Below are 461,373 nucleotides of genomic sequence, written 5' to 3'. Positions count from 1 at the left end.
AGCGGCTGGCGGCCGATCCGGCGCTGGTGGTGAGATTGGGAGCGGCGGCGGCGGAAGCCCGGAAGAAGTGGACCTGGGCGGCGAAGGCGCAGCAGTGTGTGGCGGTGTATTCTATACTGGCGCAGACCGGACCAACGGGTAAGCGGCAAATGAATCTCGTGAGGAGTGGAGCTTGATTCTCAGAGCCATCCGAGATCTGTGCTTCCCTCGAGGAGTCTCGCCAAGAACCATTCGGTTCGGTTTGGCGCGTGGTGAGCGCCTTCTGATTGATTTCCGCTACGATACAGCATTTTACTTTGGAACATATGAGTCGGAGTTAAATCCGTACATCCTTAGCTATGTTCGTGCGGGGTCAAAGTGCTTCGACGTTGGTGGGCATCGTGGATGGGATGCAATCATCTTTGCAAAATTATCAATGTGTGAGGTTGTAAGTTTCGAGGCGAACGCAGCAAATGTAAAATTCCTGCGTGAATCAGCGGCATGTTCGGGACGGTTGATTACTGTGGTTGAGAAGTATGTTACGGCATGTGCGCAAAGCGAGAGAGAGATAACGCTGGACACCGCTGCCGTGCAGTATTTCATGCCTGACTTCATCAAGATTGACGTGGAGGGCGCAGAACTCCATGTTCTCCAGGGGGCCGAGGACATCCTCCGCAAGCGTAAGCCATCTCTTGTGATCGAAGTACACAGCGTGTTATTAGAGAGCCAGTGCATCGAGTTGCTGCGATCTTTTGGGTATATGCCGATCATTGTGAACCGGAAGTGGCGAATAGGTCGAGAGCGTCGTGGGAAAGGCCATAACCGCTGGCTTGTCTGCGGTGGTGAATCCGATGCGCAAGGAGTATCATGAGCGTTGCTTACTTAATTCCGGAGTGGCCGAGCCAGACTCACATCTGGATGTGGCGTGAGATAACACGGCTTAGGTCGGACGGATGCAACCTCATGATTGTGTCTACGCGACGCCCGAAGGAAGCGGATCGTGCTCGCCACCAGTTTGCGGAAGAAGCGGAACGTGAGACGGAATACCTCTGGCCGGCATCACTTCGTGAGATGGCTGAGAGCGTCGGATGGGCGCTGCTGACGCGACCGGTAGGATTATTGCGATGTATTTGGATGGCACTAACACTGCCAGTAACAACCCGACCAGGATGGAGACACCTGCTGCCACTAGTGGTTCCCGCCTGTATTCTAGCGCGCTTCATGAAACGCAAAGGTCTGAAACACTTACACTCACAGAGTGCCAAAGCGTGTGCGATTCTCTGTATGATGGTTCGACGCTTGGGTATTGGCAGCTACTCGGTCGTCGTTAATGCAAATCTCGACTGGTGGGGTGGGGCTATGGCCGAAAAGCTCGGCGAAGCCGCATTCGTAGTGGTGCATGCTCGCTGGATTGGAGAGGACATCCTCCGTCGGTATTCTAGGGTGTCGGCGGGTCATTTAGTCTATGCACCAGTTGGTGTGGAGACGGCGAAATGGACAATGACTACGGTCGGTGGAGTACGTCATGATAGTACCTTTCGAATAGTGAGTGTGGGGCGCTTGCATCCCTCCAAGGGACATGATGTGCTAATCCGTGCAGTTGCGGAGCTGCGCGCTGCGGGTATGTCGGTTGAGCTCCGGATCATAGGGTCAGGGCCTGCTGAGCATGAATTGTGTCGCGTGATCGGTGAGCATGATCTGCAGGAGTATGTTATGCTCTTAGGTTCACGCAGCGAAGACGACGTGATGGCGGAATTACGTAACGCAAGTGCTTTTGCACTAGCATCACATGCGGAGCCGCTTGGTGTTGTTTATATGGAAGCAATGGCGCTGGGCCTGCCTGTGGTGGGCACGGCAGCGGGGGGCGTAGGTGAGATCATCACGCCCGGCGAGACTGGTCTTCTAGTTCCACCGAATGATGTAAGTGCGATGGCGGAAGCAATCCGCATGCTCTGCTCGGACCGTGCACTGTGCGAGCGACTTGGTGCAGCGGCACGTGCATCCATCGTCACTCACTATGATGCGGCCATAGGTGCCCAGCGTCTACGGAATGTGCTTCAGAGTGTGACGACTGAATAGCGCACATGTGCCGACACGCCGATAGGGGGCTATGCTGTTATGGCTCCACAGCACCAATGCTAACACTTCCCGTTGGTCGGGGGATTCCATTAGTATCCACTCTGCACCACGGCAATACACTGGGCGTGCCTGCGCCGATGCAGGGCGAGCTCGCGGTTAATGCAAGAGATCCAGACTCGATACCGCTAAACTGCGGACTTGCCAAGGTAGAAGCGAGGTCCATGCCGATCGCCTGCCAAGCGGCAAGATTATACCCCGTTCCGTTGAGTCGAAATGGGTTTGGGATCGATGGCAGATGAATGCTGTTATAGTCACTTCGCACAGCGGTGGCGTCTGCAATCGAAAGGAAGAAGCTGCTTGCGGTATCGGTCACCGCGGTGGTGCCGAATGCGTTATTCAGAAATTCGAAGCCGTATCCATTTGCTATGATCTGCGCGCTGATCGAGGAGTAGCGTGCCCACCGATGATCATTTGAGGAAGGATCGACATACATGCTGTTATTCAACACACGCACGTTGCGGTGATAGTAATTGTTATTGAGGTAGCCGGTCAGTAGGGCAACAAGCGAAGCAGGTCTCCATGATACAGCGCGATTGTTGACGACAGTGAGTCGATCGCAACCATTGAATTGCACAAAAGCCGGTGAGTTCTGGTTGTAATTTTCGAAATAGTTGCCGGCGATCATTACATGAGCAGGCATAAGGGTACTACTGTCACCAGCACCAGTCACTTGGCCATCCGGAAAATAGTTGGCGAGGCAACTCAGCCATCTTCCCTCTCGGCCGACTTCATCGGAGCACATCAGACGAATACCGTATTTTGAGGTCGTTTCCGCGCGGAAGTCGTTGTATGAAAGCAGTAGCTTGCTGGTATAGGTCCTTAGAAGCGCTTCTTCATTGTTTTTACGGAGCACGCAGCCAAGGAAGGCAGTGCGCAAATTGTCGCCAACCCAAACATGGTACTTCTTGGTGTCGTGAACCTCGCAATCCTGCACAATGTTGTTCGTACGCCAGCTAAGGCTGAACCCACCATTCATGTTGTCCACGCGCGTGCGCAGGGCAATGGAGCCGTTCCCAAGCGACGCGAAGCCCGATCCTGGGGCGGATTCCGTAGGATAAGTGCCTGCAATCCAAAGGTCGACGAAGCGCGTATCTACCATACCTCCGCCATTGACGAATGCGCTCGATCCTATGATCGCGAACTTCGGCCGGTCGCCCGCGCCGTAGGCCCCGACCAGTGACGGCCCATCCGTATTCCGAGTCGTGCCCGTCGTCACCGGGAACGAATCCCCGCGCTTGAACAGCACGCGGACGTTCGGTGCCAACAGCGTCATCGCCTTGTCGAACGACCGGTACGGGCTCGCCTGGGTCCCGGTGCCGGTCGTGTCGTTGCCGCTGGCCGCGAAGTAGTACGTCTGCCCGTGCGGCGGGTGGAAGGCGACCTCGGGGTCCTCGACCGTCACGGTCTGCTGGTACGTGTACTCGTTATCCACATCGTCGATGATCCGCAGCGTCACGGTGTACGTGCCCGGCTGCTCGTAGACGTGGGCCGCGTTCCAGCCGAAGGCCTTGTTCTTCGCAAACCACGAGCCGTCGGACTTCTTCGCGCCGCGCTCCCAGTACCACAGCGGGTCGGTGGGGCTGGCGTCGCCCGGGGCGGGGTTCCCGAAATCCCATTCGTAGTGGAAGCTCGCCCAGTCGGCGTTCAGCCCGCCGTTCTCGATCGAGATCGTATCGGTCTTGTTCGACGCCGGCAGCGCGGCCGGGTTCACCCAGACGTGCAGGGCCGAGGAGCCGCTGCCGCTGGGGAGCGCGAAGTTGCCGCCGGCGGAGACGTCGACAGTGGGGCCGGCGGGGTGGCCGGGGGCGGCCCAGCGGAGCGTCTTGGCGGCGGCGCCGAAGGTCAGAGTGCCGGCGCCGAGCGGGGTGTTGGCCGTCACGCGGGTGATGCGCACGCCGGTGGTGTTGGTGGGGTGGTCGCCGAAGCCGCGCGGCTGCACGACGCCGCTGGTCCACGCGGGGGCGGGGGTATCGATGACATCGAAGAAGACACCGAGCGGGGCGACGCCGCCGGTTCGGCTGGCGGTCGTCATCGGCGGATCGCCGCCGCCCGCGGGGCTGATGCTAAGGACGACGGGGCGGGGGGCGTTTCCGCAGGCGTTGGTCGTGTTGGTGAAGGTGACGGTGTCGCTGTGGACGGCGCTGCCGAGGTCGTTGGCGCTGGCGTTCAGCGTGACGGTGACCGTGTCGGAGGCGCCGGCAGCGAGGGTGCCGCTGGCCTTGGACAGCGTGACCCAGGGCTTCGTCTTGGCGGCGGTCCAGTTGAGGGGCTGGCCGCCCGAGTTGGTGAGGGTGTAGGTCTTACTGCTGGGTCCGAAGGGGCCACCCTCGGAGCCGGTGGCGCTCAAGCCGTCGCCGGGGGTGACGGCGAGGCAGCCCGGGGGTGCGGTGATGCTGAGGGCGACGGCACGCGTGGCGGTGCCATTGCCGTTGGTGGTGTTGGTGAAGGTGACGGTGTCACTGTAATTACCCGCGACGAGCTGCTCGGCGTTACTGTTCAGGTTGACCGTGACGGTGGCGGAACCGCCGGGCGTCAGCGTGCCGCCGTTGGCACTGAGTGAGAGCCAGACGGCCGTCTTGGCGACGGTCCAGGTCATATTCTGGCCGCCGGAGTTGGTGACCGTGTAGCTGGCGGAGGCGGGCGTGAAGGGGCCGCCCTGCGGTCCGCCGGGGGTGTAGCTGGTGGCGGGGGAAACGCTCATAGCCGCGGGGAGCGCGGTGATGGTGAGCGTGACCCCGCGGGTCGTGCTGCCGTTGCCATTGGTGGTGTTGGTGATGTTGACGGTGTCGGTCTGGGTGCCGGCGCTGAGCGCATTGGCGTTGTTATTGATGGAGACGGTGAGCGTGGCGGTGGCACCGGCGGCGAGGGTGCCGCTGGTGGGGGAGAGGGTAAGCCATGACTTCGTCTTAGAGGCGGACCAGTTGAGCGACTGGCCGCCGGTGTTGGTGAGGGTGTAGGCCTGTGAATTGGGGGCGAAGGGGCCGCCCTGGTTGCCGGAACTGCTGAACGCGGTGGCCGGGGTGACACTGAGCGTGCCAGCCGGCGGGTTCACGGTGAGGGCGACGGCGCGCGTGGTGGTGCCGGAGCCGTCGGTGGTGTTGGTGAAGGTGAGGGTGTCGCTGTAGCTGTTGGCGGTCAGCGCGTTGGCATTGTTGTTCACACTAACGGTGACGGTGGTCTGCGCACCGGCGGCGAGCGTGCCGCTGGTGGGTGACGAGAGCGTCAGCCAGGTAGCCGTCTTGGTGGCGGACCAGTTGAGGGTCTGGCCGCCGGTGTTCTGGAGCGTGTAGGCGCGGCTGGCGGGAGTAAAGGGGCCGCCCTGGGTGCCGCTGAGGGTGTACACGCTGGTCGGGCTGACGGTGAGCGTACCCGGTGGTGGGTTGACCGTCAGGGTGACACTGCGGGTCGTCGTGCCGGCGTTGTTGCTCGTATTGGTGAAGGTAAGCGTATCCGTGTGCGTACCGGAACTGAGCACATTCGCATTGCTGTGGAGCGAGGCCGTGACGGTGGCCGTTGCGCCAGCGGCGAGCGTTCCGCCGGTGGCGGAAAGCGCGACCCAGCCCTGCGTCTTGGCGGCGGACCAGTTGAGGGGTTGACCGCCATCGTTCCTGAGGGTGTAGGATTGCGACGGGGGGTCGAACGGCCCCCCGGGGTTGCCGGCGCTGTGGAAGGCGGCGGTGGGGGTGACGGTCAGGGACGGGCCGGCTGCGAGAATGGTTACGCGCAAGTTGTCGGCGGCAGAGCCACCGTCGTTGTCGGTGACGACGAGGGTGATGTCGTGAATGCCCACGGGGAGCGTGACCTCGACGACCGGCTCGGCGGCGCTGACGAGGGTGGTCTGGTTGCCGGACGGGCCGGAGAGCCAGAGGTAAGAATCAATGGTGCCGTCGGGATCGCTGCTGGCACTGCCATCGAGGGTGACTTGGTGCGTGCCATTGTTGTCAGTATCGACATGCGTCTGATCGGGGCCGGCATGGGCGACGGGCGGCAGGTTGGTCGGGGCAACGACGCTGATCTGCACGGAGACCTGGCCGGTGGCTCCGAAGGTGTCGGTGACAATCAGGGTGATGGTATGGACCCCGATCGGGAGTACGACCGTTGCGTAGGGCGTAGCACCTTGGTAGAGCAGCGTCTGGCCGAGAAACCACTGGTAGCTGACGATACTGTCGCCTTCGTCGGGATCGTAGCTGCGTGAGCCGTTGAGGATGACGGTTTCCTGACCGTCCTTGTCGGTGTCGATGTAAGAGTCATTTGAGCCGGCGTCGGCGACCGGGGGCTGGTTGCCGGACGGGTCTTCGCGCGTGGACTTGACCGTGACCGTGACGGTGTCGTTGGCCGACTGCGCGCCGGCGGTCACGGTAAGCTGGAAGACCAGGGCCGTAGTTGCGACGACCGGTGGTGCGACGAACGCGGGTTGCGGTGCGTTAGGGGCGTCGAGCGTGACGCGCGGACCGCTGAGTTGCTGCCAGGCGTAGGCGAGCGGGAGGCCGTGGCCAGTACTGTTCGTGCCGTCCAAGTAGACGACGGTAGCGCTGTTGACAGTCTGGTCGGGGCCGGCATCGGCAATGGGTGGGGCGGCGTCGACGACGCCCGCGACGGCGGTAAGGTTGACCGCGGTGCTGGCAACCGCCACTGGCCCAAAGGGCAGGACCAGCGAGAGCGTTACGGTCCAAAGGCCGGCTTGGGCGTAAGTGTGGCTCACGTTGGGATCCGCCGTGCTGGCGTTGCTTCCATCCCCAAAATCCCACCGGAAGGCCGTGGCCGCCGGGAGGAACGCCTCGAACCCTTGGAGGGTACGGGCGCTGAAGGCGACGGTCAAGTTATTTCCGGTCGCGGCTTCGAGGGTCACGGGCGGTATAGCGAGCACCTCGGTAGTGGCGGAGAAGGCGGCCTGGGTGGCATCGATCGCGGTGAGCTGGACGGCATAGAGGCCGGGGGCGTTGAAAGTGTGATAAACCGTTTCACCTGAGCCCGTAGAGCCATCATCGAAGTCCCAATCGAAGGCCACGAAAGTGCCGTTGGGCGAACTCCCGGTGGCGCGGAGCTCGGTGGTGAGGGGGACTACTCCAGCGCGTGGGCTGGATTGGGCCGCGAGGCCGCCGACACCGTTGGGATTGTTCCAGATGTCACCACTCCACGCATCCGGATCGAGGGGGTTCGTGGGCGTGGCGCCCCCACAGCCAGCCAAGGTGCCCACCGTGATCGCACTACTGATGAGGAGGAGGGTGAGGACCAGCTTGCGGGTCGTCATGGCCTTTCGACCTCCGGTATTTTACCGGTACGAGAGCGGAATTACCCGCAACCAAGGGTCACTTGGGGCGAGTTCACCGTTTACAAAACCCCCAGATTTACAGATAGTGTGCCAATCGATGTGCGAATGGGCAAACGCTAGACAGGGGACGTGCGGCGGCGCGGGGTCCTAAAAAGTGCTCGCTTATGACCGGAAATTCTGCAACCTACTGACGTGTCCATTGTTATGGGCCTTGGGGTAAGTGCTGTGTTGTACTATTGATGGGGGAGCGCGGCGGGTAAAGCAGGTGAAATGCGGCCGGCAGCAGTGGCGGGCGCCGCTCCCGGATTCTCCTTGACCGGTCCGAGTCATTGCGGCATACTCATGAATTGAATCGCCGCATTTGTTTTGGAGTGGCGGGAAGTATCACAGTCCACCAGTCTGAGGAGCTGCGGTGTTCGCAGCCCGTTCCAGTTTTGCAGCGGTGACTTGGGTCGGTGGCACGCGGGCATTCGGTGTCCGGCACCATGGGCAGGCGTTCCTCGCCGCTACCGATGGGGGCCATCGCTGAAACAGAACGGACTTTGCAGGAGTATTGGGTGTTTGGACGCTGATCGCAGGCGGCACAGCGCGGACATGGTGGGCGCAGGTGACCGACGCGGGAGTGGAGAAAACATGATGAGAAGGGTGATTGGCTGGAGCGTGGTGTTTGTCGTGCTGGCGACCGTGCCGGCTATGGCGGCGTTTACCGCGAATCTTGGGCCGGCGCACTCGAACCTGGGCGGCTTCGGCGGTGGTTCCTTCGGTGTGCACTTGGCCGGTAATGTGCCGAGTTACCTGAAGTTTGGCCCGAGCGCCGGCGAGAACTGGGGCTCAGGCAAGAGCGACATCCCTTGGGGTCGCACGTTCTGCGTGGAGGGTGTGGTGTTCAGCACGAACACCAACTACAACGCAACGGTCGACGGTTCGATTCTGTATGGCAACAACCCGCCGAACACCGCCCAGGTCCTGACGTTGACGCCTGACACACGAAGAGTGTTTGCAAACTATGTGCTCGGTAATTTTGGTGTGATCGGGCCGGGTGACACGGACAAGAACCGCGCCATGCAGGCGTACTTCTGGGACCAGCAGCAGGTGCGGTCGGACGGTCTTTATACTGCCGGCATGTGGTACAACGCACTAACGCTGTCACAGAAGAACTACTACGACAATACGCTGGTCGCTGCGAGCATCACGGGCAAAGAGGGCCTGATTCGGGTGCTGAACCTCTGGCAGGGCACCCCGTATGTCGGAACGGACAAGCAGAGCCACCTCGTGATGATCCCCGCGCCTGCGGCAGCCCTCCTGGGTCTGATCGGCCTTGGGCTGGCGGGTCGCGTGAAGCGCTGGTTGGACTAACTGAGCAGAGGATCCTGTTGGCGAGTGGTGCGCGAGCTCCACACGCTCGACAGTGAAGATGTGAATGAGCGCACCGCGTCCGGCTCTGTGCCGCGCGGTGCGTTCATTTGTTAAGGGCAGGGCGCGGACTCCGGGTGGCGATTCCCCAAGATGTCAGCGCGGCAACGGCAACCCAATACGGTGACGATGGTTCGGACCTGTAACGATCGGGGGTAAGTGGAAGTTGGGAGCGCTTGACTGTCGTCACTCCAGAAAGCGTGCCTGGGTAGCTGCCAGAGATCCATGAAGCGATTCATACTGATGCCAGTTTTGGGCGTCGGATCCAGGCGAATTGATGGATCGATTCGTCGCTCCCCTGCTGACAACACCAGCCGTCCATCTCCGGCCTTGACGGATTCTGGTCTATGTGGCACACTAACACTCAGAATCTCCGCTTTACCACTTTTCAGCGGAGTGGCCGAAGTTTCACACTTCCTTCTGGAGGCTGCGGTGTGCGCAGCCCGTTCAGTATTCTCGGCGGTGACTCGGGTCAGGGGCCCCGGGCTTGGGGTGTCCGTCATCGCGCACAGGGGAAACCTGTTGCTGCTGACACAGTTGCGCAGGGAAACGGAACGATGGTCGCAAAGGGCGCGGAAACTCGGTTGGGATACACGCGGCGAGTGGCGCGGGAACGATGAAGCGAACAGACTCGCCACGGGAGAGGAGGCACTGTCATGAGAAGGGTGTTCGGATGGAGCGTCGCACTGGCTGTGCTGGCGGCGTTGCCGGCGCAGGCGGCGTTCAACTTCCGGTGGCAACCCGGAAATGGCAACAACTGGGCAAATCCCTATGTCAATCTTACAGCCGTGGCCCAGGTGAAGCTGCAGACTGTTCCTGGGGGCTCAAACGGTGGACCATTCCGGGTCGAACTGGCTGGGAATGTAGCGAATCAGCTTCCGTATTACGATTCTCCACCGGCCGCAATCGGGCAGACGCTGTTCCAGACATGGTGCATCGAGAGCCAGATCAACTTCTCGCCGAACACGGCGTATTGGGCGAGTGTTGATCCCGTGGCGTATTCAGGCGGAGGCGGCGGTGGCCTCAACGGCGACGCAGTTTCCAACGTTTCCGAGTGGATTTATGACCAGTGGAAGGGAGGTAACCTTAACGCCTATAACAACAATACCATTCGCGATGCGCTCTGGCGCGCCGAGGGCGAAGGTGGCGCCGCGAATGCTGTCTACAACTTGGCGGTTGCGGGCATCGGCGGTGTCGGCAACATCGGCCTGGCAAAGCACACGTGGGCGCTGAACCTGTGGGTCATGCAGTGGGATCAGGCCGCGAACGCGTGGTACGCCACGGATGTACAGTCGCACTTGATCACAATTCCGGCGCCGGCGGCGCTGTTGCTCGGCCTGGTCGGGATCACCGTGCTGGCGCGCATGCGCCGCTTGCTGATGTAGTTTGATGAGCACTCTCCGGGCGCGCGGCGTTTTGATGGCGTAGTGCGCCTGCCGAGATGGATTGGAGCATCCCGGTTCGGCTCAAGACCGAACCGGGATGCCTGCTTCGTAGGTGTATGCTTGGAGTACTCCACGCCTCGCGTGACACGGCGACGCGCTGGAATGCGCTCGACACCCGGGTGAAGTTTTCGCCGCACGGTAACGGGTTTGTCTTCGCGGCTGGCTCATCCTGGAGTATTCGCCCCGGGTCTCAGATTCGCCATCCGCTCCAGCGCCCGGATCATCGCTTGCGTTCCGCGACGTGCCCCGTCCGGCTCGGCCTCCACACTGCGAAACAACTGCTGCGCCAGTGCCGTGCCCGGTAGCGGCAACCCCAGGTGCTGGGCGGCCGCCTGCACGATCCGCAGGTCCTTCTGCATCAACCCGATCATGAAGGCCGGTTCGAACTCACCCGCCGCGATCCGCGGCCCGAGTTGACTCCATGCCCACGAACCTCCGGCGCCGGATTCCAGCGTCTCCAGCGCGACGGAGAGGTCGAGTCCGCTGCGGCGGGCCAGCAGCAGCGCCTCGCAGACGCCGATCATGTTGACCGCGCACAGGATCTGGTTGCACGCCTTGAGCGCTTGGCCGCTGCCGCTGGGTCCGACGTGCACGACGCGGCGGCCGAGGTGCGCCAGCAGCGGGGCGACCCGTTCGAACGCGACCGGCGGACCGCCGACCATGATCGTAAGTGTGGCCTCCCGTGCGCCGACATCGCCGCCCGTCACCGGCGCATCGAGCAGCGTCACCTCCTGCGTGGCGAGCCGCTCGGCGAAAGCCCGGGTCGTGTCCGGACAGATCGTTGAGCAGTCGATGACCACGCTGCCCGGACGCAGGTGCCCAGCGGCACCGTGCGGACCGAACAGTACCGCCTCCACGTCCGGGGTGTCCGGCACCATCGTGAAGAGCACTTCGCAGTGCGCGGCCAACGCGGCCGGCGAATCCGCCCATTGGGCCCCCGCCGCCAGCAGCGGTTCCGCCCGGGCGCGGGTCCGGGTGAAGACGTGTAGCGTATAACCGGCACGGCGCAGATGCGCTGCCATCGGAGCGCCCATGATGCCAAGACCGATGAAGCCGAGTGGCGGTGCAGACATCGCGATTCCTGCACGGTACGACTCGTGCGCCGGCACTGGGGATTCGGCACACGCCAGGGCGCTAGGCGCGCTCTTCTTCTTCCTCGGCGGGCTGTTCCGTTGCCGTTTCCGCCACGGGCTCGGCCGTCGCCCGCGCCGGGGCGGGCTCGTGAGTCGCCTCGTCGAGCTCGCCTTCGAGTTCGTCCGCGCGCTCACCCACGCTTTCGTCCACGCTCTCGTCCTCATCCTCGTCGTGTTCGGTCTCGTCGACCTGCACGTCGGCGAAGGCGTCCTTGAGGGCGGAGAGAATCATGATCATGTGCCGCCCGTCCATGGACGGCGGCCGCTCGACTTTCACACGCTGGCCGAAGAAAGCCAACAGGTCGCGGAAAATGTCGAAGGCGATTTCCTTGCGGAAGCGCTCGCGTCCGCGGAACTGCATCGTGAACTGGACCTTGTGACCCTTCTTGAAGAAGCGGATCGCGCGATTGAGCTTGATCTCGCGGTCGTGCGTATCCGTCTTGGGCCGGAGGCGGACCTCCTTGGTCAACTGCTCGTGATGCTTCTTCGACTTCTTCTTCTGCGTGTACTTCCACTTGCCGTAGTTCATGATGCGGCAGACGGGCGGGCGCACGTTGGGCTGCACCTCGACCAGGTCGAGACCGGCTTCGCGCGCCATGCGGAGCGCCTCGTGGGCGGGCATCACCCCCAACTGCTCGTTGGCCTCGTTGATCACGCGGATCGGTGAGATCCGGATCTGATCGTTGGTCCGAAGGTTCTGATTGATGGACTTCACCTGCCTTTCATGGATGACAGCCGGAGTGGCTCGTCATCAGGGCGCCGTCGCCTGGCCTGCGGCGGCGGGGATTTCCTGTCCCCGGGTTGCGATCTCCTGCGCGCATGCGGCCAGGAACTCGGGCAAGCTGAAACTGCCATACTGCTTGCCGTCGCGCGTGCGCACGTTGACGGTCTGGTCTGCGGCTTCCTGCTCGCCGACCACGAGGATATAGGGAATCTTCAGCAGCGCCGCGTTGCGGATCTTGGCGCTGATGCGGTCGCCGCTTTCGTCGATCTCGACGCGCACACTCGCGGCGCGCAGCGCCTCGTAGACCGCGCGGGCATAGGCCGACGACTTCTCGCTGATCGAGCACACCCGCACCTGGATCGGCGCCAGCCAGAGCGGAAACGCGCCGGCGAAATGCTCGATCAGGATGCCGACGAACCGCTCGAAGCTCCCGAAGGGGGCGCGGTGCACCATGATCGGCCGGTGCTCCGCATTGTCGTCGCCGATGTAGGTGAGCTGGAAGCGCTCCGGCAGGTTGTAATCGACCTGCACGGTACCGAGCTGCCAGTCGCGGCCGAGGCAGTCCTTCACCACGAAGTCGATTTTCGGGCCATAGAATGCGGCTTCCCCCCGCGCCTCGGTGGACTGCATGCCCGTGCGTCGCACCGCTTCCCGCACCGCGGCCTCGGCCTGGGTCCAGTTCTCACGGCTGCCGATGTACTTGTCACTGTCGTCACGGAGGCCGATGCGGACGCGGTAATCGGTCAGGCCGATGACGCGCAGAACCAGCTCGGCCATCTCCACGCAGCCGATGATTTCATCCTGCAACTGAGCGGGCGTGCAGAAGATGTGCGCATCGTCCTGGCAGAAGCCGCGCACGCGCGTCATTCCGTTGACTTCCCCCGATTGCTCGTAGCGGTACACCTGGCCGAACTCGGCCAGCCGCACCGGCAGATCGCGATAACTCCGCGGTTCCGATGCGTAGATCCGCACGTGGTGTGGGCAGTTCATCGGCCGCAGCAGGTAACCATCCTCGACCGAGAGCCAGTTGCGGATGCGCCGCAGCCGTTCCTCCATGGGCAGGTCGATCGGATAGCCGGCCTTGAGCAGGTCGGCATGCTCGGCCGCGATGGAGTCGAAGAGCTCCAGTTCCGCGGTGCTGGCGCGCGGGGCATTCGAGGCCCGGGCCAGTTCCCACAACCGGTTCAACTGGCGGGCGCGGTCCGACTCATAGAGCGGTGGGTACTGGCTGTCCTTGTAATAGGGGAAGTGTCCGCTCGTGCGATAGAGGTCGAGCTTCCCGATGTGCGGCGTGTAGACCGACTGGTAGCCGCGCCGCAGCAACTCCTCGAGGATGAATGATTCCAGCACGCGCCGCAGTACCGCCCCGCGCGGCTTCCACAGCACCAGTCCGGTGCCGACCGACGCGTCGAGCAGAAACAAACCAAGTTCCTGGCCGATCTTGCGGTGGTCGCGCTTGCGGGCCTCCTCGAGCCGGTCGAGGTGCATGCGCAGTGCCTTGCGATCGGGCCAGGTCGTGCCGTACACGCGCTGCAATTGCTGCTTGGTGGCATCACCGTGCCAGTAGGCGCCGGAGACCTGCATGACCTTGAACGCGCCCACCTTTCCACTGCTCGGCACATGCGGACCGCGGCACAGGTCTTCGAAGCAGCCCGACGCGACCGATCCGGTTACGTAGAAGCTGAGCACGTCGCCGCCGGCCCGCTCCGCATTGTCCAGCTTGTAAGGATTACCTTCCTGCGAAAGTTTCTGCAGCGCTGCCGCTCGTGGCACCTCGTACCGCGTGAAGGGCCGATCCTCCTTCACGATCTCCGCCATCTTCGCCTCGATCCGGGCGAAGTCCTCCGGCGTCAGCGGATGATCCAGCTCCATGTCGTAGTAGAACCCATTCTCAACCGGTGGCCCGTACGCCAGCTTCGTCTGTGGCCAGAGTGCGCAGATGGCCTCGGCCATCACGTGTGCGCAGCTATGGCGGGCCACTTCGAGGCCGGCGGGGTCGTCCAACGTCAGGGCCACCAACTCGACCTCGGGACCGGGAAGCGGACGGTGCAGATCGATGACCTGGTCGTTAACGCGGGCAGCGACGGCGCGCCGGGCCAGGCCCGGTGCGACGGCTGCCAGTACGTCGGCCGCGGACGAACCGTCCGGGTGCTCGACGACCTGGCCGTCGGGAAGGCGAACCTTCAGCATGCGGGAAACTTCCTCATGGGCGTGGAGTGTGCCGGGCGTCGGAGGCGCCGCGGGGGGATGGACACCCGCTCGCAGAGCAATGTCTCTGGATGGACGAGCAGGTCGGCGCGCGGCCCGGGCTCCCGCCTGTGTTACTGTCCATCACGATGTTGCCCTGAAGTCCATCATCTTCGACGCATTCCAGCCACGAGTGAGACGCGGGCGCAACAGCGCCGCTAGTCAATCACTCTACCCGTTCGTGCCGGGAAGTCAACCGAAATCGGTCTGTTGGCGCAGAAAGCCGTCCAGATCCGTTTCAACGTCGCGCCCGGGGCGTGGTTGGTGCCGCCGACACGGGTTCCGCACCCCTGAGTGTCATCCCGTCGCCGACCCCACCCAGCCGCATGTCACCCTGAAAGAGGTTCGATTGGAACGAGTACATCATGGTTGTCAGCATCAGGAAGAGTACCGGCAGTACCAGTCCCTGGCCCGAGACCCAGCTTCGAAATGTGGTCCCGATGACCGGCACAGTCGCGGAGCTCATTCCCACGAAACCAATCACCAGTCCTGCGGCCCCCACGAAGCTGGATAACAACACCACCATCGACCGCCGCGCCAGCATCGTGACGACCGTACCGGCCAGCGCCAACAACGCGCCTACGCACCACACCGGCCAGCCACGCAGCCCGACCTGTTCGGGCAGGTACAGTCCCAGATATCCCCAGATGGCGACCGCGGACAGAAACATCCCCCAACCGGTCCATGCGATCGCCGACCCCGCCACCAGCACCGCTCCCAGAACGGGTAGCAGCCATTCTGCGGGAGTCTGCACCAGCGGTGTGGCGAAGTTCCCCATGGCAGCGCCGACCAAGGCGCCGATGATGGCCAGCATGACACGACGGACCTTGAAGCCCCACACACCGAGGACCAGCCCCGCGATGAAGATCACAACGCCCGTCGCGGCCGACTGCGTTGCCACCCAGGTAATCACAATGTCCTGAAGCTGCACCATTGGCAGGGTCCTCGCAGCATGGCAGGGTCGGCGGTGGCCGCGATCCTGGCGCGCGCGAGATCCCGCGCGCGGCTGTGCGTCCTTCTCTCATCGACTGGGTGGGAGTGAGAACTGTGGCGAACAAAGTGGCTGGACAGTCAAGGCCCGATAAGGTGTGCGTTGGGTCATGATGTGGCGCCTGGGCTCAACATTGGGCGACGTTGACCAGCAGTGGCGCGAGGACGTTCAGCTTGCGCTGCCGCACGGCGGGAAAGCCCGCGTCGGTGAGTAGTTGGCGCATTTCGGCCCAGGGGACATGGTAGACATTCCGCTCGATACCGGTGACGACGAGGTCGAAGATGAGCCAGCCGATGACGTTATCGCGGAAGCCGTCAACCAGGATCAGCAGTCCCCCCGGCTTGAGCACGCGGAGAAAGCCGCGCACGACAGCCGCCTGGTGCGGATAGTGGTGGAAGGAATTACAGCAGGTCAGCACGTCGAAGGATGCGGCGGGAAGGGGAGGTGCTCCGAATCGCCTTCGATGGCCTCGACCTTCGCGCCGTGCGGCGAGGCCGCGATCTTCTCGCGCAATTGCGCAACCATCACAGGTGAGTAGTCGAGTCCCACGAGCCGCTTCGCCGCTGGAAATGCTGCCAGCAGGTTCACGAAGCGGCCGGTGCCGCAGCCCACGTCGAGCACCGAGAAATCCCCACCGCCCCGCGCCGCATGCCAGCGCAGAATCTCTTCCTGGCACGCGCGGATCGTGGGGAAGAATACCAGCTCATTGAGCAGTGATCGATCGTAGCTCAGGGCCCACTTGTCGAACTGCACACGGGCGGCATCGAGTACGAGGGCGCTTGCGGCCGCCGGCGGAGAGACGGTACCTACTGAATCAGCCATGCAGAACCTCGTACGCTCCGTAGCTGAGAGGCGTCAGGGTGAGTTCGATCAGCCCGCTGCCGGCCGGCACAGCGGTGAGTTGCCACTTCCCAACCGGAAAGGGTAGCGCGTGGGTAGATGCAGGCGGGCACATCCCGAGGACGTTGCTCAGCGGCAGTGCGATGGCCGCATGTGCCAGTTGCGAACCGGGAGGAACCGTCATCAGCACTCACGCTCCACGCATGCACACCTGGACCGGTGTGATAGGCAACACCCCGCGTAGTATACGAGATCGTAGCCGGGCTCAAAGCGGTTTTCTGTGACTAGGGCGATGGCAGGATCAGGTTGCCGAGAGTGGCGGGTGAGTACACGTTGCCCTGGGTGCCCGACCACGTCGAATATTCTCCGCGCCGCGCATCGAGACGCGTGACGTTGGCCCCCCAAAGCTGCGCGCGGCGTCCGGCGGGTCCGAAGGCCTCGAATGGCAACGCGAGCTCCACGATCCAGGCGTCGCGCTCGATCGCAACCGCCGCTCGCGCTCCGGTCGGCCAGAATTCAGCCCGGCCCATCGGTGGCTCCGTGCGGCAGCCGCGTGTCGCGAGCAGCAGGCCGCTCGGCTTCAATTGGAGACAGTACACATCGCCGCTTGTGCCGGTCGCCACCCCGCGTGGATCCAGCAGGATCTCCACCACGTCCTGGCCCCAAGGTGTGGTGCCATCGAGTTCGATCCGATTGTCCGCGCGCCAGAGCGGCGGCTCGCCCGGCCGCAAAGCGCACCGCACGGCAATGTAGAGGTGATCCGCATCAAATGCGAAGAAGGCCTGCGTGGGCAGGGTTGGACGAGCGGCGCGCGACGCGCTGTTGGGCTCACTCGGCCGTGTCAGGCGGAAGTCGCCGAGCGTGTTGCTGGTCCCCAGTGGCCAGTCGGAGAGTTGTCCATCGATGTGCGGCGGGTCCGTGACGGCCTGGGCGGTGGCGACCGCGAGCCGCGCCGGCACACGCAATTGGCCGAGTGCTGCCGATTCCAGTGTGAACTCGCAGGGGTAGACCCCGTCGACGTGGTAGGGAAACGCCGTCAGCTCGAGCGGAATGGGTACCGCTCGTCGTCCCCCCGGTTCCACTGCTGTGCGCAGCTCCTCGGTGATACGCCAGCCGGGTGGCGCTGATGACAATGTCCAGCGGGCCTCCCACGGCCGGTTTGTCAGGTTAAGCACGCTCGCGAGGGCGGTCGCCCGCAGGGCTCCCGCTTGCGTGTGTAGTCGCACTCCGTCGATGCGGACGCGTACCTGCTCGGCGCGGCTCATCAACGCGCTCCATTGCGCGAGATTCTGAATCTGCCGCTGCCGGGTCGCGGGGTCCGGCGTGAAGGTGCCCGCCAGTTCAGCCAGCATCAGCCGCCGTGCGAGACCCAGCACCCAGGTTTCCCGTGGCCACCCGCTGTCGCGCGTCGTGCTGAGGTTGTCCAGGCACGCGTCCGTGAAGGCCCAGCGCTGCACGTGTCCTGCGAGCGTTTGTGCAAGGAGCGGTTTCCCGTTTTCCTCTAACAGCCGTAATAGCTCGTAGTCCTGCAAGCCACGACGCAGCCGCTTCAAGCGGACCGATGGCACCGGGGTCTCACGCAGGCCGTAATCCGCGCCGGGGTACACGAGTGCCCCACCACGCCAGGGTTCCAGGGCCGTCGCGGGGCCGCTGCGACCCTCGAACTCCGCGGCGTGCTCCAGCCAGATGCCTTCGCAACCGTAGCGGTACGCCTGCCACGCAAGCACGCGCGGGTCGTTGGCCACCGAGCCGACCTCGGTCGTGGGGCTGTAAGGCGGCCACGCCGGTAGCAGCCAGCCCTCCCGACCGAGGTTGCGTTCGGCTTGGACGGCTTCGGGTTCATACCAGTTCGCCGGTGGCGCCCAGATGCTCACCCCCTCCACGTCGATCGCCGGTGCTTCGTGCCACCCGAGCCCGCGCAGCGACCGCGCCGGCAGGTGCGCCACGAGTGGCAGCTGCGTCTCGCTCTGCTGCTGAATGCCGCCGAAGCGCCGCACGCGCGCGACCGTCTCCAGCGATAGAACGGTCGGCGGCAGCGGGCGGAAGAGCAGTCGTGCGGGCCATCTGCGGTTCGCGAAGTGTCGCTCGCATTCGGCCAGGTACGCGGACAGCACGCGCGCGTAGCGCGGGCTGTCGAGTCCGTCGAAACGTTCTGCGGCCGGGTGCGCGCTGCTGGCCGGCACCGGCCACACGTCCAATGGCACACGGTCCTCGAATGCCCGACCGGTGAGCCAGCCCTCCACGAGCGCGTCATATTCGGCCCAGCGCACCTCGACGCGTCGCTCGTCCAACAGGCGGAAACGCGGGAATGACGCCCACAGAACCGGATTGGTGCGGTGCTCCTGGAACAGCGCCATGGTCGCATCCACGAGGCGCCGCGCCGGTTCGTGTAACGGCAACTCGGGCAGGATGCGCGTATCCTCGGCGGAGGTTCGTGGCCAGCCCAGTTGTCGCGTCAGCAGATCGCGCGGATCGATCCGGCATACTACCGGCAGACTGCGCGTGCTCGGCAACAGGACGGGCAGCACCTCGAGCCGCACTTCACACTGGAATACAACCGTGCCATCACCGGTCGCCACGACCTCCAGCCGGCCGCGGTAGTCTCCCGGCGTAGCCGTCGGCGGCACACGCAGGTCGAGCCACACCAGTTCATTCCGCGGTTCGGTGAGCACGACCGGACCGCCGCCGCGCGGGGCATTCCACGGGACGAGCACGTCCGGGACCAGTGTTGGAAGCGCCGGTTGACCCGTATGCACCGGATACCAGTTGCGGAATTGCTCGATCCGTGTGAGTTGTGCACGATAAAGTCGCCAGGTACGGTTGGCTGGCAGCCGCCCACTGATGCTGATGAGATCGCTGACGCGGACATCGAACGGGCCCGCGGGTGGCGCGTTCGTGCGCAGGGCCAGTTGCACACCGAGGATCTCATTCAGTGCCGCCGTGAGTCGCAATTCGCCCGCGCTGGCGGAGAAGATCTCGTTCTCCGGTTGCGGTGGCGTGCTAAGCGTGAGCTCCTCGCCACCATCGACAAGCCAACAGGTCACACCCCGTGGCCCCGGCCCAACGCAGCCGCCGACTCCGAAGAGGACCATTGCGACCAGCGCTCGCAGGATGCGAACCTGTGCAGAGCACGAACGGTCGCCGGCTCCAAGGGCCCGTGCAACCCGCGCGCTCATCAATGACGGGGCTCGGGCCACTTCTGTACCTCGTAGAGCTTGCGGGGCGACTCGGGATGCCCGGTGCGGGCAGAAAGATAGATCGCATCCAGCAGGGCACTCACCGCCAGGTGTCGGTCCAGGGGCGCCAGTGCCCGATCGCGGGTGTGCGCGCGCACCATTTCGGCAAACCGCAGCAGTTCGTGCGCCAGGAAATCCCCTGGCAGCGGGCGGCGATCGAAGGCGGTTCCGGCTGGATCCACCAGTTGGACCTCGTCGGGTGTCAGCGTGGCCGTCGCCCCAGGGCCATGATGCACGGTGCGCTGCTCGTTCGGCGGCAGATCCCAGGTGGCCCTCACCACGGCCATGCCACCGTGGCTGTAGCGCAAGATCGCGATTGCCGTGTCCTCGGCCTCGCGTGGCAAGCTGCCGAGTGGGCTGCGATAGTGCCCGACCGCACCGACAGCCGTCTCCGGTAGCCCGCGTACCGCGATCAAGGCCTCCAATGGGGCGTAGGCGCAATCCACCAGCGCCCCGCCCGCACTTTCGCCCAGTCCCGCCCGCCACGAGGTAATTGCCGGACCAGGCGCGCTGGCGGATACCTCCGACAGCCGCGGTTCGAAATTTTCCGGCCAGGCCACCTCGTGCCAGACGTGATCGACTACGTATTCCCACCACGATGCGACGCGATACAACGTGTCAAGCTGCCGCACGCGCGTCAGGCATTCGGTCGCTTCGGCGAACGAGCGCCCCACGGGCGGCAGTCGCCACACGTGCAGGCCCTGCTCAGCCGCCAGGTCGGCCAGGGTAAGGTCCTCGCGAGTGGAGGTTGCCAGCAGCACTGCTTCCAGGTTGCTCTCGGCCAGCAGAATGCGCGGGTCGTCGTAGCTCGGTACCGCGGGCAGCCGTTGGTCGATGGGCACGCGGGCCTGCCCCAGCGGGTGCAGCAGGACGCACTCCGTGACCGCAGCGCGCAGGCGCTCCGCGCCGTCGCCGTCGGCGATCAGACCGACGCGCACGGGCCCCTGTCCGGTGGGTGGATTGTGGGATCGCGTCATGCGTTTATAATAAGGGGTGGGGTGGCAAGTCCGGCTGGTGTCTCATGAAGGTGCTGATGCGCTCCGTGGCCGTCGTCCTGGTACTGGGTATCGCGGCGTCTCTGCATGCCGATATTCTGCACCTGCGCGACGGTTCCCGCCACTCCGGCGAGGTGGTTCGACAGACGGATACACACATTTACTTCCGTGTGCGCCTGCCGGATGGCTCTGGCGCGCTGATTCGCAGTTTTCCGCGCGCTCGCATCGTGCGCATTGAACCAGGCCAATTGCCGGAAGCCCCCCGCCCCGCCCCGGCACCCGCGCGACGCGCGGCCGACGTGTCCCTCCGTTACACGCAGATGCTGCGCGAAGCCGTCGAATTGTCCGCGGATGACGACCCACTGGCCGCCCTGCGAGCGCTGCAGAAGGCCGTGCTGAACGCGCCCCCGGACGTCCTCCTGCGCCTTGAACAGACTGCGCTCGAATTGCAGAGCCGGTCCCTGGATGAGTGGCTGGCACATACCCGCCTCACCGCGGTTGGCAGCGGGGCCGTTTTTCGCATTACTTACACGACCCCCTACGAGCGCCCCGCGCTGGGGCGGCTGGTAGCCGCCGAGCTCGAAGCGCGGTTGAACCGCCGGCACGCCGGCCGAACTGTCGCCGAATGGGCCGCGCAGCACGAGGACTATCGTACGTTGCGTCCAGAAACGCGTGCGTTGGTGGCCGACACGACTCGTGCAGTGGCCCTGATCGCCACACAACTGCGCTGGGATCCTGCCTTGGAGGTAGATCGCGCAGAGCGCGTTCGCCTGCGCGCACTGCGCACCGAACTCAGCCGCCTCGCCGCGCATCTGCTCGCGCTGCCTGGTTATACCGAAGCGCCCCACCCCGTTATGTCCCAGGACGATCCCGCCGCTGCCGTTGCCGCTGAACTGGCTGCGGCCGCAACCCAATCCGCACCGGCCGCCCCGCTGCCGGACGACACAGGCGACGCGGTCGATCCTTCTGAGCTCGAACCCTCCGACATGGACTCGGCCCCCGAGGCCGATCCGGCGCCACCCTCCGAGGAACCCCCAGCGCCCGGCCCGGGCGCACACCAGGAGCCCCCGCGATGACGTCGACATCGACCCCGTTGCACAAGACCGATCTCCCCGAGCTCGCCAACCGCGGAAAGGTTCGGGACGTTTACAACCTCGGCGGCAAACTCATGATCGTCGCGACCGATCGCGTCTCCGCTTTCGACGTTGTCATGGATCAGCCCGTCCCCGGTAAGGGCATCCTCCTGACGGAGCTTAGCCGCTTCTGGCTCGAGACTTTGTCGGCTTGCCAACCGCACCACCTCGAATACGTCGTCTCCGACGAGCGTGTCCCCGCGTCCTACGAACCGTATGTCGCACAACTTCGTGGCCGGGCCATGGTGGTCAAACGTGTCGAGATTCTTCCCATCGAGTGCATCGTCCGGGGCTACATCGCGGGCAGTGGCTGGAAGGAGTACCAGCAGCGGGGCACCATCTGCGGAATCGAGCTGCCGCCCGGTCTTCGCAAGAGCGAACAGCTCCCGGAGCCCATCTTCACGCCGACGACCAAGGCCACGGTGGGCCACGACGAAGCGGTCACCTGGGCGCAGGCGGAGGAGATCCTCGATTCCTTTCTTACTCAGAAGCGCAGCCGACCCGGTGGTGCCCGCGAGCTGCTTGCGCAGGTCCGTGACCGCTCGCTCGCGATCTACCGCCAGGCCGCCGATTACGCCGCCGCCCGCGGCCTGCTGCTGGCGGATACCAAGTTTGAATTCGGACTCTTCAATGGCGAATTGCTGCTTGCGGATGAGGTGCTCACTCCGGATTCATCACGTTTCTGGCCGACCGACCGCTACGAAGTCGGGGTCGATCAGACCAGCTTCGACAAGCAGGTGCTGCGCGATTACCTCGAAACCCTTGCCTGGAACAAGCAGCCACCCCCGCCCCCACTGCCGCCGGACGTGATCGCGAAGCTGCAGGCCGCGTACGAGGATGCTTATCGTCGCCTGACGGCCTGAGGTCCGGCCGACCACGACGGTTGGCGCTGCCAGGTGTCAAGCGCGGTTGGATGGCGAGGAGGGAACCATGGGGTGGCCGGCCCTGTATGCCGGCCCCGCTTCCCGCGCGTTGTAGTCTACACGCGGCCCAGCCGCTCCAGCACGCCGCGCAGGAGCAGCGGCCACACCAGCGTCGCGTCGGCGTAAACCTCTGCGTGCCGACCGCCCTCTTTCTCCGAGACGAACTTGCCCCACGACACGCCTTCGGAATAGGTACAGCCCGACAGCCCGCCCCAATGGACCGGCTCCGGGCAGATGCGAATCGCGTACTGGAATCGCAGAAATGCGCCAAACTTCCCCGCCGTGCGGCGATCCAGGATTTCACCGAGTGGGCCGACCTGTTGTGCCCAGTTGCGCGGCACGCCGCCGCCGATCGTCACGATCCCCAGGCGCTTCGCGGCACAGCACCGCGCGTAGTAGTCGTGGATGTCCCGCAGGAGGTCGATCTGCACGGGCGGCCGACCGTGCTCCGCCGCGATCTGATTGTGAACGTAGACGTCCAGCCCCAATTCGCTATCCGTGAAACCCGGCACGTAGACCGGGACCTGTTTGGCCGCGGCCGACTGCAGGATGCCGCGCCCCTGGTGCTGCTGACGCACATAATCGCCGATGCGCCAATTCAATTCGTGACTGCCGACCGGGGTCCCCGGGGGCAACTGTTCGAGCACATGCTGCATGATGACGGCGGCCTCTTCGAGGTTCGCCTCCAGTTCGAGCGTGTCGTATACCCGGCAATAGCCCGCGTCATAAAGCTGCTCATCCGACCAGTGCGGATCGTGGCGGAAGTGTGTGTGTCCGCTCTGCTCGATCAGCCCGTGGCACATCAGCGCGCCGGTGCTCACCACGGCATGCACGAGGCCCTGGTCGATCATCTCGGTGATCAGCAGGCCCTGCTTGGCAATGGTCATGGCGCCCGACAGCGTCAGTACGACGAAGCAGTCCGGATCCTTGGCCATTTCAACCAGGATGTCAGCCGCCTCACCGAGACTGCGGCCGCTGAAGGCGGTCCGGCTCATGGCGGCGAGCAGTTCGGAGGCGGTGGCGGTCTGGGTGACGTCGATCGGGTTGAGTGGTTTGAACTGGTGCGACCAACCATCGGAAAGGCGGTCGTTCCCGCGCGACTTATCGTGCTCCTCATGCGTGGGCATGCGTCGTACTCCTGTGGGCCTGGTGCGGTCGGGCCGGTCCGCCGCGCTGGGGCGCAGGGTAGCGCGGCCTTCAGGGGTGGTGTATCCGACCCCGCTGTTGGCGTCCAGTCATATCGCGGCACGCGCGGCGCGCAGCCACGTCAGCCACGGTGCGAGGCCCGCCCCGGATTTCGGTGCGCACTCGATGAGCGGAGCGTGTGTATTGATCCGGGCGAGGTCTGCGAGCACGATCGCCCGGTTGAACTCCACCACGCTGAGCAGATCGGTCTTGGTGAGCAGGATCACGTCGGCGGGTTGGAAGAGTGTCGGGTACTTCGCGACTTTGTCATCACCCTCGGGCACACTCAGCAGTACCGCGCGCCGCTGCTCGCCGAGGTCGTGCGCCGCGGGACAAACCATGTTCCCGACGTTCTCGATGAAGACATACTCGATGCCGGCAAGTGTCAAAGTGTCGAGTCCGGCGGCGACCTGCGCCGGAGACAGGTGACACCCGCGGCCCGTGTTGATCTGCGTGACGGCGCTGCCTGTGACACCGAGCCGCTCTGCGTCGCGCGTGGTTTGCAGGTCACCCACCAACACGGCACACCGTGCCGGTCCCAGCGCTGTAAGCGTTTGCTGCAGCAACGTCGTTTTGCCGCTGCCTGGCGCGCTCATCACGTTCACCGCCAGGACACCTGCCGCGGTAAAGCGCGCCCGGTTGTTCGCCGCTGCGGCGGCATCGGCTTTCAGCACACTCTCCACCACCTGGATCTTCACGCGCTGCTCCCGTCGCCCGCCGTGGCCTGATCCGCGACGACCGCTGCCAGCACGATATCGTCGCCGGCGACGAACGTCACATCCGCCGCGCCGCATGTGCGGCACAGGTAGTCGTCGATTTCCGGGGCGAACTCCGTGGCGCAGCCGTTGCAACGTGCTCGCAGCGGCTCTTCGTGCAGAATCAGCCGCGCCGCGGCCGCCACGGTGTTCTCGCTTACGACCTCGAACGCGGTCTGGAGCGCCGCGGGCACAATCTGCCGCCGCGCGCCGCACACCAGTTCGATTTCGGCGATATGTAGGAGCCGCTCACGCGCCGCCAGTGCCAGCACCTGCGCCAACACCTGCATGGCAATCGTGACTTCGTGCACCTGGTCCTGCTCCGCGCCGCGCGCCGTACTGCGATTTAGCAGATGCGCGGCAGTTCTTCGCCGTAGGGTCGCTGGATGATGCGCCGCCCGCCGGCCCGCGTGATGAGCTCGGCGAGTGGGGGTTGCATGTCCGTCAGGCGGCCGATGTCGGCCGCGTTTCGCCCGCGCGGCAGCGCGCGCCAGGCGTCGAGCACCGCGGCGGCGGCGTCCGGTGCGACCACGACGACGCATTTGCCTTCGTTCGCGACGGTCAGCGGATCCAACCCGAGCAACTCGGCCGCATGGCGCGCGGCCGGCGTCAGCGGAATCCGGGCCTCGTCAACCTCGACGTTCCAGCCGCTCGCCGCACACAGGTCCGCCAGCACGCCCGCGAGACCGCCGCGGGTCGCGTCGCGTGCGAAGCGCACCCCGCCGGTCGCGAAGGCCGCCGCAAGGATCGCGTGCAGCGGCGCCACGTCGCTGCGCAGCGGCGAGGTGAATTCCAGCCCGGCGCGCACCGACATGATGGCGAGGCCGTGCTCCGCGATGGGTCCGTTGATCAGAATGCGGTCGCCCGGTTGCACGCGGCTCGCCATGGGGTGGACGTCTGTCGGCCGCCAGCCGATTCCGGCGGTGTTGATCAGCAGTCCGGCCGTAGTGCCCGGGGGCTGGTCGTCGTCGGCCGCCGCGCTACTGGATTCGATATTCCGGAAGCGGCGCTCGATGACCTTGGTATCGCCGGTAACGACCTGTACGCCGGCTTCGCGCGCGGTTGCCGCGATGCTCGCCATGATCCGGTCGAGCGTGGTGAGCGGCAGCCCTTCTTCGAGGATCAGCCCGAGACTCAGCGCCTGTGGGGTCGCACCCATGACGGCAAGGTCATTCACCGTGCCGGCCACCGCGAGCCGGCCGATGTCGCCACCGGGAAATTCGATCGGCGTGACCACGTAGGAGTCCGTGGTGAACACCAGTTCCTGCCCGGCCGCCGCGGGCGGAGGTGAGATTGCCGCACTGTCCTCAAGGCGGTCGAGGAGTGCATTCGCCAGCGGCGGGAGCACATGGCGCTGGAGCAGGCGGGCCGTCAGTTCGCCCCCGCCCCCGTGGGCCACGACGATGCGGTCATACGGATCCGTGGTGCCCGCCCCGCCTTTCACGAGGTCGCCCTCACGCCGCCCACGCGATGATACTTGTACCAGGCGGCGCAGGTCCCTTCGCTGCTCACCATGCAGGGCCCGAGGGGATCGAGCGGATGGCACCGTTCGCTAAAGGCCGGGCACTCGGGTGGCTCGACCCGGCCGGTGATGACCTCGCCGCAGCGGCATAACGGGTGCTCTTCATCCGTGCCCAGCGTCAGGCCGAACCGCTCCAAGGCATCGAAACGCCGCCAGGCAGCACCGAGCCCGAGCCCGCTTTGCGGGATGGTGCCAAGGGCGCGCCACGGGGTGTCCTCGGCGGTGAACACTTCCTGGAGCAGCGCGCGCGCGACGGTATTGCCGGCCGCGGTGACCGCGACCGAGTAGGCGTTCTCGACCTCCGCGCGGTTCGCCACGAGCTGCCGCAACACCGCGGCCAGGCCAGCCAGCACCGTCGGGGGCTCAAAGCCGGTGACGACAACCGGCCGGTGGTACTGCGCACAGACCGGTGCATAGGCCGCCGCGCCGATGATGACGCTGACGTGCCCTGGTGCAAGGAAACCGGCCAGGCCACCGTTCGTCGATGCCGCTTGTCCGCCTGCACTCCGCTGTTCCTCCGCGAGCAGCGCCAGCATCGCCGGCACGATCAACTTGTGGAAGCTCAGAACAGAGAAGTTGCCGATCTCCCGTCCGGCCGCTGCCCGTACCGTGGCCGCTGTGGCCGGCGCGGTGGTCTCGAAGCCGACCGCGAGGAAGACGACTTGCCGGTCGGGCAGTGCCAGCGCGAGTTCGAGTGCCGTGCGGGCCGAGTTGACAATGCGGACATCGGCGCCCGCGGCGCGCAGGCGTTCGAGGGAGCCCTTGCGACCCGGAACGCGCAACATATCGCCATAGGTGGCCAGGGTGATGCCCGGCTGCGCGGCGAGGTCGAGGGCGGCGTCGATGTGCCGTTGCGCGGTGACACACACGGGGCAGCCCGGACCACTGATCAGGCGAACCTGTGGTGGTAGCATGGTGCGCAAGCCGGTGCGGAAGATCGAGACGGTGTGGGTTCCGCAGACTTCCATCACCCCGACACGCCGGTCCAGTTGCTCGGCGAGTGTATGGATCTCGTCCCGCAGCGACGCGCTGGAGGCGGTCACGGTGTGCCGTCCCGCCGGGGCGCAGGTGGCCGCAGACGATCGGCCAGTACGGGCGCTGCGCCATGCGTTTCGCCGAGGGTGGGATTGAACTCTTCGGCGAGTGCGCCATCTTCACCGAAGGCAGCATGCAGGTAGTCCCACGTTTCGCGGGCGGCTTCCTCGTCCAGTTCGGTGATTGAGAAGCCGGCGTGGACAAGGACCCACGAACCCACCCCGGCCGTAGGGGTCATCACGCGGCTGATGAGGAGTCGATTGCCGAGCAGGTCGACCACCGCGTCCTCACCCTCGCACGCTACGACTCGCGCGGGCACGGCCAGACACATGGCAACTCTCCTGACAGGGGGGGCGGGGTGCCGGACTCGCCGGGTTGTCCGCCCGAGGACCACTTGCCAGTATACCATGCTGCCGTGTGGTTCGCGGGTGGGAAAGCCGGGAAAGAAAGGCGTATTCTGGTTACTGGCGCTGTGAGCGTGTGCACGGGCTGTTCCTGGCTCGCTGCGCGAGCAGGGTGGGTTGCTACAATGTCCGCGTGGATGTGTTCGCCCCCATCCGCGAAGACGCCCCATTCTCCGAGCTACTCCGGTTGCTACGGGCCGGTCCGGGCCCCGTGGCGGCCGAAGGGCTGTGGGGTAGTTCTGCGCCCGTGCTGGCGGCGCTGGCAGCCGAGGCGCTGCGCCGGCCCCTGCTGCTGATTACGGCCCACGCCGACGAGGCGGATGATCTGCGTGACGATGTGGAGACCGCGATCGGCGCAACGCCGGAGCTGCTGCCGCAGTTGGAGACGCATACAGGACAAGGGGCAGCGGCCGATGAAGAACTGACGGGTGAGCGGTTGCGCTTGTGCCTGCTGATGGCGGAAGCGCGGCGGGGGCAGGGGGAGCCGGTTCGCATCGTGGCGCCGATCATGGCGCTGATGCAGCCGGTGCCGTCGCCGGAAGCGCTCGAGGCACGGTCATTCAAGCTTGCGGTGGGGGCGGAGCATGAGCCGGAGGTCGTTGCCAACTGGCTGACAGAGCACGGCTTCCGAGCGTGCGATGCGGTCGAGGTGGCGGGCGACTTCGCGCGTCGCGGCGGGATTCTCGACGTGTACTCCAGCGCGCATATGAACCCGGTGCGCATCGAGTTCTTCGGCAATGAGGTCGACTCGATCCGCCTTTTCGATCCGGGGACGCAGCGCTCCTCCCAGCCACTCGACGAAATCTGCCTGCCCGCGCTGTCGTTTACCAAGGCCGAGGCCGCCGTCGGCAAGACCACGACCAGTTTCATGGCGCTACTGCCACCCGATACCCTGATTGCACTGCAGGAACCGAGTGAGATCCAGGAATTGGGGCGCACGTACCTCCAGCGGCTGGGCGAGCGGGCCGGGATCATCCCCGCCGAGGCGGTCCTGCGCGCCGCGAACGCCTTTACAGGTCTCCACCTGCACCGCTTCCAGGGGGGAGCCGCGCCGGCCGTGCAGTTCGATGTAGCGAGTCTGCCGCAGTTTGAAGCGCGGAGTGCCGAGGCCTTTCAGACCCTGCGTGGGCTTTCGGACGAGTGTGATGTAATCGTGTTGTGTGAGAATGCTCCGGAAGCGCAGCGCTTCGAGGAACTGCTTTCACAAGAACGCGGCACGCCGGCGGTACCGGCCGAGGCGCCGGGCGTCGGCGCTGAGGCCGCAAGCCCACTCGCGACGCCGCCTGGGGCGCTGGATCGCGTGCGCGCGGCCATCGGTGTTGTGCACCGGGGCTTTCTCTGGGGTCGGACGGCCTACGTCCCGCACCACGAGCTGTTTCACCGCTTCCGGCAGCGGCGAACGCTGCGGCGCGTCGCGCCCGCCCGGCCGATCGACAGTTTCTTTGATCTTGCGGCCGGCGATCACGTTGTTCATGTGCTGCACGGGATCGGGCGCTTTCTCGGCTTGAAATCGCTGCAGAAGGAGGGGCAGACCGGCGAGTATCTCGCGATCGAGTTCGCCGACGAGGCCGTCGTGCACGTTCCCGTCAGCCAGATTTACCTGATCCAGAAATACATCGGGACGTTCCGGGGGCGCCCGCGACTGAGCAAGATCGGCGGGAGCACCTGGAAGCGGACGAAGGAGCGTGTGGCTGAAGCCGTTACGGACATGGCGGCGGAACTGTTGGCGATCCAGGCGCGGCGCGCCATGGAAGCGGGGGTGGCGTATCCGCGTGATACCGGTTGGCAGCGCGAGTTCGACGGCGCATTTCCCTACACCGAGACACCGGATCAATTGCGCGCGATCGAGGAGATCAAGCACGATCTGACGCGGCCGCGGCCGATGGACCGGCTACTGTGCGGCGACGTGGGTTACGGCAAGACGGAAGTGGCGATGCGGGCGGCGTTCAAAGTGGTGGAGTACGGACGCCAGGTGGCCGTGCTGGTGCCGACGACAGTGCTCGCGGAGCAGCACTACCAGACTTTTCGCGACCGAATGGCGGACTACCCGTTCGCGGTCGAAGTACTTTCGCGATTCCGGAGCAAGGGTGAGCAGCGGCAGATTGTCGAGCGGGCGCGGCAGGGGCAGGTGGACATCCTGATCGGAACGCACCGGCTGCTGTCGGCGGATGTACGCTTCGCCGATCTTGGTCTGGTGATCATCGACGAGGAGCAGCGCTTCGGCGTGGAAGCGAAAGAGCGGCTCAAGCAGTTGCGGGCGACGGTGGAGCTGCTGACCCTCACTGCGACACCCATTCCGCGCACGCTGCACATGTCCTTGCTGGGTATTCGTGACATCTCCTCACTGGCGACGGCGCCGGTTGATCGACGCGCGATTGTCACCCAGGTACGGATGTGGGATGACGGGCTGATTCGTGCGGCGATTCTGCGGGAACTCGACCGCGACGGGCAGGTCTACTTCGTCCACAACTTCGTCCGTGACATCCACATGGTCGCGAACCGGCTGCGGACGCTTGTACCGGAGGCGCGGTTCGTCGTGGGGCATGGCCAGATGGCCGGCGGCGAGCTCGAGGAGGTGATGCTCGCCTTCCTGCGGCGTGAAGCGGACGTGCTCGTTTCTACAAACATCATCGAAAGCGGCCTCGACATCCCCTCCGCGAACACGATCTTCGTGAACCGCGGCGAACGCTTCGGCCTGGCGGAGCTGCATCAGCTGCGCGGCCGCGTCGGACGCTCGCGGCATCGCGCCTACTGCTATTGCCTGCTTTCCCCGAAACATCCGGTCCATGACACCGCCGCGCGGCGGCTGAAGGCGCTGGAGCACTACAGCGACCTCGGTGCGGGCTTTCAGATCGCAATGCGCGACCTCGAGATTCGTGGCGCCGGCAACATTCTCGGGTCGGAGCAATCCGGCCATATTGAGGCCGTGGGATACGAGATGTACTGCCAGCTCCTCGAACAGTCCGTGCGTAAGCTGAAGAATGAGCCGCCGCGGGACTACCGCCCCGTCAATCTCGATCTGGGGATCTCCGCCACGATTCCGCGGGCGTACATCCGCTCGGATCGGCAACGCATGGAGGTCTACAAGCGCATCACGCAGTGCCGTACGCTCGCCGAGATCGAAGTGCTGCGATCGGACCTGCGCGACGCGTTCGGGCCGTTGCCGGAAGCCGTTGAAACGCTGTTACGGCTGGGTGAAATTCGCGCGCTGGCCGGGCAGTGGGGTGTGCGCTCGATCGTGCTTGATCCGCCGGACCTTATTTTCTCCATCGACGATCTGCAGAAGGTGCAGCCGCTGTTCTCCGAGGGACCCGGTTCGCCGCGCATGCCCGATCCCCAGACGATTCACTGGCGTCTGCCCAAGCGCCTGCTGGAGGGGAACGCGCTGTTGGAGACGCTACGCGCGCAGCTCCAGGAACGTCCGGTGCTGGTGCGTTGAAGCGGTTCCGCAGCCCCGTGCCATTGCCGGGGCACCAGGGACGCGCTAGATTGTGAAGCCGTGCGCCGACGTACCGGACCGGAGCGGGTCTGCGTCGACAACGGGCGAAGATCTCAAGGAGGAACGGCGATGCGAGCATGCGGGAGCGGTGGGTGGGTGGTGACCCCTGAGAGAACGTCTCGATGCGGCGGCACAGCGCGGCGGTCTGCGTGGGCGCTCATGGCACTGTGCGCCGGACTGCTCCCGGTTGCGGCCGGCTGCATCGATCTCCCACGTCTGGATGACATTTTCGTGCGCGGAGAACCGTTCATTACGAGTGGCACCACGGTCATTGTAGAGCGTGGCGGGCCGTGCGTGACATGGCTGGGGGACAACGGCGTTACCTATCACCTCTTTCAGGGGCTGAATGTGGTCAATGCCGATTTTGATCGAATCCTCGTGCCCGGGGTGCGCTCGCGACTGGTATTAGCGCCGCGCTCCGACCTTGAAGTCACCTGCCGCATCGGGCGCACGGTCGAAGTGCAGGCGGTGCTTGAGATTCTCGACTGAGGCAACCAGCCGGAGCCGGTCGTGCGGGCGTGGCTTCTCCCGATCTGTCGCGGTATGTGCGTGCTTTACACTGCGGCTGGCCTAGGCCTGCTGCTGGGGGGCTGTACCCCACAGGAACTTGCGGCGCCGGCTCCCGAACCGGTGGTCATTGTCGGGACCGAGGGATTGGTGCAACCGGCGGTGCGTGGGTTCGAAAGGGTCTTTCGGCCGATGGACTTACGGAGTGTCACCACTGCGACCGGGACGGTTCTCGTCGCCGAGTTCGAAATGACCGTGGCGAAAGGCGACAGTCCCCTGCGTGTGCGGCTGGTCGACCCGCTGGCGGGCACGGTGCGTTCGCTGTCTGCGGCCCCAGACCCGGGCGCCATTCCAGCGGCGGGCGCCGGCTTCTGGCCCGGCGGGTCCGGACGCGGAGGGCAGCGTATTGGAGTGCGCCTACCGGCTGAGTGGCTGGGAGGACGCACACGGCTCGAGCTGTATACCGCAACGGATACGGGGGGGGCTCCGCTCGGCCTGGCGACGCTCGAACTGGCACCGGAGTTCTTCTATCTCGCCGTGGTGGGGGACTCGATCCAATGGGGGAACGGTTTGCATGAGCGTGACAAGATTTCGGCGCGCGTTGCGGCAACGCTGGAAAGGGAGACCGGACGACGTGTTGTGACGCAGCGCTATGCCCATTCCGGGGCGACGATTCTGCCACGCCCGGATGAGGGGATCTGCACCGTCAACTGCAATGGCGAGGTACCGACGGCGTGGACCTCCGTATTCTCCCAGGTCGAGCTGATCCAGTCGCCCGAGATCGTGGAGCTGGTCCTGCTGGACGGCTGCATCAATGATGTGGGGCTGGATGTGATTCTCGACCCAACCATCCCGCCGGAGATCCTGAAAGAGATTACCGCGCTCGCCTGCGAAGAGGCGATGTTCCTGCTGCTGCAGCGCGTCCAGACGCGACTCCCGCAAGCCGCCATCGCCGTGACGGGTTACTACCGCATCATCACGGAGTACAGCGATCTGGCTGCACTGCGGACGTGGGAACAGGCGCTCGATGGTGAGGTGGCACCCGAGAGCGACAGTCAGTTCCTCGCCGCGCTGATCCGGAATTCACAGCTATTCGATGCGGCTGCACGCGCCCACCTCGCGGCCGCGGTCGAACGGGTGCGTGCGGACCAGCCCGCTGCTCGCATCACCTTTGCCGACCCCGCCTTCCCGGCCGATCGGGCAGTGTTTACTCCGGACCGCTGGCTGTGGAGCTTGCAGGAGGACGCCATTTTTTCGGGGCGGTTCGACCTGGGCTTCCGGCTGGTGCCGGAAGATCCGTTGCGGGATCTGCGGGGGCGGCGTTGTGTGGAACCGGGTGTGGTGAGCGGCGCTGTGTTTTGTATGTATGCTTCGGTCGGGCATCCCAACCCGGCCGGCGCTGCGCGTTACGCTGAACGCGTGGTAACCGGCCTGCGCGAGATCGGCGTACTGGCGCGCTAATCGTTGGACGGCGGTTTCGAGGTGGGTGTTCCGGTGGCCAGCCCCATGGCGATGCGCTTGCGCAACACAGCCCGAAGGGGACGACGTGTGGCGATTTCCTCGGGGGTGGGAGGCGGCTGAAACCAGCTCGCGACCCGCGCCTTCCAACGTTGCCAGCCAGTCAGGGCAGGATACGCGTCGAGCAGCCGGGCCAGGTCCATGCCGAGTTCGCCGGCTGACTGGTACGGCTGCCCGAGGGTGCTGCGCACGGCCGTCCCGAGAATCGCGGCCAGCCAGTAGCGAAACTCCGGTGTGCGGGGGTCGGGGTGCCCGGCCGCGTCGCTCAGCGCCACGGCGCTCACGTCGAAGGTCACACTGCCGGGAGCGCGCTGCGGCCGCCGATGGGTCAGGAGCTCAATCGCGATCAGTCCGAGGGTGAAGACGTCCGAAGGGGGGGCCACTGCGGCCAGGCGCCCGGCGAGTTGCTCCGGGCTGGCGTAGGCGATGGTTCCGGCGAAGCACCCCTCGCGGTCGACGGTCAGGTGAGAATCGAGGGCGGGAATGTGGGCAATGCCGAAGTCGAGCACCTTGGGTTCACCGTCGGGCTGCACGAGAATGTTGTCGGGCTTCAAATCGCGGTGGATGATCCCGCGGTGGTGCGCGTATTCGACCGCGTCGCACACCTTGGTCAGCAGGCGGAGACGGGCGCGCGTATCCAGACGATGCTCGCGAGCGAAGCGTGTCAGTGGTCGGCCCGCGATGAACTCCATGACGAAGAATGGCCGCCAGTCATCCTGCTCATCGGGTGTGCGGGTGGGGAGCATGCGGCCGAGGCCACCGTGGACGAAGCGCGCGATGTTGGGGTGCTGGAGTTGACGAAGGACTTCCTCCTCAAACTTGAAGCGGTGCCGGGTTTCGGGGTTCAGAAGGCCGCGGCGCAGGATCTTGATCGCGACCTGGCGGTGGAGGGTGGGGTGGACGGCCCGGTAGACGACGCCCATACCACCACGGCCGAGAATCTCGAGCACGGTATACCGGTCGATGGTGAAAGGTGGGGCACGTTCCTCAGCGGCCGTGAGATCGCGGGCGGCGCCGGAGTGAATTCGATCGCAGGTGGTGGTGCCGGGCACCTGCCAACCCGTGCCTTGGGGGTGTTGTGGGCGGAAATCGCGCATCAGTTCGAAATGGGGCAGGAGCGAACGGACTTCGGCAAGGATTGCCGGATCGTCCGGTTGCGTGGCGAGGAAGGGTTCGCGCTGTTCGACGGGCAGGGCGGCGACCTGTTCGAGGAGCAGCCGGGCGCGACGGTGAAACTCAGTCGGCATCGGAGGGGGCCCCGGTCAGTTGGCGGTTCAACCAAGCGAGGGCGTAACGATAGTCCTTCTCGACGGTGCTGGCGCTGACACTGAGTACGCGGGCGGTTTCGGCGTGCGTGAGGCCGCCGAACCAGTGCAGCTTGACGATATCGGCAAGCCGCTGGCTTTCGGATTGGAGCGCCTCCAGCGCTTCGGCGAGGTCAAGCAGATCGACGTTGCCGGACTCCCATTCCACCGAGACCGCTTCGAGCGGAATGCGGTGCCAGGCGTCTCCTTCGGCGGGTACCCCCGGTTCCTGCGGGGCGCTGCGCCGCGGGGTGCCACCGCGTTTGCGCGCGTTGCGGATGCGCAGATGGTCGACGAGCACCTGCCAGATCTTGCGGCTGGCGATCGCGCGGAAGTGCTCGGGACTGTCCCACTGGAGCTGCGCATGCTGAATGAGGTTCAAGCAGGCCTCATTCACCATTTCGGTGGGGCGCAGTGTGAATCCGGGGGGTTGACGCCGGAAGTATGCCGCCGCGACGGCACGCAGGTCGTCATAGACCTGCGCGAGCAGGGTTTCGGTGCTGGCGCGCTGTACGGGATCGGGCTGGGGCATGGCGCACCTCCGTATTGATCTTACGCCACCGCCGGGCTGGTCGGAAACCTCTGTTCGCCAGCCAGACTGCGTAGGACTGGCCCTACGCGCTGCCCGCTTCGTCGGCCTTTTCGACCCACGCAGCTTCGGCCTCCGCCAACTCGGCTCGGAGGGTGTCAAGCTCGCCCTGCAACTCCGCCACCTTCGCGGCGTCGGAGTAGACCTGTGGATCGTTGAAGCGTTCGTGCAGGGCCGTGATGCGGCGTTCCTGGTCGGCGATGAAGGTCTCGAGCTCGGCCAGCGGCATGCGCCGGTAGCGGGATGGAGGTGGTTTGGAGCCCGCGCCGGCGGAGCGCACGGGATTCACCCGCTTCTGTCGGCGGCGCTCCTCCTCGGCGGCGGCCTGCGCAGCGGCCTCGACCGCGGCGCGTTCGCTCTCGACGAGCGCAATGTAATCGGAGTAGTTCCCGTTGACGTAGCGGCAGCCCTCAGGCCGAATCACCAGCAGGCGCTCGACGACGCGGTCGAGAAAGTAGCGGTCGTGACTGACCGCGATGACCGTGCCGGGGAATTCGTCGAGCGCTTCTTCGAGCACTTCGCGCGAGGGGATGTCGAGGTGGTTGGTGGGCTCGTCGAGGATGAGCACGTCGGGCTGTCGGAGGATGAGCTTCATGAAACGGACGCGCGACTGCTCCCCGCCGGAAAGGTCGCCGATCCGCTTGAATGGGGCTTCGTCGGTAAAGAGGAAGCGCGCCGCGTAGTGGCGTGCGTCCCGCTCGAGAAAATCACTGCGGACGGCGCACAGTTCTTCGACGATGGTGCGGTCGAGGTGCAGGTCGCGCACATCCTGGGCGAAATAGCCCACCTGGACCGTGGTGGAGACATGCACCTCACCGGAATCCGGCGACACGAGGCGGAGCAGGATCTTGAGCAGTGTGCTTTTGCCGGTTCCGTTCGGCCCGGTAATACCCAGGCGTTGTCCGGTGCGGACGGATAGGTCGAGCCCCGCGAAGAGCTGCTTGTCGCCATAGCGCTTGGCGAGACCGACTGCGCCAACCAGCTCCTTGCCTTTCTGGGCGGACGTATCGACGCGTGCGAACTGGAAGCGCGTCCGATGCGTCTCGCCGGGCTTGTCGAGCGTGAACTCGCCCTTGCCGAGGCGGGTCTCGAGCTTCTTCAGCCGCCCCTGTGCCTGCCGCGAGCGCTGCCCGGCCATGTACTTGCGGATGTAGCCGCGCTCTTTGTCGAGGAAGGCCTTGTCCTTCTCGTATTGACGCTCCTGCGTGAGTCGTTCGAGGGCCCGGGTTTCGAGAAACTGGGTGTAGTTGCCGGTGTAGCTCCGTAATTGTCCACCAGCGGGTGCGGCGATGACTTCGACGGTGCGCTCCGCGACGCGGTCGAGGAGGTAGCGATCGTGCGAGATGATCACCGCACCGCCGTGATGACCGGCGAGGAACTTCTCCAGCCAGCGGATGGCGTCGATGTCGAGGTGGTTGGTGGGCTCATCGAGCAGCAGGAACGTCGCGTCCTGCAGGAGCAGGCGGCCGAGCGCGGCCCGGCACTTCTGCCCGCCGGAAAGGGCCGACAGCGGCAGGTCATAGTCGCTGAGCAGAAAGCCGAGTCCGCCGAGCACCTCGTTCAGGCGTTGCTCGAAGGTGTAACCGCCGGCGGCTTCAAAACGTGCGTGCACACGGTCGTACTCGGCCAGCAACTCCGCCGCGTGGGGGGCGTCGTGTTCGGCCGCGATGCGGTCCGAGAGTTCGTGGACACGCCGCTCCAGGGCGCCGAGCTCGCCAAAGGCGGCGGTGACCGCCCCACGCAGCGTCAGGGTCTCGTCGAGGTCGGGCTCCTGGGTGAGGTAGCCGACCTCGAGCCCGCGGGCGATGGTGACTGTGCCCATGTCGGGCGGGAACTGCCGGGCGATGAGGCGGAAGATGGTGGTCTTGCCGGCGCCATTGGCGCCAACCAGGGCGGCAATCTGACCAGGGTGCAACTCCAGCGACACATCGTCGAGCACGATGCGGGGACCGAACTGCTTGGTAACGTTTTGAAGACGAATAGCGGCCATAGGGGGCTGCAATGCGCTGGGGTTGAACGGACAGCGTCTGAGGCGTAGTCGGCTCGCGAACTCGGCGTGGCCGATCAGGTTGGGGATCAAATCATGGGTACGGCCTCTTGTTCCGCCGGGCAGGCCGGGGCGATCGGGTCCTCCGCGGCGGCACCAACCCGGCAGTCGCGACCGGGGTAAGCCCTGCAGCGCGCGAAAGCGGTCGGATCGGCGGACCCATCGGTGTCCTCTCCAAGTTCCGTCCGCAAACGACTTGAGCCATCATACCGTCAACCTTTGCCGATCGGTCTCAGGCCTGCGGCCGCTGCAGCGGGAACAGGATCACGTCGCGAATGCTGGCGCTGTTCGTCAGCAGCATGCAGATCCGGTCGATGCCGATTCCCAATCCGCCCGCGGGCGGCATGCCGTGCTCGAGCGCTTCCACGAAGTCCTCGTCCATCACCGCCATCGTCTCGCCCTCCTCGCCACGGAGCTGCTGACTGAACGTCTCACGCTGGACGTCGGGATCGTTCAGCTCGGTATACGCGTTGCCCAGCTCCATGCGATTCAGGTACGCCTCGAACCGCAAGGCGATCCGCGGATCGGACGGGTCGCGCCGCGTCAGCGGGCAGAGCGGTGCCGGGTAGTCGACCACGAACGTCGGCTGCACCAGGTGCGGTTCAGCGTAGTGCTCGAAGAGCGCATTCACCACGAGCGCATCATCCAGCTTGTGCTCCTCGATGCTCAGCTCCCGCGCGCGGCCGCGAGCCGCGGCCACATCCTCGATCGGCAAACCGACGTGCGTGCGGTAGAGGTCGGCGTATTTGCAGCGCGCCCAGGGCGGTGTCAGGTCGAGCGTCTGGTCCCCGTAAGGCAGGCGATACGTACCGTGCAGGGCGTGTGCCGCTCCGGCCACGATTTCCTCGGTGATGTCCATCATGTCGTGGTAGTCACCGTACGCCTGGTACAGTTCGAGCATCGTGAACTCGGGATTGTGGCGCGGACTGATGCCCTCGTTCCGGAAACAGCGCGCGAACTCGTACACCCGATCAAGGCCGCCTACCAGGCAGCGCTTCAGGTACAGCTCCGGCGAGATGCGCAGGTAGAGCTGCATTTCGAGCGTGTTGTGGTGGGTGAGAAACGGCCGCGCGGCCGCCCCCCCATACAGCGGCTGGAGCACCGGCGTATCGACCTCGATGAAGCCGCGACGCTGCAGGACCGTGCGCGCATGCGCAATGATGCGGGCCCGTTGCACGAAAACCGCGCGCGATTCCGGATTGCTGAACAAGTCGACGTAGCGCCGCCGGTAGCGGGCCTCAATGTCGGTCAGCCCGAGACGCTTTTCCGGCGGTGGTCGCAGGGCCTTGCTGAGCAGTACGCATTCGTCCGCCCAGAGCGTCAGTTCACCTGTCTTGGTGCGGCCGATGCGGCCCGCGGCGCCGACAATGTCGCCGAGGTCAAGCAGCTTGGCGACCTGCCAGCCGGTGCCTTCCGCAAGCACCTTTTTGCTTAGTGCGAACTGGAGTTCGCCGGTCTGGTCGCGAATGGTAAGGAAGATGAGACTGCCGAACTCGCGGTAGAGCGCCACGCGACCGGCGGTGTGGAAACGCGCGGCATCGCCCTCCGCAGTTTCCCCGGGGCCGAGGTCGAGCCGTTCACCCGCGGCCCGCACGGCGGCCAGGGGCTGTGTGTCCGGGAAACGGCCGCCAAAAGGGTCGATTCCGAGGGCTCGGAGCTTCTCGAGCTTGATACGGCGATCGGCAATCTGGTCACTCATGGGGGCCAGTATAGCGGATTCGGCTACGGGGACCGGGCGGGTCACTGGGCTGGTGAGCGGCGCCGCCACGGCTCCGGGGGTCGTTGACGGGCTTCGGCGGCCGGGCTACCGTGCCTTCGCGTGCGGTGGCCGCGAATGGCAGGCCCCGTCGGCACGATGGGGCACAGGTGAGGCAGGACGTGCGATGGCGGTGCAGCAGTGGTCCGAGACGATCATCCTGGGAGAGTTGGGTGACGATCCGCAATTCACCGACGATCTGGCCGCAATCATCGATCAGTGCACGCGGGACACGCGGCAGGATGTGTTGCTGAGTCTCTCCGAAGCCCACTATCTGAACTCGTCGAACATTGCCCAGTTGCTGAAGTTGCAAGCTGGTGACGATTACGAACCAGCGGCGGCTTAAGCTGGCCGGGGTCAGCACGCATGTGTGGGGCGTCTTCCTCGTCACCGGGCTGGATCGCATTTTTGACTTCGTGGACGACGTACCAAGCGGTCTCGCGACGCTGCAGATGGGTGAATAGCGGATCCGGAATCAGAGTCCGGCATGCCCTCTGTGCCCCGCGCGGCGCAGTCCGCGCGGGATGGGGAACGTCGGTGCCTTGCCGGCCCTCTTTGATTCGTACTGGGGGCTGTCGGGGGCTCGCCGTCAATGTTTGAAGCGGCCGAAGTGCTCGGTTAGCGGTCGCCGGGTGGATTTCGGGTATGATGCGGGTTGGCGGCGGGTGCGGAAGACCGTGACGCCGTGGGACGAGCAGGCGAGCGGCTGGGCGGGTACTCCGTCGCTGGATCGCCGGTTCCTCTGGTCGGGGTGGCGGATGCTGCTGGAGCTCGACATGCTGGCGGCCGAGCCGGACGAGCCGCTGCGGGCGCTGTCCTGGGGCCTGGACCTCGCGGGCCTGGGCGGGTCGCAGGGCGGCCGGGCGTCGGCCGGGCTCTTCGAGCAGGCCGGGACGATCGGCGGGCTGCTGGCCGTGCGCGTGTGCGACGTGAGCGGCTCTCCCGAGCCCGACGACCCGGTGGATTACGTCTACCTGTATGACGCGCTGGGCAACGTCGGCCAGGTGGTGGACTGGTCGCACGATGCCCAGCAGCCCGGCGCCGCGCTCACCGCCCGCTACGAGTACGACCCCTACGGCGGCGTGACGAAGGCCCAGGGCGACTACGCCGCCGACAACGCCTGGCGCTTCAGCACAAAGCAGTGGGATGATGAGACGGGGTTGGGGTGGTGGGGGAAGCGGTACTACGACGGCTTGATTGGGAGGTGGATGTCGTGGGACCCAATTGGGGAACGAGGCGGATTGAACCTCTACGCGTTCGCGCGAAACGCTCCTCTGGATTATGTAGATGCGATAGGGCTCACTGATCGCCGTGACGGCGCTCGCGTGCTCGGTACGAAGGGCTTAGGATCGCTCTACGACACAACTGGCGAGGGATACTCTCCGCCCACGGACTTGTTGGACGACGTGAGTCCCCCGGTTCGAGAAGCCGCGTGCATTGAGTACTGCCATACTCGCAATGGGACGGACGGGCTGGCGTATGAAAGCTGCCTGCATGGATGCAAGGCTGGCTGGTCGACAACTAGTTTTAAGCAATGCCAAAATGTCTGCAGACAGCACGCCCTTACGCCGGTTGGCACAGTGTTCGAGGAGTGCTACAACGGCTGCATGTCGAAGGTCGCAGACCTCGGCGATCCCTCTGCATACTCCAAGTGCAAGCGACATTTTACGATACGCGGACACGGTGTTCAAACAGTAGATGAGTCGGGTGCGCCGCTCGCCAAGCCCACATATACTACCCCCGTAAGCAAAGACTACAAGACATCGTATGACGAGGACTACTTTGCCAAAACGGTTTGTCCGCAACTCTGCTGGGGCGCCCGGATCACCTTCTGGACCTGTGGACACGGCAGCGTGCCAAACGACGTCGGCAACAGGCTATTGAGTAGGTGTCCAAAGATCTCTTATGCGCGAGCTTGCACAGGCGTACTAAATGTTGTCGATTCTGAGTACCTGGACATGACCTTCTATTATGATTGTCGCGGCACATGGGTTACAATTCCGAATCCGAATAAGAAGAGCATGTCTCACTATCATGAGGCTATCTCAAAACCTCTGAAAGCAAGAGAAGCGTACAGGTCATATGCAAGAAGCCGCTGAACAGGCAGCTCGACTTCTCCCAACGGATGCAGAGCCGGCGGTAGTTCTGGATCCAGGAGATCGTCCGCTCCACCGTCCAGCGCCGCTTGGCGCGCTGCAGCGGCAGGCGGTCCTGTGTCACATTCTCCGGCTTGCGGTTGCCGCGATGCGGCGCGATCATTTCCATGCCGCGCTGTGCGAGCTCTTCGTCGAGCTTGTCGCTGTCGTACGCCTTGTCGCCGATCACGCGGCGGCGTCTCGCGCGTCAGCACGAAGTCGAACAGCGCCTGCACGCAGCGGCTCTCGTGGGCGTCCGCCCGGCGGTATCGATCGCCACCGGCAACCCGCGAGCATCGACCAGAACCATGATTTTCACGCCTTTTCCGAGGTGGCCGCGCCCGATCCCATCACCGCCGCCCCGGGCCTTGGCGAAGGTGCCGTCGATGAAGCATTCGTACACGCGGTACGCGCGCCGTTCGACCAGGCGTCCGGCGGCCCGCATGGCCTGCTCAAAAGAGCCCTTCGCGCGTCCAGCGCTGGAACCAACGGTGCACCGTGGCCCGCGCGAACTCGCGCGGCAGGTCCTTCCACTTCGCGTTGTCCAGCATCCAGAAGATGCCGCGCGCGTCCGCCGCTTGTCCGCGACGGGCGGCCGCCCTTCGGACTCTTCGGCCGATCCGGAATCCTGTCCGCCAGCCAATCCAATTGCTCATTCGTGAGTGTCAACATGCATCATTGTACAAAGTCAACAGGTGTCCCGGTTTTGAGATAGCCTCATGAGTGGTCCACGAAGGTCGAAGGCGTGTCTCAGTCGAACTGATTTCTGAACGCGGAGAGTCCATTCCTGAGGGCGTGAGCTCCGCCGCCAATCGCTGGCTTGACCGGTTTCAGTTAGCCACTGACGCAGCTGCCGTTTGTCAGTTTAAGGTTTAGAGTGTCTTTGATTCGACTTGAAGAGCTAACCCGGGCAGATGCCCATTTGAGGACTGGGTCGTGTTGAGCACGAGGGTGATTTGCTGCGGTACATGGATGGCGTGTGGCAGCGTCGTATTGGCGGGCGCATGCACGAGGACACCACCCACTCAGGAGATCTGTGGTGCATTACACATCGAGAGCGTCAATGGCGTCGAGGGTGTGACACTAGAGGCAGTGTTCGGTGGCGAAGGCGACTCGCGGTGTGTCACTGTGCTTCGCATGTGGCGTGAGGCTATCTCAAAACCGGGACACCTGTTGACTTTGTACAATGATGCATGTTGACACTCACGAATGAGCAATTGGATTGGCTGGCGGACAGGATTCCGGATCGGCCGAAGAGTCCGAAGGGCGGACGGCCCGTCGCGGACAAGCGGCGGACGCTGCGCGGCATCTTCTGGATGCTGGACAACGGCGCGAAGTGGAAGGACCTGCCGCGCGAGTTCGGCGCGCGGGCCACGGTGCACCGTTGGTTCCGGCGGCTGGACGCGCGAAGGGCTCTTTGAGCAGGCCATGCGGGCCGCCGGACGCCTGGTCGAACGGCGGCGCGTACCGCGTGTACGAATGCTTCATCGACGGCACCTTCGCCAAGGCCCGGGGCGGCGGTGATGGGATCAGCGCGGCCACCTCGGAAAAGGCGTGAAAATCATGGTTCTGGTCGATGCTCGCGGGTTGCCGGTGGCGATCGATACCGCGCCGGGCGGACGCCCACGAGAGCCGCTGCGTGCAGGCGCTGTTCGACTTCGTGCTGACGCGCGAGACGCCGCCGCGCGTGATCGGCGACAAGGCGTACGACAGCGACAAGCTCGACGAAGAGCTCGCACAGCGCGGCATGGAAATGATCGCGCCGCATCGCGGCAACCGCAAGCCGGAGAATGTGACACAGGACCGCCGGCCGCTGCAGCGCGCCAAGCGGCGCTGGACGGTGGAGCGGACGATCTCCTGGATCCAGAACTACCGTCGGCTCTGCATCCGTTGGGAGAAGTCGAGCTGCCTGTTCAGCGGCTTCTTGCATATGACCTGTACGCTTCTCTTGCTTTCAGAGGTTTTGAGATAGCCTCGTATAACTTCGGGAGATGGGATCGCCGATGCCGGCATCATTGTGGACATGTGCGACGGGCACTTGTCTCGCTTTGGGCATTCGGAAGATTGGCGTGTTTCAGATGAGCGATTGGCAGACTGGCTGGTCGAAGTCGGGATCGTTGTTGATTCCGAGGCTATCCTGGGTGCAATAACTCGAATTATATCTGTTCTCGAAGCGAATCCGCGGATGGATTTACTGGCGGCAAGTGAAGGAGTGACAGGAGTCGCAGTTCGAGCGACAGTCTGCAGGCGTGAGTCCATTCCAAGGCCATGCAGGTGTCAAAGTGGCGCGGAGCCATAGCTGGCCGGTAACCTCGATCGTGTGACTGACACTTGAGGTGTGTGCATGGACTCCGACATCTTTAATCGATGGGTCGACTTCATTTTCTCGAGAGCTCTCCATCGGACCGATGCTGACTTCGAAGATGAGGATGTCAACAGGACTCTTCCTGAGGAGGAGGACGACGAACTTATACTGAGCTTTTTGCAGCGGCTATTTCAAAGCCCGCAACACCTCCTCGAGCGATATTCAGATCTTCAAATCGACGCGGGCCTACGTGAGATCACGGGGGTCCGTCAATACACATTCGAACTCGTACGCAAAGACCTGCCGCTCGAGCCGCGATGTCGTTGTGTCGCGGCCATGACCCAGCTCTTTGCAGGATTATTCGCTCCCATCTACGGTGACAGCCTCGGTCACCGCAACCAGCCCACGCGAGCCGGGTTCATTAATGGTGCGTGCTACGGATGGTGGGGGGCGGTATGGGTCGATGAAGAGTCCATGGAGGAAGCGTTCGCTGCCCACGTAAGGGACGTACTACAGCTTCCTTCAGAGGCGTGCTGTGAAGGTGCATTGCATGGAATGGGCCACTGGAGGGGGACACAGGGCAGAAAGTGGATCGAGGATCTGATCGACGAGTGGCTTGACGCGCGCCCGCACGCGTCGCCCGCGCTGCGACAGTATGCGGGCTGGGCACGCAGCGGGTGCGTGCAGTAGCTGGCGCCTGGCGGTGTCCCATGGATCTGGGCAGACGTGCTCGCAATTGGTGACGATGTGGTCACGATTTCCGATATCAGCGGCTTCAACGCAGCGCTCAGAGCCGACTGGACCGGCCTGTCGGTCGCCTACGACTGGGACGCCGAGAACCGCCTGGTCCGCGTGCGGCCGGTCGCGGGGACCGAGGCCGCGGGTGTCAGCAAGGTCGAGTTCGAGTATGATTCGGGTTGGCGGCGGGTGCGGAAGACCGTGACGCCGTGGGACGAGCAGGCGAGCGGCTGGGCGGGTACTCCGTCGCTGGATCGCCGGTTCCTCTGGTCGGGGTGGCGGATGCTGCTGGAGTTCGACATCCTGGCGGGCGAGCCGAACGAGCCCCTGCGGGCGCTGTCCTGGGGCCTGGACCTCGCGGGCCTGGGCGGGTCGCAGGGCGGCCGGGCGTCGGCCGGGCTGTTCGAGCAGGCCGGGACGATCGGCGGGCTGCTGGCCGTGCGGGAGTACGACCTGAGCGGAGGGCCGTCGCCAGCCGATCCGGTCGACTACGTCTACCTGTACGACGCGAACGGCAACGTGGGGCAGGTGGTGGACTGGTCGCACGATGCGCAGCAGCCCGGCGCCGCGCTCGCCGCCCGCTACGAGTACGACCCCTACGGCGGCGTGACGAAGGCCGAGGGCAGCTACGCCGCCGACAACGCCTGGCGCTTCAGCACGAAACAGTGGGATGATGAGACCGGGTTGGGGTACTGGGGCTACCGGTACTACTCGCCGAGCCTGGGAAGGTGGGTGTCGAGGGATCCTTTGGAGGAGCTCGGCGGGCTGCACCTCTACGTATACGCGAACAATGCGGCAGTGGTGTATTACGACAGCTTCGGTCTCATGCCACCGGACAGCAAGATTAATCGCTACTTGGACGCTGTGATTAATGGAAAGCAACCAAGTCCACCCCCATCGAGCCAAGACTGTGGTCCAGGTGTACTTCTGCTTGTGGGTAAGTGGTGCGCCTCACCAGAGGAGTTCGATGCGGCTGCAGCAGCCTTTTGGGCTACGGCACAGAAGCAGGTAATGTGTATTTTCGATTGTGAAGTAACGGCGCACGCGTGCCTTTGTGTCGACGGTGCACTGCTTGGCGCAGCGCAACTGATTCCGCTCGACAAGGTTAAGTGCTTCGAGGCGCTGAAGCTGAGATTAATCAAGGGTAGCGCCGATACCACGAACTTCGGACGAATAGTCGCGGAGCTGGTGCGACAGAAGCTGGGTTGCACGAGGGCTGCCGAGTTTATGCACAAGGTCATGAATGAGATCAAGCGAACGAGACTCGGTCCGGGATTGCGCACGTCGATCGTTGCGGTGGAATCGGGGATCGCCATCGTCTGCTCAGTGAAGTGCTTACTCGACGATTCTTATAGGCAGTGACAGGCAGGTACTCGTTCGAAATCACCCTCGGAGACAGGCGGCAGCCACTACGCAGTGCTTGGATAGGTGTGGGCTGATACGAGGTATCAGAGATGGACGAGGAACTTTGGGAGCCGCTGACGCGTGAGATGCACACTAAAGCAACCGTGAGCGATCGGAGTTGGGCATGGAAACTGCTGCGGAGGTTGGCTCAACACCTTCCCACGCTCGCACCCGAACCCCTTGTGCGATTTGCCTTGGACGAGACACTAGGCCGCCGAACGTCCTTTCCACATTCGCGCTGGAAAGGGCGCGGGTTTAACGGTGATGGCGTACGTCCGTACCTGCAGGCGCTTCTTGACTTGGCGAACTTGCCGAACGACCACATACTCCCGGAAGATTCAATGCCGTTCATATTCGAGTGCTGCGATTGTGGTTCGCTTTTCGGCGAGCAGCTAATGGCGAAATGGGAGAGAATTGCGGGGCAGACACTCGATTGGGCGGTAATGAGCAGCGCTCTGAGCTCTGAGTGGGATGTCGGAGAAACGATTCGTGCGCTTAAGCTCCCTGGTGTTTGATGCACGCACGATTCACCTTCGCCCATAGCGCAGGAGCTCGGCTACAACAACCGCAACGAACTGACGTCCTCGGAGCGCGGCGACGACATTTGGGGCTTCGTCTATGACCCGATCGGGAACCGAGAATCGTACGAGCGGCAGTACCGCGACGAGCAGAGCTAGCTTGTGCAGCTCGCGACCGGGTACGTGGCGAACGAGCTGAACCAGTACGAGACGGCCGCGATCAGCGGCGGCGCGCCGGGCAAGGCGAAGTACTATCACGATGCGGACGGCAACCTGATCACGATGACGCTGGCGGGCGACATGAACTGCGACGGGGTGGTGAACTTCGCCGACCTCTCGCTGTTCACGCGGGCGATCAAGGCCGCGCCAGACTGGAGGCCGGCAGGGCGGCGCCGGTGGCCGGTGGTGTGACGGGGTCCGGGGGGCTGACAGGCAACGTTGCGGTGGTCGCACGGCGCGCGCTTCGCAGCGTACGTTCGAGCATGACCATTTGGACTGATCCGAGCAGGAAGGCACAGGCCGCCACGATGAGCGGCACGGTGAACGAGCCCGTCAGCTTGTAGAGACCGACACCAAGGAACTGGAACAGCACGGCGCGCACACCGACGAGCGTGGCGTGGATGGCCATGTATTGCGGCGCCTTCTCCGGGGTGCCCGCCAGTGCAAGCGGACCGAGCATCCAGCCCATGCCGACGCCCGCCAGGCCGATGCCGAGTACCACCGACGCCAGACCGATGCCCGTCACGGACTGGGCGCTGAGCAGCAGCAGGGGGTAGACCGTCAGCACGCCGAAGGAGAGGGCGCAGATGCGCACCGCGCCGATGCGATCGTTGAGCCACCCGATCGGCAGGGTCAGCGCCAACAGCGAGATTTTGGCGGCCATCTGGGTGGAGTGGGCGAAGTCCTGGTAGGCCATGCCGAGCTTGGTCGTCGCCAGGATGGGCAGCAGGGCATCGCAGAACATGAACGCCACCGTAAGTCATGAAGGCGGCTTCGTACCGCGCGAACGTCCGATCCTGCGCCAGCACGCGGTGCATGCTGAAGATCGGCTGTACCAGGGCGCTCCACGACCGCGTGGTCCGCACGCGTGGCGGCGCGTCCGGTCCCGTCACGCGCACCAGCAGGCAGAGCATGAGTACCCCGAGGAGGTACGTGGCGGCGGACAGTGGCAAGTAGATCCGAAACGCGTTCGGATCGCGCTCCAGCCAGATGCCCACGAGGTACACGGTGGCCAGGCCCGCGGCATGCGCCGCCATGCTGAGCACGGCGTAGATGCGGCCGTGGTGCGAATCGGGATAGAAGCGTTTGAGCAGCGTGCCGGAGACCGGCGCCCAGCCGGCCAGCCCGACGGCCGAGATCAGGTTCAGGACCAGCAATTGCCAATAGTTCGTGACCAGGCCGATGCCGCCGAGCGGGACGATGGTTACCAACCAGAATAGCAACAGGTACACCCGCAGTGACATGCGGCGCAGCAGTTCCCCCCAGAAGATGGAGAGCACCAGGGCGGTGGGGATCGCCGCGGTAATCGCCATCGTCTGCCACGCGCGAAGCGCATCGTCACTCGCGCCGAAACGGAGCTGCACGAGCATCGGGAGGACCCAGACGGTATTGCCGAAGAGGGTCGCATTCAGAATCGTGAAGGCGAGATGCCCGATGAGCACGAAGCGCGTGCGCGGGCGCGCGGCGCCAGTCGCGCGGGCGACGTTGCGCTCAGATGCGACCGTGGCCATGGGCGGAACTTCCTCAGCGCGGGCCGACAGCGCAGGTGCGAATCGGCGGACCCCCCGCAGACTTCACCGCCGGGCAGCGGGACTTACGGCTGCTCTGCGGCACAGGTACAAATCCCATCGTAGTCGTGCCGGACGCGAACGCAATGTCAGCGTACAGAATCCTGTGTGGTGGTGGCGGGGAAGAGTGGGGGGTGGCGAACGTTCTGCCGCGGGGTCAGATCGCCGCGCCACCCCCGGCCTGACACTCGTGACATTGGACGCCGGGTCAAGGTGCCAGGTTCCCCGCGCCCCGCGAACAGGGTGGGGCACGGTGCCCAGGCCGGCCAGCCAGGCCGCGTGCAGCGCGGTACCCAGCGGGTTACGATTTCGGGGCGATGTGGAGCTGCCAGAATTGAACCTGCAGCGAGGTGCATCATGCAACGCACGTGGTTGTTGGCGGGGGCGATCAGCGGGGGATTGGCCGTGGCAGCGGGGGCCTTTGGCGCGCATGCGCTGGAGGGCCGCGCGGGCTTGTCCGAGCGACACCTCAATGCGTTCAAAGTGGGCGCCCAGTACCAGATGAACCATGCGCTCGCGCTGGTCGCTGTCGGGTTGCTCCCGCGCCGGCGAGCCGCGGCGGTGGCTGGGTGGAGCTTCCTGACGGGTACGATCCTCTTTGCCGGCAGTCTCTACCTGTTGGCGCTGACGCAGGTCGGGTGGTGGGGAGCTGTGACGCCCATTGGCGGAGTGCTCTTTCTGGTGGGGTGGTCAGCTTTGATCACAGTCGGTTGTCGTCCGATAAGAAATAAATCAGTACAGGGACAGTGACATCCACACGGGGTCGATTCATGGCGGCGAAGTCAGTCGGGGGACCGTCGCACTACGGACGGTTTTCGTGGACAGCCCTGGTCACGGTAACCAATGGACGGTTTTCCGTCAGATTTCGGGAATCTGGAGCGTCTCGTGTGGTGGGTGACGGTGTGTCGTCGGCGCTGATTTGACAACACGTGGAATGTGGGCTATTCCTTACTTATCGAGACGCGCGGTTCCTGGGTGGGACGGAGTGCCCGCCCGATCACCCGCTGGAGGTGCCCTGCCGCAAGAAAAAACACCCACGCACAAGTGAAGACGCTGGCCTGATCCGCCGAGTGGCGATGCATTGCCGCGATGGTCGACGCCTCCCGGAAGTCCCGGAGTCGGCCTTATCCATAGATATCCTCCCCGAAGGCCGTTGTGGTGATTCCACGGCGGCGGTCGCCGGCCGAAACGACCCGACACGGGTTGAATTCCGCGGATGCTGTCCGTGGGTTCTGATTTCGGCCTACACCGGCGACGTTTTCCGCCTGCACTCGACAACTGGTGAAACCCCGTCGTGCGCGCGGTGGCTGCGTGCGCGACGCATTCTGCTTGGCTTGATGCCTCCGGCTGGCAGCGTGCATGCACGCGCGCCCGCCGCGGCGTCGCAGGAGGCGTGTCATGGCGGCTGGAAACGGCGTGTGGGGCATAGATATCGGCCAATGCGCGCTCAAGGCATTGAAGCTGCGCGCGGCCGGCGATGGCAAGGTGGAGACACTTGCCTTCGACGTAATCGAGCATCCCAAGATCCTCTCGCAGCCCGATGCAGATCGGGATGAGCTGATCGCGTCGGCGCTCGAGAAGTTCGCCTCACGGAACGACTGGCAGGGTGACAAGTTCGTGATCGGTGTGCCCGGTCAGCAAACCTTCGCACGGTTCTGCAAGATGCCGCCGATCGACAAGAAGGACCGCGGCAAGATCCCGGAGCTCGTGAAGTACGAGGCGAGCCAGCAGATCCCGTTTGACATCGACGACGTCGTCTGGGACTACCAGGTCTTCCAGTCCGAGGGCTCGCCCGACATGGAGGTGGGCATCTTCGCGATCCGGAAGGACCTCATCCGGAAGCATTTGGCGTACTTCTCGGCCGTCGGCATCGCCCCCATGGCGGTGCAGACCATTCCCGCCAGTTTGTACAACTTCTGCAAGTTCGACGGGCAGGCGGCCGGCGAAGGCGGCGCGACGGTGCTGGTCGACATCGGGGCGCAGAACACCGACCTCATCATTGTCGAGGAGAACTCGGCCTGGACGCGTAACATACCGCTCGGCGGAAATGCGTTCACCGAAGCGCTGGTGCGGGCTTTCAAGCTCTCGTTCGCCAAGGCGGAGCAGATGAAGCGTACCGCCGTGACGAGCAAGTATGCCCGGCAGATCTTCCAGGCCATGCGGCCGGTGTTTACGGACCTCGTCGCAGAAATTCAACGTTCGATCGGCTTCTACAGTTCGACGCACCGGGACGTGGAGCTGCGCAAGGTTGTGGCGCTGGGCAACGCGTTCCGGCTCCAGGGTCTGCAGAAATATCTTGAGACGAACCTGACGATCAGCGGCGGGGTGTTTCAGCTCCAGAAGTTCCAGAATCTGTTGCCATCGGCCACGACCAACGCGCCGGAGTTCACGAGCAACGTGCTCAGCTTCGCATCGGCCTACGGGCTGGCGATCCAGGGACTGGGTCTGGCGGAGATCGAGGCGTCGCTGCTGCCCACCGAACTGGCGCGCATCGCGGTATGGCAGAAGAAGCGGCCGTACTTTGTGGCGACGGCGGCGTCGCTGGTACTGGCGGCAGGCGTGCCGCTGGCGGCGAACCAGATGGATCGTGGAGCGCTCGCGCAGGGTGCTGCCCAGCATCAGGCCGAGACGCAGCGCATCATCAGCACGGCCCGCAGTTACCAGAGTGCCTTCAGCCAGGCGCGCACGGACACGACCGCCCGCGACCAGAGCGTGCAGGGTTTGCTGAAGTTGCAGGACGAAACCCAGAAGCGCCTGCTGCCGCAATTACTGACGGTGGTGCACGAAGCGATGCCGCCGATCAACCCGCCGGCGCTCGCGCAGGTGCGCACGACGGAGGAATTGAAGCGCCTGATCGCCTCCGACCGGGTGGCGTTCGATCGCACCCGTCGGAATCAACTGGTCATCGAGGATTTGCAGATCGAGTATGTGTCGGATGTCACGACCCTGGACATCGCCACTGCCGCGCCACAGGTGGAAGGCCTGCCGGGCGGCGGTGCGGGTGGCATGGGGCCGGGTGCCGGCGGTCGGGGTGGGATGATGCCCCCCGGCGGCGGCATGATGCCTCCCGGTGGCGGGATGATGCCCCCCGGCGGTGGCATGATGCCCCCTGGTGGGATGATGCCCCCCGGTGGCATGATGGGTGGCGGGATGATGCCCCCCGGTGGCATGATGGGCGGCGGGATGGGTCCCCTGGGCGGGACAGGCGGTGATTTCACGCCGGGCCAGGTGCCGGAGACCGCCGGATTTGTCGTGCGGGTGCGGGCACGACTGCTGTACGGTCGCACGCAGGCGGACGCAGCCCAATGGTGGACAACCTACCGCGACAATCTGCGGGAACTCGCCAATGTGTCGGGTCGTGGTTTCCATATGCCGTCGGATGACCCAACGGATCCGCTGTCCAAGTGGATCTCAGAGCCCAGCCCGGTGTTCTATCACCAGGATACGCGTGGACCGGGGCTGGGAGGAATACCCGGTGCCGGTGGCTCCGGTGCGGACACGATCCTGAAGCCCGACCCGTTGACCGGCGAGGAAACCCGCTATGACTTCCTTATGAGCTTCGCCTTCAAGGTGAAGCTGGGTGCAGCCGGGGAACAGGCCGATGCAGGTGGGAACGGAGCGGGTTCGGATCCTACATTTGCACCGCCGGGCGGCGGACCACCGGATGGACGGGAGCGCTAGTACGTGGTCCAGGAGCAGTGGCTACGGACGCAGGAGATTGAGCGATGGAATTCATCAAGACTCATTGGGTGACGCTGGTCAGCGGACTGGTGGCCCTGATCGGTTTGAGCGTGGCGATCGTCTTCGCCATGGACGACTCGGTATTGCGGGAGATGCAGCGTCGTGAGGGGATGTCGAACGAGCTCGAGTCATTGCGACGCAGCGCGCAGAACGAGCGGACGATCCAGGCCGAGAAGGAACTTGCGGCGCGTTTTGATCTTGAGTACGAGGGCGTGCTGCGCAAGGCAGAAGAAATCAACCGTCGGCAGCCCGTGATGGACGGTGTCTTTCCGGGGGGTGAGCGTCAGCGACTCGATATCCCGTATCGTTTCCGGTTGGCCTACCAGCGGGCGTTTTTCGAGCTCCCGCGTGATTTGCAGGGTGGCACGCTTCCGAGCACGCGCGAGATCCAGGATGAAGCCGAGATCCTGCGGGAGATTGAACGTCGTCGCCGGCAGGAGCAGGGTGACACCGGCCAGACGCCGGGCACCGGACCGCCGGCCGGCTTCGGCCCGGGGGGGCGCGACGGCATGATGCCGCCGGGGGGTGGCATGGTCCCGCCGGGTGGGATGATGCCGCCCGGTGGGATGATGCCGCCTGGTGGAATGATGCCGCCCGGTGGGATGATGCCGCCGGGGGGAGGGATGCCGCCGGGCGGGCGGCCTGTACCGCCGGGTGTCTCACCTGGTGGAACTGATACCGTTCCGTTGCCACCTAGCGTAGCGGGCGAAGCGACGGAAGGCCCGGGAGCAACGGAGCAGGCGATCGAAGTCTCGCAGCCTGTGGTGCTTGAGAGGGCGCGCGTGAAGAAGGCGCAGAGCATTCGCATCTACGCCGACCCGCGAACTTCCTTTCACATGAGCCCGATCCTGGAGACGGACGCGGCGCCATCCGCGGAGGACATGTGGTACGCCCAGGTGACCCTGTGGATCCAGGAGGACTTCATTCGGGCGATTTCCGAAGTGAATGCCGCCGCCGCCAGCCGCCTCCGCCCGGAAGAAGCCAATGTGGCGGCGATGCCCGTGAAACGGATCGAGGACTTGCAAGTTCTCGGATACTTCACCCCCACCGGGCTGGTGCCTTTTCCGGCGGCGCAGAAAGCGGCCGGACCGGGTAGTGGTTACGCGACCGGGCAACCCGTCGAAGTGCGGCCAACCTTCACGGCACGCGCGAGCGATAACGAGTTCGACGTGGTGCGCACGCGCCTCGTCGTGATTGTGGATCAGCGCGAGCTGTTCCGGCTGATCGATGCGGTTGCGCGGGTGAACTTCTACCAGCTTGTGGATGTGGATTTCTCCCTGGTCGACCAGCAGGCCGCGATCGCCGAGGGTTACTACTACGGGCCTGACCCGGTAGTGCGGGCTACGCTCGAGTTCGAGGGTTACATGGCCCGCCGGAACTTTGAGCCGTTGATGCCTGCGGTCGTGCGACAAAAGCTCGGGATCGGCTCCGAAGGTGGTGACCAACCGCATCCGTAGTCAGCACGGGCAGTACCGCACTTGCGACCGCTGCCCGGAGGAACCATACGATGGCGAATAAGGACGGACTCAACATCATCGAAATGCACGTCGAAAAGGTCGTGCTGGGCCTGGCGGGGGCGTTCCTGCTCGGGCTCGTGATTTACTTCTTCGGGCTGGGACCGAACCGGATCGAGCACCGTGGCCAGCGTGTCGGTCCGGGACAGATCGACGAAGTCATCCGCCAGGAAGCCGGCGGTCTCCAAACAGCGATCAACAACGCGACGCACACGGCCGAGCCCGTGCCGGCTTATGCCAGCAAGCTGGAGCAGTTGTTCCGGTCCGGTGTGCTGGGCCGCCCGATCTCGGATCAACCGCTCGCACCGCTGCCGGAACGGTTGTCGATCGTGCTTCCCGGACCGACTCTCCCGCAGTTCGAGGATTTGCAGGAAGGCACGAAGATCCGACTGGTGACACCCTTGCCGCCGCGCAACGTGGTGGCGACGACGGGTATCAGTCTGGTCCACCGCCTGGGGATCGAGCTGGATCCCGTGACTGGGCCGCAAGTACTACCGGCCGCCGACGATGGAGCCACCCCGCTCTCCTGGGTCACGATCGCGGGATACTGGGCCGCTGATGTGCAACAGCGGGAGATGTCCGCGGCGGAGTATGCCGGGCACCTCTCACGGCCCTACGTCGTCTCCATCGATGTGCAGCGGCAGGAGCTGCTCGCCAGTGGCGAGTACGGCGAATGGGAGCAGGTGCAGGCCGGACGCGGACTGCCGCGTCTGAAGCTGCCGGAGCCGGCGTACGACGACGCGACGGGTGAATTGCTGAACAGCCAGGAACTGGAGCAAGCGTTTGAGATTGTGAAGCGCTTCCAGCGGTTGCTCCAGCAGACACCGTTCTTCCCGATCGAAGCCGGCGATGACTGGGGTGTGCCACCGTTGCCGGGGCATGAGGTCACGGAAGAAAGTTCGGAGGATGATCTCCCGCCGTTGCCGACCGACCCTGCGCCGCAGCCCGGTCCGCGCCCCCCCCCGGGCGGAGGTGGGTTTACACCGCCGGGTGGCGGGGCGGGTCCCATGGGACCGCCGGGCGGTGGGGCGGGTCCGATGGGACCGCCGGGCACGGGCGGCCGACCCCCGGGAGGTGGCGCGCCGGGCGGTGGTCCGCGGGACAATCCGCGGCAACAGGTGCTCGATCGCATGCGCGAAGCACGCCAGGCCCTGAGCCGGCGCAATTTCGAGGATGCGATCCGACTGGGCAACGAAGTCATCGCCAATCAGGCCGCAACCACCGCGCAGCGCCGCCAGGCGCAGCGCATCGTCCGCGATGCGCAGCGCGCTCTGGATGCCCGCATGCAGCGTCAGCAGACCAGCTCGCCGCAGTACGCCGATGTGGGCTTCATCACGAACCCGCGCAGCGAAGGTGAGATCGCGGTCTGGTTCCACGACGAGGCCGTGTTGCCAGGCAAGACCTACCGTTATCGCATGCGCGTCAACCTCTGGAACCGCTATGTCGGCCGCAAGGAGTCGCTGGCTGAACCACGGCAGGCGGATTCGGTTGTGCTGACCGGTGAATGGTCGCTGCCGACCGGGCCGATCACCGTCGCCCCGAAACAGCACTTCTTCGTGCGCGGACCGAGTTTCGGTGAGCCGGCTGCAAGCATCGACGTGTTCACGTGGCACAAGGGCACCTGGATTCGACAGGACTTCAAGGCCCGCGTCGGCGATGTCATCGGCGGGGAACTCGAGGTGCGCACCGGAGCCGTGGATGTCGATGGCCGGCCGGTACGCGAGCGCGTCGACTTTAACACGGGAGCGATTGTGCTCGACCTCCGCGTGGATGAGCCCGTACTCGTACGACGAGCCGCCGGGCGTGAGGGTGAATTCGCCTATCGCGAGGCGCGCTCCGTGGTGGTCGTGTACCTCGATCCGGCCGACGGGCAGGTCAAGCAGCGCGTCAGCGACCTCGACCGGGCCGACCCGCTCTACCGGCGGCTGCGCGAGGAATGGGACGATGTGCGCGCCGGCCTGTAGAACCAAGGCCGGAACTCGATGAAACCACGGTGGGCGGCGCGCGGCGCAGGTGCCGGGCGCCGCCCGCTGCGTTGACGGTCATCCGTCACCCATGGGAGAATCCCGCCCGGCCGGCGCGACCGAGGGACGGCGCATCCGCCGTGCAGCGATCCTGTACCCCGGCCCGAGACCGAGGAGCGTTGTTGGCGGTTCAGCTTACGATTCTGGGTTCGGGGACCTCGCACGGAATTCCGATGATCGGCTGCTCCTGCGCGGTCTGCACCTCGGAAGATCTGCGCGATCGGCGGACGCGGCCCAGTGCCGTGTTCACGGTGGGGAAGCGGCGATTGCTGATCGACACCGCCCCGGAGCTGCGACTGCAGTGCCTCGCCGTCGGGCTCGAGGACATCGACGCCCTGCTCTATACGCATGCCCACGCCGACCACATCGTGGGACTGGACGACGTGCGCATCTTCAACGCGCGTCGCGGCGGCCCGCTGCCGGTGTTCGCCAGCGCCGAGACGCTGCGCCGCCTGCAGGCCATGTTTCGCTACGCATTCGTCGATGATCCGGCGTATCCCAGCGCCAAGCCGCAGCTTACCCCGCACGAAATCACCGGACCTTTCGAGTTTGACGGGGTGCGCGTCCTGCCACTCCCCTACGCGCATGGCCCGACACAGGTGCTGGGTTTTCGCGTCGGCAATATCGCCTACTGCCCAGACTGCAATGCGCTCCCGGATGCGACGCGGACACTGCTCGCGGGGCTCGACGTGCTCGTGCTCGACGCCCTGCGTCGCCGGCCGCACCCGACGCACTTCAACCTGGCGCAGGCGGTAGCCGAGGCACATCGGATTGGCGCCCGGCGCACGTATTTCACGCACATTGCCCACGAGCTTGGCCATGCCGCTGTGAATGCCGAACTGCCGGCCGGCATGGAACTCGCGTATGACGGCCTCGTGCTGAGCAGCGCGGATTGAGAGGAGCAGAACTTGAAGCTGATGTGCATCTGTGGCGCCCGGCCGAACTTCATGAAGATCGCTCCCTTGATGCGCGCGTTCACCGCCCGCCCCGGGTGGCGGCCTTACCTGGTCCACACCGGACAGCACTACGACGCCGCCATGAGCCAGACGTTCTTCGACGAATTGCAGATTCCACGGCCGGATGTCAACCTGGAAGTCGGCAGTGGTTCACATGCGGGCCAGACCGCGGCGATCATGCAGCGGTTTGAGCCGGTGGTGCTGGCGGAGCGCCCGGACGCGGTCCTGGTGGTCGGTGATGTGAACAGCACGATCGCTTGCGGGCTGGTGGCCGCCAAGCTTCATGTGCCCCTGGTGCACGTGGAGGCCGGGTTGCGCAGTGGTGACCGCAGCATGCCGGAGGAAGTCAACCGGGTGCTGACCGATACGATCAGTGACCTGCTGTTCGTGACGGAGCCGGCCGGAGTGGAGAATCTTCACCGCGAAGGTATCTCTGACGAGCGCATCCACCTGGTGGGTAACGTCATGATCGATACGCTGCTTTCGCACCGCGCGGCGGCAGAACGCTCGGTCGTGCTCGCGACGCTTGGCGTGACCCGCGGACAGTATGGCGTCGTGACGCTGCATCGACCGGCGAACGTGGACGAGCCGGAGGTCATGCGGGGGCTGGCGGATGCCCTGGTCACCATCGCCCGCGAGCAGCCGCTGGTCTTCCCGGTGCATCCACGGACCCGTGCGAACCTCGAGCGCAGCGGGCAGTGGGGGCGCCTGCGTGCGGCGCTGGGGATGAAGCTGGTCGAACCGCTCGGCTACCTCGACTTTCTCAAGTTGATGAGCGCCGCTGCCGTCGTGCTAACGGACTCGGGCGGCATGCAGGAGGAGACGACGGTCCTCGGAGTGCCGTGCCTGACACTCCGCGAGAATACCGAGCGGCCGATCACTCTGACGCAAGGCACAAACCAGCTCGTTGGTGTGCGGCCGGAGGCGATTCTGGCTGGGTACGAGCGCATCCGCCGCGGGCAGGTCGAACATCGCGTGCCGGACCTGTGGGATGGCAATGCAGCCGAACGGATCGCGGACGTGTTGGCGCGGTGGGGGGTGGCGCGAGGTATTCCGGTCTGAGCACGTAAGTGGAAATGGGGAGCTCCGGCATTCAATCGCCGAGCATGCGTTGCAGGAACTCCAGCCGCTCGAGCAATTGAAACGATCCGCCGCCCTCATGTTCGTTGAAGGTGTAGATACGGATGTCCTTCGTGCTGGGAATTTGGTTGTAGGCCGCGAAGATGGTGCTCGGCGGACACACGGTGTCCATCAGGCCCACGGAAAACAGCGTCGGCACGCGGACGCGCGCGGCGAAGTGCACTCCGTCGAAGTAAGCGAGCGTGTTGAACACGGTTGCGACGCGGTCACGATGACATTTCAGGTAGCGGGTGATTTCGGCATAGGGCAACTGGTCGGTGAGCTCGACGGCCCGGCGGAAGTGGCAAAGAAACGGGACGTCGCAAGCCAGCGCCCGCACACCACCGGGTGCGTCGTTCGCTGTGCGGAGTGCCGCCGGGAGCAGTGTTGTGGCGTGACCGTCACCGAGCAGGCCGGCTACGGCTAGTGCGATCCCGCCACCCTGGCTGCCCCCCGTCAGGGCCAGGCGGGCAGGGTCGATGCGCGTGTGCGTGCGCAAGGCGACGACTGCTCGCAAGCCATCCACGATGACGCGGCGGTAGTAGTACGTCGCCGGACTCTCGATACCGCGCGTCAGGAAGCCGGGATGCTGCGGTCCCGCACCGGCCTCGTCGGGCGTATCGCCCGGTGCCCAACCCGAACCCTGGCCGCGCGTGTCCATCACGAAGTGGGCAAAGCCGGCCATGACGGGCGCCACGTGGTCGATGGGTAGACCACGTCCGCCTCCGTAACCCACGAAGCTGACGAGGCCGGGGAGCCGGCCATTCGCGGTGGTGGGCGTCAGAAGCCAGCCGCGAATCGGTTGGCCCGCGTAACCGGCGAAAGTGACGTCCTCGACCTGAACGTGTCGGTAGAGTGGGTGCTCAACCGGGCGGCAATCCCATCGCAGCGGGTAATCGGCAGCTTCGGTGCAGGTGGCGGACCAGAAAGCGTCGAAGTCTGCCGGTTCGGAGCTGACGGGCTGATACTCACGGAGTTTCTCGAGCGGCAGGTCAAAAAGGGGCATGCAGGCGTCCTCGCACCGCGCTCCCGGCGGTGGCCATCATGGTAGCGAGGGATCCGCGTACCGGCTGCCCACCTCCCGCTGGGGCGCGCTACCGTCACCGTGAACCGGAGGGTTCACGGTGACGGGAGCGCAGCCGGATTCATGGCGCAGTGCTCGTAGTGCCGCACTTCTACAACCCAGCCGCATCGCCGCAACGGGGTTGCCGGCGCCAGACCCGGCGGAAACGCAGGCCGCCGAGTCCCAACAGCGTACCGACCACCGCCGGCACCATGCCGAAGCCACACACGCCCGCACCGCAGAGTACCGGTCCACCGGTAAAGGTCGGGTTCGGGGTCGAGCAGCGGCTGCCAGGCGCCTGGTCCACCGGATCGGATTCGTTCGGAATCCCATCGTTGTCGCGGTCGGCATCGCAGGCATCACCCAGGCCGTCACCGTCAAAGTCGAACTGGTCCGGGTTGAACACGGTCGGACAGTTGTCCGTCGGCATCAGGAGGCCGGTGGAATCGACGAGATCGATGCGGCCATCGCCGAAAACGACGCCACCCTCGCCACGGATGACGCGGTAGGTGCCGTAGAGGGTCTGCTCGGCCGTGATGCTGCCACAGCGTGGATCGATGGGGCTCTCCCCGGCAGCGGTCAGGCCGCCGACATCGAAGCCGTCGTTGAGTGTGCCGTCGTTGCTGAAGTCGATGTTGAAGGCGAATTCCAGCGTGGCCTCGTTGAAGCGCGTAAAGTCCGGGAAGCCGTCACCGTTCGAATCGGGTGCTTCGAGGAAGCCATCACCGTCCTGATCGAAGTCCAGCAGCCGCCGCTGGAAGCTGAGCACGTTCGGCGGGAAGTCCGCCAGCAGCCGGGCCCGGTCCGTTGCGCTGATGAGCGGATCCGTCTCGATACTGGTGCGGAGCAATACAAGGTCCGACTCGTCGAACACGTCATCGCCGTTGCCGTCAAAGCCCCAGCGCGCCGGGTGAATCTGGGGGGCCGGATCATCGGGATCAAGCAGCCCGTCACCGTCCGTGTCCTGCCCGGCCAACAGGAATTGCCGGCCGTCGGCGAGTGTGACCGCCGCATTCGCCGGAGCTGTGCGAATCCCCCAGGTCGGCTTGGGCCGAACACTGGGGATCGCTCCGGTGCGACGCACGTCGGCCTCCGGTAGTGTCGCGAGGTCGACCCCCGGACCGTACACCAGTCGTCCGGCGCGGGCGGAGATCCGCAGCAGGTCGGTTCCGGGCACGCTGCCGTCGAGTGCGGCTTCACGCGCGAACGTCGCGACCTCGTCCCAGTCACTCATACCGTCGCCATCGGTATCCGGATTGTTCGGATCGGTAAAGATGCGAACCACCACGGCATTCGCGAAGCGCCCGGAGGTTGAGCCCGGTGGATAGAAACTGATCGTGAAGCCGAGACGCGTTTCCTCGAAGTCGCTCAACCCGTCACCGTCGGAATCCCAGTTGCGTGGGTCGGTCTCGCCCAGTTCCGGTTCGTAGATCCCGTTCTGGTTCAGATCCTCCTCGCCGTCGGGAATGCCGTCACCGTCGGTATCCGCATCGTTCGGGTTTGTACCCGTCAGGCGCTCGAGCCAGTCAGGAATCCCATCTCCATCCGTATCGACGAACAGGTCCGACGTGAACGTGGAGGTGTTCGGGATCGACTGGCCGAGCTGCTGCGGCGCATCGTCCGCGCGGAACACGGTCCCGGAGGGGATTTCAAAGCCGGCGGCCTCCTCGGCGGCGGACAGGCCGTCGCCATCGAGGTCGATCAGGCTCGGGTCGCCGGAGGCGTTCGAGAGGATCAGCGTGTTGTTGTCCTCGTTGTCCTCACTGAGCAAGTCGCCGTCGTCGATCCGCACGATCAGGAAGAAATCGCCCGTGGTAAAGCCGTCATCGCGGCGTACCTGCAAGTTGGCGAGGGTGATTGTCCGCGACCCGGACACGCTGTCCGGACCGGTGATGAGCACCTGCCGCAACAGCACCTCCGCTGCACCGGCCGCGTTCTGCACGGCGTAGACGCCGATGTTAAAGTCGGCCGGCGGTCCGTTGGTTTCCACGCCGTACGAAACGTCGATGGAGAAATCGGTGTCGAGCAGCGTACCGGCGTAATTCACCGATGTGAGGAACAGGTCACGGCGGAAGGTGCCCGTCGCGCTGACTTGGTCGTTGAAGATCGGCTGGTCGAAGGCGCCGGTGGGTCGAACGCGGGCCGTGACATCAAACGCCTGCCCACCGTCCACACCAAGGGCCACGAGTCCGGCGGCGATCTCGAACTCGACCGTGAAGACACCGGGGTTCGTGTTGCCGGTGACGCTGCCCAGATTGCTGCCCGGGCCGCCGAGACCCAGTTCGACCAAGAAGGGCGGGACCTGTGCCGGCGCTGCGACCGCGTAGGTCAAGGTCGTGCGATTCTGGTTGTTTGCGTTGATCTGCACGGCATCGATGCGAATGTCGACGGCGAGCGGCGTTGCGTCGGCGCGGTTGTTGTCGGTGGAGTTCTCGACGAGTGGCACATCCGGCACGAGTTCGGCGACGATACGGTCGCCATTCTGCACCCGGAACGTGTCGAGTCCGGCACGGGCGTTGAATACGATCTGATGTTGTCCAGGGGCGGTATTGCCTACGGCCGTCGCGAGCGGCGGCACCAGCGCCACGCCGCCACGCACCAGCGAAAGGCGCACAGTGAAGGCGGTCACAGCTACGGGGCTGACCACTTCGTAGCGGGCGATGACGCTCTCGACGTCGTCCGCATTCGTCGACAGCGCCACGAGGTCCACCGTGTAGGGCGCGCTGTCCGCTGCGTTGTTGAGGGCGTCGCTCTCGACCACCGTGGTGCCCGGGTTGACGAGCAGCCGGACAAGGTCACCCTGTCCGACGCCCGCGGCGGCAAGCGCCGCGGCAAGATTGACCACATCCTCATGCAGGCCGGGGCGCACATCCGCCGCGACCGTGGCGAGCAGCACCGTCGGCGCACCGCCGCGCACGAGCCAGAACTCAAGATCATACGCGGGTACATCGACGGGGCTGACCACCTCGTAGCGGTACAACGTGGCGGCCGGGTTGAGGGCGTTCACGGCCCGGGCAAGCAGGTCCACCGCCAAGGTCGCGGTGGCGGTGTTGTCGGTGCCGCCGCTGGTATCGCCGGGTTCAGCAAACGGCACGACCAGTTCGAACACGAGCTGGTCGGCGTGCTCGATGTTGCCGTCCAGCAGCGGACGAATGTCGAGGTTGGTGATGTCGTGGATGCCCGGCGTGCGGACCTGGGCATTGAGCGCAATCGAGGGATCGAGCCCGGCGGGAATCAGGCCGGCGAGATCCACGTCGCCATCGGCCAGGTTGAACAAGCCATCGCCGTTCCGATCGAGGAAGAACCGCAGCGAGAACTCCGGCACCGTAGCAACTGCATTCACGCTGTACGAGAGCGTGACGAGGGTCTGGCCGCCGGGTGTCGGCTGGCCGACCTGAATCGGCAGGGCACGCAGGTTGGTACCCTGGCTGATGTCGAAGGGGTTCGAGGCCGGCGAATCCGCCAGCCCGCCGGACGAGGCGCCCAACTGCACATCGTTCGCGTCGACGCCGATCTGCAGGTTCGCGAAGGTGGCGATGCCATTGACCGTCAGGGCATTGTTGCCGGCAATCGGCAGTGCCGCGTTCGGCGGCAGCGGGCTCAGCAGCACGTTTGCGCCGTTCGAACTCTCATCGGTGTTACCGAAGGCATCGACGACGCGCACCGTGACAGCCGGCACAATATCCGTGTTGGGCGCGGCGGGGGACGGCTGCTGTCCGAAGACGAGGCCGACGGCTGTGCCGAAACGCACTTCGAAGCCGTTCGACACCGCCGGCGTAAGCGGCCCGAGGTCGTCCGCCTGGATTTCCACCAGGAAGCCGGAGGCCTCGACCGTGTCATACACGACGTTGCTGATGACGATCGAGCTGGCGCCGATCGTCAGTGTGGCGGCCGGGTGCGTAATCGCACCGGCACCGGTGACCACACTCAGGAAAATCTGGGTCGGGGCGGTCACCGGGGCGAGGTTCCCGTCCGCATCCCGCACATTCACCGTCACCGCGAAGGGTGCGTTTGCGATCTGGTTGGCGAGGGGTGTCAGTTCCAGAGCGGCGGGATCGCCCGCCGTCACAGGGAAGCTGCTCGACACCGCCGCGCCGAGTACCGCGGCCGCGTCGGCGGCACTGAGCTGGACACCTGCTTCGGCCACATTGTAGGACACGGCCGTCGTAACACTGTTGTTGCCTGCGAGGATAACCACCGGTGGCGCGACGACCGACAGCACGCCCGTACCGGCCGAAACGCCCAGGTTGAGCGTTGTGTTCGCAGCCACCGTCGTGGCGTTTCCGTCCGCATCGCGGACCCGAATTGTCACATTGAAGGCGTTCGCGGTGCCAGCCCGCTGCGGCCCGATGGCGTCGAACACCAGTTCGGCGGCCGCACCGGCACTGACGTTGAAGGCGTTCGAGTTGCTGCCGGTCAGCACGGCCGCAGCGTCGGCGACCGAAAGCACGACGCCATTCTCGGCGCGGTTGTACGACACGGCAAAGGTGCCTTGGCTGGTACCGGCCGTAATAAGCGCCGGCGGCGCGACCACCGTGAGGGTGCCGGTGCCGGTCACAAGTGCAAGGTTCACCGTGGTGTTCGCGGCGACGGGGCTCGCGTTGCCGAAGGCGTCGCGCACCAGCACGGTCACGTTGAAATTCGTGCCGGCCACTTGGTTTCCGAGGGCCTGGAAAACGAGTGTGGCGGGATCATGCGGGTCCACCGCGAGTGCCAGTGGCGTGCCGGTGGCCAGGAAATCGCCACTGAGGCGGTTGGTGTTGATTTCGGCCGCCTCAACGCGGTCATAGATCACGTTGACAAGATCGACTTCGTTCGTGCCGGCGGCGATGGTTTCGACGAGCGCGCCGCCACCATCGAGCGCCAGCGTGCCGGTTCCACTGGTTCGCAGGAGTTGCACACCAGTATTGGCAACCACGTTCGCAAGGTTCCCGGCTGCGTCGCGGGTGCGGATGCGGACGGTGAACGGTTCGTTGGCGCGGGGCGTGGCGGGGATGAGTTCCTCGGGTTGGACAACCACCGCGACGCCCGGGGTCACGGTGACCGTGACAAGATCGCGCGGTGTCAACAGGTTAGTCGGTTCCCCGGGTCGGAGCCGTCCGCTTCGACTTGCAGCGTGTGCGGACTGTTCGCGACGTTCGCGGCGGCATCGGTGGTTGGGCGCAGACGAATATTCGAGATGCGCAATTCGGCGTTGTTGACCGTGCTTACCGCGGCCACCTCGAACTCCACCGTGTTGGCGGTCACTGTCGGCGCGGCCGTCAGTGCGAACGTTGCGTCACCGGATAACTCCGTCGCAATGGGTTCATTGCCTCCGGTGGTGTCGAACTCGAAGCCCGCGGGCGCCAGGAGGCGGATGACGCTGCCCACCGCCCATTCGCCGGGGCCGGAGGTCTCGCTGACGACGGGGAACGTGGCCGGCGCACCGGTCAACCCCCCAAAGCAGTTCACATTGAAGCGGCAATCGGCGCTGACGCTCAAGTTGCCGGTTTGAGTGACTTCGTCGGCCCAGCCAACATGCACGAGTACCGCCGCGGTCAGTACCGCGCTCAGCACGAAATTGCGACGCATCATGACGCTCTACCTCCGCACGCCCGGTCGCGCCGGCGACGGGCCCGCTGCGCGGCCGCCAGCGGCCGCGCCAGTTCCTCGCAAAACGACATTGCACTGCGCATAAGCGCAGCGCTCGTCCAATTGACGGTGACGCCTCCGTGCGTGCTTGTTTGGGCGCTCTGCCGATCGCACGCTACGCACCATCCTCTCGAGCAGGCCAGCTCGGGCTGACAGTGCTACGCGTGGACCCGAGAGACTCGGCCACGATGTTCATTCTACCCGCAGTGGAACGATCCTCGTGAGCGTTTCCACAAAATTCGGGTGCGGGTACCTCTGCATTGCGAGCTATGGGACGCTCACATCCGCCTGGGCACTCGCCGCCCATGACCGGTTTCGTCCGCTAACGCGGGCTCGAGATCTGTGTTCGCTCCGCACCAAGTCCGGCCGGAGCCGGTGTTCGCGTTCCGCCGGTGAAACCTGGTATCGTCAGTTGTCGCAAACCGCCGAAACCGAGTCCCCGGCTGCCAGTTGCGATCAGCAGGTTGGCCGCGTTGCGGTTCAGTTCGATTGCAGTCACACCTTGGCCCACGTTCCGCACGTTTTGCACCGAAGCGGCTGCGGGTGACAGAAAGGGCACCTCATTCGCAGCGGGGAACGGGACCGTCGTCGGTCGTTCGACACGGGCCGTGGTGCGTGCGGGCAGAGATACGGATTGGACCGTCTGCCGGATTTCGGGGTTGAACGGTGGTTCCTGGATGCGGGCGGTCACGTAGCGGGATTCGGCGAAGCGATCCCACAGAATGATGTTGTTGAAGAGGTTGACCTCGACCGCGCCGCGTGAATAGCGCGCGGACTCGACGCCGAGTTCCCGACCGAATGCGGCGGTGAAGCCGAGTTCGAGCGGCAGGAGCCCGAGTTCGCTGACTGTGGCGGCCTGGCCCGCCCGTAGCTCGGCACGCTGTCCATCGACAAGTGTTACCACGCGCTCACCGTATTCGATGGACAACTCGGCGGCGTCTCCGAGCACCGTGAACCCGATGCGCCCGCCGGCCTCATCTACGGCGCCAAACACCTGGCCGGGAATCACCGGCACGTAGGCGTAAGCCGCCTCGTCGTCGCCGAGCGCCAGTACCAGCACTAGGGCCGGGGTGGCGTTCGGAGGGCGGTCGGAAATGGTCATGGCGCGCCCGGCATGCAGCTCGAGCAGGATTTCACCGCGCATGGGCTCGGGACGCACCTCCAAGATCGTGTCGCCCAACAAAACCACCACGGCGCCGCTGGGCTCGAAGAGCATGAGTTGGCCCTCGCTGCGCACCGTGATGCGTCCCGCCCCGACGCGATCGCCAACGCGCAATTCCGCGGCGGCGGCGTTTTCGGCGGTGAAGGTGGCCGCACCGGGGCGGGATTGGCCGGTGACGAGAAACTCGGCTTCGGCGTGGACAGCCGTGCACAGCAGCAGCAGGGCGAGCGGTGCGGAACGGAGCAAGATGCGGACCATGGGAAAATCCTCCGCGGGGTTGCGACCGCGCGGGGTCTAGAAATCGACCTCGAGCTGGACGCCGTACACGGTGCGTCCATACTCATAGATATCCTGGCCGAGACGATTCCAGATATTGGAATCCTGGAAGGTCATCTCCACGCCGGCCCGCAGGCGGGCGTTCAGGGTCCGCAGTTCCGGCAATTCGCCCCGGGCGACCAGGGTATACACGAAGCTGAAATAATAGCGCTGCAGGAAGTCGTCGCGCTGCTTGCGTTCGAAGTCGAAGATGCTGGCGCCCGAGTAACCGGCCCAACTGAACTCACTGTCCAGCTCGAAGGCAAGCCGGTAAGGCAGCGGGACGTGCAAACCCCAGATCATGGAGTGACCGCGGAGCGAGAACTCCGTGCCGACAGTGCTCTCATCCCTGAACTCATACCCGAGGTAGAAGCTGAGGTGCTCTTCGCCGAAAAGGGCGGCCTCCTTCGGCCGACGGTTGAAGTAGTCCTGCATGTAGCCGAGATTACGGGCCCGAGTGAGGTTGAACTGGTGCCGGAAGCCGACCGCCCGGTACACACCGTCGCGGTTGAGGCGAAAGTCGGGCAGGGGGTCAAAATAGTTGCGGTCATCCTGGATGAAGTACACGTCGCTGCGACCGAGGTCGGCGCCGCGCCGTTCTGTCTCGGTCGGTGCGCCGCGCCAGACCTTGGAAACCACGGGGGTAAAGCGATGGCTCGATATGAACGGGTCATGGCCGAGCTCGGTGTAGGAGTATTCGTACTGGAAGCCGAGGTAGATGTCAGGGACCGGCTGCCAGTTGACGAAGGCCCGGGCCGGATAGCGGCTGACGTTGAATTCGGGAATGTTGGGCTGCCACAGGTTGGACGTGCCGCCGCCGATGCCGATGGTGAGACTCTCGCCAATCCACGGGACTTCGGCACTGCTGATGTAACGGCTGATGTTGAAGTCCGCGGAGAGTCCGAACTGGTAGTCGTCGCTGCGCTTGTAGCCCCGCGGCAGCGTCGTGTCGCGCCCGAGGAGAATGACGTTGGAGTCGTACCAGTTCCCAAGCCGCAGGCGGGCGTCGAACTCCAGCGGCCCGATGGGGGCGGGCACGGGGAGCTGAATCGGCAGGGGGCTGGCAATCTCGACACGGTCAAGCTCGGCGATGATGTCGCGCGCGTTGGCCCCGAGATCGACCTCGCCGGCCGCGGTGGCGACCTCCACGAGCAGGGCGCGCGCCTGGGAGTTTTCCCGGCGGAGGATTGCGAGCAAGCCCTCGTAATAGCGCACGACCGTCCGAAAACCGGCGTACTCGTCCGCGGTGAGTGTCTCGGCGGCCAACTCGGCATCGGCGAGGGCGAGCGCTTCACGCAGGTTTTCCTCGGCGGAGTGCAAGGCGCTGCCGAACTCGAGTGTACGACGGGGCGGCTTACGGTAGGCATCGGCGAGCCGGTAGCGGGCCACGGCGAGATAGAACCGCCCGAAGCGATCCCCCCGGCCGGCATCGCTGCGGGCGTAGGCATCGAGCGTACGTTCGGCCCGCTGAGCGAGCCCGATGAGTTGCTCGCGGCCTTCCGTGGTGTCGTCGCTTGCGAGCTGCGCAATGCCAAGCAGCAGGGCGGCATCAACCGTGCGGGCGGTGGGGTCGGCGAGATCCACCACCCGGCTCAGATGGTCCTGGGCCAGCCGAAAGGCCCCGATCGCGCGGGCCGAAAAGTCCGCCCGCGCGGCTTCGTCCGCTGCTCCGCGGGCGTTGTTCGCCTGCATGAGCCCTTCATCCATGCGGATGAGCCCGAGGTAGTAATGGCAGGTGACGTGGAAATCCGCTTCGGGATAACGCTCGAGCAGCCCCTCAAAGACCAGTGCTGCCGCGGCATTGTCCTGCCGCAGATAGGCCTCGATCCCACGGCTGAGCTCAACCAGGGCGAGCGGCTCGGAAGTCGGTTCGGGCGGCGACTGTGCGCTCGCGACGCCACCCCCTGTCAGCCCGGCGGAAAGAAAGGCGACGCACCACCAGCGAAGGACCGGTGCGGCGGTGTATCGAGGCATTCCCACGCTCCTTGTCGTCAGAACGGGCGCCTGTGCCGCCGGCGGCACTGCGGGAGCCGTGCTTCGGGGTGCCGCCGGGGGCGGACGCTGGCGGGTTTGCAGCCCCGCTACGTCGTGGCCTGGACAAACGTCCGGATGGCTTGCCCGAATAGATCGGAGACCACGCGGGCGACCTGGGTACGCGTGAAGTCGGTGAATTGCTGGTTGGTGACGCAACCGCCGAGCGCCAGCAGCGCCCCGCCGGCTACCCACACCAGGGTTCGTCGATAGAAACTACGCATAGCTCGGCTCCTCGCTCGGATCAGGTGGTCAGGCGGACCAGCGCATTGTCGAGGAGAAAGAACACCGTATCGGTGAGAATATTGGCGACCTGATTCAGCACGATCTCGTTGGAAAGGCAGCCGCCCGCCTGCAGTAGGCAAGCGCCGGCGCCGCAGCCCAACACCCATTGAAGCGCGCGTGTGGCCTTCATGGACGTTCTCCTCGCATGTCGATCGCCCGCTCGAATGTACTTCGGCCCCGAGAACAGGTCGGACGCTCGGCGCCGCCCGTTCATCGTCCGGTCAACCTACTGCGCAGGACCGCGGGGCGTCAAGTGCGAGCTCCCGTTCCGCCCGGGCGCTTGGGTCGTGGCTGGTTTGGGATACACTGTGGTCCGTTTGCTGCGCCGTGTGCGGCGCTGGGCCTCGTAGGGATCGCTTATCCGTGCGACGGAGTGCCATGGCCGACACCCACCGCCGCCTCCTGTTGTTGCCGCCGGACCTGACTGCCGCGCAGCGCGCCCGTCTGGAGAGTGCGCTGATCGACGTGGTCCAGACGCAGAACCGGCTGGCTGCGGCGTCTCCTTACATACTCCGCTACACCGGTCCACCGGCGGCTACGTCCAACGGGTTTGCCCTGCCGCACGAACCTGCGACCCCCTGGCGTACGGCGCAGCTCTTCGATCCGAGCCAACCCCCCGCCGAGCCGGACGTGCTGTTGCGGACCGCGGCCGGTCTGCTGGATGCGTTGGAGTCCGCCCATACGGCCGCCGGCCGCCCGGTGGTCCACGGGGGCCTCTGCCCCGGCGCGGTGCTCGACGGTGCCGACGGATTGCTGAAAGTCACCGACTTCGGTCTGGCACCGGCAATCTGCCAGGTACTTGGTGTCGATGCGTACCTTAACCTTGCCGTCAGTGCCGGCCATGATGCGAGTGGCGCGTGGGAGGTGCTCTCGGAGAGCAACTTCGAACGCGACGATCGCCTCTGCGCCTTCATTGACCCCGACAAGTACGGGCAGGACACGCTCACCACCTTCGAGGCCGGGTCCGACCTGATTGCGGCGGGATTACTGCTGCACCTGCTTGTGACCCACGTGCATCCTTACCTGCACTTTGCCCCGGATGCGCACCGCGTGGTCGATATGGCCCGCATGATGAGCTTCGGTGTGCCGATCGCCATCAGTGCCCCCGCGCTGACGGGTTCCCCCCGTCCCGAAGTGCGGGCCTGCTGCCAACTCGTCCTCGAACTCCTGGCCCGGCTGCCCCGTGAGCGACCGGCTGCGCGGGAAGCTACAGCACGTCTTGTGGCGGCGGGTTACAAGGTACAGCTCGACCTGCAGCGCGCGGAGCGCTGGGTCACGCAGCTCGAGGCCCTGCTGGCCGGCTCGGCCTGGCGCGATCTCGAACTAGTGCTCAAGGATCGCCCCGCGCTCGCAAGCTGGCCGGCGGATCTTGAGGCCCGGGCTGCGGCCGTAGCGTTGCGCGCCGAGACGGCTCTCGACAATGCGGCCGCGCACCGCGCGGTCGAGGAGGACGAGCGCCGTGCGGTGGACTGGCTGCGTCGAGTGCAGTTGGCCGCCGAGGCCGACGATTGGGAGTCGGCCGACAAGTTGTTGACGAACCGCCCCCGCCTGAAACACTGGCCGGAAGCGGTGCTGACCGAATCTGCGCAACTGGAGCAGCGGGTCGGGCAGGAGAAGCGGATCCAGGGGGCGCGCGAGTGGCAGCGTGCACTGAAGAAGGCCTACGAATCGCATGACTGGGCCTCGGTGGCGCGGCGCTTTGCGCGGCGTCCGGACGAGGACATCTGCCCGCCGGAGGTGCGTGCCTACGCCGCTGAGGTGGAGCAGGCGTATGAGGGCTGGCTGGCGCAGGAAGAAGCCCGCCGGAAACAAGTCGAGACGGACCATGAGCAGGTTCGGAGCTGGCTCAACGAAGCGGAGCGGCTGGCAGCCGCCGGGGACTGGATCGGGGCAGTCGACCTGCTCGGGGAGCCCCCGCACGTGGAGCATTGGCCCGCGCGCGGGCGCGAGCAGGCCGAAAAGCTGAAGAAGGAATGGTTGCTCCAGTGGGCCACTGTGATTGCCGGTGAGTTGCCGAAGATCACAAACCGTGTACGTGGCCTTGCCGTGGAGGCGGTGCGGGCGGCAGTACGGCCGGAGCAGACTGCCTTCCTCGATCCCGAGGCGCTGGAAGTGCTGGTCGAAGACGTGCTGCTCGGCCTGCCTGACGAGGAGGCCGGTGGTCGGGGGCCGGTACGTGTACGGTTGCGGCCGGCGCGCGGTGTGCCACCCGCGCCGTGTGCCCGCGGGGAGATCGTATTCCGGCTCCGCGGCCTGGAACCCGAGATTCTGGGAGGCGCTACGGAACTGACCGCGGCAGTGGCGGCTGCCTTGCCATTGGTGTTGCCGGAGGTTCAGCAGTCCCAGATCGGTGCATTCGCGGAGGCGCTGCGGGCGAGCGTCTACGCGGATGCGGATGTTCGTGCCGCGATAACTCCTCCGGTCGATAGTGCTGTCGCCGAGGTACGGTTGCTCGGCGCTACGCAGTCAGACCCTCCCCTTCAAGTGAAACTTGCCTGGAATCCGGCGACGCTGGGTTGGGAACCTGCGGACAAGACTGTCTTCGCTGAAAAGCTTCGGGCGGGTGCGGCTGCCGCCCTGCGGCATACCGCCGTTGCGGACCTGGTGGAGTGTGTTCCTCTGCTGAAGCCGTACGCAGGCGGCTTGCGTGTGGAACCACAGGGGGAGCCACGCCTGACGCCCGATGGTTGGCCCGCAGCGTTCGAGGGCTCGGGTGATCTTGTGCTGCGCGCGCCCGGGCTGTCAGGGCCACAGATTCTCGGCAACGGGCCGCTCAGCTACGAACGTGTCGACGTGGTTGCCTTCTCCATCCCGACCAGCGACATCGTGGGTCACCTCAACCACTTGCTTCTGTTGGCCCAGGAACGCGGCCGGGACGCACTCGCCGGCGAATTGCGCCGCGCGGCCAAGGCGAGCGGTGCGAAGATCAACGCCCCGAAGCGCGTCACGGGTCCGGTGGAAGAGCTGGTCTTTGGCCTTCAAGGTTCGTCGGCTTCGACCGAGTTGCGCGCGCTCTGGTCGCCTCAGGATTTTCGCTTTGTCTTTCCGCCGGGCTGGGAGGAACAACTCGGGCAGGTTTTGGGGGCCGCTGCCGCCGCGATTGACACCGAGGTCAAGACTCAGCTTCCCACCCATGACGTACCAACCGCCAAGCGGTCTCCTCGGAAGGTTCAGCCGCAGCACACAGTCCTGATCGGTGGTGTCGCCGCCGGCGTGGTTGGGGTTGCGATTGTCGGGTTCGTGATATTCGGGGGTGGTAACAAAGACGGCAATCCGACACCTGGTACCGGGCCGGGAGCACAGCCCCTCCAGAACGGAACAGTGCTCCCAACACCCAACCACGGGAACGGTGCGCCCGTCGAACCGCCCACAGTCGATCCGGGGCCGGACGCGGGTCCGGGTTCGGTTGAACCCCCGCCCGTCGTGTTGTCGGCCGCCGAACGGTTTCTGGCTTCCTGGCCGGTAGCTCGGGAGCTGGAGGAGGGTGCAGACCCCCGCGCAGCCGTGGTGCTGCCTGCTGTCGTTGCCGGACTGGCCGAAGCAGATGACGCACTTTCGGCGGCCATTGCGAATCTCGTGGCGGCCACGGGAACTGGTGGAAGCGCATCCGTTGCGGCTGCGGTGGAGGCGGGGCTGCCTGCGGATGCCGTGGAGGTGGTCTTGCAGTGGCCGCTCAGGAGTGGAGGGGACGTTCGGATCGTCACACGCTTCGCGCCCGTGGGTTCTGACAGTTGGGTTGCCTTGGACGAGAACGCTTCCGCAGTTCTGGCGGCGGCCGAGGCCGCACGCAATGCTGTGGAGAGTAGCTTCACCGGGGCATTGGCCGCGATGCAGGCGCACGCCATTGCGGGGGAACTCCGCCTCTTTCACGCCCAAGCGGCCGAGGCGCGCACCGCGCTTGCGATTTACCCCGATCTGCCGGGTGCCGCGCAGTACACCGCTCTTGTCGCGAGTCAGCCGCCACCCTGGAATGACGATTCGGCTGTCCGGCCGACAGGCCGTTTCGAGGCGGCGACGGCGGAACGTGATCCGAGTACGGGCTACCCGATTCTTGTGGAGTATGAAGACCGGCAGCTCGCGTTGATCGCGGTGGCTCCCCATGACCCGGTATGGTCTGACCTCGGCAGTGTCGTGCGCGATGGAGAGCCCCTCGCACGGCTTGTGCGGAATAACGAAGCTTTGCGGCCTTGGGAGCTATTCTATGTCGATGTGGACGAATTGCCGGTAGAGGATTTCAACGCGGCATTGACGGCCTTTCCACCCGGCAGTGGGCTCACACTGGTGACGCGGGACGCGTGGTTTCTCGCCGCGCTGCGCAGTCGTGGCGGCGCGCCCCTCACAGGTATGCTGCTGGGTGGCTGGGAGTGGTGTGCCGATGCCCCTGCATCGGAAGATGGTCGGCGGTGGTTGGTAGGTGGCAGTCGGCTGCTCGCGGAGATCGCCACTGGGCCGGTTGCAAGGCCGTCGCCCGCGGCAGACACCGCCACCTGGTACCGCTGGCTGACGCAGCCCTTGGTGATGCAGCGGCGATTGATGTCGTTCGGTGACGAGTTGACGGCGGCACGGGGTATGCTGCGCGTCTTCCCGTAGGGCAGTCGGCGTCTGGCTTGCTCGCCTCACAGGGCAGGGCTATAGTGCGCGGCGGCCATGAGTTGTGTTCGACATGGGCCATGGCCGGGTCGGGCCCCGGCGACGGATGGAGTGTGGTTTCGCGGGCTGTGGAGCGGCGCGCCACGCGGTCGGATTGCACGCTGGCACTCTCGCTGGCAGGTGTCCGACCCAGGCATTCCGATGTCCGGCACGCTTGGAATTTCGAGGCCGAAGGATGAGCGAGGCGGCAGGACAGCGCCGCGACGGCTCTTCGAGCGGGAGCGCTACCGCTCTATTCGCGTCGCTGGGGGACGTGCTTCTCAAACTTCCTGAACCGGAACGGTATCGGCAACTGGGCGCCTTTCTCACGGAATTGGCGGGTCAGCAGGAGACGCGCAGTCGGCCGCCATCGGCTGATGGGGATGGACTCGGCAAGAAACTTCAGCGTCTGGGTGAAGAAAAAGCGCAGCTTGAAGATGCCTTGGCGCAGGCGCGGGCCGACCTCGCCCTGCGCGAGAAGCACGCCGAGGCCGAACGGACGCGGAGCCAGGAACTCGATCGCATCGTGGCCGAGCAGCGCAACCGGCTGCAATCCGCCCAGGAACGGATCACGGAACTCGAGAGCAACCTGACGGCGAAAAGCGAGGCGCTGTACGAGGCGGAGAACCGGCTCGAGGCGGCCACAATCAAGCTCCAGCGCCTGGAAAAACAGACGGGGGACACCGCGCGACAGGACCGCTTGGAGGATCAGAATCGCGACCTCGCCCGGCAGATCGAGACCGCGCGGACCGAGTTGGAGCAATTGCGCAAGGACAAGGATGCGGCGATCGAGGAATTGCGGGGCAAGGTCGTCCAAGCTGGAGCCGCCCAGGGGGCGGAATCGGGTCAACTCCTCATGCAACTTTGGGATCGGCTGGCCCGGGCCAAGCCGCACCTCGCCACGGGCGGGGCCGAGCCGCCCGTTCAAGCCGCCGAGCGACTGTTCGATGCGTTCATCGAACTGACCCGTTTCGTCCATGAGTTCGACCTCGGGCTGCGGCCGTTCCTCGGAAACATGATCAAGCACAACGCCGCGCTGGCTCGTCCGTGGGATGTGTATGCCCGCTCGCCGGGGTTGCTGGACGTGGTGCGCGAAGTCATCGACGCCACGGCGGGCAAGCCCGCCGGCGTGCTGAAGATGCGGCTGATGGCGCTCCAGCGGTGGACGCTGGCGACGCTGATCGCTTCAGACACGTCGCTCGAATCGGTTGCGCCCGAATTGGAAACCCAGTTACGCGGCCCACTCGGAATGGAAAATGATCCAAATCGGCGGGTGCGCGACTATTTACGTGATGATGGGAATCATCTCTTCCAGCAGCACATGCGCGAGCTGCGCAGCAGCAAGCTGGCAGAGGCGTACGCACACGGGCAGGGAGGTGCCGCATGAAAACACGAGGGCGCAGGCGCAGGACGGTTTCCAATCGTGGGCTGCTGCTAGCGACGCTGGGGCTGCTGCTCCAGGTCGCACCCGGCTGTGGCCGCACGCTGAAGATCGGCCAGGACCTCTACATCAATACGGCTCCGCACGCGAATCGGCCGGAAGCTACCCGGACCGGCGAGCCGCTCGAAGTGACTGTAGTGGTTGTGTACGGTGAGGATCTGCAAAAACCCGGGAATGAGCTGTTGCGACCCGGTTCGCAGATCACTTCGCGGGACTGGTACGCCCGCCGCCCGCAGCCGGGTGGTGAGAGTGCGGGCCGGACCTTTGACCTGCCGAAGTCGCAGATCTACGTCCTGACGAACGACCCGGACTACTTTGGCAAGCACATCGGCAGTGCTCTGCGGGGTGGTAAGCTGGACGGCGAAACCCCGATTGAGAAGAAGAATGCGATCGATGTGCGGGCCGGTGCGCTGCACAGCAAGGACACGGTGATCTACGTGTTCCCGCGGTTCATCAATCGCGAAGGCGTTGTGCTGCCGGTGGCTCCCGCGACCTTCCACCCGCCGGGCGCGTATGAAGCGGAACTGCACGTGCGGATCGGCGTGCGCCCCGGGCAGCCGCTGGACCAGGCGCAGTTCATTGAAGTGCTTTCACCGCGCAAGCTCTAGCTGCCGGTGTGGCGCGTGCGAGTCGGGCTGCTCGCAGGCGCACAGGGGCCGCGCCACGGGTGTGGCGGGTTCGGAAGGAACGGGACTGCGGAGTCGCCGCGTATGACGTTCTGGACGGAGATCCACTGGTACGAGGGGATGTTCCTGCGGCCCCATCATCTCCAGGCGGCCCAGCGCCGGCTGGAGACGCTTGTGCGCGCGGCGCAGGAAGCGGTCATGCCTTTCGCGTGGGGCTTCGTCGAACTTGAGATCGCGGAAGAACCGCTGGAGAACTGTGTCCTGCGACTGGACCGGTGTGTGCTGCGGCTGAAGGACGGGACGTGGGCGCACGTTCCGGACAACACCGAGGTTGCGCCGTTGAACTTCGAAGCCGCGCTGGATGCCGGTGGGGGAGCCGTCGAGGTCTATTTTGGCGTGCCGCAGATGCAGGAGGTGCGGGCCAACGCGGTTTCCCTCCAGGAGCCGGACCGGGTGGACGGCACGCCGCGCTACGAGCCGCACGCGCTGACGCGCCGGGATGAGAACACCGGCGCTAATCCGCAAACCCTCTACGTGCGGCGGATGCGCGGGCGATTGTTTGCCGCCGGGGAAGACATGACCGGTTTCGAGGTCGTACGGGTCTGCCGCTTGAAACGCACCGATCGCCCGGGCGCTGTGCCGGACGTGGACGAACTCGGCGCGGGACCACTGCTGGCGGTGCAGGCCGACCGTGGCCTGAGCCAGTTACTGACCTCGCTCGCGGATCAGGTGGAGGCCAAGAACGAGGTACTTGCCCGCGAGGCCCGTGAGACCCAGATGGCCTTCACGGACGGGCTGGGAGCGAACACGGAACACCTCCTGAAACTGCACGCGTTGAACGGTGCGCGGGCCGCGCTGCGCGCCTTGTTGCAAAGTCCCCTGGTCCATCCCTTCGACGCATTCGGCGCGCTGGCCCGGGTTATCGGTGACGTGTCCGTCTTTGGTGAAGACCTCGTCCCCGGTGCGCTGCCGGCTTACGACCACGACCGGCCGGCCGAAGCGCTGGACCGCCTGCGGCGGCGCCTGCTGCTGCTGCTGGATGCCTTGCGGCCGCTGGCCTACCTCTCGCGGCAGTTCGTGCGGAAGAAGGATGAGCGCGGGCGCGATGGCCTCGAAGTGGAGCTCGACCGGCAATGGATCGACGAGAACCTCGACATGTACGTCGGCCTGCAGTGTGACGACCGCGATGTGGACGAGTTGTACAAGCACATCCGCAACACGTTCGACCTGAAGCTGGCGTCGCCGAAGCGCTCGCCGCGTATTGCCGGTACGGCGGTGAGCGGGCTGCGCCTGCAGATCAAGTCGGTTCCGGCCGGGGTGCTGCCGCGGCGGACCAATCTGCACTATTTCCGCGTCGACAAGACGATCGGACCGGACCGGACGGACTACTGGCAGGAGTGCGAGCAGGAACGCGGCATCCGCATGAGTCTGCGGGAGGGGCAGATGGCGGCGCTGGAGCAATTCCGCCCGACGTTGTACGTGTGCATGAAGGGAAGTGGGCGATGAGCGAGCGCGAAACCGGACCGGCCCTCCGGATGACCGAAGTGTGCTGGCCGATTATCGACTATCTCGTGAACTTCAGCCGGCAGGTGAAGTACGGGCACCAGCCGGCGTCGGAACAGACGCGTTACGAGCTGCTGTCGGCGCTGCGGGATGCCGAAGACCTGGCCCGACGCGATCCGGCCGCGGAGCGGCTGTGGGATGACCGGGTTAAGGCCATGATGGTCTACCTGATCGACTACCGCATGGTGAATACCAACTGGGACGGACGCGACTACTGGTTCGACAACCGCTTCGAGACCGACCCGGAAATCCTCGATCACGTTGAATCACTCGGTGGTGAGAAGTTCTTCGAGGACTGCGACGAAATCCAGAAGGAGTACGAACTCGCCGAGCGCCGGCAGCGTCGCGACGTGGCCGAACTGGCCGAGCTGCTGGGACTGTACTTCGTCTGTCTGCGCCTTGGATTCAAGGGGCAGTACCACGATCGGCCGCAGGAATTGGCGGACTATACGCGGCGGTTGTTCACCCGGTTGCCGGCGTATGCGACCACCCGTTCGAAGGAGATGTTCCCCGACGCGTACCGCCACAACCAGGAAATCAAGGTGGACTACAAGCTGGGGCTCAGTCTGACGCTCGTCGTGGTGATCCTGGCGCTGGTGATCGGCACGTCACTGATCACGTTCCGGGTCGCCTGGCACCGGGCGGTTGTCGACATCCAGAAGGCCGAAGCGGCTTGGGACGCCACCACGGCGGCCGCAGCCCAGGACTCCTGAGGAAATCAGCACCCGGGCGCCCGCCGCGAGCGGGTGAACCGTGAGGTTGTGCGATGAAGAAACTGGCGGAATGGTTCAAGGCGCTGCCTAAGGAAGTGAAGGCGCTCCTGGCGGTCGTGGGGCTGGCCTCGCCCGTGGGCGCGATCTTCTTCCTGCACCGGTACGTGTTTCCCGGCGTCAGCATCGTCACGGTGGTCATCGGCGTGGTGCTGGTGGTCATCGTGGTGGCCCTGCTCGCCATGGGCATCACGTGGCTCTTCGGGCGCAAGAGCAAGGCCCGTGCTCGGAAGATGGAGCAGGAGCTCGCGGGCTCGGCCGCGGGCCCGGTATCCATGGACCTGCGTGCCGCGATCAAGTCGAACAACGAACGCTTCTTCGGCGCAATCCGCGAGATGCGCAAGCTCGGCATCAGCGTCTATGACCTCCCCTGGTACGTCGTGATCGGCGATTCCGGCTGCGGCAAGACCAAGCTGATCAACGAAGGCGGCCTGACCTTTTCGACCGGCAAACCGGAGGGTTACCAGCTCGGCACGCTGAACTACAACTGGTGGTTCACCGAGGATGCGATCTTCGTCGACATGGCCGGGCGGCTCTGCAATCCCCAGGAAGACTCCGACCGCCGCGAATGGGAAGCCTTCCTCAATACCGTCTCCAAGGGCCGCAAGGGCTACCCTATCAACGGTGTTCTGCTGTGCGTCTCGGCGGAACACCTGCTGCAGGAACCGCCTGAGCAGCACGAGGCCGACGCGAACACCATGCTGGAGCGCCTGCGCGACCTGCAGGGCAAGCTGGGGGTGACCTTCGCGACGTACCTGGTCATCACCAAGTGTGACAAGATCGTCGGCTTCATGCAGTTCTTCGACCGGGCCGAGCGCGACATCACCATCAAGAACCAGATCTTCGGCTGGTCGCGCCCCGGCGACTTCAGCGAGCTCTACGAGCCGGAGGGCTTCGCCAGCGATTTCAATGAGCTGTATGGGCGACTGCACGAGCTTCGCCTGCGCCGGCTCAACGACGATGCCGACGAATTCGAGCTCGGCATGGCCTACAGCTTCCCGGAAGAATTCCGCGAGCTGCGCGAACCGCTGCACACCTACATGCGGACGCTGTTCCCCGCCATCAAGAGTCCGCGGGCGGTGAAGAACCTGATCTTCCGCGGTGTGTACTTCACCAGCGCCACACAGCAGGGCGGCCTCATCCTCCGGCACCTGGCCGAGCGCCTCGGCGCCGATGCGGCCAGCCAGTTGCCACCGCTGGAAAGCATGTATCCGCGTCCGCGTCCGCACTTCGTGAAGGACCTGCTCTTCCGCAAAGTCTTCCCGGAAGAGGGGCTGGTCTTCCGCAACGAGCAGGAAGTGGTCCGCAATCGCCGCCTGGCCCGCCTGCTGGCGATCGGGACGGGCGCGGTGGCCGTGGTCATGCTCGTGCTGCTGATCGTGAGTTCACTCCAGTTCGGACGGCTGATCACCGAGCCGCGCGGGCGCGCCCAGTCCGCGGCGGAGCTGCGCGGCAAAACGGCGGAGTCGCTGCCACTGCTCACGCAGCTCGGGCAGGACGTCTCAACCCTGCGCAGCAGTGTTTGGCCGGTATTGCTGTCGCTCGGCCTGGGTGCGGATGCGCCCGCGCGCGGTCTGACCGACATCCAGTTACGGCTGTTCGAAGACAGCATTCTCGGGCCGACGCTCGAACAGACGGAGCGCGTGCTCCGCGAAGGGCGGGTGGCGCGTCCCGGCGAGACCGCGGCGCCGGGGGCCTGGCCCTATACGGTGTTCGAGCCGGCGCTGCGGACCTATCTCACGTGGTACGGCTGTGCCCGGGGCCCGGGCCGGCCCGAGGGCTACGACTTCGCGGCGTACGAGGCGCTCGCCGCCCTGATCCCCACCTCCGCGGATCCGCTGGGCACGAAGCGCAGCGAGGTGGCCGATGTGGCCCGAAATTACTTCACCACGGTACAGGGCCGCGAGGGCTGGCATAATCCCGTTCGGGGCTTGGCGGATGAGGTACGTTCGGCCGCAGCGCTGCGCACCGGCCTGAAGGCGTTGCACGACCACCTGGAGTTCTACGCCACCCTCGGTGCGCAGCATCCGAATCCTACGATCGCGGAGTGGATGCGCATCCGGGATGCCGCCGCGCAGATCGAGCGCTCGTATGCGGCCATCCTGGTAGCGGCGAACCAGCCGATCCGCACGCAACAGGAGCTGGAGACCTTCCGCACGACCTTCAACACGGAGTACGCGTTGCTCACGCAAGCCGTCGACGGTTGCACCTGGCGCGGCCCGTCCGAAGGTGCGATCCGGCGCATCCCGCAGTTGCGCGACACGGTGTTGGCGCAGCGCGGCAGTGATGGCGCGGAGGGCGCCGCGGCGCCGACGGCTGCGCGTCCTGGGCAGTGGCTGGAAGTGCGGCGCAGTCTGCGGACGGCCTACACCCGCTGTCGGGCGACACCCGCGAGCGATGATGCCGTCATCGGATTGTTGAATGCCCTCGTGGTGGGTGACGGGCGCGATTTCCGCGGCCTGGATCGGGTGCTGGCGGAGAGTCTGCGGCAGGCGGGCCTGGCCAGTCGCGAGTACTTCCCCGAGTTTTTCGGGCCCGAGTTCACGAGTTGGGTGCAGGAGGTTGATGCTGAATACGCCCACATTCTGACGCTGGTGCGCGGTGCCGACGCGGGGCGCGACGACGCCATCGTAGTGAACCCCGCCCTGCGCGAAGTGATTCGTCCCGTGCTGGACCAGATACACGGGCAACTCGCCGCGCTCGGGTCGGGTGGTACCGATCTGGCGACGGCCGCCGCCTGGGCGGAGCAGATGCAGACGGTACTCTTTCCGCCGCCGGCCGCAGGAGGCGGTGAAATCCCCGGCCTGGCGCAACTCGACCCGCGCTGGAAGCCGCAGGAACTGCAAGCGCTCAATCGCACCTACCGGGACCTGATCCGCAAGGGGGCCGGCACGGCACTGCTGCGCACCATGGAGGCCATGCTGAGCGCGGCCGGTGCCTGGGGTGCGGGTGAAGTGGCATCCAACTGGCGCAGTACCCAGCCATCGGCATACTTCATCCCCGTGCCGGCGGCCGTCGAACGACCGCGCGCGCCGGAGACGCCCCCGACGGCCCCCCCTCCCCCAACGCCCGGCGGTCCACCGCCGGTGTTGCCGACGGGCGGAGCACCGCCCAGCCCGGTGCAGCCGAGATCCGAGGCCCCCACACCCGCCGACCGCCCGGCGGGCCAAGGGCAGATCCCGGCCTGCGCATCCCCGGACTTCCTGAACGCACGGGCGCTCGAAGTGGTGCAGCTTACGCGTTTTCTTGCGGACTTCGGCGGGCATGTCTACTTCATGGAGGACGAGGCCACGACGCCACTCCACCAGCGCTGCGCCACGCTGGTGAACGCGGCCTGGAAGAAGTACTGCGATAGTTACGTGGCGGCGTGGAGTACGGCATACGGCGGTATCCGGCTGCCTGCACTCGATCGCCTCAGCCAGGTGGAGCCGCGCTGGGAAACCTTCGCGGGGCAGTTCCGCCCCCCCGCAGGGGGTGGGTTGACGGCCCGCCAGGCCGTACAGGACGAGTTCCAACCCGCATTCGCGGAAATCATCCGCGCGATTCGCTGGGCCACGTACCTGCCGGAAAGTGGCTGGTGGTTGCAGGCGCCCGATGACTATTACGGCGCCCAGAAGCGCGCAGTGGCCCAGGCGTATGATGATGCGCTGGCCGTGCATTGGGCCCACGGCCAGTTTGCGCGGCGGGCCGAAGCGCCGGCGGCGGCCGGCAGCAATATTCCGCGCCCCTGGGAAGCCACAGCGGCGGAGTTCACCGCCCGGTGGGGAGCATGGTGCGAAGCGGTTGCGGCCGTTGCGACGCTTCCGCGGCGATTTGATGAGGCGCCCGGGCGTGGTGTGCCCACGCTCTCCGGGGTTCCGTGGGAGGGATTGGCGAATCTGCGCAGCGAAACACAACTCGGTGACGAACTCCTGACGCAGCGGCTGGTCGAATTTCAGCAGCGGGCCCAGGCCGTGCTCGATGTGGAGTTGACCTCTATTTATGTCGGCTTGCAGGACGAGGCGCTTGGCCGGGTCGCCCCGTATCGGGGCTGGCCGTATTTGAACGAGGCGGGTACCGGTCTCACCGCCATGGACACGGTGGCGTTCGAGGCCTTTCGTGATCTGCTGATGCGCATTCAGCGAGCGGAGGAGTTGCTCGGCGCGCTGGAACAGGCCCTGCCCGAATCGGATGTCCGCCGGCGGCGTCTCGCATTCCTCTCGGGTAGCACGCAGTGGCGACGCTTCATGGGTCTCGATGCGCAGGGCGCACCCGCCCCGCTGGATGTCATTGTGCGCACTTCAGACCCGCTTGGTGAGCCGGCATCACAGGAGCGCGTCAACGACAGTGCGCAGCACTACTACCGGCGGGTGGAACTGAACATCGGTCTGCGGCTCCAGGAAGCGGGCGACCGAGGTGCCGTACGACCGGTCGAGTTCGAGACCACGGCGGCGGCGCGGGCTGAGCGGCGGCAAACAGTCTGGGAGTGGTCCCGGGCGATCGATCTGCCGGAATTGACGTTCCAATTGATGGACGGTCTCCAACCGGAAAGGCAGGACTTCCGCTATCCGCCGATCAAGCCACGGGTCCTGGGGCGTCCGTCCGCACTGGCCTTGTGTGCCTTCCTGCAGCGCTACGGGACACGGCACGAGGGCACCTGGCTGGTGACCTTGGGCGTCAATCTTGCGGAGAAGTTCCGCGAAGCGGGCAACCCCGAGCTGGTGGCCCGACTGCCGCGGCAGGACATGGTTGTGGGCGAACGGTTTCTGTTTCAGCTCCCGCAGGGTCGGGATCTGCCCGAACCGATCACCCCGCTGGAGCCGGCGGTCCTTCCGCCACGGTAGGCGCTCGGAGCGCCTGAAAGCTGGGCAGACCGTCGCAGTTGGGTCGCACGAACGCGTGCTCGGGCCGAGCGCGTGAGGGCGTCATGGGCTGGAGCGATCTGTTTCGATCGAAATCGTCACGATTGGAGCCCGATCCGCGCTTGCGCTGGTTTGGCAAGCTCCCGACGTACGCCGACTATTACAGCTCGGCAACGGACGTGGATTGGGCCGTCGAGTTCCACGACTGGCTGCTCAAGGGCGTAGAACTGCACCTCAGTCGTGCGATTGGCAGCCGGCGGGTTCCTTCGGCCCTGCTGATGGTGCGACTGCCGAAGGGCAAGATGACCGTGTTCGCCACCTTGCAGGACTACGGTGGTGACATGCGCGGGCGGCCGTTTCCGCTCGTGTTCTATACCGCGGTTCCGACGGCACTCTGGCCGGGGCCGACGAGCGATGCCATCCCTGCGGCGGTGCGTGTTTTTGAGATCCTCGGCAAGCAGTGGGATCGCGTGTCGCGGTTTTTCAACGCGCCGGGCCGGTTCGAGGCGGTCTTTGGGGGGCAGGAACTGAATCTGGACGAGTTGGCTTCGGCGGCGCAGGACGGCGCGTGGGCCGCGGCCGCCCGCCGGTTGTCACTGGAGCAGTGGTTCGAAGCCGCCCGGCCGGGGCGGGAGGATACCAAACTCGCAGATTGGGTATCGCTGGTCGCGCGCTGGGGCCAGAGCATCGCGCAGTTAGAGAGTGAGGAATTCGAGCCGACGCTGCGGTTCCCGTTGGCGCCGACCCTGCCGCTCGAAGTGCAGATTGCCGGATGGATGCGCTGGCTCGAGCGGCGCATGGCCGTCGAGAAGCGCGCGCTCTCGCTCCTGGTGACGCCCGATGAGGGCGGCTCTCAGGCGCGGCTTAATGTCGTGGCGCGTGAGCTGGTGGCCGACGATTTTCTGTTATTGACTGCGGCGGGCGCGTCCCTTTCGTACGTGGACGACCTCTGCCGGGTGGCAGAGCGTCCCACGGGCTCAGGTGAATCTGAACCGGCCACCGCCGCGGAGGCGGTGCCCACGGTGGCGCCGACCCCTGTGGGAACCTGGGCCGACCTCATCGAAGCGGAGAATTGACAAGGGCTTGCATGCAATGGGTGACAGGGTATGATAATGATTCGGGTCCAAATCACGTGATCAGCGCGATGCTTCCCAGTGCTTTGCACCGGGAGTGGTATTCACTACCTGTCGCGCCTGATTCGGCCGCGTCCGGCGGTGAGCGGCAGCGCAGTACGCGCGGTTACGGCGGCAATGGCCCGTTTTTTTGTTCTGGGCGGTATCTGTCGGTCCCGGCTTGGCCATGTAGTCGGCAAGGACAGCGCGTCTGATGCCACAGTACGACGAACAGCCCATTCTCGCGCTCGGAAAGACGCCGATCCCCGGCAGTGCTCCGGCCGGCTCCGACGTTGCCGACGACGAGGACTACCTCCTCGTCCAGGCCGAGATGGCCAAGCTGGACCGCATCGACCTCGGTGACCCGGACTGGTTCCAGATCGAGTCTGCCACCCTCAACTTGCTCCAGAACAAGTCGAAAGATGTCGAGATGGCGTGTGCCCTGGGGTACGCGCTGTTTCGCAAGCATCGCTACGCGGGGTTGGCCGCTACGCTGGGCATGTTTACCGACCTGGTCAAAACCTTCTGGGAAGACCTTTTCCCAACCCGGCCGCGCCGCCGGAAGGCCCGGATCGAGTCCCTTTGCGAGCAGCTCGTCGAGGCGAACTGGCTGCGCGATGCGCCGCCCAAGCCCGATGAGTTTGATGCGCTCGATCTCACACTGGAGCGTCTCACCACCCTGGAGGAAGCGCTCAAGGAGCGCATGCCCGACGAAGAACCAGACTTCAACAAGTTCCGCCGCAAGTTGAAGGACATGCAGAAGGAGCGGCCCAAGCCGGCCGCGCCGGCGCCGGCGCCGGCTGCCGCTGCGCCCGAAGGCAGCGCACCGCAGCCCGCGGCGGTTGCGGGCGGTGGTGCCGGATTCGCCACGGGCGAGGTGCAGGATGCGAGTGGGGCAATCCACGCGGTGCTCGCGGCCGCCACTTTCCTGCGCAAAAAAGATGCCGGCGAACCCCTCGCCTATACGTTGCCGCGCGCGGTGAAATGGGCCCGCGTGGGGTTACCACCGTCGGCGGAGGCCCGGCGGGATATTCCCGCTCCCGACAAGAACCTGGTGGAGGGGCTCGAATTTCAATTTGCCAACGGGGTGTGGGAACACCTGCTCACCAATGCGGAGGGTGCCTTCCGGGTCGAGGACCCGCTTTGGCTCGATCTGCAGCGCTATGTTTGTGCCGCGTTGCTCGGCCTTGGGCCGCAGTTCAACGACGCCCGACTTGCTGTGATGGCGATGACTGGAGCGCTCGTGCAGCGCCTCGGCAGCGGGGTGTACGACCTGACCTACAAGGGGGGGCGGGCGCTGTGTAGCGGCGAAACGCGAATGTGGCTCGAGGCAGAGGTGCTGCCCACGAAAGGCGGCGGCGGTGGGGGCGGGGGTGGCGCAGCAAACGGTAAATTGACGGAAGCCACCGACGCGGCCCGCAAGCTGGCCGCCGGCGGCAAGCTGGCCGAGGCCGTTGGCAAGCTCCAGGCCGGGCTGGCCGAATGTGCCCAGCGGCGCGATCGCTTTCTCTGGAAGCTGCACATCGCCGAACTGTGCTACGAGACGCAGCGGCTGCAACTCGCCGCACCGCTCCTCGAAGAATGTGCCGACGAAATTAAGCGCTACCGGATCGACGAGTGGGAGCCGGGGCTCGCGGCCCAGGTGGCGCACACGCTGTACCGTTGTCGCAAGGCCCTTGCGGCCGCGGAGAAAGAGCCCCACTCGGAGGCGCTCGCGCGGGTGCGCGAGTCGTATGCCTGGTTGTGTCAATTGGACCCCGTGGCGGCCCTGGCCGCCGAGCCGGCCGGCCGGTGACGGCCGGCGGAACGCTTTGAAAGGCGCCCCCCACCTGCGTGGGGGGTTCAGCAAGCTGTAGAGGAGTCGAGTCATGGCCAAGGGACCGTCGAAGGCGCGGGAATCGCGCGTCAACATCGTCATTTCCGACAAGTTGAAAGGCGGCGCGGAGCCCGAACTGCCGTTCCGTATGCTCGTCATGGGGGATTACACGCTCAAGGGTGACAAGCGGCCGATTGAAGACCGCGTGCCGGTGGACATCAGCAAGTCGAATTTTGACTCGGTGATGCAGAGCTTCAACCTGTCGCTCGACCTGAGCGTCCCGGACCAGCTCACGGGCACGGGTGAAATGCCGGTCTCGTTGAAGTTCGGCACCCTGAAGGACTTCCGGCCGGAGGCGATTGCCCGGCAGGTGCCGCAACTCAAGAACCTGCTCGAGTTGCGTGATGCGCTCAAGGCCCTGCGGCCGACCATGGGCGACAAGGCGGCCCAGCAGAAGCTGGCGGAAGCCATCAAGGATCCGGCCGTGCGGGAGAAGATCCTCGGGATGCTTGCGCAGCCGGAAGGTTCGGGGGAAGGCGCCACGCCGAACGCGTAGCGGTGATATGCCGGGAAGCAGTCGCGCGGCCACGGGCCGTGTGTAGAAGGAGAAAGGCGACATGGCAGAACAGCCACAAGCAGCCCCGCAGGCAGCCGCGGGCGCGCTCGATACCACAGCGGTCGATGCGTTGATCGATCAGCTCGATCTCGATCATGAATACATTGACCTGTATCGCAAGGGCATCGCCGGCCTGGTGCAGAAGGCGGCGGGCCTCGATCTCGAAAAGGTTGCGCTGAACAAGCAGGTGGTCGACGACTTCATCGCCGAGATCGACCAGCAGCTCAGCGCGCAGATCAACGTGATCCTCCACAACGAGCAGTTTCAGAAGCTCGAATCTTCGTGGCGCAGTCTGTGGTACCTGGTGAGCAACACCGAGTTCCGCGCCAACATGAAGATCGAGGTGCTGAACACGACCAAGGAGGACCTGCTCGAAGACTTCCAGGACTGCAAGGACTGGCAGAAGTCGGGCCTCTTCAAGACGGTCTACCGCGACCAGTACAACACTTTCGGCGGCAACCCGTACGGGTTGATGGTGAGCAACTTCGACTTCGACTACCGCAATCCCGACGTGGAGCTGATGAGCGAGATCGCCCGAGTCGCGGCGGTGGCGAAGTGCCCGTTCCTGGGTGGCGCCAGCCCCAAGATGTTCAATAAGAACATGAGCGACTTCAGCAGTCTGCCGAAGCTCGCCGAAATGTACGAAATCTTCGAGCAGCCGATGTACACGAAGTGGAACTCGTTCCGTGATTCGGACGATTCCCGGTACATCGGCCTGGCGATGCCGCGTTTCCTGCTGCGGGCGCCCTACACGGTCGAGAACCAGGATGTGAAGGAGTTCGTCTTCGAGGAAGACGTGCGAATGCAGAACCACGAGCGGTATCTGTGGGGGAATGCCTCGTTCGCCCTCGCCAGCCGCATGACCGAGAGCTTCGCCAAGTACGGCTGGTACAACGCGATCGTCGGGCCGAACAGCGGCGGCACCGTGCCGAACCTGCCGCTGCACCAGTACGAGGCCACCGGCCAGTACCATACCAAGATCCCGACCGAGACGCTGATCTCGGAAGACATGGACGTGGACCTGTGCAACTTCGGCTTCATCCCGCTGGTCATGCGCAAGGGCAGTGACAATGCGGCCTTCTTCGACGCCCCGTCGTCGAAGCGCGTCGGGAAGTTCCCGGACACGGCCGAAGGCAAGGAAGACGAGACGCGCGCCCGCCTGGGCATGTCGCTGCCGTACCTGATGATCCAATGCCGGCTGGCACACTACCTCAAGGTCATTTGGCGCGAGAACATGGGCCGCGTGATGGACGCCCAGAAGATGGTGGGCGAGATCAACACCTGGCTGAAGCAGTACGTGCGGCAGGGCACTCTCGACGACGAATTGGCGGCGAAGTACCCCCTGAAGGAAGTGCAGGTCACCGCGGAACCGGTCCCCGGCAAGCCGGGCCTGTTCAAGTCGGAAATCCAGATGATTCCGCACTTCAAGCTCAAGGGTGTCGAGGTTCAGCTTTCGATGGTGGGCCAGTTCGACCCGCCGCCCCAATAGCAGCAGTCCGCCGCCGCGCTCGCCACCGGGCGGGCGCGGTGTCCGGGCGGACCGGCCGCGGCATTTTTATGGAAGAAATGGCTGCCGGCCCACCTAGTAGTAAGTGTTTCGGGTCTGTCCAGTGAAGAGGCCGACTAACCCATAGCCGAAGGAGATGTTCCGATGCCTACCCCGTGTAATCTGAAGGTTGCCGAGTACCCCGGCTCGTCGCAGAAGGAAGGTCGCGATGGGACGAGCGATGTGTTCGAGATCGAGCACCACCTGCACAGCCCCACCGATCCCACCACCGGGATGCCGGCCGGCGTCCGCGTGCACAGCCCGATGCGGGTCGTGAAGGAAATTGACAAGGCCTCGCCGGGCTTCCACAAGGCGCTGTGCACCGCGCAGAACCTGGCCGAAGTGATCCTCGACTTTTACCGGATCGACCCGGCGACGCGTTCGGAAAAGAAGTACTACACGATCACGATGAAGAACGCGCGGATCGTGGACCTGCGGCCCTACATGCCGATGAGCTTCGTACCGCAGAACGAGTCCTACCGGCACATGGAGCAGGTCAGCTTCGTGTACGAGTCGATCGAGTGGAACTGGGTTCCGGACTCGGTTGTCGAAATGGATTCGTGGCGCATGCCGGGCTAATTCCCCGGGAACTGGCGGCGGGCGGCGGAGGGCCGCCCGTCACCGTGTGTCGGTGCTCGACCGTGAGGGGCGAGCGGCACGGGCGATGCGTACGGGCAGGCGTGGAAGATCAGGCGGCGAGCGATGGCGCGAGAGCAAGCTCTGCTCGATCGGCTCGCGGCGGCGCAGTCCTCCGACCGCGGAGACCGCTACCGCGGGTCGACCGTTGGCGAAGATCTCGAAGCGCTGATGGAGTCGATTCGCCGCAATCTGCGGCGCCTGCTCAACGCGCGCCAAGGCATGTGCGAGGCGGCGCCCGAGTACGGCCTGCCCACCTTGTCCGAACTGATCGTCGGGAACCAGCAGTACGTGCTGCGCGTGCAGGATGCCATTCGCACCGCCATTGAGCGCTATGAGCCGCGCCTGCGCCGGGTCCGTGTGACGCAGCAGGCGGTCTCCGAAAGCCGGCATACTCTGCTGTTCCGGGTCGATGCGGTCATGGTCGGACGGGCCGGCGAGCACCGCGTTTGGTACGAAACGGAGTTCACCCCCATGGGCGAGTTCCACGTCGCCGGTTGACGGCGTCGCGGAGCGCCTTGCCGTGCGCCGCTCGAACGGCGCGGCAGCCGTGGGTGTGGCGCGATTGGGTGTCCGCGTGAGCCGAACCTACTTTCAGGATGAGTTGCGCTACCTGCGCGACGTCGGGCCCGAGTTCGCCCGTGCCAACCCGGAGATTGCGCGCCACCTGAGCGACGTCGGTACCGATCCCGACGTGGATCGGTTGCTCGAGGGTGTTGCGTTCCTCTGCGCCCGGATTCGCCAGAAACTCGATGATGAACTCCCGGAACTCACCGGCGGCCTCATGGGCCTGCTGTGGCCGCATTATCTGCGGCCAGTACCTTCGCTCACGATCATGGAGTTGCTGCCGGACGTCGATGCGCTGCAAGGTGCAATCGTCGCGGCGCCTGGTGCGGAGTACGCCAGTCGTCCGGTGGACGGCACGCGTTGCCGGTACCGCAGTTCCTGGCCGGTCAAGCTCCGCCCGCTGGTCATGCGGGAGGCGCGGCTGGAGACCCCGGCGGCGCAACCGCCGCGGCTGGTGCTAACCCTGCGGGCGGCCGGCAAGGCGACCTTGTCGGGAATTGATCTGGACGTGGTGCGACTGCATTTTGCCGGGGACCCCGGCACCGCGTTCGCGCTGTACCAGCTTATGGCTGCTCACGTGGCGTCGGTGACGGTGAACGGCGGCAGCGGTCGGAGCCGCACGCTGCCCGCTCACAGCGTGCGAGTGGCCGGTCTGGCACAGTCCGAAGGCGTCGTTCCATATCCGGAGTACATCTTCGCCGGGTACGCGCTGCTGCAGGACTACTTCGCATTCAAGGAACGATTCCTGTTTGTCGATGTGTGCGGGCTCGACGCCGCTGTCGCGGCGCTCGAGTTGGAGGAGGAGGCCGAAGTGGTCTTCACCTTCAGCCGCCGGCTCGAATCGTACCCGCTGGTTTCGCGGGATAATGTGCGGCTGCACTGCGTGCCGGCGGCGAACCTGTTTGCGCACCATGCGGAACCGATCCGCGTACAGCATGACCGGGTGCGATACCTCGTTCAGCCCGCGGCGGCCGGGCTGGCGGACCGTCGGCATGCGGAGGTATTCTCGATCGATCGCGTGGTCGGACTCGTGCGTTCACAGGGGCTGGAGGCGCGCGAGTTTCCTTCCTTCCACTCGTTCGAGCACGCAATCGGCCGGGACACCGACGCGGCTACGTACTACCAGCCCCATGTGACGCCGAGTCTGATTGGTTCGAGTGCGCGGTGGGGGACCGACACCTTTGTTTCCTTCGTTGTGGGCAGCGGGCTGGCGGGCACGCCGACCGAGGAGACGATCTCCGTCGAGCTGACCTGTACGAATCGCGACCTTCCGGCGGAGTTGCGGGCCGGGGACATCTGCGAGTCGACCGACCGGTCGCCGGCCGGCGTGCGGTTCCGCAACCTGACGAAGCCGACACCGACCATCAGTCCACCGCTGGGCAAGGGATTGCACTGGCGGCTGCTGTCGCACCTGTCGCTGAACTACGTGTCACTGGCCCGGCTCGACCATTTCAAAGAATTGCTGCGCGTCTACGACTTTCAGGCCGCGTATGATGCGCAGCGGGCGCGGACGCTCGAACGACTGCTGGAGGGGGTGTTGGCGATTCACGCCCAGCCGCGCGGTCGGATGGTCCGCGGTGCCCCGGTGCGGGGTGTCCAGGTCGAACTGGAACTGAACGAGGAGCACTTCGCGGGTGAAGGCGATGCGTGGCTCTTCGCGGCCATCCTCGACCACTTCCTCGCGGCCTACGTGACGCTGAACACCTTCAGCCAGTTGCGTGTGCGTTTCGCGCGGTCAGGAGTGGAGTACGAGTTCGCCCCGCGTTGGGGTGCGCAGGCCACACCGGCGGGAGGCGATGATGGCTTCTGAGAGCCCCCGGACCCCGCCGGACGCCGTACCCGTGACGCTGCTTGAGCGGCTCGAGGCGGAGGCGCCGCGTTTCGACTTTTTCCAGGCGGTCTGGTTGCTCGAGCGGCTCGTCGGGGGGTTGCCGGTCGGCGAGCGTGGTCCGGTTGCGGATGAGCGCATTCGATTCCGCCCGGACCTTTCGCTGGGTTTCCCCGCGAGCGATGTACGCCGTATTTTGGCGCAGCGTGACAGCACGCGCGGTACGACCTCGTACACGCTCGAAGAGACCTTCCTCGGACTGTACGGGGTGTCGACGCCGTTACCGCTGCACTACGCCGTGGATATCCTGCGCGGGGCGGATGCGGGTTCGATCGAAGAGGGGGCGAACGCCGCGGACGAGAACAGTCCGGTCCGGGCGTTTCTCGACGTCCTGCACCATCGCGTGATTGCGCTCTTTTACCGGGCGGGGCTCAAGTACCGTTTCGAGCGGACGTTTCCGCTCGCGGGCCGGGACGTCCTGAGCAGCTACCTGCGCCTGCTGATCGGACTGCCGCCGGGCAGTGGTGCGGGACAACTCGGTGTGCCGCCGATTCGGCTACTCCGGTATTGCGGCACGTTGACGCAGCATCCCCGCTCCGCGGCGACGCTGGCCGGCTTGCTTTCGGACTACTGGGGCGGCCTGCCATTCCGGGTCACGCAGTTCGTAGGCGAATGGGTTGCGCTCGACAGCGCGGACCAGAACCGTTGCGGCGGCATGAACTGCACCCTGGGTGAGGATCTCACCATCGGGGAGCAGGTCTATGACCTCGGCAGCGCGTTCGCCATCACGGTCGGACCGGTCGACTGGGAAACCTACCTGACCTTCGTACCTGGCGGACCGCGTTTTCGGCAGACCCGCGCCCTGATCAAGCTGTACTGCATGGACCCGCTGGCTTTCACGCTGGAAGTGGAATTGGCGGAGGGCGTGGTGCCGGAGACGCGCCTGACTTCGGAAGACGACGCCGGGGCGCTGGGTCTGACCACTTGGGTCAGCAGCGTGCCGCTGGGGGCCACTGCGGCGACGTTCGCCGCGACCGAGGAAACGGAAGTTCGGATCGGATTGATGTTGTCGTAGCCCTGCGGGATTTGCGCCGCGGGCGCCGTTCGAAAGCGAGAGAGATCGATGAGCGAATCCACCACCGCGACCGCCACCGCCGAACAGTTGCGCGCCCTGCTACGGCGTTGCGACGCCCCTCTGATTCAGGCGTTCCAGGGGGCGGCCAGCGTCTGTCAGTCCCGGGCGCACTACGAAGTCACGCCCGAACACCTGCTGATGCGCCTGATCGACGAGACGGTTACGGATGTCAACGCGATTTTCGCGACTTTCAACGTGGATCGTGGTCGTGTGCGGGCGGGTGTGCAGCGGGCGCTCGAGCAGTTCCCCGGCGGGCATCGCGGAAAACCGGCCCTCTCGCCGAAGCTGGTCGAGCTGTTCCAGTCGGCCGCGGTGTTGGCGGATGAGTTCGGCCTTGAGCAGTTGCGGCCGGGGCTTGTGCTGCTGGCGATCGCATTGAATCCGCAGCATACGGCGGTGGCGCAGTTCACCTCGGAGCTCGAACGCATCAACATCGACCAGTTGCGCGATCACTTCCATGAGATCGTGCTGGGAGCGCCGGCCGGCGGTGGTACGGCCGGTGACGGCACGCCGCAGGCCCGGCCGCGGCCGGGCTCGGCGGAGGGGGCCAGTGCGCTCGAGATGTACTGTGTCGACGTGACGAAAAAGGCGGAAGAGGGCAAGATCGATCCGGTCTTTGGGCGGGATGCGGAGATCCGGCAGGCCATCGACATTCTGGGGCGAAGGCGCAAGAACAATCCGATCATCGTGGGCGAGCCGGGCACCGGCAAGACCGCGATCGTCGAGGGCCTGGCTTTGCGCATTGTGAACAACGACGTGCCGCCGTTCTTGCGGGGGGTGCGGCTGGTGTCGCTCGATCTCGGCCTGCTGCAGGCCGGGGCGGGGGTCAAGGGCGAGTTCGAGAACCGGCTCAAGAACGTCATCAAGGAGATTCGCGAGAGTGCGCAACCGATGATCACGTTCATCGACGAAGCGCACACGCTGATCGGAGCGGGCGGCGCTGCCGGCGGGGGTGATGCCGCGAACCTGCTGAAGCCGGCGCTGGCCCGCGGGGAGCTCCGCACGATCGCGGCGACCACCTGGGCGGAATACAAGAAATACTTCGAGAAAGACGCCGCACTCGAGCGGCGCTTCCAGCTCGTGCGGTGCAATGAGCCGTCGATCGAGGATGCCGTTGTGATGCTGCGCGGGCTGAAGGACAAGTACGAGAACCACCACAAGGTGATTGTGCTGGACGAGGCCATCACCGCGGCAGCGGAGTTGTCGACACGCTACATCAGCGGGCGATTTCTGCCGGACAAGGCGGTGGACCTGCTCGACACGGCCGCGGCCCGCGTCGCGGTGGCACTGACGACCCGCCCGGCAGGCCTCGAAGACCTCGACCGCGACCTTACCAACCTGGATACGGCGATTACGGCGCTGGAGCGGGATGCCGCGGCCGGCGTCGCGATCGAACCGGCGGTATTGCAGGAGATGCAGGCGACCCGCGCCCGACTCGTCACGGAGCGCGAGGAGGTCGAGCGGCGCTGGCAGGAGGAACTGGCGCTGGTTGAAAAGGTGCGCGGCTTGCGTAACACGCTCCTGACGCGCTCCCGTGGTGGATCGCCCGATACGGCGGCCGCGGCCGACCTCGGCGCCGAGCTCGACGAAGCCGGTCTGCGCACCGCGATCGACGAGGCGCTGCGTGCATTGCACGCAATGCAGGGCGACGACCCGCTTCTGCATCCACAGGTCGATGCGGGGGCGGTCGCGGCGGTGGTCTCGGACTGGACCGGTGTGCCGGTCGGCAAGGTGGTGAAGGATGAAATCGCGGCCACGCTGAACATGGAGGAGCGGCTGCGCAGCCGCGTCGTGGGGCAGGATCACGCGCTGGGCATCGTGGCGGAAAAGCTGCGGGCGGCGAAGGCCGGTATCGGCAATCCGACCCAGCCGATGGGTGTGTTTCTGTGTGTCGGTCCGAGCGGCACCGGCAAGACTGAGCTGGCCATGAGCGTGGCCGAGCTGCTGTTCGGCGGCGATCGTTTCCTGACGGCAATCAACATGTCGGAGTTCATGGAGAAGCACACCGTCTCGCAACTCAAGGGGTCGCCACCCGGGTACGTGGGCTACGGCGAGGGCGGCGTCCTGACGGAGGCCGTGCGGCAGAATCCGTACTCGGTCGTGTTGCTCGACGAGGTCGAGAAGGCCCACCCGGACGTGATGAACCTGTTCTACCAGGTCTTCGACAAAGGCAACCTGGCCGATGGCGAAGGGCGCGTGATCGATTTCAAGAACACGGTGCTATTCCTGACGAGCAATCTCGGCACGGACGTGATCCAGCAGCTCTGTGAATCCGGCGAGGAAGTGACGGTGGACGACTTGAAGCAGGGCATCTACCCGCACCTGCGGGAGCACTTCAAGCCGGCCCTGGTGGCACGCATGACGGTGATCCCATTTCTGACATTGAGCCAGGAAGTTCTGCAGAACATCGCCCGGATGAAGCTAAGTAAAGTAGGGAAGCGACTCGCCACCGCCCACAAGGTGCGATTCGAGATCGACGAAGCGGTGTACGCCGCGGTTGCGAACCGCTGCCAGCAGGTGGACCTCGGCGCACGGCAGATTGATCACGTGATCGACCAGGCCGTGCTGCCCGTGTTGTCGCGGCGTGTGCTGGAGCAACTTGCGACGGACACGCTCCCGCCGGTGATCCGGATGGGTGTCGATGCGCAGGGCGAGTTCACCTACGCCTTTGGTGAGGCGTAGGACGGCCGGGTCCGCCGGCGGCCCCGACGATTCGAGTTGAGGAGGCACAGGCATGCCCCTGGTAACGGACCTCAGCGAAGCGCAGATGACCTTTCAGGTCGGCTCGCTGGAAGCGGACCTGTTTGAAGTGATCCGCTACGACGGGTCGGAAGGGCTGTGCCAGCTCTACCGGTTCGATATCGACGTGGTTGTGACCGGCGCCGAGGTCACCTTCGCTTCCGTGGTGGGGCAGGCCGGCGTGCTGAGCATCAATACACCCGCGGGACCGCGCTATTTTCACGGGATCGTGAGTCGCTTTGAGTTCCTGGGGCAGGTTGCCGACAAGCAGTATTTCCATGCCGAGTTGGTGCCGAGTGTGTGGCTGCTCGCCAACCGGTACAACTGCCGCATCTTCCAGGACCGTACGGTCGAGCAGATCATCAGCGACGTGCTGGAAAAAGCCGGGATTCCCAGTGACCGCTTCCGCTTCGCGCTGTCGGGGCAGTATGACCCGCGCGAGTATTGCGTGCAGTACCGCGAGAGCGACTACAACTTCATCTGCCGCCTGATGGAAGAGGAGGGCATGTGGTGGTGCTTCGAGCAGACCCGTGAGGAGCACGTGCTGCTGATCGCCGATGCGAAGGCCGCTTACGCCCCGCTTGGAGATGAGGCGAACGTCCCGTTTCGTGAGGCCATGGGTCTGCGAAACGACGAAGAGGCCGTCACCCGTTTTCAAATCGGTCAGGCGGTGCGCCCGGGGACCGTGATCCTCAACGACTTCACGTTTCTCGATCCGGCCCTGCCGCTGGAGGTGAAGGCGGAATCCGAGCGCGACGCCGGTCTGGAGTTCTACGACTATCCCGGCGAGTACCAGGCGCAGGCCCGCGGTCAGACCCTGGTGGAGCGCCGGGCGCAGGAGTTCGAGAGCGCCCGGACCGTCGGGGCCGGGGCCACCAACTCGGTCCGATTCGCCCCGGGGCGAACCTTCACCCTGACCGAGCACCCGGCCGCGAGTCTCAACGCGAGCTATCTCATCGCGCGGGCCTCCTACCGTGGTCAGCAGGCCACGCTGAATGCGAGCAGTACCGACGCGCTGGCGACATCGCTGCTCGATCCCCGCTCGCTACAGGCCGTGTTGACCGCGACACGCGCGTCGGATGAGGTGGTGCGCGGGTTGGCACAGGCACTGCTGCAGTTGTCGGGCCGGCTGCGGTCGGGGGATCTGGAGAGCCGGGGCGCGGTGATGCAGTGGGCCTACCATGCGGGGCAGGTTTCGCGGGAGCTGGCGGCGAACGCGGCGGTCCTCGGAGAAGCGCCGACCGCCGCACTCGCGGTACGGCGCATGATCGCGGAAGTGCTGGCGGCGAACTGGGCACCTGAGGGCGCGCCCTACAGCTGCACCTTCGAATGCATCCCTGCGGCGCTGGAGTATCGCCCGCCGCGCGTGACTCCCTGGCCGGTGATCCGCGGCACGCAGACCGCGCGGATCGTGGGGCCGCAGGGCGAAGAAATCTGGTGTGACGAACTGGGCCGTGTGAAGGCGCAGTTTCACTGGCATCGGGAGGGCCAGTTTGACGACACCTCGAGTTGCTGGATACGCGTCTCGCAGGGTTTCGCGGGCGGCGCATACGGGATGTTGTTCCTGCCGCGCGTGGGGCAGGAGGTGATTGTCGACTTCATCGAGGGCGATCCGGATCAGCCCATCATCGTGGGTCGGGTGTACAACCAGGACCACATGCCCCCCTATCCGTTGCCCGACGAAAAAACCAAGAGCTGTATCAAGACCCATAGCAGTCTGGGTGGCGACGGCACGAACGAGATCCTGTTTGAGGACCTGAAGGACAGCGAGCAGATCCTGATCTATGCCCAGAAGGACCTGCACATCCGGGTGAACAACGACCGGGTGGAGAATGTCGACAACAACAGCCACCTGACCGTGAAGAAGGACCGCTTCGAGCTGATCAAGGAGAACGTCCATCGCGAAATCAAGCTCGATGAGAAGAATCTGGTCGGCGGCAACTTCTCCCTGGAAGTGAAGGGCAACGTCGGTCAGAAATTCGGCGGCAACCACCAGGAAGACGCCGACAACATCTACCTCAAGGGGGCTACGAACGTCGTCATCGAAGCGGGCAGTGCGCTCACGCTGAAAGTCGGCGGAAACTTCGTGAAGATCGACAGCAGCGGCGTCACGATTCTCGGGACGGCTGTGAAAATCAACAGCGGCGGTTCGGCCGGCAGCGGCACGGCCGTGGCCCCGGAAGCGCCGGAGGCACCCATCGACGCCGGTACCGCGACGCCGGGCAGCGATACCGTGTACAGCGGCGGGCAGGAGCTGGCCGCCGCCACGGCGCCGGCCGCGCTCCTCGGCACCGAGTGGCAGCCGCCCGAAGACGAAGAGCGCGAGACAAGCTGGCTCGAGCTCGAGCTGGTCGACGAGGCGGGTGAGCCGGTCCCGAACGAAAGCTACGAAGTGCTCGACGCGGACGGTGAGGTACTGCGGAAGGGGGCGCTGGATGAGCAGGGGCGCGGCCGGGTGGTCGTGCCGGAAGCGGGTTCGTACAACGTGCGGTTCCCGAAGCTGGACGCGGATGCGTGGGAGCGGGCGTGATGGCAATGCAACCAGGTGGCGGCGGAACGCGGCAGCAGCGGGCAGCCCAACTCCGGGCGGAGGAGGAGGCCCGGCGCGCCGCACAGCAGGGTGGCCTGGTCGACCCGAACGAAGGGCTCGACAACGAGGCGCTGGGTGGCACGGGGCCGGTGGGTCAGGGTGACTACATCGTGCGCGAGGGCGACTGTATGTCGTCGATCGCGAAGGATTCCGGGCACTTTTGGGGCACGCTTTGGAACGCGCCGGAGAACGAGGAGCTGCGCGAGGTACGCAAGAATCCGAACACGCTGCTACCCGGTGACAAGGTCTTTATCCCGGAGTTGCGTCCGAAAGAGGAGGCGTGCGAGACCGAGGCCCGCCACCGCTTCATCCGGCGGGGCGAGCCGGCCAAGCTCCGGCTGCGGCTGGTGCGCGGGCCCTCGCAGTTCCTGCCGGACAATGACGATGGCGTACCCCCGGGCAAGCTGGCGCAGGATCAGCCCTGGGCCAACGTGCCCTACAAACTGGTGGTCGACGGGCGCACCTTCGAAGGCACCAGCGATGGTGACGGCTGGATCGAAGTGAACATCCCCGGTAACGCCACCCAGGGGAAGCTGCTGCTCAACCCCGGCGAGCCGGAAGAAATCGAGATGCCGGTAGAACTCGGACAATTGGCGCCTATTTCTGAACTGAAGGGTGTGATGCAGCGGCTGGAGAATCTGGGCCTGCGGTGTGGTAACCCGGGCACCTACCGGATGACTCCGGAGGTGCGTGAGGCCGTCCGGAAGTTTCAGCAGCAGCACGGCCTGCCGGCCACGGGCGAACTCAGCGACGAAACGCGGCAGAAACTGGTCGAGGTGCATGGCAGCTAGGGCGCAGCGTCCGACAGGGTGCCCGTCCGGCAGCCGGAGGTTCATGGCGGCATGAGTCGCAGGTTCTATATTCGCGTCGACCAGATCGAGTTCTCCGACCGCTGGCAGAAGGCGCTGCCGGAGGAACCGAAGCTGTTGGTGTACCAGGTGGACGGGGTCATTGAAGTAGGAGGTGACCGACACTCCGCCGGTGACATGTTCGAAGAGCGCGAACGCAAACCGAAGGTGCTCGCGCTTTACATGACCAGCACGCTTTGGGGGCCGCGCGTCAAGCTGGACGACACAGCCAAGAAGTTCAAGGTGTCGCTCGACGTGCAGGAGTTCAGCAACGGTGTGACCGACAAGTGCGTGGGTGAATTCGATCTGCCGTTCGAGACGCTCAAGCCGGTAAAATTCACGCTCAACGCCGACGGCGGTGGCTTCACTGCAACGATCCAGGTCATACCGGATTTCATCGGGCGGCGGGTCTACACCGGGATCAAGGCCGCCCGCACCGTACCGGACGCCACGGCCTACAACGCCGTCGGGACACCTTCGAAAGTCTATCTGCGAGCGGCCATCTGGGCGCCGAAGACAAGCATGGACTCCTCCCGTGCCACCAACGCGCTGATCGAATCCAAGTACGGCAGCGTGCCGCCCGAGTGGCAGGAGCGTTTTTCGCAGGAACCGAAGGATGTCACAGCGGAGCATCCCTACCTTCGTGCGAAGTTCCTGCTCGATACGATCATGGCGGCTGAGGATGTCTGTGCCCGGCGTTTCAAGGCGGAATATGACGAGGTACAGCGCAAGGGCGAGCAGGTGCTGCACCTGTTTCTCGGGCCGGAGTGGTACTTTCGGCGTGGCAACCGGCCTTATCCCCAGCATGACATGATCAACGTGCTCAACCTCCTGAACGAGCTGCTCACCGAGGACGATACATACAAACCCTGCCGCAAGTGGCTGATCATGCCCGGCACGATCTACTGGGGCATGCAGATGGAGCAGACGGGCCGGTCGCGCTGGTTCGTGTTCAACACCCTGCCGATCTACTGGCAGGGGACGTTCTTCACCTACCTGAAGCGCAACGAGGCCGACATCGACAGCAACTTGAAAAAATCGGGCGCTGAGATCTGGGGCCAGTACGCCGAGCTACAGGTCGGCCGCGCCCGCCTCGCCGCCGCCAGCAAGGACACCGTGTACTCGGTCGGCGGTTTTCGCTTTGGAGTGGAAGTTTGCCGGGACCACGCCATGGGGCGCCTGGTGCGCGACTGGGGCAACGATCCCGACAGCGGCATCGACGTCCATGTCGTTACCGCCAACGACGTCCAACCGGACTCCTGGAAAAAGGTGCCCAAGGACGGTGGGCTGTTCGTGTACTGCGATGGTAACAAGGGCATGCGGGCGCTGTGGCGGGTCGGCCGTAACACGACGCATCCGAAAGCGACTGAGTACGAGGCCCGCCGCCGGGCCCTGGCCACCAAGTTCCACGCTTTCGCGACGCTCGAGGACGAGAAGCGCGAGAACGAGTCAGCCAAGACCTACAAGCAGGAGCGCGTTGACAAGGACAAGGCGCTGTCCAGCAGTGAGAAATCGAAACTCAAAGCCGAGATCAAGGCACACGAAAAACGCATCGGTGAGATCACCGCGGCCACCGTACCCATGCAGGAGTTCATGACTGCCCTCAACGACTTCAAACCCCTGATCCGGGATGAAGCCGTGCAACCCGTGTTCGTTGATCCGAACTTCCTCTTGAGTATTTTTGGGCTGGAAGAAATCTAGGGTCGCGCTGCCAGCGCGCCGTACCGAGGTAGCCATGCCGCCGGCCGCACGCACAACTGATCCGACCGGACACGGCAATCCCCTGGGGCCCGGCCCGGGCAGCCCTGACGTCATGGTCGGCAACATGCCGGCCTGGCGCGCGGTGCCTACTTCTGTCGGCGGTGCGATCGACGCCATCTCCAGTGAGATGGAGTCGTTCATGTCCAAGCCGCTGCTTGATCCGCCCGGTTCGGCCAGCGATCTCGTCAAGATCGCACAGAAGCTGATCGAAGGGGCCGCCAAAGCGGCCGCCGCCGGTGAGCCCGGTGCCGTGGGCACGGCGGCGAGCCAGGTCGTGACACTCGTCACCACCAACGTCTCGCTCACGGCGGCGTGGACGGCCGCTTGCGCCGTGCCCGGCGGCAAGCCGGCCGGGGACACGGCTTACACCGAGGGCATCAAGGCGGCCGCCGCCGCCGCCGCCAGCGCCACCATGTCGGCGATGGCTGGGTTGGCGGACATGCACGTCTGCCCGATTCCGACGCCGATTCCGCCGCATGGCCCGGGGTTCGTCACCAAGGCCAGCGCCTCGGTCATGATCAACAATCTGCCCGCCGCACGACAGGGGGACAAGGTGATGGAGGCCTGCGGCGGGGCCGATCCGATCTCGATGGGCGAGGCCACGGTCGAGATCGGCGACTCCGGCGGTGGCGGCGGGGGCGGTGCCCCGGCATCGACGGATGACAGCGCCACCGACGATGCCGTCGAAGACTCGCAGGCGACCTCGGCCGAGAATGCGCTGATCGAGGCGGCGCGCGCGGGTACACCGCTGATCGAACTGTCCCAGGCCTGCCAGATCATCATTCCGGGCACCGAGGAGGAGGCCAGCACCTTCGCGCTGCGTGTCGTGCTGGACGAGGACGGTACGCCGGTCCGCAATATCGAGTTGCAGATCAAGCTCCCGGACGGGACGGAAGAGTCGTGGCTCACCGATGCGCGGGGTGAGGTTTTCATTGACGACCTCGAAGAGCCCGGGGTGTGCGACGTGAGTTCCCACACGCTGCACCCGCGCCTGTCGCAGGTGTACGACTTCGTCGGTACCGGCGAGACCCCGCTCCAGCCGGAACCGCTGCGAGCCCGGCCGCAGGAAGGCGAGCTCGGCGCAGCGCACTTCGTACGAACCATCGCCGAAATCGAGGAGCGCAAAGTCCGCACGGGTGACACGCTCGAAAGTCTTGCCCGTGAGGTGGAGCTGACGTGGCAGGATCTGGCCCAGTTCAACTGGGGCACGGCCGTACCCGACGAGGTCAATCGCCACCTCCGCGATGAGGTCGGCTGCACCCAGCGCGACGCCCGCGGCAATTACCGTTTTTCTGATACGGATGAGCCCGGAGTCGTGCTGCTGCCGAAGAAATTCGAGCTCACCGGCCTGGCGACCGATGTGCTGCATACCCTGCGCATCCGCCCGGTAACGCCCGAGCCGCAACTGCTCGAGTGTGTCTCCATTCCAGGCATCACCTTTGCGTTCGACAAGTCGTTCATTCGCCCCTGGATCGTCGATTTCATCCAGCCGGTGGAGGCGGCGCTCCAGCGCTACCCGAATGCGCAGGTGCTGATCTACGGCCACACGGACCGCGTCGGCAGCCCGACGTACAACAAGTCGCTCAGTGATCGGCGCGCGAAAAGCGTGTACGCCTTCATCACCGATGATACGACGATCTGGGAGGAGCTCTACGGCCAGGAAAACTGGGGACTGGCCGTGATCCAGGAGATTCTGCACGACCTCGGGCACGATCCGGGACCGTTCGACGGTCTCATGGGCACGCGCACCCAGGCGGCGATGGATGCCTTCAGCGGCTCGCCCAACACGCAGAACAACCGCGCCTTCCGCGAGCGGCTCTTTCGGGCGTACATGACAGGCAATCACGATGTCCGCGTTCCGCCGGAGCGCTTCTGCGAGCCCAAGTATGTTGGCTGCGGCGAGTACAACCCGGCGGTACCGCCGAACGAGCATGAGCTGGCCAACCGTGCGCCCGGCAACGAGCCCAATCGTCGCGTCGTGTTCTTCCTGTTTGACCGACCGCCGCGCTCTGCGCCCTGCCAGGTGGGCAGCACGGGGCCGTGCCAGTCGGAATGCAAGAAGCATCCCACCGAGCGGCGCAACGTCCTCAACCAGTGTGCGTACTATGACCGACTCGCGCAGGAGTGCACGTCGGAGCGCGGTCTGTGGATCGACCTGCAAACGGTCGATGAACTGGGTTTCGTGGTGCCGAACGCGGGTCTGATCCTGTTCCCCGAGGACGAACCGCCGCGCGCGATTCAGACCAACGCGCAGGGTTATCATCGCGAGTGGTACGTGCCGGCCGGCAACGTGCGCATTACGCTCAGCGACCGGACGCCTGTTTACTACGGGCGTTTCGGTGAGCTGGTCGAGGCGGAACTGCACACCGATCTCGCGGCCGCCACGGTCACGCGCATTGTGATTCGCGGCCTGGTGGATGCCGCGGCGCTGCGGGCCCAGCGCGAGCAGGAGGCGCTCTACCGCCCGGGTGAAAATCCCCCGCCGCTTTCGCGCCGTGCCCGCACGCGACCGGAGATGACCCCCGCACAGCTTCCGGTCGACCCCGGACCGCGCCCCGGCAGTCGTCCCGCGGATGGGCCCGAGTCCGAACCCGATCAGCAGCAGCAACGGAGGGCCGCGCGCAACGTCGTGGCCGTGGATAACCTCGCGCTGGCCGCTGGGTACAACGGGTCGGAGTTCAACGCCCGGGACTTCATGGAACTGTTGCGCGAGTGGTTGCAGGACTACTACGCGAGCGGCATCGCTCGCGGTTATTACGTTGTAGGGCTGAGCAACAGCGAGATGGTGGTTCGTGATCCGGGCAGCGGCGGTGGTGGGACCCGTTTTGCGGTGGATCGCAGCTTCGCGGGCGCGCTTGGTGCGTACGCGCTGTTTGAGGATCGCGAGAACGCCGCCTTCTACGACATGACCTTCCGCCGCTACGTGATCCAGGTCGACCCGGTCGCGGAACAGAATGAAACCGGCGAAGAGAATGGTCCGGATGCGCCGTCGGCGCGCGGGCGTGGTGTTCCGATCCATGAGCTGGCCGTCGACGAGGAGGGATTCCTCGAACAGCAGCGCTCGCGCCGGCCGAAGGTCGAAATCGCCTACCGCATGTTCGAAAACGCCGCCCTGCATACCCTGGTGGCGCGCTGGGGCGGGGCGGGTGTGCTGGAGCCCTATCCCGGTTCCGCTGCGCTGCGCGACCGTGTCCACCGCCGCAACCTGGCGACCGTGCGGACCTGTGGCCGGGCCTACCGCGCGTACCTCGACGCCTACATCGACCAGAGTGCGCCGAACCGGTGCCGCTGAAGCGCAGCGTGGTGACGTCGGCGCGGCCGAGGATGCCCTGCGTGCCCTGGGGCCGCCGCCGGAGCCGTACGCGTTTCCACAGCCGCCCGGCATCGATTCACACCGGGCGATCGAGCTCTACTCGACGTACAGCCAATCGGGGGCCTCGAGCTTCCCGGCATGGCGCGCCATCACGGAACGTATCGACGAGTTGAACAACCGGCACTCGGAAGGTGCAGCGTGGTTGCGGCTGCAATTCAAGGCCGCCCCGCGTGTGAATGCCGTCGATACACCCGCCGGGCAGGTCTCTCCAATCCAGGCGTACTCGGAAGTACAGCTCACCTATAACTTCGACATCGGTTCGGACGGCTTCCGGCGGATCCAGGAACAGAGTGTCGTCTTCGGCATCCAGGGCGGCGTGCCGAATCGGACGCGACAGCGCTATGCCGTGGGCGGCGGCGTGGAGCACGAGACCGATCTCAGTTCGGGCGCCGAGAAGGTGACCCTCAAGCTGAATGCCGGCGTCATCGGTGTCGAGGCCTCCGACGATGGTACCATGAAGGTTTCCCGCTCGTTGCCGTCCGGCCAGGAAGTCAGTGTTCAGAGTAACCTCAGCACCGGCTACAACAGTATCAACGTGCAATTGCTTGATATTCCGAATTGGGGTTCGATTTCGGTCAGTCTCTGCTGGCGGACGAACAGCCAGGAGACGCTCGAACGCGTGCTGTCCAATGGCCCCGGATTCTTCGAAACCCGCAGCATGCAGCAGTTGCTGCTGCAGACCCAGTGGAGCGACCTGAACTGGGATGAACGCCAGCGCCTCACCGTCCTGGGCTGGGACGGGGCGACATGGGATCGCCGCTTCTACCTGCGAACCACCGATGCCGATTTCCCGGCCGCCTGCCGCAAATCCCTGAACGAGTTGACCTGGGAGGAGCGCCGCGCCGTCAACCATCTGCGCATCGGGTACGACAACTGGCCGCAGGTTTGGCGACAGGTTGCTACCGGCCGCGCGTTGCCGAGTGCGGGCGGCTAGCGCGCCGCAGCGGAGTATGTGAGAATGCCGCGTACGTTTCAGCTTTCATCCGAACATATGAGCGCCTTCTCGGCGGCGCAGACAGCGCGCTTCGAGAATGAGATGGTCGCGTATTTCCAGAAGCACTATCCGGACGATGCTCGCCGACTCGGCGAAGAGGGCCTCCGCGAGCTGATTCGTTCCGGCGTCGAGCGTGCCCGCAGCTACGAAATGGCGCGCGAGTGCGACGTGGCGCGTTTCGTGCAGTTCCTCATTGCCCTGCGGCCGGACTTCGACACCGCCAAGGACTGCGACTGGGTGCGGGCGATTCTGACGGATCGCCGGTTCCTCGCCCCGGACAAGCTCGACCGGATCGCCGGCGTGTGGCCGGCCGGTCCCCAGAAGGAGCCGTGCTGATGTCCGGAACGCAGCCAGCCCCGCAGACCAGCGGCGGCGACAATCCGCACGGCAGCCCCGCGCGGCGCTGCAAGCCGTCATTGCCAGCGCCGAAGCTGACGATCAGCGTGGTCGACCGAATCGGGCTCCAGCCGCTCGGCAAGCCCGCGGCAACGGTTGCCGTGACAGGGGTTGGAACTCAGCAGACCGGCCGCAGTGGCGAGGTGACCTTCAAGGACGTCACCGCGAACACTGAGTACAGCGTCACCGTCACCTGCGACGGCTATCGCACCCGTACAGCCAAGGCCCACGTCGGCCTCGGTGAGACCCGCAAAGTGATCGGCCTCTCACAGATGGGTCTGCTTGCGCTGCTCTTCCGCGACAAAGATGCCGACAAGCCGCTCAGCGGTGTGCAGGTCAAGGTGCGACCGCGCGGCACCGAGCTGGCTCCGGCCCCCGCCGAGCAAACGACCGGCAGTGAAGGCCGACTGGACTGGTCCGAGGTCGATTTCGGCAGTTACACGGTTGATGCGCAGAAGGGCGGTTACCTGCCCATCAACCGCACGGTTGTGCATGACCGCGACGGTTTGCCGCCGCACACTTTTGAGCTGCTGCGGGTGAAGCCCGAAATACGCTGGCGAAAAAACGCCGGAGCACCGCCGCGGTACATTCTGGTCGGCCAGGTCATCGAGCTTCTCGGTAACGCCGCATCCGCGTTTGTGAAAGGTTCCTTCGACTGGTCGGTCGAGGGTGCCGCGGCCAGTGTGCAGCCGGCCGCGCGGCAGGACAACGTCAGCAACGTCGGCAACAAGTACATCGACCTGGCCGCCGGAAACAAGCCGAGCAACGCCGTCGGTGGCGACGCGGTGAAGATGAAGTTCACGCCGGAGGGGGGCACGGAGGGGATCCCGGCCAACGACTACCGCTTCACGGTGATCGAGCAGAAAATCTGCGCCGAGGACGGCGAATCCGAGCCCCCGCTGGACATCCTGCCGGGACAGAAAATTCGCCTGACGGCAGTGGTGAAGCCCGGTGTGCCGGGCAGCTACAAGTGGACGAGCAAGAGTGAGCGGCTGAAGCTTTCCGCCGCGGCACTGCCGTGGGTCGAGGTGGAGCGCGGCAAGGGTTACAGTGACACGGAAGGTGCGGAAGAGCTCGAGTGCGTCTTTACACCCAACGATGGACCGGCCTTTCCAGCGATGCAGGTGAAGCTGACGGTGCGAGGTATCCGCATCCGGGCCGCCGATGGAACGAGTCGTGCGCTGCGAATCGTGGAACGCAACCGCAGCATCCAGCTCAAGGCCATCGTGACGCCGCCGAAGGAGGGCACCTTTGCCTGGACCACCGACAGCACCCTGGCCACGCTTGAGCAGGCCAATACCGACATGGTGACGGTCAAGGGCGGGAAGACGCTCAGCAAGAAGCAGGGGGATGTCGTCCTGAAGGTGACCTTCACACCGAATGGCGCGGATGCATGGGTTCCCGGCAGCGTCAAGGTGACGGTCGGGGCCATCGACATCCGCCGTGAGGACGGCCGCCTGCCCCTGCCGGCGAACTGCGTCTTCAAGGAAACCCGCAAGCTGAAGGGCATGACCTGGCCGGCGATGACCGGCACTTTCAAGTGGAGCACCAAGAGCGCGCTGCTAACGCTCGCCGATGCGAGCAAGCAGATCGTCCAGGTGACGGCGGGGACGACCACGAGCAGCACCGCGGACGGCGAGGAAATCGAGCTGATCTTCGAACCCAAAGGTCAGGGGCCGATGGCACCCAAAACCGCGAAGATCCCGGTCGTGCCTTATGCGATCCGGGCGGAGGACGGGATTGCCGATCCGCCCAAGACCGTCGCGGTGGACCGTACCTTGCGCCTCAAGGCCGTGCATTCTGCCGACTTGGTGGGGGTGTACGCCTGGTCATCGGCTTCCGCGAAGCTGACGCTGCGTGATACCGCCAAACAGCTCGTGGCGGTGGTTGCGAGCAAAAAATCCAGTGCGGCGCCGGAGGCGGAGACGATCCAGCTCACGTTTACCCCGACCGGGCAGGCCGCGCTACCCGCGGTGCAGCACAAGATCGGTGTCGGAGCCGTGCTTTTCTCCGCGGAGCCCAGTCACAGTTGGGGCTTCGACAAGTACGAGCGCTTGTCCTATGTGGACAAGAACGGCAACGCGACCAACGACTTCCACGATCCGAAGTACGACATTCTCTCGATCAAGAAGAGTGCGCTCGGCAAGGTCAAGATCGACGTGCAGGGTTGCACACCCAAGGAAGTCTTCTTCGTCTCGACGAAGCAGAACCGCTGCCAACCCAAGGTGGCGCAGCCCACGGCGGCCAGCGAGGTGTTGGAGATTCAGGCGGGCGCGTTTGACAAGGACGATACGGCGCTGATTGAAGCCCGCCTGGGCAGCGCCACCGGTGCCCTGCTCGGACAACTTGGCATCTGCGTGCTCAAGGAAATCACTTACCAGATCGAGTACTTCCGCGTCCACGATTCGACCAATGCGGCCACGCTGCCGCAGGAGAACATCACCGCGGCCCAGATGCGCACGCGGTTCAACGAGATCTACAAGCCAGGCGTCGCCCGCTGGACGATTGCCGGCGGCGATCTCAAGGATGTTGCGTACGACCTGATCCCAAATGGCAAGCTGGATCTTGAGCCCGGGACGGATTCGGAGGAATGGGCCAAGATCAAGGCGGCCTGCACCACCGCCAAACCGTCCGTGGTGTACGTGCGTGACTTGCGCTGGTCGTTCTACCTTGCGGCGAACTGCGCGGCCACCGACACCAAGATCAAGATCAAGGATTATGGCGGCTCGCTTGCGTACATCGGAGCGAAGAGCTACGACATCGAGGATTCGGACGGCAACAAACGCACCATTACGGTCAAGCCGAACGGGATGAACACAAGCACGGGCGAGGCCGAACTCACCGGTGCGGTCGGCTTTGCCTTCCAAACTGCGAAGAAGGCGGCGCTGATCTGGCCCCTGGCGGGCCTCAGCGGCCACGTCGCCGTCATCAAGGACCTCGGCTCGGCCGACCTTGTCAAGCAGGTGGCGATGCACGAGATGGGTCATACCTGCTGTGAGTTCAAGGATATCTGCGCGCAGGACTGCCTGATGTTCGCGATCTCAGGGATGCGGTTCAATATCCGCAACCGCCCGATCACGCAGTACTACCACGCGCCGACGACCGAGCAGCAGTGGCTGCTCATGAAGGGACGGACATGAACCGGGTGACCGGCTTTGCCATCCGCCGTCGCACACGCCGGGCGCTGCGCGCCGCGTGGCCGCGGTGGTCGGCGGCGCTGGTCCTGTTGATGGGATGCACCACCGCGATGCCCAATGATGAACGCACCGACAAACTCGTCCGCGATGTGCTGCGGGATCTCGCGAGCGACTCCACCTACGCCACGGCCGAAGTGCTGCGCATGCAGCGCGAGCCGGGTTTTGTGGCAGCGCTGCTTGCGGCCGTGCCCGATGCGCCGGCTGCGGCGCGCCGGCCGCTCGTCGAGCTGGCTGTCGAACTCGGGCGGCCGCGCATTCCCCCCGCGGGCGACCTGCCCGAGTACCTGGCACCCTATGTGGCCGACCCGCGGATCGTCGGGTTCCTCGTGGGTGAGCTTTCAGCCGAGGATCCGGAGGTGCGCAGCCGGGCCGGAGAACTGCTGGCGGTGGAGGTGCCGGACCCGCTGATTCGCGATTACCTGCCGGATGTTCTCGCTCACCTGCAGCGCTACCCGGAGATTGACGGCGCTGCCTGGCTGCTGGGGCGGACCGGGGCCCAGCGCGCCCGCGAATTGCTCGAGTCGAATGCGGCATTGCGGGACGCAAACCCGGCGGCGACGCAGGCCGCCCTCGCGAAGCTGGGCGACGTACAGGCGGAGGATGCGCTGCTCGCCGCCTACCGGAACGCGAAAGAGCCGCGCGACAAGGCCGAGGCCGCGCTGCGGCTGGGCTACGCCGGCACGGTTCGTTGTGTGCTCGCGCTGGCGCGCGACATCCGCACGCCCGAAACCTACGTCTGGATGCGGCTCTCGCGCCGCTCGCTGCGTGTGCATATCATCGAAGGACTGCACGCCGCTTTCCCGACCGAGCCGCTCTTCTGGCGACCCCTGCTGCGGCCCCGCGGGGATGAGTTCTACGAGCGCATTGAACAGTGGATTACCGCTCGGCTGGGTGTCACGTGGGAGCAGCCCCGGCCACCCTTTTTGTATGAAGAAGATGCGCCGCATCCGGTCGAGCCGGATTGAGGACGTGGTGATTGCCCATGCCTGCTGCGACGTCACCGGTAGCTGAGATTCTGCAACGGGCCGTGCCGCCCGGAGCGCGGCTGTACGCGCTGCTCGACTCGGCCTGCGCGCCGGATGGCCCCTTCGAGGCCGCCGATGCAGGTGCGGCCTGCGAGTCGCTCTTCGCGGGGCGCGCCGGCGACCACCTCCGCGACGTGGCGCCGTACCTCGCCGAGTTTCCGCGCCGCTCGGCCTTCGCCCAGTGGTGGTTCGCGGAATGGGGTAAGAGCGTCGGCATCCTGCTCGATGCTCCGGCCGAACTCGCCGAGGTGCGGCGGCATTTCCGAACGCTGACGATCGTGCGCGATGCCCGCCGGACGAAATACTTCTTCCGCTTCTATGATCCCCGTGTGCTGCGGACGTTTCTCCCGACGTGTACGCCGGCAGAAGCCGAACGTTTCTTCGGGCCGGTGCGCACCCTCTATTGCGAAGATGAGGATCGGGGGCTGCTCTGTTATTCGCTGGTCGATGGGAAACTTGTGAGCAGAAAGATCCCGTTGACCACCTAGTCTCTTTGTTGGGCCGAAAGGAGAACCCATGAACTCGTTGCTCGAAGCGAAACTCAGCGACCTGCTGCTGCATAAGTATCGCCTCAATCCGAATGATACGGGTACCGTCCTCGAGTGCATCCGACGGCACGCCCGTGTGGCCGGCCATGAACTCGACACCGAGTACCGCTTCGCCGGGCTTGGGGCGGGTCCGGAGGGGCGCGTGGCGGCCAGTCTGGTGGATCAGGCCCTGCTTGGCGGTGGCTGCGAGAGTTCCGAATACGCCGTCAAGACCCAGATCAAGGAATGGCTGCGGGTCACTCCGCGCAAGGGTAAGCGGTAAGTCTCCCCGCGGACGTCGGCCTGGTGCGCCTCCCGGCGTGCGCACTGGCGAACGGCGTGCCGTGCGCCCGCGCAGCGTGTGGTTGCGCGGGTGACCGATTGTGCAGGAGCGGCGCGTTTCCCGGTACCGCGCGCGGCTCGTCTACTGCTGGCATTGAGCCACAATTCAGAGCGGAGGCGCTCCATGTCTGACTCCTCGCTCCCGCCCGATGTGGGCGTTGACTTTCCATTTCCGGAAGGGCTGCGCGTCACGCGCGAGCGCCCGTTCCACATGTTGCTGCTGGCGGACTTTGCCGGCAGCGAACAGGGGCGTCTCGACGGCCCACTCGTGGATACAGGGGTCGGAGTCAGTGCGGACTCCTTCGACGAGGTGTTGGCTGCCGCCCAGCCCGCGGTCGCTTTTACCGTCGCGGATCCGCTGATTCCGGGTGGTCCTATGGCGGAAGTAGCGCTGACCTTCAGGACCATGCAGGACTTCCGTCCGGAGCGCATTGCCGAGCAATTGGCTGCCACTCGTCCTTTGCATGCCGCGCGGGAATTGCTTGTTCAACGCCTGCTGGGCAAGCTCACTGCGGATGTGCTCACTGCAAAAGCAGGTGAGCTTGCGAGTGCTCATGCGGTCCTGAGTTGGCTGCCCGATGCGCTGCGCACCGGTAGCGCTGCAGAAGCCGCCCAAAACGTCGACGCCCTGCTGGATCAGTTCGACCTCGGCGGTGAGGAACCATCGGCTGCGGAGTCGGCTGCGGCGCCCCCGAAGTCGGGCGTCGGGGCACTCGTTGCCGCCGCGGCCGGTGCCGGCGGGATGAAGATTCCCGCCACGGAAGCCTCCAGTCTACGGCGGGCGCTGGCGAAGCTCGACCAGCAATGTGGCACTTGGCTGAATCTCGTGCTGCATACCCCCGCGGTGCAGCGCCTGGAGTCGACTTGGCGCTCCGTAGCATTGCTGGTCTCGAAGCTCGATTTTCGGGCCGGGATCCGGCTGCAACTGTTGCACGCGCCGCGCGCTCACCTTGCCGAGCGGCTCGTGGCGAAAGTCATTGACCCGGTCTTTGACGAAGGTGCGCAGGCGCCCGATGTGCTCCTCGTGGATGAGCAGTTCGGCAACACACCCGCCGACCTGGAGGCACTCGACGAACTCGCCCAGCACGCCGCGAGTCTGCCGCTGGTGGTGCTCACCGGCGTAGGTGCGGCGTTCTTCGGCAGCAAGCATGCCTGGCAGGTGCCGGCGCTCCCGGCCTTCCACAACCACATGGATCAGTGGCAGTTCGCGAAATACAAAACGCTCCGAGATCAGCCCTATGCCCGTTTTCTCGGCCTGATCTTTGGCCGCGCCCTCCTCCGGGCACCATATGTTCCCGCGCGCGACGGAGACCTGTCGTTCGCTTTTCGCGAGGATTGCGTCGGCGAGCGCGATCTGCTGTGGGCCGGCGGCCCGATCATCGCGGCCTGCACTCTGTCCGCCAGTTTCGCAGAGAGTGGCTGGCCCACCGGGCTCGTTGGACGAGTCGACGGCTTCGCGACCGGCCGCGGCGGTCCCAAGGGCGACAAGCCCCTCGGACCGGCTGACACCGCACTGAGCATGGAACGTGCCCAGGAACTGGCCGCGGTCGGGCTCAACGCGATCATCGGCTATGAAGAAGAAACGCGCGTCGTGCTCTGCAACGGCTTCAGCGCGGCGCGCCCGGCGCGTCCCGAAGGTGGCGCGATTCTCGAAATCAGTCTGCCTTACCAACTTTTCGCGAGCCGTCTCTCGACACTGTTGCTCGACCTGCGACCCCACCTTACCCGCCTGGATACCGAAAAACTCGTGGCCGTGGTGCTTACGCATGTACGCGACTGGCTGACCGTGGCCGACATCACTCCCGACGAGCAGCAGATCTCGGTGCAGGCGCGCCCGGTCGAAGGTGCGGCCGACGGGGTCGAATTGGCGGTGACTGTCACGGCCCCGCCGCGCGTGCTGCCGGGCGGAGTACCAGTGGTGGTGGGCTATCGTGTGCGGTGACGAAGTTCGGGCACTGGGCGGTGTGGTGCCCCGTTAGGGCCCCGGACAGACAATGATGGTGTCGGGCAGGAATTCGAGTGCCTTCTTCACATCCTCCCAACTCAGTTCACCTGGACCGCATCCCGGCCGCGGGAGGATCGTGACTTTTTCGCCGACCAGCGCGAGTAGTTCCCGCGCGCTCCGCTCAATGATTGGCAGCGTCGGACCGGACCATTGGTACTGCTTGATGGGGAAGGAGCACAGCCCCGGCCGAATCTCGTGCACATGATTGCCGCGCGAGGTCAGCAGCCGTGCCAAGTCGGTGGAGATGCCCGCAAAGCGCCCCGCCGCCTGGCGTGCGGAATTCGAATCCAGCGCCGCTTCGCCATTGGTGACGGCCGCGCTCGTGAGAATGCAGCGGTAATCCGCTTTTTCCAGCCAGAGGTCGCAATACTTCTCGATCATGCGTTTACCGCTCGTAGCCGGACTTGCTCAGCCCCGGCTCCGGTCGCCGGAATTTACCGGACCGTAGCGGGAGCGCTGCGTTACGCCGCATCCCCAACATTATCGGCGATACTGTCGACATTCTTCCGCGTCCATTGCACGGTTTCTGACTATGGCATGAGCCACACGGGACCGGGCACGTACGAAGTGTGGCCGCCCTGCACGTGGATTGCAAGGCCGGAACGCCGATCAACGCCCGCGGCGCAATAGTTCCCGGCGAGCTTCCTCCAGGCGGTTCCGCTCGTCCGGAGTGAGTGCCTGCATGCCCTCGCGGCTGATTTTCGTGAGGATCTGATCGATTTCCGGCTGGGTTGCCGTCGGCTGGCTAGCCCGCCGCTCCGCAGGTTCGGGGGATGTTCCGGACCGGGTACCACGCCGGGACCGCCGCTTGGGGGGCTCTGAAAGAGGTACCGTCAATACGGGACGATCGGCGACCCGCACCATGACTTTCAGAATGCTCCAGGTGGCGCCCGCACCGGCCAAAGCCGCGCCCAGCCAGGCCAACGCGCCCGCGCCATGGGTCATGAACGCGAACAGTACGGCTAAACCAGCACACGCCGCATAGAGCGTACGGCCACCGAGGGAGTGCCCAGCCAGCGTGATCTGCTGATCGCCCAACGAATACCAGGTTAACCACAACAGCCCCGCCAAGGCGCCGAGCGGGTAGTCGAGCACGCGCGTCGCGAATGTCGGCGAGAGTAGTGCGACTGTCAGGTAGACGGACCCGGCAGCCAGATTAGCCCCTCCCACGCACAACAGGAGCTGCGCATTGGTCATGGTCTCGCCGAGCTGCCGACCAAGGGCCCACAAGAAAAAGAGTACGAGTGCGATGGCGAGTGGGTTCGTCATCGCAAATGGATGCAGCAGCACGGCGAGTGGGTGCAGGGCGCCGTCCCCCAGTTGCACATGGGCTCGCACGACGTCCGCGTCACGGCCATAGTGGAGTATCAGCATCATGGCCGCCGCGACCGCGTGCAGCAGTAGCAGGAAAGTGATTGCCCATGTGACCCGCATGCGGCCGGAGAGCCGTCCGATCAGGCCGCTGTGCGTCTGAGAGTATTCGCGATCCTGCCAACCCAAGGTCACACCTGTGTGACTGTCATGCACGCCTACGCGATGCATCCGAACTCATCATCATAGCCGCGCGACCGGCTCCGAAGGAGTGCGCTACACAAGGAACGAGTGCTGCATGGCCACACGAAAGCGCTGCCGGGCCCTTGTGCTTTGTCCGGGTCAGGGCGGGGCGGAGTCGGCCACGGCACGTTCGGCCCGCGTGAGCGGCGCGCCATCTACGAGGCGCGCTGGTCGCGGACGGTAGATCAGCATGAGATTTCGAATGTAGATGCCGACCGCCAACCCTTGGCTCGTCATGAAAACCAGATCATGCTTGAGCAGGGCATAGACGAATGTCATAGCCCCCCCGACAAGACTGAGATACCAGAACGAAACCGGGATATGACTCCGACCCAGCCGCTCCGACACGACCCATTGCACGAGGAAGCGGGCGAAAAAGATGAACTGGGCCGCGAAACCGAAGATCACGAGGGGGTGCTGCAGCTCGCTGAGAACCCACGTGAGCAGTCCGGGAGGCGCATTTGCAAACAGCAGCATGGTCACGAACTCTCACTCGCCGGGGCGGCCGGCGGGTGCGGCGGCCACCGGGCTCATTTGTTGCAATAGTCGATGATCTTGGCGATTTCGCTGCGCAGGTCGCGCCGATGCACAATGCGATCAACGAAACCGTGCTCAAGCATGAACTCGGCCCGCTGAAAGCCCTCCGGCAGCGTGGCGCGGATGGTGTTCGCAATGACGCGCGGCCCCGCGAACCCGATCAGCGCGCCCGGTTCCGCCAGCGTGAAGTCGCCCAGGAATGCGAAGCTGGCGGCCACGCCGGCCGTGGTCGGGTCTGTCATCACCACGATGTAGAGCCCGCCGACGTCATCAAGCTTGGCAATCGCGGCGGACGTTCGCGCCATCTGCGCCAGTGACACCATCCCCTCCATCATGCGGGCGCCGCCACTGCACGTGACCATCAGCAGGGGCAGGCCCTCCGCCGCTGCCCGTTCGGCCGCAGCGCAGACTTTCTCGCCGACCACCGAGCCCATCGAACCCATGATGAAGTTCGGGTTCATCACTCCCATGATCAGCGGTCGGCCCTTGATGAAGCCCTTGCCGACGATGATGGCCTCCGATTCGCCCGTCGCCGCTTTCACCTTGTCGAGTCGCTCGCGGTAACTGATGCGATCGGTAAAGTTCAGCGGGTTACTGGATTCGAGGTGCGGCAGGAATTCCTCGAAAGTCTCCGGGTCGTTGAGCTGCGCGATGCGCGCCCGGGCGTCGACGCGGTAGTGGTAGTCACATTCCGGGCAGACGTGAAGTTCCTCTTCCAGAATTCGACGGTAGACCATGGCCCCGCAGCTCACGCAGCGAATCCACAGCCCCTCCGGGACCTCCACGTTGCGGCGGGCGGGTGTTGTGCCCTCAACCATCCAATCTCCTCCGGGCAGCCGGGGCCCCGAACCCAGCCGTCCACCTGCCAAGCATTCTACCGTGTTACGGGGTTTCGACGAGCACGGGTTCCTGTCGGCCCTGGGCAGAGGTCCACATGGACGAGAAGTCATCCTGCTCCAGCACACACCGTGCCAGTGCCCAGGTCAACGGTCGCAACACAACACCGATCGTCCGGGCACCATTCCGACGGGTCTGTTTGTGAAAAAATCCCTTGAGGCGCTCGGCGGCAGCGCTCACGGTCTCGCCACCCGGCGGTGTGACATTGAGCGGCGATTCGCACAACTCGCGATGGGCCGAAGCAAACCGCGACCGTAACTGCCCATCCGTGAGCCCCGCCCACAGGCCGACATCCAGTTCAGCGAGGTCCTGTGCCGATCGAACTGTGATGCGCAGGTGCCGTGCCAATAGCCGCGCGGTGAATTGGGACAACTCATCCGGTCCGTGGTAGATCGTGATGAGCCCGGCTGCTCGCAACGGGGCTAACCACGTTGCGCAACCGGCCTGCCCCTCCGTCGTCGGGCTAAGCGCCGTTCGCCCCAGCAGCCGACCCTCGGCTTGCCAGTCGGTGGCTGCGCAGGGGATCAGCACTACTCTCATGCCTTCTGCTCCGGCGCCCGGGCGCCGTCCTCGGCCGCCGCGCGCAGCGCTCGCAAGGCGGCCCCTGCATCCGGCGCGCCGAAAATGGCGGACCCAGCGACCAAGGTATTCGCGCCGGCGGCCGCCACGGATCCGATGTTGGCGGCGTGGATGCCGCCGTCCACCTCGAGTGTTTGGTCAGGCCGCAGCCGCTGTGCGAGGCGCGCGATGCGGTCCGTGCTTTCGGTGAGGTAATGCTGTCCGCCGAAGCCGGGCCAAACGGACATCACGAGTACGAGATCGACGATTTCAATGACCGGGTCGAGCGCTGCAAGGGGTGTCCCCGGGTTAAGCGCTACCCCAACCTGCACTCCGAGGCCGCGCAGCGTTTCCACTGTGGCGACTGGATCCGGGATGGTTTCAATGTGAAAGGTAATGTTGTTGGCACCGGCTTCGACGAATGCCGGGGCGTAATGCAGCGGATCGGTGATCATCAGGTGGGCATCCAGGAAGAGCGACGTGTGCCGCCGAATGCTCGCGACCACCGGCACCCCGAAGGACAGGTTGGGCACGAAGTGCCCGTCCATGATGTCGAGATGCAGCAGGTCCGCCCCGGCGGCCGCGACCGCACCAATTTCCTCCGCCAGCCGACCAAAATCGGCACTCAGCACGGAGGGTGCGATGCGCACAGGCCGCCGGGTTGGGCCGGGCATGTTCACGCTTCGTCCAATACCGCGATGGGGCCGAAGGCCTTCCCCTCGAGGAACTCCAGCGAGGCGCCACCGCCCGTGCTGATGTGCGACACCTGCTCAGCGAGGCCAGCCTGCTCCACGGCCGCCGCGCTGTCGCCGCCGCCGATGATGCTGACGGCACCGGCCTTTGTTGCCGCGGCGATCACCCGGGCAAGGGTGTAGGTGCCGGCCTCGAACGGCTTCGTCTCGAATGCGCCGAGCGGTCCGTTCCAAATGATCGTACCGGCCTTGCGCAGCACGGCCGAGAAGCGCTCCAGGGTCTGCGGACCGACATCCAGCCCCATCAGGTCGGCCGGTACGGCACCTGCCACCGTCTGCGTAGCGACGCCGGATTTCAGCTCCGCGGCCGCCACTGTATCGACCGGCAGGTTGATCTTCCCGCCGGCCTCAGCGAGCAGTTTCCGCGCCAGATCGAGCTGGTCACGTTCGCAGAGACTCTTGCCAACTTCCTTGCCCTGGGCCGCCCAGAAGGTGAACATCATGGCGCCGCCGATCAGGATTTCGTCCACCTTGGTCAGCAGGTTCTGAATGACGCCGATCTTGTCACTTACCTTCGCACCACCGAGCACGGCCACGAACGGCCGCTGGGGTGCCTGCACCGCGTCGCCCAGGTATTTCAACTCCTTCTCGACGAGGAAGCCGAGGACGCGCTGGCCCTTGGGGAGCAGGCCGGGTACGTCGTACATGCTGACGTGCTTCCGGTGGCAGGTGCCGAAGGCGTCATTCACGTAGATTTCACCGAGCTTTGCCAGAGCCGCGGCGAAGGCGCTGCGTTTCCCGTCCTGTTCCGGCGTAAGCTTCTTGTCAGGGTTCTTCTTGGCCTTGTCGATGATTGTCTCGGCCTTGTGAAAGCGTACGTTCTCGAGCAGCAGCACCTCGCCGTCGTGGAGTTCCCGGGCGGCCTGCTCGGCCTCCGGCCCGGTGCAGGCGGGCACGAACTTGACAGCTTTCTCCAGCAGGGCACTCATCCGCTGCGCTACCGGTGCGAGCGAGTACTTCGCATCTTCAGCCCCGCCGTCCCCGGTCGGCCGCCCGAGGTGGCTCAGCACGATCGCCCGCCCGCCGCGTTTCAGCACATCCTGCAGCGTCGGCAGGAACATGCGGATACGGCGGTCGTCGGTCACCTGCTGTTGATCATTGAGCGGTACGTTGAGGTCGGCGCGGATCAGCACCCGCTTGCCGCGCACGTCGATGTCGCGAACGGATTTCTTGGGCATGTTCTTGCTACCCCATCAGCGTTGAAAGGCGCGGCCCATCCGCTGGGACGGGCCGCGCACGGAACACTTGAAACGGCACGCCGGCGGCCGCACGAACCGCAGCGTACAGGTTTAGGCCAGCCCGTCCTTCTTCGCCATCAGCTTCATCAGGTCGACGACGCGGCAGGAGTAGCCGTACTCATTGTCGTACCAGGAGACGAGCTTGAAGAAACGGCTGTTGAGCTCGATGCAGGCCTTGGCGTCATAGATGCTCGAGTAGGTCGAACCGATGAAGTCACTGCTTACGACCTCGTCCTCGGTGTATCCCATGATGCCCTTCATAGTGCCATTCGCCACGCCCTTCACCGCCGCGGATATCGCCGCCAGCGTCGTTTCCTTGACGGTGCGAACGGTCAGGTCGACCGCCGAGACGTTGGCCGTCGGCACGCGGAACGCCATGCCCGTCAGCTTGCCCTTCAACTCCGGGATCACGAGTGTGACGGCCTTGGCCGCACCCGTGCTCGCCGGAATGATGTTGTAGCTGGCTGCGCGTCCGCCGCGGAAGTCCTTCTTCGACGGACCATCAACCGAGGGCTGGCTCGCGGTCAGACTGTGAATCGTCGTCATGAGCGCATCTTCGATGCCGAAGTGGTCATGCACGATCTTGGCGAGCGGGGCCAGGCAGTTCGTCGTGCAGCTCGCGTTCGACACGATGGTGTCGGCGGCCGGGTTGTACTTCTCGTCGTTCACGCCGAGCACGAATGTCGGGATGTCCTTGTCCTTTGCGGGGGCCGAGATCACCACGCGCTTGGCGCCGGCCGCCAGGTGCTTGGCGGCGCCTTCCCGCGTGGTGAACAGGCCGGTCGACTCGATCACGTAGTCAACCTTCAACTCCTTCCACGGCAGGTTCGCGGGGTCCTTTTCCGATGTGCAGCGGATTGGCTTGCCGTTGACCACGATGGCCGATTCCGTGCTGCTCACCTCGCCGGCATAGCGCCCGTGGACGGTGTCGTACTTGAACAGATAGGCGAGGTTGTCTGGCGGTACGAGGTCGTTCACGCCGACAAACTCGATATTCGGGTCCTTCATGCCGGCGCGCACCACCAGTCGCCCGATGCGTCCGAACCCATTAATGCCCACGCGAATCGCCATCGGAAACTCCTTCCGTCAGAGGTCTTCTGCTTCTGACCTGCCGCTACGGCCGGCGGGCTGAACCAGAATCGGATAGTGTCGAGCGGGTTACAGGGGGTGTCAAGATTGAGGCGCGCCGGCCGCCGTTGCCCGGCCTTGTTCGGGAGCGGTTGCGCAGGGTTGCGATGGCCCATTCTCGGACCCGCGCGGTCGCGGCACGCAGGGCTACACCGGTGTGGATTCCAACAGCACTTCCGGCCAGGCGAAGTTTGACAGCAGTCCCCCGGTGTGGATGAAGACGGCCGGTCGATCGAAACCGAATCGTCCGGAGTGGATGCCGGCGCGCAGGGCGCCGAAGGCCTTGGCGGTATAAACCGGATCGAGCAGGATGGCCTCGGTACGCGCCAATTCGCGCAGAGCTGCGAGTGCCGCGGGGGTCGGCACCGCGTACCCGGGGCCGATGTGGCCGTCTAGCAGGGGGAGTGGTTCCGTGGGCAATTTCACCCGCAGTCCGTACTGCGCAATCGCCTCTTCGCACAAGCGGCGCACTTCCCGTTGGTGATACGCCGTGTCATCACTTACCGGCACGGCCCAGAGCCGCCAGTGGTCGAGGCGATGCTGCAGCATGCCCAGCAGCAAACCGGCGTACGTCCCGCCCGACGACAACGCCACCACCACGTCGCACTCGTGCACGCCGACCTTGTGCAACTGGTCCGCCAGCTCTGCGGCCGCCCGGATGTAACCCCAGCATCCCAGTGGCTCGGACGCCCCGGCGGGGGTCCAGCGCGGCTTACGGCCGGCAGCGCGCAGTTCGCCAAGCACGCCGGTCACGATGGCGTCGCTCCGCGCACGGAACTCCTCGCGTGTAAACCCGCGGCACTCGGCGCCGAAGAGCACATCCAGCAGGTGATTGCCTTGCGGAGCCATGGTTGGGGCCGGCCGCAGCAACAGCACACAATGCAGCCCCAGCCGTGCGCAGGTCGCGGCGGTCGCACGGCAATGATTGGATTGGGGCGTGCCCTCGGTGACAAGCGTATCGCAGCCCGCAGCAAGGGCAGCGGCGGCGATGTACTCGAGTTTGCGAATCTTGTTGCCGGAAATCTCCAACCCCGTGAGGTCATCCCGCTTCAACCAGAGGCGCGCGCCCCCGAGCGCCTGGCCCAGCCGCTCGAGCGGCACCAGCGGCGTCGGCAGGTTTGCCAGTCGAATGCGATTGGGAATCTGCATCGTCATCCACTCCGCGGCGCCACTTGTGTTACTCTACCATGCTCGGCGGTGCTGCCAAGCTGGGAACCGCGAAGCTCACCCTGTATCTGCGTGCCCACACGACCGGCCCCGGCGGCGCGCTTCGCCCGCTGTTCACCGGTTGACACAGTCACAGGCCGCTCCGACGATGCCCGGCATGCAGATGCTTGCGGTGGATGTGGTGGTATTCGGCGGTGGCGTGGCCGGGCTCTGGCTGCTGGATGAGCTTGTTCGGCGGGGCTATCGCAGCGTACTGCTGGAATCACAGGCACTGGGTTCCGGCCAGTCGATCGCGTCGCAGGGGATCATCCACGGTGGCGTGAAATACACACTCACGGGCCTTCTGACGGCCTCGGCCGAGGCGATCCGGGAAATGCCGCGGATCTGGCGGGCCTGTCACGCCGGTGAAATCGAGCCGCGTCTCACGGGTACGCGTTTGCGGGGCGCGTACTGTTACCTTTGGCGAACGGACGACTTGCGCTCCCGCTTCGGGATGCTTGGTGCGCGGGCCGGGTTGCGCGTAGCGCCGGTGCGGCTCGAGCGCGCGGCGTGGCCCAACGTTCTGCAGGATTGTCCCGGTTCCGTCTACCGTCTCGACGAGCAGGTCTTCGACATCGGGTCGCTGGTCGCCGATTTTGCCCAACGCAACGCGGCGTGCCTGCTTTCCTATGATGCGACCGACGGCCCCGAAGTTCAGGCCGATGCGGCCGGAGGTGTGCGCTTGTGTGTCCGCGCGCCGGGTGTTGCGGAGCCGCTCGAACTGCGTTGTCGCACCGTCGTGCTCGCAGCAGGGGCCGGCAATGCCGCCCTTCGTGCGCGCTGCGGGCTCACGGCCGACACGATGCAACTCCGTCCGTTGCACATGGTGTTGCTGCGCGGCAAGCTGCCTCCGCTCCATGGTCACTGCACCGATGGGGCCCGCACGCGGGTCACAATCACCTGGACACAGGATCGCACCGGCCGTGATGTTTGGCAGGTGGGTGGCCAGGTTTCGGAGGATGGTGTCGCCCTCGAACCACGGACACTGGTGGCACATGCTCAAGCCGAACTGCGCGCCGCGATTCCCGGGTTGCACCTGCGCGGTGTGGAGTGGTCCACGTATCGGGTGGATCGCGCCGAGCCGCGCACGCGCAGCGGCCTGCGCCCGGACGATGCGTGGTGTGCGCGGGACGGTGATGTTCTGACCGTTTGGCCCACGAAACTGGCGCTCGCGCCGCGCCTGGCGGAACTCGTGCTCCAACAATTGCCGCCGCCGGCCGCCGCCGGGCACGGCTCCGACCAGCCACTGCCGGCGGACTGGCCGCGGCCGCTGCTGGCGCTACCCCCCTGGGAAGAGCCCCGCACATGGTACGCCGACGTTTAGGCAAATCCGGGCTGTTCGTTTCCCCGATCGGTTACGGGGCTTTCAAGCTCGGCCGTAATGAGAAGATCAAGTACGCGCAACCGTACCCGCTCCCCAATGATGGTGCGGTGGCTCGGCTGCTCGATGAGCTTTGCGCGCTGGGCATCAATTACTTCGACACCGCACCGGCTTATGGATCGAGCGAAGAGCGGCTTGGTCGCGTGCTGGGGGGGCGTGCTGACGTCATCATCTCCACCAAGGTCGGTGAGGACTTTGCGGATGGCGTCTCCAGCTTCGACTTTTCCGCGCCGGGCATTCGCGCCAGCATCGAACGCAGTTTGCGCCGCCTGCAGCGGGACGTACTTGATCTTGTTTTCATCCATGCCCCGGCCGAAGACCTGCACGTCTTGTATGCGACCGATGCCGTCGCCACGCTGCTCGAGTTGCGCGCCGCGGGCCATATTCGCGCGCTGGGCTTCTCCGGCAAGACCGTAACTGCGGCCGAAGCCGCCCTGGGATGGGCAGATGTGCTCATGGTCGAGTATCATCTGGAAGACAGGTCGCATGCTGCGGTGTTGGCGGCGGCGCGGACGGCCGATGTCGGAATCGTCGTGAAGAAGGGCCTCGCATCGGGGCGACTCGACCCGCGGGTTGCGATTCCGGCCGTGTTGCGGCACCCCGCCATAGGCAGTCTGGTGGTCGGCGGTCTGAGCATCGCACACATGCGTGCGAACGTGGAGTATGCAGCGACACCGAGCGGCGCTGCAGACGCCACAGAACCTGGTGAGAGGCGCTGATGAGCACTCCCGATCCCCATCGCGAACCGCTTGCGAGCGGCGGTCTGCCGTCGGGTGAGCCCCCCGCACCGACGCCGGAGACACGGCCGGAACGGGTCCCGGTGCCCGAAGAGCTTGCCACCGGCCTGCAGCGAATCGAGCGACTGCTTGTACAGATCCACGGCTTGCTGGATACGACGCAGCGCGTCCGCAACTACCGCGAATTCTCGATCGCGGGCTTTGCTGCGGCGCTCCTGCAAGTGCTCGTCATCCTGCTGACGATCGCGGCATTCATGGATTGGATGTACCGGGTGACCGAGTTCGGCCTGACGCTGGTGAAGCTGGGCCTCGCCACGGTGCTGCAACTCGCCGCGCTGACAGCGTTCTTTGTAGCGGCGCAGCGCAACACGGAGCGCTGAATGGCGGGGGGGGTGACGGTGCTACGCGCCGGCCGCCGCGACGCGCGGGGTTGCCGCCGCCTCGGTTTCAGGTTCGGCGCGAGCGGCGGTCTTGCCCAGCGTCAGGGCTTCCATCGGCGGCAAGTCGTTCAGATCCGCTAATCCAAAAACGTCGAGGAAGCGCTTCGTCGTCCCATAGAGCAGGGGGCGACCGACGATCTCGGCGCGCCCGACAATCTTGATGAGCCCCATTTCGCGCAGGCGATTCAGCACCTCGCCGCACGCCACTCCCCGGATGGCTTCGATGTCGGCCCGGATGATCGGCTGCTTGTATGCCACGATCGACAAGGCCTCGAGTGCCGCTGCACCCAGGCGCGTCTGCGCCTGCTGCTTCGTCAGCTTCGCCACCCACGGCCGATACTCTGCCAGCGTCAGCATCTGGAAACCCTTGGCGATTTCCTCGATGCGAAACGAGAGAGCGGCGGCCGCATACTTCTCATTGAGCTCCGCAATCAGCCGCCGTACTTCTTTCGGTGAACCGGTGCCGAGCAGCTCCGCCAGACGTCCCGCCGTCACCGGAGCATCCGAGGAGAACAACAGGGCTTCGAGCACCTGTGCGGGTTCAATTTCCGGGGCGGCGTTGGCCGGTGACACGGCGAGCATGGTCTCAGTGACCGGCGCGCTCTCTGCTTGTGCGGAGTTTGCCGGTGAGATTCCGACCTCGTGGGCCGGCCCTTCAAACGACATGGGCGTGGTCACCTCGGTGGCGGGTTCCCCCGTCGGGCACTTGGCCGGGTATTCGTCGCGGTCCATCGCGGTACCCTCACCTTCCGTGGTTGACGATCCGTTCGCGCGCTGCGAAACCTGTTGGGATGATAGCTCGGTGCCCGTTTGAAGTCTACGCCCCGGTGTGCCATTCTCGGGTTTACGCTACCACCTATTGCGGTTCGAAACCGCACCGATTCCGTATATAGCGGCAGTTGCCTGTGTCGGATAAGGGGCCGCCGCGTGGCGCACTGGAACGTCCGGTGGGGTACGATGTGCTCGCGGGTGCGGTTCAGGAAGTGCACCTTACCCACGCCGGTTGGCGCTGTGTGAAGGTGCTTCTAACTACGGTTGGTTTTCGCCATGCACGAACACCGGATTGATCGTCAACACGCCCAACTCCTCGTCGTGGATGTACAGGAGCGGCTGCTGCCCTCCATTGCCCATCACCAGGCCGTGATCAGCAATGCTCTCAAGATGATCCGGGCCGCGGTGGCCCTCGAAGTCCCCGTGACCCTGTCGGAGCAGTACCCGAAGGGCCTTGGTTCGACCGCCGCGGTCCTTGTGGCAGCCGCGCGCGGCGCGGCCCGCGCCGAGAAGTCGACGTTCAGCTTTTGCGCAGATGCCGAGTGTCGGGAACGGCTGGTGGCCGTCATGCGGCCACACGTCCTCATCCTGGGGATCGAAGCGCATGTGTGCGTCTATCAGACGGCGCTCGACATACTTGCCATGCAGATGCGGCCGGTCGTCCTCGCAGACGCGGTGGGCTCACGCCGGATGCGCGACTGCGAAGTGGCTCTCGCCGGCCTGCGTGCTGCCGGTGTGGTCGTGACCACGGTGGAGAGTGCAATCTTCCAGCTTGTGCATGACTCGGCGACGGATGCTTTCAAGCGGATCCTGCCGATCGTCAAGTAACCTGTTCCCGTTTTGCAGAATTCCAGGGAGTCGCACGGCATGTCGCCGCGCTACGACGAGGATGGCTGGGAAGACGAGGGTCTCGACGACGAGGGCCCCTCCGAGGACGACCTGCGCGCCGCAGCGACCGCCGACGCGGTGGAGGGGCATGATGAGGAGGAGCCCTGCCCACATTGTGGTCGGCCCTTCCTCGCCGAGGTGGACCTCTGCCCGGCTTGTGGTACCTGGCGGACGGCCACCATCCGGCGCAAGACCCCGCTGTGGTTGTGGTGGGTAGGCATCCTGCTGGCCTCCTGGTGGATCGCATGGGTCGTCTTTCGAGGGCCGCGCTCGTGCGGTTGAAAGTGTCGCGCACCTAGCAGCCAAGCACATCCCTGAACTGAGTTGCGGTATCCACCCACGCCCGGTGCGGAGCGCACATCCAGCACCGCTCCGCACCGTCCCCTCACGACGACTCCCCCGGTGTCCCCCTGCGGGCCTCCCTTCCCCTTCCTGTTAGCTGAACAGGCGCGGCAGGACCGCCTCCTGTTGATCAAGTACGACGCCGATGTCGAGGTAGTCCTCGCCGTCATCCAGTGTGAGTTGCGTCCGTACCACGGTAGCCCAGCGGCTGCCGATCAGGCCCAGCATGGCCGGGCCCGGCATGCCGGGGAGGTGGGAACGTAATTCGTAACGCTGCCCCTCCGCCACCCCGTACCCGAGCGGCACCCGCAGTCGCATGCCGTGATTCGAAGACTCGATACAACGACACCGCAGCACGGTGGAACCATGGTGGTCAATCATCCAGAGGTCGCACTCTACGGAGCGGCGCTCCTCGTAACGCCGTTCGATGGCATGGATCCCCGTATTTGTCGGCTCGTTGGCCGTTACGATGGTGGTGCCCCGCTCCAGCATGGCGACGACTCCTTGTCGCTGGGGCCGTCCGTTCTACGGGACGTGCCGGACTCACTCACCGCCCGGTTCCTCCGGGGCCGGGCGTTCAAACCCGAACTCGGCCAGCCACTCGGCGACCGAACCCGGATCCAGTCCCGCTTCTTTCTCCGCAGGCTCGAGCCGCTGCCGCAGGGGGCGCGCTAATTCACGCTCCAGCGTACGCCAGAACACATCCGCGGCCATCGGCCGAGCCCCGCGCCTTTTCGCGGCCTGCGCGACCGCCCGGTCCGACGACACCACCACCACGCGGCGTGCCGCCGAGTCATTCTGTAGCAGTTTTTCAAGAACAGCGTCCGCCGAAACTCCGGGGCCGCTGAATGTTACCTGAATGGCCGGGTGCCCGATCTGCCGGGCCAGCGCCGCTTTCGGCTGGGGCCCATCGAAAACGACATGGACCCGCTCATCCCTCCGCTCCGCCCACATTCCCAGCCGGTCGCATAGCATCGACCGCCCGATCTGCAGCGAGGATGAGCTGACCGCATTCGCGGCGTAGAGGAGGTTGTTCCCGTCCACGACGAGTGGCACCTCCGTTCTCCCAAGTCTAAGCTTACCGCACGTTGCCCGGCGATGCAAAAGTTACCGGGTTTTGCGCGTCGATTTCCGCTCCATCGCCTTGACAATAGGCGCGCAGTTGCGAGGCCGCCAGATGACTCTGTGCCCGCAGGCCGCTCCTGATATTGTCGTCATCGGTTCCGCGAACATGGACCTGGTCGTGCGCGCTGCGCACATTCCACGCCCGGGCGAAACGGTGCTGGGCGGTGATTTCCGGACGGTCACTGGTGGTAAGGGCGCCAACCAGGCGGTTGCGGCGGCCCGGCTCGGTGCTCGGGTTGCGTTTCTGGGCCGCACCGGCGACGACGACTTCGGTCACGCCCTGCGGCTTGGGCTGGCTGCGGCTGGCATCGACCTCACGTACTGCCAAATTGCCTCCGGCACACCATCCGGCGTTGCACTGATCGTGGTCGGAAAGGGTGGGCAGAATGCCATCTGTGTAGCGCCTGGCGCCAATGCGGCGCTGACTCCGGCGGACATCGAAGTCGCGCGAGAGCTGTTGGTGGCAGCTCGGGTCATTGTCGTACAGCTTGAAATTCCACTGGTCACGGCGGCATATGCCGTAGAATTCGCCCGCAGACTGGGGAAAGCAGTGGTGTTGGACCCGGCCCCGGCCCCGGAAGTTGTGCCGCCGATGCTGTTCGACGTGGATGTGCTGACGCCCAATGAGATTGAGGCACGGACGTTGCTCGCCCACGGCGAAAATGAAAATAGCACCCGGGTACAGATCGCGGAGGCGCTGCGCGGGCGGGGAGCGCGGGCGGTCGTCCTGAAGTGCGGCGCGTCGGGTTCCTGGTACGCGGATAACGCACGGCAGGGGGAATGCCCCGCATTCGCCGTACCTGTGGTCGATACCACTGCTGCGGGAGATGCCTTCACGGCAGCATTGGCGGTGGGGATGGCAGAGGGATTCGGGCTGGCGGACGCCACACGTTTCGCGAATGCCGCCGGTGCGCTCGCCTGCACGCAGCCCGGTGCCCAGCCGTCGCTTCCTGCCCGGGCGGCGGTCGAGCGGCTCCTGGAAACCGGGCGGGTTTGAGCGACCGGATCGACCGGCACCCTCACCAGGGCCGCTCGCTGATCTCCACGGGGCAGCGTGGCAGACTGTTCAAGAAGCGCCGGCCGTAGGGCTTGCGCACCACGCGCGGATCCAGCACCACGATGATGCCGCGGTCAGACTTGCTGCGGATCAACCGGCCAAAGCCCTGGCGGAACTTGAGTACGGCTTCGGGCAACTGGTAGTCGTTGAAAGGATTCCCACCGCGCTGCCGTACGAGGTCCATGCGTGCTTCGATGGTGGGGCGGTCGGGGACCGCGAAGGGCAGCTTGACGATGATCACGTTCGAAAGGGCTGCCCCGACAACGTCGACGCCCTGCCAGAAGCTGTCGGTGCCAAAGAGCACGGCCCGGTCCGCGCTGCGGAACTGCTCAAGCATCCGCGTCCTCGGCAGGTCGCCCCCCTGGAGGAGGAACGTGTACCCCTCACTGCCGAGTTCAGCACGTACGAGCTGCGCGACCTCGTTGAGCATGCGGTAACTGGTGAACAGCACAAAGGCCCGGCCTTCCGTGGCGCGCGTGTAGTAAACGACGGCCCGACTCGCCGCGGCAACAAAAGTGTTGTCGCCGGGGTCCGGCAATCCTGCTTCGACATGCACCCGGATCTGCTGTTCGAAATCAAACGGCGAACCCAGCCGCAAGGTCGGCGCGCCCGACAAACCCACCCGGCCGAGCAGGTAACTGAAATCGGCGTCGTCAGGGCCGGCCGCCAGGGTTGCGCTGGTCAGTACCGCACTCTCGACCCGCGCGAACAGCCATTCATGCAGGACGGGTGACACATCCAGCGGTGCCGCGCAGAGCGTGACCCGGCCGCCGTGCCCGGACTCCGTATCCATCCAGTAAACGTGCTCGGCATAGTCCTGCCGCAGCAACGCGCCGGTAGACCGGCCGGCGGCATCGAGGCGCTCTAGCACACCTCCAAGCTCGGCTTGATCCTCGTCGCGTGGGAGTTCGTCACGCAGGCGCGTCAGCCGCTCGACCACCTGGGCCAGTGCCGGTCCGAGCACGTCCGCGACCGGTGGTGGGGCGACGAGACGTCCGTTCGAGCGGCCGCGCGTCGTCTGCCATACCCCGAGGGCCTGGAAGAAGCGCGTACATGCGGACTGGGCGGCAAGCACGGGGCGGCGGTAATCCTCCTCGGGAATGTTCGCCAGAAAGCCCTTTCCGGTGCGCTCGTTGAAGAGACCCGCGAGGAGGTGCTGAACGTGGCTGTTAGAAACGCTCAGGCCGATCTGTCCGCCCGCCACCTGCTCGAGCGTGTGGGCTTCGTCTACGACGATCAACTCGTATTCAGGCAACACGCTCACGCCCTCACGCCGCAGCAGCAAGTCCGCGACCAGCAGCGCGTGGTTCACCACCAGCAGGTCGGCCCCGTCCGCTCGTCGGCGGGCCTTTTGGTAGAAGCAGTCGAGGTAGGTGGGGCAGCGGCGACCGAGGCAGTTGTTGTGCTCACTGCGGATGCGTTCCCATATTTCGGGCGGCGGGGCGAGGGGCAGGTCCGCCAGTGAGCCGTCCTCCGTCTCGTAGGCCCAGTCCTCGATGCCATGCAGCGCCTCGAGCAAGGCCCGCGAAGGGAAAAGACTCTTGGCGCGTTCGCTCGCCATCTTCAGTCGCCGAATGCTGAAGTAATTCTGCCGACCTTTGACGAGTTCTGCGCGAAAGTCGATGCCGAGCGCTGCCCGTAGAAACGGCAGATCCTTCTCAAAGATCTGCTCCTGCAGTGCAATGGTGTGTGTGCTTAAGACCACCCGCCGCTTGTGCGTAACGACCTGCTCCAGCGCCGGCAGCAGGTAGGCGAACGTCTTGCCGACGCCCGTACCCGCCTCCACGGCAAGGTGCTGCGAGTTCGCGAACGCCGCCGCGACTGCGGCGGCCATCTCGACTTGCTCGGAGCGTACCTCGAAGCCCGGCAGGTGCTCGGAGATGCGTCCGCCCGGTGCCAACCACTCCGCCACGAGAGAGGTCATCGCAACCTCCCCGCCGGAGCCACTCTCCCCGGGCATCCCGGCGCGCCGGCGCTAGCCATGGTCCAGCAGCACCTCGGCAAAGTGCCAGCTCAGCAGCCCGGTCAGCAGCAGACTTCCGATCAACACGATTGTCGCCAGCCCCACCACGAATGTCTCGCCGCTGATCCAGCCCCCGCGCATGGTCGCCAGGATGTGCGGCCGTGCCAGCACCAGCATGCTGAAAATCATCGCTCCACTGGTCAGTGGCACCGAGATCGAATGGATGTAGCTGTACAGCCACACCCCCCGGCTGACGGTGCGTTCACGGCCATCGAGTGAGTGGATGAAGTGTCCGCGCACGTAGTATTCGGCGACGCGCTCCCCGCTAGCGGACTGCGCGACGCGCCGGTGACCGTTGTGGGCATCGCCGCCGATCGCTGCGTAACTGAGGGTGTACACGAGGAAATTGGCCATCCCCACGGCGATCACGCTGATGCAGATCTGGTTCCGACGTCGCCGCGGCCAGCGGTCCACGGGACAGGGCGGCCGACCGCCGGTCGCCACCGGTTCGAGCGTTGCCGCCAGAACCGCGTCGGTCGGTTCGGGGGTGTTGCGTTCAGCGGGCGGCGGATGCAATGCGGCCCTCCATGGGCGACGAAGCCGTGGCATAAAGCTTGCGGGGAATCCGTCCCGCGCGGGCGGCGAGGTAGCCGGCCTCCAGCGCGTGTCGCATGGCATGGGCCATCTGCACGGGGTTCGCCGCGCTCGCGATGCCGGTGTTGAGCAGGACGCCGTCGGCGCCCAGTTCCATCGCAATGGTCACATCGGAGGCCGTGCCCACGCCTGCATCGACGATCACGGGATACTCCGGATCATCGGCCTTGAGTTGCTCGAGGATGATGCGGATGTTGTTCGGGTTGAGCACGCCCTGGCCGCTGCCGATCGGAGAGCCCAGCGGCATGACGCTCGCACAGCCGAGCGCCTTCAGCTTGGTGCAGAGTACCGGGTCATCGTTGGCATAGGCGAGCACGATGAAACCCTCGCTCAGCAGCGTCTCGGCGGCACGATAGGTTTCGAGGGGGTCCGGCAGCAGAGTCTTGCGGTCGGCCAGCACCTCCAGCTTCACCCAGCGTGAACCGGGATTGCCGAGCCCCTCCAGCAGTTCGCGTCCCAGTCGAGCCGAGCGCACCGCATCCTCCGCGCTGAAGCACCCGGCGGTGTTGGGCAAAATCCAGTAACGCTTCAGGTCGAGGAAATCGAGCAGGGACCGATTGGATTGGTCGTAAAGCCGTTCGCGTCGCACCGCGACCGTGACGACATCGGCACCGGAGGCGTCCAGCGCCGCGCGCATCAACTCGTAATCCGGCTGCCCGGCGTGCAGATATTTGCCCGTTCCGACGAGCAGCCGCGAGCGCAACTTGAAGCCCCCAATCTCCAGTGGTGGAATCTCCACTAACCACCTCCTACGAGGGTCACAATTTCCACCCGGTCGCCGGTCCGCAGGGGGGTCGTCGCAAAGGTCGCCCGCCGGATGAGTTGCTCGTTCAGTTCGACGGCGACGCGCTCCGGTGTCAACTCAAAGCGTTGCAACAGGTCTGACAGCGTCCAGCCGTCCATCACCGTTTCCGCATTGCCGTTGACCGTGATCTGCATGCCACGCTTCCGCCGCCCCCCGCAGTAAGCCCCGATTATAGCGAGTTTTCGCGCCGCGCGCTGGTGGCGGCATGCCCTGCTGCACCCGCGACGATCTCTGCGGTCCACGTTCCCCCGCGGGGCGGCCGGGCTGGTATCATGGGTCCGCTCTGCCGGTGTGCCCGCTGCGCACCACCGGCCCGCCCCACGGCCTTGGAGATCGCGATGACTGTCTCACCCCTCCGCTGGTACCCGCTTACGCTGACGCTGTTCGCGCTGTGCGGATTGCTGGTCAGCCCGGAGCCATGTGCTGTCGCCGCTGGGACGAGCCCGCCCCTCACAACGGCCGACCTGCTGGTCCATTTGGCGCGCGACCACCAGGTACTGCAGGGGGGCCATCTCACCGCGGAGGATGTGTTGTACATCAGCGCGCTGCTCGAGGCCGCCCTGCGCCTGGAGCCGCGGCAACTCGAAGCCGCGCTGGCGCTCTATGAACTCGCCCTGGTGCAGGGCGATGAGCCCGCGGCGGCCCGCTACCTCACCGCTGCCCTCGCGGCCGATCCCAATCACCAGACCATTTTCGCGGCCTGGCTGTCGGCCGGCCTGCGCGCCGAGCAGACCGTGGAATCTCAGCGCGCCTGGCTCGAACGCGTGCTGACCACACGTCGGCCACCGGCGCACGCCGCTCTTGTGCAAGCCGAGCTGGCCCGCCTGGCCCTCGAGCAACGCGATCTACCCGCAGCCCGCGCAGCCATCGCGGAAGCCCTGCGGCTCGACCCCGCTTGCAGTGGTGCGGCGCGCCTCGGCCCTGCCACCCTCGAAGCCGAAGCCCCCTTGTCCGAGCGCTTGGCCCCCGGCCTGCGCATCCTGACCCTCGATCCACTGGCCCTGGATGCTGCCTGGGCCGTTGCGCTTGTTCTGGAACGTGCTCGGCTCCACACGGAGGCAGTCCGCTACTTCGACCACGCACAGTACATTCAGACACTTACCAGCCCCGGGCGCGCACTCCCCGCTGCGCTCGTGCTGCTCTGGGCGGGCAACCAGCGCGCCCTCGGCAATCTTGACAACGCCGTTCAACTCGCGGCGCAGGCCGCAGATGATCCCCTCCACGCCGCCGAGGCGGGCCTGCTCCTGCATGACCTGCTCGTGCAGATGGAGCGGCCACGCGATGCCCGCGTGGTTGCCGAGCGCCTCCGCGTCCGTTTTGCCGCCATCGCCGATCCCCGCAGCGTGCCCGGTAGCGAGCTTGTCTGCGGGGCGTGGTTCTATTGCCTCATCGAGCCCGATGTCCACCGCGCCAACCTGCTGGCGGACGCCGCCGCGCGCGTCTTGCCTCCTTCTCCCACTGTGCGACGCACACTCGGCTGGAGCCGGATGCTCGCGGACCGCCGCGAAGAAGCCCTGGAACTGCTGCAACCGCTGGCATCGCAGGACCCCTATGCCGCGTATGCCATAGCGCGCCTGCTGCACGAGGCCGGAGACGACGCGGCGGCCCGCACTACGCTTGCCGGGCTCACGGAGCCGGCTCGGGGTCAGGCCGCGCAGTTGATCGCGCAACTGGAATGGGCAGGCGGCGGCGATCAGCCGGCGACAGCCGCCGCGCCAGCCCCGCAGCCGGATGCTGCGGTCGCGGCGCTGCTGGCTGAAGATCCTCTGCGCAGCGCGGCCTTTTTCGATCTGCCCGCCCGCGCGCTGGAGGCGCGCCTCACGCTCGACGATCTCAGCCCCGAACCCGGCGAGCCGTGGTGGGCGACTTTTACGCTGCGCAATCGTGCCGACTACGCCATCACGTTCGGGTCCGATGCCATGCTCGATCCACTCTTCGCGTTGTCCTTCCGGGTCGAGGGCGATCGACAGCGCGAATTCCCCGCGCTCCTGCATGTCCGTCTCACGCGTGTGCTGGCCCTGGCGCCGGGGCAGACCGTTACCCATCGGCAGCCACTCGATGTGGGCCCGTTGCGGCGCCTGTCGCGAGCCACTCCACAGCACCTGCAACGCATCGTTATCGATGGCGTGCTGCACCCCGATCTCGGCGTTGCGGGCCCCCCGACCCCGGCCCCCGGGGGACAGCGACTGCCGACTGTGTACTTCAATCGCCTGCCCGCCCCGGTCGGTCCCGAGGCGTTGTCCGCGTTGTATGCCGACCTGCGCAGCACGGAACGGCCGCGACGTTTCGGCGCACTCGAACGATTGGCCCAACTGCTGGGAGAACAGCAACGGGCTGAGCTGCGCCGGTTGACCTACCAGCCGCGGTCGCTGCCGAGCAATGAGCTGCGCGCGATTCTACGAGCGGCTCTCAGCGACGGGGACTGGGAGACGCGTGCCCGCGCGCTCGACGGCCTGCAGACGACCGGCCTTACGGCTGACCTCGCGACGGCGGTTGAGGCCTGCCTCGAACACCCGCACTGGCTGGTGCGCCTGATGGCCGTCCGCGTCGCGGCGCGCCAGGGAAGCGCTTTTGCCGAGCGCGCTGCGACGCTGGCGCGAAATGACGCCGACGAACTCGTGCGCCGCGTCGCGGACAGCTTTGCGCGGCGGCTGTCGTTGGACGACGGTGCCGGGACGACTTCTGACGACTGAGGGCCGTGCGTATGTGCCAGGGCGGTGCTCGCTGCTGGCCCCCTTCCTTGGTAACGTAAGGCCGTCAGACGTTTCCTTCGATTCCGCCGCGGAGCGCCACTGAGCAGCGATGTACAAGCTCTTTCTCACCCTCCGCTATCTCCGCAAACGACGGATCGCCTATTTCGCAGTCGCGGCCGTCACGCTCTGCACCGCCATGGTGCTCATCGTGATGTCCATCATGGGTGGCTTTCTCGACCAGCTTACGAACAAGGCCCGTGGCCTGCTCGGCGACATCGTCGTCGACAACAACTACTACAGCGGCTTTCCCCTCTACGAGGAATTCATCGGCGACGTCCGCGCGTGGACCGACACCGACGGCCGGCCGCTTATCACCATGGCTACGCCGGTGATTTACTCGTATGGCCTGCTGCGGGTCGAAGGCACACCCCAGACCAACCTGGTGCGCGTGCTCGGCATCCGCCTCGACGAGGTTGTGCAGGTCAACGAGTTCGGCCAGGGTCTGTATTACGAACGATATTATCCCGGCACGACGACGCTGGCCCCCCAGCAGCAGCCACTGCTCGGCTTCGACCCCGATCCGCAGCGCTATACCGTCTGGTACGGCAGCGACGATCAGCCGCTTACCGCACTCGACGAGCCGATGCGGGGTCCGTTGCCCATGCTGCCGGAGCCCTTCGCCAGTGCCCGCGCGCGGAGCTGGGCCGCGGGGCTGCGGGCGGATGAGGCCGTCTCGAGCTACTGGACATACACGACCGCTGCGGCGGGTGTTCCGACGATCGTCGGGCGTTTCGATGCCGTTCCCGCGACCGGGCCGCCGCGACTCGAGGGTGAACTGCTTCCGGGATTGATCCTCGGACGCGACCTCGCGGCCCGCCGCGGCAAGGATGGACGCTACGAACGTTACGGGCACATGCCGCGCGGTGCGGTCCTCTCGGTGACGCTCATCCCGGCCACGACGACCGGGACTTTCGACACGCCCCGCAAAGTTCCGTTCCGGCTGGCGGACGATTCCCGAACCGGGATCTACGAGATCGACTCGCAGCACGTCTACTGCGATTTCGATCTGCTGCAACAGCAACTCTTCATGCACGCCGGTGTACGCCGGGACCCGGAGACCGATGAGATCTTCGCCCGGATTCCGGCGCGCTGTTCCCAGATTCAGATGAAGATTCGCGCCGGGGTGAATGCGGACGAGCTGGCCCGCCGTCTCGAAGCGCACTACCGGAGCTTCCTCGAAGATCCGCGCTACGCCCCCGCGCTTTCGTCGACCGATCGCCAGTTGGTGGAATTCGTCCGCGTCAAGACCTGGCGCCAGACGCAGGAACACCTGATTGCACCGGTCGAGAATGAACGCCAGCTTGTTACGATCCTCTTCGGCATCATCTCGTTGGTGGCGGCCGTGCTGGTGCTTTGCATCCTCTACATGATCGTTTTGCAGAAGACGCGCGACATCGGCATTCTGAAAGCCATCGGCGGGTCGTCGGCCGGGGTCGCCGCGATTTTTGTCGGTTACGGGGCCGCGGTCGGGCTGGTGGGCGGCGCACTGGGGGTGGTGCTGGGCTACTACTTCGTCATCCACACGAACCAGATTCAAACCTTCCTGGTGTGGGCGTTCGACTGGCAGGTCTGGGATCGCTCGGTCTACTCGTTCGATGAGATCCCCAGCACCGTGCGCAGCAGCGAGGTTGCGCTGATCTTCTGCTGCGCGATCGTCGCCAGTGCCGGTGGTTCGCTTTTTGCCGCCTGGCGGGCCGGTGCCATGCAGCCCGTGGAGGCGATGCGGCATGAATAAGCCCCTGCTGGCAGCCGAGGGCCTCCACAAGCTCTACCGCATGGGGCGTGCGCGGGTGCATGTGCTGCGCGGCTGCGATCTGGCCATTGCGCCCGGTGAGTTCGTCGCGATCATGGGCAAGTCGGGCAGCGGCAAGAGCACGCTGCTGCACATCCTTGGCGCTCTCGATGTGCCCGAGCAGGGCAACGTGCTGTTCCGCGGCTGGCCGGTCTTCGCGCCGCCGGGGCGGCGCTCCTTCCAGACCAGCCCCTTCGACATTTTCTCCAGTTACGAGCGCCGTCGCATCGAGTATCGTCGCCGCCACTTCGGCTTCGTCTTCCAGTTCTACCACCTGCTTCCAGAACTGAACGTGCTCGAGAACGTCGTCCTCGCCCGCATGATCGGCAGCTCCTCGTTCGTATGGCCGGCCGCGCGCCGGGCCGCGCGCACCGACGCTCTCGGGATCCTCGCCCGCGTCGGCCTCGGTCACCGGCTCACGCACCATCCGAACGAGTTGTCCGGCGGCGAGCGCCAGCGCGTCGCCATCGCCCGGGCGCTCGTGCACCGCCCACGCATCCTCTTTGCCGACGAGCCGACCGGTAACCTCGATCAGGAAGCCGGCGCCGCGCTGCTGCAACTGCTCAAGGGCCTGCATACGGAAGGACAGGCGATCGTGATGGTGACGCATGACGCCAGCGTGGCCGCCCAGGCCGATCGGGTGCTGTTGCTCGAGCAGGGCCGGCTGCACGTCCGCGCGTGAAGGTTGTGCCGGGACGACGAGCGGCCCGGAACCGTTACCTCGCGCACGGCGCCAGTGGCAGTTCGCGCACGTGAGCGGCAGTGCTTCTTATGCCACCGAACCAGCGAGAACCGAGGCGCACCTACTCGGTCGGTTTCGGTTTCACGGATTCCGGCGCTCCGTTGAATACCTCGTCAAGAAAAGCCCGCATGTGCGCCCACGCCCGCCGCGCCGCGGTCGCATCGTACCCGACGCCTTCCATCTTGAGATCGTCTGCCGCCCTGTTCATGAAGCCGTGCTTCGCGCCCGCGTAGTACACGAGCTGCCAGTCGATCTGCCCGGCCCGCAAACTATCCACGAACGAGTTCACCTGCGCATCGGGAATCAGCGTGTCAGCCGCCCCGTGGAGGATCAGCAGCCGTGCTTTCGTCCGGCGCGCATCCGCGGCGGAGAACGGCGGTAGACTGCCGTGGAAACTGACCACCGCGGCGACATCCTCGCCCGCGGCCGCCAATTGCAGCACGGTAGTGCCGCCGAAGCAAAAACCGATTGCTGCCACCCGGGCCGGGTCCACGCGTGCATCCTGCTTCACGACTGCGACGGCAGCTTGGATGCGGCCGCGCCACAAGGCCTGGTCGGATGTGATTGCGGTCGCGAGGGCGCGGGCCTTGTCCGGCGTCTCCGCCAGGACCCCCTTGCCATACATATCGACCGCCAGCGCCACGTAGCCCAGTGCTGCCAGCCGCCGTGCCTGTTCCCGGGCAAAGTCGTTGAGGCCCCACCACTCGTGTACGACCAGCACGGCCGGCCGGCGGCCTTCACGGGCATTGTCGTAGGCGAGGAAGCCCTCGAGCTCGACGTCACCGTGTCGGTAGGCGACGGTGGCGGTGACGACCTCCGCCGGGGTCATCGCAGTGCCCATGCCGAGCAGTAGAGTAAAAAGGGTAAACGTGGCGACCAAGGTGGTGGGCATCGTGAGCTCCTCCTGAATGGCGGTGCGTGTCCATCGGCCAGTGGCCTGACACAGGAATGGTAGCAGCGATTGTCCCCGCCACGTGTGCTGGCCTGCGCTGGCACTGGCAAGTAGTGGGTCAGACCGGGTACGATGACGGGTATGAGCAACCATGCGTGTTCAACCGTGACGGGGACCGCGGGGGCAGGAGTCCTGCGGCAGGTTGCGGGGGGCAGGTGTGCGCGGGGGCTGAAAGCTTTCACCCTGATTGAATTGCTGGTCGTCGTGGCGATCATCGCCTTGCTGATTTCGCTGCTGCTGCCGTCGATGCAGAACGCCCGCCGCCAGGCCCAAGCGGTTGCGTGTGGTGCGAATACCAGTCAACTGGCACTCGCGCTTCGCATGTACGTCAACGAGCACAAGGGTTGGCTGCCGCAATCCCATTCACCGGAGAGCGTCTACGGAGACAGTGTCGGCTCCACCTGGAGCGAGGCCGCCTGGGGCGTCCCGAAGCGCAATCTGTGGTTCTACCTGCTGACGCCGGCCTACTTCGGTGACCCGCGCGCTCTGATCTGCCCCGGTGACCCTTTCCGGGCAACGTTCGACTTTGAAGAACGCAACGAAGCGGGCATGCACGCCTGTGGCTACGGCATGTCCTATTTCTTCCGCCATGCGGGCTCGCACCTCATGAACACGGAGCGCTACAGTCCCCAGCGGCCTGCCAACACCATCCTGCTTGCAGAGGTCGGCCCGGACGATGTGCAGGAGATCACCCTCCTCATGGGGGCCGTGACCGGGCAGGAGGCCGCAAGAGCGTGGCGTGACGGCGGGCGCTTACTTTGGGATGACGGGAACCGTCCATGGTACGCGGGGCCCACCTGGCTCACGGCGCGTCATAACGGTGCGATCAACATGCTCTCGCTGGACGGGGCCGTTCGCCGAGTGTCGACCGTCCGAGCACTTCAAAGCCCAATCCTCCAAAGGCACAACGATTGCTTTGGCCGCGCTGTCGTCGGCGGACAATCCACCTTTGTCTGCCCGTTGTGCTGGGGGAGTCTGCCTGGCTTTGGACAGGCGTCCCATTACAACTTCGCTCCGGCCGGGTTGTGGTGGTGGACGGGCCCGGTACCGCGCAAGTAGGTCCCCGGCTGGCACGAGTTCCGTAGCGCCGCCACACGGCGTTTACAGGCCGACCAGGCGCCGGAAGAGTGGCCAGCCGAGCGTGTCCGCGTCGAGGATGATCGTCACCCCGACACAGAACCACAGGAAAGTGAGCACGCGAGCCACGAGGCGCCCCAGGCCCGTCCGCGGCTCGGCGTCCACCGCCCGCAGGTCCGCCCAGTACGCGTAGATCGCCACCGTCGACCCCGCCCATAAGCCCCAGGCGAGGCACCGCAACTGCGGCCCGTGCAGCAGCCCGCAGTACACAAACGTCAGCACGATGTTCAGGTACTTCCGTCGCCGGTTCCCGCCGAGCGGGACGTAGATACAGTCGCGCAGCCAGGTCGACAGCGTGATGTTCCACCGGTGCCAGACCACGCGCGGATCCGTTGCGAGGAACGGAAAGCGGAAGTTCTCCCGCCCCTGCACACCGAACGCCCGCGACACGCCGAGTTGCATGCTGGCGTACGCGCTTTCGGCGAAGTACAGCGCCACGGCCGGCGTGACTAACACGACCCACGCCTGCCAGGGCGCCAGGTCCGCCGCAAACTGGAACAGACGCTCCGGGGCGGCCAGGATTTCTTCCGGCAAAGCCTTCCGGAACAGTCGCAGCACGGCGAGGAACACTGCGAAGGTCGCGAGGCCGGCGACGACGCGCGCCAAGCCCGCGAGCAGGTCCACCCCACGCGGCTGGGCGACGGCCATCTGGGCCGCGAACTCGTGTGGCGTCTCCACCGGTCCGTGGCGGAACTGCGGGAAAAACAGGAGCGTTGCGAAGAAATCCTGCGGTGCAAGCGGTGGAGCGTCGTGCCGCAACCGGTCGTGCAGGTAGCGGACGAGCCGCAGAAAGCTGAGTGCGATCCCGCTGAAGAAGACGAACACGCCCGGGGCGTTGGCGCCGCCCGCGTGGGCGTACGCGGAGGGCACCGGCAGAGCGAAGCATGCGAAGTAAGCCGCATGGAGCAGCACGAACGTCGCCGCGAACACCACGCGCCGGGCGTACTGGAGGCGCGCGGCGGCCTCAATGATCCCATACCCGAGCACATGAGCTCCGCACAACGCGGCGGCGAACTCCCAGCCGGCGATGCAGGTGAGTGTCGTCAGACTGGCGAGGATCCAGAAGGCGGATCGGTACCGGTGCGGCCACGCCACCGCGACGGGCCACCACACGAGGAATAGCAGGACGGGCAGTGCGGTAGGAAGGAATGGGTCCAGCGCGGGGATCATGTTGGGCAGTCAGGATACCGCGGCGCGGCCCCCACGTATCCGTACACCCGTATCTCTTGCCGGACGCGATCACGAGCGTGCGCGTTGGCCACCATCATCTCCGTTATAAGGGGCATCCCATGAATCGGCTTTCTCGCTTTTTTCGCTTCCCCCGGGCGCCCCGGGCGCGCATCATGTTGGACCGGCCGCGGTCTGCCGGACCAGCCCGGAGTCCCCCGGGGCGAGCGCCCGACCGCTATGAGGTAATGCTGACCATGCGTACTCCAAACCGTACTTGGTTGCTGACGGGGTTGCTGGGTGTTCTGGCACTGGGAGGCACGGGCCTGCTCCTAGCCGCAACCCGCACCCAGCCGACCCCCGCTGCCAGTGATACTCACGACGAGTCCCTGTGGTTCCGCAATGTGCGGCAACTGACGAGCAAGGAAATGGGCTTTGAGCGCGCCGGCGAGGCCTATTTCTCCGCCGACGGCCGGAAGATCTGTTTCCAGGCCTATCCGCTCGGCAAGGAAGACTACCAGATTTACATCATGAACCTGGACGGCTCCGACCTGAAGATGATCAGCACGGGCGCGGGCGCCACCACCTGTGCCTACTTCCACCCCAGCGGCGAGAAAGTCTTGTTTGCTTCAAACCATGAGGACCTGCGCCCGCCGGCCGACTTTGAGCCAATGAGGCCGCGCGGGGAAGAGCGCGGTGCGGGCCACGACAGCGCCGGCGAGCGGCCCGCCGGACACCCCGGTGGCGGCGCATCGGATGACGCCGCCCCCGCCCAGGAACGCCCCCGCCACGGTGGTGGCGGGGCGGCCAGCCGCGGCTACGCCTGGCGCTACTACCCCGGCATGCAGATCTATGAGTACACCCTTGCGACCGGTGAATTGAAGCGGCTCACGAACACGGATGCGTATGACGCCGAGGGCTCTTACTCGCCCTGTGGCAAGTACATCGTGTTCAGTTCCTTCCGTGACGGCGATCAGGAAATCTACATCATGGATGCCGACGGGAACAATCCGCGACGGGTTACGAATACGCCCGGTGGCGATGGCGGCCCTTTCTTCAGCCCGGACGGCAAGCGCATCGTCTACCGTTCGGACCGGACGGGTTCCGGCAACCTGCAGATCTTCGTCAATCGCTTCGCCGGCGACGACGAGCGCGCTGTCACCGACAACCGGACGTTCCATTGGTGCCCGTTCTGGCACCCGTCCAACAAGTGGCTGATCTACACGCACGCCGATCACCGCGGTCGGCCGAACTTCGACCTGTACCTCGTCCGCGATGATGGTTCCGAGCGTTACCGGGTGACGTCACAGCCCGATTTCGACGGGCTGCCGGTGTTCTCCCCGGACGGTCGCTATTTGATGTGGACGTCGAAACGCGAGGGGGTCGAGACGCCACAACTCTTTATCGCGGAGTTCCTCGGCCTGACCCCGGACGGCGAGCTGCGGGTCCGCCAACAGTCCGAACCGGCGCGGCCGTAACAGCGCCCCCGGGAGGTGCCATGACACGTGCACGCTCGTCGCGGCGCCGCCGTCCAGCGTTCTCGCCCGGCGCCCGGCTGCCTGTGCCATCCACCACGAACTTCGGGTGAGGGCGTCGTGTTCACCCGCCCCGCGGCCTGCCCGTGGCGCGGCTATCATCAGGGTTTTCCGTCACTGCCCCGACACTTTTTACGCAGGAACTGTAGCACGCGATGTCGAACCTAGAGACGCCGCCCGCGCCGGGTACCCATGACACCATGGACACGGATCCCACGAACGCCACACTCATTGAGCGCGTCGACCTGACCGACACACTCAGCATTGTGAAAGTCCGCCCGGACTCCGGCCGCATGCCGCCCTTCAAGCCCGGTCAGTTTTTCCGCCTGGGACTACCCAAGCCGCTCGCGGAGCAGACGAGCATCCCGCGGGGGGGGCGCCCGCCCCGGATTCGGATGACCCGTCGTGCCTACTCGATCGCCTCGTCCCCGAAACAAAGCGATTATGCCGAGTTCTTCGTGGTACGGATCGACGAGGGCTCCCTCACGCCCCGGCTGTGGGAGATCGAGGTTGGCGGCCGGCTCTGGATGGAGGAGCAGGCCAAGGGTGAGTTCACGATGGATGTCGCGCCGCCGGACAAGGACCTGGTCATGGTCTCGACCGGTACGGGCATCGCTCCCTTCATCTCGATGCTGCGGACGTTCCACGGTGAAAATCGCTGGCGGCGCTTCGTGCTCATCCACGGTGCCCGGTACGTCGGCGACCTCGGTTATCGGGAGGAAATCGCCCGGTACGTGCGCGGCGATGAGCGCGTCCGTTACATCCCGCTCATCACGCGCGAGCCGGCCGACGTCCCGTTCGAGGGACTCCGCGGGCGCGTGCAGGCGGCGCTCGAGCCCGCGACCTACGAGCGCCTAGTCGGTGCCCCGCTAACCCCGGCCGAGTGTCACGTCTTCCTCTGCGGCAACCCGGAGATGATCGACGGTGTGCAGGTGCTGCTCGAAACGCGGGGCTTCATCACCGACAGCCGTGAAGGCCCAGGCAATCTGCACTTTGAACGGTACTGGTGAGAAACCGGAAGCACGAGCGTGCTTCATGTGGTCGCTGCACCGGATTAGAACACGAAGTCCGTACTGAGGAACTTGGAGTACCGCCCGCGCACGATCTCCGAGATCAGTTCCTCGTTCGCTTCGTCATCCTTCGCCGCCACGAGACTGCGGATCGAGAACACCCGCAGTGCATCTGAGACCGACAGCGTACCCTCCGCCGAATCTTTCCGCCCGGTAAACGGGAACACGTCCGGACCGCGCTGGCACTGGCTGTTGAGATTGACCCGGCACACCTGGTTCACAAGTCCGTCCACCCATTGCCCGATTTGTCGCGCATTCCGCCCGAACAGGGCCGCCTGCTGTCCCACCGGGCTGTCAATCACCCAACGCAACACTTCGGCCTCGTCATCGAATGGCACGATCGGAACCACCGGCCCGAACTGCTCCACCTGGCAGATGCGCAGATCCGGCCGTGTGGGTGCCAGCACGGCGGGGTAGTACAGCGTGCCGTCGATTGTGCCGCCACCGCGATTCAGCACGTGCGCCCCGGCGTTCCGGGCCTCGGCCACCAGTTCGCCCAGCCACGCGCCCTTCCCCTCTTCGGGCAGGGGCGTGATGGTCACGCCGTCCTCCCAGGGCATGCCGACGCGAAGCTGCTCGACCGCGGCCGCAAAGCGCTCACAGAAGGCCGCTTCGATCGCACGGTGCACGAAGAGGATCTTGAGTGCGGTACAGCGCTGGCCGTTGTAGGAGAGTGCGCCGGTCGCACACTCGCGCGCGGCCAACTCGAGGTCGGCGTCGGCCAGGAGAATCGCCGGGTTCTTCGCTTCGAGCCCGAGCACGCAGCGCAAGCGATTCGGCCGCGGATGCTGATGCTTGAGCAACGACGCGACCCGCGCCGAGCCGATAAAGGCGAGCACGTCGAGCGCACCTGAGGTCAGCAGGGGACCGACCACGGTCGCCCCGTCGCCGTACACCGTGTTTACGACGCCGGGTGGGAACGAATCCGCGAAGGCCCGCAGCAGCGGCGCATGGAGCAGGACACCGTACTTGGGCGGCTTGAAAATGACGGTATTGCCCATGATCAGTGCCGGGATCAGCGTCGTAAAGGTCTCGTTCAGGGGGTAGTTGTAGGGCCCCATGCACAGCACGACGCCGAGCGGGCTGCGGCGGATCTGCGCGACAAACCCCTGTTCGACGGCAAATCGCGAACTGGTCCGGTCGAGCTCTTTCAGCGCCTGGATCGTGGCGCGGATGTACTCCACCGTGCGGTCAAATTCCTTGCGCGCATCCGGGAGGGTCTTGCCGATTTCCCACATCAGCAGCCGTACGACTTCGTCGCGGACCGCCGTCATCCGCGGGATAAACGCCTCGACATGCCGTATCCGCTCGGCGACCGACATTGCCGGCCACGCCCCTTGCCCGTGGTCGTAGGCACGGCGCGCGGCCGCGAGCGCCGCCTCGGCCTCGACGCCGGTCATCAGCGGGTAGTGCCCGAGCGGTTGTGGTCGGGGTGTCCCATCTCCGGTGAAGCACACAGGTGATGTAATCTCTTGCAGCGGGCCGTCCCAGTGGCGCACCTCGCCGGCAATGAGATACTGCGCACCGGCATCGTAGAAGCCGACCCGCACCGCGGCGGGCACGTCATCCATGCAGGTGGGAAACACCGGGGTAGGAGCGGCAACGGTTGTCGACATGGGCACCTCCTGTGGCACGGAGATTCTATCTGGAAACCATTGTGCCCGCGCTTGCGGTACGGACATGTTGCCGGAGCGGCATAGGACCCCTTTCATGATTCCCGTGCGCCTCGCTTGGCGCCCGCCGTCCGTCCGGGCACTCTATGCGTAAGTCCTTGTGGAGACGTATGGTGCTTTCCCCCCCGCGACGTCCCGCCCACCCTGTCGGCCGCTTGTTCCGCTCCCGGCTCGCAATCGTCGTTGCCGTGTGCTTCGCCCTGCCCGCCGCTGCGGAGCACCCGCGTCTGTTGCTCACACGCAGTGAGTTGCCGCGCCTGCGGCACCTCGCCGGCCTGTCGATCGACGGCACCCCGGATCCAGCATGGGGTCGCGCCGGAGCCCTGGCTCCCGACTACCTGGCTCTGCGCACCGCATTCGCTGGCCGTGTCTCGGGTGAGACCCTGCCGGGCGAAGTGCTGGCGGCCGCATTCCTGCACCTGTTGACCCCCAACGATCCGGATGACAGTGCGCGCGTCACACTGGTCGTCGAGGCGCTGCGCGTGCCGCCGACCACCACCTCGCTGCTGGAGTTGGTGCTGGCCCTGGACTGGTGCTGGAGTGCGATTCCCCGCGAGGTCCGTGAGACTTTTGTCGTCGAGGCCCGTGCCTGGGCGCAAACCCTTGCCATGGGTGACAGTCCACTCGATTCGCGGGTCTTCGAAACACGTCTCGCAGCGCTTGCCCTGGCCCTCGCGGTGGACGACGCTGACGACCCCAGTGTGGCCTGGCAGCAGCGCCGCGAGGACATCCTCACCGCCGCCCGCGCATATATCCCCCGCACACTACCGGCGTTCCTCGCGCTGCGCACTCCACATCCCACCGGTCCCGATGCCGCCCCGCGCGAGGAACTCGGCGCTGCGCTGGCGATCGAACTCGGGGGCTTGCTGCTTGAACGCGATCTCTGGAACGACTACGGCCCGCGCATGGCCCGCTGGCTCGAGCACTACCTCCTCGCGACCCACGAGCACCCTGGTTTGCAGCAGGGCTTCCTTCGTGACGATGGTGGCAATGCCCCTACCAGTCCCGTTGACCGCTGGTCCGATGGCCAGCCGCTGATTGCGCACCTGCTTGCGGTCCGGACCCGTGATCCTTCCGCCGTGTGGGCGGCCCGCCGGGTCGAAGCCCAGGCGCGCGCCGCCACGGCACCCGATCCGGCTGCATTCTGGCGCTGGGTACCGTTGCTCTACGACGCCCGCGGCTTGCCCGCGGCCGATCCGCAGCGCCTGCCGATCGCTCGTCATCTCGGTGGTGCGGTCATTTTTCGCGGTGGCCGTGGCCCCGAAGAAACCCAGGTCTGGATCAACGCGGCCGCCCCGTTCCTGCGCCGCCGCCAGCACTTCGATGCCGGCCACTTCCTCGTGCGCCGCGGCGGCCTGCTGGTGGGTGATGCCGGCGACGACATTGTTTTCGAGGCCACTACCGCCAAAGGCGGTGGACAGTTTCTCGGCCCCGACCGCGCCGCCTTCGATTTCGAGCAATTTGCAACGGCGAGCATCGCTCACAATACCATTGTGCTGTGGGATACCGCGCGCGTCGCGCGCTGGTACAACCAGCTCTACCTCCCCGTCGGCGGACAGCGTGCGCTCGAAAACACCTGCGTCGACTTCGCTACGCCGCTCGACCGGCAAGACCGCAGCCGCGGCACGACGCTCGCCTACGACCAACTGCCCGACACCGTGGCATATCTTGCTCTGGACCTGAGCGCGGCGTATGACCGCCGCGACTTTTCCGCCTACACGCGCGAGTTCGTTTTCGTCGTCGAGGGCGTGCTGCTGGTCATCGACCGCGTCACGCTCACCCGGGTTACGCCCGGCCGCAGCAGCCCAGTGCCGACCTGGTTACTGCAATTACCCACCCGTCCCACGATCGATGGGCGCGATCTGCGTGACGAGCAGCGTATCGCCGGAACAGCGAACGACGCCGGCGTCTGGCGCGTGGACGAAGCCAACTGGCTGCGCTGGACAGAACGCGACGGTGCCCTCTGGTTCAACAGTCTGTCTCCCGTGCCGCGCGCTGTGCGCGTAGTCGGCGGTCCAGGGGAGCAGCTTCGCATCCCCGATGGGCGACATGCGGACCGCCCTTATTACGGAGGTGCGCCCCTGGGCTTCGAGCGCCTCATCGTTCCCGCCGAGCGCGGCGACCTGCGGAATGCCTGGTACCGCTTGGCGCGGCCGACCGTGTTCGGTGCCGCGCTCGGGCGGTCCCCGCATTGGGGTCGCATCGAGGTGGAGCCGCTGGAACGTGGTAAAGAGATCATCTTCGTGCATGCGCTCGTCACGGACGCCGCAGAGTCACGCCGGCCGGCGCCCCAGGCCGAGATTGCGCAAGCGGGCGATGTCCTCACTATCACCCTGAAAGCCGCCGACACCACACTCACGCTGCAGGCACCCCTGGTTGGCCGCGGTATAACGCTTGTGTTGCACGGGGCCCGGTCGGTCAACGAGTGGCGGGCCGGCGCGACGGTGGCCGAGGATGGCCCGCTGCCGCTCGTACCGGAGACCGCCGGGGAGGATCTGCAACGTCTCCTGCCTGGTGCCGCCGGACCGCCCTGGACGGATTGACCGCACCCGCAGGCGCGCCGACAATGCCCGCCGCCATGGGCCGCGGCAGTCGTGCCACCACGCCCCCGGACCACTCGGAGAGCCGATGCCCTACCTGCGCCTGATGCGACCGGAGCAGTGGAGCAAGAACGTCTTCCTGTTCGCCGGCCTCGTCTTCGGCCAACGGCTGACCGACAGCGCCGCCGTGGTGACTGCGCTGCTCGGGTTCGGCTGTTTCTGCCTCGTCAGCAGTGCGGTCTACATCTTCAACGATATCCGCGACCGCCAGGAGGACCGCCTGCACCCGCGCAAGCGGACGCGGCCGGTCGCCGCCGGACAGGTGACTCCCGCGAGTGCGGGTCTCCTTGCGGCCCTGCTGCTGGGCGTTGGCCTGCTGGGGGCGTGGCAGCTCGACTGGCCATTTTTCCTCACGACCAGCGCGTATCTCGTGGTCCAGGCGTTCTATACATACGGCTTGAAGCAGGTGGCGCTGCTGGATGTAATTTTGATCGGGATCGGCTTCGTACTGCGGGCCATTGCCGGGGCCGTGGTGGTGAACGTCGAGATCTCACCGTGGTTGGTAATTTGCACGTTCACGCTGTGCCTCTTCATGGGATTCAGCAAGCGGCGCTGTGAGTTGGCAGCGCTCGCCGAGCAGGCCGATGATGCCGTCCGGCACCGCCGCACGCTCGGGGTTTACACGCCTGAATTGCTCAACCACATGACGACGGTGACGGCCGGCATCGCCGTGGTGAGCTTCCTGCTCTACGCCACCGACGACAAAACAGTGGTCAAGTTCCAGACGGAATACCTCGCCTACACGCTGCCGCTGGTGGTGTATGCGGTGTTTCGCTTCGCATTGCTGGTGGAGCATGGCCGGGTGGACGGGCCGACGGCGGTGCTGGTGCGGGATCGCCCGTTCCAGGCGGCCATCGCACTCTGGTCACTCGCGGTGGTGCTGATCATTTATCGCGGAGCGTGGCTGGAGGGAGTGCTGAAGGGCAACGCGTCCGGTGCGGGCTGATGGCGGGCCGCCAGGTTTCGCGACCCCAGCACGGGATTCGTGCATGCGCAGATCCCCGGGCAGTGCCCGGGCGCGCCCCCCCATTCCGCAGGATCGTGCAGCTCACCTCAGTTCCCGGTGCGCCGCCGCCCGATCCGCAGGATCAAACCACACGCACGCCAATTCCGGACCGTCGTGGGCCGCACTGTAACAGTGTGTTTGCAACAGCGTTACCCGCCAATGGCCCGTGAGTCGCGCTGACTCGTGGATGTGTCCGTGCAGCGTGATCCACGGCTGTCGCTGCTCGATGAACCGCCGTAGCGCGATGCTCCCCACATGGACATCCACCGGCACGTGATCGATTATGCGACCGTCCAGCGCTGCTCGATCCAGCACCGTCGCGTGTGGTGGCGCGTGGCACAACAGGATTGAACGCGTCAGGTCGGCAGAGCCACACAGATGCTCCAGATCGTTCGCGATGGTCCCGAACCGCACCTCCTCCAGGGCGCACGGGACGCTCCGCACGCCGTCTTCAGGAGATACACAGCCGGGATCGACGTACCGCGATACGTCGTACCGTTCCCAGTCCTTCAGCGCAAATGGCGTCGGCGGCACACACGCGTATCCGTAGACCGTCCACGCTTCCAGCGTTGCGCAGCGCCCGTGCACGTATGTCCACAGGCCTTCCGCCGCGAGTGCCACCACCGCCGGTTCGCACAGGGCCGGATCATCGTTCCCCAGGATCGTGAAGATGCGCGGGTACATCGGACCCAGTTCCACCCGCAGCGCTCGCAACGCCGGACCGATTTCCCGCGCCACGAACTCATCGGGCGGTGCCCCGGCGGCGACACGCGCCGCGCTGCCCAGTAAATCGCCGCCCAGGAATACGCCCACGGGCCGCTCGGCCCGGATCGCCGCCCACAACTTCCCATAGCGTGCGGCGCAACCGTGCAGGTCGGAAACGAACAGGCACTTTGTCAACGCAGACTCCGCTGCCACCAGACACGCACTCCACCAGGGATCGTCCAGTGTACCGAGCCCTGCTCCCCGGTGCCGACTCGGCACGCTATGATGCCCGCCCATGCAGGCACTGCGATTCGTGCTGGCCGGCGGTGGCACGGGTGGACATCTCTACCCGGGCATCGCGGTGGCCCATGCTCTCCGGCAGCGCTTTCCCAGCGCGGCCGTTACGTTTCTTACAACCACGCGCCCGCTCGATCACCAACTGCTGGCCCCCACGACCTTCGCACAAGTCACGCAGACCGTGCGCCCGCTGTCGCTGCATCCCCTGCGGCTACCTGGATTCCTATGGCATTGGCGCCGCAGCGTTGCCCGTGCTACCCGGCTGTTCCGGGCCGAGCGCCCCAACGCTGTGCTCGGACTCGGTGGCTACGCCGCTGGTCCGCCCGTAGTCGCCGCCCGTCGCCTCGGTATCCCGACCGCCATCCTCAACCCCGACGCCATCCCCGGACGCGCCAACCGCCACCTCGCCCGCTACGCCGATCTCGTGATCGTCCAGTGGGATCACTCGCGGGAGCATTTTCCACCGGGTACCAAGGTCGCGGTCCTCGGGTGCCCGATTCGCGCGGCGTTCGCGGGCGCCAGCGGCGGGCATGCGCTCTTTGGGTTGGAGACCGGCCGTCCGGTGCTGCTCGTGACAGGTGCTTCACAGGGAGCCCGAACGGTCAATGAAGCGCTGGTACGGGTCTGGCCGGCCTTCCACAAGGCCCACCCGGAGTGGCAGCTACTCCACTTGACCGGCCCTTCGGACGAGGTTGCTGTGCGGAAGGCCTACGCGGTGGCGGGGGTGCCGGCGACCGTACTCGGATTCACCGCGGAAATGGCGGCAGCACTCGCAGCGGCCGATCTGGTGGTCGCCCGGGCCGGTGCTTCGACGCTGGCGGAGTTGACCGCGCTGGGAAAACCAGCGATTCTGCTGCCCTATCCATACCATCGTGACCGCCACCAGCACGCCAATGGCCAAGTGCTGGTCGACCAGGGGGCGGCGGTGATGCTGGAGGACCGACTGCGGCCGGAACTGAATGCGGCCCCGCTGCGGACAGCGTTGGATCGCCTCGCGGATGAAACCGTGCGGCGAGCGATGGCAGCAGCAGCGGCGGCACTGGGGCGACCGGCAGCGGCGCTGGAAGTTGCTGAGCGGTTGGCGGCCCTCGGGGGGAATTGATTTTCAGATGTTTCATCAAATTATGTAAGCGTTCCCGGCAAGGGGATTGCTGAAAAGTTTGCCGGATATGCCTATTCTTTTGTCATATCCGCTTGACCCGGGCCGAAAAGAATCTATCGTGGGTATACAGGCATGAATATCCACAGGGAGAATGTGCGGTGATCAGTCAGACAACTGAGTACGCGCTGCGGGCTGTCGTGTGGTTGGCCGCGAACCCCGAAAAGCCGTTGACGGCCCAGCAGATAGCGGATGCAACCCGTGTTCCAGCCGGCTACCTGGCGAAGGTGCTCCAGGGCCTCAGCCGTGCCGGGTTGCTGCATTCACAGCGCGGACTGGGAGGCGGGTTTACGCTGGCGAAGTCGCCGACCGCCCTCACGATGTGGGAGGTGGTGCAGGCCGTGGACCCACTCCGTCGGATCGACGGTTGCCCCCTGGGCTTCGAAGCCCACGGCGAAGAACTATGCCCGCTGCACAAGCAGCTTGACGAAACCATCGCAATGATTGAGAGGTCATTCACGGCCTGCAAGATCAGCAAATTGATCGATCCGACCAGCGCTTCGTCTCCGCTTTGTGCCTATGTGCCGCCGAAAGCGGTCGGCGCTACCGCGAAGGCCGGGCGTCGCGCCAAGCGCCCCTGAACCTCGGCCTGTCCGCGAGTGCCCGCATCCTGCGCGGCCTTGCGCTACAATCCCCGGTGACGATCCGGAGCTTGAGCGCATGAGCCAAACACAGACCACTTCGTTCGTATTCGATCACTGCGCCCATCAGGTGCCAGACATCGCCGCCGCCGTGGCTTGGTACCAGCGGCACCTGCCGGGTGTGCGCGTGCTGTACCAGGACGATTCATGGGCTTTTCTCGAAACCGGGGGTGCCAAGCTGGCCTTGATTCTGGCAGGCAAGCACCCCGATCACATCGGTTTCCGCGTGAGTGACGTCGAGCTCGAACGCCTCGCCACGGAACACGGCCGGTCCATCCGCACTCACCGCGACAAAACGCGCAGCTTCTACCTCGAAGCGCCCGGCGGGCGCTGGGTCGAGTTTATCAGTTATCCGCCGGATTCCATCTACGGCTGAACAGCCGGCCCCGCTGCTCAGTGTGGCTCGGGCGACAACTGCATGAGCCGCAGGTCAGGCCAATAGCGGCTGCTACGCAGGGTGCGGTCGAAGTCGGCCCGGAACTCATGCTTTCCGGGTATCTCGGGCGGCCAGCCCAGACGAAACAACTCCTCGGCCAAATCCGCATGTCCGCCATAAATCAGGTCGAGCATGCGGCCCCAGAACAGGGGTGCGGGTCGGGAGCCAGAGAAACTCTGGGAGGTGCGGGCCTCGTTCACCCATGCGTCGAAGTCCGCACTCGATGGTGGTGCGGTCCGCATGTACTCCGGTGCGAGCCGATACCGCCCCGCGCGAAAGGCCAGGACCACGCGCGGAAAAGGCGACTCCGCGTGACTCGCGTTCCAGTAATCGAAGGTCGGGTCAGCCGTGATGAACTCGTACACCCCGTCGTCATCGAGGTCGTCAAAGTAGCCGGCTGTCGTCGTGTCGAGTACCGCCACGATGCGCGGGGGTGCCAGATCGAGCACGTAGTAGGTCCAGCAGCAATGCGCCCCACCGGAGTAGTCGACCACGATCAGACTTGGACTGCCGGTGCCAGTGACATCCTGCCCGACGCCCACTTCGGTCGGTGCTTGATAGCCCTGTCCGCCCAGCGCCAGGCGCCAACCGGGAAGTAACAGCCGATCGCGACCTCCCACGCGAATCCGTAACCGCTGCTCCCCCGTGCGCCGATGCCCGTCGATCCGTACCTCTGCTCCGGCGAGTGTGCGGCTCAGCAGCGTCTGCCACGGAGGCAACCACGCTTGCGGGTCGACGAGTCCGGCTTGCCACGTACTGAGCGCTGCGCTCAGGACCAGCAGCATGCCGCCGGTCACGACCCAGCCCCACCGTCGTCGCCGCGCCAGCAACTCGCGGGCGTGCCAGACAACATGTCCGCATTCCGGACACCGCAGCCCGCCACCGCGCATGTCGTACCAGCAGCGCGGGCAACGTGGGCCCATCGCACCACGATCGCGGAACAGGCCGGTGGCCACGAGGGCGAGCCCCCCCGCGCTGCCGGCCGCCACGAGCCACCACGTCACCATTCCCCGGCCCTCCTGGCCGCCCGGCCCGGCGCCGCGCTCAGTCCTCGCCCTGTGCCTTGGTAAACCCCACCTCGCCGTCGAAGATCGACAATTTCTCCAGGTGCATCCAGTGGTGCTTCGCACCCACCGCCTCGACCAGCACAGCCAGGTCATGATCGCTCAGATCGCGAACCTCTTCGCGCATCATGAATCGGCATCGCCAGTGATCCACGCAGTCCGTGATCTGTCGCGGCCCCGGATACACCTTGGTCCCGCGGTTCGAGATCATCTTCAGCCGCAGCGGCATCTGCGCCACGATCGCGTCCAGACTCGCACCCAGCGCGTGCGAGTCCAGACTCGATTCGACAAACAGGTCCGCTCCCACCACGCGCCGAATCTGCGCCCGCACCAGGTCCGGGCGCGGATCGATGCGCGGCAACTGAATCGGCCGGTAGTGGTGCACGTGCCAGTGTTCCGAGCGGCGCCCGAGGTTCGCAATCACCGTGTTGGTGAACTGCGTGCAGGTCGCGGCGGCATGGTCGCCCACCAGGTCGACGGTGAGGTTGCGGCCTACTGCGAGCGTGATCATGATCGCATGCTCGACTGTCTCCGCGATCAGGAATTCACCCAGGTGTCGCAACATTGCCAGCGCCGAAAGCATGATCGCAATCGGGTTCGCCAGATCCTTACCCGCCAATGTCGGTGCCGAGCCGTGCACCGCTTCGAATATCGCCACTTCGTTGCCGATGTTCGCAGAAGGCGCCAAGCCGAGACCGCCCGTCAAGCCCGATGTCAGGTCGCTGATGATGTCGCCGTTCATGTTCGTCGTGACGATGACATCGAACTGTTCCGGCCAGCGCACCAACTGATGCGCCAAATTGTCGATGATGATATGGTCGGTCCGGATGTCGGCGTACTCCGGCGCCAGCTCCTCGAAGGTGCGCTTGAGCAGCCCCTCTGTCTTCTTCATGATGTTTGACTTCGTTGCGCAATGAACCTGCTTCCGTCCCTCAGCCCGGGCCAATTCGAACGCCAGGCGCACAATCTTTTCACAGCCCTTTCGCGAGATCAGCTTCAGGCACTGCGCCACCCCCGGCGTCTGCATGTGCTCGATCCCGGCGTATAGATCCTCCACGTTCTCGCGCACAACTACCAGGTCGATCTGCCGCCCCGCAAATACCGCCTGCACGCCCGGCAGTTCCCGACACGGTCGTACGTTGCCATAAAGCTCGAACAATTTCCGCAGGGTGACGTTGGCACTCTTCTCACCGAATCCCACCGGCGTTTCGAGTGGTCCCTTCAGCGCCACCCGGTTCCGTGCGATCGAGTCGAGGGTTTCCTGCGGTACCCCGCTCGAAAGCCCGCGCTTGAAGACTTCCGCCCCGGCCGCACAGGTCTCCCAGATCAGCGGGGCCCCGGCCGCTTCCAGCAGCCGGACAGTTGCACCGCAGACCTCGGGACCGATCCCATCGCCGGGAATGAGCGTGACGGTGAACTTCTTCGACTGCGCCATGGCCGGTCAACCTCTCAGAAGTCGTGCAGCGAACCTGCCCCCCATCAGCGTAGCCCGCTCCGCCCGGTGGGTCGAGCACGGCCCTGCGTCGTATCGGAGCTCAAGGTTGGTTTTGACTTCTGCCGAATCTCCACGTATGTTCATAGTGGTACGGAACTTGCTTGGGCCGCATGGCCGGACGTTCGGGCCGGCACCGGGACAGACGCGCGGGTTGGGGCTGACGAGATTACTGACATGGCCCTCACCTGTCTCCCGTGTGTCCGATCCGCACCCTGAGTACGACTAGGAAAGGACCTCTCGGTCGTGTCGCAAGTCCTCTCTCAAATCCCGCGCCAGCTTCTGCAGCAGCAGCAGCGCCTCACGCCGCAACTCATCCAGGCGATGGATATCCTGCAGCTCAACGCGCTGGCACTGGAGTCGCGCCTCGAGCACGAAGTGGATTCCAATCCTGCCCTTGAGCTGCTGTCCGACGAGGCCGAATACGACCGGACCGAGTCGGCCGAGAGCGCCCCGGAGGCACTGGCCGACCGCGATGGTTCGCTCGAGGTCGGGGACGCGGCGGAAGACTTCGAGCGACTCGATTCGCTTGTCACCGAATATGACTGGCTTGACGACGATTATGTCGGTCGGCGCAGCGGCGATGCGCTGGCCGAAGCCGGCGATCAGAAGCTCGAGGCCATGTCCAACACCGCCGCCCGTCCGGCGGGTTTGCACGATTACCTGCTCTCCCAGTGGGGCCTCGCCGAGCACGACGAACGTACGCACGCGCTGGGCAACGCCCTGATCGAGCACATCGACGATCACGGGCGCCTTGGTCTGCCGCTCGACGAACTGGCATCCACGCTCGTCCTCGAGCCGCCCGTCACGCCGGCGGAGCTGGAGCAGGCGTTGCGCCTCGTCCAGAAACTCGATCCGCCGGGGATCGCTGCCCGCTCGGTGCAGGAATGCCTGCTGTTGCAGTTGGCCGCGCTGCCGGGACGGAACGACCTCGAGGAGCGCATCCTGCGCGAGCACTTCGAGGATCTCCAGAAGAACCGTGTGCCGCAGATCGCGCGGGCCCTCGGCGTTGAGGTCGAAGAAATCAAGGCGGCGATCGGTGTCATCGCGCAATTGCATCTGCACCCTGGCAGCGAAATGGTCGAGCGGCTGGTGCCCTCGATCGTGCCGGATCTGATTGTCGAGTACGACGAGGAGTACGAGCGCTACGAAGTCCGCCTCGCCCGCAGCAACCAGCGCGAACTGCGCATTTCACCCGAGTTTCGTGAACTGCTGCAGCGCGCCGGCCGCGACAAGGCCACGCGTGAATTCATCAAGCAGAAAATCGAGGCCGCCAACGCGATCATCGATGCGGTGCGTTTTCGCCGCGAACGCTTGCTCGATGTGGCGCGGGCTGTCGTCGCCGCCCAGCGCGAGTTTCTCGACCAGGGCGAACAGCACTTGCGCGTGCTCCGCATGAGCGACCTCGCCGAGCGTTTCGAGTGCGATCCTTCCACCATCAGCCGAACAGTCGACGAAAAATACATGCAGACGCCGCGCGGGGTGTATCCGCTGCGGATGTTCTTCACCGGGGGCGCCACGACCGACGAGGGCGACGCCCTCGGCTGGGCCAGTATTCGCGCCAAAGTCGAGGAGATCATCCGCCAGGAGGACAAGCGCAACCCGCTCAACGACGATGAAATTGTCGAGCGGCTCGCTGCCGAGGGTGTCGAGATCAAGCGCCGCACCGTCGCCAAGTACCGCAGCCAGCTCGACATCCCCCCCGCCCGCCAGCGCCGCCAGTTCTGATCCCCCCGAGTCCCGCGCTTCCATTCTCCGTGGATTCGTGGCAGACTGCGCCCACATTCGGGCCCACCGGTTGCGGTTGCGGCCGGGCGCCCCTGTGCTGCCCGCGTGTGGCGGACGCCATTTCTTCACATGTCGGAGGAAACCTCATGCGAAACCGGTATGGTCTGATCCTGATCCCCGTGGCGTTGTTCCTCGGCGGCTGCGGCGCCCCGGACCTCGACGAGATGATGCGCAAGCCGGAGCGCCCGGTCGAGTATGCCCAACTCGATCGCTTCGTCGGCAACTGGGAGTCGTTTGGTGAGATGAAGTTCGCCGGTGTCGAGGAATCGGCCATGATGGCCGCCCAATCGACGACCCGTGCCACCGCGAACGGCTGGGCGTTGGTTGAGGAGTTCGAAGGGCAGATGAACGACAAGCCCGTCAAGGGAATTTCGCTGTGGTGGTATGACAAGGCCGCGAACCGCTACCACATGCTCGCCATTGACGACTACGGCTTCCACATGACGATGAAGTGTCGCTACAACGAGAAGGACAACACCTGGGCTTGTACCAGCGAGATGCGCGATACGAATACCGGCCAGACCCTCAACGGCCGTGGCACGATGCGCTGGACGGACGAGAACACGGCCGAATGGGAATCGCGCGGCTATGCCTTCCTCGGCCTGATGAAGGTCATGGAGATGAAAGGCACGATGCGCAAGCGCTAATCCCCCTTTTGAAAACCAAAGAGCAGCGTGCCGGGCGCCGCGCCTCCTCATGGGGGAGCGGCGCCGGCCTGCTCGGTATGACTCAGGCCGGGAGTGTATTGGACAGGGCGCGTTTGAGGATCTTCCCGGTCGGCCCGCGTGGCAGGTCCGCAACGATCCGCACCTGCCGCGGCACCTTGTAGCTGGCGAGGTGCTCTTTGCAGAACGCCCGCAGCGCGGCCTCGTCGCAGCGGCCGTCGCGCGCCGCGGGTGCCTCCGTGGCCTCCGGCCGCAGAATTACGAACGCCACCGGCGCCTCTCCCCGCAGTCCGTCCGGCACACCGATCACGGCGGCTTCCTGCACGGCCGGATGCCGCAAGAGCACGCTTTCAATCTCCGGTGGGAACACGTTCTCGCCACCGACGATCAGCATCTCTTTCTTTCGGCCAGTGATGTAGATAAATCCGTCAGCGTCGACGCGCCCGATGTCGCCGGTGTACAGGGCGCCGTCACGCAGCACGGCCGCCGTCTGCTCCGGCTTGCCGCGATAACCTTGAAGAATGCCGTGCCCGCGGATGACGAGTTCGCCATCGCTGCCCGCGGGCACCGGCTGCCCCTCGAGATCCACCGCGGTGACGGAGACGCCGGGAAGCGGTCGTCCCACGCTGCGCGGGCGATAGGCGGCAGGTGTGTTGAGAGAGATCACCGGGGAGGCCTCGGTCATGCCATATCCCTCGTAGATGCGGCGGCCGTAGTGCTGTTCCCAGACTTCTGCGACGGGTTGTGGGAGGGGTTCGCCACCGCTGACGGGGAGGCGGAGGGACGCGAGGGTTTCCGGTGCGACGTTCTTCATGGCAGCGAGAGCACCGAACATGCTGGCGATGGTGATGAAGACGGTGACGTGCCGTTCGGCGATGAGATTGAGCACGGTGACGCCGCTGAAGCGTGGGAGATAGTGGACGGTCGCGCCGAGGTAGAGAGGGACGAAGGTAGTCGTGGTGAGACCGAAGGCGTGGAACTGGGGCAGCAGGCCGAGGAAAACCTCGTCGGGCTGAAGGTCGATGGCTTCGACGCAGGCCGCTGCGTTGCGGATGATGTTGCCGCAGCTCAGCATGACGCCCTTGGGCTCACCGGAGGTGCCGGAGGTGTAGAGCAGGACGGCGGTGTCGCGCTCGTCGGCACGGGGTGGAGTGAGCCGGCCGGGAACGAGTGTGCGGGCATCGAGTGGCAGTACACGGAGCCCGGCGGCCCGGGCTTGTTCGGAGAAGAGGTCGACGGCGAGTACGAGGTCGAGTTCCGCATCGGCGATCACGCGGGTGAGTTCGGTGGGCGCAAGCATGAAATTGAGTGGGACGGGGATTCGGCCGGCATACCAGCAGGCGAAAATGGCAGCGGCGCCGGCGGTCGAGGTGGGGGCGAGAATTCCGACGTGGGGACGGTCAGTTTGCTCGACGACCTGCTTGGCGAGACCCTGGGCGACGGCGTGGAACTGGGCGTAGTCCAGCATGAGATTCTGGTCCCACGCAGCGGGGTGGTGCGGGCGGTGGGTTGCGTGGTACTCGAGTGGTGCGAGCAGGGGATGCATGCCGAACCTCCATCCATCAGGGCTGTGCACGTGGGGATGATAGTGGCTGGAGTGGGCGGGCGGTGGTCCAGCCGACTCCTTGCCGGGGAGGTGCGATTGCTGGCAGGTGTTGTGCGAATTGCGTGCCGCGACCGCAGTCCGGAAGTGCGGGGCAGGCGCGGCGTTACAGGTCAGCGAAAAGGGCTTCAGCGAAGGCGTGTGGATCAAAGGGCTGGAGCGCCTCGATGGTTTCGCCCAAACCGACGAACTTCACGGGGATGTCGAGCTGGTCACGGATGCCGACGACGATCCCGCCCTTGGCGGAGCCGTCGAGCTTGGCGAGAATGAGGCCGGAGACGTCGACGACCTCGGCGAAGACCTTGGCCTGGTTGATGGCGTTCTGGCCGATGGTGGCGTCGAGGACGAGCAGGACCTCGTGGGGGGCTTCGGGGAGGCGGCGCTGGACGACGCGCCGTATTTTTCCGAGCTCTTTCATGAGGTGGTCCTGGGTGTGCAGGCGTCCGGCGGTGTCGAGCAGGAGAACGTCGGTCTTGCGGGCGATGGCCGCGTCAACCGCATCGAAGGCGACGGCGCCGGGGTCGCTGTTTTGCTGATGCTTGACAATGTCACACCCGACGCGCCCGGCCCAGACGGTGAGTTGTTCAACCGCAGCAGCACGGAAGGTGTCGCATGCGCCGAGGAGTACGGACTTGCCCTGCTGTCGGAGGTGATAGGCGAGCTTGGCGACGCTGGTTGTTTTTCCGGAGCCGTTAATCCCCACGACGAAGACGACTGTCGGTGGCTGCGGTGCGAAGTGCAGCGCGCGGTCTGAGGCATCCCAGGTGGAAGCGATGCGCTGCTTGAGGAAGGGGATGATTTCCTGGGCTTCGCTGACCTGTCCGGCGCGCCAGGCACTCCGAACCTCGTCGATCAGACCCGTGACTGCCCGGGGGCCCATGTCGCCGGAAAGAAGCGCATCCTGCAACTCTTCGAGCAGGGTTTCGTCGATCTTGCGTCCAAAAGGGAGCAGGGCGCGGAGCCCGCTGGCGAGCTTGTCGCGGGTCTTCGAAAGGCCGCGCTTGATCAGGTCGAACAGACCCATGTCAGGACGGTCCTCCAGGGGTTGCGGGCGGTGTTGCCGATGCGTCCTCCGGCGGGGCGGTTGGGGGGGGCGGGTCGCGTAGAGCGCGGCGAATCGCGTCGAGCACGCCGTTGATGAAGGCGGGCGACTCGTTGCCTCCCAGCAGGTGGGCCATCTTCACCGCTTCGTCGAGGACGACGTTGGGCGGCGTGCCATGGTATTCGAGCAGTTCGTGGAGGCCGAGGCGGAGGATGTTGCGCTCCACGGGTACGAGGCGGTTGATCGCCCACTGCGGCGCATGCGTGCGGATCAGGGTATCGGCGCGGTTGCGGGTTTGCCATGCGCCTTGGGCGAGGGTCCGGGCGAGCGCCAGGCAGTTCAGATCCACGGGGGGCGTGAGGCCGAGATCGGCGTGGTTCTCCTCGTCGTGGAGGAAGCTCTCGAGCTGCGTGCCGAAAGCGTCGCCCAGCATCTCGAAAGAGCACAGGGCCTGCACCGCGAGCAACCGAGCATCGGAGCGCGGGTCGTGACCGGGACGCGGACGCTGGCGGGGTTCCACGCGCTGCACCTACGCCTCGTCGACCAGCCGCAGCAAGTTCGCCATCTCGATGGCGGCACGGGCGGCGTCGGAGCCCTTGTTGCCGGCTTTGGCGCCGGCGCGGTCGATGGCCTGTTCGAGGGAGTCGGCGGTGACGATTCCGAAGCTGATCGGCACGCCCGTTGCGAGCGAGACCTGGGCGATCCCCTTGGAAACTTCGGCCGCAACGTAGTCAAAGTGCGGTGTCTGGCCACGAATCACGCAACCGAGGCAGATAATGGCTGCGTAGCGGCCGGACTGGGCAAGGCGCTGGGCGGCGAGGGGAATTTCCCAGGAGCCGGGGACCCAGGCCTGCACGAGCTGCTCGACGTCGGCGCCGTGGCGAGTGAGTTCATCGAGCGCGCCCGAAAGAAGGCGCGACGTGATGAACTCATTGAACCGCCCAACGACCAGCGCAAAGCGATGGGGGGCGGCATCCAGATGGGCGGACAGGATTTTTGCCATCGGTCTCTTCCGTCGGTACGCTACCAGTTCGTTGAGTCTAGCCGCCCGGCGGCGGTGGGGCAAACGGTGGCACGTTGCGAGTTGAGGTGCGCGTTTGGGTTGGCAGAATTCGACGGATTCACGACCGCAACGCCAGTCAAGTGTGCCGTGGGGACGGTACCTGGCGGTGACCGTGGGGGCGGTCATGCTATTAGGGTTGACAGGGGGTTCTTTGGCTTGGTTACTGGCGGGACGCCACGATCGCGAGGCGCTCGAACTGCTGGCATCGACTGATCCGGAGGCGCGCCGCGTGGGGGCGTGGCGCACCACGCAGCACGATTCCATGTTGCATTCGCGACGAGCCATAATTGAGGCCCTTGAGAGTCGGTCAGAAGCGGTTCCGGCTGTCCGTGAATCTTATGTACATGCCCTGGGTCGGACGCGGGACGCGGATTGCTTTCCGCTGATCGCTTCGGTGTTACAGAACGATCCCGATGCGTACGTTCGGCACACGGCATGGATTGCGGCCGCTCGGGTAGACCCGGAGGGGTTTCGGCGGCTGGCGGCCGAGGTGCCCGAGCGGGACGAGGCATGGGACGAATTGGGACGGGCCTGTGCATGGTTGGAGCTGGGTGAATTACGGGGGATTGACGACCTGCTCGAATGGGCCGCGGCCGGCGAGGTTGCCCAGCAGCGCGTCGCGTCGCTGGCGCTCATGCGCGGCGTGGCGCCACTTCTGGATGCGGCTGGTCGTTGGCCGCGTGCTTACGTTGTGCGTGAAGGAGAGCGCTGGTCACGCGAACTGGTGGATCTGGTTGCCGCCCGGTTGGTGGGACTCGATGTGCAGGCGGTCGCGGACCAGATCGCGCCGTCGGTGGAGCGCGCGGCGGAGGTTCGGCGGGTCGTACGGCGTCTGACGAGCACACGAGATCGGATTGCACGGTTGCTGGTCGCGATCCGTGGATAACCACCTAAATCGAGTGGTGGGATACCCAAGCAATTGTTGTATGGTGCGACACGGGTTGATCGTGGTCGGTACCCGCGCTGCCACTTATAATTCCGCACCCGTGCGCGGCCGCAGATCATGAACTGGGGTCCGGGCGGGCGGGCGTACGGGTACACAGACGCCTGGGCCGACACGATCACCGGAACACACGTACACGAAAGGTGGCGACGCATGGCGATTTCCGCCCAGTTAAACGCAAAGCTCAACGAGCAGATCACGAACGAATTCTTTGCATCGCAGACTTACCTGTCGATGTCGTGCATGTTTGAGGAGCTGGGCCTGCGGAACTTGTCGAAGATGTTCCGTACGCAAAGCGATGAGGAACGCGGGCACGCGCTCAAGATCCTCGACTACATCCCGACGGTCGAGGGCAAGGTGAAGCTCGCCCCGATCCCGGCGCCCCAGGAGACTTGGGAATCGGTGTTGGCCGCGATCGAGGCGTCACTCGAGCATGAGCGCAAGGTCACAAGCCAGGTGCATGAGCTGATGGCGCTTGCAATCAAGGAGAGTGACTACGCGACGCAGTCGTTCCTGAAGTGGTACGTGGACGAGCAGGTGGAAGAGGTGGATTCGCAGCAGCAGCTTGTGCAGGTTGCGAAGATGGCGGGTCACCACATGATCATGCTGGAGGCCTACATCATTCATCTGAACAAATAGCAGGCGGATTGAGCTGTGAAGTCCTGTGCCACGGGGTCGGAGTGCCGCCGGGGCTACGGCTCGTGCGAGTCCGGGATATGCGGCGGACGGCTGGGGCAGTACAATCGCAGCGGTCGACCGCGTCCATCCTGGGCGTGGTATGGGCAGCCGCATGTTTGGACGGAGATGGAGCCGCATGAAGCGAGCAAAGGTCACGATCATTGGTGCTGGGAACGTGGGCGCGACGTGTGCGCACTGGGCCGCGGCGATGGAACTGGGCGACATCGTACTGGTCGACATTGTCGAGGGCATGCCGCAAGGCAAGGCCCTCGACCTGTATCAGGCCTCACCGATCGAGGGCTACGACGCGGCGATTACGGGCACGAACGACTATGCCGCGACGGCCGGCAGTGAAGTCGTCATCATCACGTCAGGGATTCCGCGCAAGCCGGGGATGAGCCGCGATCAACTGCTCGAGACGAACGTCAAGATCGTGGCGGATGTCACCGCCAAGGCGATCGCACAGAGCCCGGACGCGGTGTTGATCATCGTCTCGAATCCGCTCGATGCGATGGTCTACACGGCGCACCAGGTTTCGGGTTTCCCAACGCAGCGGGTGGTGGGGCAAGCGGGTGTGTTGGACACAGCGCGGTACCGGGCGTTCATCGCATCGGAACTGGGGTGCAGCGTCGAGGATGTGCAGGCGATGCTGCTGGGTGGCCATGGTGATGACATGGTCCCGCTGCCGCGCTACACGACGGTGGGCGGCATTCCCGTAACCCAGCTCATGGGTTCCGGCAAGCTGGATGAGATCGTGACACGGACGCGCAACGGCGGCGCGGAGATTGTGAATCTACTGAAGACGGGGAGTGCGTACTATGCGCCGGCGGCGGCGACCATCGCGATGGCGGAATCGATCATCCGCGATAAGAAGCGCGTACTGCCCTGCGCTGCGTACTGCGAGAAAGAGTACGGCATTGGCGGGTACTTCGTCGGTGTGCCGTGCGTGCTGGGGGCCGGCGGGGTGGAGAAAGTGCTGGAGATCGAGCTCGATACCCGCGAGAAGGAAATGTTTGCTGCGAGTGTCGAACACGTGAAGGAACTTTGCGAAGCGACCAGGAAGTACCTGCCGAAAGCGTAGTACGGCGTTCGGTAACGGAGTAACAAGCCATGCGTCTGGCGATCTGGTGCAGCGTCGGCCTGTGGCTGGGGGGCGTGGTGGTGTCTGCCCAGGAGACACGCCCAGCAGCGACCGAAGCGTCAGCCGTGGTGCCCAAGTTGACCTGTCCGGTGAGCGGGAAACCCGCCGACCGTAAGGTTGCAATGCGTTTCCGGGATCGCTGGGTCTACTGCGCGACAGCGGCCGATCTGGAGAAACTCAAAGCCGATCCGCTCGAATACGCGGATGGCATCACGGCGCAATGGGAGGCGGACCCGCTCCTGCGGTTACAGGTGAAGTGCCCCGTGACGGGGGAGCAGCCCGCGACCGATATCTTCGAAGGTGCGGGGGAGGAAGCGATCTTCTTCGCTACCGTCGAGGCCCGCGCACGTTGGGTCAAGGATCGCAAGCCGTTCGAGGCGAAGCTGGAGGAGTGTTTCACTTTTCAGACGCGATGCCCGGTTTCCGACTTGCCGGTGGACCCTGCGGCCCGCCGCGTAGTCGACGGGCAGGTGATCCTGTTCCGCTGCCCGCACTGCGCCGGTGAATTTGACAAGGCCGGGGCTGACGAGCGTGACAAGATCTTGCGGAAGGCGGTGGCCATCGGATCCCTGAACGAGAAGCAGTGGCGGCAGCGGCAGTCCCAAAGTGCGAAGGAACCCTCTCCGGAACCGGTTGCGAAAGAGGGCCAGGCCCCCGCTGGCCGTTGATTTGAGGGTCGCAACCGCTTAAAGTCCCGCATGGTAACGTGCGTTTTGGGGATTGGTGTAACGGTAGCACGACTGACTCTGGATCAGTTAGTCCAGGTTCGAATCCTGGATCCCCAGTTGACATTGCTTGCGGCAGTTTGTACGGTCTGATTAGCATCAGTACGCGTCATCGGGGCGGGCGCACCGACCCTCCCCGATGGGTTCGATCCCCGGGCCGGATTGCGTTGGCGTACGTGTCCCCCCCCGCACGTCCCGACCGCCGGCCCACTTTATGCGCTGATGTCTTTGGGGTGGCCGGGTACGGTCTACGTTTATGCGACCGGTGTCGTCAGCCGTGGCGGTAACGCTGTGTGGCGCGCTCGCAGCAGGGCGAAAAGCGCGAGGTAAGGGGCGAAGGCGGACGAGCGGTCGAGCGTGCGCTGCGATTCGTCCGTGGGTCGGAGGATGGGACGTTCCGCGGCCTGTAGCAGTGCAGAGGCGAGCGCCGCCTCGTAGTCCGGCAGCGGCCGGTGTGCGAGTCGGACGAACCCGGCTGCGGACAATGCGCACGTGTGCAGAAATGGGGGCGGCACGAGGTGCCCGCCAAAACGTTCGCAGAGGGGCCGCGCGCCACCGACGTCGCTCGCGACGAGTGGGAGGCCTGCGCAGGCCGCTTCGGTGAGAGCCAGACTCCATCCTTCGCAGAGCGATGGCAACGCGAACACGTCCGCAGCGGCGAAGTAGCGCGTCGGGTCGTGAGCATAGCCGGTGAGCATGACCACGGGGGCGACTCCCTGGCGCGCGGCTTCGTTGGCGACGAACGCGGCATAGTCGGGCTCGGCCGCGCCACCGACGAGGATCAGTCGCAGGTCATCGCGTTCGCGACGTGCGCGTGCGAAGGCGCGGACGAGGAATAGCTGGCCCTTCGACCCGGCGAGCGCGGCAACGTTGAGAATCAGGAGGTGTGCCGGACGGAGACCGAGGGCCTGGCGCACCGCGGTGCGGTCGTGTGCCGCGCGGCGGGTATGGAAGGCGGTGGTGTCGATCCCGTTGGGGATCGTAGCGAGCTTGTCGGGTTGTATGCCGCAGCGCGCGGCGAAGTCGGCGGCGACTGCGTCCGAGACACAGACGTAGGCACTCGTATGGCTGTCCGCGGCGCGGTACGCGTACACCTCACGCGGTTCAAACCAAACCAGCGTGTTATGCACGGTCTGCACGAATGGGATGGCGGCCGCGGCAGCGTGCGGAGCGCCGTAGAGCGAGGCATGCGCGTTCACGATGTCGATGCGCTCACTTCGCAGCAGTTCGCGGTAAGCATGCGGCCAAGCCGTGGGCGGATGCAGGGTGTGGATTCGCAAGCCCGCCTGGGCAGCGTTTTCCGCGGCAGCACCGCGTTGGCCCGTGATGAGCAGCAGTGGTTCGTGGCCTGCGGCGCGCAGCACATGCGCAAGATCGAGCACGACGCGTTCGAGACCTCCGGCACAGAAGTCCGCCACTTCAAGGAGGACGCGGAGGGGGGGCCCGGAAGACGGAACGGGCCAGGCGCGGTTGAAGGTACCGGTGAAGTGCCGGGGATCTCCACGGTGGGCGCAGGCGGGGTCGCGCCAGCGGGCGGCCAGGTTGTCGCAGAGGCGGTGCCAGCGCCGCGTGATGCGCTTCGTGATCGCGGCCGCGGCCATGCGGACCCTCAGCGCTGCAGAGAAAGAGCCAGCGTCGTGCCGAGGGCGGCGAGTGCCGCGACGACGACGATGCCGACAATGAGGATGATGACGAGGAAGCGGCGGCTCTGCTCGCGGATGAGGGCGCGCAGGGCATCGTGGTGTCTTTCGTGGGCGGAGTGCAGTTGCTGCAGGGCCTCGGCCCGCGAGCCATCGCTGGCGCTGAGCTTCTCGACGGAACGCTGGAACTGCTGCAAGGCGTGATGGAGCTGGGTGTCAGATTCCTGTGCGAGCTCAATGCGCTGGCTAAGCTTGCGGACGGCATCGGCCTGCGAGAGCATCGAATCGGGTATGCGCGAGACGGCATCACTGATCACGGCGGAGTGTTTGCCGGTGAGGGCGGCGCTGTCCGCTACGCTACGCAAGGTGTCGGCCGTATTCTTCTGCTGGGTGGTAACGGTTTCGAGCAGGGTGCCGAGGCGCTGGAGCGCGACCCCCACCTCGCCATGGCGCTCTTCCTGGCGTTTGAGGTGTTCATGCATCACGTTGGCGAGTTCGACGATGCGGCGCGAAACCTCGCGCGCCTGGGCATGGCGCAGCGCCCGGCGCTTCCACCAGGGAATGCGGCGATCCGCACGTTCGAGCGGGGCGGGTGCGGCGGTCTCGAGGCGTTCGACTTCGGCGCGCGTGGGTTCGTCGCGCGGCGCACCGCGAATCATGCTCCCCAATCGCTGCCAGACGGATCCCTGGTCGGCCACGCGGCACTCCTTCACGAAGGGCGGGTGCTCATGAGCGGAATTATACGGCGGCGGCGGCGATGGGGCAGCGCGGCGGTTCGGTTCACCGGGGGGCCTGACGGCCTGTGGGCGATCACCCCGGCCAGTCACTTTTCGCCCAGAGCGCGCCGGTGTCGAAAAAAGGCGCGCAGCAGTTCCGCGGCCGGTTCTGCCAGCACTCCGCCGTTGGTTTCGAGGCGGTGGTTGAGCCGTGGATCGGTGGTAAGCTGGTAAAGCGAGCCGCAGGCGCCGCCTTTCGGATCGGCTGCACCGAACACGAGCCGGGCCACCCGGGCGAGAACGAGGGCCCCGGCGCACATCGGGCAGGGCTCGAGGGTCACGTACATCGTGGCGTTTTCGATCCGCCACTGCCCGAGGTGCTCGGCGGCCGCCGTCAGGGCGAGCATCTCCGCATGCGCGGTGGGATCATGGAGCTTCTCGCGCTGGTTGTAGCCGCGGCCGATGATGCGGTTGTCGAGGACGACGACGGCGCCGACCGGGACATCCTCGGATTCGAGGGCACGCTCGGCGAGGTGCAGGGCCTCTTGCATGTGGCGGCGATCGATTTCATCCTGGGTCAGATCGAACATGGCGCCGGGGAGTGTAGCAGGGAAAGATGAACAGAGTGCATGGGACTCTGGGAATCCGGCAGTGTGATACCGTACTGCCGGGGCGACGCGTGGATCGATAGTGTTGCATGGTGCTCCACCTGTCAGGTGCGGGTCGCAATGTTCATAATAGAGCGGCTGGAAACGGGGCTCCGCGAAGTTAGACGCTACGTGGTTTGAAGGAGGTTGCAATGCCCAGGTTGGCCGAACTCAGCATCGAGCAGTTTCTCGCGGAACTGGCGGCAACTCGGCCGACGCCTGGTGGTGGGGCGGTGGCGGCGCTGACGGGGGCGCTGGCGGCGGGTCTCGGCCGCATGGCGGCGGGTTACACGTTGGGGCGGCCGCGGTTTGCCGAGGTGGCGGGTGAGGTGGAAGCACTGGTGGCACAACTCGCGCGGGCGGGAGAGCACTTACAGACGCTGATGGACGAGGATGCGACGGCCTACGCTGCACTGAGTTCGGCGCTGAAACGGCCGAAGGACGAGGCGGACCGGGCCGAGGTGGTGGCGCGGGCGGCGGCGGTGGCGGCGTTTGTGCCGCTGGAGACGGCGGGGTTGTGCCGGCGAGTGGAGCAGGTGCTGGAGCGGCTGCGCACAATCGGGAATCCGCAATTACGGTCGGACGTGGTTGCAGGGCGGGCGCTGGCCCAGGCGGCGGTGGCGGCGGCGCTGGAGAACGTACGGGCGAACGAGCCGTTATTGAGCGCGGCGGATGCGGCGACGATCACGCGTGAAGTGGCTGCGTTGACGGCGGCAGGGTGAAAGGTCCTGTTTCAGGGTTGTGGAGTGAATGCGACAGTGCCTGATTTCTGAAAGCAATCCCAACCATTTGCCCGTCTATTGGGGAGAGGTCGGGAAAGAAGTGTTTTTTTGCGGATTCGAGCCGCTCGCCCCACCCCTCCCAGCAAGTGAAGGGTGCCCTGGATCGTTTGAACTCTTGGCCGCCGAAGGAGCGCGTTAGTTTCCGGGTAAAGGGCGGAGGTCGCGGAAACGGTAATCGGGGTCGAGGGGGTTGTTCCACCATGCGAGCGGGTCGCTGAAGGCGTTGCCTGAGGCAGTCTTCCACCCGGTGCCACGTGTGCCGACGGCCGTGTTGGTGCGAAGGTAGGCCGCGTGGGCATCCAGGAAAAGGAAGGTGTGGCGGTTCCATTGGCGATGCCAGCCGCGGCGCGGGATGCGCAGCCACTGGGCCGAGTCGAAGGGATCTTCGAACAGGATGATCATACGGGCGCTGTCGGTGCGAAGCTGCTGGCGGACGAAGGCGTTGGAGAGCTGAAGCCAGCGGGAGGGCATGCGTGGACGTGCCCAGTTCCACGCGAAGTGGTAGTTCATGGTGTAGCTGCTGCCGACAGACCAGTAGAGTGAACGGAAGTTGGGGTCTTCGCTGGTGGTGTTGTGCCAGAATCCGCCGGTGTCGGAGGGGCACTGGAAAACCGGCATTTCGCGCGCGGCCTCGAACTCCGCGGTGTTCGGCGGTACGTCATAATCCGGCAGATCAGGATACAGGTACGGGTTGAAGGGTCGGCCGCGCGGCGTGTCGCGGTAGAAGGGCATGGTGTAGCCCCACCATTGGGAGGGATCGTCCGGCAAACGTCGCCCGGGGTGTCCGCCGTAGTAGAAGCCGTGCAGATTGGCGTGAGCGTTGCTTTTCTCGAAGGGGAACCAGTCGCCCACATCGCGAAAGTACATCGTCATCGCGGTGCCGATCTGCCGCAGGTTGGAGAGGCACTTGACCTGGCGCACCTGTTCGCGCGCCTGGGAGAGATTCGGGAGCAGGATGGCCATCAATAAGGCGATGATGGCGATAACGACGAGCAGTTCGATGAGAGTGAAGCCATATCGCGACGGGGTCGCGCTAGCGCGGTGGAACTTGCGGCATGGTCTGAGCATGGTCGTTAGATCCTGCGGTGACATGCACAGTCAAGGGCAGCGTACGCAAAGAGGCCCAGTCTCCTCGGCCCCGGCGTGACCTTTTCATTATACCCTGCCACCAGGCGACATTTCGGCAGACGGCGTTTTCAACCTGGGGGGCAATTGCACCCGGCTGCACCTTGTCCTAGGGCGATGGGACCGGTTGCGGTTCGATCCGGCGGGCAGTGTATCGTTCGCATTGCGGACATTGCAGGCGAAATTCCCGTCCGGACTCGATGCGAAATGCGCGCCGCTCCATGAGACGGTCGAAGTCGCGGTGGCTGAGGCGGTACGCATACTGACACTCGGCACAAGCGAAGTCGAGGAATTCGTCGGCCGGGGCATCGGTGGGTCTTTGATTGCGCCAGAGGGTCCATCCGAGGAGCAGGATGAGTAAGGCGAGAAGGATGTAGGGCGCCAGTCGTCGCAAGCGGTACATCGGGTCACTCCGTACGGCCAGCATAGGGGGGGTGCGGTCTGGCTGGCAATTCCGACCGTGTTGGGGGACACTGCGGCAGCGTCCGCCGGGGCACCGGCCAACTGGCGGAGAGGATCCGGGCAACTGATGGTAACCACAGCCATGCGAGGTACTCCGATCGTGCAGAACTGGGTCTGGTTGAATGGAACGGTCATGCCCGCCGAGGAGGCGCGCATCGGTATCTTTGATGCGGGGTTCATGCAGGGGATCGGCCTGTTCGAGACGATGAGATCATACGATGGCTTCGTATTTCGGCAGCAGCGCCATGTGGATCGGCTCCGGGCGTCGACCATGGCGTTCGGATGGACGGTGCAACCGGAGGCGGAGGAGTTGTGCGAGGCGGTCCAGCAAGTAGCAAGAGCCGCCGGCGGCGATGCGCGCCTGCGGTTGACCGTGACACCGGGCTCGCTCCATGCGGGCGGAGAGGAGGCGCCGCCGCTGACTATCGTGGCGACGGCGAGCCCGGGGCAGCGCTATCCGGATGAGCATTATCAGCGTGGGGTGGGCGTGATCGTCTCGCCGTGTCGGCAGAACCCGAGCGATCCCACGTGCGGACATAAGACGACGAGCTACTTCGCGCGCCTGGCAGCCCTGCGGCAGGCGCACACGCAGGGAGCGCTCGAGGCGTTGTGGTTCACGCCGGACGGCCACCTGGCGGAGGGATCGATCAGTAACGTGTTCATTGTGCGAAACGGTGGGCTGCAGACGGCGCCACTGGATACCCCGGTGCTGCCGGGCATCGCGCGGGCGGCGGTACTCGAGCTGGCCGAGGCGGAGCGGCTGCCGACGCGGGAGGAGGCGCTGACGCTCGACGATGTCCTGGCGGCGGAGGAGGTTTTCCTTACGAACACAATGATGGAAGTGTTGCCGGTGGTACGGGTGGGGCGGCGCGCCATCGGGAATGAGAAGCCGGGCGACCTCACGCGGCGGCTGGCGATCGCCTATGGGCACCTGATTGATCGGGAGCGGGAAGCGGAGACGGCCTGAGGAAGCCGCCTGGGATGGAGTGGCCATGCCGACGAAGCGGGTGCGCTGCAAGGTAAATACCGGTGGGGATGTGGCAAGGGTCCGGGTCGCGGATTTGCTCGCGGCGGTGGAGGTGCTTTGCCCGCTGCGCTTTGCGGCGGATTGGGACAATGTGGGCTTGCTCGCCGGGCGGCCGGGCTGGCCAGTGACACGAGTACTGATCGCGCTCGATCTCACGGATGCGGTCGCGCGCGAGGCGTTAACACAGCGGGCCGACGCGCTGGTGCTATATCACCCGCCCATCTTCAAGGGGATTCGAAGCATCACGCCCAGCGCGGAAGGTCCGACCACGCTGCTGCCTGAATTGTGCGCGGCGCGCGTGGCATTGGTGGCGCTGCACACAGCCCTGGATGCGGCACCGCAGGGGACGAATGATGCGCTGTTGGATCCGCTGGAGCCGGTGCGAAGATACCCGTTGGAGCCGGTTGTGGAGGCGGGTACGGAGCTGAAACTGGCGGTCTTCGTGCCGGGGGAACAGGCGGCTCGAGTGCGGACTGCGCTGGCCGCGGCAGGCGCGGGGGTGATCGGGAACTACACCGAATGCAGCTTCGAGTTGGCCGGGCGTGGGACGTTTCGTGGTGATGAGACGACGCGGCCGGCAGTGGGGCAGAAGCTGACGCTGGAGACGGTGGACGAGCTGCGGATCGAGATGGTGGTGCCGCGGAAGCTGCTGCCCGGCGTGGTGCGGGCGCTGTACGCGACCCATCCCTACGAGGAGCCGGCGTTTGATCTCTATACCGTCGAGCAGGTGGCGGGGCGGGCGACAGTAGGAATGGGGCGCGTGGGTGAACTGGTGCGCCCGCAGCGCGGCTTAGACCTCCTGCGGCGGCTGAAAGAGCACGTGGACCTCCGCGGGGCAACCGTCGTGGGGGATCTGCGCCGTAGGTTTAGGCGGGTAGTGGCGGCCGCGGGTGCGTTCGGCGTGCGTTTGTTCCGTGATCCGGAGACGCTGGTGCTGACCGGGGAGTTCAAGCACCACGATGCGCTGGAGCTGCTTCGGCGGGGAGTCACCGCGGTGCATCTGGGACATGCGGCCAGCGAACGGCCGGTGCTGCCGCGGGTGCGGGATCATCTACGGCGAGCGCTGCACGGGGCTTCCGTGGGCCTGGCGCGACAAGATCGCTCGCCCTATCGAGCACTTTGGTAGGGGACTGGCGCCGTGAGCATGGCAGGGGGTGCACAGCGCCACGAAGTTGGGCAGAGAGCGCACGGTGGGGCGGGCGCATGGCCCGCCCCAGTTTTGTGCGTTTCTACGGGATGGTGAGGCAGGGGGCCGGGTTGGCTTTGATCAGAGCAATGAAGCCCGAGATGTCGGCGAAGTTCACCAGGCCGTCAGCATTCGTATCGGCGTTCAGGTAGGCACATACGCCCTGGGTCGGATCGTAGGTCCAACTGGCAGGGCTGCCCACCTTGATCGCCGCGATGAAGAGCGAGATGTCACCGAAGTTGACCACCTGATCGCAATTCATGTCGCCGGGGCACAGATTCTGAAGCGCGCCGCCCACCTCGACCGTAACGGCCGCGCCGTAGGTGACGCTTTCGGGGTTCCCGAAGTCGGCTGTGCGCCCGAGCTTGAGGCCATGGGGCGTACCGGTGGCGAAGTTGGGCGCGACGGATGGCGCCACCGTAATTGCGGCGGTGCCTTCGGCGAGCGCGGTGAGGGTGACGGCGTATAGGCGATCCGGTTGCGCGAGCCCCGCAGTGAATTCGGTCGTATAGCCGTTCACCCGGATGACGCCGGCATCCCCGTTTTCGCCGAGTAGGATCTGAATGCCGGTGCGAGTGGTTTCAAATGGCAGGGACGGCGTGACCGCTGTGACGCGCAGGATGCCGGCCGGCTCGATGTGGAGGTCATGCACGAACTGCATGATGCCGTTCTGCTCGTCGCCGATGGTGTTGGGCGCGAGGACCTGGCCGCGGACGATGACGAAGGCCTCTGCCCCGACCGGTACGGTCGCCGTCGTTGTTTCGATGGCATAGGACACGGCCGCGGTGAGGCCGGCACTGGGGTTGAGGACAACGCCGACCGCGGACGGCGCGGTGCTGTCGTAACGAACCCCGCGGATGCGGCCGGTGGTGTCCCCCTGGAAGTTGAGGGCCCACTGGAGGTCACTGCACTCGATGCCGTTGTCGCCGGTGAGATTGACGTCCCAGGGGCGGGTCTGCGTGGCGGGGTCGCCGCCCTTACCTTCGGGGGCGTCGGCGAAGCTGTTGCTGAATACCCAGTCGTCGTCGCCGAAGACGGCGGCGATCTTGGCAATATCCTCCGCGTCGCAAACGCCGTCGCGGTTGCTGTCGCCGGGGATAAAAGGGATGGCGAGGGGATTCAGCCGACCGGGCAGCACCTGGTAGGTTTGCGGAGCGCTGAAGTCGTAGTCCGGGGCGTTACCGTTGTTGAGCCAGCGGGGTACGTGGGTGTCAAAGGGTTGCACAGCATCGGGATTCGTGTTGGGGGCGTTGCTGTACCAGATGCGCGGTGGGTTACCGGCGCCGCCGATAGCATTGTTGACGATGGTCTCACCGCGAATCCACTGTTCGGTGGCGGTGTCCTGCCAGTTATTGCCGTTGGGCAACTCGCCGACGGCGCCGGGGACCGGTACCCAGCCGGGGCCCTTGGTGCGGTAGTCCACGCGGGTGAGCAGGTCGGGGTTAAAGCCCTGGGGGTCGTCGAGGGTGTGGACCTTGCGTTCGGGCAAGGCGCTGGAGGAACTCCCGAGGTCGACACTGCGCATGTCGAAATCATGTTCCCAGCCGCGATCTTGCTCGTAACTGACTTCATCGACAATCTCGAGATCGTCAGAAAGATCGAACAAGGTGAGCGCCCCACGAAAGTCCTTGGTGAAGCCGCCGAGTCCGTCCGGCGCACCTTTGTCGATCGCGCCGTTGCCGTATTCGATCACGGCACGGCAGGTTCCGCCGGGACAATCGCCGGCGACGTTGCAGGGCAGGCCGTTGAAGGGGCCGCCGACGCAGATGGTGCCGAGGAAGCTGACCTCCGTATCGGGATCCACGTCCTTGCCCCAGACGAGCGGCGGTTTGGGGTCGATCGCCGGATCAAGGGCGATGGCCTGTGTGAGGCCCGGCCGGTTGCGGATGAGCAGGATCGTGTTGGAGCCGTCATTCTGGAGCTTGCCAGGGGTGTCCAAACCGCCGTTCCAGAGACCGCCGGGTTGGGACCAGCGCTGATAGTTCGTGTCGGAAAGGATGGTGGAGAAGAAGCTCGGTGAGCTGATGCCGAGGACGAGCAGGCCGTTGGCACCGAGTTGGAGTCCGTCGAGACTGAAGAACTCGTCGATTTCGGGCCTGCAGGTATCACGGACGATATCCGGGTACAGCAGGGTGTAGAAAGCCCCCTCGCCACAGGTGGGCGGGTAGTTGCCGTTGGCGGGGTGGATCTTGAACTGCCCGCCATTCACGAAGGCAATGGCGAAGCCGTCCAATTTCATGAAGGGCGTGCCCTGCAGTTCGATGAACTCGATCGTGTCGTCGAGACTACCGGGCGGGTTGATGAAGATCTGATTGAGAAACACGGTGGCGTGCGCAGTGACAGCCAGCAGGCCGGCCGCTAGAAGCGCAGTGCAGCTGAAACGTGGCATGATGTTCTTCCTCCTTCCAGAGATCAGAGCAAGCGAGTGGCGGCGCGCCCCCGAACTAGCGCAGTTCCCATGTACTTTCCGAGCGGCGGCCGATACTGAGCACGCCGTCGAACACGATCGACTCGTTGAGGTCCTTCTGGCGCGGTGGGAACACACTGTCATCAATCGCGAACTCCCCGTCGCGATCGCGATCCTCGAAGATGCGGACATGGCCGTCGGCAAAAAGGACATTGGCCCGGATGCGGTTGTGGTCCTTGGTGCCGAAGTGGCTACCGAAGCCGTGAGCAGGGCCGAAGTCGGCGTAGTTCTGGATGCCATAGGGGCCGCCGAACGGGCCGTCGATCATCGTCTTCACGGAACGCTGGCCCAGGACGACGTTGTCGAGGTCGGTGCGGCCATCCCCCAGCAGGGGGATACGGGCGTCCCCGGCACGGACCCACCGGCCGAATTGGAGCGGGCCGCGGGTGGCCCGGACACGCCGGAGGTTGTAGTCGTTGGAAGCAGGATTCCATTCGGTGCGGCCCATGTACCACGACTGGCAATAATTCGTGTTGTAGCCGCGCTGGACCAGGTCGCGGGCCTCCTCCTCGCCATACGAATTGGCACCGGCGGCCATCACGCCGAGCTTCTGGTTGTATAGTGCGGGATTGGACGGGCAGAGCTGCTGGCCGGGAAAGGCGTACTCCCCATTGACCAGGTCGGCGACCCAGCCGACGCGGTCAACCGGCCCGTCGCGACCGTTCGAGATCTCGGGATCGAACGAGCCACTGCACGAGAAATCGCGGTTGCTATTGCCGTAAGCATGGAAGCCCAGGCCGAAGCTGCGCAGATTCGCGGCACACTTGACCTGCTTGGCCTGCTCACGCGCGTTGCGCAACGCGGGCAGCAGCATGGAAATCAGGAGCGCGATGATCGCGACGACCACGAGCAGTTCGATGAGAGTGAAGCCGCCATGTCGGCGGGACGTTGGCACGATCACACGTCGCCTCCGTAGTCTATGGCCGTTAATGACGGATCCGGGGAAACCAGCTTGCGCGCTCGACGTTGCCGTTTGCGCACCAAGAGCAGGCGCATCTCAGGGTAAGGATGGCATGCGCCACGGCAGGGCCTTGCACAACACCCACGAACAGAATCTATCTTGAATGTGTGAGCGCTTAGTTAACCCTTTGCGGAGATGTCGTTAATTCATAGTGAGTAAGCATCCCCGGCAAGTCTGCGCGGCCATGGCCGCAAGCGTCAGGAGGAGGTACCCTGCTCCCCGTTGTGCTCACGCGGCCGGAGGATGCCGCGCTCTGTTACCTCAGGAGTCCAGTCGCCATGCCGAACCGGCAATACCACCGTCAACTGCCGCCCCTGCTGGTTGCAGTGGTGATCGCCCCGTTACTCTTGACGGGCTGCACACAAACCCACCCGCCCGCGCCGGAACGCGGCGATCAGCGTGTGGGGACGGTAGCAGAAGTATGGGCGTCGGAGCCCATTGCGTATGACGCTACCGATTCCCTGGCGGCGGCGCGCCTGGTCGATGGAACTGTGCGCATCTTTGCTACTGCGAAGCGTGGTGACCGTGTGGATGCCTACGATGCGGCGACTGGGCGGCATCTGGCGGCGTTCGGTAGCACGGGTACCGGGCCGGGCGCATTCCGTTATCCGAATGGCATCGTGACCGTTACATTTCCTGGCCCGTCGGGGGCGTCCGCGGAATCCTCGTTCGTGCTCGTGGTCGAGCGGGACAATGCGCGCGTACAGGCGTTTCGGCCGGACTCCCTGGCCCCCGCCGGAATCTTCGGGCTTGGCGAACTGCGGCGGCCGTATGGGGCGGCGGTGTCGATCCGGGACGGCGGGGTGTACCTGTACGTGACGGATACCGAGGTGCCGGCGGCGGAGAGCGTGAAGGTCTATGTCCTTGGGCACGTCGGGGGTTGGGTGACGGGCGAGTTGGTGGCGTGGTTCGGAGACGAGCAGGGGCCGGGACGCTTGGACGAGATCGAGTCCATCGTCGTGGACGACAAGTACAACCGCGTTTATGTGTGTGACGAGCCGCCGAAGAATGTGAAAGTCTACGACCGGGCGGGGCGATTCCTGGGGGAGATCCTGGGCGCAGGCCTGGTGCAGGGCGATCCGGAGGGGGTCGTGCTGCTCGACGGTCCAGAGGGTGGGTACCTGCTGTTGACTGACCAGCGGAAGGACTTGACCGTCTGGCACGCCTTCACACGGGTTGGCGGTCGCCATGTGACATCGTTCACGGGTGCGCCGACGGTCGCGAACACAGACGGTATCGCCGTCTGGGCGGAGAGTTTCGGGCCATTCGAGGGTGGGGCGCTGTTTGCGGTGCACGATGATCGGGATGTGCGTGCGTACCAGCTCAACGAGGTGCGGCAGCGGATTGTCGAGGCGGTGGCAGCGGGTGACAGTGAGTGACCAGGCGCATGGTGGGCGCTACGGGGTGCTAACCCGTTCCACATGCGCCGCTTGCGTGGAATCGAGGCCACAGTTTCGGACAGGACCCGACAGACCCTGAGCTTGTGCGGGGCAGTGGGGCATTCTAGGATGCGAATACGCGCGGGATTGAACAGCGTGCGGCGGGCACTGGGCCGAAAGGGGCTTGCCGCGGGAGAAAGGAAATTCTGGATATGCGTGCACAGGTTGAGGCGGGAGCGGACTGGCGAAGATTGCGCCGGCTGCGATTCGCAGCGGTAGCACTGGTGGGACTGGCCGGGGTGCCGCTGGCAGAAGCGGCGATCGTAGTTTTGCGCGATGGCCAGACGATCCGGGCGGAGGTGCTGCGGGAGACGGCGGACCGGGTGGTGATTGACCTCGGTTTTGACGTGCTGTCGATTCCGCGGAGCAACGTGCGCGAGATCCGGGCTGACGAAGAGGGCGCGCAGGCCGCCCAGGTGCGGCAGACCGAGGATATCTACAGCACGGCCGACCTGCCGCCGCGCAGCGTGAAGGAGCTGACGGAGCGGTTTGGAGAGGGGGTGGTGCTGGTGTCGTCGCCGACGGGACTGGGGAGCGGGTTCTTCATCAGCATGGAGGGACACCTGATCACGAACTTCCACGTGGTGGAAGGGGAAAGTAAGCTGGCGGTGACGGTCTTTCGGCAGGTGGGGGCGGAATTCCGGCGGGAGAAGTTCGAGGAAGTGGAGATCGTCGCGACGAATTCGTTTCTCGATCTCGCGCTGTTGCGGGTGAAGTTCCCGGAGAATTACGAACCGGTCATCACCTACTTGGCGGAGGAGAGCGATCTGCGCGATGGCGACCTGGTATTCGCGATCGGCAATCCGCTGGGGCTGGAGCGGACGGTCTCGCAGGGGATTGTCAGCAAGCGCAACCGGGCGTTCGAAGGGTTGACCTACATCCAGATGACGGCGCAGATCAACCCGGGCAACTCGGGGGGACCGCTGTTCAACACGCGTGGCGAAGTGGTGGGCGTGACGAACATGGGAATCCCGTCGGCCGAAGGGCTGGGCTTCGCGATACCCGTGCGGTATGTGATCGACTTTCTACGGAATCGCGACGCGTTCGCCTTCAACAGCGAGAGTTCGGAGGCCGGCTATCGCTATCTGCAGCCGGCGTCGCGACAGAATCAGGAAGCCCCGACGTTTCTTCGTGCCCCGGCAACGGGCGCAGGAGACTAGGGGTCTGCAACAGACGTACTCAAGCCAACCTCAGGCAGGAAGGATGGTTCGATGAAAACGAAGCTTGGTCGGTGTACCCGGACCCTATCATTCATCGCGTTGCTGGCGGTGGCCGGCGCAGCGTGGGCCCAGGCGCCGCGCGGTGAAGCGCGCGATCCGGCGGAGTGGGTGCCGCGGGACGCTGTCTTTTACGTCGGGATCACGGACGTTCAGGAAGTACTCGCGGACTGGGAGAAGACCGCCGCCGCACAAATGATGAACGACAAGGCGGTTACCGCGCTGCCGAACATGCAGTTCGCCACTGGCCTGATCGACGACTTGAAGAAGCGGCTGGCGGGCATGCTGGACACCTCGGTGGACCAACTGAAGAACCCGTTCGCGGGCCCGCTGGCGGTGTACCTGCACGTACCACCGGGAGCGAAGCCGGAGGACATGTCGGGCGCGCTGGTTGCGGGTGTCGGCGATGCCGAATTGATGCGGAAGTACTACGACGGGGCCGTTACCCGGCTGAAGACGTATGCCAAGTCACACGAGACGCAGACGATCGAGGGGCAACCGGTCGATGTGATCGTGACGGATCCGGACAAGAAAGGGGCGGACACCGAGAGTCCCGATCTGGAGGAGGAGGATTTCGGGGGTTTCGGCGCAAGTCCGTTTGGCGGTGATCCGACGGCCATCGTGCGTGAAGCCATGAACGAGATCTTCTCGGCGGACAACTTGCCGGAGAAGTTGGCGCTGTGTCTGACGCCGGATCGGCTGATTATCGCCGACACGCCGGAGCGGGTGCGGGCGATCCTGCGGCAGGAGCGCGCGAGCGATTCGCTGGCGAATCATGATGATCACAAGGCGTTGCTGCGGCACCTGAAGCCGAACGGCAACATCCGCATGCTGATCAACATTCCGCAGATCGTCGAGCTGGTGAAGGCGGCGACCGACTCCAGCGAGCTGGAGGACCTGCGAACCGGGCTGAAGATGATGGGGACCGACGGGCTGGGCAGCATCGTGGCGCAGGCCCGCATCGGGAAGTCATCTTTCGACTACAAGATTGACCTGCTCATGCTGATGAAGGGCAACCGCACTGGTCTGGCCAGAATTCTGAGCATGGAGAATCGCCCCACTGCGCCGCCCGCGACCGTGGCGGCGGACACGATCTTCTACGGCTTGTGCAATCTCAACATCTCGAAGCTGCTCGATGAGATCGAAGCCATCATCCGGCAGGGCGACCCGGCGGATGCGGACGAGTTCGTCAAGGCGCAGGAAGTGGAATTGCCGAGCGGTGTGAAGTTCAACTGGCGGAAGGAGTTCGTCGACCACCTCGGCGGGCCGCTGACTTTCTCGATGAACTACGCGCGGCCGTTCACGCCGAACGGAATGCGGATGCTGTTGGCGCTGGGACACCGCGACCAGGGCGCGTTGCTCAGGGTGATCAGCAACCCGGATATCACGATGATGCCGCTGCAGGGTCGGGATGTGCGCGGCACGCAGGTCTTTGACGTACCGATTCCCTTCATGGGAACGATCTCACTGGCGGTCGGTTCGGATCGCCTGATGATCGGCAACGGGTCCGGGATCGAACGCGGGATCGACGCGGGCACGGGCGACCCGCTGGCCGAAACGAACCAGTGGAAGCGGCTGGCGCGCCTGGTGCCTGAGCAGTCGTGGTTCCAGTTCTACATCGACAACAACCGCTTCATGGATGCGGTCACGGACTATGTGAAGAACTCCGACCAGTTGATGAGCGGCGGCATGCCGGACATCGGCGGTATGATGATGATGATGATCGGCCAGCAGATGGCCGAGCAGATGGGTGGAGACATGGAGAAGGCGGCCGTGCTGCAGAAGTACAGTGCGCCGGGGATGATGACGATCTCGACGGAGGAAGCCGGCGTCCTGCTGACGTTCGTGCAACTCAGTCCGCGCGAGTAGCGGCGGGTTCGGCCAGAGCATGCTGGAACATGTCCGCGGGTGTGCACTGCAGAGTGCGCACCCGCGGCTCTATTCTCAGCGGTCTTAGCGGTCGTAGTGGGTGGGGACGGGGCTGCCGAGCTTCTTCCAGTGGGCGACGACGGCCTCGGCCTTGCCGGCGCAGTTCAGCACGTGGAGTTTGCGCTGCACCATGGCCTGGATCGCATCGCGGGCCGGTCCCAGGTACTTGCGCGGATCGAATTCGTCCGGCTTGGTGGCGAAGACCTCGCGGATCTTGGCGGTCAGGGCGAGACGCAGATCCGTGTCGATGTTGACCTTGCAGACGCCGTACTTGGTAACGGCCATGCGGATCTGCTCTTCGGGGACGCCCATCGCGTTGGGCATGCGCCCGCCGTAGTTGTTGATCAGCGTGATGAACTCGGCTGGCACGCTGGAGGAGCCGTGCATGACGAGCGGCAGACCAGGGCACGTCTTCATGATCTGCTCCACGCGGTCGAAGGCGAGCTTGGCCTCGTGGCGGAACTTGTAAGCCCCATGGCTCGTCCCGATGGCGACGGCAAGACTGTCGACGCCGGTCTGCTTCCAGAAGTCGGCGGCCTGCTGGGGGTCGGTGAGAAACTCCTGGATGCGAGCTTCGTACTCGGCCGCATCCAGCCCGACCACGTCTTCCTCGATGCCGCCGAGCATGCCGAGTTCGGCCTCGACGACGACGCCGGCAGCGTGCGCGACCTCGACGACGGCCTGGGTGAGGCGCACGTTCTCCTCGAAGGGCTCGTGCGAGCCGTCGATCATCACGGAAGTGTAACCGTCGGCGATGCAGGTCTGGATGAGACCGAGAGTGTCGCCGTGGTCGCAGTGGACGGCGATGGGCAACTCAGGGTGGGACTCAACGGCGGCTTCAATAATCTTGCGGAGGTAGCGGATATCGGCGTACTGGCGCGCCCCCTTGGAGAGCTGGAGAATCAGCGGGGCGGACTCGGCGGCACAGGCGTTGATGATGGCCTGGGTGATCTCCATGTTGTTGACGTTGAAGGCGCCGACGGCGAAGCCGCCGTCGTAGGCAAGGTCGAACATGGGCCGCGTGGTCATCAGTGGCATCAAGATACTCCTGGCGAATTCCTGGGCCGGGAGCGGCCGGCCCGCGGGGGCCGGACTGGCGGGCGCCCGCCGGTTGCGGTGAATATCCTACAATGAAACGGTTTTATCCGGAAGAGGGAGGGGGTGTGGCGCCAACCGCCCGGGAATTCGGGGACGTTGGAAGCTTCCAGGGTTCAGTCGACCAGAAACACACGGTCGCAGCGCATCTTATGGACGCGCTGCGACCGCTTGCGACGGGATGTATCGCGCGGCGTTGCCACGACGACTTGCCGGGATTACTCCTCCGCGAGTGGTTCCATCAGACGGGAGTACAGTTCGGGTTGGGCCGCCTGGAACGCGGCCTTACTCTCAAACTGGTAGATCACGGCCTCACCGTCGCGCTCGGTGCGCACTTCGATGGAGCCGTCGTCGCGCAGGGTAAGCTGGTGCCTACTCCTATTGATCCCACCGTCGCGGTTCCGGGTGTAAGTGTGAACGTGCTGACGCAATTCTCGCGCTAGCTGGGCGGCCTGGTCACGTGCCTGGAGGGCGCTCTCGCGCGCGGCCGATTCGAGCTCCAGCGCTTCACGCAACCGCTTCTCCACGTCGAGTTGAAAGTGGTCGCGCAACCGCAGAAGGTCGCGGCCGAACGGGCGGAACTGACGCATGTCGGGCAGTCCCTTCTGCAGGTGCGTGTCGTATAGTTCGTATGCCCCTGGATCGGCCTCCTTGAACGCCTCCGGTGAATCGTAAAGAGCAGTAGTCTCATTCCCATCGGCATCCACACGGGTAACATGGATGCGCCCGTCGGCGTCATTTTCAATACGCGTCGTCGTGCCGTCGCGATTCACAAACAGGTGCAAGCGCACATCGACGGTACCATCGGGCAATGCCAGGGTGTGCAGGCCATCGCGCAGGGAACGGAAAATCCACGGGCCCTTGGGCGAGAAGGCGGAGCCGTCCGGTAGATCAAGGTCAAGCTTCAGGTCGAAATTCAACGCATCGAGATCCTGGAGTACGTCCGGCAACTGCTGCATCTGACCGAGGTCCTGCATGAGCCACTTGCCATCGGGCCCCAGTTGCAGTACCCGTCCGCGCAGGCGCACGTCGCGGTTGATCAGCACGTCTTCGGGCTCGTCAAACTTGAGTTCCTGTGATGCCTCGGCCGGCCGGGCCACGGCGGGGAGTGTCACGGTGGACTCGCGTCCCTGCCGGATGATTCGCAGTGTGAGGGTGTCGCCGGCTGCATAGGACGCGAGGGTGTGCAGCAGTTCCCCCGGGGCGTTTACGGAGGCGTCGCCGACCTGGGTTATGACATCGTACTGCTGGAGTCCGGCGGTGTCCGCGGGACTGCCGACCACGACATTCCCCACCATCACGCCCCGCGCTCCGAGATGGGCGGCGAGCGGTGCGGGAACCGGAGTGATGCGCACGCCGAGCCAAACGGCCGGAAGCGTCTCTCCGGGTTCGGTGGTCGACAGGAACAGGACTTGGCGCCGCTTGGCGGGATTGCCGCTGTCTTCGTCGTCGGTTTCGACTTTGGCTTGCCAGGTGATGACGGCCGGGTTCGCATCGTCGACCGTGAAGGTTGCGCCGGTTGCACGCACCAGGACCGCGCCGCCGGCGACATCCGGCGGGGCATCCGGCGGGTTCGTCGAAGTGAACAGGGTGCTCGCCAGCGCGATCCACAACAGGTTCAGCAACATCGCCACACTCCTTATGCAGTTCTCAGACTGTTCATCGTGCGGGGTCAGAAGTCCGCGTGCACCCGCAGCTTGTGCAGGCCCACGTGCTCCACTTCAATGAGAAAGTACTGATCCGGCGCCTCGCCGGGTATGACCACCCAGTCGCTGCGCAGTCCGCGCACTCGCACCTCGGGGCGCTCGTAGGACGGGTCCGTCGGAGCGATCCAGTCCCGCACCGGATCATTGCCATTGACAAACCAGGAAGCCGTCGCGGCCGCGGTTCCGGGGCGGACACCTGGCGTGGTGGCCAGAGGTTCCGTTGCCGGTGGGAGCAAGAGGACAAACGCGAGGCAGGCGGCGGCGGCCATCCCGATCTGACGCCAAGGGCGCCAGCGATCGTTGTGCAGGCGGAGCGCCGGCCGCAGTGCCGTCCGCAGTGCCGTACCGACCGCCAGGTCGAGCGCGTGCATCTCGTCAAAGAGCGCCCGGGCCGTGGCGTCGGTCCGTATAAGGCGACGGACCAGTGCGCGCTCCTCGGATGTACATTCGTCGTCGAGGAAGCGCGAAAACAGGTGCTCCAATCGATCCTGTTCGGGAGTCATCGCATCACACCTTTCCGGCCAGGGCCTCGCGCAGCAAGCGCCGCGCGCGGGTGAGCCGGGTTTCCACGGTATCGACGGAGAGATCGAGGGCCTCCGCGATTTCCGCATAACTCCAATCTTCCAGGTGCCGCAGGACAAACGGTTCGCGGTAGTGGGCCGGCAGGGCCTGTACGGCGCGAAGTAGCGTTTCCTGCAACTCGCTTTTTGCCAGGACAGCCGCCGGGGTGGTATCCCGCGCGGGCAGTGCGTTGCCGTCTTCGAGTGCGACGCTGCGCCGCATGTGACGACGCTGTACGAGCCCGTCATCAATTGCCGCGTGGCGAGCGATGGCATAGAGCCACGGACGCAACCGGCTTGGATTGTCGAGCGTGTGGAGTCGCTCCCACGCGCGTGTCCAGACCTGCTGCGCGATGTCATCGACGCGGTCGCTGCGCCCGGTAACGGCGTAGATGGCACTGCGGACGCACGACTCATGCTCCCGCACCAGGCGTTCGGCAGCCGCACGGTCGCCTTCGCGTGCGCTGGCGACCATTTGGCGGAAGATTTCGCCGTCGAGCGGCACGCTGGTCATCTCGCGTCGCACCTCGTTCCTATTCACTTCTACAGACGGCGTCCGGCCGGAGTCCCGGTCACGATTCTCACCCCCGCGATAGGATTCCGTCGCGGGGCACGAGAATTCTGTCGGGAGCGTTTTCGGAAAGGTATTGGGATCGGGGCGTGCGTGACCGTCAACGAGAGGCGTCCAAATGATTGGCGCCTGGGTCTGCGGAGGCGTGCTTGAGAGTGATCCATGCTGGGTGCGCCGCTTGGCCGGTCCGGGGGAGCGCCGTAGGATGCGTCGCACCTGCACGGAGATCTACCCATGCCGTTACCGCGAGTGCTTGGTGAGTTGCTGGCCCTGCCGACCGCAGCGTTTGTCGAGGACGCCGTATTGGCGTATTTGAAGCAGGCGCTCAAGGGCCTGCCGGGGGTGCGGGTGCGGCAGGATGAGGCCGGGAATTTGCACGCGCATTATCGGTCGCGGCCTGGGCGGCGGCGTCCGCTGGCTTTTGTGGCGCATACGGATCACCCGGGTTTCGTAGCGCTTGAAATGATCGGTCACGGGCGGGTGCGGGCGGTGTTTCGGGGTGGTGTGCGGCCGGAATATTTCCCTGGAGCGCGGGTGCGTTTCTGGGATGGCCAAGAGTGGCGGCGTGGCCGCATCGAGAAGTTGAAGTTGAAGCAGGCAAACCGGCGGGGCTGGCCGGCGGTGGTGGAAGAGGCGGAGATTCGGGTGTCCGGGGAGGTCCCGCCGAACGCGCCGGGGATGTGGGACCTGCCGGAGCCGGTGCTGCGAGGTGACCGGGTGGTAGCGCGGGGCTGTGATGATGTCGCGGGTGTCGCGGCACTGGTGCTGCTGCTGAAGCAGCTCAGTCGGCGCCGCGCGGCGGGGGAGGTGCATGTGCTCTTCACGCGGGCCGAAGAAGTGGGGTTTATCGGCGCCATCGCGGCGGCTAAGGCAGGGACAATTCCGCGCGCTGTGCCGGTGATCTCGGTGGAGACGAGCAGCGCACTGGCCGGGGCGGAACTGGGGGGCGGGCCGATCCTGCGGGTGGGTGACCGTTCGAGCATCTTCACGCCGCGGTTGACGGCCTTCTGCGAGCGCGTCGCGGCGGGGCTGGCAAAGCAGAAGAAGGACTTCCGCGTACAGCGCAAGCTGATGGATGGTGGCACGTGCGAGGCGTACCCCTTCATCGCGTTGGGGTATGAGGCGACGGGCATCTGCGTCGCCTTGGGCAATTACCACAACATGGATGTGTCGCGCAAGAAGATCGGGAGTGAGTACATCAGTTTGCGCGACTGGCAGCGCATGGTGGTGCTGTTTGAAGCGCTGGTGTGTGATCCGGACGGTCCGGATGCCGAGGACGGCCGAGCGCGCGAACGCCTCGAGCAACTCTATGCGTCGCAGCGGCACCTGTTGTAACACTGCTACGCGCCCGAGGGGTTGGGCTGAGTGGCAGGTGCTGTCTGTGTTGCCGGGGTTGTCGTGGCGGCATCTCGGGACAGGAATTGAAGAGCGGTGACGCGCCAGGCGCCTTGTGCATCGCGCTGCAGCCAGATGCCGATGAGAGCGTCGTCGTTGGGGCCGTGGGCAGGGATGGCGATTTCCGCTTTCGAACTATCATTGGCGCGGGGCACGGTGCGGGCCTCGTCATAGCGTACATCGGCCGCGTAGTAAGCGATGGCTGCCGCCCAGTTGTCCACCAGGCGCGCGAGAAATAGAGGCATTTCCACGGCACCCACGCCGGCACGGGCGCGGTAGCGGGCGTACGTTTCTTCACGGGCCATGAGGGTGGCGATCAGGCGGTCGCGTGTAGCGTGGGCGGCGGCGCGGTTTCCCTGGGTGCTCGCCGCGAGCTGGGCGGTCAGGCCGCGCAGCGTACTCTGTGCAGCGGCGACCGGGGTGGTTGTGTCCACATCGAACGCCAGCGGGGCAGCGGTTTCCGGCGGCCGGCGGCACCCGGTGATGATGACCGCAAAGCCGAGTATCAGCAGCGCCGGAACACAGACTGTCCGTCGTACAGTGGGGCGGACGCCGAGTCGGATCATGTGGATGCTCCGGAAGATTGGGTCGAGCCCAGTTTGGCGAAGAGGATGCGCGGTTCGCCCAGCGGTGCGCCGGTCTGCGGTGGTGGCGGTGCGACCCAGCGGATCGGCTCCGCGGGCTGATTGAGCATCGCCAGCAGACGCGCGGCAGCGCCGGGCATGAACGGATGCGCCATCACCGCGAGGTAATGCATGGCGTGGATGCAAGTGGCGAGCGTGGCGGCACACTCGGCCGGGGCGGTCGTGCGGCTTACCCAGGGAGCCCGTTCGGCGACGTACTGGTTGCAGCGGCGGGCGTAGGCCATGACCTCCTCGAGTGCGGCGCGGAAACGGAACTCCGCGAGGCAGGTGCCGCAACGTTGCAGGGCTTCGTCGCCGGCTGCGATGAGTGCCCGCTCGGGCGCAGCGGCGGCCGTGGCATCCGGCACGCGCTTGTCAAAGTTCTTTGCGACGAAGGTGAGCATGCGGTTCACGAAGTTCCCGAAGGCGCCGACCAGTTCCGCATCGTTGTGCTGGACGAATTCCTGCGGATCGAACGTTGTGCGGGCGGATTCCGGCGCGATCGAGGTGAGGTAGTAGCGCAGGGCATCGGGATCGAGACCCTGCTTGAGATATTCCTCGACCCAGACGGGTGCCGTAGCTTCCGTGGAGCTCTTACTGATCTTCTGTACCCCGCCTCCCGCTCGCAGGTTCATGAAGTTATTTGCGACCACGGCAGCCGGGAGCTGGGCCCGCCCGTCCGCCATCAGCATGGCCGGCCAGGTGAGGGCGTGGAAGACCGTATTGTCCTCACCGATGAAGTGGACGATGGCCGTGTCCGGGTCGTGCCACCACTGCGTGTAGTCCGCGACTTGGCCGCCGTGCTGGACGCACCAGGCCGCCGTGAATGACATGTACCCGATCGGGGCGTCGAACCAGACGTACAACACCTTGCCGGCCGCGTCGGGATCGTCGAGCGGAACGGGTACACCCCACGTCAGATCACGTGTCATGGAGCGTTCCGGCAGACCCTGCTCGATCTGGCCGAGGGCGAAGTTCAACACGCTCGACCGCCACTGCCCCTGCTTGCTGTTGAGCCACTCTCTGAGCCGGTCCTCGAACTGGTTCAGGCGCAGATACCAGTGGGTGGTCTCGCGGACTTCGGCCGGCTGGCCGGTAATCACGCTGCGGGGGTTCTTGAGCAGCAGGGGTTCGATCATCTTCGTGCAGTTGTCGCACTGGTCGCCGGTGGCGTTCTCAAATCCGCAGTGATGGCAGGTGCCGCGGACGAAGCGGTCGGGCAGAAAGCGTCCGGCCTGTGGATCGTAGAGCTGCTTGGCATGGAGTTTGCGGAAAAAGCCCTGCGCGTGGATCCGGGTGAAGAACTCCTGGCTGAGGCGCTCGTGGAGGGTGACGAACTCGGGATGGTGGGTACCGCCATAGACGTCAAAGGCGATGCCGAGTCCGGCGAAGTCAAGGCGTTGTCGATCGTGGTAGTGCTGCGCGATGGCGGCCGGTGTGGTTTGCTCTTGCAAAGCCGAAATTTCGATGGCGACGCCGTTGTCATCGCTGCCGCAAATGAATCTTACTTCGTGTCCGACCGCCCGTAGGTAACGAACGTAGGTGTCGGCCGGCAGGTAGGCGCCGGCGATATGTCCGACGTGCAGACGGTTGTTGGAATAGGGGAGGGCGGCTGTGACTAGGAAGCGGCGTGGCATTGGGGCGACTCCGGGAACGCTGCTCGGGCGAAAAGTGGATTATGTGGGGCGAGCAACCCCCGGGCAACGCGCGCGAAATCCGACGTCGGTTCCTGACCCCGATGAGCGCATACATGCGACGGGCCGATTCCACTCGAAGTACAACTCGGAATCGACCCGTCGCATGGAGCGGGCCGCGCAATGCAGCCCGCGTGCTGATGCCTGCGTCGTGAGCTAGCCCGTGAGGCCGGCGAGCAGGTTCTGGCCGCTGATCAGCGCCCAGGCGATGACCGCGATGCCGCCCCAGATTAGCCACGACCACCAGCTACCACCAAATCCGAACATGTCCACACTCCAGTAAATGGAACCACTCGCTCCGGCCCCGCCGCGCCGACGGGTGCATGCCGTCACGATTTCCGAGGAAAGATTCTGCGCGCTCGGGCTACGCTCGTCAACGGACCCGGGCACCCTTTTTAGGCCGGACCGCAGGCGATTACTTCTGCGGCTGGCAGAGGTTATCATCGGAACGCATGACCGCTGCCGAGCTCCAGTTGTCGATCGTGATCCCGGTGTTCAACGAGCGGGAGAACCTGGGCCTGCTGCGCACACGGCTTGCAGGGGTGTTGACGCCACGTGCCGAAACGTGGGAAATCGTACTGGTAGACGATGGCAGCAGCGATGGAACTGCGGACGAAATCGCCCGCTGGTCAACGGAGGATCCCCGGATCAAACTTGTGGCGTTGTCGCGGAACTTCGGACATCAGGCGGCCCTCGTGGCCGGCTTGTCCCACGCTCGGGGGCGGGCAGTTGTCAGTATGGATGGGGACCTGCAGCATCCTCCGGAACTACTCCCGGAATTGCTGGAACGCTGGTATGCCGGCTACGAGGTTGTGCAGACCATTCGGAGCGAACCGGCCGACGATCGGCCTTTGAAACGGGCTGGTTCACTGTGGTTCTACCGGGTGCTCTCCGCACTCACGCAACTGCACGTCACGCCGGGGGCGGCTGACTTTCGCCTCTTGAGCCGTCCGGCATTGGACGCATTTCTCGCGTGTGCCGAGCGCCGCCGCTGCAACCGCGCGCTGGTGCAATGGATCGGTTTTCGCTACACCGAAGTACCTTATACGGCCGCGGCGCGGCACGCGGGGCGCTCGAAGTATTCGTTTCGAGCGATGTTCCGGCTGGCCGGTGACGCCATCTTCTCGTTCTCGACTTGGCCGTTGCGGGCGGCGGGATTCGCGGGTGGTTTGGTTTCGCTGGCAGCGGGAGCGTACCTGGTGTTTGTACTTGTGGCGCGACTGTTCTTCCCCCAGCACGTCGTGCCGGGCTGGAGTTCGATCCTGGCGGCCGTGCTTGTGCTGGGCGGGGTGAATCTGTTGGTGTTGTGGATCCTTGGGGAGTACGTCGGCCGGATGTACGAGGAGGTGAAACAGCGGCCCCTGTACATCGTACGCCCTCCGGCGGCCGCACCGTCAGTCGATGTGAAACAGGAGTAGCTTGGCGTAGTCCGGGTCGCCGGGGAAATCGGGTGGCAGGGGCGGAGCGGTGTGAACACGGGCGCGGCGTCCGAGCGCCGTGGCGCTGGTGCGGACGAGGCGCTCGAGCGCCATCCGCGACGTGCCACGGTGATTCACCGAGAGCTGCAGGAGACCACCGGGGCGCAAAACCGGCAGGGTGAGAGCGACGAGTCGGCCCAGGCCGCTGGGGATCGCCAGTACCTCGCCGCGTTTCCCGGCGCGCGCAAAGGTGGGCGGATCGAGGATGATGTGGTCGAACAGGTCTCCGCGGCGCGTGGCGCGTGGGAGATAGGTCAGCAGATCGTCGCAGAGGTAACGCTGGAGGGTCGCGGAGGGGCGATTTGCGGCCATGTTGGCGCGTCCCCACTGCAGACTCTTTCGGGAGACGTCCACGTGGACGATCTCCGCAGCGCCGCCAGCCGCCGCCGCGACACCATGCCCACAGGTATAGGCGAAGCCGTTCAGGATGCGGCGGCCGGTGGCGTGTGCGCGGAGCGCGGCACGGCCGCTACGATGATCGAGGAACAGGCCGGTCAGGTAGCCATCGTACGGTCGTACGAGATAGGTGAGACCGGCTTCCTGTACGGGCAGCTCGGCGGGGGCCGGTTGTCCGAGCCAGGGCTCGGCGAGGCGGTGCTGCGCGTCGAGGTCCGGGCGTGGTCCGGAACGGTCGCGCGGATAGGTCTTGCGATAGACCGCGGTGGCGCCGCAATGTTCGGCGAGCCAAGTGCAGGCCGCGGGTCTCGGGCTCTGATAGCGTCAAATGGCCTTCGTGGAGCTGTGCGACCAGGACCGGGCCGAAACGTTCGACCACCAGGCCGGGCAAGCCATCACCGGCCCCATGGAGCAGGCGGCAGGTGGTGTCAGTTGTCGCGCGCAGCAACGTGGCGCGCCTGGCGAGCGCGGCGGCGAGCAACGGTGCAAAAGCATCGGGGCGGGCGCGCCGTGGTGTGGAAGGGCGCGTCGTATGATCCGGATTCGTGCGCTTTCGGGGGCTCATGCGTCCGCGATGCGCAGCACGTGGAAGTGCTTTCGGCCTTTGCGCAGGATGATGAAGCCGCCGGGCAGCAGATCTTCGGTTGTCAGTACACGGCCGGAGTCGCGGACCGGGATGTTATTGATCGAGATCGACCCGTTGGGCAGGTCCTTGCGGGCCTGTCCGCGCGAGGGGTAGAGCGCGATCTCCGGTTGGGCGACCACGACGACAACAGCGGCCTCCGGTGTGCCGAGCAGGTGGCGCGGCAGGGGTGCTGGTCGGAGCGCCATGAAATGCCTCGGCGAGTTCCTGTGCAGAGAGCTGGCCGTAGTCGGCATCCTTGTCGAACAGCACGCTGGTCGCCCGCTGGGCGCGCTGCAGGGCAGCCGGTCCGTGCAGCAGCCGCGTGACTTCCACGGCGAGGAGGCGCTGGGCGGCGCGGGACTCGGGAGACTGCCGGACCGCGGCTGCGGCTGCGGCGATCTCGTCGACCGGAAGGAACGTGAAGTAGTTGAGGTACCGCACGACATCACGATCGTCGGTGTTAAGCCAGAACTGGTAGAACTGGTATGGGCTCGTGCGCGCGGGGTCGAGCCAGACATTACCCTCCTCGGACTTGCCGAACTTTTTGCCATCGGCGCGGGTCACGAGTGGCATCGTGACACCATAGGCCTCGACACCGCGCATGCGACGGATGAGATCGGTTCCGGAGACGATGTTGCCCCACTGGTCACTGCCACCAAGCTGGAGCCGGCAGCCGAAGCGGTCGTGCAGGGCCAGGTAGTCGTAGGCCTGGAGCAGGACATAGCTGAATTCGGTGTAGGAGATGCCGTGGTCGCGGGTTTCGAGCCGCATACGGATCGAATCGCGGACGATCATCTGGTTGACGGAAAAGTGCTTGCCGATATCGCGAAGAAAGTCGAGCAGCCGGACCTCTCCCAGCCAGTCTCCGTTATCGACGACAATCGCGCCGTTCGCGCCGGTGTCCAGCACGTGCTCGACCTGCCGACGGATGCCGGCCAGGTTACGGGCGAGCTGCGCGCCAGAGAGCAGAGCGCGTTCGTCCTCTTTCCCGCTGGGATCGCCGATCAGACCGGTGCCGCCACCGACGAGGGCGATGGGGCGGTGCCCGGCGAGCTGAAATCGGCGGAGGGTGAGCAGCGGAACGAGACTGCCGACGTGCAGACTGTCAGCCGTGGGATCGAACCCCGCATAGGCCGTTGTCGGCGGGGTGCGGAGCAACTCGGCCACCGTAGGTGCGGAGACTTGGTGAACCAGCCCGCGCTGCTCGAGATCTTGGAGAAAGTCAGTGGTGCTCATGCTGGGGATTCTACCCGGGAACGGGGCGTCGGAAATGGAACCTGGTAACGGACCGGCTACCCCGGTACGACGCGCCGGTGTGCCGCGCCACCGGGCAACGCACCGCGCGCAACGGCTTTGGAGGATGCCAAGCCAGGCAGCGCGCGGTGCGTGCAGCGGGAGAGCGGGTCAGGCCTAGCGGAGGCGGAACTTGCCTCGGGAGACCTTGATGACATTCTTCATCTCGGTGAGGGCAATGCCGACGCTCTTGGCGAGTGTCTTGTTCTTGGTGGCGTAGCCGCTGGCCATGACGCCATCGGCGATGTCCTTCACGGATTGCACACCGCCGGTTGACAGCACATCCGCGATGTGGGCCTTCAGCGAGCCGGAACGGTAGGCTTTAGAAGCAGCGGAGCCGGTTTGAACGGAGCGCGGCGCGCGACCTACAGCCGCCGCTGTTACCGCCGGCCGGTTGCCGAAGCTCCGCAACATGCTCTCGATCTGGAGAATCTGCGCGTCGAGACTGCCGCGCTGGCCGAGCAATTCGCGGTGGGCCGCTTGGAGGTATGTCGCGGCGACGCTCGCCGCGGGGGCTGCAGGTGCAGCGGCGGTGACCACGCGTAACTTGGGCCCCCTGGGCTTGACTGTTCGGGTGGCACGCTTCTTTGCCATATGGTCTGCTCCAATCTGTAGTGTGGGAATCCTGTCTTGTCGACGACCGCATGACCCAGTCGACAACACTGCTGGTATCTTGACGCGCCGGCGGGTCATGCGTCAAGCGCAGTAAAGAAGTTTTCTAGAGACAATCCCCATACCCCGTTCCATCGGGGTAGAAGTCGTCGGAGAAGGGTTAGTCAGAGGATGCTCGTCTCACTCCCCAACCCTCGCGGCTGGGGAGGGGAGGTTGGGGAGCGCGATTGACTGCAAGAGGAGCGTGGCAGTCTGGACAGACGGGTGGAATGTCTACCCCTCGGTTTCGCGTGTGGCGGTGGTCGCAGTGTGCATCCTGCGTCAGAAGGCGTCGTCACTCTGCTCCGGGGTGGTGGCGGGGGTGGTTTGTGCGGCCGGCAGCAGTGGCGCGAGAACGTCGCGCAGTTGTTCCGGCTTGAAGGGCTTGCGCACAAATCCGCGGGCACCGGCAGCCAGCAGGTCCGCAATGCGGGCGCTGCTGCCTTCGGTGGAAGCGATAATCACGGGGATCGAACAGAGGCGCGGATCGTCATGGATGCGCTGCAGGAGGCGGATGCCGTTCATCACGGGCATGTTGATATCGAGCAGGAGCACGTCGATGGTGTGCTCGTGCATGCGGGCGAGCGCCTCGATGCCGTTGCCGGCTTCGTAGACGGCACCGATGTCCAGACCACACATGCCCAACGTGCGCTTGATCATCCCGCGCATCGTTCCGGAGTCATCTACGATTAAAACGTTGGCTGCCATGTTTCAGCCCTGCTTTCTGCCAAAGAGCGCCTGCACCGAACGAAGCTCGGCAATGGCTTCGGCGCCTACGGATTCGAGGTCCGCCTGGGTCAGCGCGCAGCGTGCCAGGACCTGCGGATCAGTTCGGTACGCCAGACCATCGTCCCCGGTGCCCACGCCCAGCAACAGGCAAACCGTGTCGGCCAGGTGAATCATGTCGACCAGCTCCCGGGCCGCGGGGGCCCCCGCCGGTTCGTGGTGGTAGCGAATGCAGTGTTGCAGGGCTGCGGGCAGGCACCAGCGTTCGGCCAGGCGCGCGCCAACCTCGGCATGCGTGAAGCCCAGCACCTGCTGCTCGGCTTCCGAGAAGGAGGCCTCGTAGGCCGCGACTCGCTCGGCGATGCGGGCGTACTCGACGCTGACGAACTCGTTGAGGATGACCTTGCCGATGTCGTGCAGCAGTCCAGCCGTGAAGAGCAGCCCGGCCTGCGGGACGGTGCAGCGCCGCGCCAGGAGCTGGGCGGCCACCGCGACGGCGACCGAGTGGTCCCACAGGGCGCCCGCGGGCAGTCCATAGCCGCTTTGCGGTTGTTGCAAGAGGGTGCGGGCGTGTGCCGCCATGACAAGCTGGAACACCCGCACGGTGCCGAGCAGGCAGACGGCATCGTCGAGGGACTCAACGCTTCGCGCCAACCCATAGTAGGCCGAATTGCACAGGCGCAGCACTTCCGTAGTGAGGGACTGGTCGTAACGGATCGCGTCGACGATCTCCCGGAGGGAGCTGTCCGGATCACTGACGACGGCGATCAGCCGCTGCACCGTATCCGGCAGGCGTGGCAGTGCGTCCACGCGCGCGACGACCTGATCCAGCAGAGCCACGTTCACAGGGGCACCTCCTGGTTGCGTGACTTGAGCGTGAGGACGCCCGTGGCCAGCTGAAGTTTAAGCGTGCGGCTCAGATTGCCGCCGACGTCTTCCGCGTTGATCATGACCCCGTTCTTCCAGAAGATCTTGCGGAGGGCAAGATAGTTACGTTTCCCGATATTGAAGGTGCCGTTGTCGTCCAGAAGCTGCGAGCCGCCGGCGACTTTGACTACCAGCCGGCTCTTGACGGCACCCAGCTCGTAGGCGGCGCGGAACAGTCGCGGCACGCCGGTATCGCAGAACATGGCCGGGCTGCTGCGGGCTTTTTCGGGTGAGAGCTGCGAATCCGGCAGCATGTAATGGAGCATGCCGCCGACGTGTGCGACCGGATCCCAGATCGCGAGCCCGATACAACTGCCCAGCGAGTAGGTGATGATCGTCGCGTTCGGATCGGCCGAGACGGCGTAGTCCGCGATGTCGACGACGATGTTGCTCATGTCGCTGTGCGACTCCTGGCCCGATCCGGACAGATCGGACCTGCTCCCAACTTCGTATCGACGCCAATGACTCGTGTCACGAATTGGCGCCCTGCCCCGACCAGTCTGCGGGCCTTGCCGACATGTTCCGTGCGCGCCCCTGCATGACCGATCCCCGTGTCCGGCGTTGTTCGTGTGGTGCTGCGCGGACCGGTGCTCGTCATCCCGAGGCGCACGCCGTGCTGCGCGGCTCGCCTTGTGAGGGACATGCCCGTCGGTGGCACGCGCGGAGGCGTGCCGCCGGTTCCGCGGAAGACCGAGTACACAAGTGGGCTGCGCTGCGGGCCTACAACGTGACCTCTTCTGCGCTGTCGATCTGTTCGAGCGCCGCGGTCAGGTCGTCGGAACCCAGCACGCGGTCGATGTCCAGCAGGATCTTCACATCGTCCTTCACCTTGCCCATACCGAGGATGAAGGTGGTGTCGACGGTCGCGCCGAGCGGGGGCGGCGGATCGATCTGGCTGGACTGGATGTCGAGCACTTCCTGCACGGTATCGACGATCACGCCCACGAGGGTGCCACAGTCGACCACCACGATGCAGGTCTGCTCGGTGTACTCGGCCGGCTCAAGCCCGAACTTCAGCCGCAGGTCGATGACCGGAATCACCTTGCCGCGCAGATTGATGACACCCTTCACGAAGCAGGGCATCTGCGGCATGGACGTGATGTCCATGATGCCAATGATCTCGCGTACCTTGAGAATCTCAAGGCCATACTCTTCCGAAGCCAGGCAGAAAGTCAGGTATTTTCCGCCGCGTGCTGTAGTGCGCGTGCCCGCTACGGGTGCGGTCTGAATCGCGGTCATCCGGATGCTCTCCACTTACGCGGGAACCAGCTCGGCCGGGCGTTCTGCCCGACTGTTCGGCGACGGCGTCCCGGCGGCGTCGCCCGAGTTCGTATCATGCGATGAGAATGGTGCGGCGGCCGGCGGTTCCGCTGGCGCCCACAGGCCCGAACGGGCTCCCTCGTTGTGCAGCGCCAGGATGCCGGTGGGCTCGAGGATGATGCCCACGCGACCGTCCCCCAGAATGGCTGCGCCGGAGACGCCGCGCACGCGCTTGAAGCGCTCACCCAGAGTCTTGATCACAACCTGCTGCTGGCCGATCAGCTCATCGACCACGAGAGCGACCTTGTATCCCTCGCACCACACGATCACGGCGAGGTGCTCGGACGGGTCGATGGGAGGGGTCTGGTGGAACAGCGCGCCGAGCTGCACAATCGGGATCAGTTCACCGCGCACTTGCAGGAGGGCGCCGCGCCGTTGCACGGTCGAGACTTGCTGTGGCGCGGGTTTGAGCGACTGCTCAATCAGGATGGTTGGTATGATCATCCGTTCCGAACCCACACGTACAAGCATGCCGTCGATGATGGCGAGGGTCAGCGGCAACCGGATGCGGAATGTGCTACCGGTGCCGAGTTGCGAATGGATTTCGATCTTGCCGCGCAGCTTGTCAATGTTGCGCTTCACGACGTCCATGCCGACGCCGCGGCCGGAGATGTCGGTCACTTTCTCCGCGGTGGAGAAGCCGGGCTGCAGGATCAGGGCGAAGGCCTGCTGGTCGGAGAGCTGGTCGTCGGAGGAAACGAGACCGCGCTCGATACCCTTGGCGATGAGCTTCTGTGGATCGAGGCCACGTCCGTCGTCACGCACCTCGATCACGATGCTATCACCCTGGTGGTATGCGTTCAGGGTGACCTGGCCGGTGGTGGATTTTCCGGCCGCGACACGACCTTCGGTGTTTTCGAGGCCGTGGTCGACCGCGTTGCGCACCATGTGGACGAGCGGGTCGGAGATCTGCTGGATGACGGTCTTGTCGAGCTCGGTTTCTTCGCCGTTGATGATGAGTTCGACGGACTTGCCGGCCTTGCGGGCCACATCGCGCACCAGCCGCCGCATTTTCTGGAAAGTGTGACCGATGGGCACCATGCGCATGGCCATGGCGGTTTCCTGCACGTCGCGCACGATCTTCGTGACCTGGGCGACATTTCGGTGCAGGCGTTCGCTGCCGAGTTGGGCCTCGACCAGGCCGACCATCGACTGTGCAATGACCAGCTCGCCGACGGCATCCACGAGCAGGTCGAGCTTGCGGGTGTCAACGCGGATGGAGTTGTCGATCAGGGCCTGATCGGCGCCTTGCTTCGCAGCGGTCTGTTGGGCGGTATCGGTGCTGCCCGCTGAGCGTTCGGACGGGGTGGACACCACGGGAGTGATCGGGGCGGTCTGTGGAGGTGCACTCGTGGATACGGTGGCCGTGGGTGGGCCGCCCGGACGCGTGGCGAGCCGCAGCCGCTGGATCAGCGCGGCGATCTCCGGTTGTGGGCACGTGGTACCGGTGGGGGCCGCCATGTAGGCGCGAATCTCGCGGAGTTGCACCTTGAGGGCATCCACGCCGGCGAATATCAAGTCCACAATGGGCTGTGTGATCTGCAGCTCGCTGCGGCGACCCAAATCGAGCAGGGTCTCGAGCTCGTGAGTGAGTCGGTTGATATCACGCAGGTTCAGGAAGCCGGCAATGCCCTTGATCGTGTGAAACGGGCGAAAGAGTTCGTTGATGCGTGTCGTATTGCCGGGGTCGCTTTCAAGATCGAGCAGCCCCGCCTCGATTGCTTCCATGTGCTCCACGGACTCTTCGAGGAAGCCGTCCACGTGCTCGCGTTCCTGCAAGTCGATCAGGAGTGGCTCGGCGACGTAGGGTTCGGGGTCCTGTTGGTTCGTTGGCGCGGGCACTTCGGCGACCGGGGTCTGTGCCTCGGCTAAAGTGGCTGGGGGAGGGCTGTGTACTACCACATCGGTGGGTAACGGAGGTACGGGAGGTTCTGCAAGGTCTGCAGTCGGCACGGGCAAGTCGAGAGCCGGTGTTCCGTCTCCGATCGCGGCTGTGATGCGTACGTGCAGGGCGCCGCAGTCCACGGGATCGTTCGCGAACAGGCGCGTCAACGCGGCGCAGACCTCCGGGACAACCATGAGACCAAGAGCCGGATCCGCGGCCTCATCGAGGATGATGCGCTCGAGCAGGTTGACGAGTTGCTCGGTGAGTCCGGTAACGGAAGGCGGACGCGCGTCGGGCGCCTCTTCACGGAGCGTCTCGAGAATCGTCTGGCCGAGGGTGTGCATCCGGGCGAGACGACCCAGGTCATTGCGATCGAGCGGCGTGGTGAGAGCCACTCCCAGTTCGTTCAATGCGTGATCGATCGAGCTGTTCATGCGGTGTTTGCCGTCCGGCCGGACGTTCCAGTCGCCTGCGGACCCAAACTTGACCCGCTGGTCGATTCGGAGTGGCGTCCTGGCCCGTCACGGTGCCAGATTCCTGAGATCCGATGCCGCCGGCGCAACACGCGGGGTGCGCCGAAGGAGCCGGGCCGATCGCAGGTCGGCGCGGTCCTCTTTGGCGGATATCGAACCGTTCACGCAGCAGGTTGAGGAGTGGGCTGAAGCGTGTGGGCGGTGCGAAAGCTGCGTGTTCAATCGGTCCGATAAGCGGTGTGGGCAAGCGGCAGGTCCGGTGAACCCTTGTTGTGCAGCGGAGAATCAGAGTCCGCTGTACAGAACTTGAAACTCGGCGACGTCATGCAGATCGACATCGAGGTCGATGTCGAAGTCGAATGCATTGGCACAGTACACCTCGCACGAGGTCACTGCGGGGTCGTGTGGGGCAGGAAACGCATCCGGGTGGCCAAGGCAGACACACAGCGCGTGAAAGTCTGCGGCCAGGACAGCCCCGTCGCCGGTGAAATCGCCGGTCGGCAGAATCGGTCCGGCCGGTGGGTGCAGGCCCGGTCCCCAGGGGACGTTAGTGAAGTTGAAGGTGAAGTCGCGTGTCGGTGCGTAGCCGGTGCTGCCCTTGTCGAGCAGGCGGAAGGTGATGCGCCAGACGCACTGCTGCGGGTTGAATGCCGGATCAAGACTGTTGATGTGGAAGGTGTTGTGAACGTGCAGGTTGGGGCCACCGAGGCGGGTTTCCTGGCCGGGCTGGCTGATGATCTGGAAGTTGCCGTCAATCATGCGGAAGGCCGGATCCCCTTGAATCCAGCGCAGCCAGATGTTGGCGCCGGGCTGCAACGGCCAGATGTCGTTTCCCGGTACCGGGCTGACCACGGCATCAAAACCGGGGTCGTTGTTGCTCCAGCCGAAGAGCAGCGGACCGCCAGCGGGCAGCAGGTTCTGGTAAGTTCTTTCCGGCAACAGCCCGAAAGGGCTGAGGGTCAGCGTGCCATCGGCCGTGCGCCCGATCCACATGTCGCCCGCATGCTGCGCGAAGGCGAGTGTAGTGGAGCCAAGCAGGATCGCGGCGACGACGAGTCGCACCTCATGCGGAGCGGGCCTTGCGTAGCAGGTCATTTCGAAACCTCCTTCATTCGGGCTCCCCTGCCGATGGCAGATCGTAGTGCATTCGCGGATCCATCGGCGTGTGCGTCTGCTCAGACCGTGGTCCGGTGCGGGGGTCGGGTCTGGAGCAAGTCCCCCACGGTGTGCGTGTCGACGTCCGACTTCTAGCGACGGCGAATCAACCCGGCGGCCAGGGCCAGCAACAACAGTGAAGTGGGCTCAGGAACGAAGGCCAGGGCATACTCGGGTGATGCGAGCAGTCCCGTCGTGCCAAGGTCCAGCAGCCGGAACGAAAAACCGTAGGCATTCAGCTCCGGATTCACACCGGGCACTGAGCTGTCGATATGCCAGTCGAGGTGCGCGTGCAGGTTGTTGCCACCGAGTGTGAAGGTGTCACCGGCGAGAAGCAGACCGGCCAGTCCCGGTTTCCAGATCTTGAAGCCGGTGTCGACCGAGAGGATCTCGATCGCGATAAGCGCACCATCCGGGAGGGTGTAGAAGTCCTCGTCCGGTTCGTCGGCGTCGAGCGACTCAAAGCCCGGCTCGTCGCCTGCCCAGCCCTGGAGCAAGCCATTGATCGCCGGGAGCGGCATGTTGGTACCGAAGTCGTCGTACTCGACCGCGAGATGGCGTGGGCCACCGGCGATGCCGAAGTCCGTCCAGCCGATGAAGACGTCGCCCTCGTGTGGGTCAGCGAAGGACGGAACGGCGAGTGCAAGCATCGCTGCGGTGCTCATGATGAGCGCGTACTTACCAAGGGTCATACTAACTTCTCCTTCCGGTGCTGGTTCTTCCGAACCGCTAAGCGCTGTTACGGGGTGAGCCAGTGTTCGCCCGGACAGCCCGGGCGACGTCCTTTAGTTTGTGTCAATCGACGCGCTACCGCGCGAGCTCCGGGTCGTACTTGTTCTGCAGGAACTGCGGCGGAAAGCCACCGTACGGATCAATCTGGTACGTCTGCGCGAACGTATGCGGCGCGACGTGTCCATCCATGAAGCTGTAGTTGGCGCGCCGCTGGTGCCGCTCCGTGAACACCTCCTGCCGTGCGAGCACCTCGGGGTTCGACCACCAGGTCTCAGGATGAACGTGATCCGAGGCGGCGTACGGGCCTTCCTCCACCAGTTCCACCATCAGAATCGTCGTCGCCGGTGCGCGAAACTGCGACAAGCGGTTGTAGGGGCCGCGATTGCCGATTGCGGAAACCGTGTAGTAGTTCGTACCGAAGCTTGCCCGGCGCAACTGCTCCGTGCCGGCCAGCGGCTGATTCCAATGGGGGCTGCGATCACTTGGGCAACGCGCTACAAGCTCATTGCCGTACTCGGTTCGCAACTGGTTGATCCACGCGGCTTGCTCGTCTACGGAACCGCCGTGGGCGAGCCCGGCCGAGACCAGGTAGCCCTTGTGGCCGTCAGAATACATCTGCACTGCGGCCGCCAAGCTTCGCAGGTTGCTCATGCACACGGCTGCCTGGGTGACTCGCCGGGCGCGGCCGAGCGCGGGCAACAGGATCGACATCAACAAGGCCAGAATCGCCACCACGACCAGAAGCTCGATGAGCGTAAAGCCCCAGCGACGGTGACTATGTCTGGTCGAACACGACATTCCCGGGTCCATCTTAGGGGTGCAGTCGAGACGGTATTACCTAGTAACACCGTAATTGTATCACTAAGTAATACAGTGTCAACGCCTTTCGGGCTTCGTTACAGGAATGAAATATGGATGGGTTGGGTGGAAGTGGCGGAGGGGGGCAGCGCACCGTAGAGATACTACGGCCCTTATTCGAGCACCGGCGCTGGCACAGTTACAGCGCCGGTGCTCGTAGCGGGGATCAGCACGCTGCTCAGGGTTGCGTCACGCAGGGCGCCGGGCTCGCCTTGATGGCCGCGATAAAGCCGGAGATGTCCTCGAAACTGACGACGCCGTTACCGGTGAAGTCCCCATTCTCATAAGCGCAGACGCCATTGACGGGGTCGAATACCCAGGCGTCTGGATTGGCGGTTTTGATTGCTGCGATGAAGAGCGAGATGTCGCCGAAGTCGACGAGCGTGTCGCAGTTCATGTCGCCGGGGCAGAAATGGCTCGGCGGGAGCGGGTCGGGACCGGCAGAGAAGTTCTGCGCGACTTCGGCAGCCGAGAGGGCGCGGTCGTAGACAGCCAACAGGCGGTACTCGCCGCGCCACGGGTAAAGGCCGTTCGGCTCACGGCCGAGCGTGAGGCGGTAGCTTGTCGCCCAGGAGGAGAAGGTCCCGGCGAGCATGCTATCGTCGGCCGTCACGCGCGTGCCATTCACATAGAGATGAGCGGCGCCGGCGGCATCACGAGTGAAGACGACATGCTGAAGGCCGAGGGCCACCGTTTCCGGCTGCGAGGCAATTACGGCCCCCGCGCTGCCGGTTTGTGATGTTCGAACGCGGGCAGCAAACTGGCTGATTCCGTCCGCGTTGAGCGTTCCCTGTCCTAGGGTGAGATTGCGGAACGCGCTGGTGGGAGAGGTCATGGTTGCGATGACCGCCGGGCCGAAGAGATCGGTGGCCTCGACGACGACCCAGGATTCCATGGTCACGGCGTTTGTGACGCGGCAGGCGTCGATGATCTTGGTTGCGTTCACACTCGATTGTACGGTCGTCGGCGCGAGCAGCCGGAGTCCGCTGAGGGTCCACTGCGCGGAGGCCGGATCGAGAACCGTGAGCGGGAGGGCGACGCCGACGCCGGAAGAATCCTCGGCGAAGGTGCCGCTGCCTTCGTCAAAATCGTAGCGTACGAGCAGCCCGGTCTCGACGCGCGGCGTGTTGGAGAAGCCCAGGTTCACCTGCGTGTTGGGTACGATCTCCTTGCCGTCGCAGTCGAGGATGGCGTTGAGCGTCAGCGTGTAAGCCGTCTGGGGGAGCAGCGGCGCGGTCGTCAGTGTCACGATTTGGGGGCTGGTCTGTTCCGCAGCGTGAATGGCCGTCGGCGGGTCGAGTGCGTAGTGTGCGAGCTGCGTCGCGGACGCGGTGTCAACACAGGAAGTAAAGAGGATGCGCACCGTGGTGCGCGCAGCCACATGGACCTGCTGGACGCGCGGGTCGGCGCAGGCGTCACCCAGGCCGTCGTTGTTCCAGTCGGCTTGGTCGGGGTTGTAGACCAGGGGGCAGTTATCCACGCTGTCGATGAAGCCGTCACCATCGGTGTCGGGATTCAGCGGGTCGGTCCCGTAGATCAGCACTTCTTCGCCGTCGGTCCAGCCGTCCCCATCGGTGTCCGGATTGAGGGGATCGGTGCCAAAGGTCAGGACTTCCTGGCCGTCCAGCAGTCCGTCGTCGTCGGTGTCCTGTAACAGCGGGTGTGTGCGGTTCCGCAGTTCCTGCAGGTTGTTGAGGCCGTCCACGTCGGGGTCATCCAGGGGATCCTGTCCGGTCGCCTGGAAGTAAAACATTTCCCAGTCGTCGGGCAGGCCGTTGCCGTCGCCGTCGTTGCTGAGTCCGGGCAGTACGAAGGTGTAGTAAGCATCCTGAGTATGGCCCTTGAAGTATTCGATATTGAAATCACTCGCCTCGACGAAGCGGTACCAGACCTGCTTGCCATGTGCGGTGGTGTTCTGCTCGATGCGCAGGATCATCACGCTGTTCGCGAGGCCGTAGGTGTGGCTGATGTTAGGGCCGCCGGTGAATGGATTGCGGCCGAGATTGACCCAGCCGTTCTCGTCAGCGAAGTAGGGGCCAGCATCGGGGATATCGTCAAAGATTTTGCCGTACCAGACGGGTTGGCCGGTGGCACGATAGATGGTGACCTGGATATTCACCCGTGGCCAGTTGTTCGAGTCGGTAAATTGAAAGCGATTGTTCTGCGGGAGTTCCTGCAGGTACTCGCCGATGTTGCAGGGCGAGTTCATGTTGCCACAGCGGGCGCGATCCTGGCCGATGCGCTCGAGCATGGCGGCTTCGTAGGGTGACCACACGAAACCCCAGGGGCCGGTCATCACGCCGCCGCTCTGGTTGTAGTAGAGGGCGTTCCACGCGAGGTACGGCATGTAAGCGGTACCGGCGATGAGTTGCCCGTTCTCGCGAATCTGCACCGCGCCGTCATGGACGTCGAAACCGTAGGAATCGATGAGGTAGCGCGCGTGGCCGAGCTCATGTATCAGACTCGTCTCGATGAAGAACGGGTTGCCGACGACCAGCGACGTGTGATCCGAATAGAAAGTGCTGGTGGCGGGGTCATACTTCACGAAGCCCCACATGAGGTCGATCGTCTTGTCGAGGCGCTCCGGGTTGTTGGTCGCCAGGCCGCCGTTCAGGGGTAACATGCCATCCGGTACGACGATGATGCGGTCAGTACGCACGCGGGTGGAGATGCCGTTGGGTGTGATGTCGGGATAAATGGCGGTCTGGTAGAGCTCATTCTGCTTGGCCATGTGGGCTTGGATCCAGTCTTCCCAGGAATTGCGGCCCTGGCCGGGGAGCTTGTGCTGGTTCAGGTGGAAGTAGCGCCAAGTGGTTTCTTCGACATAGAAACCGCCGAGAATGGCATCGGTGTAATCACGGATGCGGTTGTTCTTCTCGCTCTTCTCAGGGATCAGGTTCTGCGGGTCGACGACCAGTTCGACGGTTTGGCGGCCCGCCTGCCAGGTCCAGGGCAGGCGCACGAGGCGCAGGCCAGTGGATGGGGCGAGCACCGTCAAAGGGTTGTTGGGGTTCGGGTCGAGGGCCAGCGGGTTCTTGGGCCAGTTGGCGGCGTTGGCGATGGCCGGTTTGCTGGCAGGGTTGGGATAGCCGCTGTAGTCAAAGTTGAAGGGTGGGCGGAGCGGCTCGAAGTCGGTGATGACGCCGGTGGCGACGACCTGTCCATTCACGCGCCACTCGTAGGCGACCTCCGGGAGAACCGGTGAGGTCTCGTCGCCCCAGTGGCGGATGTAGCCATGCCAGACCACCGCGTCGCCGGGGGCGGGGCGATTCTTGGCGGCGTCGTAATTGTACTTGGGAGTGAGCTCGATCTGGGTGACGTTGAGGTCCACTTCCGTTGCGTGGACGCCCGTCGCGGCTGCAAGCATGAGGAGCAAGGGAAGATTACGGGTAATGCAGCAGAGGCGGGCGAGGGACGGCATGTACAACTCCTCCCACAGGCAGGGGCATGAAGCGTTTCACGGCACGCTTCGATCCGAACATTGTATCGCCCGGATGATGCAGCCCATACTGAAATCCGGATTTTTCGATCCGATGAACGATCAAGCGAAGGGAAGTCTGCGGTCAGTGTGAAGGGCGCATAAAAAAAGCCCGAGTGGGGGGCCGACAGGCCGGGGGGGAAACCTGTGCGTGCCGCGCGCCACTCGGACAAGAGAAAGTGTACCCAACAATGTTCCCATTGCAAGCGCTTCAATGAAGATTATTACAATCTTCCGTCGTGGTAATCATGGGTGTCAGTGCTATGGGTGCCTTCCAATAAAGTCCTATAATATAAATCATATAGTCGTTCATTGCAGGCATGACACGCTTCATCTTATCGCCGCACCGCAGCGGACACAGGAGCGCGTTCGGGCTGTGCAGGAGTCTCTCGCCCCGTCCTACGGCTGAGGCCGTCTGGCCAGTGTATGGCCTGCAGATTCGCGCCGTCTTTCGGGCTATTTGCGGCTCGGTTGGGCCACCCCGCAAGCCCGTGACCATCACCACGACCACGCCGAGGTCCAGCATGCAGTTGGGCGAGTGTCGATGCGGTGGTGGAACCCGATCACGGCCTCAACCGCAGATGTGCTACACTTGAGCTCCACCAAGCGTACTGCGCGGACCCTGAAGCGAGAGGCACGGGGTATTGAAGCGGCCGATTGAAGACTGTTTCCGTTTACTGGGGCTGACACCGGCAGCGAATCCGGTGCAGGTGCGGTCTGCGTTTCGCGGGCTCATTCACGCACTGCACCCGGATCGCAGCAACGGTGCGTTTGACCGTCGGCGATTCGTGGAGGTGATCGAAGCGTACCGAACGCTGCGGACCGTGCTGGCGCTGGATTGGGGGGCAGAATTGCGTGAGTGTCCCCGCTGCGGCCGTTTGGCCGACCTGCTCGACGGGCTGGATGGAATGCCCGGGTGTGAGGAGTGTCTTTTGGGCGAGACACGCCGGCGTCGACTGCTGCCACTACCGCAGTGCGTAACCGTGCGACACGCTGGAGCAATCGGGCTGTATGTCGGTAGCGCCGCCTTGGCCGGCCACTTTCTCTTTACGGGACAATTGCAGAGTGCGGTCAGCAGTCTGCTGCTGGCGGTGGGTGGGCTGGGCATGCTGGCTGCCACGTGTGTGGCCGTGCGGCGCCTGCACTGAAGCAGATGGGTGTAGGCAGAGCGGCCTGGTGCACTAAGGCTCGGAAGCGGGTATCCGTTATGGGTACCCGCGGGGTCGCAGCGCCGTTGCGGAAGTACATAACGACCGGATTGCGTTGGGGCAGGTCCGCTACATCATGCCAGGGGCGGTCGGGCGCTGCTGCGTACGGTCTGTCCGATGAGGGCGGGGCCATCGCGCGGGTCATGGGTTAGCGCCGTGGTGCCGCGCGGTGCTGGGGTGGGTCGCGTACAATCCGCGGGACTCCACGAACACAGGTGCCGAGTGCAATTGCAGATAGATGACGAGTACGATCGGTTGGAAGCCGTTCTCGTGCATCGCCCGGGTGCGGAGATCCAGCGCCTGCACCACGAGAACATGCGGCGTTTCCTCTTTGAGGACGTGCCATACTTGCGGCGGATGCAGGACGAGCACGATGCGTTCGTCGACCGCATGCGCGCAGAGGGGATCGAGGTGCTGTACCTCGGAGACCTGTTGCGCGCGGTGCTGGAGGATGAAAAAGTACGCGCTGCCGTCGTCGCGCAGGTCACCGCCCAAGCCGGGGTGCCGGCGATTGCGGAGGACCTCATCACGCTGCGAACCTGGGATCTCGATGCCCTGGTCGAGATGCTGTTCGCGGGGCTGACGGCCGAGGAGTACCACGCCGCGACCGGACGGCGCATTGCGCGCGGCGGTGGAGATGCGCACTTTCTACTGGAGCCGATTCCGAATGCGTACTTCGCGCGGGATCCGGCGGTGGTGGTGCGCAATGCGGCGATCTCCAGCAAGATGCACTACCCGCAAAGGATTCGCGAAACACTGCTGGCGCGGGCCGTGCTCGAGCAGCACCCCGTCTTTTCCGGCAATGAGATTCTGTTCGGTCGGAGCGATGCCCCGCACGAGGATCGGCCGTACACGCTTGAGGGTGGGGATGTGATCATGTTGTCGTCGGAAGCCCTGCTGGTCGGGGCGAGCGAGCGGACGCGCAGCGAGACGATCGAACTGCTGGCGGGCAAGTACTTTCGTGCGGGCAAGCTCAAGCGGGTGTACGAGATTCCGATCCCGACGGAACGCGCGTTCATGCACCTCGATACGGTCTTCACAATCGTGGATCGCGGGGTGGTGCTGTGGTTCGGCCCGGTGATCGCACATCTCAGCTACATCCACCGGTATGAAGCAGCGCCGGAACGGCCGTCCGGCGCGCGGCGCTTGCCCGAGGAACGACCGTTTGCGGAACTGCTGCGCGACGAATTCGGGATGGAATTGACGATTATCGAGACGGCGGGGGGCAGTCGGCACTTTGCCGCGCGGGAGCAGCGGGCGGATGGTGCGAATGCCTTCGCAATCGCACCGCGGACGACGATCGTGTACGAGCGGAACGAGTTCACGATTGCCGCACTCGAAGCCCACGGGGTGCGGTGCATCGGGATCGATGACTCAGAGTTGGTGCGGGGCCTGGGTGGCCCGCGCTGCATGACGATGCCGCTGCGGCGCGTCAGCGCCCACTGAGCGGCGCAAGCAGCCGTCCCCGGACGGGGCGCCGCGCCGTCAGACGCTGCCGCTTTCCGAACGACGCCACGGTCAGCGGGGGACCAGCGGCGCGCAGGGCCAGCGTGAAACCCGTCGGTGCAAGGTCGAGCAGCAACTGGCGGCCGCGGTACTGAAAGGGGATGCGCAGACGCTGCCAGCCGGTGGGGAGGAACGGTTCGACGACGAGGTAACCGTCCTCCAACCGCACACCACCGAAGCCGCAGAGCACGGCGCACAGGGTTCCGCCAAGTGCGGCGCCGTGCAGCCCGCGACCGCTGTCGCCGCGGCGGTTCTCCAGATCGACCCGGGCGGCCTCGCGGAAGTAACGCAGTGCCGTGTCGGGCAAGCCGAGCTGTGCGGCAAGGGCGGCGTGTGTGCCGGCGGAAAGCGACGAGTTGTGCTGCGTGCGCGGGACGTAGTAATCCCAGTTCGTTAACAGGTCCCGGCGGCTGTATCGGCCGCGGAGCAGGTACAGCAGCATCAGCACGTCGGCCTGTTTGACCACCTGCACCCGGGCGCTCTGAGCGAGGCGCGGGAAACGTTCGAGGGCGGTCTGCGGATCAACACAGCGCAGCTCCTCGAAGCCGTCGAACTGTCGAATCCAGCCGGTACGGGAGGCGCGCGGCGTATACATCCGCCGCGCCACGCGCCGCATCAGGGCCAGCTCTTTCGGTGTAACGGCGAGACGCTTGCAGGCGTCGAGGTGCTCCCGTGGGTGGTCGCGCCGCAGCGTGCTGAGCACGCTGAGCGCGCGCGCGAGTGTCCAGGACGCCAGCGTATTGATGTAGGCCGAGTTGTTCACGCGCTCGTGGCATTCGTCGGGGCCACAGACGTCGTGAATCTCAAAACGGTTATGGGTGGGGACCCAGGTGCTGCGGCTGATCCAGAAGCGTGCCGTTTCGAACAGCACATCAAGTCCCTTGGTGGCGAGCCAGGCCATGTCACCCGTGGCGAGGTAGTCCTCCCAGACGGCGTAGGCCGCAGCGCAGGTGGCGTGAATCTCGTACTTCCAGCAGGTAATCGGCATGCGCCGGCCATCGGCGCGCAACCAGAACCGGGGGGTCACCTCACGGCCGTCGTCGGCGCTCTCCCACGGATACCAGGCCCCACGGTAGCCGTGCGCGGCGGCGTTGGCCTGTGCCCCGGCGAGCGTCTCCCAGCGGTAATTCGTGAGCCGACGACCCAGCTCGGGGCGCAGCAGGAGCAGGGCCGGCGTCATGAAGAGGTCCGTATCCCAGAAGACATGGCCGCGATAACCCTCGGGACAGAGTGGCTTTGCACCGAGCGAGACGCGGTCGTCGTCACGCGGGGCATGGGCGAGGAGCTGCGCGGTGACGAAGTGCAGGGCGCGGGCATCGTCGGCCGGACCGTCCAGCTCGATGGCCGCATCCTGCCAGAGACCCGCCCAGGCCGCCACGTGGGCGCGACGCAGTGCCGTGTAGCCGCGCCGGTTGGTCCGTGCGGCGACCTCGGCGGCCGTGCAGTCTCGTGAGGTCGCGGCGGTGATCAGCTTCTCGATGCGCAGGGACTGGCCCGGCTTGAGTCGGGCGAGAGCGGCCCAGGAGACTTGTGCGGCTTCGCAGCGTGGCGGCCCCAGGTTGCATCCGGTGGCCTGCAGTGTTGCGTGTAGAGCGAGCTGGTACTCGCTGGTACGTGTGCGGGAGGTCAACAGGACGCCGTGGTCGGCGCGCCGCGCGCCCATCGCATCGACGAGGATCGCGCCGCGTGTCAGGACCGCGGATGCGACGGTCGCGCGGAGCCGCAAGTCGGTGGTGCCGGCCAGGCAGGTGACGCAGTACTGTTGGGCTGCGCAACGGCGGTCGGCGAGACTACAGAAGTGCTCGGTTTCCACGCGGAGCACGAGCCCCGGTTGTGGTGTCCAGAGCAGGCAGCGCCGGACCAGGCCGCGTTGCAGATCGAAGGTGCGGGAGTAATCCATCACATCGCGGCCGCGCGGCGAGAGCAGTCGCCGGCCGGCCCGCAGGTCGAGGGCGAGCCAGTGGCCGGCGGTCACAAGCGTACGGAAGCCATGCGCGTCGTCGGTAAACAGGCCGGCGATAGTCAGGCCGGGCAGACCCGCAGTTTCTTCGGGGTGCGTGCCGCGCGTGGCGAGGTAGCCATTTGAAGTGGTAAACAGGGTGGCTTCGTGGGCGGCATCGTCCGCAGGTGCGTGGTGAACGAGTTCCCAGGTAGTGGGGGGCACGGTGGAACCCTCGGAATGCGTTGCGGTGGTCCGGTGAAGCGTCGCGTTACGGCACGGGGACGTGGTCGAGGACGAACCGTACGACGTCGTCGCTGGTCTTTTCCTCGGCTTCGGCCTCGTAGCTGATGATCACGCGGTGGCGCAGTACGTCGGAGGCAATGTCCTTGACATCCTGGGGCGTGACGTAGCCGCGGCCGGCGAGGAAGGCCATGGCCCGCGCGCCACGCGCGAGGTAGATCGTCGCGCGCGGTGAGGCCCCGTACGCGATCCAGGCCGCGATCGGCAGGCGGAATTCCTCCGGGCGGCGGGTGGCATGCACCAGGGCAACGATGTAATCCTTGACCTTGTCGTCGGTGTAGATGTCGTCGAGTACCCGGCGGGCATCGAGCAACTGCTCCGGACTCAGAATTGGCGCGACTTGTGGGCGGCCGCGCTGCGGACCCATGCGGTCGAGAATCGCGCGTTCTTCGGTTTGCGTCGGGTAATCAACGCGCAGTTTGAGCATGAAGCGGTCAACCTGGGCTTCGGGCAGGGGGTAGGTGCCTTCCTGTTCGATCGGATTCTGCGTGGCGAGCACGAGGAAAGGTACGGGCAGGGTGAACGTCTCGTCACCGATGGTGACTTGCCGTTCCTGCATGGCTTCCAGGAGAGCGCTCTGCACTTTTGCGGGCGCGCGGTTAATTTCGTCTGCCAGGACCAGGTTGGCGAAGATCGGCCCCTGTTTCACAGTGAAGCGGCCGTCGGCCGGCTGGAAGACCTGGGTACCGATGATGTCGGCCGGGAGCAGGTCGGGGGTGAACTGGAGCCGGCGGAAGGTGGTGCGGATGGCCTGGGCGAGCGTGGCGACCGCCGTTGTCTTGGCCAGGCCGGGCACCCCTTCGAGCAGGATGTGCCCATCGGCCAGCAGGCCGACCAGCAGTTTCCGCAGTAGATCCTCCTGCCCCACGATCACGCGACGCAGTTCGACCAGCAGGCGGTCGAAGGGTTCGAAGTGCTGCCGCACCAGTTCCCCCACCTGTTGGACCGTGCTGTGTGGTTCGGCCATTGCGACGATCTCCTCGCAGCCGCGGCTACCCATGTTCCGGCGCGCCTCCGGGAGGCGGCACCGTGCGGCATGAGTGGGCGAACGTACCCGCTGCGACGGCAAAATCAACCTGGTGGAAGGGTAAAAGCAGAGCGACCCGCCCCGGGGGTGGGACGGGTCGCCCTGCTGCCATTCGAACCGGCGGGCGCTGGCGAGTGCGTGGCTCAGGTGCCGGGTGTGGTCAGGGGCGACTCGGGCTGTGAGTGCGCGAGGGGCTCATGGAACGGATTGAGCCCGGCTGGCAGCGTAGCGGCGTCGGACAGACTGCGCGGTGCGAGCGCTTCTGGAATCGGCTGTTCGGCGTAGCGCAGCACGAGGTCCTGGTAGCCCTTGAAACCGGTGCCGGCGGGCACAAGCCGCCCGAGGATGACGTTCTCCTTGAGACCGACGAGCCGGTCTTCCTGGCCGGCCAGCGAGGCCTGCGTCAACACCTTGGTGGTTTCCTGGAACGAGGCGGCCGAGATGAACGACTCGCTTTGCAGACTGGCCTTGGTGATGCCGAGCAGCAACGTCTTGGCGCTGGCGGGCTTGGGCTTGCGACCCTTCGCGGGCATGCCGCCTTCGGCTTCGACCTGCTCGTTTTTAAGCGTGAACTCCTCCTTGCTGACAACCTGGTTCACCTGGAAGTCGGTGTCACCGGGTTCGACAACCTTGACGCTCTTCGCAAGCCGCAGGTTCTCGTCGCGGAAACGGAACTTGTCGATCACCTCGTTGGGGAGAAAGCGCGAGTCGCCCTCACCCTCGATCTTCACCTTGCGGATCATCTGACCGAGGATGATCTCGACGTGCTTGTCGTTGATCGTCACGTTCTGCTGGCGGTAGACGCTCTGCACTTCCTTCAGCAGGTAGCGCTGCAGATCTTCTTCGCCGTTGATCCGCAGGATGTCGTGCGGAATGAGCGGTCCCTCGATCAGGGGCTGTCCGGCTTCGACCTTGTCGCCCGCGTGTACCAGGAGCTGCTTGTCCTGGGGCACGTGGTGCTCGCGTTCGAGACCGCCTTCGGACTTGACGATGATGGTCATCTTGCCGCGGCGGCGGTCGGCCTGTAGCGAGACCTCGCCGGAGATTTCGGCCATGACGGCCGGTTCCTTCGGTTTGCGGGCTTCGAAGATCTCGGTGACGCGGGGCAGACCGCCGGTGATGTCCTGGGTACCGGAGATTTCCCGCGGCTGGCGGGCGAGCATGGTGCCCGGCTGAACGCCGTCGCCTTCCTTCACCTCGATGTAGGCCTTGGCCGGCAGGTGGTGGAAGTCGAGGATTTCGCCGTTGGAGTCCTCGATGATGATGCGGGGGTGCTTGTCACCCTTGTGCTCGATGACGATCCACTTCGAGCCCTCGCGACCCTCCTTCTCGAGTCGGACGGTTTCACCCTCGATGATGTCCTGGAAGCGGACGAAGCCGGCCTTCTCGGCGAGCATGGGGGTCAGGTGCGCATCCCACTCGACGACGACGCTGCGGGCGGGGACGTGGGCCCCATCCGGCACGAGCAGGGCGGCGCCGTAGGGCACCTTGTAGCGCTCGAGCTCGCGGCCCTTGTCGTCGTGCAGCACGATTTCGCCGTTGCGCTTCAGCACCCGGAAGATCGTGCGGTCGGCCTCGGCATCGCGCATCTCGACCGCATTGAGCCCGACGTAGTGCACCGTACCGGGTTGGATGGTGGCGATCTTGTTTTCGACCACGGCGCGGCTGGCGACGCCACCGGTATGGAACGTCCGCATGGTGAGCTGCGTACCGGGCTCACCGATCGACTGAGCTCCGATGATGCCGACCGCCAGGCCCTCCTCGACGAGGTGGCCGGTGGAGAGGTCCGCCCCGTAGCAGCGGGCGCAGATGCCGAGCCGGCTCTCGCAGGTCAGCGGGCTGCGGACACGCACGGTTTCAAGTCCGAGGCCGCCATCCTCCGGCTTGGCCTCCAGCTTGCGGGCGATGTCCGGGGTAACGAGCTCGTTCTCGCGGACGATGATCTCGTCGGTGCGTGGATCGCGAATGGTATCGCGCGCGACGCGGCCGGCGATGAGCTCGGACAGCTTCACGTCGACTTCCTCGCCGCGATAGATCGTGCTCTTGGTGATGCCTTCGATCGTGTGGCAGTCGAGCTCGTTGATGATCACGTTCTGGGCGACGTCGGCGAGCTTGCGGGTGAGGTAGCCGGAGTCGGCTGTTTTGAGAGCGGTGTCGGCCAGACCCTTGCGGGCCCCGTGGGTGGAGCTGAAGTACTCGAGTACGGTGAGGCCTTCGCGGAAGTTGGCCTTGATGGGGGCCTCAATGATTTCGCCGGACGGCTTGGCCATCAGGGCCCGCATCCCGGCGAGCTGCCGGATCTGGTCGACCGAGCCACGGGCGCCCGAGTCGGTCATCAGGTAGATCGGATTGAGGTAAGGCGTCCCCTTGCTGTAGTCGCGGGGCGCTTCGGCGGGCTTGATCTCATTGCCGTCGTAATCGCGCCAGTCGCGCTTGAGGGTTTCCATCATCTCCTGGGTGATCAGCTCGCGGGCGTGGACCCAGATGTCGATGAGCTGATTGTGACGCTCCATGGGGGTAATGACGCCGTTCTGGAAGTTCTTTTCGACGCGGGCGACGACCTTCTGGGCCCGGTCGAGGATCTTCTGCTTGCCGTCGGGGATGCGCAGGTCGGTCAGGCCGAACGACAGCCCGGCCAGCGTGCTCTGCTTGAAACCCAGATCCTTGATGCGGTCGAGCAGATCAATGGTGGCGGCTCGGCCGAGCTGGGCGTGGCAGTCGGCGATGACGCGCGAGATGCCCTTGCCGAGGGCGTAATTGTAGAAGGGCATCGCCGGGCCGAGGATATCGTTGAAAATGCAGCGCCCGGCAGTTGTGCGGATCACGCCGCCGGTGGGGACGGGTTCGGGCTGCATGTCGCGGCCTGCGACCATGTGCGTGCGCGTGATCCGGACGCGGATCGGCGTGTGCGGCCCGATCTGGCGCAGGGTGAGCGCCAGCATGGCCTCCTCCGGATTGGCGAAGGCCCGTTCCTGCCCCTTGTCACGCTCGCCAGGTTCGCCGGCGTGCTCGACCGTCAGGTAGTAAATACCCATGACCATGTCCTGCGAGGCCGACATGATCGGTGAGCCGTTGGCGGGGCTGAAGATGTTGTTGGTGCTCATCATCAGCACGTGCGCCTCGGCCTGGGCTTCGATCGAGAGCGGCAGATGCACCGCCATCTGATCGCCGTCGAAGTCGGCGTTGAAGCCGCGACAGACGAGCGGGTGGATGCGGATGGCGTTGCCCTCGACCAACACCGGCTCGAACGCCTGGATGCCCATGCGGTGCAGGGTCGGCGCACGATTGAGCAGCACGGGATGCTGGTAGATCACCTCTTCGAGGATGTCCCAGATCTGCTGCTCGCGGCGCTCGAGCATTTTCTTGGCGCTCTTGATGGTGTCCGCCAGGCCGCGCTCCCGCAGCTTGCGGATGATGAAGGGCTGGTAGAGCTCCAGGGCAATCTTCTTCGGCAGGCCGCACTGGTGCAGCTTCAACTCGGGGCCGACTACGACCACGCTGCGGGCGGAGTAGTCGACGCGCTTGCCGAGCAGGTTCTCGCGGAAGCGGCCCTGCTTGCCCTTGATCATGTCGGTGAGCGACTTGAGCGGACGGCTGCTCGACCCCAGCACGGGGCGGCGGCAGCGGCCGTTGTCGAAGAGCGCATCGACGGCCTGTTGCAGCATCCGCTTCTCGTTGCGGACGATGACTTCGGGGGCGTTCAGGTCGATCAGTTTCTTGAGCCGGTTGTTGCGGTTGATGATGCGGCGGTAGAGGTCGTTCAGGTCGCTGCTGGCGAAGTTCCCGCTGTCGAGCAGGACCAGTGGCCGCAGGTCCGGCGGAATCACGGGGATGACCTCGAGCACCATCCAGGCGGCGTCGTTGTTGCTCTGCCGAATGGCCTCGACCAGCTTCAGCCGCTGGGAAAGCTCCTTGATCTTCTGCTTGCTGTTGGTCTTGCGCAGGGCGTCCAGGAGGTCCGTGGAGGTTTGGGAGAGGTTGAGCTGACCCAGCAACTCGCGTACGGCCTCGGCGCCCATCAGCGCGCGGAAGCCCGTGTCGCCGTACTCCTCGATCGCCCGGCGGTACTCCTCCTCGGTGAGGAGCTGCTTGGCCTCCAGCTTGGAAGCGCCGGGATCGACCACCACGTAGTCCTGGAAGTAGATGATCTTTTCCAGGTCGCTGGTCTTCATGTCGAGCAGCGTGCCCAGCCGGCTGGGCATGGCCTTGAAGAACCAGATGTGCAGGACCGGCGCGGCCAGGTTGATGTGGCCCATGCGCTTGCGGCGTACGCGACTGTGGGTGACTTTCACGCCGCAGCGGTCGCAGATGATGCCCTTGTGCTTGACGCCCTTGTACTTGCCGCAGAAGCATTCCCAGTCGCGCTCGGGGCCGAAGATCCGCTCGCAAAACAGGCCGTCTTTCTCGGCCCGATAGGTGCGGTAGTTAATCGTCTCCGGCTTCTTGACTTCGCCGAAGGACCACGCCCGAATGTCGTTCGGCGACGCCAGCGAAATGCGCACTGCGGTGAAGTCGTTGATCCGATCGTAGACGGTACCGGACATAGGCGCTGCTTACCTCTAGGGGTTCGGGCCGCCGCGGCGGCCGGAAAATCTCGTGACCTCGCCCGGACCGCGCGGTCGGGCGAATCGGTCTGCGCGGGTCAGGCCCGCGCTGGTCCCGCGGCCGCCGGAGCGACCGCGCCGGTCGTGGCTTGCGCCGCAGGGTGCTGGGCGCGCCAGTCCTCGGCCTTCATGGTCATGCCGACGAGGCCATGACCGCGTTTGAAGCCGAGTTCCACGCAGAAATCCACCTCGGTGCCGTAGGCCACGGCGTCAATGCGCTGCACGCCGGCGGCGTACATCGCCGCCAGCACGCGCCGCGCCATTTCTGTGGCGATGCCGTGAGTGTCGTGTTCGATGCGACCGTCGGTCCGCGTTACCGCGGCCGGACCTTGCAGGGAAGGATCGAGCTTGCACTCGGTCAGGTACCCGCGCAGGCCGTCGCATACGCCGCGGGCCAGGCCCACGAGCCGCCCGTCGACGCGCGCGGTCACGAAGGCCGCACTGTTGGCGGCCATACCGCGGATCTGCTCCGGCCGGGCGGCAATGTCGTGGTGCAGGCGCTGGTAGAACTCGACGAGTTCGTCCGGCGTGGCATCCTGGCCGGTTCCGTAGACCACCGGTGACATGGCAACACTCCTGAGGGTGCCGCCGGATCAGAGAATCCGGCGTTTCTCCAACTGAATGTTGAGACCCAGGCCGCGAATCTCGTTGCACAGCACGTCGAACGAGACGGGTGTGCCGGCATCCAGCGTATGGGTACCCTTGACCATGCTCTCGTAGATCTTGGTGCGCCCTTCGACGTCGTCGCTCTTGACGGTCAGCAGTTCCTGCAGCACATAGGCCGCACCGTAGGCCTCGAGGCCCCAGACCTCCATTTCGCCGAAGCGCTGGCCGCCGGTACGCGCCTTGCCGCCCAGCGGCTGCTGGGTGATGAGACTGTAGGGGCCCGTCGAGCGGGCGTGAATCTTGTCGTCGACCAGGTGGTGCAGCTTCAGCATGTAGAGGTAGCCCACCGTGACGGGCTGATCCAGCGGCTCGCCGGTGCGGCCGTCGTACAGCATTGTTTTGTGAGTGAGCGGCATCTCCGCGAGCAGTTCGCCGGTGTCGCCGGCCTGCTGGACCGCGTTGAGGTCTTCACGGCGCTTGCGCACATGGGCATTGGCCTCGCCCACGGCGGCCCGGATCTGGGCTTCCGTAGCGCCGTCAAAGACGGGCGTGATGGCCTGGAAGCCGAGCACGGCCGCGGCCCAGCCGAGGTGCGTCTCGAGAATCTGGCCGACGTTCATGCGGCTGGGAACGCCCAGCGGGTTGAGCGCGATGTCGACGGGCGTGCCGTCTTCGAGGAAGGGCATGTCCTCCTCGGGCATGATCTTGGCGATGACACCCTTGTTGCCATGGCGGCCGGCCATCTTGTCGCCGACCGAGAGTGTGCGCTTGGTGGCGACGTAGACCTTGACCATTTCGAGCACGCCGCTGGGCAACTCGTCGCCTCGCTTCATGTGGCCGAGCTTGCGTTCGCACTCCCGGGCGATATCCACGATGCGGGGGGCGTACCGGTTGTAGACGTCTTCCGCCTCGGTCCGCTTATTGGCGGGCTTGATCCACTTCAGCGAGAAGGTCTCGATCTGCTCGAGAATGACGTCGGGATTCTCGCTCTTGCCGACCTTCTGGCGGGTGTTCGGGTCGATGATGACCTGCTCGGTGGCGGTCTCAATGGCCTCGATCATCTGCTTGAACAGCTTGATGCGGCGCTCGTTGCACTCGACCTGGAAGGCCTTCATCTGCTGATCGACCTGCTTCTTCTGCTCCTCGTTCAGGTGGGTCCGGCGGCTGAAATGGCGGGCGCCGATGACGATGCCTTCCTGGCCGGCGGGCAGTTCGAGCGAGTCATTCTTCACGTCTTCGCCGGCCCGACCGAAAATCGCATGCAGCAGCTTCTCCTCGGGACTGAGCTCGGTCTTGCTCTTGGGCGAAACCTTGCCCACGAGGATGTCGCCGGGGCCGACGCGCGTGCCGAGCCGGACGATGCCGCGCTCATCGAGGTTCTGCAGGGCGCGCTCCGACACGTTCGGAATGTCGCGCGTGAATTCCTCGCGGCCCAGCTTGGTCTCGCGGATCTCGATGTCGTGCGATTCGATATGCACGCTGGTGAACGCGTCGCTCTTGACCAGGCGTTCCGAGATCAGGATGGCGTCTTCGAAGTTGTAGCCGTCAAAGGTCATGAAGGCGACGAGCACGTTGCGCCCGAGGGCGAGTTCGCCGTGGTGCGTCGAGGCGCCGTCCGCGATGACTTCGCCGGCCGCGACCTTCTGCCCCGGCCGCACGATCGGGCGCTGGTTCTGGCAGGTGCGCTCGTTGAGGCCGACGAACTTGCGGAGCACGTACTCCTCGGTTTCGTCGATCACGATGCGCTGCGCGTCCACATAGGTGATCTTGCCGGGTTTGCGGGCGCGCACCAGCATGCCGCTGTTCTCGGCGACGGGTCGTTCCATGCCCGTGGCGATGACCGGCGGGTCGGTCAGTACGAGCGGTACGGCCTGCCGCTGCATGTTCGAACCCATCAAGGCGCGGTTGGCGTCGTCATGCTCGAGGAAGGGGATCAGCGATGCGGACACGCCCACCGTCTGCTTGGGTGAGATGTCCACGTAGTCGATGCCGTCGGCACTGACCTGCTGGAGCTCGCCTTGCACGCGGCCGAGCAGCGTGCCGTCCTTGAGCGGGGCGGCGTCGCGGCGCACGGACTTGTGCGTCAGACGCCGGTTGAGATAGCCGCCCACGGGCTCCGGGTTGGGCAGCTTCGCCAGGTTCATGCCCGTCTCGATGACGTCGGGCGGTGCCAGTGTCGAGCGCATTTCCTCATCGGCACGCAGCCAGACAACCTGGCCGTTGACCTTGCCCTTCTCCACCTTGCGGTACGGCGTGATGAGGAATCCGTACTCGTCCACCGAGCTGTAAATGCCCAATGAAGCGATCAGGCCGATGTTGACGCCTTCGGGCGTCTCGATCGGACAGATCCGACCGTAGTGCGAGATATGCACGTCGCGCACTTCGAAGCCGGCCCGCTTGCGGTTCAGGCCGCCCGGGCCGAGCGCCGACAGGCGCCGCTCGTGCGTGAGCTGGCTGAGCGGGTTGGTCTGGTCGACGACCTGCGACAGCTCGCTCCGGCCGAAGAAGAAATCGATGCTGCTGGAAATGCTCTTCGTGTTGACCAGTTCGGCGACCTTGCCGATGGTCTCCGGGTCCTTCAGACTCATGCGCTCCTGCACGGTGCGGCGGAGCTTGAGGAAGCCCTTGCGAAGTTCATCGGCCGCCAGTTCGTCGATCGTGCGCAGACGCCGGTTGCCGAGGTGGTCGATGTCATCGACCTGTCCCTGGCCGGAGCGCAACCGCAGGATGTAGCGGAGTGCTTCGACGAAATCCTCGGGGCGGAGCACCATCTCGGTCTCGGGGATGCCCTGCTCGAACTTGCGGTTCAGGCGGAAGCGGCCGACCTTGCCGAGGCGGTAGCGGTTCTCGTCGTAGAACTTCTCGCGGAAGAGGTTGCGGGCCTTGTCAGTCTGGACGGGGTTGCCGGGGCGCAGGCGGGCATAAATCTTCTGGAGCGCCTCTTCGTGGCTCTGGGCGGAGTCTTCCGCCAGCGTGTTCAGGATGATCGCGTCGCTCATCTTGACGATGACGTCGACCTGCTTGAGCGCGGACTCGCGGATCTTGTTGAGCGCTTCGCCGATCTGCCGGCCGGCACCGACGAGCTCTTCTCCGGTATCGGGATCGACGACCGGGGCGGCCGTCCACATTTCGGGCTTGAGACTCGCGACGCGGGTGCTCTTGACCTCGTAGAACGCGCGGATGATGGCTTCAGTGGTGCCGAACTTACCCCCCTTCATCTCGATCTTGCCTTCGGGAGAGACCGTGCGCTCACCCATGGCCCGCAGGAAGGTGGTGGCGGGGATCTTGCTGCTCTGGTCGATCCGGATTGCGAGGATGTCCTTGCGTGTGACGTTGATTTCGATCCAGGAGCCACGCTCGGGGATGATGCGGCAGGCGTGCAGCGCCCGGTCGCCCTCGGCGGATTCCTTGACAAAGTCAACGCCCGGCGAGCGGTGCAGCTGCGAGACGATGACGCGCTCCGAGCCGTTCACGATGAATTCGCCGCCGCCGATCATGATGGGAATTTCACCCAGGTAGATCGACTCTTCCTGCACCTCTTCCACGTCCTTGCGGTGCAGGCGCACGCGCACGCGGAAAGGCATGCCGTAGGACAGGCCCAGCTCGCGGCATTCATCCGGCGTATAGCGGGGTTCGTCGAGCGCATAGTCGACGTATTCCAGCCGCATGTTCCCGTCGTAGCTCTCGATCGGGAACACTTCGCGGAGCAACCCCTCCAGCCCATGTGGAGCGCGCTGGTCGGTGGACACTTCCTGTTGCAGGAAGCGCAGGTACGATTCCGTCTGGATCTGAATCAGATCCGGAATCTCGACAGCGTCGCCACAACGGCTGAAATCACGGACATACTGTACATGCATGCAGGAGCCCTCGAGGTTCTATGGTCAGCGGCCACCGGTGGGCCGCTCCCCCGGATCCCGGCAGGGTGAGGCCGCGACGGCGCAAAACGCGAGCCGGATCCGACCAGCCGGAGGGCTTTCGGATCGGCACCAGTGAGGCGGGTTGCTTGGCCACGTGCTCACCCAGGACCGTACCGTCGCATTCGCGTCGCCGAATCTGCGAAATCTCATACTACTACCACAAACGACTCGAAATGCAAGCCGAACACGTTTTTTTTCGGGCAGGGCCACTCCGGGAGGTGCCCAAGGCCCACCAGCGTGGTAACGTATGGGCATCCTGAGAAGGCCACCCCCTCTTGGGTTGTCATATGGAATGTATTATGGGACGATGGCTTGGGGTTGATTATGGAACCCGCCGCATCGGACTCGCCATTGGCGATGACCGCTCCGGTATCGCTTCACCGTTGACGACGCTGGCCGCCTCCGGGCATGCGCCCACCGACGCACGGGCGGTCCTCCAGGCCGTCCGTGAGCATGAGGCGGACGGCGTGGTCGTGGGCCTGCCCCTCAGCATGGATGGTACCGACAGTGAGCAGACCCGTATCACGCGCGCGTTCGCCGCGGCATTGCAGGTTTGTGTCCCGGGCCCGGTTGAACTTTTCGACGAACGCCTGAGCAGCTTTCAGGCCGATGCCATGCTCGCCGAAACGGGTGTCCGGCGTGGCCGACACAAGAGTCTGCGCGATGCGCTTGCCGCCCAGGTGATTCTGCGGACGTTTCTCGAGGGGCGGGCTTCCCGCAATCAAGAACCCACAACGGACGAGGCCCAGGAGTCGTAGAGCGGTGTGTCCGCGCACTCGCGGCCTGCGGCGGTGACCGTATAATCGCGCCGTGGGTCAGCCCAAGCGATGGAGTGGCGCTTGTGAGTACAGATTGGAAGGTTCCGCGGCGGTCGGACGTGACGACGGCGTGCGAGCACGTGGTCCAAATCGGTGAGAGCTTTGAGGCCTGCCTGATGGCCACGGAAACCGGGTACGAGCGCCGTGACTTCTGTGTGAACTGCACGTGCCGTCCGGCGGGGGGGGCGGAGCCATTGGCACGCTGGCGGGCCCGCCGGCCGGAGCCGGGTCACCGCCGCGTGCAACCGTTCGACTGGGAGGCGACCTACGGTTTCTTTGAACGGCTGGCGAGTGCGACCGATCCGCAGCAGTTGCAGTTTCGATTTGTGCTCGCGCTGTTGTTGTGGCGGAAGCGTATTCTGAAGTTCGAGTGTTCGCGCGCCACGCCGGACGGGGAGCTCTGGGAATTCATCACCGTGCGCAGTGGGGTGGTGCATCAGGTGGTGCACCCGGCCCTGGATGAGGCGCAGCTCGACCGGCTCAGCGAGCAACTCGAGGACCTCTTGAGTGGTCAACCCGCGGCGCTGGGGGAGCCCGGCGAATCCGGCGATCGCGTGATTGCGCCGGCCACGGAGGGTCACGATGACGAGCGCGCCTGAGGCCGCTGTGCGACTGGGCTCCGTGCTGCTGTGTGCTGCGCTGCTCACTGGACTGACGGGCTGCCCGCCGAGTTCGGCGCGTGGAGTAGCGCCCGAGAGTCGCCGCGAAGCCCTGCAGCGCGTCAACGAGAACCTTGTACGGCTCACCGAGCCGATCAGTGCGCCCGCTTTTGCTTCGTTCGAGTTCGTCGACGCGGCAGGCCGTCAGCGTACGCTTATCGGCTATGAGGCCCGCATTTTCTTCCGTCCGCCGAATCTCCTGCTGGTGGAGGTGCGCTCGCTGACAGGCACCGTCGCCCAGTTCGGGGCAAACACAGAGAAATACTGGGCGCTCGTGGACCTGCCCGACCTGAAGCGGCTGTGGTACGGCACCTGGCGCGCACCGCGCGGGCTGCCGCAGGTGGACTTGCCGATACCGCCCGCGGACCTGCTGGACGCCTTGATGCTGAGGCCGTTGCCCGAGACCGTCGACGGCGGCTTGCTGCCGGTGCTGCGGCTCGAGGGTGACGATCATCGTTTATTGTTCATGCGCGTGGCACTGGGGGGGCAACCGAGCGGCTGGCGCGAATTCCGACTCGATCCGGCGCCGCCGTACCAGCCCCTTGAGATCGTCGATCGCGATGCGGAGGGGCGGGTCCTGATGAACGCCCGGCTGGCGAACTACGAGCGGATCGGCCCCGACGGCCCCTATACGCCGCGCAGCTACCACGTGATCTGGCCGGACCGCGCGGAAATGCGTCTGACTGTGACCGGTGTGCGCTGGCGTCCGGATCTGCCGCTCGCGGCGTTCGATTTTCCGGGGGGTTGGCAACACGAGCGCATCGCGATCGACGCGCGTGAGGGGCAGAAGTGAGGTTTTGGCAAGCGGTGTGCCACACAAGAAGTCTGTGGCCGTGGGGTCGCGTGCTGTTGGTGGCCGCACTGTGGCTGGCCACCGGCGGCAACGTCGGCGCCCAGGTACGCGCGGTGCAGGAATCTGCGGAGTCCCCGACGCGCCCGACCACGAGTCCGGAAGTCTCCACACAGGTACTGGTCTGCGGAGACGAGGAGGGTTTGTGGGTCGTCGTGGCGAACCTGACGAGCACGCGGGTATTCCTGCGGGCGGTGGGCAGCGGCAGCTTTGTCGAGCAGCCGGGGCTGAGTGCGCAGGTGACGCGCAGCGCGGCGGTCAACGGCGCGCTGTTCGCCAAACTCGAGGGACGCCAGAACTGGGTACTGTTGGGTGGCCGCTGGTTGCGGCAGCGGGATTTGCCGGCTGGGGTCTTTCTGCTTGACTGGCATGGTGGCACCGGCACGCTTTTTGCCATGGTCCGTTCGGTTGAGCCCGGTGCGTTCTCACGAAGCGAGAACGATGTGGCCGGCAGCGCGAAGGATTCTGCTGAGCCGGGTTCGCCACCCTTGGCGCTCATGCGTTACATGCCGACGGGGTGGATCCTGGTAGCGACGGCGCCGTCCGCGATCGATTCCGATGCGGACCAGCCGGTGCGGCTCGGCGCACTGCACGACCAGCTTGCGGTGTTCTGGTATGACGCCCGTCGCAGCACGATCCGGCATGCGCAGTACGTGTTCGCGGACGACCGGTGGGATGAGGGTCCGGAGACGCCTCCCGTAGAGGGCCTGGTGGACTTCTGGGTTGCGGAGCTGGAGGGTGTGCCGGCCTTGTTGATTTCCAAGCCGCGCGCCACCGGCAGTGCAGCGCTCAGCGGCTTTCGTCTGCTCGCAGAGGGGGACGCGTGGCAGTGGCGCGCGGTGGAGCCGCGGCACACGCCGCTTCCGGCCGGGGGTGAAGTGGTTCGCTTCCTCGACGTGCAGCCCTATCGCGATGAAGCGGTGGCACTGGTGCAGGAAGCCGAGGGTGAGGTGTACTTGTGTCATGTGCGGCGCGAGACGGCGCCCACCGAGCCGGCCCTGCGAATCGCGGACGTGGTGCGCGGTCAGGATCGCGCGGATCGACGCCTGTACCTCTTTCAGTACCTCATGCTGGGGTTGATGACTGCGATTGTGATTTCGCTCTTCGCGCTACGGCGCAGCGCGATGGTGACTCCGGCGGCGCTCCCCGCGGGGACCATGTTGGCCCCCGTGTTTCAGCGGCTGACGGCTTTCCTGATCGACATCGTGCCATTGGCACTCTTGATGGGGGCGCTGCTGCGCGTCGGACCGCAGGAGGGCTTCCGTCGGCTCTTGGAGTGGACGCTTGCGGGCGACGCCTCGGAGGGGCGCCTGCCGGATCTTGCTACGCTGCTCTGGTGGGAATTGACCTGTTTCGTGTACATGCTCTACGCGATGTTGATGGAACTGTTTGTCGGGCGCACGTTTGGCAAGATGCTGTTTGGTATCCGGCTATGGGGTGAAGCGGGCCAGGCGGCGAAACCTGGGCAGATCGTGGTGCGCAATGCGTTCCGGCTGATCGAGCTGATTCCTCCACTGTGGCTGCTGGCCTTCGTGGTGGTAGTTTCACGAAATCGCCAGCGCGTCGGCGATATGTTTGCGCGGACGGTGGTGATCCGGTCCGATCCCAACGTGCGGTCGCCCGAGCCGCAGAAGTCGCAGGAGCCCGACGACCCGGTGTAGCCACGCGGCTGCCAGCCGACTACTCCTGCGTCAGAACGACGGTGCGCAACACGCGTCGCAACCCGTCCACATCACTCCCGTCGAAGCTGTTTGCCGTGTGGCTGTCCAGATCGAGCACCCCGGTGCAGCTTCCATCCGTGGCGATCAGCGGGAGCACGACCTCGGAAAGATCGCGCGGATCACACGCAATGTAGTTTGCGCCGAGGGTACGCACGTCGCCGACGATGAGCGGGGTACGGTTGAGAAGCGCGTGGCCGCAGGCCCCGTGGAGCCCGATTGGCGAACAAGCGGGCTTGTTGCGCATGGGGCCGAGGACGAGCTCCGTGCCTTCGAGCAGATAAAAGCCCACCCATGACACACCGGTGGAGTGCAGTGTTTCCCAAAGGGCGTCGACCACCCAGCGCATGCGGATTTCGGTGTTCGGCGGCTGGTCGGCCGAGCGCAGGCGGTCGGCGAGTTGGGCAGCGATGAGTGTGTAGGGGCGCGGCATGAGATCACTCCAAGTAGATCCGCTCGGGTGCGCAACCAAGCTTCACATTGACGCGCGGGCGAGACGCGGTATAGTAGATCTCGGTCGCTGGTGTCCGCCGCTTGGTGCGGTGGAAGAATAGGGAATCCGGTGAGAAACCGGAACGGCCCCGCCGCTGTGACCGGGAACGAACGCCGCCAACCCGTCATTGACCGCAGTTGCGGTTGAGAAGACGCGGCGCTTAGGTGCAGCCCCTTTGGGGGCCTGCGAGCCCGGGAGTCAGAAGACCTGCCAGTGTGACCGATCGTCGGAGCGGCTGCGTGGGAGAGGCCGTCGGCATGGTTCACCCCCTCGGGATATTCCCATCCTGAATCTCTGATCGGCGTCCATTCCCCGGGCGGACTGCGCTTCGTGCAGGCCGGCTCGTCGGGGGATGCCGCGGTGGCGAATCCGGGTCTTGCCCCTACCCCTGGCGGTACTGCTGCTCCGGTGGCGCGCAACACGTGGAGGTGTTACCGTGCGCACAGCGATGAGCGTGGGAGTGATGGGAGTGCTCGGCGCGGGCCTGTTGGCCGGCAATGCACGCGGTGCCTTGGTGGTCGATTTTGAGGATCTGGAATTGCCGCCGCAGGCGGTGTATTACGGCGCGGATGGCGCCGGTGGATTCACGAGCCGGGGAGCGGCCTTTCACAACGAGTACACCGATTTCGGCGGGGGCTTCTTCGCGTGGCAGGGCTGGGCCTACTCGAACATCACGGACAACACGACCGCGGGTTTCGGGAATCAGTGGAGCGCGTGGCCTGGTGGCGGGGCGGACGGCTCGGGCACGTATGGGGTTGCGTTCGTTGGTGCGCCGCGCGTCGATCTCCCGGTTGGCACCCACCCGGTCAGTGTCCAGCTTACGAATACGACCTATGCCGGGTTGGCGATGCGGCATGGAGATGCCTTCTCCAAGAAGTTCGGCGGACCGACCGGCGCGGACCCGGATTTCTTCCTGCTGACGATTACCGGCCTGGACGCGGCGGGTGCCGCGACGGGCGTGGTTGAGTTTTATCTCGCGGACTTCCGCTTCGACGATCACGCGAGCGACTACATCGTGGCTGCATGGACCGACGTGGATCTGACCGCGCTCGGCGCTGCGGTGGCGCTTACGTTTGAACTGTCCTCGACGGACCTCGGTCCGTTCGGCATGAACACACCGGCGTACTTCGCGCTCGACAACCTTGTCCTGACTCCGGAGCCGGCCGGTCTGGTTCTGTTCGCCTGCGGGGCACTCGTACTGGGGCGCCGCCGGTGAAACGTCACATGCTCAACCCGGTCCAGCGCCGATTCTCCGTTTGCGGTGCCGGTCGATGGCTGCTCTTGCAGGGTGCGGTGTGGGCTGGCCCGGCGGTGGCGCAATCCCCGTTCGCGGTGGAAGTCGTTTCATACGCACCCGCACCAGGGCAGTTCGTAAACCAACCGCTGTTCGCCGATCCGGCGGCGGCCCTCGGGCCGCCGTCCAGTGGTGGCGCGCTCAATCCGGGGGCAGCCCAGGTCGTTTCCCTCGGCGGGTTCGGCGGTGCGCTCACGCTGCGGTTTGCCGAACCCGTCCGGGATGATGCGGCGAACCCCTTCGGGTTGGATTGCATCGTCTACAGCAATGCATTCTTCGTTGGCGGCGATCCGACGCGCCGCTGGGCCGAGGCGGCTGTCATCGAGATTGCCCGTGACTTCGATGGTGACGGTCTGCCGGACACGCCGTGGTACGTCATTCCCGGGTCGCACATGCTCTTGCCGGCCGCGCACCTGTACACCCAGACCTGGGATGACGACCCGGCCGATCCGACCTGGCCCCCGGCGGACGCGGCCTGGTTGCCACCTGGTGTCACCGGTCTTTGGACAACCACGTCGTACCGCCTGCCGGGCGAGTTGGAAGTGCCGGTCCTAGTCCATCCGGCGGGCGCCAGCGCAATCGCGGAAGTGGTCTATGGTTATGCTGACATATCGCCCACGGCGCGGTTGGGTGACCTGAACGGGGATGGCATCGTGGATGATCCGACGATCCCGCCGGAACTCTTCTACACGCGGCCGAGCGACCCCTTCACCGTGGGTGTGACGCCGGGCAGCGGCGGCGGAGATGCTTTCGACATCGCGTGGGCAATCGACCCATACACCGGAGAACCCGCGAATCTGCCGGAATTTGACCTCATCCGCATCACGACCGCGGTTCACGCGGTTTATGGCATCCTCGGGGAACTGTCTGCTGAGATCGACGCGGTCGCGAATGTACGTGCCGGCCGGCTGGGCGACCTTCAGAACGACGGTGTGATTGACTGGGAGGATTTTGCGATGCAGGCGGCGTGTGGCGCGGGACCCCAGCGACCCTACCCGCCGAGTCCCTGCCGCGTGCTCGACATGGACGAGGATGGCGACATCGACCTGCACGACTTCGGCCTGCTGCAGCGGGAAATCACGGGACCCGGAGGAGCGCCATGAAGCATCGTGGTCCGCGCAGCTCGCACCCCGGTTTCACGCTGCTGGAACTGCTCGTGTCGGTCAGCGTAATCGCACTCCTGCTGGCGATGCTACTGCCGACACTTGGCGCTGCCAGGGAGCAGGCCCGCGCCGTGGTGTGCGCCTCGAATCTGCGGCAGATCGTGCTGGCGAATTTCGGCTATAGCGGGGATGAGCGCGGCCACCTCTGCCCAGGAGCTCGGGATATTCAAACCAACCTGCACCGGTGGCATGGTGTACGTGGTACGGTTGCGGCGCCATTCGATGCTGCGCATGGGCCCCTCGCCCGCTATCTGGGCGAGGATGCCAGGATCCGTGCGTGTCCCAGCCAGCGTGACTTCATACGGCAGTTCGGCGCGTTTGAGCAAGGCAACGGCGGCTATGGCTACAACCAGGCCTATGTCGGACGCGTGTTGCAGCGGGTCCGCGGAAGCACCTCGTATGGGGTCCGGACAGATGCGGCCGGGGTCCGAATCGAGATGATCCGCCGCCCGGCGGCTACGCTGTTGTTTGCCGACACGGCCTTCGCAGGGGTCGTCCAGGGTGTCATCGAATATAGTTTTGCCGAGCCGCGGTTTCATCCCGAGTACCTTGCCTGGGCGGCTCGGGCGGACCCTTCACTGCACTTCCGACACCGCGGCCGGGTGCAGGTCGCCTGGGGCGATGGTCATGTCGACGGTCGCCCGCGGACATACACGTATCAAAGTGGCTGGTACGCGGGAGATGCGGTGGCGGCCGGTCTCGGGTGGTTCGGTGAAGCCGACGACAACGGCTACTTTGATCTGGAATAGGGCTTCGCTGTCGGATCTTGTCTGGTCGGATGCGGTGATTCAAACGCGGCCGGCGCTGTGGGGTATTCAGGGTGGAACCGGGAGTTGCAACGTGCGCGGCTGCGTGGTGCAGCGGTGTGCAGAATCCGCGCGGTCGGGCCGATTGATTCGCCGTCCGCGGTCATCTATGCTACGTGCGACCGTGGGGAAGCCGCCGCGCGGGGACGAGGCGCCTGCACGGCTCCCGTCGAGTGTTTGTGCGCAACGTGCGGCGGCCGGATGCTCCGGCCGTACCGGCGCCGGCTCGGTGTCGGGCTGCGTTGCCAAAGGGTCACGCGATGCCAGCGGCCAGGGACAATCGATTCGCGATCATCAGCGATATCCACTCCAACTTTGAAGCGTTGGAGGCGGTTTTTCGTGACATTGACGAGCGCGGCATCCAGGAGGTTGTTTGCCTCGGAGACGTCGTGGGATACGGGGCGAATCCGAAAGAGTGCCTTGACCTGGTGCGGAAACGCTGCCGCCTGACGATCATGGGGAACCACGACCATGCAGTGCTGTTCGAACCGACCAATTTCAACCCGCCGGCCGAGAAGGCGTGCTATTGGACGCGAAGCGTACTGGAAGACGAGTCCGATCTGAAACTGCGCCGGAAGCGATGGGCGTTTCTCGGTGGGTTGCCGATCCGCGTGAAGGAGCGTGACCTGCTCTTCGTGCATGCGTCGCCGCGCCGCCCCATGAACGAGTACATCTTTCCGGAGGATGTCTTCACGAACCCGCAGAAGGTCATTGCGAACTTCGAGCGGCTGGATGCCCGCGTGTGCTTCGTAGGACATACGCACCAGCCAGGGGTGTTCGTGGACGATCCGTACTTTGATCCCCCACACGAGCTGCCGGACTCACCATTCTACGAGGTGGACGATGAGCGCGCGATTGTCAACGTGGGCAGTGTGGGGCAGCCACGTGATCGTGAGCCGCGGGCGTGCTACGTCGTCGTGTATCGCCGCCCGGATGAAGGTGGGGATGAGACCGAGAGTCTTGTTGCGCAGGCGCTGAGTTGCAGCATCGAGCAGATCGAGTTCATCCGAGTCGAGTACGATGTCGAGCGGGCGGTACAGAAAATTCTGGCCCAACCGCAACTCGAGGACCTGCTCGGCACGCGCCTGTATGACGGGCGCTAGGGCCGGGTAGGTGCGTGGTCGCTGCGGACCGCACGGCGGGGGAGGCGGCCGGTTCTGGCCGCCGTATCAGCGAAGTCAGGAGATATGCCCGCGATGGCAGGACCCCGGCAGGAATGTGAAGTTGAAATCCGCGTGCGCTATGCGGAGACGGATGCGATGGGGTACCTCCACCACGCGCAGTATTTCGTGTATTTCGAAATCGGGCGCACGGAACTGCTGCGGTCGAACGGAATCGCCTATCGGGACATGGAAGAAATGGGGATCTTCTATGTGGTGGCCCGGCTCTCGTGCAAGTACAAGCTGCCGGCCCGCTATGATGACCGGTTGATGCTGATCACGCGCACGGAACGGATGACGCCGGTCATGGTTGAGCACTCCTACCGCATCCTGCGGGATGGTGCGACGCTTACGGAAGGGGCTTCAACGCTGGTGTCCGTCGGGCGTAACGGTCGGCCGTTAGCTCTCCCGGAAGATGTGTACAACCGTCTGGTCGGGGTGGCGGCGCCGCCGGGTGGACACTAAGCTGCTAGGTAGTGGGGGGCGTGGTTTCATGTGTGGGAGTGGCGCGGGAACTTTGAGAAGGCGCTCGTCATGTTCAAGCGATACGGCTGGATCGCGCTGTGCACGGTAGGGGGGCTGCTGGCCGGGTTGGCAGAAGCCCAGGAAACTCCGCGCCCACCTGCCCAGGCAGAGCCGGCGGCTACGCCGGGTAATGCCCCGACCGCCACCGAGCGGCCGCGGGTGCGAACTCGGACGGACCACGCGGTGCGCCCAGGCGGACCACCCGTAGCACAGGCCAACACGAACGCCGCAGAGGTGAAGCCGCAGGTGTTGCTGCAGATCGCACAGGGGGCGCAGATCTGGGGCAACATCGTCGTGGAACTGGAGCCGGAGCACGCCCCGCGAACGGTCGAGAACTTCCTGCAGTACGTCGATGCGAGCTTCTACGATGGGACGATCTTCCATCGCGTGGTGCCGCAGTACCTCGCACAGGGCGGCGGATATCGTGGTATCGGCGACAAGGTCCGCGATGGCATCCGCCGCGCTATTCAGAACGAGGCCCGGCACTCGCCGCTCCGGAATGTCCGTGGCACAATCGCCGCGGCTCGCGCGCGTAACCCCAATTCCGCCACATGCGAGTTCTTCTTCAATCTGGCCGACAATCCCAAGCTCGATCACCCCAGCGTGGACGGCTACGGCTATACCGTCTTCGGCCGCGTGATCTCCGGACTCGATGTGCTGGATCGCATCGCGGCCGTGGAGCGCCAGCCCAATCCGCAGTACCCGCAGGAGCTGTCGCAGCCCGTGAATCCGCCCATGATCCGAACGGCACGGCTGCTGACTCCCCGGCCAAATTCTCTGCCGCCACGACCCGGCGAGGCGGCCCGTCCGGCGGTGCGCCGCCCTGATCCGGCGACCCCGGCACCGCGTCCCGGCGTGCGACCGACGGTTCCGCCCCCGCCCGTGCCGGAGCCGCTGCCGGATCTGCCGCCCGATGAACCGCTGCCCGATCCAAGCCATGATCCCGGCATCGAGCCAATCGATGATCCCATACACGATCCCATTCCCGAGCCGGACCCGGAACCGGCGCCCGAGCCCGAGCCGGAACCGGAGCCGGAGTGGGAGCCGATCCCGGAGCCGGAGCCCGAGCCGTTTCCCGAGTTCGAGACCGGCGGCCGTGCGCAGCTCGACGGACTGCTCGATCCAAGGACAGCCGGCTCAATTGGGTTGCGGTGATTCGTACGCAGCCACTCCGTAGAAGCTGAGCGCGACCACGCGGCCGCGGCTCCCCATTCCAACGATGTCAGATTCCAACGGCGCGTGGTGCGCCGTCGCCCGGGAGGTACGACCAATGACCCAGTCCCACTCCGACTCCTTCAACGCCCGCGCCCTGCTCTCCACCAGCGGCGGCGAGTTTGAGTTCTTTCGCTTGGCGGCGCTCGAGCAGGCCGGTCTCGCGGAGTTGGCGCGGCTGCCCTATTCCGTGCGTATTCTGTTGGAGAGTGTGCTGCGCAACGTGAACGGGTTCACGGTGCTGGACGAACACGTCCGGACTCTGGCCGCCTGGTCCGCCACGGGCAATGGCGATCAGGAAATTCCGTTCCTGCCGGCGCGCATCATCCTCCAGGACTTTACGGGTGTGCCCGCGCTGGTCGATCTGGCGGCGATGCGTTCGGCGATGGCGCGCCTGGGAGGGGATCCCCAGAAGATCAACCCGCAGATCCCGGTCGACCTGGTCATCGATCACTCGGTGCAGGTGGATCACTTCGGTAAGGCGGACGCACTGGCCTTGAACGCCCGGCTGGAGTTTCAGCGCAACCGCGAGCGCTACGAGTTTCTGCGGCTGGGGTCAACAGGCCTTCCAGGGCTTCCGCGTCGTACCGCCGGCGACCGGGATCGTCCACCAGGTCAACCTCGAGTTTCTCGCGCGCGGCGTGCTGCGGCGCGCGGTCGACGGTCGCATGCAGGCGTTTCCGGATACGCTGGTCGGCACGGACAGCCACACGACGATGATCAACGGGCTCGGTGTGCTGGGTTGGGGCGTGGGTGGCATCGAGGCCGAGGCGTGCATGCTCGGCCAGCCGATGTACATGCGCATGCCGGAGGTGGTCGGCGTGCGCCTGTCGGGAGCGCTGCGCGAAGGTGCAACAGCGACTGACCTCGTGCTGCGCGTGACGGAACTACTCCGCGCGCTCGGCGTGGTTGACAAGTTCGTCGAGTTCTTTGGAGAGGGCTTGGCGAGCATGAGTCTCCCCGACCGGGCGACTATCGCGAACATGGCGCCCGAGTATGGTGCCACCTGTGGCTTCTTCCCGATCGACGAGCGTACGCTCGAGTACCTGCGGCTGACCGGCCGGCCGGCCGAGGACGTCGAGCTTACCGAGCGATATAGCCGTGAGCAGGGGCTATTCCGCACGGCGGAAAGCCCCGATCCGAGCTATACGCAAACGGTCGAGCTTGACCTTGCCAGCGTGGAGCCGTGCCTGGCGGGCCCCAAGCGACCACAGGATCGCGTGGCATTGTCCGCCATGCAGACTTCTTTTCGCCAGGCGTTGCGTGCCCCGCTGAAGGAGCGCGGCTTTGCACTGGCCGAGGCGCAACTCGCCCGGACGGCCAGCGTGCCGACGAATGGGACGAAGGCGCAGCTTGGGCACGGGGCGGTGGTGATCGCAGCCATTACGAGCTGTACGAACACGAGCAATCCGTCGGTGATGATCGCCGCGGGGCTGGTTGCGAAGAAGGCGGCGGAGCGCGGCCTGCGTGTCCGGCCGTGGGTGAAAACTTCGCTGGCGCCCGGCTCGCGGGTGGTGACGCACTATCTGGATGCAGCCGGCCTGACGCCGTACCTGGAACAACTCGGGTTCCACACGGTGGGGTACGGCTGCACGACGTGCATCGGCAACAGCGGTCCGCTGCCGGAGGCGATCCGTGGTGCAGTGCGTGAAAGCGAGTTGATTGCCGCGTCCGTGCTGAGCGGCAACCGCAATTTCGAGGGTCGTATCAACCCGGATGTCAAAGCGAATTACCTTGCCTCACCACCGCTGGTGGTGGCCTACGCGCTGGCGGGAACCGTCGATCTCGATCCGCTGCACGAACCGCTCGGCACGGATTCACAGGGACAGCCGGTTTACCTCCGGGACGTGTGGCCGACACGCGCGGAGATCGACGAGCTCATTCAGCGCTGTGTGACGCCGGAAGGGTTCCGGGAGCGCTATGCTGACGTCTTTGCGGGTCCGCCGGAGTGGCAGAAGCTGGGCGTCGGCGACGGTTCGGTGTACGACTGGGACGAGGGCAGCACCTATATCCAGGAGCCGCCCTTCTTCCAGGAGTTGGCGCCGGAGCCCGGACCGATCGGGCCGCTGCTGCAAGCCCGTTGCCTGGCGCTGCTGGGGGACAGTGTCACGACGGATCACATCAGCCCGGCCGGATCGATCGATCCGACTTCTCCGGCGGGTCGTTATCTCCAGGAGGAGGGGGTCGAGGTTGCGGAGTTCAACAGCTACGGTGCGCGGCGCGGAAATGACCGTGTGATGACGCGCGGCACGCTGGCGAACCCGAGGATTCGGAACCTGCTTGCCCCCGGTACCGAGGGTGGCCTGACGATCCACCTCTCCACCGGTAACCAGATGAGCATCTACGACGCCGCGATGAAGTACCGCGCGTCGAACACGCCGCTCATCATCTTGGCCGGCCGGGACTACGGGATGGGCAGTTCGCGTGATTGGGCCGCAAAGGGCACACTGCTGCTCGGAGTCCGGGCTGTGATCGCGATCAGCTTCGAGCGCATCCACCGCAGCAATTTGGTCGGTATGGGGGTGCTGCCCCTGCAATTCCTGCCGGGGGAATCTTACGAAACACTCGGCCTGACCGGTCACGGCTTCTATGACATCCCGGACTTGAGCGATGAGCTCAAGGCGGGGCAGTTGCTGACTGTCGTTGCGACGAATCCGGATACGCAAAAGCACATCGAGTTCCAGGTTCGCTGTCGGATCGATACGCCGGTCGAAGTGACGTATTACCGCCACGGAGGTGTGCTACCGCTGGTCCTCCGTTCCCTGCTGCGGGCGGTGTAGCAGCCGGCGAGTCGCTGTGACACCGCGTGCCTGGTGGAGGAGCTTGCGTAAGATGGCGATCGTTGCGCTCGTCAGTGACCTGTTCTTTGAATCAAAATTGGCCGCCACGGCGGCGGCAGTTGGCAAGACGCTGTGTACGGTTCGCGACTGTGCTGCGGCTGAGGCCAGGCTTGCGAATGCGGATGGCCTGCTCGTGGATTTGCATGCCGCTGGTGATCCCGAGGCGCTGATCCGGCGGGCACGAGCCCTCCGTGCGGACTTGCCGATCGTCGCATTCCTCTCGCATGTCGAGGTCGAATTGGCCGCGGCGGCGCGGGCTGCCGGCGCCGGGCAGGTGCTCCCGCGCTCGACCTTTACCCAGCGCCTGCCGCAGATTCTCGCGGGTTTCGCGGCTCCGAGCTCGCACTCCGGATCGTTGCCACCGGCTTCCAGCGAAGCACTCTAGACCATCCCGCAGCGCGCCACAGAGCATCCCGAGGGCGTTCTTCGCCCCGCCCGGATCTACGGCCGTGCGGCGACCGCGGCCTCCTGTTCTTCACTTTCGCCCGGCGCGGATTCTTCGCGGGTGGTTGTCGGCGCCGGGGCTCGTGGCAGACCGCGCAGCGCATTCTGGCCCTGGCGGCAGTAGTCCATCGCGATCGTGGCGACGCGCATGGCTTCCTGCGGGGCGTGGAAGCCGGCCGAATTCTCCGCTTCGATGAAATCGATCAGGAAGCTGGCCTTGCGCTGGAAGTCACGGGCCTCGACGAGCTGCTCATCCGTAGCACCGGCGGTGCGGGCGGCCACGATATCGTCGATCAGCTCCACGAGGGCATCGAGAGCGAGGTTGCGCGCAAAGAGAAAGCGGTCCTGAATGGTTTCGGCCCGAGCGAGCAGCTCGCTTTCCGGGGCGCGGTGGCAGGTCTGGCAGGCATTCGCGATGTTGAGCAGCGGGCTGCGGACGTGGTGGTCACTGACCTTCATGGCGCCGACGCGCTGGTAGGGCATGTGGCAGTCGGCGCACGCGACACCCGCCCGGCTGTGAATGCCCTGGCTCCACATTTCAAACTCCGGATGCTGCGCCTTCAGCATGCGGGCGCCGGTTTCGGCGTGGGTCCAGTCGGCGAAGCCGATTTCGTCGAAATAGGCGAGGATCTCATCGGCTTTGCGTCCCTTGTGCCAGGGGTACGTGAGCCGCTTCTCCTGGCCCGCAAAATAGTACTCTACGTGGCACTGTGCGCAGACAAAGGAGCGCATTTCCTGGCGCGTGGCCATGGTGTTGACGTCGTAGTTCGCGATGCCTTCGGCCGCCTTGGCGACGCGAATGCCCTCCATGAAGGCGGGGCGTGTGATCCGGAGTTGCAGCGTCTGGGAGTCGTGGCAATCGATGCATGCGACCGGGTGGGAGACGTGTGCGCGGGCTTCCTCATAGGGCAGGGCGTTCATCTGCTCGAAGCCCTTCACGATGTCGCCGTTGCCCAGCTTCTTGTAGGCCTCGTAGGTCGAGGCGTGGCAGTTCAGACAGGTACCGGGTTGATTGAACTGCAACACGCGCTGAGTGTAGGTCTGATCCTCGAGCATGTAGGCATGGCCGCGCTCTTCACGGAAGTCGACCGCGAAGGCGTAACCCGCCCACATCCGCTTGAGCCGTGGATCGAGCTCGATCTTGGACTGCGCGACCTCGGACCGCGGATCGTCGGTCGTGGGCTCGCGCACGATTGCCTCGCTGCCGCCGTGCCGGGTGCGTTCCATGTCGACCGTGCGCATGTAGCTGTCGTACTGCAGCGGGAAGTTCTTGCCCCACACGGCGGGGTCGTAGGTGTCATCATCCAACTCGACCACGCGGAAGAAGGGATTGCGCGCTTCCTGCTTGTGCTCGAAGATCGTGACCAGCAGCCAGGTGATACCGAATGCGGTGCCCAGTGCGGCGACTCCGAGGACGACCAGCACCCAGGTGCGGCCGAGACCCTTGCTCGCAGTCTCGGGGGGCTTGGGCTTACTCTCTGTCATCGACCGTGATCTCCTTTCGATAGCATTTCGTCGGCCGGGAGGTTTCCCCTCCGGGGGCTCAATGCAGGTGACCGACCGAACGGTGGCAACGAATGCACGACATCGGCTCGCCACCCGGCACCAGATCGATCTGGTGCACGACCTGGGAGTGGCAGTATCGGCAGGCCTGCTCGGTGATGGCTGCGTTGCGCGGCGTAATCTCGATCGGCTCGTGAAAGCGGCCGGTCGTGAAAGCCAGGGAGTGGTTGTAGCCGTTGATGGCCTTCGTCAGGTACTTGCCGAAGAAGTCATGCGGAGTATGGCAGTCGTTGCAGGTCGCCACCGCGCTGTGGCTCCCATGAATCCAGCCGTCGTACTGTTCCTGCATGATGTGGCAGTTCACACAGGCCCGTGGATCATTCGTCATGTACGAGGCGCCATGGGCGTATACGAAGGTGTAGAGTCCGACCCCGACCGCAGCACCGCAGGCCACCACCGCGAAGGGGACGGCCACGCCCAGCAACTGCGCCAGCCACTTTCTACGCATCTTGCAGGTCTCCATGGTCGGTGGCCGGTCAGTGCTCGGCCACGACGATCAAATCCACGCTGCGCTCGCGGGCATAGGGTTCTTGCTCATAGCTCCCGTAGCAGCGCACCGCTCGTACGCCCGCCTCTTCGAGGTACGTCCGCAGCACAGCCGCCTCCAGTCCGAGGAAGGGGACCGACTCGAACACGTGCGGCTCGGTGGAATCGCACACTGGTACGGCCGCGAAATCCACGTAACCGCTCGCCCCGGCCCGGTGTACGCCCTTGACGAGGGTGTGGGGCGTTCCATCTACGGTGACGGTTCGGCCGATTTGCCACTGCAACGGGCCGTCGGGCAGGCGGAACAGGTTCAGTACATGGAGCACGATGATGCCGCCGGGGCCGGTCGCCGACACCAGTGCCCGCACGGCTCGCTGGACGTCCTCGGAACTCGGGGCGAGGGCCAGCGAATTCCCGGTGCAGACGACCGCGTCGAACTGCCTCGCCGGCAAGACCGGATCGGTAAAGGAGCGCGTCACCCAATGCAGGCCGCTTGCGGTACCGGTGCGCTCCGCGGCGAGGCGGAGCATCTCAGGATTGACATCGGCGCCTTCCACCGTACAGCCCCACTCGGCGAACAGTGCCGCGTGGCGACCCGTACCGCAGGCGGCGTCGAGCACGCGCGCCACGGCGTGTCGTTCGAACAGCGCCCGGTAGAAGGGGGCTTCGCGCGCCAGGCGTCGCGGCCAGTCGACGAGCGCATCATAAAGCGCGGCCCGGGGTGTGAAGCGTGGTGCCGACATGGTGGGCAGTGTACTTGGTGATAGGACGATTGCCACTCTTTTCCGTGCTTCCTTTCGCCTCAAAATAGCAGGTGCAGCAGGTAGTGCAGCCGCCCGCTGCGCAGCAGTCGCCAGCCCGCGATGCGCATGACGGTCCGGATCTGAGCGCGGTAGTACGGCGGGTAACAGTGCGTCGGACAATCCTTGCACATCGGCTTCGGGTTGTACGGGCATCGACTGCGCATCACGGCAGCGTGACCGAGCAGGCGGGCGCACTCCGGGCAGAGAACCGGCGGTCGACGCAGCAACGCTGCGAGCGCGTCCGGCCGCAGCTTTACCGGAATGCGCGCCGCCACCGGGGCATGGTGGGTACACTCGCAGTAGGTTTCGATGAAGAGGGCGAGTGTACGCAGGTCGCGGCGAAGCTTGCGGTCGCCGCCGGCCGCGCGGGAGCACGCTGGCCCGTCCCGTGCCGCGGTTTCCGCCCGGTGGGGCGGAGAGTGCGGAGGCGGCGCGACCGGCAGCGACGGCATGAACTTACTCCGGCGAGGGGACGCCGTGCGGACGGCGCCCCCGGATTCGAAGTCTCGACTCAGAGCGCCTGCCCGAGGGCTCCGCGCAAATCGACCTCGGCGCTCTGGCCCGTCAGCCGCAGGTCGTACTTCTCCTGCAGAATCTTGAACACGTTCGGCGAAACGAACGCCGGCGGATTCGGGCCGATGCGGATGCCGCGCACTCCGAGATGCAGCAACGTCAACAGGACCGCGACGGCTTTCTGTTCGAACCACGACAGCACGATCGTGAGCGGCAGGTCGTTTACCGAGCAGCCCAGTGCCTGTGCGAGTGCCACCGCGACCTGGATTGCGCCATAGGAGTCATTGCACTGGCCCATGTCGAGCAGCCGCGGCAGCTCGCCGACACCATCCAGGTGCAGCGTACCGAGCTCCTCGTTGCGAATCCGGAACTTGCCGCAGCCCATGGTCAGGATCAGCGAATCCTTCGGGGTGCGCGCGGCGAAGTCGGCGAAGTAATTGCGGCCGGGCTCGGCGCCGTCGCAGCCGCCGATGACGAAGAAGTGGCTCAGCTTACCGGCCTTGACGGCATCGAGGATCGCACCGGCAGCGCCGATCAGCGTACTGTAATGGAAGCCGATGGTCGTCTCGCGCACCTTGTGCTCCCGCAGCGGTGCGCTGCGCTGCGCGCACTCGATCACGGCGCTGAAGTCGTTCGTCTTGAGCCGCTTGCCGCCTGGGACGGCGGTGACGCGGGTGGTAAAGAGCCGGTCCTTATAACTGCTGGGCGGGATCAGCACGCAGTTGGTGGTGGCGAGAATGGCGCCGGTGAACTCCGCGAACTCGCGCCGCTGCTTCTGCCAGGCGTCGCCGAAGTGCCCGACGAGGTGCGGGTACTTGCGCAACTCGGGGTACATGTGTGCCGGCAGCATCTCACCATGCGTGTAGACGTTGACGCCGGTGCCCTGGGTCTGCTCGAGCAGGTCGCGCAGGTCCACCATGTCGTGCCCCGTGACAAGGATTCCGGGACCGGCCTTCGTACCCTCGTAGACCGCGGTTGGAGTCGGCCGGCCGAACTGCCGGGTGTGACCTTCGTCCAGCAACTGCATTGTGCGCAGGTTCATCCGGCCGCACTCGAGAACAAGCTCAAAGAGCGAGTCCAGGTCGAAGTTGACGTTTGTCACGGTCGCAAAGAGGGCCTCTTCGACGAAGGCGTCGACTTCCTCATCGATCATGCCGAGCCGGCGGGCATGGTGGGCATAAGCCGCCATTCCCTTCAAGCCGTACAGCAGTGTCTCCTGGAGCGACTGCACATCGGGGTCTTTGCCACACACGCCGACATCGGTGCAGGCCGTACCATGCTGAACCTGTTCACACTGATTGCAGAACATCCGGAACTCCTTCCTCGCCACAATGGACAAGGTGCTATCGGGGTAACCGGCCACCGCCGGTGGGCGGCCGTCTCAGGGCTACAGCTACCGGTGCAATTCGCCGCAGGATTGCGGCAGTTCGTGGAGGTGCTCCGACTGCCAACTGCCGTCCACGCCGATGACCACCTCGGTCACGGGTGTGGTGACAGCGGCCTGGCGGCGTGCGGCCAGTACCGCGGAGACGAGACCGATGCAGCAAGGCACCTCCATCCGTGCCACGACCACCTCCTGCAGATCGTTGAGGGCGAGAATGGCCGTCAGCTTCTCGACATAGGCGTTCAGATCATCGAACTTCGGGCAGCCGATCAGGACGGCCCGCCCGCGCAGCAGGCGACTGTGAAAAGCGGCCGATGCAACCGGCACACAGTCCGCCGCAATCAGCAGCCGCGCGCGCCGCAGCACCGGTGCCTGGGGCGGCAGCAGACCGAGCTGCACCGGCCAGTGGGTCAGCTCGGAGCGGGCGGCGTCACTCTGGCGGACTGCTTCGTCGGCTGAGTTCGATTGCGTTGGGGGCACCGATCCGAAAGTCCGTAGTCGACTGCCGGGGCAACCCTGTGTACCCACCGAGGATCGTGGCGAAGCCGGCATGTCGGTGCCAGCGACAGGCAGCCGAGTTCGGGCGGCGGCCACCGCCATTTCATCAAACTCGGCGGCCGTCCGTTCCTCGATGGTGATGGCCCCGCGCGGGCAGTGTCCCAGGCATGCGCCAAGTCCGTCACACAGCTTGTCCGAGACGAGGCGGGCTTTGCCGTCGATGATGCGCAGCGCGCCCTCGTGGCAACTCGGGATGCACAAGCCGCAGCCATCGCACTTTTCTTCGTCGATATGCACGATCGCACGGACCATTCGTCGACTCCTTCGGCCGGGGCCGTGGGCGGAAACCGCCCTGCCAGCCGTTGCTGTTCAAGGAGAAGTGTCGGACAATCCGGAGCGGCGTGCCTTGACCTGCATCAAGCGGTTCCGAAAATCGCAGCAGAGGTTGGTTCGTGATGCTGCTGACAGCTAATGAAATCCTGCGCAAGTGTGGTCTGTTCCGTGAGTTAGATGACGAGTCGCGGGCCTTGCTGGTGGCCGAGGCCGTGCTGAAAAAATTCGTGCGCGGTCAGCGGATTTTTCGGCAGGGCGAGGAATGTCCCGGCCTCTACATCGTGGGACAGGGCCGGGTGCGGGTCTTCAAATTCGCGCCCAATGGGAAAGAGCACGTACTGCACTTCGCCGACCCGGGGAAGACGTTCGCGGAGGTGGCGGTGTTCGGCGGGTTCAACTGCCCCGCCGATGCGGAAGCAGCCGAAGACAGTGTCTGCGTGCTGCTACCCGCGCGGCGGTTGCGGTACCTGTTGGAGCACGAGCATAAGCTCTGCCTGCAACTGCTCACCGGCATGGCCCTTTGGGTGCGGCACCTGGTGGGCTTGCTGGAGGATCTAGTACTGCGTGACGCCAGTGGCCGGGTGGCGCAACACCTGCTGACGGCGGATCCGACGGGGGGCCGGGGTACGTTTGCGCTGCCGATGCTGAAAAAGGATCTCGCGAGCCACCTCAACCTGACGAGCGAAACGCTGTCGCGCACATTGCGGCGACTTGCGGATACGGGTTTGATCGAGTTGGCAGACGGTCAGCAGATCCGGATTTTGGAGCCGGGCGCGCTGCGCGAGGTTGCGGACGGGATACTGCCGGCGGAGTTTGAGTAGATCCGCGGAACAGGTCGGTGCTCTGCCGGTTGCTCACTTTCGGCGAGGTTGATTTCGTGCGGCAGCGCGCTCAGCCCTCGACGATGCCCAACGGCTCCCGTACCCGCCACTTGCCCCGCGTGAAGTCCGGGAACTCCACCGGCCGACTGCGCTTCGCCACGGATTCCGCCGTGAGCGGGAACACCACGCTCCATGCGGCCGCATCGTATACGTCCATGTCCAGCGGTAAGCCATGCCGCAAGCAGTGAATGAGTCGGTAGTTTTCGAGAAAATCCATCCCACCATGCCCGCCCGCGGCCTGCTGAACGGTCTCCGACTTCCAGAGCGGATGCTCAAATTCGGCGTACGCGTCGAGTGTCTCCCAGCCGTGTCCTTGGCTGCGGCCCTCGATATGCACGCGCGGCGGGTATTTCTCGAAGATGCCCCGCGTGCCCTGGACGGTGTGCTTGCGACTATACGGCCGGGGCAGGTTCGTATCGTGGACGAGGTAGATGGTGCGTCCGAGCTCGGTACGGATCAGCGTCGTATTGACGTCGCCGAGAACGAAGCGTTCCGCGCGACGCGGGTCGTCGGGGGCGAGCACTTCCTGCTGGTAGAGTTGCAGCCCGCGTGACGGGCCGCTCATCGACACGAGATACTCGAAGCGATCGCCGCGGTTGATGTTCATGTTCTGCGCAACGGGGCCGAGCCCGTGCGTGGGGTAGAGATTCGCATCGTACTTTCGGGAGTAGGGGCGGCGCCACCAGCCCTCGCCATCCTCATCGAATTTCACCGGGCGCAGGTCGTGCAGGTAACCGCACTCGCCGTGCAGAACCTCGCCGAGCAGCCCTTGGCGCACCAGGTTCAGGCACAGCAACTCCGCCCGATCGTAGCAGCAGTTCTCCATCATGATGCAGTGCCGGCCGGTGCGCTCAGCGGTCTCGACAAGTTCCCAGCAACCGTCGACCGTCGTCGCGGCGGGGACCTCGGTGGCCGCGTGCTTGCCGTGCCGCATGGCCGCCAGGCAGACGGGTACGTGCCACTCCCAGGGGGTCGCGGTGAAGACCAGATCGAGCTCCTCCTGTCCGCAGAGCCGTTCGAAATCGCGCTCACCGCGGGTGTAGAGCGTGGGCGGAGCTTGTCCGGCGGCGGTGACGAGTTGGGCTGCGTAGTCCGCGCGCTCCGGGCGGATGTCGCAGACGGCACGGATTTCGGCGCCGCGGATCTTCAGCAGCGTGGCCACGTGGTGCGTGCCCATGTTGCCGACGCCGACGAAGCCGATCCGGACACGGTCGAGCGGTGGGGTGACGAAGAGGGGGGCGCTCGCGGCGCGCTCCGCGCGGCGGCGGCGGCTCGCACAGCCCGGCAGGGTGGTGCCGACGGCGGCGCCGAGGCCGACCAGGGCGCCGAGCTTGAGGACCGCCCGGCGGTCGAGGAAGGGATCGGGTGGTTCGTGTGGATCGGGGGCGTTCGTCTCCATGAGCAGCTCCGAAATGTGCCGTGTGGTCGGCCTGCGGATGAGAGCACGATAACGGATCGCCCTCAGTGGGGGGAGGGGCGGGCGGCGGGCAGTCGCGGAGAGTGTGCTGCCCGCAGCGCACGGCGGACATGCAGAGGTCGCACCGGGCTGAGCATCGGAGCCGGGGGATTCCTGATGCGTGAATACCACAAGCTCTGCAGAGTCATGGCCCGCACGCGTCTCGCTGCGGTCATATGACCGCGTAGTTTCGAACGGTGTAGACGCGTGGCCGGCGTGGTCGGTTCAGCGCACACTCACCAGGTCGCTCGGTTCCGCCACGCCCTGCGCGAAACGGCTCACCACGGGGTCCGTCGATCGCAGCACATCCGCCGGTGTGCCGTCGGCCACGAATTTTCCGTTCCATAACATGAGCACCCGGTCACCTACCTCGGACGCCGTCTTCATATCGTGCGTTACCACGATGCCCGTGACGTGAAACTGCTCCTGCATCCGCCGAATCAGCTTGTTGATCACGTCCGCCCGCTGCGGATCAAGACCCGCCGTCGGCTCATCGTAAAGGATCAGCTTCGGAGGCGGGTCCATTGCGATCGCCCGGGCGAGTGCCACACGCTTCTTCTCACCGCCGGACAATTCGGCCGGACGCTTCTGCTCGAACCCCTGTAGTCCCACCACCTCCAGGCATTGTCGCGCCAATTCGAAGACCGGGCCGCGATCACGTCGCCGCGCTGTGTTCTCCAGCATCGGAAACGCCACGTTCTCCACGACGCTCATGGAGTCAAACAGCGCGTTGAGTTGAAAAACGAAGCTGATCTGTCGACGGATCGGCACCAGCGCGCGTTCACTCAGCCCGTCGATTCGCTGCCCTTCGAAGTACACCGCCCCCTCGTCGGGTCGCAACAGCCCCACAATGTGCTTCAGGAGCACACTTTTCCCCGTGCCCGACCGCCCGATGATCACGGTTGTCTGGCCACCCGCCACGGCCAGGTTCACCCGGTCCAACACGCACTGCGAGCCGAATGACTTCGAAACACTGCGCAGCTCGATCACGGGCACGTTCTGAGCGGTCGTTGCGGGGGAAGTATTCACCGGTTCTGCTCCGGACAGATCGGCGGTCATCATGGGCACGCATGGCCCCGCAGATCGCGATCGCGTGATGATAGCCGAATGGTCGCACCCGGCGAATCCCGCGCACAAGACACGGCACATTCCTTACTTTGCGGGAAGGCGTGGCGTAGCACTGCACTCCGGCGCCGCGGAAGCAGGGGCTGCGCCGGGTCCCGGCGGCTGAAGTTTCTGCGCTGCGCCGGATGCGTGGCCACTGCTCAGTGTGACCGCCGTGCGAGGTGGGAGTGTGTAGCAGCGGATCGGAGCGGGGGTAAACGAGCGTCCGTCATTTGTAAGTCGTGAAGTATCAGTTAGTTGCGTCAGGGGTGGTGCTCGCGCCAGGATTTGCAGTTTCACCTGGATTCATGCTGTTGCACATCCCCTCCGCGTCGTCAATCTGTATCGGGGACCCGGTTTCTGAACACTGTTCAAACCACTTTGCGCTGGTGCGATTCGCGGTCGTGTCTCCTTCCTGCTGCGGCGGGATTCCTGGGGTGCCGCCACCGGAATTCTTCAGCGCGCGTGATTGGGGGGCCGGTTCGTCGTCTTGTACCGGGCGGTCGCTCGCAGCGGCCGCGATTGGTACGTTCGAGGCCGAACCGATGCCCCTCCTGCAGGACGATGTGAGCGTGCGCTATGTGCGTCGTATGCCGCTGGACTTTCAGGTCGCCGGCGGTGACGGCTACCGCTTCTCCGTGGTGCGCTTCAGTGGCACCGAGGGCCTCTGCCGGCTCTACCGCTTCGAGATCGACTTGGCGTACGGTGATGCGGAGCCGGTCATCCTTGACGAGCTGGTGGGCAGGCCGGCTGTGCTGAACGTGCGCGGCGCTGACGGTGACCGCCATTTTCACGGCATCATCGGGCGCTTCGAGATGACCGGTGAGGCGGCCGGCCAGACGCACTTTCGCGTGGAGCTGGTGCCGACGGCGTGGCTGCTGACGCACCGCTACGACTCGCGCATCTACCAGAACAAGTCGGTGCCGGAGATCGTCGCGGATGTGCTCGAGCGGGCGGGGATTCCGGCGGACCACTATCGCTTTGCGCTCGAGAAGACGTATCCGCCGCGCGAGTACTGTGTGCAATATCGCGAAACGGATTACAACTTCATCGCCCGACTGCTGGAGGAGGAGGGTATCTGGTGGTGCTTCGAGCAGCACGAGGAGTTGCACATCCTGCTCATAGCGGATGTGGCGGCCGCGTATGCACCGATTGAGAGTGAGGGGGCGCTGCGCTACGTGCTGCCGACGGGGCTCAACTCGGAGGAGGACCACGTCTTCCGCTTCCGGCTGGGGCAGTCGGTGCGGCCGGGGGCTGTGCTGCTGAACGAGTTCAACTTCGAGAATCCGGCGCTGGACCTGCGCTGCGAGCACGAGACCGGCCGCGATGAGCAGCTCCGGTTCAGCGATTACCCCGGGGACTACGGGGCGCAGTCGGACGGAGTGGCGCGGGCGCGGGTGCGTGCGGAAGAGTTCGAGGCGACCCGCATCACCGGTATCGGCCAGAGCGGGTGCCGGCGCCTCGCACCCGGTCGCACGTTCGAGCTGAGCGGTCACCCATCGGCCGCGTGCAACGGGTCTTACCTGCTGACGGCCGTCCGGCATGAAGGCAAGCAGCCCACGTCGCGCTCGGTGGGGGATGCGGACGGCCGGGCCCGTGTGCTCGGAGCGCGTCTGCACCAGGCGGTCCTCGCGGCGCGCCAGAGCGACGAGCCGGCCGTGCGGGAACTTGCGGAAGCGCTGCTCGAGATCACGGCGCGGCTGTCGGCCGGCGACCCGACCGCGCAGCGTGCGCGGACGGAGTGGGTGTATCACGCGGGGCAGGTGGCGCGCGACCTGGCGAGCGTGGCCGGTGCGCGTGGGGAGAGTGCCGCGGATGCGCTCACGTTGCCGCATCTGATCGACGACGTGGCGCGGTCGGGTGCAGTCGACTTCGATGCGCCCGTGTACCAGTGCCGCTTCGAGTGCGTTCCAGCGGCGGTGACGTATCGCCCGCCGCGCATCACGCCGTGGCCAGAAATGCGCGGTACGCAGACGGCGCGGGTTGTGGGGCCCGCGGGAGAGGAGATCTACTGCGACGAGTACGGGCGTGTGAAGGTGCAGTTCAACTGGGACCGTGTCGCGGCGTTCGGCGCGAACGCGTCGTGCTGGATTCGGGTGAGCCAGGGCCTCGCCGGCGGCAACTACGGGATGCTGATGCTGCCGCGTGTGGGGCAGGAAGTGATCGTGGATTTCCTGGAGGGGAATCCGAACCGGCCGATCATCATTGGCAGCGTGTACAACCGCGACCACATGCCGCCGTACAAGTTGCCGGAAGACAAGACGATCTCCGCGATCCGCACGTGCAGCAGCCCGGGTGCGGGCGGGGCGAATGAGATTCGCTTCGACGATGCCAAGGACAAGGAGGAGCTACTGCTGTACGCGCACAACGCGCTGCACCTGCGGGCGCGCGGCAGTCACTTCGAGAGCACCGGCGGGGACCGGCACGCAACGGTGGGCAAGAATGCCTACGAGCTGGTGAAGGAGCAGAAGCATTCGCTGGTGAAGCTCGACCTGATCGAGCAGATCGATGGCTCGAAGCACCTCAAGGTCGAGGGCGACGTGAAGGAGTTTCTGCACGGCAAGCAGACCAAGTTTGTGAACCGGCAGTACAACCTGCTCAACGGCGACGGCATCTGGCTGGGGTCGGACACCAGCGTCACGCTCTGGTGCAACGGCAACTTCATCAAGTTGGATAAGAGCGGCATCACCATCATGGGGAAGATGGTGAACATCAACAGCGGCGGATCCGCAGAGGTTCCGGAACCCGACGGGCCGACCCCCGTCGAGGAAGCGAAGCCGGCCGCGACGACGCGCTTCGGGCAGAACGTTCGTTATACGGAGACTCCGGAGGAAGTGCCGCCGGCCGAGACCGTGAGCGCGAAGCAGACGTCGTGGATCGAGATCGAGCTGGTGGACGAGCTCGGGCAGCCGCGGCCAGCGGAGGAGTTCGTGGTCGTCGAGCCCGACGGCACGGAGCACACGGGTGCGACCAACGTGAAGGGGCTGGCGCGCGTGGCCCTGAGGGAGCCCGGGGCCTGCCAGATCAGCTTCCCGAAGCTGGATGCAGCGGCGTGGGAGCGGTTGTAACGGGGCCGCGCGACGGAGACTCGGATGATGGCAGATACGAGCACGGCATTCCTGCGAATTCCCGGCGTTCGGGGCACCTCGAGTACCCCGAGTCGGCGTGACTGGATCGACGTCCTCGGCACCAGTTTCAAAGCTCCCCGGCCGCGACGCGCGCCGAAGGACGGCGAGGCATTTGTAGAAGAAACGTCGGAGGTCATCGTCGTCAAAAGCGTCGACGCGGCGTCGCCCGTGCTGGCTGCCGCGCACACCGAAGGTCGCACGTTCACCGCGGTCGAGTTTGAGCTTGTCTCGGGCACGAAGACGCGCAAGGTGACACTGGAGCACGTGCTGATCGGGAGCTATGCGGTCTCGAATACGGACCCTCCCACGGAAACAATCACGCTCGCGTACGTGAAGCACGTAATCAAGGATCGTGCCGCGACAGCCGACGACGCGACCGTGGAGCCGGATCGCGGAGATGGCGATGCGCAGCCGGATGTCGGCCCGGCGCAAGCGCAAACGTCTGAACCCGACGCCGAGGACGCGGCAGCGCCTGCGGAGGTGCCGCATGAGGGAGGCGGTCCGGTAGGCACGGGCGAGCGCATCGTGCGCAGCGGCGAATGCACTGCCAGCATTGCGAAAGAAACCGGCCACTTCTGGCGGACGATCTGGGACGATGCCGGCAATGCCGACCTGCGCGCCGCACGTGAGAATCCGTTCGTGCTGCTGCCCGGGGATCGGGTGCATGTGCCAGCGCTGCGGCAGAAGTGGGAGCCAGGTGACGCCGAGAAGCGGCACCGTTTCCGCCGCAAGGGGGAGCCCGAGGTTCTGCGGCTCCGTATCCTGAGTGACGCGGTGCCGCGCGGCAACGAGCCGTTCGTGCTGGTCGTCGATGGAGTCGAGCACCGCGGCAGCACCGATGCGGATGGCAACCTCGTGTGTCCGATTTCTCCCGCCGCGCGCCGGGCGCACCTGCGCGTCGGCGAGAGTGAGGATGCGCTGGAGTACGAATTCGACCTCGGTCACGTCGATCCGGTCACCGAAATCTCGGGTGTGCAGGGGCGGCTCAAGAACCTGGGCTTCGACTGCGGACGTATCGACGGCAAGCTGGGCAAGTTGACGCGGCAAGCGCTGCGGAAATACCAGAAGTCGCACCAGCTTCGGGTGACCGGCGAGCCGGACGAGGCAACACGGCGCAAGCTTCAGGAAAACTACGGCTGCTGATATTCCGACCGGACGGTCGGGCATGATGAATTGGAGTGCACGATGTCGGCCAATGACAAGAACGGCCATGGCAAGACCGAAGCGCACAAGGGTGCACCCGCGACCAAGCACACGGTGAACACCGTCGACCGGTCGACGTACATTCAGGCGCGCATCCTGTTTCCGGCGCTCGGTTGTCCGGCGGTGATCAATCCCCAGGGCACGGGCTCGTTTGCCACGCGCGGCATCTGCATGCTGCTCGTTTCCGAGCGTGAAAAGCTGACGGCCGCGGACGTCGCCCGCCATGTGCGCATCGTTTCGTGGGAGCGCCGGCGCACGCGCTACACGGCGCCGCGGTCGGAGGGTGGGTCGGAGGCCTTCGACGTGCAGTCGATCACGGTGCGGCCGCTGAAGCGGGAGTCGGCGAAGGGGTTGACGCAGCTTCACCAGCTCGGCGGCATCAGCGGCCACTACCTCGGGCTGTCCAATGACGTACTCAACTGGTACACCAGGCACGGCCTGCGGTACCTGCACGAAATCCGTGTCGATCCTTCCGCCCTGTCACAACTTGTACAGGGCGAATTGTACAACCTGTTGTGGGTCAATGAGAACAAGCAGGACGGCCCGCAGCAGCGCTCGGCCGAAATGAACCTTCTGATCAGGAACTACGCGTGGCGCTCGCGGCTGGGAAACGACAACGTGCCATCGTGGGACCGCTTCAAGAAGTACTTCGCGACCGAGGAAGAGGCGCGGAAGCACTGGATCGGGATGCGCGACGAGTATGAATACGACTACCAGCGCGACGAAAGGCCTTCGAACACAGCGATCGAAGTGACGTCGGCTTCGTCGCATTCCTGGCGCTCCTCGCCCGCGAGACTCAAGGTGACTCCGAAGACGCCGGACAACCGTACGGAGTGCCTGCACCCGGTCTTTGTGCGTTCGGCTCAACCGCGACTGCGTATCGGGCACCTGACAGACACGCACGTGGATATCCGCTGCGATACGTACGCGGCGAACTTGCGCGCGGCCGGCAATACGAGCGCTCTCCAGCAGTACGTGAACTGGAACGACTCCTTCGAGAAGTTCTATCGCAGCGCGCAGCAGAACTGCGGCGTGTTGCTGTTGACCGGTGACCTGATCGACTACGGCCGCGGCTTCAGCGAGCGCGCCGGGGCGCAACTCGGACATGGCAGTGACTATTGGCGCGACCGAAACTGGTTTCTGTTCTATTCCCTCTTTGCGAGCGGCGGCAACTACAGACAGCCGGCCTACACCATCCTCGGCAACCACGATTGGCGTATCAATCCCTACCCTCCGTTTGGCCGAGGTGCTCCAGACCCCGAAGACATGGGCTTCCGCAGCAAGGACGATCTGCGCGCCGCGCACGGGTCTGGGTACGAGCCCGGCCTGGCCTATCATGTCGACCTGAGGAATGTCGCCTCCCACTTTCGTCAGAAAGTCATTACCCACAGCGGCAGTCTGGAGAACAGGGGTACGCCACTGGAAACCCGCATAGAGTCCGTGGCCTGGTATCTACTGCTGATCAACCCGTTTCTGGACTACGCTTGCCCGCTCCCGGGCGGATACAACGTGGTGATGCTCGACTGGGCCGAGAATGAGAAGGTCGACTTTCCGCTCATTCTGGGGGGTAAGGACTACGGCAAGGCCCGCATCAAGTTCTGGGACGTCAGGAACCAGGGCGGTCCAATGGCCATGGACAGTCTGTCTACGGACCAGCGCATCCTGCTCGACTATGCCTCACTCCATTTTGACGGCCCGAAGATTTTGGGCGTCCATGCGCCACCGATCTCCCCCTGGCCGCACTGGACAGACGATCACCTGGCGCGCGGCGTGGTGCAGTACACCGCTGCTGATATCGACGTCTTGCGGCCGAAACGTCGGCCGGTGGGGGATACGGGCCACACCATGCCCGTGGGTGAATTCCGCGACCGCGAGTCGCACGAGACGGAGGCCGAGTACAAGGAGAAGCTGCTCTATTCCCGCGGGGCGACCGAGCGACCCGGCGATTCTCCGAAGCGCCTCACCTTCGAGCACGAAGCCTACGCGTTCCGCCCCTCCGCGCAGGATCCTCTGGGCCAGGAAGCGGACTACGAGTCCGTTGCGATCGGTCGCGAACGCATGATCCGCCTGCTGCGTGCCGGACCGTTCGACCCGCTCTCGCCCGACCGTGTGCAGGATCTCGGTCAAACGCGGGCCGAGCCCCAGAGTCGTCGCTTCAACCTGGTGCTTTCCGGCCACGTGCACCGCCAGAACATCATGGCGCTCGAGGTCACCGGTCCGCTGCCCGGGCGCTGGATAGTCAAGGAGGTTGGCGAGAAGGGCGCCCCTGCTGCGGCCCAACCGGTGTTCATCAACACGACCTCGGCGGGTCCGCTGGGCAAGCTCCTCGAGCATCGCAAGCGGAAGCTCTACGGCAGGCCCGGCGGTTACATGGAAGTGACCATCGCCGCCACCGGTAAAATCGAGGCCGTGGAACCGAAGCGCGCGTCGTTGGTGCGCATGAACCAGCACCAGACAGTGACCCGGTAGTAGGAGGAGATCCGAACCGTGCCGGCGGCCGCAAGAGTTCGTGACCAGACTTCACACGGCGCCCCGCTTGGGAGCGGGCCGGGCAGCCCGAACGTCCGCATCGGCGGCGCCAACGCCTGGCGGGCGCTGCCGGAGGGACAGACAGGCGCGGCTCTGGAATCGGCTGCGCAGAAGGTACAATCCTTCATGTCCACCGCGGTACTCACGCCCGCCAGTGCTGCGGTGCAGCTCGTCCAGATCCAGGCAGGACTTCTGGATGCGTCCGGACGTGCCGCGGGGGAGGGCAATCCCGCCGCGGCACCGGCGGCCGGCACAGCGATGGCTGCGCTCAACGCGTCGAACGCGACCTTGAGTGCGACGTGGGCGACCGCGTCGGTACCGCCCGGCGCCATGCCGGCCGCGAACGCGGCGTTTACCGAGGGAATCAAGGCCGCGGTGGCGTCGGCCGCCGGCGCCGTATTCGCGGCGATCGCCCGCGCGGCCGACATGCACCACTGCCCGCGCCCCTGCCCGAACCCGCCCCACGGTCCGGGGGTCGTCACTCGTGGCAGCCAGACCGTGCGGATCAACGGACTGCCCGCCGTGCGCAAGGGCGACAAGGTGGTCGAGGCGTGCGGCGGCTCGGACGCGATTGGCGTCGGGTGCTCGACGGTCAGTATCGGCGATCTGTCGGCGTCCGGGTCGGCTGTGGCCGCTGCCGAAGCGACGGGTGCACCAGGTGGGGGAGCAGACGATGCGATGGATGCGGTGGTCCAGGCAATGGAGCAGAAATCCGAGCCAGCCGCACCCACGGCAGCTCCAGCCCCGGAATCCGTGGGTCCATTGCGGCCGCGTGCGTCTCCCCATGTCGAGCCGACGTGGATCGGCATTGTGCTCCGCGATTTCGACGATCGGCCGATGCCGAACCAGGACTTCACGGTGACGCTGCACAGCGGGCAGATACTCAGCGGCCGCACGGATGCGCGTGGATACATGCGCTTCGAGGGCGTGCGCCCCGGGGCGGGCGATGTCACGTTCGTGCGCATCCCCGACGCGCTCGCTGTGAATGGCGAGGAGAGTGCTGGTGTCAAGCGGTAGTGTTCAATCGGCGGGCGGCGTGCCACCGGCAGCGGCGGAAACGCCGCTGCGCCGGCCGGTGCGCACCGGGCAGGAAAACGTGGTCCGCGTGCACCCGTTCGATCTGTTCAATGTGAAGTGTCCGCCCAAGTGGGATCCGCAATCGGAGCGGCTCGCGGTGTCTTACGACGTCAACGATCCCAATACGCGGGCGACCGCGGGGCGGATCGTGTATCGGAGCGCAGCGGTGGCTTCCGGCGAGAGTGAAGATAGCGGCGAGGGTGCCGTGCTGCATGTCCTGTCGTTGCCGGATGGGCTCCGCAAGCATGGGCATCATGAGTTGCCGCCCGCACTCCGCTGGGATGGCAAGCTCACGCGCGGTCCGGCGGACCGCATCGGCGAGAAGGTCACCGCGGACCTCGCGCCGGTCGAGGTGGTCGTAGAGTTGTGGAGCGGGAACGAACAGCCGGTGCTCGACGGAGAGGAGGAGCTTGCGCAGCGTGAGGGGCGCATCAGCCGCAGCCGTGCGACGGTGTCGGTGGACGCGCTCGTCGAGGCGCGCTGGGAACGAAACTGGGTGATTCCGTGGGGTGACCCGGAGGAGCCCAAGGAGGGTGCGGTCCGGATGCTGATCCGCGTGCGCAACGTGCGCGAAGGAACGCCGGTGCGACTGGAGGTGCTGCGCATTTGGCCGGAGGGACCGGAGGAGAACGACCAGCGCTACGCGATCACCGGTGAAGCGCCTGACGAGCAGCCCGGGCTGATCGGGGCGACGGTGCGGGGTGGGCGCGTACTGCTGCCCGACGGGACCGCGCCGGAGGTCCGCTTCAACAACTACGCACAGCATTGGATCGAGTCTGGCAACAACTTCTACCGTTTCCGCGTAGCACTGGGCGACCGCGGCGGCTACGTGGGTTCCTCGCAGCGCGACTGGCAGAAGCACGAGCGGGACTGCCTGCACCTGCGATTTACCGTGTTCATCCACCGGCCGCCTGGCGACCTGGGCTATGCGCGCAGCAGTGCGCGCGAGCTGCACCGCTTTCTGCGCAAGCAAACGAAGTACTTCCGATCATACCTGATGGAAGGTCCGGCGAAGAACGCGGAAGACTGGATACAACACTGGCGCAACCGCTACATCGTCGTTTTCGCGGGGCACTCGGCCTGCTTCTGCGACCACGCGGAGCATCCGCGCAAGAAGTCGAACTCGGATGAGTTCGTGGAAATGATGCACCGCGGTTTCCCGCCGGACGGCAACACCTGCCCAAACGATATCACTTTGGCGGGATTCTTTACGTTCGAAGAAGACCTCAAGAAGTACAAGCAGGAGTGGTTTGACGGCTGCGGGCACAAGTCCAATGTCACGCAATGGTCGGGCCTCGGCCGCCTCGGCAAGGATGAGAAGATCATTATCTACCGGGGAACCGGCGCCAGCGCCGCGCGCATGGTCTATTCCATCCAGCGGCGACCACCGTACGATCCGAAGAATCCGAAAGCTCCGCGTCCATGGTCCGAGGCCGAGGCGACCGAACTCGATCCCGAGGATGCGCCGCGGCTGATGTTCTACAACGGCGGCTGCCGCACGATGCTGACGACGAACTTCGGGGAGTGGCTGATGGATGCGGGCACGCGGTTTCACTGTGGGTGGGTCTACAGCGTGCTCGACGCCGTGGACGGCCGCTTTCTGCCCGAGTTCTTCCGGCGCTGGATCAAGGGCACACGCGCCGACCCGGCCGCGGTGGAGTACGACGTAGAGCGGATCCCCGAGGTCTATCGGCAGCTTGCGCGGCGCGGCGCGGCCACCGAGTGGCATGCACGCATCATGGACGCGAGCGGCGTGTTGAACACCGTTCCCGACCGGTATGAATCGGTGCTGAAATGAGTGCGCCGAGCTTCGACGAGCGGAGCGTCGTGGAGATCGAACGGACGCTGGGGCGTGAGCCGCGCGACCGTCGTATCGTGCCTTGCGAGGCGGAGGAGGCGTGGTCGCCGGAGTGGCTGCGAAATCTCTCCGAGCACGCGCTGAGCATCCTGACCCGCGCGGCCGACATCGTGGTCTACTTCGATGAACAGGGGCGAGCGATCGGGTGGCGCGATGAGGGCCGCCGGGGTGCGGCGCAGCCCAAGTGGATCCACCGCGACCTGCTGCTCGAGATCATCATCGCCGAACTCGAACTGCCGGCCGGTACGCGCCTGGGCGAGTTGCGGCCGCGGGAGCTCCCGCCGCTGGGCTGGACGCTCGAAGCGGTGCTGATTCTCGGTGGGGATGCCGTTCCGAGCGGCACGTTGCGGGCATGGGTGGACCCAGAGGACATGTGCGTAGTGCAGTGCCTGTCTGGCAATCCGATGGAGGCGATACAGTGACCGCGGTCGAGGCAAAAGCAGCGGTACAGGCAGCACGTCACCAGCTTGAGCTTGATGACGAATTCGCGCCCGTAGCGGCCGAGCGGGCGCTGGTACCATGTGCCGGCGATGGTGCGCGTGCCAAGCCGGTGGAGCACCGCGTAGCGTGGATTGTGACGCTGTCGAGCGCTTGGGGCTTCGCTGAGGTACGGGTGGACGATGTGACGGGTAAAATTCTCGACGTGGTGCGCAGCGCATGAGGTGCGGACCGATGGATGCGCCTTCCCAGGATGATGCCCAACGGCTTTGCGACGTGGCCACGGAGACCGTGCAGCGCCTGCTGCGTGGTCGACTCGTACGCGGCGGTGTGTCGACGAGCCGGCCGGATTGGTTCTTTCAATGCGAGGTCGGAGCTGTGGAGCGTTACGCGGGCGGCACGCAGGTCCGCATGCGCACCTGGCGGCACTGGTCGGCCGCGCATGTCCAGTTCGATGGCGATACAGGGGACGTATTGCATCGCCGCATTGATCGGCTGGCTGACCCGCCCACGACGGTGATGTTGACGCAGGCCGATGCGTTGGCGGCCGCGCACGCCGCGGTCGTGGTGCCGCGGGAGGCACGGCTGACGGTATTCCGCCACGAGCTGTTTGCACCCGGCCGCATGGTCACCCGCCTGGAGTGGGAGCACGTGCACGAGGGGCTGCGTGTCGAGGGGGACTGCCTGTGTGTGCTGCTTCACCCGGAGACGCGACGGGTCGTTGCGGTCACCAAGCGCTGGCGAACTGTCGCGGCCGGCGTCACGGTTCGGGAGGGTGGGTAGCGCGGTGTGTGTGAAATCCCGCCCGGCCTGTGCGTGACACCGCTTCACAAGTACACCACTCACGGCGAAATCATGGGGGCCATCACCGCCCATGCTACCCATCGGTGGCATTGTGCATGGGGTGCGAAGAGCGGGGAGGGGGCGGCCTCCAAACAGTTCGGAGGGAAGGCCTTGCGGTGCGGGCTTGACCACGGCGCGAGCAAGGTGTAGCTTGCCACTCGCCGGGGGTGACGGGGACTGGGCCGACCGGGAATTTGTGGCCATGGCCGAGACCGATGCGCACGATCTTGAGCGGGCGGTGGCGGGCGATACGGAAGCGCTGCGCCGCCTGCTGAAGCGGTACGGCCCGCAGGTGCGTGAGGCGCTGCAGGGCCGCATCGACCGCCGCTTGCGAAGTCTGCTCGACGAAGACGATGTGATGCAGGTGACGTACCTGGAGGCGTTCCTGCACATCGAGCAGCTCACGGCGCGCGACCCGCCGGCGTTCGTGGCCTGGCTGTCACAAATCGCGCGCAACGCGCTGCGCGACGCAGTCCGCGGCCTGACACGGCAGAAGCGCCCGCACCCCGCGCGGCGGATCGCGGTGCCGGGCGGGGGCGATTCGGCGGTGGGTTTGCTCGAGTTGCTCGGGGCGGCGGAATCCACGCCCAGCCGGCACGCGGCACGGGCGGAGGCGGGCCAGGTGCTGGAAGGGGTGCTGGCGGCGCTGCCGCCGGACTACGCGGCGGTCGTGCGGCACATCGACCTGGAGGGGCTGCCGGCGGGCACGGTGGCCGAGCGGCTGGGCCGCTCGCCGGGGGCGGTGTACATGCTGCGGGCGCGGGCGCACGACCGGATGCGTGAGTTACTGGGGTCGCCGTCGCGATTCTTCAGCTCCGGCGCGTGAGACGGGGGGGACGTTTGGCGTCAAGGGATGTAGAGGGCCGGAGGAGCGCGTGGCGCCGTACTTGCGCAGATCAGAGCGGCTCCGGCGGACGTTGACTCACGTCTCGGGATGATGACATGACATGGCAGCATGATCCGACCCGCGAAGACCGCAGTGACGTCGACAGCCGTCTGGTCGACGCGGCCTGGGGACAGTTCGAGCGTGTGCGCGCCGTTGCTGCGCACAGCAGCTCGGACGTGACGCGCGCATCGGGAGCGGGCGGCAGCGCCGCGCTGCTGCCGTCGGAGTCGTTCCCCGGCTACGTGATCCTGGGGGAGATTCATCGGGGTGGCCAGGGTGTTGTTTACCAGGCGATCCAGGAATCGACTCGGCGCAAGGTGGCGATCAAGGTTCTGCGCGACGGTCCGCTCGCCGAGGCGACGGAGCTGGCCCGGTTCGACCGCGAGGTCGCGGTTCTCGCGCTCCTGCGGCATCCGCACATCGTGACGATCCACGACCGGGGCCAGTTCGCCGGCCGGCGCTATTACGTGATGGACTACATCGCCGGCCGGCCGCTGGATGCGCACATCGCCGTCTCGGAGCTTTCAGTCGGCGAGACGCTCGAGCTGTTCTTGAAGATCTGTGACGCGGTGAGCGAGGCGCACCTGCGGGGGGTCATCCACCGCGACCTGAAGCCGGGGAACATCCGCATCGACGAGCAGGGCCAGCCGCGCATTCTCGACTTCGGCCTGGCGAAGCTTACTACCGTGGACGAATCCGGGCCGACCATGACGCAGACCGGGCAATTCGTCGGGTCGCTGCCGTGGGCCAGCCCGGAGCAGGCGGACGGCCGCGGCGACCTGCTCGACATCCGCACGGATGTGTATTCGCTGGGCGTGATCCTTTTCCAGATGCTCACCGGCGCGTATCCCTACCCGGTCTTCGGGAGTATGCGCGAAGTGGTTGGCAACATCACGAGTGCGGTGCCATTGAGGCCGAGCACGCTGCGGCGCGGCATTGACGCCGATGTCGAAACGATCGTGCTGAAGTGCCTGTCGAAGGAGCCGGCGCGACGATACCAGAGTGCGGGTGAGCTCGCCCGCGACGTGGGGCACTACCTGGCCGGCGAGCCCATCGCGGCGCGGCGCGACTCGTTTGGCTACGTGGCGTCGAAGCTACTGCGGCGACATCGCCTGCCCGTGAGTTTCGCCGCGGCGCTCCTCGTGGTGCTCGTGGGCGGTCTGGCCACGTCCCTTACGTTCTGGCGCCAGGCCGAAGGGCAGCGCATCCTCGCCGAAGCGAACGAGGCCCGGGCGCTCGCGGCCGCGCAGGAAGCGCAGGAGGTCACTGAGTTCCAGGCCTTCATGTTGGCGGATATCAACCCGGAGCAGATGGGTGCCGGCTTGCGAGCCGAACTACTCGACGCGGCACACCGTTCGCTTGCGCCTGCTGATGGTGCGGAAGGGACCGACGAGGAGATTCAACGATTCGTACGCTTGCTCGACGAGGTGAACTTCACCAACCTCGCGCTGCACAGCGTCGAGGCGAACATTTTCGATCGGGCGCTTGTGGCGATCGACGAACGATTTGCCGACCGGCCGCTCGTGCGGGCCCGCATGCTCCAGACACTCGCGACCACGCTGGGCAAGCTGGGGTTGCTCCAGCGCGCGACCGGCCCGCAGGAAGAGGCCCTGGCGCTGCGTCGCGCCGCTCTCGGGGACGACCATCCCGACACGCTCAATTCGATCAGCCGGCTGGGGGCCCTGCTGATGGCGCAAGGCAAGCTGGCGCCGGCCGAGGTGCTCTTCCGCGAGGCGGTGGAGGGCGACCGGCGCGTGCGCGGGGACGACCATCCGGAGACACTCGTGGACATCGGCAGTCTCGCCGCAGCGTTGCAGAGTCTCGGCCGGTGGTCCGAGGCGGAGCCGCTGTACCGCGAGTCCCTGGAACGCAGCCGCCGCGTGCTCGGCGAGAACGACCCGATCACTCTCAATGCGGTGAATAACATGGGGTTTCTGCTGCGGGCCCAGAGCCGGCTCGCGGAAGCGGAGCCCTACTACCGTGCAGCGGCCGAAGCCCGCCGGCGGCTGCTGGGTGACCTGCACCCCGATACGCTGGTCTCGATCAACAACATGGCCTACCTGCTTCAGGCGCAGGGGAAGTATGCGGAAGCGGAGGAAGGTTTCCGGGAAGTCCTCGCAGCCCGGCGATCGCTGTTCGGCGACGATCACCCGCGTACGATCACGTCGATCAACAACCTCGGCATGTTGTATTGGGAGCAGCGCCGGCTGACCGAGGCCGAACCGCTGCTGCGCGCAGCGCTGGAGGGGTCGCGGCGCGTGCTGGGCGATGCTCACCCCGACACGCACGGTTCCACCGGCAACATGGGGCTCGTGCTTTACGCCCAGGGGCGCTATCACGAAGCTGAGCCGTATTACCGCGAGTCGTACGAGCTCTCGCGCCGCCTCGTCGGGGAGATGCATCGCGACACGCTGCAATCGGCGCGCAACCTCGGCGCGCTGCTATACCAGATGGGCCGACTCGGCGAGGCGGCAGAGTTCGCCGTCCGCACCCTGGAGGACTCGCGCCAGTTGCTCGGCGATGCGCACGATGGCACGCTGCGGTCGATGATCCTGTATGCGAACGTGCTCCTCGCCCAGGATCGGGTTGCGGATGCCGAGCCGTATTTACGTGAGGCGCACGCGGGGCTGGTGCGGCTCTTTGGCAAAGAGCACCCCGAGACCTTGAGGGCTGTGCAGAGCATCGGCTTCATGCTGGCGTGCCAAGAGCGCCACGCCGAGAGCGAGCAGTACTTTCGCGAGGCGTTCGAGGGTCGCAGCCGCGCGAATGGCGCGGACCATCCGGATGCGCTGGCCTCGATGAACAGTCTGGGCGTAGCGCTTGCGCAGCAGGGCCGTCTCGACGAGGGTGAGGAATTGCTGCTGGGCGTGCTGGAACGCCGCCGCGCGATCCTGGGCGACGAGCACCCCGACACGCTGGTCTCCGTCAACAATGTCGGCTACCTGCACGCGTTGCGCGGGCGGCTGAAAGAGGCCGAGGCATACTACCGCGAGGCGCTGGAGACGCGCCGACGTGTGCTCGGTGCGCAGCATTACGAGGTGGGCGTGACTTGCCTTAACCTGGGCGCCCTGCTGCTCCAGGAGGGCCGCTGCGGCGATGCCGAGGAATTGCTCCTGGAAGCACACGCGATCTTCGTCGAAACGTGGAGCCCCGCGCACCAGCGCTGCCGCTCGGCAACCGCACGCCTGGCCGAGCTCTACGAAACCTGGGAGCAGGCCGAGCCCGGCGGCGGCCACGATGTGGCGGCGGCCGCGTGGCGCGCAGCGCTGGTGGTGGATGGTCCCAGCGGTCCGTGAGTGCTCCAGCGCGTGTGGGTCCCGAAAGCGGCGCGGGAGCTGCTTGCGGCGGAGCGCCGGACGGGGCGCCCAAACCCGCCACGGTGTCTTAAGGCGCGGCCGCCTGCGCGCGCCACTCATTCGCCTTCACGTCGTAGCCGCCCTGTGGTTCCACCGCGTGCCACGCGTCGTATAACTCCACGAGGGCGCCGGCGCACCGAGTGGCCCGCACATGGCTGGCACCCACGGACTCTACCAGGACTGCGTAGGCCTGGAGATACTCCGCTTCGGCCGCCTGGTGACGTTCCATCGTCGCAAGTGTACGAGCGTGTTGGTACCGGTAGACGCCTACCGTCCAGCTTCCCGTGGGCAGAACCCGAAGCGCCCGCTGCACGGCTTCGGCCCCCAGTGTATCGCTCTCATCCAGACGTCCGAGCTCGCGCAGGAGCACACCCATGTTGTTGAACTGGCTCAGGGTGTCCGGGTGGTCTTCGCCGAGAGCGCGACGGCTGCCGTCCAGTGCTTCGCGGAAGTACGGCTCCGCTTCGGCCAGCTTACTTTGACGCAAGAGGAGTACGGCCAGGTTGTTGAGCGCCTTCAGCGTCTCGGGGTGATTGTCGCCCAGCGCGCGGCGGAAACCCGCCAGTGCTTCGCGAAGCACCGTTTCGGCCTCTGCCGGTTGCCCGTGGGCAGCGAGCATGTTGCCCAAATCGCTGACCGTGATGAGGGTATCGGGGTGCTCATGGCCGAGCACGCGGCGCCGGATGGCCAACGTGCGCTCGTACAGCGGGATGGCGTCATCGTAGCGCTGCTGGGCGGAGTAGTGTCGGGCGAGGTTGTTCAGCGTCACCAAGGTCTCCGGACCCTCTTCGCCATAAATGCGCAGTTTGTGCTCCAGCGCTTCGAGGTAAAGCGCCTCAGCTTCGTCGTGCCGTTCGAGATCGCTCAGCAGCATGGCGAGATTGTCCATGGACATCACCGTGTGCGGATGTTCATCGGTCAGGACGCGCCGCCGGATCGATAGCGTGCGAGCGTGCAGGTCGGCCGAATCCTGGTGGCGTCCGAGGGCGCGGTACAGGTGCGCGAGGTTATTCATGGAAACCAGCGTGTCGGCGTGCTCCTCGCCCAGAGTGCGACGGCGGGTCGCAAGCGTCGTCTCGTAGATCGCGAGGGCGTCGTCCAAGCGACCGAGCCGCCGGTAGAGCAGGCCCAGGTTGTTCGCGGCGGTCAGAGTGACAGGGTGATCGTCTCCCCGCAGTCGGCGGGACAGCCCCAGTGACTCCTCTTGGAGAGACAAGGACTCTGCGTAGCGGCCCAGCTTGGAGTAGAGCGACCCGAGCTCGTGCAGCACGGCTTGAGTCCTGTCGTTTTCGTTGCCGTGCACCTCCCTGAACAGATCGAGGGCGCGCAGCTGGAGCGCTTCGGAGTCGGCATAACGCCCCCAGGCGCCGTAAAGGACGCCGAGCTCGTGCAGGGAGTCGATGGTGTCGGGATGCTGCGCGCCCAGATGGCTTGTGCGTGCTTCGAGCGCGTAGCGCAGGTGTGGCTCGGCCTGGCTATATGCACCGAGCCGCTGATACGTAGTTCCGATCACGTGCCGAAGCCGCGCTTGGATCAGCGGCTGCTCCGAGAAGTCCGCGCCGGCGGAAGCTGCGGCCGCATCCAGCAGGTCGATCACCCGGGCGTCCTGACCTTCGCGCCGTGGATCGGCGGCTGCAAGCATCTTTTCGAGGAAGGCCGCAATCGCCTGGGCTTCGCCGCGCGCCAGGGTCTCGGCACGGAGCACGGCCGCCTTGGCGTCGCGTTCGGCCGATGCCGTAACCAGGCCGTAGGTTGCTACGGACAAGCCGATCACGAGCGAGGCGAGCATCGCCGTGAGACCCCCGGTGAGTGCCTTGTTCCGCTGTGCCAGCTTGCGCACAAGATACAACGTGCTGGGTGGGCGGGCCGCAACGGGTTCATGACTCAGGAACCGCCGAAGGTCCTCGGAGAAGGCATGCGCCGACGCGTAGCGGCGAGCGGCATCCTTCTCGAGCGCCTTCGCCACGATCGTGTCGAGATCCCCACGGAATGCACGGTCCCATGTGCTGAGCGGCGCCGCGGGGCACTCGGTGATCGTGCGTACGGCGGCCGCAAGCGGCTTGCCCGCGACGTCGTAGGGGAGTCGGCCGGTAAGCAGTTCGAACGTGACGACCCCCAGGGAGTACACGTCGCAACGGGTGTCGAGTGCTTCCGGATCCCCTGCGAGTTGCTCGGGGCTCATGTACGCCAAGGTGCCGATCAGTTGCCCCGCCTCAGTGTGGCGGGTCATCGCATCGAGGTCGGCCGAGGCGACGCGGGCGATGCCGAAGTCGAGGATCTTGGGGCGGCCGGCCGCGTCCACGAGGATGTTGGCGGGCTTGAGGTCCCTGTGAATGATGCCGCGCTGGTGGGCGTGCTGGACAGCGTCGCACACCGCCGTAAGGAGGCCGAGCCGCTCGCGGATGCCCAGTGTTTTCCGGCCGGCGTAGGCCATGAGGGTATCACCTTTGATCAGCTCCATCGCGAAATAGGGCTGCTCGAAGTGCCCACCGGCGATTTCGATCTCGGCGGTTCCCGCTTCGTAGATGTGCGCGATCCCGGCGTGCTGCAACGCAGCCAGTGCCTCGACCTCGTGTCGAAAACGGCGCAGCAACGATGGCGAAACCAAGCCCGGACGAAGCAGCTTCAGCGCCACCAGGCGGTCGGGATTCTCCTGACGGGCCGCATACACCAGCCCCATGCCACCCGCACCGATCTGGCTCTCGATGCGATACCGCCCGACGCGCTCCGGAATCGGGAGGTCGTCGAGTGGCATGGTGGGGGGGACGCACAGGAAGTCGCCCATCAGGTCGTCAGACGCGCGCAGGAGCCGCACGACCGCGCTGCGCAGGAGATGTCGCGAACCGCAGCGCGCCTCGAGCACATCGGCCTGCCGGTCCGACGGCAAGTCGACAACCTCGTGGAAGATGGTCTCAGCTTCGCGCCTCAGGTCTCGAGTCATCATGCGGCTCCGCATCGTGCTGCCCGAGCTGCGTGAAGAGCCAGCGTCGGCAATAGCGCCATTCGCGCTCGACCGTGGAGACTGAGATGCCCAGCAGCTCGGCGACCTCCCGCTCGGTGAGGCCAGCGAAATACCGCAGGTTGACGATCTGCCCCTTGCGCGGATCGTCAGCTTCCAATCGCGCCAGCGCCTCGTCGATCACCAGCAGATCGTCGCTTCGCGGCTCCTCGACGACCTCCGCGGCGTCGAGGTCGACCCGGCGCTTCTCGCCGCCGTGACGCAGGCGGCCTTTTCGCCGAGCGCGATCTACGAGAATCCGGCGCATCGCGAGCGCCGCCGCGGCGAAGAAATGCCCGCGACCGTTCCAGCCCGGATCACGCTCACCGACGAGTCGCAGGTACGCCTCGTGTACCAGGGCCGTGGGCTGCAATGTCAGGCCTGCCGGCTGATGAGACAGGCGGGCCCGGGCGAGGCGACGCAGCTCCTCGTAGACCAGTGGCAGCAACTCTTCGGCTGCCTGCCGATCGCCGCCGTCCACTCGCGTAAGCAAGTGCGAGATTTGCGGGTCAGACCCTTCAGCCATTTTTCGATTCCATCAGCCGCCGTGCGCCGGCGCCGTGTCCGTCCTGTTCAGAAATGTCCGGTATGCGTGAAGGGGTTGCTGCGTAAGCAGCGTACTGAGTTCCGGTGGCCCGCTGGGGAATTATACCACCCCGGCCAAGCGCAACCTAATGAAGTCCGAGGAGGCGATGATGGTTACGACGCGACGATACATTCTGGTACTGGGGGGCTGGCTGGTTGCGCTGGCACCGGCCGCGGCCCAGGCCACATTCACCTACCAGGGTCACCTGCGCCAGGGTGGAGTACCGCTCGCTGGGTACGTGGACCTGCAATTCCGGCTTTACACGGCCGCCAGCGGCGGCTCCCAGATCGGTTCCACGCTGACTATGGCGGGTACGCTCGTGGTCGAGGGACTGTTGTCGGCGGACCTGGACTTCGGCAACGGAGCGTTCGATGGCTCCCCACGCTGGCTGGAAGTCTCGGTGCGCTCGCCTTCGGGCTCCGGCTCGTATACGACGCTGTCACCACGGCAGGCGATCCTGGCCGCGCCCTACGCGTTGTATGCATTCGGCGGGCCGGGTGGGGCAGGCGGATTCTGGGCGTCTAGCAGCACGCACGTCTTCAACACCAACAGCGGCAACGTCGGAATCGGGACGAACAGCCCGCAGACACTGCTGGAAGTCCGTCGGCCGACGGGGGGAGAGGGCGTGGTTCGCGTCTGGGGCAGCAACGCGAGTGGCGGGGAGCTGCAACTCAAGAGTCTGTTCAACGGGACGGGTGCTGGCAATTGGGGCAGAGTTCGGTTCGTGGATAACAACAACGACAGTCTGGCCTGGCTGACCTACGGCAAACCGACCATCGGTAACGCCGGCTTGCAGCTCGGCGTCCCGGCCGGATACATGCAGATCGACGGACCGTCCGGGCGCATTGGCATCGGTACGACCACACCCCAAGCGCCGCTGCATGTATATTCGGGAGCGGCGGGCAGCGTGACGGCACACGCCAACTCGGTCGCAGTCCTCGAGCGTTCAGGCAACGCATACCTGAGCATCCTGACGCCCAATGCCAACGAGCGCGGCATCCTCTTCGGCGATCCGTCGAGCTTCGTCAGCGGCGGGATCATCTACAACTCCGGCAGTGTCTCGAACGGGCTCCAGTTCCGTACAGCCGTCAATGCGACGCGGATGGTAATCACGGAGTCCGGCAATGTCGGCATCGGGACCTCCAGTCCCACCGCCCGACTGTACGTCCTTAACGCCTCCGGGTCGCAGTCGGCCCTGCACGCCGCGACGACCGGGACGGGCGCGGCGGCGGCACTGGCCATCACCAGCGCTTCCAATAGCGCATCCGCGGTGAACGCCTCGACGCTCGGTACGGGGCGCGCGGGCACCTTTCAAATTACCAACAACTCAAACAGCGCCGCGGCGCTGTACTGCTCGACGACGGGCACGGGACTTGCGTTCGACGCCCTGGGCAAGGCCCGAATCGCCACATCGACGACGGGTACGGTCCTCTTCGTGTCCACGCCGCATCGCTGCTTTGGTAATCCGAATGACTTCTACGGCTGCGACGGTCTTGCCATCGATGCGAACGGTGCCATCCGCTCCAACCACTGGATCATCGGCGGCGTGAAGGCGTTCCGCATCGACCACCCGCTCGATCCGGAGAACCGCTTTCTCATGCACGCCTCGATCGAAAGCGATGAACTGAAGAACCTCTACGACGGCGTCGTCGTGCTGGGGCCGGACGGCGAGGCCACCATTGCGCTGCCGGATTGGTTCGAGGCGCTCAATGGCGATTTCCGCTACCAGCTCACGTGCATCGGCGGCCACGCCCCGGTGTACATCGCGGAAGAAGTTCGGGGCGGCGAATTCCGGATCGCCGGCGGCCGGCCGGGGTTGAAGGTCTCATGGCAGGTCACGGGGGTGCGGCACGACCCGTTTGCCCAGGAGTACGCCCTGCCAGTGGCACCATTCAAGGCCGACCACGAACGCGGCCGGTTTGTCCATCCGGAGCTGTACGGTCTGCCACCCGAAATGGGAATCCATGCCCAGCGCGAGGCCGAATTCGATGGGCTCGTTCCATCCCGACCGGATGCGGCCGCCTCACACCCATGAGTAACACCAGGCACTGGTGCGCAAGGCGCGCCACCGAAGGGAGATTGGTTATGCAAAAGAAGAGTTTGAACTGGGCTGCCCTCATCGTGCTGTTCGCCGCAGCGGCGAGCGCCACAGCACAGAGCACCTTTTCCTACCAGGGAGTGTTGCGCCAGGGCGGAGAGCCGCTCAGCGGCACAGCCGACCTGCAATTCCGGCTGTATTCGGCGGAGTCCGGGGGCTCTCAGATCGGTTCGACGCTCACGATCACGGACGTGACCATCGTCGACGGCCTCGTCACAGCCGGCCTCGACTTCGGCGCCGGCGCATTCGATGGTTCACCGCGGTGGCTTCAGGTCTCCGTGCGCTCACCGTCAGGCCCGGGGGCTTTCACCACGCTTACTCCGCGGCAGCCGATCTTGCCCGCACCGTACGCACTGTTCGCGTTCAGTGCCCCCAGCGGTGGTGGCGGCAGTCTCTGGTCGGCCAACGGAAGCAACGTCTACTACAGCAGCGGACGGGTCGGTGTAGGCACCAGCACGCCAACAGCGCCGCTCGAGGTGCGTGCTTCGGTCGACGGTCGCATTCGCATCGCCAAGATTCACACCGGCGGATTCGGAGTGGTTGGCCCGTCGGTGCTCGAGCTGCAAAGTAACTTCGTCGGATCCGACCAGCCCTACGGCTCGATCCGCTTTCTCGATGGCGAAGCGGCTGTGCATGCGCGGATCGAGTATGGCCTTGCTCCCGGCCTGCTCACGCCTCCGAGCATGCGGTTCGTTACCGAAAGCCAGGATCGTCTGGCCATCACCAACTCGGGCAACGTCGGCATTGGCACGACGAGTCCGCAGAGCGCGCTGCACGTCGTCGGCGCAGAGAACAGCGGGACGAATGCCGCACTGCGGATCGTGTCCGGGAGCCAGCAGTTGCTCTTGGACGGAAACGAGGTCGACACGAACACAGCGGTCGGACTCTATCTCAACAACAATGTTCCGTACAACGTGATACTCTGTAATGGAGGAGGAGACGTCGGCATCGGTACGACGAATCCCAGCGCACGCCTGCACGCCTACTCACCTGCTGGTACGGGAGTGCGCGGTGTCTCCAACAGCGCTAGTGCATATGGTGGCGTCTTTGGAGACCTCAGCACCGCCGGCCGGGGCGTGCTCGTCGTGGGGACCTCCCACCTGCTCAGCCCGGTCGGTATCGGCACGACCTCGATTCCGGCCAATACCATGCTTGCCGTGGAGGGCACCGCGCGCGTCAATGTGCTTCAGATCGCCGGCGCCGACTTGGCCGAGAAGTTCCCCACCAGCGAACCCGGCACGATCGAACCCGGCACCGTCCTCGAGATCGACCCGGACAACGCCGGCCAACTGCGGATCGCGCGCGGCCCGTACAACCGCCGCGTCGCCGGAGTCGTCAGTGGGGCCAACGATTTTCAGTCCGGCGCTATCCTCGGCAACCTGCCCGGCCACGAGGACGCACCGGCCGTCGCACTCTCCGGCCGCGTCTTTGTCCGCTGCGACGCGACCGCGGGCGCCATCCAGCCCGGCGACCTGCTGACGACGTCGAGTACGCCTGGCCATGCGATGGTTGTGCGTGACCACGCCCGCGCGAGCGGCGCCGTGATCGGCAAAGCCATGACCGCGCTGGAGCAAGGCGAACGGGGACTGGTGCTGGTCCTGGTGAGTCTGCAGTAAGCACACCGCGGAAGGAGAGTCCCATGTTGATCAATCTTGCAGATCGCGCGCCGGTGGTGCTCGCGCTGGTCACGCTGGGAGCTTGCGTCGTCATCGCGGTCGCCCAGGACGCAACGGCCGACATCGACGCGGCGCCAGTGATCGTCGAGCACCCGTCGGAGCTCGTGCCGCCGCTGCCCCCGGAGGACCGGTCGCAGCGCCCGCAGCCGATCAGTCTGCATGTGCGCGACGCCTTCGTGCCCTACGAAAACCTGGTCCTCCTCGAGCCACCGACGGTGGACGACTTCGCGCTGGCCGATGCGCTCCACGCACAGCGCTACATCGACGTCCGCCCCGGCCCCGCGCGGATCGGCGTCGTCCGGCTCGCGGACCCGCCCGCGATCGCCGAAATGTCGCGCGAGGCCGAGCTGGAAGACGGCCGGCGGCTCTGGACGCTTGCCATCGCCTCGCCCGGTGCGGAGGCCATCCGCGTTCACTTGCGCGACTTTGACGTACAGGACTCCGAGCTGTGGGTGTACGGCCTGTGGCTGGGTTCGCCCGCGGTGCGCGGACCGTTCACAGGGTTGGGACCGCTTCGTAATGGCGAGTTCTGGACTCCCACCGTGCCAGGCGACACACTGTATCTGGAGGTCGCCGGCTACGTGCCGCCGCGCTTCGACGTGATCGAGGTCGTCCACTTCGACCGTTCGCCGTACGGCCTGCTCGAGAGCGCCGACCCGGGCGGCGGTCCACGCGGCGACCGCGAGTTGCCCTGCCACCTCGATGTCATGTGCGAATCGGTGGCCAGTGTGGCACGCCGCGCTACCGGACTGCTCACGTTCATCTCAGGTGGCGAGGCGGGCGCGTGCAGCGGCACGCAACTCAACGATCAGGATCCCGATACACTGGTTCCCTATCTCCTCACCGCGGCGCACTGTGTCAATACGCAATCCGCAGTCAACACCCTCGAAGTTCTGTGGCTCTGGGAACGCCACGGCTGTGGCGGCCCGCTGCCTGATCCTGCCGATCTCGACAGCAGCTTCGGCGGCACGCTCGTCGTCACCCAGGCAAGCAACGACATGTCCTTCATCCGGCTCAACGGTGAGGTCAAATCGGGTACTGCGCTCGCCGGCTGGACGACTTCGACTTCGATCGAGAACGCCTTCGGGGTTCATCACCCGCGCGCCACCTGGAAGCGCGCCGTGTTTCTCGATCCCGTCGGTTTCTGCCCGGGCTGTCTCTGCTGGTCGGGTTCCACGCATGACTACTACAACATGGTGAGCGGCCTGACCGAGCCCGGATCGAGTGGTTCGGGCGTCTTCACTCCGTCCGGCCTCCTGTCCGGGCAGTTGCACGGGGTCTGCTCCGTCTGCTGCGACCCGGAGGACTTGGCCTGCGACAACATCGACGACTACTGGTCGGTTTACGGTGAGTTCGAAGAGACGTACCCGGTGATCCGGCGGTGGCTCGAAATCGGCGGCACAATCCATGTGAGTGCTGCCAACACAACCGCGCCGTGGACGGGGACCCCGTCGGACCCATTTCTGATGGTGGCACAGGCACACTCGTTGGCTTGGAACGGCGCACGAATCAAAATCCAGGCAGGGATTTACCACGAGACGATCACGCTCAACAAGCAGGTTACTGTTCTCGGCAGTGGGGGGCTCGTACAGATCGGGCCGTAGCGGCCGCGAACCTGGTGACGCTGACGACGCAGCCGATCCTCGCTCGCGCCTCCTGGCCCCGTGCAACTCGGTGAGCGACCACCCTGGAGCCCACGGACGGCGTGGGGACGGGAGGACAGTGCGCCCACCACGCCGACGCCCCCCATCGACCGTCTGGAGACCCGCGCTACCCGCAAGCGCCCCGCGCGGACCGGTGTGGTGAATATGACAGGATCAGAGGATCGGAGAGGGGGGGATTCGAACCCCCGGTACCCTTGCGGGCACACCGGTTTTCGAAACCGGCCCATTCAGCCGCTCTGGCACCTCTCCAAATTGCAGTCGGGCACTGCCGAGTTGGGGCAGTGTCCGGCACGGGGTCGCGTATGGTAACAAGCGCGGTGGTCCTGGTCCAGCGGTGCGGCGCGCGCACGATCATGGAATCAGTCCCGTGAATGAATGGGAATCAGCGAGGGATAAAAAGAGGAAAGAGTGGACGATAGCCGTCGACCGGATTACTCCGGTTGCCGGATGCCCGAGGGCATCCCGAAGTGTGCTGACCTTGTTCAGCGTCGCCGAAGCGGCGCCGTCCAGGTATCCCCTAGAAAGGAGGTGATCCAGCCGCAGGTTCCCCTACGGCTACCTTGTTACGACTTAGTCCCAGTCACCGGTCTTACCGTCGGCCGCCGCCTCCTTGCGGTTAGCTAAGCGGACTTCGGGTACTACCAGCTCCCATGACTTGACGGGCGGTGTGTACAAGGCTCAGGAACACATTCACCGCGCCATAGCTGATGCGCGATTACTAGCGATTCCAACTTCATGGAGTCGGGTTGCAGACTCCAATCCGAACTGGGGCGTGTTTTGTGCGATTTGCTCCACCTCGCGGTCTTGCATCGCTCTGTTCACGCCATTGTAGCACGTGTGCATCCCTAGGCATAAAGGCCATGATGACTTGACGTCGTCCCCACCTTCCTCCGGCTTAACGCCGGCAGTCTCGCTAGAGTCCCCGGCATGACCCGCTGGCAACTAGCGACAGGGGTTTCGCTCGTTAGAGGACTTAACCCGACACTTCACAGCACGAGCTGACGACAGCCATGCAACACCTGTGCACATTTCACCCCGAAGGGCAGCGCCCGGCATTACCCGTTTGCATCTGTGCATGTCAAACCTAGGTAAGGTTCTTCGCGTTGCTTCGAATTAAGCCACATGCTCCACCGCTTGTGTGAGCCCCCGTCAATTCCTTTGAGTTTTAGCCTTGCGGCCGTACTCCCCAGGCGGCACACTAAGTACTTTAGCTTCGACGCCGAACCCGTCAGAGGGACCGACGTCTAGTGTGCATCGTTTACGGCGTGGACTACCAGGGTATCTAATCCTGTTTGCTCCCCACGCTTTCGCGTCTCAGCGTCAGAATCGGCCCAGTGCCCCGCTTTCGCTTCCGGCGTTCCTCTTGATATCTACGCATTTCACCGCTCCACCAAGAGTTCCAGGCACCTCTACCGACCTCAAGCCAAGGAGTTTGCCATGCAGTTCAACGGTTGAGCCGCTGGATTTCACACGACACTATCTTGGCCGCCTACACGCGCTTTAAGCCCAGTGATTCCGAACAACGCTTGCCTCCTCTGTCTTACCGCGACTGCTGGCACAGAGTTAGTCGAGGCTTCCTCTGGGGCGACTCAACGCCGGGCATTATTCACACCCTTTGCTTGTTAACCCCTGACAGCAGTTTACATCCCGAAGGACTTCCTCCTGCACGCGGCATTGCTGGGTCAGGCTTTCGCCCATTGCCCAAGATTCGTTACTGCAGCCACCCGTAGGTGTCCGGGCAGTGTCTCAGTCCCGATGTGGCGGGCCGACCTCTCAGTCCCGCTACCCGTCGCTGCCTTGGTAGGCCGTTACCCCACCAACTAGCTGATAGGACATGGGCCGCTCTCAGACCAGTAGGCCTTGCGGTCCCCACCTTTGGTCCCCACGCCATGCGACGCGGGGATGTCATCGGGCATTAGCAGCACTTTCGCTAAAGGGATTGCTCCCGCTGTTATTCCCGAGTCCGAGGTACGTTACCCATGCATTACTCACCCTTTCGCCACTAACCGGAATATTGCTACTCCAGTCCGTACGACTTGCATGTCTTAGCCATGCCGCCAGCGTTCGTTCTGAGCCAGGATCAAACTCTTCGAATTGATTCGGAGAATGACACGACCCCGAAAGGCCGTGATTCAGAACCGAACGTTTCCTGGCGATTCCCTGCGAAGGAGTCGCCAGGTGGTTCGACGTCCTATTTCCCACACCGTGGGGAACGCCGAACCCGCGTGTTGTGGATCCGGCCGTGCTTCCCATGCTTCGCAGCAGGTCGCACCGCCGTCACACTTCTGCGGTATCGTCCACTCTTCACTTGTCAAAGAGCTTGGCCTGCTGTTCCCAGCAGGGCTCGGTAATGTACCACGTCAGCGCCGTTTTGCAAGGACCTCGGCCTGGTTTTCCGGATTCCTTGGAAAATTCCCTCGCCGTGACCGCTTACGGAAAGAGCCCCGAAGAAAGGTCCAATAAAAAGCAATCCTGAAGCCGACGTGGTGGGGCTTATCCCAGGCGCAGTCCCTGCCGACTGCTGGAAAAGACACCTCGCAGACGATTGAATGAATGTGAGAGGCGGCTCGACGGCCCCAGCTGGCGCGGCCGGGTCGACCATGGGCGGCCGCCTCCACCCGGATGTTGGGCGGTACAGCGTTCCGGGGAACCCGTCGCGTTGCCGAGGCGCATGCGGTTCCCGGTTCCAAAGACCATCGGCGCTCAGGAGAAGATCTCGTGTTGCGCACCCGTATGAGACTCGCCGGCGCGGCGATTTCGGCCTTGCTGGGCACCCTCCTCCTTGGAGGTTGCCCCCCCGTCACTTCCAATCCAACTGACCCCAACGGCAATCCGATCACCACGGGAGGCAAACCCGCTTTGCGCCCCTTCGCTTCGGGCGACGAGTTGCTGCGCTATTTCCGTAACCAGGTTACCACCCGTACCAGCCAACGCTCCGGTTGGGACTTGGGCTTTCTTGCCGCCGCGGGCGGTGCCGCCAATGATGCGGCCACCACAGGGGCTCCGGCTGCAGAAGGGGGTGGCGGCTCCTTTTCGACGACCAACCTGCAGGAGCAGGAAGTCGACGAAAGCGATGTTTTCAAATCAGATGGCACGTACTTCTACATCGGCAAGGGGCGCTCGCTGCGGATCGTGAAAGCCGCGCCGGTCGATGAACTTGCACAGGTCGGGCGCATTGATCTCGACCATGAGATTGATTCGCTTTACCTGTTCGAGGGCCGCATCCTCGTGCTGAGTCACAAGTACGGGACCGGTGATGTGACCCCAGCCGGACCGCAGGCAGACATCATGATCTGGCCACCGTATTACCGGAATGCGTCGGTGGTGGTCCAGGAGATCGATGTGACCGATCCCACGGTGCCCGTGATCGTGGCGACGAATGAAATCGACGGTTCGCTTGTGACATCGCGGCTCACAGGTGGGCGGCTCGTCCTGGTGCTGACGGTCACGCCCACGTTGCCCGAGAATCCGACTCCCGTCGCGCTCGCGCGGCTCGGACTGGTCGATGTACTGCCCCAGCGGCGTACTGCGGGGGCGGCGGCGCCGGTGGTAGCGGTCGAGAACTGGTACCGCCCGGAGACTCCGTGGGGCTACAACTCGACGGTGATTGTTACGCTTGATGCTGCGAACGTCGAGACGGTGCTTGGTTCACTCGGCGTGCTGGCGAATGTAGAAACGGTTTACGCGTCGACCGAGGCCGTGTACATCGCGTCCGGCGAGTATGTCTCGAACGCCGGCAAGTCGTACTACCGCACGCTCGTACACAAGTTCTCGTTCGACGAGTCAGGCGTGGCGCGCTACACCGCCAGCGGCGCACTGCCGGGTAGTCTGCTGAACCAGTTCTCGTTAAGCGAGTCCGCGGGTTACCTGCGGGCCGCGACGCACATCCAGATGTTCAACTTCATCTGGGAGGAGGACTTCAACGCGGCCGACAGTGTCGTGAGCGTGACTCAAGTGACGCCGGGGGGGGCATCAGCAAGCGCACCACCGCAGCCGTTCAATGCGGTTTACGTGCTCGCCGAAGTGGATGGCGTGCTGACCATCGTCGGTAGCATCGAGGACATTGCGCCGGGTGAGCGGTTGTTTGCGGCCCGCTTCGTCGGGGAGCGCGCGTACCTCGTAACGTTCGAGCAAATTGACCCTCTGTTCACGGTGGACCTGTCGAACCCCACCGCGCCCGCGATTCTGGGGGAGTTGAAAATCCCCGGCTACAGCGACTACCTGCACCCTTATGGCGAGAACCTGTTGATCGGTGTGGGCCGCTCGACGGCGGAATTGCCGTGGGGTGGTGTGGTGGCGAATGCGCTGCAACTTTCCCTCTTCAATGTGAGCGACCCGCTCAACCCGACGGTGGTGCAGCAGATCGAGGTGGGAGGTTACGGCAGCAGCTCGGACGTGAGCTATACGCACAAGGCGTTTACATTCCTGGCCGACCGTGGTTTGCTGGCGCTGCCGGCGACGTTGATGACGCGAACCTCCTCGGCTCGCAGTGGGGCGATCAACCTCGGCTTCGACGGCGTGCTCTGCTATCAAGTTACGCCGACCGGATTCACGGAACTTGGGCGACTCGAGTCGGTGAGCGCGACGGGTTACTGGGGCTGGGGTGGGTCTTGGCGCCGGGCTGCGTTTATTGGTGACATGGTGTACGCGCTGACGGACGCCGGTGTCCGAGCCGCAGCATTGACGGATTTCACGACCCCCACCACGCTTGATTTGCCCCCCAACGAGGGAGACCTGGGCTGGGCCGGACCACCGTGGTCAGAAGGTCCCGCGTGGATGGGGCGCCCCTGGTGGTGATCCCAATCCGTACGGCGCTACGGAACCGTCTGTAGTGGACAACATTGTGCAGCCCCCTGCGTGAGCCAAGTGGCTCGCACAGGGGGCTGTTTATTCCGCAGAGGTAATGTGGGACCAGCGATTCGAAGTTGCTCAACCCCGACGGCGCAGGGCCAGCAAGGTCACAACACCGAAAAGGATCGCCGTCGTGGGCTCCGGCACGGCGGAGAACTGCGCTACCGTGAAGTTGCCCTGTGAGCCGGAGGTTCCCGTCGCGCTGCCCGTCCATGCCGCACTGAACAGCGAACCATAGCCCGCGGTTGAGGTCGACAGGGCATCCAGAGAGCGCGAGCCAAAGTTATTCCCGGAGTGCCGAATCTCGACCAGCAGGTGGCCGCCGGTATACAGCCACTCGTTGAAGCTGATGGTGGGCGCGAAGTCATTCGGGGAGCTGCCGAACGGGTGGGCACCCGCGGACATGGAGAGCGGACCGGATCGCACCAGCGTTTGGGTTCCGACGACGTTATTCGCGAATACCAAGCTGCGGTCCGCTGGAGCGACGCTGGCACTCAGAAAGATGTGGTAGAACGTGTAGTTGATGTCGGCGCCGGGCCAGACACCGGTGGCCGAAGTAGGCAGGCGCCACGAGATGCCATTGAGTGGCAGTCCGACGAAATCGGTCAACTGCGATTCGTGGATCAGCATCTGGTAGGTGCGTTCACCGATGGCATGCGGACCGATGAAAGTGCTGGTGCCGGGGGTGTTCTCATACGCGTTCGGTACAACGGCGGTGATACCCGCACCCAGTGCCGAAGCCGTGATTGCCAGGACCACGGCGAAACCCAGAAAACGCTGCATTGCTGTCCTCCTCCTGCGGCCTTGACCGGGACACACCGGATCATGCCGCGCCATGAAATGTTCACGAACCCAAACAAGGGGGTGACCGCGACGATAGGATCGACCTGGCCCGTTGCGACCACCCAGCGACCGAGTATATCGCACTCGTACGGCGGGACCAACGGAATTCCGCCAGATTTCAGGGCGAAAGCGTAATAAGCGCCCTTCGCAGAGTACGTGCCGCTGTGGCCGGGCTGTGCCCAGTGGTCGATGCTCTGGTCTGACTGTCGTGCGTACTGTTATTCAACGAAGCAGCCCCGAACTTCGGCCAAACCGAGGTCCGGGGCTCATACGCTTCAGGGAGAGGGACAAGGGAAAGCTGGTGCGTCAGGCCGGCTTGACCGTCACATACCGCGCCACACTGGCCAGGTCGCGTAGCACGTCGACACTGGCGAACAGGCGGTACTCGGCGCCGGCATGTAGTGGGAAGGCCGGCTGCGAATGCATCTGGTGGTGCCACAAGCGGCCGCCTCGACGTTTGGTCTGCCACGAGGGCCGCGTACGGGCCTTCTGGCGCTCGCGTCGGGCGATCTCGGGGTCCTTGCGGAAGAGCCGGATGAGCGTTTTGCGGGCGGCCTCGCTCTGCGGTGCGGCCGTCATCTGCACGGTCACCAGGTTTCCGGGAGCAATATCCATGGGGGACTCCACCAATACAGTCCATGCAATTCAGTCGAGCCGCATAATTTAGCATACCGTGTCTGGTGCGACAAGGGGAATGCGATGCTGCAGCGGCCGGAAGTTCGTTTGTTCTAGCCGATATCTATCTTTGTCGGGTGGGGGGGTGAGCGCTGTTTCCATGGGGTTGCATGCGTTGACGGCCGCGGTTGCCTGGCCGACAATCGCCCACCCGCTGTGGGACGGACCCGATGTCGCTTGTGATCATAAACTCTTCGGATACGAATGCTTATGTCGCTTCGCTTCGGGCGGCGGCGGAGGCGTTGCGCTCCGGGGCGCTGGTCCTGTTCCCCACGGAAACCGTGTACGGGGTCGCCGCGGCGGCGGGGAACCCGACGGCAGTGCAGCGGCTGCGGGCCCTGAAGGGCTTACCACCCAACCGGCCTTTCGCTGTTCACCTGGGGCAGAGGGCGGCTGCGGGCCGCTTCCTGAGTCGCCCGACCGGGCTGGTTCGGCGGCTGGCACGCCGCGGGTGGCCCGGGCCACTTACTTTGCTCTGTGAAGAACGTACGCCAGGAGAAACCGCCGCCGGGCGAACACTGGAACCTGATGCCCGCGCGACCGTCTACTATCAGGATGGCATCGGACTGCGGTGCCCGGACCACCCGGCCGCGACCCGCCTGTTACAGGAAGTAGAATTACCCGTCATCGCCACCAGTGCGAATCGTCCGGGTGTGCCGCCCCCGGCAACGTTGGGCGAGGCGCTCGCGGGATTCGGAGCGGAAGTTGCGTTCGCGATCGACGGCGGCCGGACGAGGTACCAGGGCGCCTCGACACTGGTCGAGGTGCGTGGCAATCGTTGGCGCGTGGTTCGCCCCGGGGTGATTGATGAGCGGACGGTGGCGCGGATGGCGGTAAGCCGAATTCTCATCGTATGTACCGGGAACTCCTGCCGTTCCCCGATGGCGGAAGCGCTCTTCCGAGAGGCCCTCGCGCGGCAGTTGGAGTGTCCGGCGGACGAACTCGCGGCGCGTGGCTATGAGGTGGCCTCCGCGGGTACGATGGCGTATGCGGATGTGACGGCCTCTACGGGGGCTGTCGAAGAAATGTGGCGCCGCGGTCTCGACCTGTCCGGGCATCGATCACAGCCGGTGACCGTCGAACTCGTACATCGTGCGGAGCGTGTTTACGTCATGACCCCGGAGCACCGGCGCGCGGTTCTCGAGCTGGTTCCGGGTGCAGCCGGACGTGTGGAGTTGCTCGACGCGGCCGGTCCGATTCCGGATCCCTACGGAGGACCGCCGGAAGCGTATCGGGCCTGTGCGGAGCATCTGGCACGGGCTGTCGGCGTCCGGGTGGAGGAGTTTGTGCATGAAGATCGCAGTTGGTAGCGACCACCGCGGCTTCGAGGCCAAGGAGCGTATCAAGGCCCTGCTGCAAAGCATGGGCCTGCAGGTCGCAGACTTCGGTACGCACGATGAGCAGCCCTGCGACTATCCCGATGCGGGGCTAGCGGTGGCGCAGGCCGTCTCTGAACTGCGAGCCGACCGCGGAGTGCTCTTCTGCGGCAGCGGCATCGGCATGTCGATCTCGGCCAACAAGGTGCATGGTGTGCGGGCGGCGCTGTGCCACGATGAACTGACTGCGCAGATGTCACGGCGCCACAATGACGCCAATGTGCTCTGCCTGCCGGCGGATCTTGTGGGGGATGCACTGATGCAGGGGATTGTGCGCGTCTGGATTGAGACGGAGTTCGAGGGTGGGCGGCATGCCAGGCGCGTGGAGAAGATTCGCCGTTTCGAGGAGAATCACCATCCGACGAACCAAGCCGCACGCCCGTGTGATCCGGCGGAGTCAGCGCCGACGTAGTCCGGTGTGTAGGCGCGGCCGAGCAGGGGGTCTCCTGACCCCGACACAGGATCAATCGAAGATCAGTCGAAGTCACCTGTTTCGATCGGGCGGCGACCCGTTACGCCCTCGTGCAACTCGTGCCAGTGGGTGATGGTGTCTTCGCCCAGGCGCCAGCAAAGCCAGACCCGGCGGCCCTGGTACTGCGCGGGAAAATCAACGAGCCCGGAGCGCCAGTCCTTGAGGACGGCGCCGATCGACAGCAACTCGCGGTTGCGTGCATCAAGCCGTGCCACGAGCTGGTCGATTTGGCTGTCGAGCTCTTCGAGACGTTCGCGGTTGCTTGGATTGTCGCCACAGTCGTCGCGTTCGCGTCGCAACTCTCCCAGGGTGCCATAGTCGGTGATGATGTCGGTGACGACACGGCGCACCAACACCAGGGCGCGATTCGCGCGGCTCAGGGTGAAGTTGCCGGCCGACAGCGCCCGGCCTTCATCCGACGCGGCGATGGTTTCAAACGGTCCCATCCCGATGTACCTCGCATCCCGCTCCTCACCGATCTCGGATCGCCAATGACCGGTGCGAGACACAGAAGCGTAGGCGCCGCGCTGGGGGGGGTCAACGTGGTTGCGCGTAAACTGCTGCGCGGCAGTGCATTGCGCGCTATACATCCGGTAACCACGCAACGTAGTGCGCGACGGTACTACGGGGTGCATGCTTCAACCGGTGCCCAGGCCCGCGAGCGTGACGAGCACGGCTAGCACGAGGCAGGTCCCCAGCCCGAGGCACAACAGCAGTGCGGTAAGCGCGGTCCAATTGCCGCGGCGGCTCTGTGCGAGACTCACAATGCTCAGGACGAAGCCGGCCAGAAGCAGTAGAGCCATCGCGAACTGTGCGACCACGATCACCGGATCAAACGTTTCCGCCAGGGCTTTCTGTGCCTCGGCGGGTTCCCCTTCGAGCAGGCCCAGGCGCGCCAACAGCATCAACGAGCGCACCATCGCGACCCCCAGGCACAGCAAGCCGAGTAGCGTCGTGACGAGGGCATAGGTTCCCAGCGTGCGAGCGCGACGCTGCGTCGCCGGGGGCACCGAAGGGGTACGCTGAAACGTTTCGGAGGTTACTTCTTCCCGCTCTTCCCAACGCGCCGGCCGCGCTACGACCGCCGCGCCGGGCGCATACGTCGAGTGCGCTGGGATCGTCCCGGCGGAACCGCAATAGGGGCAGCGGGCCGTTTGCCCAGCCAGTTCATCATCGACTTCGATCGGCTCCGCGCAACTCTCGCAACGATACTGAATGGCCATGGCCGCGTCGTCCTCGCTCTGTGCTGGCGCCGTGCTCCGGCGCTCCGCGTCCGGCTGCTCTGCCCAGCGAATGGATGATACTCAGAGCCACGGCGCTGCGCCACTCGCACCGCTGCGAACTTGTCGCCAACGGCCTGCTGTCCCTACGATGTCTTTGGGACTGGAATCGGCGTAGCCGGGATGATCTGCCGCTACGACGGCCAAGCGCCACTCTGCGAGTTACGTATGACGACGGCCACCATGCAGCGCCCCCCGCTCTGGACCCGGGGTGATCTCGATGGATTCTTCGGCCTGATGGTGGATAACCTCGCGCAGGTGCTGCTGATCGTCGCCCTGGCCGGGTCCACCGCCTTCGCCGGTCTCCCACCGGAGATCATCTTTGGGCGGATTCTGCCCGGCGTCGCGCTCAGTCTGTTGCTGGGGAACCTGTTCTATGCGTGGCAGGCCCGGCGCAGCGCCCGGCGCTGGGGCAATCCGGCCTGCACCGCACTGCCCTACGGCATCAACACCCCGTCGGTCATCGCCTACATCTACTTCGTCATGCGTCCGGTCTACCAGGAAACCCAGGACCCGGAGTTGACGTGGGCCGTAGGCCTGTTGGCCTGCCTTGTCAGTGGGTTGATCGAGTTCGCCGGGGCTTTCTGTGCCGAACGGTTGCGCCGCGTGACGCCGCGGGCAGCGCTGCTCGGCGTGCTGGCGGCCGTGGGCATCACGTTCATTGCGGCCGACTTTGCGTTTCGCATCTACGCCTATCCGCTTATCGGTGTGACTCCGCTGGCGATCCTGCTGCTGGCCTACTTCGGACGTTTTCATTTTCCCGGCCGGCTGCCCGGCGGGCTGATCGCGGTGGTGTTCGGTACGGGAGTCGCGTGGCTGCTGGTGGCGCTGGAACATAGCGCGGTGCCGGGGACCGGCAACGGCGGTTGGCTCGCTGCGCCCGCGGCGCTGCGCCCGGAAGCCATCGTGACAGCGCTGCACGAGGTACGCTGGACACCGCCCGTGTTCAGCGGCCAGGCCGTGTGGACGCTCTTGCTCGAACGGCCCGACCTGCTGCTGCGGTTCCTGGCGGTTTCGGTGCCGATGGGATTGTTGAACCTCCTGGGTTCGCTGCAGAACATCGAGTCGGCCGAAGCCGCCGGTGACCGTTTCGCGACGGCCCCGGCCCTGGCCATGAACGGAATCGGCAGTATCGCGGCCGGCCTGTTCGGGTCGTGTTTTCCGACAACGATCTACATCGGTCATCCGGGCTGGAAGGCGCTTGGGGCGCGCAGCAGTTATTCCGTGTTGAACGGCCTGTTCTTCACCATGGCGTTCCTGTTCGGGCTCGGCGGGCTGCTGGTGAGTGTCGTACCGGTTGAGGCGGGTGCGGCCATCGTGATGTATATCGGCATCATCATCACGGCGCAGGCCTTTCAGACGACGCCGCGAGAGCATGCCCCCGCGGTGGCGCTCGCCTTTTTCCCGGCCATGGCGGCGCTGTTACTCATTACCCTGGACAACTTCACCTTCGCGCTCGGAGCCACGACGACATTCGCCGAATTGCTGCGTGCGGACCCGGCGCCGTACCAGGCCGGTCTGCTGCGGGGGTTGCTCGCGATCCGCGGTGCCAACGAGGCCTGGATCATCGTCACCCTGATTCTCGCAGCCCTGGCGACGGAATTGATCCGGCAACGCTTTCGTGCCGCGGCGGCGTGGTGTTTTGTGGCGGCGGGGCTGACGGGTCTGGGGCTGCTGCACGCGTATCGGCTCGTGGGGAACGAGTTGCATGCGCTTTTCGTGTGGGATCAGGTCGAAGCGGGGGCGGCGCAGGTTGTGCTCGAGCGGGGGTATGCGTTCGCATTGTCGTACGCCCTTGCCGGGGCGCTGTTCCTCTGGATCGGGCTCTACGCGCGGCGGGCGTCGGCGTCGGCCGTCGAAACTTCGTAGCGACTCAGGGCGCGGTCAGGGCGGCGCGCAATTGCGTAACGCGGGGATCGTCCTCGGCCAGGACCACGCTGATTTCACGGCCGGTGTCGGTACCAAAGCGTTCGAGGGCGGGGATCAGCAGGAAGTCGACGACAGCGCGGACGTCGGGGTCGGGCCCGGCGTAATGCACGGTGGCGCGCCAGAGCACATCGTCCGACGTCACTCGCTCGGGCAGTCCCGTGTTGGTGTGGCCGTTGTCGGAGATTTCCGGGTCGGTGGGTGTGCGGAAAAGCGTCAAGGTCAGAACGCGCGGGTACACGGCGTAGGTATAAGGGACGTAGAAGGTGCGGCTGGGGTAGTACGTGGTGATGGTGCGAACTCGGCCGCGACCGTCGTAGTAGCGCGCCGAGCCATAGCCGCCCGGTTCCGTGACAGAACGTGTGGTCGAGACCCAGCGTTCTGCGCCCATGCCGAGAAAGGCGGCCAGAACGAGTGCCCCGGGGCGACCTTGAACGACCTCATGGCCTTGCTGGGTGAGAAGGATCGTGATCTTGCGGCGGACTTCCGGTTCGAGCAGGGGTTCGCTCGGGGCGGTGGCGACGGTGACCTGTATCGGGCCGGTGGCGGGGGTCCGTTTGGCGTCGTGGGCGGCGTATGTGGTGAGACGCAGCTCATAGCGCGGCGCGCAGGCCGTCGTGCAGAGGAGGAGCGGGATGAGGGCGATCGAACGGCCGACGGAGTGCATGCGTAGGTTCCCTTTCGTAGATCGTGCAGGGGCCGTCCGGCGGAGGGTTCTGTTGGACAGGGCACCCAAGCGCTGCCAGATGGCGTAGTTTCGTGTGGTTGGATCGATTCCCAACACAGGGATAGATGAACTTGCCGGGATCGGTCGCACGCCTTGAGTGTAGGCAGGGGATAGTGAGAAGGGCTGCGGTCTACACGCGGTGGGCTGTCCTTCCAGGCCAACACGTCCGTACGCCAGGTGTTGTGCAACAGTCGCGGGTCGGTGATCCGGGGATCACCGACCCGCGTGTGAGCGAAAACGCTCGTCTCTCCGATGTCAGAACGACGCGCTTACGGGCACACGCTCACGCAGGGCGGGGGCGGGGCCTTCAGCAGGCCGATGAACGGCGAGATGTCGGCGAAGTTGACCACGCCGTCACCGTTGGCATCGCTGTTCAGGTACGGGCCGAAACCGGCACCGAGGTTGCACGTCCAGTTGCCCGCATTGCCGGCCTTGATCGCGGCAATAAACGGCGAGATGTCGGCGAAGTTGACCACGCCGTCACCGTTCGAGTCACCCGGGCAGGAAGACGGCAGGCAAACCGGACCACTGAGCGCACCCATCGGCCGGATCATCAGGTTGTACGGGAACCCGATATTGGCCATGGTGTTCAGGGCAATGCTGTACGCAGCGCCAAGATCGTTCGGATCAATGGGCGGCGTAAACCCGGTCTGCGAAGCAATCAGCCAGCTCCGCTGGTTGTTAGGACCGAAGTCGAACGACAGCGGGTTGCCCGGCGCCACGACCGTCTGAATGATGAAGCCGACGAAGTACTTCTGCCCGACGTTCAACGTGATCGGCGGCAGCACGTGGTTCTGGAACACGGCCTGAACGGTTGAGCTGTTCGGGTTCGTGATCGTGATGTTACCCGTGCCCGCGCGCAGAACCTGAGCATCGGCCGGGTTACCATCCTGGTTCGGATCGCTCCAGATGTACACGCTGTATGGCAGGCCGAGGATGGTGGCCTGAACCGGCCACGCGACGCGCACACCGTAGATGGTCTCGTGGCCTGCCTCGACGTCGAAGCTCACAATGCCGGCAAAGTAAGCCGTCGCGCCGGCAAAGCCGAGGTTGCCCTGCTTGAAGCCGGTATCCCACTGCTGCTGCCAGAGCGGATCACCCTCGCAGGCATCAAGAATACCGTTGTTGTTGCAATCTTCGCCCGTGCCGGCGAGCGCCGGGTAGACGGTCGCGCAATTGCCGAGGCCGGCATTGAGTTCGCACGCATCCGGAACGCCGTTGTTGTTGCAGTCCGGATCACAGGCGTCGAGCACACCGTTCCCGTCAGCATCGGTCGTCGAGTTGATCTCGCAGTCGTCGGGGATGTCGTTGCCGTTGCAGTCGTCGGAGTTGCCCGTGAGGATGTCGCAGATATCGGGCGTTCCGTTGCCGTTGCAGTCCGTCGCGAAGTCGCAGGTCGAACCGTCACCGAGGTACACGCCGCCCTGCAGGAAGCAGTTCACGTCGGCGATGTTGTCGGTGCAGCCGCCGGCGCCACCGCAGCAGGCGCCCGTCGCACACGGGGCCGCTGCCGGGATGATGATGACCTGGATGTCACTCATGCACCCGGTCTGCGAGTCAATCACGAGGTAGAGGTTCTCAGGACTGGCCGGGAGCAGGACGCTTTCGAGCAGGACCTGGCCGGAGGTGTGCGCCAGCCCGTAGAGGCACGGCGTGCCCACGCACTGGTCATCGATGACGACCGCGAAGTTGGAATCGGGTCCGAGGTTCTGAACGAGGATATCTACGCAGATGTCCTGCGCGACGTCGAGCCGATAAACCAGGTCCTCGCCGCCGGCGAATGAGCCCAGGCAGTTCGTCGAACTGACCGGGATGCTGTTGAAGCGGCCGCAGGTCCGGTTGGTGTCGGAGTAGCCGGCGAAATCCGTGCCGATCGTGACGACGACCGGTGTGTCGCAGGTGTCGCCGGTCTTCGGGCAGGCATCACAAGTCGTGCCGCCGCCCTGGTAGTCTCCGGCGAGCGTGGCGCAACCGGCCTGGGTAGTCACCTGGCAGTTGTCGAGGCCGCCGAGGCAGCAGCCACCCTGGCAGGGGTTCGGATCGGTGCACTGCGAGCCGTCACCGAGGTACGTTCCACCCTGAGAGTTGCAGGTCGACGCGGGCATGGGACCGCTGCAATTGCCGCCGACGCAGCAGGCGCCTTCGGGTGCGGCTGCAATCACGTTGACGGTGTAGTCTTCGACTTCGCCGTACTGGATCGTGCCACACGGTCCGGTGCCGGGGTCCGTCGCCCACTCCAGCCGAATGCGCATACGCGTCTGACCGAGTGTCGCACCTACCGGTACATGGATATTGCCAGTGAACTGGCCGTTGGAGGTGTTCGCTGCCAGGTTGTACCGCTCGCCGGCCGGATAAACGGCGTCATCGAAGGTCTCATCCTGGTTCCAGTCGATCCAGACGCGAACCTTGTCTCCGGGAGGGTCAAAGTCGAACGGGTTGACCACCACGAGAATCGGGTAGACCCCGTTACGCGCCACCGTCGTCGAAATCGCGGTGAAGTCTGAGTACTTGGGTACGTTGGGGTCGTTGGCCGGAGCCGGGCACTCAGACGGATTGTTGATATCGACGAACTGTACGAGTGCGATCTTTTCGAAGTCGCAGCGCTGCGACGAGGCCTCGCAATAGGCGCGGGTGCCGCCGTCATAATCGGGTACCGGCTCGGCCTCAATCGCGATTCGAATGCTGTTGGGTGATTCGAGTTGCGTAAAGCCAGGCCGGAACAAGTCCGACTGGGCCATCGCAAACGTTGCTGCGGCCGATGCGCAACACGCCGCCGCCAGCAACTGCCAGCTTCTCCGGATCCTCATGTGTAGGTCTCCCTTTGTTCGCACACGACCGGCCGTACAGGCCGCATCCAAATGCGGTCATGTTCGGACGGCCCGAAGCCCTCGTGACCAAGCGCTGTCCCAGCTTCCGCAGGCCTACGTAGCCCACGGCTGCCAGCGCAGCACAACCATTGAACACGCCGTGCGGACGATTCCGCGTACGGTGATCTACCGAGTCCGCAGACTCGGAACGCGCGAAGCCACAGAGATTTGCATGCGGGCTTCTCGCTCCCACTGCCCAAGCGCCCGACGGCCGGCACGAACGGGGGGATCGCCGCTCATGGCCGCGTGGTCCACGGTCGGACCCCATGCGCCGCACGCCAGCAAATTCGAATCCGACCCAGGCGTCGCGCACCCTGTTGCACGCGTGGCGACGACCGAATCGCACGGAGGGTCGAACTCGAACCGTCTCCGATGGCACCGGCAGGCGCCACCGCAGCTACTCTCTTTCTAACGCCGCATGTATGAAAGTGTCAACCAAAGATTGCATTTCTCACACATTTCGAGCCCTTACACACGGCTATCGGACGGAGGGGCGGTGGAATTGGACCGTGCGCGCCCGTGGGGACAGGCAGGTTGCAGTTCTGATCGGCACCTGGGGCGGAATCTGCTCGACGTGGCGCCTTACGCCCGAGGTACAGAGGCAGGTTCGACAAGAGCCGCGGGTCGGCGATCCGGGGATCGCCGACCCGCGTATGAGCGAAACGCTCTACTCTCCGAGGTCAGAACGACGCGCTTACGGGCACACGCTCACGCAGGGCGGGGGCGGGGCCTTCAGCAGGCCGATGAACGGCGAGATGTCGGCGAAGTTCACGACATTGTCACCATTGGCATCACTGTTCAGGTACGGGCCGAAACCGGCACCGAGGTTGCACGTCCAGTTGCCCGCATTGCCGGCCTTGATCGCGGCAATGAACGGCGAGATGTCGGCGAAGTTGACCACGCCGTCACCGTTCGAATCGCCCGGGCAGAAAGGCGGCGGCAGGCACTCGGGACCCGTCAACGCGCCCATGGAGCGCACCAGGAAGTCGCCGCTGAAGCCAATCCCTGTGAGCGTGTTGAGCGGGATGTTGTAGCCCGTACTGCCCAGGTCGTTCGGGTTGATCGGGTTCGTGGCGAAGTTCGCGGCGCCGACGATCCAGCTCTTGCCGACATCGGGCGTCGTGCGATCGATGGCCATCGGGAACTCGTTGGGCTGCGTCCGGATGATGTAGCCCACGAAGTACTTCGTTCCCACCGGCAGTGTCAGTGGCGGCAGGACGATGTCCATGAACGTCGCCGTGGCCGCGGGGCCACCCTGGACGACGACGTCAGCGCCTTCGCGCAGCACCTGGGCGTCGTTCGGGTTGCCGTCCTGGTTGGGGTCGCTCCAGATGAAGGCCCGGAACGGCCGGCCGTTGGCCACCGAAGTCGTCCACGAGATGCGGAGGCCGTGAATGGTCTCATGGCCGGGCAGTACGTCAAAGCTGACGATTGCGGCGAGGTCCGCACCGGCAGCAATGCCGAGGTTGGTCTCGCGAATGCCATCATCCCACTGCTGCTGCCAAGTCGGAGTGCCTTCGCACTCGTCGGGCACGCCGTTGAAGTTGCAGTCTGCCGAGCCACCTGCGGCCGGGAAGACGGTGGCACACTGGCCGGCGGCGGCGTTGACGTCGCAGCCGTCGGGGATGCCGTTGTTGTTGCAGTCCGGATCGCAGGCATCGAGCACGCCGTTCGCATCGACGTCGAGCAGCGGATTGAGCGCAATGTCGCACTCATCCGGAATGCCGTTGCCGTTGCAGTCCTCCGAGTTGCCCGTGAGGATGTCGCAGATGTCGGGCGTGCCGTTGCCATTGCAGTCGGCGGCGAAGTCGGCGCACTGGGTGCCGTCACCGAGGTACACGCCGCCACCGGCAACGCAGGCATTCTCACCCAGAGCGTCGCCGCAGCCACCCGGGCCGAAGCAGCAGGCGCCGGCGCAGGCCGCGCCGAGGGGGGCGCCCATCGGGCGGATCATCAGGTTGCCGGGGAAGTTGATACCCGCGAGCGTATTCAGCGGAATGCTGTACGCGGCCCCGAGGTTGTTCGGGTCGATTGGGGGCGTGAAGCCGGTCTGCGAGGCGATCACCCAGCTACGGTTGGCGTTGGTCGTGCTGTCGATCGGGAGCGGGAAGGCGGGGCCGACCAGTGTTCGCACAATGAAGCCGACGAAGTACTTCTGCCCGACGGGCAGGGTGACCGGAGGCATCACGACGTTCTGGAAGACCGAGGGCACCCCGGTGCCGTTCTGGATGGAGATCACGCCGCTGCCCTGGCTCAGCACCTGGGCGTCGTTCGGGTTGCCGTCCTGATTCGGGTCGCTCCAGATATAGGCCTGGTAGGTCAGACCGGTGAGCGGGGCGCCGGTCGGCCACGCAATGCGCACTCCGCGGATCGTCTGCTTGCCGGCTTCGACGTCGAAGCTCACGATGCCCGCCCAGTAAGCGGTCGCGGTGGAGTTGAAGCCGATGGCCTGCTCACGGATGCCGTCGTCCCAGGCCTGTTGCCAGGATGGGTCACCTTCGCACCAGTCGGGGATCCCGTTGAAGTTGCAGTCGATTGCCGTACCCGCGACCGCCGGGTAAATCGTAGCGCAATTCCCGAGGTTGGCGTCGAGTTCGCAGGCGTCCGGGATTCCGTCGTTGTTGCAGTCGGGATCGCAGACGTCAAGGACACCGTTGCTGTCGGCATCGGTCGCCGGGGTGATCTCGCAATCATCAGGAATGTTGTTGTTGTTGCAATCATCGGAGCTGCCGTTGAGCAGGTCGCACAGGTCCGGCGTGCCATTACCATTGCAGTCGGTCGCAAAGTCGCACGTCGTCGCGTCGCCGAGGTAGATACCTCCTTGCAGGAAGCAGTTCACGTCCGCAACATTGTCGGTGCAACCGCTCGTGCCGCCGCAGCAAGCGCCAACGGGACAGGGGGCGGCCGCCGGAATGATGATGATCTGAAGGTCAGTCACACATCCGGACTGCGAATCGATCACGAGGTAAAGACTGTCGGGCCCGGCGGGCAACAGGACACTCTCCAGCAGCACTTGACCGCTGGTCTGGGCGAGGGCGTAAAGACAGGGAGTGCCGACGCACTGGTCGTCGATTACGACGGCGAAGTTGATTTCGGGCGCGCCCAGGTTCGCGACGAGGATGTCGACACAGGTGTCCTGTGCGACGTCGAGACGATAGACCAGGTCCTCGCCGCCGGCAAACGCGCCGAGGCAATTGGCGGCATTCACGGGGATGGTGTTGCCACGACCGCAGGTGGTGGTCTGGTCCTGGAAACCGCTGAAGGTCCCGTCGATCGTGACGACAATGGGGTCGTTGCAGGAATCGCCGGGAGCGCGAGCCCCGCCCAGCCCAGGTGCAGGGACGTTGCCAGACTCGTCCGTGACGACTTCGAATGCCCGCTCGATGGCATTACGTGCATGGAGCTGAGCGAAACCGGGCCGGAACACTTCCGACTCAGCCAACGCGAAAGTAGCGACGGCCGACGCACAACACGCCGCCGCCAGCAAATGCCAGCTTGTTCGGATTCTCATGGGGCTTTGTCTCCCTTGGCACACTGGATCTGACCCGTGCGGCCATACCGCTGTGGTTTGCGGGCAGTATCCTTTCTCCTGATCCACGCTGCCCAGGCCGTCGCCGTGCGACGCACCTGAAATTACCTGTGCAGCGCCTGCATTCATCATCCAGGCACACTGCTGAGGTTGCACATGACCTCAGTACATGTGTGCGAGTGAAGAATGCCAGTTGCCGGGCGACCGGCATTCTCGGTTACGGCCACCCAGTGATGAGCCCTGGGGGCCACAGACATCATTCTGGAAAAACGAAACCTTCGGCCATCGTGCTGTGAACATGGGGCCGCAGACTCACTCCCAACCGTAAAAGAGCGTGCCCGCGAAGCATGTGTGATCCGCCCGGAAGGCATTCTCTCCTTGGATCTCCCGAGCTGCGACCGCAGCATGATAGTACTTCTAACACGTGTCGGGCCCGGGTGTCAATGGAAAGTGCATACCGTGCAAGGATGAAGCGATTCCGTTGAAACTATCGGACGATAGATGCCCCTTCAGGTGCGCGGTGCAGCACGCCACCTGGCAGTCCCGCCGTCGGTGCGGACCGGCAACGGATTACTGTGCGGCGGCCGGCGCGATGCGGTAGTGACCGATGCACTGGGCGAGGTTTTCGACCTGCGTGTTGAGTTGCTCGCGATCGCGCGCCAGGGCTTCGAGTTCGGAAACGACCTTGCGCTCGGCGGTGGCGAGTTCGGCCGCCCGGCGCTCGAGGGTTCGTTCGCGCTGCTGCACCTCGATGCTGCGCCGGTCCAGTTGCTCACTGTGAGCAACGCATTCGGCGGTGCGGTTCTCGACTTCGAGAGTCCGCTGTGCAACTTCGGCCGCACTGGTTTGCAGAGCCCGCAGGGCTTGTTCAAGGGATAGGGTGCGCTCGTCGAGGTCGCGGGTTCGCTGCTCGAGCTCGAACTCGCGACCGGCGAGAGCGGCCGACTCCGCCTCGAGTGTGCTCGTGCGCCGGGCGGTTTCCTCGTCGAGGGCACTGGTGCGACGCGTGCATTCCGCGTCCAGCTCGGCGATTCGGCGGGCCATGTCCTGCTCGAACGCGGCCGTGCGGCGCGCCAGCTCCTGCTCGATGGACTCGATCTGGGCGCGGCGCGCGGCGAGGGTGCGGGCTTCGTCGGCCTGGGTGCTGGCCTGCGTGGCGAGTTCGTGCTCGCGCTGCGTGAGGGTGGCGTTGCGGTGTGCCAGGTGGGCGCTGAGTTCGGCGCACTCATCGGCGCGGGTGTCCACATCTCGAGCGCGCTGTTCAACCTCACCGGCGCGGGCTTCCAGGGCGTGGCCGGTCTGTTCCATGACGGTGGCACGCTGGTCAAGATGGTGGGCGCGCTGTTCGAGGTCCGCCGTGCGTTTGGTAAGCTCGGCGGCGACGTCCTCGAGTGCGCGGTTGCGCCGTACCTGCTCCTGTTCAGTCTCGTCGAGTTTCGCCCGGCGGGCGGCCAGGGCGCCGGCCTCGCCGGCCTGGGTGGCGGCCTGGGCGATCAGTTCGCGCTCACGCTGTGCAATTTCGGCAGCGCGGCGGTCGAGTTGCACGCCCTGGGCGGTGCAATCGGCCTCGAGAGCGGCGAGCGCCTCGGCTTGTTGTGCGAGTTCTGCGGCGCGGACCTGCAGCGCGGCCGTGGTCTGTGCGAGTTCTGCGGCGCGGGCTTCCAGTTCGCGGTCGCGCTGTGTGATTTCGGCTGCGCGGGACGCGAGTTCGGTGGCCTGCGCGTCGAGTTGCGTGGTACGCGCGGCAACCTGTTGTTCGGCCTGTGCGAGCTGGGAGCGGTGCTGGGCCAGGGTGTGGGCCTCGGCGACCTGGGCGGCGCCCTGGGCCGCGAGCTCGCGTTCCCGCTGGGCGAGTTCGAGGCCGCGCTGCATGAGGGCCTCAGACTGGGTGACGATGCGGGCTTGTTCGGCGTTGATGCTCTCGGTGCGCTCGGCAAGGATGGCCTCGCGTCCGGCCACGGCGGCGCTGCGTTCGGTGAGATCCTGTGTCTGCTCCTCGAGGCGCCGTTCGCGCGTCGTGAGATCCTCACGGCGGGTTTTGAGGACGGCCTCGTCCCGGTCGAGTTCGTGCCGACGGGTCGAGAGGGATCGGGCGGTGTTGCGGAGGAAGGCCTGCCGGGCGGTGAGCTGGCTGTCGCGTGCGGTCAGTTCCGCGGAGCGGAGATCCGCGTCGCGGATGCGGGCCTGGAGCAGCGTGGCCTGTTCGCCGATTTCCTTGGCGCGCGCGACGGAATCAGCGTCGCGTGCACCGATGGCTTGTTCGCGGCGGTCGAGGCGGGCGGTGCGCTCGGCGGCCTCGGTGCGACGTTTCTCCAGTTCAGCGGCGAAGCGCTGCAGTTCCTGGCTGCCCTGCTCCAGTTCCGCAGCGACTGACTGGGTGCGGGCGATCTGAGCGTCGAGTTCGGCTGCGCGGGCGTCCAGTTCACGGGCGCGGGCGTCGAGTAGGGCGGACTGCGGTTCCAGGTCGGAGCGGAGTTGTCGCAAGGTATTGGCACGGGCCGACAGATCCTGTGACAGGCGCCGCCAATCCTCGGTCCGGCCGCTGGGGGGAGACGAAGGGGCTCCGGTCCGAAGGGTTGTCCCCGGTGCGTCGGCCGTGAGTACGAAGCCGCTCGGAAGCGGTGTGCGGCGCTCCGTCTGCGTGGGTACGGGCGGGGTTTGGGGCGGCGCGTCGCTCGTGGTGGAGGCCGTCTTTCTGCCCATGAGTTCTTCCTCGGGTCCTCGCCCGGTGATCGTTTTGCCAATCGCACCGCGCGCTGCCCCCGCCCTGGCTCTCGCGCACCGCTTTCATCGTCCGAAACAGCAGACTCGTTAAGATCTCCGGTGACAGGGCTGATGGGCGCGCGTCAGACGCTATGCTGGTGTGGCCGCAGGTCTCATAAAGTCAGGTGTGTATTCGGCCCGCGGTGTGGTCGGTGCTAGCCCGACTCCAATGACCCTGGATTCAGGAACGGCTCATGCTGCCCGAGCGAAAGCGCCTGCGGTTTACCGGCTCGACGGGACACGAAATTGCAGCCCGGCTGGACCTGCCCACGGGCACGCCGCGGGCGTTCGTGCTGTTTGCGCACTGCTTCACCTGCACGAAGGACCTGAAGGCGGTGAACTGGATTGCGCGGGAACTGGTCGACCGCCGTATGGCGCTATTTCGCTTTGATTTCACCGGGCTCGGTGAAAGTGCGGGTGATTTTGCCGAAACCGGTTTTACCTCGAACCTGGCGGACCTGCTGGCCGCGACGAACTACCTGCGCACACAGTATCGGGCGCCGGCGCTGCTGGTGGGCCACAGCTTGGGGGGTACGGCGGTGCTGGCAGTCGCAGGCCAGGTACCCGAATGTGTGGGCGTGGCGACGATTGCGGCACCGAGTGAAACCGCCCACTTGATTGAATTTCTGTCACGGCAAACTCCGCCCGGTTTCGGGCCGGAAGATATTGCCCAAGTGGACGTGATGGGGCGGCCGGTACGGATCAAGGGGCAGTTGCTCGACGATCTGCGGCAGCATGATGTTGCCGCAGCCGTGCGGGGATTGGACCGTCCTCTGCTGATCATGCACTCTCCGGACGATGAGGTCGTGGATATCGCGCACGCGCAGCGTTTGTTCGAGTTGGCGCGGCATCCGAAGAGTTTCATCGCCCTGGAGGGTGCCGATCACTTGTTGATTGCACGGGAAACAGACGCTCGATACGTGGCCGCGGTGCTTGCGACGTGGGCGGAACATTACCTCTCCCGTGCGACGGGTCACGGCGGGTCAACTGGAAATCGTGGGCTGTAGACCGCGTATAATGCTGGAATCATGAGTCAGACCCGATGCGAATGTCGGCAGCTTAGTTTCGTGGGACTGCGCAGCTATGCGCGGCGGCACGGGATTACCGACCTCGACGAACTGATCCGTCGCACGGGCTGTTGCACGGGCTGTGGTACGTGTCGCCCGCACCTGGTCGCGTTCCTCGCGACGGGCGAGTTGCAGTACGGCGAAGTGCGTTTCCGAATACCGGACGTCGATGTGCCACTGCCGGGGGAGTGAAGGGTGGACGATTCGATCCGGATCAATGCGGGTGTCCGGGCCGTGTCCTGAAGCCGCTTCATACCCCTATATTTCCCCGTAATTACCGCCAGGCAGCCGGTCGAGGTTGTCGGTGATCGGCTGCTGGCCGGGGTGCGGGATACAAAGATCTTGTTCGTGGAACGCAACTACGAGCACTTGTCAATTCTTTTTTTACCGCACGGGCGAGATTTGGAGAGATTCACCGCCAGGTCGGCCTAAGCTTTGGTACGAGCAGCTTGTACGGTACTCCGGCCAGGCAAGCGCTGACACGACGGCGGTTGTACGCTCCACACCCGCGACGGACTCTCTCCCCAGGAGGTACGTGTGATGTTCGAAGCGCGACGTAGCGTACTCGTGACCGTGCTGTTGGCCAGTACGCTTTCACTCGGCGGGTGTCCGGTGATCAACCCCGGAGCGGCGCTCTTTTTGCAGGATTGGGGGCGCGACCTGCTCACGATTCCGGCGGCCGTCATTATTAGCGAGCTGATTGATGAGGCGCAGGGCACCAATCGCCCCGTCGATACGGATGCCATTGCGGCGCAAGTGCTCGACCAGATTCAGGCGGAATTCGATGCCGGGCGTCTGGGTGCCACCGTGGGAGTTCAAGGGCCAGCCGGTCCGCAGGGTGAACCCGGTCCGGTGGGACCGCAGGGTGAGCCGGGCCTGACCGGCGCTACAGGTGCAACAGGAGCCACCGGTGCGACCGGCGCCACGGGCGCCACGGGAGCAACCGGAGCAACCGGTGCCACGGGTGCGACGGGTGCGACGGGTGCCACGGGTGCGACGGGTGCGACCGGTGCGACGGGCGCCACCGGTCCGGCGGGTCCACAGGGCGTGGCTGGAGATTCTCGGATTGTGGCGGTTGGATGCGTGGACGCGGTGAGCGGTGGGCCATTGAATGGCTTTGGCTTCAACAGTACCTGGGCGGCCCCGGGGCGTTACGTCGTCGCGTTGCTAGGTTACGACTTCCCGGTCGGGTTTGATCCGAACGACCTGGTCATCATCCTGTCACAGGATGCCCTGGCGCAGAAGCAGATCACCGCGCACTTCGATCCAGTGCTCCAGCAGTATGGTTTCGAGGTGAATTTCCAGGACTTTTTCCTGAACCCGATCAACACGGGCTTCTGCTTCTACATTCTGGATACGAGCGTAGACCCGTTTGATGGGGGTATTCCTCCGGCCTGAGAGTGCCTGCTGTGTGATAGCTGCGGCCTGCAAGTGCAGAAGTAAGGAGGCCACCATGAAAGCATCGCTGATATTGACAACCCTTGCGCTGGGTGCCCTGGTCACTCACGGGGCGACGCTTACGACAACGCATTACGGTTCCTTTGCCCAGGTAGAGCCCGTGCTGCAGTTCGCGCCGCCTTTTGATTTCGAAGCGCGCGGTGCCTCGGAGACGTTGCGGATCGCCACTCTTGCTAATGGCACTGCCGAGGTCGAACTCCCGAAAACCCCCAATCCTTGGCAGAACGGTTTGCCGCACGCCTTCCGTGTGACATATGACGCGAATACGCAGCGGGCCGGTTTGATTTTCGACACCGTCTTCTCGTCGAGCACCGAGGTGACGTTGCGGCCCGAAACCAACGCGTTGCTCATCACGGCGTTCACGAGTGTGCCCGGCGGCAGCGTGCAGCTCAACAATCTGCAGTTGCTCAGTGGCCTGAGTGTCTATGGGATCAGCACGTCCGCGGTGGCGGACGACAATCAAGGATTCGACCTCGTGCTGCTGTTCACGGATCTGCCGCTCACGCAGAGCTGGGCGCTCGGTGGCCAGGTGACCTTCGCCTGGCCGGGTGATCTCCCGCTTGACAACCAGCAGTGGTTCTCCGTGTCACCAGCCGTCGTGCCTGAGCCCGCCACCGGTGTACTTTTGCTGGGTGGCTTGCTGCTTGGGTTGCGGCGCGCCAGGTAGCACAGGGGGAGGTGATGGCTTCCTGAGTTGTCCGGCTGGCCGGTGGTCAGACGGTTTACGGGGGGGAGGGGGCGTCGAGGCGGCAAGTTTAAGGCATTTTTCTTTGACTGGCCCGGTATCGACGGTAGACTGAATAGTGTTATGGGCCGACGGCGCGTTCGGGCAACGCTCCGCTTACATGTCTAGCACGTGACTAGCCGATGTCCCTGCGCTCATTCGGCCGGAAAGGGGTTGAGCATGCTCACCCGTACCGCCGCATCGGTTCTCTCGATTGGGATTCTGGGTGGGGTGCTGGTCTCTTCCGTTGCACGAGCGGATGACCCCGTGTGCCTGGTACCGGGGGTGGAGTGCCTCGCCGTCCCAGTGCCTGGGCAGTGGACCTTCGGGACCGAGCTGGTGCCCCCGCTGCCGCCGAATTTTTTTGGTCCTGGCACCGTGGCCCCGAATGGTCCGGTGCCGGTCATGGGTATCGAGGGCGGACCGGCGCTGCTGATTCAGCGGCCGCTGCAAGTCTGCCGTGACTCCGACCAGCAGGACCACTTGCTCGAAATCCCGATCGAGCTGGTGCAACTACAGCTTCAAAGCGTTGCGCCGATCTTTGTCCCTGGCAGCGGGTCGTGGCGCATGGAGATCCTCTGTCCCACTCCGGCCCCTGGGCACATTACGCTCGAGAACTGGGAGCCGTATGCCGGCGGCTGGCTGCATGTCGAGCTCTTCGTGCAGCCACTCTACCTGTTCCACAAACTTGAGCCCCCCTTCGAGACGCGCGCCTATGACACAGCGCTGGCAGGACTGCCACCGATTCCGTTGTCTACTCCCGCGGGAGTGGCGATTCCATGGGTGGAGTTCGGGGTGTGGGGCACGTGCAACCAGGCGGCAATCCTTGGATTGTACAGTGATCTGGTGGTGCCCGGGCCGTGCAGTGCGCCGTTCCCGCTGGTGACCCCCGACGGGCTGAGCATTGTGCTGCCCACGCAGCAGCCGGGCGCGCCACCTTGCGGGCCGCCGCCGAACGACTCCTGTGATACGCCGTTGTTGCTCTCCGGAGATGTGCTGGTACCCCTCAATACGCTGTTTGCGACACCGAGTGGCCCGGGGGGCTTCGTGATCGGCCCCAACCTGTGGTTCGCGTACATCGCGGAGACGACCGGTGTGCTGCGGATCGACACGTGCGGAAGCGAGTTCGAGACGCGCATCGCGGTGTACGACACCCCGGCTTGCGGTCCGGAGGCGGTGCCGATCGCCACCAGCAGTGACTATCCGGGCTGCTACCTCGGCACGCGTCTGCATACCCGTGAACTAATCGCGGGAGAAATCGTGTACATCGAGGTGGGCGGCCTGCACGGCACTCGCGGAGTCGGGTGGCTGCAACTGTCTCAGAACGATGACGTGTGCGTGCGCAGCATCACACCGTACCGCCCGCCGCACTTTGATGTGAACGATGACGGTGCGCTCGATCTCCTCGACCTGGCCCCGCTGCAAGAGTGCTTCACGGGGAGCGACGGCACCGCCACGATGTACTGCGAGTGGCTCTTCAACACGAATGTGGGTACGGCCGTGGATTTCGCGGACGTGACGCTCTTTCTGGAGTCCCTAACAGGGCCGGTGGGGCCACCCATGCCGACTGCGGAACCGCTGGCGGCGCTGTGTCCGCGGGACGGGTTGGTGACCACCGATGGCCGCCCGGGCTTCGCGTGGAACCCCTGTGATATCCCGGACCCGGCGCTGCGCTACCGGCTGTCGCTGCACCGCGTGCCGGCCGACCTGACACCGGCCGATGCGCTGCTGCTGACCGCACCGCAATTCGTGCTAGAAGATCTCGTGCAACCATGGGTGAATTATCCCTCGCAAGCCGCGCCGCTGCTGCCGGGCAAGACGTACGTGTGGCAGGTCGAGGCCTACAGTCTGCTGATTCCCGGCAACGTGTTGTGCAGTGGACCGGCGAATCGTGTGGTTGCGCAACCGGTGACACCGGAAGAGAAGCTCGCTGATCTGTTGCGCGAACTGGAGCGCATCGGTCGCGAACTCGAGAAGGCCGGCAACGATCTAGAGGAAAATCCCCTCGTCAAGGAAGTGCGACTGATCGAGTTGATTGGAAGCATTCTGCGGGGTGAGACCGACCTGGGAGCGGAGGCGGTTGCAGCGCTGCAGGCCTTCATCAACTGTGACAATAACGCCTTGAATGCGCTCGATGCCGACAAGCTCGACAAGGCCTTGGCGACGTTGCAGGCGGTCATCAAGTTGATCCTGGTCGCGGAGGATCTGAAGCCGGCCGCTCGCACGGCGCTGAACGGGCTGATTGACCGCATCCAGCAGGTGCGTGACGGATTGGCCGACCTCCAGACGATCAAGGAGTTTACCAGCCCGGACTTTGACATCTGGGAATATCTGAAGAAGCAGTTGCACGAGGGCTTCAACAAGGCGGTCAAGGAGCTGGCTGAAAAAGCACTGGCCAAGGTGCTCGGCAAAAAAGCGGCGGGTGCCATCCTCTCCATCGTCCTGGACCTGTATGCCTTCGGTGATGCCCTGTTCAAGCTGGCGACGATTGAGGACCTGCGGCGGGCCTGGAACCTGCTGCTGTTGCAAGCGATCACTGCGGCCGGCCAGACCGGTCTTGCGATCCCGTGTGACTACGAGTGGATAAACCGGTACGTCTGGACGAACTGCAACGAATACACGGGTGCCAAGTTCCGAGTGGAGCCCTGGGTCAAGTGCTGGCGGCCGAAGCCGGGGGGGACCGCTGGTGAGGGTTCGTGGGTGGATTGCGCGGCCTCGTTCACCAATCAGGGAACGACCACCTATGGCGACAAGGAGGATGCTACCCGCATCGAATTCGGCAGCGGCGACATGACAGTGGTCAAGCCGCAGCCATCGCCGCAGCGGCAATATCACTTCAGTCTGAAGTTCGATACCGAGTGCGTGGGGTCCGGCCCGTGCGTGATCGGTGTCATGGTCGAGATCACGAAGAGCAACGGTGAGAAGGAGAAGATGATCTTCCTCTCCGGTGCCAAGTCTCCGCCGGCCGGGGACTAAGTGCCGTCGCGGACCGCGGGGGGGAGCCGCGGTTGACGAATGAATCGCGAGCGGGTGCCATGCGCGCATGCAGCGCGACGGGCACCCGCCGGCGTGCGCGGGCCGAGCAGCGCTGCGAATGATTTGCGTGGCGGATGCACGAGTGACCCACGATGAGTTGACTGCGGCCGGATTCGTAGTCGCACCGGCGGCCTATGCGCGTTTGGCGGCTTTCGTTCGAGCGCTGCAAGCCGCGAACGAGCGCACCAACCTGGTGGCGACCTCGGACCGGAGTGAGCTCTGGCGGCGGCACGTCTGCGACAGTCTCGCGTTGCTGCCGCTCATGGCAGAACGTCGGCCCAACCTGCTGCTCGACTTGGGAACCGGGGGCGGATTGCCGGGAGTACCGCTGGCTTGCGCGGCCCCGGGTCTGGAGGTCGTGCTCGTCGACAGTGTCGGCCGGAAGCTGGCGCGCGTGCGGGAACTCGTTGCGGCCCTGGGGCTGGTGCAGGTCCGGGTAGTACCGGGGCGGGCGGAGGTCCTGGCGCATGCGCCGGAGTGGCGTGAGGTCTTCGATGCGGTGACTGCGCGGGCCGTCGCGCCCTTGCCCGTTCTGCTGGAATACGTGGCCGGTTTCGTCCGCGTCGGCGGGGTGTGCTGGCTATTCAAGTCGGCGGGCGGGGCTTCAGAGGAGACCACGTCAGCCGTGGCCGCGGCCGCGCGTTGTGGACTGGTGCTGCGGCCGGCCTACGAGTACCGCTTGCCGGGGGAGCAGCCGGCGCGCGTCATGGTGACCTATGAGAAAGTGGCGCGCTTGGCGGCGGACCTGCCGCGGGCGCCGGGGCGGGCGCGGAAGAAACCGCTTTGAGTCGAGTGGGCACGGTGCGCAGCTGGCACCGGGCCGCTACAATCCGGCCGTATGCTTGCCCGCATCCGGATCGTGCTAGTTTCGCCCAGTGGCTCTGCGAATGTGGGGGCGGTCTGCCGCGCGATGGCGAACATGGGGCTCTCAGACCTGGTGCTGACCGCGCCGCGCTGCGACCCGCGCGATGCGACGGCAGTGGCGTACGCGAAGCACGGGGTAGGTCTGCTTCACACCGCCCGGGTGGTCCCGGATCTTTCTGCGGCGCTGGCGGATTGCGTGCGGACATTCGCGACTTCGTCGAAGCTCGGGCTTTATCGCCGACAGGCCGCCGTAACCCCGGCGGAAGCGGCGGTCGAGGCGCTGACACAGGCGGTGCAGGGTCCGGTTGCCCTGGTGTTCGGGCGTGAGGACTATGGGCTGCGGAACGAGGAATTGCTGCAGTTCGATCGGGTTGTAACCATCCCAGCGGACGCATCGTACCCGGTGCTGAACCTGGCGGCGGCGGTCATGCTGCTTTGCTATGAGGTGCGGCTGGCCTGGCTGCGGGCCGAGGGGCAGGCACTACTGCCGATGGCGATCGACCCGGGCGTGGCGACGCACGCGCGCAAGGAGATCATGTTCGCGAAGCTGTTCGATGCGCTCGACGGGATCGGGTTCTTCTTCGGGCAGAATCCGGATCATCTCAAGTTTGCGCTGCGACACCTGCTGGGGCGCGTGGATCTGGGCGTGAACGAGGCGGACATTCTGCTGGGGATGGCGCGGCAGATACGGTGGTACAAGGATCATCACCCCGACCGGCGTGATCCTGCCCCGCAGGAAGCGTGAGCCGCGATCTGAAAATGCTGGGCAGTGTCGGCGTGGCCGAGTACCATGCGGCATACGCAATGGGATGTTGGCATTCTGGGAGGTGCATAATGCGTAAGCACACACGTTGGTGGAGCCGCGCGCTGATCGTGTTCGTGGGGTGGTTCGCGGGCGGAGCGTACGCCGCGCCGCCGACGGCCGAGCAGCTCGAACAACTCGGCAAGCTCTTTGAGCGGATCGGCTCCGGGCGCGGGACGGTGTCCCTCGAGGACGGGCGGGCGGCGTTGGAGCAGGTGCAGCGGCTGGACCTGTCTGTCGATGAGCTCTCGGTCGCGGAGCGTTCCCGGCTGCTGCGGGTACACATTTACGCCGCGCTCGCGGTGGGCGATGTCGCCACGGCGCGGGAGGCGCTCCAGCGACTGGAACGGGACGGCGTGGAAGACCCCGATACGCTGCGAGCAAGCTGGACGGTGGCGGCGGTGGCGGGTGATAGCCCGAAAGCGATGAAGACACTCGAGACGCTGCATGCGAAGGGCTTTGCACCCGGGCAGGCCATCGGTCCGCGCATGCGGCAACTGGAGCTGGTGGGGGAACCGGCTTCCAACCAGGTGGTGACCACGGAGCAAGGGCTCGGGGTGCCGCTGTTCGAGCGGCGCGGCCGCGTACTGGTGATCGACTTCTGGTCACACGGACGCATGCCGGAACCCGCAGAGGTGCAGGCACTGCGGGAACTCTATGCATCCTACGGCAAGCAGGCGTTGGTCCAGTTTCTCGGGATCAATTCCGATGGCCCCGCGCAGCTTGAGGTTGCGCAGAACTTCGCACGGGAGAATGGGTACGAGTGGCCGCAACACTACGAGCGGACCACGAGCGAGGCGCCGCTGACGACGCGTCTGTTCCGGGTGGCGGATCCACCGTGGGTGGTTCTGATCGATCAGTTCGGTAACATCCGGGCGGTGCGGGCAGCGCGCGATCCGGTGTTCGAGTACGCACTGCGGGCGGCGCTCGCGGAAGCGCGCGGCGACTATCGTCCGGTACTGCCGATCACACGTGCGGGACGGCAGGCGGGGATGGCGCAACCAGCCACTCCACCCGCAATGCGCGGGAATCCACGGCCGGACCCTCCGCCGGGACAGGACAAAGGTAGTCTGCCGCGTAGCGACGAGGCGAAGAAGATGATGGACGAGGCGCGGCTGTTCGCGAAGACCGGCAAGAAGTCTGAGGCGCGCCGGATCTTGCGGGAGCTGATCGAGAAGTACCCTGGAACGTACGAAGCGGTCGAAGCGGCCGAGTGGTTGGAATATCTTTGAGGCGCATGGGGGGATGCGCAGTCGTCCAAAGTCGTTGCAGCCCTCCGCACCCAGCTCGTTACCTTACCGTCGCGGGACGGTAAAGGGATCGTCTTCATCGCGTTCCTGTGAGAGCCCGGCCCACACAGTGAAGATACCCCGGGCCGGTTCCGGCACCTCCGCCAGCGCATCGCGCAGACCGCGTCCACCGGCCGTCGCACGCACCCGTTGTACCGCATCGCGCGCCGCCACGTCCCGTTGCCGCTGGAATGCCGCGAACGCCTCCCGTAACTCGTCTCGTGACCAGATCGTCAGCGGATCGGCGACGCCCGTCTGGCTACGGGCCCACCGCAGCAGGGCCGTGGCCGATCCGTCGCACTCGTACAGCGGTGCCAGCACGACCAACCGTTGTGCCGATGTTCCCAGGAACTCCCGCACTCGCTCCGGCAAGGCCCGAAGCTGGTGGTCGAGTGTCGATTTTCCCAGTTGATCCAGCCAGCCCGCAGCCCGCGTCGGCTCTGCGGTTGGCAACATCAATCGCCCCGGGGGCACCATCATCGTCCGATGCCCCGTGGCGAACTGCACCGAGACGCGGTGTGCCGGTTGCCCTCCCAGGTCAACGGCCTGTACGCGCAACACCGTGCCGGCGCCCCACTCCGGCCGCACCGGGTTCACCACGCGTGTCCCCACGAGATCATCCGAAATCGGCAGTTCCGCCATGTCTCCATTCTCGGCCGCTGGCGGAATTTCACAACCCCGCCGCCCGCCTTCTCGGTAGCGTTCCCGGTCCGCGCGCTGCCTTGACGCAGCGCCCACCGCCCGGCTACATTACCTGGTCTGCGGAAGGGCGTCCGCGGCCAGTATCGGTCCAATGGGGGATCGGCTGGAAGGTCTTGTTCCACGGAAGCTCCTGGGGGTCGCCCAAGGGGCTGTACGCACGGTCCGCCCTGCGGACCCCGCTCGCCGCTGGCGAGCAGAGGTGAAGATTGTCTGCTGCGCCCCTCGTCCGAGAGCTGCTCGACGCCGGCATCCACTTCGGCCATCGCTGCAGTCGCTGGAACCCTCGCATGCTGCCGTACATCTACGGCAAGCGCAACGGCATCCACATCATCGACATCCGTGAGACGCTGCGCGGCCTGCTGCGGGCCAAGCGTTTCATTGGACAGGTTGTGTCACGCGGCGGTGACGTGCTCTTCGTGGGCACCAAGCGCCAGGCCCGCGAACTGGTGCAGCGCCACACGGAACGCTGTGGCATGCATTACGTCACCGAGCGCTGGCTCGGTGGAACGCTCACCAACTTCCGGACCATTCGCTCGCGGCTGGAGCGGCTCGAGTTCCTCGAGCAGCTTGTTGTCAGCCCCGATTGGGAAACCGGCTATTCGAAGAAGATGAAAGCAACCCTGTCGCGCGAGCTCGTCAAGATTCGCCGTAACCTCGATGGCATCCGCCGCATGAGCCGCCTGCCCGGCGTCCTTGTGCTGGTCGATGTCAAAAAGGAAATCAACGCTGTCCGCGAAGCCCGCGCGATGAAGATTCCGACGGTCTGCCTGGTCGATACCGACAGCAACCCGACCGATGCGGACATCCTCATCCCCGGCAACGACGACGCCATGCGCGCCATCGAACTCATCGTGCGCGAGCTGGCCGACGCCGTTGAAGAAGGCAAGCGCGCCCGGCCCGAGCCCGCGGAGATCGCCCCGGTGGAGGGGCGTGGTGGGGAGTTCGCCCGCCGGCCGCGCCGCGGTCGCGAGCACACCCCCAGCGAGGGGCCGGCGCCCGTGCCGGCGCCCGTGCCGGCGGCCGTCGCCGTCGCACCGGCTGCGCTGCCAGAAACTGCTGCCCCCGAATCGCCCTCGGCCTGACCTGGCTCGGGCGCAGGTGAGGACGCGGTCAACGCCGCCGCGTTCGGTGCCTTGGGTGCCGCGATCCAGGCGTAATTTGATCAACCGAATCCCCGGGGCCGGGTTGAGCCGGCCCCAGGCCTCGAGCCTAGGCCGCACTCTGGAGGAATTTCGCAATGTCAATCTCCGCCGCGCAGGTGAAGGCCCTCCGTGAGAAGACCGACCTGCCGATGATGGACTGCAAGCAGGCGTTGGAGGAGGCGCATGGCGACGAAGCCAAGGCCATCGAGATCCTCCGCAAGAAGGGCCATGGCCAGGCCGCCAAGCGCGCCGACAAGGCCACGGCGGAAGGTCGCATCACGTTCGCGCTCGACCCGGCGGGGGGGCGCGTGGCGGCGGTGGAGTTGCTCTGCGAGACGGAGCCGGTCTCCGGGACCGAGGACTTTGTGAAACTCGGCAAGGCCGCCGCGGAGGCCGCCTTGAAGCTCGACCAGCCGACCGCCGACGACCTGCTCAAGCAGGCGTCGCCGATCCTTGGAGGTGCGACCATCGGTGACGCTCTGACCGATGCGGTCAACCGTATTCGCGAAAACCTGAAGTTCGGGCGGATCGTGGTCCTGAGCGGCCACATCGGTCATTACCTGCACTTCAACTCGAAGACGGCCGCGCTCGTGCAGTTCAGCGGTCCGTGTCCGGCCAGCGTCGGTGCGGACGTGTGCATGCACATCGTGGCGATGTCACCGCCGTACCTGAAGCGTGAAGACGTGCCAGCCCACATGGTGGAGCAGGAACAGAGCATCGCGCGCGAGCAGGTGAAAGACAAGCCGCCGCAGATCATCGAGAAGATCGTCGCCGGCAAACTGGACCGCTGGTACTCCGAGATGACGCTGCTGGAGCAGCCGTTTGTGAAGGACGACAAAAAGACCGTCGGGCAATACGTGCGTGAGCACGGGGCGGGCCTGACGGTGACGAGCTTCGTGCGCCTGGCGGTCGGCACGGCGTAACCGCGCACGCGGCGCAGCAGAGCCGCCAATCGCAGCACGTATCCCCCTCCCTTCGCAGGGAGGGGGCAGGGGGAGGGTGGAAGTGCGTACTGCCGCTCAAGAGCCCCGATCGCCGGGTGCCGCGATCGCCTCTTCGACCACTGCAATCTCCTCGTCCGTCAGTCCGTACAGTTCGTACACCAGCCGGTCGATCTCGCGGTCGGTCTGGTCGATCTCGCGCTGAATGACGGTGTGTTCGTGCGTCGCTGTCGCAGCAGCCGATCGTCGCTGCAGCGCGAGCATCCGGCGCACGGATGTCACCATGCGTTTTTCGTCCGCTGAGGGAATCGCCCCAGGCCACGGGAGAGAGCAAAGGTCCTTGATGGTAACCTGTGCAAAATCGTCCTTTGTGGCTTGCGTCACGAGCTTCACGTACAGGTGCGACAGGAGCCGGCTATTGAGCACGCCTAGCACCAGCTCGTGCGGAACCGACATGGGCAGCAAGGAGTAGAGGTTCTTGTTGGTGATGAAGGTCTCCGACGCAGACGTGGCCATCAGACGAAACTGCCGGTTCACCAGTCTTCGAAGCAACAACCGCGATCCTGAAAACCATTTGAAATCGCGGGGGCGCTCTTTCATGGACTCATCCAGCGCGGCGTACCGCTTGATGCACTCGTTCAACCGGTAGCGATAGACATCGCCTTCGAAATATGGGTACGCGTGCCGACGCGTCTTGCGCGGGCTGAGCGCCTCCGGCGTCGGCAGTACGCCCCTGCGAACCTCGATGATGTCGCCGAGTGTCAGTGAGCAGCGGATTCTCAGAGTCGCGATCAGCTCCACGGCGCTCGGATCCATCACAATGCGTTTTTCCGGATCAGCAAGCCACGTATGCTGCGGCACGCGCGTGTAGGTGATGTCGTCCATCGACGTGATGCGCTCCCGCTTCGGATATTCGTACGTGAGCGCCACATGGTCGGTCGAAGCTTCTGCCACCCGCCGCAGACAGACGATCGCGGTGTCGATGTATGCCGCGGCGAAGACGTCATACGGCAGCAGGATCGCCCGCTCCCACTGGGTCCACTGTAGTAGGAGCTCCCTCACCGGGAAGTAAGCGGGACCCCCAAAGATTGCAGACGGGATAATCATCCCCAATGTGCCGCCATCTCTCAATCGCTTTATGCCAGCTTCCAGGAAGGCAACGTAGGAATCACCACGAGCGTGATACGATTGCAGGCGTGCCCGCAGATACTGCTGCTCCGACGCGCTGAACGATGCACCGTACGGCGGATTCCCGATCAACGCGTCGAAGCCCCCCTCCTTGAACGCCTCCGCGAACTCCGCCTTCCAGTCGAACGCGTTGATCCGGTAACGCTCCTCCTCGTCGAACATCTCGAACTGCTGCCCGTTGTAGAAGTCCGGCCCGATCAGCGCGTTTCCACACTTGATGTTGTTCGTCAGGTCCGGTAGGGCGCGCTCGTGAAACAGCCGCAGCGACGACCCCACCGTCTCATCCGTCTCCCCCTCCAGCACCTTCAGCAGCAGCGACAGCTTTGTCACCTCGACCGCCTGCGGGTCGATGTCTACCCCGTAGATGTTGTTCAGCAGGATGCGCTTCTTCTCCCGTATCGTCAGTCGCCTGACGCCGCCGGCCCCTTGGTAGATGCGCTCTCCCAGCCCCGCCGGCAACGGCTTTCCCGCGACGATCTGCCCGACGTACTGCTCCCGGTGCCAGTCCAACAGGTACTGGTACGCCCCCAGCAGGAAGGAGCCGCTCCCGCAGGCCGGATCGAGCACGCGCAGCATCTTCGCCCCCTTCGGCAGCTTCCGCGCCCGCCCCGCCTTCGTCTCCCGGTCCGGCCCGATCTCGCGCGGCGTCCGCCCCTCCAGCAGTTTCCCCACCGTGTGCTTCACGATGTAGTCCACGATGTACGTCGGCGTGTAGTACACGCCACCCGCCTTCCGGACTTCCGGCTTCTCCTCGATTACCGCCCGGTGCCCGGCCGTCAGCCGGATCACTTTCCCGAGAAACTGCTCGTACACCTGCCCCAGGATGTCCGCCGATAGAACCGAGAACTCGTACGGGCTCTCAGGATAATACAGCCGCCCGACGATGTCCTTCAGCACCTTGTCGTCTAGCTTCAGCCCCAGTGTTAAGGCGTCTGGCGGCCCCCGGTCCGGCTCCTGGCTGAAGTAGAACAGGCCCGCGTTGTACTTGTCGTCCGCCTCCCGGAAAAGCGCGCCCAGCCGCGCATACAGCCCGGTCCCCTGGACGAGCTCCTGGAGCCGTCCGTAACGCTCGATGCCCCGGTCCTCGCACATGCGCAGGAAGATGACTCGGTCGATCGTCCGCTGCACCGCATAATTCAGATCCCGCACCGAAAGGGCAGCATTCCGCAGCGCGAAGTTACGCGCCAATGTCTCGCGCCACTCCTCGATTTCCGCGAGAAACGCATTATCCACTTCCGCCGTTCCACGCTTTCCGCGCACGGTCTGGGCGTACTTGTCGAACGATCCCTTCAGGATCGCCTCTTTCGAGAAAATCGCCGCGATCTCCCCCCACTTCTCCGGATACTGGTCGTACGTCAGGTACAGGATGCGAGCCACCGACGGTTTGTCTGTATGGCTCGGCTTGACCCGGCAGTCGTAGACGGCGAACTCCTCGAAGTCCGTCAGGATCGAGAGCGGTAACTTCGCCGACCACGCATAACGTCGCAGCTGGAACGCGGGCTCCGGTGCCGTCTTCAGGTTCACACCCGGCTTCTTTGCTTCCAGGAAGAATTTCCGTGCACCTCCGATTCGGAAGGAGTAATCCGGTGCACTCGTGGCTGCACCGATCTTGAGTGAGTCCTCGTGAATCACGTCCCGGTACGCATCTGCGTAGCCGGCCACGTTCGCCAAGTCCCACCCCAACTCCGCAAACATCGGACTGATGAAGTCCACCCGACAGAGCGCTTCGTTGTACGACGGACCTCGATAAAAATCTTCATTCTGCGCGAAGCGCTGCACCAGCGCTACGACAGCTGGCGGCGTGGCACTATTGCTTGACGCGTCCATAAACCTCCCCCGCACGGGGGTGATTACGACATTGCGGCGGCCTGGTAAAAAGTGCCGCGTACCCCGAACGGTACCCGTCCCACGTCGCAACGTCCAGAAATCACACTACCACTCGCGCTGCGTGACGCCCCCCGACAAATGAACGTGGGTGTTTGGTCACCGGCGCGCTACAGTCCTGTAAGTACGGCTTTCCATCCCCCACTCAACATCCAGGAGGATCACATGCGATCGACACTCCTTTTCACCACGCCCCTGCTCGCCACCGCCTTGCTCGCCGCCGGCTGCCAGAGCTCTCAGCCCGCGGTCCGCGCTGACGGCACCGACGCCCATCTGCTGACAGGGCGACACGTTGCGATCATGATCGCGCCGGGCTTCCATGACGGCGAAACCCTTGAGCCGATGGCATACCTCAAGGACCGCGGGGCGCGCGTGACCATCATCGGTTTGGAGCGCGGCGAAATCCAGGCATACAACAGTGAGCAGAAGATCAGCGTTGAGAAGCGTATCCGGGATGTCCAGGTGGCCGACTTCGACGCCCTGATCATCCCTGGCGGGCGGTCCCCGGCGGGGCTGCGTGAGAACGAGCAGGCCGTCGCGTTTGCCCGTGATTTCGTGACGAGCGGTAAGCCGGTGGCGGCCATCTGTCACGGCCCGCAAGTGCTCGTGACCGCCGGCGTCATGGCGGGCCGTACCAGCACCTGCATCGAAAACGTCGGCCCGGAGATCACGGCGGCCGGCGGCAAGTACATCGACGAACCGGTGGTACGTGACGGGAATCTGATCACGTCGCGGCTGCCGCAGGACCTGCCGGTTTTTTCAGAGGCCATTGCCCAGGCGCTGGCAGGTTGATCGCCCCCACCGCAATACACGGCGACCCCGGCGGTCCCGCACGGACCACCGGGGTCGCCTCCTATATCTGAATCACTGCGGGTTAACGGCGGCGGCCGATCAGAAGCCCACCCAACGCCAGCAGGACGAGGCCGGCCGGCTCGGGGACGAACGTGAACTGGATGCGGTTTGCGAGGTTGAAGGAGCCGGGGCCGAAATTGCCAACCGCATCATCGACATTACCCGTGCTGACGACGCTGCCGTTGGTCCAGGCATAGCCGTCGAAGTTCCAGCGGGTCTCAACCCCGTGTACGTCACCGTGACCGTCGTGTCGGACCAGCATGACGAGGTCCTGACCGGGGGTGAAGTTGTAGGGGGTGTCGAAGGTAATGATGAAGCTGAAATCGGCATCTGCACCCACGGCGTTGCTCTCAAAACTGAATTGCGGCACCGTGAGGGGGCCGGAGCGGACGAGCACCGGGTTCGACATGTTGTCGGCAAACGTGGCGGAGGTCAGGCCATTGGCAGCGACGGCTGCGGCGGAGGGCTCGGCCAGCGTGATGTCATAGCGCCCGAAGTTGAGGTCGCCCAGGGCCGGGTAGTCCACGCCGGCGACGGCCGGGAGGCGGAAGGACATCGCGGTGATCTGGAGGGGCTGGTCAACGGTGGCGAAGAAGGAGTCGTCGTAAAACTGCTGGAGGACGCGATCGGCCTCACGGCTGAGCGATGAGAAACCGACGTAAGGGAGGCCCTCACCAGTGACGATGTTCTGGGCCCACAGGGCGGGGGTGCTCATCAACGCGATGAGAGTGCCCACAGCGAATCGTCGGTTACGCATGGAAAATAACTTCGTGTTCATCTTTCCTCTCCTCTTGGGGTCAACCAAGCTTCTGTTCCGAAGGCGTCGAGCCGGGTCATGGTTCCCCTGAGCGCCCATCACCCAACCGCCAGTATACTCGCAGAGTAATTCAGACGGGGTTCGGATTCCAGAAAAATCAGGTGAACTTGGAGGCGGACGAGCCCACGGAGTGTGTGTTGGAGGCCGATCCGCCCCCGGTGCCAAGGAATGACTCCGTTGCAGGGGTCGCGGTGCGGGTAGGCGACCGTGCGGTATACTGCCCGCCATGCGTTCGATTGCGATTCTTAATCAGAAGGGCGGCGTCGGGAAGACGACCACGGCGGTCAACCTGGCGGCCGCATTGGCGCGTGCGGGTCAGCAGGTCTTGCTGGTGGATTTGGACCCGCAGTCGCATGCGACACTGCACCTGGGCGTGGAAGTCGGCGCCGACGAGCCGACGATCTACGAGGTTCTGCTCCGGCAGGCGCCGATTGGCGATACGGCGCGGAGCGTCGCGGACCGGCTGGTGCTCATCCCCGCGACAGTGGATCTGGCGGGGGCGGATGTGGAACTGGCGGAGTTTGATGAGCGTGGCGTGGTGCTGGCGCGGGCGGTCGGGCCGTACCAGGAGGGCTTCGACTTCTGCATTATGGATTGTGCGCCGTCGTTGGGACTGTTGACGGTGAATGCGCTGGCGGCGGTGGATGAGGTGATTATTCCGTTACAGCCACACTTTCTGGCGCTGCAGGGACTGGGGCGTCTGCTGGAGACGGTGACACTGGTGCGGTCGCAGCTCAATCCGCGCCTGCGGGTGACGGGTGTGGTGCTGTGCATGTTCGAGAAGGGAACGCGGCTGGCGCAGGAGGTGCTGGAGGATGTGCGGGCGTTCCTGGCCGGAACGGAACCGGAGACGCCGTGGTCGGGCGCGCGGATTTTTGAAACCGTGATACGTCGAAACATCAAGCTGGCGGAATGCCCAAGCTTCGGCCAGACGATCTTCGACTACGCCCCGGGCAGCCATGGGGCGGAAGATTACCTGGCGCTGGCACGGGAGGTGTACCGCGACGGGAAGCGGGGGCGGGCGGCGGACCCGGAGGCGGTAACGGTACGCGCGGCTCCGGGGGGGGCGACCGCGGCATTGTGAGTGGCGGCACGACCCAACTCGATGCGCGGTGGCGGCACTGGTACCGGCGGGCGCTGCCCGCGTACTGGATCTTCCTGTTCATGGCGACGCATCTGCCGAAGCTGCGGTTGGGGATGCCGGGTTTGCCCTGGGTGGACAAGGTGGCACACTTCGGGGCGTTCGCACTGCTGGCGTTCCTGTTCTGGCGTTGTGCGGAAGCGGGAAAAGCGCCGCTATCGGGCCGCTTAGTGTGGTTTGCTGGGGCCGTGCTGCTGCCGTACGCCGCACTGGACGAGTACCTCCAGGGACCGGTGGGGCGGGGCGTGGAACTGCTGGACTTCTTGGCGAACGCGGCAGGCGTAGTAAGCGTACTGACGGTCATGGAATGGCGACGGCGGAAGTGGGGCCTGCGAGGGTGCGATTGACCGGAGCAGCGGGTATGCAGGGAGGCACCGCTATACTTCGTATGGGGCCGGCACACGAGGATGGCATGGTTCGGCAAGCACCTTTGACAAGCGCGTATACCGAGGCGAGCGACGCGGAGCTGCGGAGGCGGATCAGCGCGGCGAAGGCGGAGCTTGGGTCGCGGCTGATGATCCTGGGGCACCATTACCAGCAGGACGAGGTCATCGCGTTCGCCGACTTTACGGGGGACAGTCTGAAGCTGTCGCAGATCGCCGCGGAGCAGCGCACGGCGGAGTTCATCGTCTTCTGCGGCGTGCACTTCATGGCCGAGTCGGCTGACATCCTCACGGGCGGGGAGAAGGCGGTAATCCTGCCCGATCTGACGGCCGGGTGCAGCATGGCGGACATGGCGCACATCGACCAGGTGGAGGCCGTTTGGGCGCAGCTTGAGCGTGATGCGGATCAAACCATCACACCTATCACTTATGTCAATTCCAGCGCAGCCGTGAAGGGCTTCGTCGGACAGCATGATGGGGCGTGTTGCACCAGTTCGAACGCCAAGCTGGTGCTGGAGTGGGCGCTGCATGGCGCGACTGCGGACGGGGACCCGGCCGCGGGTCACAAGGTGCTGTTTCTGCCGGATCAGCACCTGGGGCGTAACACGGCGTTCGCGCTGGGGTGGCCACTGGAGAGTATGGTAGTGGTGGATCCGGACCGGCCCTTCGGTGGTGTGACACCGGAGAAGCTGGCGACCGCGCGATTCCTGCTGTGGAAGGGACATTGTTCGGTGCATGCGCTCTTCAAGGAAGAGCAGGCGCTTGCGTTGCGCGCAGCACCGGAGCCGTGGCAAATCATCGTACACCCGGAATGTCGGTGGGAAGTTTGCCAACTCGCCGACGAGGTAGGAAGCACGGAGTACATCATCCGGACGGTCACGGCAGCGCCGGAGGGATCGTTCTGGGCGATTGGAACAGAGCTGCACCTGGTGAACCGGCTGGCGGCGGCCCTGCCTGAGAAGCGGATCCGGTCGCTGGCGGGGGTGCAGTGCCTTTGCAGCACGATGTACCGGATCGACCTGAAGCACCTGTGCTGGGTACTGGAAGAACTGGTGCGCGGGAAGTCGGTGAATCGGATTCGCGTTGCTGAGGAGACGGCCCACTGGGCTCGTGTGGCACTGAACCGGATGCTGGACCTGTGTCCGGCACAGCCGCTGTCGGCGCGGTAGGACGAACGCCCGGCGTTCAGCCGCGAATCAGAAACAGCAGGCCGGCGACGGCCATAGCGAGTTCGATGAGCAGGATGAAGACGCGCTCGGGGAGGCGATCGACAATACGCTTGCCGATCCACGAACCGAGAATCATGACGGGGCCGAGCATCAGTCCGATTGTGAGGGTCTCGAACGACAGTACGGACATCTGGCGGTAGACAACAAGTTTGGTGATATGCATGACGACGGTGGCGAGAGCTTCGGTGCCGATGTAAGCGGACTTGGCGAGTCCGAAGGCAAGGAAAAATGGCGCCATGACCGGCCCGACGCTACCCACGATGGCGGAGAGGAAGCTGAAGCCGGCGCCGATCCAGGCGAAACGCTGGATGGGGAAAGGGCGCGGCCGTGGGCGAGTCAGGCGCCGCCAGGCGACGATTGCGAGGAGGAATAGGCCAAGCACGCGTGTCAGGATGGGCAGAGGGGCCGAGGCGAAAACAACGCCCCCGGCGATGGCGAAGGGTACGGCACCGAGTGTGTACCAGCCGACGATCGGCAAGTGCACAGCGCGGTAATTGAAGACGACGCGACTGGCATTGCCGATCAGTTGGGCGACGGTGAGGATGGGAACGGCCACGCGCAAATCGAAGATGGCGGTGAGGATGGGCAGGAGTATGGCCGCGCCGCCGAAGCCGCTGACGGCTGCGAGGGTGGCGGCGACGAGTCCGGCGGCAAGGAGCAAGGCGGTCTCAGGAAGCGTGAGATTGTAAAGAAGCAACGTTGGGTACCGGTGCTGGTGCGGGGGTAAGGATCCAGTCGGAAGTGTAGCAGCCAGGACCCACGAGAAGCAGGAAGAAGGGGGTGGATTCAGTCATTGGAATGGGGTGCCCACCAAGGTAAGGCCGGAGAAGTGTTGGGTGATGGTTGCCCGGATCGGGCATGGCTCGGCGTGGAAGTCCGATATGATTCGCGTCCGAGGCAATTGTGATCTTGATGCTATTTTTACCAAAAGGTCCTTGACAAAAGGGGTTTCCTGGTCGATACTGTGAATGAGTTCACAGTGTGAATCGATCGGCGCAGCGATGAAGCCGATACGGCGGGTGGGTGAGGATATGCGGCTTGGCCGCCTGTGAGACCCGGTGCAGCGATGCAGATACCCGACCGCGTGATCGAACGGCTGAGTGCGTACCGGCGTCACCTGCAGCGTTGGATTCAGGAGGGGCGCGATCGGATCTTCTCGCACGATCTGGCACTACTCGAAGGCGTCACAGCGGCCCAGGTCCGTCGCGATCTGATGACGGTCGGTTACACGGGCAGCCCGGCCAAGGGCTACGATGTCGCCGGGCTCATCGACCACATCACCGGATTGTTGGCCCCGGGGGCGGCGGGCGGGATTGCGCTCGTCGGTGTGGGACATATCGGGGGAGCGATCCTGGATTATTTCAGTGGTCGGCAGCCCGGCTACCGCATTGTGGCGGCGTTTGATGCGCATCCGGACAAGGTGGGACGGGTCGTGCATGGTCATCGCTGTTACGACGTGCGAGAAATGGCGGCGGTCCTGGAGAGTCAGCCGGCGCTGGTGGGGATCGTCGCGGTCCCGGTCGAGGCGGCCCAGGACGTTGCCGAGCGGTTGGTACGGGCGGGCGTGCGGGGGTTGCTGAACTTCGCCCCGCGGCGCCTCCGGGTGCCGCCAGAGGTCTTCGTGGAAGATGTCGACATCGCATTGTCGCTGGAGAAGGTGGCCTTCTTCGCGGCGATCCGAGCAGATCGGCGGGAGGCGCAGTAGTGCTCGCGGAACAGACGACGGAACTCGATGTGTTGCTCGAGGAGTACGAGAACGCTGAACGGGACCAGTTGATACCGATCCTGCAGGCGGTGCAGGAGCGCTTCGGCTACCTGTCTCGCGAGGCGATGGTGGCCGTGGGGCGGCGGCTCGACCTGCCGGTCAGCAAGGTGTACGGCGTCGCCACATTCTACAACCAATTTCGCTTCCAGCCGCTGGGCAAGGTGCATTGCCAGGTGTGCCGTGGAACGGCGTGCCACGTGAAGGGTTCGCAGGGGGTGCTGGATGCGTTGCGGACGACTCTGAAGGTTGAACCCGGGCAGACGACGCGGGACGGACTTTTCAGCATCGAGGTTGTGGCCTGCATTGGGGCCTGCGGACTCGCGCCCGTGGTGGCCGTTAACGGTGAGTTCCATGCGAGCATGACCCCTGACAAGACGCGAAAAGTTCTGAAGCAGTACGGCAAGGCCGAAAGCAAGTGAGGCGCGGAGCGCTATGGCAATCATGAGTACGGAGAGCGGTGGTGGTAGGGTGCAGGAACGGCGCGGCCTGTCGCCCGCGGACGTGCGCGCACTGCTGGACGGCCATGGTGCGGCCGAGGTGCCGGAACGCGCCGCGCGGCTGGCGTTGCTGCGGCGCGACCAGGTCGAGCGGCCGACGATCTTCGTGGGAGCGGGCACGTGCGGGCTCGGCGCCGGGGCGGGGAAGACGCTTACCGCGGTGCGCGCGTACCTCGAACAACACACGCTTGCGGCCGATGTAGTCGAGGTGGGCTGTATCGGCATTTGCTCGGCGGAGCCGCTGGTCGATGTGCAGTTGCCGGGGCGGACGCGGGTGGCATTCTCGCAGGTGACGGCCGACCTGGTGGACACGCTGCTCGACGAGCTGCTGGCCAGGCGTGCACCGAGCGGGAACATCCTCGGGCAGTTCCGCCCGGTGACCGATGGCGCTGCAGTCTGGGAGGATGTGCCGTTTCTGGACGAGCACCCCTTCTTCGCCCCGCAGACGCGCTGGGTGTTGGCCAACTGTGGGAACATAGATCCACAGAGCATCGACGAGTATCTGGCACGCGACGGCTACCAGTCGCTGGCCCGGGTGCTGCGTGAACATACCCCGGCTGAACTATGTGACGAAGTGGAGCGCAGCGGGCTGCGGGGTCGTGGCGGCGGGGGCTTTCCGACTGGTCGGAAGTGGAAGTTTGCGCTGCAAACGCCTGCGGAGCAGAAGTACCTCGTGTGCAATGCCGACGAGGGCGATCCGGGGGCGTTCATGGATCGAGCGGTGATCGAGGGCGATCCGCACCGGCTGGTGGAGGGCATGGCAATCGCGGCGTATGCCATCGGCGCGAGCAAGGCGTACGTCTACATTCGCGCGGAGTATCCGCTGGCGATCCGCAACCTGAAAGTGGCGCTGGCGCAGGCGCAAAGCTATGGGCTGCTGGGGCAGAACATCCTCGGCAGCGGTTTCTCGCTGGAGATCAAGATCAAGCAGGGTGCGGGGGCCTTCGTCTGTGGCGAAGAGACCGCCCTGATTCACAGCATCGAGGGGAAGCGCGGGATGCCACGCCCCCGACCGCCCTTTCCGGCGGTGAGCGGGCTGTTCGGCAAGCCCACGGTGATCAACAACGTCGAGACACTGGCAAACCTGCCGGTGGTGGTGCAGCGTGGCCCCGAGGCCTTCGCGGCAGTGGGTTCGGGCTCGAGCAAGGGGACGAAGGTATTCGCGCTGTCCGGCAAGGTGTTGCGGACCGGTCTGATCGAAGTCGCGATGGGGATGCCGCTGCGGCAGGTGATCTTTGAGATCGGCGGTGGGATTCCGGGCGGCAAGGCGTTCAAGGCGGTGCAGATGGGGGGGCCTTCGGGCGGCTGCGTGCCGGGACAGCACCTGGACATCGAGATCGACTACGAGTCGCTGAAGAGCGTGGGGGCGATGATGGGCTCGGGCGGCATGGTGGTGATGGATGAAGACAACTGCATGGTGGACGTGGCGAAGTTCTTCATGGACTTCATCCAGCGTGAGAGTTGCGGCAAGTGCATCCCGTGTCGAGAGGGGACCAAGCAGATGCTCGACATCCTCCAGCGCATCACGCGGGCGCACCGGCACGAATCGGGCAACGAGGCCCTAGCGCGGTTCCGGGGCGTGATGACGATGGAGCGGCTCGCACAGGTGATCCAGGACACGAGCTTGTGCGGGCTGGGACAGACGGCGCCGAGCCCGGTGCTCAGCACGTTGCGGTGGTTCCGCGAGGAGTACGAAGCGCACGTGTTCGAGCGGCGCTGTCCGGCGGGAGTCTGCAAGGAGCTACTCACCTACCGGATCGAAGAGACCAAGTGCAAGGGCTGCACGATCTGTGGGAAGGTCTGCCCGACGGGCGCGATCAAGGGCGCGTTGCGCAGTCCTCACTACATCGTGCAGGAAGAGTGCATCGCGTGCGGCGCCTGCAGCGAGGCCTGCCGGCTGGATGCGGTCATCGTGGAGTAACCCGCGCCGCAGGGCGCGTCAGCGGAGCAGGACGTGATCACGATTGAAGTCAACGATCGGCCGGTGGAGGCGAAGTCGGGCGAGACGGTACTGGACGCATGCCGGCGGGCCGGGATTCGGATTCCGACCCTCTGCCATCTCCAGGGGCTGACGCCGACCGGGGCTTGCCGGATCTGCGTGGTCGAGATCGCAGGGCAGCGCAACCTCGTGCCGTCATGCGCTTACCCGGTGGCCGATGGCATGAAGGTGCAGACGCATTCACCCCGCGCGATTCAGGCGCGGCAAACGGTGACGGAGCTGCTGCTGTCGAGTCACCCCGATGATTGTCTCTACTGCATTCGCAACGGGCAGTGTGAGCTCCAGGGACTGGCCCACGAACTCGGGGTTCGGGAGCGCAAGTACTGCGCGGCCCGGGCTACGCACAAGCTGGACGTGTCTTCACCGTCGATCGTGCGGGATCCGGCGAAGTGCATCCTCTGCGGCAAGTGTGTCCGTGTGTGCGAGGAGGTGCAGGACGTCGCGGCGATCGACTTCCTGAAGCGCGGGAGCCAGGCGCTGGTGGGGACGGCCTTTGACCAGGGGCTGAATGTGTCGAGCTGTGTGAACTGCGGCCAGTGCGTGATGGTCTGTCCGACCGGCGCATTGCGCGAGCAGGTGCACCTGCGCGAGGTGACGGATGCGCTCGCCGACCCGCAGAAGTTCCTAGTCGTGCAGCACGCCCCGGCGGTGTCGGTGACACTGGCCGAGGAATTCGGCATGAAGCCGGGCCGGGACATCGCCGGAGTGCTGAACGCGGCGCTGCGGAAGCTGGGCTTCGACCGTGTCTTCGATACGAGTCTGGCGGCCGATCTGACGATCATGGAAGAGGCCTCGGAACTGGTGCACCGTCTCCAGACTGGTGGGCCGCTGCCCATGTTGACGAGCTGCTCGCCGGGCTGGATCAAGTACGTGGAGCAGAGCTATCCCGATTTTCTGCACCATCTCTCGAGTTGCAAGAGTCCGCAGCAGATGATGGGTGCCGTCATCAAGACTTTTTTTGCCCAGCAGGCCCAGGTCGCGCCGGAAAGCATCTATAGCGTCGCGATCATGCCGTGCACGGCGAAGAAATTCGAAGCCACGCGGCCGGAAATGGCCCGCAACGGTCTGCCGGACATCGACGCGGTGCTGACGACGCGTGAGTTGGCGCGGCTGATCCGAATGCGGGGTCTCAATCTGGACCTCCTCGCGCCCGAGAGTCCCGACTCCCCATTGGGGGAGCGCAGCAGCGCGGGCAAGCTCTTTGGGGCGACCGGCGGCGTGATGGAAGCGGCGGTTCGTACGGCGTACCACCTCGTGACCGGAACGGAGCTGACCGAGCTGAAGATCCAGCCGCTGCGCGGGCTGAAGGGGGTCAAGGAAGCGCGCGTTCAGGTGGGTGCACTGGAATTGGGCGTGGCGGTTGTGAGTGGCCTTGCGAACGCGGCTGAGCTGCTGGATCAGATCCGCGACGGACGCACGGACCTGCATTTCATCGAGGTGATGACGTGTGCCGGCGGATGCATCGGTGGCGGCGGCCAGCCGCTGACAACCGATCAGGAAGCGGTGCGGGCCCGGATGCGGGCGTTGTATCAGATCGACCGCGAGGACGTAGTTCGGCAGTCGCACCGCAATCCAAGTGTACAGCGGCTCTATGCGGAGTTCCTGGGTCAGCCGCTGGGCGACAGGAGTCACGAGCTGCTGCACACGCACTACCACGTGCGCGACGTCGTTGGATAGCACGAGTGCAGTGAGAATCAGCCGAATTGACGGGCTGGTGACGCAGTGGTCACCCAGGTGCGTGGCAGGCGGAAGCTGAGTGATGGATTCGCAGAAGCACGAACAGAGACCGCTGATCACGACCGTGCCGGAACGCTGCCGGCTGTGCTATACGTGCGTCCGCGAGTGCCCGGCGAAGGCGATCCGCATCGAGGGCGGGCAGGCGGAGGTTCTCGGCGACCGCTGTATCGGATGCGGCAATTGTGTCCAGGTGTGCAGCCAGTCCGCCAAGGACGTGCGTTCCGACGTGGCGCGCGTCGAAGCCCTGCTAGCCGACACGCGGCCGGTCGCGGCCCTGCTGGCGCCAAGTTTCCCCGCCGAGTTCACGGAGTATCCGTACGAGACACTGGTGGGCATGGTGCGGGCCCTGGGATTCGCACGGGTCCACGAGGTTGCTTTCGGGGCCGATCTCGTGGCGGCCGAGTACAAGCGCCTGGTACGGCAGCCGGACGGGGCACGCTGGATCGCGACCACGTGCCCGGCGGTGACGGCCTACGTCGAGCGGTACTTCCCGGTGCTGGTGCCGCGGCTGGCGCCGATCGTGTCGCCGATGATCGCGGCGGCGCGCGCCCTGCGGATGCTGTACGGCCAGGAACTGCGCACGGTGTTCATCGGCCCTTGCATCGCGAAGAAGGATGAGGCGGCCGCGCTTGACGTGGCCGGCGACATCGATGCGGTGCTGACGTTTCTCGAACTGCGCGAATTATTCGGCCGGCATCCGCTGCGACCGGATGCGGTGGAGCAGAGTGATTTCGATCCGCCACATGGTGGGGTCGGCGCCCTGTTTCCGTTAAGCCGGGGCATGTTGCAGACAGCGCAGATTGAGGAAGACCTGCTGGCGGGGGACGTGGTGGCGGCGGACGGGCGGCAGGCGTTCATCGAGGCCATCCGCGAGTTTGAAAGCGGCAACCTGGATGCGCGGTTACTGGAGATTCTGTGCTGTAACGGGTGCATCATGGGGCCGGGGATCGGCCGGCCCACACCACGGTTCGGCCGGCGCCGGGCCGTGAGTCGCTATGCCCGGCGGCGCATGGACGATTCCGACCGGGCGCGGTGGTATGACTATTGGCCGCGGCTCCAGGCGGTGAACCTGCAGCGGAAGTTCCGGGCCCGTGACTGCCGGCTTGACAGCCCGGCGGACGGTGACGTGTGCCGTGTGCTGCGGGCGATGGGCAAGCGTACTCCGGTGGACGAGCTGAATTGCGGGGCGTGTGGCTACGAGACGTGTCGGGAGCATGCGATTGCGGTCGTCAAGGGGCTCGCCGAAAGTGAGATGTGCCTGCCGTACACGATCGAGCAATTGCGGCGCACCTGCGAGGACCTGACGAGCTCGAACCGGGAGCTGGCGTCAGCCCAGGAAGCGCTGATGCAGTCAGAGAAACTCGCCCATATGGGGCAGCTTGCGGCAGGCATCGCGCACGAGGTCAACAACCCGCTCGGCACGGTGCTGATGTTGTCGCACGTGCTGCTGGATGAGTTGCCGGCGGAGGCGGGGCAGCGCGAAGATCTTGCGATGATCGTGGCGGAGGCCGACCGGTGCAAGAAGATCGTGGCCGGCCTGCTGCACTTTGCGCGCAAGAACAAGGTCGAGGCGCAGCGAGTGAGTCTGCGCGAGTTAATCGACGGGGTGGCGGAAGGGGTGCGGCGTCAGCGCGGCCTGGAAATCGCGGTCGAACATTTGAATGGCAACCTTGAGGTGGAAATTGACCGCGATCAGATCCTGCAAGTGGTGATGAATTTCGTGACGAACGCGCAGGCCGCGATGCCGGAGGGAGGCGTGTTGCGGTTCCGCACTGGCGGTGATGACGAGACGGTGTGGTTCGCGGTACAGGACACTGGCGTGGGTATTGCGCCAGAACACCGGAAGAAGATCTGGGAACCGTTCTTCACGACCAAAAAGGCCGGGGAAGGCACCGGGCTGGGGTTGGCGGTGGCGTATGGCATCATCAAGATGCACCACGGTGATGCGCGCGTGGAGACTAACGCCGACCCGGCGGCGGGTCCGACCGGGACGACGTTCACGGTGCGTTTGCCGCGGCGACGCGGCACGTCCGGTGTGGGTGCGGAGGAGCGTGTCACCGGTGCCGGAGCGGTGGAGTGTCCCTAAACTGTTATAGCGACAGGCCGGCGCGCCGGTGTGTTGCTCCAGGTACGCTGGACGGCGGCACCCCGCAGGGCGGCCGGCGTGAGAAAGGATTGCAGTGATGGCGAAGCGCATTCTGCTCGTCGATGACGATTCGGATTACCTGCTCTCGATGCAGGTCCAACTGGAGCGGGCCGGGTACGCCGTGACGACGGCGGAAGGTGTCGCGTCCGCGAAGGCGCAAATGGCCGCCCTGCGGCCGGATGCGGCCATCATCGATCTGATGATGGAGGAGACCGACGGGGGCTTCGCGCTGTGTTATCACATCAAGAAGCTGGATCCGGCGATCCCGGTCATCATGGTAAGCGCAGTCGAGAGCGAAACCGGGCTCGAGTTCGATGCCACGGCACCGGGGGAGCGCTCCTGGTTGAAAGCCGACGCCTTCCTGGCGAAGCCGGTGCGATTCGAGCAGTTGCAGCGTGAGTTGGAGCGCCTGGTACCGAAACAGGTCGCCCCCTGAGCTGATTTGATGCCGCCCGGATGGCCGCCGGCCGCCGGACCGGGGCGGCCCCGTGGTACGCGGTGCCCTTTGGTGGACGGAGACGATGGATATTCTGCGGGTACTGGTAGTGGATGACGAGCCGGGCATGCGGCACAGCGTCACCCGTGCGCTGCGCAACATGACGGTGCGCCTGCCACAGATCGAGGGCGAGACGCGCCTGGAAACCGCGACCGCGGAGAGCGGGGAGGAAGCGCTGGAGATCCTGGCGCGTGAAACCTTCGACCTTGTCCTGCTCGATCACAAGCTCGGCGGCATCACCGGCATTGAGGTGCTCGAGCGGCTGGGTCCGCGTGCGCAAGACATGCGCATCATCATGATTACGGCGTTCGCGACGATCGAGACGGCCGTGCGCGCCACGCGCAGTGGCGCTTACGACTTTCTGGCCAAGCCCTTCACGCCGGACGAACTGAAAGCCACGTTGCGAAAGGCGATGTCGCACCTGATGGTGGAGCGACAGGCCCGGCGGCTGGCCGACGAGAAGCGGCGCATCCGTTTTGACTTCATCCGCGTGCTCGGGCATGAGCTGAAAGCGCCGCTGGCGGCGATTGAGAGCTTTCTCGGGCTGATGCGTGACCGGGCGGCAGGTCCGGATCTGGCAGCGTACGACCATATCATCGCGCGTTCGCTGCTGCGGGCGAGCGGCATGCGCAAGCTCATCAGTGACCTGCTCGACATGACCCGGATCGAATCGGGTGAGCGCAAACGCGAACTGACCAGCGTGGACCTGAGCGAACTGCTGGCCGGTGTGCTTGACCTGGTGCGCCCGCCGGCGGACGAGCGTGGCATCGCGCTCACTCTGGCGGTGGAAGGCGAGGCGTGCCTGCAAGCGGACCGCGGAGAGCTCGAAATGGTCTGCAACAACCTGCTCTCCAACGCGGTGAAGTACAATCGTGACGGGGGGCGGGTCGATGTGCGGGTGCGGGGCGCGGCCGATCGCATCGTACTGCGAGTGACCGATACGGGTATCGGTATGACGAGTGCGGAGGCGGAGCGTCTGTTCAAGGACTTTGCACGCATCCGCAATGAGAAGACGCGCGACATTCCAGGCAGCGGATTAGGTCTGTCGCTGGTGAAGAAGATCGTGGAGGCCTACGGTGGGGGCGTGCGGATCGAGTCGATCCCGGATGTCGGCAGCACGTTTGAAGTGGTCTTGCGCCGGGAACCTGGCACGGTGGAGCACGGCGATGGAGCGCGGGACGCTGCGGCAGTGGCTACGCGAAACTGACGATACCCGGCTCGCCGAGTTGTGGGCCGCGGCGGATGCGACGCGCCACGCGCACGTCGGGGACGCGGTGCACCTGCGCGGGCTCGTGGAGTTCTCGAACTACTGCGCCCGCGAGTGCCACTACTGTGGACTGCGTGCCAGTCATGCCGACATCGAGCGCTACCGGATGAGCGCCGATGAGATTCTCGCATGTGCCCAGGCGGCCGTGCGCTTCGGCTATGGCACCGTGGTGCTGCAATCGGGAGAAGATTACGGCACCAGCGCGCGCTGGCTGGAAGACGTCGTCCGGCGGATCAAGGCGGAGTCACCCCTGGCGGTCACGCTGAGCGTGGGCGAGCGCCGGCCGGAGGAACTCGCGGCGTGGCGCGCGGCGGGTGCGGATCGGTACCTGCTGCGCTTCGAGACTTCCAATCCGCAGCTCTTCGCGGCCATCCACCCCGGGCACGGGGGGCGGCTGAGTGACCGAATCGCGCTGCTGCGGACGCTGCGCGCGCTCGGGTATGAGGTTGGGAGTGGCGTGATGGTCGGAATCCCCGGGCAATCGTGGGACGACCTCGTGCACGACCTGGAGACGTTTCAGGGTCTGGATCTGGACATGATCGGGATCGGCCCCTACCTGCCGCACCCGCAGACGCCGCTGGGGCGCGAGGGCCCGCAGCGTATCGCGGCGCCGGAGGAGCAGGTGCCCAACAGCGAGCTGATGACGTACAAGATGGTGGCGCTGACGCGGCTGATGTGTCCGGAGGCAAACATCCCGAGCACGACCGCGCTGGCTACGGTCAACCGCGAGCGGGGTCGGGAATTGGGTCTGCAGCGCGGTGCCAACATCGTCATGCCGAACCTGACGCCACCACTGTACCGCTGCAAGTACGAGATCTACCCGGAAAAGGCCTGCCTGCACGAGAGCGCCGAGCAGTGTCATGGTTGCCTGCTCGGCCGGATTCGCGCGCTCGGCCGGCCGGTGGGGACCGGGCGCGGCGATTCTCCCAACCGGCGACGCCGGGTGGAGCCGCCTGCGGCCGTTTCAGCGCTGCCGTGCGCGCACCCCTCCCGGTCGGAGAGCGACGCGAAATGAGTACGCTGGCGAAGATGACACTGAGTGCCGGGGCCGAGGACTTCATCGACGAGGTGCGGTTGGGTGACCTGCTGCGCGCCGGGCCGCCCGAACCGGCCGAGATGCGGGCAGTAGTAGCCAAGGCGCTGTCCAAGCAGGCACTCACGACCGAAGAAACGGCGGTGCTGCTGCGCGTGACGGAGCGGGACCTGGTCGAGGAGCAGTTCGAAGCCGCCCGCCAGCTCAAGCGCGACGTGTACGGAAACCGCATTGTGCTGTTTGCGCCGCTGTATGTCGGCAACCTGTGCATGAATGACTGCCAGTATTGCGCCTTTCGACGCACGAATCCGGGCGTCGTGCGGCGGACGCTGGGGCTGGACGAATTGCGGCAACAGGTCGTGGCGCTGGAGAGCCAGGGGCACAAGCGGCTGATCCTGGTTTTTGGTGAACATCCGAACTACGACCCGGAGTTCATCGCCGAGAGTGTGCGCACCGTGTATGCGACGCGGACCGTCCGCGGTGCGATCCGGCGCGTGAACATCAACGCCGCTCCGCTCGACGTGGAGGGCTACAAGATCGTGCTGGCAGCAGGCATCGGCACGTACCAGGTCTTCCAGGAGACGTATCACCACGCGACGTACGAGCGGGTACATCCGGCGAACTCGCGGAAGGGTGACTACCTCTACCGGCTCGACGCCCTCTATCGTGCCCAGGAGGCCGGCATCGACGACGTGGGCATCGGGGCGCTCTTCGGCCTGTATGACTGGCGATTCGAGGTGCTCGGACTGGTAACACACGGGCAGCACATGCAGGCGCGTTTTGGCGTGGGACCGCACACCATCAGTTTTCCGAGGACGCAGCCGGCGCACGGTGTGCTGCTCGATGGGCGCTGGGCGGTCAGCGACTACGACTTCAAGCGTGTCATCGCGACGCTGCGGCTCGCGGTACCGTACACGGGGCTGATCCTGACGGCGCGCGAGAGCGCGGCCCTGCGGCGCGAGGTGCTGGCCTTCGGAGTATCACAGATCGATGCCGGCAGTCGGATCGAGCTGGGCGGCTACACCGAAGCGGGGGATACACAGTGCATGGAACGCGAGCAGTTCCGGCTGGCGGACGTGCGTTCTCTCGATGAAACCCTGTACGAGTTGATGACGGACGGCTACCTGCCGAGCTTCTGTACGGCCTGCTATCGGCTGGGGCGCACCGGCGAGCACTTCATGGAGTACGCGATTCCGGGATTTATCCAGCGGCTGTGCACGCCCAACGGGCTGACGACGCTGATGGAATATCTTGTCGATTACGCCTCGCCTGCGACGCGCGCCGCGGGCGAGCGCTTGATCGAGGTGGAATTGGCGAAGATGGAGAATGCAGCGCTGGTGAAGACGGTGCGCGAACGGCTGGAACAGATCCGGACGACGGATGCACGCGATCTGATTTTCTGAGCCGGGTGACGCAGCGCGGGAGTGTGCGATATGCACGCGCGAACAAGTGAGAGCGGGGACGGCTGGTGCGCGCTCCGTGGAGGGCGCTCCCGCCTCCGTCGGAGGTTTCACGTGCGCTTATGGAGCGGGGGAACAGGTCCAACCGCACTGCGGTTACCCGATTGCATATCCCTCCACCCCTGAGGCGGCATGTCCACGTGGCGTCGCGAGACTGACTTGCTCGGTGCGTGCGAGGTGCCCGCGGAGGCCCTCTACGGCATTCACACGGTACGTGCACTGCGGAACTTCCCGCTGTCCGGACGAGCGGTCCATCCCGCGCTCGCACAGGCGTATGGAGAAGTCAAGCGGGCGTGCGTACGGACGAACCGGCGCCTGGGGTACCTTGAAGGCCCCCCTGGACATTTGTCGGCACCGGCGGCGGCTGCGCTGGAATCCGCGTGTGCGGAACTGGCGCGCGGTGATCTCTGGCCACACATCGTCGTCGATGCGTTGCAAGGCGGGGCTGGCACATCGCTGAACATGAATGTGAATGAGGTTCTCGCGAACCGGGCGCTGCAATTGCTGGGGCGCCCGCTTGGCGAGTACGCGACGATCGATCCCCACGCCCACGCGAACCTGCACCAGTCGACCAACGATACGTTTCCCACCGCGCTACGCGTGGCGGCGATTGCGCGGTTGCGGGCGCTGGAGGGGGCGTTGGCGGAGTTGGTCGCGGCGTGGCAGGAACAGGAGCAGCGGCTCGCGGACGTGGTGAAGGTGGGCCGGACGGAATTGCAGGATGCGGTGCTCACGACGCTGGGGCGGAGTTGTGGTGCCTTCGCCGAGGCGTTCGGGCGGGACCGTTGGCGGATTTACAAGTGCGAGGAGCGACTTCGCACGGTGAATCTGGGCGGCACGGCGATCGGCACAGGGCTAGGTGCCCCGCGTGACTACCTGTTTGCGGTGGTGGACGAGTTGCGTGCATTGACCGGTTTCGGGTTGGCGCGGGCGGAGAATCTGGTCGAGGCGACCCAGAATGCCGACGCGTTCGTCGAAGTCAGCGGATTGCTGAAGGCGTGCGCAACGAACCTGCTGAAGGTCAGCGGAGATTTACGCTGGCTCGGCTCAGGGCCACAAGCGGGCTTGGGGGAGTTGCGGTTGCCCGCCCTGCAGGCCGGTTCGTCGATCATGCCGGGCAAGGTGAACCCGGTGGTCCCCGAGGCGGTTACGCAGGCGGCCCTGCGGGTGTGCGCACACGACCAGGAAGTGACACAGGCCGTTGCGCTGGGGAATCTGGAGTTGAATGCCTTTCTGCCGCTGGTCGCGGATGCACTGCTTGAAAGCGTGGACCTTCTGGAACGCAGCGCCACGCTCCTCCGTACGCATGTGGTTGCGGGGCTGGCGGCTGATCGGGCACGCTGTGCACTGTACGTGGAGAGCTCCACGGCCACGCTGACCGCATTGGTGGGGCGATTGGGGTATGAAGTAGTGGAGGACCTGGCACAGGCCGTGGTCCGTACGGGGCAGGGTGTACGGGCACTGGTCGTCGAGCGTGGGTTGCTCACGGAGGAGGAGTTTGCCGCGCTCACCGCGCCGGAGGCCGTGCTGCGGCTGGGCGCGCCGCCGGGGAGGGTGCCATGACCCGTTATGCCCCCGCGCCCAAGGGGTTGCGGCTGCACATCGGCATTTTTGGCCGGCGCAACGTGGGTAAGTCCTCGCTGCTCAATGCATTAACGCGGCAGGCGGTGTCCATTGTCTCGGAGACGGCCGGCACCACGACCGACCCGGTTGAGAAACCCATGGAGCTGCTGCCGATCGGCCCAGTGTTGTTCATTGATACGGCGGGGATTGACGACGAGGGAGCCCTCGGTGCGCAACGCGTAGCGCGGACGCGCTCCGTACTGGACCGGACGGAGGTTGCGTTGCTCGTGGCCGAGGCGGGGGCCTGGGGCGATTTCGAGGAGGCGCTGCTGGAGGAGTTGCGGGGACGGCACGTGCCGACGGTGGTGGTCTTCAACAAGTGCGATCGCGCGGCGGTGGACAGCGCAACGCGGAGCGCGCTGCAATTGCAGCAGTACCCCGTGGTACAGACGGTCGCGGCGACGGGTGTGGGGCTGGCGGAGCTGCGGCAGGCGCTCATCGGGGCGGTGCCGGAGGAGCATTTGCGCGCCCCAACGATCCTTGGCGACCTGGTGCCACCCGGGGGGCTGGTCATACTGGTCGTGCCGATCGACAAGGAAGCGCCCAAGGGACGACTCATCCTGCCACAGGTGCAGGCGATTCGTGACCTGCTCGATCACGATGCGCTCTGCATGGTGGTCAAGGAGCGCGAGTTGCGGGCGGCACTGGCGCGGCTGAAGCGGCCGCCGGACCTGGTGGTGACGGATTCGCAGGCGTTTCTGAAGGTGGCCGCGGACACGCCGCCGGAAGTACCGTTGACTTCCTTCTCGATCCTGTTTGCGCGTTTCAAAGGGGATTTGCATGAGTTTGTGCGCGGGGCGCGTACCATCGACACGCTGCGCCCGGGAGATCGTGTGCTGATCGCCGAGGCGTGCTCGCACCATCCGATTACGGAGGACATCGGGCGGGTGAAGCTGCCGCGCTGGCTGACGCAGTACGTCGGAGGAAAGCTCGAGTTCACGCACGTGCAGGGACACGACTTTCCACCCGATCTCGAGTCATACAAGCTGATCGTGCATTGCGGAGCATGCGTACAGAACCGACGCGAGGTCCTCACGCGGCTGGAACGGGCGCGTGCGCACGGTGTACCAATGACCAATTACGGCGTCGCTATTGCACATTCGCTGGGGATTCTGTCGCGGGCGCTGGGGCCGTTCGGAATCGGGACGGAAAAGTAGCGGCAGTGGGGCTCCACGGCGGGTTGTGAGGTGGTGGCCCCATCGTCTGGAGTCGCATCTACCAAGCTTCAGAGCTTAGCGTGGCAGGCCGCCTGGACCCGTGTGTGCATGCCGACAGTTTGAACCGGCTCCCGGCGAGACGGATTCTTGTAAACCGGGCCTGCGCCGCTACACTGCTGCGGCATGCACAAGTATTACATCCTGGACGCCAACATCCTGATTCACGACCCCTACTCGGTCCTGCAATTTGCCGACAATACGGTCGTGATTCCGGTCGGCGTCCTGGGGGAGCTGGATCGCTTCAAGAAGGAGCCATCCGACCGCGGCTACAGCGCCCGCGCAGTCGTTCGCTTGCTTGATGGCTTGCGCAATGGCCAGAGTCTGGCGACCGGCGTACCGCTGTCGAACGGCGGTCGCCTGCGCGTCTATTGCCAGCCCGAGAAGGTGCTGAGTGGGGTGACCGAGCCGGCCGACCTGGAGATTCTGCATGTCGCACAGCGGGTGCAGGGTGAGGACGCTTTATCGCCGGTCGTAATCGTGACCAAGGACATCAACCTGCGAATTCGGGCGGATGCGGCCGGGCTGCGGGCCGAAGACTACGAGTCTGACCACGTGCAACTCGCGGAGGTGACTGCGACCGATCGTGAGGTGGAAGTTTCGCCCGAGCTGTTTGAGATTTTTCGGCAGACCGGGCGGCTCGAACTGACGACGCCAGAGCTGCGTGCGAATGACTTCGTGTTGTTACGGGCCGCGGGGGTGGAGCGTGCGACGGCGCTCGGCCGTCGGGATCCCGAAGATCCGGCCATCGTTGCACTGCGCGAGGTGTCGGGGGGGCTGTGGGGCATCCGTCCGCGGAACAAGGAACAGTATTACGCGATCGATGCGCTGCTGGACGACCGCATCAGTTTGCTGACGTTGATGGGTAAAGCGGGCACGGGGAAGACTCTGCTGGCGCTCGCGGCGGCCATGCACCTGACGTTCAAGCGGAAACTGTACCGTGGCATCCTGGTATGTCGGCCGGTGGTACCGGTGGGGCGGGATATCGGATATCTGCCCGGTGACCTGACGCGCAAGCTGGAACCCTGGATGAAGCCGGTGACGGACACGATCGAGTTCCTGTTGGACGTGGGGGGAGGTGTGAAGGGCCAGGAAGATGCGGCGGCGCTGTTGAAAGGCGGGATGATCGAGATCCAACCGCTGACGTACATTCGGGGGCGGAGCATTGCCAAACGGTTCGTGATCATCGACGAGGCCCAGAACTTGACACCGCTGGAGATGAAGACGGTGATCACGCGGATTGGTCAGTCGGCAAAGGTCGTGCTGACAGGTGATCCCTGGCAGATCGACAATCCCTACGTGGATCGCAACAGCAATGGGTTTACGTACGTGATCAATCGACTGAACGGTGAAGGTTTGGCGGCGCATGTGCAGTTGCGGAAGGGGGAGCGGAGCGCGCTGGCGGAATTGGCGGCGAACCGGTTGTAGTGGACTCGCGCGGGTGCATTCGTGAGCGTGTACGGGGGTGTTTAGTTCCTGTGGATAAGCTGTCGCGAGCGGATTTTTCGCAGGAATTTTTGCAGTTTTTTCGGGAGGTGAAACATTCGGTACGGTGGCAGGTTGCTGGGGTGTTCCATAGTTGTTGACAGGGTGTGCAAGACGAAATTGTGTTGCCTCCGTTTGGGGAATGTTCTATATTTGTAGATGCGACGAAGAGGTCGCAAAGAACGCTCGGCACCTCAAGCGGTCCTGGGTGGCTGCGGCAGAGTGTGAGAGCCGCTCAAAGCGGGGCGGCGGTCGGCGGTAACGTCCGACGCGTCCCAAGGTGAACCCATAGCCCGGGCGGCGGGCACGCTCGAACAGTCAGGATCGGATCGGTGCAAGAACCCTACGAGGGTGGTCTGGGGCGTGCGTGGGCTTCGGCCTGCGGCGTGGCCGGACACGGCAGAAGCTGAGCGAGACTCCGTGGTGCCGGTGAGCGCGTTGCCGTGAGGCGGGCGTTTCTCCAAGCGCGAGGGAGGAGTCCCGGGCGAAATCCTGGGCCAGGTTTCTGTTGCAACCCCTGGAAGGGAGAAAACCCAAGGGAGCAGCCAGCGGCGCGCGAGTTAAACCCCGTGTCGTCGCCAGGGACTCCGGCGAGGGTGAAAGCCCAGAAGCCGCGACCTGTTGGGCCGGCCTACCGCTTCGGCGGCGGGATAACCGACAGGGGAAACGGCAAGTGGGTTCGGCGGTGGCGGAAACGCTGCGGCTACCTCGCGGGAGGAGGAAGCTCCGAAGGGTGCAATCCCAAGAGCGCCGCCGATACGAAACAAGGTCGGCAGGGCCTTGGAGGGAGTAAACCGTCAAGAGGGTAACCAAACCCTGGAGGCGGAACGTAGCGGGTGGCGGCACCCCCGCGACGAGTGGACCTCCGAGACCTCATGTGCTGAAGGGAACGAAAGCCCACGAGAGGTGTCCGACTGGCTTCGGCCGGCAGGACCAAGTTGCGATGCGAGTGTCTCTGTAGGAGCGTGAAACCCGGTGTGAGTTGGCATCGTCTGCTTCGTGTAGGCGTAGCGTTCGAAGGCGTGAAGTCCGCATGGCCGAGGAAAGGTCCAACGGCGGAGCGGGATTGCAGAACCCATAACTGCGATAGCGTCCTCGAATCAACTTTGAGCGGGTAGCGAACTCCGAGAGGCGGCGGCCGGGCGTTTCGTCCGGTTGGCAGCGTGGTAACTGGCTTCCTCTGAAGGGCGTTCGAGCGTTGGTGGCCTCCCGTCGCTTTTTCATGCGCCCGTATCACGCGGCACGGCGGGGTTTCCATACGCCACGGAACCGGCCGGGATGTTCCGTGAGACGACCGAGCCAGCGCCGATCACGGCACCGCTACCGATCGTGACTCCGGGGAGTATGATCGCGCCACCACCAATCCACACGTCGTCTCCGATCGTAACGGGCCGCCCGCATTCGAGGCCTTGGCGACGTTTGGCAACGTCCAAAGGATGGGTTGCGGCGTAGATCTGCACCGCTGGCCCGCAAAGCACACGGTTGCCGATCGTCACACGGCAGATGTCGAGCACAACACAATTGAAGTTGAAGAAGACCTTTTCGCCCAGCACGATGTTGTCGCCGTAATCGCAGAAAAACGGCGGCTCGACTTCCGGTAAACCGGCGGCCCGCGGTAACAGTTCACGCAGGGTCCGGGCGCGGAGATCCCCTTCGTCCGCCCGGGATTGGTTGAAGGCATTGAGAAGCAGGCGGGCCCGACGGCGCGCCGCGGACAGTTCCGGATCGTTGGCGTCGTAGAGTTCTCCGGTCAGCATCTTCTCGCGTTCAGTCCGCATGATGGGGCCTCTCCTGGGGAGCCGTGCTTGGACACCACGGCGGAATGATAGGCGATTGAGACCCCGGTCGGCTTAAGTTGCCTGGGCGCCCCCGCCCAACGGTTCCGTCTCGCGCTGGGGCGCGGTGGGTCCCGTACGGTCCGGTGTTTTGGATGGAGCCGTCTGCACCAGAGTGGTATACTCGCGTTGCCAAGCTTGCAGCGACCGCTGGTTGTCGCTGCGGCGACTCGGAGCCGGACTGGCCGTGGACGCAAGGCGCCCTGCGGATGGGCGTTTTGCGTCCACGGCTACCCGGTCGGGATCTTCGCCCATGCCCGCGCAGGACATTCTGGACGCTTGCCAGCATCGGATCGGCTACCAGTTCAACAATCTGAATCTCTTGCGACTGGCGCTGCATCATGCCTCGTCGGCGAACCACCGGCGCGACAGCAATGAGCGCATGGAGTTCCTGGGCGATGCCGTGCTGGGGCTGGTAGTCTGCACGACACTGTACGAGCGGCTGCCCGAAGCTCTCGAAGGCGACATGACGAAGATCAAGTCGGCGGTGGTCTCACGGAGAACCTGCGCGCAGGTGGCGCGCGAAGTGGGCCTGACGGACGGCTTAGTCGTGGGGCAGGGGATGGACCACGGGGAGCACCTCCCCAGTTCGCTCGCGGCGGGCACGCTCGAAGCCATCATAGCGGCCATTTACCTCGATGGCGGGCTGGAAGCGGCGCGTCAGTTCGTGCTTACGCACATGGACGGTGCCATCCGCCAGGCGACCGCTTCGCAGCACCAGTTCAACTTCAAATCACAATTGCAGCAGTGGGCGCAGCGCGAGCACAGCGCCACGCCGTCTTACGAGTTGCTGGATGAAAAGGGGCCGGACCATTCGAAGTGCTTCGAGGTGGCGGTGACGATTGCGGGAAGGCAGTTTCCGAGCGCCTGGGGGCCCAACAAAAAGGATGCCGAGCAGAAAGCGGCACGGCTGGCGCTGGTCGAGGTGGGTGAGTTGCCGGAGGAGAACTGGGACTAGCAGTCCGCCGCAACAGCAGCGTCAACCCTCCGCGGCCTCAAGTAGCAGCCCGAATCCGCCTTGGAGTTCCATGTCCACAACAGGGGGGCGGATGTAAAGTACCTCTTGTGGCGGTTTGCTATGCTTTCGTCACGCGCAGGACCTCGCGCGGCGTAGTGATACCTTCGCGGCAAAGCCGCCAGCCCTCGCTGCGCATCTGCACCAGGCCGGCTCGCAGCGCAACTTCCAGCAACTGAGACGCCGAAGCCCGCTGCAACACCAGCTCCCGCAGCGCATCGTTCATGACGAACAACTCGTACAGCGCGCGGCGCCCTGCGAAACCCGTGTTGCGACACGACTTGCAGCCCCGACCGCGCCACAGCGGCTCACTCGGCTGATGCTGGAAATCGGCGGGCAGCACGGTCGCCTTGTCCGGCTCGTACTGCTCCTTGCAGTGCTTGCAGATGGTGCGTACGAGGCGCTGCGCCAGCACGGCCTCGACGGAGCTGGAAACGAGGAAGGGCTCTACGCCCATGTCGAGCAGGCGCGTCGTCGCGGTGATGGCATCGTTCGTGTGCAGCGTGCTGAAGACCAGGTGGCCGGTGAGCGAAGCGTTGATGGCGACTTCGGCCGTCTCCTTGTCACGAATTTCACCGACCAGGATGACATCGGGGTCGTGGCGCAGAAAGCTGCGCAGTGCGCGGGCGAAGGTCAACCCGATCTTGGGGAGGATCTGTGTCTGGTTAATGCCATCGAGGTAGTACTCGATCGGGTCTTCGATGGTGAGAATCTTGAGCTCGGGGGACACGATCTCGCGGAGGGCGGCATACAGCGTCGTGGTTTTACCCGAGCCCGTCGGCCCGGTGACGAGCAGGATCCCGTGCGGGCGCGTGATCAGTTCGCGGAAAGTCGCGGCGGTGTCGCCCTCCATGCCGAGCGACGTGAGGTCGAGCTTGACGGATGAGCGGTCGAGGATACGCAGCACAATGCCTTCGCCGAAAGCCATGTTCACGATCGACACCCGCAGGTCGATCTCGCGCCCATGGGCCTTGATCTTGAAGCCGCCATCCTGTGGCAGACGACGCTCGGCGATATTGAGGTTGGAGAGAATCTTGATGCGGCTGACGATGGCGTTGCGGAAGCGGTGAATCTCCGGGGGCACGTTAGCGATCTGCAGGACGCCGTCGATACGGTAGCGCACCTGGAAGTCGTTCTCAAACGGCTCGAAGTGGATGTCACTGGCCCGCTGGACGATGGCCTCGACGAGAATCTCGTTCACCAGCTTGATGACCGAGGCCTCCTGGGCCATCTGGATGTCGATGTCCTCGGAATCGAGGCGGTTCTCGTCGACGATCTCGAGCTCGCCTTGCTCCTTCACCATCTCGTTCAGCACGTCGCCGCCGACACCGTAGAAGGCGCGGATCATCTTGAGAATTTCGGTGCGCGCGGCCAGTACCGGCTCCACCGGCATGTTGATGCAGGTGCGCACTTCGTCGAGAGCGTACATGTTGTACGGGTCTGAAGTGGCGACCCGGACGCCGTTGCCGTTGCGCCCGATCGGCATCAGGCCGTATTTGTGCACAAGTCGGCTGGGAATGAGCTTGAGCAGTTCCCGATCGATGTCCTCCTCGCGCAGGTCGACGACCGGGAGCATGAGCTGGTCGGCGTAGACTTGCAGCAGATCGTCCTCGCTGACGAGGGATTCACGCAGCAGGAGCTGGTCGATCCGCTCGGCCGGCGAATGGCGTCGGGTGGCGAGTTGATCAAGTTGCTCGCGCGTGATGAGGCCGCGTGCGATAAGGGCTTCGCCAATGGGCATGTGTATGGCCTAAGTCATTGTTGCCAAGCGGTTTGCGAATCAGTGGGCGGAAGCGGACAGACCGCTCCCCCTGCTTTGTACCCGCCACGGCGGTCCGGGTTGCAGGAAGCGCAGGGGAAGGCGGAAGTCACCGACCCTTTGGCGAATTCATGCGGGAGATTCGGGTGCAACGCAGCGGGCCCGCACACCCTCGGAAGGGGGCGGGCCCGTGCGGAGAATTCGCGGTTGGCCACGACCGGAGCACCGGCCGGGGGACCTGGCGCTTAGCGGCGGCGGATGAAGGCCGCAACTCCGAGTGCGAGCAGCGCGAAGGCGGTCGGCTCAGGCGTCACGACCAGGTTGACGAAGTCAGACTGATCCTGACCCTGGCCGGCCCAGTTGGTGCCGTAGAAGCGGATACGGTTGACCTTGGTCGGGTCAAAGCCGGCGCCGCTGCTGTTGGTCGTCGTGCCACCATCGAGGTCGACAACGACCTGGTTCCAGTTGTTCCAGTCGCCGAAGGGGAAGCTGCTGGCGTTCGGACCGTAGACGATGCCATAATCACGGAAACCGGTCAGCACGGTGTAGTTGCCGTTCACATCGAGATCGTAGCTGTAAACCCGCAGGAAGATGTTGACGTCGCCGTACGGGTCACCCGTGTTGTACTCCCAGGCCCGGGAGTCGACCTTCAACTGGGCACCGGTGATGTCGATGTTGCCGGCGCCAGCCAGTTGCGTGTCGACATACATGTACCACCAGCCGCCACCGTTCTTGGTAAAGCGGGCGAAGCCGTCCGACTTGTCCGGGGGGGCGCCGCCTTCGAAGGTCAGCGTGCCACTGGCAAAAGCGGCATAGATGGCATCGCCGTTGGGCGACTGGTCGGTGTACAGGGTCGGGTGCGTGATCTGCTGATCGAGGGTGATTTCGAGGCGATTGTCAGCCATCACGAGCGTTGCGGCTGACAGTACTGCGAGCACTGCAAGCTTCTTCATGATCTCTCCTCCGAGGTGCCCGGCTCAATAACCGGGTTGGGAAAGGGGCGCGGCTCCATCAGCCGCAAGACGAAACAATGGTTACCACAACAAGGCCACGCGTGTGAGCGACATGGATGAAACGTTACACGCGGTGCTTTCTTTCTTATACCCTATTCAGGGTACATCGCCGACCCCCGGCGTGTCAATTCGATCGTTCAGGTTTCGGATGTCGGGGGATGATTTTCTCGCTGTTCCTATATTACTGCTATTACAACAGTTGCAAAGAAGTCGCCATCGGACTGATACGGGGACCTTGACCCACGGAAGACCGGCGATCGGAGCCGATGAGGGCACGTCTGATATCGAAACCCGTAAGCTGTTCGTCGCTACGTTTCGACTTTGAACCGCCCGCGTTGATTGGACCCTTCGTAATCGCGCCCGGAATAGGGGGTGACCCCACATCAACCTTTGACTGCTCCGAGGTTCAACCCGCGGACGAATTGCCGCTGGGCCGCGAAGAACAGCAGGATGCAGGGAATCATCGTAACCAGGGCGGCGGCCATGAGCAGGTTGACGTCGCGGACGGTTCCGTACTGGTCTCGGAAGCTGTTGAGCGCGACGGCCAGCGTGTGGCTCTCCTCATCATGCAGGTAGAGCAGGGGGTGGAGGAAGTCGTTCCACGTTCCGATGAATGTAAACACCGCCGTGATCGCGATCACGGGGCGGCACATGGGGAGCATGATCCGGGCCCAGATGGTGAGGTGCCCCGCGCCGTCGATGCGCGCGGCGTCGAGCAGGTCTTCGGGTATCTGTGCGAAGAACTGGCGGAACATGAAGATGAAGAAGGGCGTGCCGAAGAACGCCGGTACGACCAGCGGGAGGATCGTGTTAATCCAGCCGAGGTGCCGGAAAAGGATGAAAAGCGGGATCATGGTGACCTGAGCCGGCAGCATCATCGTTGCGAGCATCAGAATGAAGAGCGGTTGGCGGCCGCGGAAGCGCAGCCGGGCGAAGCCATAGCCGACCAGACTGCAGGAGAGGATCTGACCGACGACGCAAAGGGTGGTGACGACGATTGTGTTGGCCAGCGCATCCCGGAAACCGTGCCACGGACGACTGCCCATCTGACGCAGCGCCTCGGGATAGTTCGTCACCTGCGGTTGCGAGAAGGCGGCCAGGAAGCCCTGTGGCGAAGTCGCGGCCCGCTCGGCCAGTTCGGTGGGCAACAGACTAACGCCCAGCATCCACACCAGCGGGAACAGCAGCACACCCGCACCGAGCGAGAGCAGGAAGTAGGTCAGGGCTGATTGGAAGGTACGCATCTTCGGGCTCGCGTGGGTACGTCCTCAGGTCCGCAGCGCCTCGTAATAGACAAATCGACGGCTGCCGCGCATCACGAGCAGGGTGAGTGCGAGAATGATGAGCAGCAACAGCCACGCCAGGGCGGAGGCGTAGCCCATTTCGTGGTACTGAAACGCCTGGTTGTAGAGGTACAGCACGTAGAACATCGTGTGATTCTGTGGACCCCCGCGCGTCATCACATAGGCCTGGGTGAAGACCTGGAACGAGCCGATGATCGCCATGATGCCGTTGAAGAAAATCACCGGGCTGAGCATCGGCAGGGTGACGTTCCAGAAGCGTCGGGCGGGTGAAGCCCCGTCGATCTCGGCCGCCTCGTACAGGGTCCGCGGGATGCCTGTCAGCCCGGCAAGGTAGATCATCATGCTGCCGCCCACGACCCACAGATGCATCAGGGCGAACGCCGGTGGGCCAAACCACGCCGCATCGCGGTTGAGCCAGTCCGGGGGGCGCAGCTCGACGGTCCCAAGGAGGGGTTGCAGCAGCCAACCGACGACAGCGAACAGGGGTTCCAACAAGGCGTTCAACAGGCCGTGCTGGCCGTCAAACACCCAGCGCCAGAGCACCGCCACCCCGACGCCGGCAAGGACACTCGGCAGGTACCAGGCGCTGCGGTAGAAGCCGATGCCACGCACCTCGCTGTTCATCAGCAGTGCAGCACCGAGCGCGACGAGCTGTCCGCCCGGAACCGCGAGCAGGACGTAGAAGCCGGTGACGCGGAGCGATTTTCGGAAAACCTCATCGTGAAACAGCAACTCGCGGAAGTTCTGCAGCCCGACCCATTCGGCTGATCCCAGCGGCAGTACACCGGTCCAGCGGCTGAACGCCAGCAGCAGCGAAAGACCGATCGGGAACGCCGTGAGGAGTGCGAAGCCAAGCAGCCAGGGACTGATGAAGCCCAGCCGGCGCGCTCTTCGAGCCGGGCGCGCGGTCCAGGGCGACCGCGCTGCCAGCACCACACCCCGTAGGTCAGCAGGGCGGTACCTGACAGCGCCAGGGCAGTGAGGATCGCGCGCCAAGGCACCGGCGCGTGTGCCCCGCTCCGCAGGGGCGAACCATCGAGCCGTTGCCAGATGCGTTCGACGGCGGCCATCATTGCAGGGACCGGCTCCCCCGACCGGTAGGCCCCTTCGAGGTACGTCATCAACTCGGCCTGGTAGCGGCTATCGAGCGGCCAGTTGGGCAGTTGTGCCGCGGGAATCATGTTGAGGTAGGCGGCGTTGTTGCGCGGCGGCCGCGGATCGTCAAGAAAAACCGGGGCTGTGGCGACAGGGCGCAGCGCGGGGACGCCGAGACCGGTACGGGCCTGGTGCGTGGCGCCGACCGGACCGGTAAGGTGCTGGAGCAGCAGCCAGGCGGCTTCCGGGTGCCGGCAGGAACGCGCCATGGACCAGGAAGTAGTCAGAATGACGTTCGCTTCCTGCGTCCCGCGCGGGAGAGGGGCGAAATCCCAGTCGAATCCGAGGGTTTGCCGGTAGCGTGCGACGACCCAGCGGCCGAGGGGCCCGATCATGCCGACACGACCGGCCTGAAACAGGTCGCTGCCAAGCTGGACCTGACTGCGGGCGTCGGTGAGGGCGCGCTGCTCGGCAAAGCGCCAGCGATGGATACGCTCGAGCGCTGCGAGTACGGGGGGTTCGGTCAAATGATAGCTGCGGAAATCGGGAGTGGCGAAGTCCAGTCCAAAGGAGCGGAGGTAGACCTGCATCATGGCGGGCCAGGTCACGAACTCGGCGCCGTAGCAGGGCTGGCCGGCGTCATCGGTGAGTTGCCCGAGGGCCCGTGCTGCCGTAGCGAATTGTTCCCACGTCCACCCGGGGGCCGGCTCCGGCAATCCGGCGCGGCGGAACAGGTCGCGGTTGTAGTAAATGCCGATCGTCGTGAAGGAAATCGGCAGACCGTAAAGTGGTCCGGTGCCTACCTGCGTCCCGTCATATCGAAAGCAGTCCAGGACCTGCGGGTAGAAATCATCGAGGTTGAGCGCGGCACGGCCGGCGATGTGGTCCGCGTTCGCAAGGTCGTCGAGCGTCCGCAGGAGGGCGCGCCCCGCATAGAATGCGAGGTTCTCACTACCCAGGTAGAACAGGTCGGGTGGTGTGCCCGCGGCCATCATGGTCTTGAGTTTCTGGTCGTGGTAAATCCCGGCCGGTATGCGGCGGACGCGGATGTGGGGGTGCTGTTGCTCAAACTCGGCGACCAGCGCAGCGATGATGGCGCCCTCGTCCTTGTCGCCCCAGTGCATGATGGTGAGTTCCACCTGTATGGCGCCGTGCGCCAAACGCTGCACGAGGCGCCCCCCGACGTGGGTGAAAGCCCAGAGAATGGCGAGGCCGGCGGAGCACACGAGGGCCGCACGGAGTACCTGCGGCAGGAACCGCGTGATGAGGCGCACTGCTGCGTGCATGGGCCGCGTATGCATGGCACTCCAACCCCAGCCGGATACCTGGGCAAGCTACGACGGGCCCTGCCCAGCGCCGAGTCCGGCCGGCACCGCCACCGCTCAACGCTGCGGCGGTAAGGGGAACGTCCGGGTCTCGCCGGGACGCAGTTCGGCGGTGGTGCCGCCGAGCCAGGCATCCAGCGGTTGGGTGCCGCCGTGCGCGATCGTGACGGAGTCGTGGGTGACCGTCAGTCGCAGCGGCTGGCCGGCCCACACCAGTGGGAACCGCAGCGCCCGCCACGCCGCGGGTAGACGGGGGTCCACGTGCAGTACCTCGGACTGCAGCGTCGTCCGGACGCCCGCGAACCCGAAGACCGCCACCTGCCAATTGGCACCGGCGCAGGCCGCGTGGATGCCCTCGGCGGCTTCACCGGGTTCGAGGTCGAGGCCGACGGACTCGCGCCAGAAGCGCCAGGCCTCGTCCGCCTTACCGAGCCAGGCGGCGACGATTGCATGCATCGACTTGCTGAGACTCGAGTCGTGCGATGTCAGCGGCTCGTAGGTTTCGAACGCGGTGCGCATCTGGGCCGGGGTGTACTCATGCGGAAAGAGGGCCAGCAACTGCACGACGTCGGCCTGCTTGAGCACCTGGCTGCGGTAGAGGCGCTCCTGGCTGACAACTGCACCGATGCGCTGCCGTCGGTCCGGCCAGACGCGCGCGAAGTCGAGGGGCTCATAGTCGAAGAAGTCTTCGGATTGCAGGATCAATTGGCGTTGTGCATCGTACGGCACGGGTAGTCCGGCGGCGATGCGCAACCACTCCGCGGGTTCGGTGGGGTTCAGCCGGAGCGCTGCCGCGAGCGCCTCTGCCGCCGGCGTATCCTGCTGCCGCAGCTCGTCCCAACTGGTGCGCGCCAAGCTGAGTGCAAGCTGCACGAGGCAGTTCGTATAGGCGTTGTTGCGGCTGAAGGGCGTGTATTCGTCCGGTCCCATCACCATCAACAGTTCATAGGCGTGGTCCCCGCGTGGCGCGACGCGCTGGGTCCAGTAGCGCGCCGTCTCGGTCAAGACCTCGACCGTATCACGCAGGAACCGCAGGTCATGGGGGTTTACCAGGTGCGCGTGCCATAGCCCGTAGGCCACGTCGGCCGTCACGTGAATCTCGTGATCCGCATACTGCCAGTTCGGGCAGTGGTCGTCACCGCTGGGGGCGCTCTCCCAGGCATAACGAGCGCCGGGGTAGCCGTACCGCGCTGCGTTCCGCCGGGCGCCCGGCAGCGAGGCAATGCGGAACGCCGCGAGCGTTTTGCCGACGGCCGGTCGGGTGTACAGGAACAGCGGAAGCATGAAGAGTTCCGTGTCCCAGAAGAAACGTCCGCAGTAGGCCTCCCCGGCCGCGGCCTTGGCGTCGATGGCGACGCGCGGATCATCTTCGGACACGGCCCGCAACATGTGGTAGAGCGAGACGCGCAGCGCGAGCTGGCTATTGTCGTCGCCGTCGATCTCGACATCCGTCGCGAGCCAGCGCTGTGCCCAGACCGCGTCGGATTCCGCAGCGAGCCGCTCGTAGCCGGTGGACGCCGCGTCCCACACGTGACGCCGCGCACTGTCGAGAGGCGAGCCGGTCACATGGTGCGACGAGGTCATTGCGGCGTACTTGTGCAGTGTCAGCGTCTGGCCGGCTTCCAGCGTCGTGGCTCCGCACGAAGCCACCCAGCGCGGCTGGGTCCGAATGTCGATGGGGACGCCGTGGTCACAAGTCAACACGGCGGCCGCCGCGACGTCGATGCCCGAGTTGGTGTGCACGCACAGCGTCACCGGGTCATGTTCGCCCGTCACGTCGACGGAGGTGAAGTGGTCGAAGCCGTTGGTCCGTACCTCCGCGTCGAGTGGGGCGAGGAACCGCAGTTCCGCCGCCGGTCCGCCGAGGTGCTCCACGCGGCAGTGCAGGGCCATGACGTGCCGCCGCGCCGCGCTGACAAAGCGCTCGAATCGCACGCGCAGCAGTGCGCCGGTATGCGTTTTCCACGTAAAGGTGCGCTCCAGTCGCCCGGTGCGCAGGTCCAGTCGGCGCCGATAGTCGTGGATATTCGGGCTCTCCATGTCGAGTCGCTCGCCCGACGTGTACAGCAGCAGGCCGTGGATCGCAGGCAGGTTGATGAGTTGGTCGCGACACGTGGGATGCAACCCGGTGACGCCCGGCAGGTAGGTGCCGACGCGGCTCTTGAAATCGGGAAATTCCTCCACCGTCACATTGCCCATGATGCGCAGGTACTCGACGTCCTGCGGATCATCGGTCAGCCCCTCCTCCAGCGCCGCCCGCTGCTGCAGCGGACCGCTGCCCAGGGCCAGCAGACCTTCGAAGTGCCGATTGAAGGCCACGTGGAAAGGGGATTCGACAATCGACCAGGTATCCGCTGCTGTCACACGCTGCTCCTGTAGTGGCCCCGGCGGCCACACCGCGATGGGGGGGTGGCGGGGCTTACGCGGGTAGAGCCAGGCCGATCAGGCGCCGGCCCAACTCACCGAGAACGCGCGTGCCCGCGTACTGAAAATCCGCGAACACGACGATCGTCGCCGCCTGATAGTGCATGGTGAGCAGCCAGCAGGCGACTGTCCAGACCCGTCCGCGTGGTGCCCGCGGACCCAGTCGTGCGCGCAGGTGGTCCCAGCCGCGCTGTACGCTCAGCGCCGCACCCTGCGACAATCCCCACCACACGAACGACCAGGCGGCGCCATGCCAAAGGCCGCAGTAGCCGAATACGAGTACGTAGTTCAAAGTTACATGCTGGCGGTTTCCGCCGAGCGGGATGTACAGGTAAGTGCGCAGCCAGTTGCCGACCGTCAGGTTCCAGCGTCGCCAGAAATCCCGGACGGACGTCGCCAGCGGCAGCCGGTTGAAGTTGTCGGGCACCGGAATTCCGATGATGTTTGCCACAATCTGGGCGAGTTGGTTATAGGTCCACAAGAGCAGGTAGACTTGCAGCGGAATGAGGTAAAACACCAGCAGCAGCCGGTCCGTGGGCAAGGGAGTGGCGTCTGCCAGGAAGTCGCCATAGCTGCGCACGATGCGATCGAGCTGATTGCCCGTGAAACCCAGCCCGGCACCGCCCAGCAGCAGCCAGCCCAGCCGTGGCCAGACAGAACGCCACGCGACCGGTACCGACGGTTGCCACCGTGCGAGCGCCGGTGCGAATTCGTGCCGTAGTACGAACGGTGCTAGCCGCAAGCCGGGCGGGTACAGCAGCCAGCAGGACGTCGCCGACCAATCCCCGCCAGCGCGCGGATCCTCGGCCAATTCATGCCCCCAAGCGATCAGCCGCAGCAGCAGGTAGCCGAAACCAGCACTGTGCAGGGCGGCCATCGGAGACGGATACCAGAACTGTCGACCGTGCCACCACAGCGGCAGTGCCAACAGATGGAGTCCGATCCAGACGCTCGCCAGCATACCTCGACGGCTGATTCGTCCGGCGTGGCGCGTGGCGGCCAGTGCTTGCAGCCACGCGACTCCCACCGCGAGCCACGCCATCAGCACAAGGGTAGCCAGCGGTCCCTGGGTGGCGAGCAGCCAGAGCACAGCGGCCGACAATAAGGCCGCGTGTGGCGCACGGCGTGCGGCCAAGCGCACCAGCGGCGCGAGCGGCAGAAAAAGCAACAACCCACCCGGACCAGCCAGTGCCTGCCAAGGTGTGAGCGGGCCGCCGGTCAATGGATTGAACAGCGGCCCCGGCAGCCAATCCGTGCTCACGGAACGATGGTCACCTTCGACTTGCCGGGCACAAGCAGGTCGTAGACGAATTCGACCTCCTCGTTATGCATGCGAACGCAGCCCAGCGAAACTGCTTTCCCGATCGAGTCCGGCTCAATCGTGCCGTGAATGCCGTAGCCCTCCTGCCCGACGGCCGCGCCTTCGACGCCCTGCAACCCAATCCAACGCGTGCCCAGCGGATTTTCGGGATCGTTGGGACCGCGAACACGCTTGTCGGTCGCGGAGGCCGGGGGATAGTAAGTGGGACGCGGCAGGCGATCGCGAACTACCCAGACGCCGGTGGGTGTGCCGGTGGAGCCCAGGCCGACGCGGTAACTCCGCACATAGACATCACCGAGGTACAGGTCCATGCGAAACTGTGAAACTGAAATGCGGGCATGAAACGGCCCCTTGGGGACCTTGATGCGCTGGCCCGCCCGGATGCGCGTCGCATCGCGGATGCCGTTGATTCGCATGATGATTTCATAAGGGACATCGAAGCGCCGGCCGATATGCACCAGGGCATCGCCCGACTGAATCGTATAGCTTTCAACCAGCGGGTCACCCTGAAACGGACGCGGACCGAAGATGGTTTCGTCGGCGATGCGTTTGAGCAGGGCCCGCGACTCCTCGGCTTCGGCCTGGGGAAGCTGGCCGGCGAACACGCGCATCAACTCCGTGCGGGCCTCGATCAGTTTTCCATTTTCAATCCATCCACGGGCGGTCTCGATCACTCGATTGCCCGAGCGGATTTCCGTAGGGGTACGGTCGCTGGGTGGAGTCTGAGGTTCCGGCGGCTGTGATTTCCGGGGTAGGTTGCGAATCTGCGGCCGTGCTCACGCTTCCGGGTTCGTCGCCTTCCTCGTCATCGCGCTCGTAGCGGAAGGAGTCCGCGAGCGGTCGCGGTCCGGCCGGGACGTCGGCGCTGGCGCCGGCGGGAATGAGGATTTCGTCCGGTGGTGGGGGGGTGGGAATCGGGTGCGGCGTGCGGTTGGTGCTTGCTCCGGCGACTGCGGGGGCGGAGCGCTGCGGCTCGGCGGCAGTGCCGTCAGCCAGTGCCGAAGATTCCTCCTCGGGCACCACGGATTCCCCCGTTTCGCGTGGCCAGAAGTACCAGGCGCCGGCGCAGACGAGCAACGCGGCCAGTGTGGCGCCTCCGGCATACCAATGCCTGGGCCGCTTGTGGCGTTTGGGTGTCTTGCGGGTGTTGATCACGTGCCACCTCCTGGGCTTCGACCGAGGTCATGGCCATCCTGACCCTTCGGACGCTCGGCACTATACGCGGATTCCCGGGCGGATGCCATGCAACCGGGCATGGCGGTGGCGCCTCGCGGCCGTCGGCAGGCGTGCGACGCGTGCTGCCCGAATCCGTTACAATCGCCCGTGTTCTTCCGTCGCCGGAACGGCCGGCACGGCACCTCTCCTTTCCGCCAGGGCCCGGCATGTTTCGCAAGGTACTCATCGCCAATCGTGGCGAAATCGCGGTCCGCATTGCGCAGACGCTGCAGGAGATGGGCATCCAGGCGCTCGCGGTGCACTCCGATGTCGACCGTGATGCCCTGCACGTGGCGTGCGCGGACGAATGCTGTGCTATCCCCGGGGACAGCCCAGCCGATACCTACCTCAACATCCCGGCACTGATTGCGGCTGCACGGGACCACGGTGCCGACGCCGTCCACCCGGGTTACGGCTTTCTGTCCGAGAACGCCGAGTTTGCCCGTGCCTGCGAGACGGCGGGCCTGGTCTTCATCGGCCCATCGGCCGAGGTGATTGAACGGATGGGGGATAAGGTGGTGGCGCGTGAGACGGTGGCCGCGGCGGGTGTGCCGATTGTGCCGGGTTGGAGTGGGACCGCGGATGCCGGGCCGGAAGTGCTCGCGGGGGCTGCGGCCGAGATCGGCTACCCGGTGCTGCTGAAAGCCGCGGCGGGCGGCGGGGGCAAGGGCATGCGCATCGTGCCGACGCCGGCAGCTTTGGCCGAGGCCGTGGCTGCGGCGCAGCGCGAGGCGGCGAAGGCCTTCGGCGATGCCCGCGTGTTCCTGGAGAAGTACATCGCAAGGCCACGCCACGTCGAAGTGCAGATCTTCGGGGATTCCCGGGGGAATCTGGTGCATCTCTTCGAGCGCGAGTGTTCGATCCAGCGCCGCCATCAGAAGGTCATCGAGGAGTCGCCCTCGCCGGCGCTCGACCCGGCGTTGCGCGCCGCGCTCACCGACGCCGCATTGTGTGCCGGGCGCGCGATCGGATATGTGAATGCCGGCACAGTGGAGTTTATTCTGGACCCGGCCGGTAGCTTCTACTTTCTCGAAGTCAACACGCGCCTGCAGGTAGAGCATCCGGTTACGGAGCTTGTCACGCGGCATGACCTGGTCCGGGCACAGGTACAGGTCGCCGCCGGAGAACCATTGCCGTTCTGCCAGGCGGAGCTGCGTTCGGAGGGGCATGCATTCGAGTGCCGGATTTACGCCGAGGATTCCGCCCGGCAGTTCCTGCCCGCCACGGGTACACTAGCGCATTACCAGGCCCCCGCCGGGGTTCACATTCGGGTCGACAGCGGCGTGCAGGCGGGCAGCACGATTTCTGTTCATTACGACCCGCTGCTCGCGAAGCTGATCGTGTGGGGGCGCGACCGGGCCGAAGCGCTCGCGCGGCTGCGGTGGGCTCTGGCGCGTTACCTCGTGCTGGGCGTGACCACGAACATCGAGTTCCTGCAACAGGTCTGCGCGGAACCGGCGTTCGCAGCGGGTGATCTGCACACGCACTTCCTGGAGGAGCACGACCTGCTCGGACGCGCCGCACCGGCACTGCCCGATGCGGCGCTGCTGATCGCGGCCCTGGCCGCAGAAGGGGAGCGTGGTTTCCTCCGCAATGTGGACAGTCGCTCGGCCGAGGTGATGGAGCTCGGCGCTTCACCCTGGTCAGCCGGGCGCGGCTGGAGGAACACCTAGTGCGTCGTGTACTGTTGGAACTCCCGGATGGGTCGAGACACGAGGTCGAACTCAGCGGCGCGCCGGAGGGCGCGCGCCATGTCTACACCGCGCATCTCCCGGGGGGAGCCCTGACCGCCGAGGTGACCTGGCAGGGACACGGCGCCGGCCGGTTGCGGTTCCGCGATCGGGTGCTGCCGTTCCATGTGCACCGCGATGGCGCGCAGATTGCAGTCTGGCTCGCGGGGCGCACGTATCGACTCTCGCGTGTGGCGCGCACAGCACAGCGGACCGCGGACCGCGCCACCGGGCCGCGAGTCGCGGAGCTGCGCGCGCCGATGCCGGGATCGGTGCTCAAGATTCATTTCGCTGTCGGGGAATCGTTTGCCGCCCATACACCGCTGGTGATCATGGAGTCGATGAAGATGGAATTGCCCTTGTCGCTGCCGCACGGGGGTCGGGTGGAAGCGGTTCTTTGCCGCGAAGGGCAGATGGTGGAGCTGGGCGCGGTCCTGTTGCGCCTGGAGGATGAGGATGACGCCGACGCAAACGCTTCCTGAGGCCGTCCGCATCGTCGAGGTCGGCCCACGCGACGGGCTACAGAACGAGGCGCGCCCTGTGTCCACCACGGACAAGGTGCGTTATATCACGGCGCTCGCCGCCGCCGGGTTGAACGAGATCGAGGTGACGGCCTTTGTCCACCCGCAACGCATACCGCAACTCGCGGATGCGGCCGAAGTCTGCGCGGCCTTGCCGGTGCAGTCCAAAGTCCGCTGGTCAGCGCTGGTGCCGAACGAGCGTGGCCTGGAGCGGGCGATTGCGGCCGGCCTGCCGCGGATTGCCCTCTTCACCGCCGTGTCGGAAACTTTCACCCAGCGCAACATCGGGATGTCGATCGGGGAGTCGCTGAGTGTCTACGGGAAGGTGGCCCGGCAGGCAGCCGCGGCGGGGCTCAGTGTGCGGGGTTACCTGTCATGTTGTTTCGTATGCCCCTACGAGGGCCGCATCGCGCCGGAACGCGTGGCGGAACTCGCCGCGGAGATTCAAGCCCTCGGGGCGGATGAGGTCGTGATCAGCGACACGCTCGGAGCGGCCACGCCGCGGGATGTCTTCAGGGTCCTGTCCCTGGTACTGGCGCAGGTGCCCGTCGAGCGCGTTGCATTGCACTTGCACGACACGTACGGAACGGCCCTGGCGAACGTGTTGGCCGGCCTCCAGGTGGGCATCACGACCTTCGATGCCTCAACCGGCGGGCTGGGCGGCTGCCCGTTCGCACCGGGGGCGGCGGGCAATCTCGCGACTGAGGATCTCGTCTACATGCTCCATGGCATGGGCATCCGGACGGGGATCGATCCGGCCAGTCTGCACACGGCCGCTGAGACCGTGGCCGTGGCCCTTGGTCGCGAGATGACAAGCCGGCAATGGCGCCTGCGCAGCAGTGGGAGCACAACCTTCTGACCCCGGTAGGGGGTGGGGGGGGCACGATGCCCGCGCCACGTTTTACCCGGTACAATGTGCGAACGGCGACCGGCCGCAACGAACAGGAATCCGCCAGCAAGCAGAGGATCAAGCATGTCACAGACGCGCATCGAACGTGACTCGATGGGGGAGATGGAAGTTCCGGCCGATGCCCTGTACGGCGCGTCGACCCAACGCGCCGTGCTGAATTTTCCGATCAGCGGCTACCGCTTCTCGCGCCGGTTCATTCGCGCGCTGGGTCTGATCAAGTTTGCGGCGGCCGAGGCGAACAAGAAGCTTGAGAAGCTCGACGTGAAGGTGGCCAGTGCCATCCAGCAAGCCGCCCGCGAAGTGATTGACGGTCTGCACGACGGCCAGTTCGTCCTGGATGTTTTCCAGACGGGTTCGGGTACGTCGACGAACATGAACGCCAACGAAGTCATCGCCAACCGTGCGGCACAGCTCATGGGGCAGGCGATCGGCTCGAAGCGCGTGCATCCCAATGATCACGTGAACATGGGGCAGTCTTCGAACGACGTGATTCCGGCGGCGATGCACGTCGCCATTGTGGAGTCGTTCAAGGGCGACCTGATGCCCACGCTGCACAACCTGCACAAGGCCCTGAAGGCGAAGGCGGACGAGTTTCACGACATCATCAAGATCGGCCGCACGCACCTCATGGATGCGACGCCGATCCGGCTCGGGCAGGAATTCAGCGGGTTCGCGAGCCAGGTTGCGCACGCGGACCGGCGCATTCAGGCGAAGGTGCGCATCCTGCGCGAGCTGCCGATCGGCGGCACCGCGGTTGGCACCGGCATCAACACGCACCCCGACTTCGCCCGGCTCGTCTGCGAAATCATCAACCACGAGACGCAGGAATCCTTCCGCGAGGCCGATAACCACTTTGAGGCGCAGGCCTGCAAGGACACCGTCGTCGGGGCCTCTTCCGCGCTGCGCACCATTGCGATTACCCTGCTCAAGATCGCGAACGACATCCGCTGGATGGGAAGCGGTCCACGGTGCGGTATCGGCGAGTTGTTCCTGCCCGCGACCCAGCCCGGCAGCTCGATCATGCCCGGCAAGGTCAACCCCGTGATACCCGAGGCCCTCATGCAGGTCTGCGCGCAGGTCATCGGCAACGACACGGCCGTCACCACGGCCAGCGCCACGCTTGGCAACTTCGACCTGCACGTCGGCATGCCGGTGATGATTCACAATGTGCTCGAATCGAGCCGCCTGCTCGGCAGTGCCGTGCAGGTATTCGAGGAGAAGTGCGTGGCCGGGCTCCAGGCCAACCGCGAACGCTGCGAAGCACTCGTCGAGCAATCGCTGGCCATGTGTACGAGTCTGGCCCCGTTGATCGGTTACGACAAGGCCGCCGCGATCGCGAAGGAGGCGTGGGAGACCGGTCGCACGGTGCGTGAAGTCGCCCTGGCGAACAAGGTGCTGCCGGAGGACAAACTCGCCGCTGCACTCGATCCACGCACAATGCTTGAGCCGCACGTCTAGGCAGTGCGCGGCCGGCGCGGGGATCAAGTCAGGAAACGCGCGGGCAGAGGCCGCTCTGCAGCTCTGCCCGCCGCCGCACTCAGCTCGTCGTGGCTTCCTGCGCGACTTCGATTGCAGCGCGCAGGAATGACGCGAGGAAACTGGTCGAGAGCGTGATGAGGCCGTTTTCGGTCGTGGCCCGCAGTGTGGGGTCGCAACCTTGCAAGAAGAGGGCCGTGCCGCTGCCCAACAAGGCGAGCCGGACCAGGCCACGATTCAGATAAGCCAATCGCATAAGATCATCCTCTTCCTTGCCGCAGCGCATCCTACGCGGCCCCCAGCCGTCCGGCCAGATGGCGAACGCTGCGAGCATGTGTACAGCGCGCCGGGCTTCCGGGTCGCGGGCTCAAAGCCCTTTCTTGTACGATTCCGCCCCGCGCGGGTGGCAGCGGGCATGAATTTCCTGCAGCCGCTGTGTCTGAACGTGGGTGTAGATTTCCGTGGTCCCGATGTCGGCATGCCCGAGCAGTTCCTGCACGACCCGCAGGTCGGCCCCGCCTTCGAGCAAGTGAGTCGCGAAGCTGTGCCGCAGCGTGTGGGGGCTCACCTTGCCCGCGATGCCCTGCTTGCGGGCCTCCCGCCGCACGAGCTTCCACACCGCCACCCGTTCGAGCGGACCCCCGGTCCGGGACAGAAAGAGTGGGAGCGCGCTCGTCTCCAGTTTGGACAACGGCATCTTCCAGCGCCCCCGGGACTGTCCGGCACGCACCAGGGCCGGCCGCAGATGCTCCAGGTAGGCCTCGAGTGCGTCGAGGGCTTTCTGCCCGACGGGCGTGATGCGCTCCTTGCGGCCCTTGCCCATGCAGCGGACGTAACCGGTTGCGAGATTCAGATCGCCGGCCCGCAGGTTGCACAGCTCGGTCACCCGCAGCCCGCTCGCGTAGAAAAGCTCGAGGATGGCGCGGTCGCGCAACCCCAGCGGATGGTCTGTTTCCGGTGAGGTGACCAAGTCGACCGTCCGGCCCAGGTTGAGTGTTTCGGGCAACCGTTGCCAGCGTTTCGGCAGTTCGATCAGGGCGGTACGGTCTTCGTCGATCTGGTGCGTGAGGTGCAACCAGCGTAACCACATGCGCAAGGCGACGACGCGCCGTGCGAGCGTGGTCTCCTTGTGTCCGAGGTCGGCTTGCTGGACGAGGTAATCCTGCACCACCTGCGGGGTGATGGTTCGCCAATCGTCGATTGCACGCGTGTGCAGAAACGCCCCGAACCGCAGCAGGTCACTCCGGTACGCTGCGACCGTCTTGGCGGCGGCGCCCAGTTCGACATGCTGGTACACGCGGAATGCGTCGAGGGCCGCGCGGAAGCGCGGTGAGCAGGCGTGTTCGTCGGGAGCGGTGCGGGGACGTGCCATGCCGACGTTCCTTCGTCTGGGCCTGCGCCGGTCGCGGCGGCTCCATCCGCCGCAGTGCATCGAACGCGCACAGTGTACGCGGGCGCCGCCTGCGCCTCCACCCAGAGCCGTCCGGTGGCTCGACCGTCGCCCGGTGCGGCGGTGTTACCGCCCGCCCGGTGGGCGCACCCACGCGGGGTCGCGCTTCTCGAGAAAGGCGCGGAGACCCTCCTGGGCTTCAGGGGTGACGCGCACTTCCGCGATCGTCCGCGTCGTCTGTTCGCACAGTTCGTCCCAGGGGGTGCGCGCCACGCTCATCAACTCGCGTTTGCAAGCGGCGACCGCGGCCGGTCCGCTGCGACGGATCTGGGTTGTGACGCCGGCGATCCAGACATCGAGGTCGGCCGCGGTGTCGAAGCACTCTGCAGCCAGGCCGATGCGGTGCGCCTCCGCGCCATCAAAAAGCTCGGCGGTCAACGCGTAGCGGCGTGCCGCCGTCATCCCGATGCGCTCGAGCACGAAGGGCGAGATCACCGCCGGCAGGATGCCCAAGCGCACTTCCGACAGCGAGAACTTCGCGCCTGCGACCGCGCCTGCGATATCCGCCGCTGCGACCAGCCCGAGGCCGCCGCCAATCGCCGCGCCGTGGACCCGTGCGATCACCGGCTGCGGCAGCAGGCGGAGCGTGTGCAGCAGCTCCGAGAGCACGTGCGCATCCGCGAGATTCTCCTCGAAGGTGTAAGCCACCATGCGCTGCATCCAGCGGATATCGGCGCCCGCACAGAAGGACTTGCCGGCGCCTGTCAGCACGATGGCCCGCACCTTCGGGTCGGCGCCGGCCGTCCGCAGCGCTTGCGTCAACCGGCGCATCAACTCATCATCAAGCGCGTTGTGTACCTCGGGACGGTTCAAGGTGAGGGTTGCCACCTCGTCGGCTACTTGCAGTGTGACAAGCTCGGACATCGGGCCTCCTCCGGCGCGCGCCGTGGCCTTTACATGCGAAAGACGCTGTGGCACCAGGGCGGAAACGGTGCATGCCGGGCCGCGGCAAGGCCCAGCGCCAGGACCATGCGCGTGTCCACCGGGTCGATCACCCCGTCATCCCACAGCCGTGCGGTGCTGTAGTAGCAACTGCTCTCACGGTCGTACTTCTCCAGTGTCGGACGTTTGAACTCGGCCTCCTCCGCTGGCGACAACGCGGGCTGGCCGCGCGCCGCCAACTGATCCTTTTTGACCGTCAGCAGCACGTTCGCCGCCTGGTCGCCGCCCATGACTGAAATCCGTGCGTTGGGCCACATCCAGAGTTGCCGCGGACCGTAGGCCCGCCCGCACATGCCGTAGTTTCCTGCCCCGTAAGACCCGCCGATGATGACTGTGAACTTCGGCACACCGGCGTTGCTGACGGCCGCCACCATCTTCGCACCGTCCTTGGCGATGCCGCCGGTCTCGAAGCGTTTGCCGACCATGAAGCCCGTGATGTTCTGGAGGAACACCAGCGGCACACCGCGCTGACTGCAGAGCTCGATGAAATGCGTCGCCTTGAGCGCGCTCTCCGAGAACAGGGCTCCGTGGTTCGCCACGATTCCGATGGGATAACCCCACAAGTGGGCGAAGCCGGTGACGATGGTCGGCCCGTAAAGCGCCTTGAACTCGTGAAAACGGCTGCCGTCGACCAGCCGCGCGATGATCTCGCGGACATTGAAGGGCTTCCGCGGATCGGCCGGGATCACGCCATACAATTCGCCCGGTTCGTAGCGCGGTTCTTCGACCGGCCGCGTTTCGAGGTGGGTGGGTGGAGGGGCATGCAGGTGCGCGACGATGTCGCGCGCGATGGCGAGGGCGTCTTCGTCACTGGTGGCGTAGTGGTCGGCCACGCCGGACTCGCGGCAATGCACATCGGCCCCGCCGAGTTCCTCGGCCGTGACCTCTTCGCCCGTGGCGGCCTTCACCAGCGGAGGACCGCCGAGGAAAATCGTACCTTGGCCACGCACAATGATGGTTTCATCGCTCATGGCCGGCACGTAGGCACCGCCGGCGGTGCACGACCCGAGGACAACGGCGATCTGCGCGATGCCCTGGGCCGACATGCGCGCCTGGTTGTAGAAGATCCGTCCGAAGTGTTCGCGATCGGGGAAAACCTCGGCCTGCAGCGGCAGGAATGCCCCGCCCGAGTCCACCAGGTAAACGCACGGCAGGTGATTTTCCTGGGCGATCTCCTGGGCACGCAGATGCTTCTTCACGGTAAGTGGGTAGTACGTACCGCCCTTCACCGTGGCATCGTTCGCGATCAGCATGCAGGTACGGCCGGAGATGCGCCCGATTCCCGTCACCAGGCCAGCCGCAGGGACCGGTTCGTCATACACACCGTCCCCGGCGAGCGCGCTGAACTCCAGAAAGGGGCTGTCGGGGTCCAGAAGCCGGTCGAGGCGGTCGCGCACAAAGAGCTTGCCCCGCTCCCGGTGGCGCGTCACGGCCGCGCTGCCGCCGCCTTCCCTGGTCCGCGCGAGCCGTGCCCGGAGGTCCGCCAGCAGCGCCTGGTGATGGGCGACGGCCTCACGGTAGGACGCACTGTGCGTATCGAGGGCCGTGGTCAGCACATCCATATTGTGCTCCGCGGAGAGGGCCGGAACCGCCCGCGCCACGTGGCCTCAGGTACGCTCCGCCGTCAGTCGAGCCAGCAGCTTCTGCAGCGTATCACGATGCGCCTTCAGCTCGTCGCGCATCTCGGCGGAGCCGGTGTGATGGATCTCCGGGTTGATGCCCTTGATCTCATTCTCGATCAGCACGCGCAGTACGCGGATCTCTTCCGGATTCAGTTCGATCTGCACGGTACACACTCCTTGCGGGCGCCTCGCACAGCCACCGGATCAGCTCAGGCCCAGCCAGCCGCCAATCACCGGGGCGTATTTTACGATCAGGCCGGCAAAGACAATGCTCACAATGTTCATCAGCTTGATCAGGATGTTCAACGACGGTCCGGCGGTGTCCTTGAAGGGATCCCCGACCGTGTCGCCGACGACCGCCGCCTTATGGGCTTCGGCCTTCTTGCCGCCGTGGTGGCCGGCTTCAATGTGCTTTTTCGCATTGTCCCAGGCGCCGCCGCTGTTTGCCATGAACACTGCCGTTGCGAAACCCGCGCCCAGTCCGCCGAGGAGCAGGCCCATGACGCCGGAAACGTTGAACACGAGTCCGATCGCGATTGGAATCACAATGGCGAGCAGGGTCGGCAGGATCATCTCCTGCTGGGCCTGTCTCGTGGAGATGGCCACGCAGCGGGCGTAATCGGGGGTCTGTGTTCCCAGCATGATGCCGGGCAGCTCGCGGAACTGCCGCCGCACCTCCTGCACCATGGACGCGGCTGCCCGTCCCACGGCCTTCATGGTCAGGGCGCTGAAGACGAAAACGAGCATCACGCCGAAGAACATCCCCGCCAACACGGTCGGATTCATCAGTGTCACATCGTAGAAATACATGTACTCGCGCAGCGACGCCCGTTGCCCGGCCAGTGGAAGCGGTGTCGCGGATTCGTCCTTGAAGAGTCCACCCTGGGCAAGTCTGCGCGCCTGCGGACCGATCTGATTGAGCGTCAGGTGGGTGCGCTGGAACGCGCTACCGCCGTCCTTGCTAACCGGAACGTCCAGCCAAATTCCCCCGTCGGTCGTGCCTTTGAACGCGCTGATCGTGTAATCAGCCCGCTCCTGGGTGCTCATCTGTTCGGCCGGTTTGTCGCCCCGCAAGTAGATGCCATACTTGTTGGCACCTAGAGCTTGAACGGTGTAATTCTCACCCGCGGCCGGGACCCGATACTCCTGGGCCGCTTCCCGGTGGATCGATACCCGCACCTGTTCCACGTAGCTCCCGAGAAGCGCGAGCGCCGTCAGTGCGGCCGAGCCGATGGCGAAGCCCTTCCCGATCGCGGCGGTCGTGTTGCCCAGTGAATCGAGGGCATCCGTCCGCTGGCGCACCTCCGGAGGCAGGCCCGACATTTCCGCGTTGCCGCCGGCGTTGTCCGCAATCGGTCCGTACGCGTCCGTCGCCAGCGTGATGCCGAGCGTCGACAGCATGCCGACCGCGGCGATGCCGACTCCGTACAGCCCCATCATCAGGCCGCCTTCGGCAAAGCCCCCGGCAAGTCCGTACGCCAGCACGGTGCCGATTGCCACGCTCACCGTCGGAATCCAGACGGACAACATGCCCTCGGCCACACCGCCGATGATGGCCGGCCCCGTGCCGCTGACGGCCTGCTCGGCGATGCCTTGCGTCGGGCGATACTCCGCGGCCGTGTAGTACTCCGTGCCCAGGCCGATCAAGCCACCCACCGCGAGGCCCACCATGACCGAGCCCAGCAGCCCCCAGGGCAACCCCAGGAACCACCACAGACCGACGGCTACCAGTACGACCAGAATGTTCGTGCCCCAGATGGCACGGTGCAGTGTAGGCAGGAGGTCTTTCTCTTTGGCGTTGGGGTTGGTCAGTCGCACGAAGAATACACCCAGGACCGACAGCGCAATGCCTACGGCGGCAAGCAGCATCGGTGCGACCACCAGCCGCATGGCGGCTTCGGCTTCGGCGATATTCATGGTGACCGCGGCCACGCCGGCGGCCGCCACACCCAGGACCGCCGAGGCCAGGATGGAGCCGAGGTAGCTCTCGAAGAGGTCGGCGCCCATGCCGGCGACGTCACCGACGTTGTCTCCGACGTTATCCGCGATGGCGGCGGGATTACGGGCGTCGTCCTCGGGTATGCCAACCTCCACCTTGCCGACGAGATCGGCGCCGACATCCGCGGCCTTGGTGTAGATCCCGCCGCCCACGCGCGCGAAGAGGGCCATGCTTGAAGCCCCGAGCGCGGTTGAAAGCATGATGACGGTGATGGACTCGAGTGTCAGGGGGGCGCCACCGAAGAGCCGGTGGTGTGCGAGGGAGAGATACAGGAACCAGCCGCTGATGCCCAGCAGGGCCAAGCCGACCACCACCAGCCCCATCACGGCGCCGCTACGGAACGCGACGGTCAGGCCGCGATTGAGGGATTCGCGGCAGGCGTGCGCGGTGCGGTTAGACGCGAGTGTGGCCGTATTCATGCCGAAGAAGCCGGCAAGCGCGGAGAGAATGCCGCCGGTCAGGAAGGCGAGCGGCACGAGGGGATGCTGGATCTCGAGGTACGCCATGCCCCAGAGCAAGAGGGCGGTGATGACGAAGAAGATCGCAACCACGCGGTACTGCTGCTTGAGGTAGGCGAAGGCCCCATCCCGCACGTACCCAGCGATCTCGCGCATCCGGTCCGTGCCGGTCTCCGCTGCAACCATCTGGCGGTAGAACAAAAAGGCCGCCACGAGGCCAATCAGACTGCAGAGTGGGACGAGGTACCAGACCAGGGGAATTGTGACCGAAACATCAGCGCCAAGTGCGGCCGTGGGGGTAAGTAATCCCAGGGCCAGAGCCGCCGCGCGCGGGCGGTTCGAGAGTGCTAGCATGTTGGTTCGCGTCCTCCGTACCGCTGAGCCGTTGAAACTTCCTGGGGGCGCCTTCGGCAGATGCGCGCCGCTTGAACCCGAATCGGTTGGGTGAATTCGGCAAGCTACCGGCATTTTGCATGGGCGACAAGGCGTCGAAACCGGATGCGCCTGCGCTGAACGAGCGATGATAGCGCGTCAGACTTAGGGCGTCAGTCGGGGGTGGATTGCGCACGTAAGGTGGGTCATTACTTGGTGAAACGGTTCATAATGCGCGTTTGGGGCTGGACACCCTACACTGCGCCCTCGTGCCTATGAGAGTGCCGGGTGGCGGGGATCGTGTGATTCCCGCCACCCGGCACAGCGCGGCCGGCATTGGTTTGTCTGCGATTACGTTACGACGTGCCGCTCGCGGAAGTTCCGGTAGGCCTCGCACTTCTCGGGATCGCTGCAGCAGACCGTGCGAATGTGCTCATAGAACACTTCGGAGCTCTGGCCGATGTCGCGCCGCAGGTGACACTTCAAGGCAATCCGTGGACGAGTCGTGCCGCCGCCGGTGATGAGGGATCGAATGTATACCTGGTTTTTCCCGGCGACACATTTCATCTCACGGTGAAGTTCTTCCTGCAGACGCGACAGGTTGCCCGTCAGTTCGATGGGCGTCAGCGGGGGGCCCGCCAACTCCTGCGCTCGGCTACTGCTGCTTTTTCTCATAGGGCCGAGTCTCATCAGTCTCCTCGTTTCATGCCGGCGTAACCCAGCCGGCCTGTTCCTCACCCGTACACGGTGCCCGTTGCACCGAATGAGTCCTTCCACAAGCTTTCCGAGGCCGGCTCCCGGGCGGTGGCGCTGGGCACGGAGGAGAGTGGAAAATGCGCCGCCCGCCCGGGCCGGCAAGCTCTCGCGGCGCGGAGGGTGATCAGCGCCGGCGCGTACCGTCTCGGTTCAAGTTGATCTAGTTCGTAGTTTGTCGGGGGTCGAGGGCAGCCGGGTGGGATCGAAGCAGGATAATCGATGATTAATAGAAGATAGCGAATGAAATCCTGACCACGGGCTAACCTCTACGTCCACTCATAGTATAGCACACCCAAGTGTCACTCTGTGCGAAAATTCTCTGCTCCAGAATATTCTTCGGCAGGTTGGCCGGGAGTGAATTAGTCATCGTAGCCCTCGGGGTGGGCCTGCTGCCAACGCCAGGCCGAGGCGATGGTTTGCTCAATGTCACGATAGCGAGCCGACCAGCCCCAGAGGTGCCGGAGGCGGCTCGGATCCGCGTACAGCATCGGTGGGTCCCCGGGGCGCCGGGGTGCTTCCACGAGCGGAATGGCATGCCCGGTGACCGCCCGGGCGGCCGACACGACTTCCAGTACGCTCACACCCTGCCCGGTACCGACGTTGAAAGCATCCGCGACCCCCGGCCGACAGCGCTCGACCGCCAGCAGATGCACCTCCGCGAGGTCTTCGACATGGATGTAGTCGCGGATGCACGAGCCGTCCGGGGTGGGGTAGTCGGTGCCGAAGACGTGGATGTTCGGACGGCGCCCCAGCGCCACCTGGAGCACGAGCGGAACGAGGTGGCATTCGGGATCGTGGTCCTCGCCGAGGGTGCCATCTTCGGCAGCGCCCGAAGCATTGAAGTAACGCAGCGCGATCGAGCCGAGGCCCCAGGCGGTCGCACAGTGTCCGAGCATCCACTCGACGGCGAGCTTGGTGTGACCGTAGGGGTTGATCGGGTTCTTCGGCGCTTCTTCGGTGATCGGGAGGTCCTCGGGCTCGCCGTAGACGGCGCAGGTGCTGCTGAAGACAAAGCGCTGGACGTTGTACTGCTGCATGCAGCGGAGCAGGTGCAACGTGTTAGTCACATTGTTCTGCCAGTAAGTCAGCGGTTGCTGAACCGACTCTCCGACGTTGAGGAAGGCCGCGAAGTGCATCCCGGCGTCGTAATGTCCAAGCGCGAACACCTCGCCCAGCAGCTTCTCATCGGCCAGGTCACCCTCGATGAACGTCGCCCGCGGATCGACTGCGGCCCGGTGCCCTTGTGAAAGGTTGTCAAACACCGTGACGGTGTGTCCGGCAGCGCACAAGCGACGGACGCAATGACTGCCGACGTATCCTGCGCCGCCCACCACGAAGATGTTCATCCGCTGTTTCCTTTCGGTGCTGGTCTGCTGACGGGCTCCGTGCATATCCTGGGAAGGTCGCTGTGGGCCTCAACCGGTCACAGACGCGCGCCGGTGAGCCACCACACGGACCTCCCTGCGAATCCTATCGGCGGACCGCCACTTTCGCCCCCGCAGGTCGCGGGCTAGTGTATGACAAAGGCGCCCGCGCGCCCTCCTTGGACACGCGGAACTCCGAATCTATGAGGCACCTCCAGCGATGCCGCCTGTGGATCACCGGCAGAAAGCTCCCCGTGTCAGCCCGCCCGACGAGGCCCGGCTGACGCCTGCGATGCGCCAATACTGGGAGCAGAAGCAGCAGGTCCCGGACGCTATTCTGCTCTTTCGCATGGGCGATTTCTACGAGATGTTCTACGACGATGCCGAACTGGGCGCCCGGGTGCTCGGGATCACCCTCACCAGCCGGGACAATGGCCGTACCGCCCTCGCCGGCATCCCCCACCACGCCCTCGACAACTACCTCGCGAAGCTCGTGGCGGCCGGCTACAAGGTTGCCATCAGCGAGCAGATCGAGGAGGCCCGTGTCGCCCGCGGGGTTGTTGATCGCGCCGTGGTCCGCATTGTCACGCCGGGTACGCTGACAGATGAGGGCCTGCTCGAGCGGACCCGCAGCAACATCCTGGCCGCCGTGGTCGAAGGCGAGGCTGGCTGTGGCCTGGCCGTGCTCGAACTGGCGAGCGGCCGCTTTGTAGTCCAGGTCTGCCCCACGGAACGGCTGCTCGACGAACTGAACCGCGCCGACGCGGCCGAGGTATTGCTGCCGGAACCTGCGAGCGGGCGGGACCCCCGCGAAGCGGATGTGCGGAACCAGGTGGGTGCGGTCGTGACGTACCGCAGCGCGGCAGATTTTGCGCCTGCCCGGGCGGGTGAACTGCTGCGTGAGCACTTCGAAACGGTGGTACTGGAGGGCTTCGGCTTCCACGCCATCGACGCGTCGTTGCAGGCGGCCGGCGGCCTTGTTGCGTATGTACGGGAGACGCAGCGCGCCGCCGCCCGCCATCTCCAGCCACCGCGCCGCGCCGATACGGCGGACTTCATGACGCTCGACGCGGTTACGCTGCGTTCGCTCGAGATCGAACGCACGCTGCGGACCGGCCGGCGGGAGGGCTCACTGCTCGCGGCGGTGGACCGCACCACGAACCCGATGGGGGCGCGGTTGCTGCGGCAATGGTTGTGCTATCCGCTGCGCGACCTCGGTGCGATCGAGGAGCGCCAGCGGGCGGTCGCGGCGCTGCGTGCGGACAGCCGGGCGCGGGACGCGCTGCGCGCTGCACTGGGCAAGATCGGTGACATCGAACGGATCATCGGGCGACTGGGCGTGCTGCGGGCGACACCGCGCGATCTGCGCGCCCTGGGCAATGGGCTCGTGGCGCTGCGGGATCTGCGAACCACGCTGGCTACCCTGCGCAGCGCGGCGTGCGAACGCTGGCTCGCGGTGCTGGAGGGGCTCGACGAGCGCGGCACGGAGCTGGTGACAACCCTTGCGGCAGAGCCGCCGGCCACGCTGCGCGAAGGCGGGATTTTCGCAGCCGGCTATCACGCGGAACTTGATCGACTGCGGGGCATCCAGCAGGACGGGCAGCACTGGCTCGCCCAGTATCAGGCCCGCGAGGTGAAACGAACCGGCATCGCTTCGCTCAAGGTGGCATTCAACAAGGTCTTTGGCTTTTACATCGAGATCACCAACACCCACCGCAACCGCGTCCCGGCCGACTATGTACGCAAGCAGACAATGAAGAACGCCGAGCGCTACATCACCGAGGAGTTGAAGCGCTACGAAGCCGAGGCGCTCTCGGCCGAAGCGCGCGCTCACGACATCGAGTACGAGCTGTTCGTAGCGCTACGGGAGGCGCTCGTCCCGGAGATTCCTGCGCTGCAATCCGCAGCGCGGGCCCTGGCCGAGCTCGATGTGCTGGCGGGCTGGGCCGAACTCGCCAGCCAGCGGCACCATTGCCGCCCGGTTTTCGTGGCTGAGCCGGTCCTCGAGCTCCGCGGCGGCCGGCACCCGGTACTCGATCTCACGCTCGATACGCACTTCGTCGCGAACGACACGGCACTGCGGGCCGGGCAACACCAGGCGCTTGCGCTGATCACCGGGCCGAACATGGCGGGCAAGAGCACCTACATCCGCCAGGTGGCGCTGCTCACACTGCTCGCGCACTGCGGTGCGTGGGTGCCGGCCGAGGCGATGCAACTCGGCCTGGTCGACCGGATCTTCACGCGGGTAGGTGCCGCTGATGAGTTGGCCCGCGGGCAGTCCACCTTCATGGTGGAGATGGTCGAAACCGCGAACATCCTGCACCATGCAACGTCGCACAGTCTCGTGATTCTCGACGAGATCGGGCGCGGCACCAGCACCTTTGACGGTGTGGCGCTCGCCTGGGCCATTACCGAGCACCTCGCGACACGCTGCGGCAGCCGGACGCTCTTCGCCACCCACTACCACGAACTCACCGAGTTGAGTGAGTTGCTCGAGCCCGTCTTCAACCTCAACGTGGCAGTACGCAAGTATGAAGATCAGGTGGTCTTCCTGCATCGCATCGTGCCAGGCGCCGCGGGGCGCAGCTACGGCTTGCACGTCGCGAAGCTGGCCGGTGTTCCGCGGAACGTCCTTGAGCGGGCCAATGCCGTGTTGAACGAGCTTGAGCGGACGTTCGCCCGCGAATCACAACGGCCCGCGCTTGCCGCTGTGCAGCGCCGCCGGCTGCGGCAACTGCGGCTGTTTGAGGAACCGGAGGAGACGATCGTGCGGGAGCTGCGTGAGCTCGACGCCGAGGCCGCTGAGACCGGGCAGCTTGTGGAGAAGATTCAGGCATGGCGGCGGCTGCTGGGCAGCGCCGCGTCCGCGGCGAACCAAGCCGCGGGAGGGTGACATGCTGGCGTGGACCCGCCGGGCCGAGTTCTGGTTGCCAGTCGCACTGGTCGTTGTTGCGCTCGGCGGAGCGCAGACTTTGCGCGAGCGGGCTTTCGTCGAGTTGTCGCAACGTGAACGCACGGCCTATGGGGCGCGGCCGGTCTGGCAGGCCCATTTCGACGCCCTCAGCGCCACTTGTGGTGTCGGGCTCCTCACCTTTGAACTGCACCGCTACACGGAGGTGGGCCGGTGGACCCTCACCGGCCTCGGGCTCGTCGGAGCCATCCTGTACCTCCTTGCGACGCGCCAGGTGCTGGCCAGGTTGCTGCCGCGGCAAGCGGTGCATTGGCCGGGGCCGGCCCTGATCCTCAGTGCCTTCGTGGTCGCCCTGATCCTGTCCATTGCCGCCGCGGCGACGGTCGAGCGAGTGGTTCGCAGCGAAGTGACGGGTTATCAGGCGGCCTGGAATGCGGTTTCCGCGTTCGCCTCGCTGGGCTTGTTTGACCGGCCGGCGGACGAAGGTGGGCTCTGGGTCTACGCCGGCATCTCGGTCTGCGGGGCCCTCGGCTGGCCCCTCTGGTTGCTATTCTGGTGGCGAGCTTTGCCACTCCGGATCCTGCTGGTATGGGTCGGCGGCTGGGTGGTGTGGCTGGGTGCTGCGGCCATGCTGGTGACGGTGTTGGAGTTGCCGCGTGAGATTGGTCGGGGTTGGGCGGGGGCACCGGTGGCGACGGAGGAAATCCACTTCGGCAATGAGTTCGTCCGCCGCTTTGAGCAGGTGGCACTGGCCGGCGGTGCGGGGATCGCGAGTGAACCGGTGGCTGACCGGGTTGTGACCGAGGGCACGAAAGCGGTGCTCGCCTTCGTCGTCCTGGTGGGCGGGCAGGGAGGTGCAGCCGGAGGCGGGCTGCGTTGGCCTGTCGTGGTTGGGGCCCTTGCGATCCTGTTGCTGGTCTTCGGCCGGGGCCGCTTTCGCCACGATCTGCCCGAGTACCGGCGGGCGGCGTTGGCGGCCGTCGTGCTCGTTGGAGCAGTGCTCGCGTGGACCGGGCTGGTGGCGGTGGGCCTGCTACTGATCGAAGGCCGCACGGCGAGTGGCTTCCACACGCCGCCGACGGTCGCTGATGCCTGGCTGGAGTCTTGCGCCGCAGTCGGGGGCGCGAGTCTTACTTCCGGGCTCACCGCAAAGCTCTCCGACGCGAGTCTCTCCAGCGGCTTTCGCCGGGAGGTCGATCTGTATCCGTATGGCATGGGTTGGCTGATGGCGGCCATGCTGGTCGGACGGCTGCTGCCGGTGCTCGTGATCGCCCGCCTGGCGGCGTTGCGATTTACCGAGGGGCGATCGGCGCCCCGCATCCTGGTTTGAGGTCGCGTGTGAAGGTAGTTGCGTTCATCCCGGCGCGGGCCGGCTCGAAACGGCTGGCCAACAAGAATCTTCGGCTGCTCGGCGGTCGGCCGCTGATCGAGTACACCTGCCGGGCTGCACTGGACAGCGGCGTTCCAGATGCGGTGTACATCAACACCGACAGCCGCGCCATCGAGGCAGCGGCAGCGGAATGCGGTGTGCCCAGTCTCGGGTTGCGTCCGGCCGAGTTGGCTACGGATGATGCTCCGACGAAAGCAGCCGTGCTGTACTTCCTGCGGCGGCTGGCTGAGCGGGGGGAGCGCTATGAGGCGGTCATGATCCTCCAGCCGACGTCTCCGCTGCGCACCGCGGACGACATCCGCGCCGGGTGGGAGCTGTTCGAGCAGCATGCCCCCTGTGCAGTGGTTGGAGTTGCGGCTCTGTCTCCGCAGGGCTGGCTGGGGACCGTATCCACGGCCGGCGATTTTGACCGCTGGAACGGCGACGAACTGGTGCACCGTGTGAACGGGGCGCTGTACATTCACCGTACGGATGACTATGTCACCGACAGCCCGGTGGTGCGCACCGTGGCGTACGTGATGCCGACCGGGCGGAGCATCGACATCGATACGGCGGATGACCTGGCGCAGGCGGAGTGGTGGCTGGCGCGGGGCACGGCTCCGAGCGATGCCGTTTCGCTGACCTGACTTGGAACAAGGATCACGATGGACCCCTTGCAGGTAAGGATCGGTTCGCGGGTCGTCGGCGATGGCGCCCCGGTGCTCGTGATTGCCGAAGCCGGTGTCAACCACGACGGCAACGTGCAGAAGGCGCTGGCGCTCGTGGATGCCGCCGCCAGCGCCGGCGCCGATGTCGTGAAGTTCCAGATGTTCCGGGCCGACGAGCTTGTGACGGCCGATGCTGTGACCGCGGCTTACCAGCACTCGAGCGGTGCCCATTCGCAGCGCGAACTGCTGGCGCGGCTGGAGCTGAATCAGGCCGCCTTCGAGCGCATCGTGGCGCGCTGTCGTACACGTGGAATCGGTTTCCTGGCCACCCCCTTCGGACCGCACGACGTGGAGCGGCTGGTAGCGCTCGGAGTCGGGGCAATCAAGATCGCATCGACCGACCTCGACAATCCGGTGCTTGTGCGGAGTGCGGCCGCGACCGGGCTGCCGCTGCTCGTATCGACCGGTGCGGCCACCGCGGAGGAGATCGATGCCGCCGTCGCGCGGCTCCGTCCGCTGGCGGCGGGGCGCCTCGTCCTCCTGCACTGCATCAGCGGCTATCCTGCGCCGCTCGATTCCGCGAACCTGCGCGCGGTCGGTACGCTGCGCGCGCGGGCGGGGGTCCCCACGGGTTTCAGCGACCACACGCGCTCCACCGAAATCGCGGGATGGGCGGTGGCGGCCGGTGCGTGCGTGCTGGAGAAACACATGACGCTCGACCGCACGGCGCCGGGTCCGGACCATGCCATGTCGCTGACTCCCGAAGAGCTGGCGGCTTATGTACGCGTCGCGCGCTCGGCCGAACGAGCCCTCGGCAGCGGCGCCCTCGGCTTCACCGAAGTCGAGGCCGATGTACGCCGCGTTGCACGGAAAAGCATCGTGGCGGCGGGCGATATTCCGGCGGGGACCGTGCTGGCACCGGAACACCTCACCGTGAAGCGTCCGGGGGGTGGCCTCCCACCGACAGCCCTGGAATCCGTGTACGGGCGGCGTACGCGGTGTGCCATCGCCGCCGATACGCGCATCACGCCGGAGCTGCTGGAATGACGGCCCCGAGTCCGCGGCGCGTAGCCATTGTGACGGGTACGCGGGCGGAGTACGGGTTGCTCCGCTCGACGCTGGCGGCCGTTGCCGCGCACCCGCGACTCGAGTTGCAGCTCGTTGTGACTGGGATGCACCTGGTGCGGACCTGCGGCTACACGGTCCGCACAATCGCGCGGGATCCGTGGCCGATTGCGGCGCGGGTGCCGATGCAGCGTGGCAATGACCGTCCGCTGGACCAGGCCGAGGGGCTCGCGCGCGGCATCGCCGGCATCGCCCGCGCGCTCGTTCGTTTACGCAGTGACATTGTGGTGGTGCTTGGAGATCGGATCGAAGCCCTCGCCGGTGGTCTGGCGGGGCTGACGACCGGTTGCGTGGTGGCCCATGTGCATGGGGGGGATGTGGCGCCGGGCGATTTCGATGACTCGGTGCGACATGCTCTCACCAAGCTCGCGCACTTGCATCTGGTTGCCACCCAGGACGCTGCCCGACGCGTCGAACGACTGGGGGAGGAGCCGCGGCGGATTCACGTGGTGGGGGCCCCGGCCCTCGATGAGCTGCGACTCCTGCGTGGCGCGGCACGGAGTTCGCGCGCGCCGCGTGATCTGGCACTCGTGGTCTATCACGCCCATGGCCGCAGCGCCGCACGCGAATACACCGTGACCCGCAACGTCCTTCAGGCCGTGACGACCGCTGGGTTACGGTGTCTCGTCATTCATCCGAACACCGATCGCGGCCACGCTGGTGTGGTGCGGGCGATCGAGGAGCATGCCGCAGCGCGCCCCCAGTGGGTCAAGGTTGTACGTTCGTTGCCACGGTCGGAGTACCTCCGGCACTTGCAGGCGGCGGCGGTACTCGTCGGCAACTCTTCCTCGGGCATCATTGAAGCACCTTTGCTGGGTACGCCGGCGGTGGATGTCGGCGTGCGGCAGGCGGGGCGGCTTGCGGCGGGGCCGCTGGTGGTCCGGGCGGGGGAAAGTCCGCGCGCGATCCGGACCGCGCTGCGTCATGCGTTGCAGCTCCACCGCGTACCCGCCCGCAAAACGCCTTACGGGGATGGTTGCACTGGGGTACGTATCGCCACACTGCTTGCGCGTGTGTCACTCGGCCCGCGGGTGACTCGCAAAGTCATCACCTACTGACCGGCGCGGTGCCGCCCGGCAGCACAGTGAACAACGGAGCGCCGTCCGGCAGCAGGTACGGTGCGACGAACGCCCGATTCCAGGCCGGATTTAACAGGGACAGGTGGTTTCCGAAGTGGCCATGGGCGAGCCACGCGTCTTCCCAGTGATGCTGCCGTACGCGGTGGCGTAACTGGGTGTCCGGCACGGCTGCGGCCAGATCAAATCCGTCCTTGCCTGCGGAGGGGGTAAATGCACGGTCGATCGTCCCGAATGTCTGCGTGCCGAGGCCGAGGATGGCCCAGTCGTGGGGTGCATAGAAGTTCACAAGAAGGCCGTTGGTGCGCGCCAGTACCGGTGACAGGTCATAGGTGCCGCTGACTGCCGCCTGGACGAGAACTATGTTGCGTACCTGTACCTGGGGTGGTAGAGCCGCTGCAACGAGCAGGGCTTTGCCGCCGCCGCCGGAGTAACCGAGCAGGTCAATGGGCTCAGTCGGATGTGCTGTGTGGTAGGCCGTGATCTCGGCGGCGATTTCCGCCGCCGCAGCCACGTTGCGCTCCAGGTCCTGTAAATGTCCGAGCGCGTTGTACCAAGGGGTATCCCACTCGGTGATGTGCACGTCGGCGACGACGCCGGCGCTGTACAGAGCGTCGCGGATGAAGCCGAAATGCAGTTTACCGGCGCCAACTCCGGGAAAGAGATAGACGCGACCGTGTGTCGGGGGACGGGTGTCAGCAGGGGCCGCTTGGCGCAGGGGACCACCCTGGTCGTGCCGTGCTGCGCAACCGCCTGCGTGGGGCAGCAGCGCGCTAAGCAACGCCACCGACACGAGTTGACCGAGTAGACTAGTCTTGCACCGGCAGCCGATCCGCATACGGGAATTCTACGCGCCGGTCCGCGGCAGGGATGATGAAAGGTGCCGCAATGCGCATGTTCCAGTCGTAAGACAGGATTGTCATGTGGTCGCCGCCGTGACCGGCCGCGCGCCAGTGCTCATCCCAACCGATCTGGACCAGCCGTGGGCGCAACGCCGCATCCGGCACAGCCCGTGGCAGCCAGAAGCCCCACAACCCGGCGGTCGGTAGCCGCTCGCGGTCCATGGTGCCGTAGATTGTCGTGAAGATTCCGGAGAGCCAGAGATCGGTGGGGCAATAGAAGTTGACCACGTAACCGTCGATGCGCGTGAGACACGGGGTGAGATCGTAGAAGGGGCTGAGTGCACTCTGGGCCAGCAGCACGTGCCGCACGCGCACATCGGCCGGGAGGGCTTCGACCACCATGACCGCGAGTGCGCCGCCGCCGGAGTAGCCGATGAGATCGACCGGCACCTCCGGATGGAGTGCGTGAAACTCCGCGATTTCAGCGGCTACGGCGGCGGCTTGCTGGCGATTGCGATCCGTATCCTGGAGGTTGCGGAAGATGTCGAAGCTCGGCACGGGCCATTGGAAGAAGCGCGGCTCACCCGTGAAGCCGGCGTCGCGGAAGCCGCGGTAAGCGGGGCCCAGCTCCCACTCGGGGCCGACGATTCCCGGAAACAGCCAAAGCAGACTGGAAGGTGGCGTGGCCGCGCGTTCCTTCAGGCGTTCGACCTCAAAGACGGTGGTTTCGAACGGTACGCCGCAACCCAGCAGAAGCAGTACGGTGGTGAGCCACGCGGTCGTCACGCGTGTCAGGCGATTCATGCGATTCACTCCCCGGCATGCGGTCCCATCTCAAGCAGTCATTTGACAAGTTCTAGGCACATGATTGCAGTGGGTGCCACTGTGACATCGAAGCCGTCGTATTCCATGGGTGTCGACAGGCGCCGCACTACCGCGGTTAGCTTCGACGCTCGGGCGGCGTGACTTGAACGGCGGAAAGGGGGGGATCGGGTCCGGAAAAGTGCTCGTTCGGAGGTCCGACCGGGGTGCCGGCGCTCTTGTTGGCGGCCCATGTGCGCAGTTCCGCTACGGACAGTCCGAGATCGGTAAGCGCAACCTGGAAACCGCGCAAGACCCCACACTCGGGACAACGCGAAATGTCCAGCCCCGTCAGGTTATAACCGCAGCAAAGGCAGTGGGGGGTGCGGTCATGCCCCGCAGGTTTTTTCCGGGCCCGCCCCCACCCAAGCCCAGTTCGCACCACGCCGGCACCCAGCACGAACAGCAGGAGTACCACGAGCGCCCAGAGCCACCAGCATTGGGCGGGTTGTGTAAACAATAGCCGCAGCAGCAGCCCAACCGTTTCCGTAGCGTTGTACTCGGTTGCAGGCATGACTCATATCGACCCGGTGGCTGGGACATGTAGAGCCCCGCAAGGGCTGTTCCGCGACTTCGTTTGGGTCACACGCCCGTGTGGCCGAAGCCACCGCCGCCACGTTCACTCGCCCCCAGTTCCTCGACCTCCAGCACCTCGGCATGCGCGACAGCCGCAATCACGAGCTGCGCGAATCGCATCCCTCGCTCAATGGTATACGGCGCGCGGCCACAGTTCCCAAGAATCACCTGGAGTTCGCCGCGGTAGTCGGCATCGATCGTCCCTGGTGCATTCGGCAGCATCAACCCGTGTCGCAGCGCGAGGCCGCTGCGCGCCCGCACCTGCCCCTCGTAGCCCGGTGGGATTTCGAGAAACAGCCCGGTGGGCACGAGCTTGATCTCACCGGGGGCGATCGTAATCGGCGCGTCGTTGGCGGCCACGAGATCCAGTCCGGCGGCGTGGGCGCTCATGTAGCGGGGCATGGGCAGGTCTGCAAGCCCCGGCTTGCGGCGCACTTTGAGCACGGGCGGCATGGGGGGCACTCCTTGGAGCGGGTGTGTCGTGAAACCCGGGCACCAGGCCGTGGCACCGCCGGGGGCGGGAGTATACCCCGGTCGTCCCGCGGCGTGAATCGGCGCGGGCGCTGACGCGGTTGCCGCCGCAGGTTACAATCCGAGGATGTATCCGCAGCGCTCCTGCGGAACGCCGTACGGAGTCCAGATTGCCTTGGGGAGCCGCAGGTTGGCCGTGTTACCCGAGATCTTGCCGCTGCATGTCCAGCGCGAAGGAAATCATCTGCGTTTCGGGCTCCTGGCACGCGATGAGATCCTGCCGGAGTTACCCGCAGATTACGAGCGTTTTCTCGAGGAACGGCTCGCCCCACTGCTGGCGGAGCGCGGGGCGCTCACGATCGAAATCCACCTGGAGCACCACGCCGGCGTGAGCAGTCGGGAACTGGGCGCTCTGATCACGCTGCAGCGCGTCCTGCGGCGGTACTTCGATCGGATACCCGTCACCGGCCTGAGCGACAATGTACGTCACGTGCTTAACGTGATGGGCGTCGGACCGCTTTTCGATCTGTCCTGAAACTTACGTAGGTGCCCCGCACTCAGGCCGCCACGACTCGCCCGTCGGCATCGCGCTCCACTCGCCGATACACCGTGTCGCGTTCGACCGGCTCGCAGCCCGCCTCGCGCAGCAGCCGGTGAATCTGCTCCACGCTCAGTTCCTGCCGATTCGTCCCCTGGCCCTCGCGCTTCGTGATGTCGTACCACACCACCGTGCCATCGAAGTCGTCCACGCCCCAGTTCAGAGCCACCTGCGCCAGCTTGGGTGACTGCATGATCCAGAATGCCTTGATGTGCGGGATGTTGTCGAGCATCAACCGGCTGACCGCGAGTGTCCGGAGGTCGTCCAATCCCGTCGGTCCGGCGAGGTGCCCGAATTCGCTGCCGTCGGGGATGAACGACAGAGGCACGAAGCAGTTGAACGCTGCGCGCCGCTGTGCCAGTGACTGTTCCTGGTGTTCGCGCAGCTTCAGCATGTGCTGCACCCGTTCCTCGAGCGCCTCGATGTGACCGTACAGCATCGTGGCATTTGACGGGATGCCCAGTTCGTGCGCCGTGCGATGCACATCAAACCAGTGCTGCTCGCCGACTTTCTGCTTGAACGCTTCCGCATGCACGCGATCGTCGAAGATTTCCGCCCCCCCGCCGGGCAGACTGTCGAGCCCGGCCTCCCGCAAAGCGGTCAACACCTCGGCGATGGACCGCCGTGGCTTGGTGATGCGCGTGAAGTGGACGATCTCGATTGCGGTGAAGGCCTTGATATGCAGCGCCGGGCAGGCCGCCTTGATGGCTTGGCACAGGTCCGTGTAGTAGCTGAAGGGCAGCTTCGGGTGCAGGCCGCCGACGATATGCACTTCCGTGGCGCCGCGGTCAGCCGCCTCCCTGGCGCGGGCGACCACCTCGTCCACGCTCAATTCGTAACCGTCGGCCACCTGCGGCCCCTGCGGATTGTAGGCCCGGTAGAACGAGCAGAACTTGCACCGCAGAACGCAGTAATTCGAGTAGTTGATGTGCCGATTGATGTTGTAGAAGGCCCGCCGGCCGTGCAGCCGCTCGCGTACATGGTTTGCCAACTCGCCCAGCGTGAAGATGTCACGGGTGCGATACAGGGTCAGGCCGTCTTCGGCGCTCAGGCGGCGGCCGGCATGCACCTTGGCCACGATCGGCTCGAGGGCCGGGTCGAGCAGGGTCGGACACCATGTCACTGTCGGCATGTTCACTCCGCGGAGGGTCGCCGGGGGTTGGGCTCACCCGGTCGGGACAAGGGGCCGACCACTTACGGCAGCCCGCTGGCTTCCGCTCGGCCGTGTAGAATTGTAGCGGGCCGCGGGCTGGCGGCCGTGCTGCAGGAATGAGTGCGTGCTTTCAGCGGTTTCGAATGGTGTGTGGGCCGGCAGTCGGGCTTCCGCGCCGGGAATGACGGTCTGCCTCGCAAGGAGAGTTGATGATGAAGGACTCCGCGCTACCGATTATTGTGCTGATCGGGATCGGGTTGTTCGTGGGGCTGCAATTCTTTGCCGGCGGCAGTGGTTCGCGGTGAGGGGTAGCGCTGACGCCGCCCGGTGCGGGCGGCCAGGTGACAGTGGGTCAGGTGGCGCCCGCCTTCGAAGCGACGACGCTCGCAGGGGAGCAGGTGCGTTTTCCAAGTGACTATGCGGGGAAAGTCGTGCTGGTCGACTTCTGGGCCACGTGGTGCGCACCATGCATGCAAGAGTTTCCGCATCTCAAACAGGTTGCAGAGCAGCTCGGTGGGCAGAATTTTGTGATTCTGGGCGTTTCGATCGACGCGGAGTCGCGCATCCCCGCGGACCGCGTGGAAAGCGTCGTGCAGTCGCAGGGGCTCGCCTGGCCGCAAATCTATGAGGGTGGACCGGACATTGCCCGGCGTTTCGGGGTCGAAGCGTTGCCGGCGCTGTTCCTGGTGGATGGCGACACGGGCAAGATCCTTGCGATCGGGGATGCCCTGCGGGGCGACCGCCTGGAGCGAAGCGTTCGTCGATACCTCAAACCGGCTGGCCCCTGAAAGCGAGTTCCGAATTCTCCTCCTTGGCAGGGAGGGGGTGGGGCAGGAGCGAGAATCCACGGAGGTAATGCTAATCTCCCAACCTCTCCTCACATGGGGAGAGGTTGACGGGTAAAACTTCTAGTCCGCGGCGAGCGACTCCGCCGGAGCGGGGCGAGCGAGCATGGCAGCGCGGACCCGACGCCGGGACCAACTGTGCAGGACCATGCCCGTCAGGATGATTGCGACTCCGGCCTGCACGAGTAATCCGATGTCGGCGGCGACCATCAGCCCCGCCCGCGGAGCTTGGGCTTCGGAGTAGTAGAGGGCTGCCAGGGTTCCGAGCGGTGAGAGGGTTGCGACTTCCCACACAAACTTCACCGGTTGAGTGGTCAGCGTGGCGATCGCCAGCACGGCCACCTGTGCCAGGACTGGCATAAGTTTCAGCCCGAGCCACGTCAGCCCGAACGCCCACAACGGATGCAGTCGCAACAGCGCGAACCACAGCAGCCCCATGTAGTCCGTCCACAATGCGATGCCCACGCAGGCCGTTATGCGGACCAGGCGCGCACCATGCGTGCGGAACAAGCTGCCGTCGATCCGCAAATCCGCCTCGATCAGGAGCGCCGCGATAAGGACCACTGCCCCGAGAACGGCCAGCAGCCACGGGATCAGGTCCAGCAGTGCCGGCCGCAGTGGTGGTACCTGTGCCCGGAAGAGTCCCGCGCGAATCGCTTCCGCCCGCTCGTGTGCGGCGGTCAGAAGGGCCAGTTGCAGGATCAGCAGGAAGGTGATGGCTGTGCCGAGCCAGCGCCACGCGGCGATATCCTCGTCACCCGGTCCGAACACGCTCATCACCCCGCTCATGGAGTGGTGCCCCAGCACCAGCGTGAGCGCCGCCAGCCCCGCCAGCGTCAAGCCCAGCAGCAGGGGAAAGGTTGGCCGATGGGGATAGCGCAGCTTGTGGCCCGCTGCGAGCAGAAACACGGCCGCGAACGCGATTTGCAGGCCGCCTGGAACCGTCAGGGCCCCCACGTCGCCGCTGCCGGCGCGGCCAGCCATCAAGTCCAGAACCCAGGCACCGCTGAGCACACCCGAGATCAGTGCGAGGCCCGGGACCACCCGGATCAGCATCCACCCGCCCAGCAGACCGGCGATGACGATCACGGTCAGGATGGGTACCCGGCCGGAAGCCGCGCAAATGAGCAGGACGAATGCGTTGATGAAGAGGGCCAGAACCAACAGCGCGGCCTGGGCGAGAAGCCAACCGGCGATGACGACCTGCGGAAAGCCGAGCGCTTCGCCGTACCACAAGGCGAAATAGCAGCCCGCGCCGGTGCCGACAAGGAAAAGGACGGCTGGTACAAGCGGGGGGCCGGTGAGGTAGCCGAGCGCGAGTTGGAGACCGCTCAGGGGTGTGAGCCGATGCGACTCGAGCATGCCGTTGGTCCGGTCGCGCTGCAGCGCCCGCCGAATCGCATCGGTAAAGCCGAAGAGAACAAAGACAACCTGCACGATTCCGATAATAAAGAGACAAGTACGGTGGACTTCGGCGTACTCCCCAGGTTCGGCGATCCGGTATGCGAATGAGGCAAAGACAATCACGAGTGCGAGGTAGGCACCGCCTGCGAGGAGCAGTTGGCGTACCCCGCCTGCCATGTCGAGATGAGCTCGCGTGATTGCCGTGAAGGGCATCGTCAATCCACCTGTCGAATCCCGCTGCGGAGATACGCCTCTTCCAGGTTCGGCGCGAGCGGACGGAACTCCGCTACCGGCAGTCCGGCTGCGATGATGTCCGCGAGCAGTCCGGCTGCGGCTGCGGGCTCACGCTCAAATTCAAAGGTCACGACGCGCCCTTCAACCGCAATGCGCGTGAGTCCGGCGAGGGCGTGGAGCCGGACGTTCGCATCACCAACGGCGTGAGCTAGCTCGGCGCGATAGAGACAACGTTCCTGGCTTTCCGCCCCGGCCACCTGGCCGACAGTGCCGTAGCGCAGCAGCCGGCCATGCTCCATGATGCCGATGTGGGTGCAATACTCCGCCAGGTCGGCCAGGATGTGCGAGGAGACGATGATCGCCTTGCCTTGGTCGCGCAGACTCGCAAGCATGCGCCGGAACTGAATGCGCCCTGCCGGATCGAGGCCGGAGGCGGGTTCATCAAGCAGCACGACGTGCGGATCGGGCAGGAGTGTGCGCGCCACGGCGAGCCGTTGGCGCATGCCGCGTGAGAGTGTGCGGATCTTGGCGGTGCGTTTGTCTTGTAGCCAGAGCATTTCCAGCCAGTGATCGATACGTTCCTCACGCAGCGCCCGCGGCAGTCCGTGACAGCGACCGATGAATCGCAGGAAATCGTCGACTCGCAGGGTGTCGTAGACCGGGGGCGTATCCGGGGTGAAGCCCAACACTTCGCCGACGCGGGTGGGTTGACCGGTGGCGTCGGCACCCATGACGGTAACCTGACCGGTGGCCACGGACTGGAGTCCGGCAGCCGCCCGCAGAGTGGTGGTCTTGCCGGCACCGTTGGGGCCGATGAGGCCGAGCAGATCCCCGCCGTGCAGCGTAAACGAGACATCATTCACCGCGACGAAGTCGCCGTACGTGACCCGTACGCTTTCAAGTTGCAGTAACGGATCCTTGGTCACCCGCCGTCTCCCGCCATGTGAACGGACTCGTACCCGATAGCGCGCCGACCCGGAAGATTCGGTATGATGCCGTGCGAACGCCCCGCCGGCAAGCGTGCCGCATCATTGAGGATGCTGCGCACGCGGGGCCCGGAGATGCGCCGTGGTATTTCGCTGGTATTCGCCGCCGCCAGTGACAAATTGGTGGCTCGGCCCCGGATTGCTGGGTGGCTTGCTGGTTGGGCTCGGCTGCGCGATCCTGATCTGGCCGGAGTTACTGAGCGTCATGGTCGCGACGCTGTTCCTGCTCGCGGGCCTGAGTCTGCTGGGGTTTGCGTGGAACGCCCACCGCAGTGTGCGGTACCGGCGCATGGACGAAGTCCTGCGCGGTGATGATCCGCCCTTCTCGCTCTGATTCGTACGACTCTTCCCCGATTCTGGAAACGAACAAAGCCGCCTATTCACCACGGCGTGGTGAACCGGCGGCTTGTCGTTCGTTCTGCTCTACTCCAGGGCACCGAAACCCTTACGGGCAGGTGCTGACGCACGGTGCCGGCGGGGCCTTCAGCAGCGCGATGAAGGGCGAGATGTCGGCGAAGTTGACCACGCCGTCGCCATTCGCGTCGCTGTTGAGGTACGGACCGAAACCGGCCGCCAGGTTGCACGTCCAGTTACCTGCGTTCCCTGCCTTGATCGCCGCGATGAAGGGCGAAATGTCGGCGAAGTTCACGAGGGTGTCACCGTTCGAGTCACCCGGGCAGACCTGCGGCTGAGCAGTGCCGACCGTAATGGTGATTGCTGCGCCGGTCGTATTGACCATTGCTGCCTCCACCGGGCGGTAGCCATTCACCAGGCCCGCGGTCGCCAGGACATTCGCGATGCCATTCGACAGGCGGAAAGTGTAAGTGCCTTCGGTTGCGGGGGCCGCGAAGGAACCCGTCGCGATGACCTGTGCACCACTCTGGCCGACGCCATTGATCACCGCGGTGCTCGTGCCGATACCCACACCGGCCTGACCGAAGGTGTTCTGCGCGCCACCAATCTGCAACAGGTTCGGGCTGTTGGCGCCACCGTGCGATCCGACAAAGCCGGAGGGCAGGCCCGCCTCGCCCGGATTGCTGATGCCAGCCGGGCGGCTGAAATTCAGCATCGGGTTCGCCGCGTAGCTCGACGCATCGGCATAAGGCAAGACGAAAATCGCCGGGTTGCCCGCGTCCTGCGTCAGGTCGACTGCGACCAGCGCCAAACCGAAGTTGTCACCGGCCGAAACCGTGCCGGAGATCGTCCATGCGACTGTCGCACCGGCTGCGACGGTCTGGCCATTCTGCGGTGACGATAGGCCTAAGGTCACCGACGGTTGCGCGAGCGCTGCCGCGCTGAGAACCAGACTCACACTCAAAGACGCTACGATGTGCTTCATGAGATATGCCTCCAGCAATGCTTCTTGTGCCGACCGCCAAACCTCTCCCGACGCGTCACGCTCGTGGACGGTGTGGTCGACACCAATCCCCAGCCGCGAGCGTTTTCGCGGACCGTTTCCATCTGAAAATGCTACCACAAAGCCGACCCGGTTGGAACAGGAAATATAACAATTTCAACGGCCATCCTATCCAAGGAAGATCGGACGTTTTCCTGGCGTCCATTAACCTTTGCAGTTACAGGGTGTTACGTTGAAATGAGTCTGCCGCGACCCGCGGCGCACTACCCGAACCCCCAGTGAAGGGCGAATGCTGCTATTGGCTGAGTTCAGGGACCCGGAACCGTAACTCCAGTACTCCCACTGGGTTCCGTGAGCCGTTCCGGGCGGCGAGTGCCACATAAGTGTCCTCTTCTGCAGGTAAATCCGCCAGCCCGAGTGTCCCCCGTACCCGCGCCACCGCATCTTTCGAGGGGGCCTCGATCTCACTCCACCAACCCAGCAGTGGCAACTCATCCAGCGTCACCGTCGCGTCCGCAAGCCGCCAACTCTCCCGTCGTTTCTCAAAACACACTTGTGCTTGCAGCCCCAGCAGCCCAAGTAGCTCGGTGAGCGCTGCCGGTGAGTCCACGTTTGTTTCCCACTCCGGCCGCAGCTTGATTCCGTCGTCACCAGCCGTGCGTGGTCCCTTGAAGGTGAGCACTGTGACCGCGGTGTCGTGGGCTTGGGGCGCCGGAGCGGCAGCAGGGCTCGGCCACACGGTGATGCGGCGCAAGCGCAGCCCGCAATCAGCGCGTTGCAGGTGCCCGTCTTGTGTGTCCAAGAGCGTGTTGTCCTCGAGCACCACCCCCAGCGCTTGTGCACCGCACCGCTGCAAGGCGGCACGGACGGCGCCCACGTCGTGCAGTCGCAGCTTCACCTCGCACTCGTTGCCCACGTATATGCGCTCCGGTCTGTTTGGTGTTGCCGCGCTCCGGCCGCCCACCGCCGGGCGCATTGCCCGCGGGCTTGGGCCGGCGGTCGGCGTTGACACGCGCGGCGAACGTCGCCATGCTACCCCGCGCGTTCGGGTTTGCACATCAGTAACGCCCGGTCCCGTGTGCCCAAGGTGTGATCAGGTGACCCGGTGGTCGCCGGAAGCGGGACCCCCGAAGGCCAAGGTGGAGCCACGCATGCGGCCGAACCGGACCATCGCGCTTGGGGTGACGTTGGCGCTCGCGGGTTGGGGTGCCGCGGCCTTCGCGCAGGAAGGTGAGAGCGAGCGGCGTTTTCTTCAGCAACAGCGGGTTGTCGATGAGCAACTGCGCTCGGAGAAGGAAGCGGGTGCGCCACTCGAGTCGCTGGTCGATCTCCAGTGGGGCGGCTGGCTCGAGTTCTATTACTTCAACTACAACGACGGCGTGCAGAAATCGCGGCAGGTGTCCCGCCCGAGTCTCGGGCTGTGGACGCGCCTCCGACTTGACGACGGTGCGCACGAGTTGTTCGCGCGCATGCGGCTAACCTACACCTATTTCAAGCCCGGCGACGAAATCGATCGGCAGCAGGACTGGCTGGGCCCCCAGTTCGATCAGGTCTGGTACCAGATTGATGTCGGCCGCGCTTTCCGTTTGACCGACCCCGGCGACCCGCTCCAGTTGCGCGCGCGCCTCGGTCGGCAGCAGGTCGTTTTCGGGACGGGTTACGTACTCGACCTGCCCATGGATGCCGTCCTGCTCGATGGCCGGCTCGGCGACTTACGGGCCGTCGGGCTTTTCGGCCGGGCCGTGCCGAGTTATCCGAACATCGACCGCAGCGCTGCCGTGGCAAGCCATAGTGATCGACTCTTCTATGGTGTGCAGCTCAGCTACGAGGGTTGGCAGGACCACGTCCCGTTCGTCTACGGACTGTTCAACAACGACCGCAGCGAAACCGTGGGATTTCTGCAGCGCTACAGCTACGACAGTGCGTATCTCGGCGGCGGCCTGCGTGGCGCCCTGGCCCACAATTTCAACTACTGGGCGGAGGCGGCGCTCGAGTTCGGCCGCAGCTTCGGCGACCGCGGCTTCCTGCGCCAGGACCCGATCGAGGCGTTCGCGTGGAACGTCGGCGTCGAGAAGATCTTTGACCTGCCGCTGCAACCGCGGCTTTCGGCCGAATACATGTTTGCCAGCGGTGACGGCGACCGGCGGTTCAGTCCGACGAATGCCCGCGGCGGGAATCGTCCGGGCACGGTGGACACCGGGTTTTCCGGCTTCGGGTTCCGCGATACCGGGTTGGCCTTCGCGCCGACGCTCAGCAATCTGCACGTGTGGCGGGCCGGTGGTGCGTTGCGCCCGTTCGAGGACGTGGAAGTGCTGCGTGATTTCGAGGTCGGCACCAACTGGTTCCTCTACTGGAAGAACCGGCAGCGTGCCGCGATCAGCGATCCGCTCGCCGACAACTTCGATGGCTACGTGGGCTGGGAGATGGATTACTTCCTCAACTGGCGCCTGTCCTCGGATCTGTCGTGGACGCTGCGCTGGGGCTCGTTCTTCCCGGGTGACGCATTCAGTGATCGTGGCACGCGGCATTTCCTCTTCACCGGCGTGGTCTGGAGCTTCTGACATGATGACGATGCAGCCGTTGCGGCGGGCGCGGCCGTTCCCGAGGGAGTTCGTCTGCCGGATGGGACTTGTAGTGGGCGGACTGGTGGTCGCGGCGGCGGGCGGCTGCGCCGCCGGACAGCGCGCGATGAACCAGGCCCCCGTTCCCGCGACGGGCTCGGCGGAGTTGGTGTTGTACATAACCGACCAGGCACTGATCACCGCCGAACCGGCCTACCGCGCTGTGTATGCCCTCGCAAACGGGGCCAGTTTTGACGGCGACTACGCGGCCCTGCGTGTCCAGATGGCCGACGAGCGGCTGATTGAGGCGCACTGGCACCATGCGCCGGACGAGTATCTCGACCGCGCTACGATCGCCTACCTGGTGGCCCGGGCCTGTCGCTTGCAGACCGGGGTGAACTGGCAGCTTACCGGGCTGGGCCGCTATGCGTGGCGTGAATTGCAGTACCAGGGAATTGCCGGCGGCGGCAGTGAATACGGTGTGATGACCGGTGGCGAGTTTGCGGGTCTCCTGCTGAAGGCCGAAGAATATCTCGCGCAGCACATGCCCACAGGCGCCCCACAGCTCGACCGGCCCACCCCCTGATAACGTCCGCGTCGGCGGAATAGACAAGCCGGTTGGCGGCCGCAACTACAGTATTCTGACGGCCTGCCCGCTAGTCCGGTGAACTCACCGACTGCACGCCTTTTCCTCGTCCTGCTGGCAGGGAGCGCACGTGTCCACCGACAGTCTCGACATCATTTTCGCGATGCCGCATCCCGACGACATCGAGATTACCTGCGGTGGTACCGTTGCGAAGCTCGCGAAGCTCGGCTATCGCGTGGGTCTCGTACATCTCACTGATGGCGAGCCCACGCCGCGTGGGACCCCGGCGGAAAGGGCTCGCGAGTTGCACGCCGCGGCCGAGGTGCTGGGTGCCGCCCATGTGGAGGTGCTCGACCTGCCCAACCGCGAGTTGATGGATGGTCCGGCGGCGCGCTATGCCGTGGCCACCGTCTTTCGCCGCTACAGGCCGCGCGTCGTGGTGGGGATGGCGGGTCGGACGCCCGGGGCTTCTCCGGACCATTACCAGGCCGAGTTGATCGTGGAAGCGGCACGTTTCTATGCGCAGCTTACGAAGTGGGACGAGCGTTTCGCGGGTACGGCGCCGCACCGGGTGGATTGGGCCTGGTACCGCCCGGTCGCATTCGCGGCTGAGCCCGCCCGCTGGCCGGGCACATTCGTTGTCGACGTGACCGATGTATATGAGCAGAAAATGGCGGCCATCGCCTGCTACGCGTCGCAGTTTGATGCCGGCCGGCTGGAGCGCCTGCTGCTGCGGGTGCGGGCGCTCGACGCGACGGACGGAGCGCGCTGCGGGTTCGCGTATGGGGAGCTGTTCGGTTTACCGCACAGCGTGCCGCTGCCGGATCCGCTGGCACTTTTTCAGTCCGTGCAACCGACCTCCGGAGCCGCGTTCTACCCGCCCAGGTCGGGGTGATGGGGCACCGTGGTGGGGGGTGGTAGTCCCCGGATTTCAATAATTTCGAAGCAGTTGCTGGGCGAGTCACGCAGCGCGCGACGTGGCTACCATTGCGGAGCAAAGTGCTCTTCCCGGGTTGGCGCGGCGGGAAGAGCCAGCATGGAGTTCCGCGCCGAATACCATCTGGGTAGTGACTGGAGAACGAAGATGAAGATGCGTGTTCTGCGTTGGGCGACGCTTGCGGCCTCGACCGGTGTCATGCTGCAGCTCGCGGGCTGCGGTGGTGACTTCCTCATCCGCTTCGCGGGTGCAGGCGCAGTCGTGTCGGGTCTGCGGACCCTGCTCGCGGGCTAATTGCGAGCGCCTGCAAGCGTGTGCCCCGCATGCGGGGGCCCGCCGGCAGCCGTCGCCCTGCGATCCGTTCATGTTTCGGCCCCACGGTGCCGGGCGTGATCCGGTTGCAGGTAGACGGCTGCTCTTCATTCTTCCGCTGCGAATCCGCGTCGGGTCGGAGGCCACGCCGCCGTCTCAGGGCAATCCCGCATCAGACACGCTCCACGCTGGTCACATGTGCGAGCATGGCACGTACCGCCTCGCCAGAAGCCGGCGCATAGATTGCCACCAACGCTTCATCTCCGTGGTCTTCCGCCGAGTCCGCACTACCGGTCAGATGGCATTCCACACCCGCCCGGCTGACATCTGCGTAGTATTGCAATGCTCCCACCCGCACGAACCCCTTCACCCGGTACACCAGCGGCCGCAGGGCTGTAAGGGTCGCGAACAACGACGCCTCGTCGGTGGCCCGCGCGCCCGTGCAGATGGACCGGGCGAAGTGGGGATCAGTACAGGGTGCATAATCCCCGGCCGAGTTGGGGTTCGGGGCGTGCAGCGCTGCCGGCGAAAACACGTCGAGGTCGACGTCGGCCCGCGTACAGCACAGCACCCGCGCCACGGGTTGGATGGTGCGCACCGCGGCCTCCACCTCCGCACACTCCGCCGCGGTATGGAGATCTGCCTTGTTCACCAGTACCACGTCGGAGGCCGCCACTTGCGCCGTCAGTGCTGGCAGCGTCTCCAGCAGGTCCGCGAAGCTGTCCGGTGAGACCACCGCCACTACGCTCCGCAGCGCAAACTTCCGGTCGAGCTGAGTTTCGGTGAGCATGCGCCGGATCACGCGCGGATCTGACATGCCACTGGCCTCGATGACCACACCGGCAGGAGCTCCCCCCGGGAGGGACGCGAGTGTGTGAAGGTGCCGGATGAACTCACCCACGAGGCAGCGGCAGAAGATACTTCCGCCCACCACGCTCACAAGCCGCTCCGGGGGTAGATCCAGCAGCCGGCCGTCGACGTCCGACGGCGCGAATTCATTCACGAGGTACGCCACGCGGCGTTGGGCGTAACGGGTCACCAGTCGCCGCAGCAGGGTCGTCTTACCCGTTCCGAGGAAACCGGTCACGAGGGCGAGCGGGATCATCCGCGACCCTTGGCCGCATCGGCGGAGCGCAGGGCCTCAATGAGCGTCTGCCCATCGGGGATCAGCGAGGCGAACACCGGCCGACCGTCGATGCAGATGCTCGGAATGGCCTCGACCCCGAGCTTCTGCATGTAGCCGAGACCGGCATGTGTCGTGATCTTCCGCTCGTGGACCGCCACCGGGAAGGGGCACTGCTGCGCGGCCTCCTGCGCCGCGCTGACCATGTATTGGCACGGCGCGCAGGAGGCCGAGTCAAGCGTGACGACATCGACCACCACCGCCGGCTCGCCGGCGTAATCCGGAAGTACGATGTCGCTGAAGTCGACGGCGGCCTTGGCGCGCAGCGTTGTGGCGGCCACGTGTCGCTGGTACGCGTTGTGCACCATTTCGGCGACGGCGGCAAGGTTTTCGGGCGGCGTGCCGTAGGGCAGGTCGCAGCCCGGCGCCAGGACGAAGCCGTTGGTCCCGCCGATCTCCAGGCAGCGCAGCGCTTCCAGTTTCGCGTCCTCGGCGTCACCCAGCAGCAGCACGGTGGTGAGCTTCAGGTTGCCGCCGAACGATTTCCCATTCGCCGCGGCCAGTTCCTGGCAGAGTTCCAACGGGACATTCTCGTCGATGGACACGTTGTCGCAGCGCGTCCGGCAGAGAGCTTCGAGATTCCGCCGCGCATCGCCGCAGACGAACAGGGATGACACCGCGCCGCCCGCCCGGATGGCGTCGAACACTGCGTTTACCCGCGGTGCTACGAACTCTTCAAAGTGTTTCGGGGAGATCTGGCTGGTCATCGGGTCCACGACGGCCACCACGTCGGCGCCGTGCTCAAGGTACCCGCGTGCGGTCTGGGTCGCGATACCCGCACAGTAGTCCAGCAACCGCTGCACACCGGCCGGGTCGCGGCGCATCTGAAGAAAGATCGCGTTGCCCAGCAGGTGCAGCGCCAGTGTGAACGGCCCCGTGATGAGCCCGTAGAGCGCCACCTCGCCACCGAAGTCCGCCCGCAGCCGGTGCAGCGCATCAAAGACCACCGGGAAGCGGCCATGACCAAGGTCGTACCGCGGCAGTGCCGCGAGGTCCGCATTCACGAGCGGGTGCGAGGCCACGGCCGGCGGTGTCTCGTCCGCCCAGCGTAATTCGCACCCGAGCACCTCCGCTTCGAGTTGCAAATCGAACACAACCGGCAGCCCATCGGGGCGATAGCGCTCGCGGGCCAGGTGCAGGCCGCGCAGCAGGAGGTCGGCCGAGCGCAGGTAGTCGGCCGCGGTGACACCGACCAGCCGGCCGCCGTGAACGCCCACGAAGGGTACCCACGCCGCGCGTGGCGTCGCCTGGTTTTGCAGTGCATGCAGCAACAAATCACGACCCAGCATGCGATTACTCCCTGGGGCAGCGTGAGGGGCGAACCACGGCCGCAAACCGACCGCGGGTGCTGGCCGCCAGCCCATAGTGTAACCGTCCAATCGATGGATATCCAGATCGACAAGTAGCTCGTGTGGGTGGGGGCCGCCGGGGCCGTGGTCGGCCGCTCGGGGGGCGCGTGGCAGGGCTTGCGGGGTGCGGGAGGTCTCCGGCGCACCCAACCCCGGGGGGTACCGCCGCCGGCCCCTCGAGCGCACTCCTATTGACGAATTGTAATACACGAAATATATTTCCTCTATTCGGTCGAGCGGGCGATCCGGTCACGAGGGCCCCGCCGGCCGCGGGAGCTACGCCTTGGAAATTGCCATGCTCGGCGCCAACTTCCTCTCGCCCCCGGTCCTCTTCTTCCTGCTCGGCATGCTCGCGACCATGGTTCGCTCGGACCTGCACGTGCCGTCGTCGCTGGCCCGCTTCCTCGGACTGTACCTGCTGCTCGCGATCGGCCTGCACGGCGGACACGAGTTGGCGCGCAGCCCGCTCGACCTGCGCGTGGTCGTGACGCTCGGGCTTGCGGCCCTTGCCAGCGCGATGATTCCGTTGTGGAGCTTTGCCGTCCTGCGTCGCTGGCTCGACACGCCCACGGCAGCGGCGGCCGCGGCCTGCTACGGTTCGGTCAGTGCGGTGACGTTTGCGGCGGCGGCCACGTTCCTGGAGTCGCAGGGGCGGCCTTACAGCGGGTTTCTGGTGGCGGCGATGGCGCTCATGGAGACGCCCGCGATTCTTGTGGGGGTTTGGCTGGTGCGGCGTTTCGGCGTGGCGGAGGGGCCGGCGGGGGAGAGCACGGCCCGGGCGCCGTGGCGGGTGTTGCTGCACGAGTCGCTCGCGAATGGGGCGGTCGTAATCCTGCTCGGGAGTCTGGTGATCGGACTGTTGACCGGTCCCGGTGGCTGGGAAATGATGCAGCCGCTGGTGAAGACCCCGTTTCATGGCGTGTTGTGCCTGTTTCTGCTGGACATGGGCATGGTGGCGGCGCGGCGGTTGGGCGAGCTGCGCCGCGCCGGGGCGTTCGTGCTGCTGTTCGCGCTCCTGGCACCGCCGCTGCACGCGTTGCTAGGGATCGCGACCGCTGCTCTGATCGGCCTGAGTGCCGGAGATGCACTGTTACTGGCAGTACTGTTCGGCAGCGCCAGCTACATTGCGGTTCCGGCCGCGATGCGGCTCGCCGTTCCGCAGGCGAATGCAGGGGTGTACCTGCCCATGGCCCTTGGCCTGACGTTCCCGTTTAATATCACCATCGGATTGCCGCTGTACCTGACCTGCATCGAATGGCTGTGGGTGGGCGTAGCATGAGCGCGCCTCGGACACACCAAAGTGCAGCGAAAGCCCAGTCGGGTCGCGGGCTAGCGTCCGGCGCTGCCGCGCCGCCGCAAGCCCAGTGGACTTTTCTTTCCAACCATGCGCACGTGCTCGTCGTCCTTGCCCGGGCGCCCGACACGCGCTTGCGTGACGTTGCCGCCCGGGTCGGCATCACGGAACGAGCCGTGCAACGCATCGTGGCCGAACTCGTGGCGGGCGGCGTGTTACGCCGGATGCGCATCGGGCGCTGCAATCATTACGAGGTGCGGCGCGCGGCGCCGCTGCGACACCCACTTGAACACCATTGCCGCGTAGGGGATCTGCTGGACATGGTGCTGGCGCGCTGATTCCGGCAGAGCGGGGCAGGCCTCATGCTGTGTCGGGCGGCGGCGCTGAACTTACGATTGCAGCGTGGCCTCAAGCGTGATACGCGTACCGGCGAGCGCTTTCGAGACGGGACACGATTCCTTGGCCTGTTGCGCGATCTTCAGGAACGTGTCCGCGTCGATCCTTGGAACGCTGGCACGCATGGTGAGTTGCACCTGGTCGATCGCGAAGCCGCCATCGACCTGTGCCAGGCGCACGCCAGCCGTTGTGTCGACCTGCAGCGGGGGGAAACCTGCCTCGGCGAGGGCATGCGAGCAGGCCATGGAGAAGCAGCCGGCGAGCGCTGCGCCGATCAGTTCCTCGGGGTTGGTGCCCGGCTCGGCCTCGAAGCGCGTGCGGAAGGAGAAGGGGCCGGACCACGCACCACTGCCGAGCGTCATGCTCCCCTTTCCGCTCTTCAGATCTCCACTCCAGTGGGCCGTGGCTTTCCGTGTGACCATTCCGGTGGCTCCTCGCGCCCCGTGGGGCTCGTGTGTGTAAACATCGGACAGCGTGGTAGAAACCGCGTATGGGTCACACTGCCCGGACCTGATTGTAGGACCAGATGCACACCCGGCGAGTTTCGTGCGCGTGGACGGGACCGGTCGCCGTGGCGGCTTGGGGGGCTGGCTGCGAATTCTTTGACGTGTTTGATGCAGGTCAAGGCCCGGCTCAGCGTTTGGGGACAAACTTCCCTCTGAACGGTAAGTCATGGTGGCCGTACCGGTGCGGTGCGATCGCCACCGTAGAGCCAAGGAGCCCCGATGAGTGAACTGATCAACAACCGGGCTCAGCGTATTGAGACGCTGAAGCGCATTATCCAGAAGCTGCACCGCGGCACACCGCCGGAGGAGGTTCGGGCAGAACTCGTCGCCATCGTCCAGTCGGCGGACGCAGGCGAGATTGCGGCCATGGAGCAGGAGATCATCGCTTCGGGGGTCGCTGTGGACGAGGTGAAGTCGATGTGCGACCTGCACGTGCAGGTTGTACAGGACATCCTGAAAAAGCCAGTGGTCCTGCTGCCGCCGGGACACCCGGCGGACACGCTCAAGCGGGAGAACGAAGCGCTTCGCGCGACTTGCCAGCGCATGCGGGAAGCGATGGCGGAGGTGCGGAACCTGCCGCCCGAGACGGCGCCGGAGGCCCCGTTGATTCGATGGCGGCAGGCCCTCAACGATCTGATGGACGTGGACAAGCACTACCGTCGCAAGGAGGACCTCTTCTTCTCGGTGCTCGAGCGCCACGGTATCACGGGGCCTTCCAAGGTGATGTGGGCCGTGCAGGACGAAGCCCGCCGGCGCCTGCGCGACCTCGAAGCGGCACTGCGCGTGACGGGTGCGACGGCCGGGGAGCTGGTCGTCGTCGCGGACCGTGTGGCCGAGACTGCCCTCACCATCGTGGAAAGCATGACGAGCAAGGAGGAAAACATCCTGCTGCCGATGATGCTCCAGACGCTCACCGAGGAGGAGTGGGGGGAAATCTGGACCCAGTCGCCGCGGTATGGCTGGTGTCTGGTAGAGCCGCGCGTGGGCTATCGGCCGCCCGAAGCGCGGCACCGCGCCGACACAATCGAAGTGCCCGGTGACCGCGCTGTCGTGTTTCCGACCGGTCAACTCGACTTCGAGCAACTCAAGGCCATCTTCTCAGCACTGCCCGTGGATCTCACCTTTGTCGACGCGGACGATCGTGTCCGCTTCTTCTCCGAGGGGGATCGCATCTTCGACCGCAGCAAGGCGATCATTGGTCGCAAGGTGCAGCACTGTCACCCGCCCAAGAGCGTGCATATCGTCGATCAGATCGTGAGCGATTTCCGCGCCGGGCGGCAGAACGTCGCGGAGTTCTGGATCGAGCTGCATGGCAAGTTCGTGCATATCCGGTATTTCGCGGTACGGGACGGACACGGGGCGTACCTCGGAACGCTCGAAGTCACACAGGATCTGACCCGGTTGCGTGCCCTGCAGGGGGAGCGCCGGCTGTTGCAGTACGACACCCCAGCGGAGAACCCCGCATGACTGCTGCTCAGAACATCACACCGGAAACGCGTCTTTCCGAAATTCTCGCAGCATTTCCCGGCCTGTCAGCCGAACTTGAGCGTCTCGTTCCCATGCTCGGCCGGCTCCGCACTCCCGCTTTGCGTGAGGCCGTGGCTGCTGCTCTGACCGTGGCAGATGCCGCCCGACAGGTCGCCCGTCCGGTCGGAGAGCTTGTGGAGTCTTTGCGGGTCGCAGTCGGCGGTTCGGACCCGGTCATGGACCGCCCGGCCGACGCTCTGGCCGGACCAGCGTGGGCACAGGGGCGCACGCCCGTGCTCAGACTCGACGCAGACGAGTTGTTGGCGGCCGGTGCGCATCCGCTGCCGCTCGTGCAGCAGCGCCTCGCAACGCTCGGCCCGCAGGAAGTCATACTGATCACGGCGTCATTTGTGCCGGAGCCGCTGGTCCAGTTCTGCCGGGTGCGCGGCTTTGCCGCAGAAGTTACCCCGCAGCACGGTCGCTACCAGCTCGCAATCGGCGTGGCGCCCTGAGTCACGAGGTGGTGGATCCATGAAAGAGGCCGTCCCTCGGGGGGACGGCCTCACACACACGTTGAGATGTTTTCGCCGGTTCGTGTTTCCTATCGACGGCGCCGGGCGAGCAGGCCGCCGAGTGCGAGCAGCGCGAAACTGGCCGGCTCCGGCACCACGCGGATGTTGTCGATCAGGGTGAAGAGCAGGTCAGGCGCGTTCGGGTCGGTGGAAGACCCGGCGTTGATGTCGCTGTGGCCGAAGAAGATGTTGCTGCCGAGCAGTGTGACGGTGTTGACGTCGATTGTCGCCATCAGCAGGCCGTTGATGTGCCAGGTGATGAAGTCACCCTGCTTGGTAATCTCAACCTGGTGCCACTGCATGCCGCCGCTGCCAACCTGCGTGACGCCGGTCTGCTGCGGGTACAGCGCGAGCTGCGCGGCCGGAGCAGCCACCCCGCCGAGCCCGGCGTAGTAGGGGTTCGTGTTATTGAGCGAGCTGGCTGCATACACGGGGTTGCCGGAGGGATAGCTTGTGCCCGCCGCACTCGAATAGGCCCGCCAGTCGGAGGCCGAGCCGCCGTCGCCGGTGCCTGCGAACCAGACGCTGTGCTGCACGCCGCCCGGCCACTGGACCGCTGCGCCGGTGGTGCCGATCCCGTAGGTCGACAGGTTGGTGGAGCCGCTTCCACCGCCGGGGAACGGGCCGTTGAAATTCGCCCACCAGTCGAACTTGACGACGTAATCACCGACGAAGCTCTGCCCGATCGGCGAAACGCTCATCCCGCTGAATAAACCACCGGTGAGGTTGGCCTGCAACTTCATGCCGCGAGTACCGGCACCGCTCGGGGCGGCCGGGATGCCGACCGTCGAGTAGTCGAAGAAGAAATTGGCGGCCGCATCTGACGGGCCGGTATGCACGACCCAGTTCGCGGTTGAATCGACCTCGAAGTCCTGGCTGTAAAGGTCAGCCAAGACCGGCGCTGCTGCGCACAGCAGCCCCAACGAACACCCGAACACGTATTTTCGCATGGCTCTTCTCTCCCTCATCTTGGGACTTTGGACCGCCGACCAGCGGTTGATTCCTCGGACATGCTACGCTACGCCGCACCGTGCAGCGCACGGTTGCAGGATCTGACACCCTGATTCTAACGCTCCGCTGAGCGGCTCCCAAGCGCAATTCGCCGAATTGTCCGGCTTGGAAGCAGGTTACAGCCCACAAGGGCCTATAACGAACTCCGGATTCACGCACTACGGCACCGCCCAGGTGGCCATGGCCGCACTGAATAACTCGATCCATTCTGCCACGATGGCTCCACGGAGTGAACCGTTGCGGCGCGCCTCTGCGGGTGTTTGCCCCCAATAGAACGACACCCAGCCCGCTACGTCATGCCGCGACGCAGCGAGGAATGCGAGCATCTCCTGGAAGTTGCAGTGCAGTGGGAAGGTCTCCTCAAGCACCACCGGCTTACCAACATGAAAGCCGGACAACGTATCCAGGGCCGCTTCAAGCTGGCCGGAACGTGGGTACAGGTGTACGCTCAGGAAGTCGAGTTCAGGCCCGATCACCTGTGGGACGAATCCAGAAGTCAGTCCGGGCCGGTCGAGACTCCAATCCACCAAACCCACCGTGATCAAAGTGTCCGGATCGTGCTGCCGGATCGCCGTGGTGAGCGTGCGAATCCAGTCCGCTGCGACCTGTGGCCGCGGCCGGCCCGCCCGATCAAGGGTGATGAACTGCACGAAGTGGAAGCGTTCCGCGAAGGGTGGCCCCAGCCAATCACCGTCCGCGCGCTTTCCTCCGGGTACGACGGGTTCGTTCATCAGGTTGTAGCAGAACACCCCCGGGCGACCGGTGCAGCGCGCCGCGATCGCCGCCCAGAAGGCGGCTTGAGCGGCCCAACGCTCTTCTTCATTAAGGGTGTCGTACCACGCCGGTACTTCGTCCTTGAGGTAGCAGCCGAGCCCGGTCAGGTTGAGGCGCAGGCCAAGTTCCTCGGCGAGGGAGACAAGCTGTGACAGTCGCGCCAGTTCGCGCGCGTCCGGCGCGCTGGGGGTGGGCATGAACCGGCCGAACTGGAGGTGAATACGGATGACGGTGGCGCCGAGGTCCCGCATGGCGCGGAAGTCGGTGACTACCTTGTCCCATTCATCGTGCCAGTAGGCCTCGATGAGACGATGGTCGGGTTCATCATGGTCGTAGTTGAAACCCCACGGGACGAAAGGGGTACCGGAAGGTCGGCCGACGAAGCCACGGCCGTCGGCCGCAACCACGATACGTTCGAGCGCGACAGCGGGCCGGGGCGTGCTCGTGGCACAGCCCGCCCAAGGTAGCAGGGCCAGGATGCAGAACAGCAGCGTGGTGCGCTGCAATTCTGGCCACAAGGTGACAATGCGGGTTGGCATGTCAAACCAGCCGTCCTGCTGCGAGGTCGTGCACTCGCAGCAGGACGCCCGAGTTGTTCGCCGGTGTCTCCTACCCACCGCGCTTGAGCTGCGCGATGAACGGGCTGATGTCAGCGAAGTTCACCACGCCATCGCGGTTGAGGTCGCGGTTGGCGAACGGACAGTTCGGATAAGCGGCCTCATACGCAGCCGTGTCCTTCAGCGCGAGGATGAAGGGGCTGATGTCGGAGAAGTTCACCGCACCGTCGCAATTCAGATCGCCGGGCCGGTGTGGTGTACAAACCTGATCGACGTTGTGTGTGCCAGGCGTTGTCAGCGTCAGCAGCAGCGCGGTGGGATTCTCCCCCACCAGACTGTCCACGCCACCGAGTTCCCACTCATTCAGGTAGAAATCGCCGCCGGCTCCCGAGTTCCACGCGGGGCGCCGTGTGACGTAGCCGCGGGTGAATTCCGTCGGCTGTCCGAGGTTGTCGACACCCGGCAGACCGAACATGTCGATGATCCGGCCGCCGTCGGCGCGATCGGTAAGCAGGAGGCGCTCGTGCCCATGGCCGAACTGGGCCGGGGTCTGGACATCGGGAACAGAGCCGTAGATGCCCTGGAACGCACCGCTGCAAGCGCCGTCGAAGGTCGAGTTGATGACCACGGCTTGCCCGGCCGGGATCAGCAGGCCACCCAGCGGGACGTTGACCTCGGTGTGTGTGCTCAGACCGGTTTGCACGATGATTCCGCCCTGAATGAAGGCGAAATCCGTCGTTCCCGTGTTGGTGATTTCGAGCCAGCGCGGACAGTCTCCGCTTTCGGCACCCTGCACGACCTCGCTGATGATCAGGCACGAGGCATCGTAGGAGATGCAGGGATTGGGTGCGCAGTCCACGGCAGCGCCGAGATACGTTCCGCCCTGGGCGGCACAGACGGATTCATCGAGCAGCGTGCAGAAACTGCCCTGGCAGCAGGCCCCCGGGGGTGGGCAGGCACTGCTGTTCGCATGCTGCGAAGGCACGAAATCCGTCGGTATGCCCGTGCCTGCCGACAGCCCGACGATGGCGTCGCGACAGGCGATGCCGGTCCATGTCAGGTGAATGGCGCCGTGGTGGAACAGTTCGACCTGGAACGTGTTCGGCGCGCTGCTGGAGAATTCCGGTACGTTCTGCCAGGTGACGGCGATCCGATCCGCGGTCTGCTTCCAACTGATCGTGCCGCCGGAGGCGGGGTTCAGATCGTCGAACAGCGGGGCGATCCGTGGCAGGGAGAAATGCACCGCGAGCGTCTCCTGCCAGGTGCCGTCGGCCTGCCCGAAGGTCAGGTGGCCGTTCGCGTTGACGAATAGACTGGTGTAGGGCACGCCATAGAGCCACACGGCAGGGGTGAATTGGATCTGGCGCGAGCCGTCGTCGCTCAGCACCAGGGCGGTGCCGCCCGCGGGGTCGGTCGGCAGCGTGGACGCCGTGACGAGGCAGGCCGCGTAGAAGTTTGCGCCGCCATCGGGCGTGAACCGCAGGGTACGGTTAGCAAGGTTGAAGTCGTTTCCATTGCCGGTGAACTGCTGCGTGAAGTAGTCGGCCTGCGAAAGCGTCGTAAAGCTGTGGGTAGCGGAGTAGGCACTGCTGCTGCACCCGTTCGTCGCGCGCACGCGCCAGTAATACGTCGTGGCGGGGTCGAGCATGGTGGTGACGAAGGCGCTGGTTTCGCTGGTCGTGGCGTTGAAGACCGGTTGTGAGAAAGTGGCCGTGCGCGACACCACCACGTCATACGTGACGGCCTGGCTGCTGGCGATCCACGCCAGCGTCGGCTGCCGCCCCACGTTCGTGGCCTGCGGTGCCGGACTCTGTGGCACCGGCACGCCGGGTACCGCGCTCGCCACGTGCAGCGTGAGGAGTTGCGAGCGCACGAGCAGGTCGGCCTCGGCCGTAATCGTCAATGTATAGGAACCCGGCGCGACGGCCGCGAGCCCCGTCAAGGTGAGGACGGAAGTGTAGGGTGCCGGCAGGTCATTCACGCTGATCTCAGCCGCGGCGCCGGCTGGCAGTCCATCGAGCGAGAGACTGACGATCTCTTCAAAGCTGCCGAATCGATCGACGTGGAGCGTGTAAAACGCCGTGCCGCCTTGTGTCGTGCAGACGGTCTGTGATGCGGGTGCTGCAGTCAGGCGGAAGCTGCTGTCCGGCGGCAAGTACAGCGCCGGATCTCCCAGCAGAACAAACTCCTCGAAAAAGTTGCGTACGATGTCGGCATTCTGCGTCGGCAGACCGCCCGGGGTGGCCGGCTCACCATAGACCTCGAGGAAGTGGTAGAGCGCGCTGTTCCAGGCGGGTCCGAGTTCCCAGATTCCCTCTTCGAACAACGCCCGGAAGAAGGCCTTCTCCAGGACGGCGGACGGCAGCCAGGCGGCCGGACTGCCCCAGTAGATGTAATCCGAAGCGGAGATGTAGGCCGCGGCGCCCTTGTCGGCGACGCGCAGCCAGGTTTCGCCAAAGCACTCGTCGTAGTCAAAGTGGCTCGTGTTGCACGACCACCCCAGAACCACGCCGTACAGCCCGGTGTTCTGGAGGTTGCGCACATCGTTCTGCCCGAACGACGGGTCCCACCAGCCGGAGGAACCGCTGTGTCCCATGTACGTTGTCAGCAGACTGCCGCTGTTCAGTGCGGCGGCCACCTGCGCAGTCGTACCGCCCTGCGCGGCGTAAATGCGGGTTGGCGCGTAGTCGTTGGGTTCGAGGTAATTCGTGATGATCCACTCCGCCGTGGGCTCCGCCGTTCCGTTGGTGTCGGGGTTCGCGAGGAACGTAACCCGGCGCAGGTAGTCCGGATCGGGGTAATCGCCGGATTCGAGCTTCAGCGTCTTTTCGACCATCGCCTCGAGTTGTGATAACGTGGCGGCCGGAAACCGTCCGACCGGGAATTCCGGGTACCAGTCATCGCCGTCATCCATGCAGGCATACGGCAGATCCGTCGTGGCCTGCTTGCTGCCGACGCCTTTCCAATGGGGAATCGTGGTGGCCGTGGCCGACACCTGGCCGGCCGTGTCACCGATGATCAGCAGGTAATCGGGCGCCGTGCTGGTTCCCCAGCGGGCTTTCACCATCTCCTTGATCGCGGCGCGCGTGGTACCGGCCGGCACGACCTGCTTCACCACATTCAGGCCGCGCGCGGCGCGGGCGGCCTGCAACTGGAGCACCGGGGCGCTGTTGGACCAGGCCTCCGGCACGAGCATCAGGTAGTTCGACGCCGGGGGTTCGGGCAGGCGCAGACTCGGATCACCGAGCATGTACCAGCTCTCGACGAAGTCCTGCGACGCCGGGTTGTCCGGTCCGTAATGGCCGGCGAACTTGGTACCGGCGGCAATGGAACCCACCCCCAGCTCACGAATGCCGTCGGCGTAGAACGACGTGTAGAAGAAGCGATACAGGTTCGCCCATTGCGACCAGGTATAGGGCGTTTGATTCGTGGCACAGCCGTATCCGGCGGCCGCTCCCTTGCCGGGTTCGAGCATCAACTTCTCAATGAAGCCCGGCGACTGCGTCGGATCGGTGTAGTCGACGTTGATCGTGCTGCAGGCGAAGCTGGCTATGAACGGATAGAGGTTCTCGTTCTGCAGTGCCTCGATGTCCCCAAAGCGATACAGCGGCGTCGCCCAGGCCTGAAACCCCGCGGCATGACCGTAGTAACTCACCAGAAAATACCCGCGGTTGATGGCGTTGTTGATGTCGGTCGCGGTGGCTCCGGTAGACTCGTAGATCTGGTCAACGGCGATCCCGGCCGGCTGCAGAAATGTGCTGATGATCTGGGCGTTGAGCGCTTCGCCCGCTGTCCAGATGTCGCTGCCTCCCATGAACAGTGCGCGTCGCGCATAGGCCGGGTCATAATCGCCGGCTTCAACGACCAGTGTCTTGCCGATCATCACCTGCAACTCGGCCACGGTGCGCGCGGGGAAGCGCCCGTATGGAATGTCGGGCAACCAGTCGCCGGGCCCGTCCATGCACACATAGGGATTGTCCGTGCGGGCGCGTTTCGTGCCGTCGCCGGCGTAGATCGGGATGAACTCGGCGGCCACCGAGGTCGCATTGCGGATGGCGTCACCGACGATCAGGACGAAATCGGGAGCATCCGGTGTATTCCACAGACCCTCGATGTACGCTTTGATCGTGGGCCGCGTCGTGCCGAGGGGTGGCGCATAGACCATGACATCAAAGCCGCGTGCTTCCTTCGCCGCAATGAACTGATTCAGCGGTGCGCTGTTGTGGAAAGCCGGTGCGGTGATGATGAGGTAATTTCCGGCCGTGCGTTCCGCCGGTTCCACGGGCGAATTCAGCAGGGTGCGGTGCAGGCCGGGTACCGGACGCAGATCTGTCCGCGCGGCATCGCCGCCTGCAAAGGTTAGCTGAATTTCAAAGTGCGGCACGATGCGCAGGGCACCTTGCACCGGGTTGTAGGTCACCGGGTGCACTTCCAGCATGTACAGTTCTACCCCGCGTGAGATCCCCAGTGCGCGCACGCTTACCACGGGGGACGGTGCATACGTGTCGCGCCGGTACGCTTCCAGTGCCAGGGTGAATTCTTCCGCGTCCGTCTCCTCGACGAGCGGCTGCACGGGGACGACCAGACTGGCGTGCCCCAGGTCTGCGAGCCGCATCCAGTGCGTCCCGCTTTCCGCGGCTGCCACCGTCACCCGCGCACCAGGTCGCACTCCAAAGAGCTTTCGGATGACCGGCAGGGCCGGTTCGCCCGGAGCCCCGGAATCAGTCGCCTCAGGAATTTGAATCTGCGTAAAGGGGCCCGCCGGGGTGCCGATCGCAGCCAGCTCAAAACCGAAGCAATGCACGGCCACCGACAGCCCGGAGTCGTCGATCTGCCGCACGAAGGTGGCGGGTGCCCGACCAGCCCGCTCACCGGGGTCGGCTCCACCCGTCGCGGCGTCGATCCACGTACCGGCGGCATGAACTGCGGGTAGCTGGAAGATTGTGATGGGGAGCAGGAAAAAAAAGGCAAGGCGGGACGGGCGCACAGAAGTCATTCCCGATTCCTCCGCTGTGGTGCAACAAGCGGCCATGGACACACACAGCAGGACTGATTTCCGCAAACGAGCAGCATGTTGACCGCTGATCCCTTCATCGTAACACTTTGGGCACTCTGCTGAAACCGAAAGTTGGGGGGTGAAATCGCTGCCAAGGCGCAGTGGGTGGGCTTGTCGCAGTCGGGCCGGACTGGCCGTTGGTTGCGTTGCTCGTCAATCCGGGCATGATAAGCCGCATGAACCGTATTCGTGTCCTGTCGCCAACCCTGATAAGCCGCATTGCCGCCGGTGAATGCATCGAGCGCCCGGCGAGTGTCGTGAAGGAACTCGTCGAAAATGCGCTCGATGCCGGCGCCGGACGGGTTGACATCACGTTGCAAGACGGGGGGCGGCAGTTGATCCAGGTGGCTGATGACGGCAGTGGGATGGGTCCGGAAGATCTTGTTCTCGCCGTGCAGCAACATGCGACGAGTAAAATTGCGACAGACGACGATCTGTTCAATATCCACACGATGGGTTTCAGGGGTGAAGCACTTGCGAGTATTGGCTCTGTTGCTCGTCTGCGGCTCGTTTCACGCTTACGGGAAACCGAGGTAGCGCACGAGTTGACAGTGGTCGGTGGGCAGGTGAGTCCGCCGCGGCCTTGCAATGCTCCCCCGGGAACCACGGTCGAGGTACGTGATCTATTCTACGCGGTGCCGGCCCGCAGGAAATTTCTCCGCACCAACCAGACGGAAGTCGGTCACATCACGGAACAGCTCGCGCGGATCGCACTGCCGCAGCCCGGTGTTGCCTTTTCGCTGCGGCACCAGGACCGGATGACCCACCGCCTTGCGGCGACGGGGGACTACCGGCAGCGCATACGCGACTTCTACGGCCCCGAGTTGGCGGATGTGCTGATGCCCATTCGATCGGAGGGATCGAGCGTCCTCGTGGAAGGCCTGGTCGCTCCCCCGGCCGAGAGTCGCGGTTCGGGCAAGTGGGAATATGTCTTTGTGAACGGGCGCTTCGTCCGCGATCGTTTTGTCTCGCATGCCGTCAAAGAGGGCTATCGAAGTCTGATCGATCCCCACCGCTACCCGGTTGTCTTCCTGTTCATCACGATCGATCCGGCACGGGTCGATGTGAACGTCCACCCGACGAAGAGCGAGGTGCGCTGGCAGGATTCGACCTATATTCACGGCCAGGTCCTCGCAGCGCTGAGAGATCGCTTTCTAACCAGTCGCCTCGACCACACGCTACAGCCACCGAAGGCACAGGATCCATACCGCGAGCGCGTACGCGGCGCGATGGTGGAGTTCTTCACGCGTGTGCGGCCGAGCGGGGGCGGCGCTCCCCCGCGCGGCGCGGTTGGAACCACAACGGGCGTTGCAGCGGGTGCCGGCGTCGGTACATCCGACGCCGTCGAGATGACGGCGAACCGTGCCGAGGCGCCGCCGCGGCAACCGTCCGTGCCAGCACCCATGCCGCCCATTCCACCGGCCTCAGCAGATGAGGAAGTTGCGGTCACCGGCGCTACTGCGGCGTCGGGGGAAGCCGGTGAACATGATGCTTGGGTTCCGATTGCGGTCGAACCGCCCCTGCCGCGTGCGTTGCAGGTCCACAACAGCTACCTCGTGGTCGAAACGGATGAGGGCGTCATGATCGTGGACCAGCACGCCCTGCATGAGCGCATCCTGTATGAGGAGTTGCGCCGGCGTATGACTGAGCACAAGCTCGAGGCCCAGCGTCTGTTGTTGCCGCCTGTCGTGCGCGTTCCGGCGGATCGTCTGGAAGTGCTCGACGCCCATGCCGCCACCCTGATCCAGCTCGGGTTGGAACTTACGCCGGCCGGGCCTGCCAGTGTCGCGTTGCAGTCTTTCCCTACCCTGCTGCTCGAGCGCGTCGACCACGAGCGCTTTGTGCGCGACCTGCTGGACCTGCTGGCGGAGCAGGGCAATCGACCGAACGTTGAGCATGTCATCCACAGCATCCTCGACATGATGGCCTGCAAAGCGGCCGTGAAGGCCGGCGACCCGCTCACGGCCGATGAGATCAATGTGCTGCTCCAGCGGCGCGATACTGCTGAGCGCAGCAGCCACTGCCCGCATGGCCGGCCGACAACGCTCAAGCTTTCGTTGCGTGACCTCGAACGACAATTTCACCGGCGTTGACGATCCCGGCGGCTGGCTGACGGGGCACGCCCCGCTCCGGTTGACGCTGCGCCCGGCTGGCCGGAGAATCCTCCCTGATCTTCGGGCGGCCCGCTGACGGCCGAAAGCCACGAAACCCTCGAGCGCGAATGAAGAACAGCCCGTCGCCCCCAAAAAGCGTTCCGGCGACACCCAGCGTGTCCACGGCGCCGGCGAACACCGCTGGCTGGCAGACCCACCCAGCCGCACCGGGGGCGTGGACCGAGGCGGGTCAATGCCTGCTCTGGTTCGCTGTCACCGCGGTCGCGCTGGCGTGGATCTTTCCGCCTTACGGGATCTGGCCACTGGGATTCGTCGCACTGGCGCCATGGGCGATGGCGGTGTGTCGCACCCGCCGCGGGTGGCTCGTCCACTGGCTTGGATTCGGTGTGGGGTGGGTGTTTTTCCTCGTCTGCCTGCGTTGGTTGATGCCGGTAACAGGGTTGGGATTCGTCGCATTGGCGTTCTATCTCGGTATTTATTGGACATTGGCGGGGTGGGCGTTGCGAACGGGCCGGCGTCATGGTGTGGCGGTTGTATGGACGTTGCCCATGGTGTGGGTTGCGTGTGAATACCTGCGTGCGACGGTGATGAGCGGATTCCCCTGGCTGTTCGTGTCGCACGCTTTCTACGAGCAGTTGCCGCTCATCCAGATCAGCGACATCGCCGGGGCCTACGGCGTGACGTTCGTGGCGACTTTCTTCAGCGGTGTGCTCGCGGAGTGGTGGCTGCACCTGCAACGCTCGGGTGAGGTGCGACCCTTGTGGCGACAGGTGCGTATCGGCACCAGCGCCGCGGTGGTGTTGCTCGGGCTGACCATCGCGTACGGCTACTACCGGTTGGCGGAAGTCGATTTCGCGAACGACCCGCAGGCCCTGGGGCCGCGGATCGCAGTGGTGCAGCACGACTTCCCACTCACGTCGACACCGCCCTATGGCGCCCCGTCGCAGGAGGTGCTGGCTTCCTACCTGGCCTTGGCGGCGCAGGCGCTTGCCGCGGATCCCGACCTGGTCGCGTTTCCGGAAACGACCTGGGCAGGGTACCAGAACATCGCTTTCATCGAGCAGCGCGAGCGGGTCTCCGAGGTGACTCCGGGCATGTGGGACTGGAGTGTTCGTTGCCATGCGGCGGTATCCGCCTTCGCGCGCGGCGACTATGCGGCCGTGAACGCCGTCATTGCCGAACTCGAGGCGATGCAGCAGCAGCAGTTCACCCGCCGGTTGCAGCGCGATCCCACCGCGGCATTATCTCCGCCCGCACCGCTGCCACGGCTGCCCGAGCTGGGCCGTGGCGTGACCACCCTCGTCGGTTCGGTGTCGCTCGAGCAGTATCCGGAGGCGACCTATCCGAAGATGCGGACTTACAATTCGGCGCTGGTGTACGATGCCGACGGCCAGCAGCGCCGCGAGCGGTACGACAAGACGCACCTCGTCCCTTTCGGTGAGTTTGTACCGTTTCGGCAGGCGCATCTTTTCGGCCTCGATCTGCACTGGCTCTACCGCTGGCTCAACAGTCTCAGTCCCTTCAGCTTCGGCGGCACGAAGGAGTACTCGCTCACCCACGGCACGGTGTACACGGCGTTCGAGCTCACCACGGAGCGTGGGACCTTTCGCTTTGGTACGCCGATCTGCTACGAGGGTGTGACCCCGTATGTCATCCGACGCTTCGTGTGGGATGGCCCGCGTCGGCGCGTCGATTTCCTTGTGAACATGAGCAACGACGGCTGGTTCCAGCATAGTGTCGAGCTGCCGCAGCACCTGGCTGCCTATGTGTTCCGCGCCATCGAGAATCGCATCGGTATTGCCCGCGCGGTCAATACCGGCATCAGCGGGTTCGTGGATCCCAACGGCCGGATCTATGCCCGGGTGACCGATGCCGAGGGGCGCAGTCTGCGTTTGGGCCGCGGCGGCATCATCGGGGTGGCAACGCAGCCGGTCTATCTGGACCAGCGTGCCACGATTTACGGACGCTTCGGCGATTGGTTTGCACACTTGTGCTTGCTGGCGGCGGCCATCCTGTGGCTCAGTGGAATCTTCGAGCGGTGGGTGCTGGCTTTGCAGCATCGGCTGCAGGCGCTGCTGCGCCGGCGTTCCCCCGCCGGCGGGAGGAAGCCATGAGACGTGGTGCGCGGCCCGGCAGATGCGTGGCCGGATGGGTGTTGGGATTGCTGCTGGCTGGGGTCGGGTTGGGTTGCGCGACGCCGACCCCCATCCTATCTCCGGCGGAGCGGCTGACGCTCAGCAACCGGGCGCTGACCCTGCTGATTACCGCGGCCGAAAGTGACCTCGCGGACGCCTCGGCCAATGCCATCGAGGCCCTGGTGCGGGTCGCACCGCGCGAAGGTGCTCCGGCCTACCGCCGCGCCCTGCGCTCCGAATCGCCGATGGTGCGGTATGCGGGGTACTTGGCGCTCGGCGAAACCGGTCTATGCGAGCCGCTGCCCCAACTCGTCGCGGGAACTCAGGATCCTCACCCCAACGTGCGCCTCGCGGCCGCGTTTGCGCTGGTGCGTTGCGGCCGCGAAGGGTATGTGCGCATCCTCATGCGAGCGCTCAACACGGATGCGAACGATGCCGTGCGCGCTGATGCGGCCGCGCTGCTGGGACGTTTGGACAACCGCCGCGCGGTGACCTGGCTCGAAGCGGCCCGCGATCAGCCGGCGAACGCCAACTCGGCCCGGGTGACAGTGGCGATTCGCGGCGCGCTGGCACGGCTGGGAGAGGGCCAGGCGATTCACGACCTGGTGCGGCATTCACAGGGTGAACCGGCGACACGTACGGACGCCATGCTGCTGTTGGCCGAGATCGGACCGAACGCGGCCCGTGACGCGCTGCGCGTGCGTGTGGCGCCGCGCCGCGAGAATCGCATCGAGGATCGGCTGCTGGCGGCCCGTGGCCTGGGTCGACTCGGCGACAAGATCGGCTTCGATCTCGCCCTGCGGCATCTGACGTACCGCTCGCGGTCGCGCGACGGTCGCGTCAGTCCGGAGCATGAGACGTTTGTGGTGCGGTCGCTAGCCGTCCATGCGCTGGCGGAGATCCGCGATGAACGGGCCCTCGCAGCACTACAGCGCGTGGCCGAAACGGAAACAGATATAAGGTTGCAGGTCGCGGCGGCCTACGCGATCCTCCGCATCACGGGGCCGTGAACCATCCAAGCGTGATTGTCGTGAGTGCGGCGGTTGTAAGGTTTCGTCCGATCCCGGGGGGGGCTGGACAAGCAACTCTCCAGGGGCTTTCCCCACACGCCCCTCCCTTCCAGGGAGGCGTTGGGGGAGGGTCGGATTCCTTTGCAAGAATGCCGTTCTCGATTCTCTGGCTCTCGCCGAGACGGGTTTCAGAATAGCTTGATCAAAAAACACCCTCCCCTGGCAGGGAAGGGTGGCGCGAGGATCGTGAGTTCGCTGAACTTCGCCCTCTCCCCAAACAGGAAAGGGGGGTGGGGTGAGCTTTTACTTCGGTACTTCCAGCCGAAACTCGCTGGTCAGAATCGGCCGCGGGTCGCGCCCCGCATAGAGTTTGGCGACGAACTGCTCCCCGCCAGTGGCCGTCAGGGTCTGGAGTGGAATGCGATAGGACTGCCCTTCGGGTCCGAGCCCGCCCACCCACATGAACTCCGCCTCGAAAAGGTTGGTGCGCCCCTCCAACTCGGAGATCGCCACGCGGAAGTCGTTGCGCTGGCACTCTTCCGGCAGGTCACGGATCACCAGATAGAAATCGTCGATGTCGAGCGGCAGACGCCGTGACTCGCGATAGCGCCCGTCGAAGTAATCGGTAGCGACGAAAAGCATGTCGCGATCGAGCTTGACCTCAATCGTGATCGGCGCGATGCGCTTGAAGAACTCCACGGACAACTCGCGGGCGGCCTCGGCCGCGATCTGTTGCGGAGTCTCGCGCGGGGGAGCGCCGCGGGCGGTCTTCGGACGGGGGGCCACGCGGGCCGTATGGCTCAGGAGAATCCGCCCCGTGGCGGCGTCAACGACGCGCACGGTGCCTTCGACCTGGGCCCCGTGCCGGAAAACCAGTACCTCATCGTAACCGGCGATGTAGGGGCGGTTGCGGGCGTCCAGCGCGAATCGTGGTTCTCGGCGCACCTCAGAGTCCGCGATGAGCACGTAGTCGGTCAGGGTCGTCGAGACGATCGCCTGGGCATTGCGGATGCGTCCGGTGGGCAGCGCGGTGCCCTCGTCGATCGCGTCGGCGATCTTGGCCAGGTCCTGCTCCTCAAACACCTGATCCAGTTCAGTACGGCTCAACACCTCGAACTTCCGGCTCCCTTGCAGCAAGGTGGTCAGCCGGTCTGCCAGCAGACCCGCGTCGCGCACCGCGGCCGGGACCACGGCCCGCCCCGGCATCACGGCGATCCGCTCATACCCCTCGAACTCCCACTGCGGGTAGACCGTGATGACGGCCTCACGGCGTGAGCCGCCACCGCCACACCCGCTCAGCAGTCCACTCAAAACCAAGGTCGCGATGAGGCCCACCGCCGTGGATACATTTCTCACGTGCCGATCTCCGTCAGAAACCCGAGGCCAGGGGATGGTTTGCATAGCATGCTTCATGGGAGCGCTGCAGGCGCACGCAACCCGCAGGGCCGAGGCGCACAGTCCAACCCTGCGGGAATACCGTGGCTCCGCTGTACGCGACGGTCGCCTAGGCCCCGGCGCCCGCCAGGCCGGAAAGCGTTGTGTTCACGACCGTCGACAGGCCGGAAGTAATGACCGCTTGCCACACGGTGGCCCACTGCTGGTCGCTGAGACCACAGCCACGGAAGGCGAAAAGGGTACTGCCGGCTGCCGTCAAGGCATACAGTTTGATCAGAAGTGTCCGTGTCTTCATACCCACATCGTCCTCTCGTCACGTCTTGGTTCTGCCGCCCGGACTTTGGGGGCGGAGTGTAGAGTATTCTATCGGCCTTGGCGAGTGGGCGCCGGCTGGGTCACCGGCACCGCGGTGTCCGACAAATCCACCAGGGCCGTGACCCGCACCACGGCGGTGCCCAGCGTCGCATCGGTCCGCCGTTCGCCCGACACCGCCACGTACCGGCCAACCCACTGGGTGGCCAGGGCACGGTCGGTGGGATTCAGTTCCAGGTAGGCCTCGAGCCGGCGGGTCAGCGGGTCGTGCAGTTTAAAGGCGACGGTATCGGCCCCACCACCCGTGCCGGCCACCAGACTCCGCATCAACAGGCCGCTGGCGGTGTAGGCCGGGCGTGTAGCGGCCGCGCGGACGGCGCGCAAGCGGGCCATTTCGCGCTCATGTCGTGCCTGGTCGCGGTCGGACCGTCGCAGAATCTCCTCTGCCCGGCGCGCCGTTTCCTGCTGTTGTACGCGCCGCTCCAGTTGTTCCAGCCATCCCGCCGCCAGGGCGGCGACCAGCGGTTCCTCCCGTTGTGCGGCGATGGGGCGCAGACGGACGATGAGCTCGTCCCACTGCTGTTCCGCGAAGGGCTTGTTGGCCTCCGTCGTGACAGCTTTCTCGATGGGAACGAGCCGCTGCCCCCAAGCGCCGCCCAAGTCGGGTCCGGTTGGAGTCGGTGCGGTGGCGGGTGGGGGTGTGGGCAGGTCGTCGGACTCTGGCGCGGCCGTCACGGCTGCCCCCTGCGACAGCAGACGCTGGGCTTCATCGGCATCGATGACGGTGATATGCGTCCCAGCTACGTAGTAGCGCACCACGTCAGGGAGTGTGATTCGGAACCAGTCGCCATCTTCGGCGAGGATACGCACGCGCTCGCCGCGTTCCAGTCGGGCCACCACGTCCAGCGTCACGGGGTCACCCCGCTGGACGAGACTCCCCGCCCGGACCCGCAGCGTACCCGTCTGTATGCTGACCAGGCCGGTGCTATCGACGTCCGGCTGGATGTACTCCCGAGCCACGTAGCCGAAGAGTTCCGTTGGTGGCAGAACGCGGTACCAGCCGTGCGTGTCAACGTCGATCGCCCGGAGCAGGGTGCCGAAGGGCACACGAGCAACGACCAAACTGTCCGGATCGGGCAGCACACGGATGTTGAGTTCACTGGCAGTTACGCGGAGCCAGAGCGCGTCCGTGGGGGTGGCGGGCTGCGTTTGGGGGGGCGTGGTGGGTTGGGTTGCGGTGGGAGAAAGCTGCGCCCAAGTACCGTACGGCCCCGCGAACAGGCCGAGAATGAGGCCGGTGGTGGGGATAAGCCGCACTCCTACGCGGGTCATGGCTGCCTCCTGCGCAAACCGCAATGGAAGACCGGGCTCGGCGAGCGTTCTAGCTGCCATGGGGGGATACTGTCAAACCGGCCGGGAAATCACAGATGAAGCCGGTTGAGGGTCACGGGGACACCGGCCGCGCTGCTACACTGCCGATAAGTATGAGGTGTACTTGGCGCCCGTGGCTTCGGACGGGACATTGTGTCGATGGTGCAAGGTAAGCGTAAAGCCAGTCCGATAACGATCCTGTTCACCTGCGTCGGGCGGCGTGTCGAACTTCTGCAAGCATTCCGAGCCGCTGCTCGTGATTTGGGGCAGGTGGTCCGACTGGTCGGTTTGGACAGCGACCCGACGGCGCCGGCGCTGTCGTGTGTCGATGTTCCCGTGCTCGTGCCGCGAGCGAGCGAGGCCGGTTACCTGCCGGCGGTGCTCGCAGCGGCGCGGCAGCATGGGGCCGGTCTGTTGATTCCGACCACGGATACCGACTTGCTCATCCTGGCGGAGCAACGGTCCGAATTCGAGGCGGCGGGCACGCAGGCGTTGATTGCCGAAGTCGATGTGATCCGCACGTGCCGCGACAAGCTGCAGACGTTCGAGCATCTGCGTGCTAACCAGATTGACACGCCCGAGACGTTTACGCCCGCTACGCTGCCGGCCGAGGCGCTGCGGCGCTATCCGCTTTTCATCAAGCCACGCAGTGGCAGCGCGAGTCAGCGCGTGCACAAGATCGAGAACGAAGCTGAATTGGCGTATCGCCTCGCCCATATCTGCGACCCGATCATCCAGGAGTTCGTGAGCGGAGTTGAGCACACGCTGGATGTTTACGTCGGACTGACCGGCGAACCACGCTGCGTGGTGCCACGGGCCCGCTGGCAAGTCCGTACGGGCGAAGTCAGCAAGGGGGTCGTGGTCAAGGACCGTGAGGTGATGGCGGCCGGTCAGCGGGTGGTGGAAACGCTCGGCCGAACGCTGCGCGGGCTCGTGACGCTGCAATGCATCGTGACGCCTGAACGCCGTATCCGCTTCATCGAGATCAACCCGCGCTTTGGGGGCGGTGTGCCACTGGCGATCGCGGCCGGAGCGGCGATCCCGCGATGGTTGCTCGAGGAGTTTCTCGGCAGGAAGCCGCAGATCGCGTTCGACGGCTTCCGGCACGGGTTGTGCATGTTGCGGTACGATTGGTCGGTTTTCGTCCCCTTGGACGACGACCTGAAACCTCAGCTTGCCCCACCGCTGCGGCCGTTTCCGGATTTCGCCTGACCCCGAACACCGCTCCCGAAACAGGTCTGGACCGGGGGAGGGCGGCGTCACACCACCGTCGCAACGGATTGACCGCTATTCATAATCATCCGCGAAGCGCTCCGTCCGCAGCGCGACCAGTTCCTTGATCCGCTCCACCTGGTCGCGGTGGCACACCAGTGTCGCGTCGCCACTGTGCACGACCACGATGTCCTCCACGCCCAGTGTGACGAGCAGGTGATCATCCTCTGACACGAGGATGTTTCCGCAACCATCAAGGTCGAGTGTTCGTGGCGCCAGCGACACATTCCCGCGCGCGTCCGGCTTGCGTGTTTCGGCCATCGCCAGGAACGAGCCCAGGTCGCGCCAGTCGCAGTTCATCTCGACGGTTAGCACCTTGGCCGCCCGCTCCATCACGCCGAAGTCGATCGAGATCTTCCGCAGCGCGCCGAAGCGCTCTGCGCAGTCCGGACTGCCCACAATCCGCTCCCAGTCGGACGCCAGCGCCGCCAGCGCTGCTGCGTTCGCCGGCAGGTTCTTCCGGAGCTCGTCCTGAATCGCTCCGACGCGCCACGCGAACATGCCGCTGTTCCACAGGTACTCACCAGACGCGACGTACTGCTCGGCCACCTCCGGCGACGGCTTCTCCTTGAACTCCGCCACGCGGTACACGTCGCCGCTGACTGCCGGACCGCGGCGCAGGTAGCCGTAACCCGTGTGCGGCGACGCCGGCGTGATCCCAAACGTGACCAACGCTTCCTTGTGGGTTTCCGCCGCATCGAGACCGGTGCGGATCGCGGCCGCAAAACGCTCCTGCGGCTCGATCAGGTGATCGGCGGTGAAGACGGCCATGGTGGCGTCGGAATCACGACGGGCGATCAGCTCGGCCGCCAGGCCGATCGCGTTGGCCGTGTCGCGGCCCATCGGTTCACCGACGAGGTTCGAGCGCGGCAGGTCCGGCAGCTCCTCGGCGACCTGGTCGAGGTAGTGGGCGGAGGTGATGACCCAGGTGTGCTGCGGTTCGAAGATTTCGCCCAGCCGGCGCCGCGCGAGTTGCAGCAGCGACGCGCCGTCGAACAGTCGCAGGAGCTGCTTCGGGCGGAGTTTTCGACTGAGCGGCCAAAGTCGCGTGCCGGCGCCGCCGGCCATGATGACGGCATGTCGCATGGTCTGACCTCCTCGATGATCCGGCGGTACAAAGCCGCGATCGCCGCAACAAGTGCGCCTGGCCACCCCGCCGCTACGGCGCTCGACGTCGGCCTCGTGAGGGCGACGACACCTCTGCGGCGTGCCGCTACACCACGAACTTGCCCCCGCCGAGTGTCGCCCGCTTCAACTCGCGGGCCTGCTGCGCGTAGCCGCTCTTGCCCATCAGGGCGTAGGTGTAGTCCTTGCCGAGCTGCACCGCGGGCTGATCATAGGGGTCGATGTTCAGCAGTCCGCCCATGATCGTCGTGGCCGCCTCCCAGAGCAGGATGAACTGCCCGACGGTCTCCTCGTTGATCGTCGGGAAGCGCAGCGTCAGGCACGGCCGCGCGCTGGCCACGAGGGCGTGCTCGGTGGCGGCCTTCTCGGCGTTCAGCAGCCGGCCGAGAGTCTTGCCCTGGAGGTAGAGCAGCGGCTCGGGGGTGCCGGCGATCTTCGGGATCTTCACGTCGCGGGCGAAGCGCTCGACCTCGAGGAAGATAAAGACCTTGTCATTCGGCCCTTCGCGGTAGAGCTGAACCTGCGAGTGTTGGTCGGTGGCGCCGAGGGCCTTTATGGGCGTGGGGCCCACGACCACCGGTTGGCCGTCGCGGTCCTGCTGCTTGCCCAGACTCTCGGCCCACAGTTGCCGGTACCAGTCGGCGAGGTCCTTGAGCGCGTAGCTGTAGGGCATCATCACGTGCAGCCGCTTGCCGCGTACGTAGTAGGCGTGCAGCAGCAGTGCGAGCATGGCCGCGGGGTTCTTGCGCACTTGCGGCTGGGCGACACGGGCGCCCATCTTCGCGGCGCCGGCCAGCAGCCGCTCGATCCGGATGCCGCACAGGCCGGCGGAGAACAGGCCGACGGCCGACAGCACGGAGAAGCGTCCGCCGACGCCCGGCGGCACCTCGAGTGTATCGAAGCCGGTCTCGGTGGCGAGTCCGCGGAGTGTGCCGCCTTCCGGGTCGGTTGTCACCAGGGTGTTGGACACGAGACCCTTGCGGCCCAGCTTGCGCAGCAGCAGCTCGCGCACGATCTGGAACTGGGCGGCGGTCTCGGCGGTTTCACCGGATTTGCTGATGACATTGAAGAGCGTCTTGCGGAGCGCGGGTCCGAGCAGGTCGACAAGTTCGCTGATCTGCACCGGGTCCACGTTGTCCAGCACAAAGAGGCGCGGGCCGCGGCGCTGCCGGGCCGGCAACAGGTTGTGATAGGGAGAATTCAGCGCGGTTTGCAGCGCGATGTTGCCCAAGGCGGAGCCGCCGATGCCGAGGACCACGAGGTTCTCGAAACGCCCGGCGTAGCGCTGCACCGCGCGCCGCACCGCCTTGAGCATGGTCGCGTCCTGCGGCAGATCGCGGTAGCGGTGTGCCCCCGTCTTGCGCTCCGTCTCGATACGCTTCACGAGATCGCGAACCGGGCCCTCCGCCCGCTTGATTTCCGCAGCGCTGAGGCCGTGGGTGGCGCCGACGGCCGCCGTCAACACGTTGCCATAATCCAGTTGCAGGTGCGTGCTCGCCATGCTTCGGGGTCTCCAAAGAGGTTCGCGCTGCCCGGATGTCAGGGGCGTGCGCAGTCAGCGTGCACAGCGTAGCGAACCTGTTTGGAGATGGGAAATCGCTGTCGCGCGCCGCGCTGCTACTTCTCGGTCAGTTCCAAGGCGCCCGACCAGTCCGCCGGCGGGGGCGCGGCCCGCAACGCCCGCGTGGCAGCGCAGTATTCATGGGCAGCACGGTCGTCTGGCCGCGCTGCGCAGCAGGCCTCAAACCCGGCCAGGGCGGTGTCCCAGTCGCGCGCGGTGAATGCGGTGACGGCCGCGGCAAAACGGTCCGCGTACTCAAGGATGTCCGTGGGCACCTGGTCACGCCGGCCGAGCAGCTCGTAGATCGGCACACCCTGCTGTTTGCCCTTCACACGCACGCCGCCCAACGGGCGCACGGCCAGCAGGTCGGCCGTCTGGGCGAAGGTCGCGCCGCTGATGAGGATCCGGGTGCCGTAGAACTTGTTGGCGGATTCGAGGCGGGCGGCGACGTTGACCGAGTCGCCGATGCAGGTGTAGTCGTACTTGTGCTCGGAACCGCAGGGGCCGACCACCGCATTGCCGGTCGCGACGCCGATCCGCAGGTAAAGCTGTGCAAATGACTCGTCGCCGCCGGCGGCGCGCTGTTCCGTAATCAGCGCGGTGAGCGCGACTTGCAGGTCGAGGGCCGCTTCGCACGCCCGGCGGGCATGATCCGGCTGGGGGTAGATGACGGGGTTCCAGAAGGCGAAGATGCCGTCCCCCATGAACTTGTTGATCATCCCCTCGTGCTGCATGATCGCGTCGCTCAGCCGGCCGAGGGTGAGGTTCAACACGCGCTGGGTGCGCTCTGCGCCGATCCGCTCGGACAATGCGGTGAAGCCCGCGAGGTCGGTGAACATCGCGGAGACGGCGCGGGTCTCCGCCCGTTTGCAGAGTTCCGCATCCTCGGCCATCTTCCGCGCCAGCGTCGCCGAAGTGTACTGGCCTAGGGCCCGTGCAATCTGCCGCGACTCGCGCTCCAGGAAGACGTAGCGGAACAGCAGAATCGCCACGAATGTCACGCCCAGGGTGGCCAGCAGCGGTGTGATGGCGATCCACAGGTAGCCAAAGTAGAACGCCGCCCAGCCGGCCCCGCCCAGAGTGGCCAACGCCCCGGCGGCGACCGCCGCGACCCCGAGCACCGGGCGGCGCGTACTGCTCGCGAGTGTCACGAACAGGCCGGCGCCGAGGGTCAGCAGGATGTTCAACCCGGGCGGTGCGATGCGTGGTAGCCGGTTGACCAGCAGGCCATTCAGCAGGTTCGCGTGTGCGAGCACCCCCGGGGCGCGCGGGTGCGTCGGGATCGGGGCCATATCCGCCAGCGCCGTTGCGGTGTAGCCCAGCAGGCAGATGCGCCCTGCAACCCGGTCGCGCAGTCGCTCCAGCAGCGCACGCGTCTCCGCTGCGAGGGCGGCATTCGCGTCACACGCCCGCACAATCGTGTCGAGGGCGCGGTGCAGTTCCTCGTCGGCGCGTTCCGCGGGCGTGTCAGCGAGCGCCGCGACGGCCGCGGCCCGGACGAGGGGCGCGTCCTCCGACAGGAACCGCTCGTACTCCCGTACGGCATCTGCGAGTTGCTGTGCCGCGGCGGCCTCACCCGCGTACCGCGCGTACCGCAGACGCCCAGGTAGATTCAACGCATCCGCCAGATCCTGCGCAAAGTCCGCCTGCGCCAGGAGCTGCCCGGCGGCCTGCACCGTCCGGAGCGCCGCCAGGAGTTCGCGCCGGTTGTGGTCCATGCGCTGACGCAGCAGGTGCACGCTGAGCGGCAAGTCGGCGGGTACGTGCTCTCCGAACTGCCGCGTCCAATCCTGTTGCGGTACCCACGGCATGAGGACGTGACCGTGGCGTCCAAGTGTCAAGCGCCGCGACGCCTGGCCGGGAACATCCAGCCACAGGGTCCGTCCGGTCTGTCGGAGATGCTCAGGCCCCGCGCCGAGCACGTCCATGGCCAGGACGAAAGCAAGCTGCGGCATCAGGCGCCCTTCATGCTGTACCAACAGCCGCATGCGTCGAACAACGTTATCCCGGTCATGTTGAAAAACCACGAAGCCGCAGCGCCGTGCGACGGCGGCATGGCGGAAGTACACCGGGTGCAGCGTGTCAACCTCGGGGGCGCGAGCTGCGAGGTCCGGTGCTGCCAACGCCGAGCGTGTGGTCGTGAAATGGTCGTTCAAAACGTGTCGCAGAGCGGCGGCCATGCGCTCCGGCTGCGTCGCGGGGTCGTCGCCCAGTGTAGCAAGATCCGCCTCGGCCGCGGGCAACAGGCGGTGCGGCGGTTCAACCCAGCGTTCTGGTTCCGCCGCGAACCAGGCGCGCAGCCAGTGTTGCAGTGCCAAGGCACGACAGGCCTCCAGGCCGGCGCGGCGCGCACGGCGCAACCTCTCGTCCACGCCCGGACCTCCCAGCAGTGCGGCCAGCGGGGCGCCACCACTGAGCGTTTCGAGCGGTGCGAGTGGCCGGGCGCGCAACACGTCGTAAACCTGTGCCAGTCGGAACTCGAAGGGTACTTCGAACTGGTCCACCTCTGCCGGTTGCGACCAGTGCTGCTGGGCGGTCTTTCGCGCCGACTCGGAATCACCGGCGTCGATTTGTGCGACGAGGTGACGGAAGGCCGCGCTTTGGATTCGCTCGACGGGGCGCTCGGACTGCACGAGGTCCTGGCTGTAATTGAAGGCGAGGTACACGTTGTCGGCCGTCGCAATGGCGGTCTGGAGTTCCAGGTCGGGCAGTGCCCGGATCGAGGCATCCTCGGCGAGTGTCAGGAGGTCAGACGTGATGTCGAGCCCGCCGGGCACGACCGTGCGCAAGGGCTCGGGCTCGCGATACTCGATATCTACCAGCACTGCCCGGGCTCCTGCCTCAGTGAGGACCGCGAGGATCTGGGCTTGGAGATCGCGCGGCCAAGGCCAGCGCCCGATGCGGTCGATGGAGCCGTCGTCGATGTCGATACAGACAAGTTCGGGGGATTCGGGTGTACTGTTGGCGTACCGAAAGCGCAGGTCGAGCAGGCGGTACTCGAGCCAGTCGAAACCACCGAGCAAGTAGATTGCGAGCGTGGCGGCTGTCGCCACCAGGCCCACAAGTGCGGTCCAACGCTGGGCACGAGGATGTGTCACGGGGGTGCATTGTCACGGGACGCGATCCGACCGCAAGCGTTTCTCGGGTTCGACAACGAGCGGATCTGGTGGAGTCGGGGCATGCGAGGTACGGCCGTACTGAGCCGCGGGTTGAGGGGAGTGTCCTCTGGTTATCTCATGGGATTCGATGCGGCAAATGTTGTTATAGGACTTATTTCAGGCCAGAACTTACAGCGAGTGGGGATTAGGTGGGCAGGGGTGCGGGTTTTCGACCGTCCCGGAGCTGCCGGGTAGGATTGGAAATTCGTGGGAGTAATGCTTTACGCTGGTACCGGTAAGGTGGTATACTCGCGCCAGTGACCGGGAATATCGGTTCGGATTCCTGATCGCCCGAGTTAGTTCGAAGTCCGTTCACCAAGGAGCAGGAAATGAGAAGCGCAGCTTGGAAGCATGGTTTGGCTATCGCGCTGGTAGCCGGACTGGTGGGTTGGGCGCAGGCCGATACCGTCGCAACGTTTGCCGACCCGGCTGCGAATGGGAGCACGCCGCTCTTCACGTGGGACTCCACCGCCAACACATTCACGGGCGGTTGGGATGCGAACGTTCAGACGCGCGTCCTGACGCTGGAAGTGCCGATCACCGGTTCGGTGTATGTCGACGCGTCCTTCACGATGACGCCGCTCACCGTCTCGGGTTCGTCGCTCAGTGGCGGCGTAATCGAGTTTTTTGATGCCGGCGGCAACTCCGTTTTGACCGTGACGTTTGATGGAGCGCAGGTCTTCCCGCCGTTTGGTTTCGGTGCGTCGCAGTTTGCTTCGCAGAACGTCGTGTTTGCTGGTCCGGGCATCCCGGTCGGGCTGACCGAGAACGTCTTCGCGTTCAGTTTTGCAAATGCGATCACCACGGCGACGGGTCAGACCTACACAGCGTCGTTCACATCGTCCGCGGTTCCTGAGCCGGCCTCGCTGCTGCTGCTTGGGCTGGGTCTCTGTGGTCTGATGCGTCGGCGGTAGAACGAACGGCTGAGATTCAAGGTCGTTGATCGAACATCTGAGAGAGGCACACCCAGAAAGTGTGCCTCTCTTTTTATATATGCGAACCCGGTTGTCATCATTGAGTTGCGGGGTTTCGCCTGATGGGGTCCGAAGCGCAAAGGGGCCCGTTGGAAGGTGGACCCTGCTGATGCGCGCCGTATGAAACGTTCCATTCGGATTATGGGAGGTGGAATCTGATCGAATCGGGATGAAAATACCGCGAAACCCGTATAGGCGCTCCACCGTAATTCGGGCGATACTTGCCTACACAACCGATTGGAGGGCCCGGCGGCAAACGCTCACGGCTCGTCAAGTCGGGGGGGCTTGGCGGGCCGTTCTTTCTCCGCCCACCCCTGATTCAATCCGACCACACCGAATCCACTTCTCCCCTAATACTCCAGGCGACGGAAATGTTGCCAGCCGAAGGCCATCGCACCGGCCGCCACCACAAAGCTCAGGGTGAGCAGCAGCGTGGCCACCAGCCAGGGATTCGTGGCAGTCTCGGGCGTAACCGCTTCCTGGGCGCGTAAGAGACCGGTTACGGCGAGGCCACCAATCTCAATGGTGACGAACAGCATGCTTGCGATCAGGTTGAGTGTGCCGCCGAAACCGGAGGAAATCCGCGCCGGGTTGCGTTGTCCGAGGACAGGGAAGCGCGCGCCGAGCCCTACGGCCAGACCGGATAAGCCGACGCAGATACCGAGGCAGACGGCGAGTTGCAGCGCAGCCCAGGCGCGATCCAGCTCCAGCGCTTGCAGCGCGAGCCCCATGACGACGAGCGTAGCAACCCCCGTGACCGTGACCGAAAGCACGAACTTCACGAGCAGGATGTGGAAGCGCGGGACGGGTACCAGTCCGAGCAACCAAAGCTGCTGGCTCTCGAGGGACAGCAGGGGGTAAACAAAGCGGCTGGTTATGGTCGCCATGATGAGACTCACGGCGGCGAGATTGAGAAAGACGGCGACAGCGCGCATGTTGGGCTGCTCGCTGAGGATGGGGAAGCGGCGCAGGTTCGCGGCGTAGACGACGAGCAGCCCGAGCATGATCACCATCTGGGTCCACTGCGTCGGATCACGGGCAAAGCCGCGCAAATCCTTAAGCATCAGGGTGCGCATCTTGGCCGGCAGGTAAAAAAAGAACACGTGGCATAGGGTTGCGGTGGTCCAGCCCGTGCGAACCTGTCCACTGCCCCGACCTTGACGGGCGTGGCTGTACGCTTCTGGCCAGGAGTGTGCGATGAGGTTGACAGTGACCCAACCGAAGAAAAGGCCATTCGCGAGGACGGCACCGAGGTAGAACAAGCTCAGGTCGGCGCGCTGTTCGATCGCGGCGATGACGCCCTTGGCGCTCCACGTGCTGGGGAGCAGCGGCTGCCGCGCGACGTTGAGTTGCAGAAAGAAGTGGCGGAGCCACTTCTCAGAGCCATCGGCGTTGCGGAGCAGGGTCCAGGCCCAGAACACGACCAGGGCGAGAATGAGACTGCCACAGATGATGGCGAGCGTCATGGGGCGCCGCGGCGCCCAGCGAGCGACGGCCCAGGCGGCGAGCAGGCCGAAGGTCGAAGGAACCAGCACGAAGCCGAGGAAATGGCCGATGAAGAGCGGGTAGTAATACCACTCCACGTCGCCGGTGCGGGCCACGGCGAGCATGAGGGGAACGCCGAGGAGCAGAAAGGACCAACTCGAAAGGAGCATGCCTTCCAGCCACTTGAGGCACACGACCTGACGCGCGGAAGCGGGCATGGTCAGGAGGTGGCCAGCTTCGTCACGCCCGAAGAGACTGCTGAAGGCGAGGATGGCGTTGGAGAAGGCCAGCATGACGGCGAGGACGAGGAAAAAGTGGATGAAGATCTGCTGCTGGGCGACGAGTGCTCCCATTTCCCAGCGTCCAATCTGACGAAGCACCTGCTCCAGCACCAGGTAGAGCGAGGCCCAGATCATCCCGAGCAGCAGCAGGACCATGAAGGTGCGGATCGGCGCCTCGCGGAGTTGCTGATCGACGGTGTTACGGGCCTGGAGGGCGCGGAAGCGGGTCAGCACAAGGAAGTGCCGCAACGGGGACCGGGCTGGCAGCGGATCGCTCGCCATGCTGGGGAGTGTAGCAACCGGTGAAACGGCCTCCCAGCGAGGGGATCATTCGAGATGATCAGCGTGCGCGGTTGCGGGGGCTTGGCGTCCGAGAAACAAGGGCTCTGAGGCGCTGGAGTTTCAATTTTGGAGCGCTACATCGGAGTGGCCATTGAAATCGTACCGGAGAACTACTATATTCTCAGTGCAACGGTTGGAGGTGCGCCCGATGTTGACGCTCACGAGAAAAACGGAGTACGCGCTGATTGCGATTTCACACCTGGCCCGGGTGGGCCGGCAGATCGTGAGCGCGCGGGACATCGCGGAAGAGCACACCGTGCCGCTGCCGTTGCTGATGAATGTTTTGAAGAAACTCAACCGGGCGGGTTACATCAACTCCGTGCGGGGCGCACGCGGCGGGTATCTGCTGGCGACGAACCCGGAGGAGCTGACGCTCGCCGACCTGATCGAGGCGGTTGAAGGGCCCGTGCACCTGACGCGGTGTACGAATACGGCTGACGACGCCCGGGTGTGCGGGATTTCCTCGACCTGTCCGATTCGTCGTTCGCTGGTGCGAGTGCATCAGCGGTTGCATGCGTTTCTGCGCGGTGTGACGGTGGCGGAGATTGCACACGACCACCCCGCTTCCGCCGAGCTCAACGTGACGAAGGTGCTGGCCAAATGAGAGTTTACCTGGACAACAACGCGACAACGCCGGTCGATCCGCAGGTGCTGGAGGCGATGCTGCCGTTCTTCACCGAGAAGTACGGCAATGCGGCCTCGCGGAGTCACGGCTTCGGGTGGGAAGCAGAAGAGGCGGTGGAGCACGCCCGCGCCCAGGTGGCGGCGGTGATCAACGCTGACCCGCGCGAGATCATCTTCACGAGTGGTGCGACGGAGAGCAACAACATCGCCATCAAGGGCGTGGCGGCGATGTATGCCGACAAGGGCAAACACATCATTACGCAGGAGACCGAGCACAAGGCGGTCATCGACCCCAGCAAGTACCTCGAGCAGCGCGGGTACGAGGTGACCGTGTTGAAGGTCGATGCGCGGGGCCGAGTCGATCCGGCCCAGGTGGCCGCAGCTCTCCGGCCGGACACGATCCTCGTGTCAATCATGCATGGCAACAATGAGATTGGCACGCTGCAACCGATCGCCGAGATCGGGCGGATCTGCCGGGCACAGGGGGTGCTGCTGCACACGGACTGTTGCCAGACGTTTGGCAAGGTGCCGCTGGACGTGCATGCGATGAACATCGACCTGTTGAGTTGCAGCGCGCACAAGATTTACGGTCCGAAGGGGGTGGGGGCGCTGTATGTCCGGCGGAAGAACCCGCGTGTGCGGTGCGAGGCGGTGATTCACGGCGGCGGGCACGAGCGCGGCATGCGCTCCGGTACGCTGAACGTGCCGGGGATCGTGGGGCTCGGCAAGGCGGCGGAGCTGGCCCGGAACAACATGAGCGCGGACGCGGCCCATGTGGCCGGGCTAAGGGATCGCCTGCAGCAGGGGATCATGGCGCAGCTCGACGAGGTGTACCTGAACGGGCATCCGACTGAGCGTACACCCACGAACTTGAATCTCTCCTTCGCCTATGTGGAGGGCGAGAGTCTGATGATGGGCTTCAAGGACATCGCCGTCTCGAGCGGCTCGGCCTGCACGAGCGCCTCGCTGGAGCCGAGCTATGTGCTGAAAGCCCTCGGCGTCGGCGACGAGTTGGCGCACAGCAGCATTCGGTTTTCACTGGGTCGGTTCAACACCGCGGCGGAGATCGATTTCACGATCGACCTCGTGGTCAAGACGGTGCGCAAGCTGCGGGAAATGAGCCCGCTCTACGAACTGGCACAGGAAGGCGTGGATCTGAAGACGGTCGCATGGGCGGCGCACTAGCGCCGCGGATCTGCCGTTCCCGGTAGTGCCCCGCCCGGGCACGCCGCTGGCACAGGAGTAAGCAGTCATGGCCTATAGCGAGAAGGTACTCGATCACTATTCCAATCCGAGAAATGTCGGGTCGCTGGACAAAGCCAGCCCGAATGTCGGGACGGGGATCGTGGGCGCGCCCGAGTGCGGCGACGTGATGAAATTGCAGATCCAGGTCGACGAGCACGACCAGATCGTGGATGCAAAGTTCAAGACCTTTGGCTGTGGTTCGGCCATTGCTTCGAGTTCGCTCGCGACAGAGTGGATGAAGGGGCGGACCTTGGACGAAGCCCTGGCGATCAAGAACACCGACATCGTGAATGAGCTGGCGTTGCCGCCTGTCAAGATCCACTGTAGCGTGCTGGCCGAAGACGCGATCAAGGCGGCCGTGGCCGATTTGAAGGCGAAACGTGGCCAGGTGGCGGTGGAACCGGCGGCGGCCGGACAGACGGCGTAGAATGGGGAAAGAGGAGCGCGGAGCGCAGGCGCGACGCAGCGGGCGGTGCCGATGCGGCCCCCCGGAGATCCGGCCGGGACTCCCCGTTCCGCGGTTAGCGTTGTTTCGCGAGAGTGTGGAAAGAAACGTTGGAGAGAGAGCCGATGAGTGATGCAACCGCCACGAACGCCGTGACCCACCCGGCGCCGGTTTACATTCCCGCACGTGACCGCGCGGTGACGCCGCCCGAAGGGCAGGGTGTCCAGTTGACGCCCCTGGCGGCGAAGTACGTCCGTCAGTACATGGAGAAAACCGAGAATCCCAGCCAGCAGTACCTCTTTTTCGGGGTCAAGGGGGGCGGGTGCAGCGGGCTGAGCTACGTGCTCGATCTGCGTGATGAAAGTGTCTCGCAAGTGGCGGAAACAGACGAGGTCTTTCTCTCGCACGACGTGGTGGTGGTGTGTGACCTGAAGAGCTTCATGGTCGGGCACCTCGACGGCACGACGATCGACTACGAGGAAGGCATGATGGGCGCCGGGTTCACCTTCAAGAATCCGAATGCCAAGCACTCGTGCGGTTGCGGTTCCAGCTACACGGCGTAGCTCGGGTAGCAGGTTCCGCTCGCTGGGACTGAATATCGCGTGGGCCCGTGTGAGCGCTGCGACTCCGGTCGCCCGGCGTTCACACGGGCCGCGCTCTCGACGGCGAAGCATGGTCGTTAACCCTAAGAATGCGAGCGGTGACACGGCAGCGCTGCTGAAGTGCCGGGCGTGTGATGGACCGATGGAGACGCCGGTATTCTGTGCGGACTGCCGGCGTCTGTATCCCGCGGATGGGGTGAGCTATTTCGAGCTGATGGGTCTGGCGCCGGTCGCGGAAATCGCCGAGGAGGAACTGCGGGAGCGCTATCTGAAGCTGTCGCGTGGGATCCACCCGGATCGGCAGGGGGCGGTGGGGGAGTCCGTGCTCGGGTTGCGTGTCAGCGCCAGGTTGAACGAGGCGTACCGCGTATTGTCCGATCCCTTCCTGCGGATCGAGTACCTGTTGGAATTGGCAGGCGGGAAATCGTCGGCTGAAGATCGCTCGGTGCCAACGGACGTGCTGACGGAGTCTTTGGGCATGCGTGAGGAGCTGGGCGAGGCACGCGCCGCGGGGGATGCGGCGCGGCTGGAGGCCTGTCGGGCGCAGGCGCAGGCGCAACGGCGGGGATTGCTGGTACGGCTGCTGGATCTGGCCCGACGGTTGCCGGGTGATGCAGCGCTGCGGGATGAGCTGCGCAAGACCCTGAACGCGAGTAAGTACTACCAGAAGATCCTGGCGGAGACCTGATGGGGCCGTCGAGCGCAGGGCGAGAACACTGTTTCTGACGCACTGCGCAGGACCGAGCCCGCGACACAGCCGAGTGTTGTTGTGGATGATGTGATCGTCGGTATTGATTTAGGGACGACGTTCTCGCTCGTGGCGTATGCCGACGAAGCGGGCCCGCGGATCCTGCGCGATGCCAATGGGGACGGGCGGTTGCCATCGGTGATTGGTGTGTTGCCGCGCGTGGACGGGGGACCGCCGGAAGTCATGATTGGGTGGCCGGCGCGGGCGCAGGCGGTGGCGAATGCGCGGGCGACGGTGTACTCCGTGAAGCGCCTGATCGGGAAGGGGCTCGAGGAGTTGCGGGCGGAGTTGCCGTTCCTGACGTATGACGTGGGCTCGGGTCCGCGCGACACGGTGCAGATCGAACTCGACGGGCGGCGCTACAGCCCGGAGGAGCTCTCGTCGCTGATTCTCCGGGCGCTCCGGGAGCGGGCGGAGCAGCAACTCGGGCGACCGGTGCAGAAGGCCGTGATCACGGTGCCGGCTTACTTCGATGATGCCCAGCGCCAGGCAACGCGAGATGCGGCCCGGGCGGCCGGGCTGGAGGTGGTGCGGATCATTAACGAGCCCACCGCGGCGGCACTGGCCTATGGACTGGGACTGCGCAGTGCCGCAGCGCCGCGGGGACCTACACCGCTGCCTTTGCCCCAATGCCATCCGGCGGGTGTTGCTGACGCGGCGGCGGCGACGCAGCTTGTCGCGGTGTACGACCTTGGTGGCGGGACGTTTGACGTTTCGATCCTGCGACTCGACGGGGACGTGTTCCAGGTCCTGAGCACGGCGGGAGATACGCATCTCGGCGGGGACGATTTCGATCGTACGCTGATTGAGCTGGTGACGCAGGAAGTCGAGGCGCAGTTCGGCGTGACCATCACGGCGGCGGCGACGCGCCAGGCGCTGCGGGGCCTGGCCGAGGCCGTGAAGATCCGGCTCGGAGAACAACCACAGGCGGACATCGAGCTAGACCTCGATCGCGCGCGGACCTATCGGCGCACGATCACGCGCGCGGAGTTCGAAACGCTCACGCGTCCGTTGGTGGAGCGGACGATCGAGGCGTGCGGCCGGGCGCTGCGGGATGCGGGGTTGCGCGCGGCGGATGTGCAGCAGGCGATCCTCGTGGGGGGCTCGACCCGGATTCCGCAGGTGCGGCAGCGCGTGGCTGAATACTTCGGGCGCGCGCCGTACACAGCGCTGAACCCGGATGAGGTGGTCGCCCTGGGGGCGGCCATCCAGGGGGCTGTGATGGCGGGGCAGCGCTCAGACCTGCTGTTGCTGGACGTGATTCCGTTGTCGCTCGGAATCGAGACAATGGGCGGGGCGATGGGCAAGCTGATCCTGCGAAACACCACGATTCCATGTCGTGCGACGGAAATGTTTACGACCTTTGTCGATGGGCAGACAGCCATCAAGTTGACGGTGCTGCAAGGGGAGCGGGAGTTGGCACGGGACTGCCGCGCATTGGCTACATTTACGCTGGATGGCCTGCCGCCGATGCCGGCCGGCATTCCGAAGGTGGAAGTGGAATTTCTGGTGGATGCGAACGGGATCCTGAACGTGAGTGCGCGGGAGGGGCGCAGTGGTCAGGAGGCGAGCATCCAGGTGGTGCCGACGCATGGGCTCACACGGGCCGAAGTCGACCGCATAGCACGGGAGAGTGTGCAGTTTGCACAGGTTGACGTCGATGCCCACCGGCGGATCGATCTCGTGAACCAGGTCGCGTTCGATACACATAAAACCGAACAGATGCTGGCGCAGGTCGGATCGGAGTTGTCGACGGAGGAGCGGGCGCGGATCGAGCAGGACCTCGCAGCTCTGCGCAAGCTGGCGGAGCAGGGCGTGGATTTAGATGCGCTGCATGCGGCGTTGGTCGCCTTCGGCCGGAGCACGCTGCGGCTGGCGGAGCTGGGCATCCGCGCGGCGTTGATCGAGCATGACCGAAGGCCGTAAGTGAAGGAGGCCGGCGATGGGTGGCCGCAATCCATACATCGAGCAGTCGAAGATCGAACTGCCGCAGAAGAAGTACACGCTGACGATCATCGACGAGCAGAAGCAGAAGCACGTGATCGAGGTGGATCCGGCCAGGATTCCCTACGAGGATCACGGGTTACCGGGGTCGATTCTCGACATCGCGATGGCGCATGGGATCAACCTGGACCACGCCTGCGGCGGCGTGTGCGCCTGTGCGACGTGCCACGTGATTGTGCGCCAGGGGCTGGAGACCTGTAATGCGTCCACGGACGATGAAGAAGACCAGCTCGACGATGCCTACGGCTTGACCGGGCAGAGCCGGTTGGGGTGCCAGTGTGTGCCGAACGGGCAGGCGGACGTGCGGGTTGAGATTCCCAACTGGAACCGCAACCTGGCGCGTGAGGCGCCGCACTAACACGCGGCCAAGTCGCGGGCGCAGGGCCTACGCGGCATCGATGAGAGCGAGCTTGTCGCGGAAGAGTGCCCGCAACGCGGCCCGCAGGAGTTCGTGCTCCGGTGCCCGCAGTTCAGGGTCGCGTTTCACCAGTGCGAAGGCATCGGTGCGCGCCGCTTCCAGCAGGGCAAAATCCTCCACGATGTTGGCGACGCGCAGCTCGGGGAGACCATGCTGCCGGGTGCCGAAGAACTCGCCGGGGCCGCGCTGCTTCAGGTCGGCCTCGGCGATGGCGAACCCGTCGGTCGAAGCGACCATGGCCGCGAGCCGTTCTCCTGATTGGCCGCGCTCATCCGCGGCAATCAGTACGCAGAGACTGTCGCGGGCGCCGCGCCCGATGCGGCCGCGTAGCTGGTGCAATTGGGAGAGGCCGTAGCGATCGGCATTCTCGATCAACATGATCGATGCGTTGGGAATGTCCACGCCCACTTCGACTACGGTCGTGGAGACGACGGCATGCAAAGCGCCGGCGGTGAAATCCCGAATGACCCGCTGTTTGTCCGCCGGCCGCAGGGCCCCGTGCAACAGCCCGATGCGCAGGTCACGCCAGGGTCCCTCGGAAAGGCGCGTGTACATGTCCGTGACTGTGACGATCTCCGGCGCACGCGCCGCGCCACGGGTTGATTGTCCGGCGGCTGGTGGGGTGGAGGTCTCGGGTTCGTCGCTGCGCCCGATCTGCGGACAGACGACATAGGCCTGCTCGCCAGCCAAGAGCCGGCCGTGCACGTAGCCCAGCACCGTCTCCCACTTATCACGCGGTACGACCTTGGTGAGAATGTTGCCGCGGCCGGGGGGCGACTGCTTGAGGACGGAGATTTCGAGATCGCCGAAAATGGTCATGGCGAGGGTGCGCGGAATGGGGGTTGCAGTCATGACAAGGTAGTGCGGCCGCAGCCCCTTGGTGCGGAATTCGTGCCGCTGTAGCACGCCGAACTTGTGTTGCTCGTCCACGACGACGAGGGCGAGTTCGTTGAAGGCGACATCCTTCTGGATCAGGGCCTGTGTGCCGACGACGAGATCGAGTTGGCCGTTCTCGATGGCGGAGAGCGCCGCATCACGCTCGCCCTTCGGCAACTTCCCGCGCAGCAGGACCGAGCGCACGCGACTGCCGGCGAGGTAGCGCTGGATGTTTGCGTAGTGCTGTTGGGCGAGGATCTCGGTGGGAGCCATGATGGCGGCCTGCCGACCGTTGGCGATGGCGACAAGGCAGGCATAGAGCGCCACGACGGTCTTCCCGCTTCCGACGTCCCCCTGGAGGAGTCGCGTCATCGGCCGCCCGAGCTGCAGATCAGCGGCAATCTCGCGGACGACTTCGTCCTGTGCGCTGGTGAGAGTGAAGGGGAAGCGAGCCCGGATGCGGGCATCGATCTCCGGCGTGACATGCAACACCGCCGCCTGCTGGAGACTCATACGGCGTTGCCGCCGCAGGGCCATGGCGAGCTCCATCAGGAATAGCTCTTCAAAAGCCAACCGGCGCCGGGCCTCGGCCAGTTGCGGCTCATCCGGCGGGCAATGGAGCATGCGGACGGCCTGGGCACGGGGCAGCAGGCCGCGGTCTTGCACCAGAGTTTCGGGCAGGATCTCCGCCAGGGGGAGCTGGGCCTGGTTCAGGACGGCGAGGACGGACCGGCGGATCAGCGGTGACTTGCACTGCTGGTTCCCGCGGTAGACCCCGACGCGCCGTGGGCCGGCGCCTTGCGTCATCAGCACGGCATCCGGGGCGAAGACCTGCACGCGCGGTTGCACGAGCTCGGCCAGGTCGCCATAGATCTGGACGCGTCCGCTGGCAATGACGGTGGCGCCCCGGAAAAGACTGCGTCCTCCGTAATCCTGGTTGAACCAGCGCAGGATGCACTGGCCGGTACCGTCGTCAATTTCGCAGCGCAGCATGGGGCGGCGGCCGCCGACGCGCAGCACCTCGCCGCGCACCGTCGCGTGGGTACCGGGGACGAGGTCCGCAATGGCGACTTCGCCGCTCTCGTGTTCGTAGCGGAAGGGGTAGTAGTGGAGCAGGTCGCCGACCGTCTGGATGCCCAGTGTGGCAAAGGCGGCGGCGCGCTGCGGCCCGACGCCTTTGACATACTGGACGGGACTGTCGACGCGGAGCGTGGACATACTGCGCCCCCGCGCGTTCGGCGCGCGGTGCGAAGGTCTAGCCGAAGCTGTCGGTCGGCGGTGCACTCGGAAGCGGGGCACCCGCCACGCGGTGAGCCGTGTACGACCTCAGGGGATCACGATGCGGGTGCCGATCGGGAGTTGATCGCGGTTGCGCAGCGTGCCCTGATTCGCTTCCCAGATCGATTTCCAGCGCGTCTGATCGTTGTAGTACCGGCGCGCCAGACTATACAGCGTATCACCCTTTTGGATGACGTGGGTGCGCTGGTCGCCGGCGGCGGGTGCAGCGGTAGTGCGGCCGCCGCGGTCGCCGGCATGGGTCGTGCCGCCGGAGGTGCCGTAATCCTGTGCGGGCGCCGGTGTCGAGGCGACGATCGGGTCGTTTGCGTAGGGATCATCCTCGGTCGGAACCGAGTTCATGCGGGTGAGGGGTTCGGGCTGCTCGTCCGCGCGCGCGGTCGGCGCGGTATCCTGCTGTGCGCAAGCTGTGAGAAATACCGCCAAGGCGGCCATGAGCCCCAGGAAACCCAGCTTCATGATGTACCTCCGTGTAACCAGAGAGCTTGTGGGGTAAGGTCCTTGTGCGGAATCTCAACCGATTGTCGGCCGCTTGTAAAGATCGGGGTCAGGGCGGAGTTCAACGACCGACCTTGAACCCGAGCGCACGCCAGAACTCCCGGTTGAGGCGGGCCGACTCCCGGGGGGAGCTCTTGCGCGTGCCGTCGATCTCGGTCGTGATCCAGCCGGTGTAGCCCCGTTCCCGTAACCGTGCGACAATGGCCCGCAGATCGATCTGCCCCTCGTCGAGTTCGCAGAAGATCGGGACAACCTGCGTAGCCGCGTCTACGGCGGCGGCAGTGCGCTGGCGGGCGAGTTCCGCTCGCCAGTTGGCACTGGTGTAGCGGTGTGGGACGTTCTTGTAGTGCATGTACACGATACGGTCGAAATAGCGCTCGTAGAACGTGTGGGGGGCATAGCCCCCGAGGAACAGGTGGGCGGGATCGGGGCCGGCAAAGACCAGGGCAGGATCAGTGCCTTCAAAGATCGCATCCACGTGCGCGCGCTCCTCGCCGAGCGTGTCGATGTGTGGGTGGTAACAGGCTTTTACTCCGACTGCGAGGCAGGCCTCCCCAATGCGATTCATGGTCTCGCACAGGTCCTTGAGATCATCCGCGGTGAAGTGGTCGTGCCCCTCGGAATCACGACGGCGGTCCCCCCCGCCCAGGTTGAGCCGCTCTCCTCCGACCGCCGCAACGAACTCGGCCAGACGCCGGTTGTACTCCAGGTCCGCGGCCCGGGTCTCCCGCAGCATTTTTCCCCCGCCGTACAGGCACACCAGTTCCAGGCCGTGATCGTCGAGTATCCGGCGAAACAAGGCGGGGTTGTCCCCGTACTGGTCGGCGACCTGCGTGAAGCACTCGATGCCTTCGTACCCGAGATCAGAAATGTCCTTCATCGCGCCGAGCGTGTCCGGACCCCAGGTGATAGCGTGGTAACTCAACCGGATGCTCATCGTGTCTTTGCTCCCGCCTCCGGCAGTGCCGGTTCTTCGAAAAGCGACATGCCCGCGACCACCGGCCGCGTGCGTGATACCTCCACCACGAGCCCGACCCCTTGGCCACCGCGCTCGGCCAGTAACACGACGACCGCAATCGTCTCGCCGCCGCTCCGCACCGCGAGGGGTACGCCCACTCGCAACGGACCTTCGAGATCGGCCCGGATGAGCAAGGCATCCTCGATGGCTGCGACTCGGCCAATGGCCCGTGGCAGCGGCGGGGGCGGTCCGAAGCGGAGCCGGTCGCCCTGCGCCAGGTCCACGGGCGCAGTGGGCACTGCCCGCACGATCGCATAACTCGGCTGTGCCCGTACGACCGTTGCACGGCCGAGGACCGCGGCGCCGCGCAGTACGTCGGCAACATCTCCGACGGCGATGCCATCGTTCTCTCCCGCCGTAAGCAGAGCGCCCTCGCTGGTCACTTCGAAGATCCGCGGTTCGAACCGGCCCGCGGGGACGTCACCCCGTTGCCGCACGATCACGTCATCACCGACGCGCAACACGCTGCCGTCATCCGGCAGCGGTTCCACTACGATGAGCGGCGCTGCCGGGGAATCAGGTGCCACCAGCTCAACCACGTCCGTAGGCGGGTCGGGTGTGCCGTCGGGAGTGGGCTGAGTCGTCGGCCTCCAGCGCGGCCCGAGCGGCGGCGGTACGGGCAGCCAGGGTGCCAGCCAAGGGGGGGGTGCTGCTGTGGCGCGTTGGGCTGTATCCGTGTGACGACGAATCCAGGCCTGAATCTCATTCGGATTGTGGTGTGGTGGTGCCAAGGTCGCAAAAGCACCGGACATCACTGGGCGCAGGGAGGTGCGCAGTTCACTGAGATCTTCGGATGCGGCCGCATCCGTCGCCTCGAAGGGCACGAAGCGTGCATACCAGAAGGGCTCTTCCTGACGTTCGACCCAGCCGTGTCCGAGGAACCGCCCGCGACGGAAGAAGTCGAGGTTGGGGCCGCCGTCCGCGAATTCGCCCGCTACAGCCGGGATCCAGGCCCGCAGGCGGCCATCCTCGTCCTGTACGAAAGAAACGGCCGACCGCCCGGCCGAGCGGCCACGATCGGCCGGTGCCGGCCAGAGCCGCAGTGGGATGTCGGGTGCGAGGGTGACTTCGGTCGCAAGGGGGTAGACCGCACAGAAGCTCAGGTGATTTGTGGCGTAGCGGACATCGAGACGCAGGGCGGGCTGACCCGCCACGCGCAACCACCAGCGGTCCCCGATACGGACGCCCTGGTCGGTGCCGCCACGGACCCATGCGGTTTGGCCACCGGGGCCGATACTGTCGATGACACCGATGAGCACCGCACGCTGCGGCCAGCGCGGCAGGAGACGGGCGATCCAATCCGGCGCGAGGAGCCAGCCGGTCCAGCGTGTCGAGGTGTCGGGGGGCCAGCGCCCGGCGATCAAGACGAATTCCGCGTCGGCTGTGGGTTGTGCGGCGTCACATTGCGCCAGGGCAAGCGCGCCGTCTTCGCTGGCAAGAAACAGCCACTGGTTCGGTGGTGGTGGTAGTCCCGGCGAAAGCACACGCACATGGTGGGGCGAACGGCCCGACGCAACGGTGACTTCATGGGCCCACTCGTCGGAAGCATGCGCGTGGCCGGCGGTGCCGAGGCACAGCAGTGCGAGCAAGTGGGCTGGCACGGTGGCGAGAGGCAAAGCACTCACGCTGGGGCTGACCCTTACAAGCGGCGGCTTCGAGTGCGCCATGGTACCGAATTAGCGACACGCTTCGCGACGTGCGAAATACTACCAAGCGGCTCGGCTCGCTGCACGGCGGTCACCCTTGCCGCGGTGCGCGCAGCGCGCCAAAAAAACACCCGAGGCGACCATCTTTCGACGGCCACCTCGGGGGTCAGAGGAGGAGGAGAAGCGGTTCAAGAAGGTTCAGGGCTCTCACCTTCTAATACGCTGATCGGGCAAAGAGGTTCGCAGGCCGAAACGAATTCGCGCCGCATTTTCACGGTACCGCGTTGAGGGCTCCAGGAACGCGCTCCCGGAAGGGATTACCGGGCCCAGATCAAGGGGAAGTGACGATCGGGCACGATCTTCGACAGAACCACACAGGTGTGCCGGGGGCTTGGGGCCTCTGGACATGCCCGGTGTGGCCGAGTATCATCACGATGTGCGTGTGGAACAGACCTTCGGTGGCCGAAAGAGGAGTGGCCGCCCGCGGGGATGCGGACTGAAGGAACTGTTGTGCCCCGGTCGCCGGGAGCGCATGGGGTTCACCGCCACGTTTTGACCGGGTATCGCTCAACGGAGAGTTCGAGGCCGGCGCAGGGGTTTCCTACCCCCGTTCTGTGCGCGCATGATCTATATGGGTCGTGGACCGCCCGGCGGGGCGGCACAAGGCGATTGCTTATCGGACGAGTGGTTCGAAGCAGGGAGGAAACATGACGACCGGTGTTTACAACCTTCACAATCACACCCCTTTTTCCGATGGGGCCTACACGATCGACGAAATCTGTGAGGCCCATCTCAAGCACGCCGCCGCCCGCGGTTACCAGGTCGCAGGGGTTGGCATCTCCGATCACCTCTTCTGCACACCTTCCTCGCGCGAAGTGCATAACGACCGTGAGTTCGAGCGTTTGTTCGCCCGCGAGACGCGTTCTTATGTCGAGCACGTGCGCGACGCGCGCCAACGCTGGGCCGGCCGAATGCAGATCTTCTGCGGCGCCGAGATCAACTGGCCGCTCAACAAGGGCATGCTCGATACGATCCGGACCCATCTGGATGGGATCGATTATGTGCTTTTCGAGTTCGTCGATTGGGCCGGGCTGACCCAACTCGCGAACCAATCCCGGCGCTGGCCTTGTCCAATCGTGCTGGCACACACCGACATCGCCCTGCAGTTCCCCAACACGTCGATGGACCAAGTAGTTCGCACGCTGGCGAACTCGCGCATCGTCTACGAACTGAGCGCCAAGTTCTTCCCGCTCTGCAACCACGACCGCTGGTTCAGGGTGCTGCCCAATCACCGGGTGCAGGTGGCCCTCGGCACGGACACGCATGATGACCTCGGTGTGATCGCCACATTGCCGCAATTGCACGAGTATGCCGTGCAGCATGGCCTGATGCAGAAGTTGTTTGTGCCGACGCTGCGATCGGCCGAGGCCATGTCGGCCGCGAGCTAGGCGCGCCGGGGCCTGTTTCGTACGCGCTTGCTGCGCCACTCACACGGTTCATTCTGTGCCAGGCCGTTGGCCGGATGGCCCGCGCCGCGGAAGCGGCGACGGCCCTGCGGACGCATACACACGGACTCACTGTGTTCCACCTGTGCCCATCGGGGTGGCTGCAAGCAACTATAATCGGCATGGTTTCGTGGCGGTTCGCAATCTCTGAGGGTGACGCATGCCGATGCCTTTGATCACGATCGGGTTCGCGGGGGTGCTGGTGTTGCTGGGTGTGGTGGCGTGGGGTTTGACGGGCTTCGCCGCAGAGACGAAGACGGCGCTGATTCCGGCGGCCGTCGGGGCGGTGTTCCTGCTGCTGGGGTTGGTGGCGCTGCATGCGTTGTTTCGCAAACACGTCATGCACGTCGCCATGCTGCTCGCGCTGCTGCTGGTGATCGGGATGGGGGCGATGGCGGGTCCCAAGGTGCCCGCTTTGCTGACAGGCGGCGAGGTGGCGCGCCCGACGGCGGTGGCGACTCAGGCGCTGCTGGGCCTCTTTGCTCTGGTTTACCTCGTACTGGGGATCAAGACGTTCATCGACGCGCGGCGCAAACCGGCCGCGGCGGCCGGGGGGTAGCCGGCGGAGGATTCGAGCGATGAGCCGCGCAGCACGGCGGACGCTTTCGTGGCTCGTGTGTGCGGCGGTGCTGGGCGCGGCGGGGCTGGCGGTGTGGGCGCTGCCGGGCGGGCCGCCGCCGGAGGCGGAGCTGCGCTGGCTGCTGGGGCGCGGGCAGCTTCGTTTACGTGAATTCCGGCGCGCGGACGGGTTGCTGAGAAAAATGGAGGGTACGGGCGACAAGGGGGCGAATGCGATGCTACGGAAACTACTAGACGATCCGCGGGACAATGTGGTTGAAGTCTCGCTCCGGCTGCTTGGAGATCGGCTATCGGTCTCGGAGACGCGCGACGGGGCGGCGGAGACGTTCGCGGCATGGTGGAGTTCGGCGGCGCTCGATGTGCGCATTCGGCACCGGTCGAGTGTGATGCGCTGCTGGCTGATGGCCCGCGACTTGCGGCCGCTGGAGCCGGAGGACCGCTGGTTGGTGGTGCTGGCAGCGGAATCGTCACAATATTCGCGCGACGAATGGGTGTGGATTATGGAGCCGGAGCGCCGGCATGCCGCGCCGTGGGTGCGGCGGCTGAACGCGCTGATTTCCCTCGACGAGCGCGGCACTACGGCAGGTTTGCCGAAGACGGATGAGATCGCGGCTGGTCCGAGCAGCGCCCGGCTCGTAGAGATGCTCGACGACCCGAACCCGACGGTGGCGCGGGCGGCCGCGCGACTGCTCGTGGTGTGTGGCGATGCGCGGGGCATTCCGGGTACGCTGGCGAGCATCCGGCCGCGGTCGCTGGATGCGTTGCTCGCGAATGAGGTTTTGGGGGAGTTGTTCGGGCCGGACTGGAGGTCGCTCGATGCGGGCGGTGGTGCAGCGCGTGAGCCGGGCGCGGGTGACGGTAGCGGATGAGGAGGTCGGGGCGATCGGACCGGGGCTGCTGGTGTACGCAGCCGCGGCACCGGACGACGGGGCGAACGATGTGCGTTACATCGCGGACAAGGTGGGACAGCTCCGCATTTTCCCGGATGCGGCGTACAAGCTGAACCGGTCGGTGCTGGATGCGGGCGGGGCGGTGCTGCTGGTGAGTGCGTTCACGGTGCAGGCGGATGCGCGGCGCGGGCGGCGGCCGTCGTTCGATTCGTCGGCGCCGGGGGAGGTGGCGGAGCCGCTGATCGAGCGTCTGGTGGCGGCGCTGCGGGGGATGGGGCTGGAGGTGGCGACGGGGCGGTTCGGGGCGCAGATGCGGGTGGAGTCGGCGAACGAGGGGCCGATCTGCGTGCTGCTCGACTCGAAGCGGGGGTTTTGAGGGGGCTGTTCGAGTAAGCGTCGGCACGGGGGGCCGGTGCGACGATCACCACGGACTGCTCACAGAGCAGTGGCACGCGTTACGGATTTGTGGCGCAGGTAACGAGGAACGCGGCGGCGAGCGCTATGGCGCTGAGGACGACACCGGCGACGGTGCGCTGGCGACGGGTGCGGCGGTGTTCGGCGGACCAGGCGGCGGCGGTGCGGGCGGCGAGCAACGCGGTGGGCGGGAGGTCGGCGCAGTGGACTTCGATTTCGCCGCTGGTCCAGCGCGGACTCGCGAGCGCGCCGCGGTGCAAGGCCGCAATGTACGTGTCCCACGATTCGAGCATGACGCGGGCAATCTCGCCGCGCTCGACGGCCGCGTCGAGGTCATGGGCATCGCGAAGCGTGAACCACTTGACATCGCCGGCGCCTTGCAATGGCAGCACCGCAGCGACGGCGGTCGCGTGCGGGCCGTCACGGTCGCCGAGCACGGCCGTCGTCGTGGTGCGGTGGTGCGTCGCGGCGGTTGAGGGCGACGAGCTTGTCATGCGTTCCTGCCGAAGTGCCAGAGGACGTTGAGGGTCAGCAGCACAAGGCCGGCGATTCCGGCCGCGCCTGCATAGGGGAAGATGCTGGCGCCGACGAGCCATGGCGGGCCGATATACCGCACGAACGGCCGGGTGCCCATGAGCACGAGGATGCCGCCGGCGTGCAGGGCGGTACAGAGCCACAGCGAGCCCGTGCACCAGAACGCGATACACAGCAAAGCACCGAGCGCGAGGTGCCCGCCGAAGGTCCAGTAGCGCTTGACGCTGCGGATGTAGTGCGCAGCGGCGAAAAGCAGCGCGCCGAGCGGCAACGCGACGGCAGCAGGGAAGTCCGCCAGCAGGCCGTGGAGGAGCAGGGCGCGGAACAGCAACTCTTCGAGCAGGGCGCCGCAGACGGCGGTGAATGGCACGGCTGCGAGGCGCTGTGCGAGGCGGGCGGCGCGGTGGCGGCGCTCGAACCTGACATTGCCACTCAGGAGCCAGGCGAGATAGAGGAGCGTGAGGTAGAGCGTGGCGCTGCCGAGGCCGAACACAGCGTGAGCAGCATCTGCAAGTGGAAAGAACGCGGCGTAGTAATCCCACGGAGCCACGCCCCGGAGCACGGGATAGGCGAGCAGCACGCTTGCCAGGACGACATTGGCGGCGACGCGGTTGAGCGTCTTGAAGCGGCCGGGCAGATCGGCCGCATGCAGGCGGGTTTGCACGGGGCGCCGCGCGGCACACAGCAGCGCAGTCTGCACACCCCACAGCAGAAACGGGATCGCGAGAACCAGTGCGAGTGCGGCCACGGTTCAGGCACTCCCCGCCGAGGCCGGTGATTCGAAGCTCCCGGGGTGCGCCGCGGGTTGCTCCGCGTAGCGCGCATCGCCACGCAGGACGCGCGTCCAGCGTTTGTCGCCCCAGAGGTACCACAACGCGGGCTCGGCGCGCAGGAAGTTCGCAAACCTGTCCGCAAACCACTGCATGGCGGCGGTGACAGCGGCGCGGCGGGCAGCGCGGTCGCGGCCGTCCACGGGTGCGGAGAAGGGCCCGTCGATACACAGCAGTTGCCGGCCGTCGTCACCGCGACGGGCGGTGAGCATGAGCAGTGGGGCTCCGCTACGCACCGCGAGAAGCGCGGCACCACCCGGCAGGTAGATGCGGCGGTCAAAGAAGGAAACCGGCTCGCCATCGGCAGGTTTCTGGGGGAGGTCCGGCGTGATGAAGAGAGTGCGCCCCGCGGCCAGCGCGGCGCTCATGCGCCCCAGGCGGCCGAGGGCGCCGCCGGCGTCGGCGGGCTCGGAGATCCACTGTACGCCGCTGGTGGCGTACCAGCGCGCCTTGGCCGCGAGTCGCTGGGAGTCGCGGGAGTGCCGCAGGTAGATCGTGAGCGGGTGCCAGGCGTTAAGGTGCGTCAGGTTGAGCAGGTAGTTGGCGATGTGCGGGCCGACGAGGATCACACCGCGCCCGCGGGCTGCCGCGGCGGGCAACCGCTCGACCGAGGCGTCGAGCGCCACGCGTTCGGCGGCGAAGGCCGCGAGCGCCGTCGTGCCGCGCGTGGGCAGCGCGGCGCAGTGCAGGGCTTGCAGGGCGCCGGCGAAGTGGCCGGCGAGTTGTCGGAAATACTCCCTATGCACTGGGGGGGTGTACAGGTCGAGCGCGCGCATGTTGCGGGCAATGTGCGCGCCGAGCACAGGCAGGTGCGGGCCGAGCTGCGCGATCAGGGCCGTCAGCCGGTGAGTGGATCGGGGACCGAGGTACGGCGCAAACCGCAGGGCTGCGGCGGTGCTTTGGCGGGTGATCCAGCGCCGGAGCGCGCGTGTCATCGGTAGGCGTCCTCGGGGTCGCAATCGCGAGGCGGTTGCGGTGTAGAAACAGGGACGATACTCCGTCACACCGCGCTCGACAATCGGCGGTGCGGCATGCACAAGCGTTGCGGGCGCGCTAACGGTGGATAGCGTACCCACGGAATCCGACTTATCATGTGGAGAATGGGCCGGTCTTTCTTGGCAATTGGGCGTGCGGCACAGTGGGTGCCGCCCAGGCGGCAGGCACCGGCCGAAAGCTGAACAGCATTGAAGGGAGCCCTGGAATGAGGAACTCGGTGAAATGGATCGTCGTGGGAACGCTGCTGGGAATGGCGGCGAGCCCGGCGTGGGCCAAGGACCTGGAAGCGGCCGAGCGTACGTTGACGCAGGCGTGGGACAAGATCCGCAGTCTGTCGTTGAAGTACACGTACAAGAGCCACGTGAAGGCCCCGAACGTCGAGATGAAGATGGATGAAACGGGCACGTTCGAGTGGCGCAAGGAAGGGGACAAGCTGATGGGCCGGCGCGAAGGCGCGCGTAAGATGGTCCAGAAGATGGGCGACAACGAAGTCAAGACGGATCAGTCGACGCTCTGGATCGCGGATGGCGAATTCGAGTACGACTTCAGTGACCTGCTGGGCCAGAAGCTGGTGCTGAAGCGCAATGCGGACCCGGGCAACCAGAGCTTCGGCAACCCTCGACATTTCTTCGAGGCATTGAAGAAGACGCATGACCTGTCGCGCGGCGAGGATGCGGAAGTCAACGGTCGCAAGGTGATCGTCATTGTCGCAGCGGCGAAGAAGGATGAGGGTGGACAGATTCCCGCGGGCATGCCCGTGCGTGATGAGTTCTCCTTCGATGCGGAGATTGGCGTGCTGCTGAAGTCGGTCAGCTACGGCGCGGACAAGGAGGAGATCAGCGTCGTTACCCATACCGACGTCAAGATCGACGCCGACATCGATCCGAAGCGCTTCAAGTTCGAAGCCCCGGAAGGTGCCGAGATCATCGACCAGACGACGAAGCGGCAGTAACACACCGGTCGACGGAAACAAGCCCCCGCGGAGCGGTTCGCAACCGGTCCACGGGGGTTCTTATTGCGCGCGAGTCGCGGCGCAAGCCAGCGGCCCACCTGTTGGAGCAGATGGGCCGCTGTTCTGCGTGAATCAGTTCGCTATTAGGGTGCGGGCGCTCGGCCACGGGGGCGGGCCGTAGTCCGGCACCACCTGGGAATGGCATCCCAGGCGCGTTGCTTAGTTCATCGCCGCCATCGGCTTGTCAGTCGGCTGGTCGGCCTGGGCGATCTTCGTCGCGGCATCCCACGCGGCGACGAGGCGGGCCTGCGCGAGTTGCACGCGGGCGCTCATTTCGCACGGCGTACGGTTGCCGGCGACAAGATACTCGACCTTGCTGGCCTTGCTGCCATCGCAGGTCTTGGCACAGTCACCCTTGTCGGCGACCTTCTCGGCCTTCGCGCCGTCGCAGGTCTTGGCACAGTCACCCTTGTCGGCGACCTTTTCGGCCTTCGCGCCGTCACAGGTCTTGGCACAGTCACCCTTGTCGGCGACCTTCTCGGCCTTCGCGCCGTCGCAGGTCTTGGCACAGTCACCCTTGTCGGCGACCTTTTCGGCCTTCGCGCCGTCACAGGTCTTGGCGCAGTCACCCTCGGTGGAGGCCTTCTTGACGGTTGCGCAGCTCGCCCGGAAGGCGTCTTCGCAGTCGTTTTCCTGGCCATCGACCACGCGCTTCATCACGACGCCGGCGGCCGCGGCACGAGCGGCCTCGGCGGCCTTCTTCGCGTTGGCCTCATCGGCGAAATCGACAAACGCGACGCGGTACATGATCTTGCCACCGTTCTCGACAGCGGCTGTCTTGGCGGCGGTCGGGCAGCAGACCGTCTTGTCACCGATCGCGTAGCGGACGGTGACGGCCTGGTTGAGGCGATCATTCAGCATGGTGTCGTAGGCCTTCATGGCCTCCATCTGGTTGCTGAATTCCTGGTCGGCGAGGACGTAGGTGACCTTCGCCTCGGGGTTCTTCGCGATCAAGTCCGCGGCGTGCTTCGGGCACTGCGTGGATTCGTCACCCACGCGCGTGGTCAGCATCGGGATGCCGGCGGCCTTCAGCTTGCTGCCGGTACACGGCTTCTCACAAGCACTGGCGCACTTCGACTTGTCACAGTCGCCCTTGTCAGCGACCAGGGCTGCTTTGGTGCCGTCACAGGACTTGGCACAGTCACCCTTGTCGGCGACCTTGGTACCCTCACAGGACTTCGCACATTCGCCCTTGTCGGCAACCTTCTCGGCCTTTGCGCCGTCACAGGTCTTCGTGCAACCGCTCTTGTCGGAAACTTTCTGCGCATCGCCCGCACCACCGCCACATTGAGCGAGGGCGGGGGCAGCCATGCCCATAGCTACGACGGTCAACAGGGAGGTCAACCAGATCTTCATGAATCGTGCTCCTTTGATTCGCACCGGAAAATTGGGATTCTCGCCACGCGCGGGCGCGCGGGTTCGGCCGTCCGAACGAGAGTGCAAACCTGCAACTCCCCAAGGATATTTCGGCAACTCAATTGGTATATGGTACGATTTCGCACCGAAATAGCAATGATCAAGCGGGTCTCATAATGCGGACCTAGTGCGAATTAGCCGCACACAAGGCCAAGGAAGGGAGCGAACATGCAGCTTTCGACGCATCGGAGTGCGATGTGCCTGGGCATACTAATTTTAACGGGAGCGGTCCCGGTGTCATGGGGATGGGGGGCCGAAGTGCATCGCAATGTCGTAGTCGTTGCTCTGGAGCGACTGCCGGAGAATCTGCCGGCGTGGCTACGATCGTCCGAAACGAGTACGCGCGTGGCCTTTCACTCGAATCAGCCGGACCGCTGGCGCGGCTGGCGGAGCGATGTTCTTCGGCATGTCAACGATCCCGAGCACTACATCAACGTCGAGCGGCTGGTGCCCTATGGGCTCACGCTGGAGACCTTGCCACCCTTGCGACGGGAGTATGTGCGTGCTTTGGTGATCGCGAAGCATGAGCATACGGACGCGCGCGAACCTTATGACCCCGCCACCGACCCGGCGCGCGCTCGAGAGTGGCCGGGATTCTTGCCGCACGCTCTGGCCGAGCACTATGCGAAGCTGCAGGCCGCGCTGCACCAGGTGCAGATTCTGGAGCGTATCGGGAATGCGACGCGTGTGGAGCAACTGGCAGAGGCACGAGCGATCGCGGTGTACCACCTCGGGATGCTGGCGCACTTTGTCGCGGATGCGGCGCAGCCCCTGCACACCACACACCACTTCAACGGCTGGGTAGGTGCGAATCCGGCCGGTTACACCTGGCGCGAGAATCTGCATCAATACATCGACGTGGGTGTAGTTCGCCGACACCAGATCGACGGGGTGAAATTGCGTGCGGCTGTACGGGAGCTGCGCCGCATCGACGCCACCGATATCTGGGGTGAATTGCTGGCGCTGATCCACCGCGCTCACGCCGAGGTGGAACCGTTATATGTGCTCGAGCGTGACGGCGAACTGGACGGGCCCACGGGAGCCGAACTCATCACCGCGCGGCTGGTCGATGCGGCCGCCACGCTGGGGGGCCTGATCCAGGCGGCCTACGAGAGCAGCACGCCGACGGAGCAGGAGATCGAACGGTGGGTGTTTTACGACGATTTCGACGGGCACGGGGAGTCGGCACGCGCCACGACACAGCCGACACGCTCCGGGTCTTAAGCAGCGCACGCGTCAGACACGTGCCAAACTGTCGGCCGGGAGCCAGCCGGTGCGCCCGTCATTTAACTCGACCTGGATCCAGTCGCCACGTTCGTCGAGAATCCGCACTTCGACACCGGGTCCGAGCGGACGGTCCAGGGCAAGGTCGGCCCCCGCGCCGCGCCCATGTCGCAGCGGGGCGTCAGTCAGCACGACTGCTGCAGGGGTGGTGGTTTCGACCCGCTGCTCATACAGCAAGGAGGCGGCAAAGGTCAGCCCTAGCAGGACACACACACCGCCGCCGAATAGCAGGCCACGCACCGGCCAGCGCAACCACAGGAACAGCAGTAGCCAGCCAGGCAAGATGAAGCTGAGGCAGGCGGTGAAGCGCCAGGCGGCGGGGGTTTCATAGTGCAGAAACGCGAGTTGGCGCCAGACCTGCGACTCGACCGAGGATGGGATCTGCGGTTCGACCCGCGCCCGCACGAAGTGCAGGTTTTCGGTCATCCGTGCCTCACCGGGGGCCAACTGTGTCGCGCGCCGCAGGTGCAGCACGGCCCGGCCGGTGTCCCCGATCCGGTAGTACGTGTTGCCGAGGTTGAACTCGAGTGCAGCATTATCCACACCGGCCGCGCGGAGCGCGAGGAAACCGCCGAGGGCCTCCTGAAAGGCGGCCTGGGCAGCTACGGGTTGGCTGGCACGCAGGTCGCTGCCGCGTTCATAGGCGGCGACGGCCGCGCGCAGCACTTCCCGTTGACGGGCGGGGGACAGGGCGTCCGCGGCGTACGCGCCGGGCAGTGTGCCGACCAACAGCGCGCTGGCGAGCAGGAAGGTGCCGCGCCAGGGGCAGGTGCTTACCACCGCTGGCCCTCCGTCGCGACGAGTACGGCGAGTGCTTCGCGGCGCAGGGCCTCGGCGTCGAATGCGCTGCCGGCGAAGGCCGCCTGTTCGCAGGTGGCGAGCAGCACCTGCCAGCGTGTGAGCAATTCGGGGTGGGCGCCGCGCTGCTGCAGCACCTCGAGGGCTGACATCCCCGTGACTCGGCCGGGGGGCGCGCCGAGACGCTCCGCAAGGTAGTGGGCAAGCACCAGCGTGATGGTGTGGGCGACCGCGGTGGGCGGATCAGTTGGCAGCGTGACCAATCGGAGCCGCGCGGCGCGGTAGGCGCGCCGGCCGCGAAGCTTCTGCGACTCGCCGGTGGTGCGACGTTGCAGCCGAACGCCGACCCACGCCAGCGTGAAAAGAGCGGGTGGGGCAAGGGTTGCCAGGACAATGAGGGTCGGCGCCGGCCGAAACGCCCTGGCGAGCAGGCGGTGCTCGGCGGTTTCAATGTCGCGCAGGCCGTCGCGGCCGGCCAGCTCTGGTGTCGTAGCGCGGGTGAGCGGTGCGAGGTCAGGGAGCGCGACGGTCTCGACCGGTTCAACCGCGAGAGGAATCGGCTTGCTGCGCGCGACCACGAAGCGCCCCGCGAGCGGGTCGAAGTAGGGGTACTCGAGCGCGGGGATTTCGCGCGCGTCGGCCGCGAGGGGGCGCAGCGTGATCTGGTAGCGGCGGCGTCCGTTGACCACCTCTCCGGCCAGAGGTTCGGATGGCAGGCGAAAGAGGCGTGTGAGGGCGGAGTCGGCTTCGAGCAGCGGCGGGGGCAGCGTATCAAGTTCGCCGTCGCCGAAGATCTCGACAGTGAGGCGAATGGGGTCTCCGACCCGGACACTGGTCGGGTGGGCCCGGGTCTCAATGGAGTAGATGCCCACGGCCCCGCTGAAGTGTGGCGGGCGTTCGTCCATGGGAATGGGCAACACATCGATCGCGGGGGCCTCGGGCCGGGTGAGCAGGTTCCAGGTTCCGCGGTTGGTCGGATAGTCGACCCCGACGACAATGTTGTCGAAGAGCAGCGGGCCGGGTCGATCGGGCCGCAGGTCGGTGGCGAGCTCAAAGGCGTACCAGAGCTGATCGCCGGGGACGCCGGGGGGTGTGCCGGTTCGGCGTTCCTGGACCCGCGCCGGAAACGGGTCGAGCGCTCCGGCGCGGAGGCGCTCGCGGACAGCATCAATGCTGAGCACCTGGTTGCCCCAGCGCGGGGCCTTGATCCAGATGGTGAGCGTGGCGCGGACGCGCTGTCCGACGTAGATGCGTTGTTCCGCGAGCGTGATGGTCGCGCGCAGAACTTCGCCAAGGTCGTGCGGCAATACGATCAGGTGCAGGGGTGTCGTGGTGCGCAGTTCACCATCGACCTGCACGGTGAAGGGCGGGATTTCGAGCGTGCCGACGCGCTCGGGAACGAGCGTGTATTGGTAGGTACGCGCGACGCGGCGGGTGGTACGCCCGGTGATGCCATCGTACACCGTGCTGCTCTGCTCGGCGGGGCCGGCCGGCGGCAACAGAATGGCGCCGGAGAGGGTGGGGGCCGTGGGCTCCTCGGCGGTGCGGAAATTGCTGAGGGTAAGCACGAGCCGGACGGGCTGACCGAGGTAGGCACGCTCGGGTTCGAGGTAGATCTCGACCTCGGCGGCGGCAGCGGTTGCTGCGCCTGCCAGCAGCAGGCCGATGAGCAGGGACCGGCGGACCCCAGGGTGCGCACGACGAAGCCCGCACGGCCGCCGGGAACTGGCGCGGTGTGCCGGATCATGGATCAGGGTGTTGCAGAGACCACGCTGCGTCATCGACACGGGTCATTGCTCTCCACGAAACCTGGGGAACTGGCGGTCCGCCCACCGTTCTGCGTGGATTGTACGCGCTGTGGCCGGGTTGTGTTGTGGGGCGGTGCGTGTCAGCGTGCGGTTGGGCGTATGATAAAGGGTCGCATGGGAGACCGGCATGACCACGCACCCGACTTCCTCCGTCCCTTCGCTCGTCTCGCTACTGATCTGTGACCAGGTCATCGACGACAAGCTGAGTCACAAGAAAAGCGCTATCGGAATTTTCAATACGATCCTCGTGCCGAAGTTCCCGACGGCGATTCACCAGATGGCGATACTCGCGTCCCTGACGGAAATCAACGGACGGGCCGAACTGGAGCTGCGCCTGGTGCGCGATGCGGACAACGCGGTGCTTTTCAGCGGCAAGGGCGCGGTCGAGGCGCCGAATCCGCTCGCGGTGGTGGATCTGCTGTTCGCGATGCAGGGAATCAAGATCCCCGACGCGGGGCAATTTGCATTCGAGTTGCTGAGCCGCGAGGAGATCCTCGGGCGACGCCGATTCCATGTGCGTCTGCGGCCGGGGATACCGCCGGGGCCACCGGAGCAGGGTGAGGGTGCGGCGGGGGAATAGTGACGGGGTCAGCGCAGATCGACGACGCGACCCGCCAGTGCCCCACCTACACGGGGGCGGCCATCGAAGGGGTCGCGTGGGCGATTCTTCGTTGTCCTACTTGCGATACTGACGAGCCGTACGGAAGCGACTGCCGAGCGTGCGGCGAACCGGGCGCAGGCCGAGTTCGTCAAGCACTTCGCTGCGAACCCGGGCCTCGCGCAGTCGGGCCGGGGCGCCGGAAGGATCTTCCTGGGCCTTGGCCGCCGCGGCGGTCACCTGGGCCGCGGCAATCTCTTCGGCGGTGGGTTCGCGGGCAATGAGCCACGGCGGGTGGTACTGGGGCAGCTCCTTGTTGATCAGCTTTTCGACCTCGGTGAGCAGGCGACCCTCTTCGCGCGTCACGAAAGAAATCGCAATCCCGGTGCGACCCATGCGCCCGGTCCGGCCGACGCGGTGGACGTAGATGGAGGGGTCTTCGGGCAGGTCATAATTGACGATGTGGGAGATGTTCGTGACGTCGATGCCGCGCGAAGCGAGATCGGTGGCGACGAGCACCTGGGTCTGCTGCTTGCGGAAGGCACGCATGACGCGCTCGCGACGTTCCTGAACGAGATCCCCGTGGATTTCGCGGCAATCGATGCCCTCGCGTTTGAGGTTCTGGGCAACCCGGCGGGCCTTGTGCTTCGTATTGGTGAAGACGATTGCGAGCGTGGGGGCCTCGTGCTTGATGAGCCCCACCAGCGTGGCGAACTTGTCCTCGGGGTGGACCGAGACGAAGCTCTGCGCGATTCCCTCGACGGTGATCATGTCACGCGAGACGTTGACCGTCTCGGGATCCGTCATGAACGTGCGGGCGAGCTTCTGGATCTCATCATCGATCGTGGCGGAGACGAAAATGGTTTGATGCGGGTGCTCGATGACGCGCAAGATCCGGCGAATATCGTCGCGGAACCCGATATCCAGCATCCGGTCGACCTCGTCGAGCACGGCAACCCGGATGACGTTGAGTTTCAGCTCGTTGCGGCGCATCAGGTCGAGGACCCGGCCGGGCGTGCCGATCGCGATCTCGGGGCGCTGGTGGAGGGCCTGAATCTGCTCGCGCAGGCCGCGGCCACCGAGGATGACCACCGTCTTCACCTCGCGCCCGGCAAGGGCGCGCACGTGCTCATCGACCTGTACGCACAGTTCGCGTGTGGGGACCAGGATGAGGGCCTGGAGTCCGGCACCGGGTTCAATGCGCTGCAGGATCGGCAGCGTGAACGCGGCGGTCTTGCCGGTGCCGGTACGGGCTTGCCCCATGCAATCGCGTCCGGTGACCGCAACGGGGATCAAGGCGCGCTGAATGTCACTGGGGAAGGCGAAGCCGACCTTGCGGATGTTGGCGAGGATGTCCTCCCGCAGGCCGAGTTCTTCCCACCGAGTCTGCTCGGCGGCAGGCACCGCGGCAACCGGCAGCGGCGGTGTCGCTGAAGGTGATTCGGATGGTGGCGGCGCGGCTGGGCGGGGCGACTTGGCCGGGCGCTGTGGGGCGGAGGCTCCCGAGGTTGCCGCGGACTTGGCTGGTGGGGCCGGCTTTGGCGCGGGCCGGGTCACGCGGGATTTGTCGGGTGTCTGCGGCGTGGCTACGGGCTTGGTGGGCGCCTGCGATGTGCGCCGGGGTTGCGCAGGTGCCGCTGCGGGTTTCCGCGCTGTGGGATTGGGCTGGACGGGTCGCTTCGCCGGGGGTGCCACCTCGGGCGCCTCGGTGGCATCACTCTCGGCGCGAATTTCAGCGAGTTCGGCCGCTTCAAGGAGGTCCGCCGAGACGTCATCGTCGCGATCGTGGCGGTTGGCGCGGGGCGGCGGAGGGCGCCGACCATCGAGTGCGCCGGCGGCACGCTGCTGGCCATCGGCACGCGAACCACTCCGTTTACGACCACGCCGGGCCGGAGGACTGGCCGTCCCAGACGCGGGGCGCGGTGTCACGGGAGCGTCGGCAGGTGTAACCGGTGCGGTGCGCGGTTTGCGGCGGCGTCGCGAGGTTTTCTTGGCGGTTGCGTCAGAGTCGGAACTGGCTGGAGTCCGCGGCATAATGCCCCTTAGAGCAAACGTGGTGTCCGGCACCGGCAGGTTCGACCAGTTGCCCGAAGCCGCGCCGTCATCGCGATCTGCGGATGAACGGGGGCGGGGCAAGTACGGGAACCTGGTGTCCTAGCGACCGCTGAAGGCCCGGCCTCGGGCGTCCGATAATGTAAGCAGCGGTCGGACGGTGCAAATCAACTTTCACAAGGAGTGTAGGCCGACCGCGGCTTCGCCACAAGCCGGTGACAAAATCGTCTGCTGGGTAAGCCGGACCGTCGAGTGTAAAACCGTGGCAGCGGAGCGCGTTGACTGCACCCCAGAGTTGGCGGTTGCGGCCCATGCATCCGGACGAGCCCGATCCGGGTATAACCATCGGCAGCCGGAGCGGTTGCGAGCGGTTTGACTGCCGCGCGCCAAGGCAGTTTGAGGTCATGGTCTGCCAAGTGCAGGCCGCAGCGGTGAGACGTGGAATGCCGACGTTCGCCTACAAAGCGCGCAATCTGACCGGCGAGTCTGTTCGCGGCACGCTGATGGCGGAGAGTTCCGCCGCGGCGGCGCGGGTGCTCGGTGAGAAGAACCTGCTGCCGATTGAGGTTCAGGAACAGAAGTCGGGCTCGCGCTCGCTGTTCACCGGGCGCACGGCGCGGGTGCCGATCTCGAAAATCGGCCCGATGTATGAGCAACTCGCGGACCTGCTGCGGGCGGGCGTGCCGATCCTGAGATCGCTCGAGGTGCTGACGCAGCAAGCGTCGTCGCCGGGTCTGGCGCAGGTGATGCGGGAAGTGCGCGATGACGTGTCATCGGGCGACAGCATGGCGGACTCGATGTTGAAGCACCCGCACGTCTTCCCGGAATTGCACGCATCGATGGTGCGGGCGGGCGAGCGGGGCGGATTTCTTGAGGATGTGTTGCAGCGGCTCTCGGATTTCGTGGCGCGGCAGGACACGCTGCGGAACAAGTTCATCGGGGCGCTGATTTACCCCTGCGTGCTGCTGGCGGGCACGCTGGGGGCCGTGATCTTCATCATGAGCTACGTGGTACCCAAGATCCGGTCGGTGCTGGAGGGGCAACCGGATCTGCCGATGCTGACCGTGGCGGTGTTTACGGCCAGCGACGTGGTGCAGCATCACTGGGGATGGCTGCTGGGCAGTATCACGATCGTGGTGATCGCGGTCGTGATGTTCATGCAGAGCGTCGCGGGGAAAGCGCTCTGGTCGCGGCTGCAGTTGAAGCTGCCCGGGCTGGGCAAGATCTACACGATGATCGCGATCTGCCGCTTCTGCCGTGTCTTCGGCACGATGCTGGCGAACGGCATTCCGATCCTGCAGTCGCTCAAGATTTCAAAGGACTCGACGGGCAACGAGGTGCTCACGGCGGCGATCGATGAAGCCGCGGAGAGCGTGCGGAATGGCGAGCCCCTGGCTCGGCCGCTGGCGACGAGCCGGGTGTTTCCACCGGTCATCGTCGATATGATCGCGGTCGCAGAGGAGAGCAATTCGCTCGACAAGGTCTTGGTGGAGATTGCGAATACGCAGGAGGAGCGGACCGGGCGCCAGATCGACTTCACGATGCGAATGCTCGAACCGCTGCTGCTGATGGTCATGGGTGTAATGATCGCGGTACTGGCGATCGCGTTACTGGTGCCGATCCTGCGGATGGCGACAACGGGGATCGGCTAGACAAGGCAGCGGACCGGACCCCGCGGGGCCCGGCCGACAGGCGGAGACTTGAGTGATGGTGGCAAAGGACATGCGGAAGAATCGGCGAGTACGGGCGTTCACACTGCTCGAGGTGCTGATCGTCATCGTGATCATCGGGCTGCTGGCGGCGTTCGTGGCGCCGAACTTCTTCAACACGGGTGACCGTGCGAAGGAAGACCTGGCCCGCGCGGCGGTGAACTCCGGGCTGGGGGGCTCGCTGAACATGTTCCGCGCGCATGTCGGTGTGTTTCCCCCGTCGGACCAGGGCGGCCTGCAGTTGCTGCTGCAGAAGCCGGATGACGAGGACATGGCGGCCAAGTGGAGCGGACCGTACCTGCAGCGGGCGTCGGACCTCAAGGATGCTTGGGGCCGGGACTACATCTACGAGTCACCGGGCCAGTACAACACCGAGGGCTTCGATCTCTCGAGTGCGGGCAAGGATGGCCAGCCGGGCACCCAGGACGACATCACGAACTGGGAGCGCACCTAGCGCGCCCCAGCCGTGGGCGTAGCCGGAATCGTGGGCGTCGTCCGCGTGCGGTGGCGGCCACGGGAGTCCGACACTGCTGCGGCAGGCCCTGGAACGACCGGAGTGTCACGATGCGCAGTGCGCAGCGACACGGCTTCACGCTCTTCGAGATCCTGCTGGTCATCGGACTGCTGGGCGTAATCATCCTGCTGGCCTGGCCGGACTTTACCGGTTCCGCGCGCGCCGAGCGGCTGATGGAAAGCGCGCGGCGCATGCAGGGCATGGTCACGATGTGCCGGGCCGAAGCGATGAACGCAGCCGTGCGGTACCGGCTGGAGTTCCGGCCGGACGGCACGGTGCGTGTGCTGCGGCAGGCGGACGCGATCCTGGCGCCGCATCTGTACCTGCGACCCCAGGTGGATTGGGCGAATTCGCCTCTGCTTCAGGACGTGTGGGTCGAGGCGGTGCAGCGTCTGTCCGAAGGGCCGCCGCCGCTGCGGATCATCGACGACAAGCTCGTGTTTCCGGACTCGGAAGTCGCGCCCGTGCCGGTGATGGAACTCGAAGAGGCGGTGTGGCTCGACTTCCGCCCGGATGGGACCAGCCGTTCGCTCCGGTGGGTGCTACGCGACGCCGCCGGGCGCGGTTTGCTGCTGACGCTGGACGGGCGCATCGGTCGGGTACAGATCGAGCCGTGGTCGGCGGTTACGCCGGAAGAAATCGTGCGGCCGGTGCCGCTGGCCGAGGAAGAAGAAGAGATTGAGTTTCGTCCGGAGGATTACCGATGAGGGCAAGCGCACGCGTGACGCGCGGCACGGTCAAACCGGGGCGGGGCACCGCGTTGAGGGTTGGCGCGAAAGCATCTGCTCGCGTCCCCATACCAGCGGGTGCGCCGCACGGGCGGCGAGGGGCGTTGCTGCTGGAGATCGTGATTGCGCTGGCGGTGCTGGTGGGGGCGCTGGGGTTGCTGGGGAGCCAGTTGGCGCGTGGGTTGGACGTGGCGTTCGAGAGCGAGGAGCGCCTGCGCTCCGAGCTGTTGATGGACCAAATGTTGGCGCTGGTGCAACTCGATCCTGAGATTCAGCAGCGGGTGCGGGAAGCCGAGCGCGTCGAGGACGAGTTTGGCGATGCCTACCCCGGGTACTTCTGGCGGGTGCAACGCACGCCGGTGGATGAACAGGACGCGGAGGGCATGCAGCTTGTGACGGTGGAGGTGCTGTGGGAGCGCGGCGCGACGCGCGCGGACTCCGCCTCGATCGGATCCGCGGAGGTGGTGCGGTGCGTGGGCTACCTCGTTGCGCCACCGGCCAGGATCGACCTCGTTTCAGAGGCGGGTCTCAGCGAGGAAATGGCGGACCAGTTGCGGCAGTTGATCCCGCTGCCGGACTTCGATCCGCGGGCCATCGACCTGCAGCAACTGATGGCGATGCTCGATCCGGAGATGTTGCAGCTCATCATGTCGCAGTTGCAACCGCTGCTGGCACAACTCGGGGCCGGGGGGCTGCCATCCGGGATGGGGGGACTGCCCGGAGGTCTCCCCGGCGGCGGAATGCCGGGGAACTTCGACGGCATGTCGGAGGATGAACTGGCGGACTTCATCCGGCGCGCGGTGGAAGAGGCCGAGGGTCAGGCGCCGGGGATGCTGCCCGAGGCACCCGGTGGGGGCATGGCACCGCCGGCCGTCCAGGGACAACCGGGCCAGCGCGGCAATCGCGGAGCCCCCGCGCCGGGCGGCGGTGCTGCGGCTGCGGGTGGGCAGCGCGGGCCGCAGCGACCGGGCCAGCAGCTCCCGCCTCAGCCCTCGCCACGTCCCCAGCGCGGCGGCAATCAGCCGATCGAGATCGGTGAGGGTTCGGGTCCGAACGGTGAGTACACGATCGAGGACCTGATGCGGCTGCGCGATGAGTACGAGCGGCAGCAGCGGGGTGGGTAGTGGTCGAGCGTGCCGCAGATCCGCGAGAGGTGGCGCGCGCCGCGCCGCCGTGTCCGGCCGTGCGGAGGCGCGCGGCCAGGCCGGCAACTGGTCGGCAGCGCATGGGGCGGGGACTGACGCTGCTCGAAGTGATCATCGCCATTGCGCTGATCGCGATGCTGGTAAGCGCGCTGCTGACGTTCTACTGGCAGACGCTGCAACTGCGGGATGCGAGTGAGAAGCTGCACGACCGAACCGCGATCGTACGGCAGGTGCTCGGGCAAATCTCAGGCGAGTTGCGGGCGGCGCTGCCGGCCGAGCGGGTGAATTTCCCGGTGACGCGGTTCATCGGTGAACGGAGGAAAATCACGTTCGTCACGGCCTGGCAGCGGGATGAAAGCGACGAAGCATTTCGCACTTTCCGGGAATCAGAGCGGTACGACCAGCCGCTGCCGCGCCAGGATCTGCGCGAAGTCACGTACGAACTGTGGATCGAAATCAACGAGCAGACGGAGGAAGGCGACCCGGTGGTAGGGGGGTTGTTGCGGACCGAGCGGCGGCTGCTGGACCCGACAGAGACGGAGGCGGATGTGCCGGAGGGCGAGGTGCTGCCGTACATCCAGCGGAACCTCTGGGCGCACGAGCTGGGATACCTCGAGTTCCGCTACTTCGATGGAGTGCAGTGGCATACGCAGTGGGAAGTCCAGGAAGGAAATCCGCTGCCGCACCTGATCCAGGTGACGGTGGGATTTGATGCGCTGAAGCGCTTTGAGCATGAAAATGAGGATTTGAACCAGTACACCCTGGAGGATTATCCGCTCGGACCGGATGTGCCGAACATCAACCGCTTCAGCCAGATTGTGCGGGTGGCCGGCGCGGACCCCATGTTCAGCGGGCGGTTGCAGAACCTGCGGAACTCGCTGGGGGAGGAGACGTTCACATTCGGCGGCACCGTGCCGGAGGGTGAGGAAGGGGGCGCGCCATGAAGAGCGCCGGTGCAGGCCGGTCCGGGGCTGGGCGGTGCGTACGTTCCGGTTCCATGACCGCCCCGTTTCGTCCGCAGCGTGCACTCGTGCTGCCGGTGGTGCTGGTCCTGATCGCCTTGCTCGCCCTGATCGTGGCGACGTACATGTTCATGGTGCGGGCGACGCTGTCCGGCGAGCAGGCGCAACAGAACGTGTACCAGGCGCGGCTGGCCGCCGAATCCGGCTTGCAGGAAGTGCTATTCCTGGTGCGGCGCGCACCGAACGACATGGCGGTCTGGTGGGACAACCCGACGCTGTTCCATCATCGGCTCGTGTGGGCGCCGACGTTCGACCGGGAGAATGACCCGGTACCGAAGCTCGGGTCGCGGCGGGAATTACTCGAGGCCGGGCGTCCACCCGAGGCCTGGCGGTACAGCGTGGTGGGTACGTATCCCGACGGGGTGCTGGAGGCGATCCGCTTCGGCATCACGCCGGAAGCGGGCAAGCTGAATCTGAACGCGGCCAGCGAGGCGGAGATCGAGCGACTACTGACGGACGTGCTGCAGGACCTCGCGCTCGACAATGTGTCCGACCTCATCGCGGCGCTGCTCGACTGGTTGGACGAGGACGATGAAACCCGGCCGGGCGGGGCGGAGGCGGACTACTATGCGAGTCTCGACCCCGGCTACCGGCCGAAAAACGGGAAACTCGATTCGCTGGAGGAATTGCTGCTGATCAAGGGGTGGAGTGCGGTTCCGCTGTACGGGGAGGACCTGAACCGCAATGGGTTGCTCGATCCGAATGAAGACGACGGAGCCGCATCCTTCCCGCGGTACGACAACGCCGACGGGGTGCTGCAGCGCGGGTTGTACCCGTACATCACGCTCTGGTCGCGGGAGCCGCGGCCGCCCGGGCAGGGTGGCGCGGGTGGCGGCGGACAAGGCGATCCGTACCTCTGGGGCAAGGTGAATGTGAATACGGCTCCGCTGCGCGTGCTGCAAGCGCTCGAGGGGATGCCGCCGGAGGCGGCGCAGCAGATTGTCGCGCGGCGCGCGGAACTGACTCCGGAGGAACTGTCCTCGCCGCAGTGGCTGCTCGGTTCGGGGATTCTCGATCCGGCGGCACTCGCGGTGCTGCAGGAGCGCCTGACGACGCGGGCGCTCCAGTTCCGAATCGAAATTCTCGGCTACGGGGACCATACTAAGCTGATGCGGCGCTATGAATGGATCGTGGAAATGCGGGGCTCGACGGCGCAGGTACTGTACCATCGGGACCTGACCAACCTCGGCCAGGCGTGGCCCATTGACGAAGAGAAGTACATCCCGCGGCGCGAGCAGTAGCGCCGGCCGCGGGCAGGAATGCTCGGCATGATGACGAAGATGCGCAAAGTACTCTGCCTCGACTGGGACAAGCGCTCGCTGCGCCTGGTCGTGGCGCGGGTCGGCCGCGGGCGGGTGACGCTCGAGGACGCCCATTCCAAGTGGTTCCCCAACCAGGTGGACGCCGACGATCCGCAGGTGCTCGGCGAGTTCATCCGGGCAGTGATGCGGCAGTTCAACCTGCACCACCGCACGGTCGTCGTGGATATTCCGCGCGAACGGTCGGTCATCAACCGGCTGACACTGCCGCCGACCCCGTCGCACGAGGTCGCGGCGGCCGTGCAGTTCCAGGCGCTGAAGGAACTGCCCTTCCCGCCGGAGACCGCCGCGATCGACTTCCTCGTACTGAAGCGGGACGAGCGCGGGTGGGTGACGGAAGTGCTGCTGGCCGCGGTGACGCACGAAACGCTGGACCGTGTGCGGGCGACGTGCGCGGCGGCCGGATTGACACCGGTTCGGATCGGGTTGCGGCCGTACGCGAATATGTTGAGCGTGCTGCGCGCCCGGAATGCGGCCGATCGCAACGTTCTGCTGGTGGATGTCGGCCCGGGGGCGACGGAGATCGACATCATCCGCGGTGAGGTGCTGGCGTTCGCGCGGTCGGCGAACGTGAATGTGCCGCCGCCGCCGGGTGACTGGGGTGCGCACGAGGACTCGCGCATCATCTCGATCGCGGACATTCGCGATTATGGTGCGACCGACGATGCGCTCAGCAACGCGGTCGACGAGTTGCTGAAGGAGGTCCTGCGGACACTCGCCGCGTACCGGGCGACGGAGCCGGAAGTTGCGCTCGACGAAGTGATCGTCGCCGGCGGCACCGGGGTGGAGCCGGAACTGGCCAGCCGGCTGGAAGAACGGCTGCATGTCCCGGTCCTGCTGTTCGACCCGACGCCGACGCTGGGCGGCGTGAAGGATGATACGGCCGGGAAGGCGAAGAAGCTGCGTTCGTTCTCCGCAACACTGGGGCTGGCGTGGGGGCTGAGCGAAGAGGGCCTGCTGGCGCTGGACTTTCTGAACCCGAAGAAACCGATCCCGGCCGGCGAGGCGCTGCGGAAACGCATGCGACTGATCGGGCTCGCGGCGGCCGCGTTGTTGATTGCGGTGGGCGGTCTGTACGCACGGAGTTACCTGGAGTTGCGGCAGCAGTTCAAGCAGGTGGATGCCCAACGGGAAGCGCTGGCGGCGGATGTGCGGGCGAAACTCGAGTTGAAGCACGCGGCGGATATCGCGGAGGACTGGGGGCGCGAAGCGGTCTGGGCAGACGAGTTGCTCAACGTCGTGCAGGTCATGCTGGAGCCGGGGGCACAGCCCGGCGAGCGCATGGTGGTGCAGACGATCGTGCTGGACAGCACGGCGCGGCGGCCCGGCATCAAACTGACGAATGTGCATGCGGTGGACTGGCAGGTGCCGCGGGAGTTCGAGAAGCGGCTGAACGAAGCGCGCAGCGAAGACAACGTCCGCTTGTACGAAGCGGCGCAGGGGGTCTGGTCGAGTCTGGGCGACGCGCGGAAGTTCTTTGGGCGCACAGACCTCAACGTGACGCTGCGGGCGCTGGAGGAATTCCGCGCCAAGGAGCCGCAACGGAACCAGTTGCGACGGCAGGAACTGCAACAGTTGCGGGTCCTTGGTCCGAACGGAGGACAGCGATGACCCAGCGCGAGCGCATTCTGGCGTTGTGCCTCGTGGGGGTGCTCGGCTTCCTGGGCGTGGCTGTCGTGGTGGACCGCGCGCTTATCAAGCCGATGCGCAACCTGCAATCGAATATCCAGGTGGCGGAAGAGCGCCGCGACGAATTGGACCGCGAACTGGCCCGGCTCGCAGCGCAGGAAAGGCGCTGGCGCGAGCTCACGCGGCGCACGTTCAGCGCGGACGAGCGCGAGGCGCAGCAGCGCTTCCGGGAAGAGCTGCAGGCGCTGCTCGAGAAACACGGCATGACCGACGTGCGTGTGACACCTCTGATGCGCAACGCGCGGCAGCGCGGTCTTGTCGAGATGCCCGTCATGGTGACGGCGCGTGGGCCGTTGAATTCGGTCGTGGGTTTCCTGTGCGACTTCTACCAGCGCGGTTATTTGGCGCGGATCGACCGGCTGACGCTCGGGGCCGATCCGGCCGTCATTTCCGAGTACAACGCGGCGGCCACGCGGGCGCGGACGACGAATACGCCGCGCGGCCGCGGGCGCACGGGCAGTGGCGCGAACGCCGCCGGTCCGGAACTGAGCATCAACATGACGGCGGTCACGGTCGTGCTGGAGCGGCAGAAGGGGCTCGACCACCCCGTGCTGCCGGCGGAGTTGGGCGAGACGAACGGCACGCGGCTGCTACGTCCGGTCGACGCGTACGACCTGATCGTCGATCGCAATCCATTCCGCCCGTACGAGCCGCCGCCGCCCACGCCGCTGGTGCGGGACCCCGAGCCGGGCCCGGTCGTGGTGGCGCCACCGCCGGAGCGCCATCCCGAGCCCGTTGTGGTGCCACCGCCGCCGCCGCCCGACGCGATTGTCTCGGGGATCGAGTCCTGGGAAGGGCAGCGCGTGGCGTATGTGCTCTTTGATCCGCGCACCGGAACGGCCCAACTGCGGCCGGTGTACGAGGGTGCGTCCCTGTTCGATGGGGGTGGCACGGTTATCCTGATTCACCGGGATGGGCTCGTGGCGCGGGTGGAGAAGGATGGGGAGGTACGGGACTACTTCTACGCCCGTGGCAGCAATTTCCGCGACCGGGAAGAATTGAGCGCGATCCAGCATCCTTCCGTCTGGGCGGCGTTACAGCGCCGTTCGTTGTAGTGGGGCCGGTGTCGTGGGGCAGGGTACACGCCCGGGCTCCTGCGGGTGGTGGGGTGCGAGGCGGCCCGCGCGCCGGCGGAGAACTCCAAGTTACGGACGTAACCTCTCGCCGGTGGCCGGTTTGCTGCTGAAGTCCGAGGGGTGAACTGGGCGAAATGGCTGTCACCCGGAGGGGGTTCGCGGGTATAAATAGCGGACGCTCCGGCGGCCCGGGGGCCGCTTTGTTCTGCGCGGAGCGCAATGCCGGCGGAGCGACCCGGCAGCACGGCCCCACGGGGCGGTGGTGCGGGGCGCCCAAGGGTCAGATCGAGGTCCCGGGTCGGGCCGGTACGGGTCGACCAGCGTTTCGAGAGGTATTTCGTGATGATGACGCGAAGCACGCAGCGCCGGTGGTGGGGACGTGGTGCCGCGATGGTGGTGGCGACTGCGGTCGTCCTGGCGGGCACTGTGGCGACGGCCCAGCAGCCGGGTGGTAATGGCAACCCGCCGCCGGCGGAGCCGACGCCACCGACGACGCAGGAGGCGGAGGCCTGGCGTCAGCTTCTCGAAATGGAAGCGCAATTCAAGCGCGAGCAGGAAGCGAAGGAACAGGCCGCGCGTGTGGCGGCGGCGGCGGCAGCGCGCGAGGCGCAGCCCCCTCCGACGACCCAGCCAGCACCGGGCAGCGACCCGGAAGCGGCCGCCGAGCAGGAGGCCGAGGGCACCCCAGCGCAGACCGAAGCGCAGAATCTGGCGGAACTGGAGGAGCGGGCCCGGGTGGCCGCCGCGCGGTTGCAGGAACAGCAGACGGCGGTGAGCGATGTGCCGGCGGACTTCGTCGGGCCGCCGCTGGGGCTGGCCAATGATCCGAGTATCGGGGCGAGCGGGCTGGCGCCTGGTACGGTGATCGCGACGCCGGTGGAGCCGGTCGCGGCGACGGCGCCCGGTGGCACAGATGCGATGGGTACCGTGGGTGGCGCCGGTGCGGTCGAAGAGGCGCCGGCGGACGGGCGCGATACGTGGTTCGTGTTCGATCGCATGCCGTGGGAAGAGGTGGTGCGGCTGTTCGCGGAGAAGATCGGCAAGCCGCTGCTGGATGCGGGCAACCTGATTATCGGGGGCGAGCTGACCTACGTCAGCCCCCGGAGTTTCACCAAGGACGAAGCGGTCGACGAGCTCAACCTGCTGATGCAGATGCAGGGGTATCGCTTCGTCGAGGAGCAGTATCACATCCGCGTACTGCCCGTGAACGAGATGCACATGCACGTGCCGCTCGACATGGTGTTCCCCTCGGTCGCGGCCTTCCACCGGGCCAATCCGCGCGACATGGACTACGTGACGGTGTTTTACCAGGTTGAGGATCGTTCGGCGGGACAGTACGTCGACATGTTCCAGTCCGCACTGTCAGACAATGCGCGCATCGACGCGTTGGCAGAGAGCAACCAGATTCGCATCACGTCCATTGCGCGCGACGTGCGGAAGTTCCTCTACCTGAAGGATCTGATTGACCTGTCGGAACGGGATCCCCGGCAACTGCGCTTCTTTGACATCAAGACCAATGCCGTCGACATCGAGCAGCGCGTGCGGGCGTTCCTGCAACTGCGACCGCGGGCGACGGTGCGCATGGCGATTGATCCGCGCACGCGGCGCCCGATGCCGCAGGCGGCGACGGATGAGACCGAAGATGTGCTGATGGTTTCGGATGAACGCACGAATTCGATCATTGTGAAGGCGACGCCGGCGAAGCTGCTCGAGATCGAGAACCTGATCCGCGAACTGGACAAACCGGCGGACATCGGCGAGTTCCGGACGCAAGTGCATGAAGTCAAGTACGCTGACGCGACCGAGATCGCGACGCTGCTGAACCAGATCTTCCAGCAGGAACAGGGCCAGGGCGCGCAACCGAACTGGCAGGCCCAGCGGCAGTTGGAGGCGATGCGGCGCATTCAGGCGCAGCAGGCGGCGCAGGCCCGTGCGCGGGCGGCGCAGCAGGGGCAGCCGGTGCAGCCCGGCCAGCCCGTGGTGGTGCAGCCGAACCTGGGGCCGTCGCCGGAGGACATCCTGGCCGAGGGCATCTACGAACGAGCCCGGAAGACGATCCGCATGGTGGCGGATGCGCGCCGCAATCTGCTGATCGTGTACGCCAATGATGAAGGACAGGAACGCGTCGCAAAGCTGGTCGGCGACCTGGACAAGGCGAAGACCGACAATTTCCGCACGTTCGTGGTCGAACAGGCCAACGTCACCGAGCTGGCGCCGCTGCTGACGGAAATCGTGGCCGGCATGACGCAGTCGGTGTCGCGCGGGCGCCCCTCGATCGTCCCCGACTGGTCCCGGAGCGTGCTGCACGTGGTGGCTGAGCCGGACCAGATGGAGCAGATCGAGGCGCTGATCGTGCAGTTGGACGTGGCGTCACCCGAGCTGGAGCGCTATGTCGTCACGCTCGAGCGGCTGCGGCCGAGCCAGGTAGCCCAGATGGTGCAGGCGCTGCTGGCGAGCGGGGCGCGGGGGAGCGTGGCGGCCCCGCGCGGTCCGCGGTTCCCGGGGCGGCCGATGCCGATGCAGGCCTCCGGCGGGGGCAGCGAAAACTTCCAGGTCATCCCGCTGGACGAGGCGGGCGTCTTGATCGTGCTGTGCACGCCGGTCGACTGGGAGAAGATCGAGCAGACCATCACGATGTGGGATGAGCGGGCGATGAGCAGCGCGCCGCGGTTGGAGACCTACGAGGTGCTGCGGGGCAACGCGAGCACGATCGCCCAGACGCTGACCAACTTCTACCGCTTCTTTGACCACCCGGTGTTGGGGCGCTCGGCGGTGGCGATCCAGGCGGAGGGCACCCGGATCATGGTGCAGGCGGTCGAGCCGGCGCAGCAGGAAATCGCGGCGCTGCTCGAGGTGCTGGACGTGGACGATGCGGCCGACCGGATCGAGATTCTGCCGCTCGCACACGCGGATGCGCAACAGGTGGCGCAGCAGGTGGCGCAGCACTTTGCCCAGCGCGGGGCGCGGGGCGCGCCCGGTCGCGGCCCGATCATCCAGGCGGAGCCGGTGACCAACGCGCTGATCGTGCAGGCCGAGGCCGCTGACCTCGAGAAGATCATGGACCTGGCGCAGCGGATCGACGAGGAGGTTGGTCGGTCGTCGCCGGAGCAGCGGTTCTTTGATCTGAAGTTTGCGGATGCCCGTGAAGTGGCGAACGCGGTGCAGGCGCTGTTCGGCGCCGGCGGCGGGCGCTCGGGCCGGCCCGGCATGGGCGGTCAGGTGCGGGCGGTGGCAGCCAATGCGCGCGTGATTGTCGAGGCGCCGCGGGAGAAGCTCGCGCAGATCGAAGCATTCATCGCGGAATTGGATGATCCCCAGGGGAACGAAATCGTCATCAAGACGATCAAGCTGCCGGGCGCGGACGTGACGGCGATCGCGCGGCGCCTGCAGACGGCGTTCCGCGAGAAGCGGAACATGAGCGCAATCTTCGACGCCGACCCGAGCAGCGAGACCATCCTGCTGACCTGCACGCGTGATGCGCTGTCGGAGGCGGAGCGGTTGATCGAGGAATCCGCCGAGGCGTCCCGCGGGGTCGCTCCGTTGGTCGAGTTCCGGCAAATGCAGTATGCCCAGGCGACCGATGCCTCGGAGTGGCTGCGCGAACAGCTCATCAACTACATGCAGACGCAGCTCGGGCGGGGTGCGGCCCAGCTCATCAAGGTGACGGCCGACGCCCGCACCAACCGGGTCGTGATTAACGGTCCGGAGGTCGCGGTGCGCTACGGCATGACGCTGCTCGACAACTTCGACGTCGAACCGGGCGGGCCGCCGATCTCGATCATGCAGACCGAAGCACGGAAGCTGTCGGGGCTCGACCTGCGGGCGCTCGCCAACAGTCTGACGCAGACCTTCCGCGCGGATCCGCCGCGGCCGGACCGGCTCGTGCCTTCGTTTCAGCACGATGAATCCACGGAAATCCTCATCATCAATGCGCCCAAGGACATGTATGAACGGATCAATGAGCTGGTGACGAAGTTCGAAATCGAGACGCAGGACCAGCGGCTCGAGCAGAAGTTCATCGCCGTGAAGAACGCCGAGGTGACCTATGTCGCCGACCAGGTGCGGGCCATCCTGAGCGTGCGCGTGGCGGGCATGCGCGGCCGCCAGGTCGTGGAGCGCATCCAGATCCAGCCCGACACCCGGCAGAACCAGATGGTGGTCACGGCGCCGGCTTTCGTGATCCCGATGGCGGAGGAACTGGTCGCGCAACTCGACCAGGTCGGGACGACCCCCGACCGTATGAAGCTGATTGCGCTGGAGAACGCCGACGCGACCGCGGTGGCGGGTATTCTTCAGAACCTGCTGCGCGAGCGCATCCGGCAGAAGCGCGACCTGAGCATCGCGGCCGAGCCGATGACCAATTCCCTGATCGTGAATGGTGACCGCAGCGACTTCGAGGAAATTGAGCGCTGGTCGCGCGAGCTCGACTCGCAGGCCGTGGTGCGCGTGAGCGAGCCGGTCATCTACGAGTTGCGCAATGCCAACCCGTGGGAAGTCCTGCCGATTCTGAACGCGACGTTTGCGCCCAAGCGTGGCCAGGCGAACCGCCTCGCCGACATGTCGTTCAACGTCATCGGCGGGCAGGCGCTCGTCGTACAGGCCCCGGAGGAGGAACTGCCGAAGATCGCGGAAATGATCGCACAGTTGGACGCGATCGGCCTGGCACAAGGCAGTGAGCCGCGCGTCGTGGACCTGCGACACGCCGCCCCCGACGAAATCGCTGCCACCATCAACCAGATGTACGGCCGCAGTGGACCGCGGCGCCCCGGGCAGGGCGAGCAGTCCATGGCGCAGGCGTCGGTCTCGAACGGCGCGCTGGTGATTTCGGCGCCGAAGAAGCAGTTCGACCAGATCATGGAGCTGATCGACGAGCTCGACCGGCCGAGCCCCGAGGGTGTGCAGGTGCGCACCTTCACGCTCAAGACGCTCAGCGCCGTGCAGGTGCAAATCGCGGTGGCGGGCTTCCTGCGGGATGCCGGCGCGAACATGCGCAAAGGCGACCTCAAGCCGGGCGCGTTCGCCGAGCCGATGACGAACACGCTGGTGGTGCTGGCGCCGGCCGCGACGATGCCCTTTGTCGAGTCGCTGATCAACGAGCTGGAGGGCAAGGGGCCGCGGCGGTCCGACGTGCGGGCGTACGACCTCGTGAACATGCGCGCCGAGCAGATCGCGCAGAACGTCGACCAGATGTTGAAGGCCAAGGTGGTCGAGCGCGAGGGGGCCCGGCAATCGACGGTGCAGACCGGTGTCTTCTTCCACCCCGGGGGCGTAAACCGGCTGTTCGTGTATGCACCGGAAGATTACCAGGAAATGGCGGCGCAGCTGATCGCAATGGTGGATGTTGAAGGTAGCGGTGGTGAAGTGACGCACATTGTCTCGCTCGTCACGAGCGACGCCAACGCCCTGGCGCAGGCCCTGACCCAGGGGCTGGGCCAAACCGGGCAGGCGGCCACGCTGCGAGTCGCGCCAGTGCAGGCCAGCGGTGCGCTGATCATCCGCGGCTTGCCGAAGGATGTGGCCGAGGCGGAGCAGCTCGTCGCCCAGCTCGAGGGCACCATGTCGAACGCGCCGGAGCTGCGCGCGTTCGCGCCGAAGTACGTCTCTCCGGATCGAATCCGAACGGTGATCGAAGAGGTGTACCCGCTGACGGGGCGTGGCACCGTCGATCGCGTGACCGTGAGCGTCAGCGACTACGACAACCGCGTGTTTGTGAACGCGACGCGCCGACTCATGCGCGAGGTGCAGGCCCTCATCGAGCTGGTCGACGTCAGCCCCTACGGCGAGGGCGAAGACCCGCTCGCGCTGCCCGGTGGCCGCATCGTGCAGTTTGTCGACATCAAGCGCGGCCGGGCGAGCGACATCGCCTGGGACGCACGGCAGATGTTCCCGCCGGAGTCGGCGGGCGGCCCGAGCATCGAGTCCGACTGGTACGGCGAGTACATCATCGTGAAATGCCGGCCGGAGGAGTTCGAGCGGATCGAGGCGGTCATCCGGGAGTTCGAGAGTCGCACGCGGCAGGAGCGGAAGATCGTCACGCTGCGGCCGAACCGCGAGGCGGCCGAACTGATCGAGTACCTGCGGCTGCGGGGTGAAACCGTGGAGTTCCAGCGGTTGGATGTCCCGCGGCAGATCGACACGATCGTCGAGGACATCTGGCCGGAAGGCGAGTATCCACCGGGGTATCGCGAGCGCGAGGGACAGGGCCAGAACCGCGAAGCGCCGCCGGCGCCGCCGGCGCGCCGCGAGTCGGCGCCGCCTGCACGAACGGCACCCGCGCCCTCCCCGGCTCCGCAGGAACGCGAGCGGGAACGGCCGGCGGCCGATCGCGGCGGCAGTGCCGCGCGCACGGCGCCGCGGGTGGCCCTGGCCCTTTCCGGGAGTTTGGCGACCGAACTGGTTAGGGAGCTTGAAGCACCCGCGGCGCGGGTGGAAAGCCGCCTGGTTGGGGCGCGCGCAACGGACGTGCCTGTGCTGCGGCGCACGGTGTCGGAGGGGGTGGTGCGGCTCGCGGCGTACGCCGAGGAGGACGACGGGGTCCCGGTAGCGCCCCGGACGGCGCGCCCCGCCGCCGCGGAGCCGCCGGCCACAGGAAGTACAACGACGAAGGCGGTGGAGCGCGAGCCGGTGCGGGTGGTGGAGCAGCCGGATGGCTCGTTGATCATTACGGGGCCGCGCGAGAACGTCGAGGACGTGGTCGATGCGATCAACACGATCACCGAGGACCTGGCGACGGGCGAAGTCATCCGCATCTTCCGCTTCCGCTTTGGTGATGTGAACGCCGCGGCGGAAATCCTCACCATGATGTTTGACGTGCGGCAGACGCGCATGGCCGTTCCGCAGCAGCCCCAGCAGCAGCGGCCACAACAGCAGCCGGGTCGTGAAGGGCAGCGTGACGATCAGCAGAACCTGATGGAGCAGATGCAGCGCATGTTCGGCGGCCCCCAGGCGCCGCAGCAGGGTGGGCGCGCGACGGCCACGCCGATGCGGATCGCCACCGATCCGAGCCACAACTACCTGATCATCAAGTGCGAAGCGTCGCTGTTGCCGGAGATCCGGCAGTTGCTGCGTGAACTCGACATCCCGCCGGGCGAGGTGCAGATCCGCGTCTTCCAGTTGCGCAACCTGGTGGCCGACGAAGCGGCCGCGGGCATCAGCGACGTGCTGGGCATCTCGAAGGTGCGGCAGCGGCGCACGGCCGCACCGGGCGCGGCGGCCCGCAATCCGCAGCAGCAGCTGGTGGAGATGTTGCAGCAGCAGATGGTGTCGGTGGCCGGAGTGGAGGGCGGTGCGAAGGTGGAGCGGGTGGAGATTGTTCCGAATTCGACGACGAACTCGCTGCTTGTGTCTGCGCCGCCGGAGGTGATGTCCCTGATTGAACGCGTCATTACGGAACTGGAGGCGCTCGAAGGTCGCGAAGTGATGGGCATCTACCACCACCCGCTGGCCAACGCGAAGGTGTTGGACATCCTGCCGCTGTTGCAGGAGGTCTTCAGCGGGGCCGCTTCGGCGGCCGGTCGTGGTCGCGGCATGTCGCCGGCGGCTCTCGGCCCGGTCACGATCTCCGGTGATCCGCGGAACAACACGGTGATCTTCTCCGCCCAGGCGAAGGACGAGGAGGCGGTGCGGCGGCAGATCGACGTGCTGGACATTGCGGGCAATGTGGCCGATGCGCAGTTGTACGTATGCCAATGGGGGGATGCGGCGGCGATCGCGGCGGTGCTGGAACCGCTGTACGCGGCGCGGGCGGGCCGGGGGGCGCCGGGCGTAGGCGAAGTACGCATCCTGGCAGAGCCGGCCACCAATACGCTGCTGGTCTATGCCCCGCTGGACAAGCTCGACGAGATCTTCACGAAGGTGGAGGCGCTCGACAAGCTGCAGCAGCAGGCCATTCGCGAGCTGGACATCGTGCATGCTAATCCCGAGGAAGTTGCGGCAAAGCTGAGCACGTTCTTCGGCGATGCGGCCGGGGCGGGCGCGGCGCGGCCGCGCGGGCGGGGTGCGGCGACGGCCGGCGGGCGCATCCTGATCTACGGGGACAAGGCGGCGAAGAAACTGCTGGTGCGGGCGCCGGACGAGATCTACGCGCAGATCGTGGAGCTGCTGCCGACACTCGATTCCCCTTCGCAGGATTTGAAGCTGGAACGCTACCAGTTGCGCTACGCGGACGCGACTTCGGTGGTCGAGTCGGTGAAGTCGGCCATGCAGGAATACTTGCAGCTTGCCCGGCTCACCGGTCAGGAAACCGACTTTGATGCGTTCACGGTGATGCCTGACCCGCGCACGAACAGCGTCTCGGTGGTCGGATCGGACCGCACGTTCGCCTTCGTGGGCACGGTGATCCAGGCGATCGATGTCCCCACCCCGGCTGACCAGAAGCCGCGCTTCGAGACCTTCGTGCTCGACGAAGCCGATGCGCAGGTTGTGGCCGAGGCCATCAATGCGCTCGCGGCCGGTGGCAGCACGGGGTCCGGCGGGCGTGGCGTGGCGCGCGGTGCGGGCGGACGTGATCTCCAGGTGACCGCGGTAGCGGATCCGGTGACGAACGCCGTGCTGGTGTTTGGGCGGCAGGAGGATGTGGACTTCGTGGCGCAGACGGTCATCGAGCGTTACGAGGGCAGCATCGGCGGCCGCATCCAGATCGCATCGATTCCGGTCACGAACGTGCCGCCGACGCAGATCGTGGGCTTCATCTGGCAGTTCGTCGAAGTGCGGGCCGCCGCGACCGGCACCGGGCGGACGGGGCGGCCGGCCGGCGCAAACATGGACGCGGCCGGTCCGAAGATCGTGCCGAACGATGCGGAGGGTGTGCTGATTGTGCAGGGCACGCGTCGTCAGATCGAGGATGTGCGTAAGCTGGTGGCCGAGTTCGACAGCACGCAGTTCCAGCTCGAACCGGTCCGTGTCATCCAGGTGCCGCGGAGCCAGGACGCGCTGGTGCTCGGCCCGGAGGTGGAGCGCATCATCACCCAGGCCGAACAGGCCCAGTTCGCGAGCACGGGGCGCCCGCCGCGGGCGATCACGATCGGGACGGATGCCTTTACCAACAGTCTGATCGTGTCGTGCGATCCGTCGCTCTATCCGGTGGTCGAGGGGATCGTGCGGCAGCTTGGCGACATCGGCACCTATACCCAGACGACGACGATTCTGGAGTTGGATCGCCTTTCGGCGGATGAAGCGCAGCGGATCATCAACGAGTTGCAGGCGCAGCGACGCGGCAGTACGACCCCGGCGCGGCCGGGCGGAATCCGCACGGGCACGGGAACGACCCCGCGGCCGGGAGCGATTCGACCGACGGGTAACTTCCAGCGCGGCACGGGTGGCGGTGGAGGTGGTCGGGGCGATGGGCGGCCGGTGCGGGGTTCGCGCCTGCCAACGATCGTGCCGGGCGTCGAGACGCCGGGCTGGATGGAGACCTACATCGCGGCGCTGCCGATCACACCGCTGTTCACTGGCGTGCTGTTCACCGAGGAAGTGGCCGCGGGAGACGACCAGGTCGCGACGCAGCCGACCGGGCGGGTGCGGCTGCCGGCGGGGGGCGGCCAGGATCCGGCCGTGCTCGACCAGGTCATCACCGGCCTGTCGGGTGTGAGCGGCGCGTTGAAGAGTGACGTCAGCGCGACGGCGATCGACAGCAAGCGGCTGGTGATCACGGGGGATGCCGAGGACATCGAGTTCATCAAGCAGATTCTCGCGATGATGGAGGCGACGCGCTCCCCGGCGATTATCGAAGTATTTGTACTGCGCGAGGCGAAGGCGGTTGCGCTCGGACCGGTGATCGAGCAGGCCGTGCAGGCGATGACGAGCATCCGGACGGAGTCGCCGGGCCCGCAGGACCGTTTCAGCATCAACATCGAGGCCCGCAGCAACTCGCTGATCGTGGCGGCCTCGGAAGAGCTGATGGACATGATTGCGGAGCTGATTGAGCGGCTGGATGTGCCGCGCGATGAGGGGCTCGGGACCGACTTCCGGGCCGTCACGTTGCAGCACACGCGGGCTTCGCAGGCGGTTGCACTGCTGCGGCCGCGGATCGAGGAGTTGAACCGGCTGCGGCAGGTGCCGGCGGATGCACAGGCCTCGATCTCGGCCTTCGACATCAGCAACAGCGTGTTCATCATCGGTACGCCGAAGGACGTGCACGACATCGAGCGGATGATCCAGATGATCGACATCGAGGTGGACGCCGCGGATGATGCCCCGAGCTTCGTGCAGGCCGACGTGATTCTGGTGCCGGTCGAGAATGCCCAGGCGACGCGGATTGCGACCGTGCTCACCGACATGATCAACGAGCAACAGGAAGCGGCGCGTGCCGCCCTGACAGCGGCGCAGCCGGGTCGCGACTTCGTCCGCACGCTGCGGTTGCGGCTGCCGGACGGCCGGGAATTGCCCGCGCTCGACCTGCAGCGACCGATCCGCATCATCGCGGAGGAGGGCACGAACTCGCTGCTGATCTTCTCGACGCCGAAAAACAACGAGGCGCTGATCGAGATCGTGCGCGTGTTCGACACGCTGCCGGTGGGTGCGGATACGGACGTGAAGGTGTTCGTGCTGAAACATGCTGGTGCGGAGCGGGTGGCGCAGCTCGTGCGGGACATTTTCGCCGACAAGGCACCGCTGCGACGGCCGAGCGAGGGAACCGGAACGGGGCTCGAAGCCGGGAAGCTGCCGCCGCTGCCCGAGGGCGTGGCCGGCGGACTGCCCTATCCGCTCTCGGTCCAGCACGACGCCCGCAGCAATGCGGTGGTGATTGTCGGCCGGTCGGATGCGGTGCTGCTGGCGGGTGGCCTGATCGCGGAACTGGATCGGCCGGCGGGCGACCTGGGAGTGCAGGCGCACCTGGTAGGGTTGCGCCACACCCAGGCGGCCCAGCTCAAGGAGAAGCTCGACACGCTGCTGGCGGACCGGTTGCGGGCGTTTGGCGCGGACGCGAATACGGCCCGGGACAGCGCCATCATCCAGGCCGACGAGCGCTCCAACCAGCTCATCGTCATCGCGGCGGACGACACTTTCGCGATGGTGGAGAAGCTGGTGCTGGAGCTCGATCAGGCGGCGCCGTACTCGGTTGTCGATCTGCGTTACCGGCGGCTGACTTATGCCGATGCCGGCAAGTTGCAGGCCATGATCGAGGAAGTCTTCAACGCCAAGCGTGAGGCCGAACGGAGCACGAACAACCGCAGCACGGATACGCTCACGATCATCGCGGACGCGCGCAGCAACGCGCTGCTGCTGACCGGTACGCGCGACTATCTCGAAGAAGCCGGTAAGCTGATCGACGACCTCGACCAGGAGTTCGACGGCGGCCTCGTCTTCCAGGCCATCCGGCTGCGTTTTGCGGCTGCGGGCCATATCTCCGCGCTCCTGCGGGACATGGTGAGCAACGTGCTGACGCAGCAGGAGTCGCGGCTGAAGGGCACGCCGATTCACATCACGGCCGACCCGGTGACCGACACGCTGCTGATTGCGGCGGCGCGCGAGGACATGGCCCTGATCACGCGCTGGGTTGAAATCATGGACGAGCCCAGCCGCATCGGGCAGCAACTCGCGGTGATTCCGCTCGGGCGGGCCCGGGCGGAGCGGGTCAGCCAGATGGCGACGGAGTTGTTCGCAGCCCGCAGCGGCGACGCGACCACGGGACAGATCGACCTGAACGTACGGCATGACGAAGCCACCAACTCGGTCATTGCCTTCGGTCCGCCCGCGTTGCTCGGGGAGATCGAGAAATTCGTCCGTGAAATCGACAGCGTCGAAGCCGTGGACGGCAACCAGGTGCGCTTCTTCAAGCTCCTGCAGGCGAACGCGGAGGATGCGGGCGAACTGTTGAACCGCATCCTTGAACTGCGTGGCGGCACGGTTGGCGGCGGCACCGGAGCAGGAGGCACGACGCAGACCGAGGCCGACAAGCGCGTCATGCTGGTCTTCCAGCAGCAGTCGGACGCCCGCTCGATCGAGACACTCCGCGCCATGCGGCGGGATATCCAGGTCATCGCGGACGTGCGGACGAACTCGCTGATCGTGACCGCCCCGGTCGAGAGCATGGGCCTGATGGAAGCGCTCGTACGGCAGGTGGACGTACCGCCCGAGGATGCCAAGCTGCGCGTCATGCGGTTGATCAATTCCGACGCGGAGCAGATGGTCACGATGCTGCAGGAGTTGTTCCAGCGGCGGACGACCGGTACGACAGCCGGGGCCACCGACACGGAGCGCGTGCTGGTGCTGGGTGAAGCGACCGGTGGGCGACAGGAGGTTGCGTTCACCGTCGACAAGCGGACGAACTCGCTGATCGCGGCCGGCACACCCGGCTACCTCGACCTGGTCGAGGAACTGGTCGAGGAGCTCGACCGGCGCGAGATCGACGAGCGCGAGGCGGAGATCTATTCGCCGCGCAACCTCCAGGCGACCGTATTGGCCGAGTCGATTTCGCAGTGGAGCCAGGAAGAGCGGCAGCGGCTGGAAGCTCGCGGGCAGGATATCTCGGCCGGCGTGCTGGATGCGATCGAGGTGGGTGCGATTGCGAACGAGGACGCCAACCGCGTGATCCTGACGTTCAACCCGCGCATGCGCAGCAAGATCATGAAGGTCGTGGATGCCCTCGACCAGGTGCAGCCGCAGGTCATGATCCAGGTGCTCATCCTCGAAGTGAGCATGGACAACACGCTCGAACTCGGCGTCGAATTCGCCTTCCAGGATCTGCAGTGGGCCAAGGCCGGTCCCCAGGACACGACCACGTTCGACTACGTGCTGGGGACGGACCTCGGTGCGGCCGGCAGCGGTTTGGGTGGGTTCAGCTTCACAATCACCGGTGCGGATTTCAACTTCCTGTTCCGGACCCTGCAATCAGAAGGCAACCTGCAAGTACTCAGCCGGCCGCAGATCGTGGCGTTGAACAACCAGCAGGCGCTGATCGCAGTCGAGGATGACGTGCCCTACCCGACAGGGTCATCGACGACCTCCACGGGGCAGCTCGTGACGACCGTCGGCCGTGAGCGCGTCGGTATTCGGCTCGAAGTCACGCCACAGATCAATCCGGACGGTTTTGTGCAGATGGAGATCCGGCAGGAGGTTTCCGACTTCACGGATTCAACCGTGGCGGTCGGACCGGGACTTACTGCGCCGGTGTTCCTGCGGCGCGAAGCCGAGTCGCGGGTCGTGGTGCGCGACGGCGAGACGGTGGTGCTCGGTGGTCTGATTACCCAGCGGCAGCAGAACAACGAGCAGAAAATCCCGCTGGTGGGAGATTTCCCGCTGCTCGGCATGCTGTTCCGCACTCAAACCGACCAGCAGAAGCGAACGGAACTGCTTGTGGTGCTCACGCCGCGCGTCATCCGTACACCAGAGGATTACCGCCGCGTGTCAGCGCAGGAGCGCGATCGCCTCGCGGTCATACCGGGCGAAGTGCTGACGAGCGATCTGATGGAAGGACTCCGCGTCGATCCGGAGAAGCTCGACGAAATCATGGCCCGGCAGCGCAACGGCGAGGCCGGGACCTTCGCTCCGATGGCCACGCCACCGCCACTCGAGGCCGACCGGGAGGAGTACGGCCCGTTGCGTCCGGCGCTGCGTCCGGCGACGCCAACGCGGGAGCCGGAGCCGGGCTCGTACGACGTACCGGTGAGTCTGCTGAACGGAGCGCGGCCGGTGGTCGTGCCACCCGCGGCGTCAGCGTCGAAATGAGGCCCGGTCGGGCCTGGTGTGCGCCGGTGTGCTCGCACCCCCAAGAAGCGAGGTGGATCACGACAGGCCGGAATGACAGGCGGGCTTCACGAGCGGTTCGGTGTTGCGCGGGTACGGCGGCGCTGCTGCTGGGGGTGCTCTGCGGGTGCCAAACGGGCGATCCGGCCACTCCGGGGGGCGGGTCGGAGTTACACGGGACTGCTTGGCCGGCGGGCCTGCGCGACGACGTGACCGAAATCGTGCAGATCCCGCAGAGTCCGCCGTGGATCATGGGCGACGATGGGCGCGTACGGGGACTGAAGGTCCTGCTGTACTTCGTGAGTGCGGCCAGCGGAAAGGGTGAATTCGTCGGCGGACCAATTGCGGTGCAACTCCGCGTATTTCGCCCGCAGCCCGATGGAACAATCGCACCTGAGATCGCACATGAGTGGCGTTTCGACTGGCGCGCTGCAGCCGGATTTCGAGTGCGGACACGCGCCGTGATGGGTGACTCGTACGGTTTCCTGTTTGCCTGGCCGAACGAGATGATCCTGGATGGCGAGGAGCTCCAGCTCGTTTACAGTTACGAGCGACGTGATGGCCAACGTGTCCTGCGTTCGGGCAGTCGCCTGCGCGTTCCTCTGCCCGCAATCGGTTCGCCGGCGGAGCGTGCGGATCGCGCCCGGCGCGCGCGGCCGGCCCCCGGAGACCCGGCACCTGGTTCGACGTCACGGTCGGAGGCCCCCCCCCGATGATGCCGTGGTGGCCGTTCGGATTCGCCCTGCTCGCGGCCTATATTCTGCAAGCCACCCTGGTCGGCTGGCTGCGATGCGGCTCGTGGGTCGACCTGTTGCTGATGCTGGCGCTGGTTGTCGGTCTGGCAGCGCCGACGGTGGAAGCACGCCTCGCCGGGTGGTTAACCGGACTCGCAGCCGACTTCCAGAGCGTCGGACCCCTGGGGCTGCATGCGTTCGCTTTCGGGCTTGCGCTGTATGTCCTGACGCTGTTGCGCGAGCAGGTCAATCGTGAAGTGTGGTGGGTGCGTTGGCTCGCCGCGTTCGTGGTTGCGTTTCCAGCGCTGCTGCTGGTACGCATCCATGAGCGCGTCTACCAGGGGCTTGCGGGGTTGACGGCCTGGCGCATGCTGGAGCAATCGGTGTTGAGCGCGGCGACGGCGGCGCTGGTGGCGGCCCTGGTGCTGGCGTTGCCCGCCATGGCCCGCTGGCGCAGCCGGCGAGGATCGTACGCGCGTTGGCACTGAGCAGCACTGCGGATGGCGGGGGATGAACGCTGCAGCCAGCGGAGGCCGGAAGCGAGCCCCAACCATACCGAACTGCGCAACTCCACCGGCCGGCCCCCCCCGTTTGCGGGCGTCGATCCGGGGTCCGCGCATTCTCACGCAGTCGTCTTTCCCCGCTGGCGCATCTGCTAGAGGTTCGCCTTGTACCAGTCGATCGAGCGCTCTAGACCCTCCGCGAAGAAGATCTTCGGTTCATAACCGATGACCTGCTTCGTATACGCTACGTCTGCCAGACTGTGGCGCACGTCACCCGGCCGCGGATCCTTGTAGATCGGCTCCAGATTCGTGCCCAGCAGTCGGTTGATGTCCCTGGCGATCTCGTTGAGGGTCGTTCGGTCGCCGCACGCCACGTTCACGACTTCCCCGTGTGTCGCCTGAGCATCCGCCGCCAGCAGGTTCGCGTTCACCACGTTCTCGACGTAGCAGAAGTCCCGGGACTGCTCGCCGTCGCCGTAGATCTCCGGACGCTCGCCCTTCAGCATGCGGCTGACGAATGCCGGGATCACGGCGGCGTAAGCGCCGAACGGGTCCTGTCTGGGCCCGAACACGTTGAAGTAGCGCAGGGAGATGGTTTGCAGGCCGTACACATGCGACCAGCATGAGCAGTACAATTCGGCGGCGAGCTTGCTCACGGCGTAAGGGCTGAGGGGCATGGGCCGCATGTCCACGGTCTTCGGCATCACGGGTGTGTCGCCGTAGGCGCTGCTGCTGGCCGAATAGACCAGCCGCCGCACACCGGCCTCCTTCGCGGAGATCAGCAGGTTGAGCGTGCCGGTGACGTTGATGTCGTTGGCGGGGCGCGGTTCAGCGACGCTGCGCGGCACGCTCGCGCGGGCCGCGAGGTGGAAGACAACGTCGACGCCGCGCATGGCCTGCTGCACGGTGCGCTCGTCGCAGATATCGCCGTCGACCAGCTCGATGCGGTTGGCGACTTCGGCGAGGTTCTCTCGCTTGCCCGTGCTGAAATTGTCGAGCACCCGCACGGGCCGGCCAAACTCGAGCAGGCGCCGAACGATGTGGCTGCCGATGAAGCCGGCGCCGCCGGTCACGAGACTGAGGCTCATGCTGCATCCTTTGTCAGGTTGAAGAAACGGATCGCGTTGGCGGTGGTTGCCGCTGCGAAGTCCTCATAACGTTCGCCGCGCAGTTTCGCAAGGAACTGCGCAGTATGCACCAGTAATGCAGGTACGTTCGGCCGGATGCTGCGGTGCGGCTCAGGGGACATGTAGGGGGCGTCCGTCTCGATCATCAGGCGATCGGCGGGCACATACCGGGCGGCGGCCTGGATCTCGGCCGCCTTCTTGAACGTGACGACACCCGTAAACGAGCAGACGCAGCCGAGGTCGAGTACGCGCCGTGCCAATTCCGGCCCACCACTGAAACAGTGAAACACGACGCGGCCGTGCAGTGCGGGGTGCCCTGCCAGAATCTCGCAGACGCGTTCTTCCGATTTGCGCGCGTGGATGATGACCGGAAGGCGAAGTTCCTCTGCGAGTGCCAGGTGCAGTTCAAACACCTGCTCCTGGGTGGCGCGCGGTGCAAAGTCGTAATGAAAATCGAGCCCCGTTTCACCCAGGGCGACGAGGCGCGGCCGTATTTCCTCGGCCAGACCATGACCGCGCAGCACGGAAGCCAGCGCCGCGAGCCGCTCGGAATCGGCGGTTGCGGCCTCGTGCGGATGGATTCCGGCGGCCATGTACAGCCCGCTCCGTCCGACCAGCAAGGTGGCGGCCGTGTGCGCATCGGTGGGGTTGGTAGCCACGAGAATCAAGCGCGTGACGCCAGCCACCCGTGCGGCCGCCAGCACGTCGTCGACCTGCGTGAGCAGTTCTGGTGAGGTGAGATGGCAGTGTGTGTCGATCAACATCCGAGCATCCGTCCAACGGCCCGCGGATCAGGGTAGGGGGGGCTTCAGAGCGCGTAAAGCACACAGGGCCGCGTTGCGCCGGGTGCGAGCGGAGCGGGTGGATATTGGGTTGGTGGCCGCGGCCCCATGCCCCCTGGTCCACAACCCGCATCGCCGCGCCCTGATCCCGTACCCTGATTCCTACTCCGCGTTCGCGACCTGCTCCTTGATTCGATCGACCGCGCTCTTGATCTCGATGATCTCGCGGCTGATGGCGGCGTCACCGGTCTTGGAGCCCATCGTGTTCGCTTCGCGCAACATCTCCTGGGCAATGAACTCCAGCTTGCGACCGGCCGGTTCGCGGCTGATCAGTAAGCCGTCGAACTGGTCAAGGTGGGCAGCGAGGCGGCTGATTTCTTCACTGATATCGCTGCGTTCCGCATAGATCGAGACTTCTTTCAACAGATCTTCCGCCCCGAGCTGCACGCCACTGCCTGCCAGCAACTGCTGCACACGGGTCCGTAGCCGATCGCGGTATTCCTCGATCACATGTGGCGAACGTGTGCGGACGCGCTCCAGCGCGCCGCGGATGATGCCGCAGTGCACCCGTAGGTCCGCGCCCAGTGCCTGCCCCTCGGCGGCACGCATGGCGATCAGTCGCTCCAAGGCCGCCCCTACCACAGTGCGCAACTGTTGCCATCGCAATTCGCGATCTTCTTGCGCCAGTTCGCTGGGCTGGCACACGCCCGGCAGCGTCAACAGGGTCGCGAGGTCAATCGTGCAGCGGGGGTCGTCGCCGGCCAGCGCGCGGAGTTGTCGCACGTAGGCCGTCACCGCGGCGGAGTTCAACGGCGCTGCGGCGAGTTCGCCCGTACTGCGGACAAACAGCCGCAGGGTCACGCTGCCACGTGTCAGGTGCTCTCGCAGAAGGCGATCGACATCGTTTTCGAGAAACCCGAACTCGTCGGGGAGGTGAATGGACGTTTTTAGATAGCGCTGGTTGAAGGTGCGAATCTCGACATGCAGAACCTGGCCCCCGACCTCGACTTCGGCATCACCGAAGCCGGTCATCGAGTGGATCATGGTTGGCTCCGTGCGGCCCGGCTGATCCGGGGCGCTTCATTCCGCAGGCGGTGGTTCGGTGGCCGGGGGCGCATCTGTCGTGGGCGCCACGGCGGGGGTGGCTTCCGGAGCCGGAGTTGGCGCCGGGGTCTCCACCGGCAGTTCGACATTGTCGGCACTCTCGGCCGCCGGTTCTTCGACTACCGGTTCGGCAGCGGGCGGCGCCGGCGGGCGCGTCAGCGGAGTGACTTCGATCGGGGCGGCTTCTTCCCCGTTGGTCGGCAAGACCAGTGGGGCGGCGGGATCGGTGGGTCCGGTTGTCCCTAGTCCCGGACCGAGTGGACCGAATACAAACGTGAGGATGATGGTGTAGAGCAGGAGTATGCCCGCGCCCACGACTGTGATCCAGGTGAGCACGTCACCGGTTTTCGAGCCGAAGGCGGCCGTAGTGGCAGCCCCGCCGAACGCGCCGGCCAGGCCGACGCCCTTGCCCCGCTGAAGCAGGATCACCAGCATCAGCAGGACGGCCATGATGACGAAGAGAAACGCCAGCAGGGTGTGATACCACTGAACCGCGAGGATCATGCTCGGCCTCGTGTGGGGTCGCTTCGTGAATATCTTTGAGCGCGGTGCCCTCGGCACCCGGATTCCGAACGTCGCAGTATACGGCTACTTGCGAGCTGCTGCCAGCGCGGACGCTGCGATCGCCAGGAAGGAGTCTGCTTTCAAGCTCGCACCGCCGATCAGCCCACCGTCCACATCCGGCTGTCCGAAGATTTCGGTCGCGTTATCGGGTTTCACGCTGCCGCCGTAGAGAATCCGCACCTGGTCAGCGACGTTCCCCACCAGCCGGCGCAGCTCCGCCCGGAGGTGGGCGTGGGCCTCCTGGGCCTGCTGCGGCGTGGCGGTCTCGCCCGTTCCAATCGCCCAGACTGGTTCATAGGCGATCACAAGGTCCATCCCGCTAGCCGGTTGAACGCCCACCAACCCGGCCGTGAGTTGGAACGTGAGCACGTCCAGCGTCTCGCCGGCTTTACGCTCGCCAAGTGTTTCACCAACGCACAGAATCGGTACCAGGCCGGCCTTTCGGGCGGCACGCGTCTTGAGGTTCAGCATGCGGTCATCCTCGTGGTGACCGATTGTGTGCCTTCGTTCGCTGTGTCCGACGAGGACGTACCGGCACCCCGTGTCTGCGATCATGGCCGCCGAGATCTCACCGGTGAACGCACCCTCGTGCTCTTGGTATAGGTTCTGAGCGCCGACGGCAATCTGCGGGCCAACCGTCTCAACCACGGGTAGGAGGTACACCGCTGGGGGGCACACCGCTACTTCCACCTGTGTGAGCAATGATGGCTGGTTGGATTCCGCGCCTTGGCGCACCGTCGCGGCAAGTGCGACGGCCTGGGCGCGGTTGAGATTCATCTTCCAATTTCCTGCCACCAGGGGCTTACGCATGGCTATCGCTCCACGATTTCCGGATACGGTGATCTTTTTTCGGTCGTACTGAGTCGCCAGCCGTTCCGACGACAAAAACGACCCTACATGGCAGCAAAATACCAAAGAAAATATGACTCGTCGCCCCTTACCGGGCGTATCCGTGCGCGATTTCGAAAACTCAGACCCGGGCAAAATAACCCCTCCAGACCCCCTAATCAGCGAATTCACGTGGGCTGTACCGCGCACGGTGGTCCAGTTCGGGACGTTCGACCGGTAGGCGCAGGAGGTGCGCTGAGGGCAGGAATTGTTTGCCGTTGCCGGGTTTGGGGTGCTAGACTGCTCCATTCAATCGAGTCGGGACCGGCAGGGCGGCTGGTTCCCGGCACGTGCATCCCCCCAGGAGGCAATGGTGGGGCCCGCACGGCAGAGAGTTGGGCGGGAACGGAGGAGTGACGGTGTCGACCGTCTTTCAGGGCATCCTTGCATTGGCTGGCGTGGCCAGCAGCGCATTGTTCACACTGACGTTAGTGACCGGCCCGATCGTGTGGGCCTCTGAGGCACCGGAAGAGTACGGGCCGCGGATAGGAATGGACTGGGTGGAGTTCGACGAAGACGACGCCGCAAGCGAAGAGAGCGTCCTCGTTGAGGCCGAGCCCGTGGAGCAGACTACCACCTGGATTGAACCGGGTCCGCGCATGGCCCGGGATTTCGGCCCCATTCATGGAGATCGTAAGCTATACCGGATCTGCCGGGTCACGGCCTATCACGACATCGGGACGACGGCTGCGGGTGTGCCGTCCGGTGTGGGGCAGTGTGCCGGTCCGGGCGATCTGCCCTTCGGAACGAAAATCTTTATCCCCGCACTGAACAAGACGCTGATTGTGACGGACCGAACACATAAGCGTTTCCGGAACAGCACGGTGGACATCTTCATCCCGAGCCGTGCAGAGTGCATCCAGTTCGGCCGGCACTACCTCGAAGTCGAGATCACCTTGCCGGAAGGCGATGGGCGACGGTTCGTACGCGAGCTGTTCGGGCGCTAAGCTTTGACGGGGGGGGCAGGGGGCCGGCTTCAATACCGGATGATTGCCTGTGGCGGTTGACGGTCCCCCCTGTGGTGGGACACGTCCATGGTATACTGCGCCCGTCATTGCGACCCTCGCGACGGGCGAGAGCGAGCGCCCCTCACTACCACCGGCGGTGCACGGATGCCGATCCGGCCGGACCCACCCCAACTCGACGTACCACTGCTCACAGCGCTGGCGCGCGCCGAGCTGGAGGGCCCGGAGCGCGATCGCGCCGAGCAGCTCGTCGCGATGAGCGGGGCAGCCCGGGCGTACTTCCGCAGTCAGACGGCCGCGCGCTGGCCACGCATCCGCAACTACACTCTGCTCGGTGAAGTTGGAAGGGGTGGTTTTGGTGTCGTCTATCGGGCGGTGCATCACAGCAAGCTACGGATCGAGGCGGTCAAGGTCCTCTTTGGGACAACGGCACAGCGGGAGGCGTATTTCGAGAACGAGGTGCGGCTCGTCGCCGGCCTGCGGCATCCCAACATCGCGACGCTCTACGAAGCCCGGCTCGTGGCTCCCCCGCTGTACTACAGCATGGAGTACGTGGCGGGCGAGCAACTCGACAAGTACGTCCAGCGTCACCGTCCGACGCTCGAGCGGCGGATTGAACTGGTGCGGATTGTCGTTGAGGCCATGGCCTACGCCCACCGCGCGGGGGTCGTACACCGCGATCTGAAGCCGCAGAACATTCTCATCGACCGCGACGGTCAGCCGCGCATCGTCGATTTCGGCATTGCCCGCCGGATCCTGGGCGCGGCCGATGCGGAAAAAGCCGCTGCCCGTGAAGCCGCCCTTGGCACATTCGGTTACATGGCACCGGAGCAAATGGCGGGGCAGGCGGTCGACGGCCGAGCAGATATCTACTCCCTGGGCGCCCTGCTTTTCCACGTCATCTCCGGACAACCGGCACGTTTGGCACCGGAAGCAGACTACTTGACGACAATGCTGCGTGCTCGCGACGTCAACCGGGCGGAGGATCTCGCCGCGATCATCGCGCGCTGTGTCGCGTCCGATCCGGCCGCCCGGTACCGCTCATGCGCCGCATTGGCCGAGGACTTGCTAGACTACCTTGAAGGGCGGCCTGTGCATGCTCGGCCGTCACGGTGGTCGTACCGTGCCGGTCGACTTTCGTCCCTCATCGTGCGTCGCCACCTGTTGCCGGTGCAATTGGCTGCAACCACGCTGGTGATTGTTTTCCTCAGCGGACTCTTCTGGTTTGGGCGCGCACATTGGGTGGCGGACGCGCCGGCGGGTGACCCCGTGCAATTGATCGCGCTGCGTCCGTCCACCATCGAGGCATTTCGCGCGGGCCGATTGGTCCCCGCAGCCCCGATCGCGAACCGGGCCGACCCGAAGAGTCTGCGGGTTCTGGCGGGGGCGCTGATGGAACGTCTGGCCGTAGCCCGTCCGAAGGTACTCGTCTGGGACTTCACACTGCCCGATTGCCATCCGCAGTACGACGCCGCTTTCATCGCCGGGGTGCGCGCGCTCGGGGCGCCCGTGGTCATCGGTTTCCGCGAACTGCATGTCAATGCCGAGCCGGTCGTGTGCGGGGAGATCCGTACTGAAGTGGCGGCGGCCGGCTCGCTCATTTCGACGGCGCCAGTCACGTTCGCCGACTCGGTGCTATTGCCGCTGGCGGTACAGCGGGGACAGGATCGGCCCTGGCCCTCTTTGGCGGTGGCGGGGCTTGCTGCGGCCAGGCACCCGCAGGCCGCTGCGGAGCTGCGCGTCGTCGGACAAGAAGTACAGATGCTGTACAGGCGGCGTGATCCGGCTCCCCATGAAGCGCGCTGGCTCGACGATCAGGACCGCTTGCCCTTTTATTCGGTTTCCAGCCCGCGTCCCGGTCATCCCGGCTTCATGCCGGATGACCGCCTGCTGTTAGCCCGTTTTCCCCTCACAGGTGTACTGGAGTGGGCGAACCGAGCGATTGCGATGGAGGAGGTCTTTACAGCGGAGGATGCCACTCTGAGGCAATGGTTCGGCGGGCGCGTGGTGCTTGTGGGTCCGATGCTGCCATACGAGGATACGCACCCGCTCGCCGGGGGAGAGTACGTGTTCGGCTGCCAGGTGCAGGCCGCTGTGCTGACAGGGCTGCTGGCCGGGCAGGGGATCCATCGCCTGCCGCGCGCGGCGATCGTGCTGCGTGTGCTGTTGTGGGCGGTCCTCGGAACGCTCGTGGTCTATGGGATGCCGCTGGGGCGACCGCACGGATTACGTCGGATCGCCGTAGCGTTGGGCGCGACGATCGCTATGGTGGCCGTCATGGGACTGGGCACTACCCATCACCTGTCTACGGCATGGCGAATGGAACTGACGATCGGACTTTGTGCGTTCTTCACGGCAGGCGCGGTGGCGGGACTGCTGCGACTGCTTCACGCGCGGGAGCGGAGTCTGGCACCGAGTCCGACCTGGTCACCGGATGAACACGCGACTGCTTCGACGACGGTCCTGGCGGCGACACGGGCGTCGTAATCCCGCGCCCGTCCTGAAGTACTCCGGGAGCGCTAGTTGGTGACGTGGCTGCTCATGGACCACACGAGCAGCCCGACTACAAGCAGTAGCGTTAGTCCCCACAGCCCGACGGCGACGGCGTCACCCCAGGCGAGTTCCTGCTCGGAGTAGTCGACCGGGAGGGGCTCGAGTGCCATCTCAGAGCTCCCCACCCAGTGTGACATAGTCGTACCAGTCCGCAATTACTCGAATTAATTCAATCATCCAGCGGACCACGGCACACCACCTTTCCGCTTCCCGCATCCTCCACACATGGTTGGGCTTCTCGCCACCACCCGGGAGGTTTCCGCCCAGCCAAGGATGTGAAGGGCTGAGCGATTCACCTGAATGTATCGGTGGATTCCCGCCCCATCTTGTGTAGATTCACATTTTTCCGGCGTGATGTTGGAAAATGCGTTGCATCTCTGTGGCATGAAGTAGCCACTGGTGGCTCGCAGTGCAATTCCCGGGAGTGGTTTCCGCATGAGGGTCGCGTTCCGCAAAAGCCCGGTCCCGCGGTGTTACTACGAATACTGACTGATCCACCCCGAATACCTTGTCGTGCGAGTCGTCTGAAGACTACCAGATCCCCCGCATTTGGGGGGTGAGTGGTTAGAATCGCGACATTGCCCCGGCCGCTGGAGAGTACCCCGACCATGTTTGCCCGTTGGCCCAATGCTCGAATGAACGCAGCGGAGAAGGCACTCCGCGCGGGGCGGCTCGACGATGCCTGTACCGCGGCACTCGATCCGTCGCTGGGCGATCATCCGCGCCGCGAGCGGCTCCTCGATGAGTTGGTGCGTCCGCTGGTGGCGCGCGCCCGACTCCATCGGCAAGCCGGGCGCCTGCGGGAGGCCGAAGCCGATCTTGCACTGCTTGCGCAGTGGGGGCGTGCCACGCCTGAAGCGCAGGATCTCAGGCGGCAGGTGGAAGCCGAAAGACGCGTCGCGGAGCAGCTCGGTACGGAACGGGCCGCGGCCGCGCAGCGCGTGGCGGAGCAACTGGCCGCCGGGCGGCTCGAAAGCGGCCGAGTAGATCTGGAACAAGTGCCTGATGCGGCGGAGCGCGAACGGCTGGAGCGTGAACTTGGAAGGCGCGTGGAGCGGGGCGAAGAGCGCCTGGCACAGGCCGGAACGGCTCTCGAACAAGCGGATCCGCTGGCGGCCGTGACCTACTGGCGCGAGGCCTGTGAGCGGCACGGCCGATCACGCGAAACGGATACGTTTGCAACGGCCCGCCTGGCGCCTGCATTACGGCGGCAAGTGGAGATCTGGCTGGTAGCGGGGCGACTCGACAAGGTGGTTGCAGCGCGTGGCGCGCTCGTTGCGGTGCAGGCGGTTGTACCGAGCGTGGAGGATGAGCTGCGGGCGGTCGCCTGGTGTGAGCGGGCGGCGGGTGAACTTGCGGCGCACGCGCTGGTCGAGCTGCGTCAGTCGCTACTCCGTATCAAGGCGGTGGTTCCGGGTGCTGCGTGGGTCGATGGTGTGCTTGCCGCCCTGACGCAGCTTGGGGCAGCCCAGGATGCGCTGCTCGCCTCTCCCCTCGGACTGCTGGGCGTGCCCATCGGGGAGGGAGGCCAGGTCGCAGCACGCGCGGCGCACTCCATGACGGTCCGGGCCCCCAAAATTGCGGGCGTGGAGATGGCGGCTGCGGTACGGTTGGATGAGCCCCTGCTGGTGATGGTGGACGGCGGTGCAAGTGGCCTGCTGGTGGCGGGGGAACGCGTGCGGCTCGGGCGTGGGGGAAGTTCGACGCACGTCGAAGTGGCTCTGCCTGGCGATCTGCTGCCACACCATGCGGATGTAACCCGCCACGGCGAGGATTATTTTCTTACGGCCTATGGACCGGTGGAGGTCAACCGTCAGCCCGTACAGCGTGCACTGCTGCGCGACGGCGATCGGGTTGTACTCGGCGGGCGAGCGAAGTTCGTCTTCGCAAAGCCGAGCGCGCGCAGCGATTCGGCGGTACTGAAGCTTTCGCAGCGTGTGCGGCTGCCTCTGGACGTGAGCGAGGTCGTGCTGTTTGACGAAACCTGTTTGCTCGGCGGCGGTCCGAGCTGCCACCTGCGGACGCGTGAGGGCGAGGGCGCAGTGGTGCTGTTCACGAATGCAGGCCGGCTGCTCGCCCGGAAGAGCGGTGGCGGCGCGGCCGTTCCTGTGCCGGCGGATGTGGCGCTCGAACTCGGTGGTGTGCGGATGGTGATCAAGCCGTACCCGGCGGCCGTGCGGGCTGCCGGCCTGGGTTTACCGGCTTGAACGGCGCGCCCCCGGGCGGGACCGATGCGACATGAAACTCATGGGTGTCTGGGGACGA

At 65.4% G+C, this 461,373-nt stretch carries 353 protein-coding genes, 2 tRNA genes, 1 rRNA gene, 5 pseudogenes and 1 riboswitch (1 of these 362 cut by a window edge); of the genes and pseudogenes, 193 read left to right on the top strand and 168 right to left on the bottom strand.

Annotated elements, in window-relative coordinates; translation table 11 throughout:
• The 3 genes from IPM18_04750 to IPM18_04740 all read left to right on the top strand — a co-directional run.
• A protein-coding gene (locus tag IPM18_04750; protein ID MBK9118900.1) for a glycosyltransferase family 4 protein crosses the window boundary here: on the top strand, nt 1-176 show its 3' end. It extends 1,120 nt beyond the left edge of the window; only the last 176 of its 1,296 coding nucleotides appear in the window; its start codon lies beyond the left edge, outside the window; its stop codon occupies nt 174-176.
• Nucleotides 173-850, top strand: coding sequence for an FkbM family methyltransferase (locus tag IPM18_04745; GenBank protein MBK9118899.1), 678 nt, complete (start codon nt 173-175; stop codon nt 848-850). The genes IPM18_04750 and IPM18_04745 overlap by 4 nt, the downstream gene beginning before the upstream one ends.
• 413 nt (nt 851-1,263) lie before the next feature.
• Nucleotides 1,264-2,058: a glycosyltransferase family 4 protein gene (locus IPM18_04740; GenBank protein ID MBK9118898.1), complete on the top strand. Its 795-nt coding sequence runs from the start codon at nt 1,264-1,266 to the stop codon at nt 2,056-2,058.
• Between the two features lie 37 nt (nt 2,059-2,095).
• Here IPM18_04740 and IPM18_04735 read toward each other — a convergent pair whose 3' ends face one another.
• Nucleotides 2,096-7,369 carry a PKD domain-containing protein gene (locus IPM18_04735; GenBank protein MBK9118897.1) on the bottom strand — a complete coding sequence of 1,758 codons (5,274 nt, stop codon included), beginning with the start codon at nt 7,367-7,369 and terminating at the stop codon, nt 2,096-2,098.
• 654 nt (nt 7,370-8,023) lie between these two features.
• Here IPM18_04735 and IPM18_04730 point away from each other — a divergent pair.
• Both IPM18_04730 and IPM18_04725 read left to right on the top strand, forming a co-directional pair.
• A complete protein-coding gene (locus tag IPM18_04730) occupies nt 8,024-8,746 on the top strand; it encodes a hypothetical protein (GenBank protein ID MBK9118896.1) in 723 nt (240 codons plus the stop codon).
• Between the two features lie 713 nt (nt 8,747-9,459).
• Complete coding sequence (locus tag IPM18_04725; protein MBK9118895.1) at nt 9,460-10,188, top strand: hypothetical protein; 729 nt, start codon at nt 9,460-9,462, stop codon at nt 10,186-10,188.
• A 224-nt stretch (nt 10,189-10,412) separates the two neighbouring features.
• Here the strand turns inward: IPM18_04725 and IPM18_04720 are convergent, their stop codons facing one another.
• The 9 genes from IPM18_04720 to IPM18_04680 form a co-directional block, all read right to left on the bottom strand.
• Nucleotides 10,413-11,321 carry an NAD(P)-dependent oxidoreductase gene (locus IPM18_04720; protein ID MBK9118894.1) on the bottom strand — a complete coding sequence of 303 codons (909 nt, stop codon included), beginning with the start codon at nt 11,319-11,321 and terminating at the stop codon, nt 10,413-10,415.
• A gap of 61 nt (nt 11,322-11,382) precedes the next feature.
• Complete coding sequence (locus tag IPM18_04715; protein ID MBK9118893.1) at nt 11,383-12,096, bottom strand: translation initiation factor IF-3; 714 nt, start codon at nt 12,094-12,096, stop codon at nt 11,383-11,385.
• 36 nt (nt 12,097-12,132) lie between these two features.
• On the bottom strand, nt 12,133-14,295 hold the full coding sequence (locus IPM18_04710) for a threonine--tRNA ligase (protein MBK9118892.1): 2,163 nt from the start codon (nt 14,293-14,295) through the stop codon (nt 12,133-12,135).
• A gap of 295 nt (nt 14,296-14,590) precedes the next feature.
• Complete coding sequence (locus IPM18_04705; protein ID MBK9118891.1) at nt 14,591-15,286, bottom strand: hypothetical protein; 696 nt, start codon at nt 15,284-15,286, stop codon at nt 14,591-14,593.
• Nucleotides 15,287-15,470: 184 nt separating this feature from the next.
• Nucleotides 15,471-15,710: a hypothetical protein gene (locus IPM18_04700; GenBank protein MBK9118890.1), complete on the bottom strand. Its 240-nt coding sequence runs from the start codon at nt 15,708-15,710 to the stop codon at nt 15,471-15,473.
• A gap of 44 nt (nt 15,711-15,754) precedes the next feature.
• Nucleotides 15,755-16,165, bottom strand: coding sequence for a methyltransferase domain-containing protein (locus tag IPM18_04695; protein ID MBK9118889.1), 411 nt, complete (start codon nt 16,163-16,165; stop codon nt 15,755-15,757).
• Nucleotides 16,158-16,367 (bottom strand): hypothetical protein, encoded by a 210-nt coding sequence (locus IPM18_04690; GenBank protein MBK9118888.1) that lies wholly within the window; start codon nt 16,365-16,367, stop codon nt 16,158-16,160. Before IPM18_04690 ends, IPM18_04695 begins: the two co-directional genes overlap by 8 nt.
• A 100-nt stretch (nt 16,368-16,467) precedes the next feature.
• Nucleotides 16,468-19,359, bottom strand: a complete 2,892-nt coding sequence (locus IPM18_04685) for a DUF4091 domain-containing protein (GenBank protein MBK9118887.1) — start codon at nt 19,357-19,359, stop codon at nt 16,468-16,470.
• The gene (locus IPM18_04680; GenBank protein ID MBK9118886.1) at nt 19,359-20,396 is read right to left on the bottom strand and encodes a hypothetical protein; all 1,038 of its coding nucleotides are present in this window, start codon (nt 20,394-20,396) and stop codon (nt 19,359-19,361) included. The genes IPM18_04685 and IPM18_04680 overlap by 1 nt, the downstream gene beginning before the upstream one ends.
• A 44-nt stretch (nt 20,397-20,440) precedes the next feature.
• Between IPM18_04680 and IPM18_04675 the strand changes: the two genes are divergently transcribed.
• Nucleotides 20,441-21,490, top strand: coding sequence for a hypothetical protein (locus tag IPM18_04675; protein ID MBK9118885.1), 1,050 nt, complete (start codon nt 20,441-20,443; stop codon nt 21,488-21,490).
• A complete protein-coding gene (locus IPM18_04670; GenBank protein ID MBK9118884.1) occupies nt 21,487-22,410 on the top strand; it encodes a phosphoribosylaminoimidazolesuccinocarboxamide synthase in 924 nt (307 codons plus the stop codon). The genes IPM18_04675 and IPM18_04670 overlap by 4 nt, the downstream gene beginning before the upstream one ends.
• Nucleotides 22,411-22,526: 116 nt before the next feature.
• On the opposite strand, the gene IPM18_04665 is transcribed toward IPM18_04670, so the two are convergent.
• The 6 genes from IPM18_04665 to IPM18_04640 all read right to left on the bottom strand — a co-directional run bounded on the left by IPM18_04665 (nt 22,527) and on the right by IPM18_04640 (nt 27,298).
• Nucleotides 22,527-23,597, bottom strand: coding sequence for a deoxyhypusine synthase family protein (locus IPM18_04665; protein ID MBK9118883.1), 1,071 nt, complete (start codon nt 23,595-23,597; stop codon nt 22,527-22,529).
• A gap of 108 nt (nt 23,598-23,705) precedes the next feature.
• Nucleotides 23,706-24,353 (bottom strand): hydrogenase nickel incorporation protein HypB, encoded by a 648-nt coding sequence (gene hypB / locus IPM18_04660; protein ID MBK9118882.1) that lies wholly within the window; start codon nt 24,351-24,353, stop codon nt 23,706-23,708.
• Nucleotides 24,350-24,721 carry a hydrogenase maturation nickel metallochaperone HypA gene (locus IPM18_04655; GenBank protein MBK9118881.1) on the bottom strand — a complete coding sequence of 124 codons (372 nt, stop codon included), beginning with the start codon at nt 24,719-24,721 and terminating at the stop codon, nt 24,350-24,352. Before IPM18_04655 ends, hypB begins: the two co-directional genes overlap by 4 nt.
• A 35-nt stretch (nt 24,722-24,756) precedes the next feature.
• Entirely contained in the window at nt 24,757-25,854 is a 1,098-nt protein-coding gene (hypE, locus tag IPM18_04650) for a hydrogenase expression/formation protein HypE (protein ID MBK9118880.1), read from the bottom strand.
• Complete coding sequence (hypD, locus tag IPM18_04645; protein ID MBK9118879.1) at nt 25,851-26,975, bottom strand: hydrogenase formation protein HypD; 1,125 nt, start codon at nt 26,973-26,975, stop codon at nt 25,851-25,853. Before hypD ends, hypE begins: the two co-directional genes overlap by 4 nt.
• Nucleotides 26,972-27,298 carry a HypC/HybG/HupF family hydrogenase formation chaperone gene (locus IPM18_04640; protein ID MBK9118878.1) on the bottom strand — a complete coding sequence of 109 codons (327 nt, stop codon included), beginning with the start codon at nt 27,296-27,298 and terminating at the stop codon, nt 26,972-26,974. Before IPM18_04640 ends, hypD begins: the two co-directional genes overlap by 4 nt.
• A gap of 206 nt (nt 27,299-27,504) precedes the next feature.
• On the opposite strand from IPM18_04640, the gene mfd reads away from it, so the two are divergent.
• The 3 genes from mfd to IPM18_04625 all read left to right on the top strand — a co-directional run bounded on the left by mfd (nt 27,505) and on the right by IPM18_04625 (nt 32,838).
• Nucleotides 27,505-30,810 carry a transcription-repair coupling factor gene (mfd, locus tag IPM18_04635; GenBank protein ID MBK9118877.1) on the top strand — a complete coding sequence of 1,102 codons (3,306 nt, stop codon included), beginning with the start codon at nt 27,505-27,507 and terminating at the stop codon, nt 30,808-30,810.
• A 219-nt stretch (nt 30,811-31,029) separates the two neighbouring features.
• Complete coding sequence (locus IPM18_04630) at nt 31,030-31,359, top strand: hypothetical protein (GenBank protein ID MBK9118876.1); 330 nt, start codon at nt 31,030-31,032, stop codon at nt 31,357-31,359.
• 21 nt (nt 31,360-31,380) lie between these two features.
• The gene (locus IPM18_04625) at nt 31,381-32,838 is read left to right on the top strand and encodes an SGNH/GDSL hydrolase family protein (protein ID MBK9118875.1); all 1,458 of its coding nucleotides are present in this window, start codon (nt 31,381-31,383) and stop codon (nt 32,836-32,838) included.
• On the opposite strand, the gene IPM18_04620 is transcribed toward IPM18_04625, so the two are convergent.
• The 4 genes from IPM18_04620 to lysS form a co-directional block, all read right to left on the bottom strand.
• Nucleotides 32,835-34,142 (bottom strand): serine/threonine protein kinase, encoded by a 1,308-nt coding sequence (locus IPM18_04620; GenBank protein MBK9118874.1) that lies wholly within the window; start codon nt 34,140-34,142, stop codon nt 32,835-32,837. The genes IPM18_04625 and IPM18_04620 overlap by 4 nt on opposite strands.
• Entirely contained in the window at nt 34,132-34,731 is a 600-nt protein-coding gene (locus IPM18_04615) for a sigma-70 family RNA polymerase sigma factor (GenBank protein MBK9118873.1), read from the bottom strand. Before IPM18_04615 ends, IPM18_04620 begins: the two co-directional genes overlap by 11 nt.
• Nucleotides 34,732-34,813: 82 nt before the next feature.
• A complete protein-coding gene (locus IPM18_04610; protein MBK9118872.1) occupies nt 34,814-36,778 on the bottom strand; it encodes an ABC-F family ATP-binding cassette domain-containing protein in 1,965 nt (654 codons plus the stop codon).
• 289 nt (nt 36,779-37,067) lie between these two features.
• A complete protein-coding gene (lysS, locus tag IPM18_04605) occupies nt 37,068-38,534 on the bottom strand; it encodes a lysine--tRNA ligase (protein MBK9118871.1) in 1,467 nt (488 codons plus the stop codon).
• A 184-nt stretch (nt 38,535-38,718) separates the two neighbouring features.
• On the opposite strand from lysS, the gene IPM18_04600 reads away from it, so the two are divergent.
• Genes IPM18_04600 through IPM18_04590 form a run of 3 tightly spaced genes read left to right on the top strand, consistent with a single transcriptional unit; the run spans nt 38,719 to nt 40,690 of the window.
• Nucleotides 38,719-38,937, top strand: coding sequence for a hypothetical protein (locus IPM18_04600; protein MBK9118870.1), 219 nt, complete (start codon nt 38,719-38,721; stop codon nt 38,935-38,937).
• On the top strand, nt 38,909-39,055 hold the full coding sequence (locus tag IPM18_04595) for a hypothetical protein (GenBank protein ID MBK9118869.1): 147 nt from the start codon (nt 38,909-38,911) through the stop codon (nt 39,053-39,055). Before IPM18_04600 ends, IPM18_04595 begins: the two co-directional genes overlap by 29 nt.
• Before the next feature lie 60 nt (nt 39,056-39,115).
• Nucleotides 39,116-40,690, top strand: a complete 1,575-nt coding sequence (locus tag IPM18_04590; GenBank protein MBK9118868.1) for an RHS repeat-associated core domain-containing protein — start codon at nt 39,116-39,118, stop codon at nt 40,688-40,690.
• On the opposite strand, the gene IPM18_04585 is transcribed toward IPM18_04590, so the two are convergent.
• The 3 genes from IPM18_04585 to IPM18_04575 are packed head-to-tail and all read right to left on the bottom strand — an operon-like array spanning nt 40,632 to nt 41,382.
• Nucleotides 40,632-40,916 carry a transposase gene (locus IPM18_04585; protein MBK9118867.1) on the bottom strand — a complete coding sequence of 95 codons (285 nt, stop codon included), beginning with the start codon at nt 40,914-40,916 and terminating at the stop codon, nt 40,632-40,634. The genes IPM18_04590 and IPM18_04585 overlap by 59 nt on opposite strands.
• Nucleotides 40,917-40,934: 18 nt before the next feature.
• On the bottom strand, nt 40,935-41,171 hold the full coding sequence (locus IPM18_04580; protein ID MBK9118866.1) for a hypothetical protein: 237 nt from the start codon (nt 41,169-41,171) through the stop codon (nt 40,935-40,937).
• Nucleotides 41,172-41,178: 7 nt separating this feature from the next.
• Entirely contained in the window at nt 41,179-41,382 is a 204-nt protein-coding gene (locus tag IPM18_04575) for a hypothetical protein (protein ID MBK9118865.1), read from the bottom strand.
• A 537-nt stretch (nt 41,383-41,919) separates the two neighbouring features.
• Between IPM18_04575 and IPM18_04570 the strand changes: the two genes are divergently transcribed.
• The 5 genes from IPM18_04570 (at nt 41,920) to IPM18_04550 (ending at nt 45,131) form a co-directional block, all read left to right on the top strand.
• Nucleotides 41,920-42,147: a transposase gene (locus IPM18_04570; GenBank protein ID MBK9118864.1), complete on the top strand. Its 228-nt coding sequence runs from the start codon at nt 41,920-41,922 to the stop codon at nt 42,145-42,147.
• Nucleotides 42,144-42,284, top strand: coding sequence for a hypothetical protein (locus tag IPM18_04565; GenBank protein MBK9118863.1), 141 nt, complete (start codon nt 42,144-42,146; stop codon nt 42,282-42,284). Before IPM18_04570 ends, IPM18_04565 begins: the two co-directional genes overlap by 4 nt.
• Nucleotides 42,285-42,365: 81 nt before the next feature.
• Nucleotides 42,366-42,698 carry a transposase gene (locus IPM18_04560; protein ID MBK9118862.1) on the top strand — a complete coding sequence of 111 codons (333 nt, stop codon included), beginning with the start codon at nt 42,366-42,368 and terminating at the stop codon, nt 42,696-42,698.
• A 372-nt stretch (nt 42,699-43,070) separates the two neighbouring features.
• Complete coding sequence (locus IPM18_04555; GenBank protein MBK9118861.1) at nt 43,071-43,721, top strand: hypothetical protein; 651 nt, start codon at nt 43,071-43,073, stop codon at nt 43,719-43,721.
• 36 nt (nt 43,722-43,757) lie between these two features.
• Complete coding sequence (locus tag IPM18_04550) at nt 43,758-45,131, top strand: RHS repeat-associated core domain-containing protein (protein ID MBK9118860.1); 1,374 nt, start codon at nt 43,758-43,760, stop codon at nt 45,129-45,131.
• Nucleotides 45,132-45,945: 814 nt separating this feature from the next.
• Here IPM18_04550 and IPM18_04545 read toward each other — a convergent pair.
• On the bottom strand, nt 45,946-47,421 hold the full coding sequence (locus tag IPM18_04545) for an MFS transporter (GenBank protein MBK9118859.1): 1,476 nt from the start codon (nt 47,419-47,421) through the stop codon (nt 45,946-45,948).
• A gap of 414 nt (nt 47,422-47,835) precedes the next feature.
• Here IPM18_04545 and IPM18_04540 point away from each other — a divergent pair, with 414 nt between their 5' ends.
• The 6 genes from IPM18_04540 to wecB all read left to right on the top strand — a co-directional run bounded on the left by IPM18_04540 (nt 47,836) and on the right by wecB (nt 56,775).
• Nucleotides 47,836-48,228 (top strand): DUF423 domain-containing protein, encoded by a 393-nt coding sequence (locus IPM18_04540; GenBank protein MBK9118858.1) that lies wholly within the window; start codon nt 47,836-47,838, stop codon nt 48,226-48,228.
• Nucleotides 48,229-48,876: 648 nt separating this feature from the next.
• Nucleotides 48,877-51,159: a type IV pilus assembly protein PilM gene (gene pilM, locus IPM18_04535; GenBank protein ID MBK9118857.1), complete on the top strand. Its 2,283-nt coding sequence runs from the start codon at nt 48,877-48,879 to the stop codon at nt 51,157-51,159.
• Between the two features lie 44 nt (nt 51,160-51,203).
• Nucleotides 51,204-52,676, top strand: coding sequence for a hypothetical protein (locus IPM18_04530; protein MBK9118856.1), 1,473 nt, complete (start codon nt 51,204-51,206; stop codon nt 52,674-52,676).
• A gap of 50 nt (nt 52,677-52,726) precedes the next feature.
• On the top strand, nt 52,727-54,697 hold the full coding sequence (locus tag IPM18_04525; GenBank protein ID MBK9118855.1) for a hypothetical protein: 1,971 nt from the start codon (nt 52,727-52,729) through the stop codon (nt 54,695-54,697).
• 233 nt (nt 54,698-54,930) lie between these two features.
• Nucleotides 54,931-55,653, top strand: a complete 723-nt coding sequence (locus IPM18_04520) for an MBL fold metallo-hydrolase (protein MBK9118854.1) — start codon at nt 54,931-54,933, stop codon at nt 55,651-55,653.
• 21 nt (nt 55,654-55,674) lie between these two features.
• Nucleotides 55,675-56,775, top strand: coding sequence for a UDP-N-acetylglucosamine 2-epimerase (non-hydrolyzing) (wecB, locus tag IPM18_04515; GenBank protein MBK9118853.1), 1,101 nt, complete (start codon nt 55,675-55,677; stop codon nt 56,773-56,775).
• 31 nt (nt 56,776-56,806) lie between these two features.
• Here the strand turns inward: wecB and IPM18_04510 are convergent, their stop codons facing one another.
• From IPM18_04510 to IPM18_04480, 7 genes are all read right to left on the bottom strand, one after another.
• Complete coding sequence (locus tag IPM18_04510; protein MBK9118852.1) at nt 56,807-57,838, bottom strand: acetylxylan esterase; 1,032 nt, start codon at nt 57,836-57,838, stop codon at nt 56,807-56,809.
• Between the two features lie 169 nt (nt 57,839-58,007).
• On the bottom strand, nt 58,008-62,963 hold the full coding sequence (locus IPM18_04505; protein MBK9118851.1) for a thrombospondin type 3 repeat-containing protein: 4,956 nt from the start codon (nt 62,961-62,963) through the stop codon (nt 58,008-58,010).
• Nucleotides 62,960-63,469: a hypothetical protein gene (locus IPM18_04500; protein MBK9118850.1), complete on the bottom strand. Its 510-nt coding sequence runs from the start codon at nt 63,467-63,469 to the stop codon at nt 62,960-62,962. The genes IPM18_04505 and IPM18_04500 overlap by 4 nt, the downstream gene beginning before the upstream one ends.
• Nucleotides 63,470-63,848: 379 nt before the next feature.
• Nucleotides 63,849-64,946, bottom strand: a complete 1,098-nt coding sequence (locus IPM18_04495) for a hypothetical protein (GenBank protein MBK9118849.1) — start codon at nt 64,944-64,946, stop codon at nt 63,849-63,851.
• 36 nt (nt 64,947-64,982) lie between these two features.
• Nucleotides 64,983-66,977 (bottom strand): hypothetical protein, encoded by a 1,995-nt coding sequence (locus IPM18_04490; protein ID MBK9118848.1) that lies wholly within the window; start codon nt 66,975-66,977, stop codon nt 64,983-64,985.
• 107 nt (nt 66,978-67,084) lie between these two features.
• Nucleotides 67,085-67,258, bottom strand: a complete 174-nt coding sequence (locus IPM18_04485) for a hypothetical protein (protein ID MBK9118847.1) — start codon at nt 67,256-67,258, stop codon at nt 67,085-67,087.
• Between the two features lie 20 nt (nt 67,259-67,278).
• Nucleotides 67,279-67,449 (bottom strand): hypothetical protein, encoded by a 171-nt coding sequence (locus IPM18_04480; protein ID MBK9118846.1) that lies wholly within the window; start codon nt 67,447-67,449, stop codon nt 67,279-67,281.
• A gap of 248 nt (nt 67,450-67,697) precedes the next feature.
• Between IPM18_04480 and IPM18_04475 the strand changes: the two genes are divergently transcribed.
• The 26 genes from IPM18_04475 to IPM18_04350 all read left to right on the top strand — a co-directional run bounded on the left by IPM18_04475 (nt 67,698) and on the right by IPM18_04350 (nt 110,179).
• A complete protein-coding gene (locus IPM18_04475; GenBank protein MBK9118845.1) occupies nt 67,698-71,909 on the top strand; it encodes a hypothetical protein in 4,212 nt (1,403 codons plus the stop codon).
• Nucleotides 71,910-72,144: 235 nt separating this feature from the next.
• On the top strand, nt 72,145-73,335 hold the full coding sequence (locus tag IPM18_04470; GenBank protein MBK9118844.1) for a hypothetical protein: 1,191 nt from the start codon (nt 72,145-72,147) through the stop codon (nt 73,333-73,335).
• Nucleotides 73,332-73,997 (top strand): hypothetical protein, encoded by a 666-nt coding sequence (locus tag IPM18_04465; protein MBK9118843.1) that lies wholly within the window; start codon nt 73,332-73,334, stop codon nt 73,995-73,997. The genes IPM18_04470 and IPM18_04465 overlap by 4 nt, the downstream gene beginning before the upstream one ends.
• Before the next feature lie 102 nt (nt 73,998-74,099).
• Entirely contained in the window at nt 74,100-75,521 is a 1,422-nt protein-coding gene (gene tssK, locus IPM18_04460; GenBank protein ID MBK9118842.1) for a type VI secretion system baseplate subunit TssK, read from the top strand.
• On the top strand, nt 75,518-76,291 hold the full coding sequence (locus tag IPM18_04455; protein MBK9118841.1) for a DotU family type IV/VI secretion system protein: 774 nt from the start codon (nt 75,518-75,520) through the stop codon (nt 76,289-76,291). Before tssK ends, IPM18_04455 begins: the two co-directional genes overlap by 4 nt.
• 53 nt (nt 76,292-76,344) lie before the next feature.
• Entirely contained in the window at nt 76,345-81,171 is a 4,827-nt protein-coding gene (locus tag IPM18_04450) for a hypothetical protein (protein MBK9118840.1), read from the top strand.
• Between the two features lie 83 nt (nt 81,172-81,254).
• Nucleotides 81,255-82,265: a hypothetical protein gene (locus IPM18_04445; protein MBK9118839.1), complete on the top strand. Its 1,011-nt coding sequence runs from the start codon at nt 81,255-81,257 to the stop codon at nt 82,263-82,265.
• A gap of 250 nt (nt 82,266-82,515) precedes the next feature.
• Nucleotides 82,516-84,096 (top strand): type VI secretion system protein TssA, encoded by a 1,581-nt coding sequence (gene tssA / locus IPM18_04440; GenBank protein ID MBK9118838.1) that lies wholly within the window; start codon nt 82,516-82,518, stop codon nt 84,094-84,096.
• A 73-nt stretch (nt 84,097-84,169) separates the two neighbouring features.
• On the top strand, nt 84,170-84,673 hold the full coding sequence (gene tssB / locus IPM18_04435; GenBank protein ID MBK9118837.1) for a type VI secretion system contractile sheath small subunit: 504 nt from the start codon (nt 84,170-84,172) through the stop codon (nt 84,671-84,673).
• Nucleotides 84,674-84,734: 61 nt separating this feature from the next.
• The gene (gene tssC, locus IPM18_04430; protein ID MBK9118836.1) at nt 84,735-86,222 is read left to right on the top strand and encodes a type VI secretion system contractile sheath large subunit; all 1,488 of its coding nucleotides are present in this window, start codon (nt 84,735-84,737) and stop codon (nt 86,220-86,222) included.
• Between the two features lie 162 nt (nt 86,223-86,384).
• Nucleotides 86,385-86,858 (top strand): type VI secretion system tube protein Hcp, encoded by a 474-nt coding sequence (hcp, locus tag IPM18_04425; protein MBK9118835.1) that lies wholly within the window; start codon nt 86,385-86,387, stop codon nt 86,856-86,858.
• Nucleotides 86,859-86,981: 123 nt separating this feature from the next.
• The gene (gene tssE / locus IPM18_04420) at nt 86,982-87,416 is read left to right on the top strand and encodes a type VI secretion system baseplate subunit TssE (GenBank protein MBK9118834.1); all 435 of its coding nucleotides are present in this window, start codon (nt 86,982-86,984) and stop codon (nt 87,414-87,416) included.
• 22 nt (nt 87,417-87,438) lie between these two features.
• Nucleotides 87,439-89,292, top strand: coding sequence for a type VI secretion system baseplate subunit TssF (tssF, locus tag IPM18_04415; GenBank protein MBK9118833.1), 1,854 nt, complete (start codon nt 87,439-87,441; stop codon nt 89,290-89,292).
• A complete protein-coding gene (gene tssG / locus IPM18_04410; protein ID MBK9118832.1) occupies nt 89,282-90,385 on the top strand; it encodes a type VI secretion system baseplate subunit TssG in 1,104 nt (367 codons plus the stop codon). The genes tssF and tssG overlap by 11 nt, the downstream gene beginning before the upstream one ends.
• Before the next feature lie 48 nt (nt 90,386-90,433).
• Nucleotides 90,434-93,127, top strand: a complete 2,694-nt coding sequence (tssH, locus tag IPM18_04405) for a type VI secretion system ATPase TssH (GenBank protein MBK9118831.1) — start codon at nt 90,434-90,436, stop codon at nt 93,125-93,127.
• Nucleotides 93,128-93,179: 52 nt separating this feature from the next.
• Entirely contained in the window at nt 93,180-95,714 is a 2,535-nt protein-coding gene (gene tssI, locus IPM18_04400; protein ID MBK9118830.1) for a type VI secretion system tip protein VgrG, read from the top strand.
• Nucleotides 95,714-96,565 carry a peptidoglycan-binding protein gene (locus IPM18_04395; protein ID MBK9118829.1) on the top strand — a complete coding sequence of 284 codons (852 nt, stop codon included), beginning with the start codon at nt 95,714-95,716 and terminating at the stop codon, nt 96,563-96,565. Before tssI (IPM18_04400) ends, IPM18_04395 begins: the two co-directional genes overlap by 1 nt.
• A gap of 51 nt (nt 96,566-96,616) precedes the next feature.
• Complete coding sequence (locus IPM18_04390) at nt 96,617-98,323, top strand: hypothetical protein (protein ID MBK9118828.1); 1,707 nt, start codon at nt 96,617-96,619, stop codon at nt 98,321-98,323.
• Nucleotides 98,324-98,357: 34 nt separating this feature from the next.
• Nucleotides 98,358-101,675, top strand: a complete 3,318-nt coding sequence (locus IPM18_04385; GenBank protein MBK9118827.1) for a PAAR domain-containing protein — start codon at nt 98,358-98,360, stop codon at nt 101,673-101,675.
• On the top strand, nt 101,653-102,690 hold the full coding sequence (locus IPM18_04380) for a hypothetical protein (GenBank protein ID MBK9118826.1): 1,038 nt from the start codon (nt 101,653-101,655) through the stop codon (nt 102,688-102,690). The genes IPM18_04385 and IPM18_04380 overlap by 23 nt, the downstream gene beginning before the upstream one ends.
• A 24-nt stretch (nt 102,691-102,714) precedes the next feature.
• Entirely contained in the window at nt 102,715-103,086 is a 372-nt protein-coding gene (locus tag IPM18_04375; protein MBK9118825.1) for a hypothetical protein, read from the top strand.
• Complete coding sequence (locus IPM18_04370) at nt 103,086-106,286, top strand: carboxypeptidase regulatory-like domain-containing protein (GenBank protein MBK9118824.1); 3,201 nt, start codon at nt 103,086-103,088, stop codon at nt 106,284-106,286. Before IPM18_04375 ends, IPM18_04370 begins: the two co-directional genes overlap by 1 nt.
• Complete coding sequence (locus IPM18_04365; protein ID MBK9118823.1) at nt 106,283-107,308, top strand: hypothetical protein; 1,026 nt, start codon at nt 106,283-106,285, stop codon at nt 107,306-107,308. The genes IPM18_04370 and IPM18_04365 overlap by 4 nt, the downstream gene beginning before the upstream one ends.
• Nucleotides 107,309-107,325: 17 nt before the next feature.
• Complete coding sequence (locus tag IPM18_04360) at nt 107,326-107,856, top strand: DUF4123 domain-containing protein (GenBank protein MBK9118822.1); 531 nt, start codon at nt 107,326-107,328, stop codon at nt 107,854-107,856.
• 28 nt (nt 107,857-107,884) lie between these two features.
• A complete protein-coding gene (locus tag IPM18_04355; GenBank protein ID MBK9118821.1) occupies nt 107,885-108,178 on the top strand; it encodes a hypothetical protein in 294 nt (97 codons plus the stop codon).
• Nucleotides 108,179-108,361: 183 nt separating this feature from the next.
• Entirely contained in the window at nt 108,362-110,179 is a 1,818-nt protein-coding gene (locus IPM18_04350) for a type VI secretion system contractile sheath large subunit (protein MBK9118820.1), read from the top strand.
• A gap of 33 nt (nt 110,180-110,212) precedes the next feature.
• Here IPM18_04350 and IPM18_04345 read toward each other — a convergent pair whose 3' ends face one another.
• The 9 genes from IPM18_04345 to IPM18_04305 form a co-directional block, all read right to left on the bottom strand.
• Nucleotides 110,213-110,623 (bottom strand): ADP-ribose-binding protein, encoded by a 411-nt coding sequence (locus IPM18_04345; protein ID MBK9118819.1) that lies wholly within the window; start codon nt 110,621-110,623, stop codon nt 110,213-110,215.
• A gap of 228 nt (nt 110,624-110,851) precedes the next feature.
• On the bottom strand, nt 110,852-111,784 hold the full coding sequence (locus IPM18_04340; GenBank protein MBK9118818.1) for a hypothetical protein: 933 nt from the start codon (nt 111,782-111,784) through the stop codon (nt 110,852-110,854).
• A 111-nt stretch (nt 111,785-111,895) separates the two neighbouring features.
• Nucleotides 111,896-112,273, bottom strand: a complete 378-nt coding sequence (locus tag IPM18_04335; protein ID MBK9118817.1) for a lipid-A-disaccharide synthase N-terminal domain-containing protein — start codon at nt 112,271-112,273, stop codon at nt 111,896-111,898.
• A gap of 53 nt (nt 112,274-112,326) precedes the next feature.
• The gene (locus IPM18_04330) at nt 112,327-113,151 is read right to left on the bottom strand and encodes an acetyl-CoA carboxylase carboxyltransferase subunit beta (GenBank protein MBK9118816.1); all 825 of its coding nucleotides are present in this window, start codon (nt 113,149-113,151) and stop codon (nt 112,327-112,329) included.
• Between the two features lie 64 nt (nt 113,152-113,215).
• Nucleotides 113,216-113,770, bottom strand: a complete 555-nt coding sequence (locus IPM18_04325; GenBank protein ID MBK9118815.1) for a histidine phosphatase family protein — start codon at nt 113,768-113,770, stop codon at nt 113,216-113,218.
• Nucleotides 113,767-114,462 carry a ribulose-phosphate 3-epimerase gene (gene rpe, locus IPM18_04320; GenBank protein ID MBK9118814.1) on the bottom strand — a complete coding sequence of 232 codons (696 nt, stop codon included), beginning with the start codon at nt 114,460-114,462 and terminating at the stop codon, nt 113,767-113,769. Before rpe ends, IPM18_04325 begins: the two co-directional genes overlap by 4 nt.
• Nucleotides 114,463-114,464: 2 nt before the next feature.
• Nucleotides 114,465-115,718 (bottom strand): phosphoglycerate kinase, encoded by a 1,254-nt coding sequence (locus IPM18_04315; GenBank protein ID MBK9118813.1) that lies wholly within the window; start codon nt 115,716-115,718, stop codon nt 114,465-114,467.
• Between the two features lie 111 nt (nt 115,719-115,829).
• On the bottom strand, nt 115,830-116,849 hold the full coding sequence (gene gap, locus IPM18_04310) for a type I glyceraldehyde-3-phosphate dehydrogenase (protein MBK9118812.1): 1,020 nt from the start codon (nt 116,847-116,849) through the stop codon (nt 115,830-115,832).
• A gap of 204 nt (nt 116,850-117,053) precedes the next feature.
• On the bottom strand, nt 117,054-118,055 hold the full coding sequence (locus IPM18_04305; protein MBK9118811.1) for a D-cysteine desulfhydrase family protein: 1,002 nt from the start codon (nt 118,053-118,055) through the stop codon (nt 117,054-117,056).
• Between the two features lie 181 nt (nt 118,056-118,236).
• Between IPM18_04305 and IPM18_04300 the strand changes: the two genes are divergently transcribed.
• The 3 genes from IPM18_04300 to IPM18_04290 are packed head-to-tail and all read left to right on the top strand — an operon-like array spanning nt 118,237 to nt 120,610.
• Nucleotides 118,237-119,436: an FAD-dependent oxidoreductase gene (locus IPM18_04300; GenBank protein MBK9118810.1), complete on the top strand. Its 1,200-nt coding sequence runs from the start codon at nt 118,237-118,239 to the stop codon at nt 119,434-119,436.
• A complete protein-coding gene (locus tag IPM18_04295) occupies nt 119,418-120,212 on the top strand; it encodes an aldo/keto reductase (protein ID MBK9118809.1) in 795 nt (264 codons plus the stop codon). The genes IPM18_04300 and IPM18_04295 overlap by 19 nt, the downstream gene beginning before the upstream one ends.
• Nucleotides 120,212-120,610, top strand: coding sequence for a hypothetical protein (locus IPM18_04290; GenBank protein MBK9118808.1), 399 nt, complete (start codon nt 120,212-120,214; stop codon nt 120,608-120,610). The genes IPM18_04295 and IPM18_04290 overlap by 1 nt, the downstream gene beginning before the upstream one ends.
• Before the next feature lie 21 nt (nt 120,611-120,631).
• On the opposite strand, the gene scpB is transcribed toward IPM18_04290, so the two are convergent.
• Nucleotides 120,632-121,402 (bottom strand): SMC-Scp complex subunit ScpB, encoded by a 771-nt coding sequence (gene scpB / locus IPM18_04285; protein MBK9118807.1) that lies wholly within the window; start codon nt 121,400-121,402, stop codon nt 120,632-120,634.
• 315 nt (nt 121,403-121,717) lie between these two features.
• Here scpB and IPM18_04280 point away from each other — a divergent pair, with 315 nt between their 5' ends.
• Together IPM18_04280 and IPM18_04275 are read left to right on the top strand one after the other, a co-directional pair.
• Nucleotides 121,718-122,269, top strand: a complete 552-nt coding sequence (locus IPM18_04280; GenBank protein MBK9118806.1) for an isochorismatase family protein — start codon at nt 121,718-121,720, stop codon at nt 122,267-122,269.
• Between the two features lie 39 nt (nt 122,270-122,308).
• Nucleotides 122,309-122,611, top strand: a complete 303-nt coding sequence (locus IPM18_04275) for a hypothetical protein (protein MBK9118805.1) — start codon at nt 122,309-122,311, stop codon at nt 122,609-122,611.
• A gap of 153 nt (nt 122,612-122,764) precedes the next feature.
• On the opposite strand, the gene IPM18_04270 is transcribed toward IPM18_04275, so the two are convergent.
• Together IPM18_04270 and IPM18_04265 are read right to left on the bottom strand one after the other, a co-directional pair.
• Complete coding sequence (locus IPM18_04270; protein MBK9118804.1) at nt 122,765-123,163, bottom strand: hypothetical protein; 399 nt, start codon at nt 123,161-123,163, stop codon at nt 122,765-122,767.
• Between the two features lie 51 nt (nt 123,164-123,214).
• Nucleotides 123,215-123,727: an NYN domain-containing protein gene (locus IPM18_04265; GenBank protein ID MBK9118803.1), complete on the bottom strand. Its 513-nt coding sequence runs from the start codon at nt 123,725-123,727 to the stop codon at nt 123,215-123,217.
• 121 nt (nt 123,728-123,848) lie between these two features.
• Here IPM18_04265 and rbsK point away from each other — a divergent pair, with 121 nt between their 5' ends.
• The gene (gene rbsK, locus IPM18_04260) at nt 123,849-124,793 is read left to right on the top strand and encodes a ribokinase (protein ID MBK9118802.1); all 945 of its coding nucleotides are present in this window, start codon (nt 123,849-123,851) and stop codon (nt 124,791-124,793) included.
• Between the two features lie 22 nt (nt 124,794-124,815).
• On the opposite strand, the gene IPM18_04255 is transcribed toward rbsK, so the two are convergent.
• Genes IPM18_04255 through thiS form a run of 4 tightly spaced genes read right to left on the bottom strand, consistent with a single transcriptional unit; the run spans nt 124,816 to nt 128,409 of the window.
• Nucleotides 124,816-126,777: a DEAD/DEAH box helicase gene (locus IPM18_04255; protein MBK9118801.1), complete on the bottom strand. Its 1,962-nt coding sequence runs from the start codon at nt 126,775-126,777 to the stop codon at nt 124,816-124,818.
• Between the two features lie 51 nt (nt 126,778-126,828).
• Nucleotides 126,829-127,392 (bottom strand): hypothetical protein, encoded by a 564-nt coding sequence (locus tag IPM18_04250; GenBank protein ID MBK9118800.1) that lies wholly within the window; start codon nt 127,390-127,392, stop codon nt 126,829-126,831.
• Nucleotides 127,373-128,203 carry a thiazole synthase gene (locus tag IPM18_04245; GenBank protein ID MBK9118799.1) on the bottom strand — a complete coding sequence of 277 codons (831 nt, stop codon included), beginning with the start codon at nt 128,201-128,203 and terminating at the stop codon, nt 127,373-127,375. Before IPM18_04245 ends, IPM18_04250 begins: the two co-directional genes overlap by 20 nt.
• 5 nt (nt 128,204-128,208) lie before the next feature.
• Nucleotides 128,209-128,409, bottom strand: a complete 201-nt coding sequence (gene thiS, locus IPM18_04240) for a sulfur carrier protein ThiS (protein ID MBK9118798.1) — start codon at nt 128,407-128,409, stop codon at nt 128,209-128,211.
• Between the two features lie 204 nt (nt 128,410-128,613).
• On the opposite strand from thiS, the gene IPM18_04235 reads away from it, so the two are divergent.
• The 3 genes from IPM18_04235 (at nt 128,614) to IPM18_04225 (ending at nt 133,502) form a co-directional block, all read left to right on the top strand.
• Nucleotides 128,614-130,968: a HEAT repeat domain-containing protein gene (locus tag IPM18_04235; GenBank protein MBK9118797.1), complete on the top strand. Its 2,355-nt coding sequence runs from the start codon at nt 128,614-128,616 to the stop codon at nt 130,966-130,968.
• A gap of 109 nt (nt 130,969-131,077) precedes the next feature.
• Nucleotides 131,078-132,763: an ABC transporter permease gene (locus IPM18_04230; GenBank protein MBK9118796.1), complete on the top strand. Its 1,686-nt coding sequence runs from the start codon at nt 131,078-131,080 to the stop codon at nt 132,761-132,763.
• On the top strand, nt 132,756-133,502 hold the full coding sequence (locus IPM18_04225) for an ABC transporter ATP-binding protein (GenBank protein ID MBK9118795.1): 747 nt from the start codon (nt 132,756-132,758) through the stop codon (nt 133,500-133,502). Before IPM18_04230 ends, IPM18_04225 begins: the two co-directional genes overlap by 8 nt.
• A gap of 121 nt (nt 133,503-133,623) precedes the next feature.
• Here the strand turns inward: IPM18_04225 and IPM18_04220 are convergent, their stop codons facing one another.
• Nucleotides 133,624-134,454, bottom strand: a complete 831-nt coding sequence (locus tag IPM18_04220) for a dienelactone hydrolase family protein (GenBank protein MBK9118794.1) — start codon at nt 134,452-134,454, stop codon at nt 133,624-133,626.
• Between the two features lie 141 nt (nt 134,455-134,595).
• Here IPM18_04220 and IPM18_04215 point away from each other — a divergent pair, with 141 nt between their 5' ends.
• Nucleotides 134,596-135,573 (top strand): prepilin-type N-terminal cleavage/methylation domain-containing protein, encoded by a 978-nt coding sequence (locus IPM18_04215; protein ID MBK9118793.1) that lies wholly within the window; start codon nt 134,596-134,598, stop codon nt 135,571-135,573.
• A 42-nt stretch (nt 135,574-135,615) separates the two neighbouring features.
• On the opposite strand, the gene IPM18_04210 is transcribed toward IPM18_04215, so the two are convergent.
• Nucleotides 135,616-136,821 carry a hypothetical protein gene (locus tag IPM18_04210; GenBank protein ID MBK9118792.1) on the bottom strand — a complete coding sequence of 402 codons (1,206 nt, stop codon included), beginning with the start codon at nt 136,819-136,821 and terminating at the stop codon, nt 135,616-135,618.
• A gap of 254 nt (nt 136,822-137,075) precedes the next feature.
• On the opposite strand from IPM18_04210, the gene IPM18_04205 reads away from it, so the two are divergent.
• Nucleotides 137,076-138,296 (top strand): PD40 domain-containing protein, encoded by a 1,221-nt coding sequence (locus IPM18_04205; protein MBK9118791.1) that lies wholly within the window; start codon nt 137,076-137,078, stop codon nt 138,294-138,296.
• 212 nt (nt 138,297-138,508) lie between these two features.
• Nucleotides 138,509-139,363, top strand: coding sequence for a ferredoxin--NADP reductase (locus IPM18_04200; protein MBK9118790.1), 855 nt, complete (start codon nt 138,509-138,511; stop codon nt 139,361-139,363).
• 44 nt (nt 139,364-139,407) lie between these two features.
• On the opposite strand, the gene IPM18_04195 is transcribed toward IPM18_04200, so the two are convergent.
• The gene (locus IPM18_04195; protein MBK9118789.1) at nt 139,408-140,994 is read right to left on the bottom strand and encodes an NADP-dependent glyceraldehyde-3-phosphate dehydrogenase; all 1,587 of its coding nucleotides are present in this window, start codon (nt 140,992-140,994) and stop codon (nt 139,408-139,410) included.
• A gap of 212 nt (nt 140,995-141,206) precedes the next feature.
• Between IPM18_04195 and IPM18_04190 the strand changes: the two genes are divergently transcribed.
• Together IPM18_04190 and IPM18_04185 are read left to right on the top strand one after the other, a co-directional pair.
• Nucleotides 141,207-143,639, top strand: a complete 2,433-nt coding sequence (locus IPM18_04190; protein ID MBK9118788.1) for a hypothetical protein — start codon at nt 141,207-141,209, stop codon at nt 143,637-143,639.
• A gap of 85 nt (nt 143,640-143,724) precedes the next feature.
• Nucleotides 143,725-144,642: a decaprenyl-phosphate phosphoribosyltransferase gene (locus tag IPM18_04185; GenBank protein MBK9118787.1), complete on the top strand. Its 918-nt coding sequence runs from the start codon at nt 143,725-143,727 to the stop codon at nt 144,640-144,642.
• Nucleotides 144,643-144,744: 102 nt separating this feature from the next.
• Here IPM18_04185 and IPM18_04180 read toward each other — a convergent pair whose 3' ends face one another.
• On the bottom strand, nt 144,745-145,602 hold the full coding sequence (locus IPM18_04180) for a metallophosphoesterase (protein MBK9118786.1): 858 nt from the start codon (nt 145,600-145,602) through the stop codon (nt 144,745-144,747).
• A gap of 100 nt (nt 145,603-145,702) precedes the next feature.
• Here IPM18_04180 and IPM18_04175 point away from each other — a divergent pair, with 100 nt between their 5' ends.
• From IPM18_04175 to IPM18_04165, 3 genes are all read left to right on the top strand, one after another.
• Nucleotides 145,703-146,806 (top strand): UDP-N-acetylglucosamine--N-acetylmuramyl-(pentapeptide) pyrophosphoryl-undecaprenol N-acetylglucosamine transferase, encoded by a 1,104-nt coding sequence (locus tag IPM18_04175; protein ID MBK9118785.1) that lies wholly within the window; start codon nt 145,703-145,705, stop codon nt 146,804-146,806.
• A 158-nt stretch (nt 146,807-146,964) separates the two neighbouring features.
• Nucleotides 146,965-147,444, top strand: coding sequence for an Rrf2 family transcriptional regulator (locus IPM18_04170; GenBank protein MBK9118784.1), 480 nt, complete (start codon nt 146,965-146,967; stop codon nt 147,442-147,444).
• Nucleotides 147,445-147,523: 79 nt separating this feature from the next.
• A complete protein-coding gene (locus tag IPM18_04165) occupies nt 147,524-147,880 on the top strand; it encodes a VOC family protein (protein ID MBK9118783.1) in 357 nt (118 codons plus the stop codon).
• A 17-nt stretch (nt 147,881-147,897) separates the two neighbouring features.
• Here the strand turns inward: IPM18_04165 and IPM18_04160 are convergent, their stop codons facing one another.
• Both IPM18_04160 and IPM18_04155 read right to left on the bottom strand, forming a co-directional pair.
• Nucleotides 147,898-148,947 carry a hypothetical protein gene (locus IPM18_04160; protein ID MBK9118782.1) on the bottom strand — a complete coding sequence of 350 codons (1,050 nt, stop codon included), beginning with the start codon at nt 148,945-148,947 and terminating at the stop codon, nt 147,898-147,900.
• A gap of 37 nt (nt 148,948-148,984) precedes the next feature.
• Nucleotides 148,985-150,439, bottom strand: coding sequence for an NADP-dependent isocitrate dehydrogenase (locus tag IPM18_04155; protein MBK9118781.1), 1,455 nt, complete (start codon nt 150,437-150,439; stop codon nt 148,985-148,987).
• Between the two features lie 303 nt (nt 150,440-150,742).
• On the opposite strand from IPM18_04155, the gene rpoN reads away from it, so the two are divergent.
• Together rpoN and IPM18_04145 are read left to right on the top strand one after the other, a co-directional pair.
• Nucleotides 150,743-152,224 (top strand): RNA polymerase factor sigma-54, encoded by a 1,482-nt coding sequence (gene rpoN / locus IPM18_04150; protein ID MBK9118780.1) that lies wholly within the window; start codon nt 150,743-150,745, stop codon nt 152,222-152,224.
• A 146-nt stretch (nt 152,225-152,370) separates the two neighbouring features.
• A complete protein-coding gene (locus tag IPM18_04145) occupies nt 152,371-152,931 on the top strand; it encodes a DUF1579 family protein (protein MBK9118779.1) in 561 nt (186 codons plus the stop codon).
• 82 nt (nt 152,932-153,013) lie between these two features.
• Here IPM18_04145 and IPM18_04140 read toward each other — a convergent pair whose 3' ends face one another.
• The 4 genes from IPM18_04140 to IPM18_04125 form a co-directional block, all read right to left on the bottom strand.
• Entirely contained in the window at nt 153,014-154,495 is a 1,482-nt protein-coding gene (locus IPM18_04140; protein MBK9118778.1) for an AMP-binding protein, read from the bottom strand.
• A 163-nt stretch (nt 154,496-154,658) separates the two neighbouring features.
• Entirely contained in the window at nt 154,659-155,576 is a 918-nt protein-coding gene (ftsY, locus tag IPM18_04135) for a signal recognition particle-docking protein FtsY (protein ID MBK9118777.1), read from the bottom strand.
• Between the two features lies 1 nt (nt 155,577).
• The gene (nusB, locus tag IPM18_04130; protein ID MBK9118776.1) at nt 155,578-156,114 is read right to left on the bottom strand and encodes a transcription antitermination factor NusB; all 537 of its coding nucleotides are present in this window, start codon (nt 156,112-156,114) and stop codon (nt 155,578-155,580) included.
• A 9-nt stretch (nt 156,115-156,123) separates the two neighbouring features.
• On the bottom strand, nt 156,124-156,597 hold the full coding sequence (locus tag IPM18_04125) for a 6,7-dimethyl-8-ribityllumazine synthase (GenBank protein ID MBK9118775.1): 474 nt from the start codon (nt 156,595-156,597) through the stop codon (nt 156,124-156,126).
• A 211-nt stretch (nt 156,598-156,808) separates the two neighbouring features.
• Here IPM18_04125 and IPM18_04120 point away from each other — a divergent pair, with 211 nt between their 5' ends.
• The 5 genes from IPM18_04120 to IPM18_04100 all read left to right on the top strand — a co-directional run bounded on the left by IPM18_04120 (nt 156,809) and on the right by IPM18_04100 (nt 160,204).
• Entirely contained in the window at nt 156,809-157,543 is a 735-nt protein-coding gene (locus IPM18_04120; protein MBK9118774.1) for a HEAT repeat domain-containing protein, read from the top strand.
• Nucleotides 157,544-157,753: 210 nt separating this feature from the next.
• Nucleotides 157,754-158,239 carry a ferritin gene (locus tag IPM18_04115; protein ID MBK9118773.1) on the top strand — a complete coding sequence of 162 codons (486 nt, stop codon included), beginning with the start codon at nt 157,754-157,756 and terminating at the stop codon, nt 158,237-158,239.
• Nucleotides 158,240-158,414: 175 nt separating this feature from the next.
• Entirely contained in the window at nt 158,415-159,359 is a 945-nt protein-coding gene (mdh, locus tag IPM18_04110) for a malate dehydrogenase (GenBank protein MBK9118772.1), read from the top strand.
• Between the two features lie 29 nt (nt 159,360-159,388).
• Nucleotides 159,389-160,087 carry a hypothetical protein gene (locus IPM18_04105; GenBank protein MBK9118771.1) on the top strand — a complete coding sequence of 233 codons (699 nt, stop codon included), beginning with the start codon at nt 159,389-159,391 and terminating at the stop codon, nt 160,085-160,087.
• A gap of 46 nt (nt 160,088-160,133) precedes the next feature.
• Nucleotides 160,134-160,204: transfer RNA gene (locus tag IPM18_04100), tRNA-Gln, on the top strand.
• 194 nt (nt 160,205-160,398) lie between these two features.
• On the opposite strand, the gene IPM18_04095 is transcribed toward IPM18_04100, so the two are convergent.
• From IPM18_04095 to tadA (IPM18_04085), 3 genes are all read right to left on the bottom strand, one after another.
• Entirely contained in the window at nt 160,399-161,745 is a 1,347-nt protein-coding gene (locus tag IPM18_04095; protein ID MBK9118770.1) for a glycosyltransferase family 4 protein, read from the bottom strand.
• Between the two features lie 8 nt (nt 161,746-161,753).
• Nucleotides 161,754-162,482: a hypothetical protein gene (locus IPM18_04090; protein ID MBK9118769.1), complete on the bottom strand. Its 729-nt coding sequence runs from the start codon at nt 162,480-162,482 to the stop codon at nt 161,754-161,756.
• A 125-nt stretch (nt 162,483-162,607) separates the two neighbouring features.
• Nucleotides 162,608-163,090: a tRNA adenosine(34) deaminase TadA gene (gene tadA, locus IPM18_04085; GenBank protein ID MBK9118768.1), complete on the bottom strand. Its 483-nt coding sequence runs from the start codon at nt 163,088-163,090 to the stop codon at nt 162,608-162,610.
• A gap of 209 nt (nt 163,091-163,299) precedes the next feature.
• Here tadA (IPM18_04085) and IPM18_04080 point away from each other — a divergent pair, with 209 nt between their 5' ends.
• On the top strand, nt 163,300-163,869 hold the full coding sequence (locus IPM18_04080; protein ID MBK9118767.1) for a cyclodeaminase/cyclohydrolase family protein: 570 nt from the start codon (nt 163,300-163,302) through the stop codon (nt 163,867-163,869).
• A gap of 195 nt (nt 163,870-164,064) precedes the next feature.
• Here the strand turns inward: IPM18_04080 and IPM18_04075 are convergent, their stop codons facing one another.
• The gene (locus IPM18_04075) at nt 164,065-164,997 is read right to left on the bottom strand and encodes a DUF1559 domain-containing protein (GenBank protein MBK9118766.1); all 933 of its coding nucleotides are present in this window, start codon (nt 164,995-164,997) and stop codon (nt 164,065-164,067) included.
• Nucleotides 164,998-165,163: 166 nt separating this feature from the next.
• Entirely contained in the window at nt 165,164-165,457 is a 294-nt protein-coding gene (locus IPM18_04070) for a hypothetical protein (GenBank protein MBK9118765.1), read from the bottom strand.
• A 141-nt stretch (nt 165,458-165,598) separates the two neighbouring features.
• On the opposite strand from IPM18_04070, the gene IPM18_04065 reads away from it, so the two are divergent.
• Nucleotides 165,599-166,483, top strand: coding sequence for an aminotransferase class IV family protein (locus IPM18_04065; protein ID MBK9118764.1), 885 nt, complete (start codon nt 165,599-165,601; stop codon nt 166,481-166,483).
• Between the two features lie 25 nt (nt 166,484-166,508).
• Nucleotides 166,509-167,669: a Nif3-like dinuclear metal center hexameric protein gene (locus IPM18_04060; GenBank protein MBK9118763.1), complete on the top strand. Its 1,161-nt coding sequence runs from the start codon at nt 166,509-166,511 to the stop codon at nt 167,667-167,669.
• 103 nt (nt 167,670-167,772) lie between these two features.
• On the opposite strand, the gene IPM18_04055 is transcribed toward IPM18_04060, so the two are convergent.
• Nucleotides 167,773-170,118: a hypothetical protein gene (locus IPM18_04055; GenBank protein MBK9118762.1), complete on the bottom strand. Its 2,346-nt coding sequence runs from the start codon at nt 170,116-170,118 to the stop codon at nt 167,773-167,775.
• A gap of 55 nt (nt 170,119-170,173) precedes the next feature.
• Entirely contained in the window at nt 170,174-171,097 is a 924-nt protein-coding gene (locus IPM18_04050; protein MBK9118761.1) for a type II secretion system protein, read from the bottom strand.
• A 338-nt stretch (nt 171,098-171,435) separates the two neighbouring features.
• Here IPM18_04050 and IPM18_04045 point away from each other — a divergent pair, with 338 nt between their 5' ends.
• From IPM18_04045 to IPM18_04035, 3 genes are all read left to right on the top strand, one after another.
• Nucleotides 171,436-172,536, top strand: coding sequence for a hypothetical protein (locus tag IPM18_04045; protein MBK9118760.1), 1,101 nt, complete (start codon nt 171,436-171,438; stop codon nt 172,534-172,536).
• A gap of 212 nt (nt 172,537-172,748) precedes the next feature.
• Complete coding sequence (locus tag IPM18_04040; protein ID MBK9118759.1) at nt 172,749-173,756, top strand: trypsin-like peptidase domain-containing protein; 1,008 nt, start codon at nt 172,749-172,751, stop codon at nt 173,754-173,756.
• A 51-nt stretch (nt 173,757-173,807) separates the two neighbouring features.
• Nucleotides 173,808-175,682 carry a hypothetical protein gene (locus IPM18_04035; GenBank protein MBK9118758.1) on the top strand — a complete coding sequence of 625 codons (1,875 nt, stop codon included), beginning with the start codon at nt 173,808-173,810 and terminating at the stop codon, nt 175,680-175,682.
• A gap of 84 nt (nt 175,683-175,766) precedes the next feature.
• Here the strand turns inward: IPM18_04035 and IPM18_04030 are convergent, their stop codons facing one another.
• The 4 genes from IPM18_04030 to IPM18_04015 all read right to left on the bottom strand — a co-directional run bounded on the left by IPM18_04030 (nt 175,767) and on the right by IPM18_04015 (nt 179,617).
• On the bottom strand, nt 175,767-176,780 hold the full coding sequence (locus tag IPM18_04030) for a ketose-bisphosphate aldolase (GenBank protein MBK9118757.1): 1,014 nt from the start codon (nt 176,778-176,780) through the stop codon (nt 175,767-175,769).
• A gap of 275 nt (nt 176,781-177,055) precedes the next feature.
• On the bottom strand, nt 177,056-178,465 hold the full coding sequence (locus IPM18_04025) for a PDZ domain-containing protein (GenBank protein MBK9118756.1): 1,410 nt from the start codon (nt 178,463-178,465) through the stop codon (nt 177,056-177,058).
• A gap of 44 nt (nt 178,466-178,509) precedes the next feature.
• Nucleotides 178,510-179,046, bottom strand: a complete 537-nt coding sequence (locus tag IPM18_04020) for a hypothetical protein (GenBank protein MBK9118755.1) — start codon at nt 179,044-179,046, stop codon at nt 178,510-178,512.
• 4 nt (nt 179,047-179,050) lie between these two features.
• The gene (locus IPM18_04015) at nt 179,051-179,617 is read right to left on the bottom strand and encodes an RNA polymerase sigma factor (GenBank protein ID MBK9118754.1); all 567 of its coding nucleotides are present in this window, start codon (nt 179,615-179,617) and stop codon (nt 179,051-179,053) included.
• A 291-nt stretch (nt 179,618-179,908) separates the two neighbouring features.
• Between IPM18_04015 and IPM18_04010 the strand changes: the two genes are divergently transcribed.
• Nucleotides 179,909-181,009, top strand: coding sequence for a hypothetical protein (locus IPM18_04010; GenBank protein ID MBK9118753.1), 1,101 nt, complete (start codon nt 179,909-179,911; stop codon nt 181,007-181,009).
• Between the two features lie 5 nt (nt 181,010-181,014).
• Here IPM18_04010 and IPM18_04005 read toward each other — a convergent pair whose 3' ends face one another.
• Nucleotides 181,015-181,635 (bottom strand): hypothetical protein, encoded by a 621-nt coding sequence (locus tag IPM18_04005; protein ID MBK9118752.1) that lies wholly within the window; start codon nt 181,633-181,635, stop codon nt 181,015-181,017.
• Nucleotides 181,632-183,329: a methionine--tRNA ligase gene (gene metG, locus IPM18_04000; protein MBK9118751.1), complete on the bottom strand. Its 1,698-nt coding sequence runs from the start codon at nt 183,327-183,329 to the stop codon at nt 181,632-181,634. The genes IPM18_04005 and metG overlap by 4 nt, the downstream gene beginning before the upstream one ends.
• Nucleotides 183,330-183,838: 509 nt before the next feature.
• Between metG and IPM18_03995 the strand changes: the two genes are divergently transcribed.
• Nucleotides 183,839-184,804, top strand: a complete 966-nt coding sequence (locus tag IPM18_03995; protein ID MBK9118750.1) for a glycosyltransferase family 2 protein — start codon at nt 183,839-183,841, stop codon at nt 184,802-184,804.
• Here IPM18_03995 and IPM18_03990 read toward each other — a convergent pair.
• The 12 genes and pseudogenes from IPM18_03990 to IPM18_03935 form a co-directional block, all read right to left on the bottom strand.
• Nucleotides 184,781-185,416 carry a class I SAM-dependent methyltransferase gene (locus tag IPM18_03990; GenBank protein ID MBK9118749.1) on the bottom strand — a complete coding sequence of 212 codons (636 nt, stop codon included), beginning with the start codon at nt 185,414-185,416 and terminating at the stop codon, nt 184,781-184,783. The two genes, IPM18_03995 and IPM18_03990, sit on opposite strands and share 24 nt — an antisense overlap.
• 405 nt (nt 185,417-185,821) lie before the next feature.
• A pseudogene (locus tag IPM18_03985) lies at nt 185,822-187,121 on the bottom strand (tyrosine--tRNA ligase).
• A 174-nt stretch (nt 187,122-187,295) separates the two neighbouring features.
• Nucleotides 187,296-187,772 carry a hypothetical protein gene (locus IPM18_03980; protein MBK9118748.1) on the bottom strand — a complete coding sequence of 159 codons (477 nt, stop codon included), beginning with the start codon at nt 187,770-187,772 and terminating at the stop codon, nt 187,296-187,298.
• Between the two features lie 339 nt (nt 187,773-188,111).
• Nucleotides 188,112-188,537 carry a response regulator gene (locus tag IPM18_03975; protein MBK9118747.1) on the bottom strand — a complete coding sequence of 142 codons (426 nt, stop codon included), beginning with the start codon at nt 188,535-188,537 and terminating at the stop codon, nt 188,112-188,114.
• A gap of 3 nt (nt 188,538-188,540) precedes the next feature.
• Nucleotides 188,541-189,401 (bottom strand): HDOD domain-containing protein, encoded by an 861-nt coding sequence (locus IPM18_03970; GenBank protein MBK9118746.1) that lies wholly within the window; start codon nt 189,399-189,401, stop codon nt 188,541-188,543.
• A complete protein-coding gene (locus IPM18_03965; GenBank protein MBK9118745.1) occupies nt 189,398-189,877 on the bottom strand; it encodes a chemotaxis protein CheD in 480 nt (159 codons plus the stop codon). Before IPM18_03965 ends, IPM18_03970 begins: the two co-directional genes overlap by 4 nt.
• 325 nt (nt 189,878-190,202) lie before the next feature.
• Nucleotides 190,203-190,721: a purine-binding chemotaxis protein CheW gene (locus IPM18_03960; GenBank protein ID MBK9118744.1), complete on the bottom strand. Its 519-nt coding sequence runs from the start codon at nt 190,719-190,721 to the stop codon at nt 190,203-190,205.
• Nucleotides 190,722-190,736: 15 nt separating this feature from the next.
• Nucleotides 190,737-193,121 carry a chemotaxis protein CheW gene (locus IPM18_03955; protein ID MBK9118743.1) on the bottom strand — a complete coding sequence of 795 codons (2,385 nt, stop codon included), beginning with the start codon at nt 193,119-193,121 and terminating at the stop codon, nt 190,737-190,739.
• 324 nt (nt 193,122-193,445) lie between these two features.
• Complete coding sequence (locus IPM18_03950; protein MBK9118742.1) at nt 193,446-194,255, bottom strand: hypothetical protein; 810 nt, start codon at nt 194,253-194,255, stop codon at nt 193,446-193,448.
• A 152-nt stretch (nt 194,256-194,407) separates the two neighbouring features.
• Nucleotides 194,408-195,007, bottom strand: coding sequence for a PEP-CTERM sorting domain-containing protein (locus IPM18_03945; protein ID MBK9118741.1), 600 nt, complete (start codon nt 195,005-195,007; stop codon nt 194,408-194,410).
• A gap of 115 nt (nt 195,008-195,122) precedes the next feature.
• Nucleotides 195,123-195,845, bottom strand: a complete 723-nt coding sequence (locus IPM18_03940) for a prepilin-type N-terminal cleavage/methylation domain-containing protein (protein ID MBK9118740.1) — start codon at nt 195,843-195,845, stop codon at nt 195,123-195,125.
• A gap of 238 nt (nt 195,846-196,083) precedes the next feature.
• The gene (locus IPM18_03935) at nt 196,084-199,326 is read right to left on the bottom strand and encodes a hypothetical protein (protein ID MBK9118739.1); all 3,243 of its coding nucleotides are present in this window, start codon (nt 199,324-199,326) and stop codon (nt 196,084-196,086) included.
• Between the two features lie 701 nt (nt 199,327-200,027).
• Between IPM18_03935 and IPM18_03930 the strand changes: the two genes are divergently transcribed.
• Nucleotides 200,028-200,531 carry a J domain-containing protein gene (locus tag IPM18_03930; GenBank protein MBK9118738.1) on the top strand — a complete coding sequence of 168 codons (504 nt, stop codon included), beginning with the start codon at nt 200,028-200,030 and terminating at the stop codon, nt 200,529-200,531.
• Nucleotides 200,532-200,813: 282 nt separating this feature from the next.
• Nucleotides 200,814-202,037 carry a hypothetical protein gene (locus IPM18_03925; protein MBK9118737.1) on the top strand — a complete coding sequence of 408 codons (1,224 nt, stop codon included), beginning with the start codon at nt 200,814-200,816 and terminating at the stop codon, nt 202,035-202,037.
• Here IPM18_03925 and IPM18_03920 read toward each other — a convergent pair.
• The 5 genes from IPM18_03920 to rpoB all read right to left on the bottom strand — a co-directional run bounded on the left by IPM18_03920 (nt 202,024) and on the right by rpoB (nt 214,433).
• Nucleotides 202,024-204,261: a glycoside hydrolase family 65 protein gene (locus IPM18_03920; GenBank protein ID MBK9118736.1), complete on the bottom strand. Its 2,238-nt coding sequence runs from the start codon at nt 204,259-204,261 to the stop codon at nt 202,024-202,026. The genes IPM18_03925 and IPM18_03920 overlap by 14 nt on opposite strands.
• 46 nt (nt 204,262-204,307) lie before the next feature.
• A complete protein-coding gene (locus IPM18_03915) occupies nt 204,308-205,306 on the bottom strand; it encodes an AAA family ATPase (GenBank protein MBK9118735.1) in 999 nt (332 codons plus the stop codon).
• Nucleotides 205,307-205,509: 203 nt separating this feature from the next.
• Nucleotides 205,510-209,910: a DNA-directed RNA polymerase subunit beta' gene (gene rpoC / locus IPM18_03910; protein MBK9118734.1), complete on the bottom strand. Its 4,401-nt coding sequence runs from the start codon at nt 209,908-209,910 to the stop codon at nt 205,510-205,512.
• Between the two features lie 98 nt (nt 209,911-210,008).
• Nucleotides 210,009-210,536 (bottom strand): hypothetical protein, encoded by a 528-nt coding sequence (locus IPM18_03905; protein ID MBK9118733.1) that lies wholly within the window; start codon nt 210,534-210,536, stop codon nt 210,009-210,011.
• 27 nt (nt 210,537-210,563) lie between these two features.
• Complete coding sequence (gene rpoB / locus IPM18_03900; GenBank protein ID MBK9118732.1) at nt 210,564-214,433, bottom strand: DNA-directed RNA polymerase subunit beta; 3,870 nt, start codon at nt 214,431-214,433, stop codon at nt 210,564-210,566.
• 359 nt (nt 214,434-214,792) lie between these two features.
• Here rpoB and ruvX point away from each other — a divergent pair, with 359 nt between their 5' ends.
• The 4 genes from ruvX (at nt 214,793) to IPM18_03880 (ending at nt 218,481) form a co-directional block, all read left to right on the top strand.
• Complete coding sequence (ruvX, locus tag IPM18_03895) at nt 214,793-215,251, top strand: Holliday junction resolvase RuvX (protein MBK9118731.1); 459 nt, start codon at nt 214,793-214,795, stop codon at nt 215,249-215,251.
• An 83-nt stretch (nt 215,252-215,334) separates the two neighbouring features.
• Nucleotides 215,335-215,910, top strand: a complete 576-nt coding sequence (locus tag IPM18_03890; GenBank protein ID MBK9118730.1) for a hypothetical protein — start codon at nt 215,335-215,337, stop codon at nt 215,908-215,910.
• A complete protein-coding gene (locus IPM18_03885) occupies nt 215,894-216,763 on the top strand; it encodes a hypothetical protein (protein ID MBK9118729.1) in 870 nt (289 codons plus the stop codon). The genes IPM18_03890 and IPM18_03885 overlap by 17 nt, the downstream gene beginning before the upstream one ends.
• 14 nt (nt 216,764-216,777) lie before the next feature.
• Nucleotides 216,778-218,481, top strand: a complete 1,704-nt coding sequence (locus IPM18_03880; GenBank protein MBK9118728.1) for an RDD family protein — start codon at nt 216,778-216,780, stop codon at nt 218,479-218,481.
• A gap of 19 nt (nt 218,482-218,500) precedes the next feature.
• Here IPM18_03880 and IPM18_03875 read toward each other — a convergent pair whose 3' ends face one another.
• Nucleotides 218,501-218,971 carry a GAF domain-containing protein gene (locus tag IPM18_03875; protein ID MBK9118727.1) on the bottom strand — a complete coding sequence of 157 codons (471 nt, stop codon included), beginning with the start codon at nt 218,969-218,971 and terminating at the stop codon, nt 218,501-218,503.
• A gap of 71 nt (nt 218,972-219,042) precedes the next feature.
• Nucleotides 219,043-219,261, top strand: a riboswitch (cobalamin riboswitch).
• Nucleotides 219,262-219,467: 206 nt separating this feature from the next.
• On the opposite strand from IPM18_03875, the gene IPM18_03870 reads away from it, so the two are divergent.
• From IPM18_03870 to IPM18_03835, 8 genes and pseudogenes are all read left to right on the top strand, one after another.
• On the top strand, nt 219,468-220,247 hold the full coding sequence (locus IPM18_03870) for a DUF4465 domain-containing protein (protein MBK9118726.1): 780 nt from the start codon (nt 219,468-219,470) through the stop codon (nt 220,245-220,247).
• 8 nt (nt 220,248-220,255) lie between these two features.
• On the top strand, nt 220,256-221,428 hold the full coding sequence (locus IPM18_03865; protein MBK9118725.1) for a hypothetical protein: 1,173 nt from the start codon (nt 220,256-220,258) through the stop codon (nt 221,426-221,428).
• Nucleotides 221,425-222,237 (top strand): DUF1559 domain-containing protein, encoded by an 813-nt coding sequence (locus IPM18_03860; GenBank protein MBK9118724.1) that lies wholly within the window; start codon nt 221,425-221,427, stop codon nt 222,235-222,237. The genes IPM18_03865 and IPM18_03860 overlap by 4 nt, the downstream gene beginning before the upstream one ends.
• Nucleotides 222,238-222,554: 317 nt before the next feature.
• Nucleotides 222,555-223,397, top strand: a complete 843-nt coding sequence (locus IPM18_03855) for a metallophosphoesterase (GenBank protein ID MBK9118723.1) — start codon at nt 222,555-222,557, stop codon at nt 223,395-223,397.
• A 93-nt stretch (nt 223,398-223,490) separates the two neighbouring features.
• Nucleotides 223,491-223,919: an acyl-CoA thioesterase gene (locus IPM18_03850; protein ID MBK9118722.1), complete on the top strand. Its 429-nt coding sequence runs from the start codon at nt 223,491-223,493 to the stop codon at nt 223,917-223,919.
• 69 nt (nt 223,920-223,988) lie between these two features.
• The gene (locus tag IPM18_03845; protein ID MBK9118721.1) at nt 223,989-225,134 is read left to right on the top strand and encodes a peptidylprolyl isomerase; all 1,146 of its coding nucleotides are present in this window, start codon (nt 223,989-223,991) and stop codon (nt 225,132-225,134) included.
• A 115-nt stretch (nt 225,135-225,249) separates the two neighbouring features.
• Nucleotides 225,250-227,971 (top strand): annotated as a pseudogene (acnA, locus tag IPM18_03840) (aconitate hydratase AcnA).
• Nucleotides 227,972-228,023: 52 nt separating this feature from the next.
• Nucleotides 228,024-228,416, top strand: a complete 393-nt coding sequence (locus tag IPM18_03835) for a hypothetical protein (protein MBK9118720.1) — start codon at nt 228,024-228,026, stop codon at nt 228,414-228,416.
• Between the two features lie 56 nt (nt 228,417-228,472).
• Here the strand turns inward: IPM18_03835 and IPM18_03830 are convergent, their stop codons facing one another.
• From IPM18_03830 to IPM18_03805, 6 genes are all read right to left on the bottom strand, one after another.
• Nucleotides 228,473-229,960, bottom strand: a complete 1,488-nt coding sequence (locus IPM18_03830) for an ammonia-forming cytochrome c nitrite reductase subunit c552 (GenBank protein ID MBK9118719.1) — start codon at nt 229,958-229,960, stop codon at nt 228,473-228,475.
• 58 nt (nt 229,961-230,018) lie between these two features.
• Nucleotides 230,019-230,486, bottom strand: coding sequence for a cytochrome c nitrite reductase small subunit (gene nrfH, locus IPM18_03825; protein ID MBK9118718.1), 468 nt, complete (start codon nt 230,484-230,486; stop codon nt 230,019-230,021).
• A gap of 28 nt (nt 230,487-230,514) precedes the next feature.
• On the bottom strand, nt 230,515-231,303 hold the full coding sequence (locus IPM18_03820) for a class I SAM-dependent methyltransferase (GenBank protein MBK9118717.1): 789 nt from the start codon (nt 231,301-231,303) through the stop codon (nt 230,515-230,517).
• 23 nt (nt 231,304-231,326) lie between these two features.
• On the bottom strand, nt 231,327-231,779 hold the full coding sequence (locus IPM18_03815) for a nitrous oxide-stimulated promoter family protein (GenBank protein ID MBK9118716.1): 453 nt from the start codon (nt 231,777-231,779) through the stop codon (nt 231,327-231,329).
• A 59-nt stretch (nt 231,780-231,838) separates the two neighbouring features.
• Nucleotides 231,839-233,149 (bottom strand): hydroxylamine reductase, encoded by a 1,311-nt coding sequence (gene hcp, locus IPM18_03810; protein ID MBK9118715.1) that lies wholly within the window; start codon nt 233,147-233,149, stop codon nt 231,839-231,841.
• An 84-nt stretch (nt 233,150-233,233) separates the two neighbouring features.
• On the bottom strand, nt 233,234-234,034 hold the full coding sequence (locus tag IPM18_03805; GenBank protein ID MBK9118714.1) for a 4Fe-4S binding protein: 801 nt from the start codon (nt 234,032-234,034) through the stop codon (nt 233,234-233,236).
• Between the two features lie 143 nt (nt 234,035-234,177).
• Between IPM18_03805 and IPM18_03800 the strand changes: the two genes are divergently transcribed.
• Nucleotides 234,178-234,876: a Crp/Fnr family transcriptional regulator gene (locus tag IPM18_03800; GenBank protein ID MBK9118713.1), complete on the top strand. Its 699-nt coding sequence runs from the start codon at nt 234,178-234,180 to the stop codon at nt 234,874-234,876.
• Nucleotides 234,877-234,946: 70 nt separating this feature from the next.
• Here IPM18_03800 and IPM18_03795 read toward each other — a convergent pair whose 3' ends face one another.
• Together IPM18_03795 and IPM18_03790 are read right to left on the bottom strand one after the other, a co-directional pair.
• Nucleotides 234,947-236,335, bottom strand: a complete 1,389-nt coding sequence (locus tag IPM18_03795) for a Gfo/Idh/MocA family oxidoreductase (GenBank protein MBK9118712.1) — start codon at nt 236,333-236,335, stop codon at nt 234,947-234,949.
• Nucleotides 236,336-236,617: 282 nt separating this feature from the next.
• Entirely contained in the window at nt 236,618-237,382 is a 765-nt protein-coding gene (locus IPM18_03790; GenBank protein MBK9118711.1) for an ABC transporter ATP-binding protein, read from the bottom strand.
• Between the two features lie 659 nt (nt 237,383-238,041).
• On the opposite strand from IPM18_03790, the gene tssI (IPM18_03785) reads away from it, so the two are divergent.
• From tssI (IPM18_03785) to IPM18_03740, 10 genes are all read left to right on the top strand, one after another.
• On the top strand, nt 238,042-240,564 hold the full coding sequence (tssI, locus tag IPM18_03785; protein ID MBK9118710.1) for a type VI secretion system tip protein VgrG: 2,523 nt from the start codon (nt 238,042-238,044) through the stop codon (nt 240,562-240,564).
• A 27-nt stretch (nt 240,565-240,591) separates the two neighbouring features.
• Nucleotides 240,592-241,767: a type VI secretion system tube protein Hcp gene (locus tag IPM18_03780; protein MBK9118709.1), complete on the top strand. Its 1,176-nt coding sequence runs from the start codon at nt 240,592-240,594 to the stop codon at nt 241,765-241,767.
• A 42-nt stretch (nt 241,768-241,809) separates the two neighbouring features.
• Complete coding sequence (locus tag IPM18_03775; protein MBK9118708.1) at nt 241,810-244,296, top strand: metallophosphoesterase; 2,487 nt, start codon at nt 241,810-241,812, stop codon at nt 244,294-244,296.
• A 390-nt stretch (nt 244,297-244,686) separates the two neighbouring features.
• Nucleotides 244,687-245,373, top strand: coding sequence for a PAAR domain-containing protein (locus IPM18_03770; protein MBK9118707.1), 687 nt, complete (start codon nt 244,687-244,689; stop codon nt 245,371-245,373).
• Nucleotides 245,360-247,231 carry a hypothetical protein gene (locus IPM18_03765; protein MBK9118706.1) on the top strand — a complete coding sequence of 624 codons (1,872 nt, stop codon included), beginning with the start codon at nt 245,360-245,362 and terminating at the stop codon, nt 247,229-247,231. The genes IPM18_03770 and IPM18_03765 overlap by 14 nt, the downstream gene beginning before the upstream one ends.
• The gene (locus tag IPM18_03760; protein ID MBK9118705.1) at nt 247,228-247,713 is read left to right on the top strand and encodes a hypothetical protein; all 486 of its coding nucleotides are present in this window, start codon (nt 247,228-247,230) and stop codon (nt 247,711-247,713) included. The genes IPM18_03765 and IPM18_03760 overlap by 4 nt, the downstream gene beginning before the upstream one ends.
• Entirely contained in the window at nt 247,710-247,952 is a 243-nt protein-coding gene (locus IPM18_03755) for a hypothetical protein (GenBank protein MBK9118704.1), read from the top strand. Before IPM18_03760 ends, IPM18_03755 begins: the two co-directional genes overlap by 4 nt.
• Nucleotides 247,953-247,963: 11 nt before the next feature.
• On the top strand, nt 247,964-248,512 hold the full coding sequence (locus IPM18_03750) for a hypothetical protein (protein ID MBK9118703.1): 549 nt from the start codon (nt 247,964-247,966) through the stop codon (nt 248,510-248,512).
• 262 nt (nt 248,513-248,774) lie between these two features.
• Nucleotides 248,775-249,398 (top strand): sigma-70 family RNA polymerase sigma factor, encoded by a 624-nt coding sequence (locus IPM18_03745; GenBank protein MBK9118702.1) that lies wholly within the window; start codon nt 248,775-248,777, stop codon nt 249,396-249,398.
• 116 nt (nt 249,399-249,514) lie between these two features.
• Nucleotides 249,515-252,754, top strand: coding sequence for a tetratricopeptide repeat protein (locus IPM18_03740; GenBank protein MBK9118701.1), 3,240 nt, complete (start codon nt 249,515-249,517; stop codon nt 252,752-252,754).
• An 88-nt stretch (nt 252,755-252,842) separates the two neighbouring features.
• Here the strand turns inward: IPM18_03740 and IPM18_03735 are convergent, their stop codons facing one another.
• Nucleotides 252,843-255,758, bottom strand: a complete 2,916-nt coding sequence (locus IPM18_03735; GenBank protein ID MBK9118700.1) for a serine/threonine protein kinase — start codon at nt 255,756-255,758, stop codon at nt 252,843-252,845.
• A complete protein-coding gene (locus IPM18_03730) occupies nt 255,727-256,338 on the bottom strand; it encodes a sigma-70 family RNA polymerase sigma factor (GenBank protein MBK9118699.1) in 612 nt (203 codons plus the stop codon). Before IPM18_03730 ends, IPM18_03735 begins: the two co-directional genes overlap by 32 nt.
• A 169-nt stretch (nt 256,339-256,507) precedes the next feature.
• Here IPM18_03730 and IPM18_03725 point away from each other — a divergent pair, with 169 nt between their 5' ends.
• Genes IPM18_03725 through IPM18_03715 form a run of 3 tightly spaced genes read left to right on the top strand, consistent with a single transcriptional unit; the run spans nt 256,508 to nt 261,776 of the window.
• Nucleotides 256,508-258,433 (top strand): hypothetical protein, encoded by a 1,926-nt coding sequence (locus tag IPM18_03725; protein ID MBK9118698.1) that lies wholly within the window; start codon nt 256,508-256,510, stop codon nt 258,431-258,433.
• A 50-nt stretch (nt 258,434-258,483) separates the two neighbouring features.
• On the top strand, nt 258,484-260,112 hold the full coding sequence (locus IPM18_03720) for a hypothetical protein (protein ID MBK9118697.1): 1,629 nt from the start codon (nt 258,484-258,486) through the stop codon (nt 260,110-260,112).
• A 23-nt stretch (nt 260,113-260,135) separates the two neighbouring features.
• Complete coding sequence (locus IPM18_03715) at nt 260,136-261,776, top strand: hypothetical protein (GenBank protein MBK9118696.1); 1,641 nt, start codon at nt 260,136-260,138, stop codon at nt 261,774-261,776.
• Nucleotides 261,777-261,998: 222 nt separating this feature from the next.
• On the opposite strand, the gene IPM18_03710 is transcribed toward IPM18_03715, so the two are convergent.
• Together IPM18_03710 and IPM18_03705 are read right to left on the bottom strand one after the other, a co-directional pair.
• Nucleotides 261,999-262,085, bottom strand: a tRNA-Ser gene (locus IPM18_03710).
• Between the two features lie 272 nt (nt 262,086-262,357).
• Nucleotides 262,358-263,932, bottom strand: a 16S ribosomal RNA gene (locus IPM18_03705).
• A 622-nt stretch (nt 263,933-264,554) separates the two neighbouring features.
• Between IPM18_03705 and IPM18_03700 the strand changes: the two genes are divergently transcribed.
• Nucleotides 264,555-266,633, top strand: coding sequence for a beta-propeller domain-containing protein (locus IPM18_03700; protein ID MBK9118695.1), 2,079 nt, complete (start codon nt 264,555-264,557; stop codon nt 266,631-266,633).
• Nucleotides 266,634-266,765: 132 nt separating this feature from the next.
• Here the strand turns inward: IPM18_03700 and IPM18_03695 are convergent, their stop codons facing one another.
• Together IPM18_03695 and IPM18_03690 are read right to left on the bottom strand one after the other, a co-directional pair.
• The gene (locus tag IPM18_03695; GenBank protein MBK9118694.1) at nt 266,766-267,470 is read right to left on the bottom strand and encodes a PEP-CTERM sorting domain-containing protein; all 705 of its coding nucleotides are present in this window, start codon (nt 267,468-267,470) and stop codon (nt 266,766-266,768) included.
• A 366-nt stretch (nt 267,471-267,836) separates the two neighbouring features.
• The gene (locus IPM18_03690) at nt 267,837-268,145 is read right to left on the bottom strand and encodes a hypothetical protein (GenBank protein MBK9118693.1); all 309 of its coding nucleotides are present in this window, start codon (nt 268,143-268,145) and stop codon (nt 267,837-267,839) included.
• A gap of 230 nt (nt 268,146-268,375) precedes the next feature.
• On the opposite strand from IPM18_03690, the gene IPM18_03685 reads away from it, so the two are divergent.
• The gene (locus tag IPM18_03685; protein ID MBK9118692.1) at nt 268,376-269,515 is read left to right on the top strand and encodes a threonylcarbamoyl-AMP synthase; all 1,140 of its coding nucleotides are present in this window, start codon (nt 268,376-268,378) and stop codon (nt 269,513-269,515) included.
• On the top strand, nt 269,496-269,993 hold the full coding sequence (gene rpiB / locus IPM18_03680) for a ribose 5-phosphate isomerase B (protein MBK9118691.1): 498 nt from the start codon (nt 269,496-269,498) through the stop codon (nt 269,991-269,993). The genes IPM18_03685 and rpiB overlap by 20 nt, the downstream gene beginning before the upstream one ends.
• A 62-nt stretch (nt 269,994-270,055) precedes the next feature.
• Here the strand turns inward: rpiB and IPM18_03675 are convergent, their stop codons facing one another.
• Both IPM18_03675 and IPM18_03670 read right to left on the bottom strand, forming a co-directional pair.
• Nucleotides 270,056-270,499: a DUF2203 domain-containing protein gene (locus tag IPM18_03675; protein MBK9118690.1), complete on the bottom strand. Its 444-nt coding sequence runs from the start codon at nt 270,497-270,499 to the stop codon at nt 270,056-270,058.
• Between the two features lie 192 nt (nt 270,500-270,691).
• Nucleotides 270,692-271,276, bottom strand: a complete 585-nt coding sequence (locus IPM18_03670) for a hypothetical protein (protein MBK9118689.1) — start codon at nt 271,274-271,276, stop codon at nt 270,692-270,694.
• A 225-nt stretch (nt 271,277-271,501) separates the two neighbouring features.
• On the opposite strand from IPM18_03670, the gene IPM18_03665 reads away from it, so the two are divergent.
• Nucleotides 271,502-273,202, top strand: coding sequence for an NCS2 family permease (locus IPM18_03665; protein MBK9118688.1), 1,701 nt, complete (start codon nt 271,502-271,504; stop codon nt 273,200-273,202).
• Between the two features lie 4 nt (nt 273,203-273,206).
• Here IPM18_03665 and IPM18_03660 read toward each other — a convergent pair whose 3' ends face one another.
• The 4 genes from IPM18_03660 to IPM18_03645 form a co-directional block, all read right to left on the bottom strand.
• Nucleotides 273,207-273,926 (bottom strand): hypothetical protein, encoded by a 720-nt coding sequence (locus IPM18_03660; protein MBK9118687.1) that lies wholly within the window; start codon nt 273,924-273,926, stop codon nt 273,207-273,209.
• 329 nt (nt 273,927-274,255) lie between these two features.
• Nucleotides 274,256-276,793: a hypothetical protein gene (locus tag IPM18_03655; GenBank protein MBK9118686.1), complete on the bottom strand. Its 2,538-nt coding sequence runs from the start codon at nt 276,791-276,793 to the stop codon at nt 274,256-274,258.
• Between the two features lie 754 nt (nt 276,794-277,547).
• Nucleotides 277,548-280,364: a hypothetical protein gene (locus IPM18_03650; protein MBK9118685.1), complete on the bottom strand. Its 2,817-nt coding sequence runs from the start codon at nt 280,362-280,364 to the stop codon at nt 277,548-277,550.
• A gap of 588 nt (nt 280,365-280,952) precedes the next feature.
• A complete protein-coding gene (locus tag IPM18_03645) occupies nt 280,953-283,085 on the bottom strand; it encodes a hypothetical protein (protein MBK9118684.1) in 2,133 nt (710 codons plus the stop codon).
• A 254-nt stretch (nt 283,086-283,339) separates the two neighbouring features.
• Between IPM18_03645 and IPM18_03640 the strand changes: the two genes are divergently transcribed.
• From IPM18_03640 to IPM18_03605, 8 genes and pseudogenes are all read left to right on the top strand, one after another.
• Nucleotides 283,340-284,152: an alpha/beta hydrolase gene (locus IPM18_03640; protein ID MBK9118683.1), complete on the top strand. Its 813-nt coding sequence runs from the start codon at nt 283,340-283,342 to the stop codon at nt 284,150-284,152.
• A gap of 21 nt (nt 284,153-284,173) precedes the next feature.
• Nucleotides 284,174-284,404: a (2Fe-2S)-binding protein gene (locus IPM18_03635; GenBank protein ID MBK9118682.1), complete on the top strand. Its 231-nt coding sequence runs from the start codon at nt 284,174-284,176 to the stop codon at nt 284,402-284,404.
• Between the two features lie 603 nt (nt 284,405-285,007).
• Nucleotides 285,008-285,259: pseudogene (locus IPM18_03630) on the top strand (collagen-like protein).
• 406 nt (nt 285,260-285,665) lie between these two features.
• Nucleotides 285,666-286,337 carry a PEP-CTERM sorting domain-containing protein gene (locus IPM18_03625; GenBank protein ID MBK9118681.1) on the top strand — a complete coding sequence of 224 codons (672 nt, stop codon included), beginning with the start codon at nt 285,666-285,668 and terminating at the stop codon, nt 286,335-286,337.
• A 237-nt stretch (nt 286,338-286,574) separates the two neighbouring features.
• A complete protein-coding gene (locus tag IPM18_03620; GenBank protein MBK9118680.1) occupies nt 286,575-289,370 on the top strand; it encodes a hypothetical protein in 2,796 nt (931 codons plus the stop codon).
• 127 nt (nt 289,371-289,497) lie between these two features.
• A complete protein-coding gene (gene rsmG, locus IPM18_03615) occupies nt 289,498-290,217 on the top strand; it encodes a 16S rRNA (guanine(527)-N(7))-methyltransferase RsmG (protein ID MBK9118679.1) in 720 nt (239 codons plus the stop codon).
• A 51-nt stretch (nt 290,218-290,268) separates the two neighbouring features.
• A complete protein-coding gene (locus IPM18_03610) occupies nt 290,269-291,039 on the top strand; it encodes an RNA methyltransferase (protein MBK9118678.1) in 771 nt (256 codons plus the stop codon).
• 89 nt (nt 291,040-291,128) lie between these two features.
• A complete protein-coding gene (locus IPM18_03605; GenBank protein MBK9118677.1) occupies nt 291,129-292,328 on the top strand; it encodes a tetratricopeptide repeat protein in 1,200 nt (399 codons plus the stop codon).
• A 63-nt stretch (nt 292,329-292,391) separates the two neighbouring features.
• Here IPM18_03605 and IPM18_03600 read toward each other — a convergent pair whose 3' ends face one another.
• Complete coding sequence (locus IPM18_03600) at nt 292,392-293,027, bottom strand: DUF3553 domain-containing protein (protein MBK9118676.1); 636 nt, start codon at nt 293,025-293,027, stop codon at nt 292,392-292,394.
• A 266-nt stretch (nt 293,028-293,293) separates the two neighbouring features.
• Here IPM18_03600 and rpsB point away from each other — a divergent pair, with 266 nt between their 5' ends.
• Nucleotides 293,294-294,169, top strand: coding sequence for a 30S ribosomal protein S2 (gene rpsB / locus IPM18_03595; protein MBK9118675.1), 876 nt, complete (start codon nt 293,294-293,296; stop codon nt 294,167-294,169).
• Nucleotides 294,170-294,324: 155 nt separating this feature from the next.
• Entirely contained in the window at nt 294,325-295,152 is an 828-nt protein-coding gene (gene tsf / locus IPM18_03590) for a translation elongation factor Ts (GenBank protein MBK9118674.1), read from the top strand.
• 96 nt (nt 295,153-295,248) lie between these two features.
• Here the strand turns inward: tsf and IPM18_03585 are convergent, their stop codons facing one another.
• Nucleotides 295,249-298,185, bottom strand: a complete 2,937-nt coding sequence (locus tag IPM18_03585) for an N-6 DNA methylase (GenBank protein MBK9118673.1) — start codon at nt 298,183-298,185, stop codon at nt 295,249-295,251.
• A 222-nt stretch (nt 298,186-298,407) separates the two neighbouring features.
• Between IPM18_03585 and IPM18_03580 the strand changes: the two genes are divergently transcribed.
• The gene (locus tag IPM18_03580) at nt 298,408-299,034 is read left to right on the top strand and encodes a type 1 glutamine amidotransferase (GenBank protein ID MBK9118672.1); all 627 of its coding nucleotides are present in this window, start codon (nt 298,408-298,410) and stop codon (nt 299,032-299,034) included.
• An 82-nt stretch (nt 299,035-299,116) separates the two neighbouring features.
• Here the strand turns inward: IPM18_03580 and IPM18_03575 are convergent, their stop codons facing one another.
• The gene (locus IPM18_03575) at nt 299,117-299,872 is read right to left on the bottom strand and encodes a PEP-CTERM sorting domain-containing protein (protein MBK9118671.1); all 756 of its coding nucleotides are present in this window, start codon (nt 299,870-299,872) and stop codon (nt 299,117-299,119) included.
• A gap of 265 nt (nt 299,873-300,137) precedes the next feature.
• On the opposite strand from IPM18_03575, the gene IPM18_03570 reads away from it, so the two are divergent.
• From IPM18_03570 to nadA, 3 genes are all read left to right on the top strand, one after another.
• Nucleotides 300,138-300,995, top strand: a complete 858-nt coding sequence (locus tag IPM18_03570; GenBank protein MBK9118670.1) for a ParA family protein — start codon at nt 300,138-300,140, stop codon at nt 300,993-300,995.
• Nucleotides 300,992-301,399 carry a VanZ family protein gene (vanZ, locus tag IPM18_03565; GenBank protein ID MBK9118669.1) on the top strand — a complete coding sequence of 136 codons (408 nt, stop codon included), beginning with the start codon at nt 300,992-300,994 and terminating at the stop codon, nt 301,397-301,399. The genes IPM18_03570 and vanZ overlap by 4 nt, the downstream gene beginning before the upstream one ends.
• Before the next feature lie 65 nt (nt 301,400-301,464).
• Nucleotides 301,465-302,604, top strand: coding sequence for a quinolinate synthase NadA (gene nadA, locus IPM18_03560; protein ID MBK9118668.1), 1,140 nt, complete (start codon nt 301,465-301,467; stop codon nt 302,602-302,604).
• 16 nt (nt 302,605-302,620) lie between these two features.
• Here nadA and IPM18_03555 read toward each other — a convergent pair whose 3' ends face one another.
• Nucleotides 302,621-303,325 (bottom strand): sulfite exporter TauE/SafE family protein, encoded by a 705-nt coding sequence (locus IPM18_03555; protein ID MBK9118667.1) that lies wholly within the window; start codon nt 303,323-303,325, stop codon nt 302,621-302,623.
• Nucleotides 303,326-303,730: 405 nt separating this feature from the next.
• On the opposite strand from IPM18_03555, the gene IPM18_03550 reads away from it, so the two are divergent.
• The 12 genes from IPM18_03550 (at nt 303,731) to IPM18_03495 (ending at nt 319,329) form a co-directional block, all read left to right on the top strand.
• A complete protein-coding gene (locus tag IPM18_03550) occupies nt 303,731-304,369 on the top strand; it encodes a redox-sensing transcriptional repressor Rex (GenBank protein MBK9118666.1) in 639 nt (212 codons plus the stop codon).
• A complete protein-coding gene (gene nuoE, locus IPM18_03545; GenBank protein ID MBK9118665.1) occupies nt 304,369-304,848 on the top strand; it encodes an NADH-quinone oxidoreductase subunit NuoE in 480 nt (159 codons plus the stop codon). Before IPM18_03550 ends, nuoE begins: the two co-directional genes overlap by 1 nt.
• 22 nt (nt 304,849-304,870) lie before the next feature.
• A complete protein-coding gene (locus IPM18_03540) occupies nt 304,871-306,847 on the top strand; it encodes an NADH-quinone oxidoreductase subunit NuoF (GenBank protein MBK9118664.1) in 1,977 nt (658 codons plus the stop codon).
• 33 nt (nt 306,848-306,880) lie between these two features.
• Nucleotides 306,881-308,602, top strand: coding sequence for an iron hydrogenase small subunit (locus tag IPM18_03535; protein ID MBK9118663.1), 1,722 nt, complete (start codon nt 306,881-306,883; stop codon nt 308,600-308,602).
• Between the two features lie 82 nt (nt 308,603-308,684).
• A complete protein-coding gene (locus IPM18_03530; protein MBK9118662.1) occupies nt 308,685-310,748 on the top strand; it encodes a 4Fe-4S dicluster domain-containing protein in 2,064 nt (687 codons plus the stop codon).
• A 97-nt stretch (nt 310,749-310,845) separates the two neighbouring features.
• The gene (locus IPM18_03525) at nt 310,846-311,244 is read left to right on the top strand and encodes a response regulator (protein MBK9118661.1); all 399 of its coding nucleotides are present in this window, start codon (nt 310,846-310,848) and stop codon (nt 311,242-311,244) included.
• An 85-nt stretch (nt 311,245-311,329) separates the two neighbouring features.
• Entirely contained in the window at nt 311,330-312,511 is a 1,182-nt protein-coding gene (locus IPM18_03520) for a response regulator (GenBank protein MBK9118660.1), read from the top strand.
• Nucleotides 312,471-313,586 carry a [FeFe] hydrogenase H-cluster radical SAM maturase HydE gene (gene hydE, locus IPM18_03515; GenBank protein MBK9118659.1) on the top strand — a complete coding sequence of 372 codons (1,116 nt, stop codon included), beginning with the start codon at nt 312,471-312,473 and terminating at the stop codon, nt 313,584-313,586. Before IPM18_03520 ends, hydE begins: the two co-directional genes overlap by 41 nt.
• On the top strand, nt 313,583-315,007 hold the full coding sequence (gene hydG, locus IPM18_03510) for a [FeFe] hydrogenase H-cluster radical SAM maturase HydG (protein MBK9118658.1): 1,425 nt from the start codon (nt 313,583-313,585) through the stop codon (nt 315,005-315,007). Before hydE ends, hydG begins: the two co-directional genes overlap by 4 nt.
• Before the next feature lie 189 nt (nt 315,008-315,196).
• Nucleotides 315,197-316,627, top strand: a complete 1,431-nt coding sequence (locus IPM18_03505; protein MBK9118657.1) for an aspartate ammonia-lyase — start codon at nt 315,197-315,199, stop codon at nt 316,625-316,627.
• Nucleotides 316,624-317,844: a [FeFe] hydrogenase H-cluster maturation GTPase HydF gene (gene hydF / locus IPM18_03500; GenBank protein ID MBK9118656.1), complete on the top strand. Its 1,221-nt coding sequence runs from the start codon at nt 316,624-316,626 to the stop codon at nt 317,842-317,844. Before IPM18_03505 ends, hydF begins: the two co-directional genes overlap by 4 nt.
• A 183-nt stretch (nt 317,845-318,027) precedes the next feature.
• A complete protein-coding gene (locus IPM18_03495; protein MBK9118655.1) occupies nt 318,028-319,329 on the top strand; it encodes a PhoH family protein in 1,302 nt (433 codons plus the stop codon).
• A gap of 1,277 nt (nt 319,330-320,606) precedes the next feature.
• Here IPM18_03495 and IPM18_03490 read toward each other — a convergent pair.
• A complete protein-coding gene (locus IPM18_03490) occupies nt 320,607-321,164 on the bottom strand; it encodes a sugar O-acetyltransferase (GenBank protein MBK9118654.1) in 558 nt (185 codons plus the stop codon).
• Nucleotides 321,165-321,474: 310 nt separating this feature from the next.
• Between IPM18_03490 and rnc the strand changes: the two genes are divergently transcribed.
• Complete coding sequence (rnc, locus tag IPM18_03485; protein MBK9118653.1) at nt 321,475-322,179, top strand: ribonuclease III; 705 nt, start codon at nt 321,475-321,477, stop codon at nt 322,177-322,179.
• A gap of 118 nt (nt 322,180-322,297) precedes the next feature.
• On the opposite strand, the gene tadA (IPM18_03480) is transcribed toward rnc, so the two are convergent.
• The 8 genes from tadA (IPM18_03480) to IPM18_03445 form a co-directional block, all read right to left on the bottom strand.
• Nucleotides 322,298-323,977, bottom strand: coding sequence for a Flp pilus assembly complex ATPase component TadA (tadA, locus tag IPM18_03480; protein ID MBK9118652.1), 1,680 nt, complete (start codon nt 323,975-323,977; stop codon nt 322,298-322,300).
• Nucleotides 323,978-324,240: 263 nt separating this feature from the next.
• Nucleotides 324,241-324,948, bottom strand: a complete 708-nt coding sequence (locus tag IPM18_03475; GenBank protein ID MBK9118651.1) for a PEP-CTERM sorting domain-containing protein — start codon at nt 324,946-324,948, stop codon at nt 324,241-324,243.
• 443 nt (nt 324,949-325,391) lie between these two features.
• A complete protein-coding gene (locus tag IPM18_03470) occupies nt 325,392-326,252 on the bottom strand; it encodes a carbohydrate ABC transporter permease (protein MBK9118650.1) in 861 nt (286 codons plus the stop codon).
• 24 nt (nt 326,253-326,276) lie between these two features.
• Nucleotides 326,277-327,242 (bottom strand): sugar ABC transporter permease, encoded by a 966-nt coding sequence (locus tag IPM18_03465; GenBank protein MBK9118649.1) that lies wholly within the window; start codon nt 327,240-327,242, stop codon nt 326,277-326,279.
• Nucleotides 327,243-328,789: 1,547 nt separating this feature from the next.
• Complete coding sequence (locus tag IPM18_03460) at nt 328,790-331,096, bottom strand: glycoside hydrolase family 65 protein (GenBank protein MBK9118648.1); 2,307 nt, start codon at nt 331,094-331,096, stop codon at nt 328,790-328,792.
• A gap of 55 nt (nt 331,097-331,151) precedes the next feature.
• On the bottom strand, nt 331,152-332,417 hold the full coding sequence (locus IPM18_03455) for a hypothetical protein (protein ID MBK9118647.1): 1,266 nt from the start codon (nt 332,415-332,417) through the stop codon (nt 331,152-331,154).
• A complete protein-coding gene (locus IPM18_03450; GenBank protein MBK9118646.1) occupies nt 332,414-333,151 on the bottom strand; it encodes a L,D-transpeptidase family protein in 738 nt (245 codons plus the stop codon). The genes IPM18_03455 and IPM18_03450 overlap by 4 nt, the downstream gene beginning before the upstream one ends.
• Nucleotides 333,123-333,632, bottom strand: coding sequence for a hypothetical protein (locus IPM18_03445; GenBank protein MBK9118645.1), 510 nt, complete (start codon nt 333,630-333,632; stop codon nt 333,123-333,125). The genes IPM18_03450 and IPM18_03445 overlap by 29 nt, the downstream gene beginning before the upstream one ends.
• A 227-nt stretch (nt 333,633-333,859) precedes the next feature.
• Between IPM18_03445 and IPM18_03440 the strand changes: the two are divergent.
• The 3 genes and pseudogenes from IPM18_03440 to IPM18_03430 all read left to right on the top strand — a co-directional run bounded on the left by IPM18_03440 (nt 333,860) and on the right by IPM18_03430 (nt 338,311).
• Nucleotides 333,860-335,904 (top strand): annotated as a pseudogene (locus tag IPM18_03440) (acetyl-CoA carboxylase biotin carboxylase subunit).
• Nucleotides 335,879-336,802 (top strand): hydroxymethylglutaryl-CoA lyase, encoded by a 924-nt coding sequence (locus IPM18_03435; protein MBK9118644.1) that lies wholly within the window; start codon nt 335,879-335,881, stop codon nt 336,800-336,802. The pseudogene IPM18_03440 and the gene IPM18_03435 overlap by 26 nt, the downstream one beginning before the upstream one ends.
• 114 nt (nt 336,803-336,916) lie before the next feature.
• Entirely contained in the window at nt 336,917-338,311 is a 1,395-nt protein-coding gene (locus IPM18_03430) for a class II fumarate hydratase (GenBank protein ID MBK9118643.1), read from the top strand.
• Between the two features lie 79 nt (nt 338,312-338,390).
• Here IPM18_03430 and IPM18_03425 read toward each other — a convergent pair whose 3' ends face one another.
• From IPM18_03425 to galE, 8 genes are all read right to left on the bottom strand, one after another.
• On the bottom strand, nt 338,391-338,585 hold the full coding sequence (locus IPM18_03425) for a hypothetical protein (GenBank protein ID MBK9118642.1): 195 nt from the start codon (nt 338,583-338,585) through the stop codon (nt 338,391-338,393).
• 111 nt (nt 338,586-338,696) lie between these two features.
• Nucleotides 338,697-339,701 carry a tyrosine recombinase XerD gene (locus IPM18_03420; GenBank protein MBK9118641.1) on the bottom strand — a complete coding sequence of 335 codons (1,005 nt, stop codon included), beginning with the start codon at nt 339,699-339,701 and terminating at the stop codon, nt 338,697-338,699.
• Nucleotides 339,702-339,845: 144 nt separating this feature from the next.
• Nucleotides 339,846-340,643, bottom strand: coding sequence for an enoyl-CoA hydratase/isomerase family protein (locus IPM18_03415; protein MBK9118640.1), 798 nt, complete (start codon nt 340,641-340,643; stop codon nt 339,846-339,848).
• A 29-nt stretch (nt 340,644-340,672) separates the two neighbouring features.
• Complete coding sequence (locus IPM18_03410; protein MBK9118639.1) at nt 340,673-342,283, bottom strand: methylcrotonoyl-CoA carboxylase; 1,611 nt, start codon at nt 342,281-342,283, stop codon at nt 340,673-340,675.
• Between the two features lie 45 nt (nt 342,284-342,328).
• The gene (locus tag IPM18_03405) at nt 342,329-342,508 is read right to left on the bottom strand and encodes a hypothetical protein (GenBank protein MBK9118638.1); all 180 of its coding nucleotides are present in this window, start codon (nt 342,506-342,508) and stop codon (nt 342,329-342,331) included.
• Nucleotides 342,509-342,547: 39 nt separating this feature from the next.
• Nucleotides 342,548-345,154 carry a sodium-translocating pyrophosphatase gene (locus IPM18_03400; protein MBK9118637.1) on the bottom strand — a complete coding sequence of 869 codons (2,607 nt, stop codon included), beginning with the start codon at nt 345,152-345,154 and terminating at the stop codon, nt 342,548-342,550.
• Between the two features lie 369 nt (nt 345,155-345,523).
• Complete coding sequence (locus tag IPM18_03395; protein MBK9118636.1) at nt 345,524-345,862, bottom strand: hypothetical protein; 339 nt, start codon at nt 345,860-345,862, stop codon at nt 345,524-345,526.
• Between the two features lie 425 nt (nt 345,863-346,287).
• On the bottom strand, nt 346,288-347,274 hold the full coding sequence (gene galE, locus IPM18_03390; protein MBK9118635.1) for a UDP-glucose 4-epimerase GalE: 987 nt from the start codon (nt 347,272-347,274) through the stop codon (nt 346,288-346,290).
• Nucleotides 347,275-347,512: 238 nt separating this feature from the next.
• Between galE and mutS the strand changes: the two genes are divergently transcribed.
• The 5 genes from mutS to neuC are packed head-to-tail and all read left to right on the top strand — an operon-like array spanning nt 347,513 to nt 354,423.
• Nucleotides 347,513-350,185 carry a DNA mismatch repair protein MutS gene (gene mutS / locus IPM18_03385; GenBank protein MBK9118634.1) on the top strand — a complete coding sequence of 891 codons (2,673 nt, stop codon included), beginning with the start codon at nt 347,513-347,515 and terminating at the stop codon, nt 350,183-350,185.
• Between the two features lies 1 nt (nt 350,186).
• Nucleotides 350,187-351,533 (top strand): hypothetical protein, encoded by a 1,347-nt coding sequence (locus tag IPM18_03380; GenBank protein ID MBK9118633.1) that lies wholly within the window; start codon nt 350,187-350,189, stop codon nt 351,531-351,533.
• An 8-nt stretch (nt 351,534-351,541) separates the two neighbouring features.
• Complete coding sequence (locus IPM18_03375; GenBank protein MBK9118632.1) at nt 351,542-352,219, top strand: acylneuraminate cytidylyltransferase family protein; 678 nt, start codon at nt 351,542-351,544, stop codon at nt 352,217-352,219.
• Between the two features lie 18 nt (nt 352,220-352,237).
• Nucleotides 352,238-353,287, top strand: a complete 1,050-nt coding sequence (locus IPM18_03370; GenBank protein ID MBK9118631.1) for an N-acetylneuraminate synthase family protein — start codon at nt 352,238-352,240, stop codon at nt 353,285-353,287.
• On the top strand, nt 353,284-354,423 hold the full coding sequence (gene neuC / locus IPM18_03365; protein ID MBK9118630.1) for a UDP-N-acetylglucosamine 2-epimerase (hydrolyzing): 1,140 nt from the start codon (nt 353,284-353,286) through the stop codon (nt 354,421-354,423). The genes IPM18_03370 and neuC overlap by 4 nt, the downstream gene beginning before the upstream one ends.
• On the opposite strand, the gene IPM18_03360 is transcribed toward neuC, so the two are convergent.
• The 4 genes from IPM18_03360 to dut form a co-directional block, all read right to left on the bottom strand.
• Nucleotides 354,413-355,279 (bottom strand): hypothetical protein, encoded by an 867-nt coding sequence (locus IPM18_03360; protein MBK9118629.1) that lies wholly within the window; start codon nt 355,277-355,279, stop codon nt 354,413-354,415. The genes neuC and IPM18_03360 overlap by 11 nt on opposite strands.
• Nucleotides 355,251-356,087: a hypothetical protein gene (locus IPM18_03355; GenBank protein MBK9118628.1), complete on the bottom strand. Its 837-nt coding sequence runs from the start codon at nt 356,085-356,087 to the stop codon at nt 355,251-355,253. Before IPM18_03355 ends, IPM18_03360 begins: the two co-directional genes overlap by 29 nt.
• A 136-nt stretch (nt 356,088-356,223) precedes the next feature.
• Nucleotides 356,224-356,658 (bottom strand): hypothetical protein, encoded by a 435-nt coding sequence (locus tag IPM18_03350; GenBank protein ID MBK9118627.1) that lies wholly within the window; start codon nt 356,656-356,658, stop codon nt 356,224-356,226.
• Nucleotides 356,659-356,726: 68 nt separating this feature from the next.
• Entirely contained in the window at nt 356,727-357,173 is a 447-nt protein-coding gene (dut, locus tag IPM18_03345; protein ID MBK9118626.1) for a dUTP diphosphatase, read from the bottom strand.
• 214 nt (nt 357,174-357,387) lie between these two features.
• Here dut and IPM18_03340 point away from each other — a divergent pair, with 214 nt between their 5' ends.
• Nucleotides 357,388-357,726, top strand: a complete 339-nt coding sequence (locus IPM18_03340) for a hypothetical protein (GenBank protein MBK9118625.1) — start codon at nt 357,388-357,390, stop codon at nt 357,724-357,726.
• Between the two features lie 22 nt (nt 357,727-357,748).
• Here the strand turns inward: IPM18_03340 and mqnE are convergent, their stop codons facing one another.
• Entirely contained in the window at nt 357,749-358,921 is a 1,173-nt protein-coding gene (gene mqnE / locus IPM18_03335) for an aminofutalosine synthase MqnE (protein ID MBK9118624.1), read from the bottom strand.
• Between the two features lie 362 nt (nt 358,922-359,283).
• Between mqnE and IPM18_03330 the strand changes: the two genes are divergently transcribed.
• Nucleotides 359,284-359,730: a TlpA family protein disulfide reductase gene (locus IPM18_03330; protein MBK9118623.1), complete on the top strand. Its 447-nt coding sequence runs from the start codon at nt 359,284-359,286 to the stop codon at nt 359,728-359,730.
• Nucleotides 359,731-359,850: 120 nt separating this feature from the next.
• Here IPM18_03330 and IPM18_03325 read toward each other — a convergent pair whose 3' ends face one another.
• Together IPM18_03325 and IPM18_03320 are read right to left on the bottom strand one after the other, a co-directional pair.
• Nucleotides 359,851-361,404 carry a hypothetical protein gene (locus IPM18_03325; GenBank protein ID MBK9118622.1) on the bottom strand — a complete coding sequence of 518 codons (1,554 nt, stop codon included), beginning with the start codon at nt 361,402-361,404 and terminating at the stop codon, nt 359,851-359,853.
• A 2-nt stretch (nt 361,405-361,406) separates the two neighbouring features.
• The gene (locus tag IPM18_03320; protein ID MBK9118621.1) at nt 361,407-362,351 is read right to left on the bottom strand and encodes an ABC transporter ATP-binding protein; all 945 of its coding nucleotides are present in this window, start codon (nt 362,349-362,351) and stop codon (nt 361,407-361,409) included.
• Between the two features lie 142 nt (nt 362,352-362,493).
• Between IPM18_03320 and IPM18_03315 the strand changes: the two genes are divergently transcribed.
• Nucleotides 362,494-362,745, top strand: a complete 252-nt coding sequence (locus IPM18_03315; GenBank protein ID MBK9118620.1) for a hypothetical protein — start codon at nt 362,494-362,496, stop codon at nt 362,743-362,745.
• A 111-nt stretch (nt 362,746-362,856) separates the two neighbouring features.
• Here the strand turns inward: IPM18_03315 and IPM18_03310 are convergent, their stop codons facing one another.
• Both IPM18_03310 and IPM18_03305 read right to left on the bottom strand, forming a co-directional pair.
• Complete coding sequence (locus tag IPM18_03310; GenBank protein ID MBK9118619.1) at nt 362,857-363,750, bottom strand: hypothetical protein; 894 nt, start codon at nt 363,748-363,750, stop codon at nt 362,857-362,859.
• 313 nt (nt 363,751-364,063) lie between these two features.
• Nucleotides 364,064-364,684 (bottom strand): class IV adenylate cyclase, encoded by a 621-nt coding sequence (locus IPM18_03305; GenBank protein ID MBK9118618.1) that lies wholly within the window; start codon nt 364,682-364,684, stop codon nt 364,064-364,066.
• Nucleotides 364,685-364,919: 235 nt separating this feature from the next.
• Between IPM18_03305 and IPM18_03300 the strand changes: the two genes are divergently transcribed.
• From IPM18_03300 to IPM18_03285, 4 genes are all read left to right on the top strand, one after another.
• Complete coding sequence (locus IPM18_03300) at nt 364,920-366,329, top strand: alginate export family protein (GenBank protein ID MBK9118617.1); 1,410 nt, start codon at nt 364,920-364,922, stop codon at nt 366,327-366,329.
• A gap of 1 nt (nt 366,330) precedes the next feature.
• Entirely contained in the window at nt 366,331-366,915 is a 585-nt protein-coding gene (locus tag IPM18_03295; protein MBK9118616.1) for a hypothetical protein, read from the top strand.
• Between the two features lie 130 nt (nt 366,916-367,045).
• The gene (locus IPM18_03290; GenBank protein MBK9118615.1) at nt 367,046-367,810 is read left to right on the top strand and encodes a PIG-L family deacetylase; all 765 of its coding nucleotides are present in this window, start codon (nt 367,046-367,048) and stop codon (nt 367,808-367,810) included.
• Nucleotides 367,811-367,999: 189 nt separating this feature from the next.
• The gene (locus IPM18_03285; GenBank protein ID MBK9118614.1) at nt 368,000-368,146 is read left to right on the top strand and encodes a hypothetical protein; all 147 of its coding nucleotides are present in this window, start codon (nt 368,000-368,002) and stop codon (nt 368,144-368,146) included.
• Nucleotides 368,147-368,336: 190 nt separating this feature from the next.
• Here IPM18_03285 and IPM18_03280 read toward each other — a convergent pair whose 3' ends face one another.
• Nucleotides 368,337-369,269 (bottom strand): GTP-binding protein, encoded by a 933-nt coding sequence (locus IPM18_03280; GenBank protein ID MBK9118613.1) that lies wholly within the window; start codon nt 369,267-369,269, stop codon nt 368,337-368,339.
• Nucleotides 369,266-370,636, bottom strand: coding sequence for a uroporphyrinogen decarboxylase (locus IPM18_03275; GenBank protein MBK9118612.1), 1,371 nt, complete (start codon nt 370,634-370,636; stop codon nt 369,266-369,268). Before IPM18_03275 ends, IPM18_03280 begins: the two co-directional genes overlap by 4 nt.
• 343 nt (nt 370,637-370,979) lie before the next feature.
• Between IPM18_03275 and IPM18_03270 the strand changes: the two genes are divergently transcribed.
• Both IPM18_03270 and IPM18_03265 read left to right on the top strand, forming a co-directional pair.
• Nucleotides 370,980-371,975 (top strand): sodium-dependent bicarbonate transport family permease, encoded by a 996-nt coding sequence (locus IPM18_03270; GenBank protein ID MBK9118611.1) that lies wholly within the window; start codon nt 370,980-370,982, stop codon nt 371,973-371,975.
• The gene (locus IPM18_03265) at nt 371,972-372,328 is read left to right on the top strand and encodes a MarR family transcriptional regulator (GenBank protein ID MBK9118610.1); all 357 of its coding nucleotides are present in this window, start codon (nt 371,972-371,974) and stop codon (nt 372,326-372,328) included. The genes IPM18_03270 and IPM18_03265 overlap by 4 nt, the downstream gene beginning before the upstream one ends.
• Before the next feature lie 51 nt (nt 372,329-372,379).
• On the opposite strand, the gene IPM18_03260 is transcribed toward IPM18_03265, so the two are convergent.
• The gene (locus IPM18_03260; protein MBK9118609.1) at nt 372,380-372,808 is read right to left on the bottom strand and encodes an OsmC family protein; all 429 of its coding nucleotides are present in this window, start codon (nt 372,806-372,808) and stop codon (nt 372,380-372,382) included.
• 303 nt (nt 372,809-373,111) lie between these two features.
• On the opposite strand from IPM18_03260, the gene IPM18_03255 reads away from it, so the two are divergent.
• Both IPM18_03255 and IPM18_03250 read left to right on the top strand, forming a co-directional pair.
• Nucleotides 373,112-374,359 carry a DUF438 domain-containing protein gene (locus IPM18_03255; protein ID MBK9118608.1) on the top strand — a complete coding sequence of 416 codons (1,248 nt, stop codon included), beginning with the start codon at nt 373,112-373,114 and terminating at the stop codon, nt 374,357-374,359.
• Nucleotides 374,356-374,871, top strand: coding sequence for a DUF2249 domain-containing protein (locus IPM18_03250; GenBank protein MBK9118607.1), 516 nt, complete (start codon nt 374,356-374,358; stop codon nt 374,869-374,871). Before IPM18_03255 ends, IPM18_03250 begins: the two co-directional genes overlap by 4 nt.
• An 89-nt stretch (nt 374,872-374,960) precedes the next feature.
• Here IPM18_03250 and IPM18_03245 read toward each other — a convergent pair whose 3' ends face one another.
• The 3 genes from IPM18_03245 to IPM18_03235 all read right to left on the bottom strand — a co-directional run bounded on the left by IPM18_03245 (nt 374,961) and on the right by IPM18_03235 (nt 382,269).
• On the bottom strand, nt 374,961-375,881 hold the full coding sequence (locus IPM18_03245) for a PEP-CTERM sorting domain-containing protein (GenBank protein ID MBK9118606.1): 921 nt from the start codon (nt 375,879-375,881) through the stop codon (nt 374,961-374,963).
• A gap of 219 nt (nt 375,882-376,100) precedes the next feature.
• Nucleotides 376,101-377,255: a cellulase family glycosylhydrolase gene (locus IPM18_03240; GenBank protein MBK9118605.1), complete on the bottom strand. Its 1,155-nt coding sequence runs from the start codon at nt 377,253-377,255 to the stop codon at nt 376,101-376,103.
• Between the two features lie 70 nt (nt 377,256-377,325).
• Nucleotides 377,326-382,269 (bottom strand): hypothetical protein, encoded by a 4,944-nt coding sequence (locus IPM18_03235; GenBank protein ID MBK9118604.1) that lies wholly within the window; start codon nt 382,267-382,269, stop codon nt 377,326-377,328.
• 236 nt (nt 382,270-382,505) lie between these two features.
• Between IPM18_03235 and mutL the strand changes: the two genes are divergently transcribed.
• The 3 genes from mutL (at nt 382,506) to IPM18_03220 (ending at nt 387,588) form a co-directional block, all read left to right on the top strand.
• Nucleotides 382,506-384,422, top strand: a complete 1,917-nt coding sequence (gene mutL / locus IPM18_03230) for a DNA mismatch repair endonuclease MutL (GenBank protein MBK9118603.1) — start codon at nt 382,506-382,508, stop codon at nt 384,420-384,422.
• A 176-nt stretch (nt 384,423-384,598) separates the two neighbouring features.
• Nucleotides 384,599-386,557: an apolipoprotein N-acyltransferase gene (gene lnt, locus IPM18_03225; protein ID MBK9118602.1), complete on the top strand. Its 1,959-nt coding sequence runs from the start codon at nt 384,599-384,601 to the stop codon at nt 386,555-386,557.
• Nucleotides 386,554-387,588, top strand: coding sequence for a HEAT repeat domain-containing protein (locus IPM18_03220; protein ID MBK9118601.1), 1,035 nt, complete (start codon nt 386,554-386,556; stop codon nt 387,586-387,588). Before lnt ends, IPM18_03220 begins: the two co-directional genes overlap by 4 nt.
• A gap of 303 nt (nt 387,589-387,891) precedes the next feature.
• Here IPM18_03220 and IPM18_03215 read toward each other — a convergent pair whose 3' ends face one another.
• The 3 genes from IPM18_03215 to IPM18_03205 form a co-directional block, all read right to left on the bottom strand.
• Nucleotides 387,892-388,944 (bottom strand): hypothetical protein, encoded by a 1,053-nt coding sequence (locus IPM18_03215; protein MBK9118600.1) that lies wholly within the window; start codon nt 388,942-388,944, stop codon nt 387,892-387,894.
• 148 nt (nt 388,945-389,092) lie between these two features.
• Nucleotides 389,093-389,278, bottom strand: a complete 186-nt coding sequence (locus IPM18_03210) for a hypothetical protein (protein MBK9118599.1) — start codon at nt 389,276-389,278, stop codon at nt 389,093-389,095.
• 68 nt (nt 389,279-389,346) lie between these two features.
• A complete protein-coding gene (locus tag IPM18_03205) occupies nt 389,347-390,627 on the bottom strand; it encodes an SH3 domain-containing protein (protein MBK9118598.1) in 1,281 nt (426 codons plus the stop codon).
• A 198-nt stretch (nt 390,628-390,825) separates the two neighbouring features.
• Between IPM18_03205 and IPM18_03200 the strand changes: the two genes are divergently transcribed.
• A complete protein-coding gene (locus IPM18_03200; protein ID MBK9118597.1) occupies nt 390,826-391,878 on the top strand; it encodes an ATP-grasp domain-containing protein in 1,053 nt (350 codons plus the stop codon).
• Between the two features lie 75 nt (nt 391,879-391,953).
• On the opposite strand, the gene IPM18_03195 is transcribed toward IPM18_03200, so the two are convergent.
• From IPM18_03195 to IPM18_03185, 3 genes are all read right to left on the bottom strand, one after another.
• The gene (locus tag IPM18_03195; protein MBK9118596.1) at nt 391,954-393,024 is read right to left on the bottom strand and encodes a mannose-1-phosphate guanylyltransferase; all 1,071 of its coding nucleotides are present in this window, start codon (nt 393,022-393,024) and stop codon (nt 391,954-391,956) included.
• A 127-nt stretch (nt 393,025-393,151) separates the two neighbouring features.
• Nucleotides 393,152-394,564 carry a glucose-6-phosphate isomerase gene (locus IPM18_03190; GenBank protein MBK9118595.1) on the bottom strand — a complete coding sequence of 471 codons (1,413 nt, stop codon included), beginning with the start codon at nt 394,562-394,564 and terminating at the stop codon, nt 393,152-393,154.
• Nucleotides 394,565-394,680: 116 nt separating this feature from the next.
• Entirely contained in the window at nt 394,681-397,722 is a 3,042-nt protein-coding gene (locus IPM18_03185) for a CHASE2 domain-containing protein (GenBank protein ID MBK9118594.1), read from the bottom strand.
• Nucleotides 397,723-398,624: 902 nt separating this feature from the next.
• On the opposite strand from IPM18_03185, the pseudogene IPM18_03180 reads away from it, so the two are divergent.
• Nucleotides 398,625-398,696: pseudogene (locus tag IPM18_03180) on the top strand (PEP-CTERM sorting domain-containing protein).
• 410 nt (nt 398,697-399,106) lie between these two features.
• On the opposite strand, the gene IPM18_03175 reads toward IPM18_03180, so the two are convergent.
• Entirely contained in the window at nt 399,107-400,804 is a 1,698-nt protein-coding gene (locus tag IPM18_03175; GenBank protein MBK9118593.1) for a hypothetical protein, read from the bottom strand.
• A 208-nt stretch (nt 400,805-401,012) separates the two neighbouring features.
• Between IPM18_03175 and IPM18_03170 the strand changes: the two genes are divergently transcribed.
• The 7 genes from IPM18_03170 (at nt 401,013) to IPM18_03140 (ending at nt 406,890) form a co-directional block, all read left to right on the top strand.
• Complete coding sequence (locus IPM18_03170) at nt 401,013-401,468, top strand: Rrf2 family transcriptional regulator (GenBank protein MBK9118592.1); 456 nt, start codon at nt 401,013-401,015, stop codon at nt 401,466-401,468.
• Nucleotides 401,465-402,673 carry an IscS subfamily cysteine desulfurase gene (locus IPM18_03165; protein ID MBK9118591.1) on the top strand — a complete coding sequence of 403 codons (1,209 nt, stop codon included), beginning with the start codon at nt 401,465-401,467 and terminating at the stop codon, nt 402,671-402,673. Before IPM18_03170 ends, IPM18_03165 begins: the two co-directional genes overlap by 4 nt.
• A 67-nt stretch (nt 402,674-402,740) precedes the next feature.
• Nucleotides 402,741-403,160 (top strand): Fe-S cluster assembly scaffold IscU, encoded by a 420-nt coding sequence (iscU, locus tag IPM18_03160; protein MBK9118590.1) that lies wholly within the window; start codon nt 402,741-402,743, stop codon nt 403,158-403,160.
• 143 nt (nt 403,161-403,303) lie between these two features.
• Complete coding sequence (locus IPM18_03155) at nt 403,304-403,741, top strand: iron-sulfur cluster assembly accessory protein (GenBank protein ID MBK9118589.1); 438 nt, start codon at nt 403,304-403,306, stop codon at nt 403,739-403,741.
• Nucleotides 403,742-403,850: 109 nt separating this feature from the next.
• Nucleotides 403,851-404,468: a Fe-S protein assembly co-chaperone HscB gene (gene hscB / locus IPM18_03150; GenBank protein ID MBK9118588.1), complete on the top strand. Its 618-nt coding sequence runs from the start codon at nt 403,851-403,853 to the stop codon at nt 404,466-404,468.
• Nucleotides 404,469-404,549: 81 nt separating this feature from the next.
• Entirely contained in the window at nt 404,550-406,454 is a 1,905-nt protein-coding gene (gene hscA / locus IPM18_03145; GenBank protein ID MBK9118587.1) for a Fe-S protein assembly chaperone HscA, read from the top strand.
• A 16-nt stretch (nt 406,455-406,470) separates the two neighbouring features.
• Complete coding sequence (locus IPM18_03140; GenBank protein MBK9118586.1) at nt 406,471-406,890, top strand: 2Fe-2S iron-sulfur cluster binding domain-containing protein; 420 nt, start codon at nt 406,471-406,473, stop codon at nt 406,888-406,890.
• A gap of 27 nt (nt 406,891-406,917) precedes the next feature.
• Here IPM18_03140 and recG read toward each other — a convergent pair whose 3' ends face one another.
• From recG to IPM18_03120, 4 genes are all read right to left on the bottom strand, one after another.
• Nucleotides 406,918-409,044, bottom strand: coding sequence for an ATP-dependent DNA helicase RecG (gene recG, locus IPM18_03135; GenBank protein MBK9118585.1), 2,127 nt, complete (start codon nt 409,042-409,044; stop codon nt 406,918-406,920).
• Between the two features lie 108 nt (nt 409,045-409,152).
• The gene (locus IPM18_03130) at nt 409,153-409,581 is read right to left on the bottom strand and encodes a LysM peptidoglycan-binding domain-containing protein (GenBank protein MBK9118584.1); all 429 of its coding nucleotides are present in this window, start codon (nt 409,579-409,581) and stop codon (nt 409,153-409,155) included.
• 100 nt (nt 409,582-409,681) lie between these two features.
• A complete protein-coding gene (locus IPM18_03125) occupies nt 409,682-410,557 on the bottom strand; it encodes a TIM barrel protein (protein MBK9118583.1) in 876 nt (291 codons plus the stop codon).
• On the bottom strand, nt 410,554-412,263 hold the full coding sequence (locus tag IPM18_03120) for a hypothetical protein (GenBank protein MBK9118582.1): 1,710 nt from the start codon (nt 412,261-412,263) through the stop codon (nt 410,554-410,556). The genes IPM18_03125 and IPM18_03120 overlap by 4 nt, the downstream gene beginning before the upstream one ends.
• 728 nt (nt 412,264-412,991) lie before the next feature.
• Between IPM18_03120 and IPM18_03115 the strand changes: the two genes are divergently transcribed.
• From IPM18_03115 to IPM18_03100, 4 genes are all read left to right on the top strand, one after another.
• Nucleotides 412,992-413,732: a hypothetical protein gene (locus IPM18_03115; GenBank protein MBK9118581.1), complete on the top strand. Its 741-nt coding sequence runs from the start codon at nt 412,992-412,994 to the stop codon at nt 413,730-413,732.
• A 217-nt stretch (nt 413,733-413,949) separates the two neighbouring features.
• The gene (locus IPM18_03110) at nt 413,950-414,348 is read left to right on the top strand and encodes a hypothetical protein (protein ID MBK9118580.1); all 399 of its coding nucleotides are present in this window, start codon (nt 413,950-413,952) and stop codon (nt 414,346-414,348) included.
• A 19-nt stretch (nt 414,349-414,367) separates the two neighbouring features.
• Nucleotides 414,368-415,237, top strand: coding sequence for a hypothetical protein (locus IPM18_03105; protein MBK9118579.1), 870 nt, complete (start codon nt 414,368-414,370; stop codon nt 415,235-415,237).
• A complete protein-coding gene (locus tag IPM18_03100) occupies nt 415,185-415,634 on the top strand; it encodes a D-tyrosyl-tRNA(Tyr) deacylase (protein ID MBK9118578.1) in 450 nt (149 codons plus the stop codon). The genes IPM18_03105 and IPM18_03100 overlap by 53 nt, the downstream gene beginning before the upstream one ends.
• Before the next feature lie 79 nt (nt 415,635-415,713).
• Here IPM18_03100 and IPM18_03095 read toward each other — a convergent pair whose 3' ends face one another.
• Genes IPM18_03095 through IPM18_03085 form a run of 3 tightly spaced genes read right to left on the bottom strand, consistent with a single transcriptional unit; the run spans nt 415,714 to nt 417,971 of the window.
• On the bottom strand, nt 415,714-416,166 hold the full coding sequence (locus IPM18_03095; GenBank protein MBK9118577.1) for a hypothetical protein: 453 nt from the start codon (nt 416,164-416,166) through the stop codon (nt 415,714-415,716).
• On the bottom strand, nt 416,163-416,954 hold the full coding sequence (locus IPM18_03090) for a CPBP family intramembrane metalloprotease (GenBank protein ID MBK9118576.1): 792 nt from the start codon (nt 416,952-416,954) through the stop codon (nt 416,163-416,165). The genes IPM18_03095 and IPM18_03090 overlap by 4 nt, the downstream gene beginning before the upstream one ends.
• 3 nt (nt 416,955-416,957) lie before the next feature.
• Nucleotides 416,958-417,971 carry a hypothetical protein gene (locus IPM18_03085; GenBank protein ID MBK9118575.1) on the bottom strand — a complete coding sequence of 338 codons (1,014 nt, stop codon included), beginning with the start codon at nt 417,969-417,971 and terminating at the stop codon, nt 416,958-416,960.
• A gap of 278 nt (nt 417,972-418,249) precedes the next feature.
• Here IPM18_03085 and IPM18_03080 point away from each other — a divergent pair, with 278 nt between their 5' ends.
• Complete coding sequence (locus IPM18_03080) at nt 418,250-418,984, top strand: hypothetical protein (GenBank protein ID MBK9118574.1); 735 nt, start codon at nt 418,250-418,252, stop codon at nt 418,982-418,984.
• 219 nt (nt 418,985-419,203) lie between these two features.
• Here the strand turns inward: IPM18_03080 and IPM18_03075 are convergent, their stop codons facing one another.
• Entirely contained in the window at nt 419,204-420,400 is a 1,197-nt protein-coding gene (locus IPM18_03075; protein MBK9118573.1) for a hypothetical protein, read from the bottom strand.
• A gap of 294 nt (nt 420,401-420,694) precedes the next feature.
• Here IPM18_03075 and IPM18_03070 point away from each other — a divergent pair, with 294 nt between their 5' ends.
• Nucleotides 420,695-421,684: a hypothetical protein gene (locus IPM18_03070; protein ID MBK9118572.1), complete on the top strand. Its 990-nt coding sequence runs from the start codon at nt 420,695-420,697 to the stop codon at nt 421,682-421,684.
• A 12-nt stretch (nt 421,685-421,696) separates the two neighbouring features.
• Here IPM18_03070 and IPM18_03065 read toward each other — a convergent pair whose 3' ends face one another.
• Both IPM18_03065 and IPM18_03060 read right to left on the bottom strand, forming a co-directional pair.
• Entirely contained in the window at nt 421,697-422,524 is an 828-nt protein-coding gene (locus tag IPM18_03065; protein ID MBK9118571.1) for an SH3 domain-containing protein, read from the bottom strand.
• Nucleotides 422,518-424,329 (bottom strand): BatD family protein, encoded by a 1,812-nt coding sequence (locus IPM18_03060; protein MBK9118570.1) that lies wholly within the window; start codon nt 424,327-424,329, stop codon nt 422,518-422,520. Before IPM18_03060 ends, IPM18_03065 begins: the two co-directional genes overlap by 7 nt.
• A 148-nt stretch (nt 424,330-424,477) precedes the next feature.
• Here IPM18_03060 and IPM18_03055 point away from each other — a divergent pair, with 148 nt between their 5' ends.
• Nucleotides 424,478-424,930 carry a hypothetical protein gene (locus IPM18_03055; protein MBK9118569.1) on the top strand — a complete coding sequence of 151 codons (453 nt, stop codon included), beginning with the start codon at nt 424,478-424,480 and terminating at the stop codon, nt 424,928-424,930.
• Between the two features lie 96 nt (nt 424,931-425,026).
• On the opposite strand, the gene IPM18_03050 is transcribed toward IPM18_03055, so the two are convergent.
• Nucleotides 425,027-426,352 (bottom strand): DEAD/DEAH box helicase, encoded by a 1,326-nt coding sequence (locus IPM18_03050; protein ID MBK9118568.1) that lies wholly within the window; start codon nt 426,350-426,352, stop codon nt 425,027-425,029.
• A gap of 1,091 nt (nt 426,353-427,443) precedes the next feature.
• On the opposite strand from IPM18_03050, the gene IPM18_03045 reads away from it, so the two are divergent.
• From IPM18_03045 to IPM18_02995, 11 genes are all read left to right on the top strand, one after another.
• Nucleotides 427,444-428,652, top strand: a complete 1,209-nt coding sequence (locus IPM18_03045) for a type II secretion system F family protein (protein MBK9118567.1) — start codon at nt 427,444-427,446, stop codon at nt 428,650-428,652.
• Nucleotides 428,653-428,722: 70 nt separating this feature from the next.
• Nucleotides 428,723-429,163: a type II secretion system major pseudopilin GspG gene (gspG, locus tag IPM18_03040; GenBank protein MBK9118566.1), complete on the top strand. Its 441-nt coding sequence runs from the start codon at nt 428,723-428,725 to the stop codon at nt 429,161-429,163.
• A 110-nt stretch (nt 429,164-429,273) separates the two neighbouring features.
• The gene (locus tag IPM18_03035) at nt 429,274-429,930 is read left to right on the top strand and encodes a prepilin-type N-terminal cleavage/methylation domain-containing protein (GenBank protein ID MBK9118565.1); all 657 of its coding nucleotides are present in this window, start codon (nt 429,274-429,276) and stop codon (nt 429,928-429,930) included.
• A 125-nt stretch (nt 429,931-430,055) separates the two neighbouring features.
• A complete protein-coding gene (locus IPM18_03030; protein MBK9118564.1) occupies nt 430,056-431,075 on the top strand; it encodes a hypothetical protein in 1,020 nt (339 codons plus the stop codon).
• Between the two features lie 101 nt (nt 431,076-431,176).
• Nucleotides 431,177-432,040 (top strand): prepilin-type N-terminal cleavage/methylation domain-containing protein, encoded by an 864-nt coding sequence (locus tag IPM18_03025; GenBank protein ID MBK9118563.1) that lies wholly within the window; start codon nt 431,177-431,179, stop codon nt 432,038-432,040.
• Nucleotides 432,041-432,093: 53 nt separating this feature from the next.
• The gene (locus tag IPM18_03020; GenBank protein ID MBK9118562.1) at nt 432,094-433,359 is read left to right on the top strand and encodes a general secretion pathway protein GspK; all 1,266 of its coding nucleotides are present in this window, start codon (nt 432,094-432,096) and stop codon (nt 433,357-433,359) included.
• Nucleotides 433,360-433,386: 27 nt separating this feature from the next.
• On the top strand, nt 433,387-435,048 hold the full coding sequence (gene pilM, locus IPM18_03015; protein ID MBK9118561.1) for a pilus assembly protein PilM: 1,662 nt from the start codon (nt 433,387-433,389) through the stop codon (nt 435,046-435,048).
• Nucleotides 435,045-436,181 (top strand): hypothetical protein, encoded by a 1,137-nt coding sequence (locus tag IPM18_03010; GenBank protein ID MBK9118560.1) that lies wholly within the window; start codon nt 435,045-435,047, stop codon nt 436,179-436,181. The genes pilM (IPM18_03015) and IPM18_03010 overlap by 4 nt, the downstream gene beginning before the upstream one ends.
• Nucleotides 436,182-436,544: 363 nt before the next feature.
• Entirely contained in the window at nt 436,545-449,870 is a 13,326-nt protein-coding gene (locus IPM18_03005; GenBank protein MBK9118559.1) for a hypothetical protein, read from the top strand.
• Nucleotides 449,871-450,097: 227 nt separating this feature from the next.
• Entirely contained in the window at nt 450,098-450,604 is a 507-nt protein-coding gene (locus IPM18_03000) for a hypothetical protein (protein MBK9118558.1), read from the top strand.
• Nucleotides 450,601-451,110: a hypothetical protein gene (locus IPM18_02995; GenBank protein ID MBK9118557.1), complete on the top strand. Its 510-nt coding sequence runs from the start codon at nt 450,601-450,603 to the stop codon at nt 451,108-451,110. The genes IPM18_03000 and IPM18_02995 overlap by 4 nt, the downstream gene beginning before the upstream one ends.
• A 167-nt stretch (nt 451,111-451,277) precedes the next feature.
• On the opposite strand, the gene IPM18_02990 is transcribed toward IPM18_02995, so the two are convergent.
• From IPM18_02990 to IPM18_02970, 5 genes are all read right to left on the bottom strand, one after another.
• Nucleotides 451,278-452,213, bottom strand: coding sequence for an SDR family oxidoreductase (locus IPM18_02990; protein MBK9118556.1), 936 nt, complete (start codon nt 452,211-452,213; stop codon nt 451,278-451,280).
• The gene (locus IPM18_02985) at nt 452,210-453,016 is read right to left on the bottom strand and encodes a TatD family hydrolase (GenBank protein ID MBK9118555.1); all 807 of its coding nucleotides are present in this window, start codon (nt 453,014-453,016) and stop codon (nt 452,210-452,212) included. Before IPM18_02985 ends, IPM18_02990 begins: the two co-directional genes overlap by 4 nt.
• Nucleotides 453,017-453,196: 180 nt before the next feature.
• Nucleotides 453,197-454,078 carry a YicC family protein gene (locus tag IPM18_02980; GenBank protein MBK9118554.1) on the bottom strand — a complete coding sequence of 294 codons (882 nt, stop codon included), beginning with the start codon at nt 454,076-454,078 and terminating at the stop codon, nt 453,197-453,199.
• Between the two features lie 36 nt (nt 454,079-454,114).
• Nucleotides 454,115-454,642, bottom strand: a complete 528-nt coding sequence (gene secG / locus IPM18_02975) for a preprotein translocase subunit SecG (GenBank protein MBK9118553.1) — start codon at nt 454,640-454,642, stop codon at nt 454,115-454,117.
• Between the two features lie 84 nt (nt 454,643-454,726).
• Nucleotides 454,727-455,512: a triose-phosphate isomerase gene (locus tag IPM18_02970; protein ID MBK9118552.1), complete on the bottom strand. Its 786-nt coding sequence runs from the start codon at nt 455,510-455,512 to the stop codon at nt 454,727-454,729.
• Nucleotides 455,513-455,949: 437 nt separating this feature from the next.
• Here IPM18_02970 and IPM18_02965 point away from each other — a divergent pair, with 437 nt between their 5' ends.
• Entirely contained in the window at nt 455,950-456,537 is a 588-nt protein-coding gene (locus tag IPM18_02965) for a 3D domain-containing protein (GenBank protein ID MBK9118551.1), read from the top strand.
• A gap of 165 nt (nt 456,538-456,702) precedes the next feature.
• Nucleotides 456,703-459,042 (top strand): protein kinase, encoded by a 2,340-nt coding sequence (locus IPM18_02960; protein MBK9118550.1) that lies wholly within the window; start codon nt 456,703-456,705, stop codon nt 459,040-459,042.
• A 32-nt stretch (nt 459,043-459,074) separates the two neighbouring features.
• Here the strand turns inward: IPM18_02960 and IPM18_02955 are convergent, their stop codons facing one another.
• On the bottom strand, nt 459,075-459,218 hold the full coding sequence (locus tag IPM18_02955) for a hypothetical protein (GenBank protein ID MBK9118549.1): 144 nt from the start codon (nt 459,216-459,218) through the stop codon (nt 459,075-459,077).
• A gap of 498 nt (nt 459,219-459,716) precedes the next feature.
• On the opposite strand from IPM18_02955, the gene IPM18_02950 reads away from it, so the two are divergent.
• Nucleotides 459,717-461,315, top strand: coding sequence for a hypothetical protein (locus IPM18_02950; protein ID MBK9118548.1), 1,599 nt, complete (start codon nt 459,717-459,719; stop codon nt 461,313-461,315).
• Nucleotides 461,316-461,373: the final 58 nt, after the last annotated feature.

Source organism: Phycisphaerales bacterium (genome assembly GCA_016716475.1).
GTDB lineage: Bacteria > Planctomycetota > Phycisphaerae > UBA1845 > Fen-1342 > JADJWG01.
Note: the sequence above shows the minus strand (reverse complement) of the source record. Positions and strands in the feature narration are given on the sequence as shown.

Excerpts from the sequence above, each read along its gene's own strand:
- IPM18_04740 (MBK9118898.1), top strand. The coding sequence starts at position 1,264 with ATGATGGTTCGACGCTTGGGTATTGGCAGCTACTCGGTCGTCGTTAAT.
- IPM18_04735 (MBK9118897.1), bottom strand. The coding sequence starts at position 7,369 with ATGACGACCCGCAAGCTGGTCCTCACCCTCCTCCTCATCAGTAGTGCG.
- IPM18_04730 (MBK9118896.1), top strand. The coding sequence starts at position 8,024 with ATGATGAGAAGGGTGATTGGCTGGAGCGTGGTGTTTGTCGTGCTGGCG.
- IPM18_04725 (MBK9118895.1), top strand. The coding sequence starts at position 9,460 with ATGAGAAGGGTGTTCGGATGGAGCGTCGCACTGGCTGTGCTGGCGGCG.
- IPM18_04720 (MBK9118894.1), bottom strand. The coding sequence starts at position 11,321 with ATGTCTGCACCGCCACTCGGCTTCATCGGTCTTGGCATCATGGGCGCT.
- IPM18_04710 (MBK9118892.1), bottom strand. The coding sequence starts at position 14,295 with ATGCTGAAGGTTCGCCTTCCCGACGGCCAGGTCGTCGAGCACCCGGAC.
- IPM18_04705 (MBK9118891.1), bottom strand. The coding sequence starts at position 15,286 with ATGGTGCAGCTTCAGGACATTGTGATTACCTGGGTGGCAACGCAGTCG.
- IPM18_04695 (MBK9118889.1), bottom strand. The coding sequence starts at position 16,165 with ATGGCTGATTCAGTAGGTACCGTCTCTCCGCCGGCGGCCGCAAGCGCC.
- IPM18_04690 (MBK9118888.1), bottom strand. The coding sequence starts at position 16,367 with ATGACGGTTCCTCCCGGTTCGCAACTGGCACATGCGGCCATCGCACTG.
- IPM18_04685 (MBK9118887.1), bottom strand. The coding sequence starts at position 19,359 with ATGAGCGCGCGGGTTGCACGGGCCCTTGGAGCCGGCGACCGTTCGTGC.
- IPM18_04680 (MBK9118886.1), bottom strand. The coding sequence starts at position 20,396 with ATGACGCGATCCCACAATCCACCCACCGGACAGGGGCCCGTGCGCGTC.
- IPM18_04675 (MBK9118885.1), top strand. The coding sequence starts at position 20,441 with ATGAAGGTGCTGATGCGCTCCGTGGCCGTCGTCCTGGTACTGGGTATC.
- IPM18_04670 (MBK9118884.1), top strand. The coding sequence starts at position 21,487 with ATGACGTCGACATCGACCCCGTTGCACAAGACCGATCTCCCCGAGCTC.
- IPM18_04665 (MBK9118883.1), bottom strand. The coding sequence starts at position 23,597 with ATGCCCACGCATGAGGAGCACGATAAGTCGCGCGGGAACGACCGCCTT.
- IPM18_04640 (MBK9118878.1), bottom strand. The coding sequence starts at position 27,298 with ATGTGTCTGGCCGTGCCCGCGCGAGTCGTAGCGTGCGAGGGTGAGGAC.
- IPM18_04630 (MBK9118876.1), top strand. The coding sequence starts at position 31,030 with ATGGCACTGTGCGCCGGACTGCTCCCGGTTGCGGCCGGCTGCATCGAT.
- IPM18_04620 (MBK9118874.1), bottom strand. The coding sequence starts at position 34,142 with ATGCCGACTGAGTTTCACCGTCGCGCCCGGCTGCTCCTCGAACAGGTC.
- IPM18_04615 (MBK9118873.1), bottom strand. The coding sequence starts at position 34,731 with ATGCCCCAGCCCGATCCCGTACAGCGCGCCAGCACCGAAACCCTGCTC.
- IPM18_04610 (MBK9118872.1), bottom strand. The coding sequence starts at position 36,778 with ATGGCCGCTATTCGTCTTCAAAACGTTACCAAGCAGTTCGGTCCCCGC.
- lysS (MBK9118871.1), bottom strand. The coding sequence starts at position 38,534 with ATGAGTGACCAGATTGCCGATCGCCGTATCAAGCTCGAGAAGCTCCGA.
- IPM18_04600 (MBK9118870.1), top strand. The coding sequence starts at position 38,719 with ATGGCGGTGCAGCAGTGGTCCGAGACGATCATCCTGGGAGAGTTGGGT.
- IPM18_04590 (MBK9118868.1), top strand. The coding sequence starts at position 39,116 with ATGGGGAACGTCGGTGCCTTGCCGGCCCTCTTTGATTCGTACTGGGGG.
- IPM18_04580 (MBK9118866.1), bottom strand. The coding sequence starts at position 41,171 with ATGCGGGCCGCCGGACGCCTGGTCGAACGGCGCGCGTACCGCGTGTAC.
- IPM18_04575 (MBK9118865.1), bottom strand. The coding sequence starts at position 41,382 with ATGAGCAATTGGATTGGCTGGCGGACAGGATTCCGGATCGGCCGAAGA.
- IPM18_04570 (MBK9118864.1), top strand. The coding sequence starts at position 41,920 with ATGTTGACACTCACGAATGAGCAATTGGATTGGCTGGCGGACAGGATT.
- IPM18_04555 (MBK9118861.1), top strand. The coding sequence starts at position 43,071 with ATGGACTCCGACATCTTTAATCGATGGGTCGACTTCATTTTCTCGAGA.
- IPM18_04545 (MBK9118859.1), bottom strand. The coding sequence starts at position 47,421 with ATGGCCACGGTCGCATCTGAGCGCAACGTCGCCCGCGCGACTGGCGCC.
- IPM18_04540 (MBK9118858.1), top strand. The coding sequence starts at position 47,836 with ATGCAACGCACGTGGTTGTTGGCGGGGGCGATCAGCGGGGGATTGGCC.
- pilM (MBK9118857.1), top strand. The coding sequence starts at position 48,877 with ATGGCGGCTGGAAACGGCGTGTGGGGCATAGATATCGGCCAATGCGCG.
- IPM18_04530 (MBK9118856.1), top strand. The coding sequence starts at position 51,204 with ATGGAATTCATCAAGACTCATTGGGTGACGCTGGTCAGCGGACTGGTG.
- IPM18_04525 (MBK9118855.1), top strand. The coding sequence starts at position 52,727 with ATGGCGAATAAGGACGGACTCAACATCATCGAAATGCACGTCGAAAAG.
- IPM18_04520 (MBK9118854.1), top strand. The coding sequence starts at position 54,931 with ATGATCGGCTGCTCCTGCGCGGTCTGCACCTCGGAAGATCTGCGCGAT.
- wecB (MBK9118853.1), top strand. The coding sequence starts at position 55,675 with ATGTGCATCTGTGGCGCCCGGCCGAACTTCATGAAGATCGCTCCCTTG.
- IPM18_04510 (MBK9118852.1), bottom strand. The coding sequence starts at position 57,838 with ATGCCCCTTTTTGACCTGCCGCTCGAGAAACTCCGTGAGTATCAGCCC.
- IPM18_04500 (MBK9118850.1), bottom strand. The coding sequence starts at position 63,469 with ATGATGCGTCGCAATTTCGTGCTGAGCGCGGTACTGACCGCGGCGGTA.
- IPM18_04495 (MBK9118849.1), bottom strand. The coding sequence starts at position 64,946 with ATGGTCCGCATCTTGCTCCGTTCCGCACCGCTCGCCCTGCTGCTGCTG.
- IPM18_04490 (MBK9118848.1), bottom strand. The coding sequence starts at position 66,977 with ATGCCTCGATACACCGCCGCACCGGTCCTTCGCTGGTGGTGCGTCGCC.
- IPM18_04485 (MBK9118847.1), bottom strand. The coding sequence starts at position 67,258 with ATGCGTAGTTTCTATCGACGAACCCTGGTGTGGGTAGCCGGCGGGGCG.
- IPM18_04480 (MBK9118846.1), bottom strand. The coding sequence starts at position 67,449 with ATGAAGGCCACACGCGCGCTTCAATGGGTGTTGGGCTGCGGCGCCGGC.
- IPM18_04475 (MBK9118845.1), top strand. The coding sequence starts at position 67,698 with ATGGCCGACACCCACCGCCGCCTCCTGTTGTTGCCGCCGGACCTGACT.
- IPM18_04470 (MBK9118844.1), top strand. The coding sequence starts at position 72,145 with ATGAGCGAGGCGGCAGGACAGCGCCGCGACGGCTCTTCGAGCGGGAGC.
- IPM18_04465 (MBK9118843.1), top strand. The coding sequence starts at position 73,332 with ATGAAAACACGAGGGCGCAGGCGCAGGACGGTTTCCAATCGTGGGCTG.
- tssK (MBK9118842.1), top strand. The coding sequence starts at position 74,100 with ATGACGTTCTGGACGGAGATCCACTGGTACGAGGGGATGTTCCTGCGG.
- IPM18_04455 (MBK9118841.1), top strand. The coding sequence starts at position 75,518 with ATGAGCGAGCGCGAAACCGGACCGGCCCTCCGGATGACCGAAGTGTGC.
- IPM18_04450 (MBK9118840.1), top strand. The coding sequence starts at position 76,345 with ATGAAGAAACTGGCGGAATGGTTCAAGGCGCTGCCTAAGGAAGTGAAG.
- IPM18_04445 (MBK9118839.1), top strand. The coding sequence starts at position 81,255 with ATGGGCTGGAGCGATCTGTTTCGATCGAAATCGTCACGATTGGAGCCC.
- tssA (MBK9118838.1), top strand. The coding sequence starts at position 82,516 with ATGCCACAGTACGACGAACAGCCCATTCTCGCGCTCGGAAAGACGCCG.
- tssB (MBK9118837.1), top strand. The coding sequence starts at position 84,170 with ATGGCCAAGGGACCGTCGAAGGCGCGGGAATCGCGCGTCAACATCGTC.
- tssC (MBK9118836.1), top strand. The coding sequence starts at position 84,735 with ATGGCAGAACAGCCACAAGCAGCCCCGCAGGCAGCCGCGGGCGCGCTC.
- hcp (MBK9118835.1), top strand. The coding sequence starts at position 86,385 with ATGCCTACCCCGTGTAATCTGAAGGTTGCCGAGTACCCCGGCTCGTCG.
- tssE (MBK9118834.1), top strand. The coding sequence starts at position 86,982 with ATGGCGCGAGAGCAAGCTCTGCTCGATCGGCTCGCGGCGGCGCAGTCC.
- tssG (MBK9118832.1), top strand. The coding sequence starts at position 89,282 with ATGGCTTCTGAGAGCCCCCGGACCCCGCCGGACGCCGTACCCGTGACG.
- tssH (MBK9118831.1), top strand. The coding sequence starts at position 90,434 with ATGAGCGAATCCACCACCGCGACCGCCACCGCCGAACAGTTGCGCGCC.
- tssI (MBK9118830.1), top strand. The coding sequence starts at position 93,180 with ATGCCCCTGGTAACGGACCTCAGCGAAGCGCAGATGACCTTTCAGGTC.
- IPM18_04395 (MBK9118829.1), top strand. The coding sequence starts at position 95,714 with ATGGCAATGCAACCAGGTGGCGGCGGAACGCGGCAGCAGCGGGCAGCC.
- IPM18_04390 (MBK9118828.1), top strand. The coding sequence starts at position 96,617 with ATGAGTCGCAGGTTCTATATTCGCGTCGACCAGATCGAGTTCTCCGAC.
- IPM18_04385 (MBK9118827.1), top strand. The coding sequence starts at position 98,358 with ATGCCGCCGGCCGCACGCACAACTGATCCGACCGGACACGGCAATCCC.
- IPM18_04375 (MBK9118825.1), top strand. The coding sequence starts at position 102,715 with ATGCCGCGTACGTTTCAGCTTTCATCCGAACATATGAGCGCCTTCTCG.
- IPM18_04370 (MBK9118824.1), top strand. The coding sequence starts at position 103,086 with ATGTCCGGAACGCAGCCAGCCCCGCAGACCAGCGGCGGCGACAATCCG.
- IPM18_04365 (MBK9118823.1), top strand. The coding sequence starts at position 106,283 with ATGAACCGGGTGACCGGCTTTGCCATCCGCCGTCGCACACGCCGGGCG.
- IPM18_04360 (MBK9118822.1), top strand. The coding sequence starts at position 107,326 with ATGCCTGCTGCGACGTCACCGGTAGCTGAGATTCTGCAACGGGCCGTG.
- IPM18_04355 (MBK9118821.1), top strand. The coding sequence starts at position 107,885 with ATGAACTCGTTGCTCGAAGCGAAACTCAGCGACCTGCTGCTGCATAAG.
- IPM18_04350 (MBK9118820.1), top strand. The coding sequence starts at position 108,362 with ATGTCTGACTCCTCGCTCCCGCCCGATGTGGGCGTTGACTTTCCATTT.
- IPM18_04345 (MBK9118819.1), bottom strand. The coding sequence starts at position 110,623 with ATGATCGAGAAGTATTGCGACCTCTGGCTGGAAAAAGCGGATTACCGC.
- IPM18_04340 (MBK9118818.1), bottom strand. The coding sequence starts at position 111,784 with ATGCATCGCGTAGGCGTGCATGACAGTCACACAGGTGTGACCTTGGGT.
- IPM18_04335 (MBK9118817.1), bottom strand. The coding sequence starts at position 112,273 with ATGCTGCTGTTTGCAAATGCGCCTCCCGGACTGCTCACGTGGGTTCTC.
- IPM18_04330 (MBK9118816.1), bottom strand. The coding sequence starts at position 113,151 with ATGGTTGAGGGCACAACACCCGCCCGCCGCAACGTGGAGGTCCCGGAG.
- IPM18_04325 (MBK9118815.1), bottom strand. The coding sequence starts at position 113,770 with ATGAGAGTAGTGCTGATCCCCTGCGCAGCCACCGACTGGCAAGCCGAG.
- rpe (MBK9118814.1), bottom strand. The coding sequence starts at position 114,462 with ATGCCCGGCCCAACCCGGCGGCCTGTGCGCATCGCACCCTCCGTGCTG.
- IPM18_04315 (MBK9118813.1), bottom strand. The coding sequence starts at position 115,718 with ATGCCCAAGAAATCCGTTCGCGACATCGACGTGCGCGGCAAGCGGGTG.
- gap (MBK9118812.1), bottom strand. The coding sequence starts at position 116,849 with ATGGCGATTCGCGTGGGCATTAATGGGTTCGGACGCATCGGGCGACTG.
- IPM18_04305 (MBK9118811.1), bottom strand. The coding sequence starts at position 118,055 with ATGCAGATTCCCAATCGCATTCGACTGGCAAACCTGCCGACGCCGCTG.
- IPM18_04300 (MBK9118810.1), top strand. The coding sequence starts at position 118,237 with ATGCTTGCGGTGGATGTGGTGGTATTCGGCGGTGGCGTGGCCGGGCTC.
- IPM18_04295 (MBK9118809.1), top strand. The coding sequence starts at position 119,418 with ATGGTACGCCGACGTTTAGGCAAATCCGGGCTGTTCGTTTCCCCGATC.
- IPM18_04290 (MBK9118808.1), top strand. The coding sequence starts at position 120,212 with ATGAGCACTCCCGATCCCCATCGCGAACCGCTTGCGAGCGGCGGTCTG.
- scpB (MBK9118807.1), bottom strand. The coding sequence starts at position 121,402 with ATGGACCGCGACGAATACCCGGCCAAGTGCCCGACGGGGGAACCCGCC.
- IPM18_04280 (MBK9118806.1), top strand. The coding sequence starts at position 121,718 with ATGCACGAACACCGGATTGATCGTCAACACGCCCAACTCCTCGTCGTG.
- IPM18_04275 (MBK9118805.1), top strand. The coding sequence starts at position 122,309 with ATGTCGCCGCGCTACGACGAGGATGGCTGGGAAGACGAGGGTCTCGAC.
- IPM18_04270 (MBK9118804.1), bottom strand. The coding sequence starts at position 123,163 with ATGCTGGAGCGGGGCACCACCATCGTAACGGCCAACGAGCCGACAAAT.
- rbsK (MBK9118802.1), top strand. The coding sequence starts at position 123,849 with ATGACTCTGTGCCCGCAGGCCGCTCCTGATATTGTCGTCATCGGTTCC.
- IPM18_04255 (MBK9118801.1), bottom strand. The coding sequence starts at position 126,777 with ATGACCTCTCTCGTGGCGGAGTGGTTGGCACCGGGCGGACGCATCTCC.
- thiS (MBK9118798.1), bottom strand. The coding sequence starts at position 128,409 with ATGCAGATCACGGTCAACGGCAATGCGGAAACGGTGATGGACGGCTGG.
- IPM18_04235 (MBK9118797.1), top strand. The coding sequence starts at position 128,614 with ATGACTGTCTCACCCCTCCGCTGGTACCCGCTTACGCTGACGCTGTTC.
- IPM18_04230 (MBK9118796.1), top strand. The coding sequence starts at position 131,078 with ATGTACAAGCTCTTTCTCACCCTCCGCTATCTCCGCAAACGACGGATC.
- IPM18_04225 (MBK9118795.1), top strand. The coding sequence starts at position 132,756 with ATGAATAAGCCCCTGCTGGCAGCCGAGGGCCTCCACAAGCTCTACCGC.
- IPM18_04220 (MBK9118794.1), bottom strand. The coding sequence starts at position 134,454 with ATGCCCACCACCTTGGTCGCCACGTTTACCCTTTTTACTCTACTGCTC.
- IPM18_04215 (MBK9118793.1), top strand. The coding sequence starts at position 134,596 with ATGAGCAACCATGCGTGTTCAACCGTGACGGGGACCGCGGGGGCAGGA.
- IPM18_04210 (MBK9118792.1), bottom strand. The coding sequence starts at position 136,821 with ATGATCCCCGCGCTGGACCCATTCCTTCCTACCGCACTGCCCGTCCTG.
- IPM18_04205 (MBK9118791.1), top strand. The coding sequence starts at position 137,076 with ATGCGTACTCCAAACCGTACTTGGTTGCTGACGGGGTTGCTGGGTGTT.
- IPM18_04200 (MBK9118790.1), top strand. The coding sequence starts at position 138,509 with ATGTCGAACCTAGAGACGCCGCCCGCGCCGGGTACCCATGACACCATG.
- IPM18_04195 (MBK9118789.1), bottom strand. The coding sequence starts at position 140,994 with ATGGATGACGTGCCCGCCGCGGTGCGGGTCGGCTTCTACGATGCCGGT.
- IPM18_04190 (MBK9118788.1), top strand. The coding sequence starts at position 141,207 with ATGGTGCTTTCCCCCCCGCGACGTCCCGCCCACCCTGTCGGCCGCTTG.
- IPM18_04185 (MBK9118787.1), top strand. The coding sequence starts at position 143,725 with ATGCCCTACCTGCGCCTGATGCGACCGGAGCAGTGGAGCAAGAACGTC.
- IPM18_04175 (MBK9118785.1), top strand. The coding sequence starts at position 145,703 with ATGCAGGCACTGCGATTCGTGCTGGCCGGCGGTGGCACGGGTGGACAT.
- IPM18_04165 (MBK9118783.1), top strand. The coding sequence starts at position 147,524 with ATGAGCCAAACACAGACCACTTCGTTCGTATTCGATCACTGCGCCCAT.
- IPM18_04160 (MBK9118782.1), bottom strand. The coding sequence starts at position 148,947 with ATGGTGACGTGGTGGCTCGTGGCGGCCGGCAGCGCGGGGGGGCTCGCC.
- IPM18_04155 (MBK9118781.1), bottom strand. The coding sequence starts at position 150,439 with ATGGCGCAGTCGAAGAAGTTCACCGTCACGCTCATTCCCGGCGATGGG.
- IPM18_04145 (MBK9118779.1), top strand. The coding sequence starts at position 152,371 with ATGCGAAACCGGTATGGTCTGATCCTGATCCCCGTGGCGTTGTTCCTC.
- IPM18_04140 (MBK9118778.1), bottom strand. The coding sequence starts at position 154,495 with ATGCATCCCCTGCTCGCACCACTCGAGTACCACGCAACCCACCGCCCG.
- ftsY (MBK9118777.1), bottom strand. The coding sequence starts at position 155,576 with ATGGGTCTGTTCGACCTGATCAAGCGCGGCCTTTCGAAGACCCGCGAC.
- IPM18_04125 (MBK9118775.1), bottom strand. The coding sequence starts at position 156,597 with ATGGCAAAAATCCTGTCCGCCCATCTGGATGCCGCCCCCCATCGCTTT.
- IPM18_04115 (MBK9118773.1), top strand. The coding sequence starts at position 157,754 with ATGGCGATTTCCGCCCAGTTAAACGCAAAGCTCAACGAGCAGATCACG.
- mdh (MBK9118772.1), top strand. The coding sequence starts at position 158,415 with ATGAAGCGAGCAAAGGTCACGATCATTGGTGCTGGGAACGTGGGCGCG.
- IPM18_04105 (MBK9118771.1), top strand. The coding sequence starts at position 159,389 with ATGCGTCTGGCGATCTGGTGCAGCGTCGGCCTGTGGCTGGGGGGCGTG.
- IPM18_04095 (MBK9118770.1), bottom strand. The coding sequence starts at position 161,745 with ATGGCCGCGGCCGCGATCACGAAGCGCATCACGCGGCGCTGGCACCGC.
- tadA (MBK9118768.1), bottom strand. The coding sequence starts at position 163,090 with ATGTTCGATCTGACCCAGGATGAAATCGATCGCCGCCACATGCAAGAG.
- IPM18_04080 (MBK9118767.1), top strand. The coding sequence starts at position 163,300 with ATGCCCAGGTTGGCCGAACTCAGCATCGAGCAGTTTCTCGCGGAACTG.
- IPM18_04075 (MBK9118766.1), bottom strand. The coding sequence starts at position 164,997 with ATGCTCAGACCATGCCGCAAGTTCCACCGCGCTAGCGCGACCCCGTCG.
- IPM18_04070 (MBK9118765.1), bottom strand. The coding sequence starts at position 165,457 with ATGTACCGCTTGCGACGACTGGCGCCCTACATCCTTCTCGCCTTACTC.
- IPM18_04065 (MBK9118764.1), top strand. The coding sequence starts at position 165,599 with ATGCGAGGTACTCCGATCGTGCAGAACTGGGTCTGGTTGAATGGAACG.
- IPM18_04060 (MBK9118763.1), top strand. The coding sequence starts at position 166,509 with ATGCCGACGAAGCGGGTGCGCTGCAAGGTAAATACCGGTGGGGATGTG.
- IPM18_04055 (MBK9118762.1), bottom strand. The coding sequence starts at position 170,118 with ATGCCACGTTTCAGCTGCACTGCGCTTCTAGCGGCCGGCCTGCTGGCT.
- IPM18_04045 (MBK9118760.1), top strand. The coding sequence starts at position 171,436 with ATGCCGAACCGGCAATACCACCGTCAACTGCCGCCCCTGCTGGTTGCA.
- IPM18_04040 (MBK9118759.1), top strand. The coding sequence starts at position 172,749 with ATGCGTGCACAGGTTGAGGCGGGAGCGGACTGGCGAAGATTGCGCCGG.
- IPM18_04035 (MBK9118758.1), top strand. The coding sequence starts at position 173,808 with ATGAAAACGAAGCTTGGTCGGTGTACCCGGACCCTATCATTCATCGCG.
- IPM18_04030 (MBK9118757.1), bottom strand. The coding sequence starts at position 176,780 with ATGCCACTGATGACCACGCGGCCCATGTTCGACCTTGCCTACGACGGC.
- IPM18_04025 (MBK9118756.1), bottom strand. The coding sequence starts at position 178,465 with ATGTTGCTGAACCTGTTGTGGATCGCGCTGGCGAGCACCCTGTTCACT.
- IPM18_04020 (MBK9118755.1), bottom strand. The coding sequence starts at position 179,046 with ATGACTCCCGAACAGGATCGATTGGAGCACCTGTTTTCGCGCTTCCTC.
- IPM18_04015 (MBK9118754.1), bottom strand. The coding sequence starts at position 179,617 with ATGACCAGCGTGCCGCTCGACGGCGAAATCTTCCGCCAAATGGTCGCC.
- IPM18_04010 (MBK9118753.1), top strand. The coding sequence starts at position 179,909 with ATGCCGTTACCGCGAGTGCTTGGTGAGTTGCTGGCCCTGCCGACCGCA.
- IPM18_04005 (MBK9118752.1), bottom strand. The coding sequence starts at position 181,635 with ATGATCCGACTCGGCGTCCGCCCCACTGTACGACGGACAGTCTGTGTT.
- metG (MBK9118751.1), bottom strand. The coding sequence starts at position 183,329 with ATGCCACGCCGCTTCCTAGTCACAGCCGCCCTCCCCTATTCCAACAAC.
- IPM18_03995 (MBK9118750.1), top strand. The coding sequence starts at position 183,839 with ATGACCGCTGCCGAGCTCCAGTTGTCGATCGTGATCCCGGTGTTCAAC.
- IPM18_03980 (MBK9118748.1), bottom strand. The coding sequence starts at position 187,772 with ATGGCAAAGAAGCGTGCCACCCGAACAGTCAAGCCCAGGGGGCCCAAG.
- IPM18_03975 (MBK9118747.1), bottom strand. The coding sequence starts at position 188,537 with ATGGCAGCCAACGTTTTAATCGTAGATGACTCCGGAACGATGCGCGGG.
- IPM18_03965 (MBK9118745.1), bottom strand. The coding sequence starts at position 189,877 with ATGAGCAACATCGTCGTCGACATCGCGGACTACGCCGTCTCGGCCGAT.
- IPM18_03960 (MBK9118744.1), bottom strand. The coding sequence starts at position 190,721 with ATGACCGCGATTCAGACCGCACCCGTAGCGGGCACGCGCACTACAGCA.
- IPM18_03955 (MBK9118743.1), bottom strand. The coding sequence starts at position 193,121 with ATGAACAGCTCGATCGATCACGCATTGAACGAACTGGGAGTGGCTCTC.
- IPM18_03950 (MBK9118742.1), bottom strand. The coding sequence starts at position 194,255 with ATGACCTGCTACGCAAGGCCCGCTCCGCATGAGGTGCGACTCGTCGTC.
- IPM18_03945 (MBK9118741.1), bottom strand. The coding sequence starts at position 195,007 with ATGACCCTTGGTAAGTACGCGCTCATCATGAGCACCGCAGCGATGCTT.
- IPM18_03940 (MBK9118740.1), bottom strand. The coding sequence starts at position 195,845 with ATGTCGTGTTCGACCAGACATAGTCACCGTCGCTGGGGCTTTACGCTC.
- IPM18_03935 (MBK9118739.1), bottom strand. The coding sequence starts at position 199,326 with ATGCCGTCCCTCGCCCGCCTCTGCTGCATTACCCGTAATCTTCCCTTG.
- IPM18_03915 (MBK9118735.1), bottom strand. The coding sequence starts at position 205,306 with ATGGCCGAACCACACAGCACGGTCCAACAGGTGGGGGAACTGGTGCGG.
- rpoC (MBK9118734.1), bottom strand. The coding sequence starts at position 209,910 with ATGTCCGGTACCGTCTACGATCGGATCAACGACTTCACCGCAGTGCGC.
- IPM18_03905 (MBK9118733.1), bottom strand. The coding sequence starts at position 210,536 with ATGTCACCGGTGGTCTACGGAACCGGCCAGGATGCCACGCCGGACGAA.
- rpoB (MBK9118732.1), bottom strand. The coding sequence starts at position 214,433 with ATGCATGTACAGTATGTCCGTGATTTCAGCCGTTGTGGCGACGCTGTC.
- ruvX (MBK9118731.1), top strand. The coding sequence starts at position 214,793 with ATGGGACGATGGCTTGGGGTTGATTATGGAACCCGCCGCATCGGACTC.
- IPM18_03885 (MBK9118729.1), top strand. The coding sequence starts at position 215,894 with ATGACGAGCGCGCCTGAGGCCGCTGTGCGACTGGGCTCCGTGCTGCTG.
- IPM18_03875 (MBK9118727.1), bottom strand. The coding sequence starts at position 218,971 with ATGCCGCGCCCCTACACACTCATCGCTGCCCAACTCGCCGACCGCCTG.
- IPM18_03865 (MBK9118725.1), top strand. The coding sequence starts at position 220,256 with ATGCTCAACCCGGTCCAGCGCCGATTCTCCGTTTGCGGTGCCGGTCGA.
- IPM18_03860 (MBK9118724.1), top strand. The coding sequence starts at position 221,425 with ATGAAGCATCGTGGTCCGCGCAGCTCGCACCCCGGTTTCACGCTGCTG.
- IPM18_03855 (MBK9118723.1), top strand. The coding sequence starts at position 222,555 with ATGCCAGCGGCCAGGGACAATCGATTCGCGATCATCAGCGATATCCAC.
- IPM18_03850 (MBK9118722.1), top strand. The coding sequence starts at position 223,491 with ATGGCAGGACCCCGGCAGGAATGTGAAGTTGAAATCCGCGTGCGCTAT.
- IPM18_03845 (MBK9118721.1), top strand. The coding sequence starts at position 223,989 with ATGTTCAAGCGATACGGCTGGATCGCGCTGTGCACGGTAGGGGGGCTG.
- IPM18_03835 (MBK9118720.1), top strand. The coding sequence starts at position 228,024 with ATGGCGATCGTTGCGCTCGTCAGTGACCTGTTCTTTGAATCAAAATTG.
- IPM18_03830 (MBK9118719.1), bottom strand. The coding sequence starts at position 229,960 with ATGACAGAGAGTAAGCCCAAGCCCCCCGAGACTGCGAGCAAGGGTCTC.
- nrfH (MBK9118718.1), bottom strand. The coding sequence starts at position 230,486 with ATGCGTAGAAAGTGGCTGGCGCAGTTGCTGGGCGTGGCCGTCCCCTTC.
- IPM18_03815 (MBK9118716.1), bottom strand. The coding sequence starts at position 231,779 with ATGCCGTCGCTGCCGGTCGCGCCGCCTCCGCACTCTCCGCCCCACCGG.
- hcp (MBK9118715.1), bottom strand. The coding sequence starts at position 233,149 with ATGTTCTGCAATCAGTGTGAACAGGTTCAGCATGGTACGGCCTGCACC.
- IPM18_03805 (MBK9118714.1), bottom strand. The coding sequence starts at position 234,034 with ATGGTCCGTGCGATCGTGCATATCGACGAAGAAAAGTGCGATGGCTGC.
- IPM18_03800 (MBK9118713.1), top strand. The coding sequence starts at position 234,178 with ATGCTGCTGACAGCTAATGAAATCCTGCGCAAGTGTGGTCTGTTCCGT.
- IPM18_03795 (MBK9118712.1), bottom strand. The coding sequence starts at position 236,335 with ATGGAGACGAACGCCCCCGATCCACACGAACCACCCGATCCCTTCCTC.
- tssI (MBK9118710.1), top strand. The coding sequence starts at position 238,042 with ATGCCCCTCCTGCAGGACGATGTGAGCGTGCGCTATGTGCGTCGTATG.
- IPM18_03780 (MBK9118709.1), top strand. The coding sequence starts at position 240,592 with ATGGCAGATACGAGCACGGCATTCCTGCGAATTCCCGGCGTTCGGGGC.
- IPM18_03775 (MBK9118708.1), top strand. The coding sequence starts at position 241,810 with ATGTCGGCCAATGACAAGAACGGCCATGGCAAGACCGAAGCGCACAAG.
- IPM18_03770 (MBK9118707.1), top strand. The coding sequence starts at position 244,687 with ATGCCGGCCGCGAACGCGGCGTTTACCGAGGGAATCAAGGCCGCGGTG.
- IPM18_03760 (MBK9118705.1), top strand. The coding sequence starts at position 247,228 with ATGAGTGCGCCGAGCTTCGACGAGCGGAGCGTCGTGGAGATCGAACGG.
- IPM18_03750 (MBK9118703.1), top strand. The coding sequence starts at position 247,964 with ATGGATGCGCCTTCCCAGGATGATGCCCAACGGCTTTGCGACGTGGCC.
- IPM18_03745 (MBK9118702.1), top strand. The coding sequence starts at position 248,775 with ATGGCCGAGACCGATGCGCACGATCTTGAGCGGGCGGTGGCGGGCGAT.
- IPM18_03740 (MBK9118701.1), top strand. The coding sequence starts at position 249,515 with ATGACATGGCAGCATGATCCGACCCGCGAAGACCGCAGTGACGTCGAC.
- IPM18_03735 (MBK9118700.1), bottom strand. The coding sequence starts at position 255,758 with ATGATGACTCGAGACCTGAGGCGCGAAGCTGAGACCATCTTCCACGAG.
- IPM18_03730 (MBK9118699.1), bottom strand. The coding sequence starts at position 256,338 with ATGGCTGAAGGGTCTGACCCGCAAATCTCGCACTTGCTTACGCGAGTG.
- IPM18_03725 (MBK9118698.1), top strand. The coding sequence starts at position 256,508 with ATGGTTACGACGCGACGATACATTCTGGTACTGGGGGGCTGGCTGGTT.
- IPM18_03720 (MBK9118697.1), top strand. The coding sequence starts at position 258,484 with ATGCAAAAGAAGAGTTTGAACTGGGCTGCCCTCATCGTGCTGTTCGCC.
- IPM18_03715 (MBK9118696.1), top strand. The coding sequence starts at position 260,136 with ATGTTGATCAATCTTGCAGATCGCGCGCCGGTGGTGCTCGCGCTGGTC.
- IPM18_03695 (MBK9118694.1), bottom strand. The coding sequence starts at position 267,470 with ATGCAGCGTTTTCTGGGTTTCGCCGTGGTCCTGGCAATCACGGCTTCG.
- IPM18_03690 (MBK9118693.1), bottom strand. The coding sequence starts at position 268,145 with ATGGATATTGCTCCCGGAAACCTGGTGACCGTGCAGATGACGGCCGCA.
- IPM18_03685 (MBK9118692.1), top strand. The coding sequence starts at position 268,376 with ATGTCGCTTGTGATCATAAACTCTTCGGATACGAATGCTTATGTCGCT.
- rpiB (MBK9118691.1), top strand. The coding sequence starts at position 269,496 with ATGAAGATCGCAGTTGGTAGCGACCACCGCGGCTTCGAGGCCAAGGAG.
- IPM18_03675 (MBK9118690.1), bottom strand. The coding sequence starts at position 270,499 with ATGGGACCGTTTGAAACCATCGCCGCGTCGGATGAAGGCCGGGCGCTG.
- IPM18_03670 (MBK9118689.1), bottom strand. The coding sequence starts at position 271,276 with ATGGCCATTCAGTATCGTTGCGAGAGTTGCGCGGAGCCGATCGAAGTC.
- IPM18_03665 (MBK9118688.1), top strand. The coding sequence starts at position 271,502 with ATGACGACGGCCACCATGCAGCGCCCCCCGCTCTGGACCCGGGGTGAT.
- IPM18_03660 (MBK9118687.1), bottom strand. The coding sequence starts at position 273,926 with ATGCACTCCGTCGGCCGTTCGATCGCCCTCATCCCGCTCCTCCTCTGC.
- IPM18_03655 (MBK9118686.1), bottom strand. The coding sequence starts at position 276,793 with ATGAGGATCCGGAGAAGCTGGCAGTTGCTGGCGGCGGCGTGTTGCGCA.
- IPM18_03650 (MBK9118685.1), bottom strand. The coding sequence starts at position 280,364 with ATGAGAATCCGAACAAGCTGGCATTTGCTGGCGGCGGCGTGTTGTGCG.
- IPM18_03645 (MBK9118684.1), bottom strand. The coding sequence starts at position 283,085 with ATGGGCAGAAAGACGGCCTCCACCACGAGCGACGCGCCGCCCCAAACC.
- IPM18_03640 (MBK9118683.1), top strand. The coding sequence starts at position 283,340 with ATGCTGCCCGAGCGAAAGCGCCTGCGGTTTACCGGCTCGACGGGACAC.
- IPM18_03635 (MBK9118682.1), top strand. The coding sequence starts at position 284,174 with ATGAGTCAGACCCGATGCGAATGTCGGCAGCTTAGTTTCGTGGGACTG.
- IPM18_03625 (MBK9118681.1), top strand. The coding sequence starts at position 285,666 with ATGAAAGCATCGCTGATATTGACAACCCTTGCGCTGGGTGCCCTGGTC.
- IPM18_03620 (MBK9118680.1), top strand. The coding sequence starts at position 286,575 with ATGCTCACCCGTACCGCCGCATCGGTTCTCTCGATTGGGATTCTGGGT.
- IPM18_03610 (MBK9118678.1), top strand. The coding sequence starts at position 290,269 with ATGCTTGCCCGCATCCGGATCGTGCTAGTTTCGCCCAGTGGCTCTGCG.
- IPM18_03605 (MBK9118677.1), top strand. The coding sequence starts at position 291,129 with ATGCGTAAGCACACACGTTGGTGGAGCCGCGCGCTGATCGTGTTCGTG.
- IPM18_03600 (MBK9118676.1), bottom strand. The coding sequence starts at position 293,027 with ATGGCGGAACTGCCGATTTCGGATGATCTCGTGGGGACACGCGTGGTG.
- tsf (MBK9118674.1), top strand. The coding sequence starts at position 294,325 with ATGTCAATCTCCGCCGCGCAGGTGAAGGCCCTCCGTGAGAAGACCGAC.
- IPM18_03585 (MBK9118673.1), bottom strand. The coding sequence starts at position 298,185 with ATGGACGCGTCAAGCAATAGTGCCACGCCGCCAGCTGTCGTAGCGCTG.
- IPM18_03580 (MBK9118672.1), top strand. The coding sequence starts at position 298,408 with ATGCGATCGACACTCCTTTTCACCACGCCCCTGCTCGCCACCGCCTTG.
- IPM18_03575 (MBK9118671.1), bottom strand. The coding sequence starts at position 299,872 with ATGAACACGAAGTTATTTTCCATGCGTAACCGACGATTCGCTGTGGGC.
- IPM18_03570 (MBK9118670.1), top strand. The coding sequence starts at position 300,138 with ATGCGTTCGATTGCGATTCTTAATCAGAAGGGCGGCGTCGGGAAGACG.
- nadA (MBK9118668.1), top strand. The coding sequence starts at position 301,465 with ATGGTTCGGCAAGCACCTTTGACAAGCGCGTATACCGAGGCGAGCGAC.
- IPM18_03550 (MBK9118666.1), top strand. The coding sequence starts at position 303,731 with ATGCAGATACCCGACCGCGTGATCGAACGGCTGAGTGCGTACCGGCGT.
- IPM18_03540 (MBK9118664.1), top strand. The coding sequence starts at position 304,871 with ATGAGTACGGAGAGCGGTGGTGGTAGGGTGCAGGAACGGCGCGGCCTG.
- IPM18_03530 (MBK9118662.1), top strand. The coding sequence starts at position 308,685 with ATGGATTCGCAGAAGCACGAACAGAGACCGCTGATCACGACCGTGCCG.
- IPM18_03525 (MBK9118661.1), top strand. The coding sequence starts at position 310,846 with ATGGCGAAGCGCATTCTGCTCGTCGATGACGATTCGGATTACCTGCTC.
- IPM18_03520 (MBK9118660.1), top strand. The coding sequence starts at position 311,330 with ATGGATATTCTGCGGGTACTGGTAGTGGATGACGAGCCGGGCATGCGG.
- hydE (MBK9118659.1), top strand. The coding sequence starts at position 312,471 with ATGGAGCGCGGGACGCTGCGGCAGTGGCTACGCGAAACTGACGATACC.
- hydG (MBK9118658.1), top strand. The coding sequence starts at position 313,583 with ATGAGTACGCTGGCGAAGATGACACTGAGTGCCGGGGCCGAGGACTTC.
- IPM18_03505 (MBK9118657.1), top strand. The coding sequence starts at position 315,197 with ATGTCCACGTGGCGTCGCGAGACTGACTTGCTCGGTGCGTGCGAGGTG.
- hydF (MBK9118656.1), top strand. The coding sequence starts at position 316,624 with ATGACCCGTTATGCCCCCGCGCCCAAGGGGTTGCGGCTGCACATCGGC.
- IPM18_03495 (MBK9118655.1), top strand. The coding sequence starts at position 318,028 with ATGCACAAGTATTACATCCTGGACGCCAACATCCTGATTCACGACCCC.
- IPM18_03490 (MBK9118654.1), bottom strand. The coding sequence starts at position 321,164 with ATGCGGACTGAACGCGAGAAGATGCTGACCGGAGAACTCTACGACGCC.
- rnc (MBK9118653.1), top strand. The coding sequence starts at position 321,475 with ATGCCCGCGCAGGACATTCTGGACGCTTGCCAGCATCGGATCGGCTAC.
- tadA (MBK9118652.1), bottom strand. The coding sequence starts at position 323,977 with ATGCCCATTGGCGAAGCCCTTATCGCACGCGGCCTCATCACGCGCGAG.
- IPM18_03475 (MBK9118651.1), bottom strand. The coding sequence starts at position 324,948 with ATGAAGAAGCTTGCAGTGCTCGCAGTACTGTCAGCCGCAACGCTCGTG.
- IPM18_03470 (MBK9118650.1), bottom strand. The coding sequence starts at position 326,252 with ATGCGTACCTTCCAATCAGCCCTGACCTACTTCCTGCTCTCGCTCGGT.
- IPM18_03435 (MBK9118644.1), top strand. The coding sequence starts at position 335,879 with ATGACGCCGACGCAAACGCTTCCTGAGGCCGTCCGCATCGTCGAGGTC.
- IPM18_03430 (MBK9118643.1), top strand. The coding sequence starts at position 336,917 with ATGTCACAGACGCGCATCGAACGTGACTCGATGGGGGAGATGGAAGTT.
- IPM18_03425 (MBK9118642.1), bottom strand. The coding sequence starts at position 338,585 with ATGCGATTGGCTTATCTGAATCGTGGCCTGGTCCGGCTCGCCTTGTTG.
- IPM18_03420 (MBK9118641.1), bottom strand. The coding sequence starts at position 339,701 with ATGGCACGTCCCCGCACCGCTCCCGACGAACACGCCTGCTCACCGCGC.
- IPM18_03415 (MBK9118640.1), bottom strand. The coding sequence starts at position 340,643 with ATGTCCGAGCTTGTCACACTGCAAGTAGCCGACGAGGTGGCAACCCTC.
- IPM18_03410 (MBK9118639.1), bottom strand. The coding sequence starts at position 342,283 with ATGGATGTGCTGACCACGGCCCTCGATACGCACAGTGCGTCCTACCGT.
- IPM18_03400 (MBK9118637.1), bottom strand. The coding sequence starts at position 345,154 with ATGCTAGCACTCTCGAACCGCCCGCGCGCGGCGGCTCTGGCCCTGGGA.
- IPM18_03395 (MBK9118636.1), bottom strand. The coding sequence starts at position 345,862 with ATGAGACTCGGCCCTATGAGAAAAAGCAGCAGTAGCCGAGCGCAGGAG.
- galE (MBK9118635.1), bottom strand. The coding sequence starts at position 347,274 with ATGAACATCTTCGTGGTGGGCGGCGCAGGATACGTCGGCAGTCATTGC.
- mutS (MBK9118634.1), top strand. The coding sequence starts at position 347,513 with ATGCCGCCTGTGGATCACCGGCAGAAAGCTCCCCGTGTCAGCCCGCCC.
- IPM18_03380 (MBK9118633.1), top strand. The coding sequence starts at position 350,187 with ATGCTGGCGTGGACCCGCCGGGCCGAGTTCTGGTTGCCAGTCGCACTG.
- IPM18_03370 (MBK9118631.1), top strand. The coding sequence starts at position 352,238 with ATGGACCCCTTGCAGGTAAGGATCGGTTCGCGGGTCGTCGGCGATGGC.
- neuC (MBK9118630.1), top strand. The coding sequence starts at position 353,284 with ATGACGGCCCCGAGTCCGCGGCGCGTAGCCATTGTGACGGGTACGCGG.
- IPM18_03360 (MBK9118629.1), bottom strand. The coding sequence starts at position 355,279 with ATGCGGATCGGCTGCCGGTGCAAGACTAGTCTACTCGGTCAACTCGTG.
- IPM18_03355 (MBK9118628.1), bottom strand. The coding sequence starts at position 356,087 with ATGAATCGCCTGACACGCGTGACGACCGCGTGGCTCACCACCGTACTG.
- IPM18_03350 (MBK9118627.1), bottom strand. The coding sequence starts at position 356,658 with ATGCCTGCAACCGAGTACAACGCTACGGAAACGGTTGGGCTGCTGCTG.
- dut (MBK9118626.1), bottom strand. The coding sequence starts at position 357,173 with ATGCCGCCCGTGCTCAAAGTGCGCCGCAAGCCGGGGCTTGCAGACCTG.
- mqnE (MBK9118624.1), bottom strand. The coding sequence starts at position 358,921 with ATGCCGACAGTGACATGGTGTCCGACCCTGCTCGACCCGGCCCTCGAG.
- IPM18_03325 (MBK9118622.1), bottom strand. The coding sequence starts at position 361,404 with ATGCCCTTCACGGCAATCACGCGAGCTCATCTCGACATGGCAGGCGGG.
- IPM18_03310 (MBK9118619.1), bottom strand. The coding sequence starts at position 363,750 with ATGAAGCACATCGTAGCGTCTTTGAGTGTGAGTCTGGTTCTCAGCGCG.
- IPM18_03300 (MBK9118617.1), top strand. The coding sequence starts at position 364,920 with ATGCGGCCGAACCGGACCATCGCGCTTGGGGTGACGTTGGCGCTCGCG.
- IPM18_03295 (MBK9118616.1), top strand. The coding sequence starts at position 366,331 with ATGATGACGATGCAGCCGTTGCGGCGGGCGCGGCCGTTCCCGAGGGAG.
- IPM18_03285 (MBK9118614.1), top strand. The coding sequence starts at position 368,000 with ATGAAGATGCGTGTTCTGCGTTGGGCGACGCTTGCGGCCTCGACCGGT.
- IPM18_03280 (MBK9118613.1), bottom strand. The coding sequence starts at position 369,269 with ATGATCCCGCTCGCCCTCGTGACCGGTTTCCTCGGAACGGGTAAGACG.
- IPM18_03275 (MBK9118612.1), bottom strand. The coding sequence starts at position 370,636 with ATGCTGGGTCGTGATTTGTTGCTGCATGCACTGCAAAACCAGGCGACG.
- IPM18_03265 (MBK9118610.1), top strand. The coding sequence starts at position 371,972 with ATGAGCGCGCCTCGGACACACCAAAGTGCAGCGAAAGCCCAGTCGGGT.
- IPM18_03260 (MBK9118609.1), bottom strand. The coding sequence starts at position 372,808 with ATGGTCACACGGAAAGCCACGGCCCACTGGAGTGGAGATCTGAAGAGC.
- IPM18_03255 (MBK9118608.1), top strand. The coding sequence starts at position 373,112 with ATGAGTGAACTGATCAACAACCGGGCTCAGCGTATTGAGACGCTGAAG.
- IPM18_03250 (MBK9118607.1), top strand. The coding sequence starts at position 374,356 with ATGACTGCTGCTCAGAACATCACACCGGAAACGCGTCTTTCCGAAATT.
- IPM18_03245 (MBK9118606.1), bottom strand. The coding sequence starts at position 375,881 with ATGCGAAAATACGTGTTCGGGTGTTCGTTGGGGCTGCTGTGCGCAGCA.
- IPM18_03240 (MBK9118605.1), bottom strand. The coding sequence starts at position 377,255 with ATGCCAACCCGCATTGTCACCTTGTGGCCAGAATTGCAGCGCACCACG.
- IPM18_03235 (MBK9118604.1), bottom strand. The coding sequence starts at position 382,269 with ATGACTTCTGTGCGCCCGTCCCGCCTTGCCTTTTTTTTCCTGCTCCCC.
- mutL (MBK9118603.1), top strand. The coding sequence starts at position 382,506 with ATGAACCGTATTCGTGTCCTGTCGCCAACCCTGATAAGCCGCATTGCC.
- IPM18_03220 (MBK9118601.1), top strand. The coding sequence starts at position 386,554 with ATGAGACGTGGTGCGCGGCCCGGCAGATGCGTGGCCGGATGGGTGTTG.
- IPM18_03210 (MBK9118599.1), bottom strand. The coding sequence starts at position 389,278 with ATGAAGACACGGACACTTCTGATCAAACTGTATGCCTTGACGGCAGCC.
- IPM18_03205 (MBK9118598.1), bottom strand. The coding sequence starts at position 390,627 with ATGACCCGCGTAGGAGTGCGGCTTATCCCCACCACCGGCCTCATTCTC.
- IPM18_03200 (MBK9118597.1), top strand. The coding sequence starts at position 390,826 with ATGGTGCAAGGTAAGCGTAAAGCCAGTCCGATAACGATCCTGTTCACC.
- IPM18_03195 (MBK9118596.1), bottom strand. The coding sequence starts at position 393,024 with ATGCGACATGCCGTCATCATGGCCGGCGGCGCCGGCACGCGACTTTGG.
- IPM18_03190 (MBK9118595.1), bottom strand. The coding sequence starts at position 394,564 with ATGGCGAGCACGCACCTGCAACTGGATTATGGCAACGTGTTGACGGCG.
- IPM18_03175 (MBK9118593.1), bottom strand. The coding sequence starts at position 400,804 with ATGGCGAGCGATCCGCTGCCAGCCCGGTCCCCGTTGCGGCACTTCCTT.
- IPM18_03170 (MBK9118592.1), top strand. The coding sequence starts at position 401,013 with ATGTTGACGCTCACGAGAAAAACGGAGTACGCGCTGATTGCGATTTCA.
- IPM18_03165 (MBK9118591.1), top strand. The coding sequence starts at position 401,465 with ATGAGAGTTTACCTGGACAACAACGCGACAACGCCGGTCGATCCGCAG.
- iscU (MBK9118590.1), top strand. The coding sequence starts at position 402,741 with ATGGCCTATAGCGAGAAGGTACTCGATCACTATTCCAATCCGAGAAAT.
- IPM18_03155 (MBK9118589.1), top strand. The coding sequence starts at position 403,304 with ATGAGTGATGCAACCGCCACGAACGCCGTGACCCACCCGGCGCCGGTT.
- hscB (MBK9118588.1), top strand. The coding sequence starts at position 403,851 with ATGGTCGTTAACCCTAAGAATGCGAGCGGTGACACGGCAGCGCTGCTG.
- IPM18_03140 (MBK9118586.1), top strand. The coding sequence starts at position 406,471 with ATGGGTGGCCGCAATCCATACATCGAGCAGTCGAAGATCGAACTGCCG.
- recG (MBK9118585.1), bottom strand. The coding sequence starts at position 409,044 with ATGTCCACGCTCCGCGTCGACAGTCCCGTCCAGTATGTCAAAGGCGTC.
- IPM18_03130 (MBK9118584.1), bottom strand. The coding sequence starts at position 409,581 with ATGAAGCTGGGTTTCCTGGGGCTCATGGCCGCCTTGGCGGTATTTCTC.
- IPM18_03125 (MBK9118583.1), bottom strand. The coding sequence starts at position 410,557 with ATGAGCATCCGGTTGAGTTACCACGCTATCACCTGGGGTCCGGACACG.
- IPM18_03115 (MBK9118581.1), top strand. The coding sequence starts at position 412,992 with ATGACGACCGGTGTTTACAACCTTCACAATCACACCCCTTTTTCCGAT.
- IPM18_03110 (MBK9118580.1), top strand. The coding sequence starts at position 413,950 with ATGCCGATGCCTTTGATCACGATCGGGTTCGCGGGGGTGCTGGTGTTG.
- IPM18_03105 (MBK9118579.1), top strand. The coding sequence starts at position 414,368 with ATGAGCCGCGCAGCACGGCGGACGCTTTCGTGGCTCGTGTGTGCGGCG.
- IPM18_03100 (MBK9118578.1), top strand. The coding sequence starts at position 415,185 with ATGCGGGCGGTGGTGCAGCGCGTGAGCCGGGCGCGGGTGACGGTAGCG.
- IPM18_03095 (MBK9118577.1), bottom strand. The coding sequence starts at position 416,166 with ATGACAAGCTCGTCGCCCTCAACCGCCGCGACGCACCACCGCACCACG.
- IPM18_03085 (MBK9118575.1), bottom strand. The coding sequence starts at position 417,971 with ATGACACGCGCGCTCCGGCGCTGGATCACCCGCCAAAGCACCGCCGCA.
- IPM18_03075 (MBK9118573.1), bottom strand. The coding sequence starts at position 420,400 with ATGAAGATCTGGTTGACCTCCCTGTTGACCGTCGTAGCTATGGGCATG.
- IPM18_03055 (MBK9118569.1), top strand. The coding sequence starts at position 424,478 with ATGACCACGCACCCGACTTCCTCCGTCCCTTCGCTCGTCTCGCTACTG.
- IPM18_03045 (MBK9118567.1), top strand. The coding sequence starts at position 427,444 with ATGCCGACGTTCGCCTACAAAGCGCGCAATCTGACCGGCGAGTCTGTT.
- gspG (MBK9118566.1), top strand. The coding sequence starts at position 428,723 with ATGCGGAAGAATCGGCGAGTACGGGCGTTCACACTGCTCGAGGTGCTG.
- IPM18_03035 (MBK9118565.1), top strand. The coding sequence starts at position 429,274 with ATGCGCAGTGCGCAGCGACACGGCTTCACGCTCTTCGAGATCCTGCTG.
- IPM18_03025 (MBK9118563.1), top strand. The coding sequence starts at position 431,177 with ATGGGGCGGGGACTGACGCTGCTCGAAGTGATCATCGCCATTGCGCTG.
- IPM18_03020 (MBK9118562.1), top strand. The coding sequence starts at position 432,094 with ATGACCGCCCCGTTTCGTCCGCAGCGTGCACTCGTGCTGCCGGTGGTG.
- pilM (MBK9118561.1), top strand. The coding sequence starts at position 433,387 with ATGATGACGAAGATGCGCAAAGTACTCTGCCTCGACTGGGACAAGCGC.
- IPM18_03010 (MBK9118560.1), top strand. The coding sequence starts at position 435,045 with ATGACCCAGCGCGAGCGCATTCTGGCGTTGTGCCTCGTGGGGGTGCTC.
- IPM18_03005 (MBK9118559.1), top strand. The coding sequence starts at position 436,545 with ATGATGACGCGAAGCACGCAGCGCCGGTGGTGGGGACGTGGTGCCGCG.
- IPM18_02995 (MBK9118557.1), top strand. The coding sequence starts at position 450,601 with ATGATGCCGTGGTGGCCGTTCGGATTCGCCCTGCTCGCGGCCTATATT.
- IPM18_02990 (MBK9118556.1), bottom strand. The coding sequence starts at position 452,213 with ATGAGCCTCAGTCTCGTGACCGGCGGCGCCGGCTTCATCGGCAGCCAC.
- IPM18_02985 (MBK9118555.1), bottom strand. The coding sequence starts at position 453,016 with ATGTTGATCGACACACACTGCCATCTCACCTCACCAGAACTGCTCACG.
- IPM18_02980 (MBK9118554.1), bottom strand. The coding sequence starts at position 454,078 with ATGATCCACTCGATGACCGGCTTCGGTGATGCCGAAGTCGAGGTCGGG.
- secG (MBK9118553.1), bottom strand. The coding sequence starts at position 454,642 with ATGATCCTCGCGGTTCAGTGGTATCACACCCTGCTGGCGTTTCTCTTC.
- IPM18_02970 (MBK9118552.1), bottom strand. The coding sequence starts at position 455,512 with ATGCGTAAGCCCCTGGTGGCAGGAAATTGGAAGATGAATCTCAACCGC.
- IPM18_02960 (MBK9118550.1), top strand. The coding sequence starts at position 456,703 with ATGCCGATCCGGCCGGACCCACCCCAACTCGACGTACCACTGCTCACA.
- IPM18_02955 (MBK9118549.1), bottom strand. The coding sequence starts at position 459,218 with ATGGCACTCGAGCCCCTCCCGGTCGACTACTCCGAGCAGGAACTCGCC.
- IPM18_02950 (MBK9118548.1), top strand. The coding sequence starts at position 459,717 with ATGTTTGCCCGTTGGCCCAATGCTCGAATGAACGCAGCGGAGAAGGCA.